This window comes from Acinetobacter sp. 70_2 (assembly GCF_056736115.1).
The window spans coordinates 346028-807400 of sequence record NZ_JBWZIP010000015.1 but is presented as its reverse complement, the minus strand read 5'-3'; the positions used below and the strand labels follow the sequence as shown (position 1 = coordinate 807400).

At 37.9% G+C, this 461373-nt stretch carries 419 protein-coding genes, 5 tRNA genes and 5 pseudogenes (2 of these 429 only partly in view); 169 read left to right on the top strand and 260 right to left on the bottom strand.

Annotated elements, in window-relative coordinates; translation table 11 throughout:
- A protein-coding gene (locus tag AC1PJ9_RS12755; protein ID WP_311087450.1) for an aminotransferase-like domain-containing protein crosses the window boundary here: on the top strand, positions 1-402 show its final stretch. The gene continues 1002 nt to the left of window position 1, outside the view; 402 of the gene's 1404 nt are visible here — the last part of the coding sequence; the start codon falls outside the window, past its left edge; its stop codon occupies positions 400-402.
- On the opposite strand, the gene AC1PJ9_RS12750 is transcribed toward AC1PJ9_RS12755, so the two are convergent.
- The 12 genes from AC1PJ9_RS12750 to AC1PJ9_RS12695 form a co-directional block, all read right to left on the bottom strand.
- On the bottom strand, positions 399-881 hold the full coding sequence (locus AC1PJ9_RS12750) for a winged helix-turn-helix transcriptional regulator (protein WP_000870671.1): 483 nt from the start codon (positions 879-881) through the stop codon (positions 399-401). The two genes, AC1PJ9_RS12755 and AC1PJ9_RS12750, sit on opposite strands and share 4 nt — an antisense overlap.
- 207 nt (positions 882-1088) lie before the next feature.
- Positions 1089-2324 carry a molybdopterin molybdotransferase MoeA gene (locus AC1PJ9_RS12745; RefSeq protein ID WP_311070688.1) on the bottom strand — a complete coding sequence of 412 codons (1236 nt, stop codon included), beginning with the start codon at positions 2322-2324 and terminating at the stop codon, positions 1089-1091.
- Positions 2324-3247 (bottom strand): bifunctional molybdenum cofactor biosynthesis protein MoaC/MoaB, encoded by a 924-nt coding sequence (moaCB, locus tag AC1PJ9_RS12740; protein ID WP_000799981.1) that lies wholly within the window; start codon positions 3245-3247, stop codon positions 2324-2326. The genes AC1PJ9_RS12745 and moaCB overlap by 1 nt, the downstream gene beginning before the upstream one ends.
- 23 nt (positions 3248-3270) lie before the next feature.
- Entirely contained in the window at positions 3271-3759 is a 489-nt protein-coding gene (locus AC1PJ9_RS12735) for a molybdenum cofactor biosynthesis protein MoaE (RefSeq protein ID WP_000657202.1), read from the bottom strand.
- Between the two features lie 3 nt (positions 3760-3762).
- Positions 3763-4017, bottom strand: a complete 255-nt coding sequence (locus tag AC1PJ9_RS12730) for a MoaD/ThiS family protein (RefSeq protein WP_001187658.1) — start codon at positions 4015-4017, stop codon at positions 3763-3765.
- A complete protein-coding gene (gene moaA / locus AC1PJ9_RS12725; protein WP_311087449.1) occupies positions 4018-5058 on the bottom strand; it encodes a GTP 3',8-cyclase MoaA in 1041 nt (346 codons plus the stop codon).
- A gap of 226 nt (positions 5059-5284) precedes the next feature.
- Entirely contained in the window at positions 5285-7558 is a 2274-nt protein-coding gene (locus AC1PJ9_RS12720; RefSeq protein WP_311087448.1) for a molybdopterin-dependent oxidoreductase, read from the bottom strand.
- Between the two features lie 150 nt (positions 7559-7708).
- The gene (gene mobA / locus AC1PJ9_RS12715; RefSeq protein WP_151749635.1) at positions 7709-8338 is read right to left on the bottom strand and encodes a molybdenum cofactor guanylyltransferase; all 630 of its coding nucleotides are present in this window, start codon (positions 8336-8338) and stop codon (positions 7709-7711) included.
- Entirely contained in the window at positions 8335-11115 is a 2781-nt protein-coding gene (locus AC1PJ9_RS12710; RefSeq protein ID WP_311087447.1) for a molybdopterin-dependent oxidoreductase, read from the bottom strand. The genes mobA and AC1PJ9_RS12710 overlap by 4 nt, the downstream gene beginning before the upstream one ends.
- A gap of 18 nt (positions 11116-11133) precedes the next feature.
- Positions 11134-12756 (bottom strand): nitrite reductase small subunit NirD, encoded by a 1623-nt coding sequence (gene nirD / locus AC1PJ9_RS12705; RefSeq protein WP_311087446.1) that lies wholly within the window; start codon positions 12754-12756, stop codon positions 11134-11136.
- 12 nt (positions 12757-12768) lie between these two features.
- Positions 12769-15315 carry a nitrite reductase large subunit NirB gene (gene nirB / locus AC1PJ9_RS12700; protein WP_311087445.1) on the bottom strand — a complete coding sequence of 849 codons (2547 nt, stop codon included), beginning with the start codon at positions 15313-15315 and terminating at the stop codon, positions 12769-12771.
- Between the two features lie 11 nt (positions 15316-15326).
- Positions 15327-15668 carry a hypothetical protein gene (locus AC1PJ9_RS12695; RefSeq protein ID WP_311087444.1) on the bottom strand — a complete coding sequence of 114 codons (342 nt, stop codon included), beginning with the start codon at positions 15666-15668 and terminating at the stop codon, positions 15327-15329.
- A 384-nt stretch (positions 15669-16052) separates the two neighbouring features.
- Between AC1PJ9_RS12695 and AC1PJ9_RS12690 the strand changes: the two genes are divergently transcribed.
- Positions 16053-16643, top strand: coding sequence for an ANTAR domain-containing response regulator (locus AC1PJ9_RS12690; RefSeq protein ID WP_001125253.1), 591 nt, complete (start codon positions 16053-16055; stop codon positions 16641-16643).
- The gene (locus AC1PJ9_RS12685) at positions 16644-17663 is read left to right on the top strand and encodes an ABC transporter substrate-binding protein (RefSeq protein WP_311087443.1); all 1020 of its coding nucleotides are present in this window, start codon (positions 16644-16646) and stop codon (positions 17661-17663) included.
- A gap of 4 nt (positions 17664-17667) precedes the next feature.
- Here the strand turns inward: AC1PJ9_RS12685 and AC1PJ9_RS12680 are convergent.
- Positions 17668-17768: pseudogene (locus AC1PJ9_RS12680) on the bottom strand (hypothetical protein).
- A gap of 221 nt (positions 17769-17989) precedes the next feature.
- Here AC1PJ9_RS12680 and AC1PJ9_RS12675 point away from each other — a divergent pair.
- The 4 genes from AC1PJ9_RS12675 to accC all read left to right on the top strand — a co-directional run bounded on the left by AC1PJ9_RS12675 (position 17990) and on the right by accC (position 21833).
- A complete protein-coding gene (locus AC1PJ9_RS12675) occupies positions 17990-19318 on the top strand; it encodes a Y-family DNA polymerase (RefSeq protein ID WP_311087442.1) in 1329 nt (442 codons plus the stop codon).
- Positions 19319-19553: 235 nt separating this feature from the next.
- A complete protein-coding gene (gene aroQ / locus AC1PJ9_RS12670; RefSeq protein WP_004701126.1) occupies positions 19554-20009 on the top strand; it encodes a type II 3-dehydroquinate dehydratase in 456 nt (151 codons plus the stop codon).
- A gap of 17 nt (positions 20010-20026) precedes the next feature.
- Complete coding sequence (accB, locus tag AC1PJ9_RS12665; protein WP_263613924.1) at positions 20027-20446, top strand: acetyl-CoA carboxylase biotin carboxyl carrier protein; 420 nt, start codon at positions 20027-20029, stop codon at positions 20444-20446.
- A gap of 16 nt (positions 20447-20462) precedes the next feature.
- Positions 20463-21833 (top strand): acetyl-CoA carboxylase biotin carboxylase subunit, encoded by a 1371-nt coding sequence (accC, locus tag AC1PJ9_RS12660; RefSeq protein ID WP_263613925.1) that lies wholly within the window; start codon positions 20463-20465, stop codon positions 21831-21833.
- 54 nt (positions 21834-21887) lie between these two features.
- On the opposite strand, the gene AC1PJ9_RS12655 is transcribed toward accC, so the two are convergent.
- The 3 genes from AC1PJ9_RS12655 to AC1PJ9_RS12645 all read right to left on the bottom strand — a co-directional run bounded on the left by AC1PJ9_RS12655 (position 21888) and on the right by AC1PJ9_RS12645 (position 24770).
- Positions 21888-22391 carry a hypothetical protein gene (locus AC1PJ9_RS12655; protein ID WP_263613926.1) on the bottom strand — a complete coding sequence of 168 codons (504 nt, stop codon included), beginning with the start codon at positions 22389-22391 and terminating at the stop codon, positions 21888-21890.
- A 147-nt stretch (positions 22392-22538) separates the two neighbouring features.
- Positions 22539-23705: an MFS transporter gene (locus tag AC1PJ9_RS12650; RefSeq protein WP_263613927.1), complete on the bottom strand. Its 1167-nt coding sequence runs from the start codon at positions 23703-23705 to the stop codon at positions 22539-22541.
- Positions 23706-23972: 267 nt separating this feature from the next.
- A complete protein-coding gene (locus AC1PJ9_RS12645) occupies positions 23973-24770 on the bottom strand; it encodes an MBL fold metallo-hydrolase (RefSeq protein ID WP_263613928.1) in 798 nt (265 codons plus the stop codon).
- A gap of 316 nt (positions 24771-25086) precedes the next feature.
- Between AC1PJ9_RS12645 and AC1PJ9_RS12640 the strand changes: the two genes are divergently transcribed.
- On the top strand, positions 25087-26439 hold the full coding sequence (locus AC1PJ9_RS12640; RefSeq protein ID WP_311087441.1) for a PepSY-associated TM helix domain-containing protein: 1353 nt from the start codon (positions 25087-25089) through the stop codon (positions 26437-26439).
- Between the two features lie 60 nt (positions 26440-26499).
- Here AC1PJ9_RS12640 and AC1PJ9_RS12635 read toward each other — a convergent pair whose 3' ends face one another.
- The 5 genes from AC1PJ9_RS12635 to AC1PJ9_RS12615 all read right to left on the bottom strand — a co-directional run bounded on the left by AC1PJ9_RS12635 (position 26500) and on the right by AC1PJ9_RS12615 (position 32260).
- A complete protein-coding gene (locus AC1PJ9_RS12635; RefSeq protein ID WP_311087440.1) occupies positions 26500-27531 on the bottom strand; it encodes a Csu type fimbrial protein in 1032 nt (343 codons plus the stop codon).
- Positions 27522-29930: a fimbria/pilus outer membrane usher protein gene (locus AC1PJ9_RS12630; RefSeq protein ID WP_311088054.1), complete on the bottom strand. Its 2409-nt coding sequence runs from the start codon at positions 29928-29930 to the stop codon at positions 27522-27524. Before AC1PJ9_RS12630 ends, AC1PJ9_RS12635 begins: the two co-directional genes overlap by 10 nt.
- A 40-nt stretch (positions 29931-29970) precedes the next feature.
- Positions 29971-30678: a fimbrial biogenesis chaperone gene (locus AC1PJ9_RS12625; RefSeq protein ID WP_263613931.1), complete on the bottom strand. Its 708-nt coding sequence runs from the start codon at positions 30676-30678 to the stop codon at positions 29971-29973.
- An 85-nt stretch (positions 30679-30763) separates the two neighbouring features.
- Positions 30764-31294 carry a Csu type fimbrial protein gene (locus AC1PJ9_RS12620; RefSeq protein ID WP_275290118.1) on the bottom strand — a complete coding sequence of 177 codons (531 nt, stop codon included), beginning with the start codon at positions 31292-31294 and terminating at the stop codon, positions 30764-30766.
- A gap of 534 nt (positions 31295-31828) precedes the next feature.
- On the bottom strand, positions 31829-32260 hold the full coding sequence (locus AC1PJ9_RS12615; RefSeq protein ID WP_263613933.1) for a hypothetical protein: 432 nt from the start codon (positions 32258-32260) through the stop codon (positions 31829-31831).
- Between the two features lie 516 nt (positions 32261-32776).
- Between AC1PJ9_RS12615 and AC1PJ9_RS12610 the strand changes: the two genes are divergently transcribed.
- The 3 genes from AC1PJ9_RS12610 (at position 32777) to AC1PJ9_RS12600 (ending at position 36279) form a co-directional block, all read left to right on the top strand.
- Entirely contained in the window at positions 32777-34450 is a 1674-nt protein-coding gene (locus AC1PJ9_RS12610; protein ID WP_274786156.1) for an FMN-binding glutamate synthase family protein, read from the top strand.
- A gap of 208 nt (positions 34451-34658) precedes the next feature.
- Entirely contained in the window at positions 34659-35714 is a 1056-nt protein-coding gene (locus AC1PJ9_RS12605; RefSeq protein WP_311070652.1) for a linear amide C-N hydrolase, read from the top strand.
- A gap of 61 nt (positions 35715-35775) precedes the next feature.
- Positions 35776-36279, top strand: a complete 504-nt coding sequence (locus tag AC1PJ9_RS12600) for a hypothetical protein (RefSeq protein ID WP_081404935.1) — start codon at positions 35776-35778, stop codon at positions 36277-36279.
- A 60-nt stretch (positions 36280-36339) separates the two neighbouring features.
- Here the strand turns inward: AC1PJ9_RS12600 and AC1PJ9_RS12595 are convergent, their stop codons facing one another.
- The 5 genes from AC1PJ9_RS12595 to AC1PJ9_RS12575 all read right to left on the bottom strand — a co-directional run bounded on the left by AC1PJ9_RS12595 (position 36340) and on the right by AC1PJ9_RS12575 (position 40599).
- Complete coding sequence (locus AC1PJ9_RS12595; protein ID WP_263613936.1) at positions 36340-37368, bottom strand: alpha/beta hydrolase; 1029 nt, start codon at positions 37366-37368, stop codon at positions 36340-36342.
- A complete protein-coding gene (locus tag AC1PJ9_RS12590; RefSeq protein ID WP_311087439.1) occupies positions 37368-38507 on the bottom strand; it encodes a YdcF family protein in 1140 nt (379 codons plus the stop codon). The genes AC1PJ9_RS12595 and AC1PJ9_RS12590 overlap by 1 nt, the downstream gene beginning before the upstream one ends.
- 4 nt (positions 38508-38511) lie before the next feature.
- The gene (gene murB, locus AC1PJ9_RS12585) at positions 38512-39546 is read right to left on the bottom strand and encodes a UDP-N-acetylmuramate dehydrogenase (RefSeq protein ID WP_263613938.1); all 1035 of its coding nucleotides are present in this window, start codon (positions 39544-39546) and stop codon (positions 38512-38514) included.
- 19 nt (positions 39547-39565) lie between these two features.
- Positions 39566-40069, bottom strand: coding sequence for a low molecular weight protein-tyrosine-phosphatase (locus AC1PJ9_RS12580; protein WP_263613939.1), 504 nt, complete (start codon positions 40067-40069; stop codon positions 39566-39568).
- 302 nt (positions 40070-40371) lie between these two features.
- Positions 40372-40599: a tautomerase family protein gene (locus AC1PJ9_RS12575; protein ID WP_209048224.1), complete on the bottom strand. Its 228-nt coding sequence runs from the start codon at positions 40597-40599 to the stop codon at positions 40372-40374.
- A 62-nt stretch (positions 40600-40661) separates the two neighbouring features.
- Here AC1PJ9_RS12575 and AC1PJ9_RS12570 point away from each other — a divergent pair, with 62 nt between their 5' ends.
- Entirely contained in the window at positions 40662-41135 is a 474-nt protein-coding gene (locus tag AC1PJ9_RS12570; protein WP_263613940.1) for a winged helix-turn-helix transcriptional regulator, read from the top strand.
- Positions 41136-41334: 199 nt separating this feature from the next.
- Here AC1PJ9_RS12570 and AC1PJ9_RS12565 read toward each other — a convergent pair whose 3' ends face one another.
- Together AC1PJ9_RS12565 and AC1PJ9_RS12560 are read right to left on the bottom strand one after the other, a co-directional pair.
- Positions 41335-41877 carry a cysteine hydrolase family protein gene (locus AC1PJ9_RS12565; protein ID WP_263613941.1) on the bottom strand — a complete coding sequence of 181 codons (543 nt, stop codon included), beginning with the start codon at positions 41875-41877 and terminating at the stop codon, positions 41335-41337.
- Positions 41878-42275: 398 nt separating this feature from the next.
- Entirely contained in the window at positions 42276-42635 is a 360-nt protein-coding gene (locus AC1PJ9_RS12560) for a YcgJ family protein (protein ID WP_263613942.1), read from the bottom strand.
- 299 nt (positions 42636-42934) lie between these two features.
- Between AC1PJ9_RS12560 and AC1PJ9_RS12555 the strand changes: the two genes are divergently transcribed.
- Positions 42935-44092, top strand: coding sequence for an iron-containing alcohol dehydrogenase (locus tag AC1PJ9_RS12555; RefSeq protein WP_311087438.1), 1158 nt, complete (start codon positions 42935-42937; stop codon positions 44090-44092).
- Positions 44092-44526, top strand: a complete 435-nt coding sequence (locus AC1PJ9_RS12550) for an acyl-CoA thioesterase (protein WP_151749724.1) — start codon at positions 44092-44094, stop codon at positions 44524-44526. Before AC1PJ9_RS12555 ends, AC1PJ9_RS12550 begins: the two co-directional genes overlap by 1 nt.
- A gap of 47 nt (positions 44527-44573) precedes the next feature.
- Here the strand turns inward: AC1PJ9_RS12550 and AC1PJ9_RS12545 are convergent, their stop codons facing one another.
- The 5 genes from AC1PJ9_RS12545 to amvA all read right to left on the bottom strand — a co-directional run bounded on the left by AC1PJ9_RS12545 (position 44574) and on the right by amvA (position 53513).
- Positions 44574-46802: a phosphocholine-specific phospholipase C gene (locus AC1PJ9_RS12545; protein ID WP_151749725.1), complete on the bottom strand. Its 2229-nt coding sequence runs from the start codon at positions 46800-46802 to the stop codon at positions 44574-44576.
- 324 nt (positions 46803-47126) lie between these two features.
- Positions 47127-49220 (bottom strand): DNA polymerase III subunit gamma/tau, encoded by a 2094-nt coding sequence (locus AC1PJ9_RS12540; RefSeq protein WP_311087437.1) that lies wholly within the window; start codon positions 49218-49220, stop codon positions 47127-47129.
- Positions 49221-49344: 124 nt separating this feature from the next.
- Positions 49345-49977 carry a metalloprotease secretion chaperone CpaB gene (gene cpaB, locus AC1PJ9_RS12535; RefSeq protein ID WP_311087436.1) on the bottom strand — a complete coding sequence of 211 codons (633 nt, stop codon included), beginning with the start codon at positions 49975-49977 and terminating at the stop codon, positions 49345-49347.
- A gap of 21 nt (positions 49978-49998) precedes the next feature.
- Entirely contained in the window at positions 49999-51780 is a 1782-nt protein-coding gene (gene cpaA / locus AC1PJ9_RS12530) for a metalloendopeptidase CpaA (RefSeq protein ID WP_311087435.1), read from the bottom strand.
- A gap of 254 nt (positions 51781-52034) precedes the next feature.
- On the bottom strand, positions 52035-53513 hold the full coding sequence (gene amvA, locus AC1PJ9_RS12525) for a multidrug efflux MFS transporter AmvA (RefSeq protein ID WP_311087434.1): 1479 nt from the start codon (positions 53511-53513) through the stop codon (positions 52035-52037).
- Between the two features lie 125 nt (positions 53514-53638).
- Here amvA and AC1PJ9_RS12520 point away from each other — a divergent pair, with 125 nt between their 5' ends.
- Positions 53639-54217 carry a TetR family transcriptional regulator gene (locus AC1PJ9_RS12520; RefSeq protein WP_275067874.1) on the top strand — a complete coding sequence of 193 codons (579 nt, stop codon included), beginning with the start codon at positions 53639-53641 and terminating at the stop codon, positions 54215-54217.
- 47 nt (positions 54218-54264) lie between these two features.
- Here AC1PJ9_RS12520 and AC1PJ9_RS12515 read toward each other — a convergent pair whose 3' ends face one another.
- The 3 genes from AC1PJ9_RS12515 to AC1PJ9_RS12505 form a co-directional block, all read right to left on the bottom strand.
- Complete coding sequence (locus AC1PJ9_RS12515) at positions 54265-55524, bottom strand: serine hydrolase domain-containing protein (protein ID WP_311087433.1); 1260 nt, start codon at positions 55522-55524, stop codon at positions 54265-54267.
- 71 nt (positions 55525-55595) lie between these two features.
- Positions 55596-56450, bottom strand: a complete 855-nt coding sequence (locus tag AC1PJ9_RS12510; RefSeq protein WP_311087432.1) for a MaoC family dehydratase — start codon at positions 56448-56450, stop codon at positions 55596-55598.
- A gap of 75 nt (positions 56451-56525) precedes the next feature.
- A complete protein-coding gene (locus AC1PJ9_RS12505; RefSeq protein WP_174728197.1) occupies positions 56526-57917 on the bottom strand; it encodes a 3-oxoacyl-ACP reductase in 1392 nt (463 codons plus the stop codon).
- Positions 57918-58152: 235 nt separating this feature from the next.
- Here AC1PJ9_RS12505 and AC1PJ9_RS12500 point away from each other — a divergent pair, with 235 nt between their 5' ends.
- On the top strand, positions 58153-59721 hold the full coding sequence (locus AC1PJ9_RS12500) for an acetyl-CoA C-acetyltransferase (RefSeq protein WP_004701062.1): 1569 nt from the start codon (positions 58153-58155) through the stop codon (positions 59719-59721).
- 62 nt (positions 59722-59783) lie between these two features.
- On the opposite strand, the gene aceI is transcribed toward AC1PJ9_RS12500, so the two are convergent.
- Positions 59784-60218 carry an AceI family chlorhexidine efflux PACE transporter gene (gene aceI, locus AC1PJ9_RS12495; protein WP_206224585.1) on the bottom strand — a complete coding sequence of 145 codons (435 nt, stop codon included), beginning with the start codon at positions 60216-60218 and terminating at the stop codon, positions 59784-59786.
- Positions 60219-60308: 90 nt separating this feature from the next.
- Between aceI and aceR the strand changes: the two genes are divergently transcribed.
- From aceR to leuE, 3 genes are all read left to right on the top strand, one after another.
- The gene (aceR, locus tag AC1PJ9_RS12490; RefSeq protein ID WP_311087431.1) at positions 60309-61202 is read left to right on the top strand and encodes an HTH-type transcriptional regulator AceR; all 894 of its coding nucleotides are present in this window, start codon (positions 60309-60311) and stop codon (positions 61200-61202) included.
- A gap of 130 nt (positions 61203-61332) precedes the next feature.
- Positions 61333-62322, top strand: a complete 990-nt coding sequence (gene tal / locus AC1PJ9_RS12485) for a transaldolase (RefSeq protein ID WP_311087430.1) — start codon at positions 61333-61335, stop codon at positions 62320-62322.
- A gap of 73 nt (positions 62323-62395) precedes the next feature.
- A complete protein-coding gene (gene leuE / locus AC1PJ9_RS12480; RefSeq protein ID WP_004701054.1) occupies positions 62396-63046 on the top strand; it encodes a leucine efflux protein LeuE in 651 nt (216 codons plus the stop codon).
- A 35-nt stretch (positions 63047-63081) separates the two neighbouring features.
- Here the strand turns inward: leuE and AC1PJ9_RS12475 are convergent, their stop codons facing one another.
- On the bottom strand, positions 63082-63555 hold the full coding sequence (locus AC1PJ9_RS12475) for an Lrp/AsnC family transcriptional regulator (RefSeq protein ID WP_004701051.1): 474 nt from the start codon (positions 63553-63555) through the stop codon (positions 63082-63084).
- Positions 63556-63742: 187 nt separating this feature from the next.
- On the opposite strand from AC1PJ9_RS12475, the gene AC1PJ9_RS12470 reads away from it, so the two are divergent.
- Positions 63743-64915, top strand: a complete 1173-nt coding sequence (locus tag AC1PJ9_RS12470) for a benzoate/H(+) symporter BenE family transporter (protein ID WP_311087429.1) — start codon at positions 63743-63745, stop codon at positions 64913-64915.
- Positions 64916-64988: 73 nt separating this feature from the next.
- On the opposite strand, the gene AC1PJ9_RS12465 is transcribed toward AC1PJ9_RS12470, so the two are convergent.
- The 5 genes from AC1PJ9_RS12465 to AC1PJ9_RS12445 form a co-directional block, all read right to left on the bottom strand.
- Complete coding sequence (locus tag AC1PJ9_RS12465) at positions 64989-65708, bottom strand: MgtC/SapB family protein (protein ID WP_311087428.1); 720 nt, start codon at positions 65706-65708, stop codon at positions 64989-64991.
- A 15-nt stretch (positions 65709-65723) separates the two neighbouring features.
- A complete protein-coding gene (gene mgtA / locus AC1PJ9_RS12460; RefSeq protein WP_311087427.1) occupies positions 65724-68480 on the bottom strand; it encodes a magnesium-translocating P-type ATPase in 2757 nt (918 codons plus the stop codon).
- A 559-nt stretch (positions 68481-69039) separates the two neighbouring features.
- Positions 69040-69483 carry an RDD family protein gene (locus tag AC1PJ9_RS12455; protein ID WP_263613959.1) on the bottom strand — a complete coding sequence of 148 codons (444 nt, stop codon included), beginning with the start codon at positions 69481-69483 and terminating at the stop codon, positions 69040-69042.
- A 269-nt stretch (positions 69484-69752) separates the two neighbouring features.
- On the bottom strand, positions 69753-69926 hold the full coding sequence (locus AC1PJ9_RS12450; protein ID WP_240061580.1) for a hypothetical protein: 174 nt from the start codon (positions 69924-69926) through the stop codon (positions 69753-69755).
- Positions 69927-70103: 177 nt separating this feature from the next.
- Positions 70104-70331, bottom strand: coding sequence for a hypothetical protein (locus AC1PJ9_RS12445; RefSeq protein WP_263613961.1), 228 nt, complete (start codon positions 70329-70331; stop codon positions 70104-70106).
- 286 nt (positions 70332-70617) lie between these two features.
- Here AC1PJ9_RS12445 and AC1PJ9_RS12440 point away from each other — a divergent pair, with 286 nt between their 5' ends.
- Both AC1PJ9_RS12440 and AC1PJ9_RS12435 read left to right on the top strand, forming a co-directional pair.
- A complete protein-coding gene (locus tag AC1PJ9_RS12440) occupies positions 70618-71061 on the top strand; it encodes a universal stress protein (protein WP_151740140.1) in 444 nt (147 codons plus the stop codon).
- Between the two features lie 263 nt (positions 71062-71324).
- A complete protein-coding gene (locus AC1PJ9_RS12435; RefSeq protein WP_311087426.1) occupies positions 71325-72908 on the top strand; it encodes an ATP-binding cassette domain-containing protein in 1584 nt (527 codons plus the stop codon).
- Between the two features lie 62 nt (positions 72909-72970).
- Here AC1PJ9_RS12435 and AC1PJ9_RS12430 read toward each other — a convergent pair whose 3' ends face one another.
- Complete coding sequence (locus AC1PJ9_RS12430) at positions 72971-73402, bottom strand: DNA breaking-rejoining protein (protein ID WP_311087425.1); 432 nt, start codon at positions 73400-73402, stop codon at positions 72971-72973.
- A gap of 382 nt (positions 73403-73784) precedes the next feature.
- Here AC1PJ9_RS12430 and AC1PJ9_RS12425 point away from each other — a divergent pair, with 382 nt between their 5' ends.
- A complete protein-coding gene (locus AC1PJ9_RS12425; protein WP_311087424.1) occupies positions 73785-74483 on the top strand; it encodes a hypothetical protein in 699 nt (232 codons plus the stop codon).
- A gap of 47 nt (positions 74484-74530) precedes the next feature.
- On the opposite strand, the gene AC1PJ9_RS12420 is transcribed toward AC1PJ9_RS12425, so the two are convergent.
- The 7 genes from AC1PJ9_RS12420 to AC1PJ9_RS12390 all read right to left on the bottom strand — a co-directional run bounded on the left by AC1PJ9_RS12420 (position 74531) and on the right by AC1PJ9_RS12390 (position 79134).
- Complete coding sequence (locus AC1PJ9_RS12420; protein WP_263613965.1) at positions 74531-74662, bottom strand: hypothetical protein; 132 nt, start codon at positions 74660-74662, stop codon at positions 74531-74533.
- Positions 74663-74889: 227 nt separating this feature from the next.
- Positions 74890-75273, bottom strand: a complete 384-nt coding sequence (locus tag AC1PJ9_RS12415) for a hypothetical protein (protein WP_263613966.1) — start codon at positions 75271-75273, stop codon at positions 74890-74892.
- 174 nt (positions 75274-75447) lie between these two features.
- A complete protein-coding gene (locus AC1PJ9_RS12410) occupies positions 75448-75729 on the bottom strand; it encodes a hypothetical protein (RefSeq protein WP_311087423.1) in 282 nt (93 codons plus the stop codon).
- A gap of 189 nt (positions 75730-75918) precedes the next feature.
- Positions 75919-76245, bottom strand: coding sequence for a hypothetical protein (locus tag AC1PJ9_RS12405; protein ID WP_311087422.1), 327 nt, complete (start codon positions 76243-76245; stop codon positions 75919-75921).
- A gap of 209 nt (positions 76246-76454) precedes the next feature.
- Positions 76455-76925, bottom strand: coding sequence for a hypothetical protein (locus tag AC1PJ9_RS12400; protein ID WP_311087421.1), 471 nt, complete (start codon positions 76923-76925; stop codon positions 76455-76457).
- 412 nt (positions 76926-77337) lie between these two features.
- Positions 77338-77589 (bottom strand): hypothetical protein, encoded by a 252-nt coding sequence (locus AC1PJ9_RS12395; RefSeq protein ID WP_311087420.1) that lies wholly within the window; start codon positions 77587-77589, stop codon positions 77338-77340.
- A gap of 309 nt (positions 77590-77898) precedes the next feature.
- Complete coding sequence (locus tag AC1PJ9_RS12390; protein ID WP_311087419.1) at positions 77899-79134, bottom strand: mechanosensitive ion channel family protein; 1236 nt, start codon at positions 79132-79134, stop codon at positions 77899-77901.
- A 607-nt stretch (positions 79135-79741) separates the two neighbouring features.
- Between AC1PJ9_RS12390 and sbnA the strand changes: the two genes are divergently transcribed.
- The 7 genes from sbnA to AC1PJ9_RS12355 all read left to right on the top strand — a co-directional run bounded on the left by sbnA (position 79742) and on the right by AC1PJ9_RS12355 (position 91380).
- Positions 79742-80746 (top strand): 2,3-diaminopropionate biosynthesis protein SbnA, encoded by a 1005-nt coding sequence (gene sbnA, locus AC1PJ9_RS12385; RefSeq protein WP_311087418.1) that lies wholly within the window; start codon positions 79742-79744, stop codon positions 80744-80746.
- Positions 80747-80767: 21 nt separating this feature from the next.
- The gene (gene sbnB, locus AC1PJ9_RS12380; RefSeq protein ID WP_003652251.1) at positions 80768-81781 is read left to right on the top strand and encodes a 2,3-diaminopropionate biosynthesis protein SbnB; all 1014 of its coding nucleotides are present in this window, start codon (positions 80768-80770) and stop codon (positions 81779-81781) included.
- A gap of 71 nt (positions 81782-81852) precedes the next feature.
- Positions 81853-83493, top strand: a complete 1641-nt coding sequence (locus tag AC1PJ9_RS12375; RefSeq protein ID WP_311088053.1) for an IucA/IucC family protein — start codon at positions 81853-81855, stop codon at positions 83491-83493.
- A gap of 3 nt (positions 83494-83496) precedes the next feature.
- Positions 83497-84702: an MFS transporter gene (locus AC1PJ9_RS12370; RefSeq protein ID WP_311087417.1), complete on the top strand. Its 1206-nt coding sequence runs from the start codon at positions 83497-83499 to the stop codon at positions 84700-84702.
- On the top strand, positions 84699-88226 hold the full coding sequence (locus tag AC1PJ9_RS12365; RefSeq protein WP_311087416.1) for an IucA/IucC family protein: 3528 nt from the start codon (positions 84699-84701) through the stop codon (positions 88224-88226). The genes AC1PJ9_RS12370 and AC1PJ9_RS12365 overlap by 4 nt, the downstream gene beginning before the upstream one ends.
- The gene (locus tag AC1PJ9_RS12360) at positions 88219-88992 is read left to right on the top strand and encodes an HpcH/HpaI aldolase family protein (protein ID WP_311087415.1); all 774 of its coding nucleotides are present in this window, start codon (positions 88219-88221) and stop codon (positions 88990-88992) included. Before AC1PJ9_RS12365 ends, AC1PJ9_RS12360 begins: the two co-directional genes overlap by 8 nt.
- Before the next feature lie 153 nt (positions 88993-89145).
- Positions 89146-91380, top strand: coding sequence for a TonB-dependent receptor (locus AC1PJ9_RS12355; protein ID WP_311087414.1), 2235 nt, complete (start codon positions 89146-89148; stop codon positions 91378-91380).
- 65 nt (positions 91381-91445) lie between these two features.
- Here AC1PJ9_RS12355 and AC1PJ9_RS12350 read toward each other — a convergent pair whose 3' ends face one another.
- Complete coding sequence (locus AC1PJ9_RS12350) at positions 91446-92000, bottom strand: TetR/AcrR family transcriptional regulator (protein ID WP_200001940.1); 555 nt, start codon at positions 91998-92000, stop codon at positions 91446-91448.
- Positions 92001-92646: 646 nt separating this feature from the next.
- On the opposite strand from AC1PJ9_RS12350, the gene AC1PJ9_RS12345 reads away from it, so the two are divergent.
- On the top strand, positions 92647-93174 hold the full coding sequence (locus tag AC1PJ9_RS12345) for a hypothetical protein (protein WP_311087413.1): 528 nt from the start codon (positions 92647-92649) through the stop codon (positions 93172-93174).
- 32 nt (positions 93175-93206) lie between these two features.
- On the top strand, positions 93207-93668 hold the full coding sequence (locus AC1PJ9_RS12340; protein ID WP_200001942.1) for a hypothetical protein: 462 nt from the start codon (positions 93207-93209) through the stop codon (positions 93666-93668).
- Between the two features lie 294 nt (positions 93669-93962).
- On the opposite strand, the gene AC1PJ9_RS12335 is transcribed toward AC1PJ9_RS12340, so the two are convergent.
- Positions 93963-94301: a hypothetical protein gene (locus tag AC1PJ9_RS12335; RefSeq protein WP_032011802.1), complete on the bottom strand. Its 339-nt coding sequence runs from the start codon at positions 94299-94301 to the stop codon at positions 93963-93965.
- Between the two features lie 1150 nt (positions 94302-95451).
- Here AC1PJ9_RS12335 and AC1PJ9_RS12330 point away from each other — a divergent pair.
- Both AC1PJ9_RS12330 and AC1PJ9_RS12325 read left to right on the top strand, forming a co-directional pair.
- On the top strand, positions 95452-96282 hold the full coding sequence (locus AC1PJ9_RS12330) for a sugar phosphate isomerase/epimerase family protein (protein ID WP_311087412.1): 831 nt from the start codon (positions 95452-95454) through the stop codon (positions 96280-96282).
- A gap of 73 nt (positions 96283-96355) precedes the next feature.
- Complete coding sequence (locus AC1PJ9_RS12325; RefSeq protein ID WP_009392922.1) at positions 96356-96973, top strand: LysE family translocator; 618 nt, start codon at positions 96356-96358, stop codon at positions 96971-96973.
- Between the two features lie 80 nt (positions 96974-97053).
- On the opposite strand, the gene AC1PJ9_RS12320 is transcribed toward AC1PJ9_RS12325, so the two are convergent.
- On the bottom strand, positions 97054-97398 hold the full coding sequence (locus AC1PJ9_RS12320; protein ID WP_263613979.1) for a hypothetical protein: 345 nt from the start codon (positions 97396-97398) through the stop codon (positions 97054-97056).
- A gap of 150 nt (positions 97399-97548) precedes the next feature.
- On the opposite strand from AC1PJ9_RS12320, the gene AC1PJ9_RS12315 reads away from it, so the two are divergent.
- Both AC1PJ9_RS12315 and AC1PJ9_RS12310 read left to right on the top strand, forming a co-directional pair.
- Positions 97549-98232, top strand: coding sequence for a heavy metal response regulator transcription factor (locus tag AC1PJ9_RS12315; protein ID WP_263613980.1), 684 nt, complete (start codon positions 97549-97551; stop codon positions 98230-98232).
- On the top strand, positions 98222-99601 hold the full coding sequence (locus AC1PJ9_RS12310) for a heavy metal sensor histidine kinase (protein WP_311087411.1): 1380 nt from the start codon (positions 98222-98224) through the stop codon (positions 99599-99601). The genes AC1PJ9_RS12315 and AC1PJ9_RS12310 overlap by 11 nt, the downstream gene beginning before the upstream one ends.
- A 58-nt stretch (positions 99602-99659) precedes the next feature.
- Here the strand turns inward: AC1PJ9_RS12310 and AC1PJ9_RS12305 are convergent, their stop codons facing one another.
- Positions 99660-102026 (bottom strand): heavy metal translocating P-type ATPase, encoded by a 2367-nt coding sequence (locus AC1PJ9_RS12305; RefSeq protein ID WP_311087410.1) that lies wholly within the window; start codon positions 102024-102026, stop codon positions 99660-99662.
- Between the two features lie 267 nt (positions 102027-102293).
- Here AC1PJ9_RS12305 and AC1PJ9_RS12300 point away from each other — a divergent pair, with 267 nt between their 5' ends.
- The 3 genes from AC1PJ9_RS12300 (at position 102294) to AC1PJ9_RS12290 (ending at position 104409) form a co-directional block, all read left to right on the top strand.
- Positions 102294-102665 (top strand): copper resistance CopC family protein, encoded by a 372-nt coding sequence (locus tag AC1PJ9_RS12300; RefSeq protein ID WP_311087409.1) that lies wholly within the window; start codon positions 102294-102296, stop codon positions 102663-102665.
- Positions 102666-102736: 71 nt separating this feature from the next.
- Positions 102737-103618: a copper resistance D family protein gene (locus AC1PJ9_RS12295; RefSeq protein WP_311087408.1), complete on the top strand. Its 882-nt coding sequence runs from the start codon at positions 102737-102739 to the stop codon at positions 103616-103618.
- Between the two features lie 305 nt (positions 103619-103923).
- On the top strand, positions 103924-104409 hold the full coding sequence (locus AC1PJ9_RS12290) for an Lrp/AsnC family transcriptional regulator (RefSeq protein ID WP_031944247.1): 486 nt from the start codon (positions 103924-103926) through the stop codon (positions 104407-104409).
- Between the two features lie 28 nt (positions 104410-104437).
- On the opposite strand, the gene AC1PJ9_RS12285 is transcribed toward AC1PJ9_RS12290, so the two are convergent.
- The 9 genes from AC1PJ9_RS12285 to pepN form a co-directional block, all read right to left on the bottom strand.
- Entirely contained in the window at positions 104438-104995 is a 558-nt protein-coding gene (locus AC1PJ9_RS12285) for a chorismate mutase (RefSeq protein WP_311087407.1), read from the bottom strand.
- A gap of 78 nt (positions 104996-105073) precedes the next feature.
- Positions 105074-105757, bottom strand: a complete 684-nt coding sequence (locus tag AC1PJ9_RS12280) for an SDR family NAD(P)-dependent oxidoreductase (protein ID WP_311087406.1) — start codon at positions 105755-105757, stop codon at positions 105074-105076.
- A gap of 9 nt (positions 105758-105766) precedes the next feature.
- Complete coding sequence (locus AC1PJ9_RS12275; RefSeq protein WP_304399875.1) at positions 105767-106528, bottom strand: SDR family NAD(P)-dependent oxidoreductase; 762 nt, start codon at positions 106526-106528, stop codon at positions 105767-105769.
- 7 nt (positions 106529-106535) lie between these two features.
- Positions 106536-107222, bottom strand: a complete 687-nt coding sequence (locus AC1PJ9_RS12270; protein ID WP_311087405.1) for a glutathione S-transferase — start codon at positions 107220-107222, stop codon at positions 106536-106538.
- Positions 107223-107453: 231 nt separating this feature from the next.
- Positions 107454-108476: a Csu type fimbrial protein gene (locus AC1PJ9_RS12265; protein ID WP_311087404.1), complete on the bottom strand. Its 1023-nt coding sequence runs from the start codon at positions 108474-108476 to the stop codon at positions 107454-107456.
- Complete coding sequence (locus AC1PJ9_RS12260) at positions 108467-110926, bottom strand: fimbria/pilus outer membrane usher protein (RefSeq protein ID WP_311087403.1); 2460 nt, start codon at positions 110924-110926, stop codon at positions 108467-108469. The genes AC1PJ9_RS12265 and AC1PJ9_RS12260 overlap by 10 nt, the downstream gene beginning before the upstream one ends.
- 9 nt (positions 110927-110935) lie before the next feature.
- A complete protein-coding gene (locus AC1PJ9_RS12255) occupies positions 110936-111640 on the bottom strand; it encodes a fimbrial biogenesis chaperone (protein WP_311087402.1) in 705 nt (234 codons plus the stop codon).
- Positions 111641-111715: 75 nt separating this feature from the next.
- On the bottom strand, positions 111716-112246 hold the full coding sequence (locus AC1PJ9_RS12250) for a Csu type fimbrial protein (RefSeq protein WP_479762192.1): 531 nt from the start codon (positions 112244-112246) through the stop codon (positions 111716-111718).
- A gap of 506 nt (positions 112247-112752) precedes the next feature.
- The gene (gene pepN / locus AC1PJ9_RS12245) at positions 112753-115359 is read right to left on the bottom strand and encodes an aminopeptidase N (RefSeq protein ID WP_263613993.1); all 2607 of its coding nucleotides are present in this window, start codon (positions 115357-115359) and stop codon (positions 112753-112755) included.
- A gap of 319 nt (positions 115360-115678) precedes the next feature.
- On the opposite strand from pepN, the gene AC1PJ9_RS12240 reads away from it, so the two are divergent.
- From AC1PJ9_RS12240 to thiM, 3 genes are all read left to right on the top strand, one after another.
- Positions 115679-115936 (top strand): hypothetical protein, encoded by a 258-nt coding sequence (locus AC1PJ9_RS12240; protein WP_311087400.1) that lies wholly within the window; start codon positions 115679-115681, stop codon positions 115934-115936.
- Positions 115937-116087: 151 nt separating this feature from the next.
- On the top strand, positions 116088-117245 hold the full coding sequence (locus AC1PJ9_RS12235; RefSeq protein WP_311087399.1) for a hypothetical protein: 1158 nt from the start codon (positions 116088-116090) through the stop codon (positions 117243-117245).
- Between the two features lie 31 nt (positions 117246-117276).
- Positions 117277-118104, top strand: coding sequence for a hydroxyethylthiazole kinase (gene thiM, locus AC1PJ9_RS12230; RefSeq protein WP_191001444.1), 828 nt, complete (start codon positions 117277-117279; stop codon positions 118102-118104).
- 28 nt (positions 118105-118132) lie between these two features.
- On the opposite strand, the gene AC1PJ9_RS12225 is transcribed toward thiM, so the two are convergent.
- From AC1PJ9_RS12225 to AC1PJ9_RS12215, 3 genes are all read right to left on the bottom strand, one after another.
- Positions 118133-118984 (bottom strand): AraC family transcriptional regulator, encoded by an 852-nt coding sequence (locus AC1PJ9_RS12225; RefSeq protein WP_311088052.1) that lies wholly within the window; start codon positions 118982-118984, stop codon positions 118133-118135.
- 81 nt (positions 118985-119065) lie between these two features.
- Complete coding sequence (locus tag AC1PJ9_RS12220) at positions 119066-119425, bottom strand: 5-carboxymethyl-2-hydroxymuconate Delta-isomerase (protein ID WP_022575528.1); 360 nt, start codon at positions 119423-119425, stop codon at positions 119066-119068.
- Between the two features lie 43 nt (positions 119426-119468).
- Complete coding sequence (locus AC1PJ9_RS12215; protein ID WP_311087398.1) at positions 119469-121181, bottom strand: AAA family ATPase; 1713 nt, start codon at positions 121179-121181, stop codon at positions 119469-119471.
- A 230-nt stretch (positions 121182-121411) separates the two neighbouring features.
- Between AC1PJ9_RS12215 and mdh the strand changes: the two genes are divergently transcribed.
- Positions 121412-122584, top strand: a complete 1173-nt coding sequence (gene mdh / locus AC1PJ9_RS12210) for an iron-dependent methanol dehydrogenase (RefSeq protein ID WP_198495539.1) — start codon at positions 121412-121414, stop codon at positions 122582-122584.
- A 195-nt stretch (positions 122585-122779) separates the two neighbouring features.
- The gene (locus AC1PJ9_RS12205; protein ID WP_199964362.1) at positions 122780-123748 is read left to right on the top strand and encodes an alpha/beta hydrolase; all 969 of its coding nucleotides are present in this window, start codon (positions 122780-122782) and stop codon (positions 123746-123748) included.
- Here the strand turns inward: AC1PJ9_RS12205 and AC1PJ9_RS12200 are convergent.
- The gene (locus tag AC1PJ9_RS12200) at positions 123745-124935 is read right to left on the bottom strand and encodes a helix-turn-helix domain-containing protein (RefSeq protein WP_003652386.1); all 1191 of its coding nucleotides are present in this window, start codon (positions 124933-124935) and stop codon (positions 123745-123747) included. The two genes, AC1PJ9_RS12205 and AC1PJ9_RS12200, sit on opposite strands and share 4 nt — an antisense overlap.
- A 142-nt stretch (positions 124936-125077) precedes the next feature.
- Here AC1PJ9_RS12200 and exaC point away from each other — a divergent pair, with 142 nt between their 5' ends.
- The 5 genes from exaC to AC1PJ9_RS12175 all read left to right on the top strand — a co-directional run bounded on the left by exaC (position 125078) and on the right by AC1PJ9_RS12175 (position 131362).
- Complete coding sequence (exaC, locus tag AC1PJ9_RS12195) at positions 125078-126589, top strand: acetaldehyde dehydrogenase ExaC (RefSeq protein WP_004643247.1); 1512 nt, start codon at positions 125078-125080, stop codon at positions 126587-126589.
- Positions 126590-126810: 221 nt separating this feature from the next.
- The gene (eat, locus tag AC1PJ9_RS12190; RefSeq protein WP_057085780.1) at positions 126811-128247 is read left to right on the top strand and encodes an ethanolamine permease; all 1437 of its coding nucleotides are present in this window, start codon (positions 126811-126813) and stop codon (positions 128245-128247) included.
- A 14-nt stretch (positions 128248-128261) separates the two neighbouring features.
- Entirely contained in the window at positions 128262-129647 is a 1386-nt protein-coding gene (locus tag AC1PJ9_RS12185; RefSeq protein ID WP_005046422.1) for an ethanolamine ammonia-lyase subunit EutB, read from the top strand.
- Between the two features lie 10 nt (positions 129648-129657).
- Positions 129658-130473, top strand: coding sequence for an ethanolamine ammonia-lyase subunit EutC (gene eutC, locus AC1PJ9_RS12180; protein WP_311087397.1), 816 nt, complete (start codon positions 129658-129660; stop codon positions 130471-130473).
- Positions 130474-130639: 166 nt separating this feature from the next.
- Positions 130640-131362 carry a glutamine amidotransferase gene (locus AC1PJ9_RS12175; protein WP_311087396.1) on the top strand — a complete coding sequence of 241 codons (723 nt, stop codon included), beginning with the start codon at positions 130640-130642 and terminating at the stop codon, positions 131360-131362.
- A 545-nt stretch (positions 131363-131907) separates the two neighbouring features.
- Here AC1PJ9_RS12175 and AC1PJ9_RS12170 read toward each other — a convergent pair.
- The gene (locus tag AC1PJ9_RS12170) at positions 131908-133635 is read right to left on the bottom strand and encodes a glutamine--tRNA ligase/YqeY domain fusion protein (protein WP_311087395.1); all 1728 of its coding nucleotides are present in this window, start codon (positions 133633-133635) and stop codon (positions 131908-131910) included.
- Positions 133636-133803: 168 nt separating this feature from the next.
- Between AC1PJ9_RS12170 and AC1PJ9_RS12165 the strand changes: the two genes are divergently transcribed.
- Both AC1PJ9_RS12165 and AC1PJ9_RS12160 read left to right on the top strand, forming a co-directional pair.
- Positions 133804-134313 carry a peptidylprolyl isomerase gene (locus tag AC1PJ9_RS12165; protein WP_004700945.1) on the top strand — a complete coding sequence of 170 codons (510 nt, stop codon included), beginning with the start codon at positions 133804-133806 and terminating at the stop codon, positions 134311-134313.
- A 15-nt stretch (positions 134314-134328) separates the two neighbouring features.
- Positions 134329-135048 carry a UDP-2,3-diacylglucosamine diphosphatase gene (locus tag AC1PJ9_RS12160; protein WP_263614003.1) on the top strand — a complete coding sequence of 240 codons (720 nt, stop codon included), beginning with the start codon at positions 134329-134331 and terminating at the stop codon, positions 135046-135048.
- Positions 135049-135055: 7 nt separating this feature from the next.
- Here the strand turns inward: AC1PJ9_RS12160 and AC1PJ9_RS12155 are convergent, their stop codons facing one another.
- On the bottom strand, positions 135056-135274 hold the full coding sequence (locus AC1PJ9_RS12155) for a hypothetical protein (RefSeq protein WP_311087394.1): 219 nt from the start codon (positions 135272-135274) through the stop codon (positions 135056-135058).
- Positions 135275-135413: 139 nt separating this feature from the next.
- On the opposite strand from AC1PJ9_RS12155, the gene nfsB reads away from it, so the two are divergent.
- Complete coding sequence (nfsB, locus tag AC1PJ9_RS12150; RefSeq protein ID WP_311087393.1) at positions 135414-136067, top strand: oxygen-insensitive NAD(P)H nitroreductase; 654 nt, start codon at positions 135414-135416, stop codon at positions 136065-136067.
- A 38-nt stretch (positions 136068-136105) separates the two neighbouring features.
- On the opposite strand, the gene AC1PJ9_RS12145 is transcribed toward nfsB, so the two are convergent.
- From AC1PJ9_RS12145 to tsaE, 5 genes are all read right to left on the bottom strand, one after another.
- Positions 136106-136963 carry a DMT family transporter gene (locus tag AC1PJ9_RS12145; RefSeq protein WP_311088051.1) on the bottom strand — a complete coding sequence of 286 codons (858 nt, stop codon included), beginning with the start codon at positions 136961-136963 and terminating at the stop codon, positions 136106-136108.
- A gap of 129 nt (positions 136964-137092) precedes the next feature.
- Positions 137093-137599: an RNA chaperone Hfq gene (gene hfq, locus AC1PJ9_RS12140; RefSeq protein ID WP_479762197.1), complete on the bottom strand. Its 507-nt coding sequence runs from the start codon at positions 137597-137599 to the stop codon at positions 137093-137095.
- 94 nt (positions 137600-137693) lie between these two features.
- Positions 137694-138638, bottom strand: a complete 945-nt coding sequence (miaA, locus tag AC1PJ9_RS12135) for a tRNA (adenosine(37)-N6)-dimethylallyltransferase MiaA (RefSeq protein ID WP_263614008.1) — start codon at positions 138636-138638, stop codon at positions 137694-137696.
- 6 nt (positions 138639-138644) lie between these two features.
- Positions 138645-140600 (bottom strand): DNA mismatch repair endonuclease MutL, encoded by a 1956-nt coding sequence (gene mutL / locus AC1PJ9_RS12130; RefSeq protein WP_311087391.1) that lies wholly within the window; start codon positions 140598-140600, stop codon positions 138645-138647.
- Positions 140593-141066 carry a tRNA (adenosine(37)-N6)-threonylcarbamoyltransferase complex ATPase subunit type 1 TsaE gene (tsaE, locus tag AC1PJ9_RS12125; protein ID WP_311087390.1) on the bottom strand — a complete coding sequence of 158 codons (474 nt, stop codon included), beginning with the start codon at positions 141064-141066 and terminating at the stop codon, positions 140593-140595. Before tsaE ends, mutL begins: the two co-directional genes overlap by 8 nt.
- A 119-nt stretch (positions 141067-141185) precedes the next feature.
- Here tsaE and AC1PJ9_RS12120 point away from each other — a divergent pair, with 119 nt between their 5' ends.
- The 3 genes from AC1PJ9_RS12120 (at position 141186) to AC1PJ9_RS12110 (ending at position 143055) form a co-directional block, all read left to right on the top strand.
- Positions 141186-142094, top strand: coding sequence for a pseudouridine synthase (locus tag AC1PJ9_RS12120; RefSeq protein ID WP_311087389.1), 909 nt, complete (start codon positions 141186-141188; stop codon positions 142092-142094).
- Between the two features lie 111 nt (positions 142095-142205).
- Entirely contained in the window at positions 142206-142514 is a 309-nt protein-coding gene (locus tag AC1PJ9_RS12115) for a type II toxin-antitoxin system RelB/DinJ family antitoxin (protein ID WP_311087388.1), read from the top strand.
- Between the two features lie 97 nt (positions 142515-142611).
- Positions 142612-143055: a GNAT family N-acetyltransferase gene (locus tag AC1PJ9_RS12110; protein WP_002049009.1), complete on the top strand. Its 444-nt coding sequence runs from the start codon at positions 142612-142614 to the stop codon at positions 143053-143055.
- On the opposite strand, the gene AC1PJ9_RS12105 is transcribed toward AC1PJ9_RS12110, so the two are convergent.
- Positions 143048-143752: a pseudouridine synthase gene (locus tag AC1PJ9_RS12105; protein ID WP_311087387.1), complete on the bottom strand. Its 705-nt coding sequence runs from the start codon at positions 143750-143752 to the stop codon at positions 143048-143050. The genes AC1PJ9_RS12110 and AC1PJ9_RS12105 overlap by 8 nt on opposite strands.
- A 101-nt stretch (positions 143753-143853) precedes the next feature.
- Positions 143854-144072, bottom strand: a complete 219-nt coding sequence (locus AC1PJ9_RS12100; protein ID WP_311069707.1) for a hypothetical protein — start codon at positions 144070-144072, stop codon at positions 143854-143856.
- Positions 144073-144326: 254 nt separating this feature from the next.
- Between AC1PJ9_RS12100 and AC1PJ9_RS12095 the strand changes: the two genes are divergently transcribed.
- On the top strand, positions 144327-144779 hold the full coding sequence (locus AC1PJ9_RS12095) for a DUF441 domain-containing protein (protein WP_311087386.1): 453 nt from the start codon (positions 144327-144329) through the stop codon (positions 144777-144779).
- Positions 144780-144841: 62 nt separating this feature from the next.
- Here the strand turns inward: AC1PJ9_RS12095 and AC1PJ9_RS12090 are convergent, their stop codons facing one another.
- Positions 144842-145762: a LysR family transcriptional regulator gene (locus AC1PJ9_RS12090; RefSeq protein ID WP_311069706.1), complete on the bottom strand. Its 921-nt coding sequence runs from the start codon at positions 145760-145762 to the stop codon at positions 144842-144844.
- 271 nt (positions 145763-146033) lie between these two features.
- Positions 146034-146461, bottom strand: a pseudogene (locus AC1PJ9_RS12085) (hypothetical protein).
- Positions 146462-146688: 227 nt separating this feature from the next.
- Between AC1PJ9_RS12085 and AC1PJ9_RS12080 the strand changes: the two are divergent.
- On the top strand, positions 146689-147888 hold the full coding sequence (locus AC1PJ9_RS12080; RefSeq protein WP_263614017.1) for an MFS transporter: 1200 nt from the start codon (positions 146689-146691) through the stop codon (positions 147886-147888).
- 26 nt (positions 147889-147914) lie between these two features.
- On the opposite strand, the gene AC1PJ9_RS12075 is transcribed toward AC1PJ9_RS12080, so the two are convergent.
- The 7 genes from AC1PJ9_RS12075 to AC1PJ9_RS12045 form a co-directional block, all read right to left on the bottom strand.
- A complete protein-coding gene (locus AC1PJ9_RS12075; protein ID WP_263614903.1) occupies positions 147915-148898 on the bottom strand; it encodes an ion transporter in 984 nt (327 codons plus the stop codon).
- 138 nt (positions 148899-149036) lie between these two features.
- A complete protein-coding gene (locus AC1PJ9_RS12070) occupies positions 149037-149471 on the bottom strand; it encodes a hypothetical protein (protein WP_263614018.1) in 435 nt (144 codons plus the stop codon).
- A 229-nt stretch (positions 149472-149700) separates the two neighbouring features.
- Entirely contained in the window at positions 149701-152340 is a 2640-nt protein-coding gene (locus tag AC1PJ9_RS12065; protein ID WP_263614019.1) for a bifunctional aconitate hydratase 2/2-methylisocitrate dehydratase, read from the bottom strand.
- 257 nt (positions 152341-152597) lie between these two features.
- A complete protein-coding gene (locus AC1PJ9_RS12060; RefSeq protein WP_263614020.1) occupies positions 152598-152960 on the bottom strand; it encodes a hypothetical protein in 363 nt (120 codons plus the stop codon).
- A 132-nt stretch (positions 152961-153092) separates the two neighbouring features.
- On the bottom strand, positions 153093-154328 hold the full coding sequence (locus AC1PJ9_RS12055; RefSeq protein ID WP_311087385.1) for a lactonase family protein: 1236 nt from the start codon (positions 154326-154328) through the stop codon (positions 153093-153095).
- A 256-nt stretch (positions 154329-154584) separates the two neighbouring features.
- The gene (locus AC1PJ9_RS12050) at positions 154585-159090 is read right to left on the bottom strand and encodes a translocation/assembly module TamB domain-containing protein (RefSeq protein ID WP_311087384.1); all 4506 of its coding nucleotides are present in this window, start codon (positions 159088-159090) and stop codon (positions 154585-154587) included.
- A 25-nt stretch (positions 159091-159115) separates the two neighbouring features.
- Positions 159116-161842: an autotransporter assembly complex protein TamA gene (locus AC1PJ9_RS12045; RefSeq protein WP_311087383.1), complete on the bottom strand. Its 2727-nt coding sequence runs from the start codon at positions 161840-161842 to the stop codon at positions 159116-159118.
- A 166-nt stretch (positions 161843-162008) separates the two neighbouring features.
- Between AC1PJ9_RS12045 and AC1PJ9_RS12040 the strand changes: the two genes are divergently transcribed.
- Entirely contained in the window at positions 162009-163331 is a 1323-nt protein-coding gene (locus AC1PJ9_RS12040) for an MFS transporter (protein WP_311087382.1), read from the top strand.
- Between the two features lie 3 nt (positions 163332-163334).
- Positions 163335-163970 carry a 2-polyprenyl-3-methyl-6-methoxy-1,4-benzoquinone monooxygenase gene (coq7, locus tag AC1PJ9_RS12035; RefSeq protein ID WP_004791519.1) on the top strand — a complete coding sequence of 212 codons (636 nt, stop codon included), beginning with the start codon at positions 163335-163337 and terminating at the stop codon, positions 163968-163970.
- A 44-nt stretch (positions 163971-164014) separates the two neighbouring features.
- Here coq7 and AC1PJ9_RS12030 read toward each other — a convergent pair whose 3' ends face one another.
- Positions 164015-164563 carry a DUF2799 domain-containing protein gene (locus AC1PJ9_RS12030; protein WP_004791516.1) on the bottom strand — a complete coding sequence of 183 codons (549 nt, stop codon included), beginning with the start codon at positions 164561-164563 and terminating at the stop codon, positions 164015-164017.
- Positions 164564-164972: 409 nt separating this feature from the next.
- On the opposite strand from AC1PJ9_RS12030, the gene AC1PJ9_RS12025 reads away from it, so the two are divergent.
- Complete coding sequence (locus AC1PJ9_RS12025) at positions 164973-166397, top strand: glutamine synthetase family protein (RefSeq protein ID WP_311087381.1); 1425 nt, start codon at positions 164973-164975, stop codon at positions 166395-166397.
- A 76-nt stretch (positions 166398-166473) separates the two neighbouring features.
- Here the strand turns inward: AC1PJ9_RS12025 and AC1PJ9_RS12020 are convergent, their stop codons facing one another.
- The 9 genes from AC1PJ9_RS12020 to AC1PJ9_RS11980 form a co-directional block, all read right to left on the bottom strand.
- Positions 166474-167190 (bottom strand): response regulator, encoded by a 717-nt coding sequence (locus AC1PJ9_RS12020; protein ID WP_004791511.1) that lies wholly within the window; start codon positions 167188-167190, stop codon positions 166474-166476.
- 11 nt (positions 167191-167201) lie between these two features.
- Positions 167202-169856 carry an ATP-binding protein gene (locus AC1PJ9_RS12015; protein ID WP_311087380.1) on the bottom strand — a complete coding sequence of 885 codons (2655 nt, stop codon included), beginning with the start codon at positions 169854-169856 and terminating at the stop codon, positions 167202-167204.
- Positions 169857-169894: 38 nt separating this feature from the next.
- Positions 169895-170500, bottom strand: a complete 606-nt coding sequence (gene kdpC / locus AC1PJ9_RS12010; RefSeq protein WP_311087379.1) for a potassium-transporting ATPase subunit KdpC — start codon at positions 170498-170500, stop codon at positions 169895-169897.
- A 13-nt stretch (positions 170501-170513) separates the two neighbouring features.
- Positions 170514-172553 carry a potassium-transporting ATPase subunit KdpB gene (gene kdpB / locus AC1PJ9_RS12005; RefSeq protein WP_311087378.1) on the bottom strand — a complete coding sequence of 680 codons (2040 nt, stop codon included), beginning with the start codon at positions 172551-172553 and terminating at the stop codon, positions 170514-170516.
- A gap of 8 nt (positions 172554-172561) precedes the next feature.
- Entirely contained in the window at positions 172562-174271 is a 1710-nt protein-coding gene (gene kdpA, locus AC1PJ9_RS12000; protein WP_311087377.1) for a potassium-transporting ATPase subunit KdpA, read from the bottom strand.
- A gap of 258 nt (positions 174272-174529) precedes the next feature.
- Positions 174530-174967 (bottom strand): 2-amino-4-hydroxy-6-hydroxymethyldihydropteridine diphosphokinase, encoded by a 438-nt coding sequence (locus AC1PJ9_RS11995; protein ID WP_267530722.1) that lies wholly within the window; start codon positions 174965-174967, stop codon positions 174530-174532.
- Positions 174924-175304, bottom strand: a complete 381-nt coding sequence (gene folB / locus AC1PJ9_RS11990; protein ID WP_004791498.1) for a dihydroneopterin aldolase — start codon at positions 175302-175304, stop codon at positions 174924-174926. Before folB ends, AC1PJ9_RS11995 begins: the two co-directional genes overlap by 44 nt.
- Before the next feature lie 15 nt (positions 175305-175319).
- Positions 175320-176618 (bottom strand): ABC1 kinase family protein, encoded by a 1299-nt coding sequence (locus tag AC1PJ9_RS11985; protein WP_311087376.1) that lies wholly within the window; start codon positions 176616-176618, stop codon positions 175320-175322.
- 58 nt (positions 176619-176676) lie between these two features.
- A complete protein-coding gene (locus AC1PJ9_RS11980) occupies positions 176677-177453 on the bottom strand; it encodes a HesA/MoeB/ThiF family protein (RefSeq protein ID WP_311087375.1) in 777 nt (258 codons plus the stop codon).
- Positions 177454-177625: 172 nt separating this feature from the next.
- On the opposite strand from AC1PJ9_RS11980, the gene AC1PJ9_RS11975 reads away from it, so the two are divergent.
- On the top strand, positions 177626-178204 hold the full coding sequence (locus tag AC1PJ9_RS11975; protein ID WP_311087374.1) for a flavin reductase family protein: 579 nt from the start codon (positions 177626-177628) through the stop codon (positions 178202-178204).
- A gap of 45 nt (positions 178205-178249) precedes the next feature.
- Here AC1PJ9_RS11975 and AC1PJ9_RS11970 read toward each other — a convergent pair whose 3' ends face one another.
- The 3 genes from AC1PJ9_RS11970 to AC1PJ9_RS11960 form a co-directional block, all read right to left on the bottom strand.
- Complete coding sequence (locus AC1PJ9_RS11970; protein WP_311087373.1) at positions 178250-179893, bottom strand: AMP-binding protein; 1644 nt, start codon at positions 179891-179893, stop codon at positions 178250-178252.
- A 220-nt stretch (positions 179894-180113) separates the two neighbouring features.
- Positions 180114-181250: an acyl-CoA dehydrogenase family protein gene (locus AC1PJ9_RS11965; RefSeq protein ID WP_311087372.1), complete on the bottom strand. Its 1137-nt coding sequence runs from the start codon at positions 181248-181250 to the stop codon at positions 180114-180116.
- A gap of 18 nt (positions 181251-181268) precedes the next feature.
- Positions 181269-182039, bottom strand: coding sequence for a 3-hydroxyacyl-CoA dehydrogenase (locus AC1PJ9_RS11960; RefSeq protein WP_107972157.1), 771 nt, complete (start codon positions 182037-182039; stop codon positions 181269-181271).
- 166 nt (positions 182040-182205) lie between these two features.
- Between AC1PJ9_RS11960 and AC1PJ9_RS11955 the strand changes: the two genes are divergently transcribed.
- From AC1PJ9_RS11955 to AC1PJ9_RS11945, 3 genes are all read left to right on the top strand, one after another.
- Entirely contained in the window at positions 182206-183234 is a 1029-nt protein-coding gene (locus tag AC1PJ9_RS11955) for an AraC family transcriptional regulator (protein WP_311087371.1), read from the top strand.
- 240 nt (positions 183235-183474) lie between these two features.
- On the top strand, positions 183475-184449 hold the full coding sequence (locus AC1PJ9_RS11950) for an aliphatic sulfonate ABC transporter substrate-binding protein (protein ID WP_311087370.1): 975 nt from the start codon (positions 183475-183477) through the stop codon (positions 184447-184449).
- A gap of 3 nt (positions 184450-184452) precedes the next feature.
- Positions 184453-185292, top strand: coding sequence for an ABC transporter permease (locus tag AC1PJ9_RS11945; protein WP_311087369.1), 840 nt, complete (start codon positions 184453-184455; stop codon positions 185290-185292).
- A 2-nt stretch (positions 185293-185294) separates the two neighbouring features.
- Here the strand turns inward: AC1PJ9_RS11945 and prmC are convergent, their stop codons facing one another.
- Together prmC and prfA are read right to left on the bottom strand one after the other, a co-directional pair.
- A complete protein-coding gene (prmC, locus tag AC1PJ9_RS11940; RefSeq protein ID WP_311087368.1) occupies positions 185295-186110 on the bottom strand; it encodes a peptide chain release factor N(5)-glutamine methyltransferase in 816 nt (271 codons plus the stop codon).
- Positions 186110-187198 (bottom strand): peptide chain release factor 1, encoded by a 1089-nt coding sequence (prfA, locus tag AC1PJ9_RS11935; RefSeq protein ID WP_002049300.1) that lies wholly within the window; start codon positions 187196-187198, stop codon positions 186110-186112. Before prfA ends, prmC begins: the two co-directional genes overlap by 1 nt.
- Before the next feature lie 398 nt (positions 187199-187596).
- On the opposite strand from prfA, the gene AC1PJ9_RS11930 reads away from it, so the two are divergent.
- From AC1PJ9_RS11930 to AC1PJ9_RS11915, 4 genes are all read left to right on the top strand, one after another.
- Positions 187597-188016: a glycine zipper domain-containing protein gene (locus AC1PJ9_RS11930; RefSeq protein ID WP_002049123.1), complete on the top strand. Its 420-nt coding sequence runs from the start codon at positions 187597-187599 to the stop codon at positions 188014-188016.
- A 235-nt stretch (positions 188017-188251) separates the two neighbouring features.
- Positions 188252-188770 (top strand): hypothetical protein, encoded by a 519-nt coding sequence (locus AC1PJ9_RS11925; RefSeq protein ID WP_209046132.1) that lies wholly within the window; start codon positions 188252-188254, stop codon positions 188768-188770.
- A gap of 135 nt (positions 188771-188905) precedes the next feature.
- Positions 188906-189910 (top strand): LLM class flavin-dependent oxidoreductase, encoded by a 1005-nt coding sequence (locus tag AC1PJ9_RS11920; RefSeq protein WP_311087367.1) that lies wholly within the window; start codon positions 188906-188908, stop codon positions 189908-189910.
- Positions 189911-190057: 147 nt separating this feature from the next.
- Entirely contained in the window at positions 190058-190621 is a 564-nt protein-coding gene (locus AC1PJ9_RS11915; protein ID WP_311087366.1) for an NAD(P)/FAD-dependent oxidoreductase, read from the top strand.
- Positions 190622-190659: 38 nt separating this feature from the next.
- On the opposite strand, the gene pgaD is transcribed toward AC1PJ9_RS11915, so the two are convergent.
- The 5 genes from pgaD to ppsR form a co-directional block, all read right to left on the bottom strand.
- Positions 190660-191124, bottom strand: coding sequence for a poly-beta-1,6-N-acetyl-D-glucosamine biosynthesis protein PgaD (gene pgaD / locus AC1PJ9_RS11910; RefSeq protein WP_311087365.1), 465 nt, complete (start codon positions 191122-191124; stop codon positions 190660-190662).
- Complete coding sequence (gene pgaC, locus AC1PJ9_RS11905; protein ID WP_311087364.1) at positions 191121-192368, bottom strand: poly-beta-1,6-N-acetyl-D-glucosamine synthase; 1248 nt, start codon at positions 192366-192368, stop codon at positions 191121-191123. Before pgaC ends, pgaD begins: the two co-directional genes overlap by 4 nt.
- Complete coding sequence (gene pgaB / locus AC1PJ9_RS11900) at positions 192368-194197, bottom strand: poly-beta-1,6-N-acetyl-D-glucosamine N-deacetylase PgaB (protein WP_311087363.1); 1830 nt, start codon at positions 194195-194197, stop codon at positions 192368-192370. Before pgaB ends, pgaC begins: the two co-directional genes overlap by 1 nt.
- A complete protein-coding gene (gene pgaA / locus AC1PJ9_RS11895) occupies positions 194197-196635 on the bottom strand; it encodes a poly-beta-1,6 N-acetyl-D-glucosamine export porin PgaA (RefSeq protein ID WP_311087362.1) in 2439 nt (812 codons plus the stop codon). Before pgaA ends, pgaB begins: the two co-directional genes overlap by 1 nt.
- A 387-nt stretch (positions 196636-197022) precedes the next feature.
- Positions 197023-197859, bottom strand: coding sequence for a posphoenolpyruvate synthetase regulatory kinase/phosphorylase PpsR (gene ppsR / locus AC1PJ9_RS11890; protein WP_263614047.1), 837 nt, complete (start codon positions 197857-197859; stop codon positions 197023-197025).
- A 147-nt stretch (positions 197860-198006) separates the two neighbouring features.
- Between ppsR and ppsA the strand changes: the two genes are divergently transcribed.
- From ppsA to alr, 12 genes are all read left to right on the top strand, one after another.
- Positions 198007-200394 (top strand): phosphoenolpyruvate synthase, encoded by a 2388-nt coding sequence (gene ppsA, locus AC1PJ9_RS11885; RefSeq protein ID WP_263614048.1) that lies wholly within the window; start codon positions 198007-198009, stop codon positions 200392-200394.
- Between the two features lie 64 nt (positions 200395-200458).
- Positions 200459-201214, top strand: a complete 756-nt coding sequence (locus AC1PJ9_RS11880; RefSeq protein ID WP_263614049.1) for an RDD family protein — start codon at positions 200459-200461, stop codon at positions 201212-201214.
- Between the two features lie 317 nt (positions 201215-201531).
- The gene (gene cyoA / locus AC1PJ9_RS11875; protein ID WP_311087361.1) at positions 201532-202584 is read left to right on the top strand and encodes a ubiquinol oxidase subunit II; all 1053 of its coding nucleotides are present in this window, start codon (positions 201532-201534) and stop codon (positions 202582-202584) included.
- Positions 202585-202587: 3 nt separating this feature from the next.
- Positions 202588-204579: a cytochrome o ubiquinol oxidase subunit I gene (cyoB, locus tag AC1PJ9_RS11870; RefSeq protein ID WP_039251505.1), complete on the top strand. Its 1992-nt coding sequence runs from the start codon at positions 202588-202590 to the stop codon at positions 204577-204579.
- Between the two features lie 4 nt (positions 204580-204583).
- Positions 204584-205204: a cytochrome o ubiquinol oxidase subunit III gene (gene cyoC / locus AC1PJ9_RS11865; RefSeq protein ID WP_002049203.1), complete on the top strand. Its 621-nt coding sequence runs from the start codon at positions 204584-204586 to the stop codon at positions 205202-205204.
- Positions 205204-205533 (top strand): cytochrome o ubiquinol oxidase subunit IV, encoded by a 330-nt coding sequence (locus AC1PJ9_RS11860; RefSeq protein WP_000094534.1) that lies wholly within the window; start codon positions 205204-205206, stop codon positions 205531-205533. Before cyoC ends, AC1PJ9_RS11860 begins: the two co-directional genes overlap by 1 nt.
- Positions 205534-205543: 10 nt before the next feature.
- Positions 205544-206422, top strand: coding sequence for a heme o synthase (cyoE, locus tag AC1PJ9_RS11855; protein ID WP_151761964.1), 879 nt, complete (start codon positions 205544-205546; stop codon positions 206420-206422).
- 180 nt (positions 206423-206602) lie between these two features.
- Complete coding sequence (gene rpsF / locus AC1PJ9_RS11850; RefSeq protein ID WP_002049107.1) at positions 206603-206986, top strand: 30S ribosomal protein S6; 384 nt, start codon at positions 206603-206605, stop codon at positions 206984-206986.
- Between the two features lie 11 nt (positions 206987-206997).
- On the top strand, positions 206998-207225 hold the full coding sequence (gene rpsR / locus AC1PJ9_RS11845; protein WP_000090661.1) for a 30S ribosomal protein S18: 228 nt from the start codon (positions 206998-207000) through the stop codon (positions 207223-207225).
- Positions 207226-207233: 8 nt separating this feature from the next.
- Positions 207234-207680, top strand: a complete 447-nt coding sequence (gene rplI, locus AC1PJ9_RS11840; RefSeq protein ID WP_000382591.1) for a 50S ribosomal protein L9 — start codon at positions 207234-207236, stop codon at positions 207678-207680.
- A gap of 201 nt (positions 207681-207881) precedes the next feature.
- On the top strand, positions 207882-209327 hold the full coding sequence (dnaB, locus tag AC1PJ9_RS11835; RefSeq protein ID WP_263614051.1) for a replicative DNA helicase: 1446 nt from the start codon (positions 207882-207884) through the stop codon (positions 209325-209327).
- Positions 209328-209359: 32 nt separating this feature from the next.
- On the top strand, positions 209360-210430 hold the full coding sequence (gene alr, locus AC1PJ9_RS11830) for an alanine racemase (protein WP_311087360.1): 1071 nt from the start codon (positions 209360-209362) through the stop codon (positions 210428-210430).
- A 58-nt stretch (positions 210431-210488) separates the two neighbouring features.
- On the opposite strand, the gene AC1PJ9_RS11825 is transcribed toward alr, so the two are convergent.
- The 4 genes from AC1PJ9_RS11825 to AC1PJ9_RS11810 are packed head-to-tail and all read right to left on the bottom strand — an operon-like array spanning position 210489 to position 214191.
- On the bottom strand, positions 210489-211223 hold the full coding sequence (locus AC1PJ9_RS11825; RefSeq protein ID WP_263614053.1) for a proteasome-type protease: 735 nt from the start codon (positions 211221-211223) through the stop codon (positions 210489-210491).
- Between the two features lie 16 nt (positions 211224-211239).
- Positions 211240-212019, bottom strand: coding sequence for a transglutaminase family protein (locus AC1PJ9_RS11820; protein WP_311087359.1), 780 nt, complete (start codon positions 212017-212019; stop codon positions 211240-211242).
- A gap of 2 nt (positions 212020-212021) precedes the next feature.
- Positions 212022-212618, bottom strand: coding sequence for an alpha-E domain-containing protein (locus AC1PJ9_RS11815; protein WP_311087358.1), 597 nt, complete (start codon positions 212616-212618; stop codon positions 212022-212024).
- Between the two features lie 22 nt (positions 212619-212640).
- On the bottom strand, positions 212641-214191 hold the full coding sequence (locus AC1PJ9_RS11810) for a circularly permuted type 2 ATP-grasp protein (protein ID WP_311087357.1): 1551 nt from the start codon (positions 214189-214191) through the stop codon (positions 212641-212643).
- Between the two features lie 225 nt (positions 214192-214416).
- Here AC1PJ9_RS11810 and AC1PJ9_RS11805 point away from each other — a divergent pair, with 225 nt between their 5' ends.
- The gene (locus AC1PJ9_RS11805; protein WP_311087356.1) at positions 214417-215424 is read left to right on the top strand and encodes a helix-turn-helix transcriptional regulator; all 1008 of its coding nucleotides are present in this window, start codon (positions 214417-214419) and stop codon (positions 215422-215424) included.
- A gap of 385 nt (positions 215425-215809) precedes the next feature.
- Here the strand turns inward: AC1PJ9_RS11805 and mnmG are convergent, their stop codons facing one another.
- Positions 215810-217690, bottom strand: a complete 1881-nt coding sequence (gene mnmG / locus AC1PJ9_RS11800; RefSeq protein ID WP_200027568.1) for a tRNA uridine-5-carboxymethylaminomethyl(34) synthesis enzyme MnmG — start codon at positions 217688-217690, stop codon at positions 215810-215812.
- 232 nt (positions 217691-217922) lie between these two features.
- On the opposite strand from mnmG, the gene AC1PJ9_RS11795 reads away from it, so the two are divergent.
- The 11 genes from AC1PJ9_RS11795 to AC1PJ9_RS11745 all read left to right on the top strand — a co-directional run bounded on the left by AC1PJ9_RS11795 (position 217923) and on the right by AC1PJ9_RS11745 (position 228424).
- Positions 217923-218207, top strand: coding sequence for a hypothetical protein (locus AC1PJ9_RS11795; protein ID WP_263614057.1), 285 nt, complete (start codon positions 217923-217925; stop codon positions 218205-218207).
- A 155-nt stretch (positions 218208-218362) separates the two neighbouring features.
- The gene (gene prmA, locus AC1PJ9_RS11790; RefSeq protein ID WP_263614058.1) at positions 218363-219268 is read left to right on the top strand and encodes a 50S ribosomal protein L11 methyltransferase; all 906 of its coding nucleotides are present in this window, start codon (positions 218363-218365) and stop codon (positions 219266-219268) included.
- A gap of 13 nt (positions 219269-219281) precedes the next feature.
- Positions 219282-220124 (top strand): zinc-ribbon and DUF3426 domain-containing protein, encoded by an 843-nt coding sequence (locus tag AC1PJ9_RS11785; protein ID WP_311087355.1) that lies wholly within the window; start codon positions 219282-219284, stop codon positions 220122-220124.
- Positions 220125-220500: 376 nt separating this feature from the next.
- Positions 220501-220770, top strand: coding sequence for a DNA-binding transcriptional regulator Fis (gene fis / locus AC1PJ9_RS11780; RefSeq protein ID WP_001086304.1), 270 nt, complete (start codon positions 220501-220503; stop codon positions 220768-220770).
- A gap of 88 nt (positions 220771-220858) precedes the next feature.
- Positions 220859-222433, top strand: coding sequence for a bifunctional phosphoribosylaminoimidazolecarboxamide formyltransferase/IMP cyclohydrolase (gene purH, locus AC1PJ9_RS11775; protein WP_263614060.1), 1575 nt, complete (start codon positions 220859-220861; stop codon positions 222431-222433).
- 125 nt (positions 222434-222558) lie between these two features.
- On the top strand, positions 222559-223845 hold the full coding sequence (gene purD, locus AC1PJ9_RS11770; protein WP_004700803.1) for a phosphoribosylamine--glycine ligase: 1287 nt from the start codon (positions 222559-222561) through the stop codon (positions 223843-223845).
- A gap of 472 nt (positions 223846-224317) precedes the next feature.
- Positions 224318-225190 (top strand): MetQ/NlpA family ABC transporter substrate-binding protein, encoded by an 873-nt coding sequence (locus AC1PJ9_RS11765; protein WP_311069666.1) that lies wholly within the window; start codon positions 224318-224320, stop codon positions 225188-225190.
- A 75-nt stretch (positions 225191-225265) separates the two neighbouring features.
- Positions 225266-226291 carry a methionine ABC transporter ATP-binding protein gene (locus AC1PJ9_RS11760; protein WP_311087354.1) on the top strand — a complete coding sequence of 342 codons (1026 nt, stop codon included), beginning with the start codon at positions 225266-225268 and terminating at the stop codon, positions 226289-226291.
- Positions 226288-226983 carry a methionine ABC transporter permease gene (locus AC1PJ9_RS11755; protein ID WP_004700797.1) on the top strand — a complete coding sequence of 232 codons (696 nt, stop codon included), beginning with the start codon at positions 226288-226290 and terminating at the stop codon, positions 226981-226983. Before AC1PJ9_RS11760 ends, AC1PJ9_RS11755 begins: the two co-directional genes overlap by 4 nt.
- 146 nt (positions 226984-227129) lie before the next feature.
- The gene (gloB, locus tag AC1PJ9_RS11750; protein ID WP_216134232.1) at positions 227130-227861 is read left to right on the top strand and encodes a hydroxyacylglutathione hydrolase; all 732 of its coding nucleotides are present in this window, start codon (positions 227130-227132) and stop codon (positions 227859-227861) included.
- A 359-nt stretch (positions 227862-228220) separates the two neighbouring features.
- Complete coding sequence (locus AC1PJ9_RS11745; RefSeq protein ID WP_000758190.1) at positions 228221-228424, top strand: hypothetical protein; 204 nt, start codon at positions 228221-228223, stop codon at positions 228422-228424.
- A gap of 242 nt (positions 228425-228666) precedes the next feature.
- Here AC1PJ9_RS11745 and AC1PJ9_RS11740 read toward each other — a convergent pair whose 3' ends face one another.
- Together AC1PJ9_RS11740 and AC1PJ9_RS11735 are read right to left on the bottom strand one after the other, a co-directional pair.
- Positions 228667-229965 carry a dicarboxylate/amino acid:cation symporter gene (locus AC1PJ9_RS11740; RefSeq protein WP_019458359.1) on the bottom strand — a complete coding sequence of 433 codons (1299 nt, stop codon included), beginning with the start codon at positions 229963-229965 and terminating at the stop codon, positions 228667-228669.
- A gap of 482 nt (positions 229966-230447) precedes the next feature.
- Positions 230448-231008, bottom strand: a complete 561-nt coding sequence (locus tag AC1PJ9_RS11735) for a TetR/AcrR family transcriptional regulator (protein WP_233929787.1) — start codon at positions 231006-231008, stop codon at positions 230448-230450.
- Positions 231009-231145: 137 nt separating this feature from the next.
- On the opposite strand from AC1PJ9_RS11735, the gene AC1PJ9_RS11730 reads away from it, so the two are divergent.
- The gene (locus AC1PJ9_RS11730) at positions 231146-232348 is read left to right on the top strand and encodes an MFS transporter (RefSeq protein WP_311087353.1); all 1203 of its coding nucleotides are present in this window, start codon (positions 231146-231148) and stop codon (positions 232346-232348) included.
- A gap of 229 nt (positions 232349-232577) precedes the next feature.
- Positions 232578-233231, top strand: a complete 654-nt coding sequence (locus AC1PJ9_RS11725) for a glutathione S-transferase family protein (protein WP_311087352.1) — start codon at positions 232578-232580, stop codon at positions 233229-233231.
- Positions 233232-233276: 45 nt separating this feature from the next.
- Here the strand turns inward: AC1PJ9_RS11725 and AC1PJ9_RS11720 are convergent, their stop codons facing one another.
- From AC1PJ9_RS11720 to AC1PJ9_RS11700, 5 genes are all read right to left on the bottom strand, one after another.
- A complete protein-coding gene (locus tag AC1PJ9_RS11720; RefSeq protein ID WP_311087351.1) occupies positions 233277-234428 on the bottom strand; it encodes a sterol desaturase family protein in 1152 nt (383 codons plus the stop codon).
- A 194-nt stretch (positions 234429-234622) separates the two neighbouring features.
- Positions 234623-235969 carry a PQQ-dependent sugar dehydrogenase gene (locus AC1PJ9_RS11715; RefSeq protein ID WP_311087350.1) on the bottom strand — a complete coding sequence of 449 codons (1347 nt, stop codon included), beginning with the start codon at positions 235967-235969 and terminating at the stop codon, positions 234623-234625.
- A 172-nt stretch (positions 235970-236141) separates the two neighbouring features.
- Entirely contained in the window at positions 236142-236561 is a 420-nt protein-coding gene (locus tag AC1PJ9_RS11710; RefSeq protein WP_311087349.1) for a PH domain-containing protein, read from the bottom strand.
- 71 nt (positions 236562-236632) lie between these two features.
- Entirely contained in the window at positions 236633-238462 is a 1830-nt protein-coding gene (locus AC1PJ9_RS11705; protein ID WP_311088050.1) for a DUF1302 domain-containing protein, read from the bottom strand.
- Positions 238463-238562: 100 nt separating this feature from the next.
- Positions 238563-239168, bottom strand: coding sequence for an RBBP9/YdeN family alpha/beta hydrolase (locus AC1PJ9_RS11700; protein ID WP_311087348.1), 606 nt, complete (start codon positions 239166-239168; stop codon positions 238563-238565).
- Between the two features lie 290 nt (positions 239169-239458).
- On the opposite strand from AC1PJ9_RS11700, the gene AC1PJ9_RS11695 reads away from it, so the two are divergent.
- Entirely contained in the window at positions 239459-240469 is a 1011-nt protein-coding gene (locus tag AC1PJ9_RS11695; RefSeq protein ID WP_311087347.1) for an AraC family transcriptional regulator, read from the top strand.
- Between the two features lie 92 nt (positions 240470-240561).
- On the opposite strand, the gene AC1PJ9_RS11690 is transcribed toward AC1PJ9_RS11695, so the two are convergent.
- The 7 genes from AC1PJ9_RS11690 to AC1PJ9_RS11660 all read right to left on the bottom strand — a co-directional run bounded on the left by AC1PJ9_RS11690 (position 240562) and on the right by AC1PJ9_RS11660 (position 246966).
- The gene (locus AC1PJ9_RS11690) at positions 240562-241572 is read right to left on the bottom strand and encodes a YeiH family protein (RefSeq protein ID WP_311087346.1); all 1011 of its coding nucleotides are present in this window, start codon (positions 241570-241572) and stop codon (positions 240562-240564) included.
- Positions 241565-241873 (bottom strand): Rieske (2Fe-2S) protein, encoded by a 309-nt coding sequence (locus AC1PJ9_RS11685; RefSeq protein ID WP_311088049.1) that lies wholly within the window; start codon positions 241871-241873, stop codon positions 241565-241567. Before AC1PJ9_RS11685 ends, AC1PJ9_RS11690 begins: the two co-directional genes overlap by 8 nt.
- 14 nt (positions 241874-241887) lie before the next feature.
- Positions 241888-242544, bottom strand: coding sequence for a DsbA family oxidoreductase (locus AC1PJ9_RS11680; protein ID WP_311087345.1), 657 nt, complete (start codon positions 242542-242544; stop codon positions 241888-241890).
- Positions 242541-243890, bottom strand: coding sequence for an MFS transporter (locus AC1PJ9_RS11675; protein ID WP_311087344.1), 1350 nt, complete (start codon positions 243888-243890; stop codon positions 242541-242543). Before AC1PJ9_RS11675 ends, AC1PJ9_RS11680 begins: the two co-directional genes overlap by 4 nt.
- A gap of 117 nt (positions 243891-244007) precedes the next feature.
- Positions 244008-245060: a beta-keto acid cleavage family enzyme gene (locus AC1PJ9_RS11670; protein ID WP_004791385.1), complete on the bottom strand. Its 1053-nt coding sequence runs from the start codon at positions 245058-245060 to the stop codon at positions 244008-244010.
- A gap of 59 nt (positions 245061-245119) precedes the next feature.
- Entirely contained in the window at positions 245120-245968 is an 849-nt protein-coding gene (locus AC1PJ9_RS11665) for a TauD/TfdA dioxygenase family protein (protein ID WP_311087343.1), read from the bottom strand.
- Positions 245969-245979: 11 nt separating this feature from the next.
- Positions 245980-246966: a quinone oxidoreductase family protein gene (locus AC1PJ9_RS11660; protein ID WP_126645863.1), complete on the bottom strand. Its 987-nt coding sequence runs from the start codon at positions 246964-246966 to the stop codon at positions 245980-245982.
- 338 nt (positions 246967-247304) lie between these two features.
- On the opposite strand from AC1PJ9_RS11660, the gene yddG reads away from it, so the two are divergent.
- From yddG to AC1PJ9_RS11640, 4 genes are all read left to right on the top strand, one after another.
- A complete protein-coding gene (yddG, locus tag AC1PJ9_RS11655) occupies positions 247305-248216 on the top strand; it encodes an aromatic amino acid DMT transporter YddG (protein ID WP_311087342.1) in 912 nt (303 codons plus the stop codon).
- 291 nt (positions 248217-248507) lie between these two features.
- On the top strand, positions 248508-249080 hold the full coding sequence (locus AC1PJ9_RS11650) for a nuclear transport factor 2 family protein (RefSeq protein ID WP_068933184.1): 573 nt from the start codon (positions 248508-248510) through the stop codon (positions 249078-249080).
- Positions 249047-249541, top strand: a complete 495-nt coding sequence (locus AC1PJ9_RS11645) for a chalcone isomerase family protein (RefSeq protein WP_311087341.1) — start codon at positions 249047-249049, stop codon at positions 249539-249541. Before AC1PJ9_RS11650 ends, AC1PJ9_RS11645 begins: the two co-directional genes overlap by 34 nt.
- Positions 249542-249558: 17 nt before the next feature.
- Positions 249559-250251, top strand: coding sequence for a response regulator transcription factor (locus AC1PJ9_RS11640; protein ID WP_311087340.1), 693 nt, complete (start codon positions 249559-249561; stop codon positions 250249-250251).
- Here AC1PJ9_RS11640 and AC1PJ9_RS11635 read toward each other — a convergent pair.
- The 10 genes from AC1PJ9_RS11635 to AC1PJ9_RS11590 all read right to left on the bottom strand — a co-directional run bounded on the left by AC1PJ9_RS11635 (position 250248) and on the right by AC1PJ9_RS11590 (position 260568).
- Positions 250248-251576, bottom strand: a complete 1329-nt coding sequence (locus AC1PJ9_RS11635) for a HAMP domain-containing sensor histidine kinase (protein ID WP_311087339.1) — start codon at positions 251574-251576, stop codon at positions 250248-250250. The two genes, AC1PJ9_RS11640 and AC1PJ9_RS11635, sit on opposite strands and share 4 nt — an antisense overlap.
- Before the next feature lie 29 nt (positions 251577-251605).
- Positions 251606-252655 carry an SAM-dependent methyltransferase gene (locus AC1PJ9_RS11630; RefSeq protein ID WP_311087338.1) on the bottom strand — a complete coding sequence of 350 codons (1050 nt, stop codon included), beginning with the start codon at positions 252653-252655 and terminating at the stop codon, positions 251606-251608.
- Between the two features lie 8 nt (positions 252656-252663).
- A complete protein-coding gene (locus tag AC1PJ9_RS11625) occupies positions 252664-253443 on the bottom strand; it encodes a DUF1295 domain-containing protein (protein ID WP_019458381.1) in 780 nt (259 codons plus the stop codon).
- Positions 253444-253472: 29 nt separating this feature from the next.
- A complete protein-coding gene (locus AC1PJ9_RS11620; protein ID WP_311087337.1) occupies positions 253473-254672 on the bottom strand; it encodes a cyclopropane-fatty-acyl-phospholipid synthase family protein in 1200 nt (399 codons plus the stop codon).
- A complete protein-coding gene (locus AC1PJ9_RS11615) occupies positions 254669-255460 on the bottom strand; it encodes a DUF1365 domain-containing protein (RefSeq protein WP_019458383.1) in 792 nt (263 codons plus the stop codon). Before AC1PJ9_RS11615 ends, AC1PJ9_RS11620 begins: the two co-directional genes overlap by 4 nt.
- A gap of 25 nt (positions 255461-255485) precedes the next feature.
- Positions 255486-256748: an NAD(P)/FAD-dependent oxidoreductase gene (locus tag AC1PJ9_RS11610; protein WP_311087336.1), complete on the bottom strand. Its 1263-nt coding sequence runs from the start codon at positions 256746-256748 to the stop codon at positions 255486-255488.
- The gene (locus AC1PJ9_RS11605; protein WP_311087335.1) at positions 256745-257716 is read right to left on the bottom strand and encodes an acyl-CoA desaturase; all 972 of its coding nucleotides are present in this window, start codon (positions 257714-257716) and stop codon (positions 256745-256747) included. The genes AC1PJ9_RS11610 and AC1PJ9_RS11605 overlap by 4 nt, the downstream gene beginning before the upstream one ends.
- Before the next feature lie 120 nt (positions 257717-257836).
- A complete protein-coding gene (locus tag AC1PJ9_RS11600; RefSeq protein WP_311088048.1) occupies positions 257837-258400 on the bottom strand; it encodes a lipocalin family protein in 564 nt (187 codons plus the stop codon).
- 96 nt (positions 258401-258496) lie between these two features.
- Positions 258497-259900 (bottom strand): heavy metal sensor histidine kinase, encoded by a 1404-nt coding sequence (locus AC1PJ9_RS11595; RefSeq protein ID WP_311087334.1) that lies wholly within the window; start codon positions 259898-259900, stop codon positions 258497-258499.
- Entirely contained in the window at positions 259897-260568 is a 672-nt protein-coding gene (locus AC1PJ9_RS11590) for a heavy metal response regulator transcription factor (RefSeq protein ID WP_263614082.1), read from the bottom strand. The genes AC1PJ9_RS11595 and AC1PJ9_RS11590 overlap by 4 nt, the downstream gene beginning before the upstream one ends.
- Before the next feature lie 104 nt (positions 260569-260672).
- Between AC1PJ9_RS11590 and AC1PJ9_RS11585 the strand changes: the two genes are divergently transcribed.
- The gene (locus AC1PJ9_RS11585) at positions 260673-261161 is read left to right on the top strand and encodes a GlcG/HbpS family heme-binding protein (RefSeq protein WP_004708000.1); all 489 of its coding nucleotides are present in this window, start codon (positions 260673-260675) and stop codon (positions 261159-261161) included.
- Between the two features lie 11 nt (positions 261162-261172).
- The gene (gene uraH, locus AC1PJ9_RS11580; RefSeq protein WP_263614084.1) at positions 261173-261574 is read left to right on the top strand and encodes a hydroxyisourate hydrolase; all 402 of its coding nucleotides are present in this window, start codon (positions 261173-261175) and stop codon (positions 261572-261574) included.
- A gap of 59 nt (positions 261575-261633) precedes the next feature.
- Here the strand turns inward: uraH and AC1PJ9_RS11575 are convergent, their stop codons facing one another.
- From AC1PJ9_RS11575 to AC1PJ9_RS11555, 5 genes are all read right to left on the bottom strand, one after another.
- On the bottom strand, positions 261634-262341 hold the full coding sequence (locus tag AC1PJ9_RS11575) for a PqiC family protein (RefSeq protein WP_263614085.1): 708 nt from the start codon (positions 262339-262341) through the stop codon (positions 261634-261636).
- Positions 262331-263998: a PqiB family protein gene (locus AC1PJ9_RS11570; protein ID WP_263614086.1), complete on the bottom strand. Its 1668-nt coding sequence runs from the start codon at positions 263996-263998 to the stop codon at positions 262331-262333. Before AC1PJ9_RS11570 ends, AC1PJ9_RS11575 begins: the two co-directional genes overlap by 11 nt.
- 7 nt (positions 263999-264005) lie before the next feature.
- Entirely contained in the window at positions 264006-264815 is an 810-nt protein-coding gene (locus AC1PJ9_RS11565) for a paraquat-inducible protein A (RefSeq protein ID WP_263614087.1), read from the bottom strand.
- Complete coding sequence (locus AC1PJ9_RS11560) at positions 264812-265420, bottom strand: paraquat-inducible protein A (RefSeq protein ID WP_263614088.1); 609 nt, start codon at positions 265418-265420, stop codon at positions 264812-264814. Before AC1PJ9_RS11560 ends, AC1PJ9_RS11565 begins: the two co-directional genes overlap by 4 nt.
- A gap of 121 nt (positions 265421-265541) precedes the next feature.
- Positions 265542-266426 carry a LysR substrate-binding domain-containing protein gene (locus AC1PJ9_RS11555; RefSeq protein ID WP_263614089.1) on the bottom strand — a complete coding sequence of 295 codons (885 nt, stop codon included), beginning with the start codon at positions 266424-266426 and terminating at the stop codon, positions 265542-265544.
- A gap of 92 nt (positions 266427-266518) precedes the next feature.
- On the opposite strand from AC1PJ9_RS11555, the gene AC1PJ9_RS11550 reads away from it, so the two are divergent.
- The 4 genes from AC1PJ9_RS11550 to AC1PJ9_RS11535 all read left to right on the top strand — a co-directional run bounded on the left by AC1PJ9_RS11550 (position 266519) and on the right by AC1PJ9_RS11535 (position 271159).
- Entirely contained in the window at positions 266519-266836 is a 318-nt protein-coding gene (locus AC1PJ9_RS11550; protein ID WP_263614090.1) for a carboxymuconolactone decarboxylase family protein, read from the top strand.
- Entirely contained in the window at positions 266827-267237 is a 411-nt protein-coding gene (locus tag AC1PJ9_RS11545) for a tautomerase family protein (protein WP_263614091.1), read from the top strand. Before AC1PJ9_RS11550 ends, AC1PJ9_RS11545 begins: the two co-directional genes overlap by 10 nt.
- 581 nt (positions 267238-267818) lie before the next feature.
- Positions 267819-269504 carry an aspartate-alanine antiporter gene (gene aspT, locus AC1PJ9_RS11540; protein WP_263614092.1) on the top strand — a complete coding sequence of 562 codons (1686 nt, stop codon included), beginning with the start codon at positions 267819-267821 and terminating at the stop codon, positions 269502-269504.
- Between the two features lie 56 nt (positions 269505-269560).
- Positions 269561-271159, top strand: coding sequence for a bifunctional aspartate transaminase/aspartate 4-decarboxylase (locus tag AC1PJ9_RS11535; RefSeq protein ID WP_019458396.1), 1599 nt, complete (start codon positions 269561-269563; stop codon positions 271157-271159).
- 64 nt (positions 271160-271223) lie between these two features.
- On the opposite strand, the gene AC1PJ9_RS11530 is transcribed toward AC1PJ9_RS11535, so the two are convergent.
- The 4 genes from AC1PJ9_RS11530 to AC1PJ9_RS11515 all read right to left on the bottom strand — a co-directional run bounded on the left by AC1PJ9_RS11530 (position 271224) and on the right by AC1PJ9_RS11515 (position 274926).
- On the bottom strand, positions 271224-271988 hold the full coding sequence (locus AC1PJ9_RS11530; RefSeq protein ID WP_263614093.1) for an SDR family oxidoreductase: 765 nt from the start codon (positions 271986-271988) through the stop codon (positions 271224-271226).
- 122 nt (positions 271989-272110) lie between these two features.
- Entirely contained in the window at positions 272111-273178 is a 1068-nt protein-coding gene (ada, locus tag AC1PJ9_RS11525) for a bifunctional DNA-binding transcriptional regulator/O6-methylguanine-DNA methyltransferase Ada (RefSeq protein ID WP_263614094.1), read from the bottom strand.
- Positions 273179-273256: 78 nt separating this feature from the next.
- Entirely contained in the window at positions 273257-274150 is an 894-nt protein-coding gene (locus AC1PJ9_RS11520) for a DMT family transporter (RefSeq protein WP_263614095.1), read from the bottom strand.
- A gap of 209 nt (positions 274151-274359) precedes the next feature.
- Positions 274360-274926, bottom strand: coding sequence for an ester cyclase (locus tag AC1PJ9_RS11515; protein WP_263614097.1), 567 nt, complete (start codon positions 274924-274926; stop codon positions 274360-274362).
- A 1255-nt stretch (positions 274927-276181) separates the two neighbouring features.
- On the opposite strand from AC1PJ9_RS11515, the gene AC1PJ9_RS11510 reads away from it, so the two are divergent.
- Complete coding sequence (locus AC1PJ9_RS11510) at positions 276182-276763, top strand: TetR/AcrR family transcriptional regulator (RefSeq protein WP_263614098.1); 582 nt, start codon at positions 276182-276184, stop codon at positions 276761-276763.
- Between the two features lie 127 nt (positions 276764-276890).
- The gene (locus tag AC1PJ9_RS11505; RefSeq protein WP_263614099.1) at positions 276891-277220 is read left to right on the top strand and encodes a hypothetical protein; all 330 of its coding nucleotides are present in this window, start codon (positions 276891-276893) and stop codon (positions 277218-277220) included.
- Between the two features lie 223 nt (positions 277221-277443).
- Here AC1PJ9_RS11505 and AC1PJ9_RS11500 read toward each other — a convergent pair whose 3' ends face one another.
- From AC1PJ9_RS11500 to AC1PJ9_RS11480, 5 genes are all read right to left on the bottom strand, one after another.
- On the bottom strand, positions 277444-278004 hold the full coding sequence (locus AC1PJ9_RS11500; protein ID WP_263614100.1) for a TetR/AcrR family transcriptional regulator: 561 nt from the start codon (positions 278002-278004) through the stop codon (positions 277444-277446).
- Between the two features lie 773 nt (positions 278005-278777).
- Complete coding sequence (locus AC1PJ9_RS11495; RefSeq protein WP_200002496.1) at positions 278778-278966, bottom strand: hypothetical protein; 189 nt, start codon at positions 278964-278966, stop codon at positions 278778-278780.
- A 142-nt stretch (positions 278967-279108) separates the two neighbouring features.
- Positions 279109-279579, bottom strand: coding sequence for a hypothetical protein (locus tag AC1PJ9_RS11490; protein ID WP_068936264.1), 471 nt, complete (start codon positions 279577-279579; stop codon positions 279109-279111).
- A gap of 96 nt (positions 279580-279675) precedes the next feature.
- Positions 279676-279825 (bottom strand): hypothetical protein, encoded by a 150-nt coding sequence (locus AC1PJ9_RS11485; protein WP_263614101.1) that lies wholly within the window; start codon positions 279823-279825, stop codon positions 279676-279678.
- Between the two features lie 226 nt (positions 279826-280051).
- Positions 280052-280363, bottom strand: a complete 312-nt coding sequence (locus AC1PJ9_RS11480; RefSeq protein WP_022575440.1) for a hypothetical protein — start codon at positions 280361-280363, stop codon at positions 280052-280054.
- A gap of 426 nt (positions 280364-280789) precedes the next feature.
- Between AC1PJ9_RS11480 and AC1PJ9_RS11475 the strand changes: the two genes are divergently transcribed.
- The gene (locus tag AC1PJ9_RS11475; protein WP_311087333.1) at positions 280790-280942 is read left to right on the top strand and encodes a hypothetical protein; all 153 of its coding nucleotides are present in this window, start codon (positions 280790-280792) and stop codon (positions 280940-280942) included.
- A 249-nt stretch (positions 280943-281191) separates the two neighbouring features.
- Here AC1PJ9_RS11475 and AC1PJ9_RS11470 read toward each other — a convergent pair whose 3' ends face one another.
- Positions 281192-281431, bottom strand: coding sequence for a hypothetical protein (locus AC1PJ9_RS11470; RefSeq protein ID WP_311088047.1), 240 nt, complete (start codon positions 281429-281431; stop codon positions 281192-281194).
- 132 nt (positions 281432-281563) lie between these two features.
- The gene (locus AC1PJ9_RS11465; RefSeq protein ID WP_263614104.1) at positions 281564-281785 is read right to left on the bottom strand and encodes a hypothetical protein; all 222 of its coding nucleotides are present in this window, start codon (positions 281783-281785) and stop codon (positions 281564-281566) included.
- 253 nt (positions 281786-282038) lie between these two features.
- Here AC1PJ9_RS11465 and AC1PJ9_RS11460 point away from each other — a divergent pair, with 253 nt between their 5' ends.
- Positions 282039-282272, top strand: coding sequence for a hypothetical protein (locus AC1PJ9_RS11460; RefSeq protein ID WP_191001384.1), 234 nt, complete (start codon positions 282039-282041; stop codon positions 282270-282272).
- 15 nt (positions 282273-282287) lie between these two features.
- On the opposite strand, the pseudogene AC1PJ9_RS11455 reads toward AC1PJ9_RS11460, so the two are convergent.
- Positions 282288-282482, bottom strand: a pseudogene (locus tag AC1PJ9_RS11455) (LpxL/LpxP family acyltransferase); the annotation flags it as partial.
- A 68-nt stretch (positions 282483-282550) separates the two neighbouring features.
- Positions 282551-282943 (bottom strand): hypothetical protein, encoded by a 393-nt coding sequence (locus tag AC1PJ9_RS11450; RefSeq protein ID WP_263614105.1) that lies wholly within the window; start codon positions 282941-282943, stop codon positions 282551-282553.
- 508 nt (positions 282944-283451) lie between these two features.
- Between AC1PJ9_RS11450 and AC1PJ9_RS11445 the strand changes: the two genes are divergently transcribed.
- A complete protein-coding gene (locus AC1PJ9_RS11445; RefSeq protein WP_025469101.1) occupies positions 283452-283685 on the top strand; it encodes a hypothetical protein in 234 nt (77 codons plus the stop codon).
- An 82-nt stretch (positions 283686-283767) separates the two neighbouring features.
- Here the strand turns inward: AC1PJ9_RS11445 and csuE are convergent, their stop codons facing one another.
- The 6 genes from csuE to csuAB form a co-directional block, all read right to left on the bottom strand.
- Positions 283768-284787, bottom strand: coding sequence for a Csu fimbrial tip adhesin CsuE (csuE, locus tag AC1PJ9_RS11440; protein ID WP_311069635.1), 1020 nt, complete (start codon positions 284785-284787; stop codon positions 283768-283770).
- Complete coding sequence (gene csuD / locus AC1PJ9_RS11435) at positions 284784-287282, bottom strand: Csu fimbrial usher CsuD (protein ID WP_311087332.1); 2499 nt, start codon at positions 287280-287282, stop codon at positions 284784-284786. The genes csuE and csuD overlap by 4 nt, the downstream gene beginning before the upstream one ends.
- Positions 287279-288112, bottom strand: a complete 834-nt coding sequence (gene csuC / locus AC1PJ9_RS11430; RefSeq protein ID WP_311087331.1) for a Csu fimbrial biogenesis chaperone CsuC — start codon at positions 288110-288112, stop codon at positions 287279-287281. The genes csuD and csuC overlap by 4 nt, the downstream gene beginning before the upstream one ends.
- The gene (locus AC1PJ9_RS11425; protein WP_311087330.1) at positions 288106-288624 is read right to left on the bottom strand and encodes a Csu type fimbrial protein; all 519 of its coding nucleotides are present in this window, start codon (positions 288622-288624) and stop codon (positions 288106-288108) included. The genes csuC and AC1PJ9_RS11425 overlap by 7 nt, the downstream gene beginning before the upstream one ends.
- A gap of 4 nt (positions 288625-288628) precedes the next feature.
- Complete coding sequence (locus AC1PJ9_RS11420) at positions 288629-289177, bottom strand: spore coat protein U domain-containing protein (RefSeq protein WP_311088046.1); 549 nt, start codon at positions 289175-289177, stop codon at positions 288629-288631.
- A 73-nt stretch (positions 289178-289250) separates the two neighbouring features.
- A complete protein-coding gene (gene csuAB, locus AC1PJ9_RS11415) occupies positions 289251-289787 on the bottom strand; it encodes a Csu fimbrial major subunit CsuAB (protein ID WP_002049140.1) in 537 nt (178 codons plus the stop codon).
- 583 nt (positions 289788-290370) lie between these two features.
- Here csuAB and AC1PJ9_RS11410 point away from each other — a divergent pair.
- The 3 genes from AC1PJ9_RS11410 (at position 290371) to AC1PJ9_RS11400 (ending at position 292478) form a co-directional block, all read left to right on the top strand.
- Complete coding sequence (locus tag AC1PJ9_RS11410; RefSeq protein ID WP_263614110.1) at positions 290371-291009, top strand: TetR/AcrR family transcriptional regulator; 639 nt, start codon at positions 290371-290373, stop codon at positions 291007-291009.
- A gap of 198 nt (positions 291010-291207) precedes the next feature.
- Positions 291208-291609, top strand: a complete 402-nt coding sequence (locus AC1PJ9_RS11405; RefSeq protein ID WP_311087329.1) for a DoxX-like family protein — start codon at positions 291208-291210, stop codon at positions 291607-291609.
- Positions 291610-291644: 35 nt separating this feature from the next.
- Positions 291645-292478, top strand: a complete 834-nt coding sequence (locus AC1PJ9_RS11400; RefSeq protein WP_311087328.1) for an SDR family NAD(P)-dependent oxidoreductase — start codon at positions 291645-291647, stop codon at positions 292476-292478.
- A 146-nt stretch (positions 292479-292624) separates the two neighbouring features.
- Here the strand turns inward: AC1PJ9_RS11400 and AC1PJ9_RS11395 are convergent, their stop codons facing one another.
- Positions 292625-294460, bottom strand: coding sequence for a monovalent cation:proton antiporter-2 (CPA2) family protein (locus tag AC1PJ9_RS11395; RefSeq protein WP_311087327.1), 1836 nt, complete (start codon positions 294458-294460; stop codon positions 292625-292627).
- Between the two features lie 214 nt (positions 294461-294674).
- Complete coding sequence (gene gltS / locus AC1PJ9_RS11390; RefSeq protein WP_311087326.1) at positions 294675-295910, bottom strand: sodium/glutamate symporter; 1236 nt, start codon at positions 295908-295910, stop codon at positions 294675-294677.
- Between the two features lie 361 nt (positions 295911-296271).
- On the opposite strand from gltS, the gene AC1PJ9_RS11385 reads away from it, so the two are divergent.
- Positions 296272-297423, top strand: coding sequence for an alpha/beta fold hydrolase (locus AC1PJ9_RS11385; protein WP_263614115.1), 1152 nt, complete (start codon positions 296272-296274; stop codon positions 297421-297423).
- Positions 297424-298121: 698 nt separating this feature from the next.
- Positions 298122-298448: a hypothetical protein gene (locus tag AC1PJ9_RS11380; RefSeq protein ID WP_263614116.1), complete on the top strand. Its 327-nt coding sequence runs from the start codon at positions 298122-298124 to the stop codon at positions 298446-298448.
- Here AC1PJ9_RS11380 and AC1PJ9_RS11375 read toward each other — a convergent pair.
- The 5 genes from AC1PJ9_RS11375 to AC1PJ9_RS11355 all read right to left on the bottom strand — a co-directional run bounded on the left by AC1PJ9_RS11375 (position 298445) and on the right by AC1PJ9_RS11355 (position 302277).
- The gene (locus tag AC1PJ9_RS11375) at positions 298445-298915 is read right to left on the bottom strand and encodes an AnBLUF65 family BLUF photoreceptors (protein ID WP_263614117.1); all 471 of its coding nucleotides are present in this window, start codon (positions 298913-298915) and stop codon (positions 298445-298447) included. The two genes, AC1PJ9_RS11380 and AC1PJ9_RS11375, sit on opposite strands and share 4 nt — an antisense overlap.
- A gap of 390 nt (positions 298916-299305) precedes the next feature.
- Positions 299306-299950 (bottom strand): glycosyltransferase family 2 protein, encoded by a 645-nt coding sequence (locus AC1PJ9_RS11370; RefSeq protein WP_263614118.1) that lies wholly within the window; start codon positions 299948-299950, stop codon positions 299306-299308.
- On the bottom strand, positions 299947-300546 hold the full coding sequence (locus AC1PJ9_RS11365) for a class I SAM-dependent methyltransferase (RefSeq protein ID WP_263614119.1): 600 nt from the start codon (positions 300544-300546) through the stop codon (positions 299947-299949). The genes AC1PJ9_RS11370 and AC1PJ9_RS11365 overlap by 4 nt, the downstream gene beginning before the upstream one ends.
- A complete protein-coding gene (locus tag AC1PJ9_RS11360) occupies positions 300521-301315 on the bottom strand; it encodes a PIG-L deacetylase family protein (protein ID WP_263614120.1) in 795 nt (264 codons plus the stop codon). Before AC1PJ9_RS11360 ends, AC1PJ9_RS11365 begins: the two co-directional genes overlap by 26 nt.
- Positions 301303-302277 carry an acyl-CoA dehydrogenase gene (locus AC1PJ9_RS11355; protein ID WP_263614121.1) on the bottom strand — a complete coding sequence of 325 codons (975 nt, stop codon included), beginning with the start codon at positions 302275-302277 and terminating at the stop codon, positions 301303-301305. The genes AC1PJ9_RS11360 and AC1PJ9_RS11355 overlap by 13 nt, the downstream gene beginning before the upstream one ends.
- A gap of 298 nt (positions 302278-302575) precedes the next feature.
- Between AC1PJ9_RS11355 and AC1PJ9_RS11350 the strand changes: the two genes are divergently transcribed.
- Positions 302576-302809 carry a DUF2171 domain-containing protein gene (locus AC1PJ9_RS11350; RefSeq protein WP_024439164.1) on the top strand — a complete coding sequence of 78 codons (234 nt, stop codon included), beginning with the start codon at positions 302576-302578 and terminating at the stop codon, positions 302807-302809.
- A gap of 148 nt (positions 302810-302957) precedes the next feature.
- Here the strand turns inward: AC1PJ9_RS11350 and AC1PJ9_RS11345 are convergent, their stop codons facing one another.
- The 3 genes from AC1PJ9_RS11345 to aptA form a co-directional block, all read right to left on the bottom strand.
- On the bottom strand, positions 302958-304355 hold the full coding sequence (locus AC1PJ9_RS11345; RefSeq protein WP_263614122.1) for an amino acid permease: 1398 nt from the start codon (positions 304353-304355) through the stop codon (positions 302958-302960).
- Between the two features lie 103 nt (positions 304356-304458).
- On the bottom strand, positions 304459-306027 hold the full coding sequence (locus tag AC1PJ9_RS11340) for a CoA-acylating methylmalonate-semialdehyde dehydrogenase (protein WP_311087325.1): 1569 nt from the start codon (positions 306025-306027) through the stop codon (positions 304459-304461).
- Between the two features lie 109 nt (positions 306028-306136).
- On the bottom strand, positions 306137-307519 hold the full coding sequence (gene aptA, locus AC1PJ9_RS11335; RefSeq protein ID WP_311087324.1) for an omega-aminotransferase AptA: 1383 nt from the start codon (positions 307517-307519) through the stop codon (positions 306137-306139).
- 97 nt (positions 307520-307616) lie between these two features.
- Between aptA and AC1PJ9_RS11330 the strand changes: the two genes are divergently transcribed.
- Both AC1PJ9_RS11330 and AC1PJ9_RS11325 read left to right on the top strand, forming a co-directional pair.
- A complete protein-coding gene (locus AC1PJ9_RS11330; protein ID WP_311087323.1) occupies positions 307617-308534 on the top strand; it encodes a LysR family transcriptional regulator in 918 nt (305 codons plus the stop codon).
- Between the two features lie 245 nt (positions 308535-308779).
- Positions 308780-309934: a hypothetical protein gene (locus tag AC1PJ9_RS11325; protein WP_311087322.1), complete on the top strand. Its 1155-nt coding sequence runs from the start codon at positions 308780-308782 to the stop codon at positions 309932-309934.
- A 55-nt stretch (positions 309935-309989) separates the two neighbouring features.
- On the opposite strand, the gene AC1PJ9_RS11320 is transcribed toward AC1PJ9_RS11325, so the two are convergent.
- The 4 genes from AC1PJ9_RS11320 to AC1PJ9_RS11305 all read right to left on the bottom strand — a co-directional run bounded on the left by AC1PJ9_RS11320 (position 309990) and on the right by AC1PJ9_RS11305 (position 312560).
- Complete coding sequence (locus tag AC1PJ9_RS11320) at positions 309990-310550, bottom strand: TetR/AcrR family transcriptional regulator (RefSeq protein WP_311087321.1); 561 nt, start codon at positions 310548-310550, stop codon at positions 309990-309992.
- Between the two features lie 781 nt (positions 310551-311331).
- Positions 311332-311715 carry a hypothetical protein gene (locus AC1PJ9_RS11315; RefSeq protein ID WP_311087320.1) on the bottom strand — a complete coding sequence of 128 codons (384 nt, stop codon included), beginning with the start codon at positions 311713-311715 and terminating at the stop codon, positions 311332-311334.
- Positions 311716-311730: 15 nt separating this feature from the next.
- Positions 311731-311901: a hypothetical protein gene (locus AC1PJ9_RS11310; RefSeq protein WP_311087319.1), complete on the bottom strand. Its 171-nt coding sequence runs from the start codon at positions 311899-311901 to the stop codon at positions 311731-311733.
- A gap of 128 nt (positions 311902-312029) precedes the next feature.
- A complete protein-coding gene (locus AC1PJ9_RS11305) occupies positions 312030-312560 on the bottom strand; it encodes a hypothetical protein (RefSeq protein ID WP_191106127.1) in 531 nt (176 codons plus the stop codon).
- A 155-nt stretch (positions 312561-312715) separates the two neighbouring features.
- Here AC1PJ9_RS11305 and AC1PJ9_RS11300 point away from each other — a divergent pair, with 155 nt between their 5' ends.
- Both AC1PJ9_RS11300 and AC1PJ9_RS11295 read left to right on the top strand, forming a co-directional pair.
- Complete coding sequence (locus AC1PJ9_RS11300; RefSeq protein WP_311087318.1) at positions 312716-313258, top strand: RNA 2'-phosphotransferase; 543 nt, start codon at positions 312716-312718, stop codon at positions 313256-313258.
- Positions 313259-313646: 388 nt separating this feature from the next.
- Positions 313647-314219, top strand: a complete 573-nt coding sequence (locus tag AC1PJ9_RS11295; RefSeq protein ID WP_311069619.1) for a DUF4291 domain-containing protein — start codon at positions 313647-313649, stop codon at positions 314217-314219.
- Positions 314220-314314: 95 nt separating this feature from the next.
- Here the strand turns inward: AC1PJ9_RS11295 and AC1PJ9_RS11290 are convergent, their stop codons facing one another.
- Together AC1PJ9_RS11290 and AC1PJ9_RS11285 are read right to left on the bottom strand one after the other, a co-directional pair.
- Positions 314315-314590, bottom strand: coding sequence for a hypothetical protein (locus AC1PJ9_RS11290; RefSeq protein WP_288100894.1), 276 nt, complete (start codon positions 314588-314590; stop codon positions 314315-314317).
- Between the two features lie 140 nt (positions 314591-314730).
- Positions 314731-315192 (bottom strand): hypothetical protein, encoded by a 462-nt coding sequence (locus tag AC1PJ9_RS11285; protein WP_311087317.1) that lies wholly within the window; start codon positions 315190-315192, stop codon positions 314731-314733.
- A gap of 235 nt (positions 315193-315427) precedes the next feature.
- On the opposite strand from AC1PJ9_RS11285, the pseudogene AC1PJ9_RS11280 reads away from it, so the two are divergent.
- Positions 315428-315607: pseudogene (locus AC1PJ9_RS11280) on the top strand (IS982 family transposase); the annotation flags it as partial.
- Between the two features lie 12 nt (positions 315608-315619).
- Here AC1PJ9_RS11280 and AC1PJ9_RS11275 read toward each other — a convergent pair.
- The 14 genes from AC1PJ9_RS11275 to AC1PJ9_RS11210 form a co-directional block, all read right to left on the bottom strand.
- On the bottom strand, positions 315620-316249 hold the full coding sequence (locus tag AC1PJ9_RS11275) for a hypothetical protein (RefSeq protein ID WP_311087316.1): 630 nt from the start codon (positions 316247-316249) through the stop codon (positions 315620-315622).
- A 153-nt stretch (positions 316250-316402) separates the two neighbouring features.
- Positions 316403-316798: a hypothetical protein gene (locus AC1PJ9_RS11270; RefSeq protein WP_311087315.1), complete on the bottom strand. Its 396-nt coding sequence runs from the start codon at positions 316796-316798 to the stop codon at positions 316403-316405.
- Between the two features lie 665 nt (positions 316799-317463).
- A complete protein-coding gene (locus AC1PJ9_RS11265) occupies positions 317464-317898 on the bottom strand; it encodes a hypothetical protein (protein WP_077166181.1) in 435 nt (144 codons plus the stop codon).
- On the bottom strand, positions 317895-318143 hold the full coding sequence (locus tag AC1PJ9_RS11260) for an EndoU domain-containing protein (RefSeq protein WP_311088045.1): 249 nt from the start codon (positions 318141-318143) through the stop codon (positions 317895-317897). The genes AC1PJ9_RS11265 and AC1PJ9_RS11260 overlap by 4 nt, the downstream gene beginning before the upstream one ends.
- Positions 318144-318318: 175 nt before the next feature.
- The gene (locus AC1PJ9_RS11255) at positions 318319-318705 is read right to left on the bottom strand and encodes a DUF5376 family protein (RefSeq protein WP_311087314.1); all 387 of its coding nucleotides are present in this window, start codon (positions 318703-318705) and stop codon (positions 318319-318321) included.
- A 182-nt stretch (positions 318706-318887) separates the two neighbouring features.
- On the bottom strand, positions 318888-319322 hold the full coding sequence (locus AC1PJ9_RS11250) for a hypothetical protein (RefSeq protein ID WP_086223485.1): 435 nt from the start codon (positions 319320-319322) through the stop codon (positions 318888-318890).
- Entirely contained in the window at positions 319322-336448 is a 17127-nt protein-coding gene (locus AC1PJ9_RS11245; RefSeq protein WP_311087313.1) for an ESPR-type extended signal peptide-containing protein, read from the bottom strand. The genes AC1PJ9_RS11250 and AC1PJ9_RS11245 overlap by 1 nt, the downstream gene beginning before the upstream one ends.
- Before the next feature lie 59 nt (positions 336449-336507).
- Positions 336508-338265, bottom strand: a complete 1758-nt coding sequence (locus AC1PJ9_RS11240) for a ShlB/FhaC/HecB family hemolysin secretion/activation protein (RefSeq protein ID WP_311087312.1) — start codon at positions 338263-338265, stop codon at positions 336508-336510.
- 190 nt (positions 338266-338455) lie between these two features.
- Positions 338456-338529, bottom strand: a tRNA-Trp gene (locus AC1PJ9_RS11235).
- Between the two features lie 67 nt (positions 338530-338596).
- Positions 338597-338681 (bottom strand) — tRNA-Leu (locus AC1PJ9_RS11230).
- Positions 338682-338708: 27 nt separating this feature from the next.
- Positions 338709-338782 (bottom strand) — tRNA-Trp (locus AC1PJ9_RS11225).
- Between the two features lie 53 nt (positions 338783-338835).
- Positions 338836-338920, bottom strand: a tRNA-Leu gene (locus AC1PJ9_RS11220).
- A gap of 105 nt (positions 338921-339025) precedes the next feature.
- On the bottom strand, positions 339026-339829 hold the full coding sequence (locus AC1PJ9_RS11215; protein WP_311069289.1) for a protein kinase domain-containing protein: 804 nt from the start codon (positions 339827-339829) through the stop codon (positions 339026-339028).
- A complete protein-coding gene (locus AC1PJ9_RS11210) occupies positions 339816-341324 on the bottom strand; it encodes a DUF3336 domain-containing protein (RefSeq protein ID WP_004700599.1) in 1509 nt (502 codons plus the stop codon). The genes AC1PJ9_RS11215 and AC1PJ9_RS11210 overlap by 14 nt, the downstream gene beginning before the upstream one ends.
- Positions 341325-341502: 178 nt before the next feature.
- Here AC1PJ9_RS11210 and AC1PJ9_RS11205 point away from each other — a divergent pair, with 178 nt between their 5' ends.
- Positions 341503-342384, top strand: a complete 882-nt coding sequence (locus tag AC1PJ9_RS11205; RefSeq protein ID WP_311086918.1) for an ATP-binding protein — start codon at positions 341503-341505, stop codon at positions 342382-342384.
- A gap of 103 nt (positions 342385-342487) precedes the next feature.
- Positions 342488-343591 (top strand): DUF6670 family protein, encoded by a 1104-nt coding sequence (locus AC1PJ9_RS11200; RefSeq protein WP_311086917.1) that lies wholly within the window; start codon positions 342488-342490, stop codon positions 343589-343591.
- Between the two features lie 2 nt (positions 343592-343593).
- On the opposite strand, the gene tsaD is transcribed toward AC1PJ9_RS11200, so the two are convergent.
- Complete coding sequence (gene tsaD / locus AC1PJ9_RS11195; RefSeq protein ID WP_311086916.1) at positions 343594-344604, bottom strand: tRNA (adenosine(37)-N6)-threonylcarbamoyltransferase complex transferase subunit TsaD; 1011 nt, start codon at positions 344602-344604, stop codon at positions 343594-343596.
- A gap of 145 nt (positions 344605-344749) precedes the next feature.
- Here tsaD and rpsU point away from each other — a divergent pair, with 145 nt between their 5' ends.
- Positions 344750-344965: a 30S ribosomal protein S21 gene (rpsU, locus tag AC1PJ9_RS11190; RefSeq protein WP_001136722.1), complete on the top strand. Its 216-nt coding sequence runs from the start codon at positions 344750-344752 to the stop codon at positions 344963-344965.
- Positions 344966-344991: 26 nt separating this feature from the next.
- Positions 344992-345438: a GatB/YqeY domain-containing protein gene (locus AC1PJ9_RS11185; RefSeq protein WP_311086915.1), complete on the top strand. Its 447-nt coding sequence runs from the start codon at positions 344992-344994 to the stop codon at positions 345436-345438.
- Between the two features lie 100 nt (positions 345439-345538).
- Here the strand turns inward: AC1PJ9_RS11185 and AC1PJ9_RS11180 are convergent, their stop codons facing one another.
- From AC1PJ9_RS11180 to AC1PJ9_RS11125, 12 genes are all read right to left on the bottom strand, one after another.
- Positions 345539-346966, bottom strand: coding sequence for a M48 family metalloprotease (locus AC1PJ9_RS11180; protein ID WP_311086924.1), 1428 nt, complete (start codon positions 346964-346966; stop codon positions 345539-345541).
- Between the two features lie 143 nt (positions 346967-347109).
- Positions 347110-348075: a 2-hydroxyacid dehydrogenase gene (locus tag AC1PJ9_RS11175; protein WP_311086914.1), complete on the bottom strand. Its 966-nt coding sequence runs from the start codon at positions 348073-348075 to the stop codon at positions 347110-347112.
- Positions 348076-348086: 11 nt separating this feature from the next.
- On the bottom strand, positions 348087-348740 hold the full coding sequence (locus AC1PJ9_RS11170; RefSeq protein ID WP_311086913.1) for a hypothetical protein: 654 nt from the start codon (positions 348738-348740) through the stop codon (positions 348087-348089).
- Positions 348741-348840: 100 nt separating this feature from the next.
- Positions 348841-350730, bottom strand: a complete 1890-nt coding sequence (locus AC1PJ9_RS11165) for a M48 family metalloprotease (protein WP_311086912.1) — start codon at positions 350728-350730, stop codon at positions 348841-348843.
- Between the two features lie 78 nt (positions 350731-350808).
- Positions 350809-352350 carry an amidophosphoribosyltransferase gene (gene purF / locus AC1PJ9_RS11160; RefSeq protein ID WP_019457102.1) on the bottom strand — a complete coding sequence of 514 codons (1542 nt, stop codon included), beginning with the start codon at positions 352348-352350 and terminating at the stop codon, positions 350809-350811.
- 25 nt (positions 352351-352375) lie between these two features.
- Positions 352376-352963, bottom strand: coding sequence for a CvpA family protein (locus AC1PJ9_RS11155; RefSeq protein WP_263614145.1), 588 nt, complete (start codon positions 352961-352963; stop codon positions 352376-352378).
- A 6-nt stretch (positions 352964-352969) separates the two neighbouring features.
- Positions 352970-353974 carry a quinone-dependent dihydroorotate dehydrogenase gene (locus AC1PJ9_RS11150; RefSeq protein WP_311086911.1) on the bottom strand — a complete coding sequence of 335 codons (1005 nt, stop codon included), beginning with the start codon at positions 353972-353974 and terminating at the stop codon, positions 352970-352972.
- Between the two features lie 89 nt (positions 353975-354063).
- Positions 354064-354543 (bottom strand): type II secretion system protein GspM, encoded by a 480-nt coding sequence (gene gspM, locus AC1PJ9_RS11145; RefSeq protein WP_311086910.1) that lies wholly within the window; start codon positions 354541-354543, stop codon positions 354064-354066.
- A complete protein-coding gene (gene gspL / locus AC1PJ9_RS11140) occupies positions 354543-355682 on the bottom strand; it encodes a type II secretion system protein GspL (protein WP_311086909.1) in 1140 nt (379 codons plus the stop codon). The genes gspM and gspL overlap by 1 nt, the downstream gene beginning before the upstream one ends.
- A gap of 22 nt (positions 355683-355704) precedes the next feature.
- Complete coding sequence (locus AC1PJ9_RS11135) at positions 355705-356160, bottom strand: SixA phosphatase family protein (protein WP_001177595.1); 456 nt, start codon at positions 356158-356160, stop codon at positions 355705-355707.
- Positions 356161-356216: 56 nt separating this feature from the next.
- Positions 356217-357290: an NAD(P)H-dependent glycerol-3-phosphate dehydrogenase gene (locus tag AC1PJ9_RS11130; RefSeq protein WP_002049214.1), complete on the bottom strand. Its 1074-nt coding sequence runs from the start codon at positions 357288-357290 to the stop codon at positions 356217-356219.
- Positions 357291-357324: 34 nt separating this feature from the next.
- Entirely contained in the window at positions 357325-357900 is a 576-nt protein-coding gene (locus AC1PJ9_RS11125; RefSeq protein WP_042077027.1) for a nitroreductase family protein, read from the bottom strand.
- A 203-nt stretch (positions 357901-358103) separates the two neighbouring features.
- On the opposite strand from AC1PJ9_RS11125, the gene AC1PJ9_RS11120 reads away from it, so the two are divergent.
- The gene (locus AC1PJ9_RS11120) at positions 358104-358484 is read left to right on the top strand and encodes a putative periplasmic lipoprotein (RefSeq protein WP_042077025.1); all 381 of its coding nucleotides are present in this window, start codon (positions 358104-358106) and stop codon (positions 358482-358484) included.
- Between the two features lie 38 nt (positions 358485-358522).
- On the opposite strand, the gene rhlB is transcribed toward AC1PJ9_RS11120, so the two are convergent.
- Complete coding sequence (rhlB, locus tag AC1PJ9_RS11115) at positions 358523-359674, bottom strand: ATP-dependent RNA helicase RhlB (protein ID WP_042077024.1); 1152 nt, start codon at positions 359672-359674, stop codon at positions 358523-358525.
- 109 nt (positions 359675-359783) lie between these two features.
- Complete coding sequence (locus AC1PJ9_RS11110) at positions 359784-359996, bottom strand: cold-shock protein (protein ID WP_000126912.1); 213 nt, start codon at positions 359994-359996, stop codon at positions 359784-359786.
- 374 nt (positions 359997-360370) lie between these two features.
- Between AC1PJ9_RS11110 and AC1PJ9_RS11105 the strand changes: the two genes are divergently transcribed.
- The 5 genes from AC1PJ9_RS11105 (at position 360371) to AC1PJ9_RS11085 (ending at position 363103) form a co-directional block, all read left to right on the top strand.
- Positions 360371-360616, top strand: a complete 246-nt coding sequence (locus tag AC1PJ9_RS11105; protein WP_042077021.1) for a sulfurtransferase TusA family protein — start codon at positions 360371-360373, stop codon at positions 360614-360616.
- Between the two features lie 133 nt (positions 360617-360749).
- Complete coding sequence (rpoH, locus tag AC1PJ9_RS11100; protein ID WP_002049311.1) at positions 360750-361616, top strand: RNA polymerase sigma factor RpoH; 867 nt, start codon at positions 360750-360752, stop codon at positions 361614-361616.
- 111 nt (positions 361617-361727) lie between these two features.
- Positions 361728-362093 (top strand): DUF423 domain-containing protein, encoded by a 366-nt coding sequence (locus tag AC1PJ9_RS11095; RefSeq protein WP_114154511.1) that lies wholly within the window; start codon positions 361728-361730, stop codon positions 362091-362093.
- Positions 362094-362106: 13 nt separating this feature from the next.
- Positions 362107-362304 carry a sulfur carrier protein ThiS gene (gene thiS, locus AC1PJ9_RS11090; protein WP_004700562.1) on the top strand — a complete coding sequence of 66 codons (198 nt, stop codon included), beginning with the start codon at positions 362107-362109 and terminating at the stop codon, positions 362302-362304.
- 13 nt (positions 362305-362317) lie between these two features.
- Positions 362318-363103 (top strand): thiazole synthase, encoded by a 786-nt coding sequence (locus AC1PJ9_RS11085; RefSeq protein WP_001154366.1) that lies wholly within the window; start codon positions 362318-362320, stop codon positions 363101-363103.
- Between the two features lie 126 nt (positions 363104-363229).
- Here the strand turns inward: AC1PJ9_RS11085 and AC1PJ9_RS11080 are convergent, their stop codons facing one another.
- Together AC1PJ9_RS11080 and yaaA are read right to left on the bottom strand one after the other, a co-directional pair.
- Positions 363230-363853: an HD domain-containing protein gene (locus tag AC1PJ9_RS11080; RefSeq protein WP_263614153.1), complete on the bottom strand. Its 624-nt coding sequence runs from the start codon at positions 363851-363853 to the stop codon at positions 363230-363232.
- Positions 363854-363872: 19 nt separating this feature from the next.
- Positions 363873-364646 carry a peroxide stress protein YaaA gene (yaaA, locus tag AC1PJ9_RS11075; protein ID WP_311086908.1) on the bottom strand — a complete coding sequence of 258 codons (774 nt, stop codon included), beginning with the start codon at positions 364644-364646 and terminating at the stop codon, positions 363873-363875.
- A 125-nt stretch (positions 364647-364771) separates the two neighbouring features.
- Here yaaA and AC1PJ9_RS11070 point away from each other — a divergent pair, with 125 nt between their 5' ends.
- Together AC1PJ9_RS11070 and AC1PJ9_RS11065 are read left to right on the top strand one after the other, a co-directional pair.
- Positions 364772-365404 (top strand): alpha/beta hydrolase, encoded by a 633-nt coding sequence (locus AC1PJ9_RS11070; RefSeq protein WP_263614155.1) that lies wholly within the window; start codon positions 364772-364774, stop codon positions 365402-365404.
- A gap of 194 nt (positions 365405-365598) precedes the next feature.
- On the top strand, positions 365599-366555 hold the full coding sequence (locus AC1PJ9_RS11065) for a ribonuclease Z (RefSeq protein WP_311086907.1): 957 nt from the start codon (positions 365599-365601) through the stop codon (positions 366553-366555).
- Positions 366556-366652: 97 nt separating this feature from the next.
- Here AC1PJ9_RS11065 and AC1PJ9_RS11060 read toward each other — a convergent pair whose 3' ends face one another.
- The 4 genes from AC1PJ9_RS11060 to pheA form a co-directional block, all read right to left on the bottom strand.
- On the bottom strand, positions 366653-368113 hold the full coding sequence (locus AC1PJ9_RS11060) for an aminoacyl-histidine dipeptidase (RefSeq protein ID WP_311086906.1): 1461 nt from the start codon (positions 368111-368113) through the stop codon (positions 366653-366655).
- Between the two features lie 170 nt (positions 368114-368283).
- Entirely contained in the window at positions 368284-368667 is a 384-nt protein-coding gene (locus AC1PJ9_RS11055) for a hypothetical protein (protein WP_005068294.1), read from the bottom strand.
- A 127-nt stretch (positions 368668-368794) separates the two neighbouring features.
- The gene (locus tag AC1PJ9_RS11050) at positions 368795-371041 is read right to left on the bottom strand and encodes a bifunctional prephenate dehydrogenase/3-phosphoshikimate 1-carboxyvinyltransferase (RefSeq protein ID WP_311086905.1); all 2247 of its coding nucleotides are present in this window, start codon (positions 371039-371041) and stop codon (positions 368795-368797) included.
- 107 nt (positions 371042-371148) lie between these two features.
- Positions 371149-372258, bottom strand: a complete 1110-nt coding sequence (pheA, locus tag AC1PJ9_RS11045; protein ID WP_002049199.1) for a prephenate dehydratase — start codon at positions 372256-372258, stop codon at positions 371149-371151.
- Between the two features lie 427 nt (positions 372259-372685).
- On the opposite strand from pheA, the gene AC1PJ9_RS11040 reads away from it, so the two are divergent.
- Positions 372686-373309, top strand: a complete 624-nt coding sequence (locus tag AC1PJ9_RS11040) for a hypothetical protein (RefSeq protein WP_311086904.1) — start codon at positions 372686-372688, stop codon at positions 373307-373309.
- Positions 373310-373358: 49 nt separating this feature from the next.
- On the opposite strand, the gene AC1PJ9_RS11035 is transcribed toward AC1PJ9_RS11040, so the two are convergent.
- On the bottom strand, positions 373359-374504 hold the full coding sequence (locus AC1PJ9_RS11035) for an acyl-CoA dehydrogenase family protein (RefSeq protein ID WP_017386519.1): 1146 nt from the start codon (positions 374502-374504) through the stop codon (positions 373359-373361).
- Positions 374505-374663: 159 nt separating this feature from the next.
- Positions 374664-376019 carry a dicarboxylate/amino acid:cation symporter gene (locus AC1PJ9_RS11030; protein ID WP_002049312.1) on the bottom strand — a complete coding sequence of 452 codons (1356 nt, stop codon included), beginning with the start codon at positions 376017-376019 and terminating at the stop codon, positions 374664-374666.
- A gap of 500 nt (positions 376020-376519) precedes the next feature.
- On the opposite strand from AC1PJ9_RS11030, the gene AC1PJ9_RS11025 reads away from it, so the two are divergent.
- A complete protein-coding gene (locus tag AC1PJ9_RS11025) occupies positions 376520-377515 on the top strand; it encodes a glycosyl transferase family protein (protein WP_311069307.1) in 996 nt (331 codons plus the stop codon).
- A 38-nt stretch (positions 377516-377553) separates the two neighbouring features.
- On the opposite strand, the gene AC1PJ9_RS11020 is transcribed toward AC1PJ9_RS11025, so the two are convergent.
- From AC1PJ9_RS11020 to AC1PJ9_RS11010, 3 genes are all read right to left on the bottom strand, one after another.
- The gene (locus AC1PJ9_RS11020; protein ID WP_311086903.1) at positions 377554-377961 is read right to left on the bottom strand and encodes a hypothetical protein; all 408 of its coding nucleotides are present in this window, start codon (positions 377959-377961) and stop codon (positions 377554-377556) included.
- 62 nt (positions 377962-378023) lie between these two features.
- Positions 378024-378296: a YeaC family protein gene (locus AC1PJ9_RS11015; RefSeq protein ID WP_004643467.1), complete on the bottom strand. Its 273-nt coding sequence runs from the start codon at positions 378294-378296 to the stop codon at positions 378024-378026.
- On the bottom strand, positions 378293-379201 hold the full coding sequence (locus AC1PJ9_RS11010; RefSeq protein ID WP_002049094.1) for an NAD(+) kinase: 909 nt from the start codon (positions 379199-379201) through the stop codon (positions 378293-378295). The genes AC1PJ9_RS11015 and AC1PJ9_RS11010 overlap by 4 nt, the downstream gene beginning before the upstream one ends.
- 185 nt (positions 379202-379386) lie before the next feature.
- Here AC1PJ9_RS11010 and mrcB point away from each other — a divergent pair, with 185 nt between their 5' ends.
- Both mrcB and AC1PJ9_RS11000 read left to right on the top strand, forming a co-directional pair.
- Positions 379387-381783: a penicillin-binding protein 1B gene (gene mrcB, locus AC1PJ9_RS11005; RefSeq protein ID WP_311086902.1), complete on the top strand. Its 2397-nt coding sequence runs from the start codon at positions 379387-379389 to the stop codon at positions 381781-381783.
- A gap of 20 nt (positions 381784-381803) precedes the next feature.
- The gene (locus tag AC1PJ9_RS11000) at positions 381804-382355 is read left to right on the top strand and encodes a tetratricopeptide repeat protein (protein WP_311086901.1); all 552 of its coding nucleotides are present in this window, start codon (positions 381804-381806) and stop codon (positions 382353-382355) included.
- 22 nt (positions 382356-382377) lie between these two features.
- Here the strand turns inward: AC1PJ9_RS11000 and AC1PJ9_RS10995 are convergent, their stop codons facing one another.
- Positions 382378-383280 carry an NUDIX domain-containing protein gene (locus AC1PJ9_RS10995; RefSeq protein WP_263614168.1) on the bottom strand — a complete coding sequence of 301 codons (903 nt, stop codon included), beginning with the start codon at positions 383278-383280 and terminating at the stop codon, positions 382378-382380.
- A 136-nt stretch (positions 383281-383416) separates the two neighbouring features.
- On the opposite strand from AC1PJ9_RS10995, the gene hemP reads away from it, so the two are divergent.
- Positions 383417-383587 (top strand): hemin uptake protein HemP, encoded by a 171-nt coding sequence (hemP, locus tag AC1PJ9_RS10990; RefSeq protein WP_000993415.1) that lies wholly within the window; start codon positions 383417-383419, stop codon positions 383585-383587.
- A gap of 65 nt (positions 383588-383652) precedes the next feature.
- Here the strand turns inward: hemP and AC1PJ9_RS10985 are convergent, their stop codons facing one another.
- The 4 genes from AC1PJ9_RS10985 to tfpB all read right to left on the bottom strand — a co-directional run bounded on the left by AC1PJ9_RS10985 (position 383653) and on the right by tfpB (position 387966).
- On the bottom strand, positions 383653-385011 hold the full coding sequence (locus tag AC1PJ9_RS10985; RefSeq protein ID WP_311086900.1) for a sensor histidine kinase: 1359 nt from the start codon (positions 385009-385011) through the stop codon (positions 383653-383655).
- Complete coding sequence (locus AC1PJ9_RS10980; protein ID WP_311086899.1) at positions 385008-385670, bottom strand: response regulator transcription factor; 663 nt, start codon at positions 385668-385670, stop codon at positions 385008-385010. The genes AC1PJ9_RS10985 and AC1PJ9_RS10980 overlap by 4 nt, the downstream gene beginning before the upstream one ends.
- Positions 385671-385773: 103 nt before the next feature.
- A complete protein-coding gene (locus AC1PJ9_RS10975; protein ID WP_263614171.1) occupies positions 385774-386133 on the bottom strand; it encodes a NirD/YgiW/YdeI family stress tolerance protein in 360 nt (119 codons plus the stop codon).
- Positions 386134-386208: 75 nt separating this feature from the next.
- Entirely contained in the window at positions 386209-387966 is a 1758-nt protein-coding gene (gene tfpB / locus AC1PJ9_RS10970) for a type IV pilus assembly ATPase TfpB (RefSeq protein WP_311086898.1), read from the bottom strand.
- Positions 387967-388254: 288 nt separating this feature from the next.
- Here tfpB and AC1PJ9_RS10965 point away from each other — a divergent pair, with 288 nt between their 5' ends.
- The gene (locus AC1PJ9_RS10965) at positions 388255-389523 is read left to right on the top strand and encodes an MgtC/SapB family protein (protein WP_311086897.1); all 1269 of its coding nucleotides are present in this window, start codon (positions 388255-388257) and stop codon (positions 389521-389523) included.
- A 9-nt stretch (positions 389524-389532) separates the two neighbouring features.
- Here AC1PJ9_RS10965 and tsaA read toward each other — a convergent pair whose 3' ends face one another.
- Complete coding sequence (tsaA, locus tag AC1PJ9_RS10960; protein ID WP_311069503.1) at positions 389533-390261, bottom strand: tRNA (N6-threonylcarbamoyladenosine(37)-N6)-methyltransferase TrmO; 729 nt, start codon at positions 390259-390261, stop codon at positions 389533-389535.
- A gap of 104 nt (positions 390262-390365) precedes the next feature.
- Between tsaA and AC1PJ9_RS10955 the strand changes: the two genes are divergently transcribed.
- Positions 390366-391145 carry a ferredoxin--NADP reductase gene (locus AC1PJ9_RS10955; protein ID WP_002118187.1) on the top strand — a complete coding sequence of 260 codons (780 nt, stop codon included), beginning with the start codon at positions 390366-390368 and terminating at the stop codon, positions 391143-391145.
- A gap of 54 nt (positions 391146-391199) precedes the next feature.
- Here the strand turns inward: AC1PJ9_RS10955 and AC1PJ9_RS10950 are convergent, their stop codons facing one another.
- A complete protein-coding gene (locus AC1PJ9_RS10950; RefSeq protein ID WP_282496348.1) occupies positions 391200-392069 on the bottom strand; it encodes a PhzF family phenazine biosynthesis protein in 870 nt (289 codons plus the stop codon).
- 230 nt (positions 392070-392299) lie between these two features.
- On the opposite strand from AC1PJ9_RS10950, the gene AC1PJ9_RS10945 reads away from it, so the two are divergent.
- From AC1PJ9_RS10945 to abeS, 4 genes are all read left to right on the top strand, one after another.
- The gene (locus AC1PJ9_RS10945; RefSeq protein ID WP_311086923.1) at positions 392300-393766 is read left to right on the top strand and encodes an aminotransferase-like domain-containing protein; all 1467 of its coding nucleotides are present in this window, start codon (positions 392300-392302) and stop codon (positions 393764-393766) included.
- A 56-nt stretch (positions 393767-393822) separates the two neighbouring features.
- On the top strand, positions 393823-395193 hold the full coding sequence (gene trhP, locus AC1PJ9_RS10940; protein ID WP_151749490.1) for a prephenate-dependent tRNA uridine(34) hydroxylase TrhP: 1371 nt from the start codon (positions 393823-393825) through the stop codon (positions 395191-395193).
- A 2-nt stretch (positions 395194-395195) separates the two neighbouring features.
- Positions 395196-395447: a YfhL family 4Fe-4S dicluster ferredoxin gene (locus AC1PJ9_RS10935; protein ID WP_151749491.1), complete on the top strand. Its 252-nt coding sequence runs from the start codon at positions 395196-395198 to the stop codon at positions 395445-395447.
- A gap of 248 nt (positions 395448-395695) precedes the next feature.
- Entirely contained in the window at positions 395696-396025 is a 330-nt protein-coding gene (gene abeS, locus AC1PJ9_RS10930) for a multidrug efflux SMR transporter AbeS (RefSeq protein ID WP_005307063.1), read from the top strand.
- A gap of 73 nt (positions 396026-396098) precedes the next feature.
- On the opposite strand, the gene AC1PJ9_RS10925 is transcribed toward abeS, so the two are convergent.
- From AC1PJ9_RS10925 to AC1PJ9_RS10905, 5 genes are all read right to left on the bottom strand, one after another.
- Complete coding sequence (locus tag AC1PJ9_RS10925; protein WP_151684022.1) at positions 396099-396875, bottom strand: ABC transporter ATP-binding protein; 777 nt, start codon at positions 396873-396875, stop codon at positions 396099-396101.
- A gap of 9 nt (positions 396876-396884) precedes the next feature.
- Positions 396885-397598, bottom strand: a complete 714-nt coding sequence (locus tag AC1PJ9_RS10920) for an ABC transporter permease (RefSeq protein WP_039250900.1) — start codon at positions 397596-397598, stop codon at positions 396885-396887.
- Positions 397595-398284: an ABC transporter permease gene (locus tag AC1PJ9_RS10915; RefSeq protein ID WP_311086896.1), complete on the bottom strand. Its 690-nt coding sequence runs from the start codon at positions 398282-398284 to the stop codon at positions 397595-397597. The genes AC1PJ9_RS10920 and AC1PJ9_RS10915 overlap by 4 nt, the downstream gene beginning before the upstream one ends.
- Positions 398285-398375: 91 nt before the next feature.
- On the bottom strand, positions 398376-399161 hold the full coding sequence (locus tag AC1PJ9_RS10910; protein WP_002049251.1) for an ABC transporter substrate-binding protein: 786 nt from the start codon (positions 399159-399161) through the stop codon (positions 398376-398378).
- Positions 399162-399338: 177 nt separating this feature from the next.
- Positions 399339-400367: a LysR family transcriptional regulator gene (locus tag AC1PJ9_RS10905; RefSeq protein WP_191001352.1), complete on the bottom strand. Its 1029-nt coding sequence runs from the start codon at positions 400365-400367 to the stop codon at positions 399339-399341.
- Positions 400368-400564: 197 nt separating this feature from the next.
- Here AC1PJ9_RS10905 and adeF point away from each other — a divergent pair, with 197 nt between their 5' ends.
- The 3 genes from adeF to AC1PJ9_RS10890 are packed head-to-tail and all read left to right on the top strand — an operon-like array spanning position 400565 to position 406432.
- A complete protein-coding gene (adeF, locus tag AC1PJ9_RS10900; protein ID WP_311086895.1) occupies positions 400565-401785 on the top strand; it encodes a multidrug efflux RND transporter periplasmic adaptor subunit AdeF in 1221 nt (406 codons plus the stop codon).
- 6 nt (positions 401786-401791) lie between these two features.
- A complete protein-coding gene (gene adeG / locus AC1PJ9_RS10895; protein ID WP_311086894.1) occupies positions 401792-404971 on the top strand; it encodes a multidrug efflux RND transporter permease subunit AdeG in 3180 nt (1059 codons plus the stop codon).
- 12 nt (positions 404972-404983) lie between these two features.
- Complete coding sequence (locus AC1PJ9_RS10890; protein WP_311086893.1) at positions 404984-406432, top strand: efflux transporter outer membrane subunit; 1449 nt, start codon at positions 404984-404986, stop codon at positions 406430-406432.
- A 43-nt stretch (positions 406433-406475) separates the two neighbouring features.
- Here the strand turns inward: AC1PJ9_RS10890 and glyA are convergent, their stop codons facing one another.
- Positions 406476-407729, bottom strand: coding sequence for a serine hydroxymethyltransferase (gene glyA / locus AC1PJ9_RS10885; protein WP_311086892.1), 1254 nt, complete (start codon positions 407727-407729; stop codon positions 406476-406478).
- Between the two features lie 60 nt (positions 407730-407789).
- Here glyA and AC1PJ9_RS10880 point away from each other — a divergent pair.
- Positions 407790-407867, top strand: a pseudogene (locus AC1PJ9_RS10880) (hypothetical protein); the annotation flags it as partial.
- 108 nt (positions 407868-407975) lie between these two features.
- On the opposite strand, the gene AC1PJ9_RS10875 reads toward AC1PJ9_RS10880, so the two are convergent.
- Positions 407976-409205: an alpha/beta hydrolase gene (locus AC1PJ9_RS10875; protein WP_311086891.1), complete on the bottom strand. Its 1230-nt coding sequence runs from the start codon at positions 409203-409205 to the stop codon at positions 407976-407978.
- 246 nt (positions 409206-409451) lie between these two features.
- On the opposite strand from AC1PJ9_RS10875, the gene AC1PJ9_RS10870 reads away from it, so the two are divergent.
- The 3 genes from AC1PJ9_RS10870 to AC1PJ9_RS10860 all read left to right on the top strand — a co-directional run bounded on the left by AC1PJ9_RS10870 (position 409452) and on the right by AC1PJ9_RS10860 (position 411093).
- The gene (locus tag AC1PJ9_RS10870) at positions 409452-410138 is read left to right on the top strand and encodes a 3'-5' exonuclease (RefSeq protein ID WP_191028966.1); all 687 of its coding nucleotides are present in this window, start codon (positions 409452-409454) and stop codon (positions 410136-410138) included.
- A 153-nt stretch (positions 410139-410291) separates the two neighbouring features.
- Entirely contained in the window at positions 410292-410915 is a 624-nt protein-coding gene (locus AC1PJ9_RS10865) for a hypothetical protein (protein ID WP_311086890.1), read from the top strand.
- Positions 410916-411016: 101 nt separating this feature from the next.
- A tRNA-Arg gene (locus AC1PJ9_RS10860) sits at positions 411017-411093 on the top strand.
- A gap of 92 nt (positions 411094-411185) precedes the next feature.
- Here AC1PJ9_RS10860 and AC1PJ9_RS10855 read toward each other — a convergent pair.
- The 11 genes from AC1PJ9_RS10855 to AC1PJ9_RS10805 form a co-directional block, all read right to left on the bottom strand.
- The gene (locus AC1PJ9_RS10855; protein WP_311086889.1) at positions 411186-411734 is read right to left on the bottom strand and encodes a glycoside hydrolase family 108 protein; all 549 of its coding nucleotides are present in this window, start codon (positions 411732-411734) and stop codon (positions 411186-411188) included.
- A gap of 26 nt (positions 411735-411760) precedes the next feature.
- On the bottom strand, positions 411761-412150 hold the full coding sequence (locus AC1PJ9_RS10850; protein ID WP_311086888.1) for a hypothetical protein: 390 nt from the start codon (positions 412148-412150) through the stop codon (positions 411761-411763).
- A gap of 164 nt (positions 412151-412314) precedes the next feature.
- Positions 412315-413184, bottom strand: a complete 870-nt coding sequence (locus AC1PJ9_RS10845) for a hypothetical protein (protein WP_311086887.1) — start codon at positions 413182-413184, stop codon at positions 412315-412317.
- Positions 413184-413576 carry a hypothetical protein gene (locus tag AC1PJ9_RS10840; RefSeq protein ID WP_311086886.1) on the bottom strand — a complete coding sequence of 131 codons (393 nt, stop codon included), beginning with the start codon at positions 413574-413576 and terminating at the stop codon, positions 413184-413186. The genes AC1PJ9_RS10845 and AC1PJ9_RS10840 overlap by 1 nt, the downstream gene beginning before the upstream one ends.
- Positions 413577-413616: 40 nt before the next feature.
- Positions 413617-422382 (bottom strand): TipJ family phage tail tip protein, encoded by an 8766-nt coding sequence (gene gpJ, locus AC1PJ9_RS10835; protein ID WP_311086885.1) that lies wholly within the window; start codon positions 422380-422382, stop codon positions 413617-413619.
- A 59-nt stretch (positions 422383-422441) separates the two neighbouring features.
- Positions 422442-423092 carry a tail assembly protein gene (locus AC1PJ9_RS10830; RefSeq protein WP_198072345.1) on the bottom strand — a complete coding sequence of 217 codons (651 nt, stop codon included), beginning with the start codon at positions 423090-423092 and terminating at the stop codon, positions 422442-422444.
- A gap of 60 nt (positions 423093-423152) precedes the next feature.
- The gene (locus AC1PJ9_RS10825; RefSeq protein WP_198072344.1) at positions 423153-423341 is read right to left on the bottom strand and encodes a hypothetical protein; all 189 of its coding nucleotides are present in this window, start codon (positions 423339-423341) and stop codon (positions 423153-423155) included.
- A gap of 69 nt (positions 423342-423410) precedes the next feature.
- Positions 423411-424160 (bottom strand): C40 family peptidase, encoded by a 750-nt coding sequence (locus AC1PJ9_RS10820; protein WP_311086884.1) that lies wholly within the window; start codon positions 424158-424160, stop codon positions 423411-423413.
- Between the two features lie 12 nt (positions 424161-424172).
- A complete protein-coding gene (locus AC1PJ9_RS10815; protein ID WP_311086883.1) occupies positions 424173-424892 on the bottom strand; it encodes a phage minor tail protein L in 720 nt (239 codons plus the stop codon).
- A 53-nt stretch (positions 424893-424945) separates the two neighbouring features.
- Positions 424946-425287, bottom strand: a complete 342-nt coding sequence (locus tag AC1PJ9_RS10810; RefSeq protein ID WP_311086882.1) for a phage tail protein — start codon at positions 425285-425287, stop codon at positions 424946-424948.
- A 392-nt stretch (positions 425288-425679) separates the two neighbouring features.
- Positions 425680-429312 carry a hypothetical protein gene (locus AC1PJ9_RS10805; RefSeq protein ID WP_311086881.1) on the bottom strand — a complete coding sequence of 1211 codons (3633 nt, stop codon included), beginning with the start codon at positions 429310-429312 and terminating at the stop codon, positions 425680-425682.
- A 246-nt stretch (positions 429313-429558) separates the two neighbouring features.
- On the opposite strand from AC1PJ9_RS10805, the gene AC1PJ9_RS10800 reads away from it, so the two are divergent.
- Positions 429559-430242 carry a hypothetical protein gene (locus AC1PJ9_RS10800; protein WP_311086880.1) on the top strand — a complete coding sequence of 228 codons (684 nt, stop codon included), beginning with the start codon at positions 429559-429561 and terminating at the stop codon, positions 430240-430242.
- Positions 430243-430364: 122 nt separating this feature from the next.
- Here the strand turns inward: AC1PJ9_RS10800 and AC1PJ9_RS10795 are convergent, their stop codons facing one another.
- The 13 genes from AC1PJ9_RS10795 to AC1PJ9_RS10735 all read right to left on the bottom strand — a co-directional run bounded on the left by AC1PJ9_RS10795 (position 430365) and on the right by AC1PJ9_RS10735 (position 436516).
- Positions 430365-430505 carry a hypothetical protein gene (locus AC1PJ9_RS10795; RefSeq protein WP_165395678.1) on the bottom strand — a complete coding sequence of 47 codons (141 nt, stop codon included), beginning with the start codon at positions 430503-430505 and terminating at the stop codon, positions 430365-430367.
- 20 nt (positions 430506-430525) lie between these two features.
- Positions 430526-430993, bottom strand: a complete 468-nt coding sequence (locus AC1PJ9_RS10790; RefSeq protein WP_311086879.1) for a phage tail assembly chaperone family protein, TAC — start codon at positions 430991-430993, stop codon at positions 430526-430528.
- A 63-nt stretch (positions 430994-431056) separates the two neighbouring features.
- Positions 431057-431524, bottom strand: coding sequence for a phage tail tube protein (locus AC1PJ9_RS10785; protein WP_057070199.1), 468 nt, complete (start codon positions 431522-431524; stop codon positions 431057-431059).
- A gap of 127 nt (positions 431525-431651) precedes the next feature.
- A complete protein-coding gene (locus AC1PJ9_RS10780; protein ID WP_198072337.1) occupies positions 431652-431825 on the bottom strand; it encodes a hypothetical protein in 174 nt (57 codons plus the stop codon).
- Positions 431826-431898: 73 nt separating this feature from the next.
- A complete protein-coding gene (locus AC1PJ9_RS10775; RefSeq protein ID WP_198072336.1) occupies positions 431899-432126 on the bottom strand; it encodes a hypothetical protein in 228 nt (75 codons plus the stop codon).
- A 91-nt stretch (positions 432127-432217) separates the two neighbouring features.
- Positions 432218-432442 carry a hypothetical protein gene (locus AC1PJ9_RS10770; protein ID WP_216984762.1) on the bottom strand — a complete coding sequence of 75 codons (225 nt, stop codon included), beginning with the start codon at positions 432440-432442 and terminating at the stop codon, positions 432218-432220.
- 389 nt (positions 432443-432831) lie between these two features.
- Positions 432832-433392 carry a hypothetical protein gene (locus AC1PJ9_RS10765; protein ID WP_087606819.1) on the bottom strand — a complete coding sequence of 187 codons (561 nt, stop codon included), beginning with the start codon at positions 433390-433392 and terminating at the stop codon, positions 432832-432834.
- On the bottom strand, positions 433382-433597 hold the full coding sequence (locus AC1PJ9_RS10760) for a hypothetical protein (protein ID WP_311086878.1): 216 nt from the start codon (positions 433595-433597) through the stop codon (positions 433382-433384). The genes AC1PJ9_RS10765 and AC1PJ9_RS10760 overlap by 11 nt, the downstream gene beginning before the upstream one ends.
- On the bottom strand, positions 433597-433827 hold the full coding sequence (locus AC1PJ9_RS10755; RefSeq protein ID WP_311086877.1) for a hypothetical protein: 231 nt from the start codon (positions 433825-433827) through the stop codon (positions 433597-433599). Before AC1PJ9_RS10755 ends, AC1PJ9_RS10760 begins: the two co-directional genes overlap by 1 nt.
- On the bottom strand, positions 433811-434299 hold the full coding sequence (locus AC1PJ9_RS10750; protein WP_216984758.1) for a hypothetical protein: 489 nt from the start codon (positions 434297-434299) through the stop codon (positions 433811-433813). The genes AC1PJ9_RS10755 and AC1PJ9_RS10750 overlap by 17 nt, the downstream gene beginning before the upstream one ends.
- Positions 434289-435071, bottom strand: a complete 783-nt coding sequence (locus AC1PJ9_RS10745; protein ID WP_198072331.1) for an ATP-binding protein — start codon at positions 435069-435071, stop codon at positions 434289-434291. Before AC1PJ9_RS10745 ends, AC1PJ9_RS10750 begins: the two co-directional genes overlap by 11 nt.
- Positions 435068-435961 (bottom strand): hypothetical protein, encoded by an 894-nt coding sequence (locus tag AC1PJ9_RS10740; RefSeq protein WP_198072330.1) that lies wholly within the window; start codon positions 435959-435961, stop codon positions 435068-435070. The genes AC1PJ9_RS10745 and AC1PJ9_RS10740 overlap by 4 nt, the downstream gene beginning before the upstream one ends.
- Before the next feature lie 321 nt (positions 435962-436282).
- A complete protein-coding gene (locus AC1PJ9_RS10735; RefSeq protein WP_198072329.1) occupies positions 436283-436516 on the bottom strand; it encodes a transcriptional regulator in 234 nt (77 codons plus the stop codon).
- Positions 436517-436643: 127 nt separating this feature from the next.
- Here AC1PJ9_RS10735 and AC1PJ9_RS10730 point away from each other — a divergent pair, with 127 nt between their 5' ends.
- From AC1PJ9_RS10730 to AC1PJ9_RS10685, 10 genes are all read left to right on the top strand, one after another.
- Positions 436644-437315: an XRE family transcriptional regulator gene (locus AC1PJ9_RS10730; protein ID WP_198072328.1), complete on the top strand. Its 672-nt coding sequence runs from the start codon at positions 436644-436646 to the stop codon at positions 437313-437315.
- Between the two features lie 204 nt (positions 437316-437519).
- The gene (locus AC1PJ9_RS10725; RefSeq protein WP_289736926.1) at positions 437520-437702 is read left to right on the top strand and encodes a hypothetical protein; all 183 of its coding nucleotides are present in this window, start codon (positions 437520-437522) and stop codon (positions 437700-437702) included.
- 431 nt (positions 437703-438133) lie between these two features.
- A complete protein-coding gene (locus AC1PJ9_RS10720; RefSeq protein WP_311086876.1) occupies positions 438134-439069 on the top strand; it encodes an ABC transporter ATP-binding protein in 936 nt (311 codons plus the stop codon).
- Entirely contained in the window at positions 439066-439839 is a 774-nt protein-coding gene (locus tag AC1PJ9_RS10715; protein WP_077165428.1) for an ABC transporter permease, read from the top strand. The genes AC1PJ9_RS10720 and AC1PJ9_RS10715 overlap by 4 nt, the downstream gene beginning before the upstream one ends.
- Positions 439836-440648, top strand: a complete 813-nt coding sequence (queF, locus tag AC1PJ9_RS10710; protein ID WP_311086875.1) for an NADPH-dependent 7-cyano-7-deazaguanine reductase QueF — start codon at positions 439836-439838, stop codon at positions 440646-440648. The genes AC1PJ9_RS10715 and queF overlap by 4 nt, the downstream gene beginning before the upstream one ends.
- A 23-nt stretch (positions 440649-440671) precedes the next feature.
- Entirely contained in the window at positions 440672-441322 is a 651-nt protein-coding gene (locus tag AC1PJ9_RS10705; protein WP_311086874.1) for a hypothetical protein, read from the top strand.
- Positions 441323-441448: 126 nt separating this feature from the next.
- Positions 441449-442591 (top strand): rod shape-determining protein RodA, encoded by a 1143-nt coding sequence (rodA, locus tag AC1PJ9_RS10700; protein ID WP_019457155.1) that lies wholly within the window; start codon positions 441449-441451, stop codon positions 442589-442591.
- A gap of 19 nt (positions 442592-442610) precedes the next feature.
- Positions 442611-443612, top strand: coding sequence for a lytic murein transglycosylase B (mltB, locus tag AC1PJ9_RS10695; RefSeq protein ID WP_019457156.1), 1002 nt, complete (start codon positions 442611-442613; stop codon positions 443610-443612).
- Positions 443613-443902: 290 nt separating this feature from the next.
- Positions 443903-444520, top strand: coding sequence for a septal ring lytic transglycosylase RlpA family protein (locus AC1PJ9_RS10690; RefSeq protein ID WP_002052473.1), 618 nt, complete (start codon positions 443903-443905; stop codon positions 444518-444520).
- A gap of 573 nt (positions 444521-445093) precedes the next feature.
- Positions 445094-445546 carry an Mpo1 family 2-hydroxy fatty acid dioxygenase gene (locus tag AC1PJ9_RS10685; protein ID WP_311086873.1) on the top strand — a complete coding sequence of 151 codons (453 nt, stop codon included), beginning with the start codon at positions 445094-445096 and terminating at the stop codon, positions 445544-445546.
- Between the two features lie 39 nt (positions 445547-445585).
- Here AC1PJ9_RS10685 and AC1PJ9_RS10680 read toward each other — a convergent pair whose 3' ends face one another.
- From AC1PJ9_RS10680 to rpsB, 6 genes are all read right to left on the bottom strand, one after another.
- On the bottom strand, positions 445586-445903 hold the full coding sequence (locus AC1PJ9_RS10680) for an AzlD domain-containing protein (RefSeq protein WP_311086872.1): 318 nt from the start codon (positions 445901-445903) through the stop codon (positions 445586-445588).
- A gap of 1 nt (position 445904) precedes the next feature.
- On the bottom strand, positions 445905-446621 hold the full coding sequence (locus tag AC1PJ9_RS10675) for an AzlC family ABC transporter permease (RefSeq protein ID WP_311069328.1): 717 nt from the start codon (positions 446619-446621) through the stop codon (positions 445905-445907).
- 94 nt (positions 446622-446715) lie between these two features.
- On the bottom strand, positions 446716-447540 hold the full coding sequence (locus tag AC1PJ9_RS10670) for a helix-turn-helix transcriptional regulator (protein ID WP_311069329.1): 825 nt from the start codon (positions 447538-447540) through the stop codon (positions 446716-446718).
- Between the two features lie 97 nt (positions 447541-447637).
- A complete protein-coding gene (locus AC1PJ9_RS10665; RefSeq protein WP_311069330.1) occupies positions 447638-448120 on the bottom strand; it encodes a DUF3465 domain-containing protein in 483 nt (160 codons plus the stop codon).
- A 66-nt stretch (positions 448121-448186) separates the two neighbouring features.
- On the bottom strand, positions 448187-449062 hold the full coding sequence (gene tsf / locus AC1PJ9_RS10660; protein ID WP_311069331.1) for a translation elongation factor Ts: 876 nt from the start codon (positions 449060-449062) through the stop codon (positions 448187-448189).
- A 139-nt stretch (positions 449063-449201) separates the two neighbouring features.
- The gene (gene rpsB, locus AC1PJ9_RS10655) at positions 449202-449954 is read right to left on the bottom strand and encodes a 30S ribosomal protein S2 (protein WP_001982118.1); all 753 of its coding nucleotides are present in this window, start codon (positions 449952-449954) and stop codon (positions 449202-449204) included.
- 210 nt (positions 449955-450164) lie between these two features.
- Between rpsB and map the strand changes: the two genes are divergently transcribed.
- From map to AC1PJ9_RS10635, 4 genes are all read left to right on the top strand, one after another.
- On the top strand, positions 450165-450989 hold the full coding sequence (gene map, locus AC1PJ9_RS10650; protein ID WP_309949298.1) for a type I methionyl aminopeptidase: 825 nt from the start codon (positions 450165-450167) through the stop codon (positions 450987-450989).
- 206 nt (positions 450990-451195) lie between these two features.
- Complete coding sequence (locus AC1PJ9_RS10645) at positions 451196-452314, top strand: OmpW/AlkL family protein (protein WP_311069332.1); 1119 nt, start codon at positions 451196-451198, stop codon at positions 452312-452314.
- 412 nt (positions 452315-452726) lie between these two features.
- Positions 452727-454073: an MFS transporter gene (locus AC1PJ9_RS10640; protein ID WP_311086871.1), complete on the top strand. Its 1347-nt coding sequence runs from the start codon at positions 452727-452729 to the stop codon at positions 454071-454073.
- A 170-nt stretch (positions 454074-454243) separates the two neighbouring features.
- Positions 454244-455458, top strand: a complete 1215-nt coding sequence (locus AC1PJ9_RS10635; RefSeq protein ID WP_311086870.1) for an MFS transporter — start codon at positions 454244-454246, stop codon at positions 455456-455458.
- A gap of 243 nt (positions 455459-455701) precedes the next feature.
- Here AC1PJ9_RS10635 and sthA read toward each other — a convergent pair whose 3' ends face one another.
- Positions 455702-457114, bottom strand: a complete 1413-nt coding sequence (sthA, locus tag AC1PJ9_RS10630) for a Si-specific NAD(P)(+) transhydrogenase (protein ID WP_004700414.1) — start codon at positions 457112-457114, stop codon at positions 455702-455704.
- Positions 457115-457310: 196 nt separating this feature from the next.
- Between sthA and lipA the strand changes: the two genes are divergently transcribed.
- The 3 genes from lipA to AC1PJ9_RS10615 all read left to right on the top strand — a co-directional run.
- A complete protein-coding gene (lipA, locus tag AC1PJ9_RS10625) occupies positions 457311-458324 on the top strand; it encodes a lipoyl synthase (RefSeq protein ID WP_001289255.1) in 1014 nt (337 codons plus the stop codon).
- 281 nt (positions 458325-458605) lie between these two features.
- A complete protein-coding gene (locus AC1PJ9_RS10620) occupies positions 458606-461071 on the top strand; it encodes an acyl-CoA dehydrogenase (protein ID WP_311086869.1) in 2466 nt (821 codons plus the stop codon).
- Between the two features lie 103 nt (positions 461072-461174).
- Positions 461175-461373, top strand: the 5' portion of a protein-coding gene (locus tag AC1PJ9_RS10615) for a carboxymuconolactone decarboxylase family protein (RefSeq protein ID WP_000043121.1). The gene runs 185 nt beyond the window's last position; 199 of the gene's 384 nt are visible here — the first part of the coding sequence; its start codon is at positions 461175-461177; the stop codon falls past the right edge of the window.

Here is a 461373-nt window from a genome sequence, read left to right as displayed (position 1 = left end):
AAAATTGCTACCAGCTTTTCTCACAATGGACTCTCAGCCAAGATATTACATACAGCTCTAACCGATGGTTCATACCGTAAGCATCTAGAATTTTTAAAAGTTCGTTTAGCTCAAGCCATGCAAGAAACAATAGCAAAGCTTAAAGCGATTGGAATAGAACCGTGGATTGAGCCTAAGGCTGGAATTTTTGTGTGGTGTCGGTTACCCGAAGGAGTAGATGCAGCAAAGATTGCACAGTTTTGCCTGAATCGAGAAGTGATTCTTGCTCCGGGTAATGCCTTTAGCCAATCAAAATCGGCAGGCCAATTTATTCGTTTTAATATTACTCAATCAAATCATGATTATATTTATAAGACCCTTGCAGAAGCGCTTCTACAAGAGTCGTTAGAGAAACAAGTTTAAGCCTGTTTTTGCTTTTGTTCCATATAAGCAAAGTAGCCCGGTCCAGCCGAAACTTGAACTTGTTTTGCATGTAAAGGTTCACGGCAGACTGAACATACCATGACTGGTTCAAATTTATGACCACAGGCTTTGTGACGATATTCCAAAGGTTTACCTAAACCTTGGTCCATCCATTTATCTGCCCAGTTCGCCATAGATAAGATAATTGGATAAAGCTCAAAGCCTTTATCAGTGAGACGATATTCAAAACGTTCCTGACGGTCAAAATAAGGAGCTTTGACTAAAATTTCGTATTCAACCAAACGCTTTAAACGATCCGACAGCACATGACGAGTGACACCTAGTGATTTTTGAAAATCATCAAAACGGCGAATTCCCATAAAAGCATTACGTAATATTAGCATCGTCCACCGATCACCAATTACTGATAGCATACGGGCAACAGAACAAGGTTGATCACCGATGTCATCCCATTTCATCTTTATGCTTACCTCAATATAGAACTGGCCTACTTGCCTTATTATTTATACCCTAAACCACTTAATATGTTATATGCAATATTCAGCTTAAAAATAAGTTTTTAATGTACTTATGACGCCTATTTTTTAAATAACCATGAATAGAAATACTTATAAAATATGATTAACTTATAAGTATAAATTAATCATATTCAATTTATTTATAGGCTAATTTGAAATAAAGATTCCTTTTAATAAAGTACCTGACTCTAGTTTTGTACTCGCAGGAATACGAACTAGACAATTGGCTTGCATAAGGTTACTCAGCATATGAGACTGCTGCTTGGCCAAACTTTTTACTCTAAGTTGTCCTGCATCAAAATAAGCATACATTCGTAAAAAACGCTCACGTGCATCTTCTTTTAAATCATGCTCTAAAATTGCAGTAAACCATTCTGGTCCGCATCTATTACCCTGTAATGCATCAAGCAAAGATTTACCATAAACTTGCATTGCTACATATACCGCAGCTGGATTACCCGGTAAGCCTAACAAATAGCAAGAATGGCTAGCTTGTGAATTATGGTATTCGGCAAAGAATAAAGGTTTACCCGGTTTTTGTTTAACTTTCCAAAATATTTGTTCAAACCCAACTTCGAAAGCACATGGTCGAACAAAGTCATAATCACCTACTGACACTCCGCCTGTGGTTATGATGACATCATGGCTGTCTTTTAACTGGTTAAAGTATTGGGTGACCTGTTCAGCTTCATCTGCAACATGAATGAGTTCGATATCTAAACCATAATCTTCAAACCAAGCTTTTAATAAAGGCCCATTTGCATCAAAGACTTTTCCATCGATTAAATCATCTGCCGTTTGAGCAACTTCATCACCTGTGACTAGTACTGCAACTTTTGGTCTACGATAAACAGTAAGCTCTTGCATTCCCGCCATACTTAAAGCAGCCAAGCTTCCAATATTTAGAAACTGTCCTACTTGAGCAAGCAACTGTCCCTGCTGGATTTCTTCACCAGTAAAACGGATATCAGCTTGAGGGCGTATATGCTCCGTTACACAAATTTCTTGAGCCGAAATAATCGATACGATTTCTTGCCGAGCTACATGCGTTGTCCCTTCAGGAATTTTGCCGCCCGTAAATATACGAATCGCCTGACCTTCACCGAGTATGTCATGACTCTCGCTTCCGGCACGAATCTCACCTGTAACTTGAAACTTTTGATTATTTAAATCTTCTGCATGGCTACAAAGTGCATAACCGTCTACCGCACTTTGAGAAAAACTTGGTAGATTAATTTCAGAGTAAATATCTTGAGCAAGATAACTACTTAGGCTATTTGTTAGAGTCTTTTGAATAGAGCTTAAGTTTTTAGGCTTATTAATCACTAAATCTAGTGCTTCATCTATACTGATTAATCCACGCTCTGCACCACAACCTGACATTATTCATAGCCTCCCGGATGCGGTAAATCACGGCAAACATCAAAAATATGGACTAAGGCAGGTAAAATAGCAGCCATTGATTCGCTTGCTCCACCGCGGCTTCCCGGTAACGTCACTACTAAAGAACGGTCAATAAACCCTGCTACTCCGCGTGACATAGCAGCATATGGCGTGCGTTTTTGTCCAAATGAGCGAGCAGCTTCCATTAAGCCATCTAACTTACGTTCTAAAAGAGGCTCCAGCGTATCAACCGTAATATCACGCTTACCAATGCCTGTACCGCCGACGGTCATAATACAAGCATACGATTTGGTGAGTTCTAGGACCAATTCTTTGAGATCATCTGCTTCATCAGGCAAAATTTGGTAATGGATCGGATCAAATCCAGCTTCAGTTAAAGTTTCAACTACAGATTTTCCGGCCGTATCCGGCTTTCTACCCGCTGCTACGGTATCTGACAATACAATAACCGCAGCCGAAACAGGCTGACGCAATACCCGTTTAAAATGGGATTTTCCGCCTTTTTTCTTAAGTAGTTTACATTGATCCATCCAGAGTTCTTCTGGTTCACAATGGGGCTTTAACATGTCGTAAATGGTTAAACCTGCAAGGCTTGCCGCCGTTAAAGCTTCCATTTCTACGCCAGTTGGCCCAATGGTCTCAACGACAGCAATAATTTTTACAAAGTCATGTTCCAATTCATATTCTACATCTGCCCGATAAATCGGTAGCGGATGACATAGTGGAATCAGCTCATCAGTTCGTTTTGCTGCCAAAATTCCTGCAACACGTGCTGTTTTTAATGCATCACCTTTTTCCGTGTTTCCTTGTCTTAATAGTTCAATACAGTGCGGTGGTGCATATAAAATCGCTTGTGCTTCAGCAACACGATAACTTTCCGGCTTCATTCCTACGTTTTTCATTATTTATCCTAGTATTACATATTTCAGTGTGAGTGCTCATGGCCGGCATGATGATGGTGATGTTTGTGGTCGTGTGGTGCATCCTTACGAATACAACAACCCTCTACATAATGACTTGTACCATCTGTAAAAAACTCTTCTTTAAAGACAGGTACTTCATGCTTTACCCGTTCGACCGCCTCCTCACATGCCTGAAAAGCTTCACGGCGATGGGCTGCATACGCAATCGCAATAATGGCTGTTTCACCGACATCCAGATAGCCAATCCGATGAACCACTCGCACATAAGATACCTGATACTTTTTCTCAATTTCTAGTTCAATTTCACGTATCATTTTTTCTGCAAGCGGTTTATACGATGTATATTTCAGCGCCTTTACCGCTTTACCTTCGTGGTGATTACGAACCGTACCCATAAAAATATCGATACCGCCACATTCAGGAAAAGACTGAATCGGATCAAAAGTATCCAAGCTTAAAGCCTGCTCTTGTATTCTTGCGAACTCTTTCATGACTCATCCTCCGGCAACGGGTGATAATAAAACCAAAGTGCATGGCTCACTTAAGACAGTTTGTCTGGTTATGACATTATCACCAATCGCACATGCACATTTTTCCATGGCTTTTGTAGATTCCGGATGCAATAAAACAATTTCATCTAATACATCTTTAACTAGACTATGGCTAGGACAAACTAACAAAAGATTTTCAGGAAGCAATTTTTCAATTGCACCAAATGCTTCGACTTTAATTTGGATAGATTGTTGCATTTATCCCCCAAGCATATGCATGCTGATTTTACGGGTTTGTTGATGTTGTAAGGCATGGAAACCTTTGGCTTTATGCCAGATATAAGGATGAACCAAATGATTTAAATTTTGGACCGTCATATCGTATTCTGGCGTATGTTGTTTACTTACCAATGCTTCAAGCTGAGGCTTAATATTTAAGCCTTGCGGTGCAAACAAACAGTTATATAGTTCGCCTTTTGCGGTAAGCCGTATACGGTCACATTGGTGGCAAAATGAATGCGTAATTGTGGAAATAATTCCTAAATGGTAGCTACCGTTAATTAGATATTGACGCGCTGGCTCATGTTGCTGCTCGATGACTTGTACCGAATAATACGGTTGCAATACCCGTAAAATTTCAGCCTCACTTACCACATCTTTATTTGACCAAAGTGCATCACCATCAAGCGGCATAAACTCGATAAAACGCAAAGAAATATGATGAGCAATTGACCATTTCACCATAGGTAAGATTTGATCATCATTTCTATCTTTCATTAACACGCAGTTAATTTTAAAAGGTAATCCTACTTCTTTTGCAGCTTGTATCCCCTCTAAAACAGGCTCCAATTTTTTCTTGGTCAACTCTTTAAACTGAACAGGATCTAAGCTATCTAAACTAATGTTTAAATCATCTAATCCAGCGTCTTTTAGTTGTTTAGCGTATTTAGCAAGGTAATGACCATTTGTAGTCATCGATATACGTTTTAAACCTAATGCTTTTAAGGCTTGCAAATCACGAACAAAATGAACAATGCCTTGACGCATTAATGGTTCACCACCCGTAATGCGAATACTCTCGATACCTTGCTGCACCATAAAATAACAAAATTGAAAGAGCGCTTCAAAACTAAGCAAGTCTTGTTTATTTAACCATTCTGGATGCTCAGGCATGCAATATACACACTTAAAATTACAGCGATCAGTTACAGAAATTCGTAACTTACGCTTGATACGCCCATATTGATCCTGTAGAAGGCTTGGCGCATTTTCAGAGTGATATTGTTTCATCATTTGCACTCATATCGAGAACAGTTCAAATATTGCGAGCACCGATTATGAACAATCAAATACAAAAAATTGCGCCTAAATAGTGCTTTGTTTTTTATGCAAAATTTGTTCCAGCTCTACTTATCTTCCATAATATTTAACTTTTTATAGGTTTTTAACCGTACCTTCTCAAGAACAATTTAAAAATAAATCTCGAGATAGCGCGGTAAAATCTATGTTTTACTTGATTCTATTTCTAACACTTTTCTAAACGGATGGGTACATATTTATGGTACGGCGTTTTCGACAATGGATCACAATGTTCAGCAGAAATAAGTAAGTTTAATTGTGGCCCAATTGGTTCACCATTTTGAAATCGCATACCATAGCCGTGTGGAAGTGATACAACACCTCTTCTCATCCCATCATCCAACTCAATAGCTACCTGAATTTCTCCATGCGCTGAGATACATTTAAGCTGCCCTCCTGCATCTACATTTAAGTGTCTTGCATCTTCAGGATGAATACGCAGTGCACCTTCTGCATCTACTTTTCGCCAAGCAGGGTCACGGTAAATCTGGTTAGCGTTGTAACTACGGCGTTCACCTGACAAAAGGATGAAAGGAAACTCTTCAACATTAACGTTATGGCTTTTCAAGCTTGCGAGTTCACTTAACATCTCGGGAATTGCAAGACGTATTTTCTTATCTTTATAAGCTACCAGTTTCCAGACTTCGTCATATTCATGTTGCGATAAAACCATACCTGAACGTTGCTTTAATATCTGCTCAAATAGTTTGACTCCTTGTGTTAACGGATTACCTTTATAACCTGCACGGCGTACTGCTTTGGTATGTAAAACAGCATATTGAATAGATAGCGGCAATAAAAAAGCAACTGAATCTGCAGAATTGCCAAGTCGTTTGCCAAGAGTTCGATAAATAATAGAAGCAGCAAAAGGGATATATTTTTTATGTCGTGCCAAGGTAAGTCCTAACGCCGACAAGTATGGTAAGTAGGCAGTTTTTTTCGAGTCGACCGCAGCTATTTTTTCTAAAACTGGGAAACTCTTCGGAATAGCATTCATAGCTTCCAGTAATCGAGTATAAATTTCGGCTTCCGGTAAAGTATTTGCTTGAGCAGCCAAAACGGGATGACGCAGGTGAAAACCATTCTTAGGAAATTCCAAGTTAAAACCAGTAAATTCCCATTTTTCAAACTGAGTATGAGCAGGCAAAATATAGTGTGCAAGTCTCGCGGTTTCTGTCATCGCAACATCGATTACAACCAATAAATCTAATGCTTTAAATGCTTCCTCAAAAGCTGGTGTATCAGGGTAAGTTAATAGTGGATTACAACTATCTACAAACACAGCACGAATTCGCTTTTCCCCTGCTTTTAAGATTTCATCGGGTAAAATATTAGGCGGGAAAAACCCGGAAATCGGGAACATTTTATGGTAAACGCTACGTCGATATTTTGGTTTTCTTTCATCCGTATCGGTCAAAATTGGAATAAACATGGTATGCAAATTATTAGTACCCTGCTTTCCAAAGTTCCCTGTCTGCAAGTATAAAAGCTTTTCTAAATAACCATTTAATGTTGTATTCAAAGTATGTTGAATACCTAAATCGATACGTACACAGCCTCTTTTTGCCTTGGCAAAATCTCGAACAACCTGATAAATCAAATCGACAGGTACATCAGCTTTAGCAATATAGTCTTCAATCGGAACATGGTTAAATGCAGCTTTTACGTCTTCAAACCCATGTGTGTGCTGCTCAATAAACGCTGCATCATAAAGCTTTTCTTTAATAATGATCGCAATCATGGCCGACATTAAAAAAGCATCTGTTCCCGGTTTTAGCTGTACGTGAATATCTGCTTGTTTTGCTGTTTCGGTAACACGCGGGTCGAACACCACCATAGTTCGATTCGGATCTTTTTTAATATGTTTTAGTGTGTCTCGTGCGTTAGGAATACCGTGTGCTTGAAACGGATTTGTTCCAATAAAAAGTACGTAATCTGCATGTTCAACATCTTCTGTCGTATGGCAAGCCTGACTACCGAATAAGCGGCCATTGAGCCAGAAATCACCTGTTTTTTCTTGGGCAAGTGAGTTATATGCATAATAACTTTTCATAGCCAATAAAAGTTGTCGACCATAAGCTGCACCGAGGTGATTACCCTGTCCACCGCCCCCAACCGAGGCAAAAGCACTACCACCAAATTTATCTCTAATCTGAACCAATTGATCAGCAATTTCTTGTATCGCCACATCCCAACTAATTTCTTGAAATGAGCCATCTGGTTGGCGTTTTAAAGGTGCGGTTAAACGGTCTGCATGTTTTTGGTAATGCTGTAATCTTGCGGCTTTTTGGCAAATGTAACCTTGAGAAAATGGATGCTCAGGATTACCTTTAATTTTGACAAATTGGTTATCTTGAATTTCTACGCTCAAACCGCAGTTTCTTGAACATAAAATACATGCGGTCACATCTGTTTTACTTTGCTGAGCTGCGTCCATCATTTTTCTGGCTCCGTTTATTTTTATACATCTGGCTAGAATGAAAATAACAAGTTCCAAAATAGAACTTAAATTCTAAACAGTCAATAACTCAAAATTTAAAAAATGATTTCAGATTATCAATGTAAATTTTAAATCGATATGATTGAGGTTCTAATTAGTCGAAAAAATCTCTTTAAATGCTTTAATTTGTTTGTATTGTTGAAGTTCATCTAAAGAATTAATGCTATGGAAAAATAAGTTTTGCTTTTGAAAAATGGCGACTTGTGCGTGTAAAAGTTTGAAGCAACTTTTTAAACTCAATTGTTGCTTGCCAATTTGCTGCTCTAAAACCTCTAGACTTTCACGTTTTAACAAACAAAATGGGTATAAAGCATCTCCATTAATTGAAACGTAAGCTGCCTGAGCCTGTTTATTTTTGCGAAGTGCGCTGTGTAATTTCGCAAGGACTTGCGTAGGTATATACGTCACATCACAAGGAATAAACAAAATATAATCTGCTTGCACATGAGACCATGCGCTTTTCATTCCCATCAGTGGACCGAAAAAACCGGAAGCATCATCTTGAAAACATTTAATATCAGGCACAATACTTTGATAAATTGAATAATCACGATGACTATTTACCCAAATTTCAGATACAGATGACTTTAGTTTTTGATGAATTTTGAATAGTTGCGTATCGCCATCAAATTGCTGCAATAGCTTATTTAAACCATTCATACGGCGGGCTTGTCCACCCGCCAAAATGACCAGATCAGTTACGGGATATCCCTTATTCACACTTCCACCTCTTGTTGGCAAGCTTTAATCAAGCCACGAATCTCAGGTAAACATGAACCACAGTTCCCACCTGCTTTTAAACATGCAGTAACCTGTTTTTCATGGGTAATGTTTTGTGTTTTTATCACTTCGATAATTTTATTCTTACCTACTTTAAAACAACTACACACTAAAGGCCCATCATTATTAGTAGCCGACATTGGCATACCCGCTAGTAAAGCTTTACGGTGCAAGGCACTCAAACGTTCGCGTTTAAACAGACTTGCTACCCAATCACGGTCTGGCGATAAATCTGGCGGTGCAATATATAGACTTGCAATTACAATGCCATCTTTCAAAATAACGCTATGGCTCAGTTGTGAAGAGATATCTTCTATGCTTAACCATTCAAAAGTTTCATCAGCAAATGGTAAAAAGCTTTTCAGATTCTTCTGAGTATCATGAAAAGTTTGGCGGTCTGCAAGTTCATAACGATTGGTTTTCACCATTTTGACTTTGGTCCACCATGCACAGCGATGCAGCGATTCTTGAATATGCGAATCGTATCCTTCACGAATATAGAGCACGCCCTGCCAAGTGGTATAGAACGGTTGAATGGTGACAGGCGTATGTTTGAACTCGGGCTCACCTGAAATTGCATCAACCTCAGGGTTAACGACTTTACCAATACGGGCGTCGGATGCAACTTGTTCGGTCCAGTGAATCGGCGCAAAAATTTGCCCACGACGAACACCCGATGAGAATGCCACACGTAGTACACAGCTACCCCATTTCGAACGAACTTCTACCAAGCCTTGATCACGTACACCAAACTTCAATGCATCACTTGGATGAATCTCACAGAATGGTTCAGCACGGTGACTGGTTAAATTTGGTGACAAACCAGTACGAGTCATAGTGTGCCATTGATCACGAATACGTCCCGTGTTCAAAATGAGCGGATAATCTTCTGAAACTGCATGTACTGGATCAATTGCAACAGTCGGAATTAGTTTTGCCTTGGTATTTTTATGACTAAACTGGCCTTTGCCAAACAGTTGTTGAACAGCTTTAGCGTCTTGGTTTTTATCCCATAATGGCCATTGCACTGGTTGTAGAGCATCGTACTCAGCATTACTCAGATTCATTAAACCTTTCAGGTTGAAATAACGAAAATTATTACTCTCTTCTCGCATATCCATGTCTGCATTGTCTTGTGCAGATAACGCTGCATGCTCATTAAAGATGTCACTTGCACTCGCAAAGTCAAAACCATTAAAGCCTAATTTTTTCGCGACTTGGCTAACAGACCACCAATCTGCTTTTGCTTCACCCGGCGCAGGTAAAAATGCACGTTGACGTGAAATACGACGCTCAGAGTTGGTCACAGTTCCATCTTTTTCACCCCAACCTAAAGCTGGAAGCAATATATCGGCGTAAGCTGTCGTATCGGTATCGGCACAGATATCTGACACAACGACCAATTCGCATTTTTCTAATGCACGTTTAACTTGATCGGCATCGGGTAAACTCACCACTGGATTGGTTGCCATAATCCATATGGCTTTAATTTTTCCAGCTTCAACAGCACGGAAAAGATCAACTGCTTTTAAGCCAGCTTGAGTTGCAATAAATGGGCTATCCCAAAAGGTTTGCACTACTTTTTGATGTAGTGGATTATCCAGATCCATATGCGCAGCCAGCATATTAGCTAAGCCACCCACTTCTCGGCCACCCATAGCATTGGGCTGGCCTGTCATTGAAAATGGTGCAGCGCCGAGCTTTCCAATTTTGCCTGTTAGTAAGTGACAGTTAATAATGCTGTTAGCTTTATTTACGCCCTGACTTGATTGATTCACACCCATTGAAAATAGTGTGATCACCTTTTTAGTCTGTGCAAATTTCTCGAAGAACTGTTGCAGCTTATCGAGTGCAATTCCTGTACGCTTTGTCACATATTCCATATTAGCTTCTGGCTCGCTGCTTGCCAAAACCTCTTGCAAACCTTCGGTATAGGCATCAACAAAAGCCTGATCGGCATGACCATTTTGATATAAATATTGAAATAGACCGTTGAACAATGCGACATCTTGGCCCGGTAAAATCGGTAAATGTAAATCCGCTTGCTCACAAGTACTGGTAAAACGTGGGTCAATTACCACCACAAACATATCGGGATTGTGGCTTTTAGCTTGTATAATCCGCTGATACAGCACAGGATGGCACCATGCGGTATTAGAACCGACCAATACCACCATATCTGCATGTTCGAAATCTTGATAACTCGCAGGCACAATATCTTCACCGAAACTACGTTTGTGACCCGCAACAGCCGATGACATGCAAAGGCGTGAGTTGGTGTCGATATTTGCAGTGCCCAAATAACCTTTTACAAACTTGTTCACCACATAATAATCTTCAGTCAAAAGCTGACCAGAAACATAAAATGCAATGCTGTCACGACCATATTGATCGATACAAGATTGAAATTTATCAGCAATTTTATTGATTGCCTCATCCCATGTGGTTACTACCCGATCAGCTTTGCGCCCGATCATTGGTTGTAAAACACGTGTTTCTAACCCTAAAGTATCCGCAAGTCGGCTACCTTTGATACATAAGCGTCCAAAGTTGGAAGGATGCTCAACATCCCCCTCAACTTGCACCACAGGTCCTTGAGGTTTTTGTTGAACGGTTACACTAACACCACAACCAACACCACAATATGGACATGTTGTTTTAGTTGTTTTTGCAACATGGTCGGAGCTATCGATTTCAACGCTTGGAATACTATTCATAACTGCTCCTTTCCCTATTTAGCCTGCTTTTTTTAATGCAAAATCTCGACCAAATAGCAGCTTATTTCTAAATGAAGAAACAGGTGTTTGGTCTGCAATTAACTCTGCATACCACATGCCATCTTCAGTATCTCCAAACAATACTGCACCGATTACCCGATCGCTTTGAATGATAATACGCTTATAAATCTGGCGTTTTTCATCGTTTAAAATAATGTCTTCATAATCATCTTTCGGTTCAAAATTGCCTGCCGAGAATACATCGACACCACTGACTTTTAACTGAGTCGGCACAGTGGGTGCTTTAAAAGTTAAGCTGCCATGCTCTGCTAAATGGGTCGCGCAAATAAAAGCTTGCCCCCACAGTGGTTCAACCAAACCAAAAGTTTGACCACGGTGCTCAATACACTCACCCACAGCATAAATACTTGGGTCAAATGTTTGCATGGTGTCATTCACCAATACACCACGGTTACAACGTAATCCTGCACTTTGCGCCAAGGCAATATTCGGACGGATACCTACAGCAAACACCACAAGGTCAGCATCTAACACTGTGCCATCTTTCAAACGGATTTGTTTGACATGACCGTTTTCATCACCGATTAACGCTTCGGTATTGGCTTCGGTAATAATATTAATATCTTTTTGTTCAATACTATGGCGCAGTAACTGGCTCGCACGGCTGTCAAGTTGACGTTCCATAATACGGTCCATCAAATGCAGGACTGTGACATTCATACCACGTTGCTTTAATCCATAGGCAGCTTCTAAACCGAGTAAACCACCACCAATCACTACGGCGTTGTTTTTTGAACCACAGTATTCAATCATGGTGTTGACGTCATAAATATCACGGAAAGTTAACACGCCTTTTAAGTCAACACCTTGAACTGGTGGAATAAATGGTGCCGAGCCTGTTGCCAGAATCAAACGATCATAATCAACTGTCTGGCCTTTTTCGGTGTAAACCACTTTACGCGGACGATCAATTTTTACGGCTTTATCACCAGCAATAAATTTAATGCCTTTATCGTCGTACCACTTTGGTGGGTGTAGCATAATGTCTTCAATGTTTTTTTCACCCGATAAAACCGGAGACAACATAATACGGTTATAGTTACCCCATGGTTCTTCACCAATCACCGTAACTTCATAACGGTCTGGTGCCATATCCAGTAAATCTTCCAGACAACGCATCCCTGCCAAACCATTTCCGATCAGCACCAGTTTAAGTTTGTCTTGTGATACACCTGTATTGGTAATATAAGTTTTTTGCGGCACTGCATTGACCCAAACACGCCCATCAACAATTTTGCTCGGATAAACCGAAAGTTTTTGGTCTTTATCTTCCAAACAACGGCCCGTTGCTAAACTAAAATGTTGTTTATAGATTGGCGATGCAACGACTCGTTCGCCTTGTAAATCACCAATAATCCCGCGGCTCATCACATTCGCTTGGCTAAACGGATCTTTATTGCTCAGTACATAAACACGTTTTTCATGCCCCACACGGAAGATTGCAACCGCTTGACCGCCCACTAGCGCACCCGCGCCAGTATTTGGGGTTAAATCATCGAGTGCACACACATCAATCCACTGATCATCAGGAAGCATATTTTTGTCTTGTACAATATTCATATAAGTTCTCCTTTATGCTTCAACCATTGGAATGCGGTCTTCTGAACGTTCAGCTTCGGTTAATGGACGGATTTGACCACGTTCAGTTGTAAATTGAATGTGTGGATCGGCCTGTTCATTTGCATCTGCATTGATATACGTTTGGAAACGCTTACGAACTTCAGGATTTTCCACCGCAGTACGCCATTCGTCTTGATATGTGCTAATAATGTGTTCCATACGGCGTTCAAGCTCGGCAGCCAAACCAAGTGAATCATCCACAACTACAGATTTAAGGTAATCTAAGCCACCTTCCATGTTGTCGCGCCATACACTCGTACGTTGTAAACGGTCTGCTGTTTGGATGTAGAACATATAGAAACGGTCGATGTAACGTATGAGCGTTGCTTTATCAAGGTCAGATGCAAGTAACTCTGCATGACGTGGTTTCATACCACCGTTACCACACACATAAAGGTTCCAACCTTTTTCGGTCGCGATAATACCAACGTCTTTACCTTGTGCTTCCGCACACTCACGAGTACAGCCAGACACAGCCATTTTCAATTTATGTGGTGAACGCAAACCTTTATAGCGGTTTTCAAGTTCAATCGCTAAACCAACTGAGTTGTCTACCCCGTAACGACACCATGTGCTACCCACACAAGATTTCACTGTACGTAAAGATTTACCGTAAGCATGGCCAGACTCAAAACCAGCAGCATTCAGCTCTTCCCAAATAAATGGAAGCTCATGAACTTGTGCACCGAACATGTCAACGCGTTGACCGCCAGTAATTTTGGTATATAGATTATATTTCTTCGCAATTTGACCAATCGCGATTAAACCATCTGGAGTCACTTCACCACCAGCCATACGTGGTACAACCGAGTAAGAGCCATCTTTTTGAATGTTCCCCAAGTAGTAGTCATTACTGTCTTGTAGACCTGCATGACTTGGCTCAAGTACGAAATCGTTCCAGCAAGAAGCCAAGATATTTGCCGCAGTCGGTTTACAGATATCACAACCCAAACCATGGCCATGTTGATGAATTAAATCATCAAAATTTTTGATTTCATTGACACGAACCAAGTGATGCAACTCTTGACGCGAGTACGGGAAGTGTTCGCAAATGTGGTTATTTACAGTCACACCTTGACGTTGTAACTCTGACTTTAAAACTTGAGTCACTAATGGTGCACAACCACCACATGCAGTTGCTGCTTTGGTGCATTTCTTTAATGCGCCTAAAGAGGTCGAACCATCACTAATCGCTTGGCAGATGTCTGCTTTTGATACGTTGTTACACGAACAAATAGTCGCGCTGTCTGGCAGCAAATCGACTCCGCTACCACCAGATTTTCCTGCCGACTGCTCAAAGCCTGGCATGATTAAACTTTCAGGCACTTCCGGTAAAGCCAGACCATTTAACATCATTTGTAAAAGGTCGTTGTACTCTTTCGCATCACCCACCAAAACCGCGCCAAGCAATTTGGTTTTATCGGCATTTACCACAATCTTTTTATAAACCAGTGCATGTTCATCTGCATAGAAATAGCTTAATGCACCTGGGGTCATGGCATGTGCATCACCGACAGAAGCAACATCAACACCCATCAGTTTCAACTTGGTGCTCATGTCTGCGCCAGCAAAGCAATGACACTCTTCATCTAAAATGTGTTTTGCTGCAATGCGTGCCATGTCATAGCCCGGTGCAACCAAACCATAAATCTTGTTTTGCCAAAGCGCACATTCACCAATGGCATAAATGTTTTGATCTGAAGTTTGGCAATAATCATTAATGACAATACCACCACGCTCACCAATCGCCAGATCACTATTGCGTGCGAGCTCATCACGTGGGCGGATCCCCGCAGAGAATAAAATCACATCAGTTTCGAGTTCACTACCGTCGGCGAACTTCATCACATGAGTGGTATTTACACCAGACTCAATAGACTGAGTCGCTTTTTGTGTATGGACTTTTACACCAAGGTCTTCAATTTTACGGCGTAAAACTTTACCGCCCAAGTCATCAATTTGAACTGCCATTAAACGTGGTGCAAACTCAACAACGTGCGTTTCTAAATCTAAATCACGTAAAGCTTTGGCTGCCTCAAGTCCAAGTAAACCACCGCCAATTACTACACCTGTTTTTGCATTGAGACTCGCTGCACGAATGGCATCTAGATCTTCAATGGTACGGTAAACAAAACAGTTTTCACGGTCATTACCCGGAATTGGTGGAACGAATGCATACGAACCAGTTGCCAATACTAATTTGTCATAGCTAATCACATCACCATGATTAGTTGTGACTGTTTGTGCAACCGTGTCAATCGCCACTGCTTTAGTATTTAAACGCAGGTCAATGCCATACGCATCGGCAAAATCAAAACGTGCTAAAGATAAATCTTTTGCCGATTTCCCAGAGAAATATTCTGTTAAATGTACACGGTCATACGCGATACGAGGTTCTTCCGCGAGAATCGTGATTTCCAATTCATCATCTGCTTTTTCTAAAATGGCTTCGATGAATTTGTGGCCCACCATACCATGACCAATCATTACCAATTTCATAGTGTTTCTCCTCAAATCACGTTGCTTTTAAGCTGCGTTATTCCGTTCTCAAATAGACATTGTTCTTTTGCTTTGTGCTCTATTGAGAAATGAATCAATCTCACAAAGCATGTAGCTGCTTGGAATCCATTTTTCCCACTCGTTAATGACACCCAATGCACAGCAAAGTCATAAAAAGAAATAAAAAAAGCGAGCCCCCTCATAGAGAAGGCTCGCATCGCTGGAACTGAAAAATTAGATAATTCAGATGTAACTTTTTTATGAAATAAAAATAAAGACATGGCCTTCACTCCGACTGAACGTAAATTCTTTGTGTGCACAGTTGCACTCACAAATTCGATCAGAACGGACATCGTTGGCCGTCTTTAAAACTTATGGTCGTCTTCGACCTGTAATTAAGTAAGCATTTTGCATGCCAATTCTTATATAAATTTAATTTATTAATTTTTTATATTTAATTTCAAATAGATATAATTCACCCAACTATCTTATAAAAATAATGTCTTATTCTATTTGCCCCATCGCTGTACACTTAAACGGTTAAGATAAAAATATGTCTTGCCACAAAATGAATCGTATTTTTGCACCAAGACTGACCGCATTCATTCTTTAGCTCGCTGAAATGCCACTTAAACTGGATTTTTTGTTTAGTTTTGGATGGCACTAATCTTGCTTAAAACCTGATAACAAAAAACGCGTCGAATTGGCGCATTTTCTTAGCCTGATTTTCTGAACTTATGCCAAAACTCAAAATAGCCCTTATTGATGATGATCATGCTCGAGCGGACTATATAAAAAACAGTCTGCTTGAAAATGACTTTGAAGTGGTCGCTTGCCTTACTTTGGATCACTTGAATATCTTTCGTCTTGAAGATTTACAAGCCGATGTAATCTTGCTCGATATGGATCATCCCCATCGTGACATTATTGAAAGTTGTGTCAGTAGCTATGATCTACCGACTGTCCTGTTCACTAAAAATTCAGATAAAGACACCATCAAACAAGCTATCGATGCAGGCGTGACCGCTTATATTGTAGATGGCATAGACCCTGCCCGCTTACATACCATTTTAGAAATTTCAATTGAGCAATATAAAAAACATAAAAAGCTCGAAGGTGACTTAAAAGAAGCCCAAACCAAACTGGCAGACCGTAAAGATGTTGAAAAGGCTAAAGTACTACTCATGCAACTGCATGGCTTACCTGAAGACACAGCTTTTCAACTTCTCAGAAAAAATGCCATGAGCCACCGTATAACCATTGGGGAAATGGCACGGCGTTTACTTGACGCTCAAAAACTACTAAATGATCAACTAAAGGACGAATAAATGGGCACATTAGAAAAGACTCAATTGCAACTCGGCTATATTCCTTTACTTGATTGTCTTGCATTGCTTTGGGCAAAACAACAAGGTTTTTTCGAAGAAGTCGGTTTAGATGTTACTTTAGTTAAAGAAGCATCATGGGCAAGTCTACGCGACCGTTTGGCTTTTGGGCTATTAGATGCCGCACATTGTTTATCAGCCATGCTGCCTGCAGCAGCCGTGGGTGCAGACCAAATTGGTATTGCACTACAAACCCCTCTCATTTTAAGTAAAAACCGTGCCTTTATAAGCTTAAGCCAGAAATTAGTTCATCAACTGGCTATTAATGAGAATGAGGATGCACAAACTACAGCCCAAAAAGTGACGAGCTACATTAAAGAAGATAATGCTCTGTCATTAGCCCATGTATTTAAACATTCAATTCATCATTATTGTTTACGGGAATGGCTTGCTTTGGCAGACTCAAAAATAGCTCAAACACTCAAGCTCAAAGCCCTTCCACCACCGTATATGGTCGAAGCTTTAGATAACCATGTCATTGATGGTTTTTGTGTAGGAGAACCGTGGAATACTCAAGGCGAACTTTTAGGCTTAAGTAAACTCGTATGCTCAAGTCAGAACATTATTCCCAATGTGGCAGATAAAGTTCTCGCGGTAACTCAAGAGTGGGCTGAACAACATCCTCAAACTTTAATCGCACTCACCACAGCAATTATGAAAGCTCAAAAGGAATTGAGTGATTTAAAAGATTTTGTACCTGTCTTAAAGTTGTTGGTCGATTTTGGAATTGTCCGCTTTCACTGTTCTGAAGAAGTACATGTCGATAAATACTATATGATTCAAAATATTGTAAAGCACTTGGTTAAAGAAAATGCTGCCCCACAACCTGAAGATTTCCACTGGCTATTTGAACAAATGCAAAAATGGGAGAAACTTCATTTACCCCCTGCTCAAATCATAGAGCTGAGTGATCAGTGCATTAATCTCGATTGTTACAATCAAGCCAAGCTAAGAAATACTTAAATCATCATAAAAAAAAGCTGTCTTTTATAACAAAGACAGCTTGAAAGACCCATAAGACAAATGCGTTATACGCATTACTATATTTAAAGGCCTCAACCCATCCATTAAATATAGCTCTTATGGTCTTGATCATAACCAACTAAAACTTATCATTTTCAGACATTTCCATATCAATAACTGACAATTCATTCCTTTTGCATCCTTTTCATAATTTCGACAAACAACCAGAACTCCCCCCTAGATATCTGTCCATAATTTTGTTAACTTGATTATGTTACAAATTCAAAAATATGTATTTTGAGTTAATGAATTTGGGGGATGAAATAATGAGAGAAATCTCACACCGCGAAGTTTATGCACTGGTTGATATCAATAATTGCTATGTCAGCTGTGAGCGACTTTTCAACCCCAAACTCATTGATAAACCTGTAGTTGTTTTATCTAACAACGATGGCTGTGTGGTCTCACGTAGTGAAGAAGCAAAACTTTTAGGTATTAAGATGGGAGTACCGTGGTTTCAAATTGAGAAAGATGCTTTAAAAGCTGGTGTTCAAGTTTATTCAAGCAACTACACTTTATATGCCGAGATGTCCCGTCGTTTTTTTGCTGTCCTCGGACAATTTTTCTCTCCAGATGATATAGAAGCTTACTCTATAGATGAATGCTTTATCCATCTCACCCCTTACCTTCAATCTATCGATACCTCAGACTACTGCAGTGAGGTGAGAAAGACTCTCCTCCAATGGTTAGGTTTACCTTGTTGTATTGGAATTGGATATTCAAAAACACAAGCAAAACTAGCCAATCATTATGCAAAGAAAATTAAAAGTTTTAAGGGAATCTGTAATTTCATCACCCTAGATCCATTAATTATGGAAGACCTCATGCAACAGACATCGGTCAAAGAAGTCTGGGGAATTGGCTATCAATTGGTCAAACAGCTACAAAGTTATGAAGTGTACTCTTGCCTAGACTTAACTTTTGCCAATGAACATCATATGGCAAAGGCATTTTCTGTGGTCATGGCACGCACTATTCGTGAGCTAAAAGGCCAATCATGTATTGAACTTGACGATCCTGCTATTCCAACTAAACGGATTTTAGCATCACGAAGTTTTGCTCAAGCTTTATCCAGCATTGAGATTATTAAACAAGCACTTATTTTTCATCTTAATCGGGCGCACCGCCGTTTAATGAAACAAGAACAACTTTGTGCCTGCATTCAGGTCATGCTTTATGAGAAAACTGATAAGCCACCTTATAAAAAAGCCACTTCTCAGGCCATTGGTCTTCACTATGCAACAGATGATTTATGCATACTAACAAAAGCAGCAATGCAGCAAATTGATGTTTTATATAAAGAAAATAAAAGTTATATAAAAATTGGAGTATTATTTTGTGGTCTACACGCGCGTCAACAACACATTGATGATTTATGGCAGCCTCTGGAACTTATTCATCAAAGACAACAATTGATGGAAACTTTGGGGACGGTCCGTAAGCGTTTTGGTAGTCATTATTTACAAGTGGGGTATCACTCGCGTAATCCATCTTGGCAAATGAAACAATGCCATCGCTCAAAAAACTATCTAACTCGCTGGAATGAAATGTTAACAATTGAAGATGCCCATACTGTCGTTACACAAAATACATGAACTGTTTTTGTCAATTCGGTTTAAAATAAGCTCCGTTAAATTACTTGAAATTTTGTCATTTTTTAACATTGCTAATTCGTCGCAAAATTTACAATATATAAGCCGAATTTGGTGTACCCTTTCTGCGACAATTAAAAGAAATTATAAAAAACTTGTAGAAACATATGCCATAATAAGCAAACTTTGCAGACATCTTGCAAAGATTATTTGCAACTTTAGAGCTGGAGCAATCTGAATGAGTTCGACCATTTTGGTAATTCATGGACCGAATTTGAATTTGCTGGGAAAACGCGAACCAGAAGTATATGGTCATCTTACCCTAGACAATATCAACCAACAACTTATTGCTCAAGCTAAACAAGCCTCTATTACACTAGATACTTTTCAAAGCAACTGGGAAGGTGCCATTGTTGACCGTATTCATCAGGCACAAACAGAAGGCGTAAAACTTATTATTATTAACCCTGCTGCTCTTACCCATACTTCAGTTGCTTTACGTGATGCCCTACTTGGCGTTGCCATTCCGTTTATTGAAGTACATTTATCAAATGTTCACGCACGTGAAGCGTTTAGACACCACTCTTATTTATCAGACAAAGCAATTGGCGTGATTTGTGGTTTAGGTGCAAAAGGTTATAGCTTTGCACTCGATTACGCTATTGAAAAAATTCAACCATCTAACCCAAACTAGTTCAGGAATAGTCGCCCATGGATATCCGCAAAATTAAAAAACTCATCGATTTAATGATTGAGTCTGACTTGCAAGCGATTGAAGTTAAAGAAGGTGATCAATCGATCGCTTTAACTCGTCGCAATCCTGTCGTTGCTGCGGCTGGTGTAGCACTTCCAGCAGCTCCTGTTGCTGAAGCACCTGCTGCAAAAACTCCACGTGGAGCAGTTGAAACTTCTCCTATGGTTGGTGTGTTCTATGCTGCTCCAAGCCCAGGCGAAGCACCATTTGTTAAAGTAGGTCAAACTGTATCTGCTGGTGAGACTTTGGGTATTATCGAAGCAATGAAAATCATGAACCCTATTGAAGCAACTCAAAGCGGCGTGATTGAAGAAATTTTAGTGAAAAACGGTGATGTGATCCAATTCGGTCAACCTTTATTCCGTTATCGCGCGTAATACCTCGGGGACAACTATGTTGCAAAAAGTTTTAATTGCAAACCGTGGTGAAATCGCTTTACGAATTACCCGGGCTTGCAAAACATTAGGAATCAAAACTGTCGGTATCTATTCAGATGCTGATAAAGATTTGATGCATTTACGTTTCGTTGATGAAGCAGTATGTATTGGTCCGGGTGCAAGTAGTGACAGCTATTTAAACATCCCAGCAATTATTACTGCTGCAGAAATTACTGGTGCTGATGCAATTCATCCAGGCTATGGCTTCCTTTCGGAAAATGCCGAGTTTGCTGAAATTGTAGAAAGCTCAGGCTTCACATTTATTGGCCCTCGCCCAGAACATATTCGTTTAATGGGTAACAAGGTTTCTGCAATTGTTGCAATGAAAAAAGCTGGTGTACCTACAGTACCTGGTTGTGACCATGCAGTAACCATCCACAACGCTTTAGCTGAAGCTAAAGAAATCGGCTTCCCGCTTATTGTTAAAGCGGCAGCTGGTGGTGGTGGTCGTGGTATGCGTATTGTTGAACGCGTAGATACATTACTTGAGTCAGTTCAAGCAGCTCAACGTGATGCAGAAATGTGGTTCGGTGATGATACTGTATACATGGAACGCTTCTTACAAAAACCTCGCCATGTCGAAGTTCAAGTTTTAGGTGATGGTAATGGCCATGCGATTCATTTATATGATCGTGACTGTTCATTACAACGTCGTCACCAAAAAGTGTTAGAAGAAGCTCCTGCTCCAAATCTACCAGAACAAGCACGTGCTGATATTTTAGAAGCTTGTGTTCACGCATGTCAGCTCATGCAATATCGTGGTGCGGGTACATTTGAATTCTTGTTCGAAGACGGTGAATTCTTCTTCATCGAAATGAACACCCGTGTTCAGGTTGAACATCCTGTAACTGAAATGGTGACTGGTGTTGACATTATTGAGCAACAATTACGTATTGCAGCAGGTTTAGGCTTAGAACTTCAACAAGAAGATATTGAAGTGCGTGGCCATGCTATTGAATGTCGTATCAATGCTGAAGATCCAACAACATTCTTACCTTCACCAGGTAAAATTGAAAGTTTCTATGCACCAGGCGGTGCTGGTATTCGTTTAGATTCTCATATCTATCCTGGATACAGCATTCCACCTTATTACGATTCAATGATTGCAAAATTGATCTCTCATGGTAAAGATCGTGAAACTTCGCTTGCTCGTATGCGTCAAGCGTTAGACGAAATGATTCTTACAGGAATTAAAACTAATATTCCTTTACATAAAGATCTTATCTTGCAAGACAAAAACTTCTGTGAACAAGCAATGGACATCCATTACCTTGAAAAACACTTGTTGAAAAAAGTGGAAGAAGAAAAGAAAGCTGAAACTGCATAATATGCATAATAAAAAAGCCTCTTACATAAGAGGCTTTTTTATATCTATTTCAAATTATGGCAACATGCGACGTAGTGTTGCAAAACATTGCTCACCTTTAGCAGTTGAACAGAAATTGATGGTATGGTCATTTTTCCATTGCACAAAATATTGGGAAACATCCCCAGTCTGATCTTGCTGCTGACCAGAGCAATCAACTTTATTATTATCAAATTTAATTTGCATCACTAAGGCTGATAGCTGCTCTTTAGGGTCGTCCGATGGTTGGTATTCATAAATACCATATGACCATTCTTCACCGCTTTTAATCACCACATCATTACTACTACGGAAGTTATAGTACTCTACACATTTCTTATTATTTGGAATCTCCATTCCCCACAAGCCCATAATTTCAGGACGAGTAACAATACGTATAGCGTTAGGATTACTTGCAGTGCGAACAGGTTGTTCTGTTGGCTGTTGAGTCACTGTCTCAGCCATAGCAAAACCAGAAAAAGCCAATAATAATCCCATAATATAAATATTTTTCATAGATTTATTAATCATTAAACGCATGGGTTTAAGTTAGCACATTTTTTTAGAAAAACATTGTTTCATAACCATATAAAAACAATATTTTTCAACAGTAACGAACCGATACTTCTCTTCAAACAATTTTTATCTTTAACTACCTATGGCTAACAATTTTAGTAATGTTCTCAATTAAGAAGCAGGTTTTTCAATTTGTTTAGGGAGCCAAAATACAAAGCACAACCCTAAAAGCACGACTAAAGCAGCGATCATAAAAATATGTTCACCAGTAAAAATTTTCCAATAATGTCCAGCCAAAATACTTCCAGATGCCACTCCAAGCCCCCACATGGTACTGTAGAAAGCTTGACCACGCCCTTGTTGCCCGATTGAAAAGTTTTGGAAAATAAGCCGCATTGCAATAAGGTGAAACAAGCCAAAACTAAAAGCATGTAAGCACTGTGCAAATAGCTGGCCTATAAAATAATGAGAAAAAACGGCAACCAATAACCAGCGTATACTTGTTAAAACTAAACATATGGCAACAAGACTTCGCCAAGAAAAATATTTAAAAAATGTGGCAGCAAATGCAAACATTACAATTTCAGCCATCACTCCCATTGCCCATAAAAAGCCAATTTCGGTCGTACTGTAATTTAAAGATTTTAAAAAATTGCTATAAAAACTATAAAAAGGTGCATGTGAAAAAAGAAGAATAAATTCAATAGTGAAAAAAGCAGTAACTTCTGGACGCTTCAACACAGGCAATAAAGGCTCTAAATACTTTTGTGAAGTGGGAGCTCCCTCGGGTTCATGAATCGTAAAGGCCCAAATAAATGCAAGTGAAGCAATAATAAGCAATAAAATAGGCAACATAGAAATTGGAATAATTTCTAAAATTGCACCTATGGTGAACACACCTACAATAAATCCCACCGATCCCCATTTTCGGATTTTGCCATACAGCTTTGCTCTTTGGTCACCTAACCAAAATAAGGTTACCCCTTCAAACTGAGCTAAAATTGCGTTTTGAAAAAAACTAAAAATAAGCATGAGTAAAGCGACAGATTGGAAGGTATTAGGAACTATAAAGATAGCCAACCATATGCAAGCCTCCATCCAAGTTGCGAGCCGCACCAGAAGCATTCTTTTACCAGATTTATCTGCGATCCAACCCCAGACTAAAGGCGCAAAGAAACGTGTCACAATAGCAATAGATGATAAAACACCTATCTGCTGATAATTAAATCCTTGGTCTTGAAGATATAAATTCCAGTACGGCATGAATGTGCCAACGATGGAATAGTAAAAAAAGTAGAATCCACCTAGTCTGGTTTGGATTGTAAGTGATGGGAACAAGTGATAAACCTTTGTATTTTCAATAGGCTGAAATTCTAAATGGTTGCATAGGTATATCTACGTTTACCCTCACTTGTAGTTCAGCGGTCTACAAATTTAATTTCAAACATTTTGTAGACTGCTCATTAGTTAGACAAAATAGATACTACTTACTGGCCGTCGCAATTCTATCATTTACATAAAAAACTCATAGCGTTATTCGCTACTCATAATAGAAAATATGAAAATACAAGATTTTCATTTAATAAATATTGATTAAATCTTGTCTTAATTTTCATAAATAAGTGTTTGTCCATCTTCAGGGATCTGTACACGATGAATAGCATTCATTTCAATAGAAATTTGCTTTATCTCCTCCCGCTTTACTGGACAATGGTTTAAGGCTTCAAGATGATTAGCAATCACATGTTTAGGTGAAAGCTTTATAAATTCACGTACTTCTTCTGTCGACATAAGAATTGGTTGCCCTGCATCCATTTGCGCTTGTCCTGCAGCAACTACAGCAATATCAGGCTGAAAGTTAAGCAAGGCATTTTTAACATCATTGGTCAGTACGGTATCACCACTAATATATAAAGAAGGTTCATTTGGCAATTCTAAATAAAACCCACAACCATTCGCCATCAATTTACTAATCCAGCCATGACCATGACGCGCTGGTATGGCAACTAATCTTCCTCCCAAAAACTCGATTTCTTCCCAGTAATCAACACCACCCTGAACATTTATCCCATATTTAGATAAATACGACACATCATTTTGAAAGGAATAAACAGGAATTTGCTTTTGAACAAGAAAGTCCTCACCCTTTTGGTCTAAATGATCAGTATGTTGAAATGCTTTTATTCCAAAAGTTTGGCTATGGGTAATTAAACAATGGGTAACTTTGTTTAATAATTCTTGGGCATTCAAAGGTAAATCGACTAAAGGATTCTTTTCAGCCTTAAAGCGGATGTATGAAAAAGCAGGAAGCGAACCTTTATCACCCAACATCGGATCAATTAAAATAAAATAAGGGCCAGTTTCAATAATAAAAGTTGCACTTCGCAAATGATGAATTTTCATAGCTATATAAATTATTTAATTATATAAAATGCAATTATAAACTATGAATTTAATAGAAATTTAATCATCTATAAATTATTTCTCATACTCACCCAAACAAAGGCTTAAGTTTGCCCCATAACCATAAATGAATATATTTTTCGACACTAATTCAATGTAGTCAAAATAGCCTACTTCTATCTTCTAATCTATTTATTTAAAAAAGCCTTTCTTACAATTGCTTAGATATACAAAACACCCTCATTCCTTAATTATTTTAAAATTTAAGAATAAAGTAGATATACTTCACACCAAAGTTTGTTTGATACTCCTCAACATGCCTCATACCCCTAGCTTTTGGCGTAGTCTTTTTCGTCTTGTGCATATTTATGCTGGTATTTTTATTGCCCCATTTATATTCATTGCGGCATTTACAGGTCTTCTATATGCAATTACTCCTCAGATAGAACAATCAATCTATAAAGATACATTGTATGTTCAGCCTTTAAATAAAGATCGTTACTCACTAAGCCAACAGGTTGAGGTAGCAAAAAAAGTGATGCCCGAATCTGCACAAATTACAGAAGTTAGGCCAGCTCCAAGCTCCACACAAACAACACGAGTTATTTTTTCTGATAAAACTCACCATTTAAATAATGAAGCTGTTTTTGTAGACCCTTATACACTTTCTATAAAAGGTCAACTTGCTGTATATGGAACCAGTGGTGTGCTACCGTTTCGTACCTTCTTAGATCAATTGCATAGTAATTTATTACTTGGAAAATGGGGACGTTTTTATAGTGAACTTGCTGCAAGCTGGCTTGGCATTTTAACTCTGACTGGACTATACAGTTGGTGGAAACGTCGTCAAAACTTCAAAATCAGACAAACAAATAAAAATAATTTATTAAAGTGGCATAGCTCTATTGGCTTGATCTTATTACCACTTTTATTGTTCATTGCGATTACGGGTCTTACATGGTCCCAATGGGCCGGTGATAATATCCGTATTGCTCGTCAATGGTTAAATTGGCAAACGCCAACATTAGCCACAACTTTAAATAATGCGCCATTACCAAAAATGTCTCATGATGAGCATAAAGAACATCATGGCATGGTCATGGAAACTTCGAATGTAGAAATCATGCCAACTGAATTCGACTCTGCATTAGCAATTGCTAGAGCAAATGGAATTCATTCAGCACAAATACAAATCAAACCACCAGTTGATGCAAATCAGGCTTGGACTGTTACTGAACTACAGCGCAGATGGCCAACACAAGCAGATAGTGTGGCTATTGATATACATCAACAAAAAGTCATCGATAAATTAGCTTTCAAAGATTATTCATTATTTGCAAAGCTTACACGCTGGGGAGTCGATGCTCATATTGGCGTGTTATTCGGTTGGGTCAATCAGCTTATATTGGCTTTATATGCACTTGGGCTATGCGTCATGATTATCTATGCATATAAAGCTTGGTTTAAAACATCTAATTTAAAACTTACGACTAGCCATTTTGTTAGCCAAACTTTATTGGTCTGGAAGCATGCAACCAACCAACAAAAAATAATCACGGCACTTACACTTATTATTTTAGGAATTAGCTTGCCCATTTTCGGATTTAGCATATTGATCACACTGTTTATATTGCTAATACGAAAACAAAGCTCTCTAAAAACCAACTAAAAACCCATGATACTTGCCAACTCATCTTCTTAATTAAATAAATAGTGAGTTGGTAAATAATTAATATGTCACTGTAACAACTATGCTATCGGAATAGTTACCAGGCGTACTTGAAATAGCGGTTCCTTGCGGAATTTTTCCATATACATTTGAAATTTGACTAGTGCCAGATCCTGTCTTTGACACTCCACCTGAACCACCCACCGTTGTTGTACCACCTGTAGCATCCCACACTGTGCCATAAGCAGAATCTTTGTATAACTGATAAGGAATATATTGACTGCTTCCATTAGTCATACGTCTAAATCCACCGCTTATACGGTTATTGCCGTCCCCCAAATAAATGCTATAAGGTGTTCCATTGTTGCAAGTTGCATTAATCGCACCTTGAGCTGTGTAGTCACGACTAGTTGTACCAATATCACTAATATTGCCAAAATCGACGTTTGATGTGGAATCTAACTGACAGAAACTTGGTACTACATAGTTAGCTGTAATCGTCATATTACCCGAGTCCCAGCCACCGCCACTATCACCCTCACATACACTGCTCGAATTTGCTTGCATGTCCCAAAACACTTGAACGGAGCCAATATAAGTCCCTACCGGGTAGGCTGTTAAAGAGCCCGATCTTGCTGGAACTTTAATACTTACTGAGTAACTAATAATATTATTTGGTGCCACCGTAGTAACAGGACCATACCAAAAGTTTGAAGTTTGATTTGCAGTAGAAGAACCTGCTCCACCTACAGTTGCAATAACCGTATAAGGTAATGAAACATTACTATTTGAAGTAGTTGCTCCAGTAAATACTGTCTTCATGCACATATATCTTGATATTTGAGCAGTACTCCCAACGTTCGTACATCGAATAGTTCCAGTATAAGTAATAGTAGCATCACTATTAATATTTGCTGCTGTATAATTATAAGAACCAGTTGTGTTTCCACCAGTTACTGTACATGTAGCATGTGCTGAACTAAAAAATGCATAAAGTACAAATAACAGTAAACTAGCTAAAACATACTTTAAAGTAGATGAAAACTTTTTGGCTAGCATGTAGGAACTATGATTTACAATACTTATTGACATACATAAGGCCCCAATTTTTTAGCACTGTATTGCTGACTTTCGTAAGTGAAATTAGCTTGACACGAACCATGATCAAGAAGATCTATTTCAAGTTTATTTTGCTTTAATAGGTTTGGAACGAAGACCTCACCATCATAGCCCACTACGGCATCTTGTTGCCCATTAATTCGGACGCTATAACCCGGTAATAATGGGGAGTTATTTTTATCTACAACTTTGACTAATCCTGAAACAACTCGATGAGCACCAAAGTCAACTAAAGTTCCTTGGCGATAGCCCACAAGTGCTGTTCGATTGGTCGTTGTCACATCCCATTCCAGTGGTAAATAAGATGGGTCTAGATAGATATGATGAGATTGATACGGTCTTAAATTCGCAATTAAGAATCTTCCTGACTTATCCGTCTCTCCTAAATTTACTCCACCATTTATAATTTGGCTTTGCGGTCCGGCATTGGTAACAACAGCATAACCATCTCCAATTTCATTGGCCGCAAATATACGGCCTGCTGCTGCAACTAAAGATCCTGTCGCTGAAAGTGCAACTTGGTCATTATCTCCAATTCGGTTATAACGACCTGTTAGGTACGCAGCTCGTGCTCGATAAGAGCCATAGACTGATGCATTGTTAGCATGTGCATCTTGATCTCGTTCAACATAACCACCCCATCCAAATGAACCAATTTGCGGATCTGTAAATCCATTTATTTCTTGTCTGTAGGTAGTTTTACCGCTGTCATTAGAGAAACTTGTAATCGCATTCACTCTGGTAGATGGCGTATAGCGCAGGGCAAAGTAAATGCCATAGTCCTTATGATTTTCATAGTCTTTATAAGCTGAACTATAAAAGCCCCAGTTCTTGTTCAGACTCCCGCTTAAGTTAGCAGATAGCAACTTATACGAGTTATCACTATATTTAATTTGGTTGTAGCCAACATAAACACTATAGCCTGTATAAAAGTTATAGTTAATCCCTGCCCTAAATACTTCATCTGCCAGTGCACTGTAGCTCAAATAATTTTGTGGCTCAGAAGTAATCTGGTTTTCTTTTAAATATCGAATTTGAGACACACGGGCCAAGTCAAAATAGTTATCGAATACTTTGCGGTAACTGGTATTAAACGAAATATTCTTGCTAATACGCCCTTCTAAACCGACCAGAGCCGAATAACCATTTTCATCCTTATACTGGCTTGCTGCAACGTCGGTATTAATCACTCCAACACCAAAAACATTCTTGGCAAAACCTGTTCCCACGTTGGAAAGACCATCTGTTGAAGCCTCTGCACCACCGCTTAAAGTCAGTGAGTTGCTGTAGCCGTATCGAATCGCGCCCGAAGCAAAGGTGGCATCATCATAATCATTTGAGTACAGCCCATAGTTATAGCGTGGAACCCCTATATCTACTGAAAACTCATTGATGCCTTTTGCCAGAATTTTCGATGAAAAATAGTAAGGCTTTTTGGTAATGGTTTGCTGACCTGTAGCATCGGTGGTCACCAGCGTGACTTCATTTCCAGAAATAAACGGCAGCTGTTTAACATCAAATGGACCTGAAGGAACAAGGCCTGAATAAATTTTTTGCTGGTTAACGTATAAGTCCAGTGTAGAAGGCAGCGCCGCTGAACCGGAAAACTGCGGTAATGCCGAGGTAACAATATCACCACGCTGGGTATAGGCACTCGACCACTGCAAACCGGCAAGACGTACACTACTGCCCCAGTCAGAGCTATTGGAAATAAAGTCACCTAGGGTATATATCCTGACTTTTTCAGGATCTACATATTGCCATTTACTTTCCAGTCGTATCCACTTCTCATGGCTATAACTGTTTTCATTACTACCGTTATATAAAACACCTGATGAAAAATTACCAAGCGCGCTGTTAAAAATCCCTTCTGCCGAACCCGAGAAAATACTCTCATCATTAGTAATGGTGTGATACAGATTGTAGTTCAGGAGTGCCGCATTTAAGGGTTTCATTTTTAGCAGACTAGCACTAGTGGTCTGTTGACCCGTTAAGTCAACTGAGTAGTCCGTTAACATGTTTGACGGAACTTGTAAGTTCAGAGACTGCTCATTTTCCAGATACTTAAACTGGATTCCTTTAAGTTCACTAATACACACCCATTGGCTATCAGGGACATTCTCATCCATTTTTAGCCTTAAAACTTTTAAGTCACGAGCGCGAACATATAACTTTTTATCTTGATTCTGACGTACCGAGATTAAGTCCGTAGAAGTATTTGAGTTAACAGAAATATTTAAAAATAGCTGTACATATCCTTTATCAGAACTAGAACCCTGATAAGAAGAATTTGCGACTTCCGGAATGCTTGGTAAAGCGGCATTGGTGCTATCTTGCAATGATTCAGCAAAAGCATGAACCGGCAAGTACATAACACATAAAGCACTTACGAGATATTTCATATGTGCCTCTTTATAGAGATGCTTGCTTACCGTTAATATTCAGTGAAATATTATATTTATGATTAGCTTGAAATTTAAAATCCGGGCTAATGTTATAGTTTCTTGATTTTCCGGAAAGAATATAACCATTTACGGTATTTACTTTAATCGGATAACTTTTATTTGTAGTCGTATCGATAAGTATTAAATTATTTAAAAGTGCATGGCGATTGCCAACATTACTTATCGTAAGATAAGCATTATCTTGTTCTTGTTGTATTGACCAATTCAGTTTCGTAATTGCATCTTTATTGACAATAAACACAGGCAATGATGAGCGAAGCAATACATTTACACCTTGAGACGCTTTGCGGCTATCAATAGGCTTTGGTAATTCATCAATAATAATACGATACGTTTTTTCACCAGAAATAGGTTCTGGCTTAATTCTGACTACCCGTAAATTATAAGAGTCATTCGGTTGTAATTTTAAAAAAGGCGGGCTAATTGCAATATCATCTGTAGGTATTAATTGATCTTGCCCGGCATTTTGAGTCCATTCAAATATACGTACTTGTAAATCAGCACTTTCATTTGACTGATTATATAAACTAATTGAGGATGCTGTTTGATCACTCAATATTTCCACATTTACAGGAGAAAGACGTATTGAGGCAGCATTTAGCATACTAGGCAAAAATAATAATAAACTTGTAACAACAAAGATATTTTTTCTCATAACTTGCCCAGAACAACTTTTCTCAAATTAAGCTAGCTCTTTCAAACAAGAGCTAGCGACAACAGCGAATTTAACTTATCTAAAATTAATAAGTTACAGTCACAGTTACTGTGTCAACATAACTACCTGCACTCGGTAAAACTGAGCCAGCAGGAATACGACCGTATACGTTCACTGTTTGTACCGCACCCGTACCTGTCCCGCTGTATGCTGTTGTTGAAATACCGATTGCTGTTGCACGGTTAGTGTCAGAGAAAAGGTTATAAGGGATATATTCGTTACTTGTTGCACCGCCAATCATACGGCGTTGAGTAGTTTGAGCATTTTTGCCTGCATCAAAAGCCAAAGTCCATGGCACAGTGTTGTTACATAGAACTTTAATTGCAGTACCACCTGTAGTTGTAGTGTCTGCATCTACGTTGCTCGCAAGCGAACTTAAAGTACCAAAGTCTAAAACTGCATTAGCAGTTGTACCTGTAGCTGAAGTATTGAGTACACAACTATTCGTAATTGTAGCCTTAACAGTTAATGTACCAGTAGCCGTTGCAGCATTTGCGGCATTGATAGACATTAAACCCATAGCAATTGCTGATAAACCGATGAGAGATTTTTTCATGATTGAAAACCTTTTTACATTACGCCAATAAGAATTAATAGATGTAAAAACTAGCCTTCCCCAATCCAATCACTAGCTTTTTCGACTGTTTTTTCAAAGCGTCATTTTTTTACTCTACTGTCCGCGCATCATACAAAAAAACAACAAAAATACTGATATTAATTTCATTTTAAATATCTATTAACAATTCAAAATTCGATGGATTTCTCAATTATGTGTTTTTGTATGGTCTATACCACTTTTTATAGAAATTTCCGGTAATTTTAATCACTTTTTATTAGATTTAATAAAAAATGATAAAATTTCATTAGTTAAATTTTACCATCATTTTTTATAGTTTATCATTTATTAAAATCTCGCTTCCACTAGAAGAACAAAATTTAAGCTTTTGTTTGTTCTATATATTTTAAATGAATAAGAAAGCAATATTCTATGAATAAGAATTCTAAGTGGTTAGCTTTAAATTGAACAGTTTTTCTTAAATTTTATATAGTAAGAGTGACTTACCTTCAGCAAAGAAGAAAAATACGTCGCTTAAGTATTTCTAAAGACTAAATGAAAAATGAAACCTAAAATTCCACCTACCATCGCAAAGCCCAATTGAACATATGCTTTGCCATACCAAGCAAGCCGATCTAATTGATAATTTCCGTCACTCACATTAACCATCCACATATTCTTGATATCCCAAGTATGGAACCCCTTAGGACGTTCTGCGAAAAAATCAAGAATGGGAGTAAAACCTAAAATAAATAAAATGCCTAGCAAAGGGTAAACGATACAACCTGGAAAAATAGGTTTCTTTTTCTGTTCCATTGCATCAAATATAATGGCCACAATAACAAGTAAGGTTTCAACTAAAGCCACTTTCCTAAACGTTTCAAAATCGTAGCCAAGGTAAAACATTAAAAACAATAAAAAAATATCAGTAAAAAAAACAGAAAATGTTAACAATTTCCAGCTCATTTCAAATCCTTACTTAATTTTTTAGAATGCTATATAGTTGTAATAAAATCTATTGAAAATACTCTTTCAATTGACAAATACTATCAAAAAACGTTTAAAAAAACACAAGATGATCAGTTTAAAAGCTAGCTTTTTGATCAAGTGATATACAAATCTTTTTTGAGTTTGATTAATACTATAAGCATAAAAATATACTTAAATTAAAAGATAAATTTATATGATGAAAAATAGTTGCAATTAACCTTTCTAAATAATATTAATTTTATTCAATGCTATAGTCCAAATAATAACTTTAGCTATGAAATTTATAATCAACATTCTCATTATAAAATTTAATCATTTCTATAATCTACTCAATATTATATTTACTGAATATTTTGATCATCACAAGCAAAATATCATTATCACTTTCTAAATATATAGTCATTTAATTTTCAACTAACAATTCCCTACTTGTAGTTTGGGCTGCTTCTTGGCAAGGTATGTGCCAGTAAAACATTAGGAATTTGTTCACATATGGCGAGTCCGGCACAAATCATTCGACATAAATTTCTCAATACATTCTTTTCACGCCATTCTCTCTGGTTCTTGTGTATTTTTACTGCACTCAGTATCACGTGGTTTAGAACCGTATATACCCCTCATAGTATCTATTATTTTATTTCAGACACACTACTCAATGGTTTATGGGTAGTGACTAGTGCATTGAGCCTATTGGGTTTATATGACGTCTTACAAAATAGACACTCTATCTTAAGAAATTACCCAATTATGGGCCATTTCCGTTTTTTATTTGAAGATATACGTCCTGAAATTCGCCAATACTTTATTGAAGCCGATCAAGATGCCCTACCTTTCTCACGTATGCAAAGAAGCCTAGTTTATCAACGCGCTAAAAATGAAAATGCGGATAAACCTTTTGGCTCAATCATTGATGTATACCAACAAGATTATCGTTTTATTGTGCACTCAATTAGTCCATGCCCACCAGCAGATCCTAAGAGTTTTCGTATTCAAATTGGTAATGCACAATGCCTTCAACCCTATAGTGCTTCGATTATGAATATTTCTGCCATGAGCTTTGGTAGTTTAAGTGCGAATGCAATACGTGCATTGAATAAAGGAGCGCAATTAGGTGGTTTCTATCACGACACTGGTGAAGGTAGTCTCAGTCCTTATCATTTAGAAAATGGCGGTGATATTGTTTGGCAAATTGCCAGTGGTTATTTTGGTTGCCGTACTTTAGATGGAAAATTTGACGAACAAAAGTTTGCGAAGCAATCTCAATTACCACAGATCAAAATGATTGAGCTGAAGCTTTCACAAGGTGCTAAACCTGGTCATGGCGGTATTTTACCTAAACATAAAATTACCGCAGAAATTGCCGAAATTCGTGGCGTTTCACGTGACCATGACTGTATTTCACCAGCAAAACACTCTAGCTTTTCAACACCAATTGAAATGATGCACTTTTTACAAAAGCTGCGCACATTATCTGGTGGTAAACCAGTTGGTTTTAAACTATGTATTGGCCAGCCATGGCAATTTATGAGCATTGTAAAAGCAATGCTTGAAACAAAAATTGTTCCAGATTTTATTGTGGTAGATGGCTCTGAAGGTGGTACTGGTGCAGCACCAATTGAGTTTAGTGACTATATTGGTACTCCATTACGTGAGGGCTTACGTTTTGTACATAACACGCTTGTAGGTGCAGGACTAAGAGACCAAGTTAAAATTGGTGCAAGTGGCAAAATTATTAGCGCATTTGATATTGCCAGTACTTTTGCATTAGGTGCAGATTGGGTTAACTCAGCACGTGGTTTTATGTTTGCTGTGGGTTGTATTCAAGCGCAAAGTTGTCATACCAACCAATGTCCTGTAGGTGTAGCAACTCAAGATAAAGACCGTCAAAAAGCACTACATGTACCCACTAAAGCAGAGCGCGTGTTTAATTTCCATAAAAATACATTACATGCTTTATCAGAAATGATTGCTGCTGCTGGTTTACGCCATCCTTCAGATATTAAAGCTCATCATTTGGCTCAGCGTGTAAATGACCGTGAAATCAAGAACTATGCTCAATTGCATTTCTTCTTGAAAGAAGGAGAACTTTTACAATCTGAACTAAAAAATGATGATGATAATTTCTATTACCGTATGTGGAATATGGCCGATGCCAATCATTTTTAATTTAAATTAGATTGATTATTTGGGCATCATCTTTATTGTGATGCCCTTCTATTTTCTAACTTATTATGTGATTTTTATTTAAATAAAATTCTGTTATTAATTTGTCTTTGCTATATTTTTCACCTACTATAAAAGTATAAATAATATACACACTTTAATTTTATTAAATAAATATCCTCAAATTGTTATAACAAGAAGGTGTTCACTCATGTTAAAAAAAACATTCATTCCCACTTTTATTGCTCTTGCTGTTGGTTTAAGTAGCTATGCAGCCGCTTGTACACGTGCGGTATATTTAGGCAATGACCAACATGTTATTACAGCCCGCTCAATGGACTGGAAGGTTGATACAGGCACAAATTTATGGATTTTGCCGAGTGGTGTTGCTCGTGATGGGAGTGCAGGACCAAATTCAATAAAATGGACGTCTAAATATGGCAGCGTTATTGCTACAGGTTATGAAGTTGCTACAACCGATGGAATGAATGAGGCTGGTTTGGTCGCTAATGTCTTATGGTTAGTCGAATCCCAATATCCAGATGTAAAAAAATCTAATAAACCATTATTAAGCATCGCAGCTTGGGCACAGTATGTACTCGATAATTTTGCAACCGTTGACGAAGCCGTTAAAGCTCTTGAAAAAGAGCCCTATACAATCGTGACAGATAGCGTTCCGGGCGAATCAAGACTCACAACACTCCATTTGTCTATTTCCGATAAAACAGGTGATAGTGCAATCATTGAATATATCGGCGGAAAACAAGTGATTCATCACAGCCGAAGTTATCAAATTATGACTAATTCCCCTACATTTGATAAACAGCTTGCACTTGCGGAATATTGGAAACAAATCGGCGGCACCGTTATGCTACCAGGTACTAACCGTGCTTCTGACCGTTTTGCACGAGCATCATTTTATATTAATGCAATTCCAAAAACTGATGATATGAAACAAGCTCAGGCTTCTGTATTTAGTGTCATTCGGAATGCCTCTGTTCCATATGGATTGAATACACAAGAAGAGCCTAATATTTCATCGACTCGCTGGAGAACTGTTGCAGACCATAAACAGATGCTTTATTTTTTTGAATCAGCCTTATCACCAAATGTATTTTGGGTCGACTTGAAGAAAATAAATTTTAAAGATGGTAAAACGCGTAGACTGGATCTCGGTCCCGAGCAAAGCCATATCTATGCTGGAGATGCGACTTCTGACTTTAAAATTGCAAAACCATTTGCTTTTTTAAGCCCCAAAACTCTTTAATGAAGGGTAAAATTTATCATCTCTAAGATAAATAATATTAAACGTGCTTTCTTGGAATTACATTATGAAAAAAGCCCTATTTTTATTAGGTACTTGTTTACTTACAGCAGCTTGTAGTACGACTTCGTATAAGTCTAATACCACGACAACAACATCTGAGGTAAAGACAGCGGGTCAGCTTAATTGCTTACCTACAGAACTTTGTCCAAGCTTACTCGTTAAATGGAATGAACAACAGAAAAACCAAGTCCGCGTAGATGTACATTTAAGTAGTAGTTATAACTTCTATGATATTAATTCATTAGTATTTGATATTGATGGGAAACAATTTAGTTATAAACCAGCTCAAGCTACTGAGAAAACAAATGTCAGTCGCCTTGTTCCTAAGCACTCGACGACATACTTTATTATTCCAAGTCAATTCTTACAGGAATTTAAAAACGCGAAAAACATTAATGTTTTAGTTAAAACTGATAAAGGTATTATTGAGCGAAATATGTATTCACCGCAAAAGCAATCTTCAGTGTATAAAAATTTCGTTGAGCTTTATCAAAGCTTAAAATAATCATCTGATTTGATTAACTGATGCACTCAATCTATTGACTAGAGTGAGTGCATTAATTTTTTAATAATAAAAATGCTTTGGCTTAGCATGTAAAAAGGCTGGAATCAAACCAGTTAAAGCCGCACGAATATCTGCACGTTCATTAATTAATTGATGAGACCCCTCTTCAAGCATTAATAATGTTTGAAGTCTAAATTTACGGCGAATAAACTCAATGTTATAACGCCAGTCTACCGTTTGATCTAATGCCCCTTGCGCCAACCAGACAGGAATACGGCAAGCAGGTCGTTCTTCCATTTCCTGCATCCATTTTGACATTGCCAAAATCCAGTCCATACCCATCATGCGTGGCTGTAACGGATCTTTTAAACGAATAAATCGTAAAAATTCAGGGTTATGGTTATTGCGTCTAAAGTGCCTAGGAACCTGACGCTTTATGCGGCGAATAATGCCGAGTCCTACTGGATTATGCCACCATGCAGTTTTAGCAGGTCGAATTAATGGAGAAAGCAATAAAACTCTATCAACAATTGGGTCTTGTCTTTTTTCTGCATACTCAAGCAGGTGGTGCATCCAAATTGCCCCCCCCGTACTTTGACCTATACCAACCCAAGGTTTAGGTAATTGATCTGCATGTTTTACATACCGATAAACAGCCATTAGAACTTGCTGGTAATGATCAAAATTTTGAATACTTGCTGGTGAACCATTGCTCAAACCATGACCAGGTAAATCATAGGTAATTACACTAAAGCCTTGTTCAAGTATTTCACGAATGATGGGTTGATATATCCCGCTATGTTCAAGATAACCATGTAACAAACATACAGTTCCCTGAACTTTATCTACTTTAGGCTTAAAAACTTGGACATGTAAACGAAATAAAGGCATTTGAACATAGCCTTGCCAATGGTCACAGTCGAGCAAATGCAAACCATATAATTTTCGGTATGCTAAAAGTTCACGAGAAGGTTCTTCTAATGTATTTAAATTAAGTGGACTTAAAACTTGCGGAGTGAGATCACGGTTAGGCACCGGTAAATCTAATTGTTTTAATACGGCAGGATTGAGAAATGGAATCTCAGACATTAAGGCACCTCTCGACAATCACTTGAACCAAATAACATGTCACGAATTGTCGCAAGTAATTCATAATTTGCACGACGACTATGATCGTAGTTTTGTGTACTTGGTTGCCAACGTGTAAGTGCTGTTGGCATTGGGGCAATCACTGGAATCGTTTCGATCCCATTCAAAGCAAATAGACGGCGCGTACGCGGCATATGATATTCATCTGTGACTAACATCACCGTAGGTGCACCACCTTTCTTTTGAAGCAGCAATGAACTAAAGCGAGTATTCTCACAAGTATTCATACTTCTTTGTTCTAATAATTTTGCATCAACGCCACGTTCTTTCAACCAAGCCTGCATGTAAGGAGCTTCAACACCACTTAATACAATGGGTAAATGGTTTTGCTTTTCAACTTCTAGCGTTTTTTCCAGTCTTAATCGTGTATAGCTGTTAACTACAATATCTTTGCCATTTTTATCTAAAGTTAAACCACCACCTAACACCACAATAGCGTAGGGTTCTGATAACTTTTTAGGTTGAGTCGGTAACGGATTTTTACGTACATATTCAACTTTCTGCTCAGGCTCACTTACCGCTTTCTGATGTTCTGGTACGACAGGTTTTCTGGCTAAAAACTCAGTATATTGTTCGGTAAGCGCTTTATTTTCAGAATTTTCAGAACTATTAATAAAAAGTGCCTCATCAATAGGACTACTTGCTTCATCAGCAGCATCAATTTCTGAGTTTTTAGCAACTAGAGGTACACTTACAGCTGAGGTGTCGTCATCTTCTTCCTGCTCTTGTTCTTTTTCTTCTAAAAGAATAATTTGCTGCAAAGCTTTATAGTTCTCTTGGATGTAGCCCAAGTCTTCTGTCTTTTTTTCACGTATCGCATCTTCGGTCAGCTTTAAATATGCTTGACGTGCAATCCATAAATTTGAACCTGGTTCTAAGTTATCATGTTCACTTAATGCAGCTTGTCGCTGGCTTTCCGCTGCCACTTCATTCACATCTACCGGAACAAAATAGTTAAGTCCAGCTACAATAAGTTTTGAGTAAAATGGCGAATATAAAAAAACCACGAAACAGCCTAATAGTACAAATAGCACAGTAACTACTTGTACAAAACGTACCATCAAGTGTACTTTTGGCATAGACCTATTCCGTATGATTTTCAATTAAACCTAAACTGTTATAAAGCACAGGCTCTGGTTCTAACATAACATGGAACCGCTGATCAACATCATGTTGTACAGCTTGATAAGTTTTCTTTACATCAGCAAGAGATGCATTGGCATAATTCACCAAAACCAACGCTTGTTTGTGAAACATCCCCACTACACCAAGTTGTTTACCTTTCCAACCTGCTTGATCAATTAACCAGCCCGCTGCAATTTTAACGTTGCCATTGGCTTGAGGATAATGTGGAATTGTTGAAAATTGTGTGATTAAGCGTTCAAATTCTTGAGCACTTACAATCGGATTTTTAAAGAAACTTCCTACATTTGGATATTCTTTAGGATCGGGTAATTTACTTTGGCGAATATGGATAACCTGATTTTGTAAATTCTCGGCAGTTAGGTTGTCTCCAACCGCTTGCTTTAAATCACCATAATTCAGCTTCAAATGAGCTTGTTTGAGTAATTTAAAGGTGACATGCGTAATGATGTAGCGTGTCGGATCATCTTTAAAAATGCTATGTCTATAGGAAAAATGACAGTCGGCCGCCAAAATTGATTGAGTCTCTTTAGATTTACGGTCATAGACTTGTACTGACTCAATAAACTCACCAACCTCTACACCATAAGCACCAATATTCTGTACTGGTGAAGCACCGACTAAGCCCGGAATAAGGGCTAAATTTTGCAAGCCAAACCAGTTCTGCTGTGTGCTATATAAAACAAAATCGTGCCAAATCTGTCCTGCACCCACTTTGACACGAACAAAATCCTCATCTTCAGATAAAACTTCTATACCCTGAATATCAAGATGAATGACTAACGCATTAATTTGCTGCGGTAGCAACATATTACTACCGCCAGATAATACAAGTACATTTAGCTCATGCGCTTTAGCAAAATCTAAAGCTTCTTTAATGTCTTCAACAGACGTGATCTTAGTATAATGAGAAGATGTTACATCTAAACTTAAAGTATTGAATGGCTTAAGCTGTACTTGATTTTGAATTTGCATTGTATTGATAAACCTATTCTTAAACATTCAATTGTTTTTTTAAGACATTAATCCATGCCAGAGTACTTGATTCACATTGGTCAAGTACGCGCTCGAAACCATCATCACCGCCATAGTAAGGATCAGGCAAAGCTTGTTTTGGATATTGAGGATCATGTTCACTCATTAATGCTACTTTTGCTCGAATTTGATGGCTACCAAATTGAAAAATAGCGCTTTGTAGCAAATCATGAATATCTTCAAAGTTCTGATGATCCATTGCCAAAATCAAATCAAAGTCTAAAAAGTCTTGAGTTGAAAGTTGTCTGGCACGTAAAGATGATAAGTCATAGCCTCTTTTCTTCGCATGCAGTTGGCTACGCTGATCTGGTGCTTTATTTGGATGATAATTGCTCGTTCCAGCTGAATCGACAATCACATTAAGTTGATGTTTATCACAATAATGTCTGAACACAACTTCAGCCGTGGGAGAACGGCAGATATTTCCTAAACAGACACATAACACCTTATACTGCGTTTCCATTAGAAATTTATTCCAACCACTTGAATTACATATGAATAAGTATTTTGCACGTAAAATCTTGCAAAATCCTGACTAAACTATCAATTGTTGTCAGGTTTGAGTTGACCATTGTGACAAGTTGCATTTTGTCAAAACTCAGATGGCTTGAAAAGGAAAATAATGTTTATCAATAGATTAAAAGTTGATAAATCAGCCGACAAAGTAGCTAAATTTGTATTTTTATTTTCATTAGATATGCCAAACATATTTTCAGCAAAACTATGCTCAATTATAAAAGCCCTACTCATAGGGCTTTAAATAAATCACTTAGATGCAGTCATTAGCTCAATCATTTCCTTTGTTGGCCTTAAGCTGCCTAATTGCCACTGTTCAGGTGGATATTCATCAATTCTTATCCAAACATGCTCTCGAAAAGCCGGATTACCCTTACCCTCTATTTCTACAAATAAGTCTGTTATCCGTTTAAAAAGTTCAGCCTTACTGTCTTTATCGAGTAAACCTTCTATAGTTTGTATATTTATAAATGGCATAATGCTACCTGAATTAATGCTAGGTCTAAATTATAGACCCATCCTAATTGGAGCTTCCTCTAATGTCAAATCAAATTATTCCAGACCATAAATTTCCCGTAGATGTATGTGGAATCTTTAAAATTACTGAAATATTGAATGACAGATGGACAATCCTCTTGTTAAGAGAAGCTTTCTATGGGGTAACAAAATTTAATGATTTTTTAGTAAATACAGGAATATCAAAACAAATTTTATCTAATCGCCTCAAACATCTTATTGAATTAGAAATATTTGAGTTATCAATTTATAAAGAAGTAGGTGTACGAGAACGCAAAGAATACTTACTTACCAAAAAAGGTAAAAGTCTAAATATTGTTTTGCTTGCTATGCTTGAGTCTGGTGGTAATTTTATTGAAGCAGATCGGGATGTTGTTAAAGTTTTTAAGAAAAATTCAGATGATGAACTCAAATTAAAACTTGTTGATTCATCTAATCAAGTCATAGATCTTAATAATCTGGAATTGAAACTAACTCATCGCGTCAATAAGAAATAAATTGTATATCTTGCTTTTTCTTATGTTAAAACTTCATCGAAAGACTTTTACAGATAAAATAAAAAAGCCTACTCTTTCAAGTAGGCTTCCCCTTATGACTTTGCGCTGATCATTAAGGTTTATTGTTGTTTAAGGCAACATCTCAATTTTACAGAAATACTTAACAATTAAAACCCTACCAATCGCTAATAGTCATTATTTAATACAGAAACTCTTCAGTAGTTTTTACATTGGCAAAAGCATTACTAAAAACTTGGTTGTGATGATCAATTATGTGCTGTGCATCTAAAGTTATAGAATCAGATGTTGTATGAGCATCAGAGATTAAAGTTACTTTATATCCAAACTCTGAAGCAGCTCTAATAGTCGTATCTATACAATATTCCGTTTTCATCCCAGTCACTATGATTTCATCAATACCAAGTTTCTCTAAAACTTCTTTTAAGTCAGTATTCTTGAAACTACTCGGGTATCTTTTCTCAATGACAATATCTTTATCTGAATTAAGAGATAAATCTGCGATCAACTGAGTATTTGGACTATTTGGATCTAAGGGCGTATCTTTCTCACCAACATGACGGACAAAAATAATTTGCTTGCTATTCGAGCGATGATGTTCAATCAGCTTGAGAATATTTGAAAGTATGAGTTGATGGTTGTATGGCGTCGACTTTGCTCTGACTAGACCATTTTGCATATCAATGACGAGTAAAGCTGATTTTGAGTTATTACTTAAGTCCATAATCTTTCTCTGTAAAAACCAATAATGAGCAGAGAAAAATAAACCCAGCCATTATTGGCTGGGTTGGGGTATCTTATTAAGTCGCTCTAATAAAAAATCACACGCAGCCTTTTTTTAAAGGTCGTGGTGGTGGTATTGATTTTTTTTAGTAAACAGTACATGAGTTAAACTTGCTCATCATTAAAGCGTAATTAAACATAGCATAATTTTTTCGCAAAACTCAAAGTTTTTGTCTTTAAGTTTTGAGCGTATAAGTAAAATTTTATTAGGAATCTAGAAAGACTTAGCAAGTAAAAACCTCACCTTTAGCCCAGAATAAGTGAGGACTTTTATATTACAAATTATCTTTTAGAAAATCACCTATCCAAAATTTTTACATCATTTCTGCAACTAAAAAATCATTTATTTTTAAATAACTTATCAGTCATATTTCTATCAATTTTACTACGATGACCGTTCTCGAAATATCGATCGACATGACATAGTTTCGTTTTGGTATCACAGAACACACCATTTGAGAGTGTAAATACTGAAGTATCAAAATCGCCTTGAGAGAATGCTCTGTTGGCTTTGTAAGTTCCTAAGTATTTGGCGGTAAGTTTTTTAGATACACCCTTCTTGTCAGCACAAATATATTTATCACAAATTACACCCTTTTGAGGTGAATATACACCAGAGTTGGTTTTTGCCATCGCTGCGGAGCTAAGCATGAAGCAAGTGCATCCAATAACACTAAGTAAAGTTTTAGAAATTTTCATTTTTTAGAACCGAATAAAATTATAAATTGTTAAGACATTATATAAATTAGAAGCTTGCCAGAAAATCTATAGAGCCCTATAAATAACAAAAAGCCCACCGTTCAATGGCTTCTTAAATAACTTGTGTATCGCCTGAATATCCGATTTCGAGCACATAAAAACAGTGCTCATCTTATATAACACTCAACATAATTGCCCCAGAACTACTTTATTTTAAAGTGTCTTATGCTAAGTTATTTAAAGATTGAATCTTATAGAACCGTTCAACAATAATTTTCAAGAATAAGGAAATAACGTATATGAGCCATTTTCAATTTCAAACTGTTCCAAACATCATCTCTGGCTTAGGCTCTATACAAGAATTACAAAATGTTTTGTCATCAAAAGCTTACCGTAAGTTATTACTGGTCACCGATGCAGGCATGATCAAAAATCAATTACATCTACCCATTCTTCAAATTTTAGATACACTCAATATTGAATATGACATTTATGCAGATGTACAGGCTGACCCACCAGAACAAGTGGTCTTAGATGCAGTCAATTATGCAAAACAGCAAAATGTAGATGCCATTATTGGTTTTGGTGGTGGCAGTTCTTTAGATGTTGCAAAAGTTATTGCTTTACTCGCTCACCCTGACCAGACTCAAAGTCTGCAAGACATGTATGGTGTAAACCAAGTCACCACAGCTCGCCTTCCGCTTATTTTAATTCCAACGACAGCGGGTACAGGTTCGGAAGTAACGCCTATTTCAATTGTCACCACGGGTGAAACGACAAAAATGGGGATCGTTTCTCCAGTACTGTACGCCGACACTGCAATTCTTGATGCTACCTTTACTCAAAACTTGCCGGCGCATATTACTGCTGCAACAGGTATCGATGCGATGGTGCATGCCATTGAGGCATATACCTCTAAACACAAGAAGAATATATACACCGATATTTTAGCTAAGAATGCTTTGAAGCTACTAAACCATAACTTACCGAAAGTTCTTAAAGATGGTAATGATTTAGAAGCACGTCAAAACATGCTGTTCGGTTCAATGCTCGCAGGTCAAGCATTTGCAAACTCGCCTGTTGCCGCTGTACATGCTTTAGCTTACCCATTGGGCGGTCATTTTCATTTATCGCATGGGCATACCAATGCCTTAGTGTTGGTCGAAGTATTAAAATTTAATGCGCCTAATGCAAAAAAATACTATGCAGAACTTATGCAATGGCTAGACCCATATAGCAATGGCAGCACCGATGGGTTATGTGATCTGTTTATTGACCATATGCAGAACCACTTAGACCGTAGTGGCTTGACCTTAAAACTTAGAGATTTGGGTATTGATGAGTCGAGCTTACCTCGGCTTGCACAAGATGCCATGTTACAAACTCGCTTGCTACAAAATAATCCACGAGACATGACAGAAGCCGCTGCTTTGGCAATTTATCAGGCGATTCATTAATGACTAAACCCGTTTTAAAAACCCGAGATCAATTTAAGTTCTTTTTAGACATTCAAACGCGTTGGGCAGATAACGATATTTATGGTCATGTGAATAATGTGACTTACTATAGCTACTTTGATACAGCAGCCAATGCATTGCTCATTCAAAAAACAGGTTTTGATATTCATGAAGCAAAATCAATTGGCTTAGTGGTTGATTCAGCGTGTAGCTTTTTTCAAGAGTTATCATTTCCAGAAATTATTCAAGTAGGTGTGGCGATTGGTAAAATCGGTACGACTTCACTACGTTATGAATTGGCGATCTTTAAACAAGGCCAAAATCAAGCCTCCGCTCAAGGGCATTTTGTGCATGTGTTTGTTGATCGCGAAACGCGTAAGACTGTGCCCATTTCTGAATCAGTTCGTGAAGCTTTAAAAAGTTATTTATTATAAAAAATGGGGCAAAAAGAAAATAAGTTGTTCTTTTTGCCCACCTAAACTTACATCATTGCGGGATCACTAAAAGAGTCTTCACCCGTTTCAACTCGGCCAGCAAAACGTCGGTAATAATACGGATCACTCTGACTGGTGATTTCAAAATCATACCAATGTCCCATGTCAGACAAAGCCCAATGTTGCTTAACAACCTGTCCCGCTTTTACGGTAAGTTGTAACGGCGCATCTTGTCGATATGCACAAGGTTTTACCGTCAATATTGCATCCTTGGTACCATCATTCATAAGTTCGACATAAACATCACCGTTAGCAATGTCATAGCACACTCGAATTTCGGGTTTAACGCTACTATCAACAATACGTTGAGTATCGCCTTTGAAGTGACGATGATAGCCATTTGGACCGAGTACCCATAAGTCGTAACGGCCCAAGTTATCTTTTAAAGCATCCCATTCATCATCTAAAGTTTTATTCGGCTCGACAATATAACGCTTTGGAATACGGTCCAAGTTGAGCTTGTCATAAACATGAAAAACCGCTGCTTGCGTACCTGTATTAGAGAATATTAATTGTACCTTACCGTCCGCTTTACAGCGCGCACTTGTGTGCAGCTCATAAGGTAGCGCACGCGACAGACGTATGCCACTTTGCTGAATCGGTAACTTAATATCCGTTGGTACAGGCACAGCTGGTAGAGCTTCCTGATTTTCTCTTAACTCATCTGCTTGCACACGTGTTTGTTTACCATTCAGCTGCGGTAAAACATCTGCATTTGGTGTTTTAAAGTTAAATGCACTAGTTAAATCGCCACACACCGCACGGCGGTATGGACTAATATTCGGCTCTTTCACACCGAAACGTTTTTCTAAAAACATGAGCACAGAAGTATGGTCAAACACTTGCGAGTTTACCCAACCACCACGACTCCATGGAGAAATCACATATAATGGAACACGAGGACCTGGACCATAAACGCGTCCATCAGGTGTAGGCTGTGAATGGCTTCCCTCAGGCGCAGCATGGTCAAAATATTCATCCTGCATATCGGCACTACTTAATGTCGATTTGCCAGCATATTGACCATTTGCAAGTCGTGATGGCGCTGATGGTGACGGTACGTGGTCAAAGTAGCCATCATTTTCATCAAAGTTAATAAGCAGTGCTGTTTTACTCCAGACCTCTGGTACAGCAGTTAATGCATCAATAATTTCTTGAATAAACCAAGCCCCTTGAACTGGGCTTGAAGGGTCTGGATGTTCACAGTAAATTGAGGGCGCATTAATCCAAGAGACTTGCGGTAATTTACCCTCATGAATGTCTCTTTTAAAAGCGTCAAGGTACTCTTCGGGTTTATTGCCCGGTAGTGTATTTGCAATGCCTTTATAGAGTGGATTTTTGGCATTATCAGTAGCTGCATCATAGGCTTTATACGGTAGTTTTTGGCCCGTATCGGCATACGGTTTATTCGGTTCGCCACCACTTGCAACTGGGTAGCCAGAAGCAATGTTTGCGTTTCTAAAGGAACGAAATGCACCAAGCATATTATCGCCCCATTCATCCGGCATATTTTGATAACAAATCCAGCTTACCCCTGCTTCTTCCAAGCGTTCAGCATAGGTTTTCCACGTATAACCACGATCTGCCGTAGCGGGGTTACCATCAATCCAGTCCCATTCATTGTTTACAAATGAACGCTTAGTCGGCGTTGTCCCATTAGTACCAGTTAAATGAAAAGATCGGTTCGCATCTGTTCCGGTGTGCATAGAACAATGGTAGGCATCACAAATCGTAAAGGCATTAGCAAGCGCAAACTGATATGGAATTTCTTTTTCTTTAAAATAACCCATAGATATGTCGGTCTTATAAGTTGGCCAATTCGCCATACGGCCATTGTCCCAAGCCAACTGACTGTCGTTCCATGTATGCGGTGTGCCATCTGCACGCTGTGCATTGTTGGCTGTACCGTCTAAATGAAAAGGCGTTAAAACTTGCCCATTGCGTCTAAGCTGTTCCCAAACCTTACGACCATTTGGCAAAGGAATTGTAAAGCGGTCAGCAAAACCTCGAACGCCTTTTAACGTACCAAAGTAATGATCAAAAGATCGGTTTTCCTGCATTAAAATAATAACGTGCTCAATATCTTGAATAGTACCCGTTTTATTATTTGCAGGAATTGCTAAAGCTTTTTGAATACTCGATGGAAAAGCTGCCAATGCCGCAGCACCAAAACCCATATTTAAAGAGTAATTTAAAAATTTACGACGTGTAATCATGATCAGGTTCTTTTTATTATTTAAGTTTAAGGAGCACAGCGCATTACAGGTTTTTTACCTGTCTCTGGTGTATTTGAATTATCATTTGATGAATCGTTACAGCCACTCAGAAGAATGGCACCGATCAATAAAAAATAAGAATATTTAAAGGAAGTTGTTCCTGTGCATTGCCTTTTCATGACGATATATAGTCCATTTAAAATCTAAAATGGCTAACATAGAAAAGTACAATGACAGTGGCGTGACCTGAATATTTCAATCCAGTGAAAAATATGAAAATTCTGTTATTTCCACATTTCTCACCAGATCAAAATTCACGTAAATTTAAGGCTTTAATTGAATATTTTGGAGTTCGCCATCAAAAGTATCAATCAGGCTTTTTATAACGGGTTGTTGCTGTAATAGCTCTGTCGCTCTATGGAAAGCTTTTTCTTTACGAATGCTTTGCATGACATAAGGTGTAGATGTATTAACTGCACCATACTCAACCGTAAATTGTGTATTCGGCCATTGCTCGTTTAATGCATCAATGAGGCCTTGTTGTAATTGGGTCAACATATTTTCATATTCTTGAGGAATATGGAAAACTGTATTGCCGCCAATTTCACCAGTCATTACACCATGTTGAGCAAGCTCTTGGACGGCTGGAGAAAGCTGGCTGTTTCTAAACCAGTATTCCCATTTTTCAAGTGTCCACTCACCTTCCAAAACTTGAGTAGAAAGCTTCAAAATATCCTGAGGCATCAACTGCCCGTTATCAGTTGCACTAGACTCTTTTACAACTGGAGCAGTTTCAACAACCACTTCGGGTTGCACCAATGGTTGCTGCTCAATAATAGGTTCAGAAACCAAGTCATGAGTTAAAGGCGCATCCTGACCAAGAGAAAACTCAGTATCAGATGTTTCAAACAAACCTTGCGGCTCAGCCGTAAAAGTTGGCTCGGGTTCAATTTGTTTGGCCTGAGTTTCAGCCTGAACTTGTACTGCCTTTTGTTCTGGCACAGGAATGAAATCTTCTTCCCGAACACTAACGGTCTCTTGAACAACTGCTGACTCAAGCCCAATCAGCTCATGATGATTTGGGTCAAATACCATTAAATCCTGATTAGACTGCGGTTCAGGTTCAGGTTCAGGTTCAGGTTCAGGTTCAGGTTCAGGTTCAGGTTCAGGTTCAGGTTCAGGTTCAACCATAGCGGGTTGATTAATAACTTCAACCGGCTGAACAGTACTTACAGGTGGAATCTCTTGAACTGTTTGCTGAGCTTGTTGATTTAGCCCTACTACTGCTTGCTCATTTTGTTGAACAGGCTCTGATACTAAAATTTCATTTGGCGCTAAAGGACGGAATGCCAATAAGCGTAAAATACACATTTCAAAACCTTGCTCTTGCGTTACGGCAAGTTGCAAGTCTGAACGACCTTTACATGCGATTTGGTAATAAAGCTGCAAATCTTGAGCAGAAATTAGCTTAGACAGTTGCATGATTTTGCGATTGATTTCATCGCTATATTTCAAACTCAAATCAGGTAGATATTGCAAAATTGCCAATTCATGCAATGTTGAAATGAGCTGGTCAAGCACCAGTGAAACATCTAGCGCTTGATGTCTAAATTGCAATAAAAGCTGACTAACTTTCTCACGTTGGTTTTGATGAACCGCTAAAATCAAATCATAAATAATTGTACGGTCAATCAACCCAAGCATTTCTTTAACATCTTGATGATGTACTGAACCTTGACCATAAGCAATCGCTTGGTCAGTTAAAGATAATGCATCACGTAATGAACCTTGAGCAGATTCAGCAATTTGCCAAATTGCATCCTGATCGGCATTAATTTGCTCTTTTTCAAGAATAGCGCCAAGGTGCTTGGTAATTTCATCGACAGCTAAAGGTCGTAGAGTAAATTGCAAACAACGTGAAATGACCGTAATCGGTAGCTTTTGTGGGTCAGTCGTAGCAAACAAAAACTTAACGTGTTCTGGTGGTTCTTCTAGTGTTTTTAATAACGCATTAAAAGAATGCGTCGATAGCATATGTACTTCGTCAATCAGGTAAACTTTAAAACGACCTTGCGTTGGTGCATAAGGAACGTTGTCTAATAGTTCACGAGTATCTTCTACTTTTGTTCTTGAAGCAGCATCGATTTCGATCAGATCAATAAAACGGCCTTCATTTACCGCCTTACACGTTGCACAAACTTCACATGGTGTAGCAGTCACACCTGTTTCACAGTTCAAACACTTGGCTAAAATACGTGCAATTGTAGTTTTACCTACACCACGCGTTCCTGTAAATAAATAAGCATGGTGAAGACGACCGCGTTCCAATGCACTACTTAATGCACGAGAAACATGGTTTTGCCCCACTAACTCATTGAAATTACGTGGACGGTATTTTCTAGCAAGTACTTGATACATGTATGCTCCTTATTACAGGCATAAGCATACTTTGTTTTTAAAAGAGTGTGAACGCATAAAGCTCATATCCGTACAGATAAACTGCGAACCACTCTCTTTTTCAAAGTCAGAAGCTTTTATTTGCCTACGGATGATCATGATGTAGCTCTTGATCAGTTACACCTTCATCTATCGTTTGCACTAGCCCTACACCATCCTTAATTTCAGCCGAATAATTTCCTTTCTCGGTAAAAATTTGCATGACCGTATAGTGGTCTTTTTGACTTTGAGTAATAGTAAAGAAATTCTGATTTGGATCGCCCTGATCAAATTTTCCAGTCCACCGAACAATATCTTGATCAACAGGTTCGATCTCTACAATTTTTCCTGTGCGATTAATGCCATATTCCAACATTTGAAACTTAACAGTGTCACCCACTTTCTTAAGCTCAATCACATTTGGATCATATTTAATGACCATACCTTTCGCATTTTTAAGTAGCGGAAAATTAACATTAGAAGGAAGCTGATCTTTTTCTATTTCATTAAAAACAATTTGTTGCTGAGATAATTTTTCCTTTTCTGACGGACTCAAATTCAGCATATTTTGACGGACCAAACCATTTTGATTATCTGCTATTTTTGACCCAGACTCTTGCCGACCTTCTAAAGGCGACGTTAAAGCAGAAGAACTTTGCTGTGAAAAAGCAAACCAGATTAAAACTGCTAACGCCACACCAGCGATAGCAGTTCCTATTAACAATTTATTTTTCTTCATTATTTACAGCTAAAATAGAGATTAGTTATATAGAGAAATTTTCTGCGCATTCAGGTTAATGACACTGACAGCATCAATTTTTCCTTCTACACCTAAACGTACACCATATTTAGGGTTATACAGATACGGGCTAGAGTAAAAATTAATATTATTACCACCCATTGCGGTACTTCCTAACGGATGGGCAAAACCTGAACCAATATTGGTTGAACCATTATGGTACAGGCCAAGATTGTGCCCGACTTCATGACGCATAGCTGCAACAGAACAACCTGCAATATCATTTGCACCAATCATGTTATATGCAGAAGCATTAATCCAAGCCCAACCACAACCGCCGTCACCAGGTTCATTACCTTGATAATAAACACCGTCTGCCAATACACGTTTACGCTCATTTTGTACCGTCGTGTCATCTCGTCCAGTAGAAATTGCTTCTTTTAAAGTGGCAGCAGGAATTTTATAAGTCAGATAACCTACATCTCTTAAGTAAAAGCGTGCATTCGAATTTTCAGCAGTTAAATTCGTTAAATTTACGCCTTCAATCATTCTAAGTTTTGCAGCGCTCTCTCCTAAAATTGAATTTACTTCTGGACTAGAAATTAACAACATATCAATTGTATAACTATCTACTGTCCAACCTTGAGCGGTGTAAATAAAACGGCGATTTTCACCATTTTTAATTGCAGTAGACAAACCATTAACCGCATTAATCAAAGTGTCTGCCGATGCATTCGACACAATAACCACCTTATCCCCGACTTGAGCTTGAGCTGGTAGCTGCAAGGTCGGCTGCCAATTTGATGTAGAAAGCTTCACCTTTAAAGTGGGCTGAGTCATATTCGGTAAAGTTGCAGGGATTGTTGCCGTTGAATCAATGACCTTTGTTGGTGAAGAGATCAGCTGCCAATATCCTTTGTCGCTTACATAAATAAACTCATATTGATCGCCTGTTTTAAGCGTTAAAGTCGCTTGGCTATTAACATTAGTATTATTAATTTTTGCAGACCAAGTCGCTGTAGACTTGATAATAATTCTATCTCGATCACTTGCTGTAGCAGGTAGAGTGAAATTCGAAACCCAGTTTCCATCTCCAAATGAAACTTCCGTTAGTGGGCTATTTACTGCTGCTAAAGATGTTCCGATTTGCTGAACATTTAGCTTCTGAGGTTTTATATATTCTGGAACCCATTTTCCTAAAGCAGAATAATATTTAAACCAATATTCAGAGCCATTTTTTAATGTAAAACTGCTCGGGAAAAGTAAGTTGGTTTTATCAATCTCTGAGCTTGCACTTGCCGTAGAAACAACTTGTACGGTTGTTCCGTCACGTACATCACTTGGTAATGCAATCGTTTGTGTCCATTTATTGTCTTCAATGAGTACCTTTTGCATTGATGCGGTTGTTAAAGGTACAACCTCATAGTTAGTACCATTGGTAGGACTCACTGTCGCTAACTGAGCGATCCATTTATTTTGACTGCTATTAAAAATAAATTGATAAACATCTCCACTATTTATCTTCAATACTTCTAACGGAATATTCGTATTAGAAGTGTCTAAATAACTACTGTAAGCGGCACTAGAACGAATTGTAATTTTGTCCAAATTATTAGCATTTGTTGGTAAAGAGAGATTTTTGACCCAATTTCCATTAGCTAAAGAAAATTCTAAATCTGAATAACCCGACGGAATTGATCCACTATTATTATTCTGATTTGGTGAAAGTACAGTTGCGGCATATACAAGTGAAGATGCAACAATTGCTCCAATAATGAGTGATGTTTTTAATTTAAAATTCACAGTAGCCTCTTTTATTTGTTTTAGATTTTCGAATAGCAGGTTAACAAACCATTTTTTTCCAGTCAATTTTCAAGTTAATAATTTTTTATTAAATTTCAAATAGATGAACATTGAATCATTTTGAAATAAAAACATGAAATTTATTAAGCAATAGTTTATTTATGAGAATTAAATAACTAAATTTATTATAAAGAAAATATTAAAAAGACATTTAAGGGTAAAAAGAAAGATTGTCTCGCTTTTTACCCTTTATTTTAGTTTACTTTCTTAGGAAAGCTAAACCAGACAAATACAGTTAAAAGGAAGAAACAAATAGCTGAAATTGTAAGCACCCAACTATGCGCATAGCTAAAAGCTTGCTGAGCAACTGCAATTAATTGCCCTCCCAAAGGGCTTTCAAGGTTAGAAGCTAATTGCATGGTTTCACCAATCGAGATACTCGCTTTTTCAATTAAGCTCGTCGGAAGCTCGGCTGGTAAAATAATTGAGCGGCTATAAAACCAAGATAACATTAACCCAAATATAGCAACGCCCAAACCAGCACCAAGCTCATAAGCCATACCTTCAATCGCACCTGCTGCACTTGCCTTTTGAGGCGGTACCGATGACATAATCGCAGCAGTTGAAGCCAGTAAGGCAATCTCAATGCTAAAGCCTAAAAACACCATACACGTCCATGCTAAAAAATGATCGGTCGAGAAGTTAAGCTGAGCTAGTCCCCATAGACTGAGTGCACTAATTAAAATCCCTAGACTCGATACAAGTCTAAGCCCCCACTTATTCAAGCAAATACCAGCTAATGGACCACCTAAACTAATTGCAATCATGAATGGAATAATAAACATGGCTGCCTGTAATGGAGAAAAACCATGTACAAACTGCAACTCTTGAGACAAGAGTAATTCAAAACCAACCAAAGCAATCATGGAAACAACGGCCATAACAATACTGGTAGAGATCACTGGGTGTTTAAATAACTCCAGATCAATCATTGGTGTCGTAGCTCTTTTTTGGCTTCGAATAAAGTGGATTAAAGTACTTATTCCAACCATAAACATCACAACTGTAAGTACCGAGAAGTTGTACATCGCCGATTTGATTGAATAGATCAGGCTTAAAATGGCTACAACCAAAATTAAAGCTTGCCCTAAGTTAATTGGCTGATCAGTTTTCTCTTGTTGTTTAGGAATAATCATCGCGATCATGACCAGAACCACTAAAATAATCGGGATATTGATGAGAAAGACTGCTCCCCAATGGAAATGTTCTAGTACAAATCCACCAACCAATGGACCAAAAGCTGCTCCGCCACCACCCACTGTAGACCAAAGACCAAGTGCGAAATTCCTCTGCTTTTCTTCGGTAAAAGCATTACGAATGCCTGATAAAGTGGCAGGAATAAGCATTGCTGCTCCTAGACCTAAAACAGCACGGGAAACAATTAACGCGTAAGCTGTTGGAGAAAAAGCCGCAGCTAAGGAACCAACTCCAAAAATTGCAGTTCCAATAAATAATAATTTTTTAAAGCCAATACGATCACCCAGTGCACCCATCGGCAAAATCAAACCTGCCATAATCAGTGAATAAATATCAATGACCCATAAAAGCTGATTGGCAGTTAAATTCAATGCTGCACTTAAAGATGGTGTAGCAACATGCATCACCGTTGCATCAATCGTAACTGGTAAATATATAAGGACGATAATTGTCAGGATTAACCATTTTTTTTGCATAACGCTCTTCAATATCCAAAACTTGGACATGTGTTCAAATCATGGTTATTATATACACAATTGGACACTTGTCCAACTTTTAGTTTTAATGTAATTTGTGTCGAATTCAGTCAGGTGAAAGAAACATGGCCTATCTTAATCGCGATCAACGCAGAGAAATGATTCTGCAAGCAGCCATGCAAGTTGCTTTGGCTGAAGGTTTTACAGCCATGACGGTACGCCGAATCGCAACAGAAGCACAAACATCAACCGGACAAGTTCACCACCACTTTTCTTCGGCATCTCATTTAAAAGCTGAAGCTTTTCTAAAGCTAATGGAACAGCTTGATGAAATTGAACAAACCCTAAAAACGACTAGCCAATTTCAAAGGCTATTCATCTTATTAGGCGCAGAAAACATAGATAGACTTCAGCCCTACTTACGCTTATGGAATGAGGCTGAACTCTTAATTGAACAAGATGTTGAAATACGAAAGGCTTATAACCTTGCCATGCAGAATTGGCATCAAACAATTGTGCGAGCAATTGAATCTGGTAAAAAAGAAGGTGAATTTAAAAATATATCTAATTCAACAGACATAGCTTGGCGACTCATTGCTTTTGTGTGCGGATTAGAAGGTATTTATCAACTTGGTTTACACGGTTTAGCTGAAGAAGACTTCAAGCGTCATACCGAAGCAATTATTCGTCTAGAATTATTATAAATATTGAAGCTGGCATTAATTAAAATACCAGCTTTACAACACTAAAATTAGAACCAACCTTTACGGCCTTTTAAAATTTGGTCAGTGCAACGTAAGGCTTCTTGAGTCAGCCCCCACAAACGGTAATCACCCGTGATTGAACCAATTTGAAAATTATGAATATAGGCAAAACTCAGGTCGCGCTCAGGATCGCACCACGCCCCTGAACCATTGTAACCAATATGCCCAAAGCCATTTTTAGCGCGTTTACCCATGGTAATAATGCGGTGATATCCTAAACGCCAATTCATCGGAATTGGCATGACACGATCACGTGCATAACTTTGAATAGTACTGAGCTCTTTAAATATTTCTGGGCGAATAAGTTGCTGTCCATCCCATTCACCGTGATTTGCCAGCATCGCATAAATTTTAGCAAGACTATTTGCAGTAAACGTGCCGTTCGCCGCTGGAATGACTGCTTGTAACCCTTCATCACTAAAGAAACTAAAATGCTTCATTCCTTTTGGAATCATGGCATCCTGAAAATCTTGCGGGTCTTGTCCAGTCCACGTAATCATTTTTTCAGAGAGTGAACTCTTGCGTGCTTGAGGCTTTTTAGGTTTTTCAACTTGGGGAGCCGCTGGTTTTTCAGGTTTTGGTTGAATAATTAAACGTGCTACACGGTCTAGCTCACTTGCAGGTGTACCAAAATAAGCACCGTCTAACTGCAAAGGCTCAACGAGATATTTTTGCATGAGCTGATCTAAAGATTGACCAATTGCTTTTTCAAGTACTCCACCGACAAGCCAGCCAAATGTTAAAGCTTGATAAGCATTGCCCTCTCCGGCAAGGAATCTAGGCTTAGTCGCTGCAATCACGTTTAACATATGAGACCAGTCGAGCATTTCTCTTGCACTTTCGATAATATTTCGAACATCAAACATACCACTTTGATGACTTAGCACATGACGTAAAGTCATTTGCTCTTTACCATTTTGAGCAAATTCAGGCCAATAAGTCGCAATCGGTTTATCGTATTCTAAAAAACCTTCACTTACTAAAATATGCGCTAAGGTTGCAAGTACGCCTTTACCTGTAGAATAGCAAACTGCCAAAGTATCGGGTTGCCAAGCTTCAGTTTGTGATTTGAGACCTGTATAAATATCTACAACTTTCTGGCCTCTAAAATAAACCGCTAATGCAGCTCCACCTTGTCCAGTTCTAGCATCTTGAAGACGGCTGAACTGGTGAGCTAAATCAATAAAACGTTCATCTAAAATACCGTGATAGTTATGGGTATCGGCCAGTAAAATTTCTTTAATCACAGGAAGTTCCTTGCATTTTTTGTTATTTTGCTCAAAAGCAGCCTAAACATCTGTTCAGGCTGCTGATATTTTTATAATGCTTTTACAGTTCCTGCAACATGTGGTTTTTGTGATTTGGCATTACGAATCAAGAAATCAGTCTTTTTATCTGTATTGGCAGTTAAAAACTCAACTTTTGACGGTAAGAACATTGGTAGTTTAAACCACACATCTGCTTCATAAGCATTTGGTAATTCAAGATTCGCTAATGCTTTAGCCTTGCTCCACATACCATGCGCAATGGCCTGTTTAAAGCCAAATGCTTTTGCTGTAATAGCATGAATATGAATTAAGTTAAAATCTCCAGACACTTTCGCATAACGGCGGCCTGTGTTTTCTAAAATATCCCACTCTGCCTTTGGAACATAAGCTGGCGCTTGTTCTTCTTTGGCTTTCTCACCCACTCTTTTTTCGACTTTTTGACGAGATAAATAAGTCGTTAAGCCTTCCATCACCACTTCATTGCCAACTTTTGCCGTGGTAATAAAGTCAAACTGAACACCTTTATCATGCGGTTTTAGTTCCCCAAATTTGCATGACAAGGTCAGTTTTTCAGTTACACCAATTGGTCTGGTTTGTTTAATCTGGTTACGGATATGAACTAAACCTAAAATTGGAAATGGAAATGCTTCTGCTGTCATCATGTGCATTTGCAAACTTTGAGAAAGCACAGCCAAATAAATTGCTGGTACAAAGCCATTATTTTGAAAGCCACATACTTCGTTATAAGCTTTAAGATGACTCTGATCAATTTCTAGAGTATCTACTACATATTCAACTTGCGGCAAGATTTTTGGCCCCTGAGGCTTTTTAAAAATTAAGCCTTGTACTACTTTTGGATAAGCTAATGCCGCTTTTGGTAGTTGGCTAAAATGACGAGTATTCATACCTAACCTTTTATAATTTATAGATTCTTGAATAAAAAAGGGATGCACAAGCACCCCCTATTTAGCTAAAAGTGCTTAAGCGCCCAACAAGCTTTGACCACACACACGTACAACGTTACCGTTTACGCCTGTAGAAGCAGTTGATGCAAACCATGCAATTGTTTCTGCTACATCAACAGGTAAACCACCTTGTTGCATTGAGTTCATACGGCGACCAGCTTCACGAATTGCAAATGGAATTGCCGCAGTCATTTGAGTTTCAATAAAGCCAGGTGCTACTGCGTTAATGGTAATACCATTTTTTAGAATAGGCGCAGTAAATTTCACTAGACCAATCACACCAGCTTTTGACGCAGCATAGTTTGTTTGACCAAGGTTACCAGCAATACCACTAATTGATGATACACAAACAATGCGGCCATTTGCATTTAGACCATCGTTTTCTAACAAGTAGTCATTTACACGTTCAGCAGCAGACAAGTTAATGTTAATTACCAAGTCCCAAAGCTCTGGCTTCATGTTTGCCAAAGTTTTGTCACGAGTAATACCTGCGTTATGAACGATAATATCTAAACCGCCTTGTTTAGCCGCAGCAGTTTTAATTTTTTCACCTGCATCAGCAGCAGTAATGTCAATTGCCAATGTAGAACCACCAATGTCAGCAGCTACACGGTCAAGGTCAGCTTGTTGTTGTGGTACATCTAAACAAATAACATGCGCACCGTCACGCGCCAACACATGTGCGATTGCTTCACCAATACCACGGCTTGCACCAGTTACTAACGCAGTTTTACCAGCAAGCGGTTTTGCCCAATCAACATCAACCACATCTGCTTTAGACACACGGACAACTTGACCAGATACATACGCTGAACGTGGAGAAAGCAAGAAACGTAAGGTTGATTCAAGATTTGCAGCGGCACCTTCGTCTACATAAACAACTTGAGCAGTAATACCCTTTTTAAATTCTTTACCTACAGATTTAATAAAGCCTTCAAGTGCACGCTGAGCAATTGCCTGTTTTACAGTTTTTGCAGTTTCAGGTGTTGTACCAATCACAATTACACGACCAGAAGTCGCAACTTGACGTGCAATCGGATTAAAGAATTTATAAAGTTCGTTTAACTGTTCTGAGTTTTGAATACCAGACGCATCGAATACAACTGCTTTGAATTTTGATTCTTTGTCGCCTGCATTAAATGGGCGTAAATTTAAACCAACTTTTGCAGCTTCTTGCTGTAATGCAACATTATTGCCTACATAACTGTCAGCATGAATATTGCTAAGTACTTGTGCAATCTCACCAGACAATACACTTGATGGCGCTGCGCCAACCAATACTGCACCATTCACTACTGGCTGAGCACTTTCAAAACGCTCTAATGCAACTGGTGATGGTAAACCCAGATTTTTAACAACGAATTTACCAATAGGAGATTGCGTAAATGCTTGGTATTGATCAGTCATGATTATTATCTCTCAAAGAAATGAATTTTCTACGACAGGCTTCATTATGTTATGAGATGGACAGAAACAATATGAAATCAGTCGTTCATTAGAGTTACTCCAAATCATACTTGAGTTCATCTTTGGATGTCTTGACCTGAATGCTATCTACAATGTCATTCTAGTCAATACAGGTCTATTTGAATTGTGTTAAGGTAGCTTACAAGAATATCGTTATTATGCTTGGAAAAGCCTTATGAGCAAAACAACTCAAGAAAATCCAGCAGTCGAGAATTCTGCTCAGGAAAAAGTGTCAAATACATCAAAGTCGGCTTCTAACACGGCTAAGCGTAACAGCACTACTCCTAAAGCAGCAACTAATACACAAAAAACGACACGTACTCGTTCAACGACTGCACCTGCACGTAGCCCTCGTAGTAAGAGCGCTGCTTCAGCAACCCCGTCTACATCTTCAAATGTAGCTGCAGCACCAAAAGCAACAAAAACCAAACCTTCTGTTCAACAGGATAAAACCATGAGTCAAAACACTGTTCGCCGCGTTGCAATTATTGGTGGCAACCGTATTCCATTTGCACGTTCAAATACTGCTTATTTCAAAGCGTCTAATTCTGACATGCTGACAGCAGCATTGAATGGTTTGGTTGAACGCTTTAATTTACAAGGTAAGCGTATTGGTGAAGTTGTTGCGGGCGCTGTTTTAAAACACAGCCGTGATTTCAACATGACTCGTGAAGTTGTACTGAGCACAGATCTTGCTCCTGAAACTCCTGCTTATGACATTCAAATTGCATGTGGTACAGGTTTACAAGCAGCATTTGTCGTTGCCAACAAAATTGCACTTGGTCAAATCGATGTAGGTATCGCAGGTGGTGTAGATACAACTTCTGACGCGCCGATTGCTGTAGGTGATGGTTTACGTAAAGTTTTACTTGAGCTCAATGTTGCTAAAACGGGTAAAGACCGCCTTAAAGCTTTAACAAAAATTGATTTTAAAAAGCTTCTTGATGCACCAAGCAACGGTGAACCACGTACTGGCCTTTCAATGGGTGAGCACCAAGCAATTACTGCTTTAGAATGGGGTATCACTCGTGAAGCACAAGACGAGCTAGCTGCAAGCAGCCATCAAAAACTTGCTGCTGCTTATGAGCGTGGTTTCTTTGATGACTTAATGACTCCTTTCTTAGGTCTTAACCGTGACAACAACTTACGTGCAGACAGTACAGTTGAAAAACTTGCTAAGTTAAAACCAGTTTTCGGTAAAGGCGAAACTGCAACAATGACTGCAGGTAACTCAACTCCGTTAACTGACGGTGCTTCTGTGGTATTGCTCGCATCTGAAGAATGGGCAAAAGAAAACGGTCATGAAGTTTTAGCTTACCTTTCTTTCTCTGAAACAGCAGCTGTTGACTTCATTGGTAAGAACGGCCCTAAGGAAGGCTTATTGATGGCTCCTGCTTATGCAGTACCTCGTATGCTTAAGCGCGCTAACCTTAAACTTCAAGATTTCGATTTCTACGAAATCCATGAAGCATTTGCATCTCAAGTGTTATCTACATTGAAAGCTTGGGAAGATGAAAAATTCTGTAAAGAACGTCTTGGTTTAGATGCACCTTTAGGTTCAATTGATCGTTCTAAACTGAACGTAAATGGTTCATCTCTAGGTGCAGGCCATCCATTTGCTGCAACTGGTGGTCGTATCTTGGCAACTGCTGCTAAATTGATTAATCAAAAAGGTTCAGGCCGTGCATTAATCTCGATCTGTACAGCAGGTGGTGAAGGCGTTGTAGCAATCGTAGAGAAATAATTCTACGATTCACCTTAAAAAAAGCACCCATCAGGGTGCTTTTTTAGTTTAACAACTTAATTTTAATGAAGTGATGCTGCTTTAGCATCTGGGAAAAACTTATCTTCGATATGGTCATAACACCACTGGAAAATAAAGGTATAAACCAAAATACATAAGGTTAAACCAATATCTAAAATAAGTGCATCAATGACACTCATCTGGAGCATATATGCAATCATCGGTACTGTTGCAATCAGCAAACCACCCTCAAAACCAATCGCATGTAAAATCCGCACAGGGATTGTTCTTTCCCAATTATATTTATGCTCTACTTTTTCGAAATAATGGTTAAAAATCATATTCCAGAAAACTGAAACCACTGCCATAAACACACCGAGTGTTCCGGTCACTTCCATCGGCATGTTAAAAATAAAACTTAATGCAATCGCAATGATGACCAATAAAATTCCTTCATAACTGATTGCATGAATGAGTCTTCTCTTGGAAATCAACATTTTTAAATACTCAATAATAACTTGGATAATGTGCATTTTATTTTTATAATTTTGATTAATCCAATTAGGTTCTTTCAATTTTTTTGACAGATGAATATTAATCAAGAACAACTTCTCATGTTCCAGGCCGTGATTGAAACTGGCTCCTTTTCAGCAGCAGCACGGAAACTCGGTAAAGTCCCCTCTGCTGTAAGTATGTCGATTGCTAATTTAGAAATCGATCTGAACCTGACTTTATTTGAACGTAAAGGCCGTGAACCTACTCCAACAGCCGAAGCACGAGTGCTATATGAAAAGACAGCACAACTATTGATTGAAATGAATCAATGGAAACAACACGCCCATGCATTAAGTACTGGTCTAGAACCAAACCTCACTATTGTTGTGGTGTCTGAGCTGCTACATACCAATTGGACCGACTATGTTTGCCTGTTAGAAAGCCGCTTCCCTGACCTACAAATTAATATTGTGTCTGCCCCTCAAGAGGATGCTCTTCACATGTTACTAGATGGCTCTGCTCAACTGGCCCTTATGTTTGAACGTGAACATTTAGACAATAGAGAGCAGTTTGTAGAACTCAAACGTGAAGCTTTAATTCCTGTTATTTCAAAAACCCATCCACTTGCAAGCCAAGAGCATGTTTCTTATGAGCAGATTTTGGGTACGAGACAAATTGTAGTGGCAAGTCGAGATGAGACGTTAAAACCCGAATTATTATTTTCAAAACACTACTGGCGAACAGACAACCACCACTCTGCATGCCTAATGATTTTACGTAATTTGGGTTGGGGGGTACTGCCACAAGAAATGTTTAAAGAAAACCCAGAGTTAAACAACAAGCTAAAAGCATTAGATGTATTTGATTTTACACCGCGTTTTGAATATTACGTCGACTTAGTTTGGAGTCGTGAAAATGAACTTGGTGCTGCTGCAAGGTTTTTGATTGACTATATTCGCAATAAGCGCATACAGCAGGTCCCTTAAAATAATTTCAATTTAGATGCACAACATAAACGTTTTTCTTTAAAACATAACAATTGATATATCGACAGTATGGATAGAGTTTGTGCTATAAAGAAAACATAAGATTTATTACTGAAGATGTTGAATATCAATGACTCATACAGCACTTGACCAATTAAAAACATTAACGACCGTTGTTGCTGACAGTAGCGACCTTGATGCCATTCGTAAATTTCGTCCCTTAGATGCTACAACGAATCCTTCATTAATTACGGCAGCGGCAGAACAACCAGAAAGTAAAGAGCTCATTGAAGATGCTTATTATCAAGCCAAAGAAGAAGGCTATAAAAGTGATGAGTTGATTGAAAGAACCATTGATATTTTAACCGTAAAATTTGGCGTAGAAATTTTAAAACTCATTGAAGGCCGTGTTTCGACAGAAGTTGATGCTGCCCTTTCATATGACACCGAAGCAACCATTAAAAAAGCGCATGAATTATGTCAACTTTACAAAGGTTATGGTATTGATCAGTCACGTATTTTGATTAAAATCGCGTCGACTTGGGAAGGTATTCAAGCGGCTAAGGTACTTGAAGCTGAAGGTATTGCCTGTAACCTGACTCTCCTTTTCGGTTTGCATCAAGCTCAAGCATGTGCAGATGCTAAAGTAACTTTAATTTCGCCATTTGTCGGCCGTATTTTAGACTGGTACAAAAAGGCTGAAGGTGTAGACGCTTACCCAATCGAAAAAGACCCAGGTGTGGTTTCAGTTAAGAAAATCTACACTTACTACAAGCAGCAAAATATTCCAACTCAAGTGATGGGTGCGAGCTTCCGTAGCATTGATCAAGTGCTTGGCCTTGCAGGATGTGATTTGCTAACGATTTCACCGGGGCTACTTACCCAGCTTGAGCAAGATACACGTACAGTTGATGCAGCTCTTGATGCGACTAGATCAAAACAAGCAGAGGCTATTGTTAGACCTGCTCAAGATGAACAAAGCTTTAAAGACGAACTTAATCATGACTTAATGGCATTCCAACTTTTACAAGGTGGTGTTGATGGCTTTATTAAAGCTCGTGACCAATTAAGTTTTTTATTACGTCAATCTTTTGGAATTGATGCAGAAATTAAACCTTAAAAAACTGCACTTTTCATACAAAATTGCCGATTTTTGTTATCATGACAAAAATCGGTTTTTTATTGGGTTTCTTGTGTTCGGCATAACAGATATAACAACATATATTATTGGTACATTCCTAATTGTGTTATTACCCGGACCCAATTCTCTTTATGTGATGTCAATTGCTTCACGCTACGGGATTAAAACCGGATATATGGGTGCACTTGGTATTTTTACTGGTGATCTTATTTTAATGCTCTGTACCGTACTGGGTGCTGCTTCTTTATTAAAAGCATTTCCTTGGGTTTTTATTATTCTTAAGCTCGTCGGTGCACTTTATCTGTCCTATTTAGGGTTTAAGCTTTTACAAGGCAGTATTCAACGCTGGAAACTGCGTAATCAACCACAACCAGAAATGGCTGATTTACCTACTTTAGATAAAATTCACCCTTATAAAACCGCCTTAAGTATTAGTTTACTTAACCCGAAAGCGATTTTATTTTTCTTATCTTTCTTTGTTCAGTTTATTAATCCAGATTACGCTTATCCAGCTTTAAGTTTTTTAATTTTAGCGGTTATTTTACAAATTATTAGCTTTAGCTATTTAACAGCGCTTATTTTCTCTGGAATTAAGCTCTCGGCATTTTTTAAACAAAACCATAAAATTGCAGCAAGTAGTATTTTCTTGGTTGGAATTTTATTTTTTGGATTTGGTTTAAAGTTGGCAACTTCAACGATGTAATATGCCTAGTCTATAAAGATGAACATACTGAACTTTTAAAATGCCAGCATGCCATCTGTTTTGACTTCATTGAGTACAAAGAATGTTCTAACCTGCCTTACTCCTGGTAAGGCAATAATTTTCTCACTATGAAATCGGTTAAAAGCAGCCAAATCTTTAACACGAATTTTTAGAAAATAATCGACTTCTCCAGCAACTAGATAACATTCTAAAACATTCTCCAAACCACCCGATGCCTGTTCAAACGCTTGAAAGCTATCGGGTGTTGAACGGTCTAGTACCACACCCACTAATACAATTGTTTCACGCTGTACTGTAGCTGGATTAATTCGCGCACGAACATCCAAGATTGCCCCTATTTTAAAAAGACGCTGGGTATGATTCCAACAAGATGAGGTGCTTATACCTACAAGTTTTGCTAGTTCGGCGTTACTTAAGCGTCCATTTTCTTGTAAACAACGCATAATTTTCAGATCAAGCGGTGTTAAATTTTCAGCTTGTTCATCCATAAGAACAATATCCAGTATTCATTAATTTTTATGAAATGAATAATAGCATTTATAGCTATTTAAAAAATATTATTTCATTTTTAAGATAAAAATAGAAAGCACCTTCTTAAAAAAAATTGTTAGATTTACCTAGCTGAAAATGTAGGCAGAAACATATTAATTTTTCAGGGATTTAGAACATTTAGCCATGCAAAAGATTCTTCAAGATTTTTCTATTCCAGCTGTATTCGCGGGTTTCATTACCTTTCTTATTGGTATTAGTGTTTCGGCTATTTTAGTGATTCAGGCCGCCCAAGCTTTAGGTGCTTCACCTGAACAAATTACCTCATGGTTTTGGGCTTTAGGTTTGGGTCTTGGTTTATCAGGACTTATTCTTTCTTGGAAATTCAAATACCCTGTAGCAACAGCTTGGTCTACTGCTGGTCTCGCCTTAATTATTGCAACTGGCGGTGGATATAGCATAAATGAAGCAATTGGTGCTTTTTTAGTTGTTGGTGTACTGACTGCAATTTTAGGTTTTTCAGGAATTTTTCAAAAAGCACTTTCATATATTCCTCAAAGCTTGACCAGTGCCATGCTTGCAGGGGTTTTACTCAAATTTGGTATTTCACTTTTCGCAAGTTTACAAAATGATTGGGCATTCGTTTTATCTTTGCTCGTCATTTATATCATTACAAAAAGATTATGGCCGCGTTATAGCATCGTGTTCACAGCACTTGCTGGTGTTGTGCTCTGTCCTGTGTTTTTAGACTTTCATATGCCTACACTTCACTGGTCTTTGGCTAGACCTGTTTGGATTAGTCCTGTCTTTAGCTGGTCAGCTCTTTTGGGCTTAGCGTTACCTCTTTTTGTGATTAGTATGGCTTCGCAGTATTTACCCGGTATTGCCATGATTAAGAGTTATGGCTATCAACCACATGTCAATCAACTGATTGGCTGGACCGGTTTAACCCAAGTTTTGCTTGCACCTTTTGGTTGTTATAGCGTTAATATTGCTGCGATTAGTGCGGCTGTATGCCTTGACGATCAGGTTCATCCTGACCCAAGTAAACGCTATATTGCTGGCATAAGCTCTGGTTTTTTCTATGCATTGATGGGACTATTTGCAGCAACACTGACAAGCTTGCTCATGTCTTTTCCTCATATTTTTATTGTAGCTTTAGCAGGTATTGCATTACTTGGTACCATTAGCCATAACATTGCGCTTGCATTTGGCCCTGTTGAAGACCGTGAGGCCGCATTATTTACCTTTTTATGTAGTGCTTCGGGTATCCAATTTTTCGGTATAGGTTCGGCATTTTGGGGTCTGATTGTCGGTATTATTGTATTTGTAGTTCTTAAGTTTAAGGCTAGAAAATAAGGCCTAAAATAAAAACTTTGCGCTTAACCATTTAGAGCATTTTATAAACAGTTAAGTGCAAAGTCTTATTAAATTAATTAATTGCGTTTTTATCCCAAAAAGCTTGGCGTATTTGTGGCATTGCATTTAAGTGGTTAATAATATGCTGTGCTTCTTCTGTCTCAATTGAAGTCGCAATAAGCGTCACCTCTATCTCAACTTCTTTCTCTCCAAAAGGTGTCACATCAATGTCTTTAGCAGGATAATTGTGATGCTTCAACGTTAGGTTTAATTCATCCATAACCACTTTACTCTGACTGCGGTCACATATGATGTAAATGACATGCAAGACTTCTGTGTCATCGTCTAATGGACGACGGTCAATGATATGAACAATCGGTCTCAATAGCGTATTGGCAGATAAAATAAAAGCTGTTGCCAGTATGGCTTCAATAATTAAATCGGAACCTGCCGCCGCTCCCACAGCCGCCGAACACCATAAAGTCGCTGCGGTATTTAAGCCATGGATATTGCCTTCTTGACGCATAATCACACCTGCACCCAAGAAACCAATACCCGAAACCACATAGGCAATGACTCGAACAGCTCCATCTGCTCCAGTAAGATTCGTTGCAACATCTACGAAAATTGCAGCACCTACAGCGACCAGAACATTGGTTCGAAGGCCAGCTGTACGTTGCCTATATTGACGTTCAAATCCAATTAATGCTCCCAAAACAAAAGCAACCGAGAGACTAATGAGAGTATCTGCAATATTAGATAAATCTGTATGTTGTAGAAATTGCAACTTCATCTTGCACCTATGATTTTATTGCCAGCCGTAACGGCGAATGTAGATTTTTTTAACCCATTGAGTAATACACATATAAGCAATTAAAATTAAAGGCAAATATAGGAAATAACTTAATGGTAAAGCTTGCAGTTTTAAGTAACTTGCCAAAGGCCCCATTGGTAAGAAAATACCAATACACATAATCACTACTGTCATGACTAACAATGGGGTTGCAGCACGACTCTGAATAAATGGAATCTTAGCCGTACGGATCATGTGCACAATTAACGTTTGAGTGAGTAACCCCACTACGAACCAGCCAGACTGGAATAAAGTCTGATGTTCAGGTGTATTTGCCGAAAACACGAACCACATTAAACAAAAAGTGATAATGTCAAAAATAGAGCTAATCGGTCCAAACACCACCATGAAACGGCCAACTTCTTCAGGTTGCCAACGCTGCGGTTTTGCAATTAACTCTTCATCAACATTGTCAAATGGAATCACGATTTGTGACACATCATAAAGTAAGTTTTGAATGAGTAAGTGAATAGGCAGCATTGGTAAAAATGGAATAAAAGCACTCGCAATTAATACCGAAAAAACATTACCGAAATTTGAACTTGCCGTCATTTTGATATATTTCAACATATTGGCAAAAGTTCTACGGCCTTCAATTACACCCTTTTCAAGTACCATCAAGCTTTTTTCAAGCAAGATTAAATCTGCTGATTCTTTCGCAATATCTACTGCCGTATCTACTGAAATACCAATATCGGCAGCGCGTATAGCCGCGGCATCATTAATACCGTCTCCCAAGAAACCAACCACATGACCATTGGCTTTTAACTGCTCAACAATACGTTCTTTATGTACAGGACTAAGCTTCGCAAAAATGTGGTATTGCTCTACTGCTATTTTGAGCTGCTCATCGGTTAAGGTTTCAATTACACCGCCCAATAGAACTTGGTCATAGTTCAGACCAATTTCTCGGCACACTTTTTGAGTGACAAACTCATTATCACCAGTAAGTACTTTTACGGTTACACCATGAGCATGCAAACTTTGTACTGCTTCTCGAGCAGACTCTTTAGGTGGATCAAGAAATGCGACGTAACCAATTAAAATTAAATCACTTTCATCAAGAACCGAATAATTTTCCTGATTATTATCAAACTCACGATACCCTACAGCAACAACACGTAAGCCATCTCGGTTATAACGTTGAGTTAATGCTTCAATTGCGACTTCACGTTGCTTTGTTAAAGGCTCTACTTTGCCATTTACCTCGACATAACGGCAAACCTTTAACATTTCCTCAACTGCGCCCTTGGTAATCATCCGCACTTTTTCTTGAGGGGTTTTTACAACAACCGACATACGGCGGCGATCAAAATCAAAAGGAACTTCATCTAACTTCTTATAACGTAACTTTTGAGTTTTGATCTGATCATCGACAGCTTCTAATACCGCTACATCAAGCAGATTTTTTAAACCAGTTTGATAGTAACTGTTTAAAAATGCTTGCATGAGTACAAAGTCTGATTTTTCCCCATGAACATCAATATGTTGGGATAAAAAGATTTTGTCTTGAGTTAGCGTTCCAGTTTTATCGGTACACAGAACATCCATTGCACCAAAGTTTTGGATCGCATCTAGACGTTTAACGATTACTTTCTTTTTAGATAAGAAAACCGCACCCTTGGCTAAAGTTGAAGTCACAATCATCGGTAGCATTTCTGGAGTAAGACCAACAGCAACCGATAATGCGAATAAAAATGCCTCTGTCCAATCACCTTTAGTGAAACCATTAATAAAAAGTACAACAGGTGCCATCACCAACATGAAGCGAATAAGTAACCAACTGACTTTGTTGACACCCATTTGAAATGCTGTGTTACTTCGATCAGTAGCTGTAACACGGTGAGCGAGTGCACCAAAATATGTTTGAATACCCGTACTTAAAACAACTGCCTGAGCCGAACCAGAAACAATATTGGTCCCCATAAATACAATGTTATCTAACTCTAAAGCACTCGTTTCTTCGAGATTTTTCTGCAATGGAAATTTCTCGACAGGCATTGATTCACCAGTCATTGCAGCTTGAGAGACAAACAAATCTTTCGCATTTAAAATTCTGCAATCAGCAGGAATCATGTCACCTGCAGATAATAAAATCACATCACCTGGCACCAAATATTGAATTGGCATTTCAAATTGGTGATTGGTTTGGTTTTTAATATCAATGCCATAACGCTCATGCATAAGCTCTAAATCTTCTGCACTAACTTGATGACGCAGTACTGTAGCGGTATTACTTACCATTGCCTTTAAAGCATCTGCAGCTTGATTTGATTTTGCTTCTTGCCAATAACGAAGTAACGTCGAGAGAATAACCATCACGCTAATAATGGTTGAACCCGTTAAATCATCGGTAAAAAAAGCAATTAATGCCAAAAGGCTAAGCAAAATATTGAACGGATTGCGGTAGCAATACCAAAGATGTTGCCACCAAGTTAATGGTTTCTCATGAGTGATCTCATTAAGCCCCACTGCCATTTGCTGGGTATGTGCTTGTTCTTCTGTAAGCCCTGTGTAATGAGTATCGAATTGTTTTAATAAATCACTTGATTGGGCTCTTGATGCATCGAGCAAACGCATAGATAAATTTTTGCTAATTTCTTGAGCATAGCTAGATTGATGTAGCTCTTTAAAAGATCGATTACGACCAAAAAAACGCATCAAATGAAATCTTTGTAAAAATGCTGTGAAGAGTCGTTGCCAGAATTTCATCGCGAAATCCTCCATTTTTTAGGCGTACAAAGCTCTCGACCTTATTGATAAATAAAGTCTATAAAAATTTAAAATTTAGAAAGGAATAGGAGATCGTAAAGTTACGATGAAGAAGAGAAAATTAGCCCAAAGCCGAACCAACGCTGACGGAAAGTCGCGGGCTTGAACATAGCTCGAATACTTTGAATCGTATGAGACGAATTATTTACCAAAATTGAATTTTGGTAGTTATAGCAGTGTGTGGAAGCATATAAGAACATTGGCTTCTCCCCATTTCTAGCGAGAAACTAAATAGATAAGTGCTTGAAGTACTTAATTACAAAAAGTAATTTGTATAGGTTTAATCTAATTTTTTACAAAGCTATCTCATTGCAAGATAGCCTTTCCTAAAGGTGATCTTGCTCAGTATTGGCTTTGGTTTAACCGATAATTAAACTCGAACCTCGAACAACTACCCATTTAGGATCTCCATTAAATAAACTCGCGGCAAGTATAGGTTTTACTCTGCAACACACAAGATTTTTTTTGTAATTTTTTATTAACAAAATATTGACTAAAATTACAGCTCTTTGACCACTACTGTTTTTGCCATTTTGTCATGCCAGCCTTGTTTTTTAGGATCAAATGCGACCCAAATAAGACCAATACAAAATACCAAAATAGATGGAATATATCCGATATAGCGGATTAGAGATTGCATTACAGTTAACTTGTTCCCTGTTTTTTCATCGAGAACTTTTAAACGCATAAGACGTTTTCCAGGTGTACCTGCAAAGTAGAGCCAACATAAAACTGTATATAAAAATGGAAAAGCATAATTTACGATCAGATCAAACCAATAGTTTTGAGGTTTACTACTCATGCCTGTAGCAAATATCAAATCATAATCTCCACGATAAAAGATCCATGCGGCTGGAATAATGGCTAAAAAAAGAATAAGCGTATCAATAATCATTGCACCAAATCGTAACCAGAACCCTGCATATTCGTATTTATAGCTCATGCGTACACCTCACTTTTGTTATTGTTTGCCTTATACCAAAGAGACAACTTCATGTTACTTTCATCGTAAAGGAAATCTTTTTATTTTTAAATACTTGAAGTAATTTTTAATTTTCTATTTTATAGAGAATTGTAATAAAGATTATGAATAGCTATAAATACTTTTATAAATTAAAATAATATAGATCATACTTAGATATTTTATATACACCTCACTCTAGATGAGGTGGTTTAATTATTTTTATTCAGTGAGTGATATATAACAGCTAATTATTTCCAAAACAAAACATCTATTTTAAATTCTTTTTTCAATAATAATGCAGCACAGATTAGTCCTAAGCCAATAATAATCAAAAACAGACTGAGTGTTAATATGCCACCCACTATAGATAAAAAACCTAAAATAGTGATGAGATAAAATAAAACTATAATTAACTTAAACATTTAGTTTATTCAACCATTTACGATAAAATCAACTCATTCTAGCGTTTTTAGCAATAAATACTGTTCTCAAATGTTGAATACACACCTTATTTGTATTAACTCAAAAACAATATGTTAATAATTCTTGCTAAATGTTAATAACACAATGTAAAGCGTGACAAGAATCACATTTATACTTTATTTCACTTCAAAATAGTGTTTTTCAGTAACAAGTTTTATTTTAAGATTTTTATAGAGACGATCTTTTGAGTTTTCCAGTGAAGGTACAACCTTTTCAGCGAACTTATCGTCTGCCATAAGTCGGGCATAAGTTTTATATCCAATCACTAGCTTTTCTGGTTCTTTACCGGTTTGGCGGAATTCTTCAATAAGTTTACTTACTTTCTTTGCTGTTAAATCTGCCATATGATCACTCCCCCTCAATATACTATTTGGTTATACGAGTTCTGTATGACAAAAATATGAAAAGTAATTTATTGTAAAGTTCATCTTAAAAATAAAGTTTTCCATCCACCAATTTTACCGTAATATTTCAATTTTAAAAATACATAAAAATCAAATATATATTTAATTTTTATTTAATTTAACTGCAACTTAATTGAATTGAGTTGTACCTTTAAACAAATGTGTTAATCTTTAAGTAAGAAAAGCTTCATACATATAACAACTTGTAAATAAGAGGAATAACATTATGAATTACCAACATATTATTGTACCTGTGGATGGTTCAGAGATTTCTTTGGCAGCAGCGCGACAAGCTGCTCATATTGCTAAAGCTTTTGGTAGTAAACTTACAGCAATTAGTCTTGTTGCAGTGGATCCGTTTAGTGGTGTTGATTTTTATTACATCTCTCCTGTTGTAAAAGATTATTTTGTTGAAGCACGTGCTAATGCTGAAAAAACACTTGCGAAGGTAAAAGCCTTATGTGCTGAAGAAGGCGTTGATATTGAAACACAAATTATTCAAGGCGAAATCTCATCTGATGGCATTTTAAAAGCTGTTGAAGACTTAAAATCAGACCTAATTGTTATTGGTTCACATGGGCGTAAAGGCTTCCAAAAACTTATTTTAGGTAGTTTTGCACAAGACGTTCTAAACAGTACCAAAATCCAAGTTTTAGTCGTAAAAGAATAATTTATTGATGTTAAGGAAAAGCCTAATCAGTTGATTAGGCTTTTCTACACATAAACTGCGCAAGTTTTACACAGACTAAAAATCGTTATAAAATGTCGTTCTTATACTTTCTATTTTTGTGAGTCACGCCAATGAAGTAAGTCTTTTTTCTCATCAATTTTCTCTTTTTTGATGTGCAAAATAGACTATTTTTTAGTGACTTAACGTCTTTATTTAAAGTTTAACTTTCCTATTTTGTACATCCTGTATTTATGAGGTTTTTTATGACTCAGCAGGCATGTGTAATATCGCAACTCACTTTAGAATTTCCTTCAAAAGTGATGTTTAAAGAATTGAATTTCTCACTTGAGTATCATCAAGTATCCGCTTTAATTGGCCGTAATGGCCAAGGCAAGTCCTTACTTATGCAATTGCTCCAAGAGGTTTCACCCACTGAGGAAATGCACGTCAGTGGTCAAATTACTTGGCAGACAAAGCATGCTTATTTATCTCAATTAACGCGTCTTTTTTCATCCACCATTGCAGAAGCTTTAGACATTGACCATCTCTATAAAGCTTTGCAAAGAGTAGAACAAGGCGAAGCTGAATTCGATGATTATGATTTATTAGAAGGTAATTGGGACCTCCCTTCTGTTTGGGAAGCATTATTGCGATCGGCCCACTTACCAACCGACTTAAACTTTCCTGTGAAACAGTTAAGTGAAGGACAAAAAACCAAGTTAGCGTTAGCAGCGTTATTTTTAAAAACCGACCACTATCTATTGCTTGATGAACCAAGTAACCATCTTGACCAAGATGCTAGAAAGTGGTTGATTCATCACCTCAAGAAGCATCCGGCAGGTGCTCTTATCATTAGCCATGATCTCACTTTACTAAATGAAGTCGACCATATTTATCATTTAAATGAACATGGTTTACAGCACACCACAGGAAACTATGAAAATTTTTATGAGCAATACCAAACGCAGATTCAAGCTTTAGAGCAGTCGGTACATCAACATCAACGTGAAGTTAAGCACATGAAGCAGAAGCAACATGATGTTTTAATGAAAGCACAGAAACGTGAGCGTGCCGGTAACAAACTTCGTGATTCAAATTCACAAGCTAAAATTTTGCTCGACTTTAAAAAAGAACAGGCTGGGCAAAGCTTAGGAGCAATTCAGTCTCAACATCAGCGTCAAATTGATCAAAGCCAGCAAGACTTAAAAAATAAAAAAGTACTTTTGGAAACTGTTAAGCCTCAGCAGTTTGTATTCCCCTCGTTTCAAAAACGCTCAGGAGAAATTCTTAGAGTTCATGGCTTAAAACTTAACTATGGAACCCAGCAGCCCATTAATTTTGCCCTTAAAGCTTCTCAAAAAATTCATTTGATTGGTCGTAATGGTATTGGGAAATCAACTTTGCTTAAACAGATTGTTCAATCTGCTGTAGTGCCCACAGATGAAATTAGCCTATTTGTAAATTGCTTTTATCTCGATCAGAACTTTAGCTTTTTGTTAGACCATTTGTCTGCTGTTGAGAACTTAAGAAACATTAACCCTAATATTTCTGAGTTAGAGTGGAGAAATTTACTAGGTCAACTTAGGCTTCGTGGTGAAAAAGGGACTTATCCTTTAGCTCAACTGAGTGGTGGTGAGAAGTTAAAAGTCGCATTGTTAGGTTTGAGTCATGCAGAGACTATGCCTGAACTTTTATTACTCGATGAACCAGAAAATCATTTGGATATTGAATCAAGAGAACTATTTGCAAATGCTATTTCTAGCTATGAGGGTGCAGTATTATTAGTCTCTCATGATTTAGCTTTTGTTGAAAAGTGCGGAATTCATGAGTCAATTTATTTAACTTAATATATTTTCAGTCTTATATAAAAGCTCTAACTATGAGAGCTTTTATATAAATCTTTTAATTATCACTTTATATTTTTATTATTTAATATTTGAAGATCTAAATTAAAAGATACGGTTCTATTTTTTCGTGCACTATTTCTCATTTGATAAACTTGAATAATATAATCACCATCGACTGGTAGTACGAGTTCTCCTGAAGAACCCATAGTCGAACCTACCAATAATGCCTTATCTTTGCCTGGCTTTTTACCTGGAGCAAAAACATTAACATAAGCTAAATTACTATAACTATTAATGTTAAATTTTAAAACCTGACCACTTTTTGCAAAAACTCGATACCTTACATCATCATAACCCTGAAATTTCCCTGTGAGAGTTGCTTGATCAGAACCTTTTAAAAAGCTTACCTTGTTTTCAACATTTTTAGCCGTCACAGTTAAGGGTAAGGTTGCAATTAATCCTGTTAATAATAAAATTTTAATGATTCTTTTCATTTTTAATCCTCGAAATTCTTTTAAATAATGATAAAAAAGATACGTTTTATTAAATTTTACTTTATGTATAAGTTTGATGAGTAACGTTTGAGTTTGTATATCTTTTAATAGTTGTTCAAAAAATATATGTCATGAAACTTTAACTTGCCAGCTCAGAAAAACCACCTTAGAATCCGCGCAACGAATTTTTAGGGGCTTCATTGTGAGTACTTGCTCGATTGATAAGAATAAATCATCGACTCAGATCTAAGTATCCACTAAAGCTCATTGGCTCTCTTGTGGATTTAAGAGAGTCCCTCCTCTTGCTTTATTTCTTATTTATCTGTCTTGTTGAAAGACGAGTAAATACTTGCATATGCTCCTTGTTGTATTGGAGTCATCAATGCTATTTCTTAATTTTAAAAAATCTGTCGTTTTTTTTAGCACTTGCTTGGCATTTATTTCTAGCTATGCTGGACGACCTATGGTGGTTGATGATGCTTCTTTAGTTCCTGCCCATTCTTGTCAACTTGATTCATGGATGCAGAATAACCCTAAAGACAAAGAATATTGGGTTATTCCTTCTTGCAATATAGGTGGCAATTTTGAGTTTGGTGTAGGTATGGGGCGCCATTTTTCTGATGACACAGGTAATGCGACTTATACAACTGTTCAAGGGAAAACGCTTATAAAACCACTTGAGACAAATAACTGGGGAATTGGCGTTTCATTTGCGACTCAAATTAATAACAACCACACTTCTGAAAAAGATTGGACTGTGAATGTTCCCTTAAGTATTTCTATGCTAGATGACCATTTCTTAGTTCATACCAATGTGGGTTGGCTTAGAGAACATACCACTCACCGCGAGCAAACCACATGGGGTGTGGGAACAGAAACATTCATTACGAAACCTTTAACGTTTACTGCTGAAGTTTATGGAAATGATCGAAATGATTCATTTTATCAGACCGGTATTAAATATATGTTGTACAAAGAGAATGTTCAGTTCAATGCAAGCTATGGTAATCGTTTAAATCAGACCAAAGATGACTCGTTTTTCTCAGTTGGTTTAGTTCTTGTGACTAACCCATTTTTCTAAGTGAAAATGTGATTTAAAAAGCCCATCAATAGATGGGCTTTTCAATTTTATGAGTCTTTATCTAATGAGTGTGGTGTCGTGGTTTTATCTTGCTGCTTGGTATCATTCTCGCCTTGGCAGGCTGCAACAGAGATTGAAACGATTGCTGCTAAACCTAGGGTAGCTATAATTTTAGTCATATCTTACCTCATACAGTTTCCATTGATTAGCTTATAAATACTGGCTATCAATATTACGATCAGCATAGGTTTATAGACTTTTTTGTACTTCTCGCTTAGAAATGTAAATTAGAAAAAATCACCTGTAACCAATTTTTTAATGGCAAAGAGGTGAGAAATTTTAGATGTGGTATGAATTAACGTTTTAGCTCATTACTTTAATTATCGCTCTGTGGTTAAGCTTTTTATTAATTGTAAGAAACACAAAAATCTAGCCGATCATGTTGTTGCTTAAAGCAGGTCCATGAGTCTTTTTCAGGAGCTTCAATAATCTTTTTAGTTTTGAAATCACGATAATAAATAGTCGCATCTTTTAAATTCGATAAATTACTTCCCACAGACACACATGAATCTTCATGAGAACAAATATTTGATTCTTTTATAAATACTTTGCTATTTGGAAAAGTTAATCTTTCAAAGTTAGAACTTAAGTTATTTGTAGAAGAGAGTAAGCAAGACACCGTACTATTTTTACCATTCACTACAAAACAGCTTTTACTGACTTCGAAGGGCTCTTGAGCGAATGTCCCCGTAGCATAAGGCAATAAAAATAATGTAATAAGGCGCTTCATGTTCTTTCTCTCTATTCAAAATTTAGTCCAAAACTGCCTATAAATATTCAGACTACATTTAATTTAGCTGTCTATAATACCTGTATTAAGTTTAGTTAAATATTTACTATTTGATAAATTTTACAAAATATTCAAAAAATTAACTTATAGAATGGTTATGTACTCACTTTAAAGTTATTCGTCTAAAATCTTCCAATCCGTACCAATTTGCGCCAGTGCTGGCAATTCATCACTATTAAAAACATTCTGGTTATCATCAACAGCAAATCGATAAAGTGGTATTGAATCTGCTTGTGTTTTCTTAAAAAAACTAAAATCTTCGGTAATATGTATTAGGTCCGCTGACCGATTATCTCCGCCTATTTTATTTACTCCAGTACCTGATGGTATATGTATATAACTTTCACAAGTTACTTCGATGATATTCCCATTCAAATCTTGATATGAACATTTCATGACTAAGTCCTGTCATAAGTTTTAGAGATGTGTAGAAAAACTTAACATGCTATACAGATAAGTTATGGAAGTTTTTATGATGTAATTGTTTTAAGTATGTATATCGTGTTGAAAACTGAAAGATTTACTATTATGTAAGACTGATAAGAAATTACCCTTTAAAAAAAGCACCGTTACCGGTGCTTATTGTTATTTACATTTCCCATGAGGACTGTTTATTTCTTCTTTTAAAGAATCAATATCCATTTTAATTAATTCTTTATCATTCGTTGCTTCTAGACCAGATTTCTTCATGAAGGCTTTATATTCCTTAAATCTAGTAATAATAAATTCATCATATTGCAGTTCAGATTGCATATAAGTACATTCTATTGAATCTAGCTTTTTCCTTTGCGAACTGGTTAGATTTTTATTCGCATTCTTTTTGATAAAAGCATCTCTTTGTGCTTGAGCTGTATGGAATTTTTCTAAAAGACTATGATATTCCTCTTCAAAAATTGTGCCTGATGCAGCCATAGTATTGGTACAAATAAGTAAGCCCAAGATAAAAAGTCTTAATTTCATAATATGTAATATTCGCTTATCATAATTAAAAACTGCATATTATAAGACTGGCGCGACCAAATAAAGTAAATAAATTATATAAAGAAAACCGCCCCAGAAGGCGGTTGCTGAAATTTTCCAGCGATTATAAAAGTGCGGTGGACACACACTTTTATAGGGTTTTAAACCAGATTTACTTTCTTATTATTTTTCTTATACTCCTCAGAATTAAAATAGTTCACAATCATCTTGGCATTTTCTTCCGACACGGCTTTTTTATTTTCCAGTACTGTCTGAGCTTCTTTTTTTACGTTAAAGTCGGCTGGCACAATACTTGAAAGTGGTGGTAGTTTTGGTTGTCCACCAATCGTGATTCTTTCAATAAAGCTCGCTAGCCACATAATATATTCGCCCTTGTTTTTATATTTAGGCATTAAGCTCATGTCGAGTTTAATTGTACATTCATTTAAAGGTTTACTTAGACATTCTTCAGAATCTATAAAATTGTATTTGAGTTTACAGGGGGTACCCTTTATCTCTTTTCGAATAATGCTGACTAAATTATTCAATTGTTCAATCAGGTTGTCAGAGAACAATTTATCTTCTTCGAATTTTTTATAGACCTTCTCGGCAATTGTTAGAAATTTTGGCATGGGTCCTTCCCTCCTATTCTGACTTTGGTGGTTAATCAGATTTTTAGGGAAGTATGATGGATATATTATTGCAGTATGTAAGTCTTGAAATGCCAAATGTAATCAATAAGAGTGTTCTGAAACCGAGTTCCATAATACGCCACAACAATTGAATAAAATGCAAAATTCATCGCATTTTTGGTGCGGAAAGATTTTATAGTTGGTAATAATTTTGTGAAAAAAATTAAGCTCATCAATAATATTATTTGACTTAGATTTTTTGTGATTTCTTAGCTAAAAATAGAATATAGAAATATTTGAATTATTTTTATTGACTGCCTTGCTGAATAACCAAGTTGCCTAGTCGGGGGACTAGAAAGTTAACCGTGTCTTCAGCAAGGTCTTTTATGGTTATATTTTAGTTTGATGCTGCTTACGCACCGCTTAAAGCTGCTTCAAACATTTCAATAATTGCTTTGGCTCCTTCAGCCTTTTGCCTTGCGTCTTGATCGTCAAAAATAACCGTTTCATCATTGAGTTCACTTACATATCGCCGGGCTTCGTCTAGAGCTCTCCTTAGTTTTTGTATTTTGTGTTTGTTTACGTCTTTGGCAATGGTTGGCGCATATCCTCCACGTTTTGCGTTTTTAAGTTGTCTAGCTCTGTTCTCTATTGCTGTAGCCATTCAAACACTCCAACTCACCTAACAAATTTTAGTAAAGCAACTTTATTGTTTGTTATTCTTAAACATTTAGTATTTTCTTTGTTCAAAGTGTCAAATTTGTTACTTAAGCCTTACTCCTGAAAAGTTTTAGATCGAGTTTGCTCAAAAAATAATCTTTTCTAAGTTATGAATCGCGCATAACTTTATATAGTAAATTTATACCGCTATTTAATAATAATTTTCCAAAAATAATTATAAATTAATGTATAAAAATATTAAAAGAATGCTATCTATTTGAAATTTAAATAAAGATAGCATTCTACTATGTGATTACTCTACAGTTAGTTTTTGAAAATCATGGCCTGAAGGTGCCTGATACACTCTTAAACCAAACTCAGGCAAAATCGCGATAAGATGATCAAAAATATCGGACTGAATTGCTTCATAAGAAACCCATGCAGTGGTATTGGTAAAGGCATAAATTTCTAACGGTAGACCTTCACTCGTCGGTTGTAATTGACGAACAATAAGCGTTTGGTTCTGAGCAATGCCCTTATGCTGACGTAAGTAGAACTCGACATACGCTCTAAATGTTCCAATATTGGTTAAACGTCTTTTGTTATAGCGTGATTGACTACCTAAATGCTTGTTAAATTCGTCAATCTCAGATTGCTTGGCATTGAGGTATTGATCTAATAATAAAAAGTCTTTTAGCTTTTGTTGCTCTTCTTCAGTCATGAAGTGAACACTAGTTTGATCAATATAAAGCGAACGCTTCATACGGCGGCATCCAGCATTACTCATACCGCGCCAGTTTTTAAACGTGTCTGTTACGAGTTTATTGGTTGGGATAGTGGTATAGGTTTTATCAAAGTTCTGAACTGTCACGGTATGCAATGAAATATCAATCACATCACCATCGGCATTCAGCGACGGCATTTCAATCCAATCCCCTATACGTACCATGTCATAAGACGCAATTTGCACGCTCGCGACCAATGACAAAATCGTATTTTGGAAAACTAACATTAATACGGCGGCCATTGCACCGAAGCCAGCAAGCAAGGTAAATACATCCTTTTTAAGGAATGTACCTAAAATCATCAAACCGCAAACAACAAAAATAATGAGTTTAACGAGTTGCAAATAACCTTTAATCGGCTTGTTTCTTGATTTTGGATTACGCTGATAGATTAAATTAAATATATTTAATAATTCACTAATCGTGAGTGCAATGGTCAGGAAAATAAATGCCTGTGCACCCATCTGTACCAAAGCAATGGCTTTCTCAGATAAGTGCGGAACGGTGGTAATCCCATTCATAATGACAATGGCAGGTACAATATTGGCAAATCGCTTAATAACACTATGCTGAGCAAAGACTGACTGGTTAAGTGACTTGATTTTAGTCACTAAATGACGGATTCCCCGAACAATAATTCGCTTAGCAATAAAGTTTGCCAACGCAGCAAATAAAATCAAAATTGTGAGTGAAACTATCATTTCTAGCCAAGGATAGTTGCTTAACTCAGCTTGAAGATCACGATAATAATTAAAAAAATCCAACCCTTTACACCTTAAAACTTTATTTTCAATAATTTTAAAGTGTTCGAGTGTTATAGATTAATACTTGTTTACATATGTCGTCATAAATACAACACGTCTATAATACTTAATCGCTAAATTAGATTAATTTATGGAAATATGATTCACACAGGCAATAAGTGAATCTTCTTTTTTAAATAAAACTTTTCCATTCAACACAGCTTTAGCTTCTTAGCTCCTTCATAAGGAGTTTGTGTTTTATCAAATTACAGCTTTTTTGTTTCAATAAATTTCCCTTTGAATGGAGAATTTTGAGTAAAAAAACTTTCTCCATAAATTATTTACCTTTATTTTTTTGTCCAATAACTCATTTTTTTCACTGTGATCAATTTTTATAAAATAGTAAGTTTCTGCCTATCTGCTTATATTTAAAAACTTTACTAATTTAAGCATTTGTAAAATATACATTTTATTATTCAAAGTATTAGTCTAAAAAATTTAGTGAAAATTCCTATAACACCCCCTGTTTTTTCTTTACAAACAGCAACAATCTTGGAATAAATCGTAATAATAATTTAATTAATAATAATTATCATTTACAACACATAAAAACCTGAGAAGATCTGCCATGATCCATGAAAATATTCTCGAATGCATAGGTAAAACGCCACTATTACAACTATCAAGGCTATTCACGCATCAATCGATCTCAGTGATTGCGAAAATGGAATTGTTAAACCCAGGAGGAAGTATTAAAGACCGTCCAGCATTATTCATGCTACAGGAAGGCTTAAAATCTGGAGTAATTCATAAAGATAGTCATATTGTTGAAAGTTCTTCAGGAAACTTAGCAATTGCGCTTGCAATGGCATGCAAAATATATGGATTAAAATTTACTGCCGTTATTGACCCAAAAATTGCCTCAGCAAACCTACAAATGCTGAAGCTCTACAAAGCCAACATCGAAATGGTCTCTGAAAAAGACCAAAACGGCGGTTATTTAAAAACCCGAATTGACACCGTAAAACGTCTCTGCCAACAACTGCCAAATGCAGTCTGGATTAATCAATATGCAAATCCAAACAACTGGAAAAGTCACTATTTTGGTGAAGCAGAAGAAATCCTAAATCAAATTGATCGCAAGATTGATTACCTCGTGATTGGAGCAAGTACCTCCGGCACGATTATGGGCGTGTCTCGTCGCCTTAAAGAAAAGTTCCCCGAATTAAAAGTCATCGCTGTCGATATTGTCGGCTCTGTGCTGTTCGGTGGTACGTCTGGTCCACGCGAAATTCCTGGCATTGGAGCAAGCACTGTTCCAGCTCTCCTCTCCCCCGATGAAATTGATGATGTCATTTATGTAGATGACTATGAGTCGGCACTCGGGTGCAGAGAACTTCTTGAACATGAAGGAATCTTTGCAGGCGGTTCGAGCGGCTCATCTATTTCAGCCATCAAAAAACTGATTCCAACCATTCCTGATGGATCGTGCGTCTTAACGCTGTTACCCGATCGCGGTGACCGTTATCTCGATCTAGTTTATGAAGATGAATGGTTCGAAATGATCAAGAAGCGTCACTTCAATCGAAACGTACGACGCCAAGAAAACCTTACTTTACAAAATGTTGTTTAACTTTCTCCTTAGGAAATATTCATGAGCAATTTGGCTACCCTTCGCTATTTAAGTCAATCAGATTTATTAAATCTTGGCGCAAATCATAGTAATTCATTTATTGAAGCGATTACTGAAGGTTTAACTCTGCATGCAAATAAACAGTTTGTACAACCCTTAAAACCTTATCTTCGCTGGCAAGGTGCAGACCATATTGCTGACCGTATTATCGCAATGCCTTGTTATTTAGGCGGCAATGACCCGATTGCTGGCATCAAATGGATTGGCTCAAGACAACATAACCCTAAAAAATTCAATATTCCACGTGCTAGCGCGCTGATTGTTTTAAATGACTCAGAAACAAACTATCCGGTTGCAGTAATGGAAGGCAGCTTAATCAGTGCCATGCGAACTGCTGCAATTACGGGTGTTTCGATTAAGTATTTAGCAAAAAAAGACTTTTCTGACATTACTGTGATTGGCTGCGGCCCAATCGCTCAAATGCAGATTAAGACGGTACTTGAGCAATACGCTCAAGTGAAAAAAATACATTTATTTGATGTAAACCCTGAGGCGGCTGAAAAACTCAAAGCATTGTTCTTATCAGAATATCCACATCTAGAAATTGAAATTCATGACAGTGCCAAGTCTGCAATTCAGCAAGCCGATGTTCTCATTACCTGCACAGTCTCAGATAAGCCTTACATTCCTTTTGAGTGGCTTAAAAAAGGCTGCTTTGTTTCAAACATTTCAATTATGGATATTGAGCCTGAAGTCTTCTTAAAAGTCGACAAAGTCATTGTGGATGACTGGGACCAATCAAACCGAGAAAAGAAAGTCATCAACGTGCTGGTTGAAGATGGCTTATTCAGTCGTGAAAAACTACATGCTGAACTTGGCGACATCATTATTGGTCATAAAAACGGCCGCGAACACGAAGATGAAATCATTTTGCTCAACCCAATGGGCATGGCGATTGATGACATTGTCTGCGCTAAGTGGTTCTTTAATGCCGCACAAGAACAAAACGTTGGCACGGTTCTACCGCTTTTATAAGAATAGGAATAACTAAAATGTTAGATCGGATTTACACAGCACAACTACAAAAAACGATAGATGCACTCTACATGGAGAATTATGGAGATTTTAAAAATCATATTTCCTATAAAAAGCCTTATTTGGCAGTTACTCTCAATGATGAGTTGGAGCTCTATTTCAGCTGTTTAAAAGTAGATGGTGTAAATCCTTTCTTTGTTACTCAACCTGAAGTTTTGCTTCATAACCTCTTGAGCAATACAACATCTAAAATTTCTATTTCTGAAGTTTTTAACTATTTAACCCAAGCAACTTGGTGGCCATCGCCACACCATCAAAAAGCGATTGATTATTGGCTAGACAACTTAGTAACTGCTGAAAAAATTCCTCAAATTTTACAGTCAGCCCTTTCATTTTCTTCGCCTTTGATTACGAGTGAATTGCTATCGCTGGTCGCTGATCGTCCATTTCATCCTTTCGCGCACTCAAAAGGTGAACTTGCACCACTCACAACTCAAAAAGAAATTGAGGTGTATTGGTGGGCATTTAAGAAAGATGACGTGATCAATAATATGGAGTCGATTCCTCATAAAGAGCTTCTGTTATCAGAAATTGAGGAAAGTCTGATTACTGACAAAATGGGTGAGCTTTCAGATGACTACATAGCCCTGCCTTTGTTAGAGACTCAACATCGCTATTTAAAGTTTGATGAAAATAAGTACGGCGGTATTGACCTAAACCATGTCACCACCATTGGTTTACCGACATCTTCTTTAAGAACCCTTATTAACAATGCAAACCCTACTCTGCATTTAAAACTCTCGACCAATGCCAAAACATTAGGTGCGATCCGCTCTATGCCGGGCCGTTATTTAATGAATGGGCATACGGCGTATGATTTTTTAAATGAAGTCATTAATGAAACTGCTTTAATAAAAAATCGTCTCTTTTTAAGTAATGAAACGCACTGGTGGGTGCTGGGTAAACAAGAGCCGATTGTAAAAAATTTAGGTGTAATCGGCTGCCAAGTCCGACATTTACCGAATATTTGCCAAGACAAAAACGTCACCCCAATCACTATGTCAGCTTTAAGCTGTACCTATGTTGACCCTTGGGAAACGTTAGGCGTTGAAGGTGACAAATGGACATTACTAAAAGACTTAAGCGTTCATTTTATTCAAACATTTTTAACGCTTTGGGCAAAAGGCATCATGCCTGAATGCCACGGGCAAAACACCATGGTGTGTTATGAAAATAACAAGTTGAAATGCTTTATTTTACGTGACCACGATACCTTAAGAATATGTACCACAGCCATTGAAGAAAGTGGTTTTACTCCTCCGATCTATACCATTGATACCAGCACGCCGAACAATCTTATCTTTAGTAAAAATGAGGACTTATTTAATTACTTCATTACCCTAGGGATTCAAATTAACCTCTACCCGATTGCTCTAGCTACCTTGAAATATACGGATCGTACAGAAAGCGATTTTTGGGAGATGGTTCAAGACATTATTCAAGATTTTATAGAAACCCAACCCATTTCAGAGCGAACAAAATCGCAAATTCAAACTTATCTTTTTGACAATAAGACTTGGCCATTCAAACAGCTACTTACGCCTTTACTTGCGCAAGAAAGCGACTCAACAGGCATGCCAAGTAAAATCGGAACTACGCCAAACCCTTATCACAGCTTATCTGTTTCTAGCTATGAGACCATGGATATCTAAATCATGCGCTCATCTCGCCTAGATCATTTCATTATTTTGCTCTGTCAGTTTTTTTCCACTTTTGGGCTCATGGTGCTTATTCCAATCATGCCGCTTTATATGGAAAAACTGACGGCGCATATGAGTGCTCCCACTATCTGGGCAGGTTTGGCACTCGCGGCTCCGGCTATTGGTAGCTTATTTACAGCACCGATTGTGGGTCACCTATCCGACATATTTGGCCATAAAAAAGCTTTGTTACTTTCACTGGCTGGGTTCTGTATTTCAATACTGCTCATGGCTAGCGCCCAGCATTTATACCTGTTTATTTTCGCGCGAATTTTACTCGGGTTTTGTGGTCTCTCAGTCATTTTAAATGCTTACGTTTCATATCTTTCCAATGAGCAACAACGAGGTGCCGCTTTTGGGCAACTACAAAGTAGCGTAGCGCTCGCTTGCCTATGTGGTCCCGTACTCGGCGGGATATTTATGGATCAATGGCGGGTTGAAGTATTACTCAATGCAACAGCATTTGTTGTGATGACACTCATTGTAATTGCGTCATTTGTACTAACCAAGCCCGTGAAAACCGAGGCGCCAAAAACCAAAGAGAAATCTAAGCTTCCAGCTTTCTTTGATAGAACAATTTTTTCATGGTTAAGCGCGGGCATTTTGGTTCAAGCCGGTGGCTTTGGTTTGGTGTCTTGCTTCGTTTTATACATTAGCGAAATAAGCCAAAGCACTCATTCATCGTTATCTGCTGCAAGTTTAACTGGAACAATTCATGCGCTTTCATGGGGAGCAGCCTTTATTGCTGCAACCTATTGGGGAAAAAGAAATGATGATAAAGGAGATTCTTTTAATAACTTCATTTACGCATCTTTAATTTGCGGTATCACGATTTTCGCATTGATCTGGGTTTCGAATATTTGGCTAGTTCTTGTATTACGACTCATACAAGGCTTTTGCTTTGCAGCCCTGATTCCTTCGATCTTACACACAATTTCTCTAAAAGCTGGCGCTCAAAGCCAAGGAAAAGTGATTGGCATTTCTAACAGTGCCTTTGTCTTAGGACAGCTTATTGGCCCAATCACCATCACGCTCACCTACTCATTTTTCAATATCACCGCGGCATTAATCTGCACCTCACTATTTTTCATCGGTGCGGGGTTAGTGGTGATTTTGAACAGATTCTTAATGGATACAATTTTAGAAGAGGCACAAGAATGAACTCAATTATTACAACAGATGCATGGTCTTATAAACTTTTCGAACAGTACCTGAATACTTTCTTTCGTGAACTTAAAGTGAATCTTGAAGAATGCATTATTCCCTCTCAAAACTCTCCTTTATTCACTCTATATGCAGAGCAACCAGACACCCTGTATTTTGCTTATACATTTAATGCATCTAACACGGTTGTTTATGGCGCAGTTCAGCATCTTTCAACTACGGGTTATCACAGATATCAACGTGGTTTTATTCTGCAAAACTTAAATGACAATACATTTGACTCGCTCACCGACCCTAAACAGTTAGTGAAACTGATTACAGATGAGTTGAATAGTCTATTTAAAGATAAAAACCAAAATAAGAACCTGTACTCCGATATTGCCAATAGTATCGAGAACACAAAATTCTTTTTAGAAAATAGACCGCCTCAAACAGCACTTAAAGCGTTAAGCGGTTTTCAGGCTACTGAGCAAGGCATGTTATATGGGCACCCTTTTCATGTGACCTCTAAAGCCAACTTAGGTTTTTCTAAAGAAGACATGAAAAAGTATAGCCCTGAGTTAGGTGCAAGTTTCCAACTCCATTACTTCGCAGTTCATTCTTCTTTAATCCAAAAACTGGTCAGTGAAGAACAGCCATCTCACCATATTGAAGATGAAGTTTTAGAAAAAGCAAAAGATCGTTTGCAAGAAAACTTAGCAAATTATGAACTTATGCCAACGCATCCATGGCAAGCTAATTTCTTACTTCAACATCCATCTTTAAAGAAACATTTAGACAGCCAAGACGTGATCTACCTGGGAGCTTTAGGTCAAACCGTATGGCCGACCTCATCCGTTCGCACGGTGTGGTTACCTCAATCGAACCTATTCTTAAAACTCTCTATTGATGTGCGAATTACCAGTTTCATTCGTAATAACCCAATGGATGAGATGGAACGCGCGATTGATGCGAGCAAAATTATTATTAATCACAAGATTAATGAGCAATATCCTGACCTTGTAATTCTGCCGGAGTTAGAGGCAAAAACAGTCAAAATTCCAGAGTTAGAAAGTTCATTTGGCATTATTTATAGAGCAGGTCTTACGCCAGAGGTATTAGATAACACCCGAATGCTCGGCGGCTTGGTTGAAGAAAACGAAAACCATGAAATTCCTCTATTAAGCTTTATTCAGCAAGCGGCACCGAATCAAAACTTACAATCAAACAATGCCAAAGACTTCATTACTTTTTGGTGGAAACAGTACGTTAAAGTTTCGCTTATTCCATTAGTTGAGTTGTTTGCAAATAAAGGCATTAGCGTAGAAGCGCATATGCAAAACAGCTTAATGGAATTTAAAAACGGCTATCCACATCGCCTTATTCTTCGAGACATGGAAGGCATTAGCATTGTTCCAGAAATGATAGAAGATGACTCATCTATTTCTGAAGATAGTACCGTTTGGTTCTCTCAAAAAGATGCTTGGACCTTTTTAAAATATTACCTCGTGATCAATCACATTGCTCATCTCATCAGTGCAATTGCACGCGTTACAGCCATTGAAGAATCTGAACTTTGGCAAGCCACCCGTCTTACCCTCACACAAGAAAACTTTAGCGGCAAAGGCCAACAGTACCGCGACTTATTAATTCATTCACTCACATTACCAATCAAGGCAAATATGTTAAATACGCTCTACCACAGTGGTGGCAATCCTATCTGGATTGAAGTTGAAAACCCTATTTATAAATATCGCGGCGCAGAAGCACTTTGCCCTCTTCAACCAACCCAACAAACCAATTATAAAACTCTTGCGGAAAATCGCGTGATTGGCCAATTATTAGAAGCACTCATTTTTGAAAATACTTTTAAATACGAATTTTCTAAAGGTCAAATCAAGTTCTATATTTCCGATACCGTCTTTTATACCTGTGCGGCTAAACGACACTTTAGTTTTAAACGAATTAAGTTAGATCCTTCAAGCTTAATCCGTTCTGATATTACGTTAGACGCTGAAACTCGCCCTAACTTAAAAACGCTACTTGCCGATCTAAAAAATATTATTGAAGCTGACCCAGTTAAATGGCAAAACTTTAATGATGAACTCAATTTAACTTACGTTAAACATGCGCAAACTTTGAGCCAAGTACCTGCCCAACCTTTAAGAACTTTGCCTTACCTAGAACAAGAAGCACGAATTACCAATGCGCATTTATATCATCCAAGTTTTAAATCTCGTATCGGCTTCGATTTAAAAGAAAATCAAAAATATGCACCAGAGCTTTCTGAAGGTTTTACGGTTCAATGGGTGGCGACTCATAACAGTTTATGCAAACTGGTTTTAAGTGAAACCATTAACTTAGAACAGCTCTATAAGCAGCATTTTTCAGAAAAAGATCTACAAACTATTAATGATCAATTGAAAGAGCAAAATGTAGATTTTAAAGATTATATCCTCACCCCAATTCACCCATGGCAGTGGGATAAAATTATTGAACTGTATTATCAAGATGCGATTAGCAACCAACTAATCATCCCTTTAGACATTGAAGGTCCAACTTATTTACCACAACAGTCGATTCGAACCTTATCGAATATTAGTGATATCTCGGCGCTTTCTCTCAAGTTGGCAATGAACTTAGTCAATACTTCTACCTCTCGTGTATTAGCACCGCATACCGTTCAAAATGCTGCGAAAATGAGTGACTGGCTTTATAACATTGTTGAGCAAGATCATATTTTAGAAAAACAGCGCAAGCCTGTTATTTTAAGAGAGATTGGCGGTCTTTCAGTTAACCAGCCGATTGCTTTACCTGTTCAATACGGCGCACTCGCCTGCATTTGGCGCGAAAGTATTTACAGCTACTTAAAAGATGGTGAATCAGCAACTCCTGTAACGGGTCTAATGCAAGTTGATATTGACCAAAAACCTCTCATTGATGAGTGGATTCAAGAATACGGTATTGAGTTCTGGTTAGAAAAATTACTCACCAATGCTTATCTACCAATCATGCATATTTTATGGTGCCACGGCCTCGCTTTAGAGTCACATGCACAAAACATGGTACTGATTCATAAAAATGGCTTACCAGTTAAAGCGGCTTTGAAAGATTTCCACGATGGTATCCGTTTCAGTCGTCATCTTTTACGTGAGCCAGAACTTTTACCAAACTTGCAAGATGCACCAAAGGAACATGCCAAAATTAACCCGAACTCTTTCTTAGAGACCCACTCTCCAAATGAGCTCAGAGACTTTACTCAAGACGCGCTTTGGTTTGTAAATCTGGCAGAGTTAGCAATTTTCTTAAATGAACATTATGGCTTCGATGAAATCAAATTCTGGACCATGTTAAGAACTATCATTAATCAGCATAAAGAAGCTCACCCAGAGTTTGCTGAGCGATATGAATTGTTTAACTTTACAGATGACACTATCGATATTGAACAGCTCGCAAGCCGCCGCTTCCTTCCGGAAATTCGCTTAAGAGTACAAACCACACCGAACCCGCTTAGTCTCATTAAGGAAATTGAATATGAATAGGCATTCGATTTCTTTTAAGAAACGAATAGCAAATGGTGAGATGCTCTACGGAATATTTTGTTCCGTAGCTTCTCCGATTAATGTTGAACAACTGGCACTTGCGGGCTATGACTTTATTATTATCGACTTGGAACATACTTTATTTAGTACGTCTCAAGTCGAGACCATGATTTTAGCCGCTAGAACCATGAATCTTGATGTCTTTGTGAGGGTGCCTTTAAGCGCGAACCACCTAATACTACCTCTGCTCGATGCAGGGGTAACAGGCATTGTGTTTCCACGTATTGAAAATGCTAAACAGGCGCAAGAGGCTGTGAACTATTGCCACTATTTGCCGCTTGGGCAAAGAGGACTAAACTCAACAAGATTAAATCGATATGGCATGGATGATTTAGCGAGTTTTGTTCAACACGCAGCAAACGAAACGGTTGTCATTGCTATGATTGAAAGCTTAGAAGGACTAGAGCAGCTAGATGAAATTTTAAAAGTTGAAGGTATCGATATTATTCTTGAAGGTGCTGCCGATCTTTCTCAATCGATGGGAATGCCGTGGAAAACCAGCCATCCAATGGTGAAAGAAAAAGTTCAGGAAATTTATACAAAGACAAAAAATAGTCAAAAGCATTTCTGCGCCATTCCTCGACAACCTGAAGATATCGCGGCATGGAAACAGCAAGCTGTTCAGCTTTTTGTACTCGGCGATGACCGCAGCATTATTCGCCGTGCCCATCAAAACCATCTAAATACCTTTAAGGACAACTCATAACTGTTAAGATTTTTTTAGGGGAATAAAAGCCCATTCCCCTAATTCATTGAATAAATTTCAAATATATTATTTTAAAGCAATTAATAATATTGTTAATTACAATGATTCTCATTTATAATTCGGTCAATTTAAAATCACTCTCAGGGCGAGACAATGGGAAATAAGAAAAGTAATAAGCTTTTAACGAGGAAATCTGAAGTTAAAAATATCATTCCACTTCTTTCACTTGGTGGAGCCATTATTCTTTCAAACTCAGCATTTGCAGCTTCAACTTCTGATACCACAGAAACAGAAAAAAAGCCTGAAGCCCTCCCTACTATTACAATTGCCGCTACACGTGCAGATGAACTTTCTACTTCTGCCAAGCAAGTCACCAAACTTGATGAAAAACAAATTGAGCTTTTAAAAAATGGTTCGTCTGGCAACATTGCGACAGTTTTAGCCAAAGCTGTACCGGGCCTATCGGACTCAAGCCGAACCATTACCGATTATGGTCAAACTTTACGTGGCCGTAATGCGCTTATTTTGGTGGATGGCGTTCCTATGAACCTTACACGTGATACAGCGAGAGGACTTTCAGCCATTGACCCTGAAAGTATTGCCAACATTGAAGTGATTCGTGGTAGTAACGCAATTTATGGTGGCGGCGCAGCGGGCGGTATTATTTCAATTACTACAAAAGCTGCGGGCGGTGAACCTACGGCTAAAACCGTCGTTGGACTTCAAACACCACTTACAAATCTGCGTTCTAATGCTTTAAGTGGCGATATTCACCAGTATTTTACGGGCAGTTTTAACGCTTTTGACTATGCACTCGACTTTGGTTACCAACGTATTGGTAGCCCTTACGATGCAAGTGGTGATCGTGTTGCACCCGAACCAAGTCAGGGCGACCTTTACGATTCAAATGGATATAGCATCGGCGGTAAGCTGGGTTATCACATTGATGACAACCAATATCTACAGTTTGCTGCAAATTATTATAATGCAGAGCAAGACTCAGACTATGCATCTGACCCAAGTGTAAAAAAAGCTCCAGCAGGAACTGTCCCAGCCAAAGCCATTAAAGGCTTAAAGCTCAAAGACCAAAATAAAAACGAAAACCAGATATACAATTTGACCTATAACCATAAAGACTTTTTTGGTAATAAGGTTGATGCTCAAATTTATTACCGCGACTTCTTTACCCGTTTTTCACCGTTTGATGCCCGTTCAAACGCGAACCGCGGAAAACAAGTCGACCAGATTTATCAAGAAAATAACGTACTCGGTAGCCGCTTAACCGTGACCACTCCCCTTGAGTTTTTAGGTGATACATCATTGGTTTGGGGTGGTGACTTTAGCCGTGAAAAAAGCGAAATGCCTTTAGATATTTTCGACCCTAATATTTATGACCAATCTGGCGGTTTAGAGTTTGTAAAAATCGGAAAACTGATTTATTTACCTGAGCTGACCACGCAAAGTGTCGGTGGTTTTGTGCAGTTAAAACACCGCTTTAATGACCAATGGTCAGCAGAAGCTGGTACACGCTATGAAGACAGCTATGCCCAAATTGATAGCTTTGTTCCATTATCACAATTAGGCAAAACCAATCCTTACACGGTTCCAGGCGGAAAAGTAAAAGCTGATGCATGGTTGTACAATGCTAATGTGACTTTCTCACCAAACGACCAGCACTCGATTTATGCATCGTTCAACCAAGGTTTTCAGTTACCTGATGTTGGTTTAATTATTCGTAATGCTGGTGAAGGTTTTAACCTTGGATCATCATTCTTAGAGCCTGTAAAAGTTGATAACTACGAACTCGGCTGGAAAGGTAACTTTAATAACTTCTCTTCAAGCTTAGCGGTATTCCACTCTACTTCTGACTTAGGTGCTGTGCAATCATTCAACAATGGTTTAGTACTGGCTCGAACGAAAGAGAAAGTTACTGGGGTTGAAGCAACGCTTGACTATCTTGATGATGCAAATGTATGGGGAACTGGCGGTAGTGTTACGTGGATGAAAGGCCGTGAAAAACCTCAAAACGGTTCTGAACAAGACATGACGGGCTTCCGTATTCCACCATTAAAACTAACAGGCTACATTTCTTATAGCCCAACTGAAACTTGGACAAATCGCCTACAAGCCACTTACTTTGGCTCAGAAGATTACCGTCTAAATGGTATAAATAGTTTTGGTCGCTACGATGTAAAATCTTATACCACAGCAGATTTAATCAGTAGCTTTGCGCTGAACAAGAAAGACACCATGACCATTGGTTTAGAAAACATGTTTAACCGCAAGTACTACCCACTTTATAGCCAATTACTAAGAACGAGCGATAACACTAGCCACTTACTAGCAAATGGTATAACGCTTAAAGTGACTTATAGTCATAAGTGGTAAGAACTTTGCTTAGTCCCTAATACAGTAAAAGCCCCGACCTCGGGGCTTTTATTATCTTGAGTATTTTATAAAAACATCGCTATAAAATATTTGAATTGCTTGTCTCTTTCATCTACATCAGTATGACTCTGCCTTTGAATAATAGCACCTTCAATCATCTGTAAAAATAGTTTAGCCTCATCATAAGAAGTATACGCTTTAAGCATTCTTAGCTGACTATAGATTTCATTGGTCAGCCACATTCTATATCTCACCGCAGTTTGATAAGCGTTTGGATAATTATTTTTAGTTTCAAAAATGGTTTTCAATAATAGGTAATACGGCCCTTCCAAGTCTGTATGTAAGTCATATAGTGTTTTGAGTTTGTCTCTCACGTTTGAGTCTTGGTCGTATTCCACCGTTGCAACAACTTTATCTTGTAGCCGTTGTTTTTGCACAAGTAGGCAAATTTCGATAAACCGCGCTTTGGACTGAAAGTAATGATAAAACGTCATTTTTGTAATTTCAGACTCTTTCACTATTCTGTCGACACCAACAAGGTGAAATCCGTGGTGATGAAATAAATGAATTGCCTGATTCACAACTTTTAAAGCACGTGTAGAAAGTACTAAAGGTGGCATATTTGTACCGTTTAAAATAATTTTTTGTTGTATGTAAAAGAGATAGAAATGCCGTCACTCTTAAATTGAGCGCTAAAAACAGGCATGCAAAAGCGACACAACAAAGGTGTGCTCGCCTATCTCGGGTTTATTGTTGCTATGATTTTTGAGTCGTAACGATTCTTAAGGTGCAGAAAACCTAGAGTCGATTAAACCGATTTATAGAATGTTTAAATGGTATGGACAGATAGACTTTGGCAAAGGCCAATAAATGAGAAGAAATAGTACGCATAGCGGACTCCTTTGGCTATAAAGAAGCTTCACCACATTACTGTCAAATAATGGTGGTGAAACGAGAGAAGGTTGACAGACTGATAGCCAAAAGATCAGCACACCCGAAGGTGTCCCCCTCCCGTTCCACCGCAGAGGGGGCACGCAGGGATGCCCACAAAAAAGAGAGACTTTTTCGTGTGCGTTGGCTATCCGACCTGTCAAAGTCGACTGGCAATGTAGGCCAGCAGGCAAAGGATAATCGGAGAGATTTGGGGTGTCAATGTGATATTGGCTAGAAAATGGATAAATAATTTTTTGTTTTTCATTAGATTAGATTCGTTAATCTATTGAATAGAATATATTATATTTGCTTAACGCACATTAACTTATAAATATGAATACTATCTCAGCTACTCTTTTATATGAACACCCAATTGAGGGTTGCATTAAAGATGCAAATGGCAATTTAAAACCTTTCCCTATTCTTGCAATTGATAATGTTCCATTAAATATATGGATGCATCAAAATGCGCGCGTTATTGACGACATGAATGATTTAGTTCCAGCCCAAGGTTGGTTATATGATCATGATAGTGAGTTAGCATTAAGTAATGCATGGAAACTTCTTAAGCCAGAAGCTTATGAAAATGTATCTATTTCAACAGTGGTTCCAATCTTAATTTGCCCTGATGATTTAGATCTAGTGTGCAATGTGGTTATGGCTGAACAAGTTGTTTCAGAAGATCAAGTCGTATGGGCTCGTTTTGGTTACGCATTTAAGCATATTCACGATGTTGTGACATCCATAGTTTGGGAAATCTCACCTTCTGCTCCGCGGTTAAGTTTTTCGTTGAGCGAATTTGAAAAAGCATATAATGATTTAAAAGAATTAGACAAAAAATGGAGTGAAGGTTTTATCTAGTTTTTTAAATATTAAGAAAGAGTTGGAGATAGATGAAAGAGTTAGGTAAAAAAGAATTTTTCTTTTCAATAGAAAAATATGAACCGAAGAATGATCTCTTTTTATTAGTTGTTAATATTAATGGTACTTCTTTTAGCAATTATGAGACCCCTATAAATCTTACAGTTTTAATTAATGACTTAAACTTACTGCTATATACTAACCAACGAGAAATAGACTATCTCCAAGTAGATAATGTTAAAGAAAACATTGAGTTAATTAAAAAGTTAATAAATTTAGAGTATTTAGAATTAGAAAATAATATCTATGATTTTCAAAATAGTACTGTAAGGAACGTCCATGAGGTATTCTTCTTTTTTAAAGTACCAAATCATCCATTCTATGGATCTCCTTCACTCATAAAAGCTGGTGAAGGTTATGTGGAAACTATTCCTATACAAACTGTTAAGTTTGCATTAAATGAGTTAATTAAATATCAAAATTCAATTTTATAAATCATGATGACAGAACAGAGGCAGGTTGACAGACCAATCATCTAGAACTGGCACGCACGAAGCGTCCCACCTCCATTCTACCGCAGAGAATAATAAGAGAAATTTTAAGTGTCAATGTGATATTGGCTAGAAATAAATCATTAAAAGTTTTAGTAAAACGATTTATTAATCCATTACATTGTCTTTTATTTTTTGAGATTTAAAATTATCAGTAATATTTAAAGATACACCGATAAAATGAATCATAAAATCCATTTTATCGGCTTGCCTACAGAGGCTTTTTAAGATTCCATTTTATTTTCTAATATAGTTTGGAAACTCTTTTAAAACCGTGCTACATAATTGACCTTTCATATCTTCACGTTTGCGTGCTTCAAATTGGTCCATACCTAATCTCATAACTTCTTTACCATACTTTTCACCTAGTTCATGTTTGGTACATTTGTCAGATTCATGAACTAATTCTTGTGAAGTATAGTGATAATTACAATCAAGTTGAGCACGGCTTAAAAAACCATGTAGTTGTACTGTTCTCTCGCAAGTTGTTCGCTGTATATAAGTTTTAGGCTCTTGAGCAGCATAAACTGATGTACCTACCAATAAAGTGAAAGCTGTTACTAAAAAATTACGCATTATTTCCCCGATAAAATTATTAAAAGTATAAGTGGCAATGTTGCAGGTGTATTAAATAATAATTGTTTATAAGTGTCTATTAATAATAAGAAAGTTAGATAAATCATCTTATCTTTTGAATATTTCATCACCTTATTAAAATTATGGAATTAAGTTTAATAAATGGGATTGATCTTAATCAAATAGATGACATTAGATTTGTTTTATGCCCGTCTTTAAACATTAGTAAAGAATGTGCTCTTATTATTTTCAATAAAACGGATTGATAGCAACTTTGAAGTTTCCATGTTCTAGACTAAAGAAACAAACCTTTGAATATAAAAAAAGCTCTTTAAGTAACAAGAGCTTTTTTATCATTTCAACAATTTTACTGATTATCGATACTTTTTATTACCACTTGGTGTAATACAGTAAGTCCCTCCACGAGGCCCAACACAATTATTTGATCCACTACAAGGACACTCGGAAGAACTATTACTAGAAGAGCTACTACTAGAACCCCCATAGCTACTTCGTCCGTGGGATAATTTACTTTTTGAAGAGTAATGATGACTACTAGATGAGTAACTATGGCTACTAAATGATCTTCCTCCGCCACGACCTCCCCGCGCCTCGGCCTGAGTTAAAAATATTATCTGTAATAAAACTAATATAGATAAGAAAATAATTCTCATATTGCCCCCTAAAAAATAAAAACTCACATTAATTTATGGCCAAATTTTAAACTACAGTTTAATAATTCAACTTTGGTAGATCATATAATATTTGGTTTTATGAATACAATTTAAACTAACAGATAACTTAAAATTCTATCAGTTCATTAATTATACAAATAATTTTTTGTAACCTAATGCCACTTATAAAGAATTATTTTAAATCCCAAATATGATAATTAATGACAAATTATATTAAAATATACAATATTTTTAATATAATTTAGTATGGCTAAAGAATAATTAAAAGGAAAAAATCCAAATCTTTTGATCATTTGTGCAATATACGGCTCTGTCCATATAGAGATTTATATGCCTTATAAAAATTCGACTTTAGTCTGATGTTTTTATAGCAGAATAAAAATAAGATGGCGGCTGGGTAGACAGTGAATAAATAATTATACCCAGAATATCTTTAATAAATCAGGAACATAACAATGACTTCGCCTTTAATGAATAATTATCTTAACTTTGCATCTGGAATTGCACATCAGCAGTATTTACCAGCCGAAGAAGGGATTGTTAAGGCATATAATGATGGTTGTACTCACTGGTATGTAGATGGAAGTCTGCATGGAGAAATGGTTCCAGATTGGTCTTCTGAACGGATTGAAAATCTAAATAACTTAATAAAAAAATATAATGTTCAACCTATTTTTCACGGTAATTTTAAAGCCCCATTAGGTAGCGATGTAGATTATTTACGTGAAGCTGCTGTGGCATATGTTAAACAGGAGATTGATATTGCCGCAAAGATTGGTGCTCCTTTAGTGATTCATGGCGGCGGTATTGTTGAACCTAAAAAAATTGTCCTTGCGAAACAAAAAGCTCTAGATAACTATATTTTGTCTATTAAAGAACTCGCTGAATATGCGGCTGAAAAATCAGTCGATATTTATTTAGAGAATTTATCAAACTATAAACACTATCGTCCGTTCCATTATGTCTTTACCCATATGGAAGAGTACGATTATGTTTTCAACAAAATTGATCATAAAAATGTCTATTTCTTTTTAGATGCAGGCCATGCAAATGTGGGTGAAGGTGACCCTATTGCTGTTGTAGAAAAATACCATCAAAAAATTAAGGGTATTTCTTTTAGCAATAACAATGGTGAGCAAGATCAACACTTTAGTATTGGCCGCGGTACTGTAAATTATTCTGATTTTATCGAGACCATTAATCGAAATAATTGGAAAGGTCTTGTTGCCTTTGAGGTAAGAGATAAAAGTACTTTCGATTCAGTTAAAGAATTGGCAAGCGCATAAAATTAAAAGCCTTCTGAGGAACATCAGAAGGCTTTTTAAATATAAATAATTCATTTTTAAAAGGATATATTAAGTGAGTGGTTTACTAGTTTTCATAACAATTGCCTTTCTTACATTATCAAGCCCAGGACCTGGTGTCTTATTTACAGTGACAAACTCAATAAATTACGGTGTCCGTACCGCATTATTTGGCATTATTGGCTTAATTATTGGTATGTTTGTTATTGCAGTCATTTCGGCTAGTGGCGTTGGTTTAATTATTACTAGTAATCCCACTATTTTTACTGTTTTAAAATTTATAGGTGCATTCTATTTAATGTACTTAGGCTATAAGAACTTTGTAAAAACATCCCCTTCTCAAGACTTATTAGATACCGAAACAAGTGAAAAAACGGTTAGAAAGTCCAAATTATTTTATCAAGGTTTATTCGCTTCTCTTCTAAACCCTAAAACTATTGTTTTCTTTATTGCTCTTTTTCCACAATTTATTGATATAAAAGAAAAAATAATAAATCAATTTTTAGTATTATCTTTAACCTTTTGCCTTATCGGATTCTTAATCCATCTGGTCTATGCTAATTTTTCCTCAATCTTTAAAGAAAAAATGCTATCTGGAAATAACTTTGCCAGATTAAATAAAATCAGTGGTTGTATATTTTTCATTCTCGCTGTTTTATTAATTGTTCAATAAGTAATTGTTCGATTTGTCATTGTATTAGATCCGAAAAGAGCACTCCGTAAACAGTGCTCTTTTTCTCATCTGTCTATTTTTTATTTATCCGACATATTCATCATTTTAGAATGATCCATATCACCCATTTCTGAGTGATCCATATTCATCATCTGTGAATGATCCATTTCACTCATTTTAGAGTGATCCATTTGAGACATATCTGCCATATTGCCATGCTCATGCTGCGTATGGTCTTGCTGCATTTTTCCATCATTCTTCATGCCACAAGGTTTTGTGCATTTTTCTTGTGCTTTAGAATTTGGCTTGATTTCCGCATTCGCAGCCGTTGTTTGTTTTGCATCTGCTGCCCAAGACTGGGTTCCAGTGATTAAAGCACCAACACACATAAGCGTTGTTAAAGTACGGTGAAATAGAGTTTTCATTTTTAGATCCAAAAATTAACTTTATCTAAATACCCTATAGGCTTCCAACGGACATCTAAGTGACCTGAAAATGACATTTTTGTAATCTACACCGAATCATGTCTTTATAACGTTATTATGTTCTAAATGAATAATATGAGATTTTTATAAATGAGAATCTTATTGGTTGAAGATGAAATAAAAACAGGTGATTACCTTAAACAAGGTTTATCTGAAGCTGGATATATTACCGATTGGGTGACTGATGGATTATCAGGTAAACATCAAGCGCTTGTAGAAGAATATGACTTGATTATTCTGGATGTGATGTTACCGAAGTTAGATGGTTGGAGCATCATTAACGATATCCGAAAAAGCGGCAAAACTATGCCCATTCTTTTTCTTTCAGCACGTGATCAAATTGAAGACCGAGTGAAAGGTCTAGAATTAGGTGCCGATGACTATTTAGTAAAACCTTTTGCTTTCGCTGAGCTACTAGCCCGTGTAAAAAGCCTACTCCGTCGGGGCCAACAAAAAGAAGACAGCAATATTATTGCTATTGCTGATCTTGAGCTTGATTTACGTAAACGTCGTGTCACTCGAGCGGGTCAACGTATTGACCTAACGGCGAAAGAGTTTGCATTAATGGAATTATTCATGCGTAGACGTGGAGAAATCTTACCTCGTGCTCTTATTGCTTCTCAAATATGGGACATGAACTTTGATAGTGATACCAATGTGGTTGAAGTCGCGATCAAACGCTTAAGAAATAAAATTGATAGTAACTTCACCCCTAAATTAATTCAGAACATACGTGGAATGGGTTATGTTCTAGAGGTCGAAGATGAAGCATAAAGTGTTTAATGCAATTAGCTTTCGCATTGCAATTATCTTTTTGCTATCTACTGTAGTGATCTTAATGATTATGGGATTAGTCATTCATCAACTAGTCATGCATCATTTCGAAACACAGGACCGCACCCAGTTAGAAGGTAAAATTCAGCTTATACAAAATATTCTTGAGCAAAATCCAAACAATTCCGAAGAGTTAAATCTCTATTTAAAAGATGCATTAGTGGGTCATCATGATCTAATCGTTCAAATTGAGCGTCCAACCGGACAAATTATTTTTAGCTCGGCCCCTGCAATTATTAACGCCCAATCTCTCATTAAATCTAAATATAATCCTTGGATTGAATGGAAAATAGAAAATAAAACTTATCGTGGATTAATTTATAACAAAGCTTCTGATCAAAATAATAATATTTCATCAGCTCAAATTATTGTGGGAATTGATACATCGGAGCACATTCATTTCTTAAATGAGTTTAGGCGTCAGCTCTTATATATCGGCGTTATCGGTACATTTTGTTTAATGCTCTTAGGGTGGTTTGCTGCTTGGCGTGGACTCCGTCCAGTTCAAAAAATGGCAAAGGTTGCAGAAGGTATTTCAGCTCAGCATCTCTCCGAGCGTTTAGAAGTCGACAATACACCAACTGAACTAAAATCATTAGCTATTGCATTCAACGATATGTTAGACCGGCTAGAAACAACGGTAGGTAAACTCTCGGATTTTTCATCTGATCTTGCGCATGAAATGAGAACACCTATTAACAACTTAATGACTCAAACTCAGGTTTGTTTATCGCGTACCCGAGATATCACCACCTATCAGGAAATTCTATTTTCAAATTTAGAAGAGTTTGAACGTTTAGCCCGAATGGTGTCTGATATGCTTTTTCTTGCAAAAGCAGAACATGGCTTACATAGAGCAAACTTACAGCGAGTGAATTTAGTCAAAGAAGTCTCAGCATTATTTGATTTTTATGATGCGATTGCTGCAGAAAAAGGCATGTCCCTAGAACAGATTGGTCAAGGTTACGTCGAGGGCGATCCTTCAATGTTGCGTCGTGCACTTAGCAATCTGTTATCCAATGCAATCAAATATGGTAAATCAGATTCGATCATCGAAATTAATTGCCAACAGAATAATGATTCGACTGTATTAACAATTGAAAATGAAAGCTCACCCCTATCACAAGAACAACTCACTCGATTATTTGATCGTTTTTATCGTACAGATGCTTCGAGACAGCGTGTTGAAGAAGGCACAGGTTTAGGACTAGCAATAACCAAATCAATCCTTGATGTACATGGCGCTATAATTCAAGCCAACTATGACGATGGGCGCATTATTTTTAAAATTCTCTTTAAAAATTTATAGTGAAAAATATATGACTACTCATTTTTAGTTGCTCAACTTAATGAGTAGTCGGAAACAACTAGTTTTGACTACGTAACCTTAAAGCGTTACCAATTACTGATGCTGAACTTAAACTCATAGCCAAAGCTGCAATCATTGGGGAAAGCAACCAGCCAGTAAATGGATATAAAATACCCGCAGCCAAAGGAATACCTAAAGCATTATAAAGAAATGCGAACATGAGATTTTGCTTCATATTTTTAATGGTTGCCTCTGATAGCGAACGAGCAGTCTCGATACCTCGTAAATCACCTTTTACTAAAGTAACTTGGGCGCTATTCATTGCAACGTCTGTGCCAGTTCCCATCGCAATTCCGATATCTGCTTGAGCTAGCGCTGGAGCATCATTAATTCCGTCACCCGCCATTGCAACCACTCTTCCTTCTTTTTGCAATTTATGCACAAGTTGCAGTTTATCTGCGGGTTTGACTTCCCCATAAACTTCATCAATTCCTAAGCGACTACCAACTGATTTAGCTGTTGTTAAGCCATCCCCTGTAGCCATTACGATTCTTAGACCTGAATTTTTTAATGAAAGAACAGCCTCAGGTGTACTTATTTTGATTGGATCTGAAACAGCCAATAATCCTTTTAGTTGTCCATCAACAGCTAAATACATAACACTCGCACCTTCTGATCTTAATTCTTCAGCTTGAGGTATAAATGAATCAACGGATATCCCCAGTTGTTCCATTAATGCGGTATTACCTAAAGATAATTGTTGTCCATTTAACTCGCCCTTAACACCAATGCCAGAGCCTGACTCAAAAGATGTCGGTTTGGTCAGTGCAAGATTTCTTTCACGGGCAGCCCGCACAATTGCATCTGCTAAAGGATGTTCACTACCTTGATCTAAACTGGCAGCTAATCGAAGAACTTCATTTTCTTCATACCCTGAAACAGCAATAGCCTTATCAAAGGATGGTTTACCTTCTGTTAAAGTACCTGTTTTATCAATAATTAAAGTATCAACTTTTCTTAAATTTTCTATTGCAGCGGCATCCCGAAAAAGTACGCCATTTGAAGCACCACGCCCTGTTGCCACCATAATCGACATAGGTGTAGCTAACCCTAACGCACATGGGCAAGCAATAATTAAAACAGCGACCGCATTGATTAACCCATAGACCCAACTTGGTTCTGGTCCAAATATCCCCCAACCGAAAAAAGTAAGAATAGAAATACCAATGACAACCAAAACAAACCATCCTGCCACTTGGTCTGCCATTCTTTGCATGGGTGCTTTTGAACGTTGAGCTTGAGACACCATTTGAACTATTTGGGAAAGTACAGTTAAAGATCCAACCTTTTCTGAACGCATCACTAATGAACCATTCATGTTGATTGTTGCACCTATCACTTGGTCACCTACTCGTTTTGTAACTGGAACGGGTTCTCCTGTTAACATCGACTCATCAATAGAACTTGAACCTTCGGTAATAACTCCATCAACTGGTACCTTCTCACCTGGCCTTACTCGAAGTAAATCTCCAACATGTACATGGGAAAGTGGAATATCTTCTTCTTGTCCATCTTCATTAATTTTTCTTGCAGTCTTGGGAGCCAGCCCAAGTAAAGATTTAATTGCTGCCGAGGTCTGTGACCGAGCTTTTAACTCAAGCACTTGGCCTAATAAAGTCAGTGAGATAATGGCGGCTGTAGCTTCAAAATATACAGCGACACGCCCCATAGAAACAAAAGAATCTGGAAATACTTGTGGAGTCAAAGTCCCAACGAGACTGTATATAAATGCTGCCCCCGTTCCGATTCCAATTAAAGTCCACATATTAGGACTACGATTTAAAATTGATTGCCAACATCTAACAAAAAACGGCCAGCCTGCCCAAAAAACAATAGGTAAAGTAAGTACGAGTTCAATCCAACTCTGTACCCGCATTTCAAACCAATTCAGCTGATGACCAAACATCGCCAAAAATACTACAATCAGGGTCAACGGTAAGGTGTACCAAAATCTTCTTTTAAAATCCTTGAGCTCAGGATTTTCATCTGCTTCATCTAAGTTTGGAAGTAAAGGTTCTAATGTCATACCGCAAATAGGACAATTTCCTGGGTGATTCTGTCGAATTTCAGGATGCATTGGACAAGTGTAAATTGTAGAAGTATTCGCATTTGCTAACTGATTAACTTCAATTGAATTTATATTATTTATGTTTTGAGATTCTTTTGCTGTACTCGTTTTTTCCAGTTTATTCATATAAAAAGTAGGATCATTTTTAAATTTTAAGTGGCATTTTTCACTGCAAAAGTAAAAAGTTCTATGATGAAATTTTTCGGAAAATTTACTTTCTTCTGTTACCTTCATACCGCAGACGGGGTCTATATGGGTATTGTTGCCATTTTTGTCTTCATGATGATGATGGTCCATAAAAAACCTCCTTCATGTTTAATTTTAAAGTAGCGAATGCATTAATTTTTCTTACTTGTTTATTTAATAATCACCATCTTGTTTAAAGTAAGTGTAGCACTTGTATGTTTTCAAATTTAAAAATGACAAAAATGTAATTTTGGAGTCATCAGGACGTTTCCCTCTTTCTTTAATAATAGGCACACAAAGAGGGTGAACAATAAAGCAAGTCGCTTATTTTAATCCGATCATCACTTAATCAAATATTAGTTTTACGAGGATGAAAATATGAAGCTTTTCCACAACAAAATGACATTTCTCCGCAATATTCTAGTAGCAACAACAATTGTTGCAGCGAGTTCAAGTGTATTTGCACATGTGAAACTTGAAAGTGCAACACCCGCTATTAATGCTTCTGTAGCTAGCCAACCAACAAGTATTAGGCTTAATTTCGGCGGTGAAGTGATGTTGATGAATGTTAAATTGCTCGATGCCCAACGTCGAGATATCCCTTTAAATTACCAAGTAAGTCATGATTTAAAAAAATCATTTGAAGTCGCGGTACCAAAACTTAAAAAAGGCAAATATACAGTAGTGTGGACTACGATGGGCACTGATGGCCACAACATGAATGGTGAATATAGTTTCACGATTAAGTAATTAGAATAAAAATAATTTTTTAATAAGCAATATGTTGGTTATTAGCTGGCATATTGTATAGGGAGAAAAATATGGTTCCTGAAACTTGGATATATGCCACATGGCTTGTTAAAGTCTTTTTATATTTAGGAACCGCATTTGTTATTGGTGGAGCTTTCTGCTACTTCCTACTTGGGGGTTATATCGTAATTAAGAAAGCTATACTCAGATACGTTACCATTGGTTCATTCATAGGCTTTCTTTCAAGCATTTTAAGCTTTTTCATTCTTATAGGAAGTTTTTCGAATACTGGCTTTTTAGGTATGTGGGATAGTAACTATATAAATATCCTGATAAATACCTCGACTGGTCATGCTCATGTCATTCGATCAACAAGTTTCCTATTTCTATTCTTGTTTATGCTTCTAAAATTAAGTAGTGGGGTTAGCCAGATTACTAAAATTGAAGGGTCAATTTTTTCCGCACTACTCATACCAATTGTTTTCAGTTTTTCTCAATTAGGTCATGTCACAAATTTATCTTTATTTGCTCAGATTTTACTTTCAATACATGTATTAGCAATGTCTTTATGGATGGGATCGCTCTATCCTTTATGGAAAACAAGCAGAATAATTAAGGGCCTATCGTTAAAAAAAAGCATGCATCTATTTGGAAAAATTGCAGCCTTTATTGTGGGAATCTTACTTGCCTGCGGTGTCAGTATTGCCCTGCTATTACTTAAAGATCTCGATACACTATTTAATACCTCTTATGGGCACGGATTTATCATGAAAATAATTTTTGTTCTATATATTTTCTTACTAGCTGCCTTTAATAAATGGTATTTCACCCCTCGTTTAGACCATCAAAGATATGTAAACCAGTTGGGTTACGCCATTTTATTTGAAATGTCATTGGGTCTAGCCATACTTTTAACAACAGGCTACATCACAACTGTTGTTGGTATTGAATAAAAAAGAAATATAAATTTAGAAAGTGAGTATTAAGAAATAGTTTTGCCAAATTAAATAAGTAAACGTTCAATTTTGGTAAGAGTAATAGTTCTTATTAGATCCGCAAAGAGCACTGTTTAGTCACCCTTACTGAAACAGTGCTCTTTGCTTCATCACAACTCCTATCCAGTAGAGTTCGATGCATAGAAATAGTGTATGGCTGTCGACCTCAAAATGTTTACTGTATTTTCAGTTTTTTTAAATGATCTCAGCATAAAAATCACGTATATTAAAAATTAACAGAAGAATCTTCTTTGGTTTATATTTTGAACAGCACAGAATACACACTAGATCGCATAGATCGGAAAATATTATCTGCCCTTCGTGGAAATGGGCGCTTAACGGTTGCGCAGCTCGCCGAAGAAGTTGGGCTTTCATCTTCACCCTGCTGGACTCGACTCAAGCGTTTAGAAAGCCTAAAAATTATTGAAGGTTATACGGTAAACGTAAACCCAAAAGCGATTGGCATTCACGAGTTGTTCTTTATTGAAATTACGCTAGAACGCCACGATGACGAAATGCTAGAAAACTTTAGTGAAGCTTTGGCAGACATTCCCGAAGTAGTCGAGGCGCATTTGGTTACGGGCGATTATGATTACTTGGTAAAAGTGGCCGTAAAAGATGCCGAACATTACGAACGCTTTTTACGTAAAAAGCTCTATTCGATTAAAGGTATTCGGCATACGCGTTCAACCTTTGCCCTACGACCACTTAAATCTGCCAACACTGCCGACTTAATGTTGATTGAATAATTGAGTTATATAAGCCGCTTTAGGTGCTTCATTGTTTTAATTTGATTTTATTCAATGTTACACATAAAGCCTTTTTATCGGCTTCTTTAAGTTGAGGGTGCTGAACTGGCCACATATAGCTACAACCGTGCGGCGCCTTGTTATTATTTTTCTTGAGTTCATAGGCAATATTTTTTAGAAGCTCCGTATTTAAAGAACTAATTTTTAAACGCACTTCGCTTAAGTCCTGAGGCTTCCAGTTGGTTTCAGGGCTAGATAACCAGTCCGCTCTATATCGGTATTGAATAGCTTTCGCTACATTCATTTGTGTCACTATAAATGGCTTTACTGTTTCACTGTTCAGTCCAAAAGATTCGGCCTCAGAAAGTGATTGGTCGAGTACTTTCTTTTCTTGAGCTAAATCTTCAATCGGTAAATGCTGCTCTGCTTTATAGCCTGCGACATCTTTCATATAAGATAAGCGCTCATTAACTAAACGCGCTGTTTGATCATATTGATATGCTTGTGCCAGTGAAGAAAAGCACATCAAAGCTGCTACTGTAGTCGCTACCTTAACCGTTTGTTGAGCATTCTTAATATTTAACATTTGAGTACCTATCGAAATTATTGTTGTGCTGTCATTCCAAAGCAGTACTCTATTTTAAGAACACACGAAAGTAAAATCTCACGATACGCTGAGCTCTTGACTCCATGCAGAATCAGATTGGTGATAGATGTGCTGGCACATTTGTTTAATAGATGAAATAAAGTGCGGGTTTTGTCCATCCCATTTTTCTACCATGCAATACGTGACATGTATGCCTTTGGGCTGAAATTCTCTTGCCAACGACTGCGATAACGCTCGAATACTCGCAAACATACTTTGGCTTAATACATCGAGGTGAGTCGAATGATGAGATGGTGCTCCAAGAAAAATAACTGTACCCCGCTGCTGCTTTAACATGGGTTTAAGTACGAACTGCGACACGCTCACAGCACTTAAACCTGTGGTCTGCCAACTGTGTTCAATTTCTTCTAAAGATAAAGCTTCAATATTTGGTGCAGATGAAAAATTTGGCTGAAACACGCATAACTCAATGGTATGACGATGCTCTGTTATATATTTCAGCAGACTTTTTAAATGTTTAGTTTTTACCAAGTTTAAGCGCACACTCGTTATGCCATCATTTACGTAACTTACTTGTATGTTCCGAACAGTAGAATCATGCACAACTTGATAAACATGTAATGGAGCTTGATGGTTTTTATCCAAAATTACAAAATCATGGTCGAGTAGTTCTATATCATGACCAGCAACCACTACACAGCCCTGCTTTTTTTGAAACTTCTGAAATATTGTTTTTAGCATATTCGTCTCTCAAAATTTTTCTTGGTATGGGCGTAAATCTAACTCATGTGTCCAGAGCTCAGGGCTTTGCAGGTAAAGCATCCAATAGTTTTCTGCTATTGCATCAAGATTAAGTCCACCCGTTCCACGTGTAAGACGTGCTAAACGACCTAGACCAAATAAAGCTTTATTAATTCTGTCACCATTTACCATTCCATCAATAATGACATGAGCAATATGAATGCCTTGTGTTTTATATATTTGAGCTAGATTTAATGCATAAGCTCGCAACGCAGATTTACCCATCGTAAAAGCAGCAAAAAAGGGTTTTCCGCGCAAAGAGGCACTCGCTCCCGTAAAAATAAGCGTACCGTGATTTTGTTCTTTAAAAATTTTTAGGCAGCTTTGAGAAACCAAATAAGCCGATAAAAATGTGGATTGCCACATATCATTAAAAAACGATAGTGGGCTGCGTAAAAAAATTGAGGGAATATTTCCCCCAACATTATGAATAACAGCAGTAATACGTTCGTTTTGACTAGTAACGGTGTCAAATAGGGCCTGTACTTGATGTATATCTTCGGCATCCAAACGAAATGCGGTAGCTTCACCACCCTTTGCATGGATTTCGGCCGCGACTGCTTCAATTTTCTGGAAAGTTCGCCCAGCAACATAAACTTTTAATCCTTCTCTTGCAAAACGATGACAAACGGCTGCCCCAATTCCCTGTGAAGCCCCGACACCAATAACAACTGCACAATCTCGTGTTTTATCTGGTGTTACTAATGACATAGTCGTTTCACCCTGTTTGTTTTTTATACCATAAAGCAATAAACGGACGATTCAAAATTTCTTTACTAAACTTTTTACTTGTTCGAACGACTTCACCAAGTTGAGCAACCACGGCAATGTCTGCAATCGTCTGGTGATCTCCAACCAACCATTCGCTTTGTGATAAAACCTGCTCAATACGGTCTAGGTGTTTAATAAACTCTGCTTCAATATCCTCGGCTTTCATTCGGCCCAAGCCCTGAAAGAAAAGCTGTGTTTTTAATTCGGCTAAAATAAAAGCTTTCACCATTGGCTTTTCATATGCTGGCCGACCAATGCTACTAATACGGATGGCTTCCTCTAAAGCTTCTGAATCATTTACCCTTAAATACACTTCATAAAAATAAAGAGACTCATCTGCCCAGTCTTCCCATAGTTCGGCAAGTGCTTTTTGATTTGGATCTGCGGGATAAAGTCGCGGTGTATCTGGATAGGCTTCGTCTAAATAGCGAGCAATACGAGTACTGTCTTGTATACGCTGTCCTTTATGGTCAATCACAGGTACTTTGCCCACTTTACTTAGCAAAGGAACTTTGGCACCAAGAATACCGTTATAGTTTACTGTATCAAATGAGATTCCCTTAAATTTCAAAGCTCTTGCAACTTTTTGACAAAATGGAGAAATTTCCCACTGGTGCAAAATAATATCCGACATTGGTTCATCCTTTATTTTAATTGCTTGTTTTTACATAGTAGTTCTTTTTTGGAACTAACCAACAAATATACAGAATACCTTTTTAAGTCAAACCATTTTTGATGACGGTCGAGTTTCTAAAACTAAGAATTATTTGATTTTTATTATTTATATTTTTAGCAATTTCTAACCAATACAATTTGAATTATAAGAAGCTCTGCCATAAAAGAGCTTCCTATATAGATTTGAAAATTAATAAGTCACTGTAACAACAACACTATCAGAGTAGCTACCGGGTCTACTTGCAATCGTAGTACCTTGCGGAATTTTTCCATAAACTGTAGTGGTTTGAGCATTACCTGTTCCAGTGCCAGATACTCCTCCCGTTCCCCCAACGCTATTCACGCCACCTGTAGCATCCCACACCGAACTATAAGCAGCATCTTTGTATAACTGATAGGGAATAAACTCATTATTACTATTAGCCATACGCCTGAACCCTCCGCTTATACGGTTATTGCCATCCCCTAAATAAATCGAATATGGCGTTCCAGAGTTACATGTCGTATTTACAGCACCTTGAGTCGTGTAGTCACGCTTAGTAATACCAATATCATTAATATTGCCAAAATCGACATTTGAGGTTGAGTTTAATTGGCAAAGCGTCGGTACCACAAAGTTCGCTGTTAACGTTACATTTCCAGAGTCCCAGCTGAGTAAATCACCTAAACATAACACCGCTAGAAGATCCATATCCCAAAAGAGTTGAACCGTAGTTGTATAAGTTCCTTGAGGATATGCAATAAGCGACCCTGTTCGCGCTGGTACTTTCACATTTACCGAGTAACTAAGAATATTATTTGAAGCGACAGTTACCACTGGACCATACCAGACATTAGAGGTTTGGTTGGTGGTAGAAGAACCGGCTCCACCAACAGTTGCAGTGACTGTATACGGTAACGATACGCTATTATTTGTAGTGGTTGCTCCTGTAAATACTGTCTTCATACACATAAACGGAGAGATTTGAGGTATTAGTCCTCCATTCGTGCAAGTAATTGTTCCTGAAAAGTTTACAGTTGCATCACTATTAATATTTGCTGCCGTGTAAGTAAATGTATTATTAGTCGTTCCAGCTACCGTACAGGCAGCATGCGTTGGACTCAAAAACGCATAAACGAGATAAAGTAAGCAAATGCCTATAAAGTATTTTAAAGATAAGGAAATTTTTTTATAGCTCTCTATTTGAGCCTTATTCATAATATTTAATGACATATATAAGGTCCCAATTTCTTAGTTGAGTACTGATTACTGTTATAAGTGAAGTCAACTTGGCATGAACCATGATCGAGAAGGTCTATTTCAAGTTTGTTTTGTTTTAATAAGTTGGGAACGAATACTTCACCATCGTAGCCCACTATTGCATCTTGCTGCCCATTAATTCGAACGCTATAACCCGACTTTAACGGTGAGTTGTTTTTATCAACGACTTTTACTAAGCCTGAAACGACCTGATGTGCACCAAAGTCAACTAAGGTTCCTTGGCGGTAACCTACTACTGTTTTTTGATCTGTAGATTTAACATTCCAATTTAAAGGTAAATAAGATGGATCTAAATAAATATGGTTCTCTCTATAGGGCATGAGACTAGGAATGAGGAATCTTCCAGACTTATCAGTTGTTCCTAGATTTATTCCACCATTGATAATCTGGCTTTGCGGTCCGGCATTGGTAACAACAGCATAACCATCTCCAATTTCATTGGCCGCAAAGACGCGTCCTGCTGCCGCAACAAGTGATCCTGTCGCTGAAACTGCAACTTGGTCATTGTCTCCAATTCGGTTATAGCGGCCTGTCAGGTACGCAGCTCGGGCGCGATAAGAGCCATAGATCGATGCATTGTTAGTATGTGCATCCTGATCTCGCTCAACATATCCGCCCCATCCAAATGAATCAATTTGTGGTTCTGATAGAACAAATACTTCTTGTCGATAAGTCAATCTGCCACTATCACTAGATACGCTAGAAATAGCATTCACTCTGGTAGATGGCGTATAGCGCAGTGCAAAGTAAATGCCATAGTCCTTATGGTTTTCATAGTCTTTATAAGCTGAACTATAAAAGCCCCAGTTCTTGTTCAGACTTCCGCTTAAGTTAGCAGATAGCAACTTATACGAGTTATCACTATATTTAATTTGGTTGTAGCCGACATAAACGCTATAGCCCGCATAAAAGTTATAGTTAATCCCTGCCCTAATAATCTCATCTGCCAGTGCACTGTAGCTCAAATAATTTTGTGGCTCAGAAGTAATCTGGTTTTCTTTTAAATATCGAATTTGAGACACACGGGCCAAGTCAAAATAGTTATCAAATACTTTGCGGTAACTGGTATTAAACGAAATATTCTTGCTAATACGCCCTTCTAAACCAAACAAGGCAGAATAGCCGTTCTCATCCTTATACTGGCTTGCTGCAATGTCAGCATTAATCACTCCAACACCAAAAACATTCTTGGCAAAGCCTGTTCCCAAGTTGGAAAGACCATCTGTGGAAGCTTCTGCACCACCGCTTAAAGTCAGTGAGTTGCTGTAGCCGTATCGAATCGCACCCGACGCAAAGGTGGCATCATCATAATCGTTTGAGTACAGTCCGTAGTTATAACGCGGAACCCCAATATCCACTGAAAACTCATTGATGCCTTTTGCCAGAATCTTCGATGAAAAGTAATAAGGTTTTTTGGTAATGCTTTGCTGACCTGTGGCATCGGTGGTCACCAGCGTGACTTCATTTCCTGAAATAAACGGCAGCTGCTTAATGTCAAATGGGCCTGAAGGAACAAGGCCTGAATAAATCTTTTGTTGGTTAACGTATAAGTCTAGTGTTGAAGGTAACGCCGCCGAACCAGAAAATTGTGGTAATGCCGAAGTAACAATATCACCACGCTGGGTATAGGCACTCGACCATTGCAAACCAGCCAGACGCACACTACTCCCCCAGTCAGAGCTATTGGAAATAAAGTCACCTAGGGTATATATTCTGACTTTTTCAGGGTCTACATATTGCCATTTACTTTCCAGTCGTACCCATTTTTCATGGCTATAACTATTTTCATTACTACCGTTGTATAAAACACCTGATGAAAAATTACCGATGCCGCTATTAAAAATACCTTCAGCCGAACCAGAGAAAATACTCTCATCATTGGTTATGGTGTGATACAGGCTGTAATTCAGGAGTGCAGCATTTAAGGGTTTCATTTTTAGCAGACTGGAGCTAGTGGTCTGTTGACCAGTTAAATCAACTGAGTAACCCATTAACATGTTTGACGGAACTTGTAAGTTCAGAGACTGCTCATTTTCTAAGTACTTAAACTGGATTCCTTTAAGTTCGTTAAGACACACCCATTGGCTGTCAGAGATATGTTCATCCATTTTCACTCTTAGTGTTTTTAAGTCACCAGAACGAATATATAACTTTCCATCTTTAGATTGTTTTACGGAAAACAAATCTTCAGAGGTATTTGAATTAGTAGAAATATTTAAAAATAGCTGAGTGAAATCATGTTCTTGCTGCTGTCCATTCGTCTTTTCATGCATATATTTATTATTACTTCCTATAGACTTAGGAACACTAGGAACTGCAGTATTTGTATGATCTAGTAACTGTTCAGCAAAAGAATACGTTGGAAAATACGCAACACATAAGACACCTATAATATATTTCATATAAGCCTCTTAAAGTGTGGTTTTCTTACCATTAACTGTCAGAGAAATGCTGTATTTATGATTGGGCTGATATGTAAAATTATTAACTGAATAGCTTCGTGCTTGGTTTGCAAGAATGTAGCCATTCACGGTATTTACTTTAATCGAATAACTCTTATTTTCGGTGCTATCTACAAGCGTTAAGTCATTTAAAAGTGCATGTCGGTTGCCAATATTTCTAATATTTAAAAAAGCTTCCTTTTGATGAGTATCAATTTTCCAATTCAGTTGAGTAATCGCATCTTTATTGACTACAAATACAGGTAATGACGAACGAAGTAATACATTTACACCTTGAGAAGCTTTACGGCTATCAACTGGTTTTGGTAATTCGTCAATAATAATACGATAAGTTTTTTCACCAGAAATTGGTTCCGGATTAATTCGGATTACCCGTAAATTATAAGACTCGCTAGGTTTTAGCTTTAAAAAAGGTGGGCTAATAGTGATTTCATCTGTAGGTGTTAATTGATCTTGTCCATTATTTTGAGTCCATTCAAATATACGTGCCTGTAAATCAGCACTTTCATTTGACTGATTATATAGACTAATTGAAGAAGCTTTTTGATGACTTAAAATTTCTACACTTACCGGTGAAAGGCGGATTGTGGCGGCGTGAATAGTGCTAGATAAAGATAAGAATAATCCCGTAATAATAAAAATATTTTTTTTCATGTTTTACTCAAATATATATCTTTTTAATATATTAGCCCTTTCAAAAGGGCTAACAGCTTTTCTAATTTATACAACTTAATAAGTTACCGTTATTGTTACCGTATCAACATAACTACCCGCACTCGGCAGTGCTGAGCCAGCAGGAAGACGACCATATACATTCACTGTTTGTACTGCACCACTACCTGTTCCGCTATAAGCGGTTGTTGCTATACCAATTGCAGTGGCACGTCCTGTATCCGAATACAGGTTATAAGGAATATATTCATTACTTGCTGCCCCACCAATCATGCGTCGTTGGGTTGATAAAACATTTTGACCACCATCAAACGACAAAGTCCATGGCACAGTATTGTTACAAAGAACTTTAATTGAAGTACCACCTGTAGTTGAGGTATCTGCATCAACATTAGTAGTGAGAGAACTCAAAGTACCAAAGTCCAAAACCGCATTCGTTGTAGTACCTGTTGCAGAGGTATTAAGGACACAACTATTTGTTACTGTCGCCTTAACAGTTAATGTCCCCGTCGCTGTAGCGGCATTTGCTGCGTTCAGGGAAAATAACCCTACAGCTATTGCCGATAAATAAAAAAAAGTCTTTTTCATGGCCAAAACCTTTTAAATTAAATTGTCGAATTAATAGATATAAAAAAATTAACTCTTATTCTTACAATCATTTTTTATTTGACTGCTCTTTTAAAGCTTATTTTTTATCCTATTTTAAATATCATACATAAAAATAATTAAAATGCATAAACTTGTTATTATTTTTATTTATATTTAATAAAATATAGTTACTTAAAGTTACTCCACAAATATAAAAACCAACATTAACAAATCATAAGCATTTGATTTAAATTAATTTAACCATTCTATCAAAAAATTTATTCATAGAAATTTAAGTAAATGTGTCATTTTTCTTTTCCGGTAATTAATCACAAAAAATAGCTTTTTTATGCAATGCTTCAACTTAAAATTAAATTGATTTATTCTTTAATATATTTAAAAAATACATTTAATATAAATTAATAAAGGACATAATTTAAAGAAATATAAAATAAGGGTAAAAATAAAGGCCTCATACGAGGCCTTTATTAAGTATATTTAAATAATTAAACGCTTAACATACTATTTAAAGTTTCAGAAACGTTTTTAGATTTCACTTTAGGCTGCAATGCCTCTAAAGCTTGTTGTACTTGAGTGCGCTGAGGCTCTGCAAGTGTGTACCAACGTGACAATACCTGTAATAGGCGTGAACCTAAAATCGGGTTCTTCTCATCAAGATATTGTGCAAGATTAATAAAGTGCACTACACCAAAGCCCCAAGTATTTTCAGGGTTATTTGACAAGCCCCCACTTACGGCGCGAATACGGTTTGGCGTCGTGAGGTCATAATCAGGATGTTGAGTGAGATATTCAATCGTCTCAACAGTAGCATTTGGATTTGCTGCCTGAATCATAAACCATTGATCTAAAGACAATGCTTCATCTTTAAAACGGTCATAGAAATCAGCTAGGGCATCTTGAGCTTGAGGTGCATTTTGCCAAACCAATACACGTAAAGCACCTAAACGTTCAGACATATTGCCTGTGTTTTGATATTGCACATGTGCTAATTCAAATGCAGTTTGGTCGCCCTGACGAGCCATCATCATAAGCATAATGTTCTTTAATGCACGTACACCCATCGCTAAAGAAAATTCTTTTTGTTGGTCTGGGTCAAGGGTAAGGTAAGTATCTTTCCAGAAAGAACCTAACTCTTGTGCTAATCGATTCAGCAAGGCCTCACGTTTTACATGAACATCGGCTGGTGCATAGTTCTGATCGATACGACTACCCAAATAACCTTCACTTGGTACATCAAACAAACGAGATGCTAAAAGTGGGTCGCGGCCAACCAACTCAGGCAAAGTGCTCTGAATAGCTTGAATGTACGCATCGGCAGAATGGTCTTCTAACAAAATACGCTCAAGCAAGGTTTGAGTTGCTTGCCACTGGTTAAAACCATTTGTCTCATGCTGAATTAAGAAAGCTAATTCTGCATCGGTATAGTCAAATACAAGATTTACAGGCGCAGAGAAATTGCGGAGTAACGACACAACTGGCTGTTCAGTCACACCTGTAAACTCAATGGTTGCTTCATCTTGGTCAAACAAGTACACGCCATCTTTAACATCATTTACGAATAAGCTGTCACTGTGCAATGTATATTGCTCGCCTGTTTTAGCATTAAATAGCGCTAAAGCCACAGGAATCGGAACAGCTTTTAAATTTGGATATTTAGGATGAGCTTTCAGGCTTTGTTTAAAACTTAAACGGTAAGTTTGTGCTGCTGCATCGTACTCACCTTTTGCTTCAAGCTTTGGTGTACCCGGTTGGTTATACCAAGTTAAAAATGCAGATAAATCGACACCCGAACCTGCTGATAATGCAGCAACCCAGTCTTCTACAGTTACGGCTTGTCCGTCATGACGGCGGAAGTATTCGTCTGTTCCCTTACGGTATTTTTCTTTACCAAGTAAGGTCGACATCATGCGGTTAATTTCCGCACCTTTTTCATAGACTGTCGCTGTATAGAAGTTATTAATTTCTACAAAGTGGTCTGGACGTGGTGGATGCGACAATGGACCTGCATCTTCAGGGAATTGGTGTGATTTAAGTACAGCAACGTCATCAATACGTTGAACCGCAGCAGATTGTAAATCTTCCGAGAAAGACTGATCACGGAATACCGTTAAACCTTCTTTTAAACACAGTTGGAACCAGTCACGGCAAGTAATACGGTTACCAGTCCAGTTATGGAAATATTCATGGGCAATCACCGACTGCACTCGCATAATCGCAGCGTCAGTTGTGTATTCTTCATCGGCAAGTACACATGAGGTATTAAAGATGTTTAAACCTTTATTTTCCATTGCACCCATGTTGAACTGGCTTACCGCAACAATCATATAGTTGTCGAGGTCATACGCACGGCCGTAGTGTTCTTCATCCCAACGCATTGAATGCTTTAAAGCTTCCATTGCGATATGACATTTTGGAATGTCTTTCTCAATGGCATAAATTTCTAAAGCAACATCACGTCCTTCAGAAGTCGTATAGCGATCTTTAAGTACAGCTAAATCACCAATAACACAAGCGAACAAATAGCTTGGCTTTTTAGTTGGGTCTTGCCAGATTGCAAAGTGGCGGTTTTCACCCGCTTCACCTGTTTCAAGCAAGTTACCATTAGCAAGTAATACTGGGTATTTTTTGTCTGCTTCTACACGCGTCGTAAAGACTGAAAGTACGTCTGGACGGTCTGGATAGAAGGTAATTTTACGGAAGCCTTCAGGCTCGTTTTGCGTAACAAACAAATCGCCTGCTTTATATAAACCTTCAAGCTGAGTGTTGGTTTCAGGATGAATAATCACTTGAGTCTGTAAAATGACTTCATCTGGTGCGTTAGTGATCACCAATTGTTCACTATCGAGTGAATATTGTGCAGGAGTAAGCTCTTGACCATTGAGCTGAATAGATTGCAACTCAAGATCACGACCTAACAGCACCAAGTCTCCAGCAGTTTGACGCTTCATGACTAAAGTTGAATCAACAATTGTTTTATCGTCATAGACTTGAATATCAAGATTAATGGATTCAACCAAGAACGAAGGTTTTTGATAATCTTTTAAATAAACTGTTTGATCTGCCTGAACTGGAGGCTGTGCCGCAATATTCATCTTTATTCCTTATATACTTTTCGGGAACTGTAGTACGAATTTTATGAACTTGATCATACATATTCATACATACTGTGTTTGTTTACCTTTATAAAATTAATGGGACTTCATTTATACATTTCAAATTAGAATTTGGTTTTATTAGCACAGATTAGACCAAAATTACGATAATCGTTGTTTATATAATCAATCTATACAATAAAAATAAAACTCCTTTCGCTTTTAACATTTTTTAGGAGCTGCTTACATTTTGGGCATGGTTCTTGCCTTAACTAATATACCAGTATAAGTATTTCAATTAGAACAAGAGGTAGCCACTATGGAATTAAAAACTTATTTACATCGCTTAGAAAATATTAAAGCTATTCATGATCTAGACGCAGCAGGACTCGACCATCATGTGATTGCCGTGTTCTTAACTGCGGAAGGTATTTCTATGACTGCTCAGGAGGTAACCACTATCGTTAATACTTATGACGCATTAGGTAAAGTGAAATTACCAAACAAAAAAGTACAGGCGCTTATCAATGCTAAAAAACTTGGACAACATGATGAGAGCTTGCCGTGCCCTGTTTAATCTTAACTTTTAACCCCTTATGAAAACCTAAAATCAAAATAAAGATTTTAGGTTTTCTATTTTTGCACCAAACAAAAATACAATCTCAGCTATCGGCAATGCGGCTGTGTATAATAGGTCAATCATGATTGATTTAAGTGTTCGGAGCGAAATGGCCTTACAAATTCTACAGAAACAGCTAGATGAAAGTAGCCATTGCCCACTCTGCCAAGCTTCAATGTACTGGGTGGATGCCGAACAATTTGAGCAAGACATTCAGTTTCATGAATGCAGTCATTGCCAGCACCGTGTATTTAAAGACACAAAAATGACATGCCATTGTGACCAATGCACTAAACAAAGAAAAAAGCTTTTACAACAAACACGACTCCAAGAACAACGCCAGTTTAAGTCAAAAGACCAACCTCAGCGCAGTCTTGAACAACTCAGTTTTTTTAATAAACTTTTTCTGCTTAGCTTGCTTGATGACTATGCACGTGACGATGTTGCACATGACGAATATATTCACTGGGACCAAATAAAATATCAACCTATTACACCCAACTGGATGTTCCAAAACCATCTGATTAAACAGCTTCATAAAGATGGGATTTTAAATGCACAGGATCAATCTGACGAACCACAGTGCTTTTATTTAAACATTCGTTTAGATGGTTATAGTGACCCAAGCTTATTTAGTGTAGCCCAGCAACTACGTCACTGGTTTTATGAAAACTTAAGTCTTGGTATTCCGTTCCGTAGTGCAGATGAAGTGAAAGATGTCCTGTTTCAGGTGCTCTATCAAGAAATTATTCAGTTTACGCAGTTCTATTGCCGAACATGGGGTATTCAAATTGCGGGTAGCTCTAACTTTCAAACTTTTTGCTATCGTTTAATGGACTCCTTAGCTATTGGTCAAATTTATTATTTGATTCAAACTGCACTCGAATATCTTTATAAGCAAAAAGCTCTACAGCCACGTAATGAAAAATTTATTAATACCAATTTATTAAAGAAAACTTTAGAGCAATATCGGGAAAGAGCTTTAGCAGAAAAGTGGGAAACTTCAATGTTACCACGCCCTTACAATATTCCTTACAGTAAAATGAGTCACATTTTGTTTAACCGCTTTTTAGGTTATGACGAACACATTTTTGTACAACCTGTATGGAAGGCATGGCGAAAAATTGAACCTCGGTTAAACTTTTACTCGGTTAAACGTTGTATGCATTGTGGTTCAAATGATTTAAGTGTTGATTATGATGCCGCAGATTATGTTTCTTTAATTTGCGAAAGATGTAAGCATCAAGATCACTATTTTACCCGTTAAATGTTACTTCTGGCTTAATAAGGATAATCAGATGACTTCAACATCCAACCTCATTGAACAGGTGATTGAAGCTTGGCAAAACATGCAGGCAAAAACGCCTCTTGTACAATGCATTACCAATAGCGTTGCAGCCAACTACACAGCCAATGTGTTACTGGCTTCTGGTGCATCACCTGCGATGATTGATAATCCTTATGAAGCAGAAAGTTTTACCAAGATCTCATCGGCTTTAAGCATTAATTTGGGGACGCCAACTTCAGAGCAAATGCAAGCCATGCGAATCTCTGCCAAAACAGCACAGCTTAACAATATTCCTTGGGTACTTGATCCAGTCGGTTATGGACCAATTTTAGCTTGGCGCAGTCAAATGACAGATGAGCTTTTACACTTCAAGCCAAACGTTATTCGTGGTAATGCTTCAGAAATCAGTACCCTTGCAGGCAATCAAGTTCAATCTAAAGGTGTAGACAGTACTTTAAGTAGTGATCAAGCCTATCAGCAAGCTGCTTCTCTCTTAACACATGCAAGTTGTATCGCTATTTCGGGCGAATCAGATTATATATTGTCTAATGAAATAGATGCTGTGATTCAAGTGAACGGCGGAAGTCCTTTACAACCAAAAATTACTGCAACAGGCTGTGCTTTAGGTGCGTTAATTGCAGCTTATAGCGCTGTGACAACACCAACGATTGCTGCTCTTTCAGCTCATGTACATTTTGCAATTGCAGGTAAACTTGCAGCAAATCAGGCGCAAACTATGGGAAGCTTTAGTAGCATCTTTATGGATTATATCCATATGCTAGATGACAACCTGATTGAACAATATGCAGATATCAAACTTTTAAACATACAGGCATAACCTAAGCTATGCCTGTATCACCCTAGACTCACTTTAAAAGTAAGTAAATGTCGGTAACAAGGTCGCACTCGTTCACTTCGTGCACAAAGTTGTGATAGTGAAAGAAAACCGGATAATCCCCTGCTTCTTCTGGTTGCTCAGGTAACCAGTTTCTAAAGATGTAATAGACGCTATCTTTAATCTGGTCATGGCTACCAAAATGTCTTACGGTTGCATAACGCCCTGCAGGAATTTCACCTGTCTGTACGCCGTAACTATTTTCAGGTACATCCTTTTCAATTGAACCTGCAATATCAAATCGAAACTCGTCAGCTGGTGTCTGATCGGGGTCAGCAAACGGAATACCATAAGTTCTAGACTTTGTTACAGGCGATAAGCCAGTTTCTTTGCGCCAAGCAATAAACTGCGCAGCTGTTTCCAAGATTTTATCGGGACTTCCTAAATGCGATAGATACGCAATCTTTTCAGCAGGTCGCTCAACAATATTTACATTCATTTTTAGCTCACTTTTTGGAATCGTAAAAACAAACTTCTGGTGCCAAGATTCCCAGTCTGGTTTATCTCTAAAAGCCCGAGGAGTTTGATCAAATGAACGTTTAAATGCACGAGTAAATGCCTCTGCACTGTCAAACCCTGCTTGTAATGCAATCTCAATAATCTTGAGATCGGGTTCAAAAGCCAATTGAAAAGAGGCCCGCTTCAAACGAGAAAGTTGAATAAACTTCATCACATTTAAGCCAATATGAATGGCAAAAATACGATGAAAATGAAACTTAGATAAGGCTGCAATCTGGCTCAATCGCTCAACATCTAAATCTTCGTCTAAATGTCTTTGAATATAATCGCAAACCAGTTGCAGCTTTTGTGTATATACAGCCATACATTTATGTCTGTTCATTCGATAGCACTACTTTTACATAGTGCTGATCTCTATTCTTGATCGAAATTGCGCTTTTTAGTGTTATACAACTTGCTTGAAATAATCTTCTCTTGGCATGTCGACAAGCTCAACGCACAATTGAATTTCTTTATTAAACCCTTGTTGTAAATATTTTTTGTTGCTAAGCGCCGCTAATAACTGCTCACCCATAAGCTGTTTTTGTTCAGCCGTTCTTCCCGACAAAATATAGACCTTTGCATGAATATAAGCTTGATCAGCCCCTAAGCCAATGAGGAAAACCTCATCTTTGCGTGCACGGCTTTTAATGTCTTCTGGACTAAATAACTCTGTCTCAATCAGTGTGCTATTAATTTCTTCAAGTAATTGTTTTGCGTTCAATCCAGTTAAATTTTCTGAATAATCGACTACTACGTGCGGCATAGCCACCTCAATTTATGTAATAAGTAATTAAGCTAATTAAACTTTACTCAATAAATAATAAAGCTAATCGAACCTGATCATATCCCATTCGAGGACTGGTTGCTTCAACAATTGGTCTTAGTTTGATCGAACCATCATCAGAAAAATGATCTGGATTTTGACGTTTTTTCAACTTCTTATAGATTTTACGGACTTCTTCGACCACTTCTTCACCCGGATGGGCAACCGAAATATCCAGCTTTTGTTCTTTATGAAGTCGAGCCAAGTGATTAATAATCGTCGCTGGAGTAAGGCCACGTTCATGCGCAATATCTTCAATCTCATAGCCTTCTTCAAACAACGCACGTGTTTCGTCTAGCGTTGCCGAGGCATAATTTTGTTTCGCACCTTTTGAGAGTTTTTTCTCATTACGAGAAATCTCTGTTTCATTTAAAGTTCCGCCACAATGACGAATAAATGCTTTGTGCTGAGCAGTTAAATCTACATCTGCAAAGTTGTCTTCTGCTTCTTTAGACAACTCTTGGAAACGACGATCGGCTTTTACGGCCAAGCTATCTAGCTCTAGAGCTTGCTCGTTAATCCCTAATAATTTTAATCCAGTTAAAGATTTCAGACGCGAGAGCGCAACATAGCCCTGACCTTTTTCAAAGGTGTTCATGAGGTTAATTTCGGCAGCTTCTAACGTCATCCCTTGGCTTTTATGAATGGTAATCGCCCATGCCAAACGAAGTGGAATTTGCTGAAAACTAGCAATCACTTTACCTGCATCATTTTCAACTGACCAAGTTTCAGGAGCAACCAGCAATGTCGTGCCATCGGTCAATTTCACCTTTGGTAGCAAACCATTTTCATCATCTTCTTCAAAACCAATGACTTCCCCTAAACTCCCGTTGATATAGCCCATATCAAAGTTGTTTTTTACAAACATGACTTTTGCATGTTTCTTTAAGGTGAGTTCTTCTGGTGCACGAACCGAAGATTTTAAAGTTTCTACCAGTTTTTCATTACCGTCTAAAACCGCATTGAATTGATGCCCTTCATTATCAATTTCATTTAAGTGCTGATAATTGATATTGTCGACATCCATATTGTGCGTATAGAGACGAGTAAAGGTCTCACCAATATCATGCGAGCGTGATTGACGTAATGCGTGTAAATGATCTGATTGAATATTTTGCGCACGAATCGCATTTAAAATCTGGTTAAGAATTTCATCATCTTGGCGATGTTGTTCTGTTAAATAACATACGCGAAATTTAGCTTCGACCCATGCATCAGACATAAAACAGAACTTGTCACGGTTGGCTTCACTATTACGTCCAACTGGTGGCAACTGAAAGAAATCTCCGGCAACAATGACTTGGATACCACCAAATGCCTCATCGCTTTCTTTAAAATATTTTAAAACCTGATTCACCAGATTAAGCTGCTTCGCATGTAACATCGAAATTTCATCGATGACGAGAACTTGCGCATTTTCAAGGTGTTCCTTGAGATATTTACGCTCTTTCATACGTTTTAGGTCATCATCAGTTAACTGATCTTTAATCCCGATGCCTGCCCATGTATGAATCGTCATGCCGTTCATATGCGTTGCAGCAATACCTGTAGATGCCGTAATAGCCACAGGCACTTTACGTGCTTTTAAGTATTGGATGTACTGATTGAGTGTATAGGTTTTCCCTGCACCAGCCGAACCGGTTAAAAAGACATTTTCACCTGCTTTAAGCAGTTTAAGCGCAGTTTCCTGTTTCATAATCTCATAAGTACATCTTCAACAGCCCATAGCTTAACGACTTTCCCGAAAAAATTAAATGAATGAGCTAGAATTTCTGTAAAATCAATATAAATCAATAATTAACATTAAAATAATATTTGGTAGGTTTTTGGTAGGTAGGAAAATAATCTTCACATCACAATACTAAGGCCATGGTGAGGCTCACCTGTAATAACAAACAATGGATTTATGGAAGAAGGAATCACTCCATGGCTTTTAAAAATATTGCAGATCAAACAAACGGTTTTTATATTCCCTGTGTATCACTCTTTGGACCAGGATGTGCCAAAGAAATAGGTACAAAGGCACAAAACCTCGGCGCAAAAAAAGCATTAATTGTGACCGATGAAGGCTTATTTAAATTTGGTGTCGCAGATCTTATCGCAAACTATTTAACCGAAGCAGGCGTTGCGAGCCATATTTTCCCTGGTGCTGAACCAAACCCAACCGATATCAATGTCCATAATGGTGTAAATGCCTATAACGACAATGGCTGTGACTTTATTGTCTCGCTAGGTGGCGGTTCATCTCATGACTGTGCAAAAGGGATTGGCCTCGTAACTGCTGGTGGTGGTCATATTCGTGATTACGAAGGTATCGATAAAAGTAAAGTACCGATGACGCCATTAATTGCAGTCAACACAACGGCTGGTACTGCATCTGAAATGACCCGTTTCTGTATTATCACCAATACAGACACTCACGTAAAAATGGCAATTGTTGACTGGCGTTGTACCCCACTTATTGCGATTGATGATCCGAAGCTCATGATTGCAAAACCAGCTGGTTTAACAGCGGCAACGGGTATGGATGCTTTAACCCATGCTGTTGAAGCATACGTTTCTACGGCGGCCAACCCAATTACCGATGCTTGTGCAGAAAAAGCCATCACCATGATTAGTCAATGGTTACAACCTGCTGTAGCAAATGGCGAAAACATCGAAGCACGTGATGCAATGAGCTATGCACAGTACTTGGCTGGTATGGCGTTTAACAATGCATCTTTAGGTTATGTACATGCAATGGCGCATCAATTGGGCGGTTTCTATAACCTACCTCACGGCGTATGTAACGCAATCTTGTTACCACACGTGTGCGAATTTAACTTAATTGCTTGTCCAGATCGCTACGCAAAAATCGCAGATTTAATGGGTGTAAAAACTCATGGACTGACCGTGATGGAAGCTGCATATGCTGCAATTGATGCCATCCGTAAATTGTCGGCATCGATTGGTATTCCATCTGGATTAACAGAGCTAGGCGTAAAAACTGAAGACCTTGCAGTTATGGCCGATAATGCTCAAAAAGATGCGTGTATGCTGACCAATCCACGTAAAGCAAATCATGCACAAGTTGTGGAGATTTTCAAAGCAGCACTTTAATACTGATGTAATGGCACATCCTTCTAGTAAGTCAAACCCCTCCGACCGTTGACTTACTTTTTGGGGAATACTTAGCTCCAGCGGTATTCCCTTTTTTTAAACCTCTATTCCAATCCAACCTCTAAACCTGATTGACAATTCGCCCATTTCATTGAAGGATACTCAGCATGTCTTAATTACAATAGCTCGATAAAAATGAATACATCCTCAGCTACTCAAAATTATGTTCCAGATATTTTAGGTACTGGCTACGAACAGCTCACACTAAACTTTCCTAATGATTATGAAGGTAAAGTTGTAGCTACCTTAGTGCGTAAAAAGGCCGCTCAATCTACTCAAAAAGCTGTGCTGTATATTCATGGTTTTTTAGATTATTTCTTTCAAACTGAAATGGCTGAACAATTCAATGCGCATGGTTACGACTTCTATGCCTTGGATTTAAGAAAATATGGTCGTTCCAAGCTACCCCATCAAATCTTCTATAATGTGCTTGATTTAAGTGAATACGATGCCGAAATTACTCAAGCATTAGATATCATTGCTAAAGAACAGCACACACAAGTATTGCTTGCAGGCCATTCGACTGGCGGTTTGACAGCAACGCTTTATGCTGCCCATCACCCGAACCATCCTCTTATTAAAGCGCTATGGACGAATAGTCCATTTTATGACTTTAATTTAAGCTTGGTCGAAAAGAAGTTTGGTATTCCAGTACTCAGTCGAGTAGGAAAATATCTACCTAAAGTTAAATTCCCAAGCCAACTGAACAAATGGTACACCGCGAGTCTTCACAAACAGCTCAAGGGCGAATGGGACTTTAATCTGGACTGGAAACCTACCTCCGCCCCTACGGTTCAACTCAGCTTTCTACATGCGATTCATACAGCACAAAAAGAAATACATCGCGGAGTTAAACTGAATGTTCCCGCACTGATTATGCATTCTCATCAGACTAAAAACCCTAAAAAATGGGGAGCCGATGCGACTCAAAGCGATGTAATTTTAGACGTTAAAGACATTGAAAAATTTGGCAAAAAAATCAAAGGTGATGTCTCTGTTGTCTCTATTCACAATGGCTTGCATGATTTAGTCCTTTCAGCCCAGCCAGTACGAGAACAAGTCTATCAACAATTGTTCCAGTGGCTGGATCAAAAAATCACTTAACTGAGCTTAGGTGAGTCAAGGTATTTCATCAGCAATTGATGCGCGGGATGTTCACTCGGTACTAACTCCATAAGACGTTCTACCGCATCGATTGCTTCAGGGAAATGAGCTAAATGCTTAAGTAATAAATCTGTTTCTTGCGTTTTAAAAATTGCATCGCTCAAGCGCGATTCAAGGCAGTCACGCCATGCACATAAAAACGGGCTTTCAGTTTTTGCCAGAAAAACACCTGTGTAAAGCTGCAAAGCAGAAGCCGCATATCCCGCATCCAGTGCTTGTTCAGCTTGTAAAAAATCGGCTTCAACATGTACAAGCAAACGATATGGCCGAGATCCAAGTAAACCACCCAAAATATCTCGAAGTTGAGACATTTCAGCTTTAAGTGTGCCCATACTTACTTTACGTTCGCCATAGAGCGCCTGATAAAGATGCTCTAAAGTTAAGCCATGCGGACATAACGCCAATATGGTTAAAATCTCAATTTGGCGCGGTGTTAATAACAAGCTTTTGCCATTAAATTTAACTTGTGGCGTTGAAAATGCACGAATATGTAATTGCTGACGCTGCTGCTCAAGCAAGGCAGATTGAATAATTGATGCACAACGTTCGGCAGCCAATATTCCTAAACTATTATGGTTCTTCCAAGTAGTCGATAAATCAACGACACCTAGAGTTTGTTTTGAGTATGGATCGATAATTGGCGCGGCATAGCACACCCAATCATGAATCGATTCCATATAATGTTCATTAGAAAAAACACAACTTGATTGCTGAGTTTTTAAAGACAAAGCCAATGCATTGGTACCAACAAATTCTTCACGCCATTGCCCACCCTGCACAAAGTGAACACGCTCAGCTGCACTTTGCATTTGAGCACTTGTTGCCGTCCAAATGATCGTACTACCAATGTCACCAACGGCAATCACCATTGAGGATTGCTCTGCAATATGACGTAAGTCGTCGGCACACTGACTTAAAGCCATATCTAAAGCATTTTGTGAAGCAGATTTTTTCTCGACTAATGGAGCCGCAAAACGCTCTTTAGGAATCGCAGCAGAGGCTGACCGTTCCCATGAACTTGCAATACTTTGACCCAGTTTGGCAGCATTTTGAGGAGAGAGACTATTTTGCGTACGCAGTTGATCAATCAACGTCCGTTGCTGCAATAAATCCTTTTTTGTGAACATTTGTAAATTCCTTATATATCCACATTTCTATTCCAACCTTTCTCCAACCTTCTTCTTTATATCCTAATTATACAAAGTACGAAAGTACCTACTGACAGGGTTCTTGTTAGTCTTTAGTCCTAAAAAGCAAAGGAATATTTATATGCGCTATATCGATCCAAATCAACCAGGCTCAAAAGTTCAATTTAAATCACAATATGAAAATTTTATTGGCGGTGAATGGGTTGCACCTGTAAAGGGTGCATATTTTGATAATGTATCTCCTGTTGATGGAAAAGCTTTCACCCGTATTCCACGCTCTAGTGCCGAAGATATTGAACTCGCTCTAGATGCAGCACATAAAGCGAAAGCAACATGGAATAAAGCCTCACCAACGGTACGCTCTAATATACTTTTAAAAATTGCTGATCGTTTAGAAGCAAATCTTGAAATGCTTGCTGTTGCAGAAACTTGGGATAACGGTAAAGCGGTTCGTGAAACTTTAGCAGCAGACCTTCCACTTGCGATTGACCATTTCCGTTATTTCGCAGGTTGTATTCGTGCTCAAGAAGGCGGGATCTCTGAAATTGATGAAGATACCATTGCCTACCATTTCCATGAGCCATTAGGTGTAGTTGGCCAGATCATTCCATGGAATTTCCCAATTTTAATGGCAGCATGGAAACTTGCTCCTGCTCTAGCGGCTGGTAACTGCGTTGTGATTAAACCAGCAGAGCAAACACCAGTAGGTATTTTACTGGTTGCTGAACTCATCCAAGATATCTTACCGCCGGGTGTACTTAATATTGTCAATGGTTTCGGTTCAGAAGTCGGTCGTCCATTAGCGACAAACCCACGTATTGCCAAAATTGCTTTCACAGGTTCAACACAAACTGGACAAATGGTGATGCAATATGCGACCGAAAATATTATTCCAGTGACATTAGAACTTGGTGGTAAGTCACCAAACCTTTTCTTTGAAGACATCATGGATAAAGAAGATGATTTCTTAGAAAAAACACTTGAAGGCTTTGCGATGTTTGCCTTGAACCAAGGTGAAGTATGTACTTGCCCTTCTCGTGCGTTAGTACAAGAAAGTATTGCTGATCAGTTCTTGGAGTTGGCTGTAGAGCGTGTAAAACGTATTAAAACTGGTCATCCTCTCGATACCGAAACCATGATTGGTGCTCAAGCATCTCTACAACAACAAGAGAAAATCTTACGTTGTATTAATACTGGTCGTGAAGAAGGTGCAGAACTCTTACTTGGTGGTAGTGGCCGTAAAGAAGTAGGCGATGGTTATTATGTTGATCCGACTATTTTTAAAGGTCACAATGGCATGCAAGTTTTCCAAGAAGAAATTTTTGGACCTGTACTTGCTGTGACAACGTTCAAAGACTTTGACGATGCAATTAAAATTGCCAATGACACCATGTATGGTTTAGGTGCAGGTGTATGGTCACGTTCAGCTCACATTTCTTATCGTGCTGGTCGTGCTATTGAAGCTGGCCGTGTTTGGACAAACTGCTACAACATCTACCCTGCACATGCTGCATTTGGTGGTTACAAGAAGTCTGGTATTGGCCGCGAAAACCACAAGATGATGCTAGATCATTATCAACAAACTAAAAACTTGTTGGTTAGTTATTCAACTAAACCTATGGGCTTCTTCTAAGTTCTGCACCAAGTTGATACCAGACTATCAACATTAGAAAGAAGTAAGCTCATTAATTATGTAAGAAGCCAGTAATTTAGATTACTGGCTTCTTTATTTAGTACTGTTAGTTCTCAAGTTTTTATCATTTGGAATAAAAAAGCGTCATCTATTATCTAAAGTGCTTCATTTAGGCATTGCTTTTGCATTGATTCATACAAACCCACTCGCAGGAGTATTGTATGAATCAACCAGAAACAGCTTCCGTTATTGCTTCAAGCGCAGAAGTTTCATCAGCAGAATATTTTGCTCAGCGTCAACTTAAACAAGGTACCGTGGGTTGGTTACTTCTGATTGGTTTAGGGGTGGCTTATGTTATATCTGGTGATTTTGCTGGCTGGAACTTCGGCATAGCCCAAGGTGGTTGGGGTGGCATGTTTATTGCCACTGCCCTCGCTGCAATCATGTACCTGTGCCTATGTCTTTCTATGTCAGAAATGTCCACCATGATGCCTACAGCAGGTGGCGGTTATAGTTTTGCACGTGCAGCTTTTGGTCCTTTTGGGGGCTATTTAACAGGAACAGCCATTTTAATTGAATACGCAATTGCCCCTGCTGCTATTGCTGTATTTATTGGCGGTTATTGCGAATCTCTATTTGGTATTAATGGCTGGATGATTTACCTCGCCTGCTACGCCATTTTTATGGGCATACATCTGAAAGGTGCCGGCGAAGCCTTAAAAATTATGTTCGCAATTACACTTGTCGCAGCTGTTGCTCTAGTAGTGTTTATTATCGCAATGATTCCACATTTTAATACACAAAACCTGTTAGATATTCCTGTTGGCACAGCAGCTGGTGCAAGTCGTTTTCTACCTCATGGCTATTTAGGCATCTGGGCCGCAGTTCCCTTTGCAATCTGGTTTTTCCTTGCAGTTGAAGGTGTGCCATTAGCCGCCGAAGAAGCAAAAGATCCAGCAAAATCTCTCCCACGCGGTTTAATCGGTGCAATGCTCATCTTAACGGCGTTTGCCATGCTCATTTTATTCTTGGGTGCAGGCGCAGCAGGTGCAAGTACTTTGCAAAACTCAGGCGCTCCCCTCGTCGATGCTCTGGTTAAAGTTTATGGCACCAACACTTGGCTTGCGACTTTTGTTAACTTTGTTGGTTTAGCAGGTTTAATCGCGAGTTTCTTTTCAATTATCTATGCCTATTCACGTCAAATTTTTGCACTCTCTCGTGCTGGTTACTTACCTACTTCACTCTCTTTAACCAATAAAAATAAAGCCCCTTATCTCGCAATTATTATTCCGGGCATTATTGGGTTCTTGCTTTCACTTACCAAAGAAGGTGATTCACTGATTTTAATCGCGGTTTTTGGTGCAACCATTTCTTATGTGTTGATTCTTTTATCCCACATCAAACTACGCCTATCTAAACCCGACATGCCTCGTCCTTATAAAACTCCTGGAGGAATCGTTACTTCAAGTATTGCCTTAGTTCTAGCAGTCGCTGCTGTAGTTGCGGGCTTTGTTGTTAATCCGAAAGTTTGGTTTATTGCTGCCGCTATTTATGTCGTATTTATTGCTTACTTTTTATTCTATAGCCGTTATCATTTAGTTAAAGGTACACCAGAAGAAGAGTTTGCAAATATTAAAGCCGCAGAACAAGAACTATAAAAAAGGATGCAACTATGAGTTATCGCAATATTGTCGCCAATCAACAGTATCACTTTGCTGACTTGAAGACCTTGATGGCAAAAGCAACGCCGTTACGTTCTGGCGATGAATTAGCAGGTGTAGCGGCCAGAGACGCAACCGAACATGTTGCGGCACAAATGACTTTGGCCGATGTGCCACTTAAAACCTTTTTGAACGAAGTTGTAGTCGATTATGAAACTGATGAAATTACACGACTAATTATTGATGAACATGATCTGGCAGCTTTTGCCCCTATTTCACACTTTACAGTAGGTGATTTTCGAAATTGGTTACTTGGAGAAGAAGCCACTGCCCAAAGCTTAAAAGCATTAGCATCAGGTTTAACTCCAGAAATGGTGGCTGCTGTCAGCAAAATTATGCGCAATCAAGATTTGATTTATGTCGCGAGCAAGTGTGAAGTCGTTACCCAGTTTCGCAACACCATCGGCCTAAAAGGCCATCTTTCTACCCGCTTACAACCAAACCACCCTACTGACGATGTACTTGGTATTTCTGCCAGTATTTTAGATGGCTTGATGTATGGCAATGGCGATGCCGTAATTGGCATTAACCCTGCGACCGATAATTTACATAATTTGTCAGAGCTACTGAAATTGCTTGATCATGTCATTCAGGAATATCAAATTCCGACGCAGTCCTGCGTGCTCACGCATATCAGTTCAGGTATTCAACTCGCTGAAAAAAATGTGCCGATTGATTTAATGTTTCAATCAATCGCTGGCACCCAACTGGCTAACGAAGGTTTTGGAATTTCACTCGATTTACTGCAAGAAGGATATGAAGCCACGCTTGCACTCAAACGCGGAACCATTGGACAAAACGTTATGTACTTTGAAACTGGTCAAGGTAGTGCATTATCAAGCAATGCACATCATGGCGTTGACCAGCAAACATTGGAAACTCGTGCCTATGCCGTAGCCCGTAAATATAACCCGCTGTTAGTGAATACAGTCGTCGGTTTTATTGGCCCAGAGTACCTTTTTAACGGCAAACAAATTATACGCGCAGGTCTAGAAGACCATTTTTGTGGCAAGTTACTTGGTGTACCAATGGGCTGCGACATTTGTTACACCAACCATGCCGATGCCGACCAAAATGATATGGATGTTCTCCTTACCCTATTTGGCGCGGCGGGCATTAACTTTATTATGGGTATTCCGGGCTCAGATGATGTCATGCTCAATTATCAAACGACTTCGTTCCATGATGCCCTTTACCTAAGACAACTCTTAGGTTTAAAACCCGCTCCTGAGTTTTCTGCGTGGCTTGAACAACAGGGCATTTTTAAACAACAAAACTCTCAAATTTGCTGGGCAGATCACATGCCCGACCAATTCTCTCGCCTGCTCATGAATTAGGGAGAACACTATGAAACTCAGTCGAGATATTCAATATCCCTCCTCTACCCATCAAGATCAGTGGGAAAAACTTAAACAGTTTACCGATGCCCGTATTGCTTTGGGCCGTGCGGGTTGCAGTATCCCAACACGAGCCTTACTCGAGTTTCAGCTATCTCATGCACAAGCAAAAGATGCTGTTTATCAAGATCTGGACGTTCTCCATTTATCTGAACAATTACAGCAACAGCAGCTTCCAAGCATTCATGTACAAAGTAATGCATCCAATAAAGAAATTTATCTCAAACGCCCAGATTTAGGACGTCAGCTTTCAAGCCAATCAAAAGATGTCTTAATTAAGGAATATGCAGAAAATCCACAACAGTACGATGTTTGTATTGTGGTAGGTGATGGACTCTCTGCAAGAGCAATTGAAGCGAATGCTGTGGCATTTATTACAGCGCTAAGCGAACAAATTCAGCAAGAAAACTGGAGTCTTGCACCAATTGCACTTGCGACAGGTAGCCGAGTTGCTCTTGGCGATGAAGTTGCTGAAATCTTTAAAGCATCTATGCTTGTGATGCTTATTGGAGAACGTCCGGGATTAAGCTCTCCGGATAGTATGGGCATTTACTACACGTTGAATGCATATACAGGCTGCCTCGATGCGAAACGCAATTGTATTTCCAATGTTCGCCCAGCAGGCTTAAGTATTCCAGTTGCGGTACAACGTTTAATCGCATTAATGAAAAAATCAAAACAACTCGGATTTTCAGGCGTTAATTTAAAAGATGAACATCAACTTTCAAACATAGGCCTTGAGGAAACTCAAAAGCTATTATTTTAAACAGTAGAATATGTTTAGGGATTTAGTCATAAATAGATAATCCTTTGCATAACAACATCATTTTAACGAAAAATATCAATTTTCGGGTATTGGCGATTTATACAGATATTCTCTTCTTTATATTTATCGCTATACTCCACGTATTGATCTTCTATGAATCATTTGTATGAGCACAACAAACGCCTTCCCAAAAACTATTTATGCCATTCAGCATCTTGCTTTCGAAGACTTAGGTTCATTAGAAGATGTCTTTTATCAGCTTGGCTTTCGCGTCCGTTATTTTGAGGCAGGTGTTGATGATTTAACCCCTGCTTTTTCACATGAAGGTTTAACCATTATTTTAGGTGGCCCAATCGGAGTTTATGAAACTGACGATTATCCATTCTTAAAAGATGAAATTTCTTTACTCAAACAACGTTTAGCCGCTGATAAACCTACTCTGGGCATTTGCCTAGGTGCACAGCTTATTGCTCATGCACTTGGTGCAAAAGTATATGCAGGACATCAAAAAGAAATTGGCTGGGGTCCACTGAGTTTAAGCCTACGCGCTAATCAAGTTTTATCTGGTTTGCTTAATAATGTGCATGTTCTACATTGGCATGGTGACACGTTCGACCTTCCTGAAAATGCAGTGCTTTTAGCAAGTTCTGATGTTTATACTAATCAGGCATTTGAAGTCGGGAATAATATTCTTGCCTTGCAGTTCCACATTGAAACCACTGAAGAGCATTTTGAAAAGTGGTTAATTGGTCATACATGTGAACTTCGCCATGCCGGAATTTCAATTCCTAAATTGCGCGAGCAAAATATCGAATATGCATCTGCACTTGAACAAGCTGCATTTGAAGTAATTCAAAAATTCTTGAAAAGAATTGGTTATAGTGCCTAAATGAAGTAGTTTCTAATGCTTAATGAATATTATTTTTTACCAATTGGTATTTTGTGATTATTTTTTAAACAAAAAAACTTTATATTTTATTTTTAGAAGCATTTCAGAAAAATTTCAGTGTATTATTAATTTGTAACATAAAATATACGCTGATTTACTATGGATATCTGGAAGTTTATTAAAAGCTTTAATACGGTCAATACTTATTTAATGCTTTCAACTATGCTTCTCATATTATTAATTCTTTATTTTTATGTGGTTAATCCTACCTAAGCTTGTTTGCCAAGGAAGCGAAATCATAAAGAAAAAGAATATTATGAGAAGACCTCCGAATAAAAAGCCCAACCTTACAGTTGGGCTTTTTTGATATCTGCTGTTTACTCACAACATGTTGCTCGTCTTGCGAAAAAGTAAGAGATAATCAATCTCGACTATCTACTCACAACATGTTGTTCGTCTTGCGAAAAAGTAAGAGATAATCAATCTCGACTATCTACTCACAACATGTTGTTCGTCTTGCGAAAAAGTAAGAGATAATCAATCTCTTACTTTTTCTCAGGTTTGAAGCTGTCCTTTAAATCAAGAACACGATTAAACACTGGTTTTTCAGGAGTGTGATCGTGTTGATCTGCAACAAAATAACCTTCACGTTCAAATTGGAAACGGTCTTCAGGACTCGCTTGAGCTAAAGCAGGTTCAATCACAGCCTGAACAACTTTTAAAGAATCCGGATTTAAGTTTGCCAAGAAGTCATCATCTGCATCAGGTGCCGCTTCAGTAAACAAACGATCGTAAATACGTACTTCAGCAGGAATACCTTTAGTAGCAGACACCCAGTGAATCACGCCTTTTACTTTACGACCTTCCGGATTTTTACCTAAAGTTTCAGGATCGATTGAACATTTCAGCTCAATTACTTCACCATTAGCATCCTTAATGACTTCATCACATTTAATCACATAAGCATGGCGTAATCGCACCTCACCATCAGGAATTAAACGTTTAAAGCCTTTTGGAGGCACTTCTTCAAAATCTTTACGGTCAATATAGATTTCTTTAGTCAATGAAATAACACGTTCACCCATATCAACATTTGGATGACGAGCATGCGTAAGATCTAAATCTTCTGGTAAGTTTGTAAGTGTTACTTTTAAAGGATCTAACACCGCCATACCACGCGCTGCAGTATTCTCCAAAGATTGGCGAATACAGAACTCAAGCATTGCAACATCAACAATACCGTCAGTTTTAGATACACCTACACGTTTACAGAAATCACGTAAGCCTTCTGGTGTAAAACCACGACGGCGCATACCAACAACCGTTGGCATACGTGGGTCATCCCAACCATTTACATAACCACCTTCAACCAACTTACGCAATTTACGTTTAGAAGTAATGGTGTAGTCTACGTTCAAACGAGAAGATTCATATTGGTGTGGAACGGATTTAGATTTAACCTTCTCAACAATCCAGTCATAAAACGGACGGTGATCTTGGAACTCTAATGTGCAAAGTGAGTGAGTGATTCCTTCAATTGCATCAGACAATGGATGAGCATAGTCATACATTGGGTAGATTTTCCATTTATCACCAGTTTGGTGATGCTCTGAATGCAAGACACGATACAAAATTGGATCACGCATATGCACGTTCGGGCTTGCCATATCAATTTTGGCACGTAGAACTGCTTCACCTTCTTTCAGTTCACCACTACGCATTTGTTCAAAGCGAGCAAGGTTCTCTTCTACAGAAGCATCGCGATATGGCGAGTTTTTCCCTGGTTCAACAAAACTACCGCGATTTAACTTAATTTCTTCAGGAGATTGCAAATCAACATAAGCATCACCTTGCTCAATTAACTGAATTGCCCATGCATAAAGCTGATCAAAATAACCAGAAGCATAGCGTGGCTCACCATTCCAGTTAAAACCAAGCCATTTCACGTCATTGGCAATACCATCAACATATTCTTGTTCTTCTGCATCTGGGTTCGTATCGTCAAAACGTAAATTACAAAGACCATCAAACTCTTCAGCAACACCAAAGTTTAGACAGATTGCTTTTACGTGACCAATATGTAAATAACCGTTTGGTTCTGGCGGAAAACGCGTTACGATTTGTTTTGCACGTCCGGCAGCCAAATCATCAGTAATGACTTGGCGAACAAAATCTAATCCAGCCTGTTGTTCTTGCTGCGCAGAATCGACAGAGGCATGAGTATTCGGTGTCGGGTTGTTTGGCAGGTTCGAGACAACATCATTAGGCTTCATAGTGTATCAATCACTTCTTTGTAGGTAAAATTTCGAAAAAATAAACGCTATCTTCATTTTTCACAAAGATTTTAACGTTTTTTACTTGCCTTGTAGTTTACAGTTTGCTTATGCTTCTCTCAACCAAAAAACCCATGGTCATAAGCCCATGTTTAGGAGATTAATGTAATGAGTTTTCCTCAAGTCGAATTAAACACCAATAAAGGTCGTATTGTTCTTGAACTAAATACTGAAAAAGCACCAAAAACAGTAGCAAACTTTTTAGAATACGTACGTGACGGTTTTTATGACGGCGTTATTTTCCACCGTGTCATTGATGGTTTCATGATCCAAGGCGGCGGGATGGATGAAAACTTCAAAGAAAAAGCAACTCGCGATGCGATTGAAAACGAAGCTGACAACGGTTTAAGCAATGATGTTGGTACAATTGCTATGGCACGTACTCAAGCGCCTCACTCTGCTTCTGCACAATTCTTCATCAATGTAAAAAACAACTCTTTCTTGAACCATACTTCAAAAACTGCTCAAGGTTGGGGTTACGCTGTATTCGGTAAAGTTGTTGAAGGTATGGACGTTGTAGAAGCAATCAAAGGCGTACGTACAGGTAACCGTGGTTATCACGCTGACGTTCCTTTAGAAAACGTTGTTATCGAATCTGCTAAAATTATTTCTGAATAATTTCAGGATAAAGCTGTGACTTATCTGTTTATTTCAGATTTACATTTGTCACCTGAACACCCTCGACTCGTTCGAGGGTTTTTAGATTTGTTGGTACATTATCAACATAAACAAACACAGCTTTATATTTTAGGTGACTGGTTTAATGCTTGGATTGGCGATGATTACTCAGCACCATGGCTCGATGAAATTGTTGAAGCCTTAAAGGCGTTTAATCAAAAAGGGAATCGAGTTTACTTCCAAGTAGGTAACCGCGACTTTGCTTTAAATCAGGTTTTCCTCAATAAGTTTAATGGTGTATTACTTCCTGATATCTATGATCTTAATATCGCAGGTCACCAATATCGCCTAGAACATGGCGATGCGTTATGCACAGATGATATTTCCTACCAAAGATTTAGAAAAATTATTCGAAACCCGCTTTTAGTCGCTTTTTTACGACGAACACCTCTAAGTTTCCGCACGAAACTTGTCAACGGTTTCCGCAAAAGAAGTCATTCGGACAAACAACACAAAAGTTATGAGATTATGGATGTCAATAAACAGGCTGTTCTCTCTGCCATAAAAGATGTCGATATACTTATTCATGGCCATACTCACCGTCCAGCTATTCATGAAATACAGAACAAACAACGGATTGTACTAGGTGACTGGAAAGAAGATCATGCACAAATTTTAGAAATTGATCCCTCTTCACATCTGCAGCAAATCAAACTAACTGATTGGCATTATTAATTTATAATTAATTATTTTTCAAATGTTTAGCTTGTTTATTTAAATCAAAATCCCAGATCATACATAGACAGGTAAGGAATACAAATTTCCAGTTTATATGTCCATATTTTTGATATTCGATGTATAAAATTAAAAGACACAATACAAATGCAAAAATTAGAAAGGCTTTAACAATTCTAATTTCTCCCAGCTTACTCTTTGCATCTTTTGGCATTAAATCAAACATTTTCAATAAATTATTAAAAAATTTATATAAGTATTATATTTCTTTATCACATTAAAATGCAGATGTTTTTCTCTAAAATCGCGTATGATGCCAAAGATTAGAACCCTTCCATGGTAATAAGATTGATATGGAGTAAAGTATGGATTTATTAAGTACGGTTAAAAGTCGCTACACCACAAAAGCGTATGATCCTGAGAAAAAAATTCCTCAAGAAAAATTCAATAAGTTATTAGAAATTTTACGCTTTACCCCTTCTTCAGTGAATATTCAACCTTGGCATTTCTTGGTTGCTGATAATCCTGCGGCTAAAGAACGTATTGCTAAGGCTTTAACAGGGCGATATGCCTATAATGCACCAAAAGTTCTTGAGTCATCACACACACTCGTATTTTGCACAAGAACAGATATTTCACCTGAATTTTTAAACCAGTTACTTGAACAAGATGATTTAAGCGGCCGATTCAAAGATGAAAAAGCAAAGCTCGGCCAAAAAGATACTCGCCATGGCTATGTTGAGTTCTATCGTAATGAACAAAAAAACTTATTTGGCTGGATGGAAAATCAAACTTTTATTGCTTTAGGACAACTACTTTTTGCAGCTGGTCTAGAAGGAATAGATGCAACACCTATGGGTGGCTTTGACGAAGATATTTTAAATGAAGAATTTGGCTTAAAAGAAAAAGGCTTACGTAGCTCTGTAATTGTTTCACTTGGCTACAGAAGTGAAAATGATTTCAATGCCAAGTTGCCAAAATCTCGCCTGCCGGATGAAGTTATTTTTACACATTTATAAGAACTTAGTGGAGTTCAAAAGAACTTTCTCTTGAACTCCTATTTCATGGTAAATGCTAAACACACTAGACCACTTATTCCTAAAATTGTTCCTAACATTGTTGGCAGTTTTAATTTTTCTTTATATAAAACTACACCACAAGCCATCCCAAGCAATACGACCAAAATATTCATGCTGGCAAAAACAATTGCTGGAGAGTCTTTAAGTAAAATATGTGCTTTAACATATAGAGCTATATTTGAAAAATTCAAAACGCCAAGCATTAATCCAGCCAATGTATTTTTAAAATGCCATGCTGGCTTTTTTTGGAGTAATAAATAAATAATTGATAAAACAAAGGCCGTTATAAAAATTAGATTCAAAGCCAATGTAAACTGTAAACCTAAATTACTCGTATATTTTAGTAAGATATCTACTGCTGCATAACCAAACCAGACACTCATCAATGCAAAAATTGCTTTTTTTGATTGATGCCCAGAAGATGCCTTGAATTGCCCAAATACAATTAAAAGAACAGCAAAAATTCCTAAACCTATGCCTAATAATTTAAGAGAATTAAACTGCTCTTGGAAAAAGAAATAAGCTGCCAATAAAGAAAGCACTACAGATAGGCGCTGGGCAATTTCTGTTTTCACAATACCGGCATATTCTAATGATTTAGCAAGGCACAAAAAAATACTCGGTAAAATGATTCCTAAAGCGACAATGAGCCACCAAGGCGTGTGTTGTCTAGAAATATGCTGAATATCTGGCTTAAACCACCAATAACATAACAAGCTAGCACTTGCATAATTCCATGCAATCATCTGCATGGGTTGATATCCTTTTTTCTTTAAATTTTTTAGTAGTACAGAAACCAGAACACTGCACAGTGCTGCAGCAAATATTAATATCATTTGCAAAGAACCTATTAACCTAAATTATAAGAACGAGAGGTCAACCACAGATAGCTTTAATATACTTTTTATATTTTTAAAGCCATAAAAAAACCAGTCATCACTGACTGGTTTTTCTAAGCTAATCAATTAACGATTATTTTCGTCGTCTTGACCATCTTCAAATTTAGAATCGTTGTCGAAACCACCTTGATGACCACCAAAGCCGCCTTGACTACCGAAGCCGCCTTGACCACCAAAGCCGCCTTGACTACCGAAGCCGCCTTGACCACCGAAGCCGCCTTGACCGCCGAAGCCGCCTTGACCACCGAAGCCGCCTTGACCACCGAAGCCAGCGCCTTGAGCACCACCAAAGCCAGCGCCTTGACCACCGAAGCCACCTTGACTACCACCCTGAGCTGGGAAACCTGCACCTTGTGCACCTGCTGGGCGTGGGTTACGTGCTGGAACAACAGTTGAAATAGCGTGTTTGTAAACCATTTGACTTACAGTATTTTTTAATAAAACAACATATTGGTCAAAAGATTCAATATGACCTTGTAATTTAATACCGTTAACAAGGAAAATAGAAACTGGGATACGTTCTTTACGGAGAGAATTTAAGAACGGATCTTGTAAAGTTTGACCTTTAGACATTTTTAACTCCAAAAAAAAATTTTTAAATCAGCGCAAAAAAACTATCTTTATTTTTCAACTAAAAATTATAAAAAGACAGTGTGCAAATTTTGCTTTATCCATAAGAGTTTCGCAAGTCTTCTTTCGCCTGCTTTATCGTCAAGTAAGTTTTAAAATCGTGTATTTCTTGCAAAGAACGTAACCACGTATATTGACGTTTGGCAAGTTGTCGTGTTGCAAATAAGGCTTTATCCTCCATTTCCTGCTTTTTTTTGAGACTCATATCACTTTTTAATAGAAATTCGAGAGCTTGTCGATAACCAACAGAACGCATAGAGGGCAAATTTTCATCTAAATCGTATTTTTCAATTAGAGATTCAACTTCACTCAAAAAACCGATATCCCACATTTTGCTTAATCTTTGCTCAATGCGTTGATGTAATTCTAACCGATCTGGAAGTAAAGCGTAGTTATGAAATATGTATCGATATGGTACGTTTTTTGGTTGTTCTGCCTGCAATTTGGTAATAGGTTCACCAGTAATACGGTAAACTTCCAGCGCCCGAATAATTCGTTGTTTATCAGAAACCTTAAACTTCACTCCAGCGGCCGGATCTACGGCAACTAGCTCATCGTAAACAGCCTGCCATCCTTCATTCGCTGCTTTTTCTTCAATTGCTGCACGGACATTTGCATCTGCACTTGGCAAGTTGCTTGATAAGCCTTCTAACAGCGCCTTGAAATACAACATGGTTCCTCCTACCAAAATAGGAGTTTTGCCACGTGAATGCATCTCGTCAATTAGAACACAAGCATCTTCAACAAACTGGGCAGCCGAATAGACCTCAAGTGGAGTAATAATATCTATTAAATGATGTGGATATAATTCCTGCTCTTCGCGAGTTGGCTTAGCTGTACCTATATCCATATCTTTATAAACAAGTGCAGAATCAACCGAAATTAACTCAAAATTTCCACGCTCGTAAAGTTCACATGCCAAAGCGGTTTTTCCGCTTGCAGTTGGTCCCATTAAATTGATGACGGGCAATTGATTTGACATGTAAAACTACTCTCCTCGAGCAAATAATTTATCTAATTGAGATAATGGAAATGCACGCCAAGTTGGACGACCATGGTTACATTGACTGGCAAATTCGGTTTGTTCCATTTGACGCAATAATGCGTTCATCTCTGAAAGGCTGAGTTGTCTATGCGCTCGCACTGCCCCATGACATGCCATACCAGCCAATAGCTCATCACGCTTTTGTAGTAAACCTTGAGCTTCATCATTTGGATCTAAATCATTTAGAAGCTCGGGAATAAGATTTTCAAAATCTGCTTTTTGCAAAATAGCTGGTACACCACGCACAATGACTTGCTCATCGCCATACAAATCAATTTCCAACCCTAAACGCTCAAGTTGAGGTTTTAAGTCTTCAACCCGTACAGCTTGCATACGGCTAATTGAGATCACTTTAGGTATAAGCAACTGTTGAGATGTCCAAAACTCAGGTTTATCCCAAGCATTTTTCATTTGTTGCAGCAAGATACGTTCATGTGCTGCATGCATATCAACAATAATCAGACCTTCAGTATTTTGTGCCAGAATATAAATTCCATGAAGCTGAGCAATGGCAATACCTAATGGAAATTCATCAATTTTAGCGACAGGCTCAATATTTTCATCAACTGAAAAATTGGCAGCAGGTTGATCACGTAATGGGGCCAAGTAAGTCTTTAATGCATTATTTAACTGCGCAGAACCATTATATTTTGGTGCCTGTTCTGCATAGTGAACAGCTTGTGGACGACTGTCATTAAAATCAGTTAAAAGTTCAGTAGAGGGCTGATAACTACTAGGCTTGTCTAGTGTTGTATCAACAGCTTGCTCTGTGCGATGCAATGTGAATTGTTCTTGATATTTAGGCTGAGACTGTACAAATGAAGCCTGAGTATCGTCCACTTTCATAGCTTGTGCTAAATCAGCACTCGCTGTCTGAAATTGTGCTAGTGTTTCTTTAGCGTAATGTCTTACAAACTCATGTACTTCGCGTTGATTTAGGAAACGAATCTCATGTTTCGTTGGGTGAACGTTAACATCAATATTTTCAGGATCAACTTCTAGGAAAAGTAAATAAGATGAATGCTGATGACCATGTAAAATTCCGTCATAAGCCATTCTTAAAGCATGTGAAATCGTTTTATCTTTAACAATTCGACCATTTACATACACGTATTGTAAATCTGCTTGAGCACGTGCATCTGAAGGATGTCCTAACCAACCTGACAACCGCATGCTAATGCTTTCGGCATCTATCCAATAAGCATTTTGAACAAATTGTTGACCTAATAATTGCTGGACACGCTGAAATCTTAATTCACCGCTATCTGCTATTGGTAAATTAATTCGAATATTATCGTTATGCTCAAGTACAAAACGTATATCAAAATGCGTTAAAGCCAAACGGCGTACGATTTCTTCAATATGACCAAATTCAGTGGTTGGCTTTTTTAAAAATTTACGGCGAGCAGGAACATTGAAAAATAAATCCTGAACTCGAATATGAGTACCCTTTTGAGCAGCAACAGCCTGGACTTGCTGATGGTCAAAGGCCGTACCATTCACTTCAACCTGATGACCAATTCCGCTTTCATCTTGGCTACTGGTTAAAGTCAAACGTGAAACTGCAGCAATAGAAGCCAATGCTTCACCACGGAAACCCAAACTCACAATTGCGTGTAAATCTTCAGCTGTTTTAATTTTACTGGTTGCATGACGCATGACCGCTAGTGACAAATCATCAGGATGAATCCCATGTCCATTGTCAATAATCTCGATTAGTGTTGAACCACCTTGTGCAATCCGCACAATGAGTTCCGTTGCACCTGCATCAATTGAGTTTTCTAATAATTCTTTTACAACTGATGAAGGGCGTTCAATCACCTCACCGGCAGCAATCTGGTTGGCTAACGCGGCGTCTAATGTATGAATACGACGTTGTGTTAGCTTTTCATCAGTCATGAAGCTGTTCCTGCAAAGTCTGGTACAAATGCTCTGTTGGTAAAGTTAAGGTGACGAAACGATCAAGTTCATCATCTGATTTTTGAATATCAATGACGATATCCGCCTCTGGGATTTCGTCTCCACCTTTCGATGGCCACTCAAATAAAAATAGTGCATCCAGAATATCTAAGTAATCACGAATTCCCATTAATTCAAGTTCGTACGGATCATTGAGACGGTATAAGTCAAAATGAAAAATTTCTTTATTATTAATTTTATAGGGTTCAACCAATGTATAAGTTGGACTTTTAACCGAGCCTTTATGCCCTAGAGCCTGCAAAAAATAACGGGTCAATGTCGTTTTACCGGCGCCCAAATCGCCAATCAGATAAATCACACCAGCTTGAACATGCTGCGCCAATGCCTGAGCTAAACGCTGGGTATCTTCTTCATGATTTAAGACCATTTTCAATGAATACGACATAACACACATAACATGATTCAAAATAATCGATATGATACCATTGCCCTGCTTTAAAGCCTACTTAAGTCCTCAAAGTTGGCTTTTTTTACACCACATTTATTAAATATTGACACACTTTTATGTCTAGTCCGATTGAATTTTTCCCACCTATGGTTGATGGTGTAAGCGCAAGCCAAGTCTATCTACCACCGCAAACAAATGCCCACACCATCTATCAATTTCTTTGTGAAAACTTTCCTCATATAAAAACAGTAGAGTGGCAGCAACGTTTTCAAGATGGACTTATTTACGCGGCAAATGGCGAAAAATTAACATTAGACAGCCCTTATATAGCAAACACCCATATTTTTTATTATCGATTCCTTGCCTATGAAACCCACGTTCCATTTGAACATCAAATTTTATTTGAAAATGATGACTTGCTCGTTGTAGATAAACCTCATTTTTTAACCATTAGTCCAACCGGGCAATATGTACAAGAAACGCTATTAGTCAGATTAAAAAAACAAACGGGTAATGAGTTTTTAACCCCAATCCATCGATTAGACCGTGAAACTGCGGGAGTCGTTTTATTTTGCAAACGACCACAGTCACGCGGAGTTTACCAACAGTTATTTGCAGATCGTCAAGTTCATAAGATTTATCACGCAATCGCTCAATATAAAGCTGAATTAAAATTTCCTCAGACTTTAAAACTATATTTAGATAAAGGTACGCCCTTTTATACAATGTGTGTTATCCCCCATACTAAAACCAATACAGAAACAAAAATTGAGTTGATTGAGCATAACCAATCTTGGGCTAAATACTGTTTAACACCCACTACAGGAAAACAACATCAACTCCGTGTGCATTTATGTTATTTGGGAATTCCAATTAAAAATGATCCTTTTTATCCAGTAGTTCAACATAAAGCCGATGATGATTTTTCTCAGCCGCTACAGCTTTTAGCGAAACAAATTTCTTTCATAGATCCACTGACAAAACAGGAAATGGTTTTCAATTCTCAGTTTGAATTGACACTGTAATCACGCCGTAATGACAAAAAGATTATTTTTTATGCTGAAAGACATTGAAATTACATTGCGATGGTTTAAAATAAATCCCTAAAAATTAAAAATCATTTGGTTTTGTTATTCATGCGAAAAACAGAAGTTTATCAGGTTCGACTTGACTCCCAAGAGAAAAAACAGGCTTTTGCTGTTTTTAAACAATTGGGGATTACCCCTGCCCAAGCAGTGCGACTGTTCTTTAAACAAGTCGTCTTAACTAAATCTATTCCTTTTGCGATCGAAAATCAGAACATTAATATGGAACAATTATTAAAACTGAGAAAAGCGAAAGCATCTTCATTAAATCAAAACTCTTCAGCTTTAAATGAAGATGATGACCATGAAGATTTATTTGAAGAGTTAAATGCTCTATTAGGTGAAAGTGACAAAACTTAACGGTGTTGCATTTTTAAACAACTTTTAACGTCAGTTGGTTGGTTTTTTAGTTATGCTCTCTTTGTAAAAATATAAACATAAATACAAGGAGCGCCTAATGATTGTAAGACGAGCGACCTATGAAGATCTAAGTCAACTTGCTGTTCTATTTGATGAATATCGTCAATTTTATGGTGCATCTTCTAATCTTGATGAATCACATCATTTTTTAAAACAACGTTTTGAAAATAAAGAAAGTGTGTTTTTCATCCATATTAAAGATGAAAAAATCACAGGTTTCGTTTTACTTTATTTAGGTTTTTCTTCAGTTGCTTGCTCAACTTACTATATCTTAGATGATGTCTATGTTACTCCTATGTTCCGTCGTCAGGGTTCAGCAAAACAGCTCATCGATACAGCGATTTTATTTGCAAAACAAGAAAATGCTTTACGTATTAGCCTAGAGACTCAAACGAATAATCATGAATCTCACCGTCTCTATGAAAAAATGGGATTTATTCGAGACAGTGAATTTCAGACTTTCCACTGTTTTCTTAAATAATATTTTGAGCGAGTTGTTTTTCCTGCTCCGACAAATACACCCAATCCCCTTCCTCAATTTCAGGTAAAACCAATTGACCGATTTGATGTCGATGTAATTTTTCGACTCTATTGCCCACAGCTGCAATCATTCTTTTGACTTGATGATATACACCTTGATGAATGGTCATTGTTAACTGATGAGTTCCTAATAGCGCCACATCTGTCGCAGCAAATGTACCCTTTTCTTGGTGTAAATTAACACCTTGAGTAAGCATTTCAATTTGCTCAGGTGTCACTGGATCTATAGTCGTAACATGATAAACCTTTGGAACATGTTTACGAGGATGAGTTAAAGCTTGAAGATATTTACCGTCATCTGTGAGTAAGAGTAAGCCTGTTGTATCTTGATCTAAACGGCCAATGGCTTGCACGCCACGTTGAATCATGATTTCAGGGAGTAGACTAAAAACACTTTGATGATGCTGAGGATTGTGTGAACATTCAAAACCTTGCGGCTTATTTAGAGCAATATAAACTTTTTCTCGATATTGATAGGTTTCCCCAAACAGAGAAAACTCTAAATTTTCAGGGGAAAACTGTTTTTTAAGATCGCTCACTACCTCCCCATCAATACTTACTGATCCATTTTTTATTAACTGCTGGCAATATTTACGTGAACCAAACCCTTGTGATTGCAAAATTTTTTCCAGCAGCATACAGCTTTCTCTTTAAAACGAAAGCATTATTTTAACGCAGTTTCAGAGTATTATTACTTTTTGCTTGTTCATCTTTGTACTTAACGTCTATTAATTTTGAATTATTCTTCAATGACGCGATAAATATTTTCGTTTTGTTCACTTTCAAATAATAATTCAGTTGTAGGTAAGATCACTTCATTATCCACAATAATATGTTCAATACGCTGACTTAGCTTTAAAGGCTCATTTTCATGTTCAACTAAATTTTTCTTTAATTGAGCTTTTGCATCATGAATTTTGTCGAACTGATCTTTAATTTTGATATCTATAATATCCATACGACTAACTCCGCAATCATGAGTAGTGATTATTTTTATATCATACTCTCTCAAAAGAAGGGTTTTTAAGTTGTTAATTTATATAACATTGTGTCCAAGCGTAACTAAAAATAAAACTTCTTATCATTGAGGCATATACATTAAAATTCTTATTAAAAAGGCCATCTTTATACTTTATCGCTTTTGAAAAGCTCTCACATTTTGGCTCTCAATTATTATACAATTCAAATTATTTGCTTTTCTTGCCGCCTCTCATGCTTGCCCAATTCGATGTTAATTTAGTGGTTTTATTAGTTCTACTTTTCTGCGGTTTACTAAGTCAAAATGCAGCTGTAACTATCGCCGCAGGCATCTTAATCGTCATTAAAATCACACCGTTAAATCAATTTTTTCCTTATATTCAAGCTCATGGGCTCAACCTAGGAATTCTCATTTTAACCATTGGCGTACTGACTCCCATTGCCAGTGGTAAGCTTAGCGGAGAGAGTATTTTAAAATCCTTTATAAGTTTTAAATCTTTGCTGGCTATTGCTATTGGTCTACTGGTCGCTTGGCTAGGTGGCCGTGGTGTGAAACTCATGTCAAGCCAACCTGATGTGGTTGCAGGCTTGCTTATTGGGACAGTTGCAGGTGTTGCCTTACTCCGTGGTGTACCTGTTGGTCCTCTGATTGCTGCCGGCCTGCTGTCTTTATTCATTGGCAAATAGATAATAGATATTAAAAAGGTGCTTAATCGCACCTTTTCGACACTTAGGCTAAATTATTTGTTTTATCCAGAATAATAGGCGTTTCGTTTTAGCGAGAACTTTTCTAGCTGCTTTAAAAATCCTTCAAAATAGCTCTTCTCTTTTTCTTCAGTTCGGTAGCCTGCATATAATGTACGTCTTAAACCAGCTGAAGAAACGCAGTCTAAACGGCGGCTAGTCACCCAACCTTTTTGTTCATATTCATTCACGACCCAATCTGGTAAAGCAGCAATACCTCGGCCACTTGCTACAAGTTGAATCAGCATTTGAGTTAAATCTGTTGTTCGAATCTGTTTTGGTTGAATATTTGCTGGTATAAACAGTTTCGACATAATATCTAAACGGTGCTTATCAACTGGATAAGTAATGAGAACCTCTTCTGCAAGATCCTGAACTGTAATATTTTCAGCACGAACCAATCGATGAGTATTTGATAAAACCAAACGTGACTCATATTCAAAAATTGGAAAATACTCGATTCCTTTTAATGCAATCGGATCGGCTGTAATAAGTAAATCAAACTCACCGTTTTGTAAAAGCTCATGTGGATTCGCTTCAAAGCCCGAAGCAAAGTCTAAGTCTACGTCTGGATACTGTTGTCGATATTGATTTAATAAAGGCATTAACCAGTCAAAACAGCTATGACATTCTGAGGAAAAAATAATTCTGCCTGTTTGTCCATGAACAATTCGCGTAATGTCACTCTGTGTGATTTGAATTTGCGGTAATACATCATCAGCCAATTTGAGTAAACGTTGCCCAACATTCGAAAAGCTAACAGGTCTACTCCGTCGATTCACCACTTCCACACCATACCAATGATCTAATTCTTTTAATTGGTGAGAAATAGCAGACGGTGTTAAACACAAATCATTAGCAGCCGCAACAAGTGAACCATGTTCACGTAAAGCAACCAAAGTTTTAAGATGACGAATTTCTAACATGGGCAAAAGCCTGAACAAATTGATTTATCTATTAATTTTTAAACTCATCTGTTGTTTATCAGCAAATAGAGTCAGTTTAGATAAATCACTATTAATGAACAGTATTCATGTTATCACAATACTAATTAATTTACCTCAACATGAACTTTACTTCATTATTTTTATAAGAAGTGAATTTTCATAATTTTAAAGTTAAGTATTTTCTCTCAATCGAAACTAGAAAACCTTTTATATAGACAAAGAAAAAGGCCTCATGGCCCTTTTCATTTCATCATTGTGCTTTTGCTTTGGGAAATGCCTGCTCAAAATCGATAAGCTTAAAGCTTTTCACCAAGTCATCTTGCCCATACGTTACTTCGTAAGAAGTTGGTTTACCACTAAAATATGCTTCAGTTGGTGTTCCAAATACTTCCCATAGCCCAAATGAAGCAACATCTGCTATGCCATGGCCAAATGCACGGCTGACTTTCGCCCATTTTGGATAACCTTGCTGGAAAGTATAAATTTCGACTCTTGTACCATCACGATATTCAGAAAGTACTGGTGCTCCAAACTCAGCAATAACATAATTGCGAGAACTACCCGGATTTAAAACATTTAAATTTTTTTACTTGGTTGATTACCCGCCATAAAGACTGAGCAACCAGACATAGATAAAATGACCAACCCCATAAGGCAGGCAATACTTAATTTTCTCACGCTTTAGATTCTCTATTTTTTAAATATTTATACAACTCTTTGTAATACCTAAAGTATTACGTGCTCATCATATATAATTTATTAAAAAATTTCGATAAATTATTCAAAATAAAGATAAAATGCTTTTGCTTAAGATATGCAAACATACTCTCAATATTTTAGTTTTTTATTATTTTGATCTCTTTTCCCTTATACTTTCATTTTTGAGTCTGTTTTTTTAATTTATTATGGCGTCACCCCAATCTCCTTCATCCACACATCGGCATTATTCACTCTTTTTAGCAATTTTCTCACTCGCAGTAGGTGGTTTTTGTATCGGAACTACAGAATTTGTCGCAATGGGACTTATTCAGGAAATTGCTCATAACTTAAACATTACAGTACCTGAAGCTGGGCATTTTATTAGTGCTTATGCATTAGGTGTTGTTATTGGTGCCCCTATTATTGCCATATTGGGTGCCAAAGTCCCTAGAAAGACATTATTACTCGGTCTAATGCTGTTTTATGGTATTGCTAATGCTTGTACTGCTTTAGCTCACACACCAGAAACCGTTTTAATTTCTCGTTTTATCGCAGGTTTACCTCATGGTGCTTATTTTGGAGTCGGTGCCCTCGTAGCTGCTGAACTCGCAGGCCCATCACGCAGAGCTTCAGCGGTTGCACAAATGATGATGGGTTTAACCGTTGCTACGGTTATTGGCGTACCTTTAGCTACATGGTTAGGCCAACATTTTGGTTGGAGAGCAGGTTTTGAATTTTCAGCAACGATTGCATTTTTTACTTTAATTGCCGTAGCTTGCTTTGTACCCAATATTCCAGTTCAAGCTACTGCCAGCATAAGAACAGAATTAGCTGGGCTTAAAAATATAAATATGTGGTTAACCCTTGCAGTTGGTGCAATTGGCTTTGGAGGTATGTTCTCGGTATATAGCTATGTCTCACCCATACTCACTGAATACACAAAAGTTAATATCCAAATTGTTCCTATTGCGTTAGCGTTGTGGGGAATCGGGATGGTGATTGGAGGTTTAGCAGCTGGTTGGCTAGCAGATAAAAACCTCAATAAAACCATTGTAGGCGTACTCATTAGCTCAGCAATTGCCTTTGTTATTGCAAGTTTCCTAATGAGTAATATCTATACTGCGATTGCTTCTTTATTCTTAATCGGACTAACTGTAATGGGTTTAGGTGGGGCTTTACAGACACGCCTGATGGACGTTGCAGGCGATGCACAAACACTAGCAGCTTCACTTAATCACTCTGCCTTTAATATGGCCAATGCTTTAGGCGCATTTTTAGGTGGTTGGGTACTTAGCCATCAGATGGGTTGGATTGCACCGATCTGGGTAGGTTTCGTACTGAGCCTTGGTGGTCTTATTATCTTACTCATTGCATTTGCTGTAGAAAAAGTAACTCAAAAAGCCTGACTCTCGTCAGGCTTTTTGCTGAAATACTAGTCTGTTAACTTTTCACCACAGTGCGGACAATAGCATTTCTTCTCTCTCACAGATTCTTTTTCTTCTAATACCTTTTCTCGCATAATTTGGATAATCAAATTATGCGCTTGTTCTTTTGGTAACCCCACTTTTTGCCGAATACGTTCTATTTCAACTTCATCATGCAAGATATCAACACCACGCACTTGAAGTAACTCACGGAACTCTTGTTCAAGGCGCTGATTACGCTGATTAAGTTCATTGGCTAAACCAGAAGCTAAAATACCAGCTGGCAAAGCTGCAATCCCTACCCCTAAAATTGTAATTAAAGCCCCTAGTAGTTTTCCTAAGCTGGTCACAGGTGTGACATCACCATATCCGACTGTGGTTAAGGTAACGACCGCCCACCACATTGCTTTAGGAATAGAGCTAAAAGCTTCCGGTTGCGCTTTATTCTCAACCACATAAATACCAGAGGCAGTCATAATAATCATAATGATTAAAATAAAAATCACTGCCTGAAACGAACCTTTTTCTCTTTTAATGACACATAGCAATATTTGCAAAGAGATAAAATAGCGAGTTAATTTTAATAGTCGAAGTAATCGTAAAATTCTGAGCATACGAAGGTCTATTCGTACAAAGAAATTTAGATATGCAGGCAAAATTGCCATGAGGTCAATCAGCGCCTCTCCACTCTTCATCCAAGCAAAACGCTGCTTCCATGCAGCTTGTGTAGGATCACGCTCTACTACACTCCAGAGGCGTAAGAGGTATTCAACACTAAAAATCGTGATTGAAATATTTTCAAAGTAGTCAAACCATATACGATAGCTGTAATACAGATCGTTTACTGTTTCTAGCAATACCGCAATGACATTCCCAATAATTAAGAAAACCAAGAAGTAGTTAATACATCGACTTACTGTCGTTTCGTAATCATGGTCATGAAGGTTGTTATAGAAGAACTTACGTAATGTCTTCCAAGCTAAAATTCGCATACGGTTCTGAGCCACGTTATATTGAACATATATTAAGCTCACATACGTAAATTCACCACTATAGTGACCAATAAAATATTTTATTAATTGTATTAACTAAACAATCATAAATAATATTTCATATTTTCTAATTATATTTTAATGAGCAGCGACATATCTAAACTCATTTTCTTCCCACCATTGTACATCATAAATACCTGCATGTGACTTCAAAATGATATTAATATAATTTTGAAGCAGCATAATATGGTGAGTAATATCTAACTTTCTAAAAAGAAATCTTCTCAAAATTGGTGTATTCGGTGAAATGAATATCGCAAAGCCATTACTGTATTCTTCATACACACTAATACCGATATACATGGTGATCTCAGGTAATGGTACTTCTATTTCCCACCCCCAACTTTCAGCAGTTAATTCAATACTTAAGTGATATCTATTTTTCAATATACTATAAATATATTGTGCAATATCTTCAGTTTTCTGTACTAACGTATTTCCGTCTTCTGCTGATAAATTTTGATCATATAGATGGTAATCATCAAATTTAAATTCAACAATTGTCTTTAGCATTTTTAAGTTCCATATATAAAATACCCATGTTCTTTTTAATTATTTTTAAGTTCGTTCAATTATTTTAAAGCAAAATCTTCTTTAATATCTAGCCTTATATTTATTTTTACATTTTAAATAAACAAAACATGATCTATTTAATATTTTTATTTAAGAACTAGGTATTAATTCTCTTTTAAATAAAAAAGGAGCTGAATAATCAGCTCCTTTTTTGTACTAAATCGACAAATTAAGTCAATTGAGCAGCAGCAATTTTCTTAGTATCTACTTTATCAGCAGCATTTGTATATTCACCCATTTGGTCGAAATTCAAATATTTGTAGATGTCAGCAGACATACTGTCAATTTGAGCTGCATATTGTTGGTATTCTTCTGGAGTTGGTAATTTACCAAGTACAGCAGCAACAGATGCAAGCTCAGCAGATGCTAAGTAAACGTTAGAACCTTGACCTAAACGGTTAGGGAAGTTACGTGTAGAAGTCGATACAACAGTTGTATTCGGCGCAACACGTGCTTGGTTACCCATACATAATGAACAACCAGGCATTTCTGTACGTGCACCAGCACGGCCATAAGTGTTATAGAAGCCTTCTTCCATTAACTGATGTTCGTCCATACGTGTTGGTGGAGCCAACCATAAACGAGTTGTTAATGAACCGCTTGGTACTTTCTCAAGTAACTGACCAGCAGCACGGAAGTGACCAATGTTAGTCATACAAGAACCGATGAATACTTCATCAATTTTGTCGCCTTGAACGTCAGAAAGAAGTTTTGCATCATCTGGATCGTTCGGGCAGCAAAGGATAGGTTCTTTGATGTCTGACAAATCAATTTCATACACTTTAGTGTATTCAGCATCAGCATCAGCTTTAAGTAAGCTTGGGTTTGCTAACCATTTTTCCATGTTTTCAACACGGCGAGCCATCGTACGAGCATCACCATAGCCTTGTGAAATCATCCACTTAAGCATTGTGATGTTAGAACGTAAGTACTCAGCAACTTTCTCTTCAGAAAGTGTGATTGCACAACCAGCAGCTGAACGCTCAGCAGAAGCATCAGAAAGTTCGAATGCTTGCTCAACTGTTAAGTCAGTTTCCATTTCTGTTAAGTCGATTTCTAAGATACGACCAGAGAAGATGTTTTTCTTACCTTTTTTCTCAACAGTAAGATCACCTTCTTTGATTGCATAGTAAGGAATCGCATGTACAAGGTCACGTAAAGTGATACCAGGCTGCATTTTACCTTTGAACTTAACAAGAACTGATTCAGGCATATCAAGTGGCATTACACCAGTTGCAGCAGCGAAAGCTACAAGACCAGAACCTGCTGGGAACGAAATACCAATTGGGAAACGAGTATGCGAGTCACCACCAGTACCTACTGTATCTGGAAGAAGCATACGGTTTAACCAAGAGTGGATAATACCGTCACCTGGACGTAAAGATACACCACCACGGTTCATGATGAAGTCTGGAAGCGTATGTTGCATTTGTACGTCAACTGGCTTTGGATAAGCAGCAGTGTGACAGAAAGATTGCATTACTAAATCAGCAGAGAAGCCCAAGCAAGCTAAGTCTTTTAACTCGTCACGAGTCATAGGACCAGTTGTATCTTGAGAACCAACTGTAGTCATCTTAGGTTCACAGTAAGTACCTGGACGGATACCTTGACCTTCTGCAAGACCACATGCACGACCAACCATCTTCTGAGCTAAAGTAAAACCTTTGCCAGTGTCAGCTGGTTGTACTGGAGTACGGAACAATGTAGATGGAGCTAAACCTAAAGCTTCACGTGCTTTAGCAGTTAAGCCACGACCAATGATCAAGTTAATACGACCACCAGCACGTACTTCGTCTAAAAGTACTGGAGTTTTAAGTTCAGACTCAGCGATTTGTTCGCCATTTTTGAACGCAGTAACTTTTGCAGCAGCATGATCGATTTTAAGAGTAACTTCGTCACCCATGTTCATGTTAGAAACATCGATCTCTACTGGTAATGCACCAGCATCTTCCATTGTGTTAAAGAAGATCGGAGCAATTTTACCGCCTAAGCACACACCACCGTCTTTTTTGTTTGGAATGTGAGCAATTTCATCACCAAAGAACCAAAGCACAGAGTTTGTTGCAGATTTACGAGATGAACCTGTACCAACAACGTCACCTACATAAGCAACTTGGTTGCCTTTAGCAATAAGTTCTTTAATTTGGTTTAATGGACCAACTTCACCTGGTTTTTCAGGGTTGATACCGTCACGCTCGTTTTTCAACATTGCGTTTGCGTGTAATGGGATGTCTGGACGGCTCCACGCATCTTGAGCTGGAGACAAGTCATCAGTGTTTGTTTCACCTGTTACTTTGAACACAGTGATTTTGATTTCTTCTGGTACGTCTTTACGGCTAGTGAACCATTCAGCATCAGCCCAAGACTGTAAAACAGCTTTTGCATTAACATTGCCAGCTTTAGCTTTATCAGCTACGTCATGGAACGCATCAAATACAAGTAAAGTTTTTTTCAATGCTTCAGCAGCTAAGCTCGCTAATTCAGCATCATCTAGAAGCTCAACTAAAGGTGCTACGTTATAGCCACCAAGCATAGTACCTAGTAAATAAACTGCACGTTCTTTAGAAACTAGCGGAGATGTCGCTTCGCCTTTTGCAATCGCTGCCAAGAAAGCTGCTTTTACGTAAGCTGCTTGGTCAACACCTGCAGGAACACGGTTTTCAAGCAAATCAACCAAGAATGCTTCTTCACCTGCCGGTGGGTTTTTTAATAACTCAACAAGTTGAGCAGTTTGAGCATCATCAAGTGGCTTCGGTGGGACTCCGAGTGCGGCACGTTCAGCAACGTGTTGGCGGTAAGCTTCTAGCACGGTGTTCATTCCTCTTTTTTTAAAAAATTACTTGTAAATTCCAGCTTTCACAAAGCTTCACAAGTAATATGGACTACAAAATTTTACTAGAGTTCAAGCTAAAAGTTAATGCGCGCGGGGTGTTTCTCCGTGATGCCCATTATTTTGTAACTAAATACCCCTGTGTAAATAATGATCTTAATGACTGACTTATCATGCGATATTTTGATTTGAAAGAACACTCCACCTTAGTGGAGTGTTGACGATGTCTTGTACACTTAGAACTTTTTGTAGTTTGGCATTTTGTCGTGTGGTGTAACTAAGCACTCATCTGCCATTTGTTTTCTAATTTTTTCTTGTAGGGCTTCTGGGTTAGTTTTTAGTTCATCTTGTGGAATAGCATAAACTTTTTCAATAATATTCAAGATGAATTTTTTGGTGATCTCATCTTCAATTTTATTTGCATGTTCAACCGCTTGAGTCTTTTCAATTGCTTGCTGACGATCAAACACAATACTTCTAGCTGCATTTCCAACACTTGTACAAAAGCCATGCCATTGTTCTTCAGGTGTTAAAGGTTTTTTCTCTGTACAGCCGACTAACAACATACCCATCAAAACAAATAAAACTTTTTTCATCATTACTCTACACAGACTAAGCTGCCCACATCATACTGAATCTGACAAACTTTGCAAAAACTGCCATAAAAAACCGAGATAGAAATTCTCGGTCTTTTATAGGAAGTGTTAGAAATACTGATTTATCAATTCAGATTAATTAAAAAATTTAATATCAGTAGGCGTAGATATTTTTGCAGCATCGCCAGCAGGTTTTAAGCTACCGCTTTTTGCATCAAAGCGGAACAAACTAATATTATTACTGTATACATTCGTCACATACAGATATTTACCAGTCGCATCGAATGAGAAAGCTCGCGGTTCAATACCATTAGCTTTATAAACGACTGGTTGACCTAGCAAGCCATTTTGTTGAATTTTAAATACCAAAAGTTTATTGTCTGCACCACGATTGGCAGCAATTACATATTTGCCATCTGGACTAAGGATAATTCCACTCGCACTCTTAAATTCAGGTGTTTTATCTTCGTGCACCAGCTTTAGCTCAGCAATTTTTTTCAAATGTCCATCTTGCACATTAAACGCCACAATTTCACTTCGCATTTCTGCGGTAATGTATGCATGCTTGCCATTTGGTGAAAAGACCATATGACGTGGGCCAGACCCATGAATAAACGTCACATCTCGGCTACTATCCGCTTCAAGTGGTTGCGTTTTACTTGGGTTATAACGAAAGGCATAGACTTTGTCATTTCCTAGATCGCTCGCATATAAATACTTACCATCTGGGCTGAAAGTTGTCGAATGTGCATGACCACTTTCCTGACGACCTTTGACATGGCCAGAACCTTCTGAGAAAACAATATTTTGTACCATTTCACCTAAATGTCCATTTGGCAAAATTGGCAAAACAGCTACACCACCACGACCTTTATCGAATGCAGAATAGTTCGATACAAACAGGAATTTACCATCTAAACTGATTGAGGCGTGTGTTGGATGTCCTCCATGGCTATCCACTGTGTTCAGTACCTCTACCTTTCCGTTTTGAACTGATAAAGCAGTGACTTCCCCTGAGTTTTCTTCATTTGTTGTATATGCAAAACGGCCATCTTTCGATTTCACAATCCATGAAGGACTTTTCATTTTTAATACTTTAACAGGAGTCAAAGTCCCATCGCTATGCACTTGAAGCTGGTACAAACCTTCACTGGCCTGTTTTGGTTTTTGCACAAGTGGTGCATTAGGAATTGATGTCCAAGTTCCAACTAAAGCGATTTGTTGATCTGCAGCATTCACAGCGTTACCCCAACCAAGTGATAAAAACGTCACTGATAAGGTTGTTGTTAATTTTTGAATTAGCCCACGATATTTAACATTTGGCTCGTTATCCCTATTCTCTTTAATTTCAACACAAGTATCTTTTTTCACTGGCATTTCCTTGGAAAACTCACCTTATTTGCAATTATCAACAAGGCATTATCAATCTAACTTCATTTAATGATTCTGAAAATTAATTTATAAAATTGCAGTTTTCAAGTGAATTTTCTTTAATAAAAAACCTATTTAAAGCGTGACTCCTGCCAAAAAATTGATGATCTATATGATTAATAGCCAACTTTTAAAAAACATTATAAGGATGTAATAAAATAAGAGCCCACTGAAAGTGAGCTCTTAATTCATACATTTAGAAGCGCCAGTTGTAGAATAAGTCGATTGCTCTTTCTAAAGACTGACTTGCTTCTAAATATAAACGGCGGTTCATTTGATAACGCAAGGTAAGCTTGTTAACTGGCGTAAATACACCGACACCATAACGAATAAATAAGTCAGGGGTAATATATCCAGTTAAACTTACCTGAGTATCATCCCCTGTACCTTGAGCATCTAGTGCAAGTCCACTTAAACCAAAAGTACGACCAATTTGATTCGTTAAAGCACGAGTACCACCCAAGCCCATACTAATACCGGCAGCAGCAATTGTATTGTTTACATCAGATTTAAAACCTTCTGAATTACTTAAACCGCTAGAACCTTCATTAATACGACCTGTTACCAATGCATTTAATGCTTCTTGTTCAGATAAGCCTGCATCGTTATAAACTTGAATGTTTGGAGATGATGCAGTACCTGTGACACGAACGCCCACCATACTGCCCTGAACATTCTTATTCGCATCAATATCTAAAGTCGGGTTTGCCAACGGACCATTGAAACGGGCAATTGCACGGTTTAAATCTAAGCTTTGACCATAGGCTTCAATTTTCACTTTTTGGCTCACACCAATAGCACCCATTGCGCGCATTGCAGTTTCATAACCACGCTGAGTTAAGTTCAAACGACCTACTAAAGGAATATTACTGTTAAAGCCTTGGAAGATAACCTGATTACCAATATTTACCGAAATATCTGCACGAATATCCCAAGGTTTTGCTGCACGTAAAATTGCAAGTGGATCTTGGCCTTGACGAACAATACGGACATCTGAAGATGTATTAATGACAGGTGCCGTTGTTTCAGGCATTGAAATACGTGCACGAGGAACATCTACAGACCCTTTCAAACTTAAACGTTTATCGAAAGGATACATATCGAGTGTTAAATTCGGATTTGCAATTGCGGTAATTAATGGTGCTTGGCGTACCAGTAAGTTATCACCTTTTAAGTTCAACTGTAGACGTGGTGAATCTTTCCAGTCGAAACTACCTTTAAGTAAACCTACCCCTTGTCCACTGTTAAATGCACCATCAATTGTTGCCATATCCTGACGAATAGACGAGTACACTTGTACATTGGTTAAGTTCACTGGCAGGGAAATCATACTGATCGCCCCATTTTTCAAACGCATTTCACCCGTAAACTGCGGTTGGGTTAATGTACCATTCACTTTACCTGCTAAGGCTAAGGTACCACTCATTGAACGTACATCTTGAATGAATGGTTTTAAAACTTTTAACTGTACATCGTTAAAGGCCACCTCACCATGCATTGGCATAGAAGGTTGGTATGGGTTAATAATGACATTTGCATAGCCAGTACCAATATCAGGTGTTTTTACATCAACACGTAACAATAGACCTTCTGAAATACTCTTCGCGATTACGCTCAGTTCATCATAAGTCAATGTCGTTGGTGGGTCTTGAGGGTCTTCCGCTGCTAGACCTAGCTCACCTTTTCGTGTCACTAAACGTGCATCAAGTTTAGGGTGTCCACCATTTACCCAAGAAGCTTTTGCATAGCCATTGAGCTGACCCGTCATTGCCAAACCTTCTGGCATAAACGCAGCAAAATCGCCTAAATCCAGATTTTGGGTAACAAATGAAATATTGCCCTGTGCTTTACTTACACGTACAGGTTGGTCAAGACATAACTGACTACCTCTACTTTGCCAACAATGTTGTCCCACATATAACTCAGAACGTGCTGATGAGAAAACAACAGGTGCATTTTGATTTTGTGCTAAACGAATTCGACGCGAATCAAAACTACCTTTTTGAATTTGGCCTAACCAATCATTATTCTGGTTAAAACCGCCTGCTAACTGCACATAGAACTTAGAAACATTATTATTCGCCTGCACTTTTAATAAGTGCGCTTTTCGTGTTCCGGCCAAATTCACCTCAGCAGACTGGATTAGACGGCTACCACTACGCAAATTGTCTAGCTTTGCTGTGAGTTGAGTTGGCGTTGTTTCGGAAGTAGGAAGTTCACCCTGTACACGCAGTTTTTTAATACTCACTAAATTAGTATAGGCAAAGTTATCAACTGCAATATTAGCTGTAGCTTTCAAACGTGGTTGAGATTGGACACTCAAATCTCCATAAGCACGACCACTTAAACCAGGATACAACTCATAAAGTGCAGGTGCATTGAGCTTAATTTTTAAATTCTGCGCATTACCAGTCGCTTGCAACTGGTTCTGTGCATACACTAAAAATAGATTATTCGCTTCAAATTGTTGAGGTAAAAAGCCCTTTTGATTAGAATCCATCAATAGAGATAGATTACCCTTACCCCGAACAGGTTTATTATTTAAAAAGCCTGCAAGATTCAATTGTTGAATATCAATACGCTTTAACTTATCAGACCAAACACCTTGCGTTTTTACATTTCCTGAAATTTCGCCTTTTACACTAGAAACAAAATATTGAGGTTTAAAACGCACAAGCGAACTATTGATATCCCAAGCAATACGATCTTTTAAATTTAATGATCCAGCCGCATAAATTTTTCCAGCAACACCATCATGTTGTAACTGGTTAATTCGAATAAATTCTGGAGTACCTGCAATAGAGAACTTTAATAATCCATTGGCCTGATTAAGTGCTTTTAAAGATCCATCATAATTAACGGCAAAACCTTTAAAACCGCCACCAGCTTTAACATCATTAAATAATAAAGCTGCTGTACTTTTTCCAGCTAACGCAACAGTTTCTTGGTTTGCTTGAGCCAATTGGCCTTTTAAATCAATTTTTTCAAGTTGAATAATTTGTTGATTTGGCTTTGCAAAGCCATTTGCCTTGATTGATCCATTGAGTAGGTTAACCGGTGCAGCTGCATGAATACTTTGTGGATTAAAGTCTTTTGCATTTAATAAGGCATTCCATGCCAGCTGACGTTTTTCAGTAGGCAATAAAACTTTGGCCTGACCTGAAAGGCTACCTTTTTGAGCCACAAAATTAAAACTAGGAACATTAAGAATATTATCTTTAACATTCAACGTTGCCAGATATTGTCCAGCTGGTAATAAAGTCTGTTCATGCTGATATACTTTTGTCGAGACTTTAATATCTTGCTGACCATCTCGCAAAGTCAGCTCAACTTGACCACTATCACTGCTTAACCAACCTATATATGGCATAGCACGGTCTATTTTTGACCAAGCCACATTTATAAACATTGGCTGAGGTTTTTTATTCTTTTCAGGAGCTTGGTTTAATTTAAGTTTCCAAGACTCGTAACGATCAAAGTCTACATTAGCTAATACTTCAGTGCCTTTTTCTAAAGAGCCAGTGGAAGAAACGGCTGCATCTAAACTTGGTGGCAAGAAATCCTGAACGACTTGAGGAATCGCTTTATCTTTAGGATTAACATGATCTAAACGACCTTTTACATCCCAAGTGACATGATCTTTCCAGTTCACTAACCCTTTAAGGTTAATTGCACCTTTCATGACCTGACCATTAAAGTCAGTAATATTCAACTGGTGAACCAGATCGGTATTCATTAAGGCGTTGTATTGACCTTCAGGTAAATTTTCACCTTTTAAATCTGTATCAAGTGCTAAGTTCAGTTGTTTCACATCACCCTGAAACTTGATCACACCATTTTTAGCAAATAATTTTTGTTCGACCAGTAAAGGCAAGTGATAGTTTTTAAATAACAATGCACCTTGCATAGGTACTTCATGACGAACAGGATGTAAAACGACCCAACCTGTTAATAAATCTGGTGTTGTCGTTGCTACACCAGCTTGCAAAGTGTCTAAACTTCCTCGAGCTGCCACTTTAATATTTTGGATGTTTAAACTTTTTAAAGAAGGAATTCTTAAATCTGCAGTCGCATTAAGTGGATATTTACCACTAAAGTCCATATTTCCTGTTGCGTTATGAACAGAAAGATACCCCATATCCATACTTGAATTTTCAAACTTCAGCTTTGTCTCTGACCACAACGCATCATTTAGATGAACATCATGAAAATTTACAACAGAACCTGAATTTTTAATTTCTAAATGATCGACATCTGCCTGATCTACCCGCAGCACAAATGGCAATTTAATGGGTTTAAATCCAAATGGTTTATCTGATGGCGGAGCTTTATTAATAATGATTAAGTTACGTACATCTGCATTACTCAAATGCACTTCTTTTTCCAAGATTAAAGAACGCCATCCTAAACGAACATCAGCTCTATCTAAAGTAACATCGACTTCTGCTAACTGAACAATAATATTTTTAAGGATAATTCCTTTAAGTAAATTACCCCCTTCATATTCATATTTAATGACTTGCTGCGCCTGTAACACACGATCTAATAAGAAACGACTTCCACGGTCAGTCGACATCATAATAATGATAGAAGCAACAAGTAATAAAAGTATGATTAATATCGTCAGTAAGAAGCTACGCAAAATGCGTCGCTTCTTAGGAGAGTCAGGTGCCGAAGTGGGCTGCTGTTCTACTTCCGCCATAAAATAAACCTAATAAATTTTATTTTTAAAGTTGTGGACCAATAAAGAAATGCAAACGAATCGGATGATTATCATCAGAAATACCTGAAGCCACATCTAAACGAATTGGTCCAATTGGTGACTTCCAACGAATACCGACACCAACACTATAAGCACTCGGATTACTAAAATTCTTATCGTAAGCATTACCAAAATCAGAAAAAACAGCTGCTCGCCAACCTTCTTTGAATTGATAGTTATATTCCAAAGAGCCTATAGCTAAAGCTTGTCCACCAATCTTATATCCATTTTCTTCTGGTGAAAGACTTTTATAATCAAAACCACGAATTGTCTGATCACCACCAGTAAAGAATCTTAAATTATAGGGAACTTTATCAAATTCATCGGTAAAAATATAACTAAGATCAGATCGCCCCACAAACTGATGGTTATCGTTTTCACCTAAAGAATAAATAAATCTCCAACCCGCTGTTGCAATCGCCATATTAGCATCGGAAAGTAAACTACTACTTCCCAGTTCTATCTTATAGCTTTGTTTAAATGCTTTAGTTGGGTTTAAACGTGTATTACTTGAAGTTTTAGATGTTTCATAACCGAATAACAATGCTTCTTGTTCTGATGCAGCAGCTTTAAAAGCATCTGGTAACTCAGAAATATCAACATCCCCTTTTTGAGTTAAACGGTCCAGACGGTAACGTACCCCAATCGTATGTTGCCAATTTCCTAATGGCTTTTTAATAACTCGCTCACCACCCAATACGGCAGATTCAGTTAATAAACTCACATCAGGACCGATATTATCTCTAGTCTCGCGCTCATAACCACCTACAATGTTAAAGTAATCATTTAATGGGTGCTTATAAGGAATACTATAACGGCCATCTATAGACTGACGAATTTGTGAAAGTTCAAAGTTGGCGTCAAATGAATGACCATATTCATTGACAATCGAGCGGCGATATTGACTACGTAAACGAGCTCCCGTGTCAGTACCATAACCAACACCTGTTTCCAGACTATTTAATTTGTCAGCATTTAAAGTCACAATCACAGGAATTCGTTTTTCTTCACGTGCTTGGGCTTGTAAACGGTCTTGTTCCGATTCTTGTTCTGCGTGTTGTACTGCAGCAGTTTTTAAAGCAGCGGGGGCCGCAGCTAATTGTGCATTTTCAGTTCCAGCAAATTGTTTTTCGTCCACAACGTTTTGAGTAACTTCTTTACTAGATGAAGCTAACTGTCGTGCTTTAGCAAGCTGTTGTTGCTCAGGGGAAAGCAATTTCGATTCATCAATAGTGACATTTTGCTGATCAACCAATGCTTGCAAATCTGGCGGTAATTCAAGTGGTTTTTCAATTGGATCAGGTTTAATTGAATCGACCAAAGTGTAGTTAAAATAACGCGAGTTAGTCAGGTTATTGGCTAAAGCATTTACACGCCAGAATGTATAGTCATCACCCTCTTGCCAAGGTGCCATACTTTCCAAAATTTTTAACTTGATTGGCAATGGTTTGGATGGATCGCTCATACGAAACTCAACCTTACCAAGCTTATAGCGCTCACCTGTTTCATACTTGAGATTAATATCTGCTTTGTTTTCAGGTTGACTTACTTTCACATCATGTAAACGCCAGTATGCATCAAAATAACCGTTATTCGATGCAGCATCGACAATTCGGCTTTTGGTTGTTTCATACAGACCATGATTAAAAATATCACCTACATCTTGGTCTGGCACTAAACGAATAACCTGAAACTGTGGCTGTTTTGCACCAGCTCCACTAAATTCAATGTTTTGTTCATTAATTCGTACAGGCTCATTTGGAGTAACGTTAACACGAACGCGGCTTGCACTTAATTTTTCAAAACGAAACTCAGCATTGTAATAACCCACAGCTTGGGCAGCTTGGTTACTTAAACTTCTAAGCTGAGGTAACGCGGAATTAAAATCTTCAAATGATTCTTGGGTAAATGTAGATAATTTACCTTTAATATTTTTAGCGAGATCATCCGGAGCTCCACTGACCTCAGCAGTAATACGAGGTATTTGCTCCATCGGAATCACACGCGGTGGACGGATTTTATTTATTATTCGCTTAAAGAAACCTTTTTCTTCGGGTGGTTCTTCAGTCGCAGCTGTAAGCTCGGGTAAAGTTTTTCCTGTTTCATTTGCTTCAACTACAATCTTACTATCCGATTGAATCTCACTCATGAGTTGGTCAATATTTACAGGTGCTTGAGTAATTTCATGTAGTTCTGCTTGAGATGCATCATTGACCACCATTTCTGGATGTTTTTGCGTTCCATTTTGGAAGTTTTGCGCTTCAGTTTTTGCCTCTTCTGCTACCCGATAAATTTCGTTTGCCATGTTCTGGTCAACAGGCATAACAGGTAAGTCATCAAGGTTATCAAGCGTGATTGGCTTAAATTCTTCAATCTGATTTGGAAATTGTTCTTGTTGTTGCAATATAGCCAAGCTATCTTGTTGTTGCTGTGCTTGAGTTACAAGAGTCGCAATATCAGTAATCGGAACATCGTTTGGGTTATTTGTATTTGTTTGTTGTAATGATGAATCAGCTACCGTCTGGTTTGCGACTGGTGTTACAGTATCAGCCGAACTTTGAGCATAACAAGGATTAACACATAAACTTAACAATAGGCTGCTACAAATAAGTTTAGGTATACTCTGCATTTTTAAGATTAAATGCATAGAGTGAGAAAGAGTTGACTGTTTAAACTTAATTTTAGAAGGCATAGAAAACTCTAGACTTATTTTTTAATAAAACGCACCAAGGTAAGTGTAAAACTCACTCAAAACCATTGATTTTTCATTTAATCAAGCGTTAAAAATATCATACATGGTTTTCGATGCAAATTAACAATCGGTCACATTTTTTTATAAAACACAATGAAGTTTGCACATGATGAAACAAGATGAGCACCTGATGACATCACGTCGGTTCGTACCGATGTTTTTTACCCAGTTTTTTGGCGCATTAAATGATAACGTTTTTAAGCAAGCTTTATTATTAGTGATTACTTATGGCTTGATTCAACAGCAATCTGCCCCTGTAAGTACCCTCAATAATTTAGCAGCTCTCTTGTTTATTTTGCCCTATTTCTTTTTTTCGGCCACTGCTGGACAAATTGCAGATAAATATGAGCGCTCTCAACTCGTCCGTGGCATAAAAATTTTAGAAATTATTATTATGCTGATCGGTACTGCTGGTTTCCTGTTGGGGCACTTATGGTTGCTTCTTTTTGCCTTATTTTTGATGGGGACACATTCAACGTTCTTTGGTCCTATCAAGTACGCAATTTTGCCTGAAATTTTAAAACCGCAAGAATTAATGTCTGGTAATGCTCTGTTTCAGTCGGGCACATCAATGGCAATTTTATTCGGGATGATTTTAGGTGGTGCTGTAATTGCATCATCGCATGGGAACTTATTGTGGATTAGTCTTACTGTTGTGATTATTGCTTGTATTGGCTATTTATGTAGTCGCTTCATCTTGCCACAGAAAGTTGCTGCTCCCGATTTAAAGATTGATTGGAATTTTCTTCGCACAAGTTTTCAAACAATTAAATATGCTAAAAGCTTACCTTTAGTGTTCACCATTTTGTTAGGTAACTCATGGTATTGGTTTTATGGCGCTACTTATTTAACGCAAATTCCACAGCTTACCCAACAAAATCTGCATGCATCAGAAAATGTAGTCAGCCTTTTGCTTACTTTCTTTTCAGTCGGTATTGGCGTAGGTTCACTGCTTTGCCGTAAAATTGGTGGCTCAGAAATTAATATTAAAATGGTACCAATTGGTGCGATTGGTCTTACCGTTTTTGCACTCTACCTTGCTGCGAGTTTAGCTTTTTTACCCGAAAGAACTGGCACATTACTTACATTAAAAGATATTTTTACCCAAGGTTGGGTTTACTATCACGTCATGTTTGCAGTGACTTTACTTGGGATTAGCGGCGGTTTTTATATTGTTCCTTTATATGCCATGATGCAGGCTTATTCACCACGTTCACATCGTGCTCGTGTTGTAGCAGCAAATAACATTTTAAATGCCGTTTTTATGGTTTCATCTGCAATTTTTTCAATCTTAATCTTAAGTGTTTTAAAAATTGATATTAAAATACTATTTATTATTACAGCTGTACTTAGTGCTATCTTTAGTATTTGGCTTCTAGCACGTCTAAAACCAATGCTTGCCACAGCACATCTTTCTTTGGAGGACTAATTTATGCGCCACTATACTGGAATTGATCAGCTCATTAACTCTTTTGATCAAGCATTACGTAGTCTTGTTCCGGGTGCAACCGCAGCACAGCGCCAAAATCCGGCCGAATCGGTTGAAGCAAAACTAGGAGTAGAGGATGCTCGTCATGTCGCAGGCTTAATGCGTGTTAACCATAGTGGTGAAGTGTGCGCTCAAGCCCTTTATCATGGACAAGCATTAACGGCGAAATTGCCAAATGTACGCAAAGAAATGCAACAAGCAGCAATTGAAGAACAAGATCATTTAGCGTGGTGTGAAGTTCGTTTAAAAGAGCTAAATAGTCATACCAGTTTATTAAACCCAATTTGGTATGGGCTTTCGTATGGCATGGGCGCACTTGCGGGTATTGCTGGTGACAAATATAGCTTAGGTTTTGTGGCCGAAACTGAACGTCAAGTCAGCCTTCATTTACAAGATCATTTAAACCAGTTACCTGCTCAAGATGATCGTTCTCGTAAAATTTTAGAGCAAATGAATGAAGATGAATTACATCATCGCCATACAGCTCTTGAGGCAGGTGGTGTTGAATTACCATATGCAGTAAAAATTACGATGACTGCTATTTCAAAGCTAATGACAAAAACTAGTTATTATCTTTAAAAAAACAAAGGATTGATCTAATTCGGATCAATCCTTTTTAAATATTATTTTAAGCCGTGATCATATTTGAAACGTTCAATATCTCGAATTGAGTTCCAATAGTTTCGATTAATACGATCACGATCATTTTGTAATTCTCTTAAAAGCTTACGATAACGTTCACGCTCTTCTGGCTTTAATTTTTCGTTATAAGCACTGTCAGAATATTGCTTAAACTTTTCGTCATAACGATCATATTCATTTTTTGCATTATAGTAGTCGGAAGCTGCCTGATAATAAGGTCTTAAACGATTACGCTGCTCAACTGGGCACACATTGATATTGCCACTACCTTCTAAAGCACTATAAAAAATATTTGTTGGCTGACAATAATACCCTAAACCTTCTTTATACCCACGTTCATATGACTTTTGATCTGGAACAATATTGGCTTTTCCACATGCTTTGTAATATTGATCTAAACGTGGCGACGAACCTTTTGAACCATCTTTCTCACCCACTAATGACCAATTCGCAGTCTTACATTCTTCTACGCTCATTGCAGCACAACCTGAAAGGCTGATTGCTAGAATGGCTAAACCGATATTTTTCATATTAAGAGAACTCAAAAAATAAATTAAAAAAAACGCAAAAATAAAATTCCAGTAAACACCCTAAAAGGTCCTGCTCTATTCAAGACTTCAAAAATAAGTGCCTCACTGGATAAGCCTTAAGTTTAAATCAGTTTGACCCTCTCACCAAATTGAAAGGTCATAATTGTTAATATTGTTTAATTTTAAAAAAAAGCAAATTCGCAGAAATTTGCTCACTCTTAAACTACCTTTATACACTAATTTTACTTAAAATAATTACCTTAAAAATTAATTACAAGTTTATGATTATTAAAATAAAAAATTAAAACCACTCATGAATTACTCTTTAATCATTTTACTCTTTTTTTACGCGATTAACTTCCAAGGCTAAGGTAGGATTTTAGCTAAATAACCACCAAGGTTTTTTATAATGAGTACGCATATTTACCCAAGTTTAAACTTACAAAATCCTCACTTTAAGGCATTTAAAATATCAGATGATTTTATTCCACCAACACAACCTCATATTTTCAATTCCGAGCTTTTTTTAAAAGAGGTTGATGATTATTTAAGTTTATATCCTCACACTCAGCACATTGATATTTGTCTGCACGACTTAAACGGACATATTCGAGGGAAACGGATTGATGTTAAAAGTTTAAAGAATCTCTCTAATGGATGCTATTTTCCACTTTCTGTGTACGCTATGAGCCTAGATGGAAAAGTGATTGAAGAGACAGGTTTAGGAAAATATATTGGTGAACCAGACAGACTTTGCCTACCCATTTTAGGCAGCTTGCAACCCAGTGCATTATCTCCTGAATTGAATGCTCAGCTTTACCTATCCATGCAAGAAGAAGATGGTTCAGATTGTCATTATGAACCACGCAATATATTAAAAAAATTATTAAATCAGTTACATGCTATCAATTACTTTCCTGTTATGGCTGCCGAACTAGAGTTTTATCTTTTCTCACCTCAGCATCAGTCTGAAACCTGCATAGAAAACCAATGTTTCGATATAGATGCGCCAAATAACTATCAGCAAGTCCTAGATGAAGTTGAGAAAGCAGCCCTACTTCAATCTATTGAAATTACCGCAATTGTTGCGGAATCATCCCCTGGACAATACGAATTAAATCTTCAACACAGCCATGACATTTTAAAACTCTGCGATCAAATTAATGCTTTAAAAAGAATTGTAAAGCAAGTCGCAAGAAAACATGACTTAACTGCTTGTTTCATGGCGAAACCGAACTTGGCAAAGGCTGGTAGTGGCATGCATTTTCATATGAGCCTACTTAATCAATACCATAAAAATATATTTAGCTCAGAAGTACAAAAAGATGAGCTTTCAGCCAAATTATTGAGCGCGATTAGCGGACTCATTGAGTTAATGCCTGCATCTATGGCGATTTTAGCGCCTAATATTAATTCTTATAGACGTTTTAAAATTGGTCATCATGTGCCATTAGAAGCCAATTGGGATACCAATAATCGTAATGTCGCAATCCGTATTCCATGCTCAGATGTACAAAATCAACGTTTAGAATATCGGGTTGCTGGAGCCGACTGTAACCCCTATCTGGTTGCAGCGACTATTTTAGCTGGCGTGTCTTATGGCTTATCTCATAAGTTACCGCTGCCAAAACCTGCACATCTTTTAAAATTTCAAGACGAGCACATTTTATTAGCCAACAACCAACCAGAAGCCTTAAAAATATTTAAAGGAAGTCTTATTTTAAAAGGATATTTAGGCGCTGACTTTATCGAACATTGGTACACAGTTAAGCAAGCTGAATATCAAAACATTTACAGCCAAATGACTGAAGCAGAACAACATTGGGATATATAAATAAAAAAAGCAAAAAAAATATAAACCACTTTGCAAACCCTTAGGGAAAAATACCCTAAGGTTTTTTTACATCTAATTAATGATTTTTCTGTTGAGCTAAGAAACGTAATCCAACACCAGGCTCAGTAGCAATATAGCGTGGTTGAATCGCGTTATCCCCCAACTTACTACGTAACTTCCCCACTAAAATACGTAAATAGTGAGTATCTTCCTGATGGGTTGGCCCCCAAAGTTCTTTTAAAAGTTGTGGCTGTGTTAAAAGCTGACCTTGATAGCGCATTAATAACGTCAAAAGTTGAAATTCTTTTCGAGTTAAAGTAATTGGCTGTTGCTCAACCCAAACTAAACGTTGTGTGACATCAACTTTAAGATAACCATCGTCATACACATGTGCTTCTTGCTGAATCGGTTGGTTTCTTAAAATGACACGTATGCGCGCCAAAAGCTCTTGCACACTAAAAGGTTTGGTCATGTAATCATTTGCGCCAGCATCGAGCAGAGCAACTTTTTCATATTCATCGGCACGTACAGATAACACAATAACAGGTACATTCGACCAGCTACGTAATTCTTGGAGTACTTCTTTCCCGTCTAAATCGGGTAAGCCTAGGTCAAGAATAACCAAGTCGGCACCTTGGGTCGCCAATGTTTCTAGACCTTTGTAACCTGTCTCACAGAGCGTGGTCTTATATTTTTGTGTTCTTAAAGCGATGTCTAAAAATTTACGGATTTGAGGCTCATCATCAATAATCACAATACGTGTTTCTACAGGAGATGTTTCTGAAGTTATCATGACTTTACAACTTATTCTTTTACTGGATGAATGGGTAATCTGATTTGAATTAAAGTACCTTTATTTTGGCGCCCTGAAAATGCCTCTATTGTACCCATATGAGCACCAATAATCGCTTTTACGATTGTAAGCCCTAAACCTGTACCAAATTTTCCACGGTCTCCGCGCTCCATGGTGTAAAACATATCAAAAATGCGGTTTCTTTCGTCTTCAGGAATTCCTGCACCTCTATCTTCAATTTCTATTTTTACTTCATCTTCTGATGAAAGATGAGCACGAATCATGACTGGTTCATCTGGAGGTGAAAAGTTTGCGGCATTTTCTAAAACATTAAAAATGGCTTGCTCTACCAGTGCTGGGTGTACATATAAACTAATCGCTTGTTCAGGTAATTCAACCGACACTTGAGTATCTGGTTTATAGCGCTTTAAACGGCGGGTTGCAGAACCAATTAATTCATCCACACCAATCCAGTCTCTTTTTAAAGATAGACCTTCATGCCCCAAACGTGTCATGTCAAGTAGGTTTTGAATATAACGGTCTAAGCGCTCACCTTCTAAATGAATGGTTTCGAGTAAATCCTGTTGGTCTTGTTCTGACATATCAGCTTTAAAATGGGCAAGTGTGTCTGCTGCACCAATAATAGAAGCAAGCGGTGAACGTAAATCATGCGATACCGAAGATAATAAAGCAGAACGTAATCGCTCTGTTTCACTGGTGACTTTTGCTTGTTCAAGTTCATTGACCAATTGGGTGCGAAGAGCTGCTTGTGCAATATACTCAATTACACTTTCCGTCAGTTTCTTTTGTTCAAAATTTAGAGAAACCACATCATCCTTAAAGTAAATTCCCACAATACCTAGGCTATTTTTTTGCTCTAAAAGAGGTAAAAACCACCAGTTTGACTGGCTGAGTGTATCTGTAAAACGTCCACATGGTTGTTGATGTTTTAAGCACCAATCTGCCGCCACTTTTTCTTTATCGTTTAGCTCTATGTCAGATGAAATGACTCTATCTTGAATAGAAATCCACACCTTCGTTTGAAGTTGGGTTTCTAAAGTCATTCGACCTGTTTGCATAACTTCTTCAAGGTTTACTGCACTAGAAAGCTTACGCGCTAAATCTTGCATTACTGTAGTGTAAGCATTTGCAGCTTTTAAAGATAAAACCTGCTGACGTAATTGAGAGGCCAAACGCCCAGCGATTAAAGCTGCCGCAAAAAAAGCCACAACGGTAACTACACCTTGGTGTGCTGAAATTTGTAAGGTAAAACGTGGAGCAATAAAGAAAAAATTATAGGCCAAGAAACAAATAAGAGCGGCTACTACCGCAGCAAGCATTCTAGTTTTCGTTGCTACAATTAAAACTGAAATAATGAAAATGACGGAAAAGTCTTCAATACCTAAGAGAACTTCGGCAAAGTGAGCTATAAAAATACTTGCACACGTCACAGCTAAAACAAAAATACTTTCTTTTAATGATAAAAATGATGGCTTTTCAATCTGATTGATTTTTTTGGTACCCTGTTCTGGATGCAAAATGGTTAAAGCAATCGAGTTTTCTTGATTTAATAATTGCTGTGCTAAATTTTTCTTAAATAACTTTAGCCACCACGGCGAAATGCTTTTGCCAATAACCAGATTGGAAATTCCTCGATCCACTGCGGCATCCATTAATACTGACGCAACTCGATGGCCATATAAAACTTCTGTTCGACCACCGAGTTGCCGAGCCAATTCAAATGCACGATCAATCTCAATATATTCTTTTTTATAAGAACTCCCTGAACTCTGACCAAAGTCCAGACTTTTAGCTACATTCACTACCGTCCATGTAGCACCATTACGCTCTGCTAAGCGGCAGCCTGCCCGCACTAAATACTCAGAAGAACCTTGTCCGTCTATCGCAATCATCAATTCATTTTGCAGCGAGATAGACTTCAAACCTTTAGAGGCATAGCTCTCTTTTAAATCTGAATCGACATGCTCTGCAACGCATTGCATTGCCAGTTCACGCAATGCTGTTAAATTTGAAATGCTAAAAAAGCCTTGTAATGCCAAATTTGCTTGCTCTGGCACATAGACTTTTCCTTGATGGAGCCTTTCAATGAGTTCACTGACGGGTAAATCAATTAAGCGAATGTCTCGGATACGATCAAATACCCGATCTGGTACCGTTTCATTTACTCGAATCCCCGTAATCTGGTAGACCACATCATTTAGGCTTTCTAAATGCTGAATATTAATGGTCGTAAATACATCAATACCGGCGTCTAGCAATTCATTGACATCTTGCCAACGTCGTTCATGACGACTGTTTGGGACGTTACGATGAGCCAACTCATCGACCAAAACAATTTCTGGATGCCGAAGCAGAATAGCATCCAGGTCCATTTCTTCTAATGTATGCCCCTGATATTGCATTTCCTTTCTAGCAATTTCAGGTAAGCCTTCCAAAATTTTTAGAGTTTCTATTCTTCCGTGGGTTTCAACAATACCCACAACAACATCTGTGCCCTGTTGAAATAATTCTTTAGCGCGGGCAAGCATGGCATAGGTTTTTCCAACACCAGGTGCCGCACCTAAAAAGACCGTTAGTCGACCGGCTTGATATCTGTTGACATGATTTAATAAGGCCTCAGCCTGATTTTCGCGATTGCTTTGCACTTGATATCATCCGGTAAACTAACAACTTTATTTTTAAGTTAATGTGTAGATTGTAATTGATCTAAAGCAATATTGAGTTCTAATACATTAACACGAGCTTGCCCCAATACACCAAACTGCTTCGGTTCAATATGCTTTTGCAAAACCTCTTCCACAATCTTAGGGTCTAAATGATGAGCTTGAGCCACTCGAGTAACCTGTAACTGAGCAGATTCAGGACTAATATGCGGATCGATACCACTCCCCGATTTAGTCACTAAATCACTTGGAATTGGTGTATTACCTGTGTGATCTTGTTTTTTCACCGCAAGAATCTGAGCATCAATTTGTTGCTGTAGTTCAGGATTAGTACGAGCTAAGTTTGTACCTGCCATAGCCATCGGGTCATAAGCGACTGCAGAAGGACGTGGATGAAAATAAGCCTCTCCCACAAATGGCTGAGCGACTAATTTTGACCCTAGAACTTTATGGTTTATTTCAATCAAACTACCATTCGCTTGATTGTTAAATAGTACCTGTCCCGCACCTGTAGCAATCGCACTATAAACTGCACCGCAACCGACAAGTGTAAAAATTAATAATCCTAAAGATGCTCTTAAGGTCTGACCCAAATTTGCTTCTGAATTTTGTACATAAGTTTTCATTTCAACCTCCAGATTACAAACCAAATAATTGAACAATTACAACATCAATCGCTTTAATGGCAATGAATGGTAGAACCACACCGCCCACCCCATAAATCAACATATTTCGACGTAGTAACTGAGTTGCAGTTGAAGGTTTAAATTTCACTCCTCGGAGTGCGATTGGAATTAATAACGGGATAATAATCGCGTTAAAAATTAATGCAGATAAAATCGCGCTGTTTGGACTTGCTAAGTGCATTACATTCAATACTTGCATTTGTGGAATCGCAGCAGCGAACAATGCAGGCAAGATGGCAAAGTATTTAGAGACGTCGTTTGCTAAGGAAAAGGTTGTTAACGCACCACGGGTAATTAGCTGCTGTTTCCCAATCTCAACTACAGCAAGCAGTTTGGTCGGATCAGAGTCTAAATCAACCATATTGCCGGCTTCTTTAGCAGCTTGTGTACCTGAGTTCATAGCCAAACCAATATCGGCTTGTGCTAGTGCTGGTGCATCGTTGGTTCCGTCACCGACCATCGCAACTAAACGACCTTGTTGTTGTTCGGTGCGAATACAAGCCAATTTGTCTTCTGGTTTTGCTTCGGCAATATAGTCATCTACACCAGCTTCAGCAGCAATCGCGGCAGCAGTTAATGGGTTATCACCTGTGACCATGACAGTTTTAATACCCATTTCTCTTAAGCGTGCAAAACGTTCTTTAATACCGTGTTTAATCACATCTGAGAGTTCAATCACACCCAATACATGATGTTGATTAGAAACGACTAAAGGTGTTGCTCCTTTTTTGGCAACTTGTTCAACACGTGCTTTTAACTCTAGATCTTGCGAATAATCTTCATCTACAAATTTCAAGATTGCATCTAAAGCGCCTTTACGAATTTGCTCACCATTCGGTAAATTCACACCAGAAATTCGAGTCGAAGCACTAAAAGAGATAAATTCGGCTTGCTCAGGTTCTTGCTGTTTTAAACCCTGTTCTTTTGCTAACTTAACAATCGACTTACCTTCTGGTGTTGGGTCGGCAAGTGAACTCACCCAAGCAGCAGCTCTCAACTCAGACTCGGTTACCGAGGTTAAAGGATAAAAAGAAGTCGCTTGACGGTCACCATATGTAATGGTTCCTGTTTTATCGAGTAAAAGTACATCAATGTCACCCGCAACTTCTACCGCTTTACCTGATTTCGCCAAAACATTAGCTTTGAGCGCGCGGTTCATGCCCGCAATACCAATCGCAGGTAACAAGCCACCAATGGTTGTTGGAATTAAGCAGACCAGCAGAGCCACAAGCACGACTGGATCAAGTTCAATATGCAAATAATGAGCAATAAACGGCAAGCTAATCACAACAATTAAGAAGGTAATTGTCATCACCATTAACAAGAAGCCAAGTGCAATCTCATTCGGTGTTTTTTGACGATTTGAACCTTCAACCAAAGCAATCATACGGTCTAAGAAACTTTGGCCAGATTCCGCAGTCACTTGCACAACAATACGATCTGTAAGAACTTTCGTCCCACCAATAACACCTGAACGGTCAGTTCCAGCTTCACGTAACACGGGTGCTGACTCACCTGTAACCGCCGATTCATTAATGGTGGCAAAGCCTTCTACAATTTCACCGTCGGCTGGAACAAGCTCACCTGCATGAACTTCAATATAATCATTTAAATGAAGTTCAGTGGCTGCAACTTGAGTTGCTTGTCGGTCTGTCAAAGAATTAAGTCTTCGAGCAGTCAAGTTTTCTCTTGCTGCACGCAATGAAGATGCCTGTCCACGACCTCTAGCCTCTGCAACCGCTTCAGCATAGTTAGCAAATAAAATCGTAATAAACAAAATTGCTGTAACGACCAAACCAAACACCAGTGTGGCATATCCCATTAAGGTACTTAGAGCAGTGATTACTGTTCCAAGCCATACAATTGCCATGACTGGGTTTTTAATTGCATGCTGTGGTAGCAATTTTACAAAAGCATTTTTCCAAACTTCAAAACTTGGTACTGCCACAGTCGTTTTATGGCTATTTACATGAGTTTGTGTATTCATTTTCACTCGCCTCCTTAGCCTTTAACCAACAAAAGTTGATCGGCAATTGGCCCAAGGACAAGAACTGGCATAAATTGTAATAAGGTAAGCAGCACAACAATCGTAATCAGCGTTAAGGCAAAGGTTGGCGTTTCAACCTGAAGACTACCTGTTGTTTCGGGTGCTTTTCTTTTTGCTGCTAAACGTGTCGCAATCATTAATGGCAAAATTAAGGTCGGGAAGCGTCCTAAAAGAAGAGCAATGCTACAAGTGACATTCCACCATACCGTGTTGTCTCCAAGGCCTTCAAAACCTGAACCATTGTTGGCAAATGCAGAGACATATTCATAGAACACTTGGCTAATACCGTGTGGTCCAGGGTTTGTGATACCTGATAATCCCGGAATACTAAGACTCAAGGCTGTAAAAGCCAGAATAATAAGAGGCTGAATTAAGATAATAATCGCAAGTAACTTGATCTCTGCTGCTTCAATCTTGCGCCCAAACAATTCAGGGGTACGGCCTGTCATTAAACCTGCAATAAATACTGCAAGTAATAGATAAATCATAAACTGTTGCAGACCACAGCCCACACCACCCCAAATCGCATTAATCAACATATTGATGAGTTCGACTAAACCAGTAAGCGGCGCAGAAGAATCATGCATCATATTGACCGAGCCGTTATTCACCTGCGTAGTGATCGCTGCCCAAACTGCTGATGCGGCTGGTCCAAAACGTTGTTCTTTACCTTCCATTACGGCAAGTTGAGATGCTGTCGATGACATACTCTCAGACCAGACAGCCGCTGCACCTGAAATAATCGACATGAAAAGCATGCTGCCAAACACAAAGTAAGCAAATTTTTTACGCTGGGTAAAATGCCCAACCATAAAAATCACGGTAAGTGGAATAAGTAATATCGCAATCATTTCTAATAAATTAGAAAGCGGTGTTGGATTTTCTAAAGGCACACTACTATTTGGACCATACCAACCGCCACCATTACTCCCCAATTGCTTGATCGCTACCATTGGCGCAACTGGCCCTAAAGGAATTTTTTGGGTTTGTACTGTATTCGCCTTATCAATCAGCTGTACTTCAGGCCCGCCTTGGAAAGTTGCTGGTACACCTTGGCTATTGAGCAATAAAGACCAGACAAAACAGAGTGGAAGTAAGAATCGGACTGTAGGGCGAATTACATCTGCCCAATAGTTCCCAATTAAAATTTGGTCTGGCTGCTCGGCAACATCGGCTGCAATATGGCTTGGGCGCTGATAAAAGAAAGCTCTTAAGGTCGCGACCACCAAAGCCAGTCCCATCATTGGAGTAATGACTTGCAAGCCCACAATACCTGTCATTTGCGACAAATAAGATAATTGAGCTTGCCCAGAATAATGCTGTTGATTGGTATTAGTTAAAAATGAAATAACCGTGTGTAATGCTAAATCCCAACTCATATTGGGAGCATGATTTGGATTTAATGGTAACCATGCTTGTGTCATAAAAATAGCAAAAACGGCCACAGCTAGAAAAACACAGCTAACAACAAATGCTAGCGAATATTGTTTCCAGTTCATTTGTTGTTGTGAAGATATACCTAACAAGCGATAAACAGGATTTTCAATCCAGCGAAATAATCCATCGCCTACCATCGGCTTATTTGTCATCACTTTGGATAGATATTTACCGAGGCACCATGCTAGAAAAATAGCAATAAATAAAACAAGTATAAGTTCTAACATGGCTATTCTCCTCTATACCCCTTGGCTTGATTTGCCAAACTGGAAATAAGGAGAGATGAAGAAATATCATTTGTTTTAAGTCCGCATAAGACAATGCCAGACTGATGCAAGATGCGCATTTGAGAATTTATAAGCATCTTTATTGTCCTGAAATAACACTAATTTAGTGAATTTCAGTATGGATAAAATGCCCGTAAATTCTCTATTGAGGAAATCAAAGACCGCGTAAAGTTTGCGTAAAATCTAGTTTGAAAGCCTTTAAACTTTAAAATTAACGACTGGATAAAGCATACTATCAGCCTTTAAGGTTTCACAAGGCCAAAGTTCATATAAAGGAATTTTTACATCAAGCGCCAAAGGTAATTTTTTAGAATTAAATTGCATATGGTCCAGATCACTTCCCCATGCAATCAAATCTACATCTAAAGAAATATGATGCGATGGACGAACACGTCCCGAATCTGACTCAAGTTTCTTTAAAAAAGATTCTATTTGTCCACAGGCTAAAGTGCTTTTTAATAGACATGCTGAATTCCAATAATCATCTCCAATACCATCTCGGCATGGAATTTGATAAACAGATGAAAACTGCACTTTCCCCAAAGTTGCTAATTGCGTATACGCAAAAGTAAAGTGCTGATCTGCGTCTAAATTACTCGCTAGGGCGAGCGCAAAAATTGTTTCTGGTGCGTTCAAGACGAATTCCTACAGCATTAGCTTCTGCAATGATGGCGGGCTTACGGATGGTTATGGTAATTTTTTCAATTGTTGGAAAGGTTTCAAACAAACATTTCAAAACAAGATGTGCTGCATGTTCAATTAATTCAGGTTTGGCTTGTTGAATGGTTTGAGCCGATAACTCACAAATCTGGGCATAGTTGAGTGTGTCCTCAAGTTTGTCAGACTCTGCTGCTCGGCTCAAATCATTATGGATGGTTAAATCCAACATTAAAGGTTGAATAATTTGTCTTTCCCAGTTGAAACAGCCAATCACTGTCTCAACCTTCAAGCCTTCAATAATAATGGCATCCATAAATTTAAACTGACCTTAGTGCTTTAACAACGAAGCAGGTTCCATATTTTGAACCATTTTCAAACGTTGGTCTGCATAAATATCAGTATATGGTGCGAGTACGCGCATAAAACGATCGAAATAAAGCATTTGCTTAAATAATAAAGCAAAATCACGTGGGAATTTAATCCCGTGGCGCTCTCCAACCCCTACCATATCCATCATGATATCGTTTAAATCGGCTGGATTTGAAGCGAGAATTTGTTGAGGATCAGACATTAATACGCCATTAAATAAGCGCTCTAAATCTTGTGCCAATACATCAACATCAACTTTGTTATGAGTCATACCCATTTTCAGCATGTTTTCAGCCATTGCCTGATAATCAGTTTTTTGCAATGCATCCATAAAGGCCATACATGCTGTCCAGACTTCTGGCTTTAACTGCCCCACAATACCGAAATCGATAAAACCAATTCGGCCATCTTCGAGCAACATTAGATTTCCAGCATGTAAGTCCGCATGAAAACTCTTACAGAGCATAAGACTACCAAACCATGTATTCATGGCAGTAATCAGTACTTGTGACGGATCTTTAGCATATTGTTTTACCACACTAAAATCTGTCAAAGACACACCGTATAAACGCTGCATGGTCAACACACGACGCGTAGAAAACTGATGATAAACTTTAGGTGCTGTCGCAGCGTGGTTTTGAGAAATATTTAAATATTCTATAAAGTCATCTAAGTTTTGGGCTTCTTCAATAAAGTCGACTTCACGCACCATACGGGTTTTGATTTCATCGACAATGTCAGAAAGAGCAGCAAACTTGATTTTAGGTACTGCACGCTCAAGTAGTTTGGCTGCCCAATGCACCACGTTTAAGTCAGTGTATAAAATAGTTTCTACGCCAGGTTTTTGTACTTTGATAACGACATCTTCACCTGTAGTCAGTTTAGCTGCATGAACCTGAGCAATTGATGCAGAAGCTAAAGGCTTTTCATCGATATAGCTAAAAATCTGGCTTAAATCGCGTCCTTCAAACTCAGAGGCAAGTACGCCTTGAATATAGCTAAATGGCAGAGTTGGAGTCTGATCTAAACAACCTTGAAATTCTTCTACATATTCACGCGGAAATAGCGATGGTGTACTCGCGATAAACTGACCAAGCTTAATATATGTTGAGCCAAGCAACTCAAAAGTCTCACGCATGAGTTTGGCATTACTTGGCTTATCAGTTGCGTACTTAATACCGGCTTTAGCAGCAACCACTGCGGTTTCACCGATACGGGCAACTGAGCGCAATCCATCAAATAAAATATTTTTTTTCATATTTCTTTAGAACCAGAATATTCGTCTCAAGTGTAGCAAATTTTGCTTTATTTGCTGATTAGCTTGCCTGACAAAGTGGACAATTTATATCTTTATCAAAATTAACAATACGTTGTGTCATATTTAATCCATCCCAAAGTAACAGTTTTTGTTTCAGAGGAGTGCGATTAAGCCCTAAATACAACAAAGTGTGATGTGCTTGTAATGACGCTATCATTACAGGAGTTGTTGCAAGCACTCCTGACTCTGCACAGCGAAGGCCTTCATTGTCATGCTGTTCTTTTGGGAATAAACATTCATAACAAGCTGAATCACCTTCTACCATAAACATTTGCGCCTGAAAGCCAATTGCGGAGGCACTAATTAATGCGACCTGATGTTTCTTACAAGCACTATTTACTAAATAGCGAGTTGTAAAGTTATCACAGCCATCCAGCACTACATCTTGGTGTTCAACAAGTCTATCAATGTTATGTTCGTCTAAACGTTCATTAAAGTATTCAACACAGATATAAGGGTTAATTTTCTGTAACCGTTTTGCTAGAACTTCAGCTTTATAGCGACCAATATCTTCATGACCAAATGCAATCTGACGCTGCAAATTACTTATCTCAATGGTATCGGCATCAATGAGTGTAATCTTCCCAACTCCTGCTCGTGCAAGTAGTTCTGCACTGCTACAACCTATGCCACCAGCGCCGACAATCAGTACATTGGCAAGTTTGAGTTTTTCCTGAGCTTCAATATCCCATCCATCAAGTAAAATCTGACGGCTATAGAGATGCATTTCTTCATCACTTAACTCTACAAAATCGATATCTTGAAGCTCGGTCACACGTTAATCCTTTCACTTAGAAGCCAAATGATTTTATGACTAAGTCGATCATTATGAAAGCTATAAAATAGAAACAGTTTTTTATTCGGTTACTGCTCTATTGTTCACATTACTTCTTTCACACTTTCTGCAACAATAGAACCAACTAGTTTCTTTGTTACTTAGGCTAAATATGTCTCAATCATATATTGCACCAGTAGAGTTAGAAAAAGCTTATCGTTTATTAAATCATGGTCCAACTGTGCTTGTTTCTGCACAACATGGTGACGACCGCAATGTAATGGCTGCCGCATGGGCATGTGCATTAGAGTTTAAACCTGCCAAAGTGTCTGTAGTTTTAGATAAAAGTACGAAAACTCGACAGCTTGTTGAGCAAAGCGGTTACTTCACCCTACAAGTTCCTTGCTATGCACAGCTCAATATGACCAAGCAACTTGGCACCATTAGTAAGTTGGATGACCCACAAAAACTTGAACACTGTGGAGTTGAACTATTCTATCAAGAAGACCTGAGTAGCCCACTTGTATCAGGTTGTATCGCATGGCTGGTTTGTAAAATTATTCCTGAACCGCATAATCAGTCAGCTCATGATTTATTTATTGGTTCTGTTGTAGGTGCATGGGCAGATAGCCGCGTTTTTAGAGATGGGCACTGGTATTTTCAAGATGCGCCAAAAGAACTTCGAAGCCTGCATTATATTGCAGGTGGAACGTTTTACTTAATTGGTGAAGAAGTGAAAGCCGATCTCTAATATAAAAAATAAAGGGAAATATTTAAATATTTCCCTTTGTTCAATTTAGCTTGCATAGGCTTGCTGCATTTTTGCAATTTCTTGCTGCTTCAATAATCCTCTTTGAATTTTTCCGCTCGTGGTTTTCGGTAGACTATCCACAAACTCAATTTCTTTTGGGTACGCATGCCGAGATAAACGGTTACGAACATATTGCTGTAACTTATCTTTTAATGTTTCACATGCTTGATAAGCAGGCTTAAGTACCACAAAAGCTTTTACTATTTCGGTTCGTTCCGGATCTGGCTTACCAATTACGGCTGACTCTAATACCGCCTCACACTCTAACAAAGTACTTTCAACATCGAATGGTCCAACTCGGTAGCCCGATGTTGTAATGACATCGTCAGCACGCCCCACAAAATCAATGCCTCCATGTTCATTTAAAGTGACCGTATCACCAGTTAAATAATATTTGCCGACAAAGGCTTTGCGATTATTGCCACCATAACCTTTAAACCACATTAGTGGGGATTGCTCCGAGTCCATTGCCAAAATACCAACACCACCTGTTGGTAATTCTTGATAATTTTGGTCTAACACCGCAAAACGATGCCCAGGAATTGCAAAACCAGCTGAACCTACTTTTAATGGGTGCTCAAGCGCATGGTGGTTCGCAATCACCATGCCGAGTTCAGTTTGTCCATATTGATCAAAAATATTGACCTCTAAATCCTGTTTAAACCAGTTCACAACCTCAGGTGTTAATGGCTCACCCGCACTACTCACTACGCGTAAATGTTGTTTAATTGAAGGGTCAAATTTTTCCTTAAACCCAAAGAACATTCGAAATGCTGTTGGCGATCCTGTTAAATTACTTACCTTATACTTTTTAATTAACTCAATTGCCTGATCTACATTAAACGAACGCTCATCCATAATAATGCTATGCCCCAAGCTTAAAGGGCCTGTAATGCCATAATACAAACCATACGCCCAGCCCGGATCTGCCAAATTCCAAAACATATCCTCTTCACGCAAATCGACAGCATGAGTCATATAACCTTTAAATGCCAAAATTGCTTTTAGTGGAACAGGGACAGACTTAGCAAGTCCAGTTGTGCCTGAGGTAAACATCATTAAAAAGTCATCGTCAAAGCTACGACTAACTGGTTCACATTGCTCAGAATAGCGTTGTAAGGATTGCCAAAAATCGAAGTCATACTCAGACAAAGGACCAGTCTGATGAACAGTGACAATAACAGGAACATTTAAAGTATTCAGTTTAGGTCGTTGTTCATCATTAGTCACAATCAATTTGGTTTGAGCAGTCGTAATACGGTGATCAATCGATTTTGTTTCAAAAGCAGTAAATAAAGGCTGATAAATAGCCCCAATGCGCCACGCTGCCAAAATTGTAATTAATAACTCAGGCGTTCTCGGTAGAAGTCCTGCAATACAATCTCCAGTTTGAATTCCTTGTGCTTTAAAGAAGTTAGCAAGTTTTCCAGAAAGTTCAGCAAGTTGCTCGAACGTATAGTGCTCTGCCTGTCCGTTTTTTCCTTCCCAAATGAGCGCTGTTTTATTTTTTCCTACATAACGCTCACAGCACTCAACATAAGCATTTATTGCTTGGGGATGCCCAACAAGTTGCTCTTCAATGAGTTTTGCAAGATCAAATTGCTGATAAGCTTCTTCCAAAGTTTTCATGATGCTCACCTTCATTCCGTTTGATGATTGATTCTGTGTAAGGTCACAAAATCTGTCCTGACTGTTATTGTTTTAGCTAGAGCTCGAAGAATATTTCTTCAACTTTTCCATCTATTTCAAACAAAACTAATAGCAAAAATGCATCATTTCAATTGCAAGAAACCGCACATGGTGTGCGGTTTCTTGCAGTTTTAAGTTTAAAAACTCAATACTTTATAATCTAAACTTGAGCCACTTCACGAGCAATCACCAAGCGCTGAATATCAGAAGCACCTTCATAAATCTGGCTTACACGAACATCCCGATAAATTCTCTCAACAGGGAAATCACTAACGTAGCCATAACCACCATGAATTTGGATTGCATCCGAACACACTCGCTCAGCCATAGTTGATGCAAAGAGTTTCGCCATAGAGGCTTCTTTTAAACAAGGTAGTCCCGCATCTTTTAAAGTTGCCGCATGTAAAACCAACTGATGTGCCGCTTCAATCTGGGTTGCCATATCGGCTAAGCGAAAACCAACCGCCTGATGCTGGACCAGCTCTACACCGAAGGCCTTACGCTCGTTTGCATATTGCACAGCTGCATCAAAAGCAGCTCTTGCCATACCGACAGACTGAGCAGCAATACCAATACGACCGGCCGCTAAATTAGATAACGCAATTTTATAACCTTCACCTTCTTGTCCAACCAAATTTTCTAAAGGAATCCGGCAGTCTTCAAGCGTAATGGTTGCGGTGTCCGAGGCATGCTGTCCCATTTTGTCTTCAATACGAGTTACCAAGTAACCTTGTGTATTGGTCGGAACAAGAAAGCATGAAATGCCTTTTTTACCCGCTTGTTTATCTGTCACCGCAAATACCAAAGCCACTTGAGCATTTTTACCACTGGTAATAAATTGCTTTACGCCATTGAGTACCCAATGGTCGCCATTTCGCTCGGCTTTACATAAAATCGCGCTCGCATCGGAACCAACATGTGGCTCAGTTAAACAAAAGCACCCTAGCCATTCGCCAGAGGCAAATTTTGGCAAATAGGTTTGTTTTTGCTGCTCTGAGCCGTATGCCAGTGTAATGCCGCAAATCAAAGAGTTTTGTACGCTTACGATTGTCGAAATAGCACCATCACCTGCAGCAATTTCTTCAATTGCGAGTACCAAAGATACATAATCCATTCCAGCACCGCCCCATTCATCGGGCACAGTCATCCCCATAGCGCCTAGCGCACCTAAGTCTTTTAATTCTTGAGCCGGAAATTCATGTGTCTTATCGCGATGTGCAGCAGTTGGTTTTAACTGATTTTGCGCATAGTTACGCATCATCTCCTGAACCATGCTTTGTTCAGCATTTAGAATCATTTCAACATCCTTATTTTATTATTTTGCTGCCATACGAATTGCACCATCTAAACGAATGACTTCACCATTTAAATATGAGTTTTCGGCAATATGGGCAACCAAACGTGCAAACTCTTCTGGTTTTCCTAAACGAGATGGATACGGAACCATTTGCCCCAAAGCATCTTGTACATTTTCTGGCATACCCTTAAGCATTGGAGTTTCCATAATTCCCGGTGCAATGGTCATAATACGAATGGCATGTCGCGCAAGCTCACGAGCAATTGGTAAAGTCATCGCCACAATAGCTCCTTTAGATGCAGAATAAGCTGCTTGTCCAATTTGGCCATCAAATGCCGCAACAGACGCAGTGTTAACAATTACACCACGGTCCTCTTCACCTTCTTCAACTGTATTTTTACTCATTGCATCTGCTGCAAAACGCAGCATGTTAAATGTACCTGTGACATTAATATTTAAAGTCTTTGCAAATAACCCCAAGTCATGAACGCCCTCACGGCCAACTACTTTCGCAGAAGGGCCAATACCTGCACAGTTCACCAAACCATGCAAATGACCATGTTTAGCCAACACATCTTTAAAGAATTGCTCAGCAGCTGCTTCATCGGTTACATCAAGTTTTACAAAGTCAGCTTTTGGCCCTAACTGTTTCGCCTGCTGCTCACCTGCTTCTACATTCATGTCTACTAATGTGACTGAGGCACCCTGCTTTACCAAATACTCAGCAGTTGCAGCCCCTAAACCAGAGCCACCACCTGTAATCACGAAATGTTTTCCTTGAATTTTCATTATGTAACGTCCTATAGAAATGTTCTTTAACCTTAGTAGTGAGAGTAAAAGTTGTTTTTTTCCGATACAATTTCAAAAAACCTCAAAATGCTTGCAGCTTTTGATCAATCCAAATTTTGAATATGAAATATTTCACTTGAAATACGTAAAAAAATGAGTCTTTGACATGGTTGTCCAATCTTCTTTAAGTAAAGGAACAATTTCAATTGCACTGGTACATGAAGCATTAAGTGCGGCTTATGCCAAGGGTCTAAATACTCAAATTATTCTGAATAAAGCGGGTATTCCTGCAGAATTACTTATGACACCTAAAGCGCGTGTTCCAGTAGCAACATATGCACAATTATGGATAGAACTTGCCAATGCCATGAATGATGAGTTTTTTGGGATGGATAGCCACCCTATGCGCCGTGGCAGCTATAAATTACTTACAAAACTCGTCAGTACGGCTGAAACTTTAGAAAAGGCTCTCTATGATATTTTGAAGTTTTTTAACTTCGTTTTAGATGATATGCGTGGAGAGTTAATTCGAGAACAAGAAAAAGCTTATTTGGTCATTCGTGATCGTGACCAACCCAAACGTATGTTCACCTATGCTACATTTTTAATGTTAGTACATGGGCTTATGTGTTGGTTAGTAGATCAGCGAATTGGCTTAAACAATATTGCGGTACGTTGTCCAAAACCGAACGATATTCAAGATTATCTAGTTCGTTTTTGTGAAGATATACAATTTAATGCCGAGATAAATCAGGTTGAGTTTGATGCCCACTACTTAGATATTAAAATTAAAAAAGATAAAAAAGCGCTTTATGATTTTTTAGAGCAAACTCCACAAAATCTGTTAGTTCGCTTTAAAAATGAAAATGCCTTGAGCGTTCTTATTCGTCGTCATTTATTAAAGCTTCACCCAGCCGAATGGCCTGAACTCAAAGATGTCGCACAGCAGCTCAATATTTCAGAGGCTACCGTTCAACGCCGACTCAAACATGAAGGAGTGAGTTATCAACAAATTAAAAATGAAATTCGCTGTGATATTGCAATTGAACGTTTAAGCAAAAGCAATGATTCAATACAAGACATTAGTGAAGACTTAAATTTCCATGACCCCAGTGCATTTCACCGTGCTTTTAAAAAATGGACTGGCGTCAGTCCAGGTGCGTATCGAGATAATTTAACTACGCACAAGCAATAGCATATGCATCCAACGAAGCTTTAAGTCTAAACACTTAAGCTTATGATATTTATGTCTTTTAAATTGAATATTTCATATAACGCATTATTTAAAAATTAATAATGCCTATAAAACATTAACTTATAATTTTATCTAAAGTTTTATCTTTCAAACTGATTTACAAATCAAAATAACTAAGTTTGTAAGCCACTAAACACATGAAAGGATGATTTATTATTTTAGTTCGGTTTTATTTTTATCATGTCTTTAAAATCAAAATTTTCTATACCAAAGACTTTGTTGGCATCAACATTGGGGTTTGTATTTGCTTCATCTACTTTTGCAGCAATTCCGACTACGCTTAAACTTGATTACGCTTACTACGCCCCAACCAGTTTGGTGGTAAAGGATCAAAAACTTCTCGAGAAAGCTCTACCAAATACTCAAATTAAATGGGTTTTCAGTCAAGGTAGTAACCGCTCATTAGAATATCTCAACAGTAATAGCATCGATTTTGCTTCTACCGCTGGATTGGCTGCTGTATTAAGTCGAGCGAATGGTAGTCTAATTAAAACTGTGTATGTACAAAGCCAACCGGAATGGACCGCCCTTGTTGTCGCAAAAAACTCACCAATTAAAAGCTTAAAAGATTTAAAAGGTAAAAAAATTGCAGCGACAAAAGGAACCGATCCATTCTTATTTACACTACAAGCACTAGAAACAGTAGGCTTAAGCAAACGCGATGTACAACTAGTCCATTTACAACATCCAGATGGTAAAACCGCATTAGAACGTGGCCAAGTAGATGCTTGGGCGGGGCTTGATCCATTAATGGCTTCAGCTCAAATTCAATCGGGCGCGAAATTACTTTATCGTAATGTAGCATTTAATAGTTATAGCGTGCTTAGCGTGAAAGAAGACTTTGCAAAGCAAAGCCCTGAAGCGGTTGAAGCTGTGATTAAAGCCTACGAACAAGCCAGAAAATGGGCAAAAGCCAATCCAGATAAAGTGGCAGCACTTTTAGCTCAAGAATCAAAACTCCCTCTACCTGTGGCTAAACTACAACTGAGCCGAACCAACTTTGATCAAAGCATTCCATCAGCAACTCAAGCACAAGCGCTAAAACGTTCTGGAAAAATTTTGACAGAAGAAGACTTGGTTAGAAAAGGCACTAATGTCAATCAAGTGGTTGATCAGTTGTTAGACCCACGTTTTGCTCAAAAAGTCGTGAAATAGTATATGAGTGATTCACTTAACAAAGCTGAGCTAAATCATTTCTTAGCTCAGCAGGCTTTAAAATCGCAGAAAAAGCATCTAAACAACAAATTCACACGGTGGTTTAAAGCGCTACTCATTCCCCTCATCTTTTTAGCAGCTTGTGAGTTTTTAGTCAGAAATGGCTATATCGATGCTTATCTACTCCCTGCACCGACTAGTTTATGGCAATCTTTTTTAGATTTAGCTCATAGTGACCTATTTGCTCATATTTATATTAGTACATGGCGTGTTCTATTGGGCTTTATTATAGGAAGCGGTTTAGGCTTAATTTTTGCGATTTGGGTGGGATTAAGTAAAGAAGCAGAAGCTTATTTAGAACCGACCTTCTCAGCAATTAAGTCGATCCCAAGTCTTGCATGGATCCCCCTACTATTACTTTGGTTAGGAATTGACGAAGGTTCAAAAATTACGCTTATTGCAATTGGAGCATTTTTTCCAACCTATACCAATACAGTTGCAGCAATTCATAATGTAGATAGAAAGCTCATTGAAGTTGGAAAAGTTTATCGGCTTAATGCTTTTCAGCGGATTATATCTATTATTTTACCAGCAGCCTCTCCAGGCATTTTAACGGGTTTACGCAACAGCTTAAGCTTATCGTGGATGTTTATGATTGCAGCTGAACTGATTGCAGCCACACAAGGGATTGGCTATTTACTCAGTGATGGCCGAGAAACGTCTCGACCAGATATTGTTATCATTGCAATTATTTTATTGGCGTTGCTAGGTAAAGTAACCGATACCTTAATCAAACTTATCGAAAACTGGTTATTACGTTGGCGGGATACCCTACAAAAGTAATTTTAAATCCAGCATGCCAAAGTGACTCGATCATTTTGGCCATAGTCTTGAATAGTTTTAATTTGGCTAAAACCATGCTGTGTGAAAATATCTCGAACAGCTTGTCCCTGATCATAACCATGCTCTAGTGTAATCCAGCCATGTGGTTTTAACCAGTTTTTCCCTTGAGCAATAATAATTTCAATATCAGCCAGTCCCTGATGGTCTGCAACCAATGCACGGCGCGGTTCTGTGGCCAAAGCTTGCATATGTTCATCTTCAGGGTCGATATATGGCGGATTAGAAACAATTAAATCAAACTTTTGTAGTTCGAGTGCTTCAAACCAAGCGCCGCAAGCGAATTTCACACGTTGTAAATTATGAGCTTGTGCATTTTCTTTTGCGACATCTAAAGTAGGCGCATAAATATCAGTTGCGGTTACCTGCCAATCTGGACGTTCACTCGCTAAAGCAAGCGCAATTGCACCTGTCCCCGTTCCCAAATCCACAATGTTTGCTTTCTTTGGCAAATTTAGATTTAAAACAGTTTCAACTAAAACCTCAGTATCTGGTCGTGGCACTAAAGTATCTGACGTTACTTTTAAATCGAGCGTCCAAAATGGTTGCGAACCCGTCACATAAGCTAAAGGCTCACCATTTTGGATACGTTCAAGACCAGCCAAATAATCTTGTTCTTGTTGGGCTGTTAACTCTTGCTCAAGTCTAAACTTTAATTCAAGCGAATTGATTTTTAGAAAATGCTCAAGCAACCAAGCATTTTCTTGTCGTTCATAACTATCAGACTCACCACGAATTGCAAGCGCTTGTGCAATATTCATTAGCCGCCATTTTCCTGTGCAAGCATCGCAAGCTGATCTGCTTGATATTCACGATGTAAACTATCGAGCAATTCAGTTAAATCACCTTCCATAATCGCGTCTAACTTATATAAAGTTAGGTTAATACGGTGATCCGTCATACGACCTTGTGGGTAATTATACGTACGGATACGTTCAGAACGGTCACCAGAACCCACTAAATCACGGCGCATTTCAGAAGTTGCTGCATCAGCGGCTGCACGTTTTGCATTTTCTAAACGCGATACCAAAAGAGCCATCGCTTTGGCTTTGTTTTTATGTTGTGAACGTTCTTCTTGACACTCAACGACTGTACCAGTTGGAATGTGAGTAATACGCACGGCCGAATCGGTTTTGTTAATGTGCTGACCACCCGCACCAGAAGCACGGTAAGTATCAATACGCAAATCTGCTGGGTTAATTTCAACGTTAGTATCAACATCAATTTCAGGCAAGATCGCAACTGTACATGCTGACGTATGCACACGACCTTGTGATTCAGTGGCAGGGACGCGTTGCACACGGTGAGCACCACTTTCAAACTTTAAACGGCCATAAACGCCATCACCATCTACACGGCAAATAACTTCTTTAAAGCCACCATGTTCGCCTTCATTTTCAGAAAGGACTTCAATACGCCAGCCTTGTGTCTCGGCATATTTGCTGTACATACGGAACAAATCGCCTGAGAAAATTGCAGCTTCATCACCACCCGTTCCGGCGCGAATTTCTAAATACGCAGCATTAGAGTCATTTGGATCTTTTGGAATCATCAAGATATTGAGCTGGCTTTCTAGTTCTTCAAGCAATGCTTTATTCGCTTGAATTTCTTCTTCTGCCATATCTTTAAAGTCAGGGTCCGACTTCATCATTTCAGCAGTTTCAATGTCTTCTTCTGCTTGACGGTATTTGCCCCAAACTTCTGTAATTTCAGTTAAATCACTATGTTCACGAGACAGTTTACGGAAACGTTTGTTATCGGAAATCACTTCTGCATCTGCAAGCAATGCGGTAAGTTCTTCATGACGATCACAGAGTTGATCAAGTCGTAAACGGAGTGACGCTTTCATAAGAGGAAATATCTCAAAAGTCCAAAAAACTTATCTAGATAAATATAAGAAGATAAGCCAAATCATAAAAATAGCGCATAGTTTACAGATTATGCTGATTAAATGACATATGTAATCCTTTAATTCCTGAACTTTAGAAAGGTCTATCCATCATCTGTAAACCTATTAAATTATATATTGACCCTCTCAAGCACTTATGACTTACGTTCACTAATTTTTATTGTTCAGTTTTTAGATAAGATTGATGGTTTTCCATTCTGTTTTAATAGAAAGCATACAAAGAAGACACTAAACTCTAATAATCGAGTGATGGTTCTCCACATTTGAAGAGAAGTGTTTTGTTACATTTGCCGTAACGAAAGATATAAGGTCCTGCAACTTGGGACATGGAGTAAATGATGAAATTAAATACTTTGTTATGTAGTGCTGTTTTAGCTACTTCTATGATGACTGTAGCACATGCAGACAATACAACTCACGTAGCAGCTGCTTCGGCTTTAGGTAGTGTTGCAGGTACTGCAATTGGTAAAAGCATGGGTGGTACATCTGGCGCAACAATTGGTGCTGCTTTAGGTGGTGCTGGTGGTGCAGCAGTTGCAAGTGATCGTCGTCACCGTACAGAATCTGCAATTGGCGGTGGTTTAGGTGGTGGTGCTGGCTATACTGTTGGTAAAAGCATGGGTGGTACAAACGGTGGATACATCGGTGCTGCTTTAGGTGCGGCAGGTGGTGGTGCTTTAGGTAATAAAATTTCTAAAGACCGCGATTATGATCGATCTTCTAAGCACTGGAAGAAAAAACACCGTCATCACCACTAATCACAGTGAAGACATAGACCTAAAAACACCTTCGGGTGTTTTTTTATAGTCAAAATTTTTCCATCCCCCGATATATCGTTCATGATTTATTCACATCTTAATATAAACCATACAAAGCAGACACAAAACTATCGTATCAGCATGGCCCTTCTCCATAATTTTCACGAAATTTTTAATTACATTTAGCTCAAGTTATAAAGATTGCTCTTCAGCAAAATGAGCATGGAGTTCCAAAATGAAAATGAATATTTGGTTAGCAAGTGCATTAATCGCAACAACCTCTATGGTGTCAGTTGCACATGCAGATAATGGTACCCGTGTAGCGGCAACTTCTGCTCTAGGTAGTGTAGTAGGTACAGCAATTGGTAAAAGTATCGGTGGTACATCTGGCGCAACAATTGGTGCTGCTTTAGGTGGTGCTGGTGGTGCAGCTGCAGCAAGTGACCGTCGTAACCGTACAGAAGCTGCTATTGGTGGTGCTTTAGGCGGTGGTGCTGGTTATACCGTTGGTAAAAACATGGGTGGTACAAACGGTGGATACATCGGTGCAGCAGTGGGTGCAGCTGGTGGTTCTGCTTTAGGTCGTAAAGTTGGTCAAGACCGTAACTATGATGACCGTTATGACCGTCGTTATGATCGTGATGACCGCCGTTACGATCGTCGCTATGATCGTGATGACCGTCGTTATTACAATGATCGCGCTTATTATCGTCATGATAATGGCTTACACCGTGGTTGGTATAAACACCACTAATTGGTACATAGATATTAAAAAGCACCCTAGCGGTGCTTTTTTTATTTGGGAGTGAAATTTATATCGAAAAAAACCGATATACATCACTCCATTTATATCGTATTATTTCGATATAACGTTTTTTGAGAATATCGCATGCGATCACTTCAAGACACCAAATTTTCAATTTTGGAGCTTGCTCCTATACGTGATGATAAGACAATCGAATTTTCATTACGTCATGCATTAGAGCTCGCCCAACATGCAGAAAAATTAGGTTATGACCGTTTTTGGCTTGCAGAACATCATAATATGGATGGAATTGCGAGTTCAGCAACCGCTGTTTTACTTGGCTTTATCGCGGCTCATACCCAGCGCATTCGTTTAGGTTCAGGTGGTATCATGCTACCAAACCATGCACCGTTAGTAGTTGCAGAACAATTCGGTACATTAGCAACCTTATATCCAAATCGTATTGAGCTAGGTTTAGGTCGTGCTCCGGGTACAGATCAGGTCACTATGCGTGCCTTACGTCGCGGGCATCAGGAAACGGAAGATCAGTTCCCAAGAGATGTTGTTGAGATTTTGCAATATTTTAAAGCGCCTCAACCCGGCCAAAGAATTATTGCCACTCCAGGACAAAATACTCATGTGCCTGTCTGGTTATTGGGTTCAAGCTTATTTAGCGCGCAATTGGCTGCGAAACTAGGATTACCCTATTCATTTGCATCGCATTTTGCACCACGCATGCTTGGTCAAGCGATCGAACTTTATCGTGAAAATTTCGAACCTTCTGAATATTTGGACAAGCCTTATGTTTCAATGGGTGTACCTGTTGTGGTTGCCAATACAGATGAAGAAGCTCAGTTCCTAGCAACAAGCGCATACCAACGTGTTTTAGGATTAATTCGTGGTGAAAGTTTGAAACTGAAGCCACCGGTTAATTCAATGCAAGGACTATGGAACACAGCAGAACAACTTTCAGTTGAAAATTTCTATACGATGGCACAAATCGGTTCAGCTGAAACAGTACGTTCAGGTTTAGAAAAGCTTTTGGCTACATATGAAGTCGATGAGTTTATTTTTACTTGTGACGTCTATGATACAAATAAACGTTTAGACAGCTTTACTCAATTAATGCAATTAAAATCAAACAATTAATATATACACAAAGTCTCATGCTTGAATCAGTTTCAAGCATGAGATAACCACCTATCTGAAAATACTTTACCCAAACTACTTGCTTGGTTATTTATATTAAAACGATAAAAAATCATCACAAATGAAAACCAAAAGGACTTTTGGAAAATGAGTATTGAACTTAAAAATAATGTTGCCAAATCAGCTACTTTTCAAAATGCAGTTCAGGATTTTGACGCCTTTACTGGTCAAATTCTTTTATCAAATACAATCAAAGCATATGATTTTTCTAATTTAAATGTAGCGATTATTGGAACAGATCAGGAAACTGTCACGCACTTAGAAAAAATTTGCCAACAAGCAAAATTTGTAACTGTATTTCAAATTACACCACATTTTATTTTGCCCCATAGTCAAATCGGCATACATCGCCTCATTACCCACCCGCTTATTGCCAAAAACCGGAGGTTATTTAACAATCGGGTTAAAAGCATCCTAGCTCTACGTTTTCTTGAAACTCAAGTAAATGAAACATGGCTGAGACGACTTTTAATGCCTAATACAGCACAAGCCAATAAAACCTTTTTTAAATCTGATAGCTACTATTTAGCTTTGCAAAGATCAAATTGTAAATTGCAGACTTGGCCAATTATCAAAGTTACCCAAACCGCTATTTATAGTATGGATGGCACTCAACATCCTGTTGATGTCATTATTAGAACAACATCTTAAAAATAAAAAAAGCATGGTTGATCGACCATGCTTTTTACTCATTTCAAATCATACTGTTTTAAATGACCCTGATCATCGTAATGTAAGACCACACGTTGTGCATTTTGTAATTCTGATAAAGACACTGTATTTACCATAAATTGTGAAGCCAATAATTCAACAGAACTATTGGGAGCCTTACTACGTCGATCATCACCATGAAATCTAAGCCAGTTATAACTTGCCCATAAAATTAAAACCAAAGCACTTAAGCAAATTAAAAGAAGTAAATGCAGTAAAGTTTTGACTTCCGAAATATGATCTACCCACACATAGTCATAAATAAGATGTCCTTCAAAAAACCACAGAAATAATGATACTAGCGGAAAAAGCAGCCACATTAAACAAAACCAACCTATTGTTTGCAAGGTATAGTTCGCGGTCTTATTTTTTACATATTCAGGCTGATCAATATATTCAGGTATGTCTAAAACTTCTACGTCAGTATTTTCTTCATTTTTCATGAATTATCTCCACGGAAGCCTCGATCGGGACTAACCCAGCGCGCACGTTTTTTTGTGTTAAATATAGTTTTAGGTACCGCAACCACGCTGGTAAATAACGTTAGTAACCAGAAAAACAATGGATACCAAATGACCCAAAAGTAATTTCTAAAAAGACGCCCACGGTCATAACGATGATCGATCCATAAACTGACTAAAAATTGGATGAGACATGTTCCACCTAATATCACGCCATACCACTGCGGCATGAGTGAATTAATTTGAAACTGTTGAGGCAAGTCGATAAATAATCCCACAAAAAATAAAATAAAGATCATAATCATCACATATGACCAAACAATACTGACTAAAGCTTCAAGCATGACTGGCCACATACGGCGCAAGCGAACTTTGAACATTTTAGGAATATATTCTAATAAGACTTCTACCCCGCCTTGTGCCCAGCGTAACCTCTGTTTCCAAAGTCCTTTAAAAGTTTCAGGCATGTAGATATAACAAAGAGCTTGAGGAATATATTGAATATCCCAATGGTCCATTTGAAGCTTCCAAGAGATATCAATATCTTCTGTAATTTTGTCATCAGACCAAAAACCGACACGAACCAAAGCGGTTTTTCTAAACGCTACAATTACCCCCGATACTGTAAAAATACGACCATATGTTCGTTGCGCACGTTTAATTAATCCAATAATTGAAGAGAACTCCCCAACCTGTAATTTTCCTAAAATACTTGAGCGATTTAAAATTCTAGGGTTACCAGTGACGGCCCCAATACGCGGAAATTTTTGAAACGGCTGCATGAGCCAAAGTACAGCATAAGGATGTAGTAAAGCATCCCCATCAATACAAACTAAATATTCGTATTTACTGACCAATACTCCCGATATTAAAGCGACTGCCTTACCTTGGTTTTCTGCTAAGTGCACAACTCGTAATCGAGCATCTTGTGCTGCTAACTCATCAAGAATTTCTGCAGTTCTGTCACTACTACCATCATTTACAGCAATGACTTCAAAATTTGGATATTTAGTTTGCAACGCATAACGAATGGTTTGCCGTACTTGGGCTTCTTCATTAAAACAAGGAATAATAATACTGCACCCTTCACCTGACGGCTCGGGTAACTGTTGCTCATGGTATTCCCGTTTAAAGAAAAACCAAAGGCCACCTACCATCCATGTCCAAGCCATAAGCAGCGGATATAAAAAGGCAAAAGCAAATAGAATATCGAGTAATACTCTCATTACTTTTTCCCCTCCGTTGCTAAACCTGCAAAGGGCTGATACATCACCGAACTCGAATTCAAGCTCATTGGGTTATATAAATACTCATGGACATTCTTTGCATTTTCATTGTCATAGCCATCAACACCAAATTTCTGAATACCTATGCGCTGAATATCGAAAAGACCTTGTTTTACTTCTTGCCAAGCATTTCTCTGGTCATTTTCTGGCAATGTTAATGTCAGCATAATTCGTTGTTTGTATTTCCCATCAAGAGTATTTAAAAGTTCTAAGGCTTGTTTAAATTGTTTTTGCTTACCCACCATATTAAATTTTAGGTTCACTAAATCATGTTGGGTTAAGAGTGATTTTAAAAGCACTGGTAACTGTTCAATGTGCTCTAAGTCTGGTGTTAGCAACAAACTAAACTGGGCCTGATTACTCATATTCAAATAAGGCTTTGCAGCTTTTTGAGTCAGTTGACTCAGTTGTGATAATTGCTTTACTTGTTCAACACAGTTGCTTTCGTTCAGCGTTGTGTTTTGCATTGCACAATTTAAAGCAGTTCCGGCATTAAGCTGAATACCACTTAAATTGCTATTAAAACGCGCAATATCTTTAGCTAAATCTGCCACCAAAAATGATTTATTTTTTTGAGGATAAATAGGCAGTTCTAAAATAACCGCCTGACCTGCACGAGTTTGTGCCTGCCATAAACTACGGTTCAAAATATCTTGCTTAACTGGCATTTGAGTGGTTGGGAAATAAGCAACGTCATATTGCCCATCTCCATCTTGGTCATCTAACGGCTTCAATATCAGCGTATTGTTTTTTAAGCTATAAAGTTTTGATAATAATACCCCTAATTTTTCATCTGACTGAGTATTGCTTGAAGCAGCTAATTGCTTTAAGTCCATACTTAAAAAATGTTTTGGCTGCTTATATAAATCTTTCTCTGCCGAGTTCAAAATGTTAAGCAACGTCTCAGTCAACTGTTCAGCTGTAGAGTTGTCGACCATAAGACTACGCTTAAAGGTCAGATCATTAATCTGATTTACGCCATCACGCCCTAAACTAAAGGAAAAAGTGAAACCTGCTTGTTGAGCTAGCTTCTCTAACTGCTGATTTACCGCACCATACGGCCATACAATTGCTTTCGGCTCTACACCCAATTCTTTTTTTAAGACATTATGAGATTTTTTTAAATCATTCAAAATACGTTGTTGATATTCCGCGTCCGTTTCATAACGCGCTTGTGATTTTAAATACATATAAGAAGTTGCCGCGGGTTGTTCATTCCCTTGAGGATTAGCAAGCACACCATGATGCAAATCATCACTATGGCTTGCAAACTCAGCTAAGCCAGAATCCTGCATTTCTCGTACTTGCTTCCAATTGACCAAGTTCCCTTGTCCATAGGCTTCATAGCCAGCTTTTGTATTACCATTTAGCCAACTGGTTGGGAGTGCAAAAACTGCCGGAATCTGATATTGCTTAAGCAATGGAAATATACGACTGTAGCCACTTAAAGCACCATCATCAAAGGTTAACAAAATGGCATTATGAGGTAGCTCTTTGCCTTGCTTACGAGCCTCTTCAATATCTTTCAGACGTATTGGCTTCCAGTCAGATTGACTGAGCCAGTCAAAGAACTGCGCTAAATTTTTAGTTTGAATTGCATAAATATCCCGATCGCCCTCTTTTAAAACATCATCTCTGACGTCATGAAAAGTTAAAGAAACTGTGCGATTTTTTGGTAAATCTTTTTCTATTTGGGCATATGCAAATTGCAGAGGTAACAATGTCGAGACTAAAGCAAAACCCAACACTTTTGAAAATAAATTATTCATTAAAAACGCCCTTCAAATCCGAAAATACCATAGGTATGCTGTTCAGCATGTCCATCGTAAGGATGGTATTGCCAGCCAATTCCATAATTGAGTTGCCATGTACGTGACAGCTGCCATTGATGTTGATACTGCAAAGAATAGGTTGGCTTAGTGGAATAATCGGCTTGTTTATAAAGGCCCACCCCAGCCTCGAAATGCTGTTTAAATGAACGCTCATATTCACGCCAAGTCACCCAGTCGTGACTTAAGTTCAACTCCGCGCTGTAATGCGAACTTGGGCTAAAATAAGTAGTTTGGTCTTGGCTATTACTGCCGTAAAAACCACGGACAGTGCCATAAGTAATGTGATGCGGCGCTGCAAATAGTCTTTCACGCCAAAAAGTTGAAAATTCTTGTTGTTTATTGCCATCACTAATATCAGTCAAACCGTAACTTGCGCCAATTTGACGTGATTCATCCTTTTGCCATGTCAATGCAGCTCGGTAAGATTGACCATCTTCTCCTGCATCAATCGCTTGTAGAGGAATGTCAGCCTGACTGTTATATTGCAATTGATACTGCCAGTGATCATTTAGCCACTGTGACCAATCAAGACGAACACCAGCTTGTCCGCCATCTGTACTTTGCGACAAGATCGCCGACAATGCCTTACGATTGGCTTGCCATTCGGCCCCAACACCATAGCGCTGGTTATGCACGTCGCCAAAATTGTATTCGCCATAACGATCTTGATGCCAAGCGAATAAACGATAATTATCTTTTATCCACGGACTATTAAGGCGAGTTTCCATCTCACGGTCTTTTAAACCGTTTTGTCCACTTACAGAATCGCTATTATTAGCTTTACTTTGGCCCCAAGTCGTTGAATGTGAAATCGTAGCTCTATTACGATCATCCAACTCTTTGCGGCTTTTAATAACGCCACTATCTTCGGGATAAAACTGCACTAAGTTTTGCGTTGTTTTACGCCATGTCTGGATATCACCTAAAGCCTGAGCATTTTGCATTTCATTAATGCGAGTATCTTTAGCAATCGGGTCTATACCATTTAAACGAGAAATTGTTTTTTTTGCTTCTAAAGGCTTTTCCCTCCACCGCTCCACACGGGCAAGGTTATTAATCAAACTCTCATTTGCAGGTGCTTGTTCTACTGTTTTTTGAAAGTGTGTTTCAGCTTGATCTAAATGATTGGCATAAGCTAAATGCATCCCTTTTAAAGCAATATAATCGTCTCGGTCAGGATGGCTAGTTTTATCTACACCCTTTGCCTGACTATATTTATAAGTCGGAATAAGATGATCAACTTTTGCCAAAAGCTGTTCAGCTTCCTTATATTTTTCTTGTTCAATATAAGAATAATACAACCCGCTATAGACAATCATATCCGGATAATTTTTTTCGGTTAAAAGCGTCTTATAAGCAAGTTCAGCTTGCTTCGTTTTTTGCTCAGCTAAATAACTATCGGCAATTGCATGACGTACATATGCAGGTAATTTTTCAAGCGAAATATTTAATTGAGTAAAATTCTCTAAAACTGCTTTCGCTCGTCCTCTGAAATCTAATGCATATAAATAATCATAATGAAACCTTAAATAGTTAGGGTCATCAGGTTTCATCTGCTGTTGTATCTTTTGCCCTTGTTCCAACACGCTATCTAACTCAGCAAAGCTTTCTGCATCTGATAAACCTTGGCGATTTAAATATTTATAGCGAGCAATTGCATTATTGACATGCTGAGAAAATTCACTGACTTGTAAAGTTTGTTGTAATTGCTCAGTTTGCTGATTTTTTTCGCTTGCTTGGAGTAATTGCTGAGCTTTTTGATATGCTCCAATAGCAACCAAATCATAAACATACTCTTGCAAAACAGCTGACGACTTTGGCTGTTGCTGATAAGCATGCTCAACTGTAGCTAAAGCGTCTACGGGTAAATTTATCAAACGGTAAGCATATGCAACCCGCACCAGCTGATCAGCTTTTAAACCGTTAATATTGATATTCGATAACTGAGTTTTCGCGTTTGCCGTATCTTGAGCTTCAGCATACAAAACTGATAATAAAATACGTCCATCGACTGACTTTTGAATATTAAGCTTATTTGCCCATTCAATCGCTATTTTAAAATGTTTAAAATCACGAAAATTTTGAATTAAAGGTAACTGTGCATATTCTGGAAAATTCACATAATCCACGTTTGCCAAAAACTCTTTAAAATTCGTCAGGTCTCTTTTTTCACTTGACATAATAACTAAATAATCAGCAAGCAGTTTTTGATCATATGGATAATGTTTTAACAATTGATCTAGTTGAGAAACAGCTTGTTGAGTTCGCCCTGCTCTATAATTTTGTATAGCTTGCTCACGTAATACATCAACTTGAGCTGCGTATAAATGAATTGGCAAGAGATATACCAATGAAAAAACACATTTTTTTAGCATTTTGATAATCGGATAGTCCCATATCGAGATGTGAAATTATAATTAAAAATGTGATTTTCATCACAATAAACAAAATTAATGTGATTTACCTAAAAATGAAAAATATGAATAAAAAAAGTATTTGTATTTAAAAAAAATAACTAAAAACAAATATTTATAAAAATATAAATTATTAGTTCATATACATTTATTTTCAAAAAGCTTATTTTAACTCACAAACTGCGGGTAAAAGGTTTACTCGCCGATAACCAATCAGAAACGGTTCATTAACTTAGCGTTTTATATTTAAAACTTTTATTTTTAATATGTTCATAAATTTTAAAACCATTCAATCCGATTACATTAATAGTATTCAAATTGAATGGTTACAATAAATAATTGATTTAATTAACCGATACGACGTTTTAAACCAGTCATTTGTAAAATACGAGTAGAGATTTCTTCAATTGACATTTCAGTGACATTTAAATATTTAATACCTTCTGAAATATAAATACCTTCAATTGCTCTTAATTCCATTTGACACTGACTAAAACTCGCATATCGACTATTTGCTTTACGCTCACTTCGAATAGCAACTAAACGTTCCGCATCAATCATTAAACCAAAAAGCTTGCTACGGTGTTCTCTTAATACCGCTGGTAGGCGGTTATCATCTAAATCTTCTTCGGTTAAAGGATAGTTAGCAACACGAATACCGAACTGTAAAGACAGATAAATAGAAGTTGGTGTTTTTCCAGAACGAGACACGCCAATTAAAATTAAATCGGCTTTGTCATAGTGGCGGGTGCGTGCACCATCATCGTTATCAAGCGCGAAATGAACGGCATCAATACGAGCCTTATAATATTCTGAATCGGTTACCGCATGTGTTTGCCCAACCAGTGTTGTTGGTGGTGTGCCAAGTTCCTGCTCTAGCTTACTAATTAATCCTTCAAACACATCCAAATTAACCGCTTTAGCCGTATTAATAATTTCTCGCACATGCGGATCAACTAAAGTATCAAATACTAATGGTAGGCATCCATCTCGGGTTTGGCATTTATTAATCTCAACCACAACCGCCATCGCTGCTTCTTCAGTTGTGATATAAGGCATGATGTGAATATCAAAATCCACATTAGGAAATTGGGCTAATAACGAATGTCCAAGAGTCTCGGCAGTAATTGCAGTTCCATCAGAAATAAAAAAAACGCTCCGTCTAAACTGTTTACTTTCTGACATTAAAATTCTCCTTAAACATTTGTCTTAGTGCTATATAATCTTTATAGTAAACTGATCTTACATGACTGTCGCTTAGTATAATTCTCAACTAAGCACTTTATTTTTATAATTTCATGCCAAGATAGACATTAATACTGCAAAAGTGGAGTGAAAACTTTGGAAGCGCGCGTAATCGGTCTAGAAAAATTAGGGAAACACGATGTCGAACTCGTAGGTGGGAAAAACTCATCTTTGGGTGAAATGATCAGCCATTTATCAAATGCTGGTGTATCGGTACCTGGTGGTTTTGCAACTACTGCTCAGGCCTATCGTGAGTTCTTAGACCAAAGCGGTCTTAACGCTCGAATTCAAGCAGAACTTGCACAGCTTAACGTTGATGACGTAAATGCACTTGCAGAAACAGGCGCTAAAATTCGTCAATGGATTGTAGAGACTCCACTCACTGCAACCTTAGAACAAGAAATTCGCGCCGCTTTTACAGAACTTTCTAACGGCAACCCTGATATCGCGGTTGCCGTTCGTTCATCTGCAACTGCTGAAGATTTACCAGATGCATCTTTCGCGGGTCAACAAGAAACTTTCTTGAATATTCGCGGTATTGATAACGTACTTATCGCCATTAAAGAAGTATTTGCGTCTTTATATAATGACCGTGCTATTTCTTATCGTGTACACCAAGGCTTCGATCATGATGTTGTCGCATTGTCTGCAGGTGTTCAGCGTATGGTGCGCTCTGAAACTGGCGCTGCGGGTGTAATGTTTACCCTTGATACCGAGTCTGGTTTCCGTGATGTCGTATTTATTACTGCATCTTACGGTTTAGGTGAAATGGTTGTACAAGGTGCAGTTAACCCTGACGAATTCTACCTATCTAAACCATTATTAAATGCGGGCAAACATGCGGTATTACGCCGTAACCTAGGCTCTAAGCACCAGAAAATGATTTATGGTGAAGAAGGTTCAGCAGGTAAATCTGTTGTTGTTGTCGACGTTGAAAAACAAGAACGTCAACAGTTCGCATTAAATGACCACGAATTACAAGAGTTAGCTAAACAAGCGCTTATTATTGAGCAGCACTATGGCGCTCCAATGGATATCGAGTGGGCAAAAGATGGTGACGATGGTCAAATCTATATTGTTCAAGCTCGTCCAGAAACTGTAAAAAGCCGTCAAAATGTTGGCACAATGGAACGTTACCTTCTCAAACAAAAAGGTACAGTACTTTGTGAAGGTCGTTCAATTGGTCAACGTATCGGTTCTGGTAAAGTCCGTATTGTTAACTCAATTAAAGAAATGGACAAAGTACAAGACGGTGATGTACTTGTATCAGACATGACTGACCCAGATTGGGAACCAGTAATGAAACGCGCTGCTGCGATTATCACTAACCGTGGTGGTCGTACGTGTCACGCGGCAATTATTGCTCGTGAACTTGGTGTTCCGGCAATTGTAGGTTGTGGTAACGCAACAGAAGTATTGACTGATGGTCAAGAAGTTACTGTTTCTTGTGCTGAAGGTGATACCGGTTTCATCTACGAAGGTGCGTTAGACTTTGAAGTTCAACGTAACTCTGTTGAGTCTATGCCGAAACTTTCATTCAAAATTATGATGAACGTAGGCAACCCTGACCGTGCCTTTGACTTTGCTCAAATTCCAAACGAAGGTATTGGTCTTGCTCGTTTAGAGTTCATTATTAACCGCATGATCGGTGTTCACCCTAAAGCCCTTCTTAACATTGAAAGCTTACCTCGTGAAACTCGTGCTGCTGTAATGACACGTACAGCTGGCTATGCATCACCTGTAGAATTCTATGTAGAAAAGCTAGTTGAAGGTATTGCAACACTTGCAGCTGCTTTTGCTGACAAACCAGTCATTGTTCGTATGTCTGACTTTAAGTCAAACGAATATGCAAACCTTATTGGCGGTAAGTTATACGAGCCAGAAGAAGAAAACCCAATGCTTGGTTTCCGTGGTGCAAGCCGTTATGTTTCGGACAACTTCCGTGACTGCTTCGAACTTGAATGCCGTGCACTTAAGAAAGTTCGTGATGAAATGGGTCTCACTAACATCCAAATCATGATTCCTTTCGTACGCACCGTATCTGAAGCAAAACGCGTAATTGAGTTACTTGCTCAGAATGGCTTGAAACGTGGTGAGAATGGCTTAAAAGTTATCATGATGTGTGAATTACCAACTAACGCATTGTTAGCTGAACAATTCCTTGAACATTTCGATGGCTTCTCTATCGGTTCTAACGACTTAACTCAATTAACACTTGGTCTTGACCGTGACTCAGGTATTGTTTCTCACTTGTTTGACGAACGTGATGCAGCCGTAAAAGCTCTTCTTTCTATGGCAATTCATGCTTGTCGTAAAGCTGGTAAATATGTGGGTATCTGTGGTCAAGGACCATCTGACCACCCTGACCTTGCGAAATGGTTAATGGAACAAGGTATTGAATCAGTGTCTCTAAACCCTGACTCAGTTTTAGATACATGGTTCTTCCTTGCTGAAGAAAAAATCAAGCAAATCTAATTTGTTATAGAAAAAGACCCATCCGTGGGTCTTTTTTCATCTTTAGAATAGAGAATTTTTACTTATGCAAATTTACTTGGCACGTAATAATCAACAAGCTGGGCCTTATACCTTAGAACAACTAAATCAAATGTTGGCAAGCCAACAAGTTTTACTCACTGATTTAGCTTGGCATGAAGGCATGACAGAATGGAAAGCTTTAGGAGAATTAACCCAAGGTAAACTTGTATATCAACCTACGGGTTATTCTGCTTTTTCAGCAAATACAAATACGCCTTATAACGAGACAATTCAGCAAATTCGTGTTGAAGCTAAACCACATGAGCTTGCTTCAATTTCATCTCGTGCGCTTGCAAAAATTATTGACTTATTACTTTGGCTACCTATTGCAGCCATTCCATCTTTTTTCTTTAATGAAGCTCAATATAAACAACTTTTTGAGTTACAAAAACAGATGCAGTCTGCAGAAGTTGCATCAACTAAAGCAGCTGAACTTCAACAGCAGCTTTTTACACTTATTCCAATTGAAGCGTGGCATACAATGTTACTCTATGTAGTAATAATGCTCGCTATTCAAGCATTTTTGTTGACCAAATTTGGACAAAGTATTGGCAAAAAAATTGTTGGAATTAGAATTGTCGATGCTGAAACGAATGGCAAAGTTAATTTAACGCGTATCTTCTTACTCAGAAGTATCGTTTTCATTATATTAAATTTGCTGTTTATGCCAATTAGTACAATTATTGACTATGCTTTTGCATTAGGACAAAAGCGTCAAGCTCTACATGACAAAATTGCAAGAACAAAAGTGATCAAATGATAGTGAATGACTCATTCATTTAATGTCTAAAAAAAAGGAGGCACCCCGCCTCCTTTTTTTCTATAGAGAGTTGATATTTAAATAAAAGCTCCATCTCGATTCAATACCCTACAAAAAAAATCGGGTTTTAAAACAATTATTTCAAGCTGCTTTATGTGTAGCTTAGTTTGTCGATATGAGGCATAATGCCCTACAACGTAGCGGTGTCGCATCATTGAGAAGTCTAATTTTTTAAGACTAGCATTCTCAATCATGCGACACTTTAATCGCTATCCCATATTTAATTAGGGAATGGGACTCTTCACCGAGGTTGTAAAATGAGACAAACGATTTTAGCTGTATTGTCTTTATCAACGCTTGCCGCACTTTTGACTGGGTGTGGTGGTGATATGGTACTTCTAAACTCTAAAGGTCCAGTTGGTCAAGGTCAAAGTGACCTTATGATGACTGCGATCTATTTAATGTTACTTGTGGTGATTCCTTCAATCATCATGGCATTATGGTTTGGTTGGAAATATCGTGCGTCAAATAAAGATGCAGACTATAAACCTACATGGGCACACTCAACTGCAATTGAAGTTGTAGTATGGGGTATCCCTGTCATTATTATTGGTATTTTAGCTTGGTTAACTTGGTGGGGTTCCCACAAGTATGACCCATACCGTCCTTTAGAATCAGATAAAGCACCTTTAACTATTCAGGTTATTGCTGAACAGTTCAAGTGGATTTTTATTTATCCTGAACAAAACATTGCGACTGTTAACGAAGTACGTTTCCCAGAAAAAACTCCGTTAAGCTTCAAAATCACTTCTAACTTCACAATGAACTCATTCTTCATTCCACAGTTAGGCGGTCAGATTTACGCAATGGCAGGTATGCAAACTCACCTTCATTTGTTAGCAAATGAAACTGGTGTATATCGTGGTTTCTCTTCTAACTACTCAGGCTATGGTTTCTCTCAAATGCGTTTCAAAGCGCATAGCGTTACAGAGCAACAATTCAACGAATGGGTAGCAGCTGTTAAAGCAGGTAATGGTTCAACCATTAATCCAGAAGCAATTCAAAAAGCTACGCTTGACCAAGCTGAATTGGCAACCTTACGTGATGGCGATCGTTCTAAGCACCAAATCGAGCATTTAGTAAATCGTGCTAAAGCTGCTGGTGATCAAGAAGCGCTTGCTAAAGCAGAAGCGATGAAACCGTTCCCGACTAAGCCGCACCCTGTGACTTATTACTCTTCAGTTGAACCAAAACTGTTTGAAACAGTTATCAACCATTATATGAGTAACTATCATGGTGTTGACCACTCTGCTGAACATGCAACAGCTGACACTCATGCTGCAGCTGAACACGCTGCTCAAGGGGAATAAGACATGGATATGATTTTTGGTAAACTGGGTTGGGACTCTATCCCGACAGAGCCAATCGTACTTGTCACCATGGTCCTTATGGCAATTGGTGCAATTGCAGTGCTTGGCGGTATCACCTATTTCAAAAAATGGGGATATTTGTGGAATGAGTGGTTTATTACAGTAGACCATAAGAAAATTGGTATCATGTATATCATCGTATCTGTTGTCATGCTTTTGCGTGGTTTCGCCGATGCGATCATGATGCGTTTACAACTTTTCCTCGCTAAAGGCGGCGGCGAAGGTTATTTACATCCTGACCACTATGACCAGATCTTCACCGCACACGGTGTAATCATGATCTTCTTCGTAGCAATGGGTCTCGTTGTAGGTATGATGAACATCTCTGTACCTTTACAGATTGGTGCTCGTGACGTTGCTTTCCCATTATTAAACTCTTTAAGCTTCTGGTTATTCGCTGGTGCTGCTGGTTTGATGATGCTTTCACTTGTATTAGGTGAATTTGCTGCGACTGGTTGGATGGCTTACCCTCCTCTATCTGGCATTCAATATTCTCCTGGTGTAGGTGTTGACTACTATATCTGGGCACTTCAGGTTTCTGGTCTAGGTACGCTTTTATCTGGTGTTAACTTCTTCGTTACCATCATTAAAATGCGTGCACCTGGCATGAAATTAATGGACATGCCTATTTTCACGTGGACTTCGCTTTGTACGGCTGTATTAATCATTGCATCATTCCCTGTATTAACAGGTACACTTGCAATGCTTACTCTAGACCGTTACTTCGGCTTCCATTTCTTCACAAATGAGCTTGGCGGTAGCCCAATGCTTTATGTGAACTTGATCTGGACATGGGGTCACCCTGAAGTATATATCTTGGTATTGCCAGCATTTGGTCTATACTCAGAAATCGTTGCAACCTTCTCTCGTAAAGCGTTGTTCGGTTACAAGTCTATGGTGTATGCAACTATCGCGATTACTGTTCTTGCGTTTGTTGTATGGCTTCACCACTTCTTCACCATGGGTGCTGGTGCGAACGTTAACGCGTTCTTCGGTATCATGACCATGGTTATTGCGATTCCTACTGGTGTGAAAATCTTCTCTTGGTTATTCACCATGTATAAAGGTCGCATCACCTTTACTACTCCAATGTTATGGACGCTTGGCTTCCTTGTAACATTCGGTATCGGTGGTTTAACTGGTGTACTTATGGCTGTTCCACCTGCGGACTTCTTAGTACACAACTCATTATTCTTGATCGCTCACTTCCATAACGTAATTATCGGTGGTGTGGTGTTTGGTATGTTTGCCGGCATCATTTATTACTGGCCGAAAATGTTTGGTTGGAAGCTCAATGAAGCATGGGGTAAAGCTGCGTTCTGGTTCTGGTTCTTTGGTTTCTATTTTGCATTCATGCCACTTTATATCCTTGGTTTCATGGGTATGACTCGTCGTTTGAATACATATGACAACCCTGAATGGGACCCATACCTTGCGATTGCATTATTTGGTGCTGTTCTTGTTGCTATTGGTATTGCATGTTTCTTAATGCAAATCATCGTTGGTTTCTTACAACGCAAAGACAACATGGACCTTACAGGCGATCCATGGGATGCTCGTACGCTTGAGTGGGCAACTTCTTCCCCTGCTCCATTCTATAACTTTGCGCATGAACCAGATGCAAGCGGTGTTGACCGTTTCTGGACTGACAAAGAAAATGGTGTAGCATACGCACGTAATACTAAATATGAAGACATCCACATGCCGACTGATCGTGCTGCTGGTTTTGTCATTGCAATGTTCATTACTCTTCTTGGCTTTGCACTCATCTGGCATATTTGGTGGCTCGTTGTTGTTTCATTCGCTTCAGCTGTTATTAGCTTGATCGTAAGCTCATTCACTAAGAATGTTGATTACTATGTTCCAGCTGCTGAAGTTGAGCGTATTGAAAACGAACGCTATGCTTTACTTGAAAAACACTTGAAGAAGGACTAAGGAAATGGCTGAAGTACTTCATCACGACAACCATGGCCACGATGGTCATCATGAACATGATGATACAGATTTAACGGTCTTTGGTTTCTGGACATACTTGATGAGTGACTTGATTCTTTTCGGATCACTCTTCATTGCGTTCGCTGTATTAAGCAGTCATGTTCCAGCAGGGACTCCAAGTGCATATGACCTGTTCCATAACTCATTAGGCTATGTGTTAACTGAAACATTTGCCTTATTGATTTCATCGGTAACATTCGGTTTTGCTGTACTTGCATCTTATAAAAAGAATGTAAATCAAGTGATCACTTGGTTATTTATTACATTCCTTTTTGGTGCAACCTTCATCGGTATGGAGCTCTATGAATTCCATCACCTTGTAGAGGAAGGTCATGGTCCAACTCACAGTGCATTCTTGTCATCGTTCTTTACTTTGGTTGGTACGCACGGTATCCACGTAACTTCTGGTTTAGTGTGGATGTTAGTATTGATGTATCAAATCAAAACTAAAGGTTTGACTTTACCGAATACACGTCGTCTTGCTTGTTTAAGCTTGTTCTGGCACTTCCTTGACATCGTTTGGATCTGTGTATTCAGCGTCGTTTACTTACTGGGAGTTCTCTAATGAGTAGTCATGAGCATAATGCTGCTGGTGCGTCACACGGTAACTTTAAGCAATACACTGTAGGTTTTATTCTATCTGTTATTCTTACCATCATCCCATTCGGGATGGTGATGGCAGGTGGTTTTAGCCGCGGTCTTTTAGTTACAGTGATTGCAATTACTGCCGTTGCTCAGGTTCTTGTACAACTTGTGTACTTCTTACACATGAATACATCATCTGAACAACGTTGGAATATGATTGCATTTATCTACACAATCCTATGTATCGCTGTACTTTTAATCGGTTCTGTGTGGATTATGAATTACCTTCACTACAATATGATGATCTAAACTGATTGTCATGTTGAGAAAGTATTTATTCCTGACTAAACCAGGAATTCTCTTCGGTAATTTCATTACCACCTTGGGCGGCTTCTTCTTAGCCGCCCAAGGCTCTATAGACATCTTATTATTATTGCTCACTCTCATTGGAACAACGTTAGTTGTTGCTTCCGGTTGTGTCGTCAATAATGTTATTGATCAAGATATTGATACAAAGATGCAGCGCACTCAAAATCGCGCACTTGTTAAAAAAACCATCTCTCCTACTGTTGCACTTATATATGCATTCGTACTTGGATTAATTGGTTTTGGCATTTTGTGGTTTGGTGTAAATGGCTACGCATTTTTGTTTGCAGTAATTGGTTTTGTTGTCTATGTCGGTTTTTATAGCTTGTGGACCAAACGTACCTCAATCCATCAAACCGTTATTGGTAGTATCTCCGGAGCGAGTCCTCCTGTTATTGGTTATACAGCAGTAACTCATCAATTTGATGTGGCAGCCTTGCTTTTGTTTTTAGCATACGGTTTATGGCAAATGCCCCACTCTTGGGCAATTGCAATTTATCGTTTTGATGATTACAAAAATGCGGGTATTCCAATCTTGCCTGTAGCACGTTCCATTTATCGTACGAAAATTGAATGTGTAATATATATCCTGTTATTTGCAGCTGTTTTGAATGGGTTATATTGTTTTGGCTATACCAATGTATTCTTTTTAATTACCTTTAATGCTTTGACTGCATATTGGTTCTATTTATCGATTATTGGGTTTAAAGCCGAAAACGACCAACTATGGGCTAAACGTTTTTTCCTCTACTCGGTCATATTAATTACCCTGTTAAGTTTGAGCTTTAGCTTTACCTATCAATCCCCTGCTCCAAATCTTCCTCTCTTTTAATTAAGGGAGGATTTCCTCCTCAAAAACAACTTTTATATTTCTTATCAAAAGATTTGTTTTTAGTCTAATTTTTACCTATAATTCAGCCTTCGCATTTTTTGCGACGTAGCTATTATTATTTTAGCTATGACTCCTTGCTTCTAATTTTTTAGGGGCTGTTTAAACCGTAAGGAGCTGACAATGCGTCATTACGAAATCGTACTTTTGGTACATCCAGACCAAAGCGATCAAGTTGTAGGTATGGTTGAACGCTATATCTCTCAGATCAAAGAAGCTGATGGTCAAATTCACCGTTTAGAAGATTGGGGCCGTCGTCAATTGGCTTACCCAATTAACAAAATTCACAAAGCGCACTACATTCTTATGAATGTTGAATGTGGTCAAACTACGCTTGATGAGTTAGAAGAATTATTCCGTTATAACGACGCGATCATTCGTAACCTTATCATCCGTCGTGAACACGCAATCACTGAAGAGTCATTGCTTGCTAAGAGTGCTGAAGAAAAGCGTGCGCGTAAAGCTCAACGCGAAGAAGCACAGCAAGTTGCTCAAGAAGCTGAATAAGGAGAACATCAATGGCACGTTTTTACCGTCGTCGCAAGTTCTGCCGCTTTACAGCTGAGAATGTTGCGTACATCGACTACAAAGATATCGACACTTTAAAACAGTACATCACTGAAAACGGCAAGATTGTTCCTAGCCGTATCACTGGTACTAAAGCTCGTTATCAACGTCAATTAGCACTTGCTATCAAGCAAGCTCGCTATTTGTCTTTGATTCCGTACACTGACAACCATAAGTGAGGTGATCTGTGGACGTTATCTTATTACAACGCATTAAGAACCTTGGTAAATTAGGCGATAAAGTATCAGTTAAAGCTGGTTACGGCCGTAACTTCCTTATCCCTCAAGGTAAAGCAGTTGCAGCTACTGAAGCTAACACTGCTGCTTTCGAAGCTCGTCGTGCTGAACTTGAGAAGCAAGAAGCTGAAGTTTTAGCTGCTGCTCAAGCACGTGCTGAACAATTGAACGAAGTTAACATCGTTATCACTGCTAAAGCTGGTGACGAAGGTAAACTCTTCGGTTCTATCGGTACTCGTGACATCGCTGACGCGTTAACGAATGCTGGTCTTACAGTTGATCGTGCAGAAGTTCGTTTACCAAACGGTGCGCTTCGTCACACTGGTGAATTCAACATCGCAATCCAATTGCATCATGATGTTGTTGCAGAAGTTCTCGTTACTATCGTATCTGAGTAATTTCTCATCAAAAAAAGAGCATGCTCACGCATGCTCTTTTTTTATCTCTTAAATTTATGCAATAAAATTAGATATATTAATTCCTGATCAGTTCTTCAGTTTAATTGGTTTTTTAATTAGGTAGTTTATTTATTTTTGTTTTAAGATAGTTCTCGGCTTAAAACCCTTTTTTGTGCACACATTTTATCATCAGGTCTAATTATGTCTCAGGCGAATGCCACTTCTTTAACGCTTTCATCTCCAACAGAAAATAAGACGAGTGAATCAGGCCAACTTAAAGAGTTTCGCACTCCCCCACACAATTTAGCCATCGAGCAAGCTGTGCTTGCTGCGCTGATGACCGTTGCTGAATCTTTTGAGCAAGTCAGTGATCTACTCAAAGAAAATGATTTTTATGCCACTCGTCATAAATATATTTATCGCGCGATTGAAAAACTAGCACAGGAAAATTCACCGTATGATGCGGTCTTAGTGAATGACTGGCTTTTAAAACAAAATTTACTGAGTGCAATCGGTGGCGAAGAATATTTGATGCAGCTTATGGCTGACTCACCATCGAGTTTCTATAATCTTGAAACTTATGCAACCAAAATTAAAGAATTTTCCACCTTACGTAGCATGATTAAAGTCAGTACGGAAATTTTACAGAATGCTTATGACACAAAAGGTCGAGGTGTTAGTGAAATTTTAGATTTGGCTGAAACCAGTATTTTCTCTTTAGCAGAACAGCATAATAACAATAAGAAAGATTCTGGCCCTAAAGCAATTAGCTCTGTAACTGCTGACGTTATTAGCAAACTTGATGAGCTTTCAAAACTCGATGGAAATATTACGGGTTTAACTACAGGCTTCTTGGAACTTGATAATAAAACTTCCGGTATGCAACCTGGAGATTTAATTATTGTCGCTGCACGTCCATCTATGGGTAAAACTACCTTTGCAATGAACTTGGTTGAAAGTGTTTTACAATACAACCAACTCCCTGCTCTGGTATTTTCTATGGAGATGCCAGCAGACTCAATTGCAATGCGTCTAATTTCGGCAATGGGTAAAGTTCACCAAGGACATTTACGTTCTGGTAACTTAGATGCCGATGAATGGACTAAAGTTACAGGTACCATCCTGCAACTTCAGCAAATGCATTTGTATATTGATGACTCGTCAGCCTTACCTCCAACCGAACTCCGTGCCCGTGCTCGCCGCGTTGCTAAAATGCACGATGGTAAAATCGGCTGTATCATGGTCGACTATTTACAGCTCATGAAAGTTCCGGGTATGGGTGACAACCGTGTTGGCGAGATCTCGGAAATTTCACGTAGTTTAAAAGCTTTAGCTAAAGAAATGAACTGCCCTGTGATTGCACTATCTCAGCTTAACCGAAGTCTGGAAAACCGACCAAACAAGCGCCCAGTAATGTCTGACTTACGTGAATCGGGTGCGATTGAGCAGGATGCCGATTTAATCATGTTCATTTACCGTGATGAAGTCTATAACAAAGAATCTAAAGAAGCAGGCACCGCAGAAATTATCATCGGTAAACAGCGTAATGGTCCAATTGGTACTGTTCGTCTTGCCTTTGAAGGTCAATATACTCGTTTTAGTAATCTCTCTCCTGAGTATTACAGCCAATATGATGATGAAGAATAAGCTCTATCTCTAGCCCAAAGGAGTAAATGAGGGTGCGTCAAGCAACAGTTTATATTGATCGCCAAGCGCTTCAATATAATTTAAACCGTGTCAAACAACTCGCAGCAAATTCAAAAATCGTAAGTATGGTAAAAGCTAATGCTTACGGACATGGAGTCAAAGACTGTTTAGCAGCCTTAAATGCCTCAGATGCCTTTGGTGTCGCCTGTCTACAAGAAGGTTTAGAAATCCGACAACTCGGATTCACGCAACCCGTGACTTTAATTGAGGGAGTATTTTCTGAAGATGAAATGCCTATCGCAATTGAAGAAAAATTTGAATGTGTAATTCACCATCAACAACAGTTTGAGTGGTTAATTAAACACAAACAAACCTATATCGCTCAAGGCTTAAAAGTTTGGGTTAAACTAAATAGCGGTATGAACCGCTTAGGTTTTAAAAATCCTGAAATTATTGAAGTGATTAAAACTTTAAAATCTGAAGGTTTCACATGTGTACTCGCGATGCATTTTGCAAACGCAGATGTAGACCACCCATTAAACGAGCAGCAAAAACAGCAATTTTTGCATGTTAAACAAGCTTGTGATCCAGTTTTAGCATCTTGCTGTAATTCAGCTGCTATTTTTAAATGGCCAGAACTGAATTTTGACTATGTACGGCCGGGTATTATGCTCTACGGTGCTTCACCTTTTGCAGATAAAACAGTGCATGAGCTTGATTTAAAACCAGTCATGACTTTCACAGCAGAAGTTATCGCGTTAAATCATATTCAAGCTGGTGAACATGTTGGTTATGGTTCTACTTTTTGCGCTCAAAAGGCTATGGATATCGCAATAGTTTCTATTGGATACGGGGATGGTTATCCACGAGCTTATATAAAGCAAAACTTTGTTGCTATTGATGGCAAACTTTGTCCAGTGGTTGGTCGTGTAAGTATGGACATGATTGCAATTGATGTCACAAATACTAAAGTAAAGCTTGGTACCCAAGTTGAACTTTGGGGCAATCAACGTTTGGTTGATGATGTCGCTGAAGCAAATGGCACAATTGGTTATGAACTACTTTGCCGCTTAAGTACTCGTCCAGTCCGTCAAAGCACTTAATAATTTAATAAATAAAAAAATCCAAGCAAGCTTGGATTTTTTTTATTTGAAGTCACTTTTAACGCCAGTAATCATCTGTAGGTTTTGGCATTTCTTGTAAACCACGGCGTAAAGTATCCGACCATTGACGACTAATTTGTGAAAAATACGGATCGTCTTCACTAATTCGTTTACCCATAGGGATCACAAAACTATCTTTACTATAGACCAGCGCATCCAACGGCAAACCTACCGAAACATTAGAACGCAGTGTTGAGTCAAATGAGATTAAACTACAACGCAGTGCATCATCCAACGGCATCGCATAATATAAAGCGCGATCTAAAATAGGCTTACCATATTTACTTTCACCAATTTGAAAGTAAGGTGTGTCCGTTGTAGCACAAATAAAATTGCCTTGCGGATAAACATTATAAAGCTGCATATCGCCGCCTTTGATTTGCCCACCCACCAAAATACTACAAGCATAATTCATTTGTTCTTGAGTATCTGAGCTAATATCTTCTAAAACATTTTTTAAAGTTTTACCGACTAAATCGGCCACTTCAAACATTGTATTAATGCTATATAAATTTGGCTCTTGCTGCAAAGTTAGCGCATTTTGCAAATGCCCAATAACCGCTTGTGTCGTTGCTAAATTACCTGCTGTTTGCAAGGCAATAAACCGCTCTCCCGTCACACCAAAAGTATGCAATTTACGAAACACAGAAATATGATCGACCCCGGCATTAGTTCGAGTGTCACTTATAAACACCAAACCCTGTTCTAATCTCAGCGCACAACAATAGGTCATTTCGTTCTCTTTACATTCAACAAGCCAGCACTTGAACCACAGACATCATATTTTCAATACCACCTTGCTCTCGCACCCCCCGAATTGGGGCAACATCAAGATAGTCCCGACCGACTGCCAGATAAATATGATGCTTTGGCGTAAACAATTGATTGCTTACATCAAAACAATACCACTGATTATCTAAAAATACCTCCGCCCAAGCGTGACTGGCAAGGTGCGGATAGTTTTGATCAAATAGATAACCAGAGACATAACGTGCTGGTAATTGTAACGCACGACACATAGCGATTAAAACATGCGCATGATCTTGGCATACCCCTTGAGCTGTGTGAAAAGCTTGTGTAGCAGTGGTATGAACAGATGTACTATCTGGTTGATATGGCATCTTTTGCAAAATATTTTCGCTAAGCAAGGCAACATGCTGTCGATCTTTGACAGTTACAATTTTCTGGGCAAAATCCAACATTTCAGAATCATATTTAGTCACTTCTGTACTTTGAAGAAATAGATTGGTTGGTATAGGTACATCTACCCCACCTATTTCTGTATTTAGAAGCTCTACAATACCCTGCGCCATGAAAGTGAGATGTTGATATTCATAACGCTGAGTAGCAGTTAACCAGACATTATCAAAAATATCTTTTTTCAGTGTTTTATCACCTGGAACGCTGATTGCCCAATTTACAACATGTTGATGCAGCGATGTTTGAGGCATCATTTTAATATACTGAATACTGTTTTTAGCAGTTTCCGTATAGTTATAATGTGTTTGATGATTAACCATCAATTTCATAATCATGCCTCGAACATATATTCCAGCTGCTGAGTAAAATTATAATAAGCATCCCAAGTCGGATGATCTTTTAATAATTGCCACGATTGATTAAGTCTATTCCACCCTAAATCATTCAACCGTTGAAGTAATTTATCTAGCTCCTGTAAAAGACCTGTAAGATCTTGCTGAAAACGTAGTTGTATATCGAATTGTTCTATTTTTTGTCCTAAATGTAAGAATAACGCTATATCTTCATGTTCAGCATCAAGTATTTGATTACATTTAGTTAGAGCCTGTCTTAATGAATTAGGATGAGCTTGAATAGACTTAATCGTATGATTCAATTCCGCATAAGCGCTCGAAGATAATATTCCTCTTAATTCCTGAATATTATCTTTAGCAATAACGAATTGGTTCAGTAACGAATATGTTTGTTTCGTATCTAACATATAGCAATTCAGTAATTCTGCTTGATCAATGACCAGCCCAAATGCTGCTGCAAATTGAGTTGCTTTTTCATCATCTGTAAATGGCAAGTGTGATACAGCAAATTTAATCCGCATTAAATAACGGCCCAACCAATAAATGTGGTGTGCACTCGAATTGAGTAAAACCATAAATGTCCTCTTTAACCAGTCATTAGGAATGTAGCGTTTCAACGACCCATGTATCTTTAATACCTCCCCCTTGTGAGGAGTTTACGACTAAAGATCCTGCCTGCATGGCTACTCGGGTTAAGCCTCCGGGCACAATTTCTGTGCGATATGGAGAACTCAATACAAACGGGCGTAGGTCGATGTGGCGCTCAGCCACTCCTGATGTCGTTAAAGTCGGTGCAACAGATAAAGCTAATGTTGGCTGTGCAATATATTCGTGAGGTGTAGCAATCAGTTTTTGTCTAAATTCATCAATTTCACATGAGCTCGCCTTAGGACCAATTAACATGCCATACCCACCAGATCCTTGAGCTTCCTTAATCACTAATTGATCTAGATGAGCTAGCACATAGTCTAAATGTTCTTTTTCACGGCACTGATAAGTGGGTACATTCTTCAGAATTGGTGTTTCTCCCAAATAATATTTAATCATCTGGTCAACATATGGATAAATCGACTTATCGTCAGCTACTCCAGTACCGGGTGCGTTAGCAATCACTACATTTTTCTGTAAATAAGCAGACATTAGGCCCGCTACACCTAAAGCACTATCAGGTCTAAACGCAAGCGGATCTAAAAAATCATCATCTAAACGGCGATAAATCACATCAACTTTTTGACGTCCTCGAATCGTTTTTACAAAAACTTGATCATTTTCTACGAATAAATCTCGGTTAGTAACTAGTGGCACATCCATTTCACGTGCTAAAAAGGCATGTTCATAATAAGCACTGTTAAAACGCCCTGGGGTTAAAACCACGATGAAAGGGCGATCAACATCTGAATTTTCTTGAAGTATTTCTTTCAATAAACTTGGGTAGTGTTCAATTCCTTGTAAATTATTAGCAGCACAAAGCTCTGGCATAAGTTGCTGGCTAATATTTCTACTTTCAATCATATACGATACGCCAGAAGGTGTTCTTAAATTATCTTCCAGTACGAAAAACTCCCCTTCACCGTCACGAATAATATCTATCCCACTAATTTGAGAATAAATTTTACCTTTAAGCGTATGTTTGAGCATATGTGGCTGAAAAGCTTCATGACAAATAATCTGACTTTCTGGAATTAACTGTTCCTTTAAAATATGCTGCCCATGATAAATATCATCTAAAAAGTAATTTAAAGCTTTCACTCGCTGTGCACAGCCAGCGGCTATTTTCTCCCATTGTTTTTTTTCGATTACTCTTGGAATTAAGTCAAAAGGAATTGTTCGCTCTGCACCCTCTTTATCACCGTACACATTAAATGTAATACCGTGATAGAGAAAATGTTGTTTGGCCTCCGTATTTAACTGCTTAAGCTCATCTAAAGTACGAATGCTCAACCATTGCTCAATTTTTTTAGAAGCGGCACCGTTAGATGTCACATCATCTAGCATTTCGTTAAAAAACTGCGATTTTAGCTGTTCAAATAAGTTCGTCTGTACCGAAAGATTTTCTATAAACGAAGTTTGGTTAAGTAATGCGTTGGTCGCCTGCTCTTGTAAAAAATAATCAATATCGGCTTGTAGGTCTTTCTCTTGTTCTGACATAGCAACCTCGTCTTATCATTTATCTATATTTCATTTTTAAATAAGCAATTTCAGTGCCACTTATATATCTATAATGCTTATTGGCTTTCTTTGTTATAACTTTCTTCTAAATTTTAGCATTGATTGTAAAAGTAGCTATAAACCGAATCTGACAAACTTGCTAAATGTGTAAAGTTTTTTTATTGTGTTGACACCAAAGCAATTGGATATAGATGTATTACGCTTATGTCTGTAATAGAAAAAGAAACTTCAAATAGTTTATATCGCCAGTGGCAGATTCTATCTCGCCTTCCTACCGGTAAATGGATCGGGACTCGAGAATTGCAAGAAATGCTTGAGCGTGAAGGTATTGAAATCAGTTTAAGGACAATTCAGCGTGATTTAAATCAAATTGCTCAGCGTTTTCCAATTGAAAGTAACAAAGCTGTGCCTCAAGGCTGGCGTTGGCAATCAGATGCACCAATTCAAAGCTTACCGCATATGACAAGCTCTCAAGCAGTAACCTTTATGATGGTTGAAGAACATCTTAAACATTTGCTCCCACCAAGCCTACTTGATGAGATGGGACCTTGGTTTGATTTAGCAAAACGCAGTCTTTCTACACAAAATAATGTAAGGCAATGGATTAATCGTGTGCGGATTGTGCCAGCAAGCCAACCACTCATTCCACCTGTAGTCGACCGTGCTGCTCAACAGGCAATTTATGAAGGTTTATTACAAGACAAACAAATTGAATGCGTTTATCAGGCACGCGTAAATCAAGGTGAAGATAAAACTTATATTTTAAATCCACTCGCGCTGGTCCAAAAAGGTGCTGTTATTTACTTAATTTGCACCCGACACGACAAAACTGAAGTGCAAACCTTTGCTCTACACCGCTTCAAATCCGCTAAGGTTTTAGAAAGTCGTGCGCTCCATCCCGTTAATTTTGATATTGACCATTATATTGACTCGGGTGCTTTAGGCTTTAGAGTAGATTACAACCAACCTACGGAGTCTATTCAACTCACCTTAACCATGACCGAACAAACTGCCAAAACTTTTTATGAAAGTCAGTTAAGTAAAGACCAGACTATTACTTCAATTGAAGAAAACATTGTCGAAGTTACGGCGACTGTTCCTTTTACATCTCAACTCGTCTGGTGGTTACGAAGTTTCGGTAAAAAGTTGCTCCATATTGAACCAGTTCAAGTACACAATGCAGTACGAGAAATCGAAACTGAGAGCAAATAATCAGTAGATATAAAAAGAGAACCATATGGTTCTCTTTAGATTTTGAATTGTAATTTTCTTAATTTTATATTGGCATTTATACTTTTATTTATTTTCAGATCAATATGTTCTCCCCCACCAAAACTGATCTGCTTCTTCTTTTGCGCTATATTGAACATGAGCATTGGCATGCCAAATCATATCCATTGTAGCGAATTGATTTCATTGTCATGTTTAAAGCCCTCTTGTTTGAACGTGAATTCAATATAACCTTCGCTTTTAAACATGTGAAATAAGAAAAAAAGGAAGTGAAATCTATTTTCTTCCTTAGGAAGTTTTAATATATTTTTTGATCAGAAAATAAAAAAGCCCAGTTGTAACTGGGCTTTTTTATATACTTAAATGATTAAGCTGTTTTTTTCATCATGTTATTTTTACGAATCGTGATCATTACTAGCTGAACAGCAGCTGGAGTAACACCAGGAATACGGCTCGCTTGAGCTAATGTTTCCGGACGAACAGTTTTTAATTTCTGAGTAATTTCACGAGATAAACCAGAAACGACATCATAATCAAAATCGGCAGGAATTTTGGTTTCTTCAAGACGCTTTAATTGAGCTACATCTTCATGCTGACGGTTGATATAACCTTCGTATTTAACAGCAATTTCGATTTGCTCACCAACTTGTTCTGAAACCTCTGAACCCGTAAGTTCTGCAATTTGAGCAAAATTAATATTAGGACGTTTGAGTAAATCAATCGCACTACATTCTTTACTCAAGTCAGCACCAGTCATTTCGACAAACTTTTTACCCATTGGGTTATTAGGCGCTGCCCACAAATGCTGTAGACGCGATGTTTCACGCTCAACTGCTTCCATTTTTTCACAATAAGCAGCCCAACGAACATCATCAACCAAACCAAGCTCACGACCAATAGTTGTTAAACGTTGATCTGCATTGTCTTCACGTAACATCAAACGGTATTCCGCACGTGAAGTAAACATACGGTATGGTTCTTTTGTACCCAAAGTAATCAAGTCATCAACCAATACGCCCATATAAGCTTGGTCACGTTTAGGTGTCCATTCTTCTTGTTCCCATGCACGACGCGCAGCATTTAAACCTGCAAGCAAACCTTGAGCACCCGCTTCTTCATAACCGGTAGTACCATTAATTTGCCCAGCAAAATACAAACCGTTAATTGCTTTGGTTTCAAGTGTGAATTTTAATGCTTGTGGGTTGAAATAGTCATATTCGATTGCATAACCCGGACGCAAAATATGGGCATTTTCCATACCACGAATTGAACGTACAAGCTCAAACTGAACATCAAATGGTAATGAAGTCGAAATACCATTTGGATAAAGCTCATGTGTATCTAGGCCTTCTGGCTCTAAAAATACCTGATGTGAGTCTTTATCAGAGAAACGATGAATCTTGTCTTCAATTGAAGGACAGTAACGTGGACCTACACCTTCAATGACACCGGTATACATTGGTGAACGGTCTAAACCACCACGAATAATGTCATGCGTTTTTTCGTTGGTATGCGTGATATAGCAGTTCACTTGCTCAGGGTGCATTGAAGCATCCCCCATGAATGACATCACCGGAGACGGGAAGTCACCTGGTTGTGGTGTCATAACAGAGAAATCAACTGAACGGGCATCAATACGCGGTGGAGTACCTGTTTTTAAACGGCCTACCGGTAATTTCAATTCACGCAGACGTTGAGCAAGAGCAATAGAAGGAGGATCTCCTGCACGACCACCACTTGATTTTTCTAAACCAACGTGAATAACACCACCCAAGAATGTACCTGTAGTCAACACAACAGTTTTTGCGTCAAAGCGAATACCCATTTGGGTAACAACACCTTTAACAGTATCACCTTCAACAATCAGGTCATCGGCCGCTTGTTGGAAAATATCAAGATTTGCTTGGTTTTCCAAAGTCTCACGAATCGCAGCTTTATAGCGAACACGGTCAGCCTGAGCACGCGTTGCACGTACTGCCGCACCCTTACGCGAGTTTAAAATACGGAATTGAATACCACCTTTATCGGCAGCCAAAGCCATCGCACCGCCAAGAGCATCAATTTCACGAACTAAGTGTGATTTACCAATACCACCAATTGCTGGGTTACAGCTCATCTGACCCAAAGTCTCAATGTTATGGGTCAAAAGCAAAGTCTGTCGTCCCATACGCGCCGCAGCAAGTGCCGCTTCCGTACCTGCGTGACCGCCACCGATAACGATAACATCATAAACTTTAGGATAGTGCATGAGTACAAAAACACCAGAAAAAAAAGACGGAACATTATAGCAAAATTATCTGCTTATTGATGTACATAATTACAAAATTGTCATCACATGATTTACGCTACACCACATGTTTTGACATTTTGTTGCATGAATTCAATACAAAGTGAATGTTTTTTCAAATATTTCATTTTAGAATAAAAATTGTACAGCACTTCTATGACTTTAAAACTAACGCAACTAGAAGGAACACAAAATGAAAAGTACCATGTTAAAAATCTTAACCGCATCTCTCCTTTGTTTTTCAGGCGTAACGTTGACCCACGCTGCGACTAACCATACTGCTAAATCGACTCATACTGCTAAAACAACTAAGCATGCTGCAGAGTCAGGTAAATCAGTGATGCAAAAAGAACTGAGAGCTTGTGCTAAAAAACGTCAGGGCGAATGGGTGTCTTACAGCCATAATGGGGTAACCTTTAATGGTACTTGCCAACCAAATGAAAATGGCAAATTACAATTTAAAGCCCCTGCTCCTTAATATAGTTTTGACTTAAGGTATAAAGAAATCACTTTATTTTCTTCTATATCAGATCATCATTTTCAAAAGCGGTCCATTAAAGATGGGCCGTTTTCTTTTTTAAAGCCTTCTAGTCAGCTACAATATGCCTTTAAATAAAATTTTAGGTCCTTTTCGTGAAGTGGTTACAAATACACATTACCGTTGATCAAGAACAAGTTGAATTCACAGAAACACTATTAATGTCTCTAGGTGCGGTAAGCGTAACTCTGGATGATGCCGAAGATCAGGCTCTACTTGAACCATTACCAGGTGAAACACCTTTATGGAATAAAGTCATTGTTACAGGTATCTATCAACAAGACGAACAAGACCCAATTGATGTTGACACTTTAAAAGCTTTCTTAAAAGCTCAGCTTCCAAATGTACCTATGCGTCATGAAGAACTTGAAGACCAAGTTTGGGAACGCGCATGGATGGATTATTATGAACCGATTCAAATTGGGGAAAAATTCTGGATCGTGCCAGAATGGTTAGAACCACCAGAAGCAGATGCGACCAATATTAAACTTGATCCAGGCCTTGCTTTTGGTACAGGCAACCATGCAAGTACATTCTTATGCTTACAATGGTTAGGTAAAACTGATGTAAAAGATAAGATCGTGATTGATTATGGCTGTGGTTCAGGCATTTTAGGTGTTGCAGCTTTATTATTAGGCGCTAAAAAAGTATTTGCGACAGATATCGACCCACAAGCAGTTTTAGCAACAAAACAAAATGCTGAACTTAATGGGGTATTAGACCGCCTATATGTTGGCCTTCCTGAAGAGTTTGATCAAGAATTCAAACCTCAACAAGCAGACGTTTTGGTAGCAAATATTTTAGCGGGACCATTAATGGCACTTGCGCCAGAGTTTGCAAAATTACTTAAATCTGATGGTGAGTTCGCACTTGCTGGTGTAATTGAAGAGCAAGTAGCTGATGTTTCAGGTGTTTATTCTGAATTTTTTGATATATTAGACGTCGAAAAGCGCGAAGAAAACTGGTGTCGCATATCAGGAAAACGCAAAACAATAAATTGAGACTATTTAACTCATGAATGAAAAACAAACCCGCTGCCCTAAATGTTTAACAGTTTATAAAGTTTCTCTGACCCAGTTAACTGTTGCTCAGGGCATGGTTTGTTGCCCTAAATGTAATTTAAATTTCAATGCTCTAACTAATTTAGTTAATGTTGAACTTCCAGAAGCAACAAATTCCTCTGTTTTAGCTGACGGCTCGATTCAAACACGATATATGACTCATTCACATGTGTTAGATATCTTTGATCAAAAAGTTGAAAACTCTAATATTGATCTTTTGACGTATTTAAATAATTTAAATTACTTCCATAACGAACCAATCAATGCGCTCCCCAACCTCAACTTAGCTGAACAAGCAACCTCACCTGAACAAGATAATGGTAAAAAGCATAGCTGGTTGTACTATACGCTTTGGAGTTCTGCGAATCTTATACTGATTTTGGTTTTTACTTTTCAGATTCTCTGGTTCAACCCAAAACTCATGCAGCAGAGTCCTGCTATTAGCCATGCATTTAATTATGTCTGTCAAATATTGCACTGCAGTAAGTCAACTGAACAATATCAACTTCTTTATATAGAAAAGGTAAAACTACGTAGAGTTGATACAGAACATACACAATTTTCTGGCGTTCTAGTTAATCAAAATAATAAAAGTATTGAGTTGCCTAATCTAAAACTAAGTTTTGGTAAAGAAGATGAGCAAGAAGAAATCATTTTTCAACCGCAGGAATATTTGGTTGAGAATTTACGTGGCATTCAACGCATCCCTACTAATACACCTTTTAGATTTCAATTTGATTTAAATAAAAGCAAAAAAAGCCTAGTAAATTATCGATTAGAAATTGTCCACCCCTAAATTGTAAAAAAAGTGAAAAAAAATTAAAAAAAAATGCAGTTAATTTGCTCACTTTTTCCTAGACAATGGTATGATACGCGCCACGAAAGCTTTGACTCATATACTCCTCGCTCTCAATTCAAAAAATATACTGTTAAGCATGTGTGCTTTTCTACATTAAGCACATAGCCTAACTTTTTTTGTTTTTGAGGGGGCTGTAACAAATATTTAACTATTGTTACGCTTATTTTTTACTCAATACGAAGAATTATGGCAAGCTAATTGTTCTTATGTTTTAGAGTCACTGTTTTAGGATCTAAAACAGGACTCCGTATTTTTAGACCACATTTATATACTACTTTACCCAAGCTAGTATTTGATTTTCGGATTAACTCGCATGAATAGCAAATCTCCTATTTTTACTGCACAATCTGATGTTGCTCTTCGCATCCACGTGGATCGCGCAGTTCGTCATTATTTTGCACAATTGCAAGGTGAGCAACCATCTCAGGTATATGACATGGTGCTAGCAGAAATGGAGAAACCTCTTTTATCTGTAGTTCTTGAATATACTCGTGGCAACCAAACACGTGCCGCAGAAATTCTTGGACTAAACCGCGGCACTTTACGCAAAAAGTTAAAAGCTCACGGTTTAATGAGTGAATAAATGATAAAATGCTCACGACGTCGTGGGCATTTTTTTATGCTTCTAATTGGTTTTAATCCGTAGACTTGAAATTGTTGACTTGAACATCATGACTATTAAACGTGCTTTGATTTCTGTATCAGACAAAACAGGAATTGTCGAATTTGCTCAAAACCTTGCAGCTTTAGGGGTAGAATTATTATCTACAGGCGGCACATACAAGTTGCTTAAAGATAATAACATTGCTGTTGTTGAAGTATCTGAACATACTGGTTTCCCAGAAATGATGGATGGCCGTGTAAAAACACTACATCCAAAAATTCATGGCGGTATTTTAGCTCGTCGTGGTCTAGACGAAGCAGTGATGCAAGAACACAACATTGATCCAATCGATCTAGTTGTAGTTAACCTTTATCCATTTGCAGCTACAGTTGCTAAACCAAACTGTTCACTTGCTGATGCTATCGAAAATATCGACATCGGCGGTCCAACAATGGTGCGTGCTGCTGCTAAAAACCACGCTTCTGTGGGTATTGTTGTTAATGCTTCAGATTACGATACAGTGATTAACGAATTAAAAGCTGCTGGTTCACTTTCTTATGAAACACGCTTCGATTTAGCTGTTAAAGCATTTGAACATACAGCTCAATATGATGGCATGATCGCTTCTTACTTAGGCGCTCGCGTTGGTAAGACCGAAGGTGAAGCTGATTTATTCCCTCGTACGTTCAACACTCAATTAAACAAAGCACAAGATTTACGTTACGGTGAAAACCCACACCAATCTGCTGCTTTCTATGTTGAAGCAAACGCAAAAGAAGCTTCTGTTTCTACAGCAAAACAATTACAAGGCAAAGAATTGTCTTATAACAACATTGCTGACACAGATGCTGCACTAGAATGTGTTAAATCATTTGCTAAACCAGCTTGTGTAATCGTAAAACATGCTAACCCTTGTGGTGTTGCGGTTTCTTTAGACGGTATTAAAGCTGCTTATGATTTAGCTTATGCAACAGATCCAGAATCTGCTTTCGGTGGCATTATTGCATTTAACCGCGAGTTAGATGTTGCAACTGCTCAAGCAATTGTTGATCGTCAATTCGTTGAAGTTATTATTGCTCCAAGCATTGCTGATGGCGTACTTGAAGTAACTGGTGCGAAGAAAAATGTTCGTGTTTTAGTATGTGGCGAATTACCTGCAATTGATGCACGTGCTCCACAACTTGACTATAAACGCGTTAATGGGGGCTTACTTGTTCAAGACCAAGACTTGGGCATGATCACTAAAGATGATCTTAAAGTAGTTACTAAACGTGCACCTACTGAACAAGAAATTGATGACCTTATTTTCGCATGGAAAGTTGCGAAATATGTAAAATCAAACGCTATTGTTTATGCAAAAAACCGTCAAACTATTGGTGTAGGCGCGGGTCAAATGAGCCGTGTTAACTCAGCGCGTATTGCTGCAATTAAAGCAGAACATGCTGGTTTGGTTGTTGAAGGCGCTGTTATGGCATCTGATGCATTCTTCCCATTCCGTGACGGTATTGATAATGCGGCTAAAGCTGGCATTAAATGCATTATTCAACCAGGTGGTTCTATGCGTGATGAAGAAGTCATCGCAGCAGCTGATGAAGCTGGTATTGCAATGGTCTTCACTGGTATGCGCCATTTCCGCCACTAATTTAAATTTAGTCCTCCCTAACCCTCCTTTTATTCAGGAGGGTTTTCCACAATAATGGAACTATCTCTCCACTTCGAGAAATAGAGGGGGATGAAAAAGGATTAAAGTTAAGGAACAAATTAAAAATGAATATTTTAGTTTTAGGTAGTGGTGGCCGTGAACATGCTCTAGCATGGAAAATCGCGCAAGATACCAAAGTTACTCAAGTTTTTGTTGCACCTGGTAATGCTGGTACTGCAACAGAAGAAAAATGCGTTAACGTTCAACTTGATATTTTAGACAACCCAGCAATTATTGCTTTTGCTAAAGAAAATAATGTTGAACTCGTTGTTGTTGGTCCAGAAGCACCATTAGTAAATGGTGTAGTAGATGCTGCACGTGAAGCTGGTGTAAAAATTTGGGGACCGACTCAATATGCAGCACAACTTGAAGGCTCAAAAGCATTTGCTAAGCACTTTTTAAAACGCCATAACATTCCAACTGCTTTTTACGATGTATTTACTGAAGTTGATGCAGCTAAAGCTTATGTTGAAAAAAATGGTGCACCAATCGTTATTAAAGCTGACGGTCTTGCGGCTGGTAAAGGCGTAATCGTTGCAATGACCAACGAAGAAGCTTTTGCAGCAATTGATGACATGCTTGCAGGTAACAAATTTGGTGATGCTGGTTCACGCGTTGTAATTGAACAGTTCCTTGCTGGTGAAGAAGCTTCTTTCATTTGTATGATTGATGGCAAAAATATTTTACCAATGGCAACTTCACAAGATCATAAACGTATTTTTGAAGGTGACCAAGGTCCAAACACTGGCGGTATGGGTGCCTACTCTCCTGCTCCAGTTGTAACTCCAGATGTTTTTGAGCGCGTAATGACTGAAATTATGCGTCCAACTGTTGATGGTATGGCGGCTGATGGACATGTTTACACTGGTTTCTTATATGCTGGTTTAATGATTGATGAGCAAGGTCAACCACGTGTAATTGAATTTAACTGCCGTTTTGGTGACCCTGAAACTCAACCAATCATGATGCGCTTAAAGTCATCTCTTGTTGATTTGGTTGAAGCAGGTATTGCAGGTAATTTACCAAAAGAAGCTGAGTGGGATGAGCGTAAGTCTATCGGTGTTGTACTTGCAGCAGAAGGATACCCAGATAGCGTACGTAAAGGTGATGTGATTTCTGGTATCGGCCAATCACCTGAAGATACTAAAATCTTCCACGCAGGTACTGCAACTCGTGAAGATGGTCACATTGTGACTTCTGGTGGACGTGTACTTTGCGTAACTGCTTTAGGTGACAGCGTTCTTGAAGCACAAATTAATGCTTTAGAAGTATGCGGCCAAGTAACTTTCACAGGTATGCAATACCGTAGTGACATCGGTTACCGCGCGATTGCACGTGAAAAAGCTGAATAAAAGTTAGCAAAAAAAGCTTCCTATTTAGGGAGCTTTTTTATTTTGTACACCAATAGAAGAAAATGATATAAATTTTTATAAGATTTATTAAGATATCAACAAATAGAAAAAAAGCCCTCTATATCAACTACATTTTTATTGCTATCATTAGTACATAGTTGTAACTGTCATCAGACACTGCTGTTTTAATAATTTCCATAAAGACTTGCTCTACAAATTATGCCTGTAGAGAGTTTTTTAATATTCTAAATTTATGAATGCTCGTTTGGCTACTGTTGGGGATGAACTGTTTGGGGAAACAGTTTTTGTTTATTAAACAATTACCCTCTGTTATAGCCAAAATATGCAAGCAAATTATGGAACCCCAGAAAAAGATCACAGAGTTTAGACTAGTTGTAATTCCAACTCCTCTCTTTTCATATTGATATAGATCAATCGTTATTGTTCTATATCTTAATCAGGACTTTTTTAAATGAAAAAGCTGATCAGCCTTTTTTTAAGCATGTCAGTAGTATTATTGACAGCATGTAGCAAACAAGAAAATGCTCAACAAGCCGAACAAAACAATGATAGTTCCAAAGTACAAAAGGTAGTAATTGCCTCTACAGGTTCGGATGCTGACATTTGGCGTTATATCGCATCTTTACCTGAAACCCAAGCTGCTGGACTGAAGTTAGAAGTAAAAAACTTCTCAGACTCCGTTTCAATGAATACAGCAGTTGCAAATAAAGAAGTAGATTTGAACGCATTCCAAGCTTATTCTTATCTTACTGTATTTAATAATTCAAACCCGGATAAGATTGCAGCGGTTTCTACCACTTATATTGAGCCAATGGGGATTTATTCAAGTAAATACAAAAAAATTGAAGAACTTCCTGAAGGTGCAATTATCTCAATCCCGGATGATGCTGCCAGCGAATCTCGTGCGCTACTCTTGTTACAAACTGCTGGCTTAATCAAGCTTAAAGCTGACTATAATCCTGTTCAGGGCAGTCCAATTGATGTTATCGAAAATCCCAAAAAGATCAACATCAAACCAATCAAAATGGAAACTGCATTACGTCTTAAAAATGAATTTGATGCAGTTGTATTAAATAATACCATAGCACTCGAGGGAGGTTTAAACGTACTCAAAGATTCTATGTTCTATGAACCTATTGATCAAATCTCAAAACTTAGTGTCAACGTTCTAGCAACTGCTGAATCACGTAAAAATGATCCTGTCTTGCAAAAAGTTGGTAAGCTTTACCACACTGCAGCTGTTAAAAAATACATTGAAGAACACTTTGGTGGAACAAAAGTTGACGTAGACAAACCAATCAGCTATCTCTCAGAAGCTAAATAGTAATATAATAGCCCAAACGTGAAACAGGCAAATTATCTTTGCCTGTTTTTTCTTTCAAGCATAGTTTCTGACGATATGATTCAATTTAAAAACATTTCAAAGCACTATCAGCTCAAAAGCCAGACCATACGCGCACTCGATCAAATCAATTTAGAGATTCCAGAGGGCAGTATTTTCGGCATTATTGGCTATAGTGGTGCAGGTAAAAGTACTTTAATTCGCCTGATTAATTTACTTGAACGACCAAATGAAGGTCAGATTATTATTAATCAAAAGGACTTCACTGCTTTAGATGCACGTTCATTACGTCAGGAGCGTGCAAATATTGGTATGATTTTTCAGCATTTCAATTTGCTTCAAACCAAAACAGTTGCTGAAAATATCGAAATGCCAATGCGTCTGCTAAATTATAAAAAAGCAGAACGTGAAAAGCGTTTAAATGAATTATTAGAGTTTATTGATCTTAAGCATAAAAAAGATGCCTATCCAGATGAACTCTCTGGCGGTCAAAAGCAACGTGTTGGTATTGCTCGTGCTTTGGCAAATCATCCTAAAATTTTATTATGCGATGAAGCCACATCTGCACTAGATCCACAAACTACTCAATCCGTTCTAGAGCTTTTAAAGAAAATCAATCAAGAACAGAAAATTACTATCGTTATGGTTACTCATGAAATGGATGTCATTGAATCTATTTGTGACCATGTTGCAGTTATGGAAGCTGGCAAAGTGATTGAGCAAGGCTCAACTATTGATATTTTTAGTAATCCTCAGCATCCAACAACTAAAAACTTTATACAAACTGTTTTACATCAACAGTTGCCAGTTAACATTCTAAATCAATTAGAAAATCAACATCACCACAGCATTTATTGCCTACAATTCTTAGGACGTTCGGCTCAAGAACCTGTGATTCAGTCACTTATTAAACAATATGATATTAGTTTAAATATTTTATTTGCCAATATGACTGAAATTAATGGCACAGTGATTGGTCAAATGTTTGTACAGCTTTTAGGTGACCCGCAGTTAATTCGCCAAGCGATCGAGTTTTTAGAGAAAAATGAAGTGAGCGTAGTTCAATCAGGAGATCAAGTATGAGAGATTTAATCGTACAATGGTTAACTGAACTTACTCAGCCTTTCTGGCAAAGTTCCCTTTCTATGGACCAGTTTGTAACTGCCTTACAAGAAACCTTTAATATGGTGTTCTTTGCGCTTATATTTGGTGGTATTTGGGGCTTCATCCAAGGCATTATTCTGCTTGTAACTCGCCCAGAAGGGATCTTACCAAACAGATTCATTTATCATTTGCTTAACCCAATTGTAAATGCTCTGCGTTCTCTGCCATTTATTATTTTGCTTATTGCAGTTATTCCTCTCACCAAGTTCTTGGTAGGCACTTCAATTGGTACATGGGCGGCAATCGTTCCTTTAACGATTTATGTTGGACCATATATGGGCCGACTTATTGAAACTTCCCTACTTGAAGTAAATGAAGGAATTATCGAATCTGCTCAAGCAATGGGTGCAACACCTTGGCAGATTATTTCACGCTTTATTTTACCTGAAGCTCGTAGTTCTCTTATTTTGAACTTGACGACTGCTACGATTAGCCTTATTGGTGCGACCGCTATGGCTGGTGCAGTTGGTGCTGGTGGTATTGGTGACTTAGCCATTTCTTATGGCTACCAACGTTTTGATACAAGCGTTGTGATTTTAACAGTGATTATCCTCTTGCTTTTGGTACAGATTGTACAGACTTTAGGCAACTGGCTCTCTAAGATACGCTAAGTCATTTATATAGAAAGCTCCCTAAACGGGGGCTTTTTGTTTTTATAGTCTCCTGTTATTAAAAAGTTGAGTACATGGCTTAATGCCATTTTCTGTTATCATCAAAATTAGTGGTTACTCTTTGGATTTGGTTTCAGGATAAAACAATGCGTTATAGAATTCATTTTATTGATGTGCAAAATGCCCTACAAAACTATATCTGGATTTTAGAAGATACTGAAACTCATGAAGCCGTTGCAGTTGATCCAACAGAAGCTGAGTTAGTCACTCAATTTTGCAATGACCATCATTTAACCTTAAAGCAAATTTGGCTTACGCATTGGCATAAAGATCATATCGGTGGCGTTGCAGATTTAACGGCTAACTCCACTCTAACTGTATATGGTCCAAGAGATGAATTAAGTAAAATTCCCGGTATTACTCATCCCCTTCAACATGATGACCATCTAAAATTTAATGATTTAAAAGTAGAGATTATTGCAACACCAGGTCATACCTTAGGGCATATTGTGTATTTTATTGAGGAACTGAATGCCCTCTTTTGTGGTGATACTTTGTTTGCAATGGGGTGTGGCCGACTATTTGAAGGTACGGCAGAGCAAATGTATCACTCATTAAATCGTCTTGCAGCCCTTCCAACCACAACCAAAGTCTATTGCACGCATGAATATACACTTTCTAATGCTGAGTTTGCTTTAAGCGTAGAACCTGAAAATCATGCCTTACAAGAACGTGCAGAACAAGTTCGTAAGCTTCGCACGGAAGGTAAAATTACTCTACCAAGTAGTATTGAACTTGAATTGGCAACTAATCCATTTTTACGTGCTGAAAGTGTAGATGAGTTCGCTCATTTACGTAGTTTAAAAGATAATTTCTAAATTTATGGGCTCTATCGAAAGATACAGTTTCATTTTAAGAACTGTATCTTTTTGAATAAAGCATGTTTCATGAAATTATTTTTTACATTTATTGATTTTAAATCAACTTATTTTGATTAAATTTTACCCTAATCTTTTTATTTTTAAATAACCATAAAAATTAAATACTTACATTTTATTAGTACAAAAATTGATTACATAAAAACTGAATAAATTTATAAAATGAAGAAGATTACTTTATCTCTTTTACTTTTTTTACAAGTTGCAAAATAAAACAAAGTTTTCCCCCTTTAAAAAATCTAGGTAAATCCCTATTAATAAATAAGGTGTAAGACACGGATAGAAGAAGGAGTTCTCACGTGAAAAAGGTTGTTAAAGCTAAAAATTTAATTGCGTTCCGTATTTGGTTAGAAAAATTAGGGTATTCGGTTAAAAACTTGGCCGATGGAAAAGGTTTCACTTTCAGTTTTAAGAAAGAGTATGGCTTAGTCACGTGTGATTTGGCTGGTAATGCCTTAGCGATGCAATTAGGTGAAGAGTTTGAGGATCACTTAAAAGCGTAAGCTTGAGCTGTTTTGCATATACTATTTTCAGTATAGGCAACTTAAAAGTTCTGCTTTCAAAGTAGATCTATATGAGAGTTTGTGAAAATTTTATATTGGCCTCCCATAATTAAGCATTTACATACAAGATAGTTTTTTTTAAATTAAATTTTCGACTAGATAAAATAAAACCTGTAGCACGGCGCCTCTCCCAAATTGCCAATTGCTACAGGTTTTTTAGTTCGAATTAAAATTTTAAATAATTAATTCGTTTTAGATTTACCTAATGCTTTATCTAGAACGTCCTTGTCCAGAGCTTTGTCCCAACGAGCAACAACAATTGTTGCGCATGCATTACCAATTAAGTTAGTTAATGCACGACACTCAGACATAAAGCGGTCAATACCTAAAATGAGCGCCATACCTGCCACAGGTACAGATGGGACAACTGATAAAGTAGCAGCGAGTGTAATAAAGCCTGCACCTGTTACCCCTGCTGCACCTTTTGAACTCACCATTGCCACTAAAAGTAATGCAAGTTGTTCGCTAATAGATAAGTCTACATTACATGCTTGTGCAATAAATAAAGCAGCCATAGTCATATAAATGTTAGTACCATCAAGGTTAAATGAATAACCTGTAGGAATAACTAAGCCCACTACAGATTTTTCACATCCCGCTTTTTGCATTTTATCCATTAAAGAAGGTAAAGCTGCTTCAGATGAACTTGTACCTAAAACCAACCAGAGTTCATCTTTGATATAGCGAATTAAAGCAATAATTGAAAAGCCATTGTAACGTGCCACTGCACCTAAAATGATTAATACGAACAGTACAGCCGTGATATAGAAAGTCATAATCAATAGTAATAAATTACCGATTGATTCGATTCCATAAGCACCAATAGTAAATGCCATAGCTCCAAAAGCACCAATTGGCGCAAGTTTCATTAACATGCCAACCAAGTAGAAAACTGGTGCCGTTAAGTTATTTAGGAAATCAGTGATTGGACGTGCACGATCGCCTAAAGCAGCTAAAGAAATACCAAATAGTACTGCCACAAATAGAACCTGCAAAATTTCACCACCAGCAAGCGGACTTACCAGTGTTTGCGGGATAATATTCATGAAGAAGTCAGTAATATTGGTGGCATGAGCCTTCTCAACGTAAGTATTTACCTTATCGCTGACTAAGGTTGCTGGGTCAATGTTTAGACCTTTACCCGGTTGAATGATGTTTGCCACAATCATACCAACCACAAGTGCAAGACTTGAGAAAGTAATGAAATATAGCATTGCTTTACCAGTCACGCGTCCAACCCGACTCATGTTCGTCATGCTGGCAATACCAGTAACCACAGTCAAAAAGATTACGGGAGCAATAATCATTTTAACGATTTTGATGAATGCATCACCGAGCGGTTTTAAGCTCTGTCCAAGCTCAGGGTAAAAATGACCAATTAAAACGCCTAAAATAATTGCAAAGATGACCTGTACATACAAAATTTGATGAAATTTCTGTTTTTTCTGTACGGTTTCTTGGTCAAGGGTATTGAAATCCATTATCTAAATACCTGTTCGATGGGGATAAAAAAATAAAATATAAAGCGTGCACCACAAGCTGCTTTAAAGGAAGTGAAGCCATTGTAAAGAATAAAAAATACCCTGTGTTATAAATTTAGAAAATGTAAAATTTAAAAACCATGTATATTTTTGTATATAAAGTCTGTCTTTTTCTGCATTCTTTAAAATTAAAATTTAGAAAAAAACTTTAAAAAGACACCTAACCACTTGTTTGTTATTTAATTAGTTCTATTAATCATCTCTTTATGAGCTTTTATCTTTTGTTTTTAATTCAACAAAAACATCATTTTTAAAATAAATGATTAAGACAATTTCATGTTTATTTTAAATTATGAGAATTTAGTTTTTAAATAATAAGAAATATTGATATATAGTTATTTAATAAAAACAAAAGCCTATTTGGTGAGCTATTTAAATAAGCTATTTTTTAGCAATAAAAATAGGAAGTTACGCCTATTACTTTAAACAAATAGGCGTTTTAAAAGACCATGTACGTAATCTAGGCTTAATTCCTGATTGGTAAATAAAATCCGAAATAGCATAGGTGCGATTACAGTCTCGATTATTTCTTGGTTCGGTATAGTGAACTCATTACGTAATTTTGCTCGATTTTGAATAATGTCGAGTTGTTGAATAATCAAGGTTTCACATTTACGCGCATTATTAGAATCCGAATTTGACGTATAGAGTACGTCTCGTAATAAATCTTGCCCAACTTCTGAAGCATATTCTTCAAAATATTGTTCAACCCATGCTGTGATATCTCGTTCAAATGAACCTAAATCTTTGGGTTCCATATCTGGTTTGAGTTCATTTAAAGCTACATCTGAAAATAGCTGGTTGATATCCCCCCATCGACGATAAATGGTTGAAGGCGTTACTCCTGCTTGTGCAGCAATCATTGGAATTGTAATTTGGCTTTGCTCGAAATCTTTTTGTAATTCTTTTACAGCATTATGTACCGCAGTTTGTATTCTCTCGCTGCGACCACCAGGACGTAATCCAGTAACAACTTTTGCCATTTATAAACTCTGTAAAGGGATCAAAAAATTTATAAATATTTATATCTATATACAAAATACACTAAAGCTAAGGATTTGCTTTAGTGTTAAAATAATGTATAAAAGCTAAATATTCGCTTTTATGATATTGATGTTCTATGAACAATTCAAGTTCAAAACGGTCAAGAGCTGTTTTTCAATTAGATGCTGCAAGCGCTTTGACACTCAACACAATTACGCTTATGACATTTATGGCTGCATCTAGTGCGCCAACGCCGCTCTACCGCCTATACCAACAGATATGGCAATTTTCACCGGTCACATTAACTTTAATTTTTGCAACTTATGCTTTTACGCTGCTGGGATCATTACTAATTATTGGTTCCTTGTCTGACTATATTGGACGTCGACCAGTCATTATTGCTGCCATTTCTCTGCAAATTATTTCAATGAGCTTCTTCTTATTTGCTTCAGATGTTTCGATGTTATTTATCGCACGAGGCTTACAAGGAATCGCAACAGGGCTTGCTGTTTCAGCTATAGGAGCAGCCATTTTAGATTTTAGTAAGCTCCATGGCTCACTAATTAATAGTATTACACCTATGATAGGTATGGCTGTCGGGATTTTTCTGACCTGTTCTATCTTGCAGCTCTCCACTCACCCGTTACAGCTTGTTTTTGAGTTTCTATGCTTTCTTCTTATTTGTGAACTTATTTTAAGTTTTTTTACTCCAGAGACAGTCCAAAAAAGAACTGGTGCACTTACTTCTTTGAAACCCGCGATGGCTATTCCTCCACAAACGAAAAGTGCTTTATTAAGTATTAGCCCTATTAATATTGCACTTTGGATGGTCAGTGGTTTCTTCTTGTCACTTATGCCATCTTTACTGGCAAAAATTTTCCATACTTCATCGGCATGGCTAAACGGGATTATGTTTATGGCGCTCGCCCTTTCTGGTGCAGTAGGTATATTAACGCTTAGAAAATCGACAAATTTCCGTATTTTATTAACTGGTACGCTTTCAATTGCTATTGGTTCAATCATTTTATTTTTAGCAATTAATCTTACAAATGCAGTTGTGTTATTTCTAGGTTCAATTATTACTGGAATTGGTTTTGGTACGGCGTTTATGGGAGCCATTCGTAGTGTAATGCCGCTGGCTCTTCCAGAAGAACGTGCAGGCCTTATGGCTGCATTTTTTGTGGAAAGTTATTTGGCTTTTAGTATTCCTGCAATTTTAGCTGGATATTTTGTAGGGAAAGTTGGGCTGATGCATACAGCAAATAGTTATATTTGTTTTATTGTCTTATTGTCACTTGTTGCCCTTCTGATGATTTTTAAAAATATTAAAAGTAAATAATGATGTGTTAAAAAGAAAGTCAGTCTCAAATGAAGCTGACTTAAATAATTTAAAACAAATGATACTTAAATAAATAATTTAGCTTCCGATTACTACATTGATGTCTATTGAAATTCGTTACACTGTTTTTAATATCAAAATTCACTCGTAAACTGAACGTCGATACTAAATAAATAAAATGCTCAAAAGGATTTTTTAGTTATCATTATAAAATATAAGGAAATTTATTATGAATAATTTCATTTTGACAACTTTTGACTGGGTTCCAGAATTACCACGAGGTTTTGTAAGAGATATAAGGATAAGATGGGCCTTAGAAGAAGCAAAAATGCCCTATAAAATAAATAGCGTATCTTTTTATGAACGAGGAGATGATCATTTTTCTCACCAGCCTTTTGGGCAAGTTCCGTGGTTAATAGATGGTGATATTTCAATTTTTGAAAGTGGCGCTATTCTATTGTATTTGGGTGAACGTAGTAGTGTGCTTTTACCTACAAATCCGAAACAGCGTAATGAAGTTATAGAATGGTTATTTGCAGCACTTAATTCAGTAGAAATGGCGAGCCTTCCTTGGGCTTTATTAAAATTTTCTAATGCTCAGGCAGATACTCCCGTACATAAACAATTTGATGCATTTCTTCTCTCTCGACTCCAACATATGGAATCAATTCTTTCTAAGCGAGAATGGCTAACAGAGTCATTTTCTATTGCTGACATTGTTATGGCTGACGTATTACGTTTGGTGAATAGATTTGATGGATTAACAGAGTTTCCCCATTGTCTCGCATATGTTCAGAGAGCGACTAGACGCCCTTCTTTTCAAAAAGCGTATACTGACCAAATGGCTCATTTTGCAGCGGCAGACACCAAGAAAAATGCTTAAAGATGTTATTTAAGCATTCTTTATTTATAAGCTAAAAATGAAGATTTACTGGTCACGCCAGCGTTTTAAAAAGCGTTTTACATACTTTTTAAATGGCCACGTAAACTGTTTTACAAAGCTATTTGGAATTTTATAGCCAACCGTACCATACACGCTCGCCAAGTGATTCGGCATATATACGGTTTTAAAAATAACATCATAAAGTGGAATAAAAGCAGCGTAATTTTTATCAATCGCAGGTTTTTCAGAGGAATGATGCCAATGGTGGAATTCCGGTGTTGCGATAAACCAACGTAAATATGGAAATCGAAAACGTACATTGGAATGAATAAAAATAGCGTGAAATGAAATAAAAATTAAATAGGCAAAAACAGCAGAAGTATGAAACCCTAAAAGAAAAATCGGTAAAGTGGCAATAAAGCGAGTCATTAAAACTTCAACAACGTGTAAACGGGAAGATGCTAACCAATCCATATATTCAGTCGAATGATGAATCGCATGAAAACGCCATAAAAAGTTAACTTCATGCATGGCTCGATGTAACCAATACACCGTAAAATCAACCACAATGAGCAATTCAATGAATTGCAGCCAAATTGGCTGAGCTTGAACATACGGCACAATTGGGTTATCAGGTAAATGCGTAATCCAATACTGAATTGGCATAACCGTTAAGAAGCTAAATAGTTGAATACCAATATGGCTGACCATGAAATATTTCATATCGGTCACCCAGCCCACTCTTAAGATCTTTTGTTCAGGGTTTTTAGCAAAAAAGCCTTCAAGGGGTATAAAAATAAAAGCCAAGATGACTAGGGTAAGTACAAAATAATCAATGCCTGCATAAAATGGTACGCTTGGAATGACTGGAGCATGAATAACACCACAGCCTAATACTGCTGCGATGAGTGCAAAGCATAAACCATAAAAGCCATATCGATTTTGTCGGATGATTGCACTAAATGCTCCAAAACCTGCGCTAATGATTATGCCTGTAATGAGTCCATAATAAAAAAGACTATAGTGCTTTGCATAAAGTGGACGTAACTCAGGAGTTGTCAGCACACTGGGAAACAAAAAACATAAAGCTCCAAATAAGCAAAGTAAGCTTAATGCCATAGATATAAAAGCACTAATTTTTCCTAAACCCGCATTAAGCTCTAAATTTTCAAATCTTGCTCTTAATTGATCGGTCATAATTCATATCAACAGTTCTTATTCTCTATGCCGCGCATGCTAACAAAATTTAATTATTAATTGTAAAAAGAACCTTATTTAGCTCAAACTAAAAAATAGATATATAAATAAAACTAACCAATCAATCCAAAAACAAGATCAATTGGTTAGTTATTATAAATATTTATCTATTTCAGAACGTGGAAATAGGCTATTTATTTTTTATATGGAGTCTCATAGGTTGTTTCAGCAACAGGTGAAACACGCCAAATCGTATTACCAACATCATCTGCGACTAATAGTGCACCCGAAAAATCAATTGCCACCCCCACTGGGCGCCCATAAGCCTTACCTTTATCGCTGAGGAATCCAGTCAAAATATCTTGCGGTGGACCAGAAGGTTGACCACTTCTAAATGGTACAAAAATGACTTTATAACCACTGTGCGGCTTACGGTTCCAAGAACCATGCTGCCCGATAAATGCCCCACCTCTAAATTGTGGCATGAGTTCAGCTACATAAAATGTAAGACCTAAAGAAGCCGTATGGTTGCCTAGTGCATAGTCAGGTTTAATTGCACGAGCGACCATTTCTGGATTTTGTGGTTTAACTCGTACATCAACATGTTGACCATAGTAGCTATAAGGCCAGCCGTAAAAAGCGCCATCTTGAACTGAGGTCATATAATCGGGTACTAGGTCACTACCAATTTCATCGCGCTCATTTACAACCGTCCATAATTTACCGCTTTGAGGTTGCCAAGCCATACCATTTGGATTACGCAGTCCTGTTGCAAATGGACGAGACTGACCGCTTGCAATATCAAACTCTGTAATTTGTGCACGGCCTTTTTCTTGATCTAAACCATTTTCGCCAACATTACTATTGGAACCGACGGTAATGTAGAGCTTTGTCCCTTCATGATTGGCAATGACGTTTTTGGTCCAATGATGATTTAAAGGGCCACCCGGTAAATCTAGTACTTTAGTGCCACTGGCAGTAATTTTGGTTGCGCCTTCTTGGTAAGGAAAACGCACAAGTGAATCTGTATTGGCAACATACAAATAGTTCCCCACCAGTGCCATACCAAATGGTGAGTTTAAATTTTGAAGAAATACCGTTTTCTGATCGGCAACTCCGTCTCCATTGGTGTCACGAAGTAAAGTAATACGGTTAGCACTCGGATGAGATGAGCCTGCCCGTCTCATCACAAACGTCATGATTTTACCTTTAATGCCTTTACTGTCTTCGGGTTTAGGAGGAGCATCTGTTTCAGCGACCAATACATCACCATTTGGTAGTACATAGAGCCAACGTGGATGTTCAAGTCCTTTAGCAAATGCTTTTACCTTTAAACCTTCTGCCGGAGTTGGCATAACACCACTAGGCCAGCCCTTCGCTGGTGCTATATTCACAGTCGGTAATAGGCTTGTTTTTGGTTCAGGTAATTTTGGTTCCGGGCCATAACTCTCGGCAATCGGATATTGAGAGGATGAAGCGCATCCTGTAACCAGAACTACAACGGTCGTGCCTACAATCGGCAGTAAAAAACGTGTAAGCATCTTTTATCTCCATTTCTTATTTTTTCGCAATATGCACAGGGTAATGCTTTAGAAGAGAGACTTATAGTTTATTTATTTAACTGTGCTGAGCAGTACAGCCTATATTTTAAAAATTTTAATACATAACCGAGTGTTTTCTAGGCACTTAAATCCCCTTCATCATAACTACAAATTAAAACTTCGCATTAGGATTGTTACGTAAAGTATTTAAAAAGCCCTCTTTATCTTTTGGAGAAATCATCACCTTCGCTATTCTTCCATTTTTCATATAACTAATTTTGAGCCGATCTAATGAGAGCGCTGGTGATGAAAGTGGATTATGAGTAGGTTCTATTTGAGTAATATCATCAATATTAATTTTCCAACAGAAAATGAGGCTATTAATGAATAATATATTTTTTTCTACCACATAGTAGGTACTAAAGATTGGAAGCCAAATAACCAGAATGACTAAACTATAAATCATGAGATGCGAAAAATTGGTGCCCATAGAAGAATGATGAACTTCTTGATAAGTTTTAAAAATAATATTGGCAATGATCACAAGAAATATTAATAAAAGCCACCAATCAATTTTTGATCTAAATTTCAAAAGTTATCCTCTACATCTAAATCTCATTTATAATGAGTCTTTCTATATATTTTTTTAATAAAATAATTAAACTAAAAATTAGCTTTAAATGTTAATGATACAAAATCTCGATCATCTATGGTGCTAAATTCATTAGAACCAAAAAAGTTATTATAGGCAATCTCTGTTGTATATTTTTGCTGATAAGTCATAGATAACGCCGCACTTACACTCATTTGCCCTTCTTGAAAGTTTTGGCTATATCCATAAACATCATGTCTAAAACTAAGACTTGGCGTAATCACTGTAGAGGGTAAAATATCTTGATAATTTAATGCGCCACGTAATCGGTAGCCAAATGACCATTCATTAAAAAAACCTTTTTTATTACAAAAGCGTTCATTCAAGTTATCAATTTCTGCATTGGTAAGATGGGCTGTACCATACGGCGTACATTTAAAGTCGCCTGTTTCAGGATTATAAGCACCTGTTGAAAGCTCACTACGGCCAAATGCACCAGTCCGACCAATCCGATGATTACCAATATCTGCAATATGGTTTAAGGCAAACTCTGTAGACCATGTCATCGAATTCGCGCCCCAAATATTGAATATGCTATCAGTTGCTCCAACCGAAAATTGTGTTACGGGTAAGCGTACATATCCTTGAATATATTGACCTAATTCAACAGTTTTTCCCGGCGGCGCAAATGGTGTTCCTTCCGATAGTACTTGAGCATAGACAATGTCTGTGCCGTTTAGCTGCAAAGGTTGATTAGGTTTGTGGGTTAATTCACTAAAAATGGTTGTTGTTCCAACTTTCCCAGTCAAACTTAATCCAAACATTTTGATATTTTCAGGATAGATAGAAAAATAACTTGCGCTATTAAAATGTTCGGGTCCTGCTGCTGTTACAGCCGTTCCATCAAAGTTTGCATTACGGCTATGGTAGTTCGCATAGTGAATACCTAACTCAGCATTATTTAAACTGGCTAATGTCTGTTTTAAAGCAATACCATATTGGCCGTTATCCTTTGCTTTTCTACTTTCTGCACGTGGAATATAGGTACGTAAACGAATTGCGGTATCTGATAATTTATCTCCACCTCCCGCAATCAGAACTGGACCTGCATTTTCAGGCACAAAGTCTGAAATCTCAAAGAAAGTTCCGCTACCATCAACAACTGAAGGTCTAAATTTAAATTGATAGAACCCTTCTATTTTCAAATTTTTATTAATGCTTGTGTCGAACGAAAACATTTCGGTTGGAATGATTCTTTCTTTTGCATCACCACCCGGTCGGTTGATTGCGGCAAAATCAAATGCACTTACCGAATTTAAACCGTTTTGAAAAAACTGAGATTTTCCCCAATTTAAAGTCTGTTTGCCTAATTTTAAATTGATGCTTTTTCCACCGCCCAGTTCAAAATCTTTCCATATATAGGCATTCCATAAATCGATACCTTTGAACTTTGCGAGCCTTGGCCACGCTGAATCATTAAAGGGTTTAAAATCTCCGTGCCCTGTCTCATAAGCATGGTCATACCAGTATTTCGTGCTAATGACCGCACCCTGCTGTTTTCCATTTAGCTTAACTTCAGTTATTCCTCTGATGATCTGTGAAATGGCATCATATTTACTAAAATTCATACGCCCATCATCACCATTCACATCAATGCTAGCGCCTTGTTTGCCTATTTTGTTTGCGTCAGGCCGATAAAGTAATGAAACGGATGGGTCTTGCGTACTCCAACTGGCTCCTAAGCTTAATGTCGTCTTTGTCTCGAACTTCCAGTCTTTATCAATATCAAAATTGGCTGCATTTGCTTTAGACATGAATAAAATCAGGCTTAATGAGACACCTATTTTTTGAATATATAAAACGTGATTATTTCTTTGATTTAAATAGACGTAGTGACCCATCATATTATCTCCCTATCAATATGATTTTTCTTATTTATTGCTTAGTACTCAAAGCCATCCATTGGCTTTAAATGGTTTACATAAGCAGGTATTTTTTGTACTAGGCAGGTTGTTCGACCTGATCTAACTGTTGAATAAATTGTTCAGCTAAAGGCCAATAGCCAAAGCCAGATGCAGGGTTTAAATGTCCCACTTCCCCCAGATTTACGAGTTGACTACCCCACTTTTCTGCCATTTCACTTACAGCTTCATAACGAGCTAAATGGTCATTGGTGCTTGCAACCAAAATGCTGGGAAAAGGTAGTTCTTGATCTGGTAAAGGACTCCATCCTTCTTGATGAAGTACGGTTGGGCTTGGATAATTTTCTGGCCAGCTTTCGTTTAAGTCAGGTGGCGCTACAAGTAAAGCACCCTGAATTGGTCTTTGATATGTTGCAGCCCAGTGTATTGTCATCAGCACACCTGCGCTGTGTGCAACCAAAATAACAGGCCCTTGTATTTGTTCTAGTTGTGCTTGTATTGCAGCAACTCTATTTTCACAATTGAGTTTGTTGGTTTCTACAGGTGGTACAGAGCGAACCTTTGCTAGCTTTGTTTCTAAGATCGTTTGCCAATGCTCGGGAACATGATCGCGTAACCCCGGAATAATTAAAATTGTTGCTTTGGTTTGTATTTTTTCCATTTCAACGCCTGTGAATTTTGCCATCTAGGATGCATAAGAATTTTTATAAAACTCCATTCACAATAAAGGCTCATTTCAGTTAATGGTGTACATAAGACGTCACGGACTTTTCATTTGACGACACATCTTTTTAAAATTTCGTAAATTAATTAAAATAGTTTTTGTAATTACAAATGAATTAAAAGAACAGGTTTAAAATTGATTTGACATCACGATTAGGCGCTTAAATAAAAGCTTTTGTAATGTGGATATTTTAGTTATAACTAGATATGAGCTGTAAGGAATATGGCTGATTAAGAACAGGAGATAATAAAATGGTGCCTCTTGCGCATACCGCCTCTTTAAAAAATTATTTGGCAGTTGCTCAGCAATTAGATCTAAATCCCTACCATTTATTATCACGTGTTGGGCTTAGCCAAACTCAATTGAATGATCTTAAACAACGTATTCCTGTAGATAAAGCCATTACTTTGCTTGAAGACTCAGCCCAAATGAGTAATTGCGATGTTTTCGGTTTACATATGGCAGAGCAACGCGAAATCGCGGATTTTGGTGAACTAAGCTTATTATTAAGTTACCAATATACTTTGAGAGAAGCGCTGCAAACGATTGTTCGTTATAGGAATTTACTCAATAACTCACTTGAAATATATATTGAAGAAATTGACGATACAGTAGTTATTCGAGAAGAGGTTATAACCACAACTTGCGGGTATAGTCGCCAAGCGACGGAACTTGCTTTAGGAATCACCCATCGTTTTTGTGCAGCACTCATGATGCAAAAATGGCGGCCGTTAAGTGTACATTTCACTCATAACCCGCCTAGTGATTTAACTTTGCATCGGCGGATTTTTGGCTGTGCGCTCGAGTTCGGTAGTGACTTTAATGGCATTGTTTGTACGGCGGCCGAACTTGATACAAAAAACCCTCAAGCAAATCTGGCGATGGCCAACCATGCGCAGCGTTATTTAGATATTTTGCAGAATAGCAATGAATCGACCATGATTTTTGATATTCGTAAAAGTATTTATCTTCTTTTGCCAATGGGGCGCGCTACGATTGATCAAGTCGCTCAAACACACGGTATTCACGTACGGACCTTACAGCGTCGATTAGAAGAAGCTCAAACGAGTTTTAGTGATTTAATGAATGAAGTACGCAAAGATCTCGTATTTCGTTATTTAAAAAATCTAAATTATTCACTTGCTCAAGTGTCTGATATTTTAGGTTACTCAATGCCGAGTTCTTTTACGCGTTGGTTCATTAGCCAGTTTGGTATGTCACCGAATACGTGGCGTAATCACAATAAAGCCCTGCTTAATTAATTCTTTTGTGTTTGATACCAAATGAAGTCATTTAAAATATAAGGAAGCTGGAGAACCACTCCATAACTTCCTTTAAAATCTAATTTTTAAAATTAAAACCACAAGCGCATAAGCCCAAGAACCAATGCCACCAAAAAGATGCTTTCGCCGATCATTAAAAGAATTGGTTTAATGCCGACCGATGCTAATTCTTTTAACTGAGTTTTCATCCCTAAAGCACTTATTGCGATGACTAAAAACCAGCGTGATAAATCATTGATTCCATTTTGAACCATCGCTGGTACCCATCCTGTACTGTTAATACAAGCGAGTATTAAAAAGCCAACAGCAAACCAAGGCAGTAATGGCGGTCGTTCCCCCGTTGAATCTGCACCTTGCATACGGGTAATCATAGCCGCACAAACAATTACTGGAAGCAACATTGCCACACGCATGAGTTTAACTACAGTCGCCGTATCCCCCGTTTGAGTAGACATGCTATAACCAGCGCCGACCACTTGCGCCACATCGTGAATCGTAGCACCAAGAAACACACCAGCCGCTTGTGGCGATAACTCTAGCCACTTCGCAATCATCGGGTAGACAATCATTGCAAATGTTGAAAGTGCCGATACGCCAATCACGGTAAATAAAGTCGCTTTTTCTTTTTGCGGATGATTCGGAAAAGCAGCCGATAGCGCCAGTGCGGCTGAAGCACCACAGATTGCCGTTGATCCACCAGTGAGCATGCCAAATAGTTTTTGGAAACCTAAAATCTTAGCAGCAATGACAGAAACGGCGATTGTGACAATAACCAGAGTAACGACTAACGCAACAGGCTGCCAACCTAGTGCAGTAATTTGCCCCAAAGTTATACGCATGCCGAGTAACGCGATGCCCATCCTCAGCACACTACGTGCGGTGAACTCGATACCTACCTTACATTTACTTTCAGCCGCTAAAAAATTCACGCTCATGCCGAGCAGTAGTGCAAATAGCATGACTGGCGCACCATAATGCTCTGATAAAAAACAGGCAGCCGCAGCAACGACCGAACTGACCACAAAGCCTGGTGCTAATTCTCTTGTACGCTGGGAAAAATTTTTCAAAACTAAACTACTCATGATTTTCCCCACTGCCCATAACAATAAATACTTTGTCCTCGATCACTTCTACGGGATAGGTTGCAACTTTGAGATGAGCAGAATTAACTAAACAGCCATTTGTTAAATCAAAGCGTAGACCATGGGCACAGCACTGAATCACTCGTCCTTCTAGACATCCACTAAATAGCGATGCACCCTGATGAGGACAACTGTCATCGATTGCATAAAATTGAGTCGCAACGTTAAATAATGCGAGAGTTTTATCTCCAATTTTTAAAAAAGCCCGCTCACCTGAATTCGGTATTTTCTCAAAAGGCACTTCAAATCGGTTGGTCATATCAACTCTCCTTGTGCCACCATTGCCTCTTGCATCGCTTGATAAAGTACATCTGCTGATTGCGCGCCCACTAAGGCAGAAGCCCGATTAAAAATAAAATAAGGCACGCCATTACCTCCTGTACTTGCAGAGATAAAATCTTGATGATCTTGAATAAGTAAATCTTTGATAAGCTCAGGTAAGAAGCCACAACGTTTCGCGATTTTGTATAAAGTGGTGGTATTTCCGATGTCTAACCCATTATAAAAATATGCAGCAAAGAGTTGTTCTAACAACGCATTGCACTGCTCAGGAGTGCCTATCTTTAAAGCTTTATCAAATAAGCGATGAGCTTTGGCCGTATTTGGCATGCGTTTAATTTGATCAAAATCGATCTTAAGCCCAACTTTATGTGCAGCTTTATTGACTTGTTCTTGTCTCATACGAACTGCTGTCAAGCTACCTAACCGTTTCAAATAAAACGTTTGAAACGGTACACCTTCAACAGCTAAATCAGGTATGAGTTGAACACCTCGCCAATGCACAACAACTTTAACTCTGGGGTGAAGCTGATAAAATCTATTTATAGCGATCAGTAACTGACGTTTTCCGATCAAACACCAAGGACAAATAAAGTCAAAAAATACATCAATATGTAATTGCCGAATCATCATTTGTTATTCATCCCGCATTTTTGTATTTGGTTACCTGAATGATTTTTAAGCTCAGTCATTCCTTGCTGCTCAAAGCGTGCAATATCTTTGTGATAATGGCGTTTGGCATAAAAAAATACGGCTGCGGCTCCAATACTGACCAATGGCATGAGTTGAAATGCGCTATGTAAACCAATCACATCAGATACTTTGCCAACCACCAAAGGACCAAGCGCTAAACCAAGAAAATTGTTAGCCAGAGTAAGTGTTGCGAATGCAGAGCCATGAACTGAGTTATGTGTGAGATTGGCCACCATGGCACTAGATGGGCCATTGGTTCCTAAGGCAATAAACATTCCAAGGCAAATGAGAAATAATTGAGTACGCCCCGCGGGCACAGCAAAAGCAATTAATAAAAGCACACAACTGACCAAGCAGTATGTAATGGCTAAACTGACCTTACGATCAGGACAATTACGGCCCAAATAATCACATAACATGCCACATAAAATTGTGCCCACCGCACTAAACAGCACAATGACCGCTGCCATTACACCAGCCGTGTCGGTACTCATGCCGTAATAGCGATTGAGATAACTCGGCATCCAGACAATCACCGTGCCGCCAACAAACAATTGCAACCCACTACCAATGTAAGTGGCAATGACTGAACGACTTGAATATAAAGTTTTTAAAGGACTTTGAATGTGCTTGGTTTTGCTACGATTCTTATTTTGATGTGAAGAAGCTATTCTTTTTTCTTTGACTAAAACTGGATATAGAAAAGCTAAAATGAGGCCAAATAAAGCAATGGCGCCAAAAGCCCAACGCCAGCCAAAGTGCTGTGCCAGAACACCACCTAGGGCCATACCCAAAAATGAACCGAATACACCGCCAGCCATAAAAGCACTAGCAAGTGTTGCACGCATTTCCCTTGGAAAAACAGCTACAACCACTGCAATACCAACACTGCCATAAGCCGCTTCACCCACACCAACCATAAAACGAGCAATAAACATTTGCTCATAATTTTCAGCCAGCGCACATCCTAGAGTCGCCAGACTCCATAATGCCGCCATAATGGCCAAGCTTTTAACTCGTCCAAAACGGTCTGCCATTAGAGACAACGGCAGAGTCAATAAACCTACCATTAAGGCGACAATGCCACTAAGCAAACCTAGCTGGCTGTCACTGAGTAACCATTCCGTTTTGAGCAATGGAAAGACAGCGTTTAATACTTGCCGTGACATGTAATCGGAAATGAGCAAGCCAAATGTCAAAGCAAAAACAAGCCATGCATAACGACGAGGTATACTGATTGACGTATCAACATCGCTCATCTGATCTGAATACTGATGTGCATTCATACGACCTCCTTGTATTTTTTATAATTTCTATTTAGCTAGTGCAGCAACGCACTTTTAAAAATAAAGCGAATAAGCTGCACTACATTTGAGGTCTAAATTCCGTTAGACCTTGTCATATTAGTTACGCTGCGGCACGCCTTTTTGCCCTGCTTTACGATTGGGTGCCATACCATTTGCGATTAGAGTTTCTTCAATACTGTTGTATTGCACCCCAATACGATAAATTTCACGGGCTTCTTTTCCTGAGGCAATTTCACGGCCTAATTCATGGGCAATCCGAACAGTTTGTTTAATTTGCTCTACAGATGAAAAACGGCGTCCGTGATGATCAATGATCGTGTCTTCATTACCCACACGGGCATGTAAACCCATTGCCATCGACATGGTGTTAAAAGGCAATACATTTTTGAGTAGCGATTCTGATGTCAAAGTACATCCATCAGGTACGCGATGAATAAAATTAAAGAAATTAAATGGGTTTGGACCATCAAAACCACCGCCGATTCCAATCCAAGTTAAGTTTAACGGCCCCATATATAAGCCTTTACGCACCATACGTTCTAGCGTCTCAAGTCCATGCATACCAGTTAATTGAAAGTGCGGTTGAATATTGTTTTTACATAAGCGCTTAATATGTTCGGTAACCCATGCAGGCCCTGCTGGCACAGTCATCTCTGCATATGCTGCCTGAGTCGCTGGATGTGCCAATGAAGTCCCTTCTAAATATTCAGGATAGAGCAATTCCATAATATTCATTTGTGTGGTGTTAATTGCTACCGTAACTTGATCGGGCTTTGGTGTAAGTTCAGCCAACATATGTCGGGTGTCGTCACTTAGCCATAGAGCCGCTTCACCTTCACTTTCTGGTGCAAATGAAATCGAACCACCTACCTGAATAATCATGTCAGGCACAGCCTCGCGAACCCCTGCGATAAGCTCATTAAACTTTGACAAGCGTTTAGAGCCTTTGCCATCAAGCTCACGGACATGTAAATGCAGCACTGTCGCGCCTGCTTCATAGCACTCAACCGCTTTTTGTATTTGCTCATCCATGGTCACTGGAATATCTTCAGGAAAGTCTTCCGGCATCCATTCGGGTCCATACGGCGCAACCGTGATTACCACTTTTTCCATATTTTCTGGGTGCAATGAGTCGTCAAAGAATTGCATGTGCATCTCCTGATATATTTTTAGAATTTTCAATTAGATAAAATTATTAACCTATAGATTTAATAGGTTGCGTCACCAATAATGCCGGCCCGCTCCATTTTTCGGTGGCAAGGTGGATAATCCATGACTGCATAATGTTGTGTGCTACGGTTATCCCAAATAGCAATGCTGTTAGGCTTCCAGCGCCAACGCACTTGAAACTCTGGAATATAGGCTTGAGAAATTAAGTAACGTAGTAGTTCAGCTGCGCCCGGATTGGCATCTTGTCCAAATCTGACGCGCTCTTTGGTGTGATAGTTACTGAAGTGGGTTGTGAACGCGTTGACGTATAAAATTTTCTCGCCCGTCTCAGGATGAGTACGTACTACTGGGTGCTCAGCATCAGGAAACTTTGCTTTTAAGTCCAAACGTTTTTCAAGCGGCATAGCCGCACCAAAACTCGCTTCTATGCTGTGATAAGCACGTAAGTCAGCAATCTTATCCTTAATATCGTTGGGTAACGACTCATAGGCCATCACCATATTGGTCCACATGGTATCGCCACCTACAGGTGGGCATTCAATACAGTGCAACACGCATCCCATCGGCGGAACCTTGCGCCAGCTTGCATCGCTGTGCCAAGCATTTTCATAACGATCGACGGGACTTTCAGGATGTTTATAAATCTGCACCAAACCCGGATGATCAGGATGGCTGCCTACCGCAGGATGATCTTCGAGTTGTCCAAATTTTTCCGCAAATGCGACATGATCCTGACGGGTTAATTGCTGATCTCGTAAAAACAACACACGGTGTTTAAGTAGTTGTGTGTGAATTTCAGCAAATAATCCATCATCATAAATCGCATCAGCGAGTTTGACGCCACTGAGCTCTGCACCAATATTGCAAGTTAACTGTTCAATTTGCATAAGAAATCCCTTCAAATTACAAAGATTGATGAACCTATTGTTTTACGTGCTTCCAAATCACGATGAGCTTGCACGGCATCCTTTAGCTCATAGCGCTGATTAATTTCAATTTTGATTCGTCCATGTCGAACATGATCAAATAATTCATTTGCCAGTTCTTTCTTCTCGGCAGGATCTGCAATGTAATCGGCCAAAGCTGGACGTGTGACAAACAAGGAGCCTTTCACGGCAAGTAGTACCGGATCAAAAGCAGGGATTGGACCCGATGCAGTTCCTACGCAGACCAGTAAACCACGGCGTTTGAGAGAGTCTAATGAACTCATAAAAGTGGCTTGACCGACACTATCGAAAACGACATTTACACCCACTCCACCTGTTAACTCACGTACACGTTCGGCAACATTTTCATGGCTGTAGTTAATGACATGATCACAACCATGAGCTCGTGCTACGGCAGCCTTTTCTTCTGAAGATGTGGTACCGATAACAGTCAAGCCAAGTAATTTAGCCCATTGAGAAACAATCAGCCCAACACCACCAGCAGCAGCATGTAATAGAATTGAATCGCCTGCTTTAAAGTCATAAATGCGACGCATCAGATAAGCAGCGGTCAACCCTCTCATGGTCATGGCAGCCGCTGTTTCACAAGAAATTTCTTCGGGTAATTTAATTAAAGCATTTGCTGGAATTAGACGGTGGGTACTATATGCACCTAACGTATTTAAAAAACCTGTATAAGTAACTCGGTCACCTACTTTAAGCTGTGTGACTCCTTCACCTAAAGCTTCGATAACACCAGATGCTTCAACGCCCATGCCATTAGGCATTGGAATTTGATAGGTTCCATTACGAAAATATGTATCGGCATAATTTAAACCGACTGCCACATGACGTAGGCGTACTTCCCCTGCTTTGGGATCTCCTACTTCTACATCCTCATAGCGCATTACTTCTGGCGTTCCTGTTCCATAGAAACGTATAGCTTTCGTCAACGTCATGTCCTATTCCATATTTTGGTTTTTTATTGAGTGCCTATAAAAGCAATAACCAAAATTACAACAGTTAGGATATGGGCCACTTTACATTTCACGACACAAGCTTAACGTTTAATGACAGCCGAACTTTACTAAAGTTGGTTTTATATTTATCTGACGAAATAAGGATTAAGTTCATACCTATGAAAAATTAAAATAATTCTAAATATTTACGATTTGTTTTTTTAAGTTAGCTTTTTAAATGTACTATTTTTTAATTAAAAATTCCTTTACCCTGACCTACTTTAATTATTTTAACTTTCACTGTAGCTCAGGTGTTCAACTAAGTTCATTTATTTCTTATGTCAAAAAATTTAGCAACATTGATTGGTTTAAGTGCCATCCTGATGTGGGCCTCTATGGTGGGTTTTGTAAAACATATCACGACCGTCATCGGCCCAGATATTGGCATTACACTGATTTACTCCCTAAGTGCGTTGCTACTCCTGATTATTTTTAGAGTGCCAAATTTTAAGTTAATTTCTAAAAAATATTTAATTTTAGGTGCAATTTTATTTATCGCTTATGAGCTATGTTTTTCATTTGCACTTGCCTATTCAAAAACCGCTCAACAAGCGATTGAAGTAAGCATTGTGAACTACCTTTGGCCAAGCTTGACGGTTTTAGCTTTTGTCATTTTTAAAGAGCTAAAATTTAATGTATTTATTATTTTAGGCTTAATCATTTCAATTTTTGGCATTATTTTTATACAGACCGGAAATGGAGATTTTAGTCTAAGTCGAGTTATCGATAACTTTTATAGCAATCCTCTAAGTTATATTTTGGCATTTATAGGTGCCATTATTTGGGCTTTTTACTGCGTGTTGACTAAGAAAATAGGTAAAGGACAAAACCCTATTTCTATTTTCTTTATTGGCGTCGCTCTAACATTATGGTTAAAGCTATTGTTTAGTGGCCAAGCTGTTTTGCCATCACTCGATTTAAATACGACTTTATCTCTAGTCTTTGCATCCACTGCAATTGGACTAGGTTATGCGGCATGGAATATTGGCATTATTCATGGCAATACCACCATGTTAGTAGTAGCTTCTTACTTTACGCCCATCATCTCTTCTCTGCTTGCCATGTTGGTTTTACAAACCGAGTTATCAATCAGCTTTTGGCAAGGAACAGCTATGGTTACAGCCGGTTCACTCATCTGCTGGCTGTCAACAAATTGGACAGTTATCCGTTCTTATTTTAAAAAGGATTAAAAGCTTAGGTCATACTGATATAGACTTATCTGCAACAGAGTTAATTTTAGTTTTTGCTCTAAAGCAAAATTTACAGCTTCTTTTGCATGAATAGAAACACATTGCTGTTTATCTTTTCTTAGCCTAGTTATTTTTAATATTAAAAAATATTAGAACCTCAAAATACCTTCAATCAAGCGAACAATAATCAATGGTTCTCCCTCTAAAGTGAAAACTAAAAACTCAAGAATTCACGCAAATTTCACGACAGCCTCTTTAATTTGATCTTATAAAGTTGGCTAGGATTCATTCATGAAAATTATAACTACAGCCCTAGGGCTGATTACCTTAGTAGGTCTAACAGCATGCAAAAGTGTGCCTAGTTATTCAGGTGATTATGGTAAAGCCGAACAACAAATTACTGGTGTTACATTAAATGATGAACAAGCACTAGAGATTGGTAATCACTTTGTTGCTGCATTTAATACTTTGGGCACACCATCCTTTGTAAGTAATGCAAGTAATCTTTATGCAGATCAGCTCTATATCAACGATACACTCTCACAGTTCTCTCAGAAAAAAGATTTGATTAAACACTTTGAGGGTATGAACACACGCGTCAGTAACGTCACAGTCAAACTCATTAGTGCAACACATCATCAAGATAGCGCTTATATCCATTGGTATATGACCTATGACTTTAAAATGCTAGGACGCTCAAAAACTATGGCTTCCTACGGAATTAGCCAAATCAAAATTAATGATCAACAGAAAATCATTTTCCAACAAGATTTCTGGGACCCAGCAAACGGTCTTTATCGTTCTTTACCTGTATTTGGAGGAGTTTATAAATGGATATTACCGTTCAAAAAAACCGAATCTTAATACTTCTGGGTATTTTAATTGCATCTCACGCAAATGCGGCTGAACTAAAGAAATGTAGTTCAGCACCTTTAACGGTAACGAATCAAAAAGTAGGAAATGTCAGTTACTTTGCTGAGGATTGCTTAAAAAGCTGGCAAAACCAAAGCATAAAAATGGATTTTAGCTATAACCGAGATATTCCCGAATGGGCATTTAAGCGGGCGGCAGCACACTATTTGAAGAAAAATATTAGTGGATTTGATGCAAAATCTCCACTTAATCATATTAATGAGCTTTATAGACCAATTAAGAGCGGAGATTTATATAGTCTTTATTACCAACATGAAAATCAAAAACTGGAGTTAAAATTAAATCAAAAACTATTGGGTTCTATAAATAATCCAAATGCAAATCAATATTTTAAAATCTGGTTTGGTAGCGAACCATTTAATGCTAAATTAAAACAACAACTATTAAATTAATGGCTTAATAAAATCTTATGGGTAATCACTTTATCCTCATGGTTGAGGACCATTTTGAACTGGCGGCAACAGTCTGCGAATTTCTTGAAGTGCATGGTTATGTCATCGATCATGCACGTAATTTAGATGCAGCCCGTTCTTTTCTAAAATCACAGCACTATCATCTTTTACTTCTTGATATAAATTTACCCGATGGTTCTGGTTATGACCTCTGTAATTGGTTACGTACTGAACAAGGGGTTGATATTCCAGTGCTGATGCTGACAGCCAGAGATACGTTAGACGACAAACTTAAAGGATTTACTGCTGGCACAGATGATTATTTAGTTAAGCCATTTGATTTTAATGAATTAGTGATGCGTATTCGTGCCTTAATTAAGAGAGCTGCGGGTGAAGTCGCGAATCATAAAATTCAGATTCATGATTTAATTCTTGATAGCGCAACACAAACTGTAGTTCGCGCTGGAAACAATATTGAATTACCACCTATTCAATTTAAACTATTAAAAATTTTGATGCGCCAGTCTCCGAAAGTGGTTACCAAGCAAGAGCTTATGATGGAGCTGTGGGGAGACGAAGAACCGGAAAGTGATGCTTTACGCAGTCATATTTATAATTTAAGAAAAATGGTAGATAAACCATTTGACCCTAAACTATTACACACAGTAGCAGGTGTCGGTTTAAAGATTGCTTTGGATGATACTGATTAACTTAAATAGACTACAACTATTAAACCCGTAGTCATTTCTAAGTCCAGATCAGGATGGGTCGCTAAGTAATATTGCCGATCAAACAATTCCACTCGCCAACCTAATTGTTTGCAAAGCTTCTGTACCAGTTGCAACCCAATGCCATGACCTTTAACTTTTAAAGAAAGCTGTGAATCGCTAAGCTCTTGCACCTTCACATCATTAGGTAAAGAAATTCCGATCCCATTATCAGCAATAATCAAACTGTTTTTTTGCTGAATAATATCAATTTGTGAGCCTTGAGAGTAATTGAGGGCATTGCGCAAAATATTACCTAGAACCATTTTGGTCATAGAAGGATATAACCAGCGCGGTTGTTCTGCTAAGTCTGTGTGAATATGAATATGTATACCCTTACTCTCACTCATGACTTGCAAGCTTTCGACTAAGTCTCGCACAATTTGTGATAGGAAATTTTTTTCCGATGGTAGGCTTTTTACTGTATTACGTGCAATTGCGAGTAAAGTGTCGACTAATAATTGCATATCTTCAATCGTATTATGAAGTCGAACTAAGGCTTTATCATCACCGTATCTAGCCTGACAAAGCTGAACATTACCCTTTAAAATCGTAAGTGGAGTACGAAGTTCGTGACTTACATCTCCAGTGAACTCTCGCTCGCGTCGAATAAACTCACTTAAGACCTGATGATATTTTTCCAAGGCTTGTTTCAGATACTCTGCTTCCATATTGCCATTGGTATTTATATCTTTAAAAGGTGAAGCTTGTGTGTCTTGATGTGCCCAATCAATATTTTCTAATGCATTTGCCAAACGGGTAATTGGGGAAAAATAGCGTCTTGCTCTTCGGTTTGACCACCACAAAAAACTGTATAAAACAGATAAACTGAACATCAGTGGAGCAAGTCCAAATAACCAAATCAGCTTGTTGACGTTACTCTCACCAAATACCAAAAGTACATGCTGTCCATTACGCTCACCGTATACGGTCATACGTTCTTTACCATCAATAAAGATTCGATGTACCCCACTCTCTAAATGCATATCTTTAAAAGGTTGAGGTGCTATCTGGGTATTCCACCGATATCCATATAAGTTTTTAGTATCTGGCAAATCTGCATTCGGGTTACGATCTATACGTAACCAGTAATGTTCCATTTCCTGTTCTAAAGCGGTTTTAAGCAAAGAACCCTTAATTACCCAAGCACTACAAGCCAACCCGACCACAATCGATAATGCGATTAGAGCAATCTGCAACCAATAATATCGATTGAACATTTTGGCTAATGGATGGCTAGATTTGCCATCGCGTCGAGTTCTTATCATATCGTTATCGCCGGGATAGGCTGTAGAAATTACAAAGGTCTCTTTTTAAATAGAAAGTGACCAATGACCCATTCTTGTCCTTGCTCAAACCCAAAAAGTTCAGCACAAGCCATGAAAAAAATACGCCAGCGTTGCCACCAAATATTGGCATCTTTTCCATAGATTTTTTTAAATAACGGTTTAAGTTCTTCCTCTTGATTGTCCATATTATCAAGCCAAGCATTCGCTGTTCTCATATAATGTTCACCTGACCACTGCCAGTGTTGAGCCAGTTCTAAATGCTCTTGAAAATGTAGAAAAGTGGAAGTTGAAGGCATTAAACCGCCAGTAAAGAAATACTTGGACATCCAATCATAGTCTGATTTTACTTCAAAAGGATAATGCAAAAAGCGATGACAAAAAATATGACACCAGAGTAACCCATCTGGCTTTAACCATCCCTGAATTTTTTCAAATAGACGTTGATAGTTCCGCACATGTTCAAACATTTCGACCGATACAACACGATCAAATTGGCACTTGTCTAATTCGAGTACATTTACATCACAAGTGAGTACTTCAACATTGGTAAGCCCTCTCAACTTTGCTTGCCCGAGAATATGTTTTTTCTGAGTCGCGGAGTTTGAAACAGCCGTAATTTGTGAGCGTGGATAATTTTCCGCCATCCATAAGGTTAAAGAACCCCAACCGCAACCTAACTCTAAAATGTGTTGACCATTTTTAAGTTGTGCTCTTTCACAGTAAAGCTGAAGTGCCAACTCTTCTGCCTGATCTAAAGTTGTTGTTTTGGTTGGAAAGTAACATGCACTGTATTTAAGCCTTTTTCCAAGTACTGTCTGAAAAAACTCGGTCGGTAACTCATAGTGCTGTTCATTTGCTTTATCTGTTTCTACAGCAATTTCACTCTTTTTGAGTAAATTAAGAACGTCCATATAGCGCTGCGCCCCTTGCTCAGGGTCATAACGGCCTTCTTGAATTAAGCGCTTTTTACTTAAAGCACGAATCGCAGCTCTAATTGCATGATCTGGAATCACACCACTTTCAACAATTTTTAGAGACTGATGAACAATAAAATCCATATGAGCACCTATTTTTTTGGTCTTCGCGGAATAAACATTGAAGTTCTTTGTTGATAATCAAGATAATTTTGACCGCGGCTTTTGATTGCTTGTTTTTCACTAAATGGAATACCCGTAACATAGTATAAAAATAGCCACATCAACACAGGATAAATCCACAATAAATATTCGTCTGCAGCTAAACCAATAATGGGATAGGCAAACCAATGTAACCATTCAAAAAAGTAATTTGGGTGTCGTGAATAACGCCATAATCCTTGATCCATGGTTTTGCCATGGTTTTCCGGATTTAACTTAAATCTGTATAACTGCTGATCGGCAAGCTGCTCACCTATGAAAGCAATCGCCATAACTACAGCTGCAATCACTAAAGCGATTTTATATTCACTACTCCATAGGCCTGCTTCTACGTTAAGCAATGTCCACATCGGTAAAAAGAACAGAAATACTAAGAATGTTTGAAATATAAAGAATAATAAAAAGCCAAAATGCTGGAACTTACCCATGGCCTGACGCATATTTGCATATCGACCATCTTCTTTTTGTTCAGACTGATAACGTCTTAACAGGTGCCAAAATAGTCTTAAAAACCATAGACCGCTAAACACGCCGATAAATAGCCTTACTTCAACTGGAGCAACTGAAATGAGTAAAGAAGACACAATAATATTAATTGCCAGACAGAAACTCCAAGCAGCATCTACTATTCCAGCACGACCATTTAGAGTTGCAAGTAACCAGCTTATCAACATGATAAGTAAGTCCAGAATGAGCAAATTCCATAACATGAGCTGTCTCCTTGCTAAAGGTGTTTGAACTAGTAACTGGTACTTTCAAACAACAAGTGAACATTGCTTATCACGCCTTCTTTAAAACCGCCCTCGCAATAACATAAATAGAAATCCCACATGCGAATGAAGTTTTCATCGAAACCTAGAGCCAATACCTCTTCCCTTGCCGCTAAAAAACGCTCTCGCCAATGATAAAGTGTTTGCGCATAACTTAGACCAATGTCATTTAAATACTTTAGCCTTAAACCACTCTCAGACGCGGTTTGAGTTAATACACTCACACTCGGAATGAAACTACCGGGAAAAATATAACGTTTAATGTAGTCAACAGTATTGAGTGCTTTTTTATAGCGAAAATCTTCAATGGTGATGGCTTGAATAAGAGCCAAACCTTTAGGTTTTAAAAGTGCTCTACATTGATCAAAATATGTCGATAGATACTGTGCACCAACTGCTTCAACCATTTCAATTGAAACCAGCTTATCGAACTTACCTTCGAGCAAACGGTAGTCTTTTAATTGCACATCAATACGATGTGCTAAACCTGCTTCATTTACGCGGGTAATCGCTTCATCGTATTGGGCTTGCGAAATGGTAATGGTAGTGACTCGGCAGCCATAATGCTGAGCTGCATAAATTGCAAAACCACCCCAACCACTTCCGATTTCCACCAAGTGATCTAATGGTTTTAAATCCAACTTTTTACAGATAATTTCTTTTTTTAAATCTGATGCTTCTTCGAGTGTCATATTTTCATTTTCAAAAATGGCGCTCGAATACATTAAAGATGGATCTAAAAATAATTTAAAAAAATCATTGCTTAAGTCGTAGTGCTCGGCAATATTTTTACGGCTACCACTTATAGAATTCTTTCTATTTTTATACCAAGCTTTAAGAAAAAACTGGCTCGCTTGGGCAAACATATTTTGATTAAGCTGGTCTAATACATCTCGATTACGCGCCAAGATCTGAATCAACTCGACAAGTTGCTGGCTGCTCCAATCTCCACGGATATAACCTTCTGCTGCACCTAAAACGCCATTTTTTAAAATGAGTTCCATCAATAAAGGATTATGTACTTCAACCACAGCATGCAAGTCTGATACTTCACCCACCGTACCATTCCATGCACCCTGAAAAGTAATCTGCCCATGACGTAATTTGAGAAGGCTTTTGAGTAGTAATGGTAGTGAGTCATCTTCACCATATAGAAATGTTTTTATCATGTCTTATCTACCTTGATCTTTTTAGGGTGACGATAAAATGGCACTTTTTTTCGCCACAACTTAAATGCCTCTAAATATATTGAAAACAGCATTTTAAAAGGCGCCAAGCTGTTATTAACAGCATATCGATATTGTTGTGAAGGAAATGTGATGGGTATAAGTTCAAAGCGCATAGTGGCGTCAAAGACTTGATTTTGTTCTTCAAACAGCTGCATATGAATGACATTTTGTTGATCTGAAAAGCTAAACCGCCAACGGTAAGTCAACTGCATAGGCATAAACGGCGAAACATGAAATGATTTTTCAAATTTAAAATCAAAACTTTCATAATCCTTTATGTGACTGTATTGGTTTGTACAATCATGAACATAAACTTTTCGTTCATTCCAAGGGGTGTTGGTAATTTCACTAACAATAAATACAGGTTTTCCAGTTTTAGTTAGAACAAAATAAAATACGACCGAGTTAAAACGAAAACCTAAACATCGAGGTAAAGCCAATACTCTGATTTGCCAGTCTGGTCGGAAATGTGAGTTGTTATTTTGAAGTATTGCTTTCTCTACTCTATCCCTTATAGAACCACGATACATATTTAAAAAATCATTTTCAGATAGTTTTAGTACATTCCAATGATCGGTAGACCAAAGTGAGCAGTCTTTTGAAATTTCATTTAATTGATCTGGATCGAACCACAAATAATTTAAAGTCGAAGTGAATTGGTGCTCTTTAGGGCTATAACGTCTATGACGAATAAGTGCAGGAGCTATAGCAAGTTTATTTAATAACATTTGAGAAGCCTCCTGCTTTTAATATTTATAACGCTAAGATTTGCTCTACAACACGAGATGCACTACGAGCCCCATCTTCATGAAAGCCCCATCCCCAATACGCTCCACAAAATGAAGTATGATTTTGTCCATTAATCTCTTGCCAGCGTGATTGGGCTTGAATTGCTTTTGCATCAAATACCGGATGACGATACTGACGTTCCACCAAAATATCCTCGGGTTTAATTTTCATATTTGGATTTAAGGTAGAGAAAATTTGAGTTTTGCAGGATAAGTTCTGCAAATTATTCATCCAATATGTAAACCCGTAATGTATAGCGGACGTATCATTTTGAACTTGTGATGTTGGCGTTACATGTACATGCCAACTTGCCCACTGCAAACGGCTTTTAGGCATAATTGAAAGATCACGGTGAACCACCATTCGATTATCTTGATAACCAAATTGGCTTAATATTTCTTGTTCCAGAGATGACGCATCTTTTAATAAACTTAGGCTATCGTCAGCGTGGCTTGCAAAAATGACCCAGTCATATTGTGATTGTCCTTCAACGGTTTCAATCAACACCTTTTCTTGTGAACGGCTCACAGCTTTTACTTCAGCAAACTTCCATTCAAGAGATGGACAGTTCTTTTGAATTGCACGAATATAACTTGCCGAACCGTGTTTGACTGTTTGCCATTGCGGACGTTCTTTTAGCTGTAACATGCGATGATGCTGAAAAAAGCTCACCACAAATCGATATGGAATTTGACCTACTTGCTCAACCGGAGCCGACCATAAGGCACCGCACATCGGATAAAGATGCTCATAACGGAACTCATGACTATATTTGTGTTGGTCTAAATATTCTTCTATGGTTAAAGTAGGCTCAATATCTGCCACATCTATATCTTTATTATCATCATAAAAACGCAGCAAATCTGACAACATTTGCAGAAATTTTCGGTTTAAAAAGTTCTGCGGACGGGCAAACAGCGACCATTTTTTTGAAGGGTTATATTGAAGCCCACTCACGAGATTATTTACCGAAAAACTCATATCGCTGCTTTGAGTTTCTACACCTAATTTTTTTAGCATATCGGTAAATAACGGGTAGTTATAATCATTAAACACAATAAAACCACTATCTACCGCGACTTTAGCACCGTCAATATTCAGCTCATGCGTGTCAGTATGACCACCAAAATAGTTATTTTTTTCATATACCGTAACCTGATGTTGTTTTGACAATTTCCAAGCGGCATAAAGCCCCGATATACCTGAACCAATAATGGCAATCTTCATAACACTTCCCCATTTTCAATTTTTTCTATTGGTAGATCTTTAATTTTTTTATATTGGTAAACTTTATTCGGTACGGGTTTTAACCCCCATACCAAACCAAATAAAGACATGACTTTGAGAATATAAAAGGTGATATCAATCTGCCACCAATAAAAACCTTGACGCACACTGCCCGCGTAAAAGTGATGGTTATTGTGCCAGCCTTCACCTAGCGTAATTAGAGAAAGTAGAAAGTTATTACGGCTATCATCTGGGGTATTAAACTCACGTGAACCATAGCGATGAGCAAACGAGTTAATACATAAAGTTGCATGAATTAGAAGAACAGTAGAAATCACAAATCCCCACACTAAAAGTTGTAAGCCATTTGTCCCTAGTTCCGGATGATGTTGAGCTAACCATGAACCTAAACCATAAATTGCCAAAGCCGTCAGAATCACAATAGGCAGACAAAATCGATCAAGCAAAATTAGTTCTGGATACTTCAACCAGTCTTTAATGACTTTTTTTCGAGTGGCAAAATTTTGCTCATTTAAAAACCAACCAACATGTGAATACCAAAAGCCTGCTTTGGCTGAATGTGGGTCCTGATCGGTGTCGGTAAAATGATGGTGATAACGGTGATGCGCTGCCCACCATAATGGTCCGCGCTGCGCGCTCATGGTTCCAATGAGTACAAATATAAATTGAACAATACGTGAGGTTTGAAAAGTTTTATGCGAAAGATAACGGTGAAAAAAAGCGGTAATCGCAAACATACGTATAAAATAAAAACCGAGCATAAAGATCACAGCGAACCAAGACACGCCGACCCAAAACGCAGCCAAACAAGCGATATGTAATAAAATAAAAGGAATAATTCTTAACCATTGAATTTTCTTTTCAATGATATAGTCACCCGAACTAGTAAGCTGCGCATTTTCTGAATCTGACCAGCTATCGATCCAGCGTAGAAAAAATTTAGACATTGATTCTTCCTGATCTAAAGCATTTCTTTATTTATTAATTTAGAAAATGCGCAATGAATTTTATGTGAAGATTACAAGATTATGAGCTAAATCTAAAAACCAACATAATCAGCAACTTCATTAGTTCGTTTGTTTTGTTTTAATGAGTTTGGACACATCATAGCCATAATATTTTGCTGTTTGCAAATAGGAGTTATATGTCGCCTGATCAATTTGAGGACTACGAGAAAGAATCCATAAATAGTCTGTACTTGGTCCGCCCACTAAAGCGACTTGATAATCTGGATCAACTCTTAACACCCAATAGTCACCTTTGGTAAAAGGAATCCATCGGAGGCCAGAAGGCAAAAAGCTTACTTCTAATTTACTGTTACCTTCATTTTGCGGATAAGCTACACCTTCAGATGAAATCACTTCGCCTTTTTTAGTCGTACAACTATTTAAAACGCCCACGGTTTTATCTGCGTTAATCGAATAGGTTGCTGTTGTATTGGCTATACAATTACGCTGAAAAAACATAGGCAAATGTGCAATTTCATACCACTTACCTGCGTATTGATTAATATCGATAGAATCAACAGCCACTGGGTTAGTCGTTAGACCTGCATAAGTACTCAAAGAGGCTGCTAGACTAACTACGGCCAGACCACTGCTCATCACCAGTGATTTAAATAATAATTTCATCATTACCCTCTTCTATTTATTTCATATGTTTAAACATACGCCAGAGGGTTGTGAACAAAGTGTGAATTTTAAAAATTAAGAAGTGCTTTTAAATCGTTAATTTAGAGTCTTTGATGTATTTAAAACTGGAAAATCAAGCTCAAAACACACGCCTTCAACTGTGTTATAAACGCGGTAAAGGCCCTCATGTAAATCCATAATAGAAGCCACAATTGATAAACCTAAACCACCAGTCTGACTCTCATCAGTTCGGCTTGAGTGGCATTGGTAGAATCTTTCAAAAAGATGCTCAAGTTGATGTTCAGCAATTGAAATACCTCCCGTTACCACAGTCAAGCTCACCCATTGCCTATGCTCAATCATTTGATTTTTAGTTGCGATATAAATAGTCCGCCCTTTACCACCATGAACCAGCGCATTTAACACAAGGTTATAAACGGCTCTTTGAAATAGCTCTGGATCTGCAAATAACTTTTGAGCTTCTAAATTAAAACTAAAGTAACAGTCTTGTTCTTCAGCTTGATATTCAAAAATCTGGCATAACCCTTCTAAAACGTCTTGTATATTTATTTCTTGTTTGTTAACAAGCACCATTTTCTGATCGGCTCTTGCCAAGAAAAGCATGCTATCAATCATGCGTTTTAATCTGTGGTAGTCGTCTAAATGGGACACTAGCAAATCTTCATATTGTTCAACCGAACGTTCGCCAGTTAAAGCAATCTCGGTTTGCCCAATCAGATTATTTAAAGGCGTGCGGAACTCATGAGCGATATCTTCAGAAAAACGGTTGAGCTGCGTATAGCCCTTTTCGATACGCTCAAGCATATGGTTTATATCTTTAGAAAGCAGCTCAACTTCTAAAGGTGAATTTGGGAGGTTTAATCTTTTCTGGAGCTGATTTACGTTAATAGAATGAGTTTGCTTACGAAGCTGTTGTAGTGGCCGTAAACCTAAATGACACACTAAAATGCAAAGCACAAAGATTGCAAACACGCCCCCAAACACATACATCAAGAGACTTTCTTGAAAAGGTAAAAGAATATTGATGCGTTCCGACCATTGTTTACCTGCAATCAGTAGATAAGGCTCTTGATTAATGGTTATGGTTTTCCACGCAATTCGTGTTGGATATGGATTGTTAGCTAAATCTTGAAACTGAAGGTTATTACGCTGTGCAAGCTGTGGTAGCTGAATATGGAGCGGATTGATATTAATTAAAGTTTTGCCTTTATGAATAAGCAGAAACAAGTTGTCTTGGTTACCAAGCATGTTTTGATACAGCTTAGGCCGCGCAATGATTTGCTCTACATTTTCGCTATCTTGCAGCAAAATTTCCAAACGGTTAATTCTGTCTGCTAAAGCCTTATCTTGCTGCTTTAATAAAATCTGGTTAATGCCTAAATAGGTCATAAAGCCGACGGAACATAAAATTAAGGCAGAACAAAGCGTGACCAGTAATGTAATACGGACTTCAAGCGAACGTAGAAATTTAAAGTTCATAAGCTAACCGATATTTTATAGCCCAAGCCACGTATGGTATGGATAAGTTTTGGTTCATATCCTTCATCAATTTTGCTTCGTAAACGGCGTACTGCAACATCAATAAAGTTGGTATCGGTGTCAAAGTTAATATTCCAAACTTCGGAACCAATTTGTCTACGCGTCACAATTTGCTCTTTGTTAAGTAACAAATAACGCAACAAATTAAATTCGGTTTTGCTCAGCTCAATTAAGTTTCCATTACGCCATACTTTATGGTTGACCACATCCATTTTTAAATCACTAATAGCTAGCTCGTTTTCTTGCAGATATTGCTGTCGTCTTAACAGACTTTTAATACGTGCCAACAGTTCAATATAGGAAAAAGGTTTAGCCAAGTAGTCATCTGCACCTAACTCTAACCCTTTCACTCTATCCATGACATGATCTTTTGCTGTTAAGAAAATCACCGGAATTTTTGAAAACTGACGTAGTACTTGTAATACACTCCAGCCGTCTATGTCCGGCAACATCACATCAAGAATAAGCAAGTCATATTGATCTCTCTTTAGCATTTCCAAACCTTGCAGCCCTAAGTGAACACACTCCGCTTGATATCCAGATTCTTTTAACCCTTTGACCAAATAAGTGGCGATCTTGATCTCGTCTTCAATAATAAGGATACGCATTTTGTAGAGACTCATTTGAAAGATGACAACTTTGTAATGTGATTGTCATGCTTGAAATTAGGCAATTTGTTTAAGATTTTCAAAGCGACATAGAGGCAATCATTATGAACAAAATAAACTGGCTGCTACTCACAACAGTGCTATTTGCAAATAGTACTTTTGCACAGCCCCCTGCTTTGAATCAAGTTTATTCGTTAGATCTTAAAACTGCCCATCTGCTAGCCGACAGTGCTAAACAGGCATGTAAACAACTAAATCAAAATATTGCGGTCGTTGTTGTAGATCGTGGCGGTAATACTTTAACTGCCGAGCGGCATGAGTTGGTAGGCCCGCATAATTTAATGGCTGCCGAGAAAAAAGCCTATACCGCGTTATCGACCAAAACATCGACCTTAGTTTTAAGCCAAAACAGTAACCAAAACCCCGATGCAAAAAATTTAACCACCGTAGCGAATTTACTTTTGTTAGGTGGTGGCGTACCTGTTCGTTTTGAGAACCAAGTGATCGGCGCGATTGGAGTTGCGGGTGCTGGCGGCGCACAAAATGACAATCAATGCGCAAGCAAAGCCATTGAAACCGTTTTTAACTCATAAGGAGCTTCATCATGACTAAATCATTCATTGCTTTATCTTCGTTATTTATTGCTTCGGCTACATTTGCACAAACTAATCCGCTAAGTGTGCACGTGTTAAATCTAGAAACGGGTTTACCCTCTTCTCAAGTTGAAGTCGTTTTAGAGAAAAATACCAATAACCAGTGGGTTAAACTCAACCAGCAAGTGACCGATTCAAATGGTCGTATTACAGCACTCTATCCAGAAAATAAAAAACTAGAACAAGGCATTTATAAAGTGACGTTTAAAACTGAAGAATGGTTTAAAAAGAACAAACAGCAAACTTTTTTTGCCGAAGTACCTGTCATTTTTAAAGTGGATGGAAGCGTAAATCACTACCATATTCCTTTATTACTTAGCCCTTACGGTTACTCAACCTATCGAGGCAACTAAAATAGAAAACCCCTTTATCTGTTGTACACAAATAAAGGGGTTGGTTAAAAGCGATTCGTTTACGAACAAACACCATTGCTAATAACTGATTTTTTATTCGAATCTAACGCCACAATTGAAGCAGACACTGTGTTAATAATTTGAGTCATGGCCTCACTTGAAGCATTCACAATCGCATCCATTTTCTTAGCTTTCTGATCAATCGGCTGCTTAAAAGCAATTCGACAATTCAGTTGAGATCCAGCATTGGTAATGACTTTTGCATTATTTGACTCTAATTGAGTCGGCGGTATTTGACGCTTCACCACCCAAGACACCGCAATATTAATATAGCTTTTATCAACAATATCAAAATGAGAAAAGTCTGTAGAAACTCGATATAAAGGCTGATTGTTTCCAGCAAGCCCACTGCTATAACTGTCAATTGCCCCTAACTTCTGTTGCAAACCCGCCGATAAGGTATCGCGTAATTGCGTACTCATGGTTGATGTCCAACGCTCATTATCAAGTACAGTCGACTTACCATTGCTGTCTTGGAGCACCAAAGGCGCACGGTCTAAACGATCTGGTAGTCCAACCGGTAAAACTTCAATGACTCGAATACTCGAGCTCACTGCTGGAGTAATTTTAGGGCTAATCGTATAGTAGTTTGGCGTTGGCGAACTAGAACAGGCTGTCATGGCAACTGCCGTTAAAAGTACCCCACTCCCAAGCAACCATTTGGCTGCTTTAGAGTGCTGAAATAATTGGTTCTTTTTATTTTTCATCGTTGGCCTCTGGTCTCTTACCACGAATAATAGATTCAGGATGTTGCTCAATATAATCTGACATGAGTTGTAAAGAAGCAGCCGCACGGGTCATTTGTTGCAGTGCCTTACGGACGTCCTGTTGCAACGGCGCATCACTCGACAAAATAGACTCGGATGATCTTACAGTTTTACGAACATCATCTAAGGTTGCTTGTAAACCAGGTGCGACTTTACCGTCTAACTGTTTAACCAGCTTGTCGGTAGATTCAATGGCAGTATTCATATTGTTAAGCGTTTTACGCACATCTTGCCCAATTTCAACTAGTGGGAATTTGGTTAACTTGTCAGCAATTTGAGAAACCTGTGCCTGTAAACCACTTAACTCTGTTGGCGTAGTTGGAATAACTACACGGCCATCTTTCAAGACTTGTAAACTTGCCGGTTTCGCTTTAGGGAACTTATCTAAAGCAATATAGTTTTGACCCGTTAAGAGGTTGCCCGTTCTCATTTGTGCACGCCATCCATGCTCAACAAAATCTTTGAAAATTTCACTGTTTGGATTGAGTGCTAAGCCATTTTCAACGCGTGACGGATAAATAACCGCCTCAACACGCATACGAATCTGCTTATAGTTGTTATAAAACTCTGCATTAATTGATTTAATATTACCAATTTCAATGCCCATGAAGTCGATTGGTGCACCCGCTGCTAACCCACGTAATGAATGATCAAAATACATAATCACACCACGAGGCTGCCCGTCTGGTTCTTTGAGAGCTTCAGATTTTGAATCCCAAAGCGTAAAGCTGCTCTTATTGGCAGCGGTAGTCGCATTTGAATTTTCAGGGAAACCAAAAGCAATACCGCCAGCAACAATGCTCGCAAGCGATTGAGTATCTAAATTAAAGCCTGAAGCATTCAAAGTCACATCAATACCACTTGCTTGCCAAAAGCGTGCATCTGTAGTCACAAACTTATCATACGGTGCACGAATAAAAGTCTGAAGCTGCACACTTTTACCGTCGTCAGCTAGCTTATAAGCAGTAATTTGTCCAACGTTAATTCGGCGGTAATAAATCGGTGAACCGATATCCAAAGATCCCAAGTCATCGGCTGTTAAGAAAAACTCTTTACCCGGTACGTCGGAAGTAATCACTGGCGGTATTTCTAAACCCGTAAATTCAAGTTTTTTCTCAGGTGACTTCCCGCCATCTACTTCAATATATGAACCTGACAATAAAGTGTCTATGCCTGAAACTCCACCCGTCCCAATTCGTGGTCGTACTACCCAAAAACGTGAATCTTGCGCGGCAAAGTTGCTGGCATTTTTACGTAAATCAATTCGCGCAATAATATGTGAGCGGTCATCGGCCAAATCAATTTGCCGTACCACACCAATATCCACCTGCTTATAGCGCACAGTTGTTTTACCTGCAACTAAGCCTTCGGCTGTGCGAAAAGACACCTCAATGGTTGGCCCATTAGAAAGTAGCGCCTTCACCGCCAAGGAAAGTGCAATTAAAAGCGCAACTAGTGGAATAAGCCAGATGAGTAAAGGTTTCCACCGATTTTTCTTTTCTTGAGGTTCGGGTAAATCATTCATGTTTTCCAGTTCAACATCTGTCTCATGATGATCTGAGGTACCGCCGGTTGTTTTGTTTTCAGACATACTCATTGTTCTTTTATTGACTGGGATTAATGGAATCATTATTCAACGGCGAATGTTCGTCTTGAATAACTGTGGTTTTTTCCGAAGAAAAATGGTTGGGCTTGTTGGTATTTTGAGAGGCATAAAAATTATCCCAAATAATACGCGGGTCAAAACTTAAAGATGCAAACATGGTTAAAACCACAACTGCGCCGAAAGCAATAGAACCCGGCCCTGCTAAAATAGTCGCAAGCGATTGAATCTGAATAAGCGCGGTTAATAAAGCCACCACAAACACGTCAATCATGGACCAACGCCCGACAAACTCAACGATACGGTACAGTTTAATACATTGCTCTGGGGTAAATTTCCATGCGGCCGATGACTGTATATATACAACCAATAACAGGAAATACAAAATAAATAGCTTAAGCATCGGAATAAAAATACTGGCCATAAAAATGACCACCGACACTAAATAGTCTCCATTTTGCCAAAAGTAAATCACCCCACTCATGATGGTATCTTTTTGGCTACCTAAAAGTGAGTCGGTTATCGTCATGGGCAACACGTTTGCCGGTACATACAAAATAGTTGCAGCTACCACCAGCGCAAAGGTACGGTTTAAACTTCCCGGCTTACGCTCATGCAATACGCTATAGCATCGAACACAGCGTAAAACTTGATGTTTTTTACCAGTGGCTGTTTTATCTAGTTTTGATGAGTTTAATAAACCACAGCAGTGACACAATATAAGCGAAAGATCTTTGGCTCTTGGATACTGCTTTAGAACCATACCCGTGTTTTCATTTTTCGGTGCAGTCACGTTTTTTATCGTTTTCATAATGGTGACCTATCAATCTCATTCCATATGTCACTGACCTTTATGGATGTAATATAAACCATCAATAGACTTAAGACCGCAAATGCCCACAAGGCAATTTCCGGAATAACGAGCACCATCCCCATTAACTTTACCAGGGTGACCAAAATTCCGATCAGGAATACCTCAACCATTCCCCACACTCTCATAAAGTACAGTGTTCGGAGGGCGCCAACTAAAAACTTTGGTCGTCTTTTAAATATACTGACCGTACCGAGGACATAGCCCAGTAATAACAAATATGAAAGCGGTACAATAAACGTAGTAATTAAAATCAGAACACCCACAAAAGCCCGATCATAATGAAACATGACCCATACGGCGCCCAATAAAGTGGTTTCGGATATGTTGCCTTGTAGTTCAATTTTTACAATCGGAAAGCTATTGGCAATAACAAATACAATTAAGGCCGTTAAAATGAGGGCTAACAACGTAGTAAATGGTTTGGTATGCCGATAAAGCTCCGCACCACAGCAGACACAATAAGCTCTTTTTCCGTAAGCAAGCGGGACTCTACGATAGACGGTATCGCACTCCTCACAACCTGCTAATTCTTTAAGCTTCATAGTTATACTCTAAGGTTTATCGTTTTACTGTGTCACATATCGCTCTTTTTATTACTAAGATAAATTAAAATATAAATCAATCTAAAAGCTATATCAGACAATGGAAATTTTAGAATAAAAATTACCGTAGGTGCTGTTCAATATATTGTTGAAACTGCTGAATAATATGTACAGATTGTGTGGTGGAATTGAAATAGAGACCAAAATTTAAAGGCTTAAGCTCCGGCAATACATCACTTTCTATGCGATGAATGTCTGAAGGAATCTGAAAACATGATCTCAAGCTTATACCTATACCCGCCCTTACAGCAGGCCACAATGCCTGAACAGAATTACACTCATAAGCAATATGCCAAGGCAGCCCAACCTGTTCCAGTGCTTCAATAGCCATTTGCCTTAAAATGCATGGTTGCTGCAATACCACGAGTGGAGTGGAAGCTTTATCTTCAATGATTTGCTGAATATGGGCATGGGCGCAAAACAACCATTTTGTCTCGACACTTTTGAGTTCATAAAAGTTTTCAATTACGGGGTTTTGCTGCCAAATAAGCGCCAAATCTAATTCTTGCTTTTGTACTTTCTCAATCAAATTCTGATTTCGATCGACCTGAATTTGAAACTGTACATTAGGATGCTGCAACATAAACTGAGCGATGAGTTGCTGTAAGGTTCCCTCAGCAAAATCTTCTTGTAGACCAAAACGAATAACACCACTGGCCTGAGTCCGATGCAGCTTTAGAAGTACCGTATCATTAATGGCCAACATGTTTTTAGCATGGCTCAATAACAATTCACCACTAGGGGTTAATTCTAATAAACGCCCCTGTTTTCTAAGAAGCTGGCAGCCCGTTTGCTGTTCTAATTTTTTTAATTGCGCGCTAATTGCGGCCGGTGAACGGCATAAGTATTGTGCTGCTAGCTGATAACTTCCAAGCTCAATTCCCTTAACAAAGGCACGTAAGGCGTCTAAATCAAGATTAGTGAGGGCTTTAGTATAATCATTCATAAAAACCGAATCATTAGTTAGAAAAGTTTTGATTTTTTAAACTATAACAAACTGCCATATTAGCAACAACAGCATCAATGTTGAGTTCCAAAATGTTCAGAAAAATTGATATTCATAACTTAGAAAGTATTTCGCCCAAGCTGTATGAGTTCGGCAAAGACTACTTATTTGCAGATATCTGGCAAAGGCCTGTGCTTGATACTCAAACACGTTGTTTTATTACAATCACCGCACTTGTTTTACAAGGCCGTTATTCGCAGCTTGAATGGCATATAAAAAATGCCTTAACTGAAGGCATCACGAAAGAACAAATTATTGAAGCCATTACCCATATTGCTTTTTATGCAGGCTTACCTACTGCCATTTCAGCACTTGAACATATGCCAGAGGAGATATGGTCATGCCCATGATTCGTTTTACAACCAGTTATGCATATACAGATCTTGAAAAAGCGCAAATATCGAAAATTGTGCAGACTTGTATGGAAAGTTATTTTGATACTCCCCCAAATGATTGCTTTCATTTCTTTGAGCACTTAGCTCAAGGCAATATATATGTTGATCCTAATTACTGGGTGGAATCTTCCCGCACTGAAAAATTTATGCTGCTATACATCACTTCTGGTAAAGCCAGAACAGCTCAGCAAAAATCAGATTTAATGCAGCATGTAACAGCAGAGCTCCATCAAAAATTTAGCATTCCTGAGCAAGATGTCATGTTTGTGATTGTGCAAAATAGCGCAGAAGATTGGTGCTTTGGACATGCACAGCGTGCTGATCTTTATTTGAAAACATTAAAATCAATTAATTAATTTTCTAATTTAAATCGTTCCAACCCATCATTTTTAATAAGTTAAATTATCTCAAACATAAAGCTTCGATATAAAGAAGCTTTATGTTTTTATATAAATTTTATTTAAATATAAGTAAATTTTAAAACTTAAATATTATTATGAAGATTAATTTAAATATATAGAATAAATTATGCGACACGATTAACAAAAATTTAATTTTAAGTAGATTATTTTTTAATTTATATAAAAATTAGGACCAGTCTAGCAATTAAAAATTAATTATTTAAATATCAATATATTAACAATTTATTTTCAAGATTAGATATAAGCAAAACGCTTTAATCTCACAAAATATTCTTTATATTATTGTAAATAAATTTTACCTTTCATTAAAAAATTAATAGTTGATTTAAACACTCAGAATTACCACCAGACCTTGGGTCACACGCATTTTAAGCACATTAATTTTTATAATTAAACTTAAGAAAACCACTCAACTTAAAGGTTTGCTTAAGTAATTTTCATACTGTATTTTAAAAAATGAAAAATAAATAATTTTATATATTAAAGATAGATCTAATAATAAAAGTGAGATCAAAATGATTGAATGGTTACAAGGTGTTTTAAAGCACAGCCCCGAAATATTATTGTTCTTATCACTCGCAATCGGCTTCTGGATTGGACAGTTCCAGTTTGGAAAATTTCAGTTTGGTGGAGTCGCAGGTTCCTTACTTGTAGCGGTCGTTTTAAGTCTTATTGGCGTACCGGTCGATAACGGCGTTAAAGCAATTTTGTTTGCTCTTTTCATTTACGCCGTAGGGTTTGAAAGTGGCCCCCAGTTTTTTAAATCACTCGGACCACAGTCTATAAAAGAAATTTTGTTAGCAGTATTTATGGCAGTGTGTGGTTTAGTCACTGTTTTGGTCATGGCTAAGATTTTCCATCTCGATAAAGGCTTGGCTGCCGGACTCGCCGCTGGAGGCATGACTCAATCAGCCATTATTGGTACTGCTGGAGATGCCATTTCTAGACTCGATCTGCCTCTGGCTGAAATTCAAAGACTTCAAGCAAATGTCGCGATTGGCTATGCGGTGACATACATTTTCGGTTCGTTGGGTGCAATCATTGTATGTGTAAATATCTTGCCTAAATTTATGGGTAAAGAAATTCACGACGATGCTTTAAAAGCCCAAAGTGAACGACTTAAAGGTGCTTTTGAACTTGCACCGGGTCAGGAACTGGCAATGCCCGAGATTGTTGGCCGTATTTATAAAGTTAAACAAGCCAATGGACACACTATTGCGGAAATTGAAGCAAAAGAAGCCAGTATTACGATTGAACGGTTAAAACGTAAAGATCAGTTTATTGATGTTGCTCCTGAGCTGACATTACAGACTGACGATGTGGTATTGCTGGTTGGTCGCCGTGCAAATGTAGTTTCAGTTGCCGAGCAAATTGGGAGCGAATTACAGTCATCGCAAGGTATGGAAATGATTATGGATACCAGCGATGTCATCCTGAGAAATTCCAAATACATTAACCGTACCTTAGGTGATATTAAGGCCAATACTCCAGCTTATTTGAAGCATGGTATTTATGTACTTTCGATTAAACGTAACGATGAAACTCAACCTTTAAGTGATGACACCGTTTTAAAGCAAGGTGATGTCGTTACTGTCTATGGTACAAAAAGTGACCTCGATCGTTTAGTGAAAGAAGCTGGTAAAGCCTTACCTGAAAGCCTAAAAACAGACTGGATTTTTCATGGTGCAGGTCTTGTCGTTGGCTTAGTGATTGGTCTTTTTGTGATTCGTTTGGGCGATGTGCCATTAACGCTTGGCGCTGGCGGTGGTGCTTTACTGTCAGGTCTTCTGTTTGGTTGGATTCGTAGTCGAAATCAGGTACATGGCAATATGCCGTTAGCGGCTTCACAGCTTCTTAAAGACTTAGGTTTGGCAGGCTTTGTTGCAGCGGTTGGCTTACAATCAGGTTTACAGGCCATTCAAACCATTAAAGAAAGTGGTCTTTCACTCTTTATGATTGGAGTAGTTGTAACACTGGTTCCGTTGCTGCTTTCTATGCTGTTTGCTCGTTATGTTCTGCGTTATAGCAACGTTGCGGTAATGGCTGGAGCGCTATCTGGTTCACGTAGTGCAAACCCTGCTTTTGGTGCCATCTTAGACAAAGCAGGCAACTCAATTCCGACTGTTCCTTTCGCAATCACCTATGCCCTCGCAAATGTGTTCTTGACCTTACTCGGACCACTGATCGTAGGCTTAGCCTGATTTTATACATTGAATTAGAAATTTTATTCATCTCACTATAATTAAGGAGACGTCCCATGGGGAAAGTCGATTATTCTAAATACGCAAAACTCAGTCCGTTTGAACTGAAAGATAATTTAATAGAATTAGCTCAAAGCCGAACTGACCGCATGATGTTAAATGCTGGCCGAGGCAATCCGAACTTTCTTGCGACTATCCCACGCCGAGCATTCTTTCAACTAGGTCTGTTTTCGGCAACCGAATCCGAATTTTCATTTTCTTATATGCCAGAGGGTCTAGGCGGCTTCCCTCGCCCTGTTGGACTTCAATCACGTTTTGACAGCTTCATTTTGGAAAACCGCGATAAACCGGGCGTTGTCTTTTTAGGTAAAGCCGTATCTTATGTACGCGACCAATTAGGCTTAGACCCAGATCTTTTTTTACTTGAAATGGTTGAAGGTATTCTGGGCTGTAACTACCCTGTGCCAGACCGTATGCTCCGAGTCAGTGAAACGATTATTAAAGAGTACGTCTTACGAGAAATGGGCGTACAAGGCATGCAAAAAAGAGACTTAGATTTGTTTGCTGTTGAAGGCGGAACAGCCGCAATGGCCTATATTTTTAACTCATTAAAAGAAAATAAAATTATTAAAAATGGCGACCGCATTGCCATTGGTAGTCCTATTTTTACGCCATATCTGGAAATTCCGAAACTTAATGACTACCAACTTGAAGAAGTGCTCATTGAGGCAGATCCTAAACTCGGTTGGCAATATCCAGAGTCAGAGCTTAGAAAGTTAGAAGATCCGTCTATTAAAGCATTCTTCTTAGTCAACCCAAGTAACCCGCCATCGGTAAAAATGAGTGATGAAGGACTTGCGATTTTGGCGGATATTGTCAAAAAACGCCCCGATCTGATTATTTTGACTGATGACGTTTATGGTACGTTTGCCGATAATTTCAAATCACTATTTGCGATCTGTCCTGATAACACCATTTTGGTTTATTCGTTCTCTAAATACTTTGGTGCGACTGGTTGGCGACTTGGTGTCATTGCACTTTCAAATAACAATGTGCTTGATAAGCAAATTGCGAATTTATCGAAAAAAGAGAAGAAAGAGCTTGAAGAGCGCTATTCATCTTTAACTACAGACCCATCAAGTATTAAGTTTATTGACCGTTTAGTTGCAGACAGCCGTAATGTTGCTCTAAACCATACTGCGGGCCTGTCTACCCCACAACAAGTGCAAATGGTTTTATTTGCATTGTTTAATATGATGGACTCACGCCAAAGCTATAAAAAAGCGGTCAAATCTGTTGTACGTGAACGCGATGCAGCACTTTATAGACAGCTTGGTGTCGAGGTTCCAACAGATCCAAATGCGGTGGACTACTACACCCTTGTTAACCTTGAAAACACCTCACGCACTCTCTATGGTGATGAGTTTGCCGATTGGGTGATGAAAAATAAAAATCCGACCGAGCTATTGTTTAGAGTAGCAGATGAAACAGGTGTAGTTTTATTGCCGGGTTCTGGTTTTGGTGTGCAGCACCCTTCTGCCCGTGCGTCATTGGCTAACCTTAATGAATACCAATATGCTGCTATTGGTGACTCTTTAAGACGCTTCGCAGATGAAGCTTATGCCGAGTATTTAAAAACCAAAAAAGGAAAATAAGTACATATAAAAAGTGAGGCTCTAGCAGCCTCACTTTTTTACGACCAATTTATTCATTGTTTATCTAGGTTTTACAAATAGTCACTCCACCATCGGCGAGTACAGCACTGCCTGTAATAAAGCTTGCATCATCACTCACTAAAAAGAGCGCCACCTTTGCAATTTCATCGGGTTCTGCTAAACGTTTCATCGCATGTATGCTTTTTACAAACTCTAGAACTTCTGGAGAAGAAGCGGCCTCTTGACCCATTGAAGTATTTGTTCCTCCGGGTAAAAGTGCATTTACTCGAATGCCTGACGTTGCATATTCTGCTGCCATCACTTTAGTTAAACCAATGAGTCCTGCTTTGCTTGCAGCATAAGCCGCCATTTGAGGAAACCCGATATGATGACCGACAAAAGATGATGTAAACAGTATTGAACCATAGCCTTGCTTTAACATGACTTTAAGCTGCTCTCTGGCAGACTGAAACGCACTGGTTAAATTGCTATGAATCACATGATTCCAATTTTCATCGGTTGTGTCGTGAGTCAGTTGATATTCTCCCAACAGGCCTGCGTTATTAAACGCAATATCTAACCTGCCATAATATTGCGTAGCCATATCAATTGCTTTTTGCATGGTTGTGGGGTCATTAAGATCCCCTGCAATAAAGTGTGCAACGACTCCGTCTCGATTCAAACTATCGCAAAGCTCTTTTAAAACACGCTCACGGCGTGCAACCAGAATAACTTTCGCTCCTTCGGCTACAAATAACGACGCGGCACTTAAACCTATACCTGAACTTGCACCTGTAATAATAGCCACTTTGTCTTTTAATCTGCTCATACTCACAATTCCATCTTGATTAAATTGATGGATATATTTTGAGTAACCCGAAGAAAATAGACTCTCTGATTCTTGCTGTTTTTAAAAAATTAACTCTATAAAAACAGCCTACTAAAACAATTTTAGGTTCGTGCCAGTTCTGCTTCTTTCTCTAATAATGCACGTTTACGCTCAACGCCCCAACGATACCCCGAAATAAAACCGTCATTTCGAACCACACGATGACATGGAATAGCAACAGCTAACATGTTTGCTGCACACGCCCCTGCAACGGCCCGAACGGCTTTAGGTGAACCTATCTTTTGGGCTATATCGGAATAACTGGCTGTCTGCCCCGCAGGAATTTCTTTCAAGGCTTGCCATACTCTTTGTTGAAATGCAGTCCCTTGAATATCTAGCGGTAAATCTAATCCAATTTGTGGCGCTTCAATAAACCCGACAATATGCGCAATCAGTTGCTCAAACTCATCATCACACCCTATCAAATCAGCTTCTGGAAATTTATCTTGTAAATCTTTTAAAAGCTTTTCAGGGTCATCGCCTAGCAAAATTGCACAAATTCCTTTCTGACTTTGGGCAACTAAAATGTCTCCTAAAGAGCACTCACCTATGGCGAAAAAAATGCGTACACCCTTACCACCAGATTTCCACTCTTTCGCTGTCATACCCAATAGCGAATTTGAATTTTCATAGAACTGACTATTTGAATTAAAACCTGCATTAAATATTGCATCAGTCACACTGATATTTTCATCTAGGTTTTCTCTTAGCTTTTTACTTTTATGGGCATCGGCATAGCCTTTAGGTGTTAGACCAGTAATTTGCTTAAAAACTCGGTGAAAATGGTATACGCTCATTCCCACATGATCTGCCACGTCCGATAAAGACAAGTTTTCTTCATGTAGTTCAATATATCTACAAGCTTTCTCGATTTTGTCTACAAGTTTTGGATCGTGTGCATTCGAGAGTCTATTTTGTACTTTTTGGCTTGCTCGATAACCATTTTTTTCTGCTTGCGCAGCACTCTCAAAGAACACTACATTCTCTTTTTTAGGTAGCCTTTTTGTACTTGATGGCAGGCAGTACATACCTGAGGTTTTCACGCCATAAACAAAATATGCATCAGCTTCTGTATTTCGATCTACAATTGCTTGCCATCTCTCTTCGTCTGTTATCCACTGATTTTTCATTTTGCTCACCTCAATTGCAATTTAATCTTTGATGACTCATTTTCGCAACTTTGTTGATAAGCAAAACTCTTGGTATTGCTATTTTAATCTTTTCAACGCAAAAACATTCCAATGCAACTTTACTCCCAGCACACCCAATAAAATTAAACCTGCACCTAAAATTTGAGTACTGGTCAGCACATGATCAAAGAAGAAATAATCAATCACTATGGTCGATATAGGATAAATAAAAGATAAGATCGCAATGTTATTTAAAGGTATTTTCTTAAATGCCGAGTACATTAAATAGTAAAGAAATGCCGTATGTAAAACTCCAAGCCCAAGTACGAACAACCACTGTTGACCTATCGGTGGGTTTGCAAAAACCGATATAAACGGAGTCATAACAATGGCCCCACTTAAGGTCTGTATAAGCACAATTAATAACGGCGGTGTGTTAGTTAGTTTTTTAGTCATTAGAACAGATATTGAGTACAGAGTAGTAGCAACTAAAACCAGCCCCAAACCGACTAACTGATTAGAGTTCACCGAGGCACTGCCCAAACCTATAATTACGATGAGCCCAATAAAAGCGACTATGGTCCATAGCACATCACTTTTATTTAGCTTTTCATGAAAGACCCAAGCCCCTAAAAATAAAATCACAAACGGGTTTACGTGATAAACAATCGTGGCTAAAGAAATAGAAGTTTTAGGGAAAGCAGCAAATAGCAGAACCCAGTTAAAAATAATAAGTAAGCCCGAAGTCACCATTAAAAATAGTTCTTTTTTGCCAAAGTATACTTTCTTAAAGTGGCCATAGAATAAACAGATGGGTATTAAGCATAGTGCTGATATAAGGCAGCGAAAAAATACAATGTTAATTGGTGATTGACCTGATTTAATCACAAATAGACCAATACTCCCTGAAAGCAGCATAGCTACAACCATTTCAAGTGTGCCGACTTTTCTTTTTAACTTGTGATCGTCCACAACTTTCTCCAATACCTTTATATCGTTAATTAATTGACTTATTTATATTTATCTAGTCGACTAGAGTTTCTTCAAATATGCCTTTGAATCTCAATAGAAATAAAACCCAGTCTATTTGAATAAACTAGGTTTTTAGTAACTTAAGCCCAAAAGTCTAATTTCTTGTAAAACATACTAAATTGAACGTTGTTACTAATGTTCATACACTCTTATTTTTCTAAACCAATCTGCTTCATGAATGCTTGGTTATCCCAAAATAAATATTCTTCATCCATCGTGCCATTCTTCCAATGACCTACCGTCACCATTTTAAATTTAAATGCTTTGCCCGTAGGTGGAATAGTTTTGCCGTTACCAATTGGCATAGGTTGACTAAAATTACCTTCTATCTCACCAACAACACTTGTCCACTCTCCAGAAGCGATGCGTATAGGGTGTGTTTTGATTTTGGTATTAGGTGCAAAAACGAACATTTTTTTTAGTTCAACAATATGGTCTGGAATTCCAACCGTCGTACTTCCATCTGGGTAATGCACGCGAATATTAACAGCATGACTTTCTTTCAAACGATCCCATTTTTGATTGCTATAAACATCAAAATCTAAGGTATCAAATTTAATGAGATGTTCCTTACCAATACGTTCTGCTTCTCTATATTGAGCTAGCTCTTTTGCATCTTTTTTTGACAATACCGAATCTGCTTGACTGGCAGTAGTGCCCAATGTCATGACTAGGCCTAAAGCGATATGTGTAAATACACCTAATTTTTTCATCATATATTTTCCTGGCAGCAATTTGAGTGGATTTGTAGTTAAACAATTTTCACACTCTTTTAATTATCAATTTATTATTTACAAGCTTTACCAAACCTATTTATTAATGAATGGATAGCTTTTAGAGTATGCTTGGGATGATTTATGCAGTCAAATACATAAAAACTTGTAGGCCATCTAAAGAGTGAAATGAAAAAATAATTTAATGATTAAAAGCTTTTATCAAATAATTCAATTATATAATTGCTCTTTATTTAAGCTCATTTTTTTAGATTAAAATAAAACCATTATGAACTTAAAGTAAAAAAACTACTAAAAATAAAGCCTTCCACTCTATTTTAATCAATATGTTTTAAGTATTAATTAAAAATCAAATATCTAACTATTTTACAAATGTACTGTAAAAAGGATATATGAAGTTATACCCTTTTCAATCTGACAGGAGCTATGAATGATGTCTAAGTATATGTACTAAATGCTTATAATCCTTGCTACAAGCTTCTTCTATAACTTTATTAATATCACTTTTAGACCAATTCTGTTTGGACGCAGCAAAAATAAAGACTGCTAATAAAACAAACTGATGTTCTCCAAAGCGAAAATAAACATTATTAACCTTTTTCGATGGTTTAAATAAATTCATAGCGGTGTTACATACATCATTCAAGGTTAATAAAATCAAATAATTTAATTATTTATTATATAGTTAATGCAAAATTCAGTATAAAACATATTATCTATGATATTTTTTAATTAAAATTTAGGCACTCTTCTATTTATAATTATAAATCAATAAGTTAATTACAATTAATTAGATAAACTTTATAAGATTGAATTTTATTTAATATTTTTAATATATCAAAAAATTTAATTAGCTCTCTATTTAATACTTAGTTTCAAGGTTTTAAGTAAAATATGGGCATGAGTTGGTAAACAAATCAACTTTGCTGTCATAGCCTGATGAAGAAAAATTGCCCATTTATACATTGTAAAAAACTAACTATTCAGGGATATATCTAAAAATGGAGATAGATCGAACGAGGTTGAGAATGATGCAAAATACTCTAAATTTTGATCAATCTTATTAAATTAAACATTACATTTTTATAAATTAGATCATAATTCAACATATACCATTAAATACATACAGTTCTGTCTGCTTTTTTTGTTTAAATTTTATCCATTGCGACTAGTCTAACCGCCCTTCTATAAACTAAAATAACAAACCTAACACTTCCACAAATTGCAATAAACCCTTATGAATGCACAAATAAAATTAAAAAAACCATCAAAACGAGAAATCATTCTAAGCACTGCAACTCAGCTCTTTATTCAGGAAAGTTATATCGCTGTCGGTATAGACCGTATTATTGCTGAATCGGATATTGCTAAAGCGACTTTTTATAAACATTTTCCATCTAAAGAAGAACTGGTGGTCGCTTGCTTACAGCAGTTAAAACTCGATATTCAGACTGCTGTAGAAGAGCATATCTCGACACAATCAGTTCCTTTAGAAAAATTAGAACAACTGTATATGTGGTACATCAATTGGGTAAATCAAAATGGTGCCAGAGGGTGTCCATTTCATAAAGCACGTATGGATGTAGGAAGCTTATACCCGTCTATTCAAGTCGTGCTAGATGAATATCGAAATTGGTTATTTGATACCACTACTTCTATTGTTAAGGAATTAGAAATAAAGGACCCTATAACGCTAACTCACCTATTTCTCTCTCTTCTAGATGGCTTAATTAATGGGTCTGTTTGCGAAGACAATCCGATTGAACCAGAGAAAACTTGGAACTATATCAATACATTAATTGAGCTAGAGACAACCTAACTGGAAATCCAACCCTATATTTTCTAAAGAAATTAATTTATGTTCATCTCGGATAGCTTCTGCTTAAAATGAGGCTATCATCTTTTATTTCAATAATTTAGACATACAATATTAAAAGTAATACTTTATGAAAGCAGATAATAATTTACTAAATTCATCATTTAAGCAACGTACCCCTATTGGACTTATCATTTGTTATCTCATATTAGGTTTACCAGCCAGTCTAGCCATTGGTAGTTTAATTGCCCAACTTCTGACAATTAATATATCCAACTTTGAAGGGGGGCGTGGTTATGCTTGGATATCGATATGTATGGTTGTATCTCTGCTCTCTTATCTCACTTGTTTAATTACTCTACCTATTCTTTTAAAAAGATATGCTAAGGCTCTCTCTACTTTTGTGGTCATCTTTGGAATACTAAGTATCTTTTGCTTAACTTTTTTCTCATCTCTATAAAACAGATAATTATTTTGGGTTTTAAATATGTTTGTTGCTATGACCCAATAGTTTTTAGCTAGATGAATCTAATAGAGGTCCTATTTTATTCATCATAACTTACCAACTTTTTCTGAGAGTCGTATTGTAAAGTCCCAAAGAGTAGTCACTTACCTTTACCCTTAAAACTGGCATGGTTATAGCCATGCCATATAACTTTTTATATTCCTATCATTTAATTGATTTACCTTAAACAGGTGGGCTTAAAAAAGCACTCCATGGCTATATCCCTGTGCTCCAAACTGTTCGAGCTTAAGACCTGTAGCAACAAACCATCTATAAGGTTTATCACCATGTTGGCATCGAATTTTGGCTCATTAATTTCTCCGCTAAAAATCAGATCAAAAATTTCATGGCGCAACCATTTTCGATATTCAACCGCCATACGGTAAGCTTGCGGGTGAAGCAGTTTTATTTCAAAAATAGCTTTAAGTAAAAGGTTATACAGGCTGTTTAAATTGGTATGTAAAACAATAATTTCTTTGAGTTTATTTTTTGACGTGTAGTAACGGTTTGAGTAGATGATAGAGAGCACTTCTTCTCTCAGTAAGCTTTTTTGAAAGGCGATGCACATTTCGATCAGGTGTTCTTTCGAGCCAAAATATTTATAAAACGTGGATTTGGTGATGTTGGCTTCTTTAGCAATCAGGTCTACGCCTACATTATGGAACCCATGTATCGTCATGAGTTGAATGGTAGTTTGAATTACATGTAGTTTTTTGGAAGATGTTTCTAAATTTCGCATAGTTTTACCGCTTAAAATAATTTTTTGTTGTATATAAAAGAGATATAAATACCCTCACTCTTAAAATGAGTGCTAAATACAGGTATAAGAAAGCCGCACAATAATGGTGTGCTCGCCTATCTCGGTTTTGTTGTTGCTATGATTTTTGGTCGTAACGATTTTTAAGGCGTAGAAAACCTAGAGTCGATTAAACCGTTTTATAGACTTTTTAAGCGGTATGGGCAAAGAGAATTTGGCAAAGGCCAATAAAGAAGAATTAGTACGCATGTGCGAACTCCTTTGGGTAATAAAGAAGTTTCACCATATTACTGTCAAATAATGGTGGCGAAACGAGAGAAGGTTGACAGACTGATACCCAAAAGATCAGCACACCCGAAGGTGTCCCCCTCCCGTTCCGCCGCAGAGGGGGCACGCAGGGATGCCCACAAAAAAGAAATTCTTTTTCGTGTGCTTTGGGTATCCGACCTGTCAAAGTCGGCTGGCAATGTAGGCCAGCAGGCAAAGAATAGTGCTCTACCCTATTACAGTCAAGCATACAAAATGACATTTGTTTTAATTTAGAGCATTAAAAAAGTAAGCTAAATAATTAAAATTTATTGTTAAATTGGGGTTTATAAAGTGATGATCTGTACGGGAATCTAAAAACTACCAGCAAGGAGATAATCAGTCTAAAATTTAAACAATATAAAATAGATCATTTAAAGCCAGATTAGATAACGCCTTATTGTTATCTTTGAAAGTTAGTGTATTAACAAATATGATTTCTTTATTAATTACCGAATATAGATGGGATCTTCTTCAACAAAAAAGATCTCACCCGAAGAAGGTAAAATCCATTGATAAGTTCCTTCTATTTTCTTCATTTTTTCTTTAAAAATATCATATATCGCTATAAGGTTATGTTTTTCATCATATTCTCCTATATAACCACGATCCTTTTCTTCATGAAACTCTCTAAACATTTTATGGACTTTAACAGCTCTACGTTCCATAACCGTTCTCCTTTTTTATTATCAATAAAATTATTATGATCTCTTTTTATTTTAAATTCAAAAAAGCTCTCAGATACATTACAGAAATACCACTTAAATATTTATTATAAATCTAATATTTATCAAACCTAAATTTTTTCATGTCATATGGTATATCTAGCCTCACACTCCACAGGCTTAAGTTTTCACTAATTATAACCGCATCAACTTCAAAAGCATCCCTTTTATTAAAACCTTTTATTTTCAAAAAATCAGAAAAACTATGAGCATTTATTTTATTAAGATATCCTACTCTTAAAGTATCAATATATACTGCTATTTTATTTGTTTCTTTTTCTAGACATATTACAGCATTTTTAAAAACAGTAACTCTATCGCCATCTTGCTCACCAACCAAAGTTATTAACTCTTCCTGATACAAAGTTACAACTATTTCATGCTCAAAAAAATTTTTATTTTCAGTAAATATTTTTCCAGCTATTTTTATAGTTTTCTCAGGCAACTCTAAATAAACTTTTGAAAAAAACTTAATTAAAAAATAAGCACCAATAACTAAAAAAACAATTACTATAATAAAAAACATTTCAAAATATTCCTCTTAATCTTAGAAATTGGCAAAAAGAATAGAAACTCTTTCTACCAATTAATATTTTAAGAAAAAATAAATTTTATAATAATATTATTTTTTCTGATTTTCATCATTTTGATTTAATTTTTCTAAATCATTCTGACCAGGACTTTTAGGAACAAACTCTTTACCATCTTGCTGCTGCTGTTGTTGCTGTTTTGATTTTTCTTGATCATTTTTAACTTGGTCATGTTGAGACATTAGAGTCTCTCCTATTTAATGATGTGCAGATGATTATCTAGCACTTACTGACAATATTCCCTTTATGCAAACTTAGATACTATACAAATGTATCTAAATGTCATCACCTTGTTTATTATTAAGATAATTAATAATTATATTTTTTCATTTTAATTTTCAACAATCTACAAAATTAATAAAATTTTTGATAAAAAATTCTAAATTAAAATTCTCATGACTATATATTTTATTTTCTTTCGGCAGAAATACTTTTTATAAAACTCGCCAACCACATAATATATTCATGTTTGCTATCTAAACTAGGCAGCAGACTTAAATCTATTTTGATAACACGTTCTTTCATTGGTCTATTTAAGCAGTTTTCGAAATCAATATTACTATACATCAACCTTAATTGATGGATAGCAGCTTCTTTTTTTATCTCTACTAGTAGCTTATTAAGATAGTCGACTCTCCCCTTATTAGTCTGATTTTTAAAACTAATATTCCTATAAACACATTCAGCAACATCAAAATATTTTTTTACTTCAGTATCCATATTATTTCTCTTTTTTAAATTTAATCTAACTAAGTATGCATTATTTATCTAAAAATGTATCTTTAAGTTGTTCAAATATATTTACAAGTAAGTAGTTAAAGACTTTTACACTTCAAAACTTTCAACCTTATAATTTATATCATTAAAAAAATTAAAAACCTACACATTTAAATACATTTTCACAAGTAATTTATGTTTAGGGTTTCTAAAAATTAAAATATTAATTTATATGTTACATCCTGTATTTAACTAAATGATGTTTTTACATATATATCAACACTCAAATCAATTTACAGAAATATTATGTCGATAACTAGCCTATTTTTAGAACATATCACTACATAGTGCTCTCACAACTACCGTAATGTAACTAAATTAAAGGTCTAGTATAAAGCTTCCTTACTACTATTATTAAAGAAGTTTAAAATGTCTGATTTTAAAGATTTTTCCAAAAAAGCAACTCAAGAGCAAAATAATTTCAACCCTAAATCAACTGAGGAAAAAATTGAGAAACCAGTTCAATTTCCTGAAGTTGACAATCCTTCACCAGAAAATAAAGAGAAGGAAAATAAACATTAAAATTAATTAAATATACTCTTTAATTAATATAAAAGCCCTATTTAATATAGGGCTTTTATATTAAAGATTTTAAAAAATCATTGACTTATTATCATTTTTCACAATTTCTTTTCACTCATCTAAAATCTATCAACTATTTTTTACAAAGATATAATCTTATAATTTAATTGAATATTTTAAGTTAATATTTTATTTCTTTTAAATCCATTTCAAAACAAATGATTATTTTTAGCAATATTTACTACTTATTCAATTTGGAAACTGAGTTAAATCCTTTAATTTAAACTCTGGCTCTATATGTGTTTGGATTAGTAAAATCAGCTCTTCATTGACTTGTCTAATCAGCAGAGCCTGTAATCGACTATCTTCAATTTCATCAAGCAACCGAATAATAATATTTCTAAGCCATTCACACTCTAACTCCTTCTCAGCATTTTTTTGGGTTAGATATTTTAAAAGTTTATCTCTTTCAATTAATTGATCACTCATACCCATACCTGCATCCTACTTTATTTTTTATATTACAATCCCAAAAATACAAATTCATTAAATTTCATGTATAGAGAAATTTAAAAAATATTTTTATATTAATCAATTCAGTTTCTATCATGCATGTTTAATTTAAATATTTTCAATATTTATCAAATATAATTCAATTTTCTTTTGAGCTTCAAAAAAGTCTATTTCTTTACTAATCCAAAATGAAAAAATTTGACCATTTAAATGAAAATACTCTTTAGTATATTCTGAGAAACTATCACAATAGTGATTCTCTACTTTAAAAAAGCTTTGATTATCATGCCTTTTCTGACCATTTAGTAGGCCACCAATACAAATATCCATTTTATACCAAAAATTATTTAAAATTGACTATAACACACATACACTTATGATTTTAAAAAGAGTTGTTATTTTTAAAAATTAAACCTTAAATAAAATATTTTAAAATTTGTTATATCTAATTCAATTTACAGGGAATAAAATTTATAACACATGATTTTGAATAGCTTAACGACCAATAATATTAAAAATATTTCTTCTTAGATAAGATAAATCTCTATATGCTGTAATGAACCACTTATAGAAAATTATTCCAATGGCCCAGCAGACCCTGCTACAAGAGCTAAACGCCCGAATTGAATATTACTCTACAAGAACAGACTATCCCTTACGTAGAATTTTGATTGGTTACCGGGCCTATGCAAAACTTATGCTATGCTCATCTTTCTCAGATGAAGTTATGAACTCCGCAATTGATCCAAACAAACGAAAATATAAAAAGTTAAAAATCAAAGTCACCAAAGATGATAACCAACTCGATCTTGAATAATGAAAGCAAAATCTATCAATAGAACTTTGCATCACCGACAAGACGAATTTTAAATCGTCTGTGCAACAACATGTATGGTGTTGGGGCGATTCGAATTTGGTTTTCAATAATTTTATTGACGCGTTCAGCATCATTTACTTCGCATTCACTTAGAAAGTTTTCAAGTTTAGGTGCGACTAGTACATTGTATTGAGGATCTCGAATATCCCCAATAGAACAAATAATCAAAAATTAACTCAATCTTAGTAACTAGAATTAATTTAAATAGTATTTAAACTCTAATGGTCTGCTTTTGAACGTTTTTTTAAATTCGGTGATATATCATTAATTTGATTACATGCTGTTACTGCATGCACTAATGGTGCTAGCTTGTTTAAAAGCTCAATCAAGCTCGGCATATTATATGCAACAAAATAATCGACATTTGCTCCTACTGGGCAATATTCAATTAAATATTTGGGCAGTCTTGAACCATTTTGTAATTCATATACTTCAATTGGATTTCCTAGTATTGAATCATCTATTTGATAAACTCCATACTTTCCAAAATAACCAAGTGCAATTATAGCTTTAGATATATCATGCTCATTAAATAAAGTAAGATAAGCGGCAAGAAAATTATGCTGATGAATCCATCCCTTTTTAAAATGATATCCCCATATTTCATTCATTACACACCTCACCAACTTAAAAAGTAATAGTGACTTACACTATAAAACTTAGCATATCTCACTGTAATATTCAGTTGTGAGAAAGTAATATCAGATTCTCTTCTTGATCAGGTCATAGCACACTAACTGTGAGAAAAATTCTAAGTCTTGTTATTGGAATAAATAAAAACTTAAAAAAGTCTTTTCTCTTTCAATCATATGTAAAACAAAAAGCCAATTCTTTCGAATTAGCTTAATTACAACAGACCAGCTTTACTTGAAAATTGCTTCTTGGTTTTATTGTTCGCAACAATCTTCATCTTTTCTTGTTATAGGCTTAACTTAACTTTTCATTATGACATTTCGGTTAAAAAAACAGCTTGCACCTATATAAAAACAAACTTGATACACAAAATAGTAGTTTTAGCGAACTGAGTCACAATTTAAGCAACTTGTATATTTTAAATACATATTCCACTAAACATTTAAGTCTATTATGCTTGAGTTATCTAAGTGTTAAGTATGTATGATGGAACAGCAAACTTTATTACAAGAACTGAACTCTCTCATTGAATACTATTCAAAAAGAACCGATTGCCCACCTACTCGAATACGCATTGGCTATAGAGCGTATGCAAAGCTCATGCAATGCCCGCCTTTTGCAGATGAAGTAATGAACTCGGCGCTAGATCCAAATAAACGAAAATATAAAAAGATAAAGATTAAAATTACCAAAGATGATGACCAATTAGAGCTTGAGTAAGTTTATAAAAATTAAGCATTTCTTTTCTTTTAAAGTCAAAAAGCCCATGAACTGAGCTTTTATCTTCTATATAAATCAGCTTTTAAAACTCGACTTGTACCGTAACCGTATCTTGATACGTTCCCGCTGGTACTGTGTCTGCATTTTCATCGACAATTTTTGTGGTAAAGACATAGCTCTGCTGCGTCACTCCGTTATGTACACCGGGGTTAAGAGTCGCATTTAAACTCGACCAACGCTCGTTACCACTACCCCATCGATCATTCGATGAGTTTTTGAAAATATCGTATTTTAAATATGTATTTCCCGTTTGTGACTTCATCGCTCGTTGGTTGCCGTTTTGCGGGGAAAGCCCATTATTTAAACTCACATAATATGGCGTATTTACAGAGCAACGTATTCCCATAGACGACTGCACAGGCTCAAGCTTAGAAGCAAAAGCGGCCGTACCAAAGTTTACGTCTTGCGTTAAAATTCGGCAGTCCGGAAGCACAGTAATGGAGAGTGAACCAAGCGAGTCTGCTCCACTTCCCCAATTAAAGCCAATTCCTAATGCCCCACGTCTAAATCCTGGGCTTTCAAAGAAGACCCCGATTCCCACAATCGCAACTGCGGGTACAGAATAAAACCATTTTACTTTTAATGGTGAGTCAGCTTGATACACACCCGGTGATACACTTTGCCCAGCCGGAAGGCGGATATAGAAAGGCAAGTTGCCATCTGGCCCACTAAAAAGATTGACCAGCGTAAAGCTACTCATGTCTTTTTCTTGGCCTAAACTAATGATTTCATTGTTACTGTCTAAAATAACAGCATTGAGTTTTTCACCAGTTTGAGCATTGGTAAATGAATTCGACATTTGCTCAACCCGATATTTTAAATAGGTCATGTTCGCCAAAGCCAAGCTAAAACCCGTACACGACAAACCCGAATTAAACTGTGAAGAGTTTTCACCGTTTTCCGTTAAATAGATAGACGGAACCGAAATAGAAGATGAACCCGAAGCACTCACACTACATGCAGCATGAGCCAAATTTCCAGCCAGCATCAGTCCAGAAAAAATACATAAATGGCGAAGTAATTTTTTTGTTTTTATATTCATGGTAAAGATACCTCATGACACATAACAGGCTTAACCACCACAATCTGTTGCTTGGCTTGTTCTACATCTACAGAAAAATCTGCCTTACATACGCTCTGATCTGAACGTTGAACAGTCACGGTATTGTTCGGTTTTAAGTTTTCTAAATAGACAATGCCATCCATTCCCACATAAGACGACTCTTGGTCAGCTCTATGCACCACAGAACCAACAGGCATAGGTTTGCCGTCTGCTTGAGTTAAATAAACATTGGCGGCAATAGACTGATGAACTGGGAACTTAATCACAACACCCGAGCCACGTTTAGCAGCAATACGTTGTTCAACTTGCGTGATAGTGAAGTTTGAAGGTAAATCGATTGGGTCGACGCTGTATTTACCCGAATAATAAGGCGTCACCGATGGCACAAAAATATGTCCTTTTTTATTACTGCGGCCAATTAAACTGTTTTCGTATCGAACCAAAACGTCCGGTACTTGGTTGGTATCGATCAATGCAAAAGAATCGCCTAAACGGTTTGAAGCAAATACCTCACCTGCCATATAAATAAGTGAACCTGATAGACCAAACCAGTAGTTATAGTCATGGTTTCCAGACATACCAAAGTCGGTATTGATATAACCGTTGCGGTAATTGACTCGTGCCTGATTTAAATCTTCACTATTTTCATTATAGCGTCGGGTTAAATCGACACCGAAACCACCTTCAGACGGTACAGAACGATTGAAATTAACATAGCCGGTATCGCCCTCTTTATTAAATGCATAACCCGAGTTCACAGTCGCGTTTCGCTGGAACAGTGGTATCGAAAGCTGAAATGCAGCACTCCACTCTTTTTCGATAAAGTCACGGTTGGCACTTAATGAAACGGTCACACCATTCATATAGGTCGGTAAAACAGGTGCCCATGACAAGTTTAAAAAGCGGTTTTTAAAGTCATTTGCTTTGGTATTGATATAACCTACCCCAAAGGTTCCCGAGTTTTTGGTGGCAAAGTACGTATTGGCCGTTAAGCTTTTATTACTATTGACCGAAATTAAATTGCTATATTGCAGCCGTGAAAGATCGGTATATTCATCATCACGTTGGTTATGGTTAATGCTAAAACCAAAGCGATTACGGTTATAGCTGTACCCGACCGTATATTGCTTACCCTCTAAGTCTTTGGTGCGATCTTCAGACATAGATTTGTCGGCCTTACTTTGGCTAAAAGAAGCACTCAGCACACCTAAGTTTGCAAGTTTGAGTACAGACCCAGCACCAAATAACTGTAAGTCTGAGGAAAGCTCAGTACGTCCTTCTACAGTCAGCCAGTCATTTACCCCATAACGGGCGTCGGCTGCACTTGCAAACTTTCCATAAGAGAAATTTTTAAGTCCGTAGTCTTCACGAATTTTCCCTAAGGATAATGAATAGTCAAATAGGCCGGGCTTTAACAAAGTATTAGAAATATAAAACGGTACGGCAGTGGTAACCTGACGTCCGACTGCATCGGTCGTAACGACAACGGCTTCACCTTTACCATTAATAAAGGGAACATTATTTAATATAAACGGACCAGACTGTACTTCTGTTGAGCTGGTCTTTTGCCCATTAATAATTAAATCGACTGTACTTGGTAAAGCAGCTTGCCCAATAAACTGTGGTAAGGGATAAGTAATTAAATCTGGTCGGGTTGAATAGTTTCTCTGTACCTGAAAACCACCTAGACGGACAGAACTTCCCCAAGTCGTTTTACTACCGGTAATAATGTCACCCAGTACAAAAGATGTAGCATTCTTTTGGTTATCAAATTGCCAAGACGTGTCATAACGACGGTAGCCGTCATTGTCTAGAGACTCGGCATTACCTTCGTTTTTATATTGGTTTTTGACATAGACACCAGAGTTTTTAATAACCCCTAACGGAGAGAACAAACGCTGCTCTGTAAATAAACTACTGGTTGATCCACCCTGATGCGGCCTATAAGTATAAAAATCATAGTTATTGAGCAGCCCTATACCAGACTGAGCAACAACAGACTTATACCATGAGTCTTTCCCCAAAACTTGAGTCGGCATCCAAGCAGGTGGAAAGTTAAGCTTAAAATATTGGTTTGATGATTGATATTCATAGCTTACATCTTTCAGCTTATCTAAAGATATCCAGTCACTCGCATCACCACTAAACCCCAAAGTTAAGATATCTTGATTGGTTAAAGCAGTGTCGTTGTTTGTCAGTAGCTCCTGAGGAATTTGAATTTCTAACTCATCAATCAGCTTGTTTTTTTGTATGAAGTACTCATCATTTTTAACAATAACAGGTACAACCTGCTGCACTGAATATTGGTTTACAACCAAGTCTAGATATAGCTTAAACAGTTGATTAATTTCGTTAATATCTTTTGGTGGTGGAGGCAAATCGCCAGCAAAAGCAATATTTGGAATATTTAAGCATCCACCCGACAACAAAATTAGTAAAATACTTTTGCATAAATTATTATGCCGAAGGATCATGTTGGATCCTCCATTTTGCTAATTTCGATCAACTCTTGTTTTATGCCTGAGCTATCAACACCATAAATTTTAGAAGTTTTTAACAACTCATTTGCAGTCGATTTATCGATAGCAAACTTCACGGTACTATTCGATAAAACATAGCCAAAAGCAGCTTTCCCTAAAGAAATATCATGGCCAGTTTTTGAAGTTTTAAGTGCCGAAAGGCGAGCAAATTTCTGTCCATTATTTTTTAAATATAGCTCAGACTGACCTTGGGCATTGTTGCGGACTGACCATTGTAAAACCGGTTTGGCTAAAGGATTTTTTGCATTCGCTTTTTGGCTTTCTTCAGTTAAACCACTACCCATACCTTTTCCATAGGCAAATAACGGAATGGAGTAACGCATTTGGAAACTCACTTTAGAGGCGTCTTGCTCGTTTCCATCAGACAGGCGAATCGGTAACTCATCTACAATCAAACGATATGACTGTTCTTTGCCGTCTGGCAAATTGGCACTTTTGGTTAAACGAAGCATGTGCTTCTCACCTGCTTTAATTTTAGCTACAGGTGGACTAGGTATAATTTCTGATTGCTCGCTATAGTTATCTTTTAAGCCTTCTTGGTTCCATTTAAACACCCGAATTTGTACCATCGCGTCGGTCTTGCCAGTATTTTGGAGCCAAACCGCAGTTGCTTTTTCATTGGCTTCAATTTTTGGATAAATAGGCCAAATTAAAAAAGTTGCTTGTGCCATCACAGGTGTAACAAGTGATAATGTACTTGCAAATAAAAAAGATTTTAAAATGCCATTTTTAATAAATGCAGAATTGTTCATACAAATCACCATGTAATCATTATTGAAACAGTATCTTTATAAATTCCGGCCGTATGTGGTTCATTATTATTTTCTAAATCAACGACACCATATATTTCAAAATTTGCCAGACGGTTTGTAGGTGTTGTAGCAGGCAATAAATATTTATTACCAACAATATATTCAGTAGAAAAACTGCTAGAGTTATATAATTTATAAGGTAAATAATTCGAAGATGAACCATTTTTCATGCGTCTTACATTATTCTGTAGATTTTCACCACCATCTATAGAAATACTAACAGGTAAACTTTCTGTACAACGAATATTCCAAGATTCTTTGCTATTTATAATATTGGAAATGACTTTATCTTTTGATAAAGCTGAATACTGACCAAAATCCATTTTTTGTTCGATATTATCTATTGAGCATCCATTTTCAATTTTAGCTTGAACTTTAAAACTAGAATTTAATTGAGGATCTACCGCATATATAAATGGACTTACAGATAGCAATAATATTGCTTTAAAATAAAAATATTTCATTTTCTTAAAACTCAATTGTAATTGGCACTATATCTGTATACTCACCCTTAGATATACGTCCACCATCGTGTATGGCTTGACCAAAAATATCGATATTCTTTTTAGTATTCATATCATTAAGAATAAAAGCATCGTTCGCTCTAATGACCTGTTTATTTAAACCATAGAGCAAGTTATAAGCAACAAAATCTCTACCATTACTTAATGCATGATAATAATTTTGTGAAAATGAAGCAGGAACTTTACTATCATTATTTCCAGAACCAAATATTATTTTTACAGTAGAAATACCAGCACACTCTATCTGCAATCCAGAGTTTCCATTATTTACTAAAGTTGCGTCGATCACCCCATTAAAACCAGTCGAGGTTTCACCAAAATCAACAGTTCCGAAATTTAAATTTGTCGCATTATTTTCAACAACTTTATTATTGATAGAACAAGAAGGTAATAATTCAATTTGATTTGTTAATTTAGCTCCAATCCCACCCGCATTTAATGAAGAAACTAAAAAATAAGAAATTATAAATATAGAACCGCGATTGAATATCATCTTCCCTCCATTTAAAACAGGTTCACTCACTTTTAAGCAAACCTGCCACTCAATTAATTATTTATTTTTATATTTAGAAATTTACAGTAACTAATAGAGTATCTTTATAATCACCTTGAGCTTTTGCTGTGCCAGTGTTTGGAGCGATTGCACCGAAAATTGGTACTGCTGTAGCTTGGCCACTCACTGTAGTGAACTGTTGTGGCTGGTTTACAACATAAAGGTTTGTACGAGCAGCATCGCGATAAACGTTATATGCAACTACATCAGCAGAAGCAGTATTTTTTAAAGTACGGTCTGTACGTTCACCACCATCAATTGCAACTGTAAAATCAACAGGATCCGTGCCATCACAAGTCACAGAAATATTACCGCCTGTTGCTGCTGAAGCGACTTCAGCTGTTAATACGTTGTTCCAAGTACCGGAAGTTTTACCAAAATCTAAAGTACCAAACTTGTTCATATTCCCTTCAGTTTGACTACCACCTACAGTACAGCCTGTTGAGATATTTAATTTAACGTCAACCTGTCCAGTAACAGCCGCTTGAGTATTTACTGCATAACCAGCAACTATTAATGCTGCAAGAAGTGATTTCTGAATGTTTTTCATATTCATAACCTACATATATAATGATTAATTTTGTAGAACAAAATGAATCAAACGTAATAAATAAAATATGTCCAATTTGTTTTATATATAAAACAAACTACCTTTTACTATTGTGTGATTCCTTTCACAATTTAATAACAATTATTTAACTTGTATACACACATTACAAAAAGACTATGTTTACTTATTTAAAATTCTTTTTTTAATGCCTATAAAAATACACAATTAAATACCCACCCCTACTTTAAAAAAAACTCAAAAAAATAAAGAAAATAAATATCATTAACCAAATAAAAATTAGTCAATATTCATTGAAATACAATTATTTATAAACTTAAAAAAATTGCATACTATTTGCTCCATTTTAAATAGGTCATCCGACCTATTTAAATCATTTCTAAAGAAACAAAACCAAGTCACTCGACCTATTTTTAAATTTTAAATTGGGTCAAATGACCGAGATAAAAAAATTATGGGTCATGTGACCTATAATTAGTTTAATAGAATTTAAATATTTTATTTATATTTTTCTAATTTCATGGTTTAGAATGCCTTTTTTTAAATAGTACTTACAGGCGGGATAATGATCAAAATTGATACCTTTGATACTATGCAAATAAAGAAGTCCTTTACCACACTAAAAGGTCAAGAAAGAATAAAGCAAATCTTAAAAAATGCTGAGATGGTTTTTATTACTAAAGGTTATTCTGGGTTTAGCATGCGAGGAGTTGCAGCTCAATCAAATATTAGTTTAAGCACCTTGCAGCATTATTTTCAAAATAAAGATGTTTTATTAAAAGCTTTACTCGATAAATTAATTTGTGACTACATACAACGGATTGAAATTTTAATTAATTTAAATGCAAATGAACCGCCTTTACATCGGTTTATGAATATTATTACCAATATAATATACGAAATAGAACAACCGGTCATTACGCATACATTTAAAGAGGTCTTTTCTATTTCTGACCATTTACCTTATGCACATGAATCTTTGTCAATGATACAAAAGTATAATTTTGAACTTATATATAAAATCATACTCCCTATTCATAATGAAATTTCATCAGAAGAATATAAAGAAAGAGCCATAATTATAATTACACAACTTAACGGTTATTTAGTTCAACATTCGAACAAAAATACAGATGAATGCTATAAACAATTTTTAAGAAATATACTTTTAAAAAATATATCAAGATTAGTGAGTGAACCATAAGATTAAAAACATAGGAGCATTTCTCCTATGTTTTTAATATAAAATCTTCCTATCTTATTCCTACATTACTGTTAAAAAATAACCACAAAAAATGATCAAAAAACAAGCTCATCTTATTTTCTGTTGAAGAATAAATTAAATCAAAACATAATAGTCGCAATGATCAAAATTGAAATTTCAAACTTTTAGAGAATCTTAATGAATAATGCTAAAGCATTAAAATTTATAAGCTTTGTGCTCGCTTTTTTATGGATTTATCAAGGACTCATTCCTAAACTAATTTTTATTAACTCTGACGAAATCTTTGTATGGCAAACAATCGGACTTTCTTTTGAGTATGCAAAACTTGCAGGGCGCGCCAGCGGTATAGCTGAAATTATTTTTGGTTTATTGTTTCTTTTTTCTACTCATAAATACATTCACTATTTAAATATTTTAGGTTTATTCGGCTTACTGCTTTTAATTGGTTTTTTAAAACCATCTACACTTATCTCACCTTACAACCCTATCGTCATGAATATTTCGATGATAAGTTTATCAGTCATCTATCTGCTTTTATTAAAAGAGCAAACGACTTATTTGCATAAAACTGCTCAATAACAGCCTAAATTTTTTAAAATTATATAGAGATTTCAATGAGTTTATCAAACCGTGAAGTTGGATGTGTGGTGATTACTGGAGGCACTAAGGGTATTGGTTTAGCACTCGCCCACGCGTTTTTAGAGCTTGGATGTTCGGTTGTGATCGCTGGCCGCAACTTAGAGTCTCTTAACCATGCACTTAGTTATTTAGAAACTCATTTCAATAAAGAAAAGTTCACTGGCCTATGCTGTGATGTCACACAAATATCAGACCTACAAAACCTATGGGATGTTGCCATACAGCATTTTGCTCAAGTAAATGTATGGATTAATAATGCAGGAAGCTGCCACCCTACCAAGGACTTTGTTGACCTTCAATCCGATGAATTAAACGCAGCCATTTCTACCAATATTTTAGGCACAATGCTTGGTTCTCAAGTCGCTTTAAAAGGCATGCTCAAACAAGGTCATGGTCAAATCTTCAATATGGAAGGTTGGGGAAGCAACGGCGAATGGAGTGCTGGAATGACTGCCTACGCTACAACTAAAAGAGCGGTAAGTTATTTTAGTAAAGCACTTTATAAAGAGACTAAGTCGACCTCTATTTTAACTGGTACTCTCAGCCCCGGTATGGTGGCAACCGACTTGTTAGTTTCATCTTGGACCAATGGCAACATACAAAACTGGAAGAAGATGAAACGGTTATTTTTCTTTGTAATTGATCCACCAGAAGTTGTTTGTGCGTATTTAGCAAAACAAATTATTCAAAACACAAAAACCAACCGACGTATTGCATGGATCACATCCTGGAAGCTTTTTCTTAGATTTTTACAGCCTTATTACTGGCGCAGAAACCCTGTTAAAGGCACGGCGTTAGAGCATCTCTAGGTTAGTTTAATATGATTAACAATCTAACTTTACTAAAGTAAGACGGTTTGATTGGTAAACCCAGAGAATTTAGCAGTTAGCTACTTCTATCTATAGAAAAGCCTCAGTAAAAGCTCTTCTAAAGAGAGCTTTTACTAAAGTTTTAACTAATCAACACTCTCATTTCCTGAGGTATCTTCTTTATTTAAAATCCGCCCTTCCCGTTTTGGTCGAATCAATGGCGCTGTCGGTCTTGGATGATGAGTATGTGTATATTGCATACCTACCCCTGCATTTACGTCATCTGCTGCGATTTCAGTCTCAAAGCGTTCATTATCAAGATCGCGTATTTCCTCGGTAATTCTTTCTACTTCGTCTTCATCTACACCAAGTTCTTGTAAAATCACTCCACCAAACTTAATCGCAGATTCAAACGTTTCACGGATCATAAAGTCTACTTTTTGTTTGACTAAATGCAGTGAATGCTCACGGTCATATGAACGGACTAATAATTTTGCCAAAGGAAATTCGTGAGTAACCAATTCAACAATTCGATTAGTCGTTTCCTTACTATCTACACACACCACAATCGCCTGTGCTGTTGCAGCACCGGAAGCATGTAAAATATCTAGGCGACAGCCATCCCCATAATAAATTTTAAAACCAAACTTTTCAGCGTTTCGAATCATGTCGGTATTATTATCAATAATGGTGACATCTACGCCTCTTGCCAACAGTAATTGACTGGTGACCTGCCCAAAGCGCCCGAAGCCAATCATTAAAACACTACCGCTTAGTCCATCAGCAATATTGATGTCTTCCAATGAAACCTTTGCTTTAGCTTGAGTAAATCGTTTAAAAATAATACCGACAATTGGAGTCAATACCATTGAAAGTACAACAATCGCAGTTAAGTTAGATTTAACAGTACTATCAATAACTTGGGCACTTAATGCAGCAGAGAAAAGTACAAACGCAAACTCTCCCCCTTGAGCCATCAGTAAAGCGCGGTCTAATGCTTCTGTATGAGGACTTTTGGTTACTCGAGCGACAATATAAATCATGAGCGCTTTAACAAACATCAGGGCCACTACGCCACTTACAATGAGTTGCCAGTTTTGAGCAACCACTGATAAGTCCAATGACATGCCGACCCCAAGGAAAAATAGGCCCAGTAAGATTCCACGGAATGGCTCAATATCAGCTTCAATTTGATGTCTAAAGGTTGATTCAGATAAAAGTACACCCGCCAAGAAAGCACCCATTGCCATAGTCAAACCGCTGACTTGCATGAGTAACGCCGCTCCCAACACAACCAATAAAGCCGCCGCAGTCATGACTTCTCGGGCTTTAGCAGCGGCCAATAGTCTAAACAATGGATTAAGTAACCAATATCCTGCCGCAATAAGCCCTGCAATTGCGAGCAAACCAATTCCTATATTTTCTAGACGTACCGATGTGCTTTCGACCACATGATTCGGTGCCATAAAAGCAACAATAGCCAGCAATGGCACAATGAGTAAATCTTCGAATAGTAAGATGGCTACAATCTTTTGCCCACGTGGCTGAGTCAAATCACCCCGATCACCCAATAACTGCATCACAATCGCAGTCGAGGTTAAGACGAACCCTGCCGCACCAATAAAAGCGACTTGCCAAGTAAAACCAAATAACAACCCAACGCCAGTCAAAGCCAGCGCACAAATGATGATCTGTAGTGTACCAAGGCCAAAAATTTCGCGTCTAAGACTCCATAAATGCGATGGTTGCATTTCCAAACCAATCACAAATAGATACATCACAATTCCTAATTCGGCAATATGTAAAATTGCGGTGGAATCTTGAAAAAAGGCAAAACCGAATGGGCCAATAATCAGACCCGCAATTAAATAACCTAATACTGAACCCAAGCCAATACGTTTAAAAATAGGGACTGCAATGACAGCCGCTGCCAATAAAACTACGGGGGCAACCAAGCTAATTGAATGTGCTTCTGAGCTCATACATTTCTCATTTTATTTATCTGCAATTCATTCTATGTGAAAGCATGTTTAAGGGCGATTATTAGTTTTGAGAAAAAGTGTCCTAAAAACAAAATGGCTTAAATCACCCAAAATTGAAAATTAAGCCTATATGTATAAAAAATATCTATTCATCTTAATATTCATAAATAAGCACCCATAAAAAAAAAAGCCCTGACGGGCTTTTTTTATTTTATTAAACAATGAACTTCAACATGAGCTGAATCACTGTCGCATTAATTAAATCGACGAAGAATGCACCACAAAGCGGAACAATCAAAAATGCCTTATGCGATGGACCATACATGTTGGTAATCGCTTGCATATTTGCTACTGCTGTTGGTGTTGCACCCATACCAAAACCACAGTGGCCTGCTGCTAGCACTGCCGCATCGTAGTTTTTGCCCATTACACGGAACGTCACAAATGCTGCATATAAAGCCATCGTAATGGTTTGAGCACCTAAAATAACTACAAGCGGGCCAGCTAGGTCGGCAAGTTGCCAAAGCTTTAATGAAAGCAATGCCATTGCTAAATAAAGCGATAAAGATGCATTACCAAACACATCAATCGCACGGTCAAAAATATCAATTTTCAACACGCTTTCTAAAATATTTCTTAAGATTACACCGCCACCAAGTGCCCAAACGAAAGTTGGTAACTCAAACCATGTTCCCTTACTAAAGCCAGTCATAAATTCAGCAAATGCTAAACACGCTGCAAACATACCCAACGTAGTAATTGCATTATCGGCTGTAATTAAACGAACTTGATGCGGGTTTTCAAACGGCGCAAGGTCATCTGAATTTTGTTCAACATGCGTATCGCGATGTTGGATTTCAGCATTAGTTTTCGGTTGAGCAAGGCTATAACGGTTAATGAGTAATTTAGCTAACGGACCACCAATCACACCACCAATAATCAAACCAAACGTTGCACTCGCCATACCCAGTGCTAAAGCACCTTGAATGCCATGCTGACTTTCTAAGATTTCACCCCATGCACCTGCTGTACCATGACCACCCGTTAAAGTGATTGAACCTGCAATCAAACCAATCAGTGGGTCTAGACCCAATAAAGTCGCAAGGCTCATACCTACAGCATTTTGCACAACAATAAATGAGGCCACACAAATTAAGAAGATGACTAAAGCAGTACCACCTTCTTTAAGCTTCATAAAATTGGCACTTAAACCAATTGAAGCAAAGAACACGAGCATAAAGCTAGTTTGTAATTCGCTACTAAAAACAATGCTGTACCCCCACAAAGTGTGGACAAGTAAAGAAACTACAGCAGCAACCAAACCACCTGCTACAGGTTCAGGGATATTATAACGTTTTAAAAAATCAATCCGATTGACAAGAAAGCGGCCCAACAATAAAACGATAACCGCCGAAATTAGTGTATAAAAACCATTAAAAACAAATTCCATATATACTACTTTCTGAATACATTCCTAAAGGATTGTAAAATAATTATATTTTATTTTTTAATATGTAAAAAAAACACAAATAAACTTTACAAAATTACCCTACCAATAAATTTTTAGTATTCTTAAAAATAGCTTAAATTTTTAAATATTTTATAAATAATTTTCTAAAAATATTTATTTAATTATTAAAATCAATAATTTAATCAATAAAAATCCCAATTTAAAGATCTTTATGTTTTGATATTTTAAGCAGAAAATACTGTCTTTTAAGTCACTGAACTCGCTTTTCATTACCGTTAATATGCCTCAAAGACCAGCTCGTTATTTGCTCTGGGCAACATCTTTATAGGTTTTATATTCAATGAGTTTATTGCTTAAAGTTCGACAGAATGTTCCTCAAGTGAAGTCGCTTAAAACATCTCTTAAAAAGCATGCTGGTCAGAAATTACCTCACATGCTAACCAATGCATCAGATCTGTTTTTTAGAGGTCCTCAAATTGCCTTGTCAGGAAAAGCACCTTTTGATGTGATTTATAAGCATGAGATTATGAGTTTACGTCACTATAGAAATGAGACTGAAGCTCCTACACATAAACACCGCGTACCGTTAGTGATTGTTCCGCCATTGGCAGTGAACATGCTCATTTACGATTTATTCCCTACACGCAGCCTTATACGTTACTTTTTAGCTCAAGGTTTTGATGTCTATTTAATTGACTGGGGTGTACCAACCCGCCACCAAGCAAAATACAATTTTGGCACCTACATTAAAGTTTTTATGCCTGAAATGTTAAAGCAAGTCCGTGCACATAGTGGACAACAGCAGCTTTCATTACATGGCTGGAGTTTAGGCGGTGCACTTTCACTCTGCTATACCGCATTATTTAAAGATAAAGATATTAAAAATCTGATTATTCTCGCTTCACCTATCGACACCCATAAAGCAGGTTATATGGGTAAACTCTATGGCAGCTTGACTAAACCTGCACAGTGGGTTCGTAAGCACACCCCTTTCCGTATTCGCCAACATGTACCAAGTGAAGTGTTTCATATTCATGGCTGGCAAAACACGCTTGGCTTTAAGCTAACTGACCCGATTGGAAATTTAAAAACCTATTGGCAGCTTTTTAAAAATCTTGATAACCGTGAATTTATTGTTGACCATGCTACGTCTAGTTCATTTATCGACAATATGTTGGCGTATCCGGGTGGTGTGATGCGCGATATCATTCTACGTTTCTGGATAGATAATGAACTCTCAACAGGTGTAATCAAATTTGGTGAACTAACAGCTTATTTAAAAGATATTAATTGTTCAGTGTTAGCTGTAGGGGGCGATACAGACATTATTGTGACCGCCGACGCAGTGAAACCGCTTATGGATTTAATTAGTAGCCAAGATAAAACTTTTAAAGTGGTTCCAGGCGGCCATATGGGTGTTGTTTCTGGTAGCCAAGCTCCAAGTTCTGTTTGGCCTGAAATGAGTAATTGGTTAGCTACACGTTCAGATTAAATCTAGTCAAAAAAGTAAGCCAGCGTAGTCATCTCTACGCTGGTTAAAAATTCAAATTTTAACTCATTCTTCTATATCATTTTATTGATTGATAACATGTTCACTTGCTTATCACAATTTACAAGTTAGATTTTTAAAACATTACGCTCCTTCACTTATTTAATATATTGCATACTCAAAAAATATGAATTTTATTCATTAAAAAATTATTTTCATAAAACAACATTTTATCAAATGTTAAAAAATTTTAAATCCAAATAGCTCCCGCCAAATAATTAATTTAACTTTTAAAATTAGCTTTCTAAAGACGATGTTACTTTTTGTTATTTATGTAAAGCTCATCTCAACAATATTTTTAACTAAATAACTGTAATATAACAATTTCAAATCAAATAATTTTGTAAAATTAGATCATTTTTTATACAAATGTAGGCAATCTCTCACAACTATGTAAGCCAAAGCTTACAACACAAATGATTGTTTTTCCTATAATTAATTTCAGTACATATAAGCAATCTTTACTATTAAATAGAAAGCTGAATATTAATAAAGAGATCTGGAGAAAATGATAAAGTCATCTTTATTAATATAAAAACTCTTAATAATAGAAAAAGAATCTCAAAAAATTAATATGTACTATCTTTCCTCTGGAAACAGAGGAAAGATACCTTTTAAAATCTTCAGATAGGATATAGAAAATGTTTATCGCAAAAAATATATTTGTATATTTACTATCAATGTTAGCGTTGTGCTTACTAATTATTTTCTTTAATTATGTAGGAATGAACGAGACGCTTAATCTCTTAATTTCTTCGGCACTCTTCGGAATGTTTATTACGTGGTACTACAAAGGTAGTGGACTGTGTATAGCCCTTTTTAGTTTTTTTTACTGGGCAATGTTTGTGATTAGCCAAAGTTTAGAAGTGATATGGATGCTTTCGGTCTCAATGATTGTATATTTAGTCATGACTAAAATTGTACCTAAACTCAAGCACATCCATATCGGTATAGCTTCAAATAGCTAGAATGGGTTTACTCCCCGATTAACCATTCCAACTTTCTTAACCGTATTAATTTTAGTTTGCTCTGCAATTAATAGTTCATTTAAGAAAAATTTGAGATTTTGTTGATTCAGCAAAATTGGGTTAAAGGTATTCTCTCCCATGCCAAGAAAGAAAGCCTCAATATTTGTATTGCGTTGCACATATTTCATTGACCAACGTTGAAAAGAGTTTTCTTCAATGGAATATGTGCACAACCATTTAATATTGTAATGCCTTTGATCTTTTTGAATCTTCTCAAATAGCTTTTCAACAATCTCTTTTTCGCCTTCTAAACATTGAAAAAATGCATTATCGGCATAATACAGCACCCCACATATCTCGTTTAAATCGTTGAAATCACGAGCTTCAGTCAGGATATCACGCAAATCTTGTAGCAAATCTTCATTATTTTCATTTCGTTGGCTGGCATAACACAGTCGAACGTTCATAAGACTTCCGTGAAATTTAAAATTTCATTACTAATTTAATTTTCAAATTAACACACCTTTCTTAGAATTACTTTATATTTTTTCTTATAAAAATCATAATTTTAGGTATTTTCATAAAAAGCCAAAATTTCGCTCAAACTCCCAAGACTAAAAAATGTATTAAATCCCTAGTACTAGATTTTTTGTTTTATCGTGCTAAATATAGAGTACGGTTGTTGAGTTGTTTGAACATTACAAGTCGCAGTTTGGTTATTTTTTAATAAAAAAAACCACATCGGGTGATGTGGCAAAAGATGTAACGCAATGAACACTGAAACAATCGGTGTAACAGAGGATATATATTAAGAATAAAAATCAATTATTAAAATAAACTTAATAAAATTATCATAATTAAAGATTTTCTAAAAAATTTGATAAACCTTGAGGTGCTCTGCCTTCCAAGCGACTGCTGGTCGTTACACGCACTAAATTACTCCAAGTAATATTGCAGCAATGTCTGGTCAGTTTCTCAATCAGTGAAACATCCTCATGACATGGGATCGACTCAAAACCACCCACCTGCATATAAGCAGCAGCACTAAAACTTAAATTTGCACCATGAATATGATGATGATCCATACAGTCTTGATAATGAGACAAATACTTTTTTTGTTTTTGAGCCGATAAATGACTCAAATCATCTAAAGTGACAATACCGCAAATTGCATCGGTAGGTTGATATCGAATTTGACAACTTAACCAGTCTGAACTAACTATAGTGTCGGCATCTGTACAGGCAATCCAGCTTGCTCCATTTTGAATGAGTTGGCGAATGCCTAAGTCCCGAGCCTTGCCAACGCATTTATAATCACATTCAATCCAATTTACTCCGTAACGCTGTACAACTAAACGCGACATATCTGTACAGCTATCAAGTACAACCATGACCTCGACTTGTTCATCCGGTACTTTCTCTATCGCATCCTGAATTGACTGCAAACAGGCTGGCAAATGTTGCTCTTCATTATGCGCTGGAATTACAACACCTATTTTCATCGTAATTGTTCCCGCTGAGCTGTTGATGAAGGATTAACCGTCCAAACATCGACCATAAAGTCCGGATCGTTTAGGCTTAAATAGTGATGAAATGGAAAATATTGCTGAAAGCTTTGGTGGACTTTTTGGGCATTCAATTCAAAATCCTGAATATCATGTCGCCAATGGCAACACAAAATTTCCCCTTCTGGGTTTAGTGCATGCTTTAATTTTTTAATGAACTCATCTAACTCATCGTATGTGAGGTAATACGCCACTTCGCTAATCACAATCAGGTCAAATTTTTGTTCATACAATTCTTCAGGTATTTTTCTATTTTCAACAGTTACATGCTCAAATGATTGTAATCGCTGAGTCGCCAAATGAACGGCATGCTCAGACACATCTATACATAAAAGATGAGCCGCACGCTTTGCCAAATGAACACTTAAATGCCCATTTGAACAGCCAATTTCTAAAACATTTTGATAGTGTGGTCGTGTTAATAATGCAAGGCAGATTTGTCTTTTACGGGCTTCGTACCAGTGATAATCATAGCCCCATGGATCATTATTACTACGATACAACTCCTCAAAATACATACGAGAATGAGTCACTCAGATATACCTCATAAGGCATTAAAAGACGGCTAATTGCACTTGAAGACAAAACTGCGGAATTTCCTGTGCTTTCATCGGCTTCAAGTTGTGTTTTAAATTGCATAACCGCCTGATGTTTTTTAATTAATTGGTTTTCAGTTAAGGCATAAGCTTTTGCTTTGGACCAATTAATACGTGGGTCTAAAGGCTCTGCCCAATGCCATGCCCAAATCAATACATGTAGACAGAGTAACTGATGAGCTTTTGCAAAGGCCTGTACCGTTTTTCCAACGGCTTCGTGGTCAGGATGGCCATCAAGTGCATAGCTACAAATTAAAATATCTTCAGGCTGAACGATTCTGCTGAGCGCTTGAGTCAACTGATGAGTCTGTAAATGAATCTGACCATCCGTTAGATTTAAAGCAATTCGTTCAGAAAAATCTGACACACCAAGACTGTCTAAAGCAGCTAAAGTTTCTTGTGGCCGTAAATCGTTTAATTCATCTGGACTGTATTTTGTTGAGTGCGGATGGCTTTGTGTTCCATTACTGACAGCCACAATAACAAGGTGACAATTTTCTTTGACTAGCTGTTGCATTAAACCACCACAACCCAGCACTTCGTCATCGGGATGCGGCGCGACAATCACCACTCGTTTAGATTGAAATAACTGTAAATTCAGCCCATCTAACGGATGATTTTTAAATGCCTCTAGCCACCTGAACTTCGGTGTCCCTTCACCTGAAATCACGCGGTCTTCGACCAAGGGATGCGTTAAAGTTCCCATAAGCTTTTCTCCGGCAAACAGAGCTCTGCAATAGACTCATAGTCAAAAGCTGCATGACTCTGTCGAATAAAGACAGGCAAATCAGCAATGAGCTGTGAAAATATAGCTTCTTCACAATAAGGCCGTGCACCTAAAGCTTTGCCAACGAGTTGAATAACACTCTGGCAGCATTGTTCTGTTTGGGCACGTAATATACGGATTTCACGCTCATGGCTGAGCATAGGCTCGTCATCTATAAGCTTGGCAACATATTGAAAATACTGCTTAGTTATAGAGAGCTGTTGAGCTAGCTCTCCTAAGTACATTTTTTTAAATGCGTTTGGATGGGTTTGGCAGCTTTTCTGTAAAAAACTGACTAAGCGTACCGCCGCACCATACCAACACGCAGCGACGCCAGCGGCACCATGCCAAAACCCTGGACGTTCCAAATAGCGATTTGGCTGACCTATAGCAGTAACTGGAGTATTGTCAAAATGTACTTGGGCTGTTCGAGTTCCCTGCATGCCTACTGCTTGCCAGTGGCTGAGGTCAACTTGAACCGAAGGATGAGCCAATTCAACAATACAAAGCTGTGCTTGGCCTTGCTTGTCCTTATAGCTCATTAAAGCTTTTTGAATAAACTCAGCACCTGAACACCAAGTTTTTATACCACTACACTGATTGCTCTCTACTTGTACGGGTGCTGGCCCACCCTCTGCTGCCCATACGGCCCAAGTCTGATCATCTATTTCATCTTGATAGCCAAGCTCATTTAAAATACTTAAGGCATCACAATGTGATTCAAATAATTTAGCTAGACTTAAATCATACCCTGCCACTTGAGCAAACATTTGCCACCGTTGATAGGTTTGACCTGAAGCTGGATAGGGTAAATTTTTAGCTAATCTTACCAATTCGCGAAGCAAATCTTGGCGTAGCTGACTTTTGTTTTCAGCCTGAGCATGCTCGAATTCACTCAACATACTCAAGACAGTCATATTTATAGATATTCTAATATTCATTACAAATAATTATTCAAAAGTATTCACTTAAACATATCGAAATAATTCTGTTTAATTAAAGATATAAAATGTAATGAAAAGATATTTTCTATAACTTTATTAAATGAATATTTCTTTTTATTTCATTGTTATCTAAATATATCGCTTAAGTGAAATTATAAAATAATCATGTAAGGTTTATTAAAAAACAAAGATTTCTGCTGTTTTATCCAGTAATTTAGTTTCTACCGTTTTTCTATTTCCAAAGAAGAGGTCCAAAATGAGTACTTTAAATATTAATGATATTAAAAAACATGCAGACGTTATTGCTTCTTGTGGTACTAAAGTAGGGACTGTCGATCATCTAGAAGGTGAAAATCAGTTGAAACTCACTCGTGATGAAAACGATCAACATCACCTTATTCCTACTTCTTGGATTGGGGAGGTAAAAGATGATCAAGTCATTTTAAATAAAAACTCAAAAGAAGTTCAAGAAAACTGGCAAGCCATTTAAACTTCTTTGCACAGTGATTTTCTAACTGTGCAGCTTATTTAAAAAGATAAACAATAATTAAAATAAAACAACTAGAATTAAAAAGTAAAAAGCTCCTTTTTATTAAGGAGCTTTTTACTTATAGCATTAAAATTTTTATTTAATATTTTTATAAGTTACTCTGATTTATCGCAACCGAGCTGGTTGCTTTACGCTTTCGGGTCACAAATAATCCGCAACCCACCACAGCTAAAGTCACACCTAATGATAAAGTGGTTTCATAACTATATGCTGGCGAGAAAAACATATAAGCCAATACACTTAAAATAATGATAATCACAAACCAAGTGAGCCATGGAAATAGCCACATTTTAAATGGAATTTCCGCTCCAGCTGCCTCGAGCTTATGTCTTAGACGCAATTGTGAAAATGCAATAACCAAGTACACCAGCAAAGCAATGGAACCTGTACTTGAGAGCAATAAGCTAAATACTTTTCCAGGGAATACGTAGTTAATGACACAGCACACTAAACCAATAAAAGTTGAAGAAAACACCGCAATAGCAGGTACACCCGCATAATTCACTTTCGTCACTGCCTGTGGTGCTTCATTGCGTGTTCCTAAGCGAAATAACATACGAGAAGACGTATAAATTGCGGCATTCATACAGCTCGCCACGGCGATAAACACAACGGTATCAATAATAAGTTTAGTGCCCGGTACGTTTAAGCTCATTAAAACGTATTGGAATGTCCCGTACTTTTGTAAGTCCGGTGAACGCCAATCGACAAGTGAAACAGCAATAAACATTGAGACCACAAAGAAAAGAATAATACGGTACAACACCAAATTGGTGGCACGTCTAATTTTCTGTTTAGGGTTAGATGACTCTGCTGCGGCAATCGAGACAATTTCCACCCCAAAGAATGAAAATGCCGTAATTAAAATGGCAGATAAAATGCCTCCCATACCGTGCGGCATAAAACCAGCGTTGTTGTATAAATTGGCAACGCCACTGACATTTTTAGCTAAAGGCCAAACACCTGAAATTGCCAAAATACCAATAATGATAAACCCAATAATGGCAACCACTTTGACTAAGGAAAACCAGAACTCAAACTCACCAAAACTTTTGGTACTAAAAAAGTTGGCTAAGCTTAAGAACACAATAAAGCAAAATGCATAAATAGAAACTGAAACGCTCGGAAACCACGAATGTAAAATTTCAGCACCTGCGATGGCTTCTACCGGAATCGCAAGCACCCAAAACCACCAATATAACCAACCAATAGTGAAGCCTGCCCACGGGCCAATGGCTTTACGGGCATAGGTAGAAAATGAACCGGTGTCCGGCTCTAAAACGGCCATTTCACCTAACATGCGCATCACCAGAAATACCATAATGCTGGTAATCAGGTATGCAAGAATGACCGCGGGGCCTGCTTTGGCAATTGCAGAAGATGAACCGACAAATAAACCTGCGCCAATAACACCGCCAATACTAATCATTGTGATATGGCGATTTGAGAGTCCTTCGCCTAATTTTTTTGTTCTATCATTATTCATATTTCATTCCTTAAAAATATATCCATAAAAACAATCTATTACATGCTTAAAATCCTACAGTCATGAAAAAAGGGAAAACTGCTGTTTTCCCTGATAATAAAAATTAATTTAAAGTCGGCATTGAGAACTGTTTTGCTTCACGGACTTGAGCCGATGGCCAGCGCTGTGTAATGGTCTTACGGCGTGTGTAGAAACGGACACCATCTGGACCATACGCATGTAAATCACCAAATAACGAACGTTTCCAGCCACCAAAGCTGTGGTAAGCCACAGGTACTGGTAAAGGCACGTTAATACCGACCATACCGACTTGAATGTGACTGCTAAAATAGCGAGCAGCTTCCCCATCACGGGTATAGATACAAGTACCATTGCCATATTCGTGGTCATTAATGAGTTGCATCGCTTCTTGCATGGTATTTACACGCATAACTTGCAACACAGGACCAAAAATCTCTTGCTGGTAACTGGTCATGTTTGGTGTGACTTGATCAATTAAAGTTGGTCCAACAAAGAAACCTTTTTCATAGCCTGCCGGTTTTGCATCGCGGCCATCGACCACAATTTTTGCGCCTTGCTGCTCTGCACTTTGAATATAGGCTTGTACTTTGTCTTTATGTGCTTGGGTAATAAGCGGCCCAAAGTCATTGCTTGCATCTGCATAGTTGCCGAACTTCAATTTTTTCATTTCTTGAGTCAGCTTATCAATTACGACATCGGCAACTTCATCGCCGATAGCAACCGCAACCGAAAGTGCCATACAACGTTCGCCCGAAGAGCCAAAAGCTGCGCCTAGCAATGAAGTGACTACGTTATCAATATCGGCATCCGGCATGATAATCGCGTGGTTTTTTGCACCGCCTAATGCTTGGCAACGCTTACCTGTTGAAGTTGCGGTACGGTAAATATATTCAGCAATTGGCGTCGAACCTACAAAGCTGACTGCCTGAATACGTGGATGGTGCAATAAGGCATCTACCGCTTCTTTATCACCATTCACCACATTAAATACGCCGTCAGGTAAACCTGCTTGTTTTAATAATTCTGCAAGGTATAAAACCACAGAAGGCGCTTTTTCAGAAGGTTTTAAAATAAAGCAGTTTCCGCAAACCAGTGCCATTGGGAACATCCACAACGCCACCATAGCTGGGAAGTTAAACGGCGTAATGCCAGCGACAACACCTAACGGTTGGAACTCGCTCCATGAGTCGATATCTGGACCGACATTTTTTGAAAACTCCCCTTTTAAAAGCTCTGGTGCGCCGCAAGCATATTCAACATTTTCAATACCGCGTTGTAATTCACCTTGAGCATCATGAGAAATTTTACCGTGCTCTTGCCCAATCAAAGCGCAAATTTTTTCGGCATTTTGTTCTAATAATTGTTTGAACTTGAACATGACACGCGCACGTTTAATAACCGGTGTATCACGCCATGCAGGAAATGCATGCTCGGCTACCTGAACTGCTTCATTTACCGTTTGAGCATCGGCAATTTCGACTTCTTTACTAATTTCACCCGTCGCAGGATTGTAAACTGGCTGTTTTCTTGCCGTTTTAGATACAATTCTTCCTTGAATGAAATGCCCTAGCACTTTTTTGGCTTGTTCACTATGCGTACCATTTTCAGTTGAAACTTCTTCATAGCTAAAATCTTCTAGGCCATTTGTCATTGTTGTTACTCCTTACTACAATTAGTTTTCAGATCAAACTGTATTTTTCATTTGGTTTTTTAAAAAGCATCTATTACCGTTATAGATGCCCATGAAATGTCTCTAAGCCTTACTTCACTTGATAAAGCGCATCGCCCACGGCATTCATTAAGCGGTCAATATCTGCCTCAGTGCTGTTAAACATTGGACCGAACTGAAGCGTGTCGCCTCCAAAGCGAACATAGAAACCTTCTTTCCAAAGTTTCATACCAAGCTCAAAGCCTCGAATGGTGGCATCGCCATCACGCGGAGCTAACTGCAACGCACCAATCAAACCACAGTTACGTATGTCTAAAATGTGCGGCGCGCCTTTTAAGCCATGCAGCACCTTTTCAAAAGTTGGTGCTAACGCCGCAGATTGAGCTAACAGGTTTTTCTTTTCTAAAACTTCAAGCGCAGCTAAAGCAGCCGCACAAGCGACTGGATGGGCCGAATAGGTATAGCCGTGAGTAAATTCAATGGCGTGTTCTGGTAGGTCTTGCTGCATAAAGGCAGAATAAATTTCATGGCTTGCCACCACACCACCTAAAGGAATGGCACCATTGGTGACTTGTTTCGCAAAGTTCAAAATATCTGGTGTTACCCCAAAATATTCTGCCCCCGTCCACGTTCCTAAACGGCCAAAACCTGTAATCACCTCATCAAAAATTAACAAGATGTCATGCTGATCACAGATCTCTCTTAAACGTTGTAAATAACCCGTTGGCGGCACAATACAACCTGCCGAGCCAGAAATAGGCTCTACTATGACGGCTGCAATATTTGAAGCATCGTGTAGCTCAATTAACTTAAGCATTTCATTGGCAAGTTCTACCCCGCCTGTTTCTGCACAGCCTTTGGTAAAAGTTAAATTTGGCTGCAAGGTATGCGGTAAATGGTCTACATCCATAAGCTGACCAAACATTTTACGGTTGCCGCCAATCCCACCTAGGCTTGTCCCCGCAACATTTACCCCATGATAACCACGGGCACGACCAATCAATTTAGTCTTGCTTGGTTTACCTTTAATGCGCCAATATGCACGTGCCATTTTGATAGACGTATCTGCCGACTCTGAACCTGAGTTGGTAAAGAAAACGTGTTGTAGTTTTTCAGGCATATGCTGAACAATTTTATCTGCCAGCTTAAAAGACAACGGATGACCAAACTGAAAAGCTGGTGAGTAATCGAGCTGACCTAACTGAGCACTTACCGCTTGTTGAATTTCAGGCAAAGTATGACCAGCACCACACGTCCATAAGCCCGAAAGTGAGTCATAAATTTCACGGCCCGAATCATCAATTAGATATGACCCTTTTGCACCCACAATCATGCGCGGGTCTTTAGCAAAGTTTCGATTTGCAGAGAAAGGCATCCAGTGTGCCTGATAATTTATATGTATATTATTATTAGGTTGAACCGCATCTAAAGTATGCTCAGAGTCGCTAAATTTATCCGTATCAAACATAACCATTCCTGTTTATTTTCAAATTATGGTTTGAGTGTACATAGCGAGATAAGTTTGATAAATTCAAATTATCTTGAGTTTAGATTTAAAAAAACAAAACTAAATGAAACCTAAAAAATTAAATCAAGTCACTGATTTTGATATAAAACTTCTCAAAATATTTAAAACAGTTTGTGACTGTCACAGCTTTACATCTGCCGAAAGTATTTTAGGTATTAGCCGCTCTGCAATTAGTTTGCATATGAGTGATTTAGAAAATCGTTTGGGCATTCGGCTGTGCCAGCGAGGCCGTGCCGGATTTGCCCTCACCGATGAAGGACGGGAAATTTTAGAATATATTGAAGTACTCACAGCAGCGATTGAAGACTTCCGCTCTAAAGTCAACCAAATGCATAACCGCCTTAAGGGTGAGTTTAATATCGGCATTATTAACAATCTTGTGACTATGCCTAGAGGCTATATCACCAACACCTTGACTCAACTTGCCGAAGAGCATGCCGAAGTTATTATTAATATTAGTATGAGTACTTTGTCAGATATTGAGTGCCGTGTGCTCGATAACCGTTTGCATGCAGGCGTTATTCCCCTTGTGACGCCTTTGTCTGGTTTAGACTATTTCGATTTATATAGTGAAAGTTCATTTTTATATTGCGGCAAAAATCATCCTTTATTTAACCAATGTAGTAGCATCAATTTAAATGAATTAAAAAAATGGCAAGCTATTCTTCCTAATTATGCGATTACATCGGAAGCGGTAAAGCTACATCAACTTTTAGATTGTAAAGCGACCGCAAGTGACCGCGAAGGGATTGCCTTTCTGATTTTAACTGGCAAATTTTTAGGTTTTTTACCCGACCACTATGCAAAAAAATGGGTTGAAGACGGTGTGATGCAACCTGTTTTAAAAGATAAAATGCACTACAGTACCCCTATATGCTTAATTACTCATAAAGGCAAAAACCACAATAATATTTTAAAAACCTTTATGGAGATGCTTGAGAAACGAATCAGTAATGATTAAAAATATTTATATATAGATATAAGAATATAGATTATTTATAAATAACAAGCCCTTTTATTTAAAAAAACTTCATAATAGAAATTTACAAAATTAAAGCTCCATAGGGGCTTTTTAGGTAAAAATGACTATGCAGTATATTTAAATATACTTAATATTTAACAAATACAACTTAACAGTCTGTTTTTAATAAATAAAAAATATATAATCACGCCCGCAAAGTAAACATAAATACTTAAGGTTTATTCATGAAAAAAATTTCAACTTTAGCAGTTTCTATTTCGTTTATTATGTTAACGGGGTGCGGTGGAGGCAGTTCAAGCTCTAATAATACTGAAAATGTATCATCACAAGCTCAGGAACAATCTACTCAAAATGTATCATCGCAAGCTCAAGGGCAATCTACTCAAAATGTAAATAGTTTAAAGTGTGATAGAGGTATTCTCTTAAACTCTACACTTTCAACCAATACAATTTTTGATGAAGCATTATATTCTTTAAATTATAGATTTAAGACTACTCGTACAGCAAATACTACGACTTCTATTAGACAGCTGTATGCCTATGAAATTAAAAGAAATGATCAGATGTTATATGCTTATCCAAAAGCACTTTACAATATAACTGCTGACGAAATTGAAAGTAGTTTGGCGGAAGATGTTGTACAAAGTTACGACCTTAACTCTTTTGGTCTTTTTACTAAAAAAAATTACCAAAAACAAAATAATGGTTGGCCTCTAGGTTATGTCGTTGCATCACAAGGCTTACAAATTTCAACCGCTCAATTTAATGATACTTGTAATTTAAATTCAGAGAATGTGAGTTACGATTATGAAAAGATAGATGTTTCAGGTAAAAAAATATCTGACATCTTCCCATCAAATATTTTAACAAGTAATCCTAAAAATATAGACTACCTATATATTAGTAATCGCTTTACTGAAACACTGAAAAATAATCAAATAGCTTTTACAAACTTATTAAATAATAATGCAACCTTCCCAAATGGTTCTTTTATTTATGTTCCCAAGTCTGTTGTTTATAACAATACAGAATTTTATTTCTTCGATAGCGATCTCACTGATTTCAAAACCCTAGCTGAATGGCAACAGAAAATTTACCCAATGGCCAAATATAAATTTGATACTGTTGGTGGCTATAATGTGACTTACTTTATAGATAATGCAGGAAATCAGATTTATGATGGCGGTAAAGATCCAGCCGTTGAAATGAATGGCAGAATTTATGATGGAGAATGGCAAGTTAAAGGTAATATCACCTCTGAAACATATGGTGTACCAAGTGATTCTATTACTAACTATCAAGCGAGAGGGAAATTTGCTTTATATAATAAAGCGAGTTATGACTTCATTGTTGGGCAACTTCAAACTTACTATAAGTAAAATTTAAAACCTGTATATCCCAAAGTACTTAGCCAATGTACTTTGGGATATTTATCTAAACCAGACCAACCTTCAGTAAAAAATAATCTAACGTCTTATCTGTTTCACCAATACTGCTGTGATCTACAAGTGGGATAATTGCACCCTCAATCACATATAAAAAGAGTCTGGCCTCATTAAATGTTGCATCGGTTTTTAACTGTCTGAGATGGCTATAAATTTCATTAGTCAGCCATGTTCTGTACCTTACCGCGGTTTGATAGGCGTTTGGATAGCTATTTTTAGTTTCAAAAACGGCTTTAAATAATAAGTAATATGGCCCTTCTATATCGCTATGTAAAAAATAAAGTTTCTTGAGTTTATCTATTGCGGCTGTGTCATGGTCATACTCCACCAGTTCGGTCACTTGGTCTTGAAGTCGCTCTTTTTGCACGATTAGACAGATATCAATAAAACGTTGCTTAGAGTGAAAATAGTTATAAAACGTCATTTTTGTGACTTCGGTTTCCCTCACAATCTTGTCGACACCAACAGTGTGAAACCCACCGTGATGGAACAGATGAATCCCTTTTTTTACAACTTCAAAAGCACGTGTTGGGAGCGTTAAATTTGGCATAGTTTTACCGTTATAAAATAAATTTTTGTTGTATATAAATGAGATATAAAAATCTGTGCCCTTTCTGGGAGAAAAAAAGGCACAGCAAAACCCATAAAGACTGTGCTTGGCACATCTCGAGTTTTATAGTTGCTAAGTTTTTGGTCGTGACGATTTAAAGCTTGATAAACCTAATGGCAATCAAACTCGTTAATAAACTAAGTTGTGTTGTTATAGCTTTTGGCAAAGGCTGCCAAGAAATAATGGATGTGCAAAGCCGACTCCTTTTTATTGGGAGTTCTGCCAGACATTAAAATTATGGTGGCAGAACGAAAAGGGGTTAGCAGACTGGTCAAACGTGGCCAGCACACCCGAAGGTGTCCCCCTCCCGTTCCGCCGCAGAGGGGGCACGAGGGCTCAACACTAAAAGTATGAAACTTTTAATGTACGTTTGATGCGGTCTGCTAAAACCGACTGACAATGTAGGCCAGCACGCAAAGGATAATAGTCACTCTATTTATCGTCAAGCACAAAAAGTGACAACTGTTTTAAAATAAAACAGATAAAGTATTTGATAAATCAGTGGGTTTTAAGATGAATTACAAAATCTACGGGTAAAATCAGATGTTGTTATTTCTATAGTTTTTTTAAAAATAATTGCGTTCAGCAATAAACAGATTGAGCTAATTTATGCAGTACCTAGTGAGAATGGATATGAAAAATAAGCCTCGTACTCTCAGTTGGCTTGAGGCTTGGTAAATTCATTTCAATAGCACCCGTTTAAAGATGCTACACAAAATAATTAATGGTTCTTTTTAGAGAATTTATGACCTTTAGGAAGTGGAGCATCACATGGTTGATCCGTCTTTACATCGACCATTTTCACTGGCCCATCATTGTAGACCGTTACTTTACAGCCTTTTACAACATATTCCTGTTCAATACCACCGTACATTTCATCATCAGAAACGGGAGCTACAGAAGTTACCGCATCACAAGCTTCATCAGCACCACATTCAACCTCTACTCCACTAACATCAGCTCCCCCCGCTTCTGCCACTTCTGCTCCAGCAGCTTCCATAGCATCAACCTCTTCAACCTGTGTCTTTGCTGCATATGTATTTGAAAGACTCATCATCAGAAAAACTGCAAGAAAGAACTTACTACTGCGATTTATTGAATTCATGTTTTATCCATAGCTTTAATATTCATCAGGATCCGGATCCCACAAATTAGGATTTGGTTCCGCATATATAGAGTTCTCAATAACTTTACACCAGCCTATACCATTTAAAAACATACTTAAATCTAAAATCTTGAAATGATCTTTATCAATTTTTTCTAATGTAATTAAACTACGTTTATAGTACATATATTCACCTCCAGAGCCAGCAGGCACTCTTTTATTTAATTCACTCCATGACTATTCTAAAATTTGTCCATTTATATTTAAGAATCAACTATTAAGTAATATGTCTAACTTTTAATAATCTAAATTATTTATTCTTTTTTTAACTCATATATCATAATACCTTCAATAATTTGGTCAGAATATTCTTCTGAATATGCGGTCCTATAATTTGTTGTTATTTCTGCTGGAATAAGCTCACCTGACATTTCACTATCTTCTTTGTATTCTAAATAGTGCGCATCACATTCAAAATAGAAATTAAAATCAGCCTTAACTCTATCTAAACGGTCACCTATCTCTAAAAGACCTAATAATTTTCCTTTATATCCTTCACTAACAAAAATTCGTATTAATTTTTTTGAATTTCCATCAAATGTTAAGGTGACAGTACTTTCCCATGAACAGTAAATTTCGTTAATCCACTCCTGCCACGGTAATAACTCACATCTATGAGAAACTAACCAAATATTTTGCTCTTGACCTGATTCATATTCTTCCTCTCCTGCATCAAGGCAAAGTGCCAAACTTCGGAATTCATCATAATCCATTCCTAATGAGATTCCTGCTGCTTCTTGCAGAGGAACGATATCTTTATAGAAATCTGGCACTAAGTAATTCATTTTATTCTCAATATTTAATGTTTTTCTATTGTATATCATCTCTATGCATCAAAATAAGCCTCATTTTATAGCTGGCATCTTTTTAGCTATTCCACAAACTATCCTTAAATTAATAAAATCACTAAAATATAAAAAACTCTAATACTCTTATATCTATGAACGAAAAAGCAATTAGCCAATATTTAAGTTTTATTCTAAGACACAAACCAGAAGAAATTGATCTAACATTAGATCGTGAAGGTTGGGCAAATATTGAAGACTTAATTTCCAAGTCACAACCAGTCAAGAATGTCGCTTTAGACGAAGAAATTATTAAGAGTATCGTAAGCAATAGTGATAAAAAGCGCTTTCAAATATCTGATGATGGAAAATATATTCGCGCTGTACAGGGCCACTCAACCACAAGTGTCGATATCACACTTAAGACGCTCGTACCTCCAACTTATCTTTATCATGGTACAGCTCAAAGATTTATAGACTCAATAAAAGAGCAAGGTTTGATCTCTAAAGATCGTCAATATGTGCATCTAACAGAAAACAAAGACACCGCTCTATCTGTGGGAGCACGTTATGGCAAACCACAGATTTTAACTATACATGCTTTAGAAATGCATAAGAATGGATTCGAATTTTTCCAAGCTGAAAATGGAGTCTGGTTGGTTAAACATATACCAGTAGAGTTTATTGTTTTTCAGTAAAATGAAAATTATGCTTCCACTCAGAGGTGGAAGCATTTTTCAACAATTAAAAACCAATAAGATAAATTATGTAAATCATATTAATAATATAATTAGATTTCACTACTGACAAATTTTAACCATTCATCAAAATTCTTTTTCTCATAATAATTTTCTCTATTTCATAAGTCATATACAAGAACTTTAGGAGAACCACTATTAACTGTTGCATCAAAACAAGCTGCCCAGTCACCATCTATAGCTTCTATAAATCAATTACTTTTAACGACAATTGGTGGTTTTTTTTGAATCTCTAATTCGGATAGCTATGTAATGCAATTTTGAAGGTAAGAGAATCTAATTAAAATTATGCTAGAATATTTATTATATATATTTACTTAACTTCAAAATGACTATACCCAATAACCAAATTAGGGCTTACTATACTGATGAAACTATCCGTATATATCAAGCATACTCGGATATAATCGCTGACTCTGCTTTAGAACATGGTACTTTCGTTTCACCGCCGTTCAAAATTGATAGAATGACTTGGATAAAACCTTCTTTTTTATGGATGATGTACCGCTCAGGTTGGGCTCAAAAAGATGCTAATCAAAAAAGAATATTAGCTATTGATATTAAGAGAGAAGGTTTCGAATGGGCTTTAATGAATGGCTGTTTAAGTCATAAACCTGAACTTTTAAATAATGAAGAATGGAAAATTCACAAGAGTAAATATCCTGTTAGAATTCAATGGGATCCTGAAAGAGATATATTTTCACAACCATTATCCTACAGAGCCATTCAAATAGGATTAAGTGAAGAAGCTGTTTTAAAATATATAAATGAATGGATTATTACCATTAACGATATTACTAATGATGTACTCACTATTAAACATTTAATAGATAAGGGCGATGTAGAAAACGCAAAAAGCATGCTTCCTATTGAAAAAATTTATCCTTATTATTTTAATTAAAATTTATATTGGATAAATTAAAAACAATCTTTAAACTAATAAGCATCCCCAATCTTGTTATAAAATTGGGGGGGGGTTAAAGAATATTTTAAAAATCAATTAAAACCACTAAAAATACCGTATACAACTTTACCATTTTTAATTTCATTTTCAAATTCTGATTGACTTAACATCTCACTTGATAGAGATTTATATTGCTCTTGAATATGCGATTGCCAACTAGTAACAGGCATTTCATAGATAGGAGATTCAATTTCATCCAAATATATTCCATCATTCGTAAACTGATTCAAAATTTTATTTACAGCTTCTTCATAGGAAGAAGCATTAATATAACAATTTACGAATGCTTTAGTCATCGTTGAAGGCATAATTGACTCAACCACAGCATGAACTTTGCATAATATTATAAAAACTTTCATTATTTACGTACTTTACAACTTTAAAAGAAATAAGGTTAGCATTTAAATATATTATATATATTTATTTTATTTAATTATATAGATGAAATTTAATAAATCACAAAATCCTCAGGTTCTGAGTTTAAATCAAGCAATCTTTTTGATTCCTTTAAATAGATATCCAATATTTCTTTTGAAACAAACACTCTTAATTTTGATTCATAATTATAATTCACGACATTGCTAGATAGAATATACAAAAATATATAAATCTCATTGTTAGAAACATCCTCTCCTTTGTTTATTACTTCAATTCTCAGTGAATCACTATTAATTAACTGATCCAAAAATTCAGTTAAACAATCTGAAAAACCATCTGGACTTGCACCAAAATAAGATGTATTTTCAGTTAAAATAGTATTTATATAATGGTATTTATTATATATTTCCTTACCAAAATAGGAATAAATTTCATAAATTGTTTTTAGTGTACTATCAACTTTTAAAACTAACTCATTACTACATTCATATTCTTCAGCACCAAAAAGGCTATATAATTTTTTTCTACTCAATTTCCGCTCCACTTTAAAAAACTTTATTAGGCTAACAGTTTATCTAACCTGTATATAGGCTATATATTCAGTATGATGAACTGATTCAATTTACAAATTCAGCTAGATAACTTTATTGAAGTGTCACATATTCTAACCCTTTATCGATAGCATTTGCTTTTGACATAATATTCCCACTAGCACTGTCAGTGTTTTAGTTATCGCATACTCTTGTCATACGCAGCTTTTGCAGCCATTAAAAGAGCGAAATAAAATAGAAAATCTATTTTTAGCTTAATCAAAGAAACATACCATTTGGTCACAAGCAAAGCTCGAAGTGCGCAGGTTATTTAGCGTGGATTATACATCTTTATGTGCTTATCAGTTGTGTCATCAAAATAAGCCAATAATTCGTCTTATGCGAACATTGGCTTAAGCAAAATTTTGATTAATTAATTTCTTCTAATATTCCACCTTTATATATACTATATCTTTGAGTTTTTTCATTTAACTCTATAATTGTCTGATCATTAAAATAGTAAATGCAATTTTTGCATTTAAGACCATCAATTTTAAATCCTTCATTACTTTTTTTAAATTGGTTATAGTCAAAATTATTTTGATTGATTTCAACAATATCAAAATAATTTTCAATCTGATGGTTTTTTAAAAAACAATATAGTAAAAAACTTTCTATATTTTCATAGTAATGTTCTGCTTCCTTCTCTTGAAAAGCATATACATAGATACTTCCTGTTGAATTTTCAATACATAAAAATTCGTCATCAAAATCCTGTCCGAAATAACATGTTCCTTTTGGAACAATTTCTTCATCAGTTATTTCATCAAATGGGAATTGCTTTGTATAATACCTCTTAAATCTATCAAAAGTACAATCAGAAAATATACTCGTCAACAGAGCTACACTATTACCATATCTAATATAAAAACTTCTCTGATCCGACCTTATTGGAAGATTGTATTCCTCAATTATTTCGTCAACTAGAATAGGATTAATACTAAAAAGCTTAGAATAATTATTTGTCAATAACTCTATTAATTTCTCTTTAGATATCACTGTTTATTACCTCAATGCGAATTTGATTTATTTGCTTCATTTAAGTAGATATCTTGATTATCTCTAATTCAATAAAAAGCCTATCAATATTAGATAGGCTTTTTATTAAAATATTAATAGTTAAAATTACTTTTCATCATAAAATAAAAAAATTTAACACTCAAACTCTACGATATTTGTCTCATTTGGTTCTGTCTTGAGAAATTGACTCCATTCTCTTAAAATTGTGTAGAAACTTTCAAAACTCATGTTTTCTTCACGTTCAGTATCATCATACCCCCAATAAATAAGAACATTTTCTTTGGAGATTTCAGCTCCCCATGCATGCCCCCACATATCATAAAAATCTAACGTACCATTATGAATTTTTTCTACCTCAATTACCCCTTCATCTATCCAATTACTTAAATATGCTAAACCATGACCTTCATCATCATTTAATAAGTTGAAAATTAAACCTTTAAAATTAGTTGGTGCATTCTTGTCCACCCCCTCAGGATATAAAACCCCATCTTTCCATCTATCACACCAATATAATTTTACTTTCATATTACTTCCCCATTAAAGGATAAACTGTGGGCTTAGGTTTCAAATACCCTGTTACTGTTACACCACTAGGTGTTATTCCTTTCCACATTTCGTCCCCTTTTTCATTTGTATAAATCTGCTTATTTTTATAAGAGCCTCAACCTCTACCTTAATTCTATCTGCACTCCAACTGTCAGGGAACATTGTTGATGTTTTTGTAAAAGTTTTAGTAGAGTCTTAGGGTCAGAAACACTAATTTTCGCATTATAAACGCCTTGTTCATTTAGCATACCTCGTGAAACAATATTTACATTAACATCCGCAATATTATGCCTACCAGTTAATTTCCCTCTTTCATTAATTTCAACATTTAAAATACGGCCATCGAAATCAATAGGTTCAGTTACTTCATTAACTTTATTGGCTATTACTGCTAAATAAAAAACCCTCTTAAAATCAAGTGATTTTTATTAATATACTTATTTAACCCCTAATCTAGAGGTATTTATCTATTCTAAAATTCTTTAATAATATTTAATATACCTTAGCTGAATAAGTAATATTGCTTCTTAAACTAAGCTGCAAAAATACTTCTTCATTATAAAGCTACCAAATTAACTAAACAAAAACGGTTTCAAGTTCACAAAATAAAACATCAAAATTTCCAACAGAAACAATTACAAACATCAAATTTCAACAATTGTTTTTTCCTTACTTCCCGATTTAAGATATTCCCACCACAAATTCAAAATTTTTAAAAATAAATCTGTAGGTATACCACCTCTATAACCTATTTGCATATTAGGCATTATATTAAAAGCTGTTATATCCTTACATACCTCTGCCTTTCTAAAATAGCCATCCGCTATATATTGGCATTCATTATTATTATCATCCAATATATTACTTAATTGAATAAGTATACTTTCAACTTTTTTACTTGTATCAACATTACTGATAAAGTATAAATAATCATCATCACCTTCCAAAAAATTTTCAAACCCTCTATTTTCATCCAGATTATCTAATCTAAATAACTGTGGAACAAGAGTTCCTTCATCACCTTCATATTCTTCACGTAAAGTATAAGAAAATTCTAAAATCATTTTAACCTCAATCATTGTAAAGGCCATCCTCGCCATTGACTAATATTACCACTAGGTGGTACAAACTTAACTTTTACCCCAGAAGGTGTAGTAGTAGTAAAACCTTCTTGTGGACGTAAACTAGCTGGCTTATTTTTAAAAGCCTCTGATAGTTTATATTTCAATCTTGCTTCCGACCATCCTTGAGGAAAAAATGTCGAGCCATTAGGTTGACCTTGTTTATCCTTTTCTACCTCATTGGCAAATTTAAGACTGGCTATTACTACTAACTAAAAAACCCACTTTAAATTAAGCGGGTTTTAGCGTGGCCTGTTTCATCAATCGTCAAAATAAATTTTCTTCAATCTACCCTTGTGCAATCTTCTCACCTTAAACTGTAGCACTATCACTTTTTTAATTAAATTATTAAAAGATTTAGCTAATAAACTAAACTTTTCAATTATAAAAATAAACTTCCTCATAGTTCTCAATAGGTTTTTTTTTGATGAACATTACCCAAGATTTTAGTAATTTTAGCAAATCCGATCTCTTAACTTCACAACATTGATTTTCATCATATAAAAAATATATCTTAACCATTTCATTTATTAGTTCAACTCCATAAGAGTTACTGCTGATATCTATTTCATTTATTGTCGAGTTTTCCAACTTATTAATACAGTCATCTAGATATTCAATATGAGACTCTACAGATAAACCACCATCATCAATTAAATAAGAAACTATCATTTCCTCTTTAAAATTACTAGAATCATCAGACCTTATTGTTGCTACTAAATCTGATGCATTAGGATACCTAATATAATAAAATATTAAACTCATAATAAACCTTTTACTTACCATATAATGGATATACTGTTGTATTTGGTTGAGTATAACCTTCCACAACAACTCCTGATGTCTAGCAAAATACTCCTAATTACCCCTATTATTTCAAGTTGAAATAAAAAAGCATGCCTACAAGACATGCTTAATAAATGATTCAATCAATAGTTAAACTATTTTCAGTCAAAAAGACCTAATGTTATTTGCTTTAATTTCACTTCTTGATCAAACTCAAAATGAATATATTTATGATTATCAATTTTATATTTAATCCAATTAGTTCCAGAAAAGTCTGGAAGTCCAAAAACTTTTGTAACATCTACTTTTTTTGCACTTGGACTTAATCCATCAATTAAATATTCTTTTCTTAAATACGAATTGTATTCATCATTTGGGTTAATAAAGAAAAATATTGCCGATAGTTTCTTTTCTTCAAATAAATACTCAACACCGCCCTTAAAGAAACGGTAATAAGAGCTATCTTCAAAACTAGACTCATCATATTCAAAACTAGTCCCAATTAACATTATTGAATTTAACATTTCATCGTCGCCTTGAACTAAACCAAGACTATCCATGAATATAAGAATTTCTCCACTTAATAACTTTTCCACTAATAAATCCCCTTATCTTTATTTCGCTCTTTTAACTTGATGATTGCCTCATCAACAGCTTTCTGACTATGTCCTCTCTCTAAAAGGTTTTGCCGCAATACATCAATATCACAACGTTGAGCCTCGCATAAATTACTTGCATCCTTAACTATTTGCTCAGACGTATTCTTACCACCGTATGTTCTTCCAGCTTTGTGAGTTTCTCTCGAAATTTCTATAGTCGTTGCATCATTATATAATGCTTTTGCTTCATTATCCGTTAATTTACGCCCTAACTCATTCTCTTTCGCTTTTTTCAATGCAGCAAATGAAGGAATATGATCATGTTCTAAACCATCTCCAACTTGTGCTCTAGATTTTAACTCTTGATATGACCCAACCTCTAATTCTTTAACAGGATCCTTTTTACTATTGCTACCAATCCCAGCCGTACTAACCTCAACATCCTTACCATCGATCTTAGTTGTTTTAGCAACACCCTTACCAATACTACCTATGGCCATTGACTCAATGATATTCGTTAAGAATTTCGCTCCTTCTTTGCTTTTCGTGACATCTTGTGACCATTCAATCGTCTCTTGAGATTCCTTACTAATTTGTTCTTTTAAATTTGGATCAGAATAAACCGATATCTTTTCAGGACTAGTTCCATAAGCACTCGCTGTGAAATAGTTCGCAAGTTGATCGTTTCCTGCCTCTACATATTTCGCCGCATATTTTTGATATGCATCGGAAGCTAAAACATTCGCTAATGTTTTGGCTGGGCCTGTTAAAATTGTTCCTATGACCATAGATAATGTTTCAGGATCAACATCTACGCCATACTCTTCATATATGTGTTTCTGGAAATCACCATACTGCTTCGCAAGATCATATGATGCTGTTAAAAGCTGCATTCCTATAGTGGTATCAGGGGTTAATTTGGTTTGATACTCTCCTGCAATAGAAATAACCGAAACATCTCCAGCTTTGCTCACACTTGTATTTAATATCTCTTCAATTGAATATCCTTTACTCACTAAATCTTCAATCTGTCGATTAGCTTGAGCTAGATTTATAATTGAATCTTCAGCGACTTTACTTTTTGCAACTACAAAGAATTCTTCTTTTGTTCCACCATTCTTAATAAATTCTTTATATGCATTTGCAATTAAATCATCACCAACTAATTGATTCACTGATGTAAGAATTTTATTTTGAATCTGTGAATCCGGTAGTTTTAAAGCTAATTCATTAATACCATTACGTATATTTTCAGCTGATTTTTTTGCATTCTCAGGCAAATCCTTCTGCTGCTGAACAATCTCCGCTCTTCCACTTTCACTCAGTAATCGATGATCGACTGTTACACTACCATTTAACATTCCTGTAGTTTGATCGCGGGTAATCTCTTGGGTGCTATTAACATCACGATTGGTCAGTTCAGTTGTGTTTTTAACCGTACCAAGCCCCATCGTCGCTTTAGTTAACTGCTCCGTTTCCTGTCCATTGCTTTGTAAGCCAAGTGTGGTACTGCCATTCGGATATTTCCCTTTCTCACCATCTTTTTCTTGAGTAGTCTTACCAATTGTGGTCGAAACATTAAATCCACGGCTACTGTTATAGTTATGGTCTTGAAGGTCTTTGAGCTCTAACGCACCGCTATAATTCAGGTCTTTATGGTCAGTCAGTGTGCCATCTGCATTCTTAGTCGCATTTGCAATCACACCACCAATATTCGTAACCTGCTTAACTCCCATTCCATCAAGGTTTGCATCGTGGTCTTTATCACCGATAAGTAGCTTACTTGTGTTATTGACCCACGCACTGTCACTACTACCTTTGCTTTGGTTATAACTGGCACTAACATTACTGATACCACTTGAACCAAAACCAGCACCAATACTGCCACCTTTACTACTGTTACTACTTTTCGCCGTATCTTGTAAGCTTTCTACATGTATTTGATTGACCTGCAAGTTACCTCGGTCAGCAATTGAGACCTCTCCACCTTGAATATTTAACGTATTAAGCTGACCTTCTGTACGGTTCAAGTTAACTTCACTATTCACATGGGTGAGGCTTTCACTCTGTGATTTACTCGTTTGTTTACCAATTGAAGCACCACCGCCACCGCCATAGGTGTAACTCACACTCTGACTAGTGGTTTTACTACTACTCTCTTTTGAACCATGCTCTATACCCGCCGTTATATTCAGATCTTTGGTACCGTTGAAAGTCGTTGTACCCGTAGCACTTAAGCGACTGCCCTGAATATTGGCATTTTGATCTTCTGATTTAAGTGTCAGATTATTCAGGTCTAAATGACTACCTTGCCACTGTCCCTGAGTCGTAGTCGTTGTTGCTGTTGTTTCTATATGCTCTCCATTTGCACCAATAGTAAAACCATATGTTCCTGAATTTGCTGCTGCCGCTGCAACAGATGCAGCTACTGCAATTTGTGCGCTCGCTAAATTTGCTGTAGCCATCGCAACATTAGCTTTACTATCATCTAATGCTTCTTTGGTGAGTTTACCTGCTGCATAATCTCGCTGAGCTTGGCTATATGCATTCTTTGCATCTTTCAATGCCGATGCAGCATCTTTAATTGCAACCACTGCAAGAGCAGCATCTAAATAGGCATTCCTTACGCCGACTTCTGTACTTATTTTTTCATTTTTTGTTTTTTCTTCTGTAGTGGTTTTATTTTCATAACCACCAATATTAAGTTCTCCTCGACCATGGTCTATCGTGGTATCGCCTGTTGCCTTAATATTCTGTCCTAAAACATCTACTCCTTCTGTCCCTTTAATACTCAGGTTATCAGTATTAATAGTCCCTGCTTTATGAGTAGTTTCAGTCGTAGTTAAAGTATTTTTATCTTTTTCGGAAACAAAACCACCTAAACGTATACTATCTTTATTTAGCTTTACACCTAAACCTTCAATGGTTTCAATAGTATGACTACTACTTTCAATACTTTGTTCTTCAGCAGCATTTAACGTTACTTTTTGACCTGATAATGCCACATTCTTCGCAGTCAAATCTGCACTAGTTAAAGTCGTTTGACCCGATGAACCAACTGCAATATTTTCTGCACTTAAACTTGTGCCTGCTTGATGAGTCTCCTCAGTTCTATGACTATTTGATTCACCCACAGTCAGTTTTTTTTGCAAGTCCAAACCAGGGGCTGCTGCCTGTAATCCTGGTAAACCAATCGCTAGTCCTTTGACTAGTTCTTTAGCTATACCACGATATCCTTTTCGTTGCTCCTCCCACTGTTGATTATGAGTCTCTAATGTAGATAAAAGCACATTTTTAGGCATCACTGATCCATCAGCAGCTTTTAATGTTCCATCTGCTTGTCTTTGCATCAAGGTATTGCCTACATAAATGCTTTTTCCTGCCTCGGCATCAATCGCTTGCAGGGAGATATCATTCTTGGCATTGATATCAATATTGTTGCCAGCTTTCAGTTGGCTTTGTGCCACTTGTTGGTGAACATAACCGCTTTGACTACTACTACTTTTAATCCAGCTGGTTTTATGGCTACTGTCTTGCCCACTTTGTTCATTAATAGCTGAAGTCAAATGAACATTACCTTCATCGGCATGGATCTGGATGATATTCTCCGCCTGTCCTTGAAGGTTTGTGGTGTTAATATCTCCATGCGCACTATGCAAGATCAGGTTCTGTCCTGCATTGATCTGACTCGCTTGTGAAGAGCTGGTATTGGCATCATGGCTGCTGCCATTCTTTTTATTACCAGTCGTGTAGTGTTCTTCATTGAGACTACGCCCATCGTCCAGAGTCAGGTTGTGCTCTGCCAGAAGTGCAACATCACCTTGCTGGCTGCCCAGCTTGACCGCTGTACCATGAATGTTATTTCCAGTAATCACAGTATTGCCGACACTTGTGATACTACTGCCAATCTCCTGACTTGAGCCACTGCTGTAACGGCCCGAACCGGCCACACCATTATCATGTTGTTGTCCGACTTTAATGGTGCCTAGTTCAACATTTCCCTGAATTTGAATGAGACTGGCGCCATTACGGTTTTCTATTTGTGCTGCAGTTAGGGTGCTTTTCCCGCCAACATTCATCACTAAACTGACATTATTTGGGTCAATCGGGCCTGTACTATCCCCAACATAAAGTCCTGCAATTCGGTCAATACTGGTCTGACTTGTATAATTGCCACTGATTCCATTCATTCCACCCTGCCCAAACACAGGATTTCCACTAATCGAGGTGCTACTGGTGCTGACATGGTTAAAGTTGCCCCCGACATTTAACGCCATGGCACTGCCGGCTTTGAGTGTCCCCCCAATATTATTCAAGTCTTTTTGCGTGGTTAAAGCCACCTGATTGCCCTGAATGCGACCACCGATGTTATCGATTTGCTCAGCACTGATTTGTAATGCATGTCGCCCTGCAATGGTGGCTTCATTCAACACATTGCCTTTGAGCTTTAACTGGATATCATTGGCTGCAATTAAGCTGCCATCTCCAAGTAAATCTCCTGCTTTTGCCCGCACATAGACTTGTGGAACCAAGGCTCTGGTCGTCGTGCCATTGGTTAAAGTGACTTCTTTTTCAACCAACCAAACGATATCACTGGTCAACTCGGCCATTTGCGCAGCCGTTAATGCTACTCCTGGACGTAAACTATATTGCTGGGCAAAGGTAACACCTGCATCAAGCAGGGCTCTATATTGTTCTTCATCGCTATGATAACCCACCAAATATCGTGAGCCGGTCAACTTGGCAATCTGGTCTTGTACCTGACGTTGTTCATAGTAACCATCCCCCAGACGTTTTTGTTGAAAAGCCGGGTCAAGTCCTAATGCATTTAACATATAGTCCGACGATAACCACTGACGGTACTGGCTAAAGTCCGGATCCGTTTCAATGATATAACCTGAACGGCTATCTGGATTAATTCGATACAAGGCACTATTTGATATTTTTTGTCCATCTGTATTGATGGTCCGAATTTCATAACTTGGTGCTGTGACCGCTTTAGTACCTGTCGCTACACTGCTATTCGTCGCATTCGCTTGTGCTTGCTGCGCTTGCTCACCGGTCAGCATACTTGCTTGATTTACAGTCGTACTGTTCTTGACCTCACCATCTAGCCCTGAACCACCGATATTTCCCGTTTGAACCTTCAACGCGTCCAGAGGACCTGCACTGCCATGTTCTGGCCCAGCCAAAGACACAATCGTAATGCCGGAGTCAGTCACTTGAACACCACTCACTGCGGTTGAACCACTCACCTGACCAGTTTGCCCAATACTAACCTGTTGTTTTGCCACTGTAGTGGCGGTATCAACATTGAGCGCGGTATTGCTGTTACGGGTTGTATCGATCGTTGTATTTCCAGCACCCACAGTAGCCTGATCAATTGCCCCTGTACGATTCCCGACACCCTCTGCAGCATGTATATTTAAGCCCTGTTGACTACTATTTTTAATCGCTTCAACTTGAGTCGCCTCACCACCTTGTGCCGTCGTCCCATGGACTGTAGTGCTATTATTTAAGCTTTGCTGATCTTTACTTCGACCGTCTGTACCTGTTGCCGTTGCAATACCTGTCCCAATTTTATCCGTATTACGTGCATCAATGCTCGGATTAAGACGAATAACTTGCTGATGTCCCGTAATAGGCGCAGATGAGAACAGCTCAAGAGGCGTGGTCTTGGTCGGAATATTGGTGGTACTATCCTGTATACCAATATGGTCATGTCCACTTCCACCATAATAACCAACATAGTGATCAACTTGTCCTGAAATACGGGTCACCTGATCAACACTCATTCCTAAGTTCGCAATGCTTTGACCTTGGTCACCCAGCAGCGTTCCCCCGACTAAAATCTGACTCTTGTCATTATTGATCGCACCGCTAAAGCTTAAGTTCCCTCCAACACTGATCACACCAGCTGCTGAATTGGTTACATAAGGTGCCGTTACGGTTTGTGTACCGTAGGTATGGTCGTAGGTATCTGTAGTATAGAGTTTTCCATTCAATACCAAATAACCTTTGGTCATCTGGCCTCTTGAACTATCAGCATAATTACTGACAATAAAAAATTTCCCTTCAGATTGTGCAAGATAGTCTTCTAGCGAGCCATTACCATTTCGACTACTAAACTGCGGTAATGAACTTGAAGTTGATTCAAGATTACTACTCACTGCTGTGGTCGTACCACTTAAATGGCTCAATTGTGCTGCCATCTGTGCATACATGACATCGGTAATTAGGCTGTCCGCACCTGGATTATATCGACCGTTCAACCACATCCAACCCGGATTATTGGCCTTCATATCCCAATAGTCGATCTGTTCTGGTGCACTGCTGCGAATCTCGGTATTCACATACAGATTTTGGTTATTCACCTGATCGACATCCAGTCGCAAATTACCGTCCACATTGATGGTTGCACTACGGTTGTTCAACGTGCTGGCTTGCCCCGTCACTTGTCGGTTGCTATCCAATGCTCCGCCAATGTGCATATCACCCAGTGAAATGATCTGTGCACCGTTATTTGTACCCTGCATGCCCTTATTTTGGTCTGTCGGGTTTTCCATGTTGTTGAGGGTTTGTACCCCTAACAACATATCACCCCGAGAGGCAATCACCGGAGCAACGCCACTGCTATTCGGCGCATTATTTAAGGTATTAGCACCTATCGCTAAACTCGTGCCATAAATTCGTCCTGTTCCCGTATTATTTACCGTATTGGCACGTAAAGTGGTCAATTCACCATTGATCAGTCCCTGATTATTAATCTGTTGTTGTGCACTTAATTGTGTGTCATAACTTTCCAGTCGTGCCGTGCTGTTATTTAAACCGTTGTTGATATTGGCTGCATTCAAGCTTAATGTCTGGCCCGCCTGAATCACGCCATCATTGTTAATATCCCCAGTCGTATTCAGCATTAAATGACCATTGGCTTGTAGTTGACTACTGTTATCTGCCGTTTGTGTATAACTACTTCCCAAGTTGAGCGTCGCATCTCCCAAACTTAAGATTCGACCATCACTACTTAAAGATTGACTGCTTAAGTCAAGCTGCTTTCCTGCACTTAGTAAACCTTGACTGTTGGTGACGACCAAACCACCACTTGTAGTACTGCCGACTACACTCAACAGGTTCTGCCCACTGATACTGCCCTGATTGTTATTCAATTGCTGAACAATATTAAACACTGCACGATCATTGGCACGAATTGCACCAGACTGGTTATTTAAGCTGTTTACATTGAGATTAACCGTCGTTGCATCTATACCCTGTGTACCTAAATTGTTATTGGTATTCTGGTTATCGAGTACATTGCTGGTCAAATTCAGTTGATTCGCTGCAACCAGATGACCGCCTTGATTGTTGATAGTGTCAAGATGTACGCTGATATCATGTCCAGCATTGACTTGTCCGGACTGATCATTTAACAACATACTGCCAGAGGCACCATTGCTTTGTAGATTTAAATCATGTGCAGCAATCAGTTGTCCATGACTGTTCAGGACCTGATCTACATTGCTATTTAGGTCATTGCCACTTGCGATATAACCTGACGTATTATCCAGCTGACTGATTTGATTCAGGGTTAAATCACCACGACTGAGTATCCCACCGGTGTCACCGCTATTTTGGTTGTTCAAGGCTTGGCCATGCGTATTAATGCTCAACAGAGCACCCGATTGAATTAAGCCACTCTGTCCATTATCTAATGCACCAGAAGAAAGCTGAATACCCGTTCCACTGATTTGACCTTGCTGGTTTTGTAATGCCTGACCACGGCTGTCTATTGATAGCGCCTGATTGGCAAATATATGGCCTGTTTGATTATCAATACCTGTCGCTGCAATGCTTGCATTCTGGCCTGATTGCAAATCACCACGCTGATTAGACAATACACCTGATCCGGCATCGACATTTAAGTCACCATTTACACTCCCAATGTGACCAGTATCATTAATCAAACCATTACTATTGACCGTGACATTGTTAATTGCAGCGATCTTCCCTGCTGTATTATCAATCTTTTGAACTGTATTTAAGGTGGCAGTATTTTTACTATGAATATCACCATGGTCATTCTGAATTGAGCCACTGCTGATATTGAGCTGATTTGAACTGCTGATTTGTCCATTCTGGCGATTATCCAATATCCCGCTTTGTTTGAGTACAATGTCTGGTGATACGCTATTATTTAAGCCTTGGGTCAGAATAATACCACCTAAGTTGCTGAGGTCAGACGATTGGCTATAAATACTACCGCTGTCCGCAACAATTTGTCCGTAATCGTTATTCAGACGGTGTTGACTATTTAGCTCAATGTTTTGAGCAGCATGAATATACCCACCATTTGAGCTATCAATACCATCGGCACTGAGCTGAATACTGCGACCTGCTTGCAGAGAGCTGCCCTGATTAGTTAGAGCACCACGACCTGCATCAATATTGAGATTGCCATAAACACTACCAATTTGAGAGACATCCATACTGCCAGCAGCATTGCTCACTGCATTGTTATTAAGTCCATTGCTGTGAAGGTTCACATCATTGAATGCTGCAATATGTCCACCAACATTATTAATCTCTTGGTTGATCGAAACAGCCAAGGTATTTTGTGCACTGAGATCACCATGGTCATTATTAAGTGAGTCACTCTCTATACTTAAGTTTGTAGCTGACTGAAGCTGTCCATGCTGATTCGTTAGTGCTCCACTTGTGACAATGCCTAAGTCATCCAGACTATTCATTAACCCCTGATCATTGTTCACTTCAGTGCTATGTATGGACAGGGTTTTCCCTGCAACAATTGCGCCCTGCTGGTTGTTTAAGCTCTGCTGACTAATGAGTTGCAGTTTTCCACCAGCTTTGATCCCGTTAGACTGAGCAGCACTGAGGGTATGACTATTATCAATACTCCCCGACTCAATATTCAGATCAGTTGCGGCTTGTAATAGACCTTGCTGGCTATTGTTGAGCAGGCCTGTCCCTATATTGAGGTTCAGCATGCCTTGTTGGCTACCAATTCGCCCAGCATTGTAATTATCCAGCCCGTCTGAGTGAATACTCAGGTCCTGTTTGGCAATAATCTGACCTGCGTCGCTGTTGCTTAGCACTTGATCACTGTTGATATTTAACTGAGCCTGTGTGTTGATTTCACCTTGTCCCGAGTTATCAATTCCTGCTGCATGCAAATCCATGTTGCCAGCCGATAATAGCTGACCAGCATGGTTAGTCAAACTGCCCAATCCAGCATCGACCTGTAGCTGTCCACTGGCACTACCGATGAGACCTGAGTCATTGATCAAACCAGTGCTGTTTATGCCAATATCCTGATTGGCAGTAATTTTGCCTGCAGTATTATTGATGCCTTGTTTGGTTTGTATGCTTGCCATCTCTTGGGCAAGAAGAGTACCAAAGTGATTGTCCACTGAATCACTAGATATATTGAGGCGATTGCCACTACTGATCGTACCTGACTGGCTGTTATCCAGAGTATCCTTCAGGGTCAGATCAATATCATGGTTTAGATAGGTTTCAATCAATCCCTGTTGGTTATTCAAACCATTAGCTGTAGCATTAATATTGCCTGTTGCTGATACGATTTGCCCATGATTCTGATTACCGAGCGTACCTTGAGTTTGTATCGTAATGTCATTTTGAGCATTGATTTTACCAGCATTCGAATTGTCGATATTCAGTGCATTTAACTGGACAGTGGTGGCAGCCAAAAGTTTACCACCCCGATTGCTCAAGCTATCTTGTCCGGCATCAATGCTTAATGCATCATGAACACTGCCGATCTGTCCAGCCACAAGATGACCTTCTGCATCCACAGCAGCATCATTGATTAAACCATTGCTATGAATATTAACGGTGTTTCCAGCAGCAATATGACCCGCAGTGTTATCAATACGTTGTGCAGTGGTCACGCTCAATGTATCTTGCGAAGCCATACTGCCAAACTGATTATTGATTAAGCTACTGCTGATACTGAGCGAGTGTCCACTATTTATTTGCCCTGCCGTTCCATTGAATGCACTGTTATCCAAGATCCCCTTTACATTCAAATGGATATCATGGTCTGGATAGGTTTGTATCACCCCCCCCTGGTTACCGAACTGGTTGGCTATAACACTGATATCACCTGCACCAGATACAATTTGTCCCTTATTCTGGTTGTTTATTTCACCCAGGCTTTGAATCTGAATATCGTTGTGTGCATTGATGATACCAGCATTCGAGTTATCAATATCCGCAGCTTTTAAATCAGCTGTTGTTGCCGCCAAAAGCTGACCACCTTGCTGGTTATTTAACAAACCTTGGTCAGCATCAATATTCAATGCACCACTTACACTCCCAACCAAACCTTGCTGTGCATTATCTAGCCCTTGGCTGCTCACCTGAACATCATGATTCGCAGTGATTTGTCCGGCGCGATTATTTACCAATTGGCTACTTTGAATATTCAAAGCACCTTGGGTTTTTATCTGCCCATCAGCTGAGTTATCTATACCAGCGGCATGAAGTGTACTATCCATGGTCGCTTGAATAAGCCCACTTTGACTGTTATTGAGCAGTCCTGTACCCGCATCTAACCACACTTGCCCTTGCAGACTGGCAATCTGTCCACTCTGGCTATTGTTTAATCCTTGACTTTGTAAATGAACATCGCGGTTGGCAATCATATGGCCAGTACGGTTATTGATCAGCCCAATACTGGTAATGGTCAACTTATTCTGTGCTGACATACGGCCCTGTTCATTATTCAATGAACCACTATGTAGCGTCAGATCAGTACCTGCCAGTAATTGTCCGCCCTGATTGGATAGGCTCCCTTGTCCTGCATCAATGTCAAGTAAACCCTGAACACTACTGATTTGTCCTGCAACCATTTTCCCAGAACGATCTACAGCATCATTGCTGAGTCCCTGACTACTCATCGTGATGTCATGATTCGCTGCAATAGCCCCTGCTGTATTATCAATGCTTTGAGCGGCATGAATGCTTGCACTATTTTGTGCGGTGATACTGCCAGACTGGTTATTGATTACACCGCTATTGATGGTCAGTGTGTTTCCACTACCGATCATACCCGTCTGGCTGTTATCCAGTAAATCAGAAACAGATAACCCCACGTCAAAACCGGAGTTGCTTTGAATGCGACCTGTCTGATTATTTAAATCACTCGCTATGACGTTTATATTGCCTGCTGTGCTTGCAATTTGACCGGTCTGATTAATCAATGCCTTTTGGCTCGATAATGAAATATCCCCAACAGCCTCAATTGAGCCAGCAGTATTATCAATACTGTTTGCAGACAAGTTTAGCGTCTTAGCAGATTGTAAATGTCCACCTTGGCTACTTAAGATGCCACGACCAGCCTCAATCGCAAGTAAACCCTGAGCACTACCAATCATCCCCTGATTATTATTCAGGCCCTGACTCGTCAGGTTGACATCCCCATTAGCGACAATGTTGCCTGCAGTATTATTGATATCCTGAGCGGTTTTTACTGTTGCAGTCCCTTGCGCACTGATTTGCCCCGTACTGTTATTCAGTTGACCCAATTGCAACAGTGCATTGGCACCACTGAGGATCTGCCCCTTTTGGCCGTTGTCCAGCATCCCAATGATGGTTAGATGAATGTCGTTGTCAGGATTCGTCTGGATCAAGCCGTCCTGATTATTCAGCGTCGCAGCAGATGCATTGATCGTACCTGTTGCCGACTCAATTTGACCACCTTGGTTGACCAACCCAGTTTGACTAGTTAATAGCACATTACCCTGTGCATCAATAAGGCCCGATGTGTTATCGATATCATGGGCAATGACTGTAGCTGTAGTTGCAGCTTGTAATTTACCGCTTCGACTCGATAAAGCTCCATTGCCCGTGTTGAGATTCAATAAGCCGTTGGCACTGCCGATTTGACCCAGGTTGTTATTTAAACCTTCGCTGGTCACATTTAAATTGTTGTTAGCAATCAGGCGACCACTTTGGTTCGTGATGATCTGACGACTATCTACAGTTGCAGTGCCTTGTGAGCTGATATTACCAGCAGTGTTATCAATCCCTACTGCGGTTAAAGCAATGGCAGTTCCCGCTTGTATACGACCAGACTGATTACTCATGGCAGCATTGCCTGCATTGGCATTGATTACACCAGTGATACTACCAATTTCACCAGCATGATTACTCAGACCTTGGCTCGACAAATTAACATCATTGTTGGCAATGATACTTCCCGTATCATTATTAATCAGACCTGTGCTGTTTAAGGTCACAGCATTCAATGCACTTATCAAACCCTGAGCAGTGTTATTGATACTCGCTGCTGCTGCAGTCAAATTGGTGCCAGCTTGTAATGTTCCTGCTTGAGAGCTTAAGACACCTGCGCCAGCATCGATACTCAATAGACCTTTTGCACTTGAAATTTTACCTGCATCGTTATTCACGCCCACACTCGTGGTGGTGACATCATCATAAGCAACAATACTGCCGTTGTTATTGTTGATATCCTGAGTAATATTTAAATTTGCCGTACTTTGTGCAGTGATTTGTCCACTATTGTTATTGAGTTGTCCAGCAGATATCCCAATACGGTGACCAGAATTAATCTGCCCTTGCTGACGATTATCAAAAAGGTCCGAAACAGTAAGCGTAATGTCATGTTGCGGATTACTCAGAATGAGACCTGCTTGATTATCTAAACTGTTCGCTGTTGCAGTAATGTTTCCAGCGGTAGTAACAATGTGACCACTCTGGTTATTCAGGGCTGTCGCGCTGATGATCTGTATATCATCCTGTGCCTGAATAGAACCCAATGTATTATCAATGTCAGCAGCATTGAGGTCTAAGCGGGTTGCTGCCTGTAAAGTACCATGCTGGTTACTCAGCAAACCTTGTCCAGCATCTACCGTAAGTTGCCCCTGAACACTCCCGATCGTTCCCTGATCATTGATGATACTGGTACGGTTGAGTCCTTGATTACTCACATTGACATCAGCATTTGCAATAATACTTCCCGCAGTATTATCAAGACCATGGTCAGCTTTTACAGTTGCCAGACCTTGTGCAGACAAATGCCCATGCTCATTGTTCATGGAACCACTAGCAATCATTAAATCATGACCACTCTGTAGCTGACCACCCTGACTGTTATCTAACTGACCTGTAATATTTAAGCTTAAGTCATATCCACCACGGGTTTGTAATGTACCACCACGGTTATCAAATTGGCTCGCATCTAAATGAAAGTCTGTGCCCATTTTAATGGTACCAGCAGTATTCATCAGCCAAGGGGTGGTTGAAGGTAGGGTGGATTGGCCGGTCTGGATTGGTCCACTCATCTGTAATCGGCCTGCCGAATCAATCGTACCCGAGCTATTATCAATCCCACTTGTAATCAGGTTCATATTACGACCGGATTGCAATAAACCTGCCTGGTTAGTCAAAGCCAAACGACCCGCATTGATATTTAATTCATCTTGAATACTCGCGATAACACCGTGATTATTATTTAAACCCTGACTGCTGAGTAAGACTGCCTTGTTCGCAATGATCTGGCCTGAACTGTTATCAATGTCCTGACCTGCCGTCACCTCTATCGAACCCTGGGCATTGATCAAGCCGGACTGGGTCTTTAACTGGCCTGCCTGAACCTTGATATCTTTACCTGACTGTAAAGAACCTGACTGGTTGCTCAATACACCTGTACCAGCATTTAGTATTAATTTGCCTTCTACTGAACCAATTTCACCTGCGTCATTATTAAGTTCTTGAGAAGAAACGCCAACATCGGCATTTGCAATGATTTTTCCAGAGTGGTTATTGATGAGCCCTAAGCTTGTTAAAGTCAAAGCATTCTGTGCAGAGATTTTCCCAGCCATACTGTTATTGATAGAACCAGCATGAATGTTATTGTTCAGACCTGCATAAATTTGACCTGATTGGCTGTTATCGAGTAAACCCGCTACATCAAGCTGCAGATCATGATCCGCTGCAGAACTTAACTGGCCACCCTGATTATTTAGGCTACCCGCAGTAATATAAAGTGCTGTTGGACTTTGAATAAATCCTAACTGGTTATTGATTTGGTCTCTAATGGCTAATGTAAGCGGTTTTAATGTTCCACGTTGGATCATTTGCCCTTTTTGGTGACTCAAGTTATACGCGGTAATATTAATTTGATCTGCTGATGTAATAGCACCATCTAGTATAGCTTGCTCTGTAGCTAATACTAATTGTCCATTACTCAGAATCTTACCTTGGGCTCCCTGCAATTGATTACTATTGATATTCAATTGCTGATTTCCAGAGTGAATAATTTGGCCTGCTTCATTGTTTAGAATAGAAGTATTTAACCGCATTAAAGCTGCATTACTACTAATTTTACCTGATTTATTATTTAGACCATTTACAAAGTTCAGAGTAAATTCGTTATTTCCAGTATGCTGAATTTTTCCTTGGCTATTATCTAGTTGTTGAGCAGAAAGAATAATATCCTGACTATTTAACTGTCCTTGCTGATTATTGATCAGATTCTGGCTGGTCAGTTTGAGTTGATCTTGAGCAACAACTGTCGCTGCCTGAGTTGAAATATCTGTACCAGCGTTCAATGCAATCGTTTTCGATTGTAATTGTCCCTGTGCTGCATCAATCGTCCCTGTCGCATTAATCTGGATATGCTGGCCTGCGAATGTTTGGCCATGTAAACCAGCCCGATCCACATTGATCGTAAGCATACCCGTATCAGCTAATTTACCTTCACGATCTAGGCCCGCGGCAATTAAACCATTCTGTGCATGTTCTAATGCTGAGCTTGTGATTTTTATATTTTCCCCAGCCGCCAAAGAACCAGAATTTTGAATATATTTTCCTGTAACCGTTAAATCCTTATCCGCATAAATACCACCGTTGTTTTTAAGCTGATCATGTTGCAATTGAACAGTTGTCGCCTGTAATTGCCCTTGATCATTGTCAAATTGCTGAGCAGTACTGTTTAAATTTTGCTTGGCAATAATAGCTCCTTGGCTATTATTGACAGTGCCGTGTTGCTGTTGAATTTGATTGCCAATGATTTGCCCAGATGTATTATTCAGCGTTTGGCTATTTAAATTTAAATCAGTTTTTGCCTGTATAAACCCCTCTGTATTATCAATCGCTTGATTAGCTTTGATATTTACAGATTGGTTTTCTGAATAAACCACACCAAACTGGTTGTTTAAATCGCCTGCACTTACCTGAACATTGTCACCACTAGCAACGTAGCCCTTACTATTATTTAACTCACCACCTATAGCTAAATCGAGCTGCCCAATTGACTGGATCTTACCACTTTGGTTATTGGCATTCTGACTTTGAATTTTTAGTGTGCTACTCGATGCCAACTGACCTTGCTGGTTGGTAAAACCTAACGTTTGAATATCGGCCTGTTTAACATTCAACTGGCCTAGATCATTATTGAAGTTGCTGCCTTTAATGGTGGCATTACCTAAATTCAGTTGCCCACCTTGGTTATCCAAACCATTTTGACTCTCTAAATCGACACCGCCATTGGCAATGATCGTTCCCTGATCATTACCCAATACACCCGAAACATGAATGAAGCCAGTATCATAAGTTTTTGGGGTGGTATCTATTGGAGGAACAACACCGAGACGTCCTCCATCCTGTGCTGGATCAACAGGAACCGTTGGAACTATTACCGTACTACCTGTATTACCGGAGCTATTTCCAGCTGTACCACCACTCGTATTACTCTTGGCAACTCCAATTTTACCACCTAGGTTGGTCATTGAACCCGACTTTAAATCAAGTCCTTGCAAACCTGTTTGTTCAATAGAACCGCTATTTTTTAAACTACTCGCATCAATAGCAACGCGAGCAGCATTCAATGTGCCACTATTACTTAAACTATTTTGTTGATTAAGATGTAACTCATCAGCACTACTGATTAAACCAGAGTTCTCTAGATTTTGACTTTCAATAGAAATTTGTGAAGTTGCGCTACTTACATTACCCGTATTTTGAATATTTTGAGCTTTTAGCTGTACCTGATCTTTATTCGCGATCAAGTTACCATTATTGACTAAATCACCATTTGCATTTAGTGTCAGAGTACCTTGAGTACTATTTATCGTACCTGCGTTACGTACACCTAGCCCTTGCTCTGTTCCCACTAAAAAGATTTTTCCAGCATACATCCCACCGAGTTGGCCTACATCTAAAGCAAAGCTTGGCGGAGGCGTGGTTGTAGGTCCTGTTGTTGCCGTGATTTGAGGAGCTACTTGATCTTTGACTTGAATATCATTTTGTCCAAGTACCGTATTAAGCTCATTTGCATATAGACCAGCATTGACTTTTAAAGCACGCGCATAAATATCTGTATAAGGGGTTAAACTTCCATTTAAACCTTTACCTTCAATCGTGACCTGCCCCTCGCGGACACGGAATGATTCAAGATAACCTTGATTCATCACCGATTGACCCGTAGTTAAAGTAAAGCGATCTGCATTAATCACACCACAGCCATCACATATCAAACCAGATGGATTCGCAATAACAACTTGTGCTTGTTTTCCGGCAACTTCAATATAGCCTTTGAGTTGACTTGGATTATTACTATTCACTTCATTCAAAATAACTTTGGCTTCGCCTTTTGCAAGCCATGGGTTACCTTGCACCCAGCCTCCTAATTGAGTTTGGGTGTTATTTCGTGAGTTATTTAAAATAGCGCCTTCTTGCCCAACATCAAACTGTGTATAGGTATTACGTGAAACACCACCAGCGCTTGGTGTCTGAATATTGACCTGAGTCGTCCCATTTGCACTCGTTAAAATTGTCGGCTGCTGCGATGTTGGCGCGCCTTTATCTGCAATAATCTGGGTTTCAGCCACACTGCTCATTGGCAAGCTAATCACCAATGCTCCCAAACAACCAATCACAGCAAAGTTGAGTGGATTTAACTTCTTATAATGAATAGGTAGAACCGAGACTGTAGTCGAATCTGTTCCAGATGTCCCCTGACTTTGCCCTGCTTGCTTGGTTTTGCTTTTTACAATCTCGGCAACAGCAATAAACATCCCACGAGCATGACTAAAAATAATACGATAACGATTCTTATTCACTTTAAAGTCTCACTAAATTTTTATGTAATCAAATAAATATGTAATTGGGAGAGGATGGATTAGTAAGTCCAGTTCACACTAAATCCAGTCGTGTAATCATCCGTTTCAAAGTGATCTGGCTTTTTCAACGGTGCTCCGACAAAAGCGTCATAATTCAAACGTAAGGGAGCAATTTGACCACGCAACCCGATAACTGCACCTAATAAACTCGTGCCTGGTAAAGGATTTGGATAATGTGCAGTTTTTCCACCAACCTCTCCGTAATCGATACCTGCGTACCAAGAGTGTGGTTTATTCATGATTGAGCCACTTAGTTCATTGCGAACTAAAAAACCATTATCAGCTAATAAAGTTTGCTCACCATCAAAGCCTCTTACGGTATAACGGTTTCCAATTGAAAATCTGTCTTGAGGAGTTAAAGGTTGATTGCTGTGTTGAGTACGCCATTCAGCTAAATATTGCAGATTTTGCTGACTCACTTTAAAAGGAACTTGTAAACTAGCATTGGCTTGTAAAATCCCCACACGCGTATAAGCTTCACCAAAGTCTTCTTCTGGTGCTCTCATCGCATTCAACCAACCTGTACCACGTTTATAAGTCACATTGCCGCTTAAAGTAGCGTTAGAAAAATATTCAGTATGATCAAGGGTTGCTTTCCAACCCGCAGTTTTACGGCGTTGTACTTCAACTTCTACATCATTAATATAGTTTTGTGATTCACGATACCATCCTCCAAAACCCAAGGTTGTTTTCCGATGTGCGTCCCGATAAATTACTCGTGATAGATCTGCATTAATGAGTTCACTTTTACCGCTATATTGATAAGTTTCACTACTTCCAGCGACTGTTTGCAGGTAATTAGAGCGACTATAACTGGTTGAAAATAACCAATAATCAAATGGAATAGTATAACTTGCATAAAAGCCATCAGTACCATGTTTACCAGAGTTTCCACCGCCTAAATCATGGTTATAACTGATATAAAACAAATCATTTAAAGTCAGCACATCATCAAGTGATAAAGTCGCTGTGCCTTGATATTTTCCGGTCGCCTCACTCCCTGAATCATCAACCCCTATATGTAAGCGATAAGGTTTAGCCTGTTGCCACGCCAAAACCACATCACTATAGCCTGGTTCTTTTTTTTGTTCTGCTGGCTGGATTTTAAAGTCAGCTTCAACCGTTGGCACTCGTTTAAAGTTTTCTAAACCTTGCTCCATATCACGAATATTTAACAGCTCACCCGACTTTATCGGTAAAGCATTCCATAAATGTGCACGTTTAGAAGTACCATCAGCGAACTTAATCTGATCCACTCGTCCTGGAATAACACGAACACGCACCGTACCAGATGCAATATTTTGCTGAGGAAGCAGAACACGTGTGGTCACATAACCGTTTGCTATAATTTTATTTTGTACAAGATCAAGCGCCTGGTTTAGTCCATTTACCCCTAAACATCTTCCAATAATATTGTTCTTGCCAGTCGTAATCACATTAAAAGAAGAAATGAATTGATGGGCTTCTTCGCCTTCTAAAAGTATTTTCTTAATTTCAAAACAAGGTGTTTCACTGTTAGAGCGTAAATATTGTAATTGCTGAGCTGAAATCTTATTTTGTTCTTGCCCTAGATTTACGTTTACATTCGGCTGAATTTGTTTTTCTAATGCAGTGTCACGCTGTTGTTGTCGAATGGTTTGGTCAGCTTGAATTCTCTGGCCAATCGGATCACCTGAGTCCGCAGCATAACTTAAGCCCCCCATTAGCGATAAGCAGATGAATAAGACGCTTTTATTAAATTTTTTATAGTTCAACATATAAATCAAATCAAAATTTACTTTAATTAATCATATTTTAACAAAACATTAACAAAGTAAAAATACTTTATACAGATTAGTCTGTATGAAATTAAATTTTATTTAATATTAGTAATAATTTTTAAGAAAATTTAATTAGAAAATATACGAGATAAAAAAAAGCCCCTCTAACAGGAGCTTTTTTGAATCTTGGCAGAGGATCAAGGATTCGAACCTTGACGAACGGTTTTGGAGACCGTCATGCTACCATTACACCAATCCTCTATATGAATAATTAAACCCTTTAGATTTAATCATAAAAAAAGCAAGATCATCGTCTTGCTTTTTTCAATGGTGGGGGCGAAGAGACTCGAACTCTTACACCTTGCGGCGCTGGAACCTAAATCCAGTGCGTCTACCAATTTCGCCACGCCCCCATCTGAGACATTTATTTAAAATAAATGTGGCAGAGGATCAAGGATTCGAACCTTGACGAACGGTTTTGGAGACCGTCATGCTACCATTACACCAATCCTCTTCCAAGATTTAAATGACTTAACATTCAAATCAACTTTAAGTCTTAACTTAAAGTGGTGGGGGCGAAGAGACTCGAACTCTTACACCTTGCGGCGCTGGAACCTAAATCCAGTGCGTCTACCAATTTCGCCACGCCCCCGATGGCTGTGTATATTAGCGATAAGATCTAACAGTGACAAGTGTTTTTTTTCTAAAAAAAACTGACCGTGTAAATTGTATACAGATACTAGATCAATGATTTTTATCAGTTTGAGAGCGCATTTAAACAATTGATTGCTTCAAATGCATTTGAAAATCGGTTTTTCTGTTGTTTTTGCAATAACCCTACAAGTAAAGGGTAAAAAATTTTAACTGAATCAGGCAACTGAATGTTTAAATTTTGGCAATGCAATACAGCCCAATCATGATAAGTATTTGCTTGTAAACGCATTTGACTTAACCATTCATACAACACAATCCCAAAAGCATATAAATCGCTTTGTATACTTTTACTGGTTCCATGAAACAGTTCAGGTGCCATATACCTTGGTGTAGCATCAATGATTGAATCAGGACTCGGTATACGCCGCGTTTTTTCAAAATCAATTAAATAGAGCCCCTGCTCAAACTTTCGAAAGTGCTCCCTTTTTATATCTCCATGAATCCATCCTAGCTCATGAAACTCCGCTAAAGCTATAAGCGAGGTATAGATCATCTCACGAATATCTTTTAAATTTTGCTTTTGATCTAAATTGCCAAACCAGCAATCGGTGTCTGGCAAAATTAATACTTTCCCTTCAAACTGATGTAATTGGGAAATAGCACCGACATCAACTATTTTAAATGGCAAAAGCCAGTTCACTTTTTTATACTGAATATCTTCATAGAATTGCAATTCATGCAAAAAATCTTGCTCACTTTGAGCATGTACATGCGGCAAATGGTATTTTAGCCAGTAGTGATGAGCATCTATAGTACATGTCCATAGATGCCGTCCTAAAACTGCACTTTTAGGTTTTGTTACGCATTTTAGGTTTTCTATATGAGAAGCAAAATCATGCTTCAGCATAATAAGACTCTGGTTGTTGTCTCTTTTCTTCAAAACGTAGAACTTCTAAACAATGCTGAATTGTTTTACCAATACGCGCATGAGTTTCTATAGAAGAAATTTTCGGCCAAGTCGCCCGCTCACCTTCTCGTTGTAAACGCTTAAACAAATGCGGACGAGGGTTTTGCAATGTATAGGCATAATGTTTTAGGCCATATTTAGCAATAATATTGACATCGCCATAGTAGCGCTGCCCTATTACCCCATATCCATGATCAAGCAATCTTCTTACTGGAGAAATAGCACCGAGTCTTTGACGAGTGAAGTCCATTACTCCCATCGACAGGACTTTACCTTGACGTCTTAAAATTCGTTCAGGCCAACTTAAAAGATCTTTACGAAAACGGTGTGCATCATCTTGCATAAATGGCACAACATGCGGATTCACTTGACTGGCAATGGTGTAGTTTAAATTATAAAGCCTTGCCATTCTTTCTTGTGGAAAGTCACTGCGCACACTGCCATCGACCCATTTTGTATTTGCCATATAAGGCGTATGTTCACCATCATAGCGCTTACTGGTTAAACGCACAGGTGGAAATAAAACTGGCACAGCACAAGAAGCCAATACAGCACTCCAAACCAAAACGTTGGGTGTCATAATTGCATTCATAATTCGCGGGTTTTCTGTTGCATCGTATGGTGCAACGGCCACATTAATATTTAAACCCGATTTTTTAAATGCCTCTTCAAAAGTCAAATCGCCTAAGTTTTCGATAAGGAATTTTTTCAAATAGTGGACATCCGCAATGCCCCCATTCCCTTTTATAAGTTCACGAAGCTTTCTAAAATGAAATGCATCACTAAAAAATTGCTCGCCATTTAATAAGTTTTGAACGTCTTCACTCGCAGAAGTCCCCAACATACCTGTCATAATGGCGCCAGCACTTGAACCAGAGAGGACTTTGGGCATTAAGTCTTGTTCAATTAAAGCTTTACATACACCTGTATGAAAAAGACCTAAAGTTGCACCACCCGAAAACATGAGTGCGGGTTGCCCATATGCTTTTTCACAATTTTCAAAAAACTCTATTTTTTCTTTTCTTTGAAAGGTAATACATTCACTAGAAGCAATATAAGCCAAGCTTTGGCTGACTTCTTCAATATAATCTTCAATTAATTTTTTTGTACCTACATGCGTTGCAGCAAACAACATAGGGTGACCAATATTTGCAATATCGTAAGTTAGCCCTTCTTTTAAAAGATAAATCAAATCTAAAGTACGATGTTGCTGCCGATATCTTTTCAGTAAGGTGTAACGATAAGAAATGAGCTCAGCATCAAAATAAGGTGAACTATTATCGAATTTCCACTCTTGTGCACCTGTTTCTTCATCCAGTTTTAATGCAAAAGACTTCCACTCTTCATAAGATTCAGCCATGTCTAATTGACGTTGTAATTTTTTGATACGGTAAGCCTGATGCGGATTCATATCACTTCGTATTTTTTCAAACATATTTCGTCCTCATCTTCACAGATGATTTTACTGAATAGACATGACAACACTATGCGCGGTCTGAACATTTCAATCAATTGCAAAACAGATAAACTAGATTGGCAGTATCTTTTTTGTCAGCTTGCAAATTTCGGTGTTAGTATCCTAGTAAATTACTGTTTAACATGATTGATTAACCATGGCTACCATTGATTTACCCGACAATTTAGTTCAAACCTTATCACTTGTATTAAATCAGTTACAGCAGGTTTTACCTGAACCGAAACAAGAAACTGATTTCACTGCACCAGCTTTTAGATGGGAAAACCAGCAACTTAAAGCCATTTATACGCCTAAGAATATTTATCTTGATGACTTAAAAGGCATCGAACGTCAAAAAGGAAAAATCATTCAGAATACTTTGCAGTTTTTAAATGGCCTACCTGCAAATGATGTACTTTTAACGGGATCACGTGGTACAGGTAAATCCTCTATAGTGCGTGCTTTACTCACTGAATATGCGCCTCAAGGATTACGTTTAATTGAAATTGAACGTGATGATTTAGCAGACTTACCTAAAATCCAAAAAATCATTCAAAACCGCCCTGAAAAGTATATCGTCTACTGTGATGACTTAGCTTTTAATGCTGAAGATGAAAATTATCGTAGTCTAAAAAGTGTATTAGATGGTTCATTACAATCTGGTTCAACAAATTTTATTATTTATGCGACCAGTAACCGCCGTCACTTGTTACCTGAGTTCATGCACGAAAACACACCTGTAACTAAGGTTGATGTACCTCAATATACCGAACTACATCCACAAGAAGCGATTGAAGAAAAGATCTCTCTATCAGACCGTTTTGGCTTATGGTTATCTTTTTATCCAATGGATCAAAATTTATATTTAGAAATCGTAGAACATTATCTTGATAAAGCAAGAATGCCTTTTAATGATGAAGTTCGTGCTGAGAGTTTACGTTGGTGTCAAATGCGTGGTCAGCGCTCTGGTCGTGCGGCTTATCAGTTTTCTAAGCATTGGATTGGTTTAAATGCTTTAAAAGAGTTGTCTAACAGTTAAATAAAATGTCCCACAAAGCCTTAGCTTTGGCCTGTAAACCGCTTAGCTTTGGCAGTTGTTTTTCATAACCTAAAACCAAGATCGCCCTCTTTTAGGTTTATATATGAAAAAACAATTGCCAAAATTTTCTATCGCAAGCAAAACTATTGCTAAAAGTTTGTTATTCACACAAGGCTTTTTAGACCAAGCAAAAAAATATTCAACGCTTCCTTTTACTCAATCTCATATCATTCGCCCACGTGTTGACGAAAAATATTATAGCTGGACTCATTACGGCATCTTTTTTCCCCTTTTGCCAGAACCGCATCGCTATTTAAATATTATGATTTTATTAGGCACACCTGGTGCGCTTGCTTTTGATCATGATGACATTATTGTTGGCAATCCCAGAAAAACAGCGACTTTCTTTTCAAGTACAGCCGCCCTTGAACAAGCCTTATTGAAAGCCTATATCATTCCTAATGATACAAAAATTAATGAAGATGGAAGCTTAATCAAACTAGGTCAGGAAATTTCAATTCAAGGAAAATTCCCTAAAATTCATATTAATGGACATTATGAAGGTCTAGATTTTGACTTTGATATTGATGTGACCTCACATGTTTCATGGTTTATAAAAACGCCTGTTTATGATCATTTGAGTTTATTAGCCAAATTTAAAGGTTTTTTAAATTATCAAGATAAATATATTGAAAGCGAAGGACTTTGCACTTACGAATATGCTCGAGCAGTTGGCCCCCACTCATTCACAAATCAACTTATCCCTGAAAACCATAAATTACCACTTGATTTTTTTACCTATCAAATCATTAATTTAAATATAAATACTCAACTTCTGCTAACCAAAGCAGATATTGCGGGTCAAACAGTAACTTATACATTGCATATTAGACATCTTGATCGGCCACCTGAAATTTATACAGATGTCAGCTTTGATATTATTTCATATCAAATTGATGACTTCATTTCTCCAACGGGCAAGAAAATGCGACTTCCCAAATACTTTTCTTGGATTGCTAGAAATGAAGCAAAGCAAATTATTTTAAATATTCAGGCAGAAATTGACTGCCCATTCCGCTATGGTCATGGGCAAGGTTATGCAAGTGGTTATATATTTACTGGTCATTATTTTGGCAATAAAGTGCAAGGCCGTGGTTATATCGAATATATAGATATTGAAAACCAACAAGCCTTTGCAGATGAATAATTTTACTCAGGAATAGTAAGTTCAGTCATTGGCCAACGTGGTGTAGTCGTGACAGCCAAGCCATCATGTTGGCCGGCTTTTAAACGCTGATAACCTGCAAATGCAATCATTGCACCATTATCAGTACATAAAGCAGGCTCCGCATAGTAAACCTGAGCTTTAATTTTCGCCAATGAAGTTTCTAACTGTTCACGTAGTCTTAAATTTGCACTTACCCCACCAGCAATCACTAAACGCTTAAGCCCAGTTTGCTTTAAAGCTTTTACCGATTTTTTCACCAAGGTATCTACAATTGCTTCTTGGAATGAAGCAGCTATATCAGCATCTCTGTTTTCACCATTCAATTTTTTCAATTGCACAGAAACGGCTGTTTTTAAACCACTAAAAGAAAAGTCTAGGCCTTGATGAAGCATTGGTCGTGGAAATTCAAATGCTAGCGGATCACCAGATAGCGCCAGTTTTGCGATATTTGGCCCACCCGGATATGGCAAGCTCATCATTTTTGCAACTTTATCGAAAGCTTCACCAGCAGCATCATCAATAGACTCACCTAATAGCTCATATTGACCTATGCCATGAGCTGCCATCAATTGTGTATGACCACCTGAAACAAGCAATGCTACAAATGGAAATTCGGGTGGCTGACTTGAAAGCAATGGAGCCAACATATGCCCTTCCATATGGTGAACACCAATCGCAGGCTTATTTAAAGAAAAAGCTAGAGTTCTTCCAAACAATGCGCCTGTCATTAATGCTCCCATTAAACCTGGGCCACGCGTATAAGCAACTGCATCAATCTCTTGTTTTGTTACACCACTTTGTTCAAGCAATTGATTCATTAAAGGAATGAGCTTACGAACATGGTCACGAGAAGCAAGTTCAGGTACTACCCCACCATATTCAGCATGAAGTTTTATCTGGCTATAAAGAACCTGTCCCCGTAAGCCGAGTTCGCTATCATAAAGTGCCAACCCTGTTTCATCACAAGAAGTTTCCAAGCCTAAAACAATCATCAAAACTGCCTTTTATATGAGTCAAAATATTGCAATCGCTATTATAGACTTGTGATATGAGTTGTAAATGAGTAAAATACTGACCTTCACTTGTGATCCGGCGCAATGGTGTGCCTGATCTTATCCATAATCTAGAGGATTTTACATGCCACAAGTTAAGTTGAAAGAAGGCGAACCAGTTGACGTAGCTATCCGTCGTTTCAAACGTTCATGCGAAAAAGCTGGTGTTTTAGCTGACGTTCGTAAGCGCGAATTCTACGAAAAACCAACTCAAGAACGTAAGCGCAAAAAAGCTGCTGCAGTTAAACGCTACCAAAAGAAATTGGCTCGCGAATCTGTACGTACTACTCGCCTTTACTAATTAATTTGTGATTGACTGCTGAAATTATGACTACTTTAAAAGACCAAATTACTGATGCATTAAAAACTTCTATGCGTGCCAAAGATATGGCAACAGTGACGGTTTTGCGTAGTCTACAAGCAGCAATTAAGCAAATCGAAGTTGATGAGCGCATAGAGCTTGGCGACGCTCAGGTTCTTGCGGTCATTGAAAAGCAAATTAAACAACGTAAAGAATCGATCAAAGCCTTTGAAGGTGCTGGTCGTGATGATTTAGCTAGTAAAGAACAAGCCGAAGCTGAGATTATTTCCCAGTTTCTACCAGAAGCTATGACTGAGGAAGAGCTTGATTCTATCATTGAGCAAACGATTGCTGCTCAAGAAGCAACTAGCATGAAAGATATGGGTAAGGTGATGAATTCTCTACGTCCGATCATAGCCGGGCGTGCCGATCCTGCTCAAATTTCAGCAAAAATTAAAGCTAAATTAGCTTAATTCCCTCCTCTTTCCTCATACATACTTAGACTAAATTTTCATTTACTTGTCAGTTTAAGTATATCTGTGTCTACGAAAATCCTAAGTCAAACTAAATCTATTAAATTTTCATTCGTCGCTCATCTTGCATTTGCTTTAATCGACTATCTATTTTGGCCGACATAGCTTGGTTGCCCTTCGCTAGTCTTTGCGCGTGCAACATAGACTTAATTGCATTTTCTTCACTACCAGACCAATACTGTGCTTCTGCACGATATCGCAATACATTCACCGCTCTTAATGGCGATTGTTTATCTAAATTAGCAGCCTGCTGTAATAGTTGCCAGCCCTGAATATCTCGAGCATTTTTATTAATAAAACGCTGAACGAGCGTCTGTACTTGCGCATATTTTCCCTGACGCAATAACACCTCAGCCAACTTATAGCTAAACGCCTTATTTTCCGGTATGGTCATTTGCAATGGAGCAATCGAATTATAGGCCTGATCAAGCTTATTTTGGCCCAAATAAATATCTGTTTGAATTAGAGTAACTAGTGGTTTACCACTAGATTTCACTTGATCTAATGTTGTTTGAGCCTGCGTGTAATCTCCTTGTTTAAGATAAAACGCCGACAAAGCCAACATCCCTGCCAGATTTTTTTGTGAAGCTAAACTCTGCAGCTGATTTTCTGTAGCTTCTCCAGCGACCACCATGGTGTACCATTTTAAAATTTCAAAATCGACATCATATATTCGGCTTTTAACCTTAGGCATTTGATTGGCTCTCAAACGAGCTTCACTCATACGCTCAGTCGTTAAAGGATGCGTAAGCCAAAAATCCGGCAAAAAACTTACATGGCTAGTTGCTCTGTGCATTGTTTCAAAATAATCTGCCATACTTTGCGGGTTATAACCCGCGGCATACATATACTGCATTCCAATTCGGTCAGCTTCACGCTCTTGATTACGACTATAAGTAAGCTGTTTATCAAGAAGTGCAGCTTGCGTACCTAACATGACCGCAGCTCCAGCATCTCCACCTGCCTGAGCAGCTAGAGCCACCCCTGCCAGCAAACCAGCCAAACTTAAAAGCGCCTGTCCTTTAAAAGCCTCTTCCGAACGACTAAAGTGCCTCTGAGAAACGTGAGCAATTTCGTGTGCCATCACACCAGCAATCTCATCAATATTTCGAGCTGATGAAATAAGACCAGTATTTAGTGCAAATAGCCCACCCGGAACAGCAAATGCGTTAATTTGAGGATCTTTAATTACAACAAGCCCAATAGGTTGTCCAAGTTGTGTTTCACCCAAGATATTAGAGAAGACTTGGAAAAACTGATCTTCCAGCCACACATCTTGTATGACTGGCATTTGCTTATGAACCTCACGGAAAACTTTTTCACCAATAAATTTTTCTTTCTGTTGGTCAAGCAATCCTATTCCACTACCAATATTGGGAATTTCGACTTGTCCAGAAGCTGGTTTTGGATCAAAAGGATCTGCATAAGAGGCATTTGTTATAAAAGCCAAACTTAAAATAACTGGCAAAAATTTCAAAAGTTCTTCTCTATTAAAATTAAACTAACAAAAAAGCCCATTCATAGAATGCTTGAGTTTGCCGCATCATATGAACAGGCTTTCACTATAACATTGAAAATAGACTATATTTGCAATGAAGTGTTATTCAATATTTATACGAAATTAGGATTCACCAAATATCTTGGTGTTTTATCTTCCAATGCTTCTACCAAGTTTTTATATGCTAAGTTTGCCATTTTTTTGCGTGTTTCAGCTGTAGCAGAACCCACATGAGGCAAAGTAACTACATTTGGTAATTTGAAAAGTTCAGAATCTTGCAAAGGCTCTTTTTCATATACATCTAAACCTGCAGCAAAAATAACTTCCTGCTGTAAAGCTTCAATAAGTGCCTGCTCATCAACCACTGAACCACGCGCAATATTAATAAAAATAGCATGCTTTTGCATAAGCTCAAATTGAGCTTTACCCATTAATGCTTTAGATTCTGCATTTAAATCAACTGCTGTGACTACAAAATCAGACTGTTGTAACAACTCATCCAAACCTAGATATTGAGCATTCAATGGCTCAGCCAATTCAGGCTTTTCACGTCGATTATGGTAAACAATATTCATGTTAAAACCATAAAAACCACGACGTGCAATTGCAGCACCAATATTACCCAATCCAATAATACCTAGTGTTTTCCCAAAAACATCCAAACCAAACTGTTGTGGCCCAACTGTTCTTTTCCATTCACCTTGTTTAGTCCAATGGTCTAGAAATGGTACTTTTCTAGCTGCACTTAACAATAGAGTAAAGGCAAGATCTGCTGTAGTTTCAGTCAAAACATGTGGTGTATTTGATAACCAGATTTTCTTTTGGTTCAAATAAGCAACATCATAATTATCATAGCCAACTGTCACAGATGAAATAATTTTTAGTTTTTGTGCTGGAGCAAGATTACTTTCATTGAGCAAGCGCCCCGCGCCAATCATTCCATCAGCATCTACGACTTCTTTTCTTATCTGTTCATTAATATCACCCAGTTTAGGGTTTAATACGACAACATGATAATCCTGCTGTAACAGTGACAAAATTTCTTCATCAATTTGGCTAAAAACCACAACCTTTTTCATGTATATCCCTACTACTCATTGTTATCTTGCATAAGTTGCCACAGCCTTTTTTTAAGGAGAGGCTTATCTAACATTTCTTTTAAACTAGCTAAATGAATAATATTTGTATGTTGAATATAGGCACATTTCCCTAAACACAAAATCTTTTTTTCTGCCGCCACAGCATCTAAAAAACCTTGAATATATGAACCGACACCGCGTTGATCTTGATAAGCTGCTAACGGAAAAGGCCACCTTAATTCAGCATAATGCCCCACTTTGGCCTTTTGTATATTTGCCCAAAGTTGCTTTTCCTCTTTCTCTAATGCAGTTACATCAACAAAGATTACACACTTTTCAAGACAATAAGCCTGCAACTCAAATGGAGCAATTGCCTCTTGCTCAACAACTATAGGTTTTTCTACAACCATTTCAGGCTGTGGAACATCTACAATGGCTATTGAAGGCTCCTCAACCACTTTAGCAACTTCAAGCAGTTCAGGATTAGATGGTGCCTGTTCAAATGCAGGAATATCTACAGCAATAGGTATATTAATTGGAATATGAGGCTCAGCAACCTGATCACGCCATAAAGTATGAGCATTATTTTTTTGGCACACTTGTGTTCTAGGAATCCACACATCGATTCCTAAAGTTGCCAGTATATTTCTTTGCTGCCCAATCATGTTTAAATCAGTACCTCTAATCTACTCACATTCTAACGGGCTTCTGATTTTTTTTCAGCGTTTTCTTTAAATGATCTCTTTTCAAAACCACATATGTTTCTTAAATAATCATAACGCTATTTTTCTTCTGCATTTGCTCTACAATTTCATCTGACTCAAAACCAAATCGCCAATAGAGCAACTCAAGTACATCAAGTTCATCTTGAGTAATAATTCGGTCACTCCATAAGCACATTTCAGCAATTGCCAAAATGCTTAAACGATCACGAAGTAACAGCCCAGCAATGTCATTTAAAATTTCAGCCAAGTCCAAAGGCTCATCCGAAATTTCATCATAAATATTCATTTCATCTGGGTTTAGCAATGAACGCAAAATACGTTCACGAACTTCCAACTGGTTTGGACTATTAATTTGCTGCACATGAAGTAGTGCATCAATTAAACGCACTATTTGAGGTTTTACTTCTTCAAATGCTGTAGGTAAGTGAAGTGGCATCAGGTTCAATTCATATTTGACCCGCTCTAATAACAAGGCATCAAGTAATCCTATTTCGCCATCTTCCTGAATAATAAGAGCAAGTTTGGTCAAAAATTGACGCGCAATACTTGCTGGCATATGGCCAATATTTTTACATGCGTCGTGAAATATCTGAATATGAATACGACCATCCAAATTAAGCAAAGCATCGACAATCGAATGACTTACAGGAGCTTCTTGCGGAATAAATTCTCGATATTGACGAATCATTAAAATTGCAACCATCACCTCACGCGAACCAGTAGCGGTTTGCAATGCACGCTGAATGAGCTCCGGGCGTTTTTTATTACGCCGAATATCATTACTTAAAGGTTTAATCGCATCATTTAATGCAAAACTAATTGGAGAAAGGCGCAACAAAGGCAAAGGCTGTGGTGATGACCACGGAATATAAATTTCTGTTTCAGATTCTTCTAATGAACGAAAAAGACTAAATAACGGTCTATTGCGAAGTTTCTTTAAATTTTCTAATTGTAAATCTTGCAATAGAGTTGGATTAAGTTCGTAAATACGCTCACGAATACTTGGGTGAATATTCATCCAACTTTGAGGACTAAGTGAGTTTGCAAAACACATATGTGCAATAGATTCAGAATAAGCACTATGAATTTGCGAACCTGAATGGTGAACATAAATACGCAATAAAGTTTGGGTATTCGTACTATTTTTTAGCAACCGCATGGTTTTTTGGTCGTTGCGGAACGTACGACCACTTAATGTTAAATATTTAATAAAACGTGTGATTAATACACCCAAGCTTCCTGCTAGCCAGATTACACCACCAACAGCTACAAAGACTGTTTCAAATTTATGCTTATAACCAGGACTGTAACGTTTAAAACCCTGCTTGGCGAGCTTACTTCCCCATTGACTGAAAGTTGTTAAACCACTGTATAAAATTTTTAATTTAGTATTTTCTACAGCTTCACCGGATAAAATCTGGTTAAACTCATGACCCAATAGACCATACAGCTCTAGTTCATCTAGATTCTGTAAAGCTCCCCAAGTCAAAATAATGACAATATCCTTTGAGTGAAAACCTGCAGTTAATGCATTCACCCCTACTTCGTCAGGCAAAACATAAAGTGTTGGAATATTCAGAGAAAATGTTTGCGCCAAATGTTCGGTAATTTTTAATGCCGCATGTTCTTCCGGTGTACTCTCACCTTTTACCAAACGACGCGCTTTAAGCTGTTTAGCAAGAGAATGTCCTCCTTTACGCAAAATATAAAGCTCGGTCACTACAGACCAAACCATAATAAAAAGCAAAAGAGCAACAAAATATGGACTTAAGGCATGCCACCAAATTGGCTGGCTATAATCAAAGAAATGAACAAGTAAACCCAAAATGAGATTTAAAATAAAAATAGTTAAAAGCACAGCGACCAAACACATAGTGATGGACCATGCCATATTCTTATTTTCGATTAAATAGTGGCTTACTTCTTTCAATGTAAATAATCCCAATTACATTGTTAAGTTTCATCATAAAAGAAAAAAGCGGGAAACACCCGCTTTTTTCGGCTATTTCTATTCTTCTTTAATACCCGTCAAATCTACTGACGCTGCATCAATATTGACATCAATATAACCATCTTTTTTCTTTTTCGCAGAATCATTACGCTTCTGCTCCAAATTATTCAGATAGTCTGCATCGATTCCACCAGTTACATAGATACCATCAAAAACAGAGCAATCAAACTCAGTCAATGTAGGAACCTTACTTGTACGTACGGCGTTCTTCAAGTCTTCCAAATCTTGGAATACTAAACGATCAGCACCAATAATTTCTTGGATTTCCTCTACGCTGCGTTCTGAAGCAATAAGCTCAGTCTTAGCAGGCATATCGATACCATAAACGTTTGGATACATTACTTTTGGTGCTGCTGAAGCAAAGTATACTTTTTTCGCACCAGAGTCACGCGCCATTTGAATGATCTCATTACACGTAGTACCACGTACAATAGAGTCATCAACCAATAGAACGTTCTTGCCTTTAAACTCCAACTCAACAGGGTTCAATTTCTGACGTACAGATTTTTTACGCTGTTGTTGACCCGGCATAATGAAGGTACGGCCGATATAACGGTTTTTCATAAAGCCTTCGCGGAACTTCACACCAAGAATATTTGCAAGTTCTAATGCTGAAGTACGGCTTGTATCTGGAATTGGGATAACCACATCAATATCATGGTCCTCACCCCAGTCACGCAAAATTTTATGCGCTAATTTTTCACCCATTTTTAAACGGGCTTTATAAACTGAGATACCGTCAATAATTGCATCTGGACGAGCAAAATAAACATATTCAAAAATACATGGGCGGTATTTTGGTTCTGCCGCACACTGTTTAGTGAATAACTGGCCTTCAGAATCAATGAAAATTGCTTCACCCGGTGCAATATCACGCTCGATTTTAAAACCAAGTGCAGTAATCGCTACAGACTCTGATGCAATGATATATTCCATCTCGCCTTGTTCAGTTTCACGCGAACCGTAAATAAGTGGACGAATACCATTTGGATCACGGAAACCAACCAAACCATGACCAGTGATCATAGCTACTACGCCATAAGCACCTTGACAGCGCTCATGAACACGAGAAACCGTATGGAAAATATCTTCAGCTGTAGGGTTTAGTGTTCCCTTCTTTTGCAACTCATGTGCAAAAACGTTTAAAAGAACTTCTGAGTCAGAATCAGTGTTCATGTGACGTAAATCTGTTTTAAACAGGTCATCATGAATTTCTTCTGCATTAGTCAAGTTACCATTATGTGCAAGTGTAATCCCGTAAGGTGAGTTCACATAAAATGGTTGAGCTTCCGCACTGCTAGCAGAACCCGCAGTTGGGTAGCGCACATGACCAATACCGTAATTACCCAGTAATGCTCTCATATGACGAGTATGAAAAACATCACGCACCATACCGTTATCCTTACGAAGGAAAAGACGGCCTTCATGGCAGGTTACTATTCCAGCTGCATCTTGCCCACGATGCTGCAACATCGTTAATGCATCAAACAACATTTGGTTCACTGGCGATTTACCGGCTATACCAACAACTCCACACATAGCAACCTCGCAGACAAGCTAGGAATTAATAAAAAGGATTCTTTGTTGAATGGTCGGGCCGGATTTCTGATTCTTCCGACTCGTCCATTGGTTTTGGAGAAGTGCGAGATACACCGCCTCCAGATGTTATCTGATGATATGCCTCACTTGCTGCGTCTTTAGAAAGCTCTGTGGCTAAAGGCGCATAAGGCAGTAAAAATTGTATAAGTATGGACTGTTTCCAGTTTGCTGAACCTTCAACCCAAGGTCCTACGCCTTGCATGGTAATAAGAACGACCAGTAAACCTTTCAACGAACCAAAAGCACCACCTGCTAAACGATTTAATGGCCCCAATTTCAAACTTTTCAAGAGGCCATTTAAAAGTGCAGTGACGATCCAAGTTAAAACAACAATAATAAGTGCAATAAATGCAAAAGCCGCAATCTTTTGAACCACCGGATCCTGACTTAAACCCGACATTGACGGAGCTAGAAGAACAGCATATTTTGCACCCATAATTAATGCAAAAATCCATCCTACCAAGTTCGCAAAGGCTTTTATAAATCCTTGTCGCAAACCGTTTAGCCCCCCAATGAGCAAAAGTATTAGAATGATGATATCAATAGTGTTCATGTTCAATTAGGTCATAGCTTCAACACATTGCTTTACAAGTGTTGGTCCTGTGTAGATTAGACCACTATAAATTTGAACAAGTGTTGCTCCAGCTTGTTGTTTCGCTAAAGCTTGCTCACCAGACAAAATACCACCCACACCGATTAAAGGAATTTGTCCTTTTAATGATTGAGCAAATAAACGTAAACATTCTGTACTTTTTTCAAATACAGGAGCGCCTGACAAACCACCTGACTCATTACCGTAAGGCAGGTTTTCCACCCCTTCTCTCGATAAAGTCGTATTAGTTACAATAAGACCATCAATTTTAAAATCTAATAATTGAGCAGAGATAAACTCAACATCTTCAGCTGTTAGGTCCGGAGCGACTTTCAAAACTAAAGGAACATAATGATTATATTGCTCAGCCAACTCAAGTTGACGTGCTTTTAAGGTTTGCAGTAACTCAGTTAATGCATCACCACTTTGTAAACTACGCAAGTTTTTAGTGTTTGGAGATGAAATATTAACTGTAATGTATGACGCGTAGTTATAAACTTTCTCAAGACAAATCAAGTAATCATCGACTGCTTTTTCGACAGGCGTATCAGCATTTTTACCAATATTGATCCCTAAAACGCCTCTAAACTTTGAAGCTTTAACATTTTCAATCAGCTTATCAACACCATCATTATTAAAACCCATGCGGTTAATAATGGCTTTAGCTTCAGGAATACGAAATAAACGTGGTTTGGGATTACCCGATTGTGGGCGAGGTGTAATTGTGCCAATTTCAATAAAACCGAAACCTAATCCAGCTAAGGCATCAATATGAGCACCATTTTTATCTAGGCCTGCTGCCAAACCTACAGGGTTAGGAAACTCGATTCCCATACATGTAGTAGGCTTTGCTTCTACAGCCTGACGCATCATGCCTAGCTTATGCGCTTTATCAAGCATGGATAATGTTAATTCATGGGCACGCTCTGGTGCTAAACTAAACAACATCGGGCGAGCAAGTGAATATAACATACCAATCACAGTCTACTGATTTTAGGTATGCATATTATAGGCACAGGCAGCACAAAACACCATGCCTGACATAAGCATATTTTAATATGTTATTGAACTGTCGCTGTTAATTTAATCTGACCTTCGCTTGAAACCATTTCCATCTTCTGAATACTAAGGCCCATCTGTGCAAGTTGTGTTAAAAAGTTAGCTAAAACTGCATAATTCTGATGTGTTACAACAATTTGTAACTGTTCTCCATTTTGCTGAGAAGTCACAGTTAAACCTTGCTGTTGAGCCACCCTTTGTATTTTTCCAGACTTATCAAGTTCAAGCTCATTTGCGGGTTTCATAGTAACCGCATTACTCTGCATCCACACCATCAAATCTTTTAAATCATTTAAGCGTTTTTGCTGTTGTTCTGCCAAGGAATGCATTTTCCAAAGTGAAGACCCGACAATAGCGACTAGAACAAAAATTGTAGTAAAGACCACCATAACGCGTTCACGGACAGTTAAACGGTCTAGGTATTGAACAACTTGTTCAATCCACTGATCAAAACGACTCTGCAATTGAGCTAACATTTTCATTATTGTATTTTCACCACCCCAATTGCCCCACCACCATTTGCTTGAACATTACCTAGCTCAGCTTTAAATCCTTGCTGATTTAATTGTTGTGTCAAAGCTTGTAAATCATCTGCCGATTTTGCTTTTAATGCCATCGTTAAGATTGAAGCATCATAATTAAGTTGCTGAGCCAAAATCTGTCTTTGCATTAAAATTGGTCCAACACGGCTCAACAAAGAAAGTGCTTGTGTATCACCTTGCTGACTCATTCTTAGATGGCTTTCAAACTGGCCTTTAATATTTTGTTCAGTTACACGACTAGATGGCCCAAACCAATATTTATATTGTTCAATCGTCTGATCAGCAGTTTGATTCGCCACTTTTTTCAATTTGACCCAACGCAATAAATCATAACTAAACTGCACCACAATAATTGCTAAAACAACAGCAGCGCAAGCTTTCCAATAGCCAGAGAAAGTACGCTCCTGACCTTTTGATTTTGGCAAAACATTAAAAGGATGCTGCTTAGTTTTATCTAGAGACTGAAATTGATAAACAAACTCAGAACGTTGCTCTGCACTTGAAGCAGCTTCTAAACTCTCTAGTTGTTCTGCTGCTAAACCACTATATTGATAATGTGTTTCGGCTGGCTGAAATTCTAAAAAAAGCCCCAAATCATCAATTGAATTACCTAACCACTTATTCTCACGCACCAAAAGTTGATGGTTAATATTACACAGAATAACTTGCTCAGTTTGTGGTTCAGGCAAAATCAGAAAATCAGGTAACAAAGCAACAAGTTTGGTTGGCAGTAAAGCCAAGGAATGTTGCCATGTCTCAACCATACCTTGAGCAACACCTAAAACAGTTAACTGATCCGCATAAAAATAGTGGACCACTTTCATGTGATCAATAGGTAAAGTCACAAACTCTTCAAGTAGATATTTAACCCCATCAGCCCCCAGCTGTTTATAGTGGGACTTCGCCATAGATTGCTGAAGCATTTGAGCATGACGACTCGGAAAAAAGACCGTAGCTTCTTTTCCTTGATGTATTTGCAAGTCTTGTATTAATTGATCGAGACTCGCAGCCTGCAACCAGCTTTCTCCGTTAGACCAATGCCATGTTCCATTGGTTTCAGGCATCCATATATACAGCATGTCGGCTAAATAACCTTTTTAATTATATTGTGGGTATAAAACTATTTTTTTGTGTTGATAAACCATTTGCAATCACAGCTTGATCATAAATTCTAGCTTCGGCAAGCGCAAATGGATTGAAATTCTCATGAGTAAGCAACTCTGCAATATGACCTACAACATTCATATGGCAAACCACCACAATCGACTCATAAGGAATTTGAGACAACCACTCAATTGCTTCTTTTGCATCATCATCTGGCTTAATTTTATCGCACAACAACACAGGCACATCTTTAAAATATGTCTGAATATGTGCCAATGTTTCTTGGGCACGCAACAAAGGACTGACTACAAAAATATCAGGTTTTACAATATCTTTTAAAAATGTTGCTGTTTGTTCAGCCTGTGCATGCCCACGCGCAGTAAGTGGACGTTTAATATCATTACCATTTACTGGTGGAGCAGCTTCCCCATGACGAACTAATGTCAGTTGCATAAAATTTCCTTGTTAATAATTCCTGCATTATAACCACAATTTATGACATTTATTCGTCAGACTTCATGATGAGGTAAAACAAACTCGACATCACTACGATGCCCATTTTTCATAAGAGAAAGTGCAATATTTAATGGCGGAGCGCCTTCAAAAATCACCTCATATAAAGCATTGGTAATTGGCATATATACGTCCAGTTCTTGTGCTTTACCACGCACCTGAACAATTGTATTAATCCCTTCAGCAGTTTGACCCAACTCTTTACTAGCTTGATCCAATGTCTTACCAGAACCTAGCGCATATCCGATTTGGTAGTTACGGCTTAATGGACTATTACAAGTCGCAAATAAATCGCCCACACCAGATAAACCTAAGAACGTAAGTGGATTTGCACCCTGCTTTACCGCGAAACGGCTCATTTCAGCCAAAGCACGCGTTAAAATCATACTCTTGGTATTTTCACCAATTTTATATGCTGCACCAATTCCCATTGCAACTGCATAAATATTTTTAAGCGCTCCACCCAATTCAACTCCATGCACATCATCACTACCAAAAACGCGGAATAACGCACTATGAAGCGCATGCTGCACAGCATAACGAACAAGCTCGGAATCACTAGCAATCACTGTACCAGATGGCATGCCCGCCATAATTTCTTTGGCAAGATTTGGACCTGACAATACGCCATATGGAACTTCTGGTAATTCTTCACGAATAATATCGCTCATGAAACTAAACGTTTTAGCTTCAACGCCTTTCGTTAAAGAAACAACCGCTTGCGCAGTAATATAAGGAGCGATTTGTTTTAAGACATCGCGGAAAGAGTGACTAGGAATTGCAACCAAAATAATATCTCGATCACATACAGCTTGTTCCAAATCAGAAACTGCACGTAATGAAGATTCTAAAGTGAAGTCTGGTAAATAACGTTTATTAATATGGGTTTTATTAATTTCTTCTGCTGTTTCGGCATCACGAATCCAGATCATGGTATCGCAGCCATTACGAGCAGCTAAATTCGCCATGGCTGTACCAAAGCTACCGCCCCCTAAAACGGTAATACGTAATGCCGTTTTTTTATCGACCGCAACAGGTTCCACCAAATCTGTAAACTTAAATTCAGCCATGCTTTATTATCCTATTTCTTACTTTTACAGACGTTTAAGCCTGCCAAACTTTTACGAATTCTTTACTTTCAATATCTGCACGAGGCGCAATTGCTTTAGCTGCAGTGCCAACGTAAATAATACCTGAAATTAAATCATGTGGTTGCAGTCCTAAATACTGTTTTAACCAATTTGATTCAACAACAGCTCCACTACGCCACATGGTTGAAAACCCTTGAGCTTGCAAAGATAACAAAAGATTTTGTACTGCCGCACCTGTACTTAAGATTTGCTCAAAATGTGGTACTTTTGGGTGATCTTGTAACTGAGTCAGCGCTAAAATAAGTAGCGGAGCGCGAAAAGGATGTTGCTTAACACGTTCAAGTTGAGCGGGATCAGTTTCACCTAAATCTGCCAAAGCTTTTGTTAGAACCTCACCGAAAGCACCGCGTTGCTCACCTGGAATAACTACAAAACGCGTTGGCTTAAGTCTATGATGATCTGGAGCCGTTAAAGCAGCCTGAAAAGCTAACTCTAGTTGCTCTGAGTTTGGAGCTGGTTCAATTAATTGGCCAATAGACTGACGCTGATGAATATTTTGGTGAATTATTTGTATTGCTGAATCCGTCATTAATATTGATCTAACTCAAAAATTCGAAATAGATTAGCATAATCTACCGTTAATCCACCATTGAATCTAGCTTATAAACCTAGTGAACTTATAGTTTGACATTTTTTAATACAAAACTTCAAAACTCATACAACGTCTTCAAAATCAATTAGAAAACTTATGTTCAAATAGCTATGTCTTTTGGCGATTAACTTAGGTGAATCATGAAAAAAATAATTTTAGCGAGCGCAATGAGCGGCGTTGTTTTATTACTAGGTGCTTGTGCAACCACCCCTAAAAATACTCTAGCAATTCAAAAAGAAAATAATCAGTTTGAAGTGACTGGTATTGGTAAAACCAATTTAATTGCAAAGAATAATGCAGTTACTGCGGCACAAAAAACGTGCTCTAAAAGTACAAGCCCAGTTATTGTAGATGAAAAAACCTCTTATCACGGCGTATTAAAAGATGTGGTCAGTGAAAAGACTGGTCAAATGGTAGAAGCTGCTGCGGGTGTCATTGGTACTTTAACCGGTAAAAATGCGTCTTTGGCTAAAGATGATGACTACCAAACTACCCTTACTTTTTATTGCAAAATTAATTAAGTAAAAAAAATCCCAATCAATTGATTGGGATTTTTTTATTAGCAGTAGCCATCTAATCGGGTAAGCGGTAATTTCTTACCAATTGCTTTTTCAATTTCCGGCAAATAGAAAGCATCATCTTCAGATAAGAAACTAATACTTACACCCTGTGCCCCTGCACGACCTGTACGCCCAATACGATGAACATAATCATCAGATTGTTCAGGTAAAGTAAAGTTGACTACATGAGATACGCCATCTACGTGAATACCACGACCAGCGACATCCGTTGCAATCATGATGTTATGCTTACCTTGCTTGAACTGCTCCAACATTTTCATGCGTTTATCTTGAGCAATCTCACCAGATAGCATCCCTACTTTATATCCATCTTTTTTCAAATGATCGTAAAGACGGCGCACCTGATCACGACGGTTAGCAAAGATCATGACTTTATCAATTGGCTCTTCACGTAAAATATCTTGTAAAAGACGATATTTATCTTGTTTAGCCACAACGTAAACACGTTGTTCGACATCGTTATTGGTCTTTTGTTCAGGCTCAATTTCAACTGTTACAGGTTCAAACAACCACTGTCTTGCCAAATTTAAGACATCGTAACTAAATGTCGCCGAGAACATTAGAGTTTGACGTTGTTCCTTACGCGGTGAATAACGAACGATACGTTTTACCGAAGGAATAAAGCCCATATCTAATAAACGGTCAGCTTCATCAATGACTAAAAATTCAATTTGATCGAGCCAAACTTCTTTTTGTTCTACAAAATCAATTAAACGCCCAGGTGTAGCGACAATAATATCAACAAAATTAGCATCAAGTTGCTTCTTCTGCTTATCAAAATCAACGCCACCCAATAGGGTCACGACATGTAAATTAGAGAATTTTGTGAGGAATTTTGCATCACTTTCAATTTGCAATGCCAACTCACGAGTAGGCGCCAAGATTAAAGCACGAGGCTCACCACGGAAGCGTTGCTCTTGAACCGGATTATTGAGTAAATCATTAATTACACTAATCAGAAAGGCAGCTGTCTTACCTGTTCCTGTCTGTGCTCGCCCAATTGCATCATGCCCGGCTAATGTATATTTTAAAACCTTTTGCTGAATTGGGGTCATTTGAGTAAACCCTAAAGCATCAATCGCCTTTTTAAGTTGCGGATGTAAATTCAAGGTTTCAAAACCAGATGTCATAAATACGCGCTCTAACAAACAATCTCTCGAATGAGAAGATCATTATAAACAAAAACGCCCCAATTCAAAAATTGGAGCGTCCATCATTCATCAAAAAGATGAATTAGTCTTAGTCTAAAGGCTGAACGTTTTCAGCTTGAAAACCTTTTTGACCTTGTACAACGCTAAACTCTACGCGTTGACCGTCACGTAGAGAACGGTGACCGTCACCTACGATTGCACGGAAGTGAACGAATACATCGTCGCCGCCGTTACGTTGAATAAAACCAAAGCCTTTAGTGTCATTAAACCACTTTACTACGCCTTGTTCACGAGCTGTCATAAGTCAATCCTCAGATGATGAAAAAAGGACCTTCCGGTGTTGCAAACAGCAGAGTAAACAAGTATTTAAAATTTTTATAATCTTAAAGCTTGTAATCATTCTGTAAAACTATCAACAATTTCCGGTTACATCCATTTGTTATAGGTTATTAAAACAATTTAACTGTGTGGTAATCCCTAAAACGGTTCGAGCTTAACACGGGTTTATGACAATTAATAGAATTTTTTTCAAATATTTCCCCTATTTTTAGCTCTTTTTTTAAACAGCTTATTACAATAATTTTTATATAATCCTTTACCTTTTAATTTTTATAAAACACCTAGAGTTCACAAAAAAATTTGTTAGAATATTTTTTTTAGTTGTTTTTATAATGAATGAGCACTACCTCTTCTACTGTAACGCCTATTGAAATTAATGCCCTTGGTCAACCATGCCCAATGCCTTTATTAATGTTGAAACGTGAACTTAAGAAAGTATCAGGAAAGCAGCTATTTTTATTGAAATCATCTGACCCTCATAGTGAAATTGATGTAACGCGTTACTGCAATTTACATCATTTTATGTGTCAAACCATGCAAATTTCAGAAAGAGAATTTCACTATTTAATTGAAACTCAATGATTCTTTGTTAAAATCTAAGATGAGTAACTGCATAAAATTTTACATTTTTCTACCCAATTTTCCTTAATTATGAAGGCAATTCAAATTAAGATGAATTTATTGGTTAATCCATCCTATCCTATAAGGAGAACTCATGAGTGACAGCAGCAATCAATTGATGCCCCTGTCATTGTCTGCGCCCGGTGTAAACCTTGGTGCATATATCAGTACTGTCAATCAGATTCCTATTTTAACGGCCGAGCAAGAAAAAGAACTTGCTGAACGTTATTATTATGACCAAGATCTTGATGCCGCAAAAATGCTGGTAATGTCGCATTTACGTTTTGTCGTTCATATTGCGCGCAGCTATGCAGGTTATGGCCTACCACAAGGCGACCTTATTCAAGAAGGTAATTTAGGCTTAATGAAAGCCGTAAAACGTTTCGACCCAAATATGGGCGTACGTCTAGTATCTTTTGCCGTCCACTGGATTAAGGCAGAAATTCATGAATACGTTATTCGTAACTGGCGTATTGTAAAAATTGCAACAACTAAAGCTCAACGTAAGCTTTTCTTCAACTTACGTAGTTTAAAAAAATCGAGTAAAAAATTAACGCTCGAAGAAGCGCAATCTATTGCAAACGACTTGAATGTAACTCCAGAACAAGTTCTGGAAATGGAAGGTCGTTTAACTGCTTATGATGCTGCTTTTGAAGCGCAAGGTGATGATGACGATGATACGCCACATACTGCCCCTGCGTTGTATCTTGAAGATAACCGCTACGACCCGGCTCGTTTAGTTGAAAATGAAGACTGGGAAGAGCAAAGTACATCTGCTTTACATGATGCCATGGACCAGTTAGATGATCGTTCGCGTAATATTTTGCAGCGCCGTTGGTTAGATGATGATAAATCTACCCTACATGAGCTTGCTGCTGAGTATAATGTTTCGGCAGAACGTATTCGTCAGCTTGAAAAAAATGCGATGGAAAAAATTAAAGTCGCTATGTCGGCAAGCTAAAGTAAATGAAAAAAATAAAAGGGCGATAAGCCCTTTTGTTTTATCTGGCTATGTTTAGCCAACCTATTCTATGGTAACGTTGCCTTTCATTATTCAGTTGCGTTTTTTGTTATGTGGATTGCCATTTCAGCCCTTAATCTTGCTTTTGCAGTCATGTTGGGTGCTTTTGGAGCACATGGTCTTAAAGCTCACGCGAGTCCCGAGCAACTTGCTTGGTGGCAGACTGCAACCGACTACTTTTTTTATCATGCTCTAGGCCTATTAGCGCTTGGTATTTTAAGTAAGGTTCTTCCCCATTTCCCAATCAAGTTATCTTTCTTATTTATCCAGATTGGTATTCTATTTTTTTGTGGTTCGCTTTATATCATGGCGCTGGGATTACCAAGAATATTAGGTGCAATTACGCCAATCGGTGGAGCTTTAATGATTGCTGGATGGCTGATCTTGGCTTGGAATGCTTTCAAATACGCAAAATAATCGGAATGTGATCATGCAAATTTATTTAAATGGCGAATTAACGGACACGCCTAGCCAAAACCTGTTGCAACTCATTCAGGAGTTGGCACTTGAAGGAAAACGTTTTGCTGTCGAACACAATCAGCAAATCGTTTCTAAAAGCAAATTAGAGCAAATTACGATTGCTCAACATGACCGTATCGAAATTATTCACGCTGTTGGCGGCGGCTAAGTCGGAGTTATCCATGCAAGACACCCCTCTCATTATTGGTTCACGTTCTTTTCAATCTCGTTTATTGGTAGGAACTGGCAAATATAAAGACTTAAATGAAACGGATTTAGCTATTCAAGCCAGTGGTGCAGAAATTGTAACCGTCGCAATCCGCCGTGTGAATATTGGACAAAATCCAGATCAACCGAATTTACTCTCAGTTATTCCACCAGAAAAATATACTATCTTGCCAAATACCGCAGGTTGTTTTGATGCTGACAGCGCAGTACGTACATGTATGTTAGCGCGTGAGTTACTCGATGGTCATAACCTAGTAAAGCTTGAAGTGTTGGGTGATGAAAAAACCTTATATCCAAATGTAACCGAGACATTAAAAGCGGCTCGTACTTTGATTGATGATGGTTTTGAGATTATGGTCTACACCTCGGATGACCCAATCATTGCGCAAGAACTTGAAAGTATGGGCTGCGTTGCGATTATGCCTTTAGGTAGTCTGATCGGTTCAGGTTTAGGTATTTTAAACCCGCACACCATTTCAATTATTAAAGAAAATGCGAAAGTACCAGTTTTAGTAGATGCAGGTGTTGGTACAGCAAGTGACGCAGCAATTGCTATGGAACTTGGTTGTGACGGCGTACTCATGAATACAGCAATTGCAGCTGCTCAAAACCCTATTTTGATGGCTTCTGCAATGAAAAAAGCTGTTGAAGCTGGACGTGAAGCATTTTTAGCAGGTCGTATGCCACGTAAACGTATGGCAAATGCAAGCTCGCCAGAAACAGGGTATTTCTTTAAATAATTTATTTCTAAGGAATCACTGTTTTTCAGTGATTCCTCTCCCCGTTCATATAACCATCTTTTTTTCTTTTTAAAGCTTATATCTCTTTATTCAATCAACAGATCTAAATTTTATATTTAGCTTAGGCTATTCTAATATTTGCTTTAAATTTTGCTTGGCGTTTAACTCAAAATTCTTTTGGAAATATGCAGTTTGATAAAGTGGCTCAGACTGATAAAAATGCATTAAAACTTCTTTTCGCTTAATTGCATATACTTCTGGATCAACCCAAGCATATTCCTGCTGAATTTGCTGTTCATATTGCATAAAACGTTCAGGTGTTGCTGCCAAAATAGCTAAATCAATATCCAATAAAAATTGCAAATCTGTTTCATCGGTTAATGCATGCTTTTGAGTCGCAAGAATCCAACGCTTTATTTTCTCTAGAGTATCGGATGATAAATCTTGCGCCATCGCTTGTTCAAATAACTCAACACTCTTAAGTTCATTATCTTTAGCTTCTGGATCATAGACCGCATCATGAAACCAAAGAGCCAATGCAACAGAATAAGGATCATTTAACTCAGACCGAATCAATTCATACAAACTCAAACATTCATACAAATGTTGGACGGTATGATAGGCTCGCTGCTTTTCACTATAAGCCGCAATAAGTTCATCATAAATTTTCTGCGGTTCGGAAAAATGATAATGCTGATGCAGCTCAAACCAAAAATGTTTCAGTTTTAATAAATAAAGCTGCATCATCATCTATTAACCACGCTTAGGATTATTGCTCATCACGTTTAAATACCAACTCTTTTGCCGATGAATTATCAGCATCAAAGTAGTAACCCTCGGTATTAAACGCTTTGATGTCCTCAGCTTTATTTAATTGGTTTTCAATAATAAAACGAGCCATTAAACCACGTGCTTTTTTCGCATAGAAACTAATGACTTTATATTTGCCATTTTTCTGGTCAAGAAAAACTGGCTTCACAATTTCAGCCTTAATTTTCTTTTCATTGACAGATTTGTAATATTCATCTGAAGCTAGATTTACCAGCAATTCAGATTTAATTTCTGCTAAGTCTTCATTAATTTGGTTAGTGATGATGTCACCCCAAAACTCATACAAATTATGACCGCGTGTATTCTTTAATTTAGTACCCATCTCTAAACGATACGGCATCATTAAATCTAAAGGACGTAATAAACCATATAGACCAGAGAGCATACGCAAATGCTGGTGTGCAAAATCAATATCTTTATCTTTTAAGTGATAAGCATCTAAACCCGTATAAACATCCCCTTTAAATGCATAGATTGCTTGGCGAGCATTTGAGAAATTAAATTCGGGATTCCAATCTCTAAATCGATCTGCATTTAGTGTGGAAATTTTTTCACTAACACTCATTAAACTCGCAATTTCCGACGCAGAAAGTTTGCGGCAAACATCAATTAATTGTGCGGAGTGTTCTAACAAGCGCGGCTGAGTGAACTCATCTGTAGGTAACGCTGTTTCATAATCTAAAGTTTTTGCAGGAGAAATTAAAGCAAGCATAGACAACCTGAAAAAATTATTATTAATGCCAACTATAACAGTAGATATTTTTTAATGCTAACTCGTGTTTTCAATGACGACTATCGGTAAAATAGCATCACGTATTGTTATTTAGCGGTTCTTATATGTCTGAGCAAACTTTCATCCAGGGTCCAGTAGGTAAAATTGAACTTTTCGTTGACCGCCCTGAAGGTGAAATCAAAGGCTTTGCGGTTGTTTGTCATCCGCACCCATTGCAAGGTGGAACCCCTCAACATAAAGTCCCTGCCCTTTTAACCCAAATCTTTAATGAATATGGTTGCGTTGTTTACCGCCCGAGTTTCCGTGGTTTAGGCGGTAGTGAAGGTGTTCATGATGAAGGCCATGGTGAAACCGAAGACATTTTAGCTGTGATTGAGCATGTTCGTAAGCTTCATGAAGGCTTGCCATTCTATGCAGGCGGTTTTAGCTTCGGCTCACATGTTCTGGCAAAATGTCATGCGCAGCTTAGCCCTGAATTACAACCAGTACAGTTAATTTTGTGCGGCTTACCAACAGCTACTGTAGTAGGTTTACGCCACTATAAAACCCCTGAAATTCAAGGTGATATTCTACTCATTCATGGTGAGCAAGATGATATTACTTTACTTTCAGATGCAATTGCATGGGCAAAACCGCAGAAGCATCCAATTACGATTCTGCCGGGCGCTAACCACTTCTTTACAGGTTATTTAAAACAGCTTCGCCAAATCATTACACGCTTTATTATCATGAAATAAAGTGTATTTGATGGGCATAACTTGAGAGTATGCCCATCATTTTTAAGCCATGTCCTTATTGAAAATTATTCCAACTTACCCCAAAACGGGCTAAATATTTTTTCACTCGGTCGCTATCGTTCTCCATTGTTCTTATAAAATTTTCATAAGTGTCTATAATACCTTTACGCATTTGACTAAAAAATTCCAACAATATGCTTCATTTTACTTTTTTAGGCACTTCTTCAGGTGTACCTACCCTGACACGTAATGTTTCAGGATTAGCAGTTCGTAACAGCAAAAATAAGGACTGGATTTTAATTGATGCTGGCGAAGGGACACAGCATCGTATTCAACAAGCCAGACTTTCTCTACAAAACCTAGTTGCCATTTGTATTACACATGTTCACGGCGACCATTGTTATGGTCTAGTTGGTTTATTAGCAAGTGCAGGCATGAATGCCCGTAGCAAACCCTTAATCGTAATTGCACCGAAAGAAATTCAGCAATGGTTTGAAATCACTGCCCAGCTTACTGACTTACACTTACCTTACTCACTACAATTTATTGATGTAAATGAAGCAATGCAGCCACAACAAATCACTGATGAATTCATTGTTCAAGCACACCCTCTAAGCCATCGTGTTCCAAGTTTTGCTTTTAGCATTTACATCAAATCGATTCAGAAGAAGTTAGATACCCAAGCTCTAACTCAGTTAGGCGTACCTCAAGGCGATATATGGGGCCATTTAAAACGAGGCTACGATGTTAAATTTGACGGAAAAACTTTAAAAGCTCAAGACTTTATCAAAATTCAAAATCAACAAGTTCATGCAATTATAGGTGGTGATAATGACCAACCAGAACTATTAGCTGACGCTTGCAAAGATGCCCAACTCCTTATTCATGAGTCCACATACTTGCAAACGGTTTTAGATAAAGTCGGCAAAGGCCCAATGCATAGCTCAGCAAAAATGGTGGCTGAATTTGCAGAACAGCAATCTTTATGTAATTTAATTCTGACGCACTTTAGCCCCCGACATCAGGATAAAGCTGGGCAGCAAGCTATTACTGAAGAAGTTCGCCAGTTTTATAAAGGTCATTTTTATTTAGCCAATGATTTTGATGAGTTTACTTTAAGTGAAACAGGACAACTTTTAAAAATCACTTAAACAACAAATTTATTGTGAAATCGAGTTAAATCCAGATCATTTTCATGTAAAGGTTAAAATTTAAGAAGCTCATAACTGAGCTTCTTAAACCTAAAAATTACTCTACAAATGCCAAAGCGGTTACCAGTAGCTTCCAGCATTTCTCTACAGTATCAACTTTAACTCGTTCGCCCGGTGCATGTGCACCTTGAATATCCGGTCCAAACGAAACCATCTGTAAATGTGGGTAATGTTCAGCAATAATCCCACATTCTAAGCCTGCATGAATTACTTTTAGATTTGGCTCAATATTAAATGCATTTTGATAAGCTTGTTGTAAGCACTTTAGAGCAGCCGAATCTGGATTTGGTGTCCAACCCGACACTAACGGCGTAAGTGTAGAGCCGATATTAAATTGGCTAAAATGTGCCTGAATTTTTTCGGCAAAATCTTGAGCTTCTTGGTTCACCATTGAACGGACCATTAAGACAGCTTTTCCACCTTCTCGATTTAGTCTCACCACCCCAATGTTATTTGAGGTTTCAACTACATCTGGTAGAACCTGACTCATACTTGCAACCCCATAAGGACTTGTTGCTAAAGCTTGCAACCATTCATTTTGCTGTTGTTGAGCAATCACTTCGGTCACTTTAGCACCAGTGGATTGAATACTTAATCGCAGGTTGTCATCAATACCCTGTAATTGGCTTTTCCATGTCGTTTGATATTCAGCGAGTAATTTTTCTAATTCGGATAATTGGTTAGACGAAATTGCAATGGTTGCTACAGCTTCGCGAGGTAAAGCGTTACGAGCTGTACCACCTATAAACTCAACAAGTCGTCCACCAAGCTTCGCTAAATGCTGATTTAAAAAGCGTGCCAGAATAACGTTGGCATTGCCACGTCCTAAATGAATATCTACGCCAGAGTGACCACCTTTAAGGCCAGCAACCTGAATATTCACAATACTCAAATTTTCAGGGATTGGTTCATAACTAAGCGGCTGCTCTACCTCAACATCAATACTGCCAGCACATCCGAGATACAACTCACCCCACTCTTCTGTATCAATATTAAATAGCCATTTTCCTTTTAGTACACCTGCCTGTAAAAGCCGTGCACCACTCATCCCTGCTTCTTCATCAACTGTTAGAAGAACTTCAATTGGCCCATGAGCAATATCATTTGAGTCTAAAACTGCCAAAGCTAAAGCTACACCAATGCCATTATCAGCACCTAAAGTAGTGTCTTTGGCGACTAACCAGCCATCTTCAAGAACTGGACGAATCGGGTCTTTAAAGAAGTCATGTACCGTGCCAGTATTGGCTTGTGTAACCATATCTAAATGGCCTTGCAGAATAACGCCAGACACATGTTCTTTACCCAGAGTCGCATTCTTACGAATAATCAAATTCCCCACTTCATCTACGTAGGTTTCTAAATTTCGACTTTCGGCCCAGTTTCTTAAAAACTCACGAAGTTGCTGTTCATGCTTCGATGGGCGAGGAATAGTGCAAAGTGTTTGAAAATGCTGCCAAACCACTTGAGGAGATAACGCTGCAATATTAACTTGTGTCATGAAAACCACACTCTAATTATGTAAATATCGTAATAATTTCAATATACACAATGCATTATAGATAGGTAGCGATTTAGGGAAAGATTTTGTATTTTTATATTTAATCTAAAGAGATTGTACGACTTTTCTAAAAAGCCGTACTTCATGAATAACTCTTAACAGCCGTGCGCTTAGTTTTTCCATTCAAATGCTGAAAAGCTATGATCAGCCTTCAAACTATTTTCAACTGCCTGTGCAAGCTGACGAATAATGCTTTGTGTTTCAATCTTTTCAAACCAGTCTTGCTCTTCATCAGGATTGGCAGAGATTTCACACATCAAATGCCCCTCATGGTCTGTTTTCTGACAAGTAATCGACAAGGGTAAAAGATGATTATCTATACTGACTTCTACCTTTTCATGCTCATGCACAATGTGCTGTGCATCAAAGCCATAATGCCCCAATTGTTTAAACAGTAAAGCCGCTACATATTCTTGAGTGATATGGCATTCATTTGGTGGATGATCAAGCACCCCATGTTGTGGGCAACTGGCAATAAATTGTAATTTTTTCATCCTTTGTCCTAACACTTTTATCATTATCTGCGCTTAGCATAAGCAATAAACAAACAGCAGCCAAGCCTTTAGCCCGCTGCTGCCGTTGCTATTGTGTTAGCAATTATAAAATGTGTTAGGTCAAAAGTTATTGGCTAACTTCGATTGTTAAGCCTGCACGATTCGCCAACTCAGTGAAAGTTGGGAAGCTTGTCGCCACAGTTTCAGTACCCTGAATTGTAATCGGACCAGAATTACGAAGGCCTGCCATACTAAAACTCATAGCAATACGGTGGTCATGATGTGATTCAATTTCACCACCAGCAAAGATTGGTGACCAATCGCCAGATTTGCCTTTACCTTCGATAATGATGCCATCATCAGTTGGCGTACAGTCAATACCCATGATTTTTAAGCCATCTGCCATAACCTGAATACGGTCAGATTCTTTCACACGAAGTTCTGCCGCACCAGTTAGTACCGTTTGGCCTTCGGCACATGCTGCTGCAATAAATAAAGCTGGGAATTCATCAATTGCTAAAGGTACTTGGTCTTCTGGCATATGAATGCCTTTAAGCGTGCGTGAACCTTTAATATGAATATCAGCAATAGGTTCGCCACCAGCAATACGTTCATTTTCAACAGTTAGATCAGCACCCATCTGTTTTAAAATTTCGATTACGCCAGTACGTGTTGGGTTAATACCTACAGCTTCCAGAACAACATCAGAACCCTCAGTAATTGCAGCACCCACCATAAAGAAAGCAGCAGATGAAATATCTGATGGTACTTGAATGTCAGTACCTACTAATTTACCGCCACCAACGAGTGAAATTTTATTGCCTTCAGTTTTAACATCATAACCAAATGCACGAAGCATGCGCTCTGTGTGGTCACGAGTAGGTTCAGGTTCAGTTACCGAAGTTTCACCTTCAGCCCACAAACCAGCAAGTAAAATACCCGACTTCACTTGAGCAGATGCCATCGGTAAATCGTATTGAATGCCTTTTAATTGCTGGCTACCTGTAATGCTGACAGGTGGTGTACCTTTCTCACCTGTTGTCTGGATTTGCGCACCCATTAAACGCAATGGCTTAGCAATACGCTCCATTGGACGTTTAGAAAGTGACGCGTCTCCTGTCATCACTGAATCAAATTTTTGTGCAGAAAGCATACCTGAAAGCAAACGCATGCTTGTTCCAGAGTTACCCATATATAAGGCACTCGCTGGTGCTTTTAAGCCATGCATACCCACGCCATGAATGGTCACTTCACCATTTTTAGGGCCTTCAATGCTTACACCCATATCACGGAAAGCTTGTAAAGTTGCTAAAGCATCTTCACCTTCAAGGAAGCCAGTTACATGAGTCGTGCCTTCTGCAATAGCACCAAACATAATGGAGCGATGTGACACAGATTTGTCACCCGGTACGGTAAATTTACCTTTAAAAGCCTTATTTCCCGGTAAGATACTGAATTGCTGTGTCACCTTATTTTTCTCCATTAAAGGTTTTTTGGCTAACATATGATTGAAATGCTGACGTGCTGCCTGAGCATGGCCGAGTAAACCCATTAATGCATGAGAATCTTCGTTTTCAATCAATTTTCTAAGTACGGTAAGTTGTTTCTCGAAGCCATCTACAGCATTTAATATGGCTGTTTTATTGGCAAAGAAAATGTCATGCCACATTTGAGGATCACTGGCAGCAATTCGTGAAAAGTCACGAAAACCACCCGCTGCATAACGGAAAATATCAAGGTTATCTTCACGGTTTGCAAGTTGCTCGACCAGATTAAATGCCATTAAGTGCGGTAAATGACTGGTATGCGCCAAAACCTCATCATGTTTGGCAACATCCATACAAATGACTTCAGCTTTAGCCGCTGACCAAAGTTGAATCAGTTTCTCAACTGCCCATTCTGCACTTGTGGGTAACGGCGTTAAAATAACTTTGTGATTTGCAAATAAATCGACCTTACCTGCATGAACGCCCGTATGCTCACTACCAGCAATAGGATGTCCCGGCACAAAACCTGCTGGTAAATCTTCACCAAATACAGCTTTTGCTGCATCGACGACATTACCTTTTGTACTTCCTACATCAGTTACAATCGTAGTTTCTGTCAAATAAGGTTTAATTAGTTCAAGCACTTTTTGTGTCGCACGTACTGGCAAGGCTAAAACAACTAAATCTGCCCCTTTCACAGCCTCTACAGGATCAGAAAATCCTTCTTGTATTAAGCCAAGTGATTTTGCATCTTCTAAAGTTTTCTGTGAGCGTGTAGAAGCCACAATAGTTGTCGCCAACTTTTCAGCAACAATAACGCGCGCCAAACTCGACCCGATGAGTCCTAAACCAATAAATGCAACTTTTTTAAATAGGGGTTGTGACATAACTTCAACTTTGCTTTTGCTCAAAGTGATTTAAACCTTTGAGCAATTTGTTTTTAAGCATAATGACATGACCATCTTGATGCATGTCATTATTCCAACATGAGTAATTAGAGAACAGCAGCAGGATAAGAACCTAAAATACGAAGCTCTTTTACCATTGGACGAATATCATTAATTGCTGCTGCAACATTTTCTTGATCGATATGGCCTTCTAAATCAATAAAGAATACATATGCCCATTTTTCAGGTAATGCTGGACGAGTCTCAATACTTGTTAAGCTAATATTGTGTTTTGCAAACGGCGCTAAAATTTCTAATAAAGCACCTGCACGGTCATGTGCCGAAATTAATAACGATGTTTTGTCATTGCCACTTTGTGGAATTTTTTCACGGCCAATCACTAAGAAACGAGTGGTATTTTCCGGATTATCTTCAATATTACTATGCAAGATTTCAAGGTTATACATACCTGCTGCAATATCAGATGCAATTGCTGCTGAGTGCCATTCGTTGCGAATACGGCGTGCAGCTTCTGCATTTGAGTTTAAGGCAACACGCTCAACACCCGGATAATGCGCATCTAACCACTGACGGCATTGAGCCAAAGTTTGCTGATGAGCATAAATCTGCTTAATACTGTCTTTACGCGTATTTTCAGAAACAAGGAATTGGTGATGAATACGCAGTTCGACTTCACCGATCACATTTAAATTCGATGTTTTAAAGCAGTCTAAAGTATGATTCACAATACCTTCAGATGAGTTTTCAACTGGGACTACACCATAATGTGCACTACCCGCTTCTACTTCACGGAACACTTCATCAATAGTTGGTAATGGACGAACAACTGCATCTTTACCAAAATGCTTAAGCACAGCAGATTGAGTAAAAGTACCTTCTGGCCCTAAAAATGCAATACTTTGCGGAGCTTCTAAAGCAAGGCAAGCAGACATAATTTCACGGAACAAACGCGCCATGGTGACATCAGATAAAGGCCCCTGATTGCGCTCCATAACTTTACGTAAAACTTGCGCTTCACGCTCAGGACGATAAAACAAAGGATTCTCTTCAGAAGCAAATTTAGCTTTAGCAACAGCTTCAGCAAGGCTTGCGCGGCGATTTAATAATTCTTGAATCTGTTGATCTACGCTATCAATATCTTCGCGAATTTGTTCTAAACTAAGAGAAGTCGTTTTGTTTTGATCATCGTTGATCATTGGAATGCAGCCTCAGCAAAATCATCTTTTAAACGAGAGTATAACAATAGTCGGCTTTGATTTGTTAGGCAATATCGGTGTATTGGCTTTTTTCGTTAATCGCTCTCGAACCTGTCTATAAGATTACTTTATTTGATAATGATTTTCATTTATTATTTTACTTACTCTATTTCTTATCGGTATTTTTAGAACTCTAACTCAGCAATATATGACAAATCTGTATCCGCTCTTCCCATAAGCACTTATGTTTGCTTCATGTCAAAACCTAGAAGGCTATAAATTTTTAATTGATGAATAGAAGCACAAGACTACTGAATAAAAAATTACTCAACTTTTAAAACGATTATTTCGTTGTTCTTAAAGATAGTCCTCTTAATGTTTAGATTGGTTATACTGACCCAATATGTCATAACAACAGTAAAATAGAATGAATAAAATTATTGTTTTAGGCTTATTGAGCCTTATGAGTTTTAGTTTAACGGCTTGTGGCGGTTGCCCCTTAATCGCAGGGTGCAATGGTAGAGATAATTCTCCGTACTATATGACGACTATCAACAATCAAGTTCGTGGTATTCCAATCCCACCCCAAACCAAACTGACCTATCAGTCGCAACATTTCAGACAGAAATTTGAGCAAACACATGCTTTAAAAGAGAAAAATTTATCAGGCATTGCTTTACCAGAAAATACAGCAATCATTTGGGGTGGTATGCCAGTAGACATGTTTATACAGTTTTCTAATCCTGAAATGAAAGGCTTCTCGGTCTATCCAGCACGAGGATTTAATACAGAGTTATCAAATGAGTTTTTACGTTTATGGAAAAGCTGTGAAAGTGATTTAGACATTACCCTAAACAATCCAAATGACTGGTCATTTAATCCTGAAAATATGGAAATAAGGGGTTGTGGCATCAATCAAAAACGAAGTAAATATACCGAAGACTCATTTCGTCAAGATGAAGCCGATGAGTTTTTAAGAAAGATCAACCAGGCCTTACATGAGTTACCCAAACAACAAGACTATCCTGTCATTCATCGAACTAACAAATAGGTAATATAAAAAGCCTACTCAAAGGTAGGCTTTTTTTGAAACTATTTAATTAGGCTTTGCCAATTAATCCACGCGCTACGATTTCTTTCATAATTTCATTTGTACCACCGTAAATACGCTGAATACGAGCATCTACAAAGAAACGTGAAATCGGATATTCAGTCATATAGCCATAACCACCAAAAAGTTGCAGCAAGTTGTCAGCCACTTTCATTTGCATATCTGTACTGAAGCTTTTAAGCGCCGCTGCAGTTTCAACATCAAGTTTACCTTCTTGATATAGAGCAACGTTTCTCTCATAAAAAGCAGCTGTAGCAAGCTCATCAATTTTTGCTTGCGCCAGAACAAAACGCGTATTTTGGAATTGAGAAATAGGTTGCCCAAATGCATGACGTTCTTTTACATAAGCCGTTGCTAAATCAATTGCACCACGAATAGCGCCAATTGCGGTAGATGCAATAGCGGTACGTTCACGTGGTAACTCTTGCATTAAATAAGCAAAACCTTGTCCAGCTTGACCGAGTAACTGGTTTTTAGGAACCTTAACATTGTCAAAAAATAGCTCAGAAGTATCTTGAGAATGCAGACCGATTTTGTCTAGGTTGGTACCTTTCTTAAAGCCTTCCAGATGAGTATCTGCCAATAATAACGACACCCCTTTCGCACGCGCTTGAGGATCAGTTTTTACTGCAAGCACCACAAGGTCAGCATGTTGCCCATTTGAAATAAATGTTTTAGAACCATTTAGCAAATAATGGTCATCTTGCAAAATGGCACTGGTACGCATTGATTGTAAGTCTGAACCAGCACCCGGTTCCGTCATACCAATTGCCCCAACCACTTCACCAGTTACCATTTTCGGCAACCAGTATTGTTTTTGCTCTTCTGTCCCAATATGTAAAATATAAGGTGCAGCAATTTCAGAGTGACAAGAAATAGCCGTTGATAATGCACAAAAACCGGCTCGAGCAGACTCTTCAACTAACATTAATGAATAGTAAGTTGGAACGCCATAACCACCGTATTCTTCTGGAACATCTACACATAAAAAGCCATTTTCGCCCAGTTGATTCCAAACTGAACGCGGCATAATTCCTTCACGTTCCCATTGGTCGTAATGTGGAGCAATATGCTCATTCATAAAACGTTTAAAATTATCACGGAATAATTCTAAATCTGCATCATATGCCAACATAATATTTTCCTTCGGCTTTATTGTTTTATCGAATCTCATTGCTGTGCATGCTAATCATTTTTTTAGTTACTGTCATGGCATAGCTGCTCATTTAAACTGTACTTTTCAGTCAGCCAATAAAAAAGGAAGCTTAGCCTCCTTTTTTATTACGATAAATGATTAGTGAGATGCCTCAGCAATTACACTTTTTTGCTCAAGCATTTTTCTATCTACTTCATCTGGATTATTCAGTGCATCATTTAGTTTATCTTTATCTAATGCACCGACCCATTTCGCAACCACAATCGTTGCTAAAGAGTTACCAACTAAGTTCGTTAAAGCACGTGCTTCTGACATGAAACGGTCAATACCTAAAATCAATGCCAAACCAGCAACTGGAATATGACCTACTGCAGATAAAGTTGCAGCCATAACAATAAAGCCAGAGCCCGTTACACCTGCCGCACCTTTAGATGAAATTAAAAGTACCAAAAGCAAAGTAATTTGATGCTGAATATCAAGCTGTGTATTTGTTGCCTGAGCAATAAAGATTGCAGCCATCGTCAAATAAATAGAAGTACCATCAAGGTTAAATGAATAACCTGTTGGGATGACTAAACCAACCACAGACTTTTCACAACCTGCGATTTCAAGCTTACGTAGCATACGTGGCAAGACCGACTCAGAAGAAGATGTACCGAGTACAATTAAGAGTTCTTCACGAATCAAACGCACCATCTTAAGAATACTAAATCCACTTAAACGGCTGATCGTTCCTAATACCAAGAAAATAAATAATAAACAGGTAATGTAGAAACAGAGGATGAGCTGACCTAGCTGCACCAGTGAACCCACACCATATTTACCAATGGTAAACGCCATTGCCCCGAACGCACCTAGTGGAGCAAGCTTCATGATCATATTTACAATGTTAAAGAACACATGTGCAATTTGATCAATTAACTTTAATACCGGACGTCCTGCATCACCTAACTTATGCAGTGCAAAGCCAAATAGAATTGCAAAAAGAAGGACCTGTAAGATTTCACCATTTGCAAATGCACCCACCACTGTATCTGGGATGATATGCATTAAGAAATCAACGGTAGATTGTGACTCACCAGAAGTGACGTATTTTTGGATACCTGAAGTGTCCAGAGTCGCAGGATCAATATTCATTCCTACGCCTGGCTTTGCAATATTAATCACCACAAGGCCAATCAGAAGTGCGATTGTTGAAACGATCTCGAAGTATAACAACGCAACACCGCCAGTTTTACCAACTGACTTCATACTTTCCATACCAGCAATACCACTGACCACTGTACAGAAAATAACAGGTGCGATGATCATTTTAATCAAACGAATAAAAGCATCACCTAATGGCTTGAGTTGCTCACCTAAACCTGGAATATGATGTTCGACACCATTAACAATTTGCGTTGTACTTGGAGAGAAATGCCCTACCAAAACACCCGCAATAATCGCAATAATCACCTGAAAATAAAGTGATTTATAAATCGGTTTTTTAGCCATAACTTTACTTCAATCTATATTTCCAAGTCCGTTGGAAATATCAAAATGAAACGTCTATTCTTTACGAATACACAGCCCTAACCTTTCACATGAACACCGCAAAAGGGAAACGGTTTTTTAATAACAAAAAACCTTCCTACTACCTCAACGAAAACAAAAAAGCTGTTTTCTAAAACAGGAGAATACCTGAAGTTTCCAACCACTTTGAGTAGCCAGAAATAACCTCTTACTTTTTCAATAAAAAGCTGAAGATATAGGAGAATCACAGAAAATTATGATATGAGTGCTCAAAAAAGCACATGAAAGTTTACTCGAATTAAATCATGATTCGGTTAAAATTTTGGCTAATACGCACAAAAAATACTCATGCAGCCTTAAGACTTTAGTATGAGAAACACTTTTGATATTTTTTCAGCAGATTTTTATGTCATATTGATAAGTCCTTGTAGACATTTCATTTTGAGCTGCCTACCCCCTTATTTTTACTGTTTTGAATTGCCATGAATACTAAACGTAATATCTATAAAGATGCTGAACATCCCTTTGCACAATATGTCCGTATTTTAGGTAAGGGGAAAACCGGATCTCGATCACTGAATTATGAAGAAGCTTATCAAGCTTTTACCATGATTTTAAAAGGCGAAGTTCTTGATGTTCAGTTGGGTGCTTTTTTAATGCTTCTACGTGTTAAGGAAGAGTCTATTGATGAGCTTGCGGGCTTTGTACAAGCCACCAAAGACCAACTTAATTTTCAACCTTTAGACGTTGACCTAGACTGGTCATCTTATGCAGGCAAGCGTAAACATTACCCTTGGTTTTTATTGGCTGCCCTGACACTTGCTCATCACGGTTATAAAATCGTCATGCACGGCGCTTCTGGACATACGATTAACCGAGTCTATACCGAACAAGTTTTGGAATATTTAGATTATAAAATTTGCCATTCTGAACAAGAAGTCCGCACACAATTGGCTGAACAGAATTTTGCTTATTTACCTTTAGAAGTAATTTCACCTGTTTTAAGTGATTTAATTTCTTTAAGAAATGTCATGGGTTTACGCTCTCCTATTCATACTCTAGCCCGTCTGATTAATCCATTTAATGCGAAAGCCACCTTACAAGCGATATTCCATCCAGCATATAGAACCTCTCATCAGCATAGTGCGCTTCGCTTAGGCTATCAAAATAGTGCAGTCATTAAAGGTGAAGGCGGTGAATTTGAGCGAAACCCCGATGCTAAAACACTGATTTGCGGTATTAAAAATGGTGAACTCTATGAACATGAGTTACCAAAGCTTACGCCTGAACGTAGCCCAATTGAAGAAGAGTTAGATTTAGCGACGTTTAAAGCTGTCTGGCTTGGTCAGCAGCATCATGAATATGGTGAAATGGCAGTAACAGAAACCATGGGTATTGCGTTATATACCATGGGGGTAGTCAATAGCTATGATGATGCAATGGATAAAGCCAAAGCGTTGTGGAATAGTCGTTTCTAAAATACGAATGGCCAAGATTATATAGGATAGTCTTGGCTTTAAGGCTCAACATAATAAAAATCTGGCCAAAATGGATATTCCTGACCTGAAGAATGAATATTTTTTAGTTTCAAATGATCGCCTATTTTGATTGTAATCTTCTTAGAATCGTAGGGACCCGAAAGATAAGCATCTCGTTGTTGACCAATAAGTTTCTTACAATATAAATGATGCGTTTTGATCTTTTGGGAGCTATGTATTGTTTGCGACTCCAGCACCTGAATCCCAATCAATAACATGGGATAACCGTCATTTTTTATACTTGTATATTTAGCTTGAGGTGAAGTGTATTTCTGACTCGCAACAACCTTCACGTTGAGTAAACACTCAATAGGTTGTTTGGCCAATGCAGCACCACTAAACAATATGAGAAATAATAGTACGTAAACAGGTTTTAAATGTTTCATATGATTCTTTATTATATTTTGATAAACATAAAAAAAGCTCAGTAATCACTGAGCTTCCTAAATTAAACAAAACGAATCGGTTTAAACTCAGGTTCATGCTTGTGATGATCATCATCACACTCTTCACCCTCTTCTTTCGTTCCGCGGTCAATATAACCACTACGCTGTTCTTCCGGTAAGTTCTTTAACTCCCAAGCAATCACAGCTTGCATACATGTTTCGCGCTGTTCTTTCGTTAAAACAACACCATTTGGCCATTTACCAATTTCTACTGCTGTTTTTAAACGCTCTACAATTTCAGGGTTTAAAACAGATAGCATTTGTTCAATATTCATGATTCATCTCTTTGAAAAGATTCAAAATCTTGGTTCCAACCCAGTTTGGTACGACAAGCCATATAGAAATCATAACCTGGTGGGTGTAATAAACTTAATTTAAATGGGTGTTTACGGATGTGCAAACTGTCGCCAACATTGAGCGATACACTGTGTTGACCATCTGCACTCACCATCGGTAACACTCGATTTTCGCGAATAACAATTTTAATTTCACTTTGCCCACCAACTACGATTGGGCGTGAAGATAATGTATGGGGGTGCATAGGGACTAATGCAATCGCATCCATACTCGGATGTAAAATTGGACCACCACCCGACAATGCATAAGCAGTTGATCCTGTCGGTGTCGACACAATTAAACCATCACTATGCTGACGGTAAACATATTGACCATCAATATTGAGTTCAAAGTCGATCATATGTACCGACTTACCTGAGTGTAGTACGACATCATTTAAAGCAATTGCGTCATAAATGACTTCGCCATTGGTACGTACTTCCATTTCAAGCAAGAAACGGCGATCAAGTTGGAAATGACCTTGTAGAACCTGATCAAGCTTAAAAATAGCTTCCGCAGGCTTAATATCTGTTAAAAATCCTAAACGCCCACGGTTAATACCAATGACAGGTGTATTGTAGCGAACTAAAGCTCTAGCTGCATGAAGTAAAGAACCATCTCCACCGACTACAATCACCAGATCAGCAACTTCACCTAATAAGTGACGACTAACAACTTGTGCATGATCATAGGGCACTAATTCGGCAGTTTCCTGATCAAAAATGGGGTTTAGGCCTAAACTTAACAAATGGTCATGAATTAAACATAGTGTTTCTACAACTGATGATTTATCCGGTCGACCAATTAACCCGACGTTTCTGAAGGACTTATGTGAAATTTGCACGAATGAGTAAGCTCCGCTGCGATTCTACGCTATCATAACATTAACCTGATTAATTTAAAAAAACATAACAACAAGATGCTGTAAAATTCAATCTAAGTTTTCCATTTATTCACAGTTTTATCATTGCAAATTGATGACAAGCTATCGCATCATTAACGTATTGTTTAGGGTTTTATCTCATTTATATGAAGTTTGAACGTGGTATCGGTTTCTTCGCACTAATTTTTTCCATATTGGTGATTGGTGCTTTTATTGCTCTTAGTATCTATCTGATTCGTTTAGATAATATTATCCGTGAAAAATTTGAAGGACAGCGCTGGGACATTCCTGCCAAAGTATTCGCTCGGCCTTTGGAAATTTATAATAATGCACCTATTACTCAAGCAAATTTTACCCAAGAATTAAAATTATTAGGTTACAAAACTTCAAGTAATTATGACAAGTCTGGAACCTTTGTTGCTCAAGGTAGCAACATGTATGTACATACTCGCGGTTTCGACTATGGTGATAGTGTAGAACCTGAACAAGTTTTAGAACTTAGTTTTGCAAACGACCAAGTTGCAGAGGTACGCAGTACCAAACCTTCTTCAACAGGTGTGGCTCGTTTAGAACCTATGCTCATTGGGGGGATCTATCCTCAGCATAATGAAGACCGCGTTCTGATCAAACTCAATAATGTTCCTAAACCCCTCATTGAAGCTTTAATTTCTACAGAAGACCGTAATTTCTACCACCACCACGGTATTTCAATTCGTGGTACGGCCCGTGCTTTGGTGAGTAATGTAACTGGAGGACGTCGCCAAGGTGGTTCAACCCTGACACAACAGTTAGTTAAGAATTTTTATTTAACACCTGAACGCACATTAAAACGTAAAGTGAATGAAGCCCTAATGGCTTTACTCATTGAATTGCATTACAGCAAAGATGAAATTTTAGAAGCTTATTTAAATGAAGTAAATTTAGGCCAAAACGGTAACTATTCAATTAATGGTTATGGCTTGGCTTCACAGTTTTATTTTGGTTTACCACTTCGTGAACTGAATGTCGCGCAACAAGCTTATTTAGTCGGTTTGGTTCAAGGTCCATCTTTATATAACCCTTGGAAAAACCCTGAAGGCGCAAAAAATCGTCGTGATACAGTTTTAAATAACATGCGTGTAATGGGTTATTTAACTCAAGCAGAATATGAAACTGAAATCGCACGTCCTTTAAATGTACTGAGCAAACCAAGCTTAGGTCCTGCAAAATTCCCTGACTTCTTAGATATTGTGCGTCGTCAGTTACGTACCGAATATCAAGAAAGCGATTTAACCAATCAAGGATTACGTATTTTTACGACCTTGGACCCTATTGCTCAAACTCAAGTTCAAGATGCATTTAAAGCTTCTGTAGAACGTCTGACTCAAAGCAACCCTGCCCGCTTGAAAAACTTGCAAGGTGCAGTACTGATTGCACATCCTGAAAATGGCGAGTTAATTGCAGCCGTTGGCTCAACTCAAGACTTTACTGGCTTTAACCGTACCTTAGATGCAAAACGTCAAGTCGGTTCTTTATTGAAGCCAGTGATTTATTTAAGTGCAATTGAGTCTGGCCGTTATAACTGGGCAAGTAAAATTGAAGACGCACCAATCAGTATTCCTGTAGACGGCGGTAAAAGTTGGACACCGAAAAACTATAGTGGCGGTGGTCATGGCATTGTAAGTTTAAGTGAAGCCTTAGCAAACTCTTATAACCTTTCTGCTGTTCGTATAGGTCAAGAATTTGGGTTATCTACATTTACCAATAACTTAAGAAAATTTGGCGTTGAATCACCAATTCCTGCCTACCCTTCTATTTTCCTTGGTGCAGTTAATATGTCGCCAATGGAAGTACTCGGTATTTATGAAAACTTCGCTACAGGTGGTTTCAAATATCCAACTCGTGCGATTCGCTCTGTGGTAGATGCCAATGGTCGTTTACTTGATCGTTATGGCCTAAATGTACAACAAACGATTGATCCATCTGTTGGCTATATCATGAACTACGGCCTTCAACAGGTCATGTCTTCAGGTACGGGCCGCGCAGCGTACAATAGCTTACCTCCTGCGTTAAAATTGGCTGGTAAATCAGGTACGACTAACGATACACGTGACTCATGGTTTGCCGGTTATTCGGGTAACCATGTCGCTGTAGTATGGTTAGGTCTAGATGACAACAAAGTGACTGGCTTAACAGGTTCATCTGGTGCATTGCCGGTGTGGATTAATGTGATGAAACAATTACGTCAAACACCGGTAAATTTACGTCAGCCAGACACTGTACAGTGGCAATGGATTGACCATGCAACAGGTGATTTATCGGCACAGGCTTGTGCTGGTGCGATGTATATCCCTATGCTGACACATACAGTTCCACATCGTGCTACGCCATGTGGAGCACCGTATTATCAAGTTGATCCAACATACGCACCACAAAGTGATAACACAGCACCAGCTTCTCAACCGGATAATAGCGATAGCTATATTCGTGAGAGTGAAAACCAGATGGAACAAGATCTGTCGAATAACTCACATGTGATTTCTAGTGGTAGTTATAACAAGTAAGCGTTGACAGGAAACAGGATATGTTAAAGAAAGGTGTTTTTTATATTGGTGCTGTACTTATGGTCGGCTGTACAACTTTACCAGATCATTCAGCCCCAAAAGAGAAAACACCGCCTGTTACCGAGAAAAAGAATACTGAGACGCCATCTGGTGTAAAAATTACACCTTATGATCATCCAGATATTCAACGTAAAAGTTTACAAGTGATTGTTCCTCAGCAGAAAAAGTCCCAACGCTTTAATGATGATGGAAGCCAGTTACCTGCTTTTAAAACATTAATGCAAAAAACTGAGCAAGCTTACAAAAACCAGCAATGGTCGGAGGCTGAGCGCTATGCCCTTCAAGCGCAGCGTTTAGCACCACAGGCGGCTGAGACTTATTTATTTCTTGCACTCACGGCAAATCATAAACAGCAATATGCTAATGCTGAGTCTCTTGCTAGACGTGGTTTAAGCTTTGCTCAGAGCCAAGCAATGAAAAAACAGCTTTGGCTAACCATTTTAAAAGCTGGTCAACAGCGTAATAACCCAAAAACTGTTCAGGAAGCACAGCAAGCATTAAAAGCGCTCTAGCTTTTAATACTTTTATGTCTTATTAAAAATTACGAATACCTGCCAAGCCATACGCACCATGTTGCTGTGCTGTAGCTAAATCATCAGGACTCATGCCTCCCAAAGCAAATACGGGAATCTGGCATTTCTCAATCAAGTCAGTTAAACGATCCCATCCTAATGCGCTAGCGTCTGGATGGGTTTCTGTTACTTTGACAGGACTTACAAAAACAGCATCACAGCCAATTTGCTGAGCATGCTGTAAAGAAACTGCATCGTGACAAGCAGCAATAAAACGTACTCCCACCTCTAAGTCGCCTTTATGCAAACTCATTAATTGAGACTGCTTAAGATGAACCGTTTTTATATGACTTTTTAACTCAGGTTTTAGCTTGTGCCAAACATCGATATTCACGATTAATTTTGAAAGCTGATCTGTATCTAAAAGAGCTAATTTTTCTAGATCTGCCTGATCAAAACTCTCTTTTTCATTACGCCAATACACTAAAGTGTCATCATTTTCGGCTGGAGTCAGCGTGGGACTAATTTTAATAAAATGCGGCCAATACAATCTTTTAATAATGTCTTTATTGGCTTTCGGGAAGTTTAATTGAAGTAACTGTTCACGTGTGTACCATGTCCAAGGCTGATGAATAAGATTTAATAATTCATCAGGCACATAGCTATGAAACAAATGAAGGTTGACGATAATGTCATCATATTCATGGTGAATATAATCAAATTGATGCCAATCTTTTAAACCAATACCGACTTCTTCATAAATTTCACGGCGGCAAGCTTCTTCTGGTGTTTCACCCTGCTCAACCTTTCCTCCAGGAAACTCATGCTTTCCACCTTGATGCTGCTGTTCTCCACGCCATCCAATTAATATTTTTCCGCGATGAATTAAGATGGCTATTGCGACATCGACGATCGGTTTAGGCATTGTTCTACTCACTCAAATTTTTCTCAAGTGTAAGCAAATTTTATCAATTTATAAATTCTTTAAAATCTCATTGACAGATCTATTCGATAATGATTATCATTTAAATCATTCAAGAATATACCACGGAGCACAACAAATGAACGCACCTTTTAGCTTATTTACTCGTAACACTGACTCAGCTCATGCCTTACCAATGCTACATTCTAACAACCTATTTGCATTAGGTCGTGAAATTCGAATTATGCATGCTGGCGAGGAATACCGCTTACGCCTTACTCGCAATAACCGTCTCATTTTAACTAAATAAGAACGATCCTCGCGTTTCAATAATATTCGTGGGAAAACAAAAAATGGATAGCATGGGCAACCATGCTATTTTTGTATTTCATAATTAAAAGGCAATGTCACTTCAACTTTTAAACCACCTTGGCTTGCATGCATAAATTGCAGTTCTCCACCATGGAGTTGAATAATTTTTTTAGTAATTGATAGCCCTAATCCTGAGCCTTGCTGCTGTGTACCTAATACGCGAAAAAAACGCTGTCCTAGACGTCTTAAAACTTCATCATCTACGCCATTTCCAGTGTCTTCTATAGAAATTTTCAGTTGTTGCTGGGACTGACTCAGTTCAACATGAATAAATCCCAAAGTAGGACTATAGCGAATAGCGTTATCAAATAGATTTCTAAAGGCAATAAACAGTAATTCTTCGTTCGCAAACATTTTGGTTTCATTTGACAAAATATTTGTCTCAATCACCATTTGTTTGGCTTGTGCATCAATATTTACAGTTTCAACTACTCGAGCCAATACATGGTTTAAATCAATGACACTCTTAAAGAGTTCCGGTTGCTCTGTTTCATTAGGCTCCAGACGTGCCAGAAGGAGTAAATTTTCAAGAATTTTTGTACTTCTTGAAACGTCTTCTTGGATGCGTTCAAAGTCTTGGTCAAGCTCTGGAACATGCTGATATTTGCGTTGTAAAACCTGAAGGCGCATTTGTATGGCAGATAACGGAGAACGTAACTCATGCGAAGCATCTGCAGTAAAGCGCTGTTCGGCAACAAGTGCTCTTTGAAGTCTTGCCAGTAACTGGTTTAAAGCATCTATGACCGGTTGAATTTCTGTAATGACATCTGGGTCTTGAATAGGTTCTAAATTTGATGCAGTTTTTTGAGCAATACGTTTAGAGAGTAGATTGAGAGCTGCCAATTGTTGTTCGGTACGCCAACTTACAATCACCCATTGTAATAACCAGAACAAAACCATAAGACCGCTATATCCAGCAAGAGCTTTAAGTACCTCTTCTACACGAGTACTCATGGGCTGAAAGACTTCAACTTGCAGCTCTGAATCTTTTTGTTGTGTGGCCAGACTACGCCATAACTGACCATCGAACCAAAAGTATGAAAAACCTTTTGATAAATTGCCTTGTTCAAAAAGTTCGTGTTGATAGGTATGAGAATGAGTAAGCAATTGACCAGAGTTTAATAATTCATATTGAATATCAAATTCATCACTGAGCTCGTCAAACTGTTTCATAGAATGTTTAGAAAGATCAGAAACCAGCAAGGTATCTGAAATTTCATCCATGATTTCATCTTGTACTGACATGTTGTGATAAATCGAAAATATGGTGAGTAAGCTTAAAGCGAGCAGCCCCACCACGATGCTGCTCCACATGGTGGTTTTAACCAGTTGGGATTGCAAAGAGGAACGATTCGATTTCATTTTAAATCTCCCATACGGTAGCCTAGTCCCCGTATGGTTTTAATACTGCCACTTCCGATTTTTTTTCGAAGTTGATAAATAAAAACTTCTATCGCATTACTTTCAATCTCGTCACCCCATGCGTAGAGCGCTTCTTCTAGTTGATCACGAGTAATAATATGTTCAGGATGAACCATCAACTTGCGTAAGATTTGGAACTCTTTTGCTGTTAAATCGATCGAATTGCCAGCAAATAATACAACTTTCGCTTGAGTATCGAGGTGTAAATCTCCCCATGTTAAAACCGATTGCTGGCTCAAAGTTTGTTTGCGTAATTGAGCGCGGATACGGGCTGATAACTCTTCTAAGCTAAAAGGTTTAACTAAGTAGTCATTTGCACCTAAATCTAGCCCCTCTACTCGGTCCTGAATGCTGTCACGTGCTGTAATAAAAATGACAGGTACATTTTTTTGTTTATAACGGATTGTGGTTAGAACTTTTTCACCCGCGAGTTGCGGTAGGCCTCGATCAAGCAAAATACAGTCATAGTCATGCTGCTCAATGGCAGTAAGCGCATAATCGCCTCTTTCAACCCAATCGACTTGATAACCATCTAACTCTAACCAAGATTGAATACTTTCCGCTTGAGAGCGATCATCTTCTGCAAGCAAAATTCTCATCTATTTTTCCTATTATATTCTGACTTGATCTTGCCAAGCCTTTATTAAAAAAGCAAAGCCGCATCATTCGTGCGGCTATAAATGGTATATGTAAAATCCAATATTAGAACTGGACTTGTTCTACATCAATTTCTACACGTTTTAACGGTTTAAGGTCTATATCTACTTCACCCACCAGACCAATATTAGTTGTTGGGGAAATAGGATGACCTTGCCAAAGTTCATCATCTACATCAATGGTAATAGTGCCCGTTTTATCACGGAACTGATATTTTTCATCCCCTAAAGATTTCACCACTTGGCCATGCAGTTTTACAGGCGTATTGTCTTTCGCTGTTAAAGCTTGCTTAACAGTCGTTACGGTTGCTGGAGTAATTGCTGCATGGTTCAAGGGTATATTTGCCATAACCATGCCAGCAGTTGCCAAACCAGCAGTCATCAAGATCACTTTAAATATTTTCATAAAATCACCTATTTGATTACATCTTGGAATGACATAAGTACAACAAGCATAGATGAGGTGAATCTTAAGAAAAATTTAATTTAAAGGTACAACGCGTAACACCTCTTCTAAAGTGGTAAGCCCTTCTATGACTTTATGCGCTCCAGCAATTCTCAAAGGCTCTACACTTTCTTTTTTCGTTTGGCTTCTTAATTCATTTAATGTCGCATGACTACCAATCAGATGCTTAAGCTCAAGACTAACAGGCATAAACTCATAAATACCGACTCGACCTTTATAACCAGTATGTCGGCACTGTTCACACCCTACTGCTTGATAAACTTTTTCTGGCATTTCCATAATGTAGTCAAAGGTTAGGTGTTGCCATTCATCTTCATTAATATGAGTCTGTTGCTTACAGTGCGGGCAAAGCTGTCGCACTAAGCGCTGTGCCAATACACCTAAAATAGTTGCTGCTGTCAGAAATGGTTGCACACCTAAATCATGCAAACGAGTCAAACTAGACGGTGCATCATTGGTATGTAAAGTTGATAATACCAAATGCCCTGTGAGTGCTGCCTGAATAGCCATATTTGCAGTGTCTTGGTCACGAATTTCCCCAATCATAATAATGTCGGGGTCTTGTCGCATTAAAGCACGCACGCCATCGGCAAAACCTAGATCAATTGCATTATTGACCTGCATTTGGTTAAAACTAGGTTCTAGCATTTCAATCGGGTCTTCAATGGTACAGACATTGACTTGATCAGTTGCGAGTTGCTTTAAAGAAGAATATAGCGTTGTGGTTTTACCCGAACCTGTTGGCCCCGTGACTAAAATAATGCCATGACTATTTTGTGTAATACGCTGCCATTGTTGCAGCAATGACTGGTCAAAACCCAATTGCTGAAAGGAACGTACCAGTACATCTGGATCGAAAATACGCATCACCAGTTTTTCGCCAAATGCAGTTGGCAAGGTCGATAAACGTAGCTCGGTTTCTTGTCCTTTCGGTGTCCGTGTTTTTAAGCGACCATCTTGCGGTTTACGCTTTTCCGCAACATTTAACCGCCCTAAAATTTTAATTCGGGAAATCACGGCGGTCAGTGTATTTGAAGGCATGTTATAAATGGTGTGTAAAACGCCATCTATACGAAACCGAACTTTACCATTGTCTTTGCGTGGTTCCATGTGAATGTCACTGGCGCTTTGTTCAAACGCAAACTGTAAAATCCAGTCAACCAATTTTACAATATGTTGATCATTGGCATCAGGGTTTTGGCTATCACCAAGTTGTAAAAGCGCTTCTACCCCTTTGTTATCACGGTCATGAGCTGCATCTTTCTGAGCTGAGTTTACTGCACGGCTAACCTGATAATATTCTCGTAAGTAACGTTGTAACTGCTCAGGATTAAGGAATACCCGTTCAATTTTTTTCGGTGCTAAACTTCGTTCCAAATTGTTTAGCCAGTCTGTTTGAAAAGGCTGGTCTGTTCCTATCACAATTCGGTCCGCATGGACTTCTACAGCTAAAATGTGGTTTCGAATCGCAAACTCTTGTGACATGACTTGAGTTAAAGCGCTGACATCAGCCTTTAAAGGATCGATCACAAATAAAGGTAATTGTGCTCGATCGGCAAACCATTGGCACAGACGGTTTAAACTTAAATGCGCTTGTACGTGGTGTTGGTCTTTTAAATTAAAATGTGCAATCCACTGTAATGGATGCCATTTCAGTTGATCTTTTTGTCTATTTGTCGTTTGTACTAGTAATTTGTCACGCTCAGTAATACGACCTTCTTGTAATAATTGTTCTAGACACCAATGTGCGTCTATTTCTACATGTGCATTCATGTGTTATCCCCAATATATTTTTATAATATAGCAGAGATGTTTTAGATTTAACTGGTCTAGAAATCTTCAAATTTAGCTTTTAAATATCTTTTAACTTCAATTATTTAAACCAATTCTCAACTTGGTATTTTTTTGTGTCGTAGATCATATTTATAAAAATATTTATTGTGAGAGTTTGACTAAAAAAGAGACTAGGCTCAATACAATAAAAAGCATAAACTGGACATGAATATATGATTTAAAAATGATTAACTTCTGTATATAACAATAAACCAATGAGGAAGTATTATGAATCTTCCAATGACAACGTCATTACAAACTGCATCATTTGAAGAATTTATCACCATTATTGCTGCGGCATTGGGCTGCGGGTTATTAATTGGTCTGGAACGTGAAAGAAGCAAGCTCAAACATGAATATAAAACTTTTGCAGGTTTTCGTTCTTTTGCAATTAGTTCCCTACTCGGTGCAATCTGTTTTTTATTTGGTACAGAAATTGGAATTGTAGGCGCTCTACTTATTGGCGCGATCAGCATTGTCTCCCTTAAAAATCAGCCGAATGACCCAGGCGTGACTACCGAACTCGCATTTATTATGACTTACTTCATCGGGGCGCTTTGTATTTGGAATATCTCGTTAGCTGCGGGACTCGCCGTCATCATGACGATTATTTTATTAGCAAAACAATCTATGCATGGTATTGCCAGTCAATGGATTACCGAATCGGAATTACGTGACGGGATTTTTTTACTTGCCCTACTTTTAATTGCCTTACCCTTAGTCCCCAATAAACCTTTTTGGGGGCCAGTTTTAAACCCACATGTCATTTTAAAATTACTGACTTTGATTTTATTTGTGCAAGCGCTCGCACATATTGCAAAGCGGCTTTTATCTTCTAAAAATGCTTTATTACTCTCTTCCTTAGCCTCTGGTTTCGTTTCAAGTACAGCCACTATCGCAAGTCTAGGTTTAGAAGTCCGTTCTGGTCGTGCAAATGCAAAAACAAATGCAGGTGCAGCATTGATGTCATGCGTTTCCACACTCATTCAGACCTTAATTATTGTGGTTGGAATTAGCTTAGCATGGTTCAAATTCATTATATTTCCTACACTCATTGCATTGGCTTTTTTAGCAGTGTGGGCTTTTATTTTATTACGTAAAGCAGAACCAAGTACGACTTCAGCCGAATTAGACTCCAGAATGTTCAGCTTAAAAGAAGCCGTGATTATTGCGGGAACACTCACACTCATTCAGATTGGTGTTTATGGTCTAAGTCTATATTTAGGAGATGCTGGTTTAATCGCTGGGACTCTACTCGCTTCTTTGTTTGAAATACATGCAGCAATTGCAGCAGTGATTGTACAAGGAGAACCGAATAACGCTCATACCTCACTACTCATTGCTTTTATGGGCGGTTTTGCTGTGCATGCGATTGCTAAGAGCATTAACTCAGCTATTTCAGGTGGAATACACTACGCCCTTGCTTTTGTTCCTGCCCAACTGATTCACATAGCAATATTGATTAGCCTGCTATGGATGAACATACATTGGTTTTAAGTCTTACTTTTAAACACACGAAGTATCTTCCACCACATCCATAACTGTAATTACATTATCATTCACTTTAAAATGAATATCAAAATTAGAAAACTTCATTTTATAGACTCGTTCAGGGTCTTCTTGATAGGCAGGCCTTGGGTCTAAAGCCAGTACTTGCTCTAATTCATCCAGATATTGCCCGTTAATTTTTTTATTCTTTAAAAGATATTGCTGGGTAGTGAGTGCACTTTCCGACCAGATGACTTGCTTTCGTTCTGGTTCAGCTTGTGCATAGCCACTTTGAGCATCAACAATGGCATCTGAATATTGAATATAAGGTTTAATATCTAAAATTGGCGTGCCATTTAATAAATCACTGCCAGTAACATACACTCTTAATGACTTACCGACTTTTTCAACCTTTTTTAAACGTACTACAGATAAACCCACAGGCGCTGGACGATACATGCTGCGTGTTGCAAACACACCAATTTTTTCATTACCACCTAATCGTGGTGGGCGAACCTGAGGCCGAAACTTAGTTGCAGTCTCCTGATTTTTATTGTCATGAAACTGCCAGATGAGCCAGAGATGACTAAATTGTTCAATTCCCTCAAAAGCCAATAAGTCATTATAAGGTTCTACCATTTCGATATAAGACTCGATATTGACCAAATTAGGTTGGCGTGGAATACCAAATTTTTCTCGAAAAGGTGAGCACATGTGCCCGACTATTGGAAGGGTGACAGAATTCATCATCACTTTTTCTTATAAACACAATTAAATATATTCAGTTTATCGGGAATGAAATTATATTAGAATAGCTATCTGTTTTCTTTTAATCGTGATCGAGACCTTTAATGGCTGCTTTTAACGTTGAACGCATTACTCATGTGCACCACTGGAATGACACCCTTTTCAGTTTTAAAACTACACGCGACACCAGCTTACGTTTTAAAAATGGTCAGTTCGTAATGATCGGACTTGAAGTGAATGGCAAACCGTTAATGCGTGCATATTCGATTGCAAGTGCGAACTACGAAGAAGAGTTAGAGTTCTTCTCAATTAAAGTACAAGACGGTCCTTTAACTTCGATTTTGCAAAAAGTACAAGTTGGTGACGAAATTTTAGTTTCTAAAAAACCAACAGGTACATTGGTTCATGATGACCTTTTACCAGGTAAAAACTTATACCTTTTATCTTCTGGTACTGGTCTTGCGCCATTCTTATCAATTATTCGTGACCCAGAAACTTACGAACGCTTTGAAAAAGTAATCGTTGTTCATGGTACACGCTATATTTCTGAATTAGCGTATCAAGACCTAATCTTGAACGAATTACCAAACCATGAATTCTTTGAAGAATTAGGTATTAAAGACAAACTTGTTTACTACCCTACTGTTACTCGTGAGCCTTTCCACACGCAAGGCCGTGTAACAACAGCAATTGAAACTGGTGCTTTATTTGAAAAAATCGGTTTACCACGTTTTAACCGTGAAACTGACCGTGCAATGCTTTGCGGTAGCCCTGCATTCTTAAAAGACGTGGCTGCATTACTTGACCAACATGGTTTAGTTGAATCACCTCGTATGGGTGAGATGGGCGATTACGTGATTGAGCGTGCGTTCGTAGAAAAATAAGATTTTTCTAAATAAAAAACCGAGGCTAAGTCCTCGGTTTTTTTATATCTCTTTTTATAAGGTGATACTGCCATCGATACAGGTAACAGCGGTTCCACCCACTAAAATTTTATCTTGATGCAATTCAAGTTTCAGTTGTCCATCACGGCCTAAAGCCTGACCTTGTGAAGAAAACACCACATCATTTTGTGCTGGCAAAATCCTATGGTAACGAATAAAAGACGCCACACTACCATTCCCGCTACCACAAACTGGATCTTCATTTATTCCGCATGAAGGAGCAAATGAACGAACTTCTATATGTTTTTGCTCATCATTATTTTCATAAAAACCAAAAACTGTCGCGCCCGTAACTTTCATTTCTAAATCATGTTGTTTTAAGGCTGCAAAGTCTGGTTGGGTTGCTAAAACAGCTTCAGCATTCACCGCTTGTAATACAATCCAACGTGCACCTACATCAACCAATGTAGCATTCCATTGAGTATTAATTTCACATTTTAAAATTTCTGCTAATTTCTCAGTGTGCATTGCATCTAATGGTGTAATTTTAGGCTTAGGGAGTTCAAATGAAATATGCCCTGAGTCACTCACGGTAAGCGTTACCAAACCCGCAGCACATTGCTGTACAAGCTTATCTTCTTTAGCTGTCACAAGGCCTGCTTCAAGCAAAGCATAGGCAGTACCAATTGTAGGATGTCCTGCAAATGGCAACTCACTTTGCGGAGTAAAAATTCGAACCTGATAATCAGCTTGAGAATCTGTCGCAGGGAGCACAAATGTCGTTTCAGAAAGATTCGTCCAATTCGCAATTTCCTGCATCTGCTCAGACGTTAAGGTACTGGCGTCCATAATGACTGCGACAGGATTACCTTTAAATGCTTGTGAAGTAAAAACATCAACTTGTTTAAATGCAACAACAGACATAGACCACTCCTACTGATTTTTAAAATTAAAAAATATGGTTTTTAAGTCCTTACCATTTTTTGATCTTACTGTTTTGTTTTTAATGGTCACAGTATCAGTTCATATGAAAAATAATAGACACAGTTTTTAAGTTAGATTTGTGTTAAATGAACTAATCAAAAGCAATCACATTATTTGAGTTACATAAAAGATCCCTATAAAGTGTATCCATTGCTTTGGCTTTTTAATGAATTGACATGTACAAATATAAAAAAGTGAGTGATGACCTCACCCTGCAAATTCAGAATGGCAGACAGCCTATCGGCTCCCGTTTACCATCAATCCGCGACTGCGCAAATCATTATCAGGTCAGCATTAACACCGTAAAAGAAGCTTATCGTCAGCTTGAAGACCAAGGTTTAATTTCAGTTCGCCCACAGTCTGGCTACTATGTTTGTCATGCGCCTTCAAACCTATTAGAACTCGAAGAGCGCTATGTCAGTGAAGAAAAAGTATCTCTTTCAGGAATTAGCTGTTTTCTCGCACAAATTGTCAAAAAACAGATGGATCCAGACTATATCAATTTAGCCTTAGCTTGCCCTACAGGTGAAAACTTCTATCCAATTGAACGCTTAAAACGCTTAACTGCTCAAGTTTTACGAACGCAGCCAGACATTTTTAAAAACTATACTTTGCCACCCGGCTCTATACGTTTACGTACTCAAATTGCGAGACGAAGTTTACAGCTTGGTATGTTTCTTTCAGCAGATGATATTGTGCTCACTCACGGCACAATGGAAGCTTTGAGTCTTGCGATTATGGCAACCACCCAAGCAGGTGACAGCATTGCTCTTGAGATTCCTACTTTTCATAACCTGTACCCGCTTCTTCATAATTTAGGCCGAAAAATTGTAGAAGTGCCGACTTCGCCGCATACAGGTATGTGCCTTGATGCTCTTGAAGAACTATTAAAATCTAAAAGTGTACAAGCTATATTAACCATTCCAACAGGTCACAATCCTCTGGGTTTTAGCATGCCTGAAACTAACCGTCGTCGCTTGGCAGAGTTAGCTAATCAGTTTCAAGTTCCAGTCATTGAAGATGCGATGTACGCCGAATTGCAACTAACAGAACCGCTTTTACCCAACATTAAGGCGTTTGATCAAAATGGATGGGTTTTGGTGTGTGGTAGCTATACAAAAACCGTAGCACCCGACTATCGAATTGGTTGGCTAGAAGCTGGGCGCTTTCGTAATATTGTGCAGCAACTTAAATTTACGACCACTGTTGCTGAACCGGCTTTGCTCACGGAAACTTTAGGACTTTTCTTAGAGAATGGCGGCTATGACCTGCATTTACGGCAGCTCAAAAAACGCTATCAACAGCAAATCGATACCATCAAATCTTATATATGTCGTTATTTTCCACTCGGCACTCGAGTCAGTCGACCGCAAGCAGGATTTATTTTATGGTTAGAGCTACCCGAATCAATAGATACATTAGAACTGTTTCATCAAGCAATGGATGAAAAGATCTTATGTATGCCGGGAGTTTTATGTTCGGCTGATAAACGTTTTAGTCATTGTTTACGTATTGCAGCTTGTTTTGAGCTAAATCCCAAAATGTTAAATGCTTTGATGCGCTTAGGAGAACTAGCAAAAAATATGCTACCCGCGCAAAAGGATAATGATCAAATCCCTACTAATTCAGTAGGTTGAATCCAAAATATAGAGTTAATAAAATAAAACCATATATTTTTTATGCCTTTTATTTTATGAAAACTGAGCTTCTCTCTCCCGCAGGTTCACTAAAAAACATGCGCTATGCATTTGCCTATGGTGCAGATGCCGTATATGCAGGCCAACCACGTTATAGCTTACGTGTGCGTAACAATGCTTTTGATCATGACAACTTAAAAATCGGAATTGATGAAGCTCATGCTTTAGGTAAAAAGTTTTATGTTGTGGTGAACATTCAACCGCATAACAGCAAATTAAAAAACTTTATTCGTGATCTTGAACCGATTGTAGCGATGCAACCAGATGCGCTCATTATGTCTGACCCAGGCTTAATTATGATGGTGCGTGAGCATTTTCCTGATGTGCAAATTCATCTATCTGTTCAAGCCAACGCCATTAACTGGGCCACTGTTAAATTTTGGAAAGATTACGGTTTAAGCCGTGTGATTTTATCGCGTGAGTTGTCATTAGAAGAAATCGAAGAAATCCAGCAACACGTACCAGATATTGAACTCGAAGTTTTTGTACATGGTGCACTATGTATGGCCTACTCAGGCCGTTGCCTACTTTCTGGTTATATGAATAAACGTGATGCCAACCAAGGTGCTTGTACCAATGCTTGCCGTTGGGACTATAAGTTGCATGAAACTCAAGAAGATGCAAACGGCGATGTAATTCCAACCACTCAGCTAAATACACCAGAAAAGTCTTGCTGCTCATCAGTACAATCAGAAACAACCTCCACTCAAACTTTGCTTGTACAACGTAATGATGAAGAAATGTTTGCTGCTGAAGAAGATGAACACGGCACCTATTTTATGAACTCCAAAGATTTACGTGCGGTACAGCATGTAGACCGTTTAACCAAAATGGGCATCGCCTCACTGAAAATTGAAGGCCGTACTAAATCATATTTTTACTGTGCCCGTACTGCTCAAATTTATCGAAAAGCCATTGATGATGCATTAGCAGGTAAACCATTTGACTCAAGCTTAATGACTCAGCTCGAAGGGTTGGCAAATCGCGGTTATACCGAAGGTTTTTTAAGACGTCATATCCATAGCGAATATCAAAACTATGCTGATGGTTCATCACACTTTGACTATCAACAATTTTGTGGTGAAGTTTTAGAACGTCACGGTGATTATATTCGCATTGAAGTTAAAAACCGTTTTATGGTTGGTGACTCACTTGAACTCATGACACCTCAAGGCAATATCACATTTACCTTAACCGAAATGCGCGATTTAAAAGGTAACCCAATTACAGATGCTAAAGGTTCGGGGCATTTTGTTGAAATTCCACTCTCACAAAATGTTGATATCAGTTATGCCCTACTCATACGCAATTTGCCGCATGCCAAAGAAAGTATTACTGCCTCTACATTGGCTTATTCAGCGAGTTAAACATGGCACTTTTGATTACTAGTGACTGTATCAATTGTGATATGTGCTTACCAGAATGCCCTAACACAGCCATTTTTGAAGGGAGCAAAGTTTATGAAATTGATCCACTTCGTTGTACCGAGTGTGTAGGCTTTTACGATGCCCCAACATGTAAGGTGGTCTGTCCAATCGACTGTATAAAACCAGACCCTGCGCATCTTGAAAATAAAGAGCAACTGCTAGAGAAATTTAAAAGTTTAAATATACTCAGCTAATCTATTTTTTAAAATAGTCTATAGAGGATCAAGCTAAAATTACTGATCCTCTTAAATGACTATACAGATCAATGATTAAATAAACGAATAAATAGCTGAGAACAATTGGCTAGTGATAAAATCAATTTATCAGTTCAGTTTGGTTTACTGGTAATTTTGTACCCAAAAAATTGCACAATCGTTAAAATTGGCAAACCATTTCAACATTTCATATAGATTGATTAAAACTCATTCTGGCGCAGTTCCCCATGTCTTATCTTTATTTAGCAATTGCGATTGCTTGTGAAGTCATTGCAACTTCAGCTTTAAAAGCATCTCAAGGTTTTACTGTTCCCATTCCATCCATCGTTACAGTTGTGGGCTATGCGATTGCTTTTTATTTATTGTCCCTGACGCTAAAAACGATCCCAATTGGAATTGCATACGCCATTTGGTCGGGCGCGGGTATTATTTTAATTTCTGCAATTGGCTGGATATTTTACAAACAGCATTTAGATTTGGCGGCCTGTATTGGTCTTACTTTAATGATTGCAGGTATAGTGATTATTAATGTGTTTTCTAAAAATACCCATCTATAAAATATAATTTAAAAGCAACCGAGTAAGATGCGAATTCTTTTTAAAAAATTTCACCTTACTCGGTATGAACAGCTTATTTCAAACTGCCCGTCAAAAATTGTTTTAAACGCTCACTTTTCGGATTGTTGAGTACTTCATCAGGATGACCCTGTTCCTCAATTTTCCCTTGATGCAAGAAAATCACTTGATTAGACACATGACGTGCAAAGCCCATTTCATGTGTCACCACAATCATGGTACGGCCTTCTTCAGCTAAACTCTGCATAACCTTGAGCACTTCACCCACCAACTCCGGATCAAGTGCACTGGTTGGTTCATCAAATAGCATCACTTCCGGTTCCATTGCCAAAGCACGAGCAATTGCTACCCGTTGCTGCTGACCACCAGATAAAAATGCTGGATATTTAATTTCAACACTTTCAGGTAATCCAACTTTGCGTAGATATTTGCGTGCACGCTCTTCTGCTTCTGCACGCTTTATCCCAAGCACATGAATTGGCCCTTCAATGACATTTTCAAGCACCGTCATATGTGACCATAAATTAAAATGCTGAAATACCATCATGAGCTGAGTACGCATTTTTTGTAGTTGCTTTGGATCAACCACTTTTAAATTGCCTTTTTTATCAAAGACTGTGCGTAGTTTTTCACCATTCAGTTTAATGGTGCCATTGCTCGGTTGCTCTAAAAAGTTGATACAACGCAGCAAGGTACTTTTACCCGAACCAGATGAACCGATGATACTAATTACATCACCAGCATTTGCATCAAGTGATATCCCTTTCAGTACTTCATGATCGCCAAATGTTTTGTGTAAATCACGAATCACTAGTTTTGCAACGTGTTCCATTTATGTCTCCTAATGATTCGATGGCTTTAAAAATGCCAACCAACGTTTTTCCAACTTACGGAATATCCAAATCAAAATAAAAGCCAACACTGCATACAACACAGCAGCAATTCCAAAAGCATTGAAAGTGTCATAGGTTGCGGCATTCACATCGCGCGCAATCTTTAAAATGTCGGGAACTGTTGCTGTAAATGCAATGGTTGTCGCATGCAACATTAAAATGACTTCATTGCCGTAAAATGGCAAAGCACGGCGTAACATCGACGGAATGATAATACGTGTGTAGAGTTTCCATTTTGACATACCGAACGCTTGAGCAGCTTCAATCTCACCATGTGGAATAGAACGGATCGCTCCAGCGAAGATTTCAGTCGTATATGCACCAGTATTGAGCGCGAATGCCAAAATGGTGCAATTTATGCCCTCTCGAAAGAATGCATCGAGTGCTTGATGTTCATGGACATAATCAAAGCTATAAATGCCCGAGTAAATAATTAACAATTGGATGTACAGTGGTGTTCCACGAAACACATAAGTAAACAGCCAAACTGGGCCACGCAACCAGATATTTTCTGATACTCGTGCAAGTGATAAAGGCACGGCAAGCACAAACCCAATACCGATTGAAAGCACCAATAACCAAGCAGTCATCGCGACACCGGTCATTTGTAGGCCATCGGTCCAAAGGTATGCCTTCCAATATTGTTGAAGGATTTCAATCATAATTGCCCCTTCCTTACACCAGCAGAATAACGACGTTCAAGCCACATTAAAATCAGGTTTGATACGGTGGTAATTGCCAAATAAATCGCAGCAGCGACGATGCTGAAAAAGAACAGTTGCATGGTACTTCTACCCGCATCTTGTGTAATTTTTACAATATCAGTCAGGCCAATAATAGAAACCAGTGCGGTCGCCTTAATCAAAACTTGCCAGTTGTTACCAATGCCAGGCAGTGCAAAACGCATCATTTGAGGGAATAATACACGGTGAAAAACCTGCCACGGCGTCATCCCATAGGCCATTGCTGCTTCAATTTGACCCGTTGGAACCGATTGAAATGCACCACGAAAGGTCTCGGTAAAATATGCACCATAAATGAACGCTAAAGTAATCACACCAGCCACAAACGGGTTGATATCAATCTGGTCCATTTGCAGTGCTTCAGTAATTTGGTTTAGCCCCAACTGCAAGCTATAAAATAACAGCAGCATAATCACTAAGTCAGGCACACTACGAATGAGCGTGGTATAGCCGGTCGCAATATAACGTAAGGCTTTAATATTAGAGAGTTTTGAACTCGCACCAATTAAGCCAATAATGACAGAAAGCAAGAGTGACAACAGCGCAAGCTGTATGGTCATCCATGTTCCGCTGAGAAGGAGTGGCCCATAGCCAGAAAAAGACATGACTCATCTTCTCCTTAAAAACAATATCTAATATTGATGAGATGAGAATAGATTTAAAAATGTCGGCACTTAGCCGACATTTTTCACATCATTAGTAAATGCTAAAAGAGAAGTATTTTTTCTCGAGTTTCTTGTATGTGCCATCAGCAATGATTGCAGCCAAAGCTTTGTCAATATTCGCTTTCAAATCTGCATCTTCTTTGCGTAAACCAATAGCTGCGCCTACACCTAGTGTTTTGACATCAACCACATTGCCACCAGCAAAACTGAAGTTTTTACCTTTTGGTTGTTTTAAGAAAGCGCCATCAACCATGATTGCATCTTGTAAAGTTGCATCTAAACGACCAGACATCATATCTTGGTAAATCAAGTCTTGAGTTGGATAAGGAACTACACTCACACCTTTTGGAGCCCAATAGGTTTTAGCATATGTTTCTTGAATTGTGCCCTGTTGTACCCCTACACGCTTACCTTTTAATGAAGTAGGTGTTGGCAATAACGGTGAGCCTTTTTTTGCAACCATACGCGTTGGCGTATTGTAGATTTTGCTACTAAATAAAATTTGTTTTGCACGTTCATCAGTCACTGTCATTGATGAAAGAATGCCATCAAATTTTTTCGCTTTAAGTGCCGGAATCATTCCGTCAAAAGAGTTTTCAACCCAAACACACTTAGCTTTGAGTTTTGCACAAATGGCATTACCCAAATCAACATCAAAACCAGTTAACTTGCCATCTGGTGTTTTATATTCAAATGGAGCATAAGACGACTCAGTACCAAAACGAATCACCTTCCAATCCTTTGCTTGAACATTCGTTGCAACAGCAGCCAAAACCAAGGTTGTTGAAACGAACATTTTTTTCATAAAGCTTGCCATCTTGAAGCTTCTCCTTAAAATCCAAATAAGGTGATAAAAAAACTTGAGCAATTTCTAAATTACTCTTCTACCGAAATAATTGCAATTTCTATACCAGTAAATTAAGGATTTATGAAACTATCAAAACAGCTGATCGCCTTACCCCATTAAATGTTGAAAAATCACTCAAATTTTAATTTAGTTTTTGAGTGTGTAAGCCTCTGCCATATTTTCATTTTCAACCAATGTCCGAATGGTGTATTCATGGTTATGTTCTTTGGCACTGGCAAATTCACATTTTTGATCTAATGACATTGAACAACCACTCAGCAATGGACAACCTGCAAATAATTCGGCTACCCAATCTACAAATACACGGACTTTAGGCGATAAATGACGGTTTTGTAGATAAACGACTGATATTGGCATAGGCGCAGGTAACCATTCAGTCAACACCTCTCTAAGAGCACCAGACTCTAAATGTTTTGCCACCATATAATATGGACATTGAATTAGGCCAAAACCTTGTACTGCCAAATCAATATATGAATCGCCATCGTTGACTGAAACACGCCCTTTCACACCAACGCTATGAATCTCACCGTTCACCATGAAATCCCAATCGATATTGCGTCCGGTACGGCTGTTAAAATAATGTACCACTTGATGTTTTTGTAAGTCTTCAATGGTTCTTGGTTCGCCATGTTCCATCAAGTAACGTGGCGCAGCTACTGTCACACACTGAATTGTTCCGATACGGCGTGCAACTAAACTTGAATCTTTCAATTGACCAATACGAATGACACAGTCCACCGCATCTTGAACTAAATCGACTGGACGATCACTCATGCCAATCACCAAATCAATATCGGGGTACTTGGCATGAAAATCACACAGCATTGGAATCAGAATCAACCGCCCGATTGAAGCTTTAACATCAATGCGCAGTCGTCCTCGGGGTCCTCGTTCAGAATCATGAAAAGTTGATTCTACGTCTTCGACATCGGCCAAAATTCGCGCGGTCCGTTCATAATAAACCGCGCCATCTGGTGTCAAACTGAGTTTACGGGTGGTACGGTTTAATAAGCGAACTTGTAAATGCTTCTCTAAAGCCTGAATGGTTGTCGTTACAGAAGCACGCGGTAGGCCTAAACTGTCAGCCGCTAAACTGAAACTATTTGTTTCGACAACTTTGTTAAAGACTTTCATCGCATGAAATAGATCCACACGCACACTCCTATCAATGCATTTATTTAATCAAACACATCAATTGTTATAAAAATACGAATAGTGTTATCGAATTTAATATATTTATTCGTGATTGACAAACTTTTATGCTCCGTCCATCCCATAAACCCTGTTTCTCCCATACGGACCAAAACTAAAAGTCTGAAAACAGGTATCCAAATAACTAGGAGCACCTCATGTCATTTTCTCGCAAACAGTTCGCACTGTCTGCCATCTTTGTCGCCATTTTGGCTACAGGGGGCAGTTTTATGTTTTTACATGAAAATGCCGATGCAAAAGCTGCACCGACCAGTGCCCAACAAGCTGCAACTGTTGATATTTCTAATGTCATCAGCAAAACCATTACCGATTGGCAAGAATATTCCGGTCGCTTAGAAGCAATCGATCAAGTCGATATTCGGCCACAGGTTTCAGGTAAACTCATTTCCGTACACTTCAAAGATGGCAGTCTTGTTAAAAAAGGCGATTTACTATTTACCATTGACCCGCGTCCTTTCGAAGCAGAACTCAATCGAGCCAAAGCTCAACTTGCTTCGGCTGAGGCACAAGTAACATATACGGGTTCTAACCTTTCTCGTATTCAACGTTTAATTCAGAGTAATGCTGTTTCTCGCCAAGAGTTAGATTTGGCAGAAAATGATGCACGATCAGCCAATGCTAACCTTCAAGCCGCTAGAGCAGCCGTTCAATCTGCACGTTTAAATCTGGAATACACTCGTATTACTGCACCAGTCAGCGGCCGAATTTCCCGCGCCGAAGTAACCGTTGGTAATGTGGTTTCTGCAGGTAACGGCGCACAGGTTTTAACAAGTTTAGTATCAGTATCACGCCTATACGCATCTTTCGATGTTGATGAACAAACTTACCTAAAATACATCAGCAACCAGCGTAACTCAGCACAAGTTCCTGTCTATATGGGACTTGCCAATGAAACAGGTTTTACTCGCGAAGGTACGATCAATTCAATCGACAATAACTTAAATACCACCTCAGGTACGATTCGTGTCCGCGCAACCTTTGACAATCCAAACGGAGTTTTATTGCCGGGTTTATATGCACGCATCCGTTTAGGTGGTGGTCAACCTCGTTCAGCAATTTTGATTAGCCCAACCGCAGTTGGAGTCGATCAAGATAAACGTTTTGTCGTAGTAGTTGATGCGAAAAATCAAACTGCTTACCGCGAAGTAAAACTCGGTGCCCAACAAGATGGCTTGCAAATCGTGAATAGCGGATTACAAGCGGGTGATCGTATTGTGGTAAATGGTTTACAGCGAATTCGTCCGGGTGACCCTGTTACACCTCATCTTGTTCCTATGCCAAATGCGCAAATCACTGCGAGCAGCACTACTCCTCAACCTCAGCCAACAGATAAAACATCAACTCCGGCAAAAGGTTAATCACATATGAATATTTCTAAATTCTTTATTGATCGGCCGATCTTTGCTGGTGTGTTATCAGTACTGATTTTACTCGCTGGTCTACTTTCGGTATTTAAATTACCGATTTCGGAATACCCCGAAGTTGTTCCACCCTCTGTGGTGGTACGTGCTCAATATCCAGGTGCCAACCCGAAAGTCATTGCTGAAACCGTTGCCTCTCCACTGGAAGAGTCAATTAACGGCGTAGAAGACATGCTGTATATGCAGTCTCAAGCAAACAGCGACGGTAACTTAACCATTACGGTGAATTTTAAGCTCGGTATAGACCCAGACAAAGCTCAACAACTGGTTCAAAACCGGGTGTCTCAGGCCATGCCTCGCTTGCCTGAAGACGTACAGCGCTTAGGTGTTACTACCTTAAAAAGCTCACCAACTTTAACCATGGTTGTGCATCTGACCTCACCAGATAATCGCTATGACATGACCTACTTACGTAACTACGCGGTACTCAACGTAAAAGACCGTTTGGCACGTTTACAAGGTGTCGGTGAAGTTGGTTTATTTGGTTCTGGTGACTACGCGATGCGCGTGTGGCTAGACCCACAAAAAGTAGCGCAGCGAAACCTCACAGCAACTGAAATTGTGACTGCAATTCGTGAACAAAACATTCAGGTAGCAGCGGGTACAATCGGTGCATCGCCAAGTAATTCCCCTTTACAGCTTTCAGTCAATGCTCAAGGTCGCTTAACGACTGAGCAAGAATTTGCTGATATTATTTTAAAAACGGCACCAGATGGCGCGGTTACCCGATTGGGTGATGTTGCTCGTGTTGAACTTGCAGCTTCACAATATGGCTTACGTTCGTTACTCGATAATAAACAAGCGGTTGCCATTCCAATTTTCCAAGCACCGGGTGCTAATGCTTTACAAGTTTCTGATCAAGTGCGTAGCACAATGAAAGAACTTTCAAAAGATTTCCCATCTTCAATTAAATACGACATTGTGTACGACCCGACTCAATTCGTCCGTGCCAGTATTAAAGCGGTGGTTCATACCCTACTTGAAGCGATTGCACTGGTTGTTGTGGTTGTTATTTTATTCTTACAAACATGGCGTGCTTCAATCATTCCATTGCTTGCTGTACCAGTTTCAATTATTGGTACATTCGCGCTCATGCTCGCTTTTGGTTACTCAATCAATGCGCTTTCACTATTCGGGATGGTCCTCGCCATCGGGATTGTGGTCGATGACGCAATTGTCGTCGTCGAAAACGTCGAGAGGAATATTGAAGCTGGCTTAAATCCAAGGGAAGCGACTTACCGTGCCATGCGAGAAGTAAGCGGACCGATTATTGCGATTGCCTTAACGCTGGTTGCCGTGTTTGTTCCACTTGCCTTTATGACAGGCTTAACAGGGCAATTCTATAAACAATTTGCCATGACCATTGCCATTTCAACGGTCATTTCGGCATTTAACTCCCTTACTCTATCTCCTGCTTTGGCAGCGCTGTTACTGAAAGGACATGATGCTAAACCGGATGCCTTAACACGTATTATGAATCGTGTATTCGGACGTTTCTTTGCACTGTTTAACCGTGTGTTTTCACGTGCTTCAGACCGTTATAGTCAAGGCGTCAGCCGTGTCATTTCCCATAAAGCTTCGGCAATGGGTGTCTATGCAGCACTCTTAGGTTTAACCGTTGGTATTTCCTATATTGTTCCAGGTGGTTTCGTTCCTGCGCAGGACAAACAATATTTAATTAGCTTTGCGCAGCTACCAAACGGCGCATCATTAGATCGTACCGAAGCGGTCATTCGTAAAATGAGTGACACTGCACTTAAACAACCTGGCGTAGAAAGTGCAGTTGCCTTTCCTGGCCTATCAATTAACGGTTTCACCAATAGCTCAAGTGCCGGTATTGTCTTTGTGACTTTAAAGCCATTCGATGAACGCAAGGCAAAAGACTTATCTGCAAATGCAATTGCAGGTGCCCTAAACCAGAAATACTCAGCTATTCAAGATGCTTATATTGCGGTTTTCCCCCCCCCACCCGTGATGGGCTTAGGGACTATGGGCGGCTTTAAACTTCAACTTGAAGACCGAGGTGCCTTAGGCTATTCAGCCTTGAATGATGCTGCACAAAACTTTATGAAAGCAGCACAATCAGCTCCTGAACTTGGCCCAATGTTCTCAAGTTATCAAATTAACGTGCCTCAACTCAACGTAGATTTGGATCGTGTAAAAGCTAAACAGCAAGGTGTTGCTGTGACAGATGTTTTCAACACTATGCAGATTTATTTAGGTTCTCAGTACGTTAACGACTTTAACCGCTTTGGACGTGTTTATCAGGTTCGTGCACAAGCCGATGCGCCTTTCCGTGCAAATCCTGAAGATATTTTGCAGCTTAAAACCCGTAACAGTGCTGGACAAATGGTTCCGTTATCTTCACTAGTGAATGTGACTCAAACTTATGGTCCAGAAATGGTGGTGCGTTATAACGGCTATACCTCAGCGGACATTAATGGTGGCCCTGCACCGGGTTATTCATCTAGCCAAGCAGAAGCTGCGGTTGAACGTATTGCTGCACAAACTCTACCGCGTGGTATCAAATTTGAATGGACAGATTTAACTTACCAAAAAATCTTGGCTGGTAATGCAGGACTCTGGGTATTCCCAATTAGCGTATTGCTCGTATTCTTGGTTTTAGCCGCTCAATATGAAAGTCTAACCTTACCTTTAGCTGTAATTTTAATTGTACCGATGGGAATTTTGGCGGCTCTGACAGGTGTTTGGCTCACCAGTGGAGATAACAACATCTTTACCCAAATCGGTCTGATGGTACTGGTCGGGCTGGCCTGTAAAAATGCCATTTTGATTGTTGAATTTGCGAGGGAACTCGAAATGCAAGGTGCAACTGCCTTTAAAGCAGCAGTTGAAGCAAGTCGTCTACGTTTACGCCCAATTTTAATGACCTCTATTGCATTTATTATGGGTGTAGTGCCACTGGTTACTTCAACTGGCGCAGGTTCTGAAATGCGACATGCGATGGGTGTTGCCGTATTCTTCGGCATGATCGGTGTAACATTCTTTGGTTTATTCCTCACCCCGGCCTTTTACGTTCTGATTCGTACCCTCAACAGCAAACATAAACTGCATTCTGCGGCAGTTCATGAAGCACCGTTAGCTAGCCCACACGATCATTAAGGAGGACATTTGGTGATTACATCAAAACAAAACTGGTTGTTGTCCTCACTCATGGGAAGCCTGCTCCTTGCAGGCTGCTCATTGGCCCCAGAATATCAACCTGCAAAAGTGATAGTCCCTGTCAAATTTAAAGAGTCAGACCCTAAACTTGAAGATAACAACTGGAAAATTGCCCAACCTGCCGATCAGCAGGTTCGAGGTGAATGGTGGCGTGTTTTTAATGATGCTCAATTGAATGAGCTAGAACAACAAGCGATTGCTGGCAACCAAAATCTTAAAGCGGTGGCAGCCAACATTCAGGCTTCACGTGCAATACGTTCAGCAGCACAAGCCGAACGCCTGCCAAGTATTGTTGCTGGCTTTGGCCCAACTCGTCAAAAACCCTCTCCTGCTTCATTGGGGTTAGATGACAATGCTCATACATCTGCACAAACTTTATGGCGTGCTCAAATGAATGTTTCATATGAGCTCGATTTATTTGGTCGTATCGCCAGTAGTGTTAATGCAGCAACAGCGGATCTACAACAGCAAGAAGCGTTATATCAGTCGGCACTTTTAGCGTTACAGGCCGATGTTGCGCAAGGTTATTTTCTCATTCGCCAGCTTGATGCTGAACAAGCAATTTATACTCGTACTATTAAGTTACTTGGTGAGACACGAGATCTCGTTCAAACCCGATTTAAGAATGGTTTGGTCAGTGAATTAGATGTTTCTCGTGCAGAAACTGAACTTTCAACAGCTCAAACCAATGCACTGAACATTGCTCGTAGTAGAGCCAATGCAGAGCATGCACTTGCAGTATTGTTAGGCAAAACACCAGCTGACTTTAGCTTGGCTGTTCAACCTTTAACTACAAACAGTATTCACCTTCCGGCTGGTTTACCTTCGAGTTTACTTGAAAGACGACCTGACATTGCTGCTGCTGAACGTGCTATGGCAGCAGATAATGCGCGTATTGGAATTGCCCGTGCAGCTTTTTTTCCGAAAGTTAATCTAACGGGTGCCTTAGGTTATGAATCTTCAAGTTTAAGCGAGTTGGATAAATGGTCGAGCCGTACATTCTTGCTTGGTCCAGTCGCAGGCACTATTTTGTCTTTACCATTATTTGATGGCGGACAACGTAAAGCAGGTGTTGCTCAAGCACGAGCAGCTTATGAAGAAAGCGTCGCCAACTATAGACAAACTGTACTAAACGCATTTCGTGAAGTTGAAAATGGTTTAACTGATCAACGTATTCTTGATCAGCAAATTCAGGCTCAAAATCAAGCACTCTCATCGTCTCGTCATGCAAATCACCTGTCTCATCTACGCTATCGAGAAGGTGCGATTAGCTATCTTGATGTGATTGACTCCGACCGGACTATTTTGCAACAAGAACAATTGGCAGCTCAGCTTAAAGGTGGCCAAATCATTGCAAGTGTAAACTTAATCCGTGCTTTAGGTGGGGGTTGGAATAATTGATATAAAAAAAGCGCCTTACGGCGCTTTTTTTTATACATACAAATTATTTTGCATATACAGGGAATTTTGCACAAACAGCTTCAACTTTCGCTTTTACATCAGCAATAACTTTTTCATCACCTTTGCTGTCAATCACGTCAGCGATCCAACCAGCAAGTTCACGAACTTCAGCTTCTCCAAAACCACGAGTTGTTACTGCTGGAGTACCGATACGGATACCAGAAGTTACAAATGGAGAACGTGGGTCATTTGGAACTGAGTTTTTGTTCACAGTAATGTGAGCAGCACCTAACCAAGCGTCAGCATCTTTACCTGTTACGTCTTGTTTGATTAAAGATAACAAGAATAAGTGGTTGTCTGTACCGCCAGAAACAACATCATAACCACGTGCGATTAATACTTCAGCCATTGCTTGAGCATTTTTCACAACTCGTTGTTGGTAAGCTTTAAAGTCATCAGACATTGCTTCTTTGAAGCAGATTGCTTTAGCAGCAATCGCATGCATTAATGGACCACCTTGGTTACCAGGGAATACAGCTGATTGAAGTTTTTTCTCGATTTCTTCATTCGCTTTCGCAAGGATTAAACCAGAACGTGGACCACGAAGTGTTTTGTGAGTCGTTGTTGTTGTTACATCAGCAATTTGAACTGGGTTTGGATATACGCCAGCAGCAACAAGACCTGCAACGTGAGCCATATCAACAAAAAGATAAGCGCCAACTTTGTCCGCGATGTCACGGAAACGTTGCCAATCTACAACACGGCTATAAGCAGAGAAACCAGCAACGATCATACGTGGCTTGTGTTCTAATGCTAAACGTTCAACTTCTTCGTAATCGATCTCACCAGTTTCAGAGTTTAAACCATACTGAACAGCGTTATACGTTTTACCAGAGAAGCTTACTTTTGCACCGTGAGTCAAGTGACCACCGTGAGCCAAGCTCATACCCAAAACTGTATCGCCTGGGTTAAGAAGTGCTAAATAAACAGCAGAGTTAGCTTGTGAACCAGCATGTGGTTGAACGTTTGCGTAATCGGCACCAAAAAGTTCTTTAGCACGGTCAATCGCCATTTGCTCAATAACGTCTACATACTCGCAACCGCCATAATAGCGTTTGCCTGGATAACCTTCTGCGTATTTGTTAGTAAGTTTTGATCCTTGCGCTTCCATCACAGCAGGAGAGCAATAGTTTTCAGATGCAATTAACTCGATATGTGCTTCTTGACGCTCACCTTCAGAAGCAATAGCTTGAGCTAATTCTGGATCAAATTCAGAAATGGAAATATTGGCAAACATTAGCGGGGGTCCTATAAATTAGGGCTTTTAAGCCGTGCTAAGATTGCGGCATATTGTAGCATGAACTTTATAATTAAACAGAATCAAGTTAGCTCAGTTTTAAATAAAAATGGCTCAATTTTTATAAAAAATGAGCCATCAAATCTAAAATAATTTATAAACACTTAAAAAACTTTTATTTAATAATTTTCTAAAGTTAAATTTAGCTTCTCAAAACAACAAAAAAACTTTAAATATCAACTACTCTTATTGAGCTGACAACAAGTTTTGCACATTCCCAACAATGTTATCTACATTATTGCTCATAGCCGTCTCATGGTCCCAGTTACCCGTTACATAGCTATTAATTTTTGTGCCCACGACAGTGGCATTAGATATCAAAATATCAGTCGCTACTTTAGGAACCGTTGTATCAGCTAACCCCTGATAAATAATAATTGGTGTAGATACTTTTGTCTGCAGAGGTTGAGAATCTTTATCTAAGAATGTTTTTACGGTTGGCACAGCCATAAAGTTAGGTTGTGTACGTGTAAAACCATCTAGTGTGCCGCCATGTGTTGCTGCGTAGGTTTGCATATTAACTGCCAAGGCTTGGCCCAATGGCCCTGCACAAATCGTTTCTGCCTGCTGTGCAGTACTTGCTGTTTGTGAAGTAAATACCTGTGAATAATCAAAGCTTGGCTGTGTATTTCGAATACCCGCTGTAACTAAAGCAGTATATGTATCAAGCTGTGCATACATCGGGATCTTTTTATCCAAAGTTGCATTGGCAACGGCTTGTTCTCCTGCCGTTAAAATGAAACCCAAATTAGATGCCGGTGCTACCGCTACCGTACCTTTATAGTTTAGCTGTGCACGGCTTGCATATTGTGCAGCACCCAATGCGGCATGCCCACCCTGAGAGTGACCTACGGTGACCCATTTGTTCGAAGTTAATAAATTACGTTGAGATAAATAATTGCGTGTTGCAACTACTGCATCAGTAATTGAATAAGCCTCACTTTTAACATTTAAGAATGGATGTATGCCTGCGGTTCCTAAGCCCTCATAATCTGGAGCAACCACTACATAACCTGCCGCAAGAAGTTTACTAATTAAATCTTTAGTACTGTCTGTTAATGCCGATTTACTCGGTGCACATGCATCTGCAACCCCCGTCGTGCCATGTGCCCAAACCACAATTGGCCAACCGCCTGCTGGTGGTGGTGTCGTTGGTGTAAATACTAAACTGGTTGCCTGAACCTCTTGCCCACTTTGACCTAACATTTTATAAGTTAAAATACTACTTTCAGCAGCAACTGATCCTAAGTTAGTACTTGTATAAGCATCTACCTTAACCACTGGGTTTTGAATATTATTGGCTGGTGCACCAGATGGATCAGTAGTTGCCGGACTGTCATCACTACTTCCATCTCCACATGCCGTCAACAATAAACTTGTGCTAAGAACACTGGTCATGAACAGTTTCATTTTCATTGATATATCCCTTAAATTCGATTTTTGTTGTGCTTTACTTTTTAATGAACATTTTAAATGTCTTACAAACAATTACGCCTAATCTTCATTTTTCGCAAGTGATATTTAATCAAAATGAGCAGCTAAATTTTCTACTTTTTAACATAAATTGCATTTGATAGCTTATCTAGCCTTACTCCATGTTTTAAAGTAGATAGCCAACTGTTAACATTGATGGTTACTTGTAATTGTTTAAAGGTTCAAAAGATGCAAGCCATTATTTTAGATACAGAAACTCATACACTAAATGGTTTGCCTATTGAAATTGCATACGCTCCCATTGAACTTAATGCGGGTAAACTCACTTTAGATAAAAGCAAATTGTTTGATCAGCTCTATCAGGTGGGAGCTCCGATCTCTTATGCTGCAATGGCGGTCCACCACATCTTGGAGTCTGACCTAGAAAACCAGCCTCACTATAAAACATTTCAATTACCGGATAGCACGACTTATATTATTGGTCATAACATTGATTATGATATTGCTGCCATTGCTCGTTGTGGCGTTGATGTATCTCATATCAAACCGATTTGTACTCTAGCTTTAGCACGTAAAGCTTGGCCAGATGCTGAAGCTCACAACATCTCTGCACTCATTTATATGATTTCTCAAGGCAGCAGTAAAGCGCGAGAATTACTCAAAGGTGCACACCGTGCCGATGCGGACATTATTTTAACTGCCAATATTTTGATGCATATTATCTATCATTTAAATATTCAAGATATTGAAGAGCTTTACCAAGTTTCTGAAGAAGCCCGTATCCCCACGACTATTAATTTTGGCAAGCATAAAGGTACGGCAATTTCTGAACTGCCAAAAGATTATATTCAATGGCTTCTACGTCAAGACGAGCTAGATGTCTATTTACGTAAGGCTCTAGAAAGCGCATTTTAAAGACTTAACTTAAATAGATGATATTCATAAATTCTTCATCATATTGTCATTTTTGAGTTTTATCGTTAACCCCATTTATATTTTATTAAGAACAGTACTGTTTGATAGAAAAATTCAAACAGGCTGCTTCATTTTTTATATTGGGGAAATACAATGTCTGGTTTTTATAGAACCAATTTGGGAAGAGTTGCGCTTCAACAACGTAATATCACGTTAAATGCAAAACAAAGACGTTTACTTCTATTAATAGACCATGAAGATTTTCAAAGCCTCGATCCCGAGTTTAAGAAACGGATTGCCCCACCAGAGCTAATTCAACAGCTCATTGACTTAAAACTCATTGCTACTTCTAACGAAAGTTATTCAGAATTGACCGAACAAATATCTCCCCCAGAGACATCTATAACGACTAAAGAAGTACATCAGAAAAATATTGATGAGAATAAAAGTAATGATTTAATTGGAGAAATTCAGATTCCTCAATCAACGTCTGTGACTTCTCCAAATATAGAAAATGACCAGCCATCTATTCCAGCTCAACAACTCTCTTTTGAAGAAATACAACTATTAATGAAACAAAGCTTGAGCCAGTACTGTGGCCTTATGGCAAAACCACTTATTCAAAAAATAGAGCAAATCAAAACGCTTCAAGAACTTAAAATGTGCCAAATGCAATGGATTACCAGTTTACAGGAGTCACGTATTCCTCCTCATGAGCTAGCACATACGCTTCATTCTATTAATTATTCAATTCAGCTTATTCAACAACGCGTCTAAAATAGAACAAGCTGCTGTTTAATTAAGCATTAAACTCACTTGGTACGTATTTCGTGCTTTACCTACCAGTGTTTTTTTCCTATGATGTGCCCCACACATGTGCGCTCGTAGCTCAGTTGGATAGAGTACAGGTTTCCGAAGCCTGGGGTCGTGGGTTCGATCCCCGCCGGGCGCACCAATTATTTATTAAAATTCAATAACTTAAGCAATAAAAACCCGATATTTAACTATAACATTTTTTATTTGTATCGTATTCAGTTAAATTCTTAGTTAGTTAAATGAGATTCTATTAGCAATCCAGCCATAAAAAAATTGCTCTTGGCTAGGATTACGTTCCGCAATTTCAATATAGCGCTGACCTTGCATGATGTTTAGTATTCGCGTCAGAACTTTTTCACCTTCGTTTCCTCGTTTAGTAACATAAACTTTAAGCGCATTCAAAGTAGCTGGGCCATAAATACCATCTACTAATAAATCGGGCCAACCACTTTTTCCTTGGTTATTAAGTAAGTTTAAAGCGCGCTGTAAAAGTGGTTTTGCAAAACTGATACCGCAGTTAACCCCAGTATCTAAAAGTTCTTCAGCTACTACAGGGGAAATTAAATTTACTTGATCAAAGCGTGGAGCCGTCCAGTATTGTTTTTTATAAATAGCCTTTGCAGTTTCAAGTGGCAAATCTTTCATATTCCCATTAAAGCCATTGGTTCGAGCAACTTTTTCGGTAATACCATATTTTGTAGCTCCACCTCGATCTGCAGGGTTATTTACATAATTGCCTTCACGCTTAATAAGCTCATTAAGATATCGATCAATATTCATCTGCTTTGCTCCGTAAATAAATACTTTTAACTGTTTTTAATATCATCTTTGGCTTTTTTGATTGTCTTTATAACTTCTACTATTGTTTTACCTTCTTGCTTATCAATAAAGTTAAAGATCCATCGGACTAGAGCCCAACCAGGTAAACCGCAAATAAAGAAAAAACCGCCCAATGCAATCATTCCCCAAATATCGGTAACCCACTCATGTAATCCCCACTTAACAATGATAAATGAACCACCACATAAGCTAGAAACTACTGTACAAATAAGACCCACTCCCCACTCTTGAGGTGAGCGAGGCATACGAGTCATTAGAACAACCGCTGCAACTAACGAAATTGCCAATGTAACCGCAATAGCTGCACCATAAAATTTTAAAAAGGCAGTAAGACTGCTGGTTGATACTGGCTCCATAAAGTAATTTACTCCAAAACTAAAAAAGCACCCAACAGAGTGCAGTGAATAAAATAGATCCTTTCAATTTTTAGATAAATTCCAATAAATAAATGTTCACTTAGTATTATTTCTTTGACTTTAAGCGAGATTATTTAGAACTATAATCTAAATATTAAATTAACTTAGTAACTAGTAACATCAATAATAAAAGTATTTATTGTATTCATACCCGCTTGGATACCTGTAACTTTTCCGTCCATCATCATACTTGACGTTAATCCTCTGAAAATATAGGCTCCATCTTTTTGTAGTACATATCTATCGTAGATTGCACTGCCACTAGAGGTAATAGCGCCACCTCCTCCAGAACTGGTAGATGAATAACTATTCTGAAATCTGATAGGTGTTTCTGCGATTGCTATTGCAATTTTTCTATCTTTTGGAGCTAAGCTAGGTAAATACATAGGATCAGCATAAATGAAAGATGATGCTACATTTGCCCATCCTGGGAAATCCACATCTCTAGCTGGTTGATTTTGGATGAAGTTAAGGACCTTTAGTGGTTTGTAATTAGAATCAAAAACTAATTTTTGATTTGCATCAAATAATTGCAATCCCATAGATGACTGAGACTGTGATAAATCCTTAAAATTAAATTCATAAATTGTCAATTTATAAGGTTTGTCAGCTGGTGGAATTAAAGCATCTGTAGGAATCCTAAAATAAATAGATAAATTATTTGGAACAGATGTACTACTTAAAAGATTTGCATCATATGAGTAAATATTGAAACTAAAGCTAGGCTTTAAAACTATAGAGTCTAAGTCTCGAAGATTACCTATTGGATTGGGTGCGGGATATTCATCTATCCACCAAGAATCCATCGCAACTGCAAAAATAGAATCTTCGCCAACGGGAGTATAATCAAAGAAGTTATTACCTTGTTTGCGAGGAATTATATATTCCTGTTTCCCAACCAAAAACATATTCCGATAATTACTATCAATATGAATAACCCCAGAATCATTTAAAATACGAAAACCTGCATCCATTAGTAAATACCGTAGTGAAGATAAATATAGTCATTGAATGGTGAAATATAAGTCTTATCAAATTTTGAGGCTGACCAATTCATTGTCATACCATCAAAAGTAACTGATACTTTAAATCCTGAAAATTTAGCATTTGGATAAAACCCACCTCTGTTATTACCCCAAAATCCATGCCAGACATTTTGGTTGTCTTTCCAACCAGACTTCTTAGCTTCGTTACCTTGGGTGAAATAGAATGGATTACCTAATATCAAATCTGGAATCACTAGCTGCCCAGAGGTCTTATCTAATTTAGTTGGTATCGCGATAGTACCTAAGATTTTAGTCATACGATCCGTCACATCTACTATAAGGCCCCCAGATTCATCAAAGCATTGTAAACCTTGTGGCATATAAACCTCCTAAAACAAGCTATTTAACTAGCGTTATCTATTACCAAAGTCCTAATTTGACTCGTAAAACATTATTGTCATCATAAACTGTAATTAAGCTTCCAGTTAAAACCATACGTGCGCCATTAGGCTTCGCTGAATCCTTGAGTGTGGTTAAGGTTCCAAGATTGGCACTAATGGCGCTTAAACTTGTTGCATTAATTTTGTCCGCGTTGATATAACCAATAGATGCATTATCTAAATACAAACCCGCAGGAATAACTGTGCCGTTAGGCAATGTTGTTGGTGTAGATTGATAGACAAATGCATATTTAGGAGTAACTGAACCCGCATCTACATTAGAGGGAGCACCAATCGCAAATTTATTAGCCTGAACAATGAAATCGACTGTTCGGCTATCATTTTCAATGCCGACACCACCAACTAGATTTCCTGATTGTAATTTCAGCGTAGCTCGCGCTCTTAAACCGTCGATTGACTGTTGTTGAGACTGAATAGAGGCACTATTGTTGCCCACAGATGTTTGTAAGGTCGTAATGCTACTTGCTTGGGTTGAAACTTTGCCATCAATAACTGAAACTTTAGAATCTAGCGTCGATAAAGCAGAAGCGTCCGCTTTGTTTGCAAGACCAGCATTTAAGCCCTTAATATCTTGCGACCACGGATACCAAGAGTTGTTATCTGCACTTCTTCGTTCAGCGGTAAAAGCTGAAGAGGAACCTCGTGCAATTTGAATGATTGGGCCACCCGACGGGTCAGTCCATGATACTTGTGTCTCAAGTGTCACATACGTATCAGGCATGATACCGCTTAGTCCGAGTACAGATGTCAACTTAAACTCTCGAACGATTTTTAAGCCATGGTTTTGCCAATACCAAGTAGGTGGTTGGTTATCATTACGAGTATCTGTAAGCTTAATATCTTTATAGATTCCGCTTACAGAGGCACTTAAAGAAGTAATAGCATTACTTTGGGTCGTAATATCGTTACCCTGTTGAGTAACGGTATTAGATAATGAAGAAATAGCTGCTGCATTGGCATCTAGCTGAGCCGTAATAGCACGTGAATCTCCCATACCTTGAGGTGCGCCACTTACAAAAACTAATGGGTATTCAATCCACTGATTTTGAGGACTTGCGTCGAACATGCCTAAAATGCCGTTGCCAGCGTCTAAGTCTTTGCGACCTACAAAGATTGGGAGCGAGGTCCAGTTCCAAGACCTAAAATATTTATCGCCCGCGCCACAGGCAAGCATAAGCGCCCGTAATGGTGTGTCAGGATTTAATACACCCACATCGCGAATATTGTCAGTACCAACAATCGCGAAGTACGTGCCAGACGCTAACGCATTAACGGCATAATAGAGAGCGTTACAATTACCGACAATGTCACCATAGGTGTCGTATGCGGTACAGCTCACTACATCGCCATTGTTAAAGACAATTAAATTTAAACCGCGACCAAAATCACCAACTCTGCCCTTGTAAGAATAAATGCCCGCAGGTTTAGGCAACCCAGCGCCAGCGCCGTTTTTAAACGTGACAAGTGAAAATGACTTTGTATTGCCAATTTGGTTTGTCAGAGAAGTAATGGAACTAGATTGAGATGCAATATTCCCTTCTGTCGTTGAAACACGGCTAGACAAGTTATTCAGTGCGGTAGAATTCGCCTGCAAATCACTAACTAACTTTTTGTTACCAGTGATATTGCGCACTTGGATATTTGTTACATGCCACTTCTCATTTGGAGCGGTATCACCCGTTGCCACTTGAAGCCAAGGGTGCAATTGAGCCATACCTTCAGGCACAGTAAAGTAGCCTTCAAGCATTGTCCAACTTCTTCTTTTTGCTTCCGATGTATAAACAACACCAACCCATCCGTGGTTGCCTGCGGTATCAAGGTAATGAAAACCGAGAGTGGAATTAACACCGCTAGCGACAGGTGAGGCAAACCAAGCTGAGACATAATACATATCGCCAGCGTTACATCTAAACATTGGTCCGTAATAGTTATCACGGTTGTTTAGAGCCAATGCTTTTGGTGACGGTGGATTTGGTGCTGCATTTGTCGCATCTACAATTGTGCCCGATGACCAATCGTTTCTTGGGTCTGCAAAATTAGCATTACGAACCCAATTCGTTAGGTCATTGGTAGTAATGGTGTTACTTAATGAAGTAATTGAATTACTGTTCGATGTAATTGAATTACCTTGTTGTGTAACTTTAGCGTCTAAAGAACTGATTGCAGAAGCATTCGCATCAATGCCAGCCTTTACATCCTCTGGAGCGGGACTCCAACCAGTATCTTTAACTCCCTTTTCAACTTTTACATTTTTCAATCGAACTGTATTGTTAAACCAGATTCCGAAATGAACAAATCCTGTACTATCAAGATTCATAGTGACAGATTTATGTCCTGTTGTTGAATCTGGATACCAAAAGTAGTGAAAATCACCATTTGGATTTCTAAAACCAATTCCACTGCCAGTGATGTTGCCATCCAAGTTTTCAATATCAAAACTTACGGTATAAGTACCCACAAGAGGCTCGACAAGCGACTCGATGAATAACCAAGCCCACCCTTCTCGTACGCCTCCAGTGTTGCGTACTAAATTACGTCCACCGATAATCAATGAACTATTAAAGCTATTGATCTGCCCTGCCGTAGCTTCATCTGCCTGAGCTTTGGTGTAAGTGTTCGCAATGGCATTTGCATTAGATGCAATGTTACCTTCAGCAGTTGCGATTCTTGACCCAAGTGAAGTAATGGCATTGCTGTTTGAAGTTACTCGACCATCGATATTAGTAACTTTACTGTCTAGGGAGTTAAGAGCTGAGGAATTAACTCTTGAGTCAACAATGAAATCGTAAGAACTTGGAATCCATGAGTCAGTTGTGATCAAATCCCCTTTAACAAGCACAGCCCAATAAACTGTACCGATAGAGTTTTTATCAGCCGTTGGGTGATTAATCATGAAGAAATGAATATATTTGCTAGTAGCAACGCCATCTTTGGTAAAAGTCACTTTGTTAATGACTTTACCATTGGTGTTTTCAATGCCTTGCACGCTTTGCATACCGCCGCCAGCATAAGCCCACAAAGACGAATTGGTATCACCCGCGCCTCGTTTATGCTCCGCACACCATAGCAACGTATATTTAGCGCCAACTTCCCACTCTTCCCCCATTTCATATGTAACATGAGGATAACCAACGCCATTATAAGTCCCTGCTACGTTGGATTTGATTAATAGGTTTGCGCCAGCCTTCCCACTCACAGCTAAGTTATTATTTAACGAAGTAATAGCATTACTTTGAGATGTAATGTCGTTGCCTTGTTGTGTGACTTTATTGGATAAACTAGAGATTGCAGAGGCATTAGCATCAAGTAGACTTGTAATTGCCCTTGAATCTCCCATACCTGTTGGAACGCCATCAATAAAGGTCAAAGGGTACTCAATCCATTGATTCATAACGGATGAGTCAAACATGGCTTGAATGCCATTGCCAGCGTCTAAGTCTTTACGTCCGACAAAGATTGGTAATGAGTTTCCTACCCAAGTATTTAAATAACTACGACTTGCGCCACATGCCAAAAGAGTAGTTCGCAAAGTATCGGCAGTAGCGTGGATTGAAACACTTCCAATATTATCCGTACCGACAATCGCAAAATAAGTGCCCGAAGCTAAAGCTTGAATAGTATTATTTAAATTGGTACATGCGGTGGCCATATCTCCGTAAGTGTCAAATGCCTGAACGGAACTTACATCGCCATTTTTAAAGACGATAAGGTTCAAACCGCGTCCGAAGCCATTAATTTTGCCCTTATAGGAATGAATACCTCCATCACGCGGGATTCCAACTGCCGAGCCGTTTCTGAACGTGACAATTGAATACGATTTGGTATTGCCGATTTGATCGCTTAGCTGAGTTACTGAATTACTTTGACTTGTGAGCTTGCCTTCTGCATCTGAAATACGGGTCGATAAAGTATTAATGGCACTGTTTGCGCCTGCAATGCCTCCTTCCGCAGTGGACATGCGAGAATTTAGTGAAGTGATTGAGTTGGTATTGGTGGTAACTTTGCCATCAATATTCGAAACATTCGTATTCAGTGTATTGATGGCATTGCCATTTGTAATATTGCCCGCGATCGCTTCAGCATCTTCTAAAATCAAGTAATCAAGCTCAATAATACCCGCAGTATTGTTGTAGTTGCCGATGAAAACAGGCGAGATAAAATAAGCTTGTTTTGCAAAACTGCGGGGATCATTAATGGTTGCCGCGCCTGAAGCTACTCCAGTTGATCTACCTTTAAGATAACATGCTACTTCTTGCCATTCGCCGAGTGTAGGTGCCTGACCAGCGATCGTGTAGTTTGATGAACTCATTGAGTTCGTCACCACATTGGTGTCGGTAACATACGAACTTTTATCAACAGTCAGTTGAGCAACGCCAAGATAAATTAAGCCCGCGCCAGTTTTACGGCGATAACGTGCTCTTAGACGATAAGTTTTATTTTCATCGATTCGGATTAAATTATTCGCACGGCCCCAAAACTGATCATTACCCGCATTATCACCAAGTTGTAAAACTTTGCCTGATAACGCTGTAGGCTCAGAAACAATTTTGTATTCTGTTGTAGTGCCGTCAACTAAAACCCAATCGGTAATCGCATTTGCTCCACTCATGTTGATGCTTGAAGTGGCGGAATTTAGCGCAGAGTTAAGGGAAGTAATTGAACTTGTGTTGAGATCAGTTTTGCCACCAATGTTGGTAACTTTTGAATCAAGCGACTGCAAAGCGTTGTTGTCTGCTTTAGTTGTAAGAGCACCATTAATGGTTGTAACGTTATTATTTAAAGCTGTGATTTGTCCACTTTGGCTAGTAATGTTGCCTTCATTTTTGGTTACTCGATTGTCCAATGCAGTTAAAGCTGAAGCGTCAGCTTTAGATGAAAGTGAATTATTAATCGTGGTAATGCTATTGTTTAGCTGAGTGATCGATTGACTATGACTTGTAATCGTTCCTTCGTCATTAGCAACACGAGTTGTAAGGTTGGTAATTGCTGTAGCATTTGCATCAAGCGAAGATTGAATTGCGCCAAGATCTGGAGCGCCCGCAACCCACATTGAAGCAGACTTATCATCGCCAATGCTTTCTTCAAGCATGAACATATCAATAATTACACGTGACCCCGCAACATTGACTTGATTATTACCTGTAATCCAAAACGACATGGCGAACGCATCAGAAGGCGCTGTCACAGATTTACATGTGATAACTTGTCCTGCTGTCGTAGGGGTAATACGTGTGGTTCCCGATGCTTGGCTAGATAATGATACATCCGTTGTTACGATTGAATTATCAGCAAGACGACGGAACCAACGTACAGTCACATAGAAATCAACAATTTTAGAGGCGTCTTGCGACTTCGTGTACATACTGAGTAAATATTTCTTGCTTCCGCGTACTGTAGCTGCCGCTCGGTTGACCGCGTAAGCTGCCGAAGTAGTACCAAAATATACAGCCCCATTAGCTGTTGTGAATGTAATATCGTAAGCTTTGCCTTTAACGCGCATTGTTGACGCCGCAAGTGCGCAAGTTGCTGCTGATGTAGCTACGTCAAAAGCAAGTACTTGAGGATCAGAGTATGGAGCAATGATCGCATTCTTGCCCTTTCCGCCACTAAAATCTGATTTAAGTGCTGTAACTGAGTTTGCGGCAGCGCTCGCTTGATCTACCGCTGTATTTGCAGTTTGTTGGGCTGTAGCCGCTGCATTAATTGCGTCCCCAGTTTTACCTTCATTGGTTGTTAAGCGCGAATCAAGTGAAGTGATTTTTGATGCATTTGCGCCTGTATTTGTTGCATTAGTCGTAACTTGTTCTTGCAAGCTAGACAAAGTGCCATTAGTGCTCGCCTTGTAAGTTTCAATATTACTAAGCAAGGATGCATCTTCTGACTTGCGTTGTGCTGTTTCGGTTGTTAAACCATCATTGAGTTGAGAAACCGCAGTAACGCGAGCGTTTGCCTCGTCAGAAATTGATTTATTTAACTGGTCAGTGGCATTTTTTAAATCCCCTGCCGTTTTAGAAGCTAAATTTTGAGCATTGACGGCCATAGTGGCTGAATTATTCGCTAACCCTGCCGCCTGACTAGCTAAACTTTCGGCTGATACGGCTTTGGCAGAAGCTTGATCTGCTGCGTTATTTGCCGCTGTCGCTGCCGCTTGAGCATTAGCCGCTGCTTGTCCTGCTGTTTTTGCTACGTTAGCGGTATCTTCAATTTTGCCTTGTAATTCCTTGGCAAGATCACTCTCATCAATATGACCAGAAATAAGATCCAATACAGCATCAGGATCAGCACTAGTCGTTCCATTAACCCATTCAGACCAAGGGCCAACATTACCAATTTTATCTACGATTCGACCACTATAATATTGAATTAGATTTGGCTGTAAGCCTTGAACTTTATGTGTATTCGTTGGATAAGCGAACTGACCTAACGGTAGAATATTACTTGCACCATCCGGAGAAACCCTAATTTCTACATAGGCTGCGTCTTGGGCTCCTGTATTAGGAAAACTCCAATCCAGCTGCATACCAAATAAAATACCGGTAGCACGGATAAATTCTAGTTTAGGAGGTAAACCCTTTTTACCTACTAATTCAGTAATTGATGAGTAAATCGGTAATGAAGAAACTTCAAAGGCTGAAATCGCAGTAACACGTGCCTGATAATTTCCCGAATAAACCCCTTGTACTTCTACAGAGTTATTCCCTGTGAGTGGTAAACGAAGCCAAGAACCGTTGTCTTTGCGCCATTCAACAAGATATTTAACTGCGCCTCTTGCTTGTTTCCAAGACAAAATCATTGTTGTGATATTAATACCTTGATTAACTTTGTCTTCACTTGTAATCGAAATATCACTTACAGGGTCTTGAAGGGACGGATTAATAATTGAAATAGGTACTTCTTCAAAATGGGCACCGTTGTCTATTTCATCAAATTTCTTAGGGTTGTACTGAATAGCATTAATCGTAAATTTATTTTTCTCTTCTTGACGAATTGAAATAACACGGAATTTCATTGTTGCTAAATCTTGGGCATCAATTACCCAAATATTTTCCGCAGCAATCGAACCTAAGTCGAATGGTAAAGTAACGGTAATTACACGCCCATTTATAGATTGAATAACTCTAGTCTGCGCTTTTCCATCTTCACCATTAACAACCAAACGATCACCTGGCTTGGCGACAACGTCATCACGATCAATTGTTAGATTAAATCTATCTTCAGAAATTGCAGATACACGTCCGCCATTAGCACGTCCTGCAAAAAGCTCATCAGCAATCTCAATAACTCGACCAGGCTGAGGAATCCATCCATCTAGACCAACTTTAAAAGTTACAGTTCTTGTTTCAGACTGTTCAGACTTTAAGGCCCATAAACCAGCGCGTTGTGCTTGTCCACGTGAAGTACAGCCCCATGCATTCAAATCTAAAACGCGTATCTGACCAGAGTCTGAAATGGCCTGCTCATCTCGAACGTATTCATATTCAGTTTTATAATGATTTGCTGGATTATCAAATGCAACTTTTACAACATTATGGCGATCACGAGCACGTGTACCTGAATATTCAAATTCTCCAATCACGTTAGCGCGTGTATACGTAAAATATGTATCTTGTGGAATATCTGCATCACAGATAATACTGTTTCCATCCCAATAAGAAATTGCTCGAAAAACTCCAGCTAATTTTTTTAGGATTTCATAAGCTTCCTCTGCCCTTTGCAAATATACATTACATGTAAACCGTGGTTCTTGCTCCCCTTGACCATCATTTACAAATTCATCGCAATATTGACCAAGACGGTACAAAGACCATTTATCAATCATAAATGGAGTAAGTCGATCACCTAAACCATATCGATCAGAGGTACAAATATCGTAATAAATCCATGCTGGATTATTTGAATATGCACTAATGAATGTACCGTCCCACATTCCAGTATATTTTCGAGAAACTGGATTATAGTTAGAAGGTAGCTTAATTTTTGTACCTTTACATTCAACGGCAATTTTAGCAACGTTATTAAAGGTTTCTGCATCATATTGCAGACCTAATAGTGCAGTGTTCGGATAGCGCAGTTTAGCGTCAATAACTTCAGTGACAGCTTCAATATACATTTTGTCACTGATATATTCAGAAGTTGAGTTTGGTGTAAGGCGACGAACTCGAACAAGCCAATCCGAATCAGCTTTTGGTAAGTTAATGCGATGAGCACGCTCATAATTTGCAGAAGTTTTATCAGAGATTTTTGTTTTTAAAACTTCAATCCAAGGACCACCATCAGTTTGCACGTCCACCGCATACTCAATGGTTACTCCTGACACATCCCCACTTTTGGCATCTTGACTTCGTAAGGGTCCCCATTTAAATCGAATACGCAAAGCATCTAAATCTAAATTTTTAAAAGACTTAACCCAAGGAGTATCTGCCTTTAATTCAACATCAACTGCAGTTTCATTCTCAACAGCAGGAAAACCTTCTATATAATCTTGGTCATTTGTTCCTGAACGAAAATCGACTTTTACATTTTCAAAATTTAATTTGCCATTGTTATCTTCAAGTGGAGTATTTTCGAGCAAGATAGATTTATTGCCGTTTGCTAATCCTTCAATCTCACCCTCTGCCAGACCATATAGAATATTTATGCGAGTTTTTGACTGTGCAGAATCAGGAGCAATATTGGGTTGTCTCGCTTGTCCGCTTGCTTTTTTTGAACCTTTTACAATTGACATAACAAATCTCACGCATAAAAAAGGCGCTTATAAGCGCCTGAACAAAATATATTTTCTAGTTAAAGTTGGTCTTCGGGATATTGCCCTGCACTGATGACAAAACCACCAATTTCACGCTGACCATAAAGGACAGGTACAGGGTTCCCCTGCGCTACTGTAGTTACTGCACTACCAAATCCTTTATTTGCTCGGTTACCATCTTGGTTTTGGTCTTGAGTAGTTGAGACTGGGGGCATTAACATACTTGAAATACCACCTATTGCCATGCCAGAGCCAGCACCAATTAAAGCAACTCCATATGCAGAAGTTGTACCGCCAGTCATTACACCTGCAACAATTAGAACTGCTCCAAGAACCAACTGCAAGACTCCACTATTTCCACCCGCGCCTACTACACGGGGTACAATATGAATGGTGTCGGCTTGGGTATTCATATCTAACTGATCTTCAGAGATATTATCTCCTGTAATTTGCTGTTTCGAAGCAGCATCATAAATTGAAGAATGATTTTTTTTATATTTAGCATTCTTATTATTTAAAAATACGGCAAATTTAAGTCCAGACTCATGAGCACGTAACATAAAACTTTCAAAACCCGGAACTTGAACTGATAATGCACGCATAGCTTCACGAGTATTTACAACATCTAATTGAAATTGCTTTCCAAATTTTTCAGCTAATACACCATATAGTTTGATTGTTTTTAACATGAGATTATCCTGGATTTAATAAAGGAGATATTCAATTGAATATCTCCTTATATTTTAAAATTAGAGAGCTTCGGTTTGAGTTTGAGCTTCTTCAATCAAAATCGAAAATCCTGTTTCTCGATTATAAGTCAGGATCAAGTTTTCAAGCTTAATACCTTTATTATATTGAACAGTATTCACTTGATTACTGAATTGAGTTACAAGCTCTGCTTCAAGTACTGAAACTTGTTTTGCTACTTTAGTCGCCATTGAAATTACCTCTTTTGAAAATAAAAAAACCTGCATTTGCAGGTTTCTGGGATTATGCCTTACGGCGGTTTAATTCATTTTTTTGTGTCTTAAAATCTTCACGGTTCGATCCAACCATTGTGGTCCGTAAATCCCCCTTACAGATTTACGTCCATAAGGATGGTGAAGAATTAACGACGAGCCAACACAGGATTCTGTTTGTTCCGATTTAAATTTCCCTTGGTCACCCAACCAAATGATTGCATGATTAGGATGCTCCGTCCGCCCGACTCTACAAATGAGCATGTCACCATATTTAGGTTCTGATACTTCATAAAAACCAGCTCGTTCATAATTTTCTAAATAGAGTGAAGGATGTTCTTTTTGTTCCCACCAAGCATCTTCGCGCTCAAAATCAATTAATGAAATATTGAGTTCACGACTATAAAAATCACGAATTAACGAATAACAATCTTGCCAACCATGATAATAATTACGCCCTACCAATGGTGCTTTATAACCAGATGGTTCATATATTTGAAAATCAATATTTGGATAAGAACAGATCACCCAAGGTTTTTTATGTAACTCAATTTGTGTTAAGTCTAATTCGGAAGCCCGTGTAGTCCCATCTGGATGACTATGAACATATGCCTGAATTTCACCTTGATCTTCAATCATAGATAAGTCTTCAGGATGAATTTCAAATTGATCATTTTGAGCAGAGATATTACGACAAGGAATATATTGGCGATCTACAATCACACCACAACATTCAAGCGGATAACATTCATCAGCATGCACCATAATCGCTTTTTTAATTTTTGTTGAAAGTTTCATAATCGACCTGCTTTACATCAAGTTTGAAGCTGGAAAACCACCATAAGATAAAGGCTGATTTTCACCAAAATGTAAGCGGCAATCTCTTAAACGACCTCCACACTTATCTTGAGCAGGGTCATCAGTGAGTTCGCCTTTTTCTGTATACATGGCGGTACCTGTGTAGCCACACTCTTCACCTCGATAACGACCTTTACATGCCCATTCGCACAGTGAAGTAATCTGCCTAACAGGAATTTCTCGTCCTTCATTATCTATAGGATTAGAAAGTTCAAATGTGACTTGCTGAGCATTTTCAGAAGTTTTCTGTTCTATGTACCAAATCTGTTCTTTTGATTCATTTGCTGCGTTTGGATTACCAGTTGAAAAGTTTAATGCATCCAAATATTTAGCCATTGTAATAATGACTTTTAATTTAGCATCCGCAAAATCTTTAAATTGTAAACAGTAAGCAGAAACAGCTCCTTGAATACCATTAATATTATTTGCAATTGCTAAGGATGGAGTAGATGCTTTTCCATCGGAACGTAACTCTAGTTCTGATACTTTAATTGCAAGAGGTTCATAAGTTTCACCTTGCCAAATAATATTTGGCTTCCATTCACCATTATCTTTAAAACTAGCATGGCCATGAAACCTTAAAATACCCGCACCAAGATTCCTTGCATCTAACTCATAAAGAGTAATTAGTCCATCTACTTCAAGTTTCTGAAAATCACTGACGAGAGACATATTTATTTCCATAAAAAAAGCCCCTTTTAAGGGGCTCATAAGTGAATAAGTATTTAAGGATAATAAACTTGGGTAAATGTTGTACTAATACGCCACCAACCACCACCTAAATGAACAGGTTGATATTCACCCACTTTTACACGTACTTCACCATCTAAAGGTGAGTTCCAAAGAAATGATTTTGAACCTTTATGTAAATCAAAAAAGTTTTTAATCTCTAAAATATTTTTTTCGGTGTCAGTCTTAGTATATTGCCACTGACGAGAACAATTATTAATACCGACACTTACGTTTTGTTCGTAACCATCCCCAAAATTTGCATTTAAGACATTAAATGTATTTTTTTGGGAGTTACCATCTAAATCTTGAGTCCAAATAAACTTAAGGGTACTCATAAAATATTCCTAACATATACAGAGCAGTTATATAAATACTTATTCAAACAACATTTAAATGATAAATAATTTATTATTTGCCCTATTAAAATATCAATTAAAAATAAAAGACCAAACGAAATTTATTAAAAATATTTAAAAAAATAAGATATATTTCAACAATCTAAAAATTAAAATAATAGTATTAAAAATAAAAAAACTAACTTTAAAATTAAAGTTAGTCTTTAATGTGTATCGAATTTATATTTCGACCATCTTAGTTACACTATACTTTAGTTTTCAGAAAAAAGAAACTATAAATTAATAAAGGTTATTTAAAATATTTAGTTTTAATTGTTTCGAATTGAATAATCTCTTGAATCTATTATTTTTAGAAACCAAGTTGGTACCTTTTACCCACGAATCGCATTATATAAAATCCGACCTTGACGTAATTCTTGAAGTAATACTTGTCGAATTGTATTCCCAAGCACTTCTCCAACTAATTTATATTGACCAGATGAGTCGACTTGACTACTACCATCGGAGTTTACTGTTACATTCACTGATACAGGAGCATTAATCGCACTTCCTGTTGGAGGTAGTTCAGCAAGTTGAGGCACGATAATCTGACTCGACTCTGTTTGGGGCAACTCACCTGTTTGATTCATATAATTAAGATTATCCAAACCAATTTTTTTAGCTGAAGATTGTTTAATCATGAACTCTTCATTAGAAGCCCAAATAGGAATACTGTCACTTAAACCATTGCCCAAACCTCTAATCTGTCCACCAGTTGCAAAGCCTTGTGGAGTAACAGCAGACACAGCTGCTTTTAATACACCTGTTTGAGCTACAGCCATAGCCACCGCGGGTATGTTATAAGGGAAAGCTGCTGATGCCCATGCTTTACCAATTGCTTCAGAACTAGATAAAATTACACTTGCTAGGGAAAATCCTTTTTGCATAGCAAACAATGTTCTATATGTATTAGATTGCTCTCCCCCGAAAGCTTTAGCTAACCCAGCCATATCTCCAAACATGGTTGCATAATTATTTAAATTTTCTACATTTAAACTGTTTTGTAACTCTCGGGACTTTGTATCATATTCAACATCCATTGCAAATTTTGCATCATTATAAGCTTGATGTGCATCTTTAAGCATTTGATATTTATCAGTCTCTGATAAGTTTTCATTACTATTAATTGATTCATTTATATTTTGATATCCATCCCATAAACTAGACTGCTTACCTTCAAACTCATTTTGTAAATTCCATTTTTTCAACTCATCTGGAGTAAGTGTTATTCTAGCCCAAGTTTCAGTAGTAGATTGATTTATTTGATCAATTCTGTCTTTAGTACCTTGAATCGCCTGATTTTGAATCTTTATTTTTTCATCTTCTGCAGCAATATAACTCTCCATTGCTTTGTCATATTCTTTCTGTCGAAGATCTAATAATCTTGTTCTTTCTGGACCTTCAGGAAACGTTCTAATAATCTCAGCCTTATCATCTTCACTATCTGCTAAAATTCTCTCTGGTTCAGTATAATATTTTCTTTTTAAAGCTTTTTCATTCGCAGCTTGAGTAAGGGATGCTTGATATTGCTCATCATCAGAATTTTGTACATTTTTTAAAGCCTCTAATGCATAACTTTCATCTCCATTTTTCCCAAGCAACAAGTTAATTTTATTGTAATAATTATCTCGTTTCTTGTGATGCGGTCGGGCATTGATATTATTACCGTCATAATCCCAACGAATAAAATTATTACCCACCGTATTCTCTAATTCTTTATAATCAGCATTTTTCTGCAAAGCCTTTTTAGATTTAGCAAATCGCTTATTTGTCAAAATTTCGTTGATTATAGCATATTTTGCCTGTGCATTTAGAGCCTCTTGTGTTGGTTTAATATTGCCTGAGCTATCAAGGAGACCTTTTTTTGATAAAAGACTCATTAGGTCTGTTGCTCTATCCTTTTGCCAAGAAAAAATTCCTACGTTAGTAAAACCATTATTTTTATCTTTATGACTTCCAAACATTTTTGAACTACGAAAATCATTTTCCCTTCCAACTTCCGCAGTAAAATATTTAGCCTGTTTCTCATTCAGTACACCTGTGTTCATAAAGGCTTGATAAACGCTTAGCATGTTTTTAGTTGCAGGATCCATAACAGCACTAGCCATAGCTTGCTTTTTTGCTAACTCTGCTTGTTTTTTCGCTTCTTCAGTTGATCTTTGTTCTAGTTTTAATTTGTCTTCTTGCCGGCTTTGTAATTGTTTATTTAAATTTAATAAGTCTAAAGAGGCTTTCAAATCTTTTTGGGCTGTTGGGGTTGCCATCTGCGCAGAGTCATAATTATATCGTTTTCCCCACTCATAAACTTTTTCCATTTGTTCTGAAGAAAACTTTTTGCCATACTTGTCGAAAAGCGCTTGCTTACCTTTAACATCCTTATATTCAGTATTAAAAGTTTTTTGATATTGTTCATAACCGACTTTTGCCCTATTTGAAGCTAGTTCAGCAGCATAAAACTCCTTATTTAAATTCCCTTGTTTCTTTGTTGCTTCATCTGTTGACTTTAATAAAGAGTTGATTACTTCTTTTTGTTTTGTAAACTCTTGACCAACTTTAATTGAAGCTGCTGCCTGTTCATCAATTTTCGCTTTTGATTTTTCAGATACGCCAGATAATTTATTAATTTCAGAAGCAAATTGACTTGTTGTCATTTCCCCTTCTTTAAACTTCATAGCTAATTCACTAGCAGTTCGAGATGCTTCAGAAGTAGAACCATCTAGACGTCCAATAGCAATTGCCATACTAATTAACGTGCCCTTGGATTTTTCATACTCTTCATTTAATTCTTCTAATGATTTTTTTTCAGCACGCATCTGAGTTCGTTGTGAGGCTGTATCTAACTCTTGATATTTTTTAACAATTTCAGCAATTGAAACTCCCTGTTCATTTAAAGATTTAGCAGTCTCATCATTACTATTTTTCATAAAGAGAAAAGCTGCACCAGCAGCAAGCGCTTGTACCGCAAGAAGACCTAAACCAACAGGACCTCCAAGAAATGCCATAGCTCCTCTTAATATCCCCATAGCGCCTGCTGTTTGTAAAGTAACCCCTGCCATACGTGCAAGAGCTATTTCATAGCGAATACTTTCAACTACTCCTACAGCAAACTCTTTAGCTACCATAGCACCCTGTACTGCAAGTTTAACGCTTAGTGCGGCCCCCAAACCGACTGCTGCTGCAGTAATGGTGTCCATATGAGAAGTTACAGCAATAAATACAGGCATAATTCCATTGACCATCGTGGCCTGAAGTCCCTGCCATTGCAAATCCATGATTTGTAAGTTTTCTTTGGCTTGCGATAATTTTTTTATCATCGCATCATCCATGATAGCCCCAGCTCTTTGTGCTGCATCACCCCATTTTTTAAATCCCGCACCACCATTTTCCAGTAAAGGAATTAACGCGGTCGAGTCTGAAATAAGGGCTTCCATATAAAACTGCATACTCTCCTGACTAACATTCGCTTTAACAAGAGAATCATAATAAAGCTGTAATGCATCTGGGCCTGAAAGTTTTTGGAATTGAGAAATTGTTACCCCAACTTGAGGTGCTATGTTTTTAAAGAAATCAGCTAATGGACCACCTCCGGTCTGTTGGAAATTACCGATATTTTGTTGCATACCTTTTAACTGGTTTGCAAACTTATCCATGCTAATTCCTACAGTTTCTGCACCCTTTGCGTAATATTGAAAGGATGAAGTACTTGTATTGGTGAGCTGAGCCAACTTCTTGATTTCACTACCTGTATCAATTACACGTGTTACAGTCGATGTGAGTCCAGCAACAATCTGATTATTCATGAAATCACTGACAGATTTCATGGTAGAGCCAATTGTTTTAAAACTTTGGCCAATAGTCTCACTGGCTGATTTCGCTTTACGTTCTGCCTGGTTAATAGGCTCAATAAAATTAACAATATTAACAACTAAGTCTATATTCAGAATTCCTAAATTAGTTGCAGCCATACTTATCTCCAGGCAAAAAAACGACCTTTTGGTCGTCAATGATTAAATTATGATTTAACTAGATTTCAAATTACTGCTTTGCTAAATTGGACATACTTTGCAAATACTAGAGTTAATCAAGGCAATGAAACAAAAATTATTACTGCTATCTTCTTTTTTTTAATTAACCATTCTTTTGCAATAACAGTAGATGATTTGGAAACAAAATCGATATTCCGTACATTTTATCCATCTATGTTTCATGCTATGTTTGAAAGTAAAGATGAAGAGGAAATTAATCTTCCCCATATTGGAATCGAAGAAAATAGCCAAGAATATTTAGCCATACTCCATCCCGCAGAAGTCTTTAAAAATAACTCTGGTGAAGATAGATATTTAATTTTTGTTGAAAAACGTGAAATTGGTAAAGCAGTAAGTGAAATTGAAAACGGAAAACTTGTCGAAAAAAGTTCGAACTTCTATGAGTTTAGTGAAGGTTGTCATGCCTGTGAAGGTAATGCTGACCTCATGATTTTTAAGAAAAATAATCAAGGTAATTTTGATTTAGTCTCTAAAAATAGAGATTCATACACCCCACCAAGTCAATATGGAATTATTAATTTAAATATTGAAAATCTAGCTTCAAGAATTGTCAAGATAGGTAAAAATGATGTCGGTTTCTTCGACGACTCATATACCTATTCAAATGATGGTGGATCAGATACTTTACTGCATCTTATTAAACTAGGCGATGATGCTATTCAAGGATACAACATTGATATTATTGAAGGAAGTAATGAAGGCACTTACGACCAAAACTCGCCTTTAAATTATAGCTTTAAGGGTGAATATAAAGTTAAAACTGATCAACCTGATTTAAAAAGTTACCCTATTGAAATTAAATTCAAAGGAGATATTTATGATGAAAAAACAGATAAATTTATTAAATAAAATAAAATAAAAACATATCAATTTAATAGTTCAAACAATATATATAATATTACATCAGAAAAAAGTTATTAATTTATTTTAAAAAAGCACTTTTCTCAAAGTGCTTTTTTAATTCGTTATAATTAGCGTGACGTTTTCATTTTTTGCATACGTTCTTGCTCAAAAGTAAGCGCTGGTGGTTTATCAAAGTGTGGTAAATAATCATAAATTTGAAGCCCTTTTACACCCTTAGATGACGCAAACATGAGCTTCATTTCTGCCATCACTTCTTCTAAACGCAAACCTATGTTGAGGCTACCTCTTTTTTGTCGGTAAGCTGCCCAGGTTCTAATTTCTTTGTGGGTGAAAGTTGTTTTGACTTCTTCAATTGATCTTGAGGTGGCGATTGCGATTTCGATGAGGAGTTCTTCTCTGTCGTCGATTTCAACGTCTGCTTTCCCATGACATTAATTTCAACAATTTTGACCCAAATGATATCAACTAATGCTTGGCTAAAGTGTAATCGTACTTCATCCTCAGTGAAAGTAGGAACACCATGCTCATCTGTAATACAACTTGCTAAAATACCTGCTAGAGCCTCTTTATTTTCTCCGTATGCTTTCATATTTGCTACAGCAGATTGGTAGTTAAAAGGTTTAATATAGGTTGTAAATTCTGATTCTTCACCATTTACCAAAACTTGGACTGTTACTTGTTCTGGCTTACCAAGCAAAATACCTGACTTGATTTGATCCGCACTTAGTTTCTTCATTTTTTAATTTTCCAAAAGAAAAATAAGCCTGCTAAGCAGGCTTATTAATGATGCTAAAAAACCTTAAACGGTTTTCAATGTATCGAATGCTGGGGTTTGGCGTTTCATTGGAATAGTATGGTTTACCAATGAGTCTTTATCGAAAATTGGTGGACCTTTTCGTAATTGAGCTTGGAATTGTGTCCAAGAACGACCTTGCGGTACTGTAACAACATCGCCTTGTAAAGTTGGTGCAGCAGTACCATCAGCCCATCCAACAAAAACATCAACTTTTGCTTTATTTTGAGCCAAATTCAAAATCGTAACATGGGTTTCATTTTCAGGATCAGTATTGATTTTCAAACTACCTTCACCTGGTTTAACTAAACCATATTCTGAAGTTGAAGATTCACGCTCTTCCATACATGTTGTTTCAATTTCAGTAACACTATCATCGCCTACCGACAACTCAGTAATACATTCAATTTTAGTTAATACAGCTGGTGAACCATGTTTCACCCATGTTTCAGTACCTTGTGTTAATACGCCCATGATTGGACTCCTTTTTTAACGACGAAAAAAACCTCGCGTTTTGCGAGGTGATAAAAATTTAAGAAACGATAATATTTTTAAGAAATATCACGTAGAAATAAAAATTATTTTATTTAAGGATATGAAATTACAGTTTATTAATTAAATCATTTTGAAGTGCTTTAATCATAAGTTCTTTAGCATCTTTAGATGAAACCGCCTTTTTTTCAACATCACTTATAACTTTATTAATTTTCTTATCATCTGATAACTTCTTAAGCTTGTTTTGTAGATTAATCAAACCCTTAATATTTTCAGACATAAATCCACCTAAATAAGAAATCTATTTGTTATATTAATCTAGTGATAATAAGCATACCCATCAAAAAACACCTTTACTTTAAACTATTCTGTAGATGAGATTTTCTTTGTATGCTTCTTGACCTACTTTGATTAGTTAATTTATTAGATTTCTCTGATACACCTGAATCAATAACTTTCACTAAATTTAGCTTTAACAACTCATCTGCATCCTTTTCTTCGACCTCAATCACCTCATTGTCTATATAAACAATTCGATTATGCATACATGTAGTTAAAAACTGGACTTTTACATTTGACATATTTTTTCCAATAAAAAAAGATCTAGACTTAAAATCTAACCCTTCCAATAATTAAGATAATATAAAATACTCAGATAAGTTAATTTTAATATTATTTTTCTTTTGGCTTTGAATCCAAGTAAGCAATAACATTTTCATCAACTTTATTATTTTCAACATACTGTTGAAGTAGTTTATTATTCTGCTCAATAGCAGCATAAATAAGAGTATCTTTCTTTTCAGACTTTTGAATCAGTGTGTTGTTCTGCTTTATCAATTCGTCCATTACTTCGAGTAACTTTGAGCAGCAGAAATTTTGTTCTTCGTTCGAGTTCATTATACTTACTCTCTAACCATTTACGCCTTTTAGCACAACCAGTACAACTCATAATAAATACCTTTCCATACTTATTACTAATAAAAAAATAAAGCCGTATCAATCTATTTTGATACGGCTTTATGTGCTGCAATTTGTACAGCAAAACTTCAATAATGATTTAAATAAAATATTTAAAAATTAGAACTTGTATAAAATATAGATTTTTAGACTTTCTACAAACAGCTAATCTTTCTGTAAAGCTGTTATCTGTGTAGAAATTTAATAGATGAATTATTCCGATAGATACGGTAACAAATAATTTAAACAAAAAAGTCGTATTACAAATTAAATCCGTAATACGACCATCTTATATATAATATACTCTTTTTTTCAGAATAATGAAAACCCTATAATTGTAACTCTTTGTAAGTTTCTTTGCGATATTCACGTATAGTATCTTCTGCTTCTGCAATAGCAGATTCTAGTGCAAGCTGCATTAACTTTTCATATGGCTTCCATGTCATTCTATAAACATCTGCCGACATTTTATAAGCTGTAATCCCTGCATAATAAAGTCGACCTTGAGCAGTAAAATTTTTTTCAAGGTCGGGATTTAAAGAGAAATCAATAACCATACGAGCAATCAGCCACGCCAAGTGATGAATTGCTATATACTCAGGTTCTCTTTTTTTATCTTTTGCAGCTTCTTTTAACATAATTAAAGCTAAATGATTTCTTATAAACTTATAGTCCTCTTCTGATTTTCCTTCATAAATAATTAATGAGGTCACTGATTTAGCTAATTGGGTCTCCATTTTAGCAATTGCCCCTAATCTATCTTGATAATTAATCGTATCTTTACTAGGGGTATGTCCAACTCTTGAAAAATCCAATGATTGTGCTGTTAAGCCTCGGGATAACCATTGAAATTGGGTAAACTGATTCATAATGCTAATATCAATATTCATTCATTAACCCTCTCAAAATATGGACAATCACGATCATTACTAACATCGAAAAAATAAAACCTAATCCAAAGGCAAAACCTCTACGCATCCATTCAACCACTGCTCCATGGTTATATTCTCCAACCAACCATTGCATTAAAAACTTAACAGCAAAATGGAAGGCAAAAGAAGCAACTATTACTAAAATAATTTGATCAGTTTTCATTACATTACGCCCTCATCAATACACTTAGTTATTAATAAATACCCATAAGGCTTTGTACCAAATAAGTATTCAAAGTTTCTTTTCTGTAATTTCAGTTCCTGAGCAAAATTTTTAGTACTCTGGATAGACAATCCTTCTCTCTTCACGTCTTTAAAATTATTTAGATTTTTTTTCTGAATATTTCTAATATTCCACTTTTGACGATTACTGCGCTTAATAAGGTGATTCATTATTTACTCCTAAAGCGTCAAGTGACTGTTTTAAAATATTCCAATCCAGTAAAGAGGCTTCTGATCGTCCACGATAAATTCGGCTAAGTTGGTAAGCTGTTAATGCATAACCTGAATTGGCTGCCAAGAAATCCCAAGCTTGTCCAAACTTCATAGCAAATATTTTTAATAAAGCTTGTTGATGATTTGGATATGCTGTTGTTTCTTTAATTAATGAATGACTCAATAAATTTGTTGTTGTAGCTCGGTCTACATAACTTTTGTCTTTGTGCCCATCTTTAGTAGACCTTTCCCACATTTGTTTAGAATAGATTTGATTCTCACTCTTATTTTCAACCAACTTAATCTGATTACCCTGCGCCACCCATTCCGCTACTTGAATAGCTAATTCATTACGCTGTTTAGACTTAAGAAAAACATTTGAGTAACTCATTGAACAATCATGTTTACCAAGTTCTAATTTAACATTCATATTTTGCCCCTAAACGGGTATCTGCCCATACGCATTCGATTTGAGTTAATCCACCATGTTGAAACCGTGACCATAAGCGATCGCCTAAATCAGAGATCAAGCCATGGATAATTGCTCCCATCCGATCCTTAGTATCATTCAGTGCAAAATTTGAAATAAGCATAGTTGCTTTATCGGCGTCATAACGTGCATACAAGACTTTGTGAACAACTTCTTTCCGTTTTTCACGATCATGCAAGCCATACTCATCAATAATGAGCAGGTCATATTCTGTGTAACGATAAATAGTATTTTTCTCGCTATCTCCTTGACGGTACCATGCTGCCATAATGTCATTTGCAAGTTCTTCGCTGGTGATATAACGAGCAGTTTTACCATTTTTAAGCAATGTTCTAGCCGTCGCACATGCCAGATGTGTTTTACCTGTTCCAGTTTTTCCCACCATAACCAGATTAGTTACTTGCCCTTTCATAATTTGCTCGGCATAAGCTGCACAACTATTAAATGCAATAACTTGTCCTGGTAATTCACAGCGATAATTATGAAAACCAGAGTTTTTATGGCGTATAGGTAGCATTCCACCGGCTAAGTGATTTTCATAAATCATCTTCCTAACAGCTTTACCATGTTTAAGATTAGACTCAGTAACTTTATTAACGGCACATGTTGGACAAATTTCTAAACCTGCAATCTTGACCTTTTTTTCAAAATGAATAGAGCAAGTGTTTAATCCAGATTGGAAGGAGTGATTAATTTTTGTTATTACAGTCATACAAATTTACCTCCTAGTTCCACTGGTTTAATACTTTCATCATATTCAGGTGGTTGATATTCAAATGCTTGATTAACATTTCCAAGTGGTTTTGAATTTAAGTAAATTGGCTTTGCAGACTTCATTTTTGAAGCTTTTAGCTTTTCAAATTTTTCAAATATCCATTGAGCAAACTTACTGTGGCGTTGACTATCTGTTAGATATCGTGAAGTTTCATGGTGAGCATTGAAATTACTCAAATGAAATTCAAAGTCATCCATAGATAAGATTTCTTGTACTTGCTGAGAGTATTTAGTCTTTTTCAAGTAAGTAGCGAGATGGTTTAAATCTGGTCTCCAATCTTCTGATTTCATAACATTTGTTAAAATTACTTGAGAGAGAGTTTTTTCCTGCTCCTGTTCTTGTTTCTGTTCTTGGCTTAAAAGAACCTTCTTAGGGACTTCTTTTTCTACATAACTATTACTCTTTCCTTCACGTCGATGCGTCATACAAAAAGCTTCAACGTATTTATTATAAAAGTTTTCTAAAAATGGATTTGAAGGTAATGAGTCATAGTCTTTTTGAATACCTTTACAACGATTGTCACTTTCCTTTAAGGACTCAGCAACTTGAAAACGAGCCATTTCGTGTACCCAGACCATCTCTGAAACATCGTCATAGCTGCAAAAACCTACTTTACATGCCCATTGAAGCCCCTTCTCTGCTCCTTCTAAACCTAAACCAGTTTCATGAGCAATATATAAAAGAGGCATATAGTAAAGACCAAGCATATTTGCATGGGGACTAGTGATTAAATACATAGCCACGATAATAGACTCTGGACATTCTCGTAATTGCTTACCAGTCTTACCCGTCCAGAAATGCGGAGAAACCTTGCCATAATCACGCATTGATATTTAGCTCCCCTAAAAGAGCTTTAAAGGAATTTAAATAGGAAAAAAATTTATTTTCCTTACCTTTACAATTAGCCGATTTGTTTTTGCCACAACATTGTGATAAATTTATTTTAAAATTCATTGTGATTTCCTAATTAAATGAATTAACTAAAAAGTCTGATTTGCCGATCAGGCTTTTTGCTTTATAAATCAAGTATCCAAATTTTTTTTCACATTTTTAATAAAACCTATTTAAAAAATCTCTCCTTAAAACTAATCTCAACCATTTATAAATCCTTAAAAAATTAGTCTCTATCTACATCTTTACTTTGATAATTAGCTCGCAATTTTCTTTTCAAACTCTTTTAGCGTTGGACAAAGTTGATACGCTTTAAATCTCCCATTAGTTACATACTCAGCCCGTAAAGCAATTTTTTCAGACATTTTGCTTTTCCCCGTTAACCACGCATTAACAGATGGTTGCTTGATAGAAAGTGCTTGCGCCGTTTTTGTTTGATTCCCGAAAAAGCTTACTAGTTGTAGGTAGATTACAATGATATCTATATTCATAACTATCAAACCTCTATCTTGATAGTTAATTTATAGTTAAAACTATCAAAAGTCAATATCTCAAGTTATTTTGATTATTAATAGTTTTAACTATAAACTTAGGCCCAACGATTTTAAGGTTAATATCATGTCTGATTTAGCAACTCGTCTAAAAGCTGCTCGCTTAAAAGCAGGAAAGAGCCAGTATGAAGTGGCTGAAGCGGTTGGTATTAAACAACCGACATATCAAGCCTTGGAAACAGGAAAAAGTTTAAAATCTGCCTTTCTTCCTTTGATTGCAAAATACTTAGGAGTAGATGCCTATTGGCTAACAACTGGTGAAAGTGAAGACTCATTTAGTGAAGATGATCTGGTTAAACCAATTGTAGTAAGTAAAGAAAATAATGAATATGTATGGATAGAAGTTGTGGAAGCTAATTTTTCATGTGGGACGGGTGAGTCAATTGAATTTCATTTTGATGCTATTAATGGAAAAATTCCTTTCCCCCCCTCATTCTTTAAAGAAAAACATGTCGCTCAAGATTGCATGCGTATTATTAAAGCCAAAGGCGATAGTATGATGGATTATATAAAAGATGGCGATCTTGTTGGCATAGATATCTCTCAAACACAAATTATTGATGGTGAAATATATGCTGTATATTTTGCTGGCGAAGGTATGCTAAAACAAATCTTTAAAGAAGAAGATGGATCTTTAATTCTTCATAGCCTTAATGAAAAGTTCAGAGATCGCCGAGTAACGGAAGAAAATGGCAAAAACTTTAGAGTTATGGGCCGTCAATTCTGGAGAGCAGGATAATCAATCCATAACCAGAACCTTAATAAAAAGCCGCATAACGTGGCTTTTTTATTATCAAAAGGAAAATAAAAGTTAAAATTATTATTTTTTAATAGTTAAAACTATTGACTCAATTAATAGATAAAACTATATTTAATTATATTAGTTGAACCATACTGAAAACTAAGTCTAAACATAACTTCTATTTCTATAAGTGAGACAATTATGAAAGAAGAAATAACAGACAACCCAAGCTCAACTCAATCTAATTTTGAACAAACTTTATGGATGCCTAACTTTAAATCTAATATTTTGATGATAATTAAAATGTTAGCTTTCTTATCAATAGGTTTTGTTATTTGGCTGATTGCAGCTGTTCTTGCAGTAAAATTTTTTATCGCAACATAACAATAGATATGTCATATCCCCACAATAGCAAGTCAACCTACAATAGATAGCTATTAATAAAGTTTCCTCTCTTCATAATCAATGAAGCACGAACACGAATATATAGGAATCATCCTCTTTTTTACTCTATATCAATGTATAATTCCCAATTATTAAAAAGGTACTGAAGTTCTGCTCAGTCCTTTTTTATTTCTGATTTGATCAAAACCCGTAGAAATTCTAGGCATTTTAAGTTTTATGGCATGTATAGGTCTGAAAAGATTTTAATTTTATAAATCAATATTTTAAAATTAATCTCAAACATAGAGTGACTATCAACTACTCAGTTGTCCCATACATATATCCCAATTTCATAAAATTCCGACTATTTTACTTGGTTTATTAATCATTATCGCTCAAAATATACCCCTCTTTCATAATGTGAGAATTTCATGACTGATGCTTTGGTATTAAAAGATTTGTCCAAAACATATCGTAATGGTTTTCAGGCGTTAAAAGGTATTAACCTCATTGTGCCTGAAGGTGAATTTTATGCGTTGTTAGGCCCAAATGGTGCCGGCAAATCAACAACCATTGGTATTATCAGCTCCCTCACAAAAAAGACCTCAGGAACAGTTGAGATTTTTGGGCATAATCTCGACACGCATCCATCCTTGGCAAAACAGCAGCTTGGCGTTGTACCCCAAGAATTTAACTTCGGGCAATTTGAAAAAGCATTCGATATTTTAGTCACTCAAGCTGGCTATTACGGCATTCACAAAAAGATTGCCGAAAAACGTGCCGAACATTATTTAGAAAAACTTGGCTTGTGGGAAAAACGCAATATACAAGCACGTATGCTGTCTGGTGGTATGAAGCGCCGTCTAATGATTGCCCGCGCCATGATGCATGAGCCTAAACTTCTTATTTTAGATGAACCTACTGCTGGTGTAGATATTGAATTACGCCGTTCTATGTGGGATTTTCTAACCGAAATGAACGAAAGTGGTACTTCTATTATTTTAACGACACACTATTTAGAAGAAGCAGAAATGCTCTGTCGTCAAATTGCCATCATTGACCGTGGTGTTATCAAAGAAGACACCAGCATGAAAAGTTTCTTAAACCAGTTGAGTGAAGAATCTTTTATTTTCGATTTGGCAGAACCGATTGCCCCACTCCAGTTAAATATTATTGGTGTGAAATTCAACTTAATTGATAGCAGCACTTTAGAAGTAACAATGGATAAGGCTCATACATTAAATGACTTATTCCAACTTTTAGAGTCACAAGGTATTCGTGTTCGTAGTATGCGTAACAAATCAAATCGCCTCGAAGAACTATTTGTCAAAATGGTTGAGAAAAATCTTGAAGGAGAGGCAAAATGAACTTTAACCAACTGCAAATTGCCCTCTGGACTTTAGTTCGTAAAGAAGTACGCCGATTTCTTCGCATTTGGCCACAAACCTTATTACCACCTGCGATTACTATGAGCTTGTATTTTGTCATCTTTGGTAATTTGGTTGGCTCACGTATTGGACAAATGGGCGGCGTAAGCTATATGCAGTTTATTGTGCCCGGCCTGATCATGATGGCTGTTATTACCAACAGTTATGCGAACGTATCTTCCAGTTTCTTTAGTGTAAAATTCCAAAAAAGCATTGAAGAACTCATTATGAGCCCTGTGCCATTACATATTATTTTATGGGGCTATGTCATTGGTGGTATCTGTCGTGGTGTATTAGTGGGTGCCATTGTTACTGCGATGAGTATGTTCTTTACTGACCTTTTTATACATAACTGGTTCGTAACTATATATACAGTCTTAATTACATCTGTTTTATTTTCCTTAGGCGGCTTCATTAATGCAGTCTATGCGAAATCATTTGATGATATCTCTATTATTCCAACATTTGTACTTACTCCACTCACCTACTTAGGTGGTGTGTTTTATGCCATTAGTGCACTTGGTCCTTTTTGGCAAAAACTTTCTTTAATTAATCCTATTGTGTATATGGTTAATGCTTTCCGTTTTGGCATTTTAGGTCATAGCGACGTGAACGTTACGTTCTCTTTAATCGTTGTGACATTATGTTGTGTTGTACTTTACGGAGTTGCTTACTATTTACTTGCTCGTGGTTCAGGAATGCGTGAATGAGTGTCGAACAGTCTTTATTGGGTAAAGAAACCCAATATCCAACTAGCTATCAACCCGATGTGTTATTTCCAATTGCACGTGCTCAATCTCGTGAAAATTATTCACATATTGAAGGCATTACCCAAGGTAAAGATTGGTGGCATGTTTTTGAAATCTCTTGGTTAAACTCGCACGGTATTCCACAGGTTGCTATTGGCAGAATTACATTGCCAGCTTCTTCACCAAATTTGATTGAATCAAAGTCATTAAAACTTTACTTCAATAGTCTTAACTTCGCTCAGTTTGACTCTGAAGCGTTATTCATTGAAACAGTTGAAAAAGATTTATCGGCTGCGGCAGGCGCAAAAGTTGAGCTAACGCTATTTCAAGTAGATGATCTCGATATTTCCAAGCCACAAGGCATTTGTATTGATGATCTAACACCTGAACGTTTAGAACAACATCCCGATGCATCACTTTTAAAATTAGATGAGTCTGGTGAAGAAGTTGAAATTGAACTGTATTCTCATCTTTTGAGAAGTAACTGCCCAGTCACGGGACAACCTGATTGGGGTACAGTTTTTATCCGTTTTAAGGGCAAAAAACCTTGTTATCGTAGTGTTTTAGCTTATATTATCTCGTACCGTCAGCATAACGGTTTCCACGAACAGTGTGTTGAGCAAATCTTTGCAGATGTTTGGCAAAATTTGCAGCCTGAAAAGCTGATGGTTTATGCAACTTATACTCGCCGCGGTGGACTTGATATCAATCCTTGCCGAGTATCGGATCTATCATGGATGCCAAAACCGATTCGATTGGCACGACAATAAAACGAATAATTTGAGGATACACCATGCCGTTTTTTGGTTTTACCCCTTCTGAAGGCTTATTGAACGATATGCAGACTGGAATTACGAATAAAAATTCTAGTGAACCGCTATATCCACTTCGAGACAAAATTGCTTTACAACTCAATGAAGAAATTATTGATAATGTACTGATTCAGTTAGTACAACATTTCCCAGCGAGTGAAAAAAGAGATACTGCCGAAAAACTTGCTGGTTATGTCAAATCTACAGTTGCCGTACTTTTAAAGCAATTACTCAGTAAAGCACCAAATGATGTTGTTAAACAGTCAGTTGAGTTTTCAGAGAAAAGCTTATTTAAAGATCCACAAGGTCAATATAAAGTTGGCGTAGCTTTAGATGCTGGCTTAGTGACTAATTTGAAGCATAATTTTGCTGAGCTTCAAGCAGGTAATGACATTAATAAAGCAGCATTAGCGGAACTCTATAAACAGTTTGGTGATGCTATGGTTAGACACTTTATGTCTGATTTTAACAAGACACTAGATTTAGGCATGATTAAGCGTAAAGCAGCCGATATTGGCGCTGCTGCTGTGACTAAAGCGGTTCATATCGCGATCGATAAACTCATTCCAAGTTTAAATCGCACTGAATTGAAAGCGATGGCTGAATATCATGATGGTCTATTCTTTAACTAATAAAAAATAGACTATCGGAAACCTGGCAAACGCCAGGTTTTTTTATTGCAAAATATTGATATACATTGCCATAAATCACGTTTATGTTAGCATGCGCCAAGCACTGATTGACCTAGTTAAAGCCGCATGTCTCCTAGTCCACAATATAAATTTTTACGCCAAGCTCCTCGAGATGGTCTTAGTACTGCCATGCAACCATCACGCTGGCAGCAACTTCATATTGACCCTTGGTTATGCCTATTTTTATTCCTAAATGCTCTGTTAGGTTTAACGGTACTATATAGTGCATCTGCACAAGATGTCGGCTTAGTCAGTAAACAGGCTATGAGCTTTGGTATTGGCTTTTTAGTCATGATTGGTCTGGCTCAAATTCCTCCAAAGGTTTATCAAGCTTTTTCACCCTACTTTTATTTATTTGCACTATTTTCCTTAATTGGAGTTATGGTCTTTGGTGAAGTTCGTATGGGAGCTAAACGCTGGATTGATATTCCCGGTTTTGGAAGTGTGCAACCCAGTGAGTTCATGAAAATTGGCATGCCAATGATGATTTCATGGTTTTTAGCACGCAAACCACTTCCCCCTAGCTTTTCTCAAGTTGTTTTATCATTAATGTTAATTGGTGTTCCTTTTTTACTCATTGCGGAACAACCTGACTTAGGAACATCTCTACTCGTATTAGCCAGTGGTATTTTCGTACTATTTTTAAGTGGTCTTTCTTGGCGTATGATCGGCGCAGCAGCAGCCTGTGCCGCTATTGTTATTCCAATTGCATGGGAATTCCTTTTACACGACTATCAACGTCAACGTGTTCTAACGCTACTTGACCCAGAAGCAGATGCATTAGGAACAGGCTGGAACATTATTCAATCTAAAACAGCTATTGGTTCTGGTGGTTTCTCTGGTAAAGGTTTTCTTGAAGGGACACAGTCACATTTACACTTTTTACCAGAAGGTCATACTGACTTTATTATTGCGGCTTACTCCGAAGAATTTGGCCTGATTGGCGTACTTATATTAGTTATTCTTTATTCAGCTATTATTTTTAGAACATTTCAAATTGGTTTACAAAGCTTCCATAACTATGGACGCTTAGTTGCTGGCGCCTTTGGTTTGTCTTTTTTTGTTTATGTATTTGTAAACGCAGGAATGGTCAGTGGTATTTTACCTGTAGTGGGTGTTCCTTTGCCTTTTATGAGTTATGGCGGTACCGCTATTATTACTTTAATGGCCACTTTTGGTTTAGTTATGTCTATTCATACACATCGATAATTTGGAATTTAAAAAAGATATGTTGTCTCAATTTGTTAATAAAACTTTAAAAGTACTCGCTTTGTGTACTGGTCTAGTGAGCACAAGTCATTTTGCTCAGGCCAATGATTTTGTAAATGATCCTAATTATTTAAATTTTAAACAAAAAGCCATGAACACTTATGGTCTAAGTAGTGTACAAGTAGATGCCGCGATGAGTGGTGCAAAAAATTTACCAAACATTATAAATATTATGACTCGCCCAGGTGAAAGTAAGCCTTGGTACGACTATCGCTCTATGTTTTTGGTTGAAGGCACTATTCAGCGTGGTGTCCGCTTTAAAAACCAATATGCAGATGCACTTAACCGAGCTGAACAGCAATTTGGTGTCTCTCAAGCTGTCATTTTAGGTATTTTAGGTGTTGAAACAGGATATGGAGCCAATAAAGGTTCTTTCATCACTCGTGACGCGCTTGCGACATTAGCATTTGGTTACCCGCGCCGTGCTGATTATTTCAGTGATGAGTTAGCTGCTCTGATTGCATGGACCTATAAAGAAGGCTATCCAACCAATAGTATTGTTGGCTCTTATGCTGGAGCAATTGGCTACCCACAGTTTATGCCAAGTAATATCAGTAAGTATGGAGTCGATTTTGACGGTAATGGGCACATTGATCTTCGTAACTCTGCGGAAGATGCTATTGGGTCAATCGCAAACTACTTAGCAAAACAAGGATGGCAACGCGATCAACCGATTGGCTTCATGGCTCGTTATGTCGGCTCAAATCCAGAAAATATCATTGCCAAAGACCTAACTCAGCCCTCTCCATATGGCGTACTCAAAACTCAAGGGATTTCACCATTAAACCCTTTAGTTAAAATTGATGACCTAGATATGGTAAATGTTATTCAATTACAAGACTATAACGGTCCGATTTACTATTTAACCTATCCAAATTTTCAAGTGATTACCACTTACAACAAAAGCCGAATGTATGCGACTGCAGTATGGTTGTTAGGCACAGAAGTAGCTAGCCGATAGGCTAGCTTTTTGATGAGTTTATGTAAAAGTCAATAAATATTTTTGTTAAATCGATCACAATACACACATTTTAAATACCTTGTTACATATTTGGTTATTTTTTAATCTAAAACTGTAAGTTTTTGCCCTTTTTGTAACTATTTCTCGTTAAAGACTAGACACTCTCCGTAAGCGATGAATATTATCCACCCCAATCAAGCAATTGCAAAAGTGAATAATTAGGCATGTTCACTTCAATTTTTAGCCTGCCGGCTAAAAGAAAAAGAGCATGTTCTCAGGAGTTTATATAAATGCAGTTATCGCTGAAATACATTCTTGCACTGACGGCTAGTTTAAGTATGGCCCCGCTGCACGCTGAAATGATGCAGTCATCATCATTAAACAGTGATGTAGATGGTCCAAATGCTAATTTAGCTGCCCGTGTGTTGAGTAAAGATACTCAAAGCTTTAATTCTCGTTTTTCTAACATTAACAGTCTTTCAATCACTGAACGTTCTGGCGATCAAATTCGTCGTCAAGCTATCGCAGCTAAAATTGAAATCCCTGAAGATGAGCCTTCAGTGATTGAAAAACTTAACACAGTAGCTTCAAATACTGTTCGTAAGTTTAGCCAAACTGGCATGGCATCTTGGTATGGTCGTCAATTTCACGGCCGTAAAACTGCAAGTGGTGAAACATTCGACATGAATGCACTTACTGCTGCTCACCGTAGTCTGCCATTGAACTGTTATATCCGTGTTACAAACAAAGACAATGGTAAAAGTGTGGTTGTAAAAGTAAACGACCGTGGTCCATTCCATGCAAATCGTGTACTTGATTTATCATACGGTGCAGCAAAACGCCTTGGTATTACCAATGCAGGCACTGCAAAAGTAAGTATTGAACGTGTAGACGGTCCTACTTCATAAGCGCTTACTCCTAGAGTTCATGAAAAAGCCACAATTTAATTTGTGGCTTTTTAATTTTTGGAGTTCACGATAAAAAAATTATGTTCAAAAATTTTATGTTTCTACTCATTTTCCAATTACAAAATTGATTATTTTTTAACCCAAAAACACATCATTTTCTGACCCATCTTTTTTTGCTTATATTTTTCGATTACAGCCATTTTAAAAAAATTACGCTACCCTAGTACCACTTTAGTCTAAAAAGAGCTATTTATCGCGTTTTAAGACAAGTTGAGTTGAGTCTTTTCTATTATTTTCCCACTTCTCATAAAAAAGTGCTTTTCTGGGTCATTTCCTCACTTCAAAATCCAAAAATAACTAACCTGATTTTCCTTAAATAAATCTCGCTCTTTTTTAAGTCCAACTTTGAACTTTTTCCCTCCTGTTTTTCCGAACAATGAGTCATTAAATTTTTAAAGATACATAAATGAACGATAAGGAAGATTTGCGACTTTCTTGTCTACCCACCTAACAACAGGATAAAATATAGACATAAAAAGAATGACTCAAAATTAGACACGGAGAACAAGGTCTATGAAATCTATTGATGAATGGTTTGATGAATATAGTGAAAGTCATCAAAATCCAACAAATAAAAAAATCCACTGGGTATGCGTTCCCGCTATTTTATTTTCTATTATCGGAATCATTGCCCACTTTAGCGCCTTACTCACTGCTTTACTCATTGTACTGACTTTAATTTTCTATGCTCGACTCGATCTTGTACTTGCAGTAGCAATGGCTGCACTTCTCGTTGTGATGGCTTGGCTTATTTATGTCTTACCTGTAGGGGTGGGATTTTATATTGCTCTTTTTGTAATTGCCTGGATTGGACAATTTTACGGACATAAAGTTGAAGGGAAAAAACCTTCCTTCTTTAAAGATTTACAATTTTTATTGATTGGTCCAGTCTGGTGTATGGATGCCTATCTTGCAAAAATATTACCTAAGTGGAAAAGTCGCCAAAATAAATTGATTACTCAATAATTTTTAAAAAGCTGAATCTTTTTTGGATTCAGCTTAAATTTACTGATTTATTAGAAAATTTATAAAATAGAAAAATGCTAGGCTGAGTAGAACACTGGGCAAAATTTTTTTGAAATAGAAAGCAATTACAATACAAAATACTGTCGCATATAAATATGGATTATCTAAAGTGCCTCTCAATTCATTTCTTTCAAAAAAGATTACCGGTATAGAAATAGCACTCAATAAACAAGGCGCTGAATAATTCAGCATTTTATTCATCAGTGCTGGTAATTTTACTTTTACATTAGGTTCTAAAAAATAATAACGATTAAAAAAGACAATTACTGCCACACCTAAAATCATGAACCATGACATTTCATTTTTCTCCTACTCTATTTTCCACAATAACGGCAATAAGCATTCCCAATAAACCGGAAATCAGAATGGCGCCTTCAATGTGAAAAAATTTGAGAACAAAACCACTAACACAAGTTGTTAAAACTCCTGCTATGACAGGTTTTCCTTTACACATAGGAACAATCATGGCCACAAAAATAGCAATAATCGAAAAGTCTAAGTGATAAGACAATAAATTAGGAATCGCCGTAGCCAACAAAATTCCAACTAGACTAAAAACTACCCAGAATAAATAAAAACTTATACCAGCCCCTAATAAATAGTGGGGATGTCTTTTTTCGTTCGGAGCACTTAGCGCAAATAATTCATCTGTTAATAGAAAGCCTAAACTTAATCGTTTGGGTAAAGACAAAATAGAAATATCATTTCTTAAAGTTAATGCATAAATAAAATGCTGTGCAGTAAGAAAGAAAATCGTGATATAGATCGTTAATAATGATGCACCTTCCATCACCATACTCAAACTGACCAATTGTGCAGCACCAGCAAACACAATTCCTGACATTGCTAATGCTTTATAAAATGATAAACCTGCATGAATTGCCATTGAACCAGCCAAAATAGCCCACGGAATAACCGAAATACATAATGGCAATATATCTACCGCCCCTCGTAAAAAAAGATACGAAGGATGGTTTTTAGAAAATCTAATAGATTGATTTAAACGAGTATTCATCTCTAGACATCTATAACATTAAATATTTATAGATTTTCTTCTATGCAGATTAGCTTCTCTTGAACAAAATTGTGTTTAGAAATGAAAATAAATTTTAGAGATTAAGGCTTGCTACATACTGGTTAGGTGTAACGCCCATCGCCTTTTTAAAGTGACGGTTAAAATGACTTTGATCAGAAAATCCGCATTGCTGTGCAACCATTACAATTTGAATACCCTGTTTTAATAGCTGCCTCGCCTTTTGCAAACGTGCCTGCACTAACCATGCATGAGGTGGTAAACCCACATGTTTTTTAAATTGCCTTAAAAAATGCCAAGCACTTAATCCGACCATGTCAGCCAGTTCCTGCAAAGAAAAATTCTTTTCAGGCATATCTGCCAACAAATCTTTAACCTTTAAGACTTTCGAATAAGCTTCTGGTAGCTCACAAAAGGTATGTCTCGACTTCCCATGACGCATCATCAAACATGCTAATGTTGATAAATACATGGTTTCTTTAAGCAGAAAATTATCTTTTTGTTCTAATAAATCAAATAATAAGCAAAGTTGTTGAGATAATCCCAAATCTTGAATAACTGCTTGAGGGAACCAAGGTGCACCATGAAAATTTTCAAAAAAATCCTGACTCACTTCAGCGAGCATTTCCGGTGTAGGGTAAATTGCCCGATAGCGCCAACCCGAATCGACAGCAGATGAACCTGTGTGGATTTCATCTGCGTTCACCAAAATAATGTCACCTTTAGGAGCAACATGTAGTTGACCAGTCCTAAAAAAAGACTGCGCACCTTCTTCAATCACACCAATACAATACCCTTCATGGGTATGCTTTGAAAATTGCGTTTGGTGATAATGTGCTTTTAATAGTTCTAAACCGCCCAACTCTCGCAAATGCAAGTAGTCAGCCTGTTCCTGGTGCATATATACATCTCATCTATTTATCTGAAAAAAACATAACATGTTTTAAAAAGATGCATAGAACAAAATTGCTGTTGGGCCGAAATGAATACCCCTTTTTCTATTGGTAAATACGTCCATTATGTTTCAACCAGCCATTCTCATGACGGTTTTGTGGATCATGATGCGTCCAATGCAATACACCACCTTTCTCGTTATATTCATATTCACCATTAAATTCGACTATATCCCCTTTATGCAAATCTTCAATTTTTGATGCTAAATCAATATTATGAGCCACTAAAATTGAAAGGCCATTTTTTAATACAAGAATAAATTTCTGATGTTTTGTCCCATCATTATCTTCTTTTAAAATTGCTTTTACTCGACCACTTCCCTGCACTTGAACATTACTTTGTCTGCGGTCATAGGCAGTTTTTATAGTATCTATCCCATCATTTGAAAACGTAGTTTCAGTATGCTGAGTTACAGGACTTGATGATGGCGATTGATTTTTTTTATGCCCAGATAAATCTAGACCGAAATATGCAGCAATCAATAAAACAATAATGCCGCCAATACTCAGATTTTTTTTATTTGTCATCTTTATATTCCGATTTCAATAGGGATAAAAAAAGCCCCATAGGGGCTTTTTTTATTGTGATACGAATTACTTCGCAGCAGCTTGAGCAGCAGCAACTTCTTCAGCGAAGCTCATTTCTGCTTTTTTCTCAATACCTTCACCAACTTCGAAACGTACGAAGTTAGCAACAGTTGTACCAGTCGCTTTTAATACGTCAGCAACTTTTTTGTCGTTGTCGATAACGTACATTTGACGATCAAGAGCAACTTCGTTTAAGTATTTCTCAACAGAACCAGTTACCATTTTCTCAACGATGTTCGCTGGCTTACCAGATTCTAACGCTTTCGCTTCAGCAATTTCTTTCTCTTTAGCGATAAGGTCAGCTGGAACAGCTTCAGCACTTACTGCTACTGGGTTGAATGCAGCAACGTGCATTGCAATACCTTTACCAGTCTCAGCATCACCTGTGTAAGAAACTACAACACCGATTTTTAAACCGTGTTTATAGATAGCCAAGTTTTCGCCTTCAACGATTTTCGCGCGACGAACCTGGATGTTTTCACCGATTTTTTGAACAAGCGCAATACGAGCTTCTTCAACTGATTGGCCATCAGCCAATTTTAATTCAGCGATTTTAGCAGCATCAGTTTCGCCAGCAGCTAAAGCAGCAGCAGCAACTGCGTGTGCAAAGTTAGAGAAGTTTTCGTCTTTAGCAACGAAGTCAGTTTGACAGTTTACTTCAACTAAGATCGCTTTATTACCGTCTTGAACGATAGTGATTGCACCGTCAGCAGCAATGTTGCCAGCTTTTTTAGCAGCTTTAGCTTGACCAGATTTACGAAGGTTATCAATAGCAAGTTCGATGTCACCGTTCGCTTCTGTTAATGCTTTTTTGCATTCCATCATTGCAAGACCAGTACGGTCACGTAATTCTTTTACCATGCTTGCAGTAATTGCAGTCATGTTGATCTCCTAAAATCGGTAGAAAATAAATCTGTTCAACAAAAACGGCCCAAAGAAACTCTGGGCCGTTTGCACTCTCGACGCTTAATTTGCCACCATTACATGTCGCAAAAATGACAAGCCTGCGTCAAAAAACGCATTAAGCCTCAGAAGCGTCTTTCGCAGCGTCATCGCCTTTTGCTTGAGCGTTCGCTTGAGATTGAGCGTATTCTTTACCAGCAAGAATTGCGTCAGCCATAGCTGAAGCATATAAAGTTACTGCACGGATCGCATCATCGTTACCAGGAATAACGTAATCAACGTTGTCTGGGTTAGAGTTTGTATCAACGATACCGATAACTGGAATACCTAAGTTCTTAGCTTCTTTAATTGCAATCGCTTCGTGATCAACGTCGATTACAAATAATGCGTCAGGTAAACCACCCATGTTTTTAACGCCGCCTAAAGAGCGCTCAAGTTTTTCCATCTCACGAGTACGTTCTAAAGCTTCACGTTTAGTAAGCTTAGCAAAAGTACCGTCTTGAGATTGAGTTTGAAGATCTTTTAAACGGTTGATAGATTGGCGAAGTGTTTTCCAGTTCGTCAACATACCACCTAACCAACGGTGGTCTACATATGGTTGACCAGCGCGTTGAGCTTGTTCACGGATGATGTTAGAAGCAGCACGTTTTGTACCAACGAACAAAACTTTGTTCTTTTTGCTTGCTAATTGGTTAGCGAAGTTCAAAGCATCATTTAACGCAGGAACAGTGTGCTCAAGGTTGATGATGTGAATTTTGTTGCGCGCGCCAAAAATGTATTGACGCATTTTTGGGTTCCAGAAACGAGTTTGGTGACCAAAGTGCGCACCTGCTTGAAGAAGGTCGCGCATGCTTACGTTGTAATCTGCCATTTTCTTTACCTTAAAAGTTGGGTTAGGCCTCCATATATCCGCATTCTCCACCTTTTTACGGGCACCCAGAGTAATGTGACGATATATGTGCGGATTTTTTACTCCATCTATCAATATTCTTCGTAAAAGATATTCACGAAAAGCATTTGATAAAATGGGCGGCTATTTATACCATATACACTTATAAATTACCAAAAGTTTTTAGAGATCATGAACAGTACTTATACAGCTCCACGTCGATTAATCAAAACTCCAGATGAAATTGAAAAAATGCGCATTGCAGGACGACTGGCGGCTGAAGTTCTAGAGATGATCAAGCCGTATATTAAGGCCGGTGTAAGCACACTCGAGCTTGATACGATTTGTCGTAATCATATTGAAAATGTACAGCATGCTATTCCGGCTTGCGTAGGTTACGGTGGTGCTCCAGGACGCCCTGCTTTTCAACACTCTATCTGTACTTCGGTTAACCATGTCGTATGTCATGGTATTCCATCTGAAAATAAAATCTTAAAAAACGGCGACATCCTTAATATTGATGTAACCGTAATTAAAGACGGCTATCACGGCGACACGAACATGATGTACATCGTGGGTGGTGAAACTTCTATTTTGGCAAACCGTTTATGTAAAGTTGCTCAAGAAGCAATGTATCGTGGAATGGCTACAGTTAGAGATGGTTCATATTTAGGTGACATTGGCCACGCAATCCAAAAATATGTTGAGTCAGAACGTTTTAGCGTAGTACGTGAATATTGCGGTCATGGTATTGGTACCGTTTTCCATGACGAACCTCAAGTACTGCATTATGGCCAAGCTGGCACTGGTATGCGCTTAGAAGCAGGTATGACCTTTACGATTGAGCCAATGGTCAATGCTGGTGTTTGGCAGACTAAATTGCTTGGTGACAAATGGACTGTTGTAACGAAAGACCATAAACTCTCAGCTCAATATGAACATACTATTTTGGTCACTCAAACAGGTATTGAAGTGTTAACCGCTCGTCCTGAAGAAGACCTTTCGCGCTTCAATTAATAATTTAATCAAATTTAATAAAAGGCTACTTTATGTAGCCTTTTATTCTTTATTTTGTACTTTTTATTAATAAATCTTTCCAAACATAAACAAATATTTCAAAAACATTACAATTATTAATTTTTATTACACAATCATTTTAATAAAACGCGTTATGGTGGGCTCAATAAAAATCAGTAAACAAATGTCCGGACATGGAGTCCTTTATGATGAAAAAGTCATTATTTTGTATGACAGCTGCCTTTTTTGCTCTGCCTACAGTCACTTTCGCTGCTTCACCATATTTTAGTTTAAAAGATGGTGATGGTTTCAAACGTTTTTCGGTCTCGGCTGGTTGGCTCCATGCTATGCCTCAAGGCTCAGGAAATCCTGTTAATATCAATACTAGCGTTGCAGAAGGTACAACATCTAAAGTTGGAGATGTATCTACAAAAGCCGTTTTAGATGCAATCGATCAAAGTAAAACTTCAGGAAAATTCTGGTATAGCACTATTAGCCTTCTTGATAAGTTTACAGACACTCTTCCCTCATCACTTGCAGGTACAGCAGAAGTTAATGGTCTTTCTCAATGGCAACAACAAGGTTCTGGCTTAGAAGCTTCTGATGTTGATACTGTTGGCCTTATGTTTAACTACAACTTTACGGACAATTTATCTTTAGAAATTAAAGGCGGTATTCCTCCTAAAGTAGATATTAATGGAAAAGGTAATATTTACGCTCCCCTTTCTGGAAAAGCGACTCCACTAAAAGATGGATCTTCAATTGGAGAAATCATAGGAGGTGGAATTTCCGGGGCGGGTGGAGATATTCCTTTAAAACAAGATATTCATATTACTGATCTTTCTCAAGGGGGTAAGGCTGCGACTGCACGTGCATGGTTACCAGCAGTTGAACTACACTATCAATTTGGTAAATCTGGGGTAAATAAATTCCGCCCATATGTAGGTGCTGGGGTCATGTATGCCTATTTTAATGATTTAAAAATGAATTCTGGTATTGAAGCCGATTTAATTCAAGCGGGACACATGATCCAGAATATCCATGATAATAAGGCAGGTGCAGCATTAGATCGCAAAACATCTTCAGCAAATCCTATTGTGAAACTAGAAGCGACTGATACTTTTGCACCTATTGTTACTATCGGGGCAACTTATGACTTTAACCCAAACTGGTTTGCTGTCGGTTCCGTTTCTTATTCAAAAATGAATAGTGAAGCAAAAATTTATGTTACTGACCAAAATACAGGTAAAGAGCTCATTAAAGCGAATACCAAAATTGATATTGATCCACTCATTACCTATGTAGGTTTAGGTTACCGCTTCTAATTTTTAAAAGAACCTAAGCTATAAAAGCTTTACTGAAGCTTTTATAGCTTTTTTATTAGGCAGATTAAGCCTGCTTCTTTTTAAACCAATATGCTAAAAAAATGAGCACTTTTTATGGAAGCTCTAGCAATATTTAGCTTCTATCATTCTTATTAGCATTTTTCGTTTCATACTTATTTTATGATTCATTTTCTTAACCTCTAACTAATTTAATAAAATTAAAAACTAAGGTTTTCCTTTTAGTAAAAATTATTTTTTGGCACGTCCTTTGCTTTATTTACAGCATGATGAATCAATGGCGATTCAATGGATAAACCAAGACGGCCAATGACGTCCGCTCTGATCGGTATGCAGATAGACAATTCATTTTGTCATGCAAATTAAAATTTCGTTCAGTTCAGGGGGACGGCGTATGTCTTCAAATATCAATCTAGATGCAAAAAAAGCAACTGAGATTAAATTATTTAGTTTCTCAACTCCAGCCATGCGTGCCTTTCACATGTCTTGGCTCGCGTTCTTTGTCTGCTTCTTCGCATGGTTTGCCTGTGCTCCATTAATGCCTGTTATTAAAGGCGAATTTGGCTTAACAAAAGATCAAATTGCCAATATTAATATTGCCGCCGTTGCGATTACGATTTTAGTACGACTCGCTGTTGGACCACTTTGTGATAAATATGGTCCACGAATTACCTATACAGCCCTACTCTTACTCGGCAGTATTCCCGTATTTGGTGTCGCTGCTGCCAACAGTTATGAATCTTTTCTATTCTTCCGTTTGCTGATTGGTGCAATTGGCGCAAGCTTTGTCATTACGCAATATCATACAAGTATTATGTTTGCACCTAACGTTGTAGGTACAGCAAATGCTGCAGCGGCTGGTTGGGGTAATGCTGGTGGGGGTGCAACTCAAGCTTTAATGCCTTTATTACTCGGTGCAATTGTCATGTTTGGTGTTGAACAGACTATGGGCTGGCGCATTGCACTCATCGTACCTGGTGTAATGATGGTGATTGTTGGCATCCTTTACTGGAAACTTACCCAAGACTGTCCTCAAGGAAACTTTAAAGTAGTTCGTGCACAAGGTATTGAAGTTGGCAGCGGTAAAAAAGGCGGTATGGCAATTTTAATGCAAGCTGCTCGTAACTACCGTGTCTGGATTTTATTTGTAGCTTATGGCGCATGCTTTGGTATCGAAATTTTCATCCATAATGTAGCAGCCATGTACTATGTTGATCAGTTTAAAATGGATTTAAAAACGGCTGGTTTAACTGCCGGAATATTTGGTCTTCTCGCATTATTTGCTCGTGCACTTGGCGGCATTATTTCCGATAAAGTCGCACTTACAAAAGGTTTAGATGGACGTACTAAAGTACTTGTACTCATGATTTTGGGCGAAGGTTTATTCTTAATTCTTTTCTCTCAAATGAACGGCGTCACTCTCGCTATTCTTTCAATGACGATTTTTGCACTATTTACCCACATGGCCTGCGGCGCAACATATGCTCTTGTACCATTTATAGACCGCAATGCATTAGGCGGTGTTGCTGGAATTATTGGTGCAGGTGGTAATGCAGGTGCAGTTGCAGCAGGATTCTTGTTAAAAGGTGTACTTGATGTTCAAACCTGTCTATTTATTTTAGGTGGACTGGTTATGATTGCAGGTTGTAGCGTAATTTTGATTCGCTTCACAACCGAGCACAAAGAAAAGGAAAAAGTACTTTTTGAACAGGCTTTACTTGAACGTAATTCTGCAGCTTAACTTTTATAACAAGCAGAAATCAAAATGATTTTTGCTTGTTTACTTTTTTATAATGCCCCACACTTCTTTCGAACTTTTTAATTCTTCTTAAATATTTTTATAGATATATCGATATTATTCGATATATCTTCTACAATAAATGACCACATTATTATAATTTTCCATTAACGATGACTAAAACTGCTCACAACTTTTCCCAGCCACTTATCTATATGCTGATTGGTAGTGCCCTTATTTTGGCTCTTTCTTTAGGTGTTAGGCATGGTTTTGGACTTTATTTGGTCCCAATGAGCCATGAGTTTGGCTGGGGTCAACATGTTTTTAGTCTTGCAATCGCCATGCAGAACCTGATCTGGGGTGCAGTTCAACCTTTTACTGGCGTAATCGCAGATAAATATGGCAGTAAAATTGTGGTTGCTGTTGGCGGATTACTTTACGCCCTCGGCTTACTATTAATGGCTTTTAGTTCAAGTGTACTCATTTTGAATTTAAGCCTAGGTCTTATTATTGGTTTAGCTTTATCAGCAACCTCCTTTACAGTTTTACTTAGTGCAGTAGGCCGAGCTGCCCCTCCAGAAAAAAGAAGTATGGCAATGGGGATTGCAAGTGCAGCAGGTTCTTTCGGTCAGTTTATTATGTTGCCATCTACCCTTCTCTTACTTAAGACAGTGGGATGGTCAGAAGCCCTAATAGTCAGTGCGCTGTTAATTGCTCTTATTATTCCCCTTGCATGGATGTTAAAAGAACCAAGCAATCAAACACCAAAAGCAATTGCACAACCTCAGCTTACATTTAAACAAGTACTGAATATTGCCAGAAAACATAAACCCTTTTGGTGGTTAGCTTTAGGTTTTTTAGTATGTGGATTCCAAGTTGTTTTCTTAGGTGTACATTTACCCGGCTATTTAATCGATCAGGGCTTTGATGCAGCCACAGGTACAGTATTTCTTGCTTTGGTCGGGTTATTTAATATTGCAGGAACTTACGGTGCAGGTTGGTTGGGAGACCGTTTCTCGAAACCTAAATTATTAATGGCACTTTACGGAAGCCGTGGCATCGCAATCATTGCCTTTCTATTATTACCTTTAAGCACTTATACGGTATATATTTTTGGCATCATCATGGGACTTCTATGGCTTTCTACAGTTCCGCTTACAAACGGCATTGTCGCGAATATGTTTGGTGTTAAATATCTTTCAATGTTAAGTGGTATTGTGTTTTTCACCCATCAAGTTGGTTCTTTCTTTGGCGGTTGGCTTGGCGGTGTTAACCATGACTTAACAGGGAATTACAATGCGATTTGGCTATGTTCAATAGCTTTGAGTATATTAGGGGTAATTGTACATTTCTTTGTAAATGAGGAGGCTGTTATTCATGACACATAATGCCTTACTTTTGAAAACAATTATGACTTTCTTCATTGTAGCTCTTCTGGTTCTTTCTATCGTTTTATGGAAACAGACACCTGATTTATTTGAATATTTTAATCAAGCATTTTGTGCACACTAGAGATATGAGGCGCTAAAATCGCTCTGTACGTTGTCATAAAAATATAAAAATCGTATGGTCTAATGAAAATAAAAAAGCCCGCAAGTTTGCGGGCTTTTTTATGAAAAACTTATTTAAAATCAAAACAAGCGATTCATACCGTTAAGTGCAGCTACACGGTAAGCTTCAGCCATGGTTGGATAGTTAAACGTTGTTTCGACAAAATATTTCAAAGTATTGTTTGGGCTGTGCATAACTGCTTGCCCAATGTGGATAATTTCGGCAGCGTTATTACCAAAACAGTGAATACCTAAAATTTCTAAAGTGTCGCGGTGGAAAAGAATCTTCAATTCACCCACTGTATCACCGGTAATTTGTGCACGAGCCAAATGACGGAAAGAAGCTTGACCTACTTCATACGGAATTTTCTCTTCCGTTAATTCCTGTTCATTTTTACCAATTGATGAGATTTCCGGAATGGTGTAAATACCCGTTGGGATATCACGTACTGGCTTCGCATCTTCACCACTCATGTTTGCGCCAGCACAGCGCCCTTGGTCATAAGCAGCAGAAGCAAGAGATGGCCAACCAATCACGTCACCAGCAGCATAGATGTTTTCAACTTCAGTTTGGTATTGATCATTTACTGAAAGCTGACCGCGGTTGTTTGGAACTAGCCCAACGTTCTCAAGACCTAAGCCTTCTGTGTTACCTGAACGGCCATTACACCAAAGAATCGCATCGGCTTTAATCTTTTTACCACTTTGTAAGTGTAAAACAACATGGTCATCAAATGTTTCAAGATGATCCATTTGTTCGTTGTGGCGAATTAACACACCTTGTTCACGTAAGTGATAAGACAAAGCATCGGCAATTTCATCATCTAGATAACTTAATAGTTTTTGCTGAGTATTAATCAAGTCAACTTTATGATCTAAACCAATAAAGATCGAAGCATATTCACAGCCAATAACGCCTGCGCCGTAAATAATGATTTTTTGAATTGAGTAATCAAGATCAAGAATTTTGTCTGAATCAAATACACGTGGATGGTCAAAGTCGAGACCTTGTGGATGATAAGGACGACTACCTGTCGCAATCACGATTTGCTTACAGATGATTGTTTCTTTAATGCCTTCATGGCTAAAAACTAAAACTGTATTTTTATCTTGAATATATGCACGGCCATGAAATACGCCGATTTTGTTGCGGTCATAAAAGCGTGTATGCGTATCAACCTGTTGTTGAATCACTTTGTGTGCGTTGCGCAAAACCTGTTTCATGGTGAACTGTTTCCATTCACCTACTTTTTGAAACATTGGATCACGTTGATAGCGAATAATACTAGAAACTGTTTGACGCAATGCTTTACTTGGAATCGTTCCTACGTGGGCACAGTTACCACCGAGTTGATCACGTACATCTACAATTGCAACACGCTTACCCGCTTTTGCAAGCTTCATTGCCGCGCCTTCACCTGCAGGTCCAGAACCGAGAACTACCGCATCGTACTTAACGAAATTCCCACTAACGACCTCTTTTTTACGTGGCATTGAAAGCTCCTTCCTCTCTTGAATGACCATATTTTATAATAGATTATGACTAATATGCGGTGAATTTATGTATTTCTCAACCCTATATTTCTGAATAACCACATTTATTATATGAATAGTTATTTTCCGCTATTAACCAAAGAACTCCGCTATAATACAATGTCAATGTCTCTATAAACGAGTGGAAAAGTTAAATATGTCAGAACACCGTAAACCTGAACAGGGTGTAAAACTTCGTGGCGCAGAAAAAGTCGCAAGAATTCCTGTAAAAGTTGTACCTACGGTTGAAGTGCCGCGTAAACCTGACTGGATTCGTGTCAAGATGACGGCACCAGAAGAAGTTCAGCGTATTAAAACCACTTTACGTGCTCAAAAACTCCATACCGTTTGTGAAGAAGCAGCTTGCCCTAACCTACCAGAATGTTTTGGTGGTGGTACAGCAACATTTATGATTATGGGTGATATTTGTACACGTCGTTGCCCGTTCTGTGATGTAGCACATGGTCGTCCAAATGCGTTAGACCCTGATGAACCTCGTCACATGGCAGAGACCATTGCCAATCTTAAACTCAAATACGCAGTAATTACTTCGGTTGACCGTGACGACCTGCTTGACGGCGGTGCACAACATTTTGTGGATTGTATTAAAGAAGCTCGTGCGCTTAGTCCAAATACATTACTCGAAATTTTAGTGCCAGACTTCCGTGGACGTATGGATATTGCTTTACGCATTATGACTGAATGTCCACCAGATGTTTTCAACCACAATATTGAGACTGTACCTCGTCTATATAAAGCGATGCGTCCAGGTTCAGATTACCAACATTCTTTAAACTTATTGAAAATGTTTAAAGAATACTGCCCTGACATCCCAACCAAATGTGGTTTGATGGTAGGTATTGGTGAAACTGAAGAAGAAGTGATTGCATTACTTGATGACTTACGTGCTCACGATGTTGACTATGTGACGATTGGTCAATACTTGCAACCTTCTAAACAACACGCGCCAATTGACCGTTTTGTAACACCAGAAGAGTTTGAACGTTATGCAGAGCATGGCCGTAAACTTGGCTTTAGAAATATCTGGTCTGCGCCAATGGTTCGTTCAAGTTACTTTGCTGATCGTCAATATCACGGTGAGCCAGTTCCAGAAGTTCGTCGTAAAGTAGATCCTGCTAAAAAAATCGCGGTTCAGGTCGTCGAAGCCTAATAAATTGAATGTCTCTAAAAGCCCTCTAAACTAGAGGGCTTTTTATTTGTATAAGAAAATCAATAACATTTCTTGACAAATCGATAAAACAAGCCATTACACATTCATTTAAAAATATCTTATATCTAAAAGCACGATATATCCCTGCTCTAGCATATACATCAATTGCGACATAAAAAATTAAATTTAAACAGCATTAAAAAATTAGCTAGTTAAGCCTTAAATCTCTCCTCGCTTTTTTGTAACTTCCAACTTGAGGGCTTATCTAGCAAGGAGCAAGTATGATTTTCCTACTCTTTGTTTTAAGTATTGTGATTCAGCTCGCTGCAATATGGGCAATTTTCTTTTTTAACCTAAACAGAGTCATTGGCAGCATTCTTATGATTGCGGTAGCTATACTTACCGCAATCATTTTAATGCCATGGTCACTGCTTTTAGGGATTCCTCTTATTGCTCTTAGCATTATTATTTTGTTTAAGCCTTTACGGTTTAGCTTAATTACAAAACCTGCTTATAAAACTCTGGCAAATTCAATGCCAAGCATCAGTACAACCGAACAAGAAGCATTGGAAGCAGGAACAAGCTGGTGGGAAAAAGAATTATTTATGGGTGCACCAGATTGGTCGCAATTTGAAAAGTATCCTTATCCTACACTTTCATCAGAAGAACAAAGTTTTATCGATAATGAAGTTGAAGTGCTATGCAGCATGCTTAATGAATGGGAAATTCACCATCAATTAAAAGACCTTCCTCCTGAAGTTTGGCAGTTCATTAAAGATAAAGGTTTCTTAGGCCTGATTATCCCCAAGTCCTTTGGTGGTAAAGAATTTAGCTCATTTGCTCAAAGCCGTATTATGAGCAAAATTGCGTCACGCTCATTAACTGCAGCAGTAAGTTGTATGGTTCCGAACTCTTTAGGACCTGGTGAACTACTCATGCACTACGGTACTGATGCGCAAAAGCAACAATACTTACCGGGTCTTGCCAAAGGTGAAGAAATTCCATGTTTTGGTTTAACCAGTCCTGAAGCTGGTTCAGATGCGGGTGCCATTCCAGATTCCGGTGTGGTGTGTTACGGCGAATATGAAGGCGCTCAAGTTCTTGGTCTACGCATGAATTTCTCTAAACGCTGGATTACGCTTGCTCCAATTGCCACAGTAGTTGGCCTAGCATTTAAGCTTTATGACCCTGAAGGTCTACTCGGCGATAAAAATAAAACCGAATACGGTATTACCTGTGCCCTCATTCCTGCAAGCCATGCAGGTGTAAAAATTGGAGCACGCCATTATCCCGGCTCTCCATTTATGAATGGAACAGTAGAGGGTGAAGATGTTTTCATTCCTATCGACTGGATTATTGGTGGTCAAGAAAATGCCGGAAAAGGCTGGCGCATGCTGATGGAATGCTTAGGTGTTGGGCGTGGTATTTCACTTCCAGCATTAGCTACAGCCGCAGGTGAAATGAGCTATTTAACTGTAGGTGCTTTTGCGAGAATTCGCCAACAGTTCAATATTTCTGTCGGCAAATTTGAAGGTGTGCAAGAAGCAAGCAGTGAAATTGCCAGTGATGCCTATATGCTTGAAGCATTCCGTTATTTAGTGACTTGTGGTTTAAATCAAGGCGGAACCCCTGCCGTGATGACCGCCATGGCAAAATACTATGCAACTGAAACTATGCGTAAAGTCATTAATCACGGCATGGATATTGCTGGTGGACGTGGTATTCAGCTTGGGCCTCGTAACTTCCTTGCCCTTACCTATCAAGCCATCCCGATTGCAATTACCGTCGAAGGTGCAAACATTTTAACCCGCTCACTCATGATCTTTGGTCAGGGTTCAATGCGCTGTCACCCTTATCTTTTTGAAGAGCTGCAATTACTTCAGTCTGAAGACAAAGCCAATGCAGTTCAAAAATTCGATGACCTGTTATTTAAACACTTAGCGTATACCTTTAATCGCGGTGCAAAATCATTTGCTTATGGTTGGACTGGTGGTTCAAGTGATGCACCGCAATCATCAGATCAGTTCACTTCAAGTTACTATAAAACCATTAACCGTTTCAGTGCCAACTTCGCCCTTGTTTCTGATATGTCGCTTGGCTTACTTGCAGGAGATTTAAAACGCAAAGAAATGCTATCGGGACGTTTAGCTGATATACATGCAAACTTATTTATTTCTACTGCGATTTTAAAATTTTATGAGGCTGGGCAAAAAACTGAAGCTGAACAATTGCACGCAAAACTAGCACTACAAAAAGCGTTCTTAAATATTCAGGAAGCATTTTGGGGGCTATTTGACAACTTCCCAGCCAAGCTTCCAGCAACATTTGTAAAATGGGTATGTTTCCCGCTAGGTCGTGTGATTTCAAAACCAGATGATGAATTAAAACAACAAGTCGCTGAACTTATGATGGAAGAACATCCGTTTAGAGAGCAGCTTAAACGCCATGTGTACTATTCAACTGAACCTAATGATGTCACTGGCCGTCTAGAGCACACGTTCCAGATTTTAAGAACTATTGAACCACTTTGGGATAAGTTTAAGAAAGCTGAATCCAAAGGCAAGTTTACAGGTCTTACATTTGAAGAGAACATTGCACAAGCGATAAAAGAAGGCTTTATTTCTGAAAGCGAAGCTCAACAATTATTGCAGTACAACGCAATTCGATTTGACAGCATGCTTACCGATGTTTTTGATGAAAAACTCGATAAGGATCTACCTTTGTCAAACCCTCATCAAATAGTGTGACTGGTGCCTCCACCAATTCACTATTGCAATGATTTTTGATTCGCATTAATTAATAAATAGCCATAAAAGCGTCACTCGACGCTTTTATTTTTAGGAGAAATTAATGTCTAAGCAAGATTACGAAAATGGATTAAAAGTACGCACAGAAGTGATGGGAGAAGCTTTTGTAAAACGTGCCCAAGAAAATACCGTACCCTTTACTCAGCCTTTACAAGACTGGATTAATGAACATGCATGGGGATCAACTTGGCAACGTGAAGGTGTACTTCCACGTAAATATCGCTCATTAATTACTTTAGCTA

Coding starts and splice junctions, on each gene's coding strand:
- AC1PJ9_RS12750 (WP_000870671.1), bottom strand. CDS start 881: ATGAAATGGGATGACATCGGTGATCAACCTTGTTCTGTTGCCCGTATG.
- AC1PJ9_RS12745 (WP_311070688.1), bottom strand. CDS start 2,324: ATGTCAGGTTGTGGTGCAGAGCGTGGATTAATCAGTATAGATGAAGCA.
- moaCB (WP_000799981.1), bottom strand. CDS start 3,247: ATGAAAAACGTAGGAATGAAGCCGGAAAGTTATCGTGTTGCTGAAGCA.
- AC1PJ9_RS12735 (WP_000657202.1), bottom strand. CDS start 3,759: ATGAAAGAGTTCGCAAGAATACAAGAGCAGGCTTTAAGCTTGGATACT.
- AC1PJ9_RS12730 (WP_001187658.1), bottom strand. CDS start 4,017: ATGCAACAATCTATCCAAATTAAAGTCGAAGCATTTGGTGCAATTGAA.
- AC1PJ9_RS12720 (WP_311087448.1), bottom strand. CDS start 7,558: ATGATGGACGCAGCTCAGCAAAGTAAAACAGATGTGACCGCATGTATT.
- AC1PJ9_RS12710 (WP_311087447.1), bottom strand. CDS start 11,115: ATGAATAGTATTCCAAGCGTTGAAATCGATAGCTCCGACCATGTTGCA.
- nirD (WP_311087446.1), bottom strand. CDS start 12,756: ATGAATATTGTACAAGACAAAAATATGCTTCCTGATGATCAGTGGATT.
- nirB (WP_311087445.1), bottom strand. CDS start 15,315: ATGAAATTGGTAATGATTGGTCATGGTATGGTGGGCCACAAATTCATC.
- AC1PJ9_RS12695 (WP_311087444.1), bottom strand. CDS start 15,668: ATGTCCGTTCTGATCGAATTTGTGAGTGCAACTGTGCACACAAAGAAT.
- AC1PJ9_RS12690 (WP_001125253.1), top strand. CDS start 16,053: ATGCCAAAACTCAAAATAGCCCTTATTGATGATGATCATGCTCGAGCG.
- AC1PJ9_RS12685 (WP_311087443.1), top strand. CDS start 16,644: ATGGGCACATTAGAAAAGACTCAATTGCAACTCGGCTATATTCCTTTA.
- AC1PJ9_RS12675 (WP_311087442.1), top strand. CDS start 17,990: ATGAGAGAAATCTCACACCGCGAAGTTTATGCACTGGTTGATATCAAT.
- aroQ (WP_004701126.1), top strand. CDS start 19,554: ATGAGTTCGACCATTTTGGTAATTCATGGACCGAATTTGAATTTGCTG.
- accB (WP_263613924.1), top strand. CDS start 20,027: ATGGATATCCGCAAAATTAAAAAACTCATCGATTTAATGATTGAGTCT.
- accC (WP_263613925.1), top strand. CDS start 20,463: ATGTTGCAAAAAGTTTTAATTGCAAACCGTGGTGAAATCGCTTTACGA.
- AC1PJ9_RS12655 (WP_263613926.1), bottom strand. CDS start 22,391: ATGCGTTTAATGATTAATAAATCTATGAAAAATATTTATATTATGGGA.
- AC1PJ9_RS12645 (WP_263613928.1), bottom strand. CDS start 24,770: ATGAAAATTCATCATTTGCGAAGTGCAACTTTTATTATTGAAACTGGC.
- AC1PJ9_RS12640 (WP_311087441.1), top strand. CDS start 25,087: ATGCCTCATACCCCTAGCTTTTGGCGTAGTCTTTTTCGTCTTGTGCAT.
- AC1PJ9_RS12635 (WP_311087440.1), bottom strand. CDS start 27,531: ATGTCAATAAGTATTGTAAATCATAGTTCCTACATGCTAGCCAAAAAG.
- AC1PJ9_RS12630 (WP_311088054.1), bottom strand. CDS start 29,930: ATGTACTTGCCGGTTCATGCTTTTGCTGAATCATTGCAAGATAGCACC.
- AC1PJ9_RS12625 (WP_263613931.1), bottom strand. CDS start 30,678: ATGAGAAAAAATATCTTTGTTGTTACAAGTTTATTATTATTTTTGCCT.
- AC1PJ9_RS12620 (WP_275290118.1), bottom strand. CDS start 31,294: ATGAAAAAATCTCTCATCGGTTTATCAGCAATTGCTATGGGTTTAATG.
- AC1PJ9_RS12615 (WP_263613933.1), bottom strand. CDS start 32,260: ATGAGCTGGAAATTGTTAACATTTTCTGTTTTTTTTACTGATATTTTT.
- AC1PJ9_RS12610 (WP_274786156.1), top strand. CDS start 32,777: ATGGCGAGTCCGGCACAAATCATTCGACATAAATTTCTCAATACATTC.
- AC1PJ9_RS12605 (WP_311070652.1), top strand. CDS start 34,659: ATGTTAAAAAAAACATTCATTCCCACTTTTATTGCTCTTGCTGTTGGT.
- AC1PJ9_RS12595 (WP_263613936.1), bottom strand. CDS start 37,368: ATGTCTGAGATTCCATTTCTCAATCCTGCCGTATTAAAACAATTAGAT.
- AC1PJ9_RS12590 (WP_311087439.1), bottom strand. CDS start 38,507: ATGCCAAAAGTACACTTGATGGTACGTTTTGTACAAGTAGTTACTGTG.
- murB (WP_263613938.1), bottom strand. CDS start 39,546: ATGCAAATTCAAAATCAAGTACAGCTTAAGCCATTCAATACTTTAAGT.
- AC1PJ9_RS12580 (WP_263613939.1), bottom strand. CDS start 40,069: ATGGAAACGCAGTATAAGGTGTTATGTGTCTGTTTAGGAAATATCTGC.
- AC1PJ9_RS12575 (WP_209048224.1), bottom strand. CDS start 40,599: ATGCCATTTATAAATATACAAACTATAGAAGGTTTACTCGATAAAGAC.
- AC1PJ9_RS12570 (WP_263613940.1), top strand. CDS start 40,662: ATGTCAAATCAAATTATTCCAGACCATAAATTTCCCGTAGATGTATGT.
- AC1PJ9_RS12565 (WP_263613941.1), bottom strand. CDS start 41,877: ATGGACTTAAGTAATAACTCAAAATCAGCTTTACTCGTCATTGATATG.
- AC1PJ9_RS12560 (WP_263613942.1), bottom strand. CDS start 42,635: ATGAAAATTTCTAAAACTTTACTTAGTGTTATTGGATGCACTTGCTTC.
- AC1PJ9_RS12555 (WP_311087438.1), top strand. CDS start 42,935: ATGAGCCATTTTCAATTTCAAACTGTTCCAAACATCATCTCTGGCTTA.
- AC1PJ9_RS12550 (WP_151749724.1), top strand. CDS start 44,092: ATGACTAAACCCGTTTTAAAAACCCGAGATCAATTTAAGTTCTTTTTA.
- AC1PJ9_RS12545 (WP_151749725.1), bottom strand. CDS start 46,802: ATGATTACACGTCGTAAATTTTTAAATTACTCTTTAAATATGGGTTTT.
- AC1PJ9_RS12540 (WP_311087437.1), bottom strand. CDS start 49,220: ATGTATCAAGTACTTGCTAGAAAATACCGTCCACGTAATTTCAATGAG.
- cpaB (WP_311087436.1), bottom strand. CDS start 49,977: ATGAAGAAAAATAAATTGTTAATAGGAACTGCTATCGCTGGTGTGGCG.
- amvA (WP_311087434.1), bottom strand. CDS start 53,513: ATGCAAAAAAAATGGTTAATCCTGACAATTATCGTCCTTATATATTTA.
- AC1PJ9_RS12520 (WP_275067874.1), top strand. CDS start 53,639: ATGGCCTATCTTAATCGCGATCAACGCAGAGAAATGATTCTGCAAGCA.
- AC1PJ9_RS12510 (WP_311087432.1), bottom strand. CDS start 56,450: ATGAATACTCGTCATTTTAGCCAACTACCAAAAGCGGCATTAGCTTAT.
- AC1PJ9_RS12505 (WP_174728197.1), bottom strand. CDS start 57,917: ATGACTGATCAATACCAAGCATTTACGCAATCTCCTATTGGTAAATTC.
- AC1PJ9_RS12500 (WP_004701062.1), top strand. CDS start 58,153: ATGAGCAAAACAACTCAAGAAAATCCAGCAGTCGAGAATTCTGCTCAG.
- aceI (WP_206224585.1), bottom strand. CDS start 60,218: ATGTTGATTTCCAAGAGAAGACTCATTCATGCAATCAGTTATGAAGGA.
- aceR (WP_311087431.1), top strand. CDS start 60,309: ATGAATATTAATCAAGAACAACTTCTCATGTTCCAGGCCGTGATTGAA.
- tal (WP_311087430.1), top strand. CDS start 61,333: ATGACTCATACAGCACTTGACCAATTAAAAACATTAACGACCGTTGTT.
- AC1PJ9_RS12475 (WP_004701051.1), bottom strand. CDS start 63,555: ATGGATGAACAAGCTGAAAATTTAACACCGCTTGATCTGAAAATTATG.
- AC1PJ9_RS12470 (WP_311087429.1), top strand. CDS start 63,743: ATGCAAAAGATTCTTCAAGATTTTTCTATTCCAGCTGTATTCGCGGGT.
- AC1PJ9_RS12465 (WP_311087428.1), bottom strand. CDS start 65,708: ATGAAGTTGCAATTTCTACAACATACAGATTTATCTAATATTGCAGAT.
- mgtA (WP_311087427.1), bottom strand. CDS start 68,480: ATGAAATTCTGGCAACGACTCTTCACAGCATTTTTACAAAGATTTCAT.
- AC1PJ9_RS12455 (WP_263613959.1), bottom strand. CDS start 69,483: ATGAGCTATAAATACGAATATGCAGGGTTCTGGTTACGATTTGGTGCA.
- AC1PJ9_RS12450 (WP_240061580.1), bottom strand. CDS start 69,926: ATGTTTAAGTTAATTATAGTTTTATTTTATCTCATCACTATTTTAGGT.
- AC1PJ9_RS12445 (WP_263613961.1), bottom strand. CDS start 70,331: ATGGCAGATTTAACAGCAAAGAAAGTAAGTAAACTTATTGAAGAATTC.
- AC1PJ9_RS12440 (WP_151740140.1), top strand. CDS start 70,618: ATGAATTACCAACATATTATTGTACCTGTGGATGGTTCAGAGATTTCT.
- AC1PJ9_RS12435 (WP_311087426.1), top strand. CDS start 71,325: ATGACTCAGCAGGCATGTGTAATATCGCAACTCACTTTAGAATTTCCT.
- AC1PJ9_RS12430 (WP_311087425.1), bottom strand. CDS start 73,402: ATGAAAAGAATCATTAAAATTTTATTATTAACAGGATTAATTGCAACC.
- AC1PJ9_RS12425 (WP_311087424.1), top strand. CDS start 73,785: ATGCTATTTCTTAATTTTAAAAAATCTGTCGTTTTTTTTAGCACTTGC.
- AC1PJ9_RS12420 (WP_263613965.1), bottom strand. CDS start 74,662: ATGACTAAAATTATAGCTACCCTAGGTTTAGCAGCAATCGTTTCAATC.
- AC1PJ9_RS12415 (WP_263613966.1), bottom strand. CDS start 75,273: ATGAAGCGCCTTATTACATTATTTTTATTGCCTTATGCTACGGGGACA.
- AC1PJ9_RS12410 (WP_311087423.1), bottom strand. CDS start 75,729: ATGAAATGTTCATATCAAGATTTGAATGGGAATATCATCGAAGTAACT.
- AC1PJ9_RS12405 (WP_311087422.1), bottom strand. CDS start 76,245: ATGGCTGCATCAGGCACAATTTTTGAAGAGGAATATCATAGTCTTTTA.
- AC1PJ9_RS12400 (WP_311087421.1), bottom strand. CDS start 76,925: ATGCCAAAATTTCTAACAATTGCCGAGAAGGTCTATAAAAAATTCGAA.
- AC1PJ9_RS12395 (WP_311087420.1), bottom strand. CDS start 77,589: ATGGCTACAGCAATAGAGAACAGAGCTAGACAACTTAAAAACGCAAAA.
- sbnA (WP_311087418.1), top strand. CDS start 79,742: ATGATCCATGAAAATATTCTCGAATGCATAGGTAAAACGCCACTATTA.
- sbnB (WP_003652251.1), top strand. CDS start 80,768: ATGAGCAATTTGGCTACCCTTCGCTATTTAAGTCAATCAGATTTATTA.
- AC1PJ9_RS12375 (WP_311088053.1), top strand. CDS start 81,853: ATGGAGAATTATGGAGATTTTAAAAATCATATTTCCTATAAAAAGCCT.
- AC1PJ9_RS12370 (WP_311087417.1), top strand. CDS start 83,497: ATGCGCTCATCTCGCCTAGATCATTTCATTATTTTGCTCTGTCAGTTT.
- AC1PJ9_RS12365 (WP_311087416.1), top strand. CDS start 84,699: ATGAACTCAATTATTACAACAGATGCATGGTCTTATAAACTTTTCGAA.
- AC1PJ9_RS12360 (WP_311087415.1), top strand. CDS start 88,219: ATGAATAGGCATTCGATTTCTTTTAAGAAACGAATAGCAAATGGTGAG.
- AC1PJ9_RS12355 (WP_311087414.1), top strand. CDS start 89,146: ATGGGAAATAAGAAAAGTAATAAGCTTTTAACGAGGAAATCTGAAGTT.
- AC1PJ9_RS12350 (WP_200001940.1), bottom strand. CDS start 92,000: ATGCCACCTTTAGTACTTTCTACACGTGCTTTAAAAGTTGTGAATCAG.
- AC1PJ9_RS12345 (WP_311087413.1), top strand. CDS start 92,647: ATGAATACTATCTCAGCTACTCTTTTATATGAACACCCAATTGAGGGT.
- AC1PJ9_RS12340 (WP_200001942.1), top strand. CDS start 93,207: ATGAAAGAGTTAGGTAAAAAAGAATTTTTCTTTTCAATAGAAAAATAT.
- AC1PJ9_RS12335 (WP_032011802.1), bottom strand. CDS start 94,301: ATGCGTAATTTTTTAGTAACAGCTTTCACTTTATTGGTAGGTACATCA.
- AC1PJ9_RS12330 (WP_311087412.1), top strand. CDS start 95,452: ATGACTTCGCCTTTAATGAATAATTATCTTAACTTTGCATCTGGAATT.
- AC1PJ9_RS12320 (WP_263613979.1), bottom strand. CDS start 97,398: ATGAAAACTCTATTTCACCGTACTTTAACAACGCTTATGTGTGTTGGT.
- AC1PJ9_RS12315 (WP_263613980.1), top strand. CDS start 97,549: ATGAGAATCTTATTGGTTGAAGATGAAATAAAAACAGGTGATTACCTT.
- AC1PJ9_RS12310 (WP_311087411.1), top strand. CDS start 98,222: ATGAAGCATAAAGTGTTTAATGCAATTAGCTTTCGCATTGCAATTATC.
- AC1PJ9_RS12305 (WP_311087410.1), bottom strand. CDS start 102,026: ATGGACCATCATCATCATGAAGACAAAAATGGCAACAATACCCATATA.
- AC1PJ9_RS12300 (WP_311087409.1), top strand. CDS start 102,294: ATGAAGCTTTTCCACAACAAAATGACATTTCTCCGCAATATTCTAGTA.
- AC1PJ9_RS12295 (WP_311087408.1), top strand. CDS start 102,737: ATGGTTCCTGAAACTTGGATATATGCCACATGGCTTGTTAAAGTCTTT.
- AC1PJ9_RS12285 (WP_311087407.1), bottom strand. CDS start 104,995: ATGTTAAATATTAAGAATGCTCAACAAACGGTTAAGGTAGCGACTACA.
- AC1PJ9_RS12280 (WP_311087406.1), bottom strand. CDS start 105,757: ATGCTAAAAACAATATTTCAGAAGTTTCAAAAAAAGCAGGGCTGTGTA.
- AC1PJ9_RS12275 (WP_304399875.1), bottom strand. CDS start 106,528: ATGTCATTAGTAACACCAGATAAAACACGAGATTGTGCAGTTGTTATT.
- AC1PJ9_RS12270 (WP_311087405.1), bottom strand. CDS start 107,222: ATGTCGGATATTATTTTGCACCAGTGGGAAATTTCTCCATTTTGTCAA.
- AC1PJ9_RS12265 (WP_311087404.1), bottom strand. CDS start 108,476: ATGTCATTAAATATTATGAATAAGGCTCAAATAGAGAGCTATAAAAAA.
- AC1PJ9_RS12260 (WP_311087403.1), bottom strand. CDS start 110,926: ATGAAATATATTATAGGTGTCTTATGTGTTGCGTATTTTCCAACGTAT.
- AC1PJ9_RS12255 (WP_311087402.1), bottom strand. CDS start 111,640: ATGAAAAAAAATATTTTTATTATTACGGGATTATTCTTATCTTTATCT.
- AC1PJ9_RS12250 (WP_479762192.1), bottom strand. CDS start 112,246: ATGAAAAAGACTTTTTTTTATTTATCGGCAATAGCTGTAGGGTTATTT.
- pepN (WP_263613993.1), bottom strand. CDS start 115,359: ATGAATATTGCGGCACAGCCTCCAGTTCAGGCAGATCAAACAGTTTAT.
- AC1PJ9_RS12240 (WP_311087400.1), top strand. CDS start 115,679: ATGGAATTAAAAACTTATTTACATCGCTTAGAAAATATTAAAGCTATT.
- AC1PJ9_RS12235 (WP_311087399.1), top strand. CDS start 116,088: ATGGCCTTACAAATTCTACAGAAACAGCTAGATGAAAGTAGCCATTGC.
- thiM (WP_191001444.1), top strand. CDS start 117,277: ATGACTTCAACATCCAACCTCATTGAACAGGTGATTGAAGCTTGGCAA.
- AC1PJ9_RS12225 (WP_311088052.1), bottom strand. CDS start 118,984: ATGGCTGTATATACACAAAAGCTGCAACTGGTTTGCGATTATATTCAA.
- AC1PJ9_RS12220 (WP_022575528.1), bottom strand. CDS start 119,425: ATGCCGCACGTAGTAGTCGATTATTCAGAAAATTTAACTGGATTGAAC.
- AC1PJ9_RS12215 (WP_311087398.1), bottom strand. CDS start 121,181: ATGAAACAGGAAACTGCGCTTAAACTGCTTAAAGCAGGTGAAAATGTC.
- mdh (WP_198495539.1), top strand. CDS start 121,412: ATGGCTTTTAAAAATATTGCAGATCAAACAAACGGTTTTTATATTCCC.
- AC1PJ9_RS12205 (WP_199964362.1), top strand. CDS start 122,780: ATGAATACATCCTCAGCTACTCAAAATTATGTTCCAGATATTTTAGGT.
- AC1PJ9_RS12200 (WP_003652386.1), bottom strand. CDS start 124,935: ATGTTCACAAAAAAGGATTTATTGCAGCAACGGACGTTGATTGATCAA.
- exaC (WP_004643247.1), top strand. CDS start 125,078: ATGCGCTATATCGATCCAAATCAACCAGGCTCAAAAGTTCAATTTAAA.
- eat (WP_057085780.1), top strand. CDS start 126,811: ATGAATCAACCAGAAACAGCTTCCGTTATTGCTTCAAGCGCAGAAGTT.
- AC1PJ9_RS12185 (WP_005046422.1), top strand. CDS start 128,262: ATGAGTTATCGCAATATTGTCGCCAATCAACAGTATCACTTTGCTGAC.
- eutC (WP_311087397.1), top strand. CDS start 129,658: ATGAAACTCAGTCGAGATATTCAATATCCCTCCTCTACCCATCAAGAT.
- AC1PJ9_RS12175 (WP_311087396.1), top strand. CDS start 130,640: ATGAGCACAACAAACGCCTTCCCAAAAACTATTTATGCCATTCAGCAT.
- AC1PJ9_RS12170 (WP_311087395.1), bottom strand. CDS start 133,635: ATGAAGCCTAATGATGTTGTCTCGAACCTGCCAAACAACCCGACACCG.
- AC1PJ9_RS12165 (WP_004700945.1), top strand. CDS start 133,804: ATGAGTTTTCCTCAAGTCGAATTAAACACCAATAAAGGTCGTATTGTT.
- AC1PJ9_RS12155 (WP_311087394.1), bottom strand. CDS start 135,274: ATGTTTGATTTAATGCCAAAAGATGCAAAGAGTAAGCTGGGAGAAATT.
- nfsB (WP_311087393.1), top strand. CDS start 135,414: ATGGATTTATTAAGTACGGTTAAAAGTCGCTACACCACAAAAGCGTAT.
- AC1PJ9_RS12145 (WP_311088051.1), bottom strand. CDS start 136,963: ATGATATTAATATTTGCTGCAGCACTGTGCAGTGTTCTGGTTTCTGTA.
- hfq (WP_479762197.1), bottom strand. CDS start 137,599: ATGTCTAAAGGTCAAACTTTACAAGATCCGTTCTTAAATTCTCTCCGT.
- miaA (WP_263614008.1), bottom strand. CDS start 138,638: ATGTCAAATCAATTGCCCGTCATCAATTTAATGGGACCAACTGCAAGC.
- mutL (WP_311087391.1), bottom strand. CDS start 140,600: ATGACTGATGAAAAGCTAACACAACGTCGTATTCATACATTAGACGCC.
- tsaE (WP_311087390.1), bottom strand. CDS start 141,066: ATGTCGTATTCATTGAAAATGGTCTTAAATCATGAAGAAGATACCCAG.
- AC1PJ9_RS12120 (WP_311087389.1), top strand. CDS start 141,186: ATGTCTAGTCCGATTGAATTTTTCCCACCTATGGTTGATGGTGTAAGC.
- AC1PJ9_RS12115 (WP_311087388.1), top strand. CDS start 142,206: ATGCGAAAAACAGAAGTTTATCAGGTTCGACTTGACTCCCAAGAGAAA.
- AC1PJ9_RS12110 (WP_002049009.1), top strand. CDS start 142,612: ATGATTGTAAGACGAGCGACCTATGAAGATCTAAGTCAACTTGCTGTT.
- AC1PJ9_RS12105 (WP_311087387.1), bottom strand. CDS start 143,752: ATGCTGCTGGAAAAAATTTTGCAATCACAAGGGTTTGGTTCACGTAAA.
- AC1PJ9_RS12100 (WP_311069707.1), bottom strand. CDS start 144,072: ATGGATATTATAGATATCAAAATTAAAGATCAGTTCGACAAAATTCAT.
- AC1PJ9_RS12095 (WP_311087386.1), top strand. CDS start 144,327: ATGCTTGCCCAATTCGATGTTAATTTAGTGGTTTTATTAGTTCTACTT.
- AC1PJ9_RS12090 (WP_311069706.1), bottom strand. CDS start 145,762: ATGTTAGAAATTCGTCATCTTAAAACTTTGGTTGCTTTACGTGAACAT.
- AC1PJ9_RS12080 (WP_263614017.1), top strand. CDS start 146,689: ATGGCGTCACCCCAATCTCCTTCATCCACACATCGGCATTATTCACTC.
- AC1PJ9_RS12075 (WP_263614903.1), bottom strand. CDS start 148,898: ATGCGAATTTTAGCTTGGAAGACATTACGTAAGTTCTTCTATAACAAC.
- AC1PJ9_RS12070 (WP_263614018.1), bottom strand. CDS start 149,471: ATGCTAAAGACAATTGTTGAATTTAAATTTGATGATTACCATCTATAT.
- AC1PJ9_RS12060 (WP_263614020.1), bottom strand. CDS start 152,960: ATGATGAAAAAAGTTTTATTTGTTTTGATGGGTATGTTGTTAGTCGGC.
- AC1PJ9_RS12050 (WP_311087384.1), bottom strand. CDS start 159,090: ATGGCGGAAGTAGAACAGCAGCCCACTTCGGCACCTGACTCTCCTAAG.
- AC1PJ9_RS12045 (WP_311087383.1), bottom strand. CDS start 161,842: ATGCCTTCTAAAATTAAGTTTAAACAGTCAACTCTTTCTCACTCTATG.
- AC1PJ9_RS12040 (WP_311087382.1), top strand. CDS start 162,009: ATGATGAAACAAGATGAGCACCTGATGACATCACGTCGGTTCGTACCG.
- coq7 (WP_004791519.1), top strand. CDS start 163,335: ATGCGCCACTATACTGGAATTGATCAGCTCATTAACTCTTTTGATCAA.
- AC1PJ9_RS12030 (WP_004791516.1), bottom strand. CDS start 164,563: ATGAAAAATATCGGTTTAGCCATTCTAGCAATCAGCCTTTCAGGTTGT.
- AC1PJ9_RS12025 (WP_311087381.1), top strand. CDS start 164,973: ATGAGTACGCATATTTACCCAAGTTTAAACTTACAAAATCCTCACTTT.
- AC1PJ9_RS12020 (WP_004791511.1), bottom strand. CDS start 167,190: ATGATAACTTCAGAAACATCTCCTGTAGAAACACGTATTGTGATTATT.
- kdpC (WP_311087379.1), bottom strand. CDS start 170,500: ATGAAAACTTATGTACAAAATTCAGAAGCAAATTTGGGTCAGACCTTA.
- kdpA (WP_311087377.1), bottom strand. CDS start 174,271: ATGTTAGAACTTATACTTGTTTTATTTATTGCTATTTTTCTAGCATGG.
- folB (WP_004791498.1), bottom strand. CDS start 175,304: ATGGATGCCATTATTATTGAAGGCTTGAAGGTTGAGACAGTGATTGGC.
- AC1PJ9_RS11985 (WP_311087376.1), bottom strand. CDS start 176,618: ATGAAAAAAAATATTTTATTTGATGGATTGCGCTCAGTTGCCCGTATC.
- AC1PJ9_RS11975 (WP_311087374.1), top strand. CDS start 177,626: ATGTCTCAATCATATATTGCACCAGTAGAGTTAGAAAAAGCTTATCGT.
- AC1PJ9_RS11970 (WP_311087373.1), bottom strand. CDS start 179,893: ATGAAAACTTTGGAAGAAGCTTATCAGCAATTTGATCTTGCAAAACTC.
- AC1PJ9_RS11965 (WP_311087372.1), bottom strand. CDS start 181,250: ATGATTCTAAATGCTGAACAAAGCATGGTTCAGGAGATGATGCGTAAC.
- AC1PJ9_RS11960 (WP_107972157.1), bottom strand. CDS start 182,039: ATGAAAATTCAAGGAAAACATTTCGTGATTACAGGTGGTGGCTCTGGT.
- AC1PJ9_RS11955 (WP_311087371.1), top strand. CDS start 182,206: ATGGTTGTCCAATCTTCTTTAAGTAAAGGAACAATTTCAATTGCACTG.
- AC1PJ9_RS11950 (WP_311087370.1), top strand. CDS start 183,475: ATGTCTTTAAAATCAAAATTTTCTATACCAAAGACTTTGTTGGCATCA.
- AC1PJ9_RS11945 (WP_311087369.1), top strand. CDS start 184,453: ATGAGTGATTCACTTAACAAAGCTGAGCTAAATCATTTCTTAGCTCAG.
- prmC (WP_311087368.1), bottom strand. CDS start 186,110: ATGAATATTGCACAAGCGCTTGCAATTCGTGGTGAGTCTGATAGTTAT.
- prfA (WP_002049300.1), bottom strand. CDS start 187,198: ATGAAAGCGTCACTCCGTTTACGACTTGATCAACTCTGTGATCGTCAT.
- AC1PJ9_RS11930 (WP_002049123.1), top strand. CDS start 187,597: ATGAAATTAAATACTTTGTTATGTAGTGCTGTTTTAGCTACTTCTATG.
- AC1PJ9_RS11925 (WP_209046132.1), top strand. CDS start 188,252: ATGAAAATGAATATTTGGTTAGCAAGTGCATTAATCGCAACAACCTCT.
- AC1PJ9_RS11920 (WP_311087367.1), top strand. CDS start 188,906: ATGCGATCACTTCAAGACACCAAATTTTCAATTTTGGAGCTTGCTCCT.
- AC1PJ9_RS11915 (WP_311087366.1), top strand. CDS start 190,058: ATGAGTATTGAACTTAAAAATAATGTTGCCAAATCAGCTACTTTTCAA.
- pgaD (WP_311087365.1), bottom strand. CDS start 191,124: ATGAAAAATGAAGAAAATACTGACGTAGAAGTTTTAGACATACCTGAA.
- pgaC (WP_311087364.1), bottom strand. CDS start 192,368: ATGAGAGTATTACTCGATATTCTATTTGCTTTTGCCTTTTTATATCCG.
- pgaB (WP_311087363.1), bottom strand. CDS start 194,197: ATGAATAATTTATTTTCAAAAGTGTTGGGTTTTGCTTTAGTCTCGACA.
- pgaA (WP_311087362.1), bottom strand. CDS start 196,635: ATGCTAAAAAAATGTGTTTTTTCATTGGTATATCTCTTGCCAATTCAT.
- ppsR (WP_263614047.1), bottom strand. CDS start 197,859: ATGTCAGAAAGTAAACAGTTTAGACGGAGCGTTTTTTTTATTTCTGAT.
- AC1PJ9_RS11880 (WP_263614049.1), top strand. CDS start 200,459: ATGCAAATTTACTTGGCACGTAATAATCAACAAGCTGGGCCTTATACC.
- cyoA (WP_311087361.1), top strand. CDS start 201,532: ATGAGACAAACGATTTTAGCTGTATTGTCTTTATCAACGCTTGCCGCA.
- cyoB (WP_039251505.1), top strand. CDS start 202,588: ATGGATATGATTTTTGGTAAACTGGGTTGGGACTCTATCCCGACAGAG.
- cyoC (WP_002049203.1), top strand. CDS start 204,584: ATGGCTGAAGTACTTCATCACGACAACCATGGCCACGATGGTCATCAT.
- AC1PJ9_RS11860 (WP_000094534.1), top strand. CDS start 205,204: ATGAGTAGTCATGAGCATAATGCTGCTGGTGCGTCACACGGTAACTTT.
- cyoE (WP_151761964.1), top strand. CDS start 205,544: ATGTTGAGAAAGTATTTATTCCTGACTAAACCAGGAATTCTCTTCGGT.
- rpsF (WP_002049107.1), top strand. CDS start 206,603: ATGCGTCATTACGAAATCGTACTTTTGGTACATCCAGACCAAAGCGAT.
- rpsR (WP_000090661.1), top strand. CDS start 206,998: ATGGCACGTTTTTACCGTCGTCGCAAGTTCTGCCGCTTTACAGCTGAG.
- dnaB (WP_263614051.1), top strand. CDS start 207,882: ATGTCTCAGGCGAATGCCACTTCTTTAACGCTTTCATCTCCAACAGAA.
- AC1PJ9_RS11825 (WP_263614053.1), bottom strand. CDS start 211,223: ATGACCTATTGTTGTGCGCTGAGATTAGAACAGGGTTTGGTGTTTATA.
- AC1PJ9_RS11820 (WP_311087359.1), bottom strand. CDS start 212,019: ATGAAATTGATGGTTAATCATCAAACACATTATAACTATACGGAAACT.
- AC1PJ9_RS11815 (WP_311087358.1), bottom strand. CDS start 212,618: ATGGTTTTACTCAATTCGAGTGCACACCACATTTATTGGTTGGGCCGT.
- AC1PJ9_RS11810 (WP_311087357.1), bottom strand. CDS start 214,191: ATGTCAGAACAAGAGAAAGACCTACAAGCCGATATTGATTATTTTTTA.
- AC1PJ9_RS11805 (WP_311087356.1), top strand. CDS start 214,417: ATGTCTGTAATAGAAAAAGAAACTTCAAATAGTTTATATCGCCAGTGG.
- mnmG (WP_200027568.1), bottom strand. CDS start 217,690: ATGCACTATCCTAAAGTTTATGATGTTATCGTTATCGGTGGCGGTCAC.
- AC1PJ9_RS11795 (WP_263614057.1), top strand. CDS start 217,923: ATGAAAAGTACCATGTTAAAAATCTTAACCGCATCTCTCCTTTGTTTT.
- AC1PJ9_RS11785 (WP_311087355.1), top strand. CDS start 219,282: ATGAATGAAAAACAAACCCGCTGCCCTAAATGTTTAACAGTTTATAAA.
- fis (WP_001086304.1), top strand. CDS start 220,501: ATGAATAGCAAATCTCCTATTTTTACTGCACAATCTGATGTTGCTCTT.
- purH (WP_263614060.1), top strand. CDS start 220,859: ATGACTATTAAACGTGCTTTGATTTCTGTATCAGACAAAACAGGAATT.
- purD (WP_004700803.1), top strand. CDS start 222,559: ATGAATATTTTAGTTTTAGGTAGTGGTGGCCGTGAACATGCTCTAGCA.
- AC1PJ9_RS11765 (WP_311069666.1), top strand. CDS start 224,318: ATGAAAAAGCTGATCAGCCTTTTTTTAAGCATGTCAGTAGTATTATTG.
- AC1PJ9_RS11760 (WP_311087354.1), top strand. CDS start 225,266: ATGATTCAATTTAAAAACATTTCAAAGCACTATCAGCTCAAAAGCCAG.
- AC1PJ9_RS11755 (WP_004700797.1), top strand. CDS start 226,288: ATGAGAGATTTAATCGTACAATGGTTAACTGAACTTACTCAGCCTTTC.
- gloB (WP_216134232.1), top strand. CDS start 227,130: ATGCGTTATAGAATTCATTTTATTGATGTGCAAAATGCCCTACAAAAC.
- AC1PJ9_RS11740 (WP_019458359.1), bottom strand. CDS start 229,965: ATGGATTTCAATACCCTTGACCAAGAAACCGTACAGAAAAAACAGAAA.
- AC1PJ9_RS11735 (WP_233929787.1), bottom strand. CDS start 231,008: ATGGCAAAAGTTGTTACTGGATTACGTCCTGGTGGTCGCAGCGAGAGA.
- AC1PJ9_RS11730 (WP_311087353.1), top strand. CDS start 231,146: ATGAACAATTCAAGTTCAAAACGGTCAAGAGCTGTTTTTCAATTAGAT.
- AC1PJ9_RS11725 (WP_311087352.1), top strand. CDS start 232,578: ATGAATAATTTCATTTTGACAACTTTTGACTGGGTTCCAGAATTACCA.
- AC1PJ9_RS11720 (WP_311087351.1), bottom strand. CDS start 234,428: ATGACCGATCAATTAAGAGCAAGATTTGAAAATTTAGAGCTTAATGCG.
- AC1PJ9_RS11715 (WP_311087350.1), bottom strand. CDS start 235,969: ATGCTTACACGTTTTTTACTGCCGATTGTAGGCACGACCGTTGTAGTT.
- AC1PJ9_RS11705 (WP_311088050.1), bottom strand. CDS start 238,462: ATGGGTCACTACGTCTATTTAAATCAAAGAAATAATCACGTTTTATAT.
- AC1PJ9_RS11700 (WP_311087348.1), bottom strand. CDS start 239,168: ATGGCAAAATTCACAGGCGTTGAAATGGAAAAAATACAAACCAAAGCA.
- AC1PJ9_RS11695 (WP_311087347.1), top strand. CDS start 239,459: ATGGTGCCTCTTGCGCATACCGCCTCTTTAAAAAATTATTTGGCAGTT.
- AC1PJ9_RS11690 (WP_311087346.1), bottom strand. CDS start 241,572: ATGAGTAGTTTAGTTTTGAAAAATTTTTCCCAGCGTACAAGAGAATTA.
- AC1PJ9_RS11680 (WP_311087345.1), bottom strand. CDS start 242,544: ATGATGATTCGGCAATTACATATTGATGTATTTTTTGACTTTATTTGT.
- AC1PJ9_RS11675 (WP_311087344.1), bottom strand. CDS start 243,890: ATGAATGCACATCAGTATTCAGATCAGATGAGCGATGTTGATACGTCA.
- AC1PJ9_RS11670 (WP_004791385.1), bottom strand. CDS start 245,060: ATGCAATTCTTTGACGACTCATTGCACCCAGAAAATATGGAAAAAGTG.
- AC1PJ9_RS11665 (WP_311087343.1), bottom strand. CDS start 245,968: ATGCAAATTGAACAGTTAACTTGCAATATTGGTGCAGAGCTCAGTGGC.
- AC1PJ9_RS11660 (WP_126645863.1), bottom strand. CDS start 246,966: ATGACGTTGACGAAAGCTATACGTTTCTATGGAACAGGAACGCCAGAA.
- yddG (WP_311087342.1), top strand. CDS start 247,305: ATGTCAAAAAATTTAGCAACATTGATTGGTTTAAGTGCCATCCTGATG.
- AC1PJ9_RS11650 (WP_068933184.1), top strand. CDS start 248,508: ATGAAAATTATAACTACAGCCCTAGGGCTGATTACCTTAGTAGGTCTA.
- AC1PJ9_RS11645 (WP_311087341.1), top strand. CDS start 249,047: ATGGATATTACCGTTCAAAAAAACCGAATCTTAATACTTCTGGGTATT.
- AC1PJ9_RS11640 (WP_311087340.1), top strand. CDS start 249,559: ATGGGTAATCACTTTATCCTCATGGTTGAGGACCATTTTGAACTGGCG.
- AC1PJ9_RS11635 (WP_311087339.1), bottom strand. CDS start 251,576: ATGATAAGAACTCGACGCGATGGCAAATCTAGCCATCCATTAGCCAAA.
- AC1PJ9_RS11630 (WP_311087338.1), bottom strand. CDS start 252,655: ATGGATTTTATTGTTCATCAGTCTCTAAAAATTGTTGAAAGTGGTGTG.
- AC1PJ9_RS11625 (WP_019458381.1), bottom strand. CDS start 253,443: ATGTTATGGAATTTGCTCATTCTGGACTTACTTATCATGTTGATAAGC.
- AC1PJ9_RS11620 (WP_311087337.1), bottom strand. CDS start 254,672: ATGATAAAAACATTTCTATATGGTGAAGATGACTCACTACCATTACTA.
- AC1PJ9_RS11615 (WP_019458383.1), bottom strand. CDS start 255,460: ATGTTATTAAATAAACTTGCTATAGCTCCTGCACTTATTCGTCATAGA.
- AC1PJ9_RS11610 (WP_311087336.1), bottom strand. CDS start 256,748: ATGAAGATTGCCATTATTGGTTCAGGTATATCGGGGCTTTATGCCGCT.
- AC1PJ9_RS11605 (WP_311087335.1), bottom strand. CDS start 257,716: ATGTCTAAATTTTTTCTACGCTGGATCGATAGCTGGTCAGATTCAGAA.
- AC1PJ9_RS11600 (WP_311088048.1), bottom strand. CDS start 258,400: ATGAAATTATTATTTAAATCACTGGTGATGAGCAGTGGTCTGGCCGTA.
- AC1PJ9_RS11595 (WP_311087334.1), bottom strand. CDS start 259,900: ATGAACTTTAAATTTCTACGTTCGCTTGAAGTCCGTATTACATTACTG.
- AC1PJ9_RS11590 (WP_263614082.1), bottom strand. CDS start 260,568: ATGCGTATCCTTATTATTGAAGACGAGATCAAGATCGCCACTTATTTG.
- AC1PJ9_RS11585 (WP_004708000.1), top strand. CDS start 260,673: ATGAACAAAATAAACTGGCTGCTACTCACAACAGTGCTATTTGCAAAT.
- uraH (WP_263614084.1), top strand. CDS start 261,173: ATGACTAAATCATTCATTGCTTTATCTTCGTTATTTATTGCTTCGGCT.
- AC1PJ9_RS11575 (WP_263614085.1), bottom strand. CDS start 262,341: ATGAAAAATAAAAAGAACCAATTATTTCAGCACTCTAAAGCAGCCAAA.
- AC1PJ9_RS11570 (WP_263614086.1), bottom strand. CDS start 263,998: ATGAGTATGTCTGAAAACAAAACAACCGGCGGTACCTCAGATCATCAT.
- AC1PJ9_RS11565 (WP_263614087.1), bottom strand. CDS start 264,815: ATGAAAACGATAAAAAACGTGACTGCACCGAAAAATGAAAACACGGGT.
- AC1PJ9_RS11560 (WP_263614088.1), bottom strand. CDS start 265,420: ATGAAGCTTAAAGAATTAGCAGGTTGTGAGGAGTGCGATACCGTCTAT.
- AC1PJ9_RS11555 (WP_263614089.1), bottom strand. CDS start 266,426: ATGAATGATTATACTAAAGCCCTCACTAATCTTGATTTAGACGCCTTA.
- AC1PJ9_RS11550 (WP_263614090.1), top strand. CDS start 266,519: ATGTTCAGAAAAATTGATATTCATAACTTAGAAAGTATTTCGCCCAAG.
- AC1PJ9_RS11545 (WP_263614091.1), top strand. CDS start 266,827: ATGCCCATGATTCGTTTTACAACCAGTTATGCATATACAGATCTTGAA.
- aspT (WP_263614092.1), top strand. CDS start 267,819: ATGATTGAATGGTTACAAGGTGTTTTAAAGCACAGCCCCGAAATATTA.
- AC1PJ9_RS11535 (WP_019458396.1), top strand. CDS start 269,561: ATGGGGAAAGTCGATTATTCTAAATACGCAAAACTCAGTCCGTTTGAA.
- AC1PJ9_RS11530 (WP_263614093.1), bottom strand. CDS start 271,988: ATGAGCAGATTAAAAGACAAAGTGGCTATTATTACAGGTGCAAGTTCA.
- ada (WP_263614094.1), bottom strand. CDS start 273,178: ATGAAAAATCAGTGGATAACAGACGAAGAGAGATGGCAAGCAATTGTA.
- AC1PJ9_RS11515 (WP_263614097.1), bottom strand. CDS start 274,926: ATGATGAAAAAATTAGGTGTATTTACACATATCGCTTTAGGCCTAGTC.
- AC1PJ9_RS11510 (WP_263614098.1), top strand. CDS start 276,182: ATGAATGCACAAATAAAATTAAAAAAACCATCAAAACGAGAAATCATT.
- AC1PJ9_RS11505 (WP_263614099.1), top strand. CDS start 276,891: ATGAAAGCAGATAATAATTTACTAAATTCATCATTTAAGCAACGTACC.
- AC1PJ9_RS11500 (WP_263614100.1), bottom strand. CDS start 278,004: ATGCGAAATTTAGAAACATCTTCCAAAAAACTACATGTAATTCAAACT.
- AC1PJ9_RS11495 (WP_200002496.1), bottom strand. CDS start 278,966: ATGTTTAGAGAGTTTCATGAAGAAAAGGATCGTGGTTATATAGGAGAA.
- AC1PJ9_RS11490 (WP_068936264.1), bottom strand. CDS start 279,579: ATGTTTTTTATTATAGTAATTGTTTTTTTAGTTATTGGTGCTTATTTT.
- AC1PJ9_RS11485 (WP_263614101.1), bottom strand. CDS start 279,825: ATGTCTCAACATGACCAAGTTAAAAATGATCAAGAAAAATCAAAACAG.
- AC1PJ9_RS11480 (WP_022575440.1), bottom strand. CDS start 280,363: ATGGATACTGAAGTAAAAAAATATTTTGATGTTGCTGAATGTGTTTAT.
- AC1PJ9_RS11475 (WP_311087333.1), top strand. CDS start 280,790: ATGTCTGATTTTAAAGATTTTTCCAAAAAAGCAACTCAAGAGCAAAAT.
- AC1PJ9_RS11470 (WP_311088047.1), bottom strand. CDS start 281,431: ATGAGTGATCAATTAATTGAAAGAGATAAACTTTTAAAATATCTAACC.
- AC1PJ9_RS11465 (WP_263614104.1), bottom strand. CDS start 281,785: ATGGATATTTGTATTGGTGGCCTACTAAATGGTCAGAAAAGGCATGAT.
- AC1PJ9_RS11460 (WP_191001384.1), top strand. CDS start 282,039: ATGGCCCAGCAGACCCTGCTACAAGAGCTAAACGCCCGAATTGAATAT.
- AC1PJ9_RS11450 (WP_263614105.1), bottom strand. CDS start 282,943: ATGAATGAAATATGGGGATATCATTTTAAAAAGGGATGGATTCATCAG.
- AC1PJ9_RS11445 (WP_025469101.1), top strand. CDS start 283,452: ATGGAACAGCAAACTTTATTACAAGAACTGAACTCTCTCATTGAATAC.
- csuE (WP_311069635.1), bottom strand. CDS start 284,787: ATGAATATAAAAACAAAAAAATTACTTCGCCATTTATGTATTTTTTCT.
- csuD (WP_311087332.1), bottom strand. CDS start 287,282: ATGATCCTTCGGCATAATAATTTATGCAAAAGTATTTTACTAATTTTG.
- csuC (WP_311087331.1), bottom strand. CDS start 288,112: ATGGTGATTTGTATGAACAATTCTGCATTTATTAAAAATGGCATTTTA.
- AC1PJ9_RS11425 (WP_311087330.1), bottom strand. CDS start 288,624: ATGAAATATTTTTATTTTAAAGCAATATTATTGCTATCTGTAAGTCCA.
- AC1PJ9_RS11420 (WP_311088046.1), bottom strand. CDS start 289,177: ATGATATTCAATCGCGGTTCTATATTTATAATTTCTTATTTTTTAGTT.
- csuAB (WP_002049140.1), bottom strand. CDS start 289,787: ATGAAAAACATTCAGAAATCACTTCTTGCAGCATTAATAGTTGCTGGT.
- AC1PJ9_RS11410 (WP_263614110.1), top strand. CDS start 290,371: ATGATCAAAATTGATACCTTTGATACTATGCAAATAAAGAAGTCCTTT.
- AC1PJ9_RS11405 (WP_311087329.1), top strand. CDS start 291,208: ATGAATAATGCTAAAGCATTAAAATTTATAAGCTTTGTGCTCGCTTTT.
- AC1PJ9_RS11400 (WP_311087328.1), top strand. CDS start 291,645: ATGAGTTTATCAAACCGTGAAGTTGGATGTGTGGTGATTACTGGAGGC.
- AC1PJ9_RS11395 (WP_311087327.1), bottom strand. CDS start 294,460: ATGAGCTCAGAAGCACATTCAATTAGCTTGGTTGCCCCCGTAGTTTTA.
- gltS (WP_311087326.1), bottom strand. CDS start 295,910: ATGGAATTTGTTTTTAATGGTTTTTATACACTAATTTCGGCGGTTATC.
- AC1PJ9_RS11385 (WP_263614115.1), top strand. CDS start 296,272: ATGAGTTTATTGCTTAAAGTTCGACAGAATGTTCCTCAAGTGAAGTCG.
- AC1PJ9_RS11380 (WP_263614116.1), top strand. CDS start 298,122: ATGTTTATCGCAAAAAATATATTTGTATATTTACTATCAATGTTAGCG.
- AC1PJ9_RS11375 (WP_263614117.1), bottom strand. CDS start 298,915: ATGAACGTTCGACTGTGTTATGCCAGCCAACGAAATGAAAATAATGAA.
- AC1PJ9_RS11370 (WP_263614118.1), bottom strand. CDS start 299,950: ATGAAAATAGGTGTTGTAATTCCAGCGCATAATGAAGAGCAACATTTG.
- AC1PJ9_RS11360 (WP_263614120.1), bottom strand. CDS start 301,315: ATGGGAACTTTAACGCATCCCTTGGTCGAAGACCGCGTGATTTCAGGT.
- AC1PJ9_RS11355 (WP_263614121.1), bottom strand. CDS start 302,277: ATGTTGAGTGAATTCGAGCATGCTCAGGCTGAAAACAAAAGTCAGCTA.
- AC1PJ9_RS11350 (WP_024439164.1), top strand. CDS start 302,576: ATGAGTACTTTAAATATTAATGATATTAAAAAACATGCAGACGTTATT.
- AC1PJ9_RS11345 (WP_263614122.1), bottom strand. CDS start 304,355: ATGAATAATGATAGAACAAAAAAATTAGGCGAAGGACTCTCAAATCGC.
- AC1PJ9_RS11340 (WP_311087325.1), bottom strand. CDS start 306,027: ATGACAAATGGCCTAGAAGATTTTAGCTATGAAGAAGTTTCAACTGAA.
- aptA (WP_311087324.1), bottom strand. CDS start 307,519: ATGGTTATGTTTGATACGGATAAATTTAGCGACTCTGAGCATACTTTA.
- AC1PJ9_RS11330 (WP_311087323.1), top strand. CDS start 307,617: ATGAAACCTAAAAAATTAAATCAAGTCACTGATTTTGATATAAAACTT.
- AC1PJ9_RS11325 (WP_311087322.1), top strand. CDS start 308,780: ATGAAAAAAATTTCAACTTTAGCAGTTTCTATTTCGTTTATTATGTTA.
- AC1PJ9_RS11320 (WP_311087321.1), bottom strand. CDS start 310,550: ATGCCAAATTTAACGCTCCCAACACGTGCTTTTGAAGTTGTAAAAAAA.
- AC1PJ9_RS11315 (WP_311087320.1), bottom strand. CDS start 311,715: ATGAATTCAATAAATCGCAGTAGTAAGTTCTTTCTTGCAGTTTTTCTG.
- AC1PJ9_RS11310 (WP_311087319.1), bottom strand. CDS start 311,901: ATGTACTATAAACGTAGTTTAATTACATTAGAAAAAATTGATAAAGAT.
- AC1PJ9_RS11305 (WP_191106127.1), bottom strand. CDS start 312,560: ATGAATTACTTAGTGCCAGATTTCTATAAAGATATCGTTCCTCTGCAA.
- AC1PJ9_RS11300 (WP_311087318.1), top strand. CDS start 312,716: ATGAACGAAAAAGCAATTAGCCAATATTTAAGTTTTATTCTAAGACAC.
- AC1PJ9_RS11295 (WP_311069619.1), top strand. CDS start 313,647: ATGACTATACCCAATAACCAAATTAGGGCTTACTATACTGATGAAACT.
- AC1PJ9_RS11290 (WP_288100894.1), bottom strand. CDS start 314,590: ATGCCTTCAACGATGACTAAAGCATTCGTAAATTGTTATATTAATGCT.
- AC1PJ9_RS11270 (WP_311087315.1), bottom strand. CDS start 316,798: ATGAAAGTAAAATTATATTGGTGTGATAGATGGAAAGATGGGGTTTTA.
- AC1PJ9_RS11265 (WP_077166181.1), bottom strand. CDS start 317,898: ATGATTGAGGTTAAAATGATTTTAGAATTTTCTTATACTTTACGTGAA.
- AC1PJ9_RS11255 (WP_311087314.1), bottom strand. CDS start 318,705: ATGAGTTTAATATTTTATTATATTAGGTATCCTAATGCATCAGATTTA.
- AC1PJ9_RS11240 (WP_311087312.1), bottom strand. CDS start 338,265: ATGTTGAACTATAAAAAATTTAATAAAAGCGTCTTATTCATCTGCTTA.
- AC1PJ9_RS11215 (WP_311069289.1), bottom strand. CDS start 339,829: ATGCTGAAGCATGATTTTGCTTCTCATATAGAAAACCTAAAATGCGTA.
- AC1PJ9_RS11210 (WP_004700599.1), bottom strand. CDS start 341,324: ATGTTTGAAAAAATACGAAGTGATATGAATCCGCATCAGGCTTACCGT.
- AC1PJ9_RS11205 (WP_311086918.1), top strand. CDS start 341,503: ATGGCTACCATTGATTTACCCGACAATTTAGTTCAAACCTTATCACTT.
- AC1PJ9_RS11200 (WP_311086917.1), top strand. CDS start 342,488: ATGAAAAAACAATTGCCAAAATTTTCTATCGCAAGCAAAACTATTGCT.
- tsaD (WP_311086916.1), bottom strand. CDS start 344,604: ATGATTGTTTTAGGCTTGGAAACTTCTTGTGATGAAACAGGGTTGGCA.
- rpsU (WP_001136722.1), top strand. CDS start 344,750: ATGCCACAAGTTAAGTTGAAAGAAGGCGAACCAGTTGACGTAGCTATC.
- AC1PJ9_RS11185 (WP_311086915.1), top strand. CDS start 344,992: ATGACTACTTTAAAAGACCAAATTACTGATGCATTAAAAACTTCTATG.
- AC1PJ9_RS11175 (WP_311086914.1), bottom strand. CDS start 348,075: ATGAAAAAGGTTGTGGTTTTTAGCCAAATTGATGAAGAAATTTTGTCA.
- AC1PJ9_RS11170 (WP_311086913.1), bottom strand. CDS start 348,740: ATGATTGGGCAGCAAAGAAATATACTGGCAACTTTAGGAATCGATGTG.
- purF (WP_019457102.1), bottom strand. CDS start 352,350: ATGTGTGGAGTTGTTGGTATAGCCGGTAAATCGCCAGTGAACCAAATG.
- AC1PJ9_RS11155 (WP_263614145.1), bottom strand. CDS start 352,963: ATGAACACTATTGATATCATCATTCTAATACTTTTGCTCATTGGGGGG.
- AC1PJ9_RS11150 (WP_311086911.1), bottom strand. CDS start 353,974: ATGTTATATTCACTTGCTCGCCCGATGTTGTTTAGTTTAGCACCAGAG.
- gspM (WP_311086910.1), bottom strand. CDS start 354,543: ATGAAAATGTTAGCTCAATTGCAGAGTCGTTTTGATCAGTGGATTGAA.
- gspL (WP_311086909.1), bottom strand. CDS start 355,682: ATGCTGTATATATGGATGCCTGAAACCAATGGAACATGGCATTGGTCT.
- AC1PJ9_RS11135 (WP_001177595.1), bottom strand. CDS start 356,160: ATGCAACTGACATTAGTTCGTCATGGGGAAGCTGCTCCACCAGTAAAT.
- AC1PJ9_RS11130 (WP_002049214.1), bottom strand. CDS start 357,290: ATGGCTGAATTTAAGTTTACAGATTTGGTGGAACCTGTTGCGGTCGAT.
- AC1PJ9_RS11125 (WP_042077027.1), bottom strand. CDS start 357,900: ATGACGGATTCAGCAATACAAATAATTCACCAAAATATTCATCAGCGT.
- AC1PJ9_RS11120 (WP_042077025.1), top strand. CDS start 358,104: ATGAAAAAAATAATTTTAGCGAGCGCAATGAGCGGCGTTGTTTTATTA.
- rhlB (WP_042077024.1), bottom strand. CDS start 359,674: ATGACATCTGGTTTTGAAACCTTGAATTTACATCCGCAACTTAAAAAG.
- AC1PJ9_RS11110 (WP_000126912.1), bottom strand. CDS start 359,996: ATGACAGCTCGTGAACAAGGCGTAGTAAAGTGGTTTAATGACACTAAA.
- AC1PJ9_RS11105 (WP_042077021.1), top strand. CDS start 360,371: ATGAGCACTACCTCTTCTACTGTAACGCCTATTGAAATTAATGCCCTT.
- rpoH (WP_002049311.1), top strand. CDS start 360,750: ATGAGTGACAGCAGCAATCAATTGATGCCCCTGTCATTGTCTGCGCCC.
- AC1PJ9_RS11095 (WP_114154511.1), top strand. CDS start 361,728: ATGTGGATTGCCATTTCAGCCCTTAATCTTGCTTTTGCAGTCATGTTG.
- thiS (WP_004700562.1), top strand. CDS start 362,107: ATGCAAATTTATTTAAATGGCGAATTAACGGACACGCCTAGCCAAAAC.
- AC1PJ9_RS11085 (WP_001154366.1), top strand. CDS start 362,318: ATGCAAGACACCCCTCTCATTATTGGTTCACGTTCTTTTCAATCTCGT.
- AC1PJ9_RS11080 (WP_263614153.1), bottom strand. CDS start 363,853: ATGATGATGCAGCTTTATTTATTAAAACTGAAACATTTTTGGTTTGAG.
- yaaA (WP_311086908.1), bottom strand. CDS start 364,646: ATGCTTGCTTTAATTTCTCCTGCAAAAACTTTAGATTATGAAACAGCG.
- AC1PJ9_RS11070 (WP_263614155.1), top strand. CDS start 364,772: ATGTCTGAGCAAACTTTCATCCAGGGTCCAGTAGGTAAAATTGAACTT.
- AC1PJ9_RS11065 (WP_311086907.1), top strand. CDS start 365,599: ATGCTTCATTTTACTTTTTTAGGCACTTCTTCAGGTGTACCTACCCTG.
- AC1PJ9_RS11060 (WP_311086906.1), bottom strand. CDS start 368,113: ATGACACAAGTTAATATTGCAGCGTTATCTCCTCAAGTGGTTTGGCAG.
- AC1PJ9_RS11055 (WP_005068294.1), bottom strand. CDS start 368,667: ATGAAAAAATTACAATTTATTGCCAGTTGCCCACAACATGGGGTGCTT.
- AC1PJ9_RS11050 (WP_311086905.1), bottom strand. CDS start 371,041: ATGTCACAACCCCTATTTAAAAAAGTTGCATTTATTGGTTTAGGACTC.
- pheA (WP_002049199.1), bottom strand. CDS start 372,258: ATGATCAACGATGATCAAAACAAAACGACTTCTCTTAGTTTAGAACAA.
- AC1PJ9_RS11040 (WP_311086904.1), top strand. CDS start 372,686: ATGAATAAAATTATTGTTTTAGGCTTATTGAGCCTTATGAGTTTTAGT.
- AC1PJ9_RS11035 (WP_017386519.1), bottom strand. CDS start 374,504: ATGTTGGCATATGATGCAGATTTAGAATTATTCCGTGATAATTTTAAA.
- AC1PJ9_RS11030 (WP_002049312.1), bottom strand. CDS start 376,019: ATGGCTAAAAAACCGATTTATAAATCACTTTATTTTCAGGTGATTATT.
- AC1PJ9_RS11025 (WP_311069307.1), top strand. CDS start 376,520: ATGAATACTAAACGTAATATCTATAAAGATGCTGAACATCCCTTTGCA.
- AC1PJ9_RS11020 (WP_311086903.1), bottom strand. CDS start 377,961: ATGAAACATTTAAAACCTGTTTACGTACTATTATTTCTCATATTGTTT.
- AC1PJ9_RS11015 (WP_004643467.1), bottom strand. CDS start 378,296: ATGAATATTGAACAAATGCTATCTGTTTTAAACCCTGAAATTGTAGAG.
- mrcB (WP_311086902.1), top strand. CDS start 379,387: ATGAAGTTTGAACGTGGTATCGGTTTCTTCGCACTAATTTTTTCCATA.
- AC1PJ9_RS11000 (WP_311086901.1), top strand. CDS start 381,804: ATGTTAAAGAAAGGTGTTTTTTATATTGGTGCTGTACTTATGGTCGGC.
- AC1PJ9_RS10995 (WP_263614168.1), bottom strand. CDS start 383,280: ATGCCTAAACCGATCGTCGATGTCGCAATAGCCATCTTAATTCATCGC.
- hemP (WP_000993415.1), top strand. CDS start 383,417: ATGAACGCACCTTTTAGCTTATTTACTCGTAACACTGACTCAGCTCAT.
- AC1PJ9_RS10985 (WP_311086900.1), bottom strand. CDS start 385,011: ATGAAATCGAATCGTTCCTCTTTGCAATCCCAACTGGTTAAAACCACC.
- AC1PJ9_RS10980 (WP_311086899.1), bottom strand. CDS start 385,670: ATGAGAATTTTGCTTGCAGAAGATGATCGCTCTCAAGCGGAAAGTATT.
- AC1PJ9_RS10975 (WP_263614171.1), bottom strand. CDS start 386,133: ATGAAAATATTTAAAGTGATCTTGATGACTGCTGGTTTGGCAACTGCT.
- tfpB (WP_311086898.1), bottom strand. CDS start 387,966: ATGAATGCACATGTAGAAATAGACGCACATTGGTGTCTAGAACAATTA.
- AC1PJ9_RS10965 (WP_311086897.1), top strand. CDS start 388,255: ATGAATCTTCCAATGACAACGTCATTACAAACTGCATCATTTGAAGAA.
- tsaA (WP_311069503.1), bottom strand. CDS start 390,261: ATGAATTCTGTCACCCTTCCAATAGTCGGGCACATGTGCTCACCTTTT.
- AC1PJ9_RS10955 (WP_002118187.1), top strand. CDS start 390,366: ATGGCTGCTTTTAACGTTGAACGCATTACTCATGTGCACCACTGGAAT.
- AC1PJ9_RS10950 (WP_282496348.1), bottom strand. CDS start 392,069: ATGTCTGTTGTTGCATTTAAACAAGTTGATGTTTTTACTTCACAAGCA.
- trhP (WP_151749490.1), top strand. CDS start 393,823: ATGAAAACTGAGCTTCTCTCTCCCGCAGGTTCACTAAAAAACATGCGC.
- AC1PJ9_RS10935 (WP_151749491.1), top strand. CDS start 395,196: ATGGCACTTTTGATTACTAGTGACTGTATCAATTGTGATATGTGCTTA.
- abeS (WP_005307063.1), top strand. CDS start 395,696: ATGTCTTATCTTTATTTAGCAATTGCGATTGCTTGTGAAGTCATTGCA.
- AC1PJ9_RS10925 (WP_151684022.1), bottom strand. CDS start 396,875: ATGGAACACGTTGCAAAACTAGTGATTCGTGATTTACACAAAACATTT.
- AC1PJ9_RS10920 (WP_039250900.1), bottom strand. CDS start 397,598: ATGATTGAAATCCTTCAACAATATTGGAAGGCATACCTTTGGACCGAT.
- AC1PJ9_RS10915 (WP_311086896.1), bottom strand. CDS start 398,284: ATGTCTTTTTCTGGCTATGGGCCACTCCTTCTCAGCGGAACATGGATG.
- AC1PJ9_RS10910 (WP_002049251.1), bottom strand. CDS start 399,161: ATGGCAAGCTTTATGAAAAAAATGTTCGTTTCAACAACCTTGGTTTTG.
- adeF (WP_311086895.1), top strand. CDS start 400,565: ATGTCATTTTCTCGCAAACAGTTCGCACTGTCTGCCATCTTTGTCGCC.
- adeG (WP_311086894.1), top strand. CDS start 401,792: ATGAATATTTCTAAATTCTTTATTGATCGGCCGATCTTTGCTGGTGTG.
- glyA (WP_311086892.1), bottom strand. CDS start 407,729: ATGTTTGCCAATATTTCCATTTCTGAATTTGATCCAGAATTAGCTCAA.
- AC1PJ9_RS10875 (WP_311086891.1), bottom strand. CDS start 409,205: ATGAAAATGAAACTGTTCATGACCAGTGTTCTTAGCACAAGTTTATTG.
- AC1PJ9_RS10870 (WP_191028966.1), top strand. CDS start 409,452: ATGCAAGCCATTATTTTAGATACAGAAACTCATACACTAAATGGTTTG.
- AC1PJ9_RS10865 (WP_311086890.1), top strand. CDS start 410,292: ATGTCTGGTTTTTATAGAACCAATTTGGGAAGAGTTGCGCTTCAACAA.
- AC1PJ9_RS10855 (WP_311086889.1), bottom strand. CDS start 411,734: ATGAATATTGATCGATATCTTAATGAGCTTATTAAGCGTGAAGGCAAT.
- AC1PJ9_RS10850 (WP_311086888.1), bottom strand. CDS start 412,150: ATGGAGCCAGTATCAACCAGCAGTCTTACTGCCTTTTTAAAATTTTAT.
- AC1PJ9_RS10845 (WP_311086887.1), bottom strand. CDS start 413,184: ATGGATGCAGGTTTTCGTATTTTAAATGATTCTGGGGTTATTCATATT.
- AC1PJ9_RS10840 (WP_311086886.1), bottom strand. CDS start 413,576: ATGCCACAAGGTTTACAATGCTTTGATGAATCTGGGGGCCTTATAGTA.
- gpJ (WP_311086885.1), bottom strand. CDS start 422,382: ATGTCAATTGTAAAAGGTTCAAAAAAAGCAAGCGGACAAGCGAGACAA.
- AC1PJ9_RS10830 (WP_198072345.1), bottom strand. CDS start 423,092: ATGTTAAAAACAATCAAACTATATGGTGTATTAGCTGAAAAATTTGGA.
- AC1PJ9_RS10825 (WP_198072344.1), bottom strand. CDS start 423,341: ATGGCGACTAAAGTAGCAAAACAAGTTTCAGTACTTGAAGCAGAGCTT.
- AC1PJ9_RS10820 (WP_311086884.1), bottom strand. CDS start 424,160: ATGAAACTTTCAACAAAAATTAAAAAAGCGATTATGGTGCATGCTGAT.
- AC1PJ9_RS10815 (WP_311086883.1), bottom strand. CDS start 424,892: ATGTCTCTCGTCAGTGATTTTCAGAAACTTGAAGTAGATGGACTAATT.
- AC1PJ9_RS10810 (WP_311086882.1), bottom strand. CDS start 425,287: ATGAGTACCCTTAAGTTTATTTGGACTCAAGATTTAGATGGTAACTCC.
- AC1PJ9_RS10805 (WP_311086881.1), bottom strand. CDS start 429,312: ATGGCTGCAACTAATTTAGGAATTCTGAATATAGACTTAGTTGTTAAT.
- AC1PJ9_RS10800 (WP_311086880.1), top strand. CDS start 429,559: ATGTTTGAAAGTAAAGATGAAGAGGAAATTAATCTTCCCCATATTGGA.
- AC1PJ9_RS10795 (WP_165395678.1), bottom strand. CDS start 430,505: ATGGCAGAAATGAAGCTCATGTTTGCGTCATCTAAGGGTGTAAAAGGG.
- AC1PJ9_RS10790 (WP_311086879.1), bottom strand. CDS start 430,993: ATGAAGAAACTAAGTGCGGATCAAATCAAGTCAGGTATTTTGCTTGGT.
- AC1PJ9_RS10785 (WP_057070199.1), bottom strand. CDS start 431,524: ATGGGCGTATTAACACAAGGTACTGAAACATGGGTGAAACATGGTTCA.
- AC1PJ9_RS10780 (WP_198072337.1), bottom strand. CDS start 431,825: ATGTCTGAAAATATTAAGGGTTTGATTAATCTACAAAACAAGCTTAAG.
- AC1PJ9_RS10775 (WP_198072336.1), bottom strand. CDS start 432,126: ATGTCAAATGTAAAAGTCCAGTTTTTAACTACATGTATGCATAATCGA.
- AC1PJ9_RS10770 (WP_216984762.1), bottom strand. CDS start 432,442: ATGAACTCGAACGAAGAACAAAATTTCTGCTGCTCAAAGTTACTCGAA.
- AC1PJ9_RS10765 (WP_087606819.1), bottom strand. CDS start 433,392: ATGAATATTGATATTAGCATTATGAATCAGTTTACCCAATTTCAATGG.
- AC1PJ9_RS10760 (WP_311086878.1), bottom strand. CDS start 433,597: ATGAAAACTGATCAAATTATTTTAGTAATAGTTGCTTCTTTTGCCTTC.
- AC1PJ9_RS10755 (WP_311086877.1), bottom strand. CDS start 433,827: ATGAATCACCTTATTAAGCGCAGTAATCGTCAAAAGTGGAATATTAGA.
- AC1PJ9_RS10750 (WP_216984758.1), bottom strand. CDS start 434,299: ATGAATGTTAAATTAGAACTTGGTAAACATGATTGTTCAATGAGTTAC.
- AC1PJ9_RS10745 (WP_198072331.1), bottom strand. CDS start 435,071: ATGACTGTAATAACAAAAATTAATCACTCCTTCCAATCTGGATTAAAC.
- AC1PJ9_RS10740 (WP_198072330.1), bottom strand. CDS start 435,961: ATGCGTGATTATGGCAAGGTTTCTCCGCATTTCTGGACGGGTAAGACT.
- AC1PJ9_RS10735 (WP_198072329.1), bottom strand. CDS start 436,516: ATGAATATAGATATCATTGTAATCTACCTACAACTAGTAAGCTTTTTC.
- AC1PJ9_RS10730 (WP_198072328.1), top strand. CDS start 436,644: ATGTCTGATTTAGCAACTCGTCTAAAAGCTGCTCGCTTAAAAGCAGGA.
- AC1PJ9_RS10725 (WP_289736926.1), top strand. CDS start 437,520: ATGAAAGAAGAAATAACAGACAACCCAAGCTCAACTCAATCTAATTTT.
- AC1PJ9_RS10720 (WP_311086876.1), top strand. CDS start 438,134: ATGACTGATGCTTTGGTATTAAAAGATTTGTCCAAAACATATCGTAAT.
- AC1PJ9_RS10715 (WP_077165428.1), top strand. CDS start 439,066: ATGAACTTTAACCAACTGCAAATTGCCCTCTGGACTTTAGTTCGTAAA.
- queF (WP_311086875.1), top strand. CDS start 439,836: ATGAGTGTCGAACAGTCTTTATTGGGTAAAGAAACCCAATATCCAACT.
- AC1PJ9_RS10705 (WP_311086874.1), top strand. CDS start 440,672: ATGCCGTTTTTTGGTTTTACCCCTTCTGAAGGCTTATTGAACGATATG.
- rodA (WP_019457155.1), top strand. CDS start 441,449: ATGTCTCCTAGTCCACAATATAAATTTTTACGCCAAGCTCCTCGAGAT.
- mltB (WP_019457156.1), top strand. CDS start 442,611: ATGTTGTCTCAATTTGTTAATAAAACTTTAAAAGTACTCGCTTTGTGT.
- AC1PJ9_RS10690 (WP_002052473.1), top strand. CDS start 443,903: ATGCAGTTATCGCTGAAATACATTCTTGCACTGACGGCTAGTTTAAGT.
- AC1PJ9_RS10685 (WP_311086873.1), top strand. CDS start 445,094: ATGAAATCTATTGATGAATGGTTTGATGAATATAGTGAAAGTCATCAA.
- AC1PJ9_RS10680 (WP_311086872.1), bottom strand. CDS start 445,903: ATGTCATGGTTCATGATTTTAGGTGTGGCAGTAATTGTCTTTTTTAAT.
- AC1PJ9_RS10675 (WP_311069328.1), bottom strand. CDS start 446,621: ATGAATACTCGTTTAAATCAATCTATTAGATTTTCTAAAAACCATCCT.
- AC1PJ9_RS10670 (WP_311069329.1), bottom strand. CDS start 447,540: ATGCACCAGGAACAGGCTGACTACTTGCATTTGCGAGAGTTGGGCGGT.
- AC1PJ9_RS10665 (WP_311069330.1), bottom strand. CDS start 448,120: ATGACAAATAAAAAAAATCTGAGTATTGGCGGCATTATTGTTTTATTG.
- tsf (WP_311069331.1), bottom strand. CDS start 449,062: ATGACTGCAATTACTGCAAGCATGGTAAAAGAATTACGTGACCGTACT.
- rpsB (WP_001982118.1), bottom strand. CDS start 449,954: ATGGCAGATTACAACGTAAGCATGCGCGACCTTCTTCAAGCAGGTGCG.
- map (WP_309949298.1), top strand. CDS start 450,165: ATGAACAGTACTTATACAGCTCCACGTCGATTAATCAAAACTCCAGAT.
- AC1PJ9_RS10645 (WP_311069332.1), top strand. CDS start 451,196: ATGATGAAAAAGTCATTATTTTGTATGACAGCTGCCTTTTTTGCTCTG.
- AC1PJ9_RS10640 (WP_311086871.1), top strand. CDS start 452,727: ATGTCTTCAAATATCAATCTAGATGCAAAAAAAGCAACTGAGATTAAA.
- AC1PJ9_RS10635 (WP_311086870.1), top strand. CDS start 454,244: ATGACTAAAACTGCTCACAACTTTTCCCAGCCACTTATCTATATGCTG.
- sthA (WP_004700414.1), bottom strand. CDS start 457,114: ATGCCACGTAAAAAAGAGGTCGTTAGTGGGAATTTCGTTAAGTACGAT.
- lipA (WP_001289255.1), top strand. CDS start 457,311: ATGTCAGAACACCGTAAACCTGAACAGGGTGTAAAACTTCGTGGCGCA.
- AC1PJ9_RS10620 (WP_311086869.1), top strand. CDS start 458,606: ATGATTTTCCTACTCTTTGTTTTAAGTATTGTGATTCAGCTCGCTGCA.